Annotated in this window: 364 protein-coding genes, 18 tRNA genes, 2 rRNA genes and 1 CRISPR repeat array (1 of these 385 only partly in view); of the genes, 172 read left to right on the forward strand and 212 right to left on the reverse strand. The window is 47.4% G+C overall.

The features are described 5' to 3' along the window. Positions 1-340: 340 nt before the first annotated feature. The 7 genes from ACNI23_RS11010 to ACNI23_RS11040 form a co-directional block, all read right to left on the reverse strand. Positions 341-1,816: an adenosine deaminase gene (locus ACNI23_RS11010; protein ID WP_420248685.1), complete on the reverse strand. Its 1,476-nt coding sequence runs from the start codon at positions 1,814-1,816 to the stop codon at positions 341-343. Positions 1,817-1,922: 106 nt separating this feature from the next. Beyond that, positions 1,923-2,327, reverse strand: a complete 405-nt coding sequence (gene tmcA / locus ACNI23_RS11015) for an acidic tetraheme cytochrome c3 TmcA (RefSeq protein WP_420248686.1) — start codon at positions 2,325-2,327, stop codon at positions 1,923-1,925. A gap of 13 nt (positions 2,328-2,340) precedes the next feature. Continuing rightward, positions 2,341-3,651: an electron transfer complex ferredoxin TmcB gene (gene tmcB / locus ACNI23_RS11020; RefSeq protein WP_420248687.1), complete on the reverse strand. Its 1,311-nt coding sequence runs from the start codon at positions 3,649-3,651 to the stop codon at positions 2,341-2,343. 26 nt (positions 3,652-3,677) lie between these two features. After that, entirely contained in the window at positions 3,678-4,337 is a 660-nt protein-coding gene (tmcC, locus tag ACNI23_RS11025; RefSeq protein ID WP_420248689.1) for a TmcC family electron transfer complex membrane anchor subunit, read from the reverse strand. Positions 4,338-4,356: 19 nt separating this feature from the next. Further along, on the reverse strand, positions 4,357-5,610 hold the full coding sequence (gene tmcD / locus ACNI23_RS11030) for an electron transfer complex subunit TmcD (RefSeq protein ID WP_420248690.1): 1,254 nt from the start codon (positions 5,608-5,610) through the stop codon (positions 4,357-4,359). Positions 5,611-6,028: 418 nt separating this feature from the next. After that, complete coding sequence (locus tag ACNI23_RS11035) at positions 6,029-7,093, reverse strand: phosphotransacetylase family protein (protein ID WP_420248691.1); 1,065 nt, start codon at positions 7,091-7,093, stop codon at positions 6,029-6,031. Between the two features lie 10 nt (positions 7,094-7,103). Next, positions 7,104-9,230, reverse strand: coding sequence for an acetate--CoA ligase family protein (locus ACNI23_RS11040; RefSeq protein WP_420248692.1), 2,127 nt, complete (start codon positions 9,228-9,230; stop codon positions 7,104-7,106). A gap of 424 nt (positions 9,231-9,654) precedes the next feature. On the opposite strand from ACNI23_RS11040, the gene ACNI23_RS11045 reads away from it, so the two are divergent. Beyond that, on the forward strand, positions 9,655-10,647 hold the full coding sequence (locus ACNI23_RS11045) for an HD-GYP domain-containing protein (protein WP_420248694.1): 993 nt from the start codon (positions 9,655-9,657) through the stop codon (positions 10,645-10,647). Between the two features lie 74 nt (positions 10,648-10,721). Here ACNI23_RS11045 and ACNI23_RS11050 read toward each other — a convergent pair whose 3' ends face one another. The 3 genes from ACNI23_RS11050 to ACNI23_RS11060 are packed head-to-tail and all read right to left on the reverse strand — an operon-like array spanning position 10,722 to position 16,634. After that, positions 10,722-13,922, reverse strand: coding sequence for an efflux RND transporter permease subunit (locus tag ACNI23_RS11050; protein ID WP_420248696.1), 3,201 nt, complete (start codon positions 13,920-13,922; stop codon positions 10,722-10,724). Then, positions 13,915-15,138, reverse strand: coding sequence for an efflux RND transporter periplasmic adaptor subunit (locus ACNI23_RS11055; protein WP_420248698.1), 1,224 nt, complete (start codon positions 15,136-15,138; stop codon positions 13,915-13,917). Before ACNI23_RS11055 ends, ACNI23_RS11050 begins: the two co-directional genes overlap by 8 nt. 2 nt (positions 15,139-15,140) lie before the next feature. After that, complete coding sequence (locus tag ACNI23_RS11060; protein WP_420248699.1) at positions 15,141-16,634, reverse strand: efflux transporter outer membrane subunit; 1,494 nt, start codon at positions 16,632-16,634, stop codon at positions 15,141-15,143. A 222-nt stretch (positions 16,635-16,856) separates the two neighbouring features. Between ACNI23_RS11060 and ACNI23_RS11065 the strand changes: the two genes are divergently transcribed. From ACNI23_RS11065 to ACNI23_RS11075, 3 genes are read left to right on the forward strand one after another with little or no spacing between them, the layout of a single operon-like run. Further along, complete coding sequence (locus ACNI23_RS11065) at positions 16,857-17,558, forward strand: response regulator (RefSeq protein WP_420248701.1); 702 nt, start codon at positions 16,857-16,859, stop codon at positions 17,556-17,558. Further along, positions 17,558-18,940 (forward strand): HAMP domain-containing sensor histidine kinase, encoded by a 1,383-nt coding sequence (locus tag ACNI23_RS11070; RefSeq protein WP_420248703.1) that lies wholly within the window; start codon positions 17,558-17,560, stop codon positions 18,938-18,940. Before ACNI23_RS11065 ends, ACNI23_RS11070 begins: the two co-directional genes overlap by 1 nt. A 28-nt stretch (positions 18,941-18,968) precedes the next feature. Next, positions 18,969-19,394, forward strand: a complete 426-nt coding sequence (locus tag ACNI23_RS11075) for a GNAT family N-acetyltransferase (RefSeq protein WP_420248705.1) — start codon at positions 18,969-18,971, stop codon at positions 19,392-19,394. A gap of 4 nt (positions 19,395-19,398) precedes the next feature. Here the strand turns inward: ACNI23_RS11075 and ACNI23_RS11080 are convergent, their stop codons facing one another. The 13 genes from ACNI23_RS11080 to ACNI23_RS11140 all read right to left on the reverse strand — a co-directional run bounded on the left by ACNI23_RS11080 (position 19,399) and on the right by ACNI23_RS11140 (position 31,853). Beyond that, positions 19,399-20,019, reverse strand: a complete 621-nt coding sequence (locus ACNI23_RS11080) for a class I SAM-dependent methyltransferase (RefSeq protein WP_420248706.1) — start codon at positions 20,017-20,019, stop codon at positions 19,399-19,401. A gap of 57 nt (positions 20,020-20,076) precedes the next feature. Next, a complete protein-coding gene (gene trpA, locus ACNI23_RS11085; RefSeq protein ID WP_015852922.1) occupies positions 20,077-20,844 on the reverse strand; it encodes a tryptophan synthase subunit alpha in 768 nt (255 codons plus the stop codon). Positions 20,845-20,857: 13 nt separating this feature from the next. Beyond that, complete coding sequence (gene trpB, locus ACNI23_RS11090; protein WP_420248708.1) at positions 20,858-22,036, reverse strand: tryptophan synthase subunit beta; 1,179 nt, start codon at positions 22,034-22,036, stop codon at positions 20,858-20,860. Positions 22,037-22,159: 123 nt separating this feature from the next. Next, positions 22,160-22,777: a phosphoribosylanthranilate isomerase gene (locus ACNI23_RS11095; protein ID WP_420248709.1), complete on the reverse strand. Its 618-nt coding sequence runs from the start codon at positions 22,775-22,777 to the stop codon at positions 22,160-22,162. Beyond that, positions 22,774-23,553 (reverse strand): indole-3-glycerol-phosphate synthase, encoded by a 780-nt coding sequence (locus tag ACNI23_RS11100; protein WP_420248711.1) that lies wholly within the window; start codon positions 23,551-23,553, stop codon positions 22,774-22,776. The genes ACNI23_RS11095 and ACNI23_RS11100 overlap by 4 nt, the downstream gene beginning before the upstream one ends. Positions 23,554-23,556: 3 nt before the next feature. After that, positions 23,557-24,546, reverse strand: a complete 990-nt coding sequence (gene trpD / locus ACNI23_RS11105) for an anthranilate phosphoribosyltransferase (RefSeq protein ID WP_420248713.1) — start codon at positions 24,544-24,546, stop codon at positions 23,557-23,559. 30 nt (positions 24,547-24,576) lie between these two features. Beyond that, a complete protein-coding gene (locus ACNI23_RS11110; protein WP_015852927.1) occupies positions 24,577-25,149 on the reverse strand; it encodes an anthranilate synthase component II in 573 nt (190 codons plus the stop codon). After that, complete coding sequence (locus tag ACNI23_RS11115; protein ID WP_420248715.1) at positions 25,130-26,545, reverse strand: anthranilate synthase component I family protein; 1,416 nt, start codon at positions 26,543-26,545, stop codon at positions 25,130-25,132. Before ACNI23_RS11115 ends, ACNI23_RS11110 begins: the two co-directional genes overlap by 20 nt. 246 nt (positions 26,546-26,791) lie before the next feature. Beyond that, entirely contained in the window at positions 26,792-27,568 is a 777-nt protein-coding gene (locus ACNI23_RS11120) for a prephenate dehydrogenase/arogenate dehydrogenase family protein (protein WP_420248716.1), read from the reverse strand. A 2-nt stretch (positions 27,569-27,570) separates the two neighbouring features. Continuing rightward, positions 27,571-28,905, reverse strand: a complete 1,335-nt coding sequence (aroA, locus tag ACNI23_RS11125) for a 3-phosphoshikimate 1-carboxyvinyltransferase (RefSeq protein WP_420248718.1) — start codon at positions 28,903-28,905, stop codon at positions 27,571-27,573. Positions 28,906-28,945: 40 nt separating this feature from the next. Next, positions 28,946-30,049, reverse strand: coding sequence for a prephenate dehydratase (gene pheA / locus ACNI23_RS11130; RefSeq protein ID WP_420248720.1), 1,104 nt, complete (start codon positions 30,047-30,049; stop codon positions 28,946-28,948). Positions 30,050-30,056: 7 nt separating this feature from the next. Beyond that, positions 30,057-31,040: a 3-dehydroquinate synthase II family protein gene (locus ACNI23_RS11135; protein ID WP_420248722.1), complete on the reverse strand. Its 984-nt coding sequence runs from the start codon at positions 31,038-31,040 to the stop codon at positions 30,057-30,059. 15 nt (positions 31,041-31,055) lie between these two features. Beyond that, positions 31,056-31,853: a 2-amino-3,7-dideoxy-D-threo-hept-6-ulosonate synthase gene (locus tag ACNI23_RS11140; protein WP_420248723.1), complete on the reverse strand. Its 798-nt coding sequence runs from the start codon at positions 31,851-31,853 to the stop codon at positions 31,056-31,058. Between the two features lie 555 nt (positions 31,854-32,408). Here ACNI23_RS11140 and ACNI23_RS11145 point away from each other — a divergent pair. The 7 genes from ACNI23_RS11145 to ACNI23_RS11175 all read left to right on the forward strand — a co-directional run bounded on the left by ACNI23_RS11145 (position 32,409) and on the right by ACNI23_RS11175 (position 41,835). After that, positions 32,409-33,779, forward strand: a complete 1,371-nt coding sequence (locus ACNI23_RS11145; RefSeq protein WP_420248725.1) for an ammonium transporter — start codon at positions 32,409-32,411, stop codon at positions 33,777-33,779. 30 nt (positions 33,780-33,809) lie between these two features. Continuing rightward, positions 33,810-34,139 (forward strand): P-II family nitrogen regulator, encoded by a 330-nt coding sequence (locus ACNI23_RS11150; protein WP_420248726.1) that lies wholly within the window; start codon positions 33,810-33,812, stop codon positions 34,137-34,139. A 250-nt stretch (positions 34,140-34,389) separates the two neighbouring features. Further along, positions 34,390-35,610, forward strand: coding sequence for an EAL domain-containing protein (locus ACNI23_RS11155; RefSeq protein WP_420248728.1), 1,221 nt, complete (start codon positions 34,390-34,392; stop codon positions 35,608-35,610). A 97-nt stretch (positions 35,611-35,707) separates the two neighbouring features. Next, positions 35,708-36,607, forward strand: coding sequence for an EamA family transporter RarD (gene rarD, locus ACNI23_RS11160; RefSeq protein WP_420248729.1), 900 nt, complete (start codon positions 35,708-35,710; stop codon positions 36,605-36,607). A 27-nt stretch (positions 36,608-36,634) separates the two neighbouring features. After that, on the forward strand, positions 36,635-38,926 hold the full coding sequence (locus ACNI23_RS11165) for a diguanylate cyclase domain-containing protein (protein ID WP_420248730.1): 2,292 nt from the start codon (positions 36,635-36,637) through the stop codon (positions 38,924-38,926). Positions 38,927-39,118: 192 nt separating this feature from the next. After that, the gene (gene aspA / locus ACNI23_RS11170; RefSeq protein WP_420248732.1) at positions 39,119-40,540 is read left to right on the forward strand and encodes an aspartate ammonia-lyase; all 1,422 of its coding nucleotides are present in this window, start codon (positions 39,119-39,121) and stop codon (positions 40,538-40,540) included. Between the two features lie 68 nt (positions 40,541-40,608). Further along, a complete protein-coding gene (locus tag ACNI23_RS11175; RefSeq protein WP_420248734.1) occupies positions 40,609-41,835 on the forward strand; it encodes an amino acid permease in 1,227 nt (408 codons plus the stop codon). A gap of 87 nt (positions 41,836-41,922) precedes the next feature. On the opposite strand, the gene ACNI23_RS11180 is transcribed toward ACNI23_RS11175, so the two are convergent. The 5 genes from ACNI23_RS11180 to ACNI23_RS11200 all read right to left on the reverse strand — a co-directional run bounded on the left by ACNI23_RS11180 (position 41,923) and on the right by ACNI23_RS11200 (position 47,740). After that, positions 41,923-42,921, reverse strand: a complete 999-nt coding sequence (locus tag ACNI23_RS11180; RefSeq protein ID WP_420248735.1) for an NADase-type glycan-binding domain-containing protein — start codon at positions 42,919-42,921, stop codon at positions 41,923-41,925. Between the two features lie 164 nt (positions 42,922-43,085). Next, positions 43,086-43,349, reverse strand: a complete 264-nt coding sequence (rbp, locus tag ACNI23_RS11185) for an RNA-binding regulator (RefSeq protein WP_015852943.1) — start codon at positions 43,347-43,349, stop codon at positions 43,086-43,088. Positions 43,350-43,594: 245 nt separating this feature from the next. Then, entirely contained in the window at positions 43,595-45,076 is a 1,482-nt protein-coding gene (locus ACNI23_RS11190; RefSeq protein WP_420248736.1) for a DEAD/DEAH box helicase, read from the reverse strand. Positions 45,077-45,377: 301 nt separating this feature from the next. Beyond that, the gene (ahcY, locus tag ACNI23_RS11195) at positions 45,378-46,796 is read right to left on the reverse strand and encodes an adenosylhomocysteinase (RefSeq protein ID WP_420248738.1); all 1,419 of its coding nucleotides are present in this window, start codon (positions 46,794-46,796) and stop codon (positions 45,378-45,380) included. A 32-nt stretch (positions 46,797-46,828) separates the two neighbouring features. Beyond that, positions 46,829-47,740: an ArsR/SmtB family transcription factor gene (locus tag ACNI23_RS11200; RefSeq protein ID WP_420248739.1), complete on the reverse strand. Its 912-nt coding sequence runs from the start codon at positions 47,738-47,740 to the stop codon at positions 46,829-46,831. Positions 47,741-47,922: 182 nt separating this feature from the next. On the opposite strand from ACNI23_RS11200, the gene ACNI23_RS11205 reads away from it, so the two are divergent. The 10 genes from ACNI23_RS11205 (at position 47,923) to ACNI23_RS11250 (ending at position 50,956) form a co-directional block, all read left to right on the forward strand. Beyond that, a complete protein-coding gene (locus tag ACNI23_RS11205; RefSeq protein ID WP_420248741.1) occupies positions 47,923-48,426 on the forward strand; it encodes a DciA family protein in 504 nt (167 codons plus the stop codon). 36 nt (positions 48,427-48,462) lie between these two features. Then, positions 48,463-48,810, forward strand: a complete 348-nt coding sequence (locus ACNI23_RS11210) for a hypothetical protein (protein WP_420248742.1) — start codon at positions 48,463-48,465, stop codon at positions 48,808-48,810. A gap of 85 nt (positions 48,811-48,895) precedes the next feature. Continuing rightward, positions 48,896-48,970, forward strand: a tRNA-Gln gene (locus tag ACNI23_RS11215). 21 nt (positions 48,971-48,991) lie between these two features. Further along, positions 48,992-49,069, forward strand: a tRNA-Glu gene (locus ACNI23_RS11220). Between the two features lie 92 nt (positions 49,070-49,161). After that, a tRNA-Glu gene (locus tag ACNI23_RS11225) sits at positions 49,162-49,239 on the forward strand. A 299-nt stretch (positions 49,240-49,538) separates the two neighbouring features. Beyond that, the gene (locus ACNI23_RS11230; protein ID WP_420248743.1) at positions 49,539-50,315 is read left to right on the forward strand and encodes a class I SAM-dependent methyltransferase; all 777 of its coding nucleotides are present in this window, start codon (positions 49,539-49,541) and stop codon (positions 50,313-50,315) included. A gap of 84 nt (positions 50,316-50,399) precedes the next feature. Then, positions 50,400-50,474 (forward strand) — tRNA-Gln (locus ACNI23_RS11235). 58 nt (positions 50,475-50,532) lie between these two features. Beyond that, a tRNA-Glu gene (locus tag ACNI23_RS11240) sits at positions 50,533-50,610 on the forward strand. Between the two features lie 95 nt (positions 50,611-50,705). Next, positions 50,706-50,783: transfer RNA gene (locus ACNI23_RS11245), tRNA-Glu, on the forward strand. A gap of 95 nt (positions 50,784-50,878) precedes the next feature. Next, a tRNA-Glu gene (locus ACNI23_RS11250) sits at positions 50,879-50,956 on the forward strand. Positions 50,957-51,021: 65 nt separating this feature from the next. Here the strand turns inward: ACNI23_RS11250 and ACNI23_RS11255 are convergent. Continuing rightward, on the reverse strand, positions 51,022-51,435 hold the full coding sequence (locus ACNI23_RS11255) for an NHL repeat-containing protein (RefSeq protein WP_420248745.1): 414 nt from the start codon (positions 51,433-51,435) through the stop codon (positions 51,022-51,024). 98 nt (positions 51,436-51,533) lie between these two features. Here ACNI23_RS11255 and ACNI23_RS11260 point away from each other — a divergent pair, with 98 nt between their 5' ends. From ACNI23_RS11260 to ACNI23_RS11315, 12 genes are all read left to right on the forward strand, one after another. Next, positions 51,534-52,421, forward strand: a complete 888-nt coding sequence (locus tag ACNI23_RS11260) for a LysR family transcriptional regulator (RefSeq protein WP_420248747.1) — start codon at positions 51,534-51,536, stop codon at positions 52,419-52,421. Between the two features lie 9 nt (positions 52,422-52,430). Further along, positions 52,431-53,318 carry a LysR family transcriptional regulator gene (locus tag ACNI23_RS11265; RefSeq protein WP_420248749.1) on the forward strand — a complete coding sequence of 296 codons (888 nt, stop codon included), beginning with the start codon at positions 52,431-52,433 and terminating at the stop codon, positions 53,316-53,318. A 96-nt stretch (positions 53,319-53,414) separates the two neighbouring features. Beyond that, positions 53,415-53,939, forward strand: coding sequence for an HD domain-containing protein (locus tag ACNI23_RS11270; protein ID WP_420248751.1), 525 nt, complete (start codon positions 53,415-53,417; stop codon positions 53,937-53,939). 207 nt (positions 53,940-54,146) lie between these two features. Next, on the forward strand, positions 54,147-54,713 hold the full coding sequence (locus ACNI23_RS11275; RefSeq protein WP_420248753.1) for a GAK system XXXCH domain-containing protein: 567 nt from the start codon (positions 54,147-54,149) through the stop codon (positions 54,711-54,713). Positions 54,714-54,722: 9 nt separating this feature from the next. Then, positions 54,723-55,865, forward strand: coding sequence for a hypothetical protein (locus tag ACNI23_RS11280; RefSeq protein ID WP_420248755.1), 1,143 nt, complete (start codon positions 54,723-54,725; stop codon positions 55,863-55,865). A 96-nt stretch (positions 55,866-55,961) separates the two neighbouring features. Further along, positions 55,962-56,234, forward strand: a complete 273-nt coding sequence (locus tag ACNI23_RS11285) for an amphi-Trp domain-containing protein (protein WP_420248757.1) — start codon at positions 55,962-55,964, stop codon at positions 56,232-56,234. 3 nt (positions 56,235-56,237) lie between these two features. Then, positions 56,238-57,890 (forward strand): PhoU domain-containing protein, encoded by a 1,653-nt coding sequence (locus ACNI23_RS11290; protein WP_420248759.1) that lies wholly within the window; start codon positions 56,238-56,240, stop codon positions 57,888-57,890. Positions 57,891-57,913: 23 nt separating this feature from the next. Continuing rightward, complete coding sequence (locus tag ACNI23_RS11295) at positions 57,914-58,789, forward strand: GAK system ATP-grasp enzyme (RefSeq protein WP_420248761.1); 876 nt, start codon at positions 57,914-57,916, stop codon at positions 58,787-58,789. After that, positions 58,789-59,889, forward strand: a complete 1,101-nt coding sequence (locus ACNI23_RS11300) for an HprK-related kinase B (RefSeq protein ID WP_420248762.1) — start codon at positions 58,789-58,791, stop codon at positions 59,887-59,889. The genes ACNI23_RS11295 and ACNI23_RS11300 overlap by 1 nt, the downstream gene beginning before the upstream one ends. A 33-nt stretch (positions 59,890-59,922) precedes the next feature. Beyond that, a complete protein-coding gene (locus ACNI23_RS11305) occupies positions 59,923-61,110 on the forward strand; it encodes a GAK system CofD-like protein (RefSeq protein ID WP_420248763.1) in 1,188 nt (395 codons plus the stop codon). Positions 61,111-61,135: 25 nt separating this feature from the next. Next, positions 61,136-61,483 carry an amphi-Trp domain-containing protein gene (locus ACNI23_RS11310; protein ID WP_420248765.1) on the forward strand — a complete coding sequence of 116 codons (348 nt, stop codon included), beginning with the start codon at positions 61,136-61,138 and terminating at the stop codon, positions 61,481-61,483. Positions 61,484-61,664: 181 nt separating this feature from the next. Next, positions 61,665-62,528 carry a nitroreductase family protein gene (locus tag ACNI23_RS11315; protein WP_420248767.1) on the forward strand — a complete coding sequence of 288 codons (864 nt, stop codon included), beginning with the start codon at positions 61,665-61,667 and terminating at the stop codon, positions 62,526-62,528. A gap of 39 nt (positions 62,529-62,567) precedes the next feature. Here ACNI23_RS11315 and ACNI23_RS11320 read toward each other — a convergent pair whose 3' ends face one another. Then, positions 62,568-63,068, reverse strand: coding sequence for a hypothetical protein (locus ACNI23_RS11320; protein ID WP_015852961.1), 501 nt, complete (start codon positions 63,066-63,068; stop codon positions 62,568-62,570). A gap of 155 nt (positions 63,069-63,223) precedes the next feature. Beyond that, the gene (locus ACNI23_RS11325) at positions 63,224-66,340 is read right to left on the reverse strand and encodes a PAS domain S-box protein (protein ID WP_420248769.1); all 3,117 of its coding nucleotides are present in this window, start codon (positions 66,338-66,340) and stop codon (positions 63,224-63,226) included. Positions 66,341-66,584: 244 nt separating this feature from the next. On the opposite strand from ACNI23_RS11325, the gene ACNI23_RS11330 reads away from it, so the two are divergent. Next, the gene (locus tag ACNI23_RS11330; RefSeq protein WP_015852963.1) at positions 66,585-66,860 is read left to right on the forward strand and encodes a DUF2325 domain-containing protein; all 276 of its coding nucleotides are present in this window, start codon (positions 66,585-66,587) and stop codon (positions 66,858-66,860) included. A 69-nt stretch (positions 66,861-66,929) separates the two neighbouring features. Here the strand turns inward: ACNI23_RS11330 and ACNI23_RS11335 are convergent, their stop codons facing one another. Next, positions 66,930-67,781 (reverse strand): deoxyribonuclease IV, encoded by an 852-nt coding sequence (locus ACNI23_RS11335; protein ID WP_420248771.1) that lies wholly within the window; start codon positions 67,779-67,781, stop codon positions 66,930-66,932. Between the two features lie 29 nt (positions 67,782-67,810). Then, on the reverse strand, positions 67,811-68,947 hold the full coding sequence (locus ACNI23_RS11340) for a GAK system CofD-like protein (protein ID WP_420248772.1): 1,137 nt from the start codon (positions 68,945-68,947) through the stop codon (positions 67,811-67,813). A gap of 233 nt (positions 68,948-69,180) precedes the next feature. Between ACNI23_RS11340 and ACNI23_RS11345 the strand changes: the two genes are divergently transcribed. After that, positions 69,181-69,786: a YqiA/YcfP family alpha/beta fold hydrolase gene (locus ACNI23_RS11345; protein WP_420248774.1), complete on the forward strand. Its 606-nt coding sequence runs from the start codon at positions 69,181-69,183 to the stop codon at positions 69,784-69,786. Here ACNI23_RS11345 and ACNI23_RS11350 read toward each other — a convergent pair. Both ACNI23_RS11350 and ACNI23_RS11355 read right to left on the reverse strand, forming a co-directional pair. Continuing rightward, positions 69,783-70,967, reverse strand: coding sequence for a GNAT family N-acetyltransferase (locus ACNI23_RS11350; protein WP_420248776.1), 1,185 nt, complete (start codon positions 70,965-70,967; stop codon positions 69,783-69,785). The two genes, ACNI23_RS11345 and ACNI23_RS11350, sit on opposite strands and share 4 nt — an antisense overlap. A gap of 16 nt (positions 70,968-70,983) precedes the next feature. Continuing rightward, positions 70,984-71,901, reverse strand: a complete 918-nt coding sequence (locus ACNI23_RS11355; protein ID WP_420248778.1) for a LysR family transcriptional regulator — start codon at positions 71,899-71,901, stop codon at positions 70,984-70,986. Positions 71,902-72,081: 180 nt separating this feature from the next. Between ACNI23_RS11355 and ACNI23_RS11360 the strand changes: the two genes are divergently transcribed. Continuing rightward, positions 72,082-72,507 carry an iron-sulfur cluster assembly scaffold protein gene (locus ACNI23_RS11360; protein WP_420248780.1) on the forward strand — a complete coding sequence of 142 codons (426 nt, stop codon included), beginning with the start codon at positions 72,082-72,084 and terminating at the stop codon, positions 72,505-72,507. Positions 72,508-72,517: 10 nt separating this feature from the next. On the opposite strand, the gene ACNI23_RS11365 is transcribed toward ACNI23_RS11360, so the two are convergent. The 5 genes from ACNI23_RS11365 to ACNI23_RS11385 form a co-directional block, all read right to left on the reverse strand. Continuing rightward, positions 72,518-75,538 (reverse strand): response regulator, encoded by a 3,021-nt coding sequence (locus ACNI23_RS11365; protein ID WP_420248781.1) that lies wholly within the window; start codon positions 75,536-75,538, stop codon positions 72,518-72,520. Between the two features lie 20 nt (positions 75,539-75,558). Next, on the reverse strand, positions 75,559-76,554 hold the full coding sequence (locus tag ACNI23_RS11370) for an ABC transporter substrate-binding protein (RefSeq protein ID WP_420248783.1): 996 nt from the start codon (positions 76,552-76,554) through the stop codon (positions 75,559-75,561). A gap of 174 nt (positions 76,555-76,728) precedes the next feature. Then, a complete protein-coding gene (locus ACNI23_RS11375) occupies positions 76,729-77,778 on the reverse strand; it encodes an endonuclease/exonuclease/phosphatase family protein (protein ID WP_420248785.1) in 1,050 nt (349 codons plus the stop codon). 173 nt (positions 77,779-77,951) lie between these two features. Continuing rightward, positions 77,952-78,125, reverse strand: coding sequence for a hypothetical protein (locus tag ACNI23_RS11380; RefSeq protein ID WP_420248786.1), 174 nt, complete (start codon positions 78,123-78,125; stop codon positions 77,952-77,954). A gap of 80 nt (positions 78,126-78,205) precedes the next feature. Next, positions 78,206-78,667: a hypothetical protein gene (locus ACNI23_RS11385; protein ID WP_420248788.1), complete on the reverse strand. Its 462-nt coding sequence runs from the start codon at positions 78,665-78,667 to the stop codon at positions 78,206-78,208. Positions 78,668-78,747: 80 nt separating this feature from the next. Here ACNI23_RS11385 and ACNI23_RS11390 point away from each other — a divergent pair, with 80 nt between their 5' ends. Further along, the gene (locus tag ACNI23_RS11390; RefSeq protein ID WP_420248790.1) at positions 78,748-79,329 is read left to right on the forward strand and encodes a hypothetical protein; all 582 of its coding nucleotides are present in this window, start codon (positions 78,748-78,750) and stop codon (positions 79,327-79,329) included. A 279-nt stretch (positions 79,330-79,608) separates the two neighbouring features. Then, positions 79,609-79,947, forward strand: coding sequence for a hypothetical protein (locus ACNI23_RS11395; protein ID WP_320174455.1), 339 nt, complete (start codon positions 79,609-79,611; stop codon positions 79,945-79,947). Positions 79,948-80,038: 91 nt separating this feature from the next. Here ACNI23_RS11395 and ACNI23_RS11400 read toward each other — a convergent pair whose 3' ends face one another. The 3 genes from ACNI23_RS11400 to ACNI23_RS11410 form a co-directional block, all read right to left on the reverse strand. Then, on the reverse strand, positions 80,039-80,749 hold the full coding sequence (locus tag ACNI23_RS11400) for a peptide arginase family protein (RefSeq protein WP_420248792.1): 711 nt from the start codon (positions 80,747-80,749) through the stop codon (positions 80,039-80,041). A gap of 311 nt (positions 80,750-81,060) precedes the next feature. Beyond that, positions 81,061-81,228 carry a hypothetical protein gene (locus ACNI23_RS11405; protein WP_015852978.1) on the reverse strand — a complete coding sequence of 56 codons (168 nt, stop codon included), beginning with the start codon at positions 81,226-81,228 and terminating at the stop codon, positions 81,061-81,063. A gap of 217 nt (positions 81,229-81,445) precedes the next feature. Beyond that, positions 81,446-82,102, reverse strand: coding sequence for a LexA family transcriptional regulator (locus ACNI23_RS11410; protein ID WP_420248794.1), 657 nt, complete (start codon positions 82,100-82,102; stop codon positions 81,446-81,448). A 162-nt stretch (positions 82,103-82,264) separates the two neighbouring features. Here ACNI23_RS11410 and ACNI23_RS11415 point away from each other — a divergent pair, with 162 nt between their 5' ends. Beyond that, positions 82,265-82,564 (forward strand): hypothetical protein, encoded by a 300-nt coding sequence (locus tag ACNI23_RS11415; RefSeq protein WP_420248796.1) that lies wholly within the window; start codon positions 82,265-82,267, stop codon positions 82,562-82,564. Positions 82,565-82,627: 63 nt separating this feature from the next. Here ACNI23_RS11415 and rnr read toward each other — a convergent pair whose 3' ends face one another. The 4 genes from rnr to ACNI23_RS11435 form a co-directional block, all read right to left on the reverse strand. Next, on the reverse strand, positions 82,628-84,868 hold the full coding sequence (rnr, locus tag ACNI23_RS11420) for a ribonuclease R (RefSeq protein ID WP_420248798.1): 2,241 nt from the start codon (positions 84,866-84,868) through the stop codon (positions 82,628-82,630). 144 nt (positions 84,869-85,012) lie between these two features. Then, positions 85,013-86,092, reverse strand: coding sequence for a tetraacyldisaccharide 4'-kinase (gene lpxK / locus ACNI23_RS11425; protein ID WP_420248799.1), 1,080 nt, complete (start codon positions 86,090-86,092; stop codon positions 85,013-85,015). Between the two features lie 86 nt (positions 86,093-86,178). Next, the gene (locus ACNI23_RS11430; protein WP_420248801.1) at positions 86,179-86,910 is read right to left on the reverse strand and encodes a Bax inhibitor-1/YccA family protein; all 732 of its coding nucleotides are present in this window, start codon (positions 86,908-86,910) and stop codon (positions 86,179-86,181) included. A 139-nt stretch (positions 86,911-87,049) separates the two neighbouring features. Then, positions 87,050-88,498, reverse strand: coding sequence for an oligopeptide:H+ symporter (locus ACNI23_RS11435; RefSeq protein WP_420248802.1), 1,449 nt, complete (start codon positions 88,496-88,498; stop codon positions 87,050-87,052). 273 nt (positions 88,499-88,771) lie between these two features. Here ACNI23_RS11435 and ACNI23_RS11440 point away from each other — a divergent pair, with 273 nt between their 5' ends. Continuing rightward, the gene (locus ACNI23_RS11440; RefSeq protein ID WP_420248804.1) at positions 88,772-88,978 is read left to right on the forward strand and encodes a TOBE domain-containing protein; all 207 of its coding nucleotides are present in this window, start codon (positions 88,772-88,774) and stop codon (positions 88,976-88,978) included. Positions 88,979-89,065: 87 nt separating this feature from the next. Here the strand turns inward: ACNI23_RS11440 and ACNI23_RS11445 are convergent, their stop codons facing one another. Both ACNI23_RS11445 and ACNI23_RS11450 read right to left on the reverse strand, forming a co-directional pair. Beyond that, positions 89,066-90,013, reverse strand: coding sequence for a calcium/sodium antiporter (locus tag ACNI23_RS11445; protein ID WP_420248806.1), 948 nt, complete (start codon positions 90,011-90,013; stop codon positions 89,066-89,068). 189 nt (positions 90,014-90,202) lie between these two features. After that, positions 90,203-91,252 (reverse strand): tRNA(5-methylaminomethyl-2-thiouridylate) methyltransferase, encoded by a 1,050-nt coding sequence (locus ACNI23_RS11450; protein WP_420248808.1) that lies wholly within the window; start codon positions 91,250-91,252, stop codon positions 90,203-90,205. An 82-nt stretch (positions 91,253-91,334) separates the two neighbouring features. Here ACNI23_RS11450 and ACNI23_RS11455 point away from each other — a divergent pair, with 82 nt between their 5' ends. The 11 genes from ACNI23_RS11455 (at position 91,335) to ACNI23_RS11505 (ending at position 104,901) form a co-directional block, all read left to right on the forward strand. Next, entirely contained in the window at positions 91,335-91,487 is a 153-nt protein-coding gene (locus ACNI23_RS11455) for a hypothetical protein (protein WP_420248809.1), read from the forward strand. A gap of 25 nt (positions 91,488-91,512) precedes the next feature. Then, positions 91,513-92,580: a recombinase RecA gene (gene recA / locus ACNI23_RS11460; RefSeq protein WP_420248810.1), complete on the forward strand. Its 1,068-nt coding sequence runs from the start codon at positions 91,513-91,515 to the stop codon at positions 92,578-92,580. A 109-nt stretch (positions 92,581-92,689) separates the two neighbouring features. Next, positions 92,690-95,332, forward strand: a complete 2,643-nt coding sequence (alaS, locus tag ACNI23_RS11465) for an alanine--tRNA ligase (RefSeq protein WP_420248812.1) — start codon at positions 92,690-92,692, stop codon at positions 95,330-95,332. 89 nt (positions 95,333-95,421) lie between these two features. Next, positions 95,422-95,850: a 50S ribosomal protein L13 gene (gene rplM, locus ACNI23_RS11470; protein ID WP_420248814.1), complete on the forward strand. Its 429-nt coding sequence runs from the start codon at positions 95,422-95,424 to the stop codon at positions 95,848-95,850. 19 nt (positions 95,851-95,869) lie between these two features. After that, the gene (gene rpsI, locus ACNI23_RS11475; protein ID WP_420248815.1) at positions 95,870-96,262 is read left to right on the forward strand and encodes a 30S ribosomal protein S9; all 393 of its coding nucleotides are present in this window, start codon (positions 95,870-95,872) and stop codon (positions 96,260-96,262) included. Positions 96,263-96,566: 304 nt separating this feature from the next. After that, the gene (locus ACNI23_RS11480) at positions 96,567-97,817 is read left to right on the forward strand and encodes an EAL and HDOD domain-containing protein (protein ID WP_420248816.1); all 1,251 of its coding nucleotides are present in this window, start codon (positions 96,567-96,569) and stop codon (positions 97,815-97,817) included. A gap of 29 nt (positions 97,818-97,846) precedes the next feature. Beyond that, a complete protein-coding gene (locus ACNI23_RS11485) occupies positions 97,847-99,262 on the forward strand; it encodes a sensor histidine kinase (RefSeq protein WP_420248818.1) in 1,416 nt (471 codons plus the stop codon). Positions 99,263-99,278: 16 nt separating this feature from the next. Continuing rightward, positions 99,279-100,556 (forward strand): radical SAM protein, encoded by a 1,278-nt coding sequence (locus ACNI23_RS11490; RefSeq protein ID WP_420248819.1) that lies wholly within the window; start codon positions 99,279-99,281, stop codon positions 100,554-100,556. A gap of 156 nt (positions 100,557-100,712) precedes the next feature. Beyond that, on the forward strand, positions 100,713-102,833 hold the full coding sequence (locus tag ACNI23_RS11495) for a translocation/assembly module TamB domain-containing protein (protein WP_420248820.1): 2,121 nt from the start codon (positions 100,713-100,715) through the stop codon (positions 102,831-102,833). Positions 102,834-102,850: 17 nt separating this feature from the next. Then, positions 102,851-103,438 carry a DUF1318 domain-containing protein gene (locus tag ACNI23_RS11500; RefSeq protein WP_420248822.1) on the forward strand — a complete coding sequence of 196 codons (588 nt, stop codon included), beginning with the start codon at positions 102,851-102,853 and terminating at the stop codon, positions 103,436-103,438. Between the two features lie 8 nt (positions 103,439-103,446). Then, a complete protein-coding gene (locus ACNI23_RS11505) occupies positions 103,447-104,901 on the forward strand; it encodes a protein adenylyltransferase SelO (protein WP_420248823.1) in 1,455 nt (484 codons plus the stop codon). A 59-nt stretch (positions 104,902-104,960) separates the two neighbouring features. Here the strand turns inward: ACNI23_RS11505 and purM are convergent, their stop codons facing one another. Beyond that, the gene (purM, locus tag ACNI23_RS11510; protein ID WP_420248825.1) at positions 104,961-106,007 is read right to left on the reverse strand and encodes a phosphoribosylformylglycinamidine cyclo-ligase; all 1,047 of its coding nucleotides are present in this window, start codon (positions 106,005-106,007) and stop codon (positions 104,961-104,963) included. Positions 106,008-106,167: 160 nt separating this feature from the next. Between purM and ACNI23_RS11515 the strand changes: the two genes are divergently transcribed. The 6 genes from ACNI23_RS11515 (at position 106,168) to ACNI23_RS11540 (ending at position 109,491) form a co-directional block, all read left to right on the forward strand. Next, the gene (locus ACNI23_RS11515; protein WP_420248827.1) at positions 106,168-106,437 is read left to right on the forward strand and encodes a hypothetical protein; all 270 of its coding nucleotides are present in this window, start codon (positions 106,168-106,170) and stop codon (positions 106,435-106,437) included. A 21-nt stretch (positions 106,438-106,458) separates the two neighbouring features. After that, complete coding sequence (amrS, locus tag ACNI23_RS11520; protein ID WP_420248829.1) at positions 106,459-107,472, forward strand: AmmeMemoRadiSam system radical SAM enzyme; 1,014 nt, start codon at positions 106,459-106,461, stop codon at positions 107,470-107,472. A 125-nt stretch (positions 107,473-107,597) separates the two neighbouring features. Further along, positions 107,598-107,674, forward strand: a tRNA-Pro gene (locus tag ACNI23_RS11525). Between the two features lie 257 nt (positions 107,675-107,931). Then, positions 107,932-108,864, forward strand: coding sequence for an abortive infection family protein (locus tag ACNI23_RS11530; protein WP_420248831.1), 933 nt, complete (start codon positions 107,932-107,934; stop codon positions 108,862-108,864). A 77-nt stretch (positions 108,865-108,941) separates the two neighbouring features. Further along, entirely contained in the window at positions 108,942-109,199 is a 258-nt protein-coding gene (locus ACNI23_RS11535) for a type II toxin-antitoxin system ParD family antitoxin (protein WP_420248833.1), read from the forward strand. Then, complete coding sequence (locus tag ACNI23_RS11540) at positions 109,192-109,491, forward strand: type II toxin-antitoxin system RelE/ParE family toxin (protein WP_420248835.1); 300 nt, start codon at positions 109,192-109,194, stop codon at positions 109,489-109,491. The genes ACNI23_RS11535 and ACNI23_RS11540 overlap by 8 nt, the downstream gene beginning before the upstream one ends. Before the next feature lie 472 nt (positions 109,492-109,963). Here ACNI23_RS11540 and ACNI23_RS11545 read toward each other — a convergent pair whose 3' ends face one another. Continuing rightward, positions 109,964-110,569, reverse strand: coding sequence for a LysE family translocator (locus ACNI23_RS11545; protein ID WP_420248837.1), 606 nt, complete (start codon positions 110,567-110,569; stop codon positions 109,964-109,966). Positions 110,570-110,707: 138 nt separating this feature from the next. Here ACNI23_RS11545 and ACNI23_RS11550 point away from each other — a divergent pair, with 138 nt between their 5' ends. Further along, positions 110,708-111,586: a LysR family transcriptional regulator gene (locus tag ACNI23_RS11550; RefSeq protein WP_420248839.1), complete on the forward strand. Its 879-nt coding sequence runs from the start codon at positions 110,708-110,710 to the stop codon at positions 111,584-111,586. A gap of 327 nt (positions 111,587-111,913) precedes the next feature. On the opposite strand, the gene ACNI23_RS11555 is transcribed toward ACNI23_RS11550, so the two are convergent. Genes ACNI23_RS11555 through ACNI23_RS11565 form a run of 3 tightly spaced genes read right to left on the reverse strand, consistent with a single transcriptional unit; the run spans position 111,914 to position 116,260 of the window. Beyond that, positions 111,914-114,643, reverse strand: coding sequence for a hypothetical protein (locus ACNI23_RS11555; RefSeq protein ID WP_420248841.1), 2,730 nt, complete (start codon positions 114,641-114,643; stop codon positions 111,914-111,916). A 20-nt stretch (positions 114,644-114,663) separates the two neighbouring features. Beyond that, positions 114,664-116,040, reverse strand: coding sequence for a hypothetical protein (locus tag ACNI23_RS11560; RefSeq protein WP_420248843.1), 1,377 nt, complete (start codon positions 116,038-116,040; stop codon positions 114,664-114,666). Between the two features lie 4 nt (positions 116,041-116,044). Beyond that, positions 116,045-116,260: a hypothetical protein gene (locus tag ACNI23_RS11565; protein ID WP_420248845.1), complete on the reverse strand. Its 216-nt coding sequence runs from the start codon at positions 116,258-116,260 to the stop codon at positions 116,045-116,047. A 351-nt stretch (positions 116,261-116,611) separates the two neighbouring features. Between ACNI23_RS11565 and ACNI23_RS11570 the strand changes: the two genes are divergently transcribed. After that, a complete protein-coding gene (locus ACNI23_RS11570; RefSeq protein ID WP_420248847.1) occupies positions 116,612-117,682 on the forward strand; it encodes a hypothetical protein in 1,071 nt (356 codons plus the stop codon). Here ACNI23_RS11570 and ACNI23_RS11575 read toward each other — a convergent pair. The 5 genes from ACNI23_RS11575 to ACNI23_RS11595 all read right to left on the reverse strand — a co-directional run bounded on the left by ACNI23_RS11575 (position 117,673) and on the right by ACNI23_RS11595 (position 122,336). Beyond that, entirely contained in the window at positions 117,673-118,470 is a 798-nt protein-coding gene (locus ACNI23_RS11575; protein WP_420248848.1) for a gamma-glutamyl-gamma-aminobutyrate hydrolase family protein, read from the reverse strand. The two genes, ACNI23_RS11570 and ACNI23_RS11575, sit on opposite strands and share 10 nt — an antisense overlap. 14 nt (positions 118,471-118,484) lie before the next feature. Continuing rightward, on the reverse strand, positions 118,485-119,444 hold the full coding sequence (locus tag ACNI23_RS11580; RefSeq protein WP_420248850.1) for an amidoligase family protein: 960 nt from the start codon (positions 119,442-119,444) through the stop codon (positions 118,485-118,487). A 271-nt stretch (positions 119,445-119,715) separates the two neighbouring features. Then, the gene (locus tag ACNI23_RS11585) at positions 119,716-120,840 is read right to left on the reverse strand and encodes an NAD(P)/FAD-dependent oxidoreductase (RefSeq protein ID WP_420248852.1); all 1,125 of its coding nucleotides are present in this window, start codon (positions 120,838-120,840) and stop codon (positions 119,716-119,718) included. 203 nt (positions 120,841-121,043) lie between these two features. Next, a complete protein-coding gene (locus ACNI23_RS11590; protein WP_420248854.1) occupies positions 121,044-121,940 on the reverse strand; it encodes a YitT family protein in 897 nt (298 codons plus the stop codon). Between the two features lie 159 nt (positions 121,941-122,099). After that, on the reverse strand, positions 122,100-122,336 hold the full coding sequence (locus ACNI23_RS11595) for a hypothetical protein (protein WP_420248855.1): 237 nt from the start codon (positions 122,334-122,336) through the stop codon (positions 122,100-122,102). A gap of 189 nt (positions 122,337-122,525) precedes the next feature. Between ACNI23_RS11595 and ACNI23_RS11600 the strand changes: the two genes are divergently transcribed. Continuing rightward, the gene (locus ACNI23_RS11600; protein WP_420248857.1) at positions 122,526-124,757 is read left to right on the forward strand and encodes a PAS domain-containing protein; all 2,232 of its coding nucleotides are present in this window, start codon (positions 122,526-122,528) and stop codon (positions 124,755-124,757) included. A gap of 33 nt (positions 124,758-124,790) precedes the next feature. Here the strand turns inward: ACNI23_RS11600 and ACNI23_RS11605 are convergent, their stop codons facing one another. Both ACNI23_RS11605 and ACNI23_RS11610 read right to left on the reverse strand, forming a co-directional pair. Beyond that, positions 124,791-126,977 carry a sensor histidine kinase gene (locus ACNI23_RS11605; RefSeq protein ID WP_420248859.1) on the reverse strand — a complete coding sequence of 729 codons (2,187 nt, stop codon included), beginning with the start codon at positions 126,975-126,977 and terminating at the stop codon, positions 124,791-124,793. Next, positions 126,974-128,119 carry an ABC transporter substrate-binding protein gene (locus ACNI23_RS11610; protein WP_420248861.1) on the reverse strand — a complete coding sequence of 382 codons (1,146 nt, stop codon included), beginning with the start codon at positions 128,117-128,119 and terminating at the stop codon, positions 126,974-126,976. The genes ACNI23_RS11605 and ACNI23_RS11610 overlap by 4 nt, the downstream gene beginning before the upstream one ends. Before the next feature lie 235 nt (positions 128,120-128,354). Here ACNI23_RS11610 and ACNI23_RS11615 point away from each other — a divergent pair, with 235 nt between their 5' ends. From ACNI23_RS11615 to ACNI23_RS11625, 3 genes are all read left to right on the forward strand, one after another. Then, entirely contained in the window at positions 128,355-129,317 is a 963-nt protein-coding gene (locus tag ACNI23_RS11615; RefSeq protein WP_420248862.1) for a DUF389 domain-containing protein, read from the forward strand. After that, positions 129,278-130,024: a hypothetical protein gene (locus ACNI23_RS11620; protein ID WP_420248864.1), complete on the forward strand. Its 747-nt coding sequence runs from the start codon at positions 129,278-129,280 to the stop codon at positions 130,022-130,024. Before ACNI23_RS11615 ends, ACNI23_RS11620 begins: the two co-directional genes overlap by 40 nt. 123 nt (positions 130,025-130,147) lie before the next feature. Beyond that, positions 130,148-132,040: a c-type heme family protein gene (locus ACNI23_RS11625; RefSeq protein ID WP_420248866.1), complete on the forward strand. Its 1,893-nt coding sequence runs from the start codon at positions 130,148-130,150 to the stop codon at positions 132,038-132,040. Positions 132,041-132,150: 110 nt separating this feature from the next. On the opposite strand, the gene glpK is transcribed toward ACNI23_RS11625, so the two are convergent. From glpK to ACNI23_RS11640, 3 genes are all read right to left on the reverse strand, one after another. Beyond that, on the reverse strand, positions 132,151-133,638 hold the full coding sequence (glpK, locus tag ACNI23_RS11630; RefSeq protein ID WP_420248867.1) for a glycerol kinase GlpK: 1,488 nt from the start codon (positions 133,636-133,638) through the stop codon (positions 132,151-132,153). Positions 133,639-133,724: 86 nt separating this feature from the next. Beyond that, on the reverse strand, positions 133,725-134,432 hold the full coding sequence (locus tag ACNI23_RS11635) for an MIP/aquaporin family protein (protein WP_420248868.1): 708 nt from the start codon (positions 134,430-134,432) through the stop codon (positions 133,725-133,727). A 660-nt stretch (positions 134,433-135,092) separates the two neighbouring features. Continuing rightward, a complete protein-coding gene (locus tag ACNI23_RS11640) occupies positions 135,093-136,655 on the reverse strand; it encodes a glycerol-3-phosphate dehydrogenase/oxidase (protein WP_420248870.1) in 1,563 nt (520 codons plus the stop codon). A 584-nt stretch (positions 136,656-137,239) separates the two neighbouring features. Between ACNI23_RS11640 and ACNI23_RS11645 the strand changes: the two genes are divergently transcribed. Beyond that, positions 137,240-138,067: a DeoR/GlpR family DNA-binding transcription regulator gene (locus tag ACNI23_RS11645; RefSeq protein ID WP_490722701.1), complete on the forward strand. Its 828-nt coding sequence runs from the start codon at positions 137,240-137,242 to the stop codon at positions 138,065-138,067. A 58-nt stretch (positions 138,068-138,125) separates the two neighbouring features. On the opposite strand, the gene ACNI23_RS11650 is transcribed toward ACNI23_RS11645, so the two are convergent. Then, a complete protein-coding gene (locus tag ACNI23_RS11650; protein WP_420248872.1) occupies positions 138,126-139,475 on the reverse strand; it encodes a radical SAM/SPASM family putative metalloenzyme maturase in 1,350 nt (449 codons plus the stop codon). Positions 139,476-139,706: 231 nt separating this feature from the next. Here ACNI23_RS11650 and ACNI23_RS11655 point away from each other — a divergent pair, with 231 nt between their 5' ends. Further along, positions 139,707-140,018 (forward strand): TIGR03905 family TSCPD domain-containing protein, encoded by a 312-nt coding sequence (locus ACNI23_RS11655; RefSeq protein WP_041721960.1) that lies wholly within the window; start codon positions 139,707-139,709, stop codon positions 140,016-140,018. 82 nt (positions 140,019-140,100) lie between these two features. On the opposite strand, the gene ACNI23_RS11660 is transcribed toward ACNI23_RS11655, so the two are convergent. The 3 genes from ACNI23_RS11660 to ACNI23_RS11670 form a co-directional block, all read right to left on the reverse strand. Beyond that, a complete protein-coding gene (locus ACNI23_RS11660; protein ID WP_420248874.1) occupies positions 140,101-141,210 on the reverse strand; it encodes a metal-dependent phosphohydrolase in 1,110 nt (369 codons plus the stop codon). Between the two features lie 116 nt (positions 141,211-141,326). After that, positions 141,327-141,893 carry a DsbA family oxidoreductase gene (locus ACNI23_RS11665; protein WP_420250568.1) on the reverse strand — a complete coding sequence of 189 codons (567 nt, stop codon included), beginning with the start codon at positions 141,891-141,893 and terminating at the stop codon, positions 141,327-141,329. 186 nt (positions 141,894-142,079) lie between these two features. Beyond that, the gene (locus tag ACNI23_RS11670) at positions 142,080-143,336 is read right to left on the reverse strand and encodes a glycerophosphodiester phosphodiesterase family protein (protein ID WP_420248876.1); all 1,257 of its coding nucleotides are present in this window, start codon (positions 143,334-143,336) and stop codon (positions 142,080-142,082) included. A gap of 240 nt (positions 143,337-143,576) precedes the next feature. Between ACNI23_RS11670 and ACNI23_RS11675 the strand changes: the two genes are divergently transcribed. Beyond that, the gene (locus tag ACNI23_RS11675) at positions 143,577-144,731 is read left to right on the forward strand and encodes an iron-containing alcohol dehydrogenase (protein ID WP_420248877.1); all 1,155 of its coding nucleotides are present in this window, start codon (positions 143,577-143,579) and stop codon (positions 144,729-144,731) included. A 125-nt stretch (positions 144,732-144,856) separates the two neighbouring features. On the opposite strand, the gene ACNI23_RS11680 is transcribed toward ACNI23_RS11675, so the two are convergent. Continuing rightward, the gene (locus ACNI23_RS11680) at positions 144,857-145,435 is read right to left on the reverse strand and encodes an EF-hand domain-containing protein (protein ID WP_420248879.1); all 579 of its coding nucleotides are present in this window, start codon (positions 145,433-145,435) and stop codon (positions 144,857-144,859) included. Positions 145,436-145,675: 240 nt separating this feature from the next. On the opposite strand from ACNI23_RS11680, the gene ACNI23_RS11685 reads away from it, so the two are divergent. The 6 genes from ACNI23_RS11685 (at position 145,676) to ACNI23_RS11710 (ending at position 149,062) form a co-directional block, all read left to right on the forward strand. Beyond that, positions 145,676-146,863: a hypothetical protein gene (locus tag ACNI23_RS11685; RefSeq protein ID WP_420248880.1), complete on the forward strand. Its 1,188-nt coding sequence runs from the start codon at positions 145,676-145,678 to the stop codon at positions 146,861-146,863. 424 nt (positions 146,864-147,287) lie between these two features. After that, positions 147,288-147,364: transfer RNA gene (locus ACNI23_RS11690), tRNA-Pro, on the forward strand. A 164-nt stretch (positions 147,365-147,528) separates the two neighbouring features. Then, positions 147,529-147,604: transfer RNA gene (locus ACNI23_RS11695), tRNA-Thr, on the forward strand. 228 nt (positions 147,605-147,832) lie between these two features. Next, positions 147,833-147,909: transfer RNA gene (locus tag ACNI23_RS11700), tRNA-Pro, on the forward strand. A gap of 162 nt (positions 147,910-148,071) precedes the next feature. Continuing rightward, positions 148,072-148,147 (forward strand) — tRNA-Thr (locus tag ACNI23_RS11705). 189 nt (positions 148,148-148,336) lie between these two features. Further along, positions 148,337-149,062 (forward strand): substrate-binding periplasmic protein, encoded by a 726-nt coding sequence (locus ACNI23_RS11710; protein ID WP_420248882.1) that lies wholly within the window; start codon positions 148,337-148,339, stop codon positions 149,060-149,062. A gap of 68 nt (positions 149,063-149,130) precedes the next feature. Here the strand turns inward: ACNI23_RS11710 and ACNI23_RS11715 are convergent, their stop codons facing one another. After that, positions 149,131-149,571, reverse strand: coding sequence for a nucleoside deaminase (locus tag ACNI23_RS11715; protein WP_420248884.1), 441 nt, complete (start codon positions 149,569-149,571; stop codon positions 149,131-149,133). Positions 149,572-149,642: 71 nt separating this feature from the next. Beyond that, positions 149,643-150,815, reverse strand: coding sequence for an MFS transporter (locus ACNI23_RS11720; protein WP_420248886.1), 1,173 nt, complete (start codon positions 150,813-150,815; stop codon positions 149,643-149,645). Between the two features lie 127 nt (positions 150,816-150,942). Between ACNI23_RS11720 and ACNI23_RS11725 the strand changes: the two genes are divergently transcribed. Then, on the forward strand, positions 150,943-151,557 hold the full coding sequence (locus tag ACNI23_RS11725; RefSeq protein WP_420248888.1) for a LysE family translocator: 615 nt from the start codon (positions 150,943-150,945) through the stop codon (positions 151,555-151,557). 37 nt (positions 151,558-151,594) lie between these two features. Here the strand turns inward: ACNI23_RS11725 and ACNI23_RS11730 are convergent, their stop codons facing one another. After that, a complete protein-coding gene (locus tag ACNI23_RS11730) occupies positions 151,595-152,287 on the reverse strand; it encodes an aspartate/glutamate racemase family protein (RefSeq protein ID WP_420248889.1) in 693 nt (230 codons plus the stop codon). A gap of 178 nt (positions 152,288-152,465) precedes the next feature. On the opposite strand from ACNI23_RS11730, the gene pnuC reads away from it, so the two are divergent. The 7 genes from pnuC (at position 152,466) to ACNI23_RS11765 (ending at position 159,484) form a co-directional block, all read left to right on the forward strand. Further along, the gene (gene pnuC, locus ACNI23_RS11735; RefSeq protein ID WP_420248891.1) at positions 152,466-153,086 is read left to right on the forward strand and encodes a nicotinamide riboside transporter PnuC; all 621 of its coding nucleotides are present in this window, start codon (positions 152,466-152,468) and stop codon (positions 153,084-153,086) included. Beyond that, complete coding sequence (locus ACNI23_RS11740) at positions 153,074-153,598, forward strand: AAA family ATPase (protein ID WP_420248892.1); 525 nt, start codon at positions 153,074-153,076, stop codon at positions 153,596-153,598. The genes pnuC and ACNI23_RS11740 overlap by 13 nt, the downstream gene beginning before the upstream one ends. 303 nt (positions 153,599-153,901) lie before the next feature. Beyond that, a complete protein-coding gene (locus ACNI23_RS11745; protein WP_420248893.1) occupies positions 153,902-155,473 on the forward strand; it encodes an ABC transporter substrate-binding protein in 1,572 nt (523 codons plus the stop codon). Positions 155,474-155,544: 71 nt separating this feature from the next. Continuing rightward, positions 155,545-156,519, forward strand: coding sequence for an ABC transporter permease (locus tag ACNI23_RS11750; RefSeq protein ID WP_420248895.1), 975 nt, complete (start codon positions 155,545-155,547; stop codon positions 156,517-156,519). An 11-nt stretch (positions 156,520-156,530) separates the two neighbouring features. After that, the gene (locus ACNI23_RS11755) at positions 156,531-157,469 is read left to right on the forward strand and encodes an ABC transporter permease (protein WP_420248896.1); all 939 of its coding nucleotides are present in this window, start codon (positions 156,531-156,533) and stop codon (positions 157,467-157,469) included. Further along, positions 157,466-158,428 (forward strand): ABC transporter ATP-binding protein, encoded by a 963-nt coding sequence (locus ACNI23_RS11760; RefSeq protein ID WP_420248898.1) that lies wholly within the window; start codon positions 157,466-157,468, stop codon positions 158,426-158,428. Before ACNI23_RS11755 ends, ACNI23_RS11760 begins: the two co-directional genes overlap by 4 nt. 12 nt (positions 158,429-158,440) lie before the next feature. Next, positions 158,441-159,484, forward strand: coding sequence for an ABC transporter ATP-binding protein (locus ACNI23_RS11765; RefSeq protein WP_420248899.1), 1,044 nt, complete (start codon positions 158,441-158,443; stop codon positions 159,482-159,484). Between the two features lie 89 nt (positions 159,485-159,573). Here ACNI23_RS11765 and ACNI23_RS11770 read toward each other — a convergent pair whose 3' ends face one another. Then, complete coding sequence (locus tag ACNI23_RS11770; RefSeq protein ID WP_420248901.1) at positions 159,574-159,966, reverse strand: DUF3574 domain-containing protein; 393 nt, start codon at positions 159,964-159,966, stop codon at positions 159,574-159,576. 177 nt (positions 159,967-160,143) lie between these two features. Further along, positions 160,144-160,935: a 4Fe-4S binding protein gene (locus ACNI23_RS11775; RefSeq protein WP_420248903.1), complete on the reverse strand. Its 792-nt coding sequence runs from the start codon at positions 160,933-160,935 to the stop codon at positions 160,144-160,146. A 187-nt stretch (positions 160,936-161,122) separates the two neighbouring features. Between ACNI23_RS11775 and ACNI23_RS11780 the strand changes: the two genes are divergently transcribed. The 3 genes from ACNI23_RS11780 (at position 161,123) to ACNI23_RS11790 (ending at position 165,012) form a co-directional block, all read left to right on the forward strand. Then, positions 161,123-162,976, forward strand: coding sequence for an NTP transferase domain-containing protein (locus ACNI23_RS11780; protein WP_420248905.1), 1,854 nt, complete (start codon positions 161,123-161,125; stop codon positions 162,974-162,976). A 74-nt stretch (positions 162,977-163,050) separates the two neighbouring features. Further along, positions 163,051-163,635 carry a hypothetical protein gene (locus ACNI23_RS11785; RefSeq protein WP_420248906.1) on the forward strand — a complete coding sequence of 195 codons (585 nt, stop codon included), beginning with the start codon at positions 163,051-163,053 and terminating at the stop codon, positions 163,633-163,635. A 186-nt stretch (positions 163,636-163,821) separates the two neighbouring features. Beyond that, on the forward strand, positions 163,822-165,012 hold the full coding sequence (locus ACNI23_RS11790) for a PhoH family protein (protein WP_420248908.1): 1,191 nt from the start codon (positions 163,822-163,824) through the stop codon (positions 165,010-165,012). Between the two features lie 66 nt (positions 165,013-165,078). Here ACNI23_RS11790 and ACNI23_RS11795 read toward each other — a convergent pair whose 3' ends face one another. The 3 genes from ACNI23_RS11795 to thyX form a co-directional block, all read right to left on the reverse strand. Further along, positions 165,079-165,771, reverse strand: a complete 693-nt coding sequence (locus tag ACNI23_RS11795; protein WP_420248910.1) for a DnaA N-terminal domain-containing protein — start codon at positions 165,769-165,771, stop codon at positions 165,079-165,081. Positions 165,772-165,979: 208 nt separating this feature from the next. Beyond that, positions 165,980-167,341, reverse strand: coding sequence for a chromosomal replication initiator protein DnaA (locus ACNI23_RS11800; protein WP_420248912.1), 1,362 nt, complete (start codon positions 167,339-167,341; stop codon positions 165,980-165,982). A 978-nt stretch (positions 167,342-168,319) separates the two neighbouring features. Then, positions 168,320-169,063: an FAD-dependent thymidylate synthase gene (thyX, locus tag ACNI23_RS11805; RefSeq protein ID WP_420248913.1), complete on the reverse strand. Its 744-nt coding sequence runs from the start codon at positions 169,061-169,063 to the stop codon at positions 168,320-168,322. Positions 169,064-169,349: 286 nt separating this feature from the next. Between thyX and typA the strand changes: the two genes are divergently transcribed. Continuing rightward, positions 169,350-171,197: a translational GTPase TypA gene (typA, locus tag ACNI23_RS11810; RefSeq protein WP_420248915.1), complete on the forward strand. Its 1,848-nt coding sequence runs from the start codon at positions 169,350-169,352 to the stop codon at positions 171,195-171,197. Positions 171,198-171,282: 85 nt separating this feature from the next. On the opposite strand, the gene ACNI23_RS11815 is transcribed toward typA, so the two are convergent. Next, complete coding sequence (locus ACNI23_RS11815; RefSeq protein WP_420248917.1) at positions 171,283-173,235, reverse strand: PAS domain-containing protein; 1,953 nt, start codon at positions 173,233-173,235, stop codon at positions 171,283-171,285. Between the two features lie 183 nt (positions 173,236-173,418). Between ACNI23_RS11815 and ACNI23_RS11820 the strand changes: the two genes are divergently transcribed. Next, positions 173,419-174,429, forward strand: a complete 1,011-nt coding sequence (locus ACNI23_RS11820; RefSeq protein ID WP_420248919.1) for an asparaginase — start codon at positions 173,419-173,421, stop codon at positions 174,427-174,429. Positions 174,430-174,488: 59 nt separating this feature from the next. Here ACNI23_RS11820 and ACNI23_RS11825 read toward each other — a convergent pair whose 3' ends face one another. The 4 genes from ACNI23_RS11825 to ACNI23_RS11840 all read right to left on the reverse strand — a co-directional run bounded on the left by ACNI23_RS11825 (position 174,489) and on the right by ACNI23_RS11840 (position 179,158). After that, positions 174,489-174,770: a peptidylprolyl isomerase gene (locus ACNI23_RS11825; RefSeq protein ID WP_015853060.1), complete on the reverse strand. Its 282-nt coding sequence runs from the start codon at positions 174,768-174,770 to the stop codon at positions 174,489-174,491. 135 nt (positions 174,771-174,905) lie between these two features. Continuing rightward, a complete protein-coding gene (locus tag ACNI23_RS11830; RefSeq protein ID WP_420248921.1) occupies positions 174,906-176,411 on the reverse strand; it encodes a leucyl aminopeptidase in 1,506 nt (501 codons plus the stop codon). 35 nt (positions 176,412-176,446) lie between these two features. Then, positions 176,447-177,577 (reverse strand): ABC transporter substrate-binding protein, encoded by a 1,131-nt coding sequence (locus tag ACNI23_RS11835; protein ID WP_420248923.1) that lies wholly within the window; start codon positions 177,575-177,577, stop codon positions 176,447-176,449. Positions 177,578-177,682: 105 nt separating this feature from the next. After that, the gene (locus tag ACNI23_RS11840; RefSeq protein WP_420248925.1) at positions 177,683-179,158 is read right to left on the reverse strand and encodes an STAS domain-containing protein; all 1,476 of its coding nucleotides are present in this window, start codon (positions 179,156-179,158) and stop codon (positions 177,683-177,685) included. 146 nt (positions 179,159-179,304) lie between these two features. On the opposite strand from ACNI23_RS11840, the gene ACNI23_RS11845 reads away from it, so the two are divergent. Beyond that, positions 179,305-180,219, forward strand: coding sequence for a 4Fe-4S binding protein (locus ACNI23_RS11845; RefSeq protein WP_420248927.1), 915 nt, complete (start codon positions 179,305-179,307; stop codon positions 180,217-180,219). Between the two features lie 18 nt (positions 180,220-180,237). Here the strand turns inward: ACNI23_RS11845 and ACNI23_RS11850 are convergent, their stop codons facing one another. The 5 genes from ACNI23_RS11850 to ACNI23_RS11870 all read right to left on the reverse strand — a co-directional run bounded on the left by ACNI23_RS11850 (position 180,238) and on the right by ACNI23_RS11870 (position 185,994). Next, a complete protein-coding gene (locus ACNI23_RS11850; RefSeq protein WP_420248928.1) occupies positions 180,238-181,344 on the reverse strand; it encodes an HD domain-containing phosphohydrolase in 1,107 nt (368 codons plus the stop codon). Positions 181,345-181,528: 184 nt separating this feature from the next. Next, a complete protein-coding gene (locus ACNI23_RS11855) occupies positions 181,529-182,038 on the reverse strand; it encodes a peptidylprolyl isomerase (RefSeq protein ID WP_420248929.1) in 510 nt (169 codons plus the stop codon). A gap of 57 nt (positions 182,039-182,095) precedes the next feature. Beyond that, complete coding sequence (locus tag ACNI23_RS11860) at positions 182,096-183,382, reverse strand: DUF401 family protein (protein WP_420248930.1); 1,287 nt, start codon at positions 183,380-183,382, stop codon at positions 182,096-182,098. A 129-nt stretch (positions 183,383-183,511) separates the two neighbouring features. Beyond that, positions 183,512-185,227 carry a tetratricopeptide repeat protein gene (locus ACNI23_RS11865; protein ID WP_420248932.1) on the reverse strand — a complete coding sequence of 572 codons (1,716 nt, stop codon included), beginning with the start codon at positions 185,225-185,227 and terminating at the stop codon, positions 183,512-183,514. A gap of 2 nt (positions 185,228-185,229) precedes the next feature. After that, on the reverse strand, positions 185,230-185,994 hold the full coding sequence (locus ACNI23_RS11870; RefSeq protein ID WP_420248934.1) for a glycosyltransferase family 2 protein: 765 nt from the start codon (positions 185,992-185,994) through the stop codon (positions 185,230-185,232). Positions 185,995-186,180: 186 nt separating this feature from the next. Here ACNI23_RS11870 and ACNI23_RS11875 point away from each other — a divergent pair, with 186 nt between their 5' ends. Together ACNI23_RS11875 and ACNI23_RS11880 are read left to right on the forward strand one after the other, a co-directional pair. Then, on the forward strand, positions 186,181-186,639 hold the full coding sequence (locus ACNI23_RS11875; protein ID WP_420248936.1) for a hypothetical protein: 459 nt from the start codon (positions 186,181-186,183) through the stop codon (positions 186,637-186,639). Between the two features lie 12 nt (positions 186,640-186,651). Next, the gene (locus ACNI23_RS11880) at positions 186,652-187,428 is read left to right on the forward strand and encodes a dimethylarginine dimethylaminohydrolase family protein (protein ID WP_420248938.1); all 777 of its coding nucleotides are present in this window, start codon (positions 186,652-186,654) and stop codon (positions 187,426-187,428) included. Between the two features lie 44 nt (positions 187,429-187,472). On the opposite strand, the gene ACNI23_RS11885 is transcribed toward ACNI23_RS11880, so the two are convergent. Next, a complete protein-coding gene (locus tag ACNI23_RS11885; RefSeq protein ID WP_420248939.1) occupies positions 187,473-187,997 on the reverse strand; it encodes a shikimate kinase in 525 nt (174 codons plus the stop codon). 71 nt (positions 187,998-188,068) lie between these two features. Continuing rightward, a complete protein-coding gene (locus ACNI23_RS11890; protein ID WP_420248940.1) occupies positions 188,069-188,749 on the reverse strand; it encodes a methyltransferase domain-containing protein in 681 nt (226 codons plus the stop codon). Positions 188,750-188,888: 139 nt separating this feature from the next. Between ACNI23_RS11890 and cbiQ the strand changes: the two genes are divergently transcribed. The 4 genes from cbiQ (at position 188,889) to ACNI23_RS11910 (ending at position 191,303) form a co-directional block, all read left to right on the forward strand. Beyond that, positions 188,889-189,662, forward strand: coding sequence for a cobalt ECF transporter T component CbiQ (cbiQ, locus tag ACNI23_RS11895; RefSeq protein ID WP_420248942.1), 774 nt, complete (start codon positions 188,889-188,891; stop codon positions 189,660-189,662). Next, a complete protein-coding gene (locus tag ACNI23_RS11900; RefSeq protein WP_420248943.1) occupies positions 189,659-190,357 on the forward strand; it encodes an energy-coupling factor ABC transporter ATP-binding protein in 699 nt (232 codons plus the stop codon). The genes cbiQ and ACNI23_RS11900 overlap by 4 nt, the downstream gene beginning before the upstream one ends. 24 nt (positions 190,358-190,381) lie before the next feature. Next, positions 190,382-190,780, forward strand: a complete 399-nt coding sequence (locus ACNI23_RS11905; protein ID WP_420248945.1) for a 3D domain-containing protein — start codon at positions 190,382-190,384, stop codon at positions 190,778-190,780. 187 nt (positions 190,781-190,967) lie between these two features. Next, complete coding sequence (locus ACNI23_RS11910) at positions 190,968-191,303, forward strand: restriction endonuclease (RefSeq protein WP_420248947.1); 336 nt, start codon at positions 190,968-190,970, stop codon at positions 191,301-191,303. Between the two features lie 47 nt (positions 191,304-191,350). Here ACNI23_RS11910 and ACNI23_RS11915 read toward each other — a convergent pair whose 3' ends face one another. From ACNI23_RS11915 to ACNI23_RS11925, 3 genes are all read right to left on the reverse strand, one after another. Further along, entirely contained in the window at positions 191,351-193,501 is a 2,151-nt protein-coding gene (locus ACNI23_RS11915) for a Tex family protein (RefSeq protein WP_420248949.1), read from the reverse strand. A gap of 148 nt (positions 193,502-193,649) precedes the next feature. Next, positions 193,650-194,135: a MamS/MamX family magnetosome protein gene (locus ACNI23_RS11920; RefSeq protein ID WP_420248950.1), complete on the reverse strand. Its 486-nt coding sequence runs from the start codon at positions 194,133-194,135 to the stop codon at positions 193,650-193,652. A 27-nt stretch (positions 194,136-194,162) separates the two neighbouring features. Next, positions 194,163-194,741, reverse strand: coding sequence for a hypothetical protein (locus ACNI23_RS11925; protein ID WP_420248952.1), 579 nt, complete (start codon positions 194,739-194,741; stop codon positions 194,163-194,165). 130 nt (positions 194,742-194,871) lie between these two features. Here ACNI23_RS11925 and ACNI23_RS11930 point away from each other — a divergent pair, with 130 nt between their 5' ends. Next, positions 194,872-195,417 carry a tetratricopeptide repeat protein gene (locus tag ACNI23_RS11930; protein WP_420248954.1) on the forward strand — a complete coding sequence of 182 codons (546 nt, stop codon included), beginning with the start codon at positions 194,872-194,874 and terminating at the stop codon, positions 195,415-195,417. Between the two features lie 172 nt (positions 195,418-195,589). Here ACNI23_RS11930 and ACNI23_RS11935 read toward each other — a convergent pair whose 3' ends face one another. Then, on the reverse strand, positions 195,590-197,020 hold the full coding sequence (locus ACNI23_RS11935) for an aminotransferase-like domain-containing protein (protein ID WP_420248956.1): 1,431 nt from the start codon (positions 197,018-197,020) through the stop codon (positions 195,590-195,592). Positions 197,021-197,156: 136 nt separating this feature from the next. On the opposite strand from ACNI23_RS11935, the gene ACNI23_RS11940 reads away from it, so the two are divergent. Genes ACNI23_RS11940 through ACNI23_RS11950 form a run of 3 tightly spaced genes read left to right on the forward strand, consistent with a single transcriptional unit; the run spans position 197,157 to position 198,770 of the window. Next, positions 197,157-197,867, forward strand: coding sequence for an AzlC family ABC transporter permease (locus ACNI23_RS11940; protein WP_420248958.1), 711 nt, complete (start codon positions 197,157-197,159; stop codon positions 197,865-197,867). After that, the gene (locus tag ACNI23_RS11945; protein WP_015853084.1) at positions 197,867-198,190 is read left to right on the forward strand and encodes an AzlD domain-containing protein; all 324 of its coding nucleotides are present in this window, start codon (positions 197,867-197,869) and stop codon (positions 198,188-198,190) included. The genes ACNI23_RS11940 and ACNI23_RS11945 overlap by 1 nt, the downstream gene beginning before the upstream one ends. 25 nt (positions 198,191-198,215) lie before the next feature. Then, positions 198,216-198,770, forward strand: a complete 555-nt coding sequence (locus ACNI23_RS11950; protein ID WP_420248960.1) for an HDIG domain-containing metalloprotein — start codon at positions 198,216-198,218, stop codon at positions 198,768-198,770. Positions 198,771-198,991: 221 nt separating this feature from the next. On the opposite strand, the gene ACNI23_RS11955 is transcribed toward ACNI23_RS11950, so the two are convergent. Further along, positions 198,992-200,554 (reverse strand): hydantoinase B/oxoprolinase family protein, encoded by a 1,563-nt coding sequence (locus ACNI23_RS11955; RefSeq protein ID WP_420248962.1) that lies wholly within the window; start codon positions 200,552-200,554, stop codon positions 198,992-198,994. A gap of 18 nt (positions 200,555-200,572) precedes the next feature. Continuing rightward, complete coding sequence (locus tag ACNI23_RS11960) at positions 200,573-202,543, reverse strand: hydantoinase/oxoprolinase family protein (protein WP_420248963.1); 1,971 nt, start codon at positions 202,541-202,543, stop codon at positions 200,573-200,575. Between the two features lie 332 nt (positions 202,544-202,875). Between ACNI23_RS11960 and ACNI23_RS11965 the strand changes: the two genes are divergently transcribed. The 3 genes from ACNI23_RS11965 to ACNI23_RS11975 are packed head-to-tail and all read left to right on the forward strand — an operon-like array spanning position 202,876 to position 205,669. Beyond that, entirely contained in the window at positions 202,876-203,850 is a 975-nt protein-coding gene (locus ACNI23_RS11965; RefSeq protein ID WP_420248965.1) for a TRAP transporter substrate-binding protein, read from the forward strand. Positions 203,851-203,856: 6 nt separating this feature from the next. Then, positions 203,857-204,342 carry a TRAP transporter small permease subunit gene (locus ACNI23_RS11970; RefSeq protein ID WP_420248967.1) on the forward strand — a complete coding sequence of 162 codons (486 nt, stop codon included), beginning with the start codon at positions 203,857-203,859 and terminating at the stop codon, positions 204,340-204,342. Continuing rightward, positions 204,332-205,669, forward strand: coding sequence for a TRAP transporter large permease (locus ACNI23_RS11975; protein ID WP_420248968.1), 1,338 nt, complete (start codon positions 204,332-204,334; stop codon positions 205,667-205,669). The genes ACNI23_RS11970 and ACNI23_RS11975 overlap by 11 nt, the downstream gene beginning before the upstream one ends. A gap of 70 nt (positions 205,670-205,739) precedes the next feature. Here the strand turns inward: ACNI23_RS11975 and ACNI23_RS11980 are convergent, their stop codons facing one another. The 6 genes from ACNI23_RS11980 to ACNI23_RS12005 all read right to left on the reverse strand — a co-directional run bounded on the left by ACNI23_RS11980 (position 205,740) and on the right by ACNI23_RS12005 (position 212,300). Next, on the reverse strand, positions 205,740-206,549 hold the full coding sequence (locus ACNI23_RS11980) for a sugar phosphate isomerase/epimerase family protein (protein WP_420248970.1): 810 nt from the start codon (positions 206,547-206,549) through the stop codon (positions 205,740-205,742). A 28-nt stretch (positions 206,550-206,577) separates the two neighbouring features. Next, positions 206,578-208,314 carry a M99 family carboxypeptidase catalytic domain-containing protein gene (locus ACNI23_RS11985; RefSeq protein WP_420248971.1) on the reverse strand — a complete coding sequence of 579 codons (1,737 nt, stop codon included), beginning with the start codon at positions 208,312-208,314 and terminating at the stop codon, positions 206,578-206,580. Further along, positions 208,280-208,984 (reverse strand): hypothetical protein, encoded by a 705-nt coding sequence (locus ACNI23_RS11990; protein ID WP_420248972.1) that lies wholly within the window; start codon positions 208,982-208,984, stop codon positions 208,280-208,282. Before ACNI23_RS11990 ends, ACNI23_RS11985 begins: the two co-directional genes overlap by 35 nt. Beyond that, the gene (locus tag ACNI23_RS11995) at positions 208,984-210,252 is read right to left on the reverse strand and encodes a L,D-transpeptidase family protein (RefSeq protein WP_420248973.1); all 1,269 of its coding nucleotides are present in this window, start codon (positions 210,250-210,252) and stop codon (positions 208,984-208,986) included. The genes ACNI23_RS11990 and ACNI23_RS11995 overlap by 1 nt, the downstream gene beginning before the upstream one ends. 290 nt (positions 210,253-210,542) lie before the next feature. Then, positions 210,543-211,838: an adenylosuccinate lyase gene (gene purB / locus ACNI23_RS12000; protein ID WP_420248974.1), complete on the reverse strand. Its 1,296-nt coding sequence runs from the start codon at positions 211,836-211,838 to the stop codon at positions 210,543-210,545. 174 nt (positions 211,839-212,012) lie between these two features. Next, positions 212,013-212,300 (reverse strand): FmdB family zinc ribbon protein, encoded by a 288-nt coding sequence (locus tag ACNI23_RS12005; RefSeq protein ID WP_015853096.1) that lies wholly within the window; start codon positions 212,298-212,300, stop codon positions 212,013-212,015. A gap of 558 nt (positions 212,301-212,858) precedes the next feature. Between ACNI23_RS12005 and ACNI23_RS12010 the strand changes: the two genes are divergently transcribed. Next, the gene (locus ACNI23_RS12010; protein ID WP_420248976.1) at positions 212,859-213,377 is read left to right on the forward strand and encodes a hypothetical protein; all 519 of its coding nucleotides are present in this window, start codon (positions 212,859-212,861) and stop codon (positions 213,375-213,377) included. A gap of 60 nt (positions 213,378-213,437) precedes the next feature. On the opposite strand, the gene ACNI23_RS12015 is transcribed toward ACNI23_RS12010, so the two are convergent. Further along, positions 213,438-213,938, reverse strand: a complete 501-nt coding sequence (locus ACNI23_RS12015; protein ID WP_420248978.1) for a C40 family peptidase — start codon at positions 213,936-213,938, stop codon at positions 213,438-213,440. A 313-nt stretch (positions 213,939-214,251) separates the two neighbouring features. Here ACNI23_RS12015 and ACNI23_RS12020 point away from each other — a divergent pair, with 313 nt between their 5' ends. Genes ACNI23_RS12020 through ACNI23_RS12045 form a run of 6 tightly spaced genes read left to right on the forward strand, consistent with a single transcriptional unit; the run spans position 214,252 to position 219,346 of the window. After that, positions 214,252-216,156, forward strand: coding sequence for an NADH-quinone oxidoreductase subunit 5 family protein (locus ACNI23_RS12020; protein ID WP_420248979.1), 1,905 nt, complete (start codon positions 214,252-214,254; stop codon positions 216,154-216,156). Then, positions 216,156-217,004: a respiratory chain complex I subunit 1 family protein gene (locus tag ACNI23_RS12025; protein ID WP_420248980.1), complete on the forward strand. Its 849-nt coding sequence runs from the start codon at positions 216,156-216,158 to the stop codon at positions 217,002-217,004. Before ACNI23_RS12020 ends, ACNI23_RS12025 begins: the two co-directional genes overlap by 1 nt. 4 nt (positions 217,005-217,008) lie before the next feature. Then, complete coding sequence (locus ACNI23_RS12030; protein ID WP_420248982.1) at positions 217,009-217,443, forward strand: NADH-quinone oxidoreductase subunit B family protein; 435 nt, start codon at positions 217,009-217,011, stop codon at positions 217,441-217,443. A gap of 20 nt (positions 217,444-217,463) precedes the next feature. Next, positions 217,464-217,835 carry an NADH-quinone oxidoreductase subunit C gene (locus ACNI23_RS12035; protein WP_420248983.1) on the forward strand — a complete coding sequence of 124 codons (372 nt, stop codon included), beginning with the start codon at positions 217,464-217,466 and terminating at the stop codon, positions 217,833-217,835. Between the two features lie 48 nt (positions 217,836-217,883). Further along, positions 217,884-218,960, forward strand: a complete 1,077-nt coding sequence (locus ACNI23_RS12040; RefSeq protein WP_420248985.1) for a hydrogenase large subunit — start codon at positions 217,884-217,886, stop codon at positions 218,958-218,960. An 11-nt stretch (positions 218,961-218,971) separates the two neighbouring features. Further along, positions 218,972-219,346, forward strand: a complete 375-nt coding sequence (locus ACNI23_RS12045; protein ID WP_420248986.1) for a 4Fe-4S dicluster domain-containing protein — start codon at positions 218,972-218,974, stop codon at positions 219,344-219,346. Positions 219,347-219,429: 83 nt separating this feature from the next. Here ACNI23_RS12045 and ACNI23_RS12050 read toward each other — a convergent pair whose 3' ends face one another. The 10 genes from ACNI23_RS12050 to ACNI23_RS12095 all read right to left on the reverse strand — a co-directional run bounded on the left by ACNI23_RS12050 (position 219,430) and on the right by ACNI23_RS12095 (position 229,260). Further along, complete coding sequence (locus ACNI23_RS12050) at positions 219,430-220,644, reverse strand: ABC transporter permease (RefSeq protein WP_420248988.1); 1,215 nt, start codon at positions 220,642-220,644, stop codon at positions 219,430-219,432. Next, entirely contained in the window at positions 220,644-221,318 is a 675-nt protein-coding gene (locus ACNI23_RS12055) for an ABC transporter ATP-binding protein (RefSeq protein ID WP_420248989.1), read from the reverse strand. The genes ACNI23_RS12050 and ACNI23_RS12055 overlap by 1 nt, the downstream gene beginning before the upstream one ends. Before the next feature lie 12 nt (positions 221,319-221,330). Next, positions 221,331-222,503: an efflux RND transporter periplasmic adaptor subunit gene (locus ACNI23_RS12060; protein ID WP_420248991.1), complete on the reverse strand. Its 1,173-nt coding sequence runs from the start codon at positions 222,501-222,503 to the stop codon at positions 221,331-221,333. Between the two features lie 160 nt (positions 222,504-222,663). Next, a complete protein-coding gene (locus tag ACNI23_RS12065) occupies positions 222,664-222,888 on the reverse strand; it encodes a helix-turn-helix domain-containing protein (protein WP_015853109.1) in 225 nt (74 codons plus the stop codon). A 9-nt stretch (positions 222,889-222,897) separates the two neighbouring features. Further along, positions 222,898-223,437: a DUF2975 domain-containing protein gene (locus ACNI23_RS12070; protein ID WP_420248992.1), complete on the reverse strand. Its 540-nt coding sequence runs from the start codon at positions 223,435-223,437 to the stop codon at positions 222,898-222,900. 178 nt (positions 223,438-223,615) lie between these two features. Continuing rightward, complete coding sequence (locus ACNI23_RS12075) at positions 223,616-224,494, reverse strand: RluA family pseudouridine synthase (protein ID WP_420248994.1); 879 nt, start codon at positions 224,492-224,494, stop codon at positions 223,616-223,618. 88 nt (positions 224,495-224,582) lie between these two features. Next, positions 224,583-225,884 carry a TRAP transporter large permease gene (locus ACNI23_RS12080; RefSeq protein WP_420248996.1) on the reverse strand — a complete coding sequence of 434 codons (1,302 nt, stop codon included), beginning with the start codon at positions 225,882-225,884 and terminating at the stop codon, positions 224,583-224,585. Between the two features lie 4 nt (positions 225,885-225,888). Next, complete coding sequence (locus tag ACNI23_RS12085; protein ID WP_420248998.1) at positions 225,889-226,386, reverse strand: TRAP transporter small permease; 498 nt, start codon at positions 226,384-226,386, stop codon at positions 225,889-225,891. 68 nt (positions 226,387-226,454) lie between these two features. After that, the gene (locus tag ACNI23_RS12090; protein ID WP_420249000.1) at positions 226,455-227,474 is read right to left on the reverse strand and encodes a TRAP transporter substrate-binding protein; all 1,020 of its coding nucleotides are present in this window, start codon (positions 227,472-227,474) and stop codon (positions 226,455-226,457) included. Positions 227,475-227,613: 139 nt separating this feature from the next. Further along, positions 227,614-229,260 carry an FG-GAP-like repeat-containing protein gene (locus ACNI23_RS12095; protein WP_420249002.1) on the reverse strand — a complete coding sequence of 549 codons (1,647 nt, stop codon included), beginning with the start codon at positions 229,258-229,260 and terminating at the stop codon, positions 227,614-227,616. A gap of 382 nt (positions 229,261-229,642) precedes the next feature. Between ACNI23_RS12095 and ACNI23_RS12100 the strand changes: the two genes are divergently transcribed. The 4 genes from ACNI23_RS12100 to ACNI23_RS12115 all read left to right on the forward strand — a co-directional run bounded on the left by ACNI23_RS12100 (position 229,643) and on the right by ACNI23_RS12115 (position 232,023). Next, positions 229,643-230,899 carry an RsmB/NOP family class I SAM-dependent RNA methyltransferase gene (locus ACNI23_RS12100; RefSeq protein WP_420249003.1) on the forward strand — a complete coding sequence of 419 codons (1,257 nt, stop codon included), beginning with the start codon at positions 229,643-229,645 and terminating at the stop codon, positions 230,897-230,899. Between the two features lie 22 nt (positions 230,900-230,921). Beyond that, positions 230,922-231,698: a class I fructose-bisphosphate aldolase gene (locus tag ACNI23_RS12105; RefSeq protein WP_420249004.1), complete on the forward strand. Its 777-nt coding sequence runs from the start codon at positions 230,922-230,924 to the stop codon at positions 231,696-231,698. A gap of 131 nt (positions 231,699-231,829) precedes the next feature. Continuing rightward, positions 231,830-231,905: transfer RNA gene (locus ACNI23_RS12110), tRNA-Val, on the forward strand. Positions 231,906-231,946: 41 nt separating this feature from the next. Then, a tRNA-Asp gene (locus ACNI23_RS12115) sits at positions 231,947-232,023 on the forward strand. Positions 232,024-232,099: 76 nt separating this feature from the next. Here the strand turns inward: ACNI23_RS12115 and ACNI23_RS12120 are convergent. Together ACNI23_RS12120 and ACNI23_RS12125 are read right to left on the reverse strand one after the other, a co-directional pair. Next, positions 232,100-232,807 carry a hypothetical protein gene (locus tag ACNI23_RS12120; RefSeq protein WP_420249006.1) on the reverse strand — a complete coding sequence of 236 codons (708 nt, stop codon included), beginning with the start codon at positions 232,805-232,807 and terminating at the stop codon, positions 232,100-232,102. Between the two features lie 19 nt (positions 232,808-232,826). Further along, the gene (locus tag ACNI23_RS12125) at positions 232,827-233,315 is read right to left on the reverse strand and encodes an SHOCT domain-containing protein (RefSeq protein ID WP_420249007.1); all 489 of its coding nucleotides are present in this window, start codon (positions 233,313-233,315) and stop codon (positions 232,827-232,829) included. 308 nt (positions 233,316-233,623) lie between these two features. On the opposite strand from ACNI23_RS12125, the gene ACNI23_RS12130 reads away from it, so the two are divergent. The 4 genes from ACNI23_RS12130 (at position 233,624) to ACNI23_RS12145 (ending at position 236,070) form a co-directional block, all read left to right on the forward strand. Continuing rightward, on the forward strand, positions 233,624-233,920 hold the full coding sequence (locus ACNI23_RS12130; RefSeq protein ID WP_420249009.1) for a type II toxin-antitoxin system RelB/DinJ family antitoxin: 297 nt from the start codon (positions 233,624-233,626) through the stop codon (positions 233,918-233,920). A gap of 2 nt (positions 233,921-233,922) precedes the next feature. Further along, a complete protein-coding gene (locus ACNI23_RS12135) occupies positions 233,923-234,198 on the forward strand; it encodes a type II toxin-antitoxin system RelE/ParE family toxin (protein ID WP_420249011.1) in 276 nt (91 codons plus the stop codon). 132 nt (positions 234,199-234,330) lie between these two features. Then, positions 234,331-234,843: a class IV adenylate cyclase gene (locus ACNI23_RS12140; protein ID WP_420249013.1), complete on the forward strand. Its 513-nt coding sequence runs from the start codon at positions 234,331-234,333 to the stop codon at positions 234,841-234,843. 165 nt (positions 234,844-235,008) lie between these two features. Then, a complete protein-coding gene (locus ACNI23_RS12145) occupies positions 235,009-236,070 on the forward strand; it encodes an IS110 family RNA-guided transposase (RefSeq protein ID WP_420246045.1) in 1,062 nt (353 codons plus the stop codon). A gap of 257 nt (positions 236,071-236,327) precedes the next feature. On the opposite strand, the gene ACNI23_RS12150 is transcribed toward ACNI23_RS12145, so the two are convergent. The 3 genes from ACNI23_RS12150 to ACNI23_RS12160 are packed head-to-tail and all read right to left on the reverse strand — an operon-like array spanning position 236,328 to position 239,222. Next, the gene (locus tag ACNI23_RS12150; protein WP_420249014.1) at positions 236,328-236,639 is read right to left on the reverse strand and encodes a putative quinol monooxygenase; all 312 of its coding nucleotides are present in this window, start codon (positions 236,637-236,639) and stop codon (positions 236,328-236,330) included. Positions 236,640-236,675: 36 nt separating this feature from the next. Next, positions 236,676-237,527 (reverse strand): AraC family transcriptional regulator, encoded by an 852-nt coding sequence (locus ACNI23_RS12155; protein WP_420249015.1) that lies wholly within the window; start codon positions 237,525-237,527, stop codon positions 236,676-236,678. Positions 237,528-237,542: 15 nt separating this feature from the next. Further along, on the reverse strand, positions 237,543-239,222 hold the full coding sequence (locus tag ACNI23_RS12160) for a glycosyltransferase family protein (protein WP_420249017.1): 1,680 nt from the start codon (positions 239,220-239,222) through the stop codon (positions 237,543-237,545). 419 nt (positions 239,223-239,641) lie between these two features. Between ACNI23_RS12160 and ACNI23_RS12165 the strand changes: the two genes are divergently transcribed. Together ACNI23_RS12165 and ACNI23_RS12170 are read left to right on the forward strand one after the other, a co-directional pair. Continuing rightward, positions 239,642-239,718: transfer RNA gene (locus ACNI23_RS12165), tRNA-Asp, on the forward strand. A 173-nt stretch (positions 239,719-239,891) separates the two neighbouring features. After that, positions 239,892-240,584, forward strand: coding sequence for a type 1 glutamine amidotransferase (locus ACNI23_RS12170; RefSeq protein WP_420249018.1), 693 nt, complete (start codon positions 239,892-239,894; stop codon positions 240,582-240,584). A gap of 96 nt (positions 240,585-240,680) precedes the next feature. Here ACNI23_RS12170 and ACNI23_RS12175 read toward each other — a convergent pair whose 3' ends face one another. Further along, positions 240,681-241,361 carry a hypothetical protein gene (locus ACNI23_RS12175; RefSeq protein WP_420249020.1) on the reverse strand — a complete coding sequence of 227 codons (681 nt, stop codon included), beginning with the start codon at positions 241,359-241,361 and terminating at the stop codon, positions 240,681-240,683. An 18-nt stretch (positions 241,362-241,379) separates the two neighbouring features. Then, positions 241,380-242,491 (reverse strand): IS3 family transposase gene (locus tag ACNI23_RS12180; protein ID WP_420249022.1). Its coding sequence is split into 2 segments (ribosomal slippage): positions 241,380-242,230 and positions 242,230-242,491, totalling 1,113 coding nucleotides; the frame shifts between segments, so codons are not numbered across the junction. Positions 242,492-242,923: 432 nt separating this feature from the next. Here ACNI23_RS12180 and ACNI23_RS12185 point away from each other — a divergent pair. Further along, the gene (locus ACNI23_RS12185) at positions 242,924-243,442 is read left to right on the forward strand and encodes a DUF2087 domain-containing protein (protein ID WP_420249023.1); all 519 of its coding nucleotides are present in this window, start codon (positions 242,924-242,926) and stop codon (positions 243,440-243,442) included. A 40-nt stretch (positions 243,443-243,482) separates the two neighbouring features. Here ACNI23_RS12185 and ACNI23_RS12190 read toward each other — a convergent pair whose 3' ends face one another. Further along, positions 243,483-244,559, reverse strand: coding sequence for a class I SAM-dependent methyltransferase (locus tag ACNI23_RS12190; protein WP_420249025.1), 1,077 nt, complete (start codon positions 244,557-244,559; stop codon positions 243,483-243,485). Between the two features lie 483 nt (positions 244,560-245,042). Between ACNI23_RS12190 and ACNI23_RS12195 the strand changes: the two genes are divergently transcribed. From ACNI23_RS12195 to ACNI23_RS12235, 9 genes are all read left to right on the forward strand, one after another. Next, complete coding sequence (locus tag ACNI23_RS12195) at positions 245,043-245,909, forward strand: sensor histidine kinase (protein WP_420249027.1); 867 nt, start codon at positions 245,043-245,045, stop codon at positions 245,907-245,909. 3 nt (positions 245,910-245,912) lie between these two features. Further along, positions 245,913-246,269 (forward strand): SpoIIAA family protein, encoded by a 357-nt coding sequence (locus tag ACNI23_RS12200; protein WP_420249028.1) that lies wholly within the window; start codon positions 245,913-245,915, stop codon positions 246,267-246,269. 71 nt (positions 246,270-246,340) lie between these two features. Then, positions 246,341-246,416, forward strand: a tRNA-Val gene (locus ACNI23_RS12205). A 42-nt stretch (positions 246,417-246,458) separates the two neighbouring features. Further along, positions 246,459-246,535, forward strand: a tRNA-Asp gene (locus ACNI23_RS12210). Between the two features lie 138 nt (positions 246,536-246,673). Next, positions 246,674-247,366, forward strand: coding sequence for a type 1 glutamine amidotransferase (locus tag ACNI23_RS12215; protein ID WP_420249029.1), 693 nt, complete (start codon positions 246,674-246,676; stop codon positions 247,364-247,366). A 317-nt stretch (positions 247,367-247,683) separates the two neighbouring features. Beyond that, the gene (locus tag ACNI23_RS12220) at positions 247,684-247,989 is read left to right on the forward strand and encodes a hypothetical protein (RefSeq protein WP_420249031.1); all 306 of its coding nucleotides are present in this window, start codon (positions 247,684-247,686) and stop codon (positions 247,987-247,989) included. 600 nt (positions 247,990-248,589) lie between these two features. After that, positions 248,590-248,925 (forward strand): zinc ribbon domain-containing protein YjdM, encoded by a 336-nt coding sequence (locus ACNI23_RS12225; protein WP_420249032.1) that lies wholly within the window; start codon positions 248,590-248,592, stop codon positions 248,923-248,925. A 257-nt stretch (positions 248,926-249,182) separates the two neighbouring features. Then, a complete protein-coding gene (locus ACNI23_RS12230) occupies positions 249,183-251,327 on the forward strand; it encodes a methyl-accepting chemotaxis protein (RefSeq protein ID WP_420249034.1) in 2,145 nt (714 codons plus the stop codon). Between the two features lie 243 nt (positions 251,328-251,570). Further along, on the forward strand, positions 251,571-253,712 hold the full coding sequence (locus tag ACNI23_RS12235) for a methyl-accepting chemotaxis protein (RefSeq protein ID WP_420249036.1): 2,142 nt from the start codon (positions 251,571-251,573) through the stop codon (positions 253,710-253,712). Positions 253,713-253,772: 60 nt separating this feature from the next. On the opposite strand, the gene ACNI23_RS12240 is transcribed toward ACNI23_RS12235, so the two are convergent. Both ACNI23_RS12240 and ACNI23_RS12245 read right to left on the reverse strand, forming a co-directional pair. Beyond that, the gene (locus ACNI23_RS12240; protein WP_420249038.1) at positions 253,773-254,618 is read right to left on the reverse strand and encodes an aldo/keto reductase; all 846 of its coding nucleotides are present in this window, start codon (positions 254,616-254,618) and stop codon (positions 253,773-253,775) included. 15 nt (positions 254,619-254,633) lie between these two features. Then, complete coding sequence (locus tag ACNI23_RS12245; protein WP_420249040.1) at positions 254,634-254,972, reverse strand: MGMT family protein; 339 nt, start codon at positions 254,970-254,972, stop codon at positions 254,634-254,636. A 104-nt stretch (positions 254,973-255,076) separates the two neighbouring features. On the opposite strand from ACNI23_RS12245, the gene ACNI23_RS12250 reads away from it, so the two are divergent. Next, positions 255,077-256,090 (forward strand): hypothetical protein, encoded by a 1,014-nt coding sequence (locus ACNI23_RS12250; RefSeq protein ID WP_420249042.1) that lies wholly within the window; start codon positions 255,077-255,079, stop codon positions 256,088-256,090. A gap of 98 nt (positions 256,091-256,188) precedes the next feature. Further along, positions 256,189-257,004, forward strand: a complete 816-nt coding sequence (locus tag ACNI23_RS12255) for a helix-turn-helix domain-containing protein (protein WP_420249043.1) — start codon at positions 256,189-256,191, stop codon at positions 257,002-257,004. Here ACNI23_RS12255 and ACNI23_RS12260 read toward each other — a convergent pair. Continuing rightward, the gene (locus tag ACNI23_RS12260; protein WP_420249045.1) at positions 257,001-257,393 is read right to left on the reverse strand and encodes a bacteriohemerythrin; all 393 of its coding nucleotides are present in this window, start codon (positions 257,391-257,393) and stop codon (positions 257,001-257,003) included. The two genes, ACNI23_RS12255 and ACNI23_RS12260, sit on opposite strands and share 4 nt — an antisense overlap. A gap of 142 nt (positions 257,394-257,535) precedes the next feature. On the opposite strand from ACNI23_RS12260, the gene ACNI23_RS12265 reads away from it, so the two are divergent. The 3 genes from ACNI23_RS12265 (at position 257,536) to ACNI23_RS12275 (ending at position 262,067) form a co-directional block, all read left to right on the forward strand. Beyond that, positions 257,536-258,483, forward strand: coding sequence for a DMT family transporter (locus ACNI23_RS12265; RefSeq protein ID WP_420249047.1), 948 nt, complete (start codon positions 257,536-257,538; stop codon positions 258,481-258,483). A 218-nt stretch (positions 258,484-258,701) separates the two neighbouring features. Beyond that, positions 258,702-259,691, forward strand: a complete 990-nt coding sequence (locus ACNI23_RS12270) for a BMP family lipoprotein (protein WP_420249049.1) — start codon at positions 258,702-258,704, stop codon at positions 259,689-259,691. A gap of 51 nt (positions 259,692-259,742) precedes the next feature. Beyond that, positions 259,743-262,067: an ATP-binding protein gene (locus ACNI23_RS12275; protein ID WP_420249050.1), complete on the forward strand. Its 2,325-nt coding sequence runs from the start codon at positions 259,743-259,745 to the stop codon at positions 262,065-262,067. Between the two features lie 161 nt (positions 262,068-262,228). Here the strand turns inward: ACNI23_RS12275 and ACNI23_RS12280 are convergent, their stop codons facing one another. Further along, a complete protein-coding gene (locus ACNI23_RS12280; RefSeq protein WP_015853143.1) occupies positions 262,229-262,561 on the reverse strand; it encodes a NirD/YgiW/YdeI family stress tolerance protein in 333 nt (110 codons plus the stop codon). A 601-nt stretch (positions 262,562-263,162) separates the two neighbouring features. Between ACNI23_RS12280 and ACNI23_RS12285 the strand changes: the two genes are divergently transcribed. After that, positions 263,163-263,807: an RluA family pseudouridine synthase gene (locus ACNI23_RS12285; protein ID WP_420249052.1), complete on the forward strand. Its 645-nt coding sequence runs from the start codon at positions 263,163-263,165 to the stop codon at positions 263,805-263,807. Positions 263,808-263,979: 172 nt separating this feature from the next. Here ACNI23_RS12285 and ACNI23_RS12290 read toward each other — a convergent pair whose 3' ends face one another. The 3 genes from ACNI23_RS12290 to ACNI23_RS12300 are packed head-to-tail and all read right to left on the reverse strand — an operon-like array spanning position 263,980 to position 269,071. Then, positions 263,980-266,307, reverse strand: coding sequence for an FAD-dependent oxidoreductase (locus ACNI23_RS12290; RefSeq protein WP_420249053.1), 2,328 nt, complete (start codon positions 266,305-266,307; stop codon positions 263,980-263,982). A 29-nt stretch (positions 266,308-266,336) separates the two neighbouring features. Next, positions 266,337-267,971, reverse strand: coding sequence for a glutamate synthase-related protein (locus tag ACNI23_RS12295; RefSeq protein WP_015853146.1), 1,635 nt, complete (start codon positions 267,969-267,971; stop codon positions 266,337-266,339). Beyond that, complete coding sequence (locus ACNI23_RS12300) at positions 267,935-269,071, reverse strand: class II glutamine amidotransferase domain-containing protein (RefSeq protein WP_420249055.1); 1,137 nt, start codon at positions 269,069-269,071, stop codon at positions 267,935-267,937. Before ACNI23_RS12300 ends, ACNI23_RS12295 begins: the two co-directional genes overlap by 37 nt. An 885-nt stretch (positions 269,072-269,956) precedes the next feature. Here ACNI23_RS12300 and ACNI23_RS12305 point away from each other — a divergent pair. Then, entirely contained in the window at positions 269,957-270,256 is a 300-nt protein-coding gene (locus ACNI23_RS12305; RefSeq protein WP_420249057.1) for a hypothetical protein, read from the forward strand. A 20-nt stretch (positions 270,257-270,276) separates the two neighbouring features. Here the strand turns inward: ACNI23_RS12305 and ACNI23_RS12310 are convergent, their stop codons facing one another. Both ACNI23_RS12310 and ACNI23_RS12315 read right to left on the reverse strand, forming a co-directional pair. Further along, a complete protein-coding gene (locus tag ACNI23_RS12310) occupies positions 270,277-270,894 on the reverse strand; it encodes a TetR/AcrR family transcriptional regulator (protein ID WP_420249059.1) in 618 nt (205 codons plus the stop codon). A 129-nt stretch (positions 270,895-271,023) separates the two neighbouring features. Next, positions 271,024-272,214: a cyclic di-GMP phosphodiesterase gene (locus tag ACNI23_RS12315; protein ID WP_420249061.1), complete on the reverse strand. Its 1,191-nt coding sequence runs from the start codon at positions 272,212-272,214 to the stop codon at positions 271,024-271,026. Positions 272,215-272,624: 410 nt separating this feature from the next. On the opposite strand from ACNI23_RS12315, the gene greA reads away from it, so the two are divergent. The 5 genes from greA (at position 272,625) to ACNI23_RS12340 (ending at position 276,355) form a co-directional block, all read left to right on the forward strand. Beyond that, positions 272,625-273,107 carry a transcription elongation factor GreA gene (greA, locus tag ACNI23_RS12320; RefSeq protein ID WP_420249063.1) on the forward strand — a complete coding sequence of 161 codons (483 nt, stop codon included), beginning with the start codon at positions 272,625-272,627 and terminating at the stop codon, positions 273,105-273,107. 112 nt (positions 273,108-273,219) lie between these two features. Further along, positions 273,220-273,978 carry a hypothetical protein gene (locus ACNI23_RS12325; RefSeq protein ID WP_420249065.1) on the forward strand — a complete coding sequence of 253 codons (759 nt, stop codon included), beginning with the start codon at positions 273,220-273,222 and terminating at the stop codon, positions 273,976-273,978. An 83-nt stretch (positions 273,979-274,061) separates the two neighbouring features. After that, positions 274,062-274,496 carry an META domain-containing protein gene (locus ACNI23_RS12330; protein ID WP_420249067.1) on the forward strand — a complete coding sequence of 145 codons (435 nt, stop codon included), beginning with the start codon at positions 274,062-274,064 and terminating at the stop codon, positions 274,494-274,496. 24 nt (positions 274,497-274,520) lie between these two features. Then, positions 274,521-275,702, forward strand: coding sequence for a sensor histidine kinase (locus ACNI23_RS12335; RefSeq protein ID WP_420249069.1), 1,182 nt, complete (start codon positions 274,521-274,523; stop codon positions 275,700-275,702). A gap of 20 nt (positions 275,703-275,722) precedes the next feature. Then, positions 275,723-276,355: a phosphatase PAP2 family protein gene (locus ACNI23_RS12340; RefSeq protein WP_420249071.1), complete on the forward strand. Its 633-nt coding sequence runs from the start codon at positions 275,723-275,725 to the stop codon at positions 276,353-276,355. A 164-nt stretch (positions 276,356-276,519) separates the two neighbouring features. On the opposite strand, the gene ACNI23_RS12345 is transcribed toward ACNI23_RS12340, so the two are convergent. The 8 genes from ACNI23_RS12345 to queF form a co-directional block, all read right to left on the reverse strand. Further along, positions 276,520-279,657 carry an efflux RND transporter permease subunit gene (locus ACNI23_RS12345; RefSeq protein ID WP_420249073.1) on the reverse strand — a complete coding sequence of 1,046 codons (3,138 nt, stop codon included), beginning with the start codon at positions 279,655-279,657 and terminating at the stop codon, positions 276,520-276,522. Between the two features lie 64 nt (positions 279,658-279,721). After that, complete coding sequence (locus ACNI23_RS12350; protein WP_420249075.1) at positions 279,722-280,897, reverse strand: efflux RND transporter periplasmic adaptor subunit; 1,176 nt, start codon at positions 280,895-280,897, stop codon at positions 279,722-279,724. A gap of 147 nt (positions 280,898-281,044) precedes the next feature. Beyond that, positions 281,045-281,347, reverse strand: coding sequence for a late competence development ComFB family protein (locus tag ACNI23_RS12355; protein ID WP_420249077.1), 303 nt, complete (start codon positions 281,345-281,347; stop codon positions 281,045-281,047). A gap of 164 nt (positions 281,348-281,511) precedes the next feature. Continuing rightward, complete coding sequence (locus tag ACNI23_RS12360) at positions 281,512-282,750, reverse strand: GGDEF domain-containing response regulator (RefSeq protein WP_420249079.1); 1,239 nt, start codon at positions 282,748-282,750, stop codon at positions 281,512-281,514. A gap of 105 nt (positions 282,751-282,855) precedes the next feature. Beyond that, positions 282,856-283,275 (reverse strand): putative zinc-binding protein, encoded by a 420-nt coding sequence (locus ACNI23_RS12365; protein ID WP_420249081.1) that lies wholly within the window; start codon positions 283,273-283,275, stop codon positions 282,856-282,858. A gap of 128 nt (positions 283,276-283,403) precedes the next feature. Next, a complete protein-coding gene (locus tag ACNI23_RS12370) occupies positions 283,404-284,540 on the reverse strand; it encodes a permease (RefSeq protein WP_420249082.1) in 1,137 nt (378 codons plus the stop codon). Between the two features lie 86 nt (positions 284,541-284,626). Continuing rightward, positions 284,627-284,956, reverse strand: coding sequence for an ArsR/SmtB family transcription factor (locus ACNI23_RS12375; RefSeq protein ID WP_420249084.1), 330 nt, complete (start codon positions 284,954-284,956; stop codon positions 284,627-284,629). Between the two features lie 133 nt (positions 284,957-285,089). Next, the gene (gene queF / locus ACNI23_RS12380; protein ID WP_420249085.1) at positions 285,090-285,593 is read right to left on the reverse strand and encodes a preQ(1) synthase; all 504 of its coding nucleotides are present in this window, start codon (positions 285,591-285,593) and stop codon (positions 285,090-285,092) included. Positions 285,594-285,848: 255 nt separating this feature from the next. Between queF and ACNI23_RS12385 the strand changes: the two genes are divergently transcribed. The 3 genes from ACNI23_RS12385 to ACNI23_RS12395 all read left to right on the forward strand — a co-directional run bounded on the left by ACNI23_RS12385 (position 285,849) and on the right by ACNI23_RS12395 (position 290,390). After that, entirely contained in the window at positions 285,849-286,487 is a 639-nt protein-coding gene (locus ACNI23_RS12385) for a queuosine precursor transporter (RefSeq protein ID WP_420249087.1), read from the forward strand. Positions 286,488-286,601: 114 nt separating this feature from the next. Then, complete coding sequence (locus ACNI23_RS12390) at positions 286,602-287,702, forward strand: substrate-binding domain-containing protein (RefSeq protein ID WP_420249088.1); 1,101 nt, start codon at positions 286,602-286,604, stop codon at positions 287,700-287,702. Between the two features lie 12 nt (positions 287,703-287,714). Beyond that, on the forward strand, positions 287,715-290,390 hold the full coding sequence (locus ACNI23_RS12395) for a LuxQ periplasmic sensor domain-containing protein (protein ID WP_420249090.1): 2,676 nt from the start codon (positions 287,715-287,717) through the stop codon (positions 290,388-290,390). 2 nt (positions 290,391-290,392) lie between these two features. Here ACNI23_RS12395 and ACNI23_RS12400 read toward each other — a convergent pair whose 3' ends face one another. Together ACNI23_RS12400 and ACNI23_RS12405 are read right to left on the reverse strand one after the other, a co-directional pair. Next, on the reverse strand, positions 290,393-291,304 hold the full coding sequence (locus ACNI23_RS12400; protein ID WP_420249091.1) for a GGDEF domain-containing response regulator: 912 nt from the start codon (positions 291,302-291,304) through the stop codon (positions 290,393-290,395). Beyond that, positions 291,304-296,166 (reverse strand): response regulator, encoded by a 4,863-nt coding sequence (locus ACNI23_RS12405; protein WP_420250569.1) that lies wholly within the window; start codon positions 296,164-296,166, stop codon positions 291,304-291,306. Before ACNI23_RS12405 ends, ACNI23_RS12400 begins: the two co-directional genes overlap by 1 nt. 370 nt (positions 296,167-296,536) lie before the next feature. On the opposite strand from ACNI23_RS12405, the gene ACNI23_RS12410 reads away from it, so the two are divergent. The 4 genes from ACNI23_RS12410 to alr all read left to right on the forward strand — a co-directional run bounded on the left by ACNI23_RS12410 (position 296,537) and on the right by alr (position 302,662). Continuing rightward, positions 296,537-298,162 carry a sigma-54 interaction domain-containing protein gene (locus ACNI23_RS12410; RefSeq protein WP_420249093.1) on the forward strand — a complete coding sequence of 542 codons (1,626 nt, stop codon included), beginning with the start codon at positions 296,537-296,539 and terminating at the stop codon, positions 298,160-298,162. Positions 298,163-298,639: 477 nt separating this feature from the next. Beyond that, positions 298,640-299,761, forward strand: a complete 1,122-nt coding sequence (gene ald / locus ACNI23_RS12415) for an alanine dehydrogenase (protein ID WP_420249094.1) — start codon at positions 298,640-298,642, stop codon at positions 299,759-299,761. A gap of 244 nt (positions 299,762-300,005) precedes the next feature. Beyond that, entirely contained in the window at positions 300,006-301,400 is a 1,395-nt protein-coding gene (locus tag ACNI23_RS12420) for an alanine/glycine:cation symporter family protein (protein ID WP_420249096.1), read from the forward strand. Between the two features lie 113 nt (positions 301,401-301,513). Beyond that, positions 301,514-302,662, forward strand: a complete 1,149-nt coding sequence (gene alr / locus ACNI23_RS12425; protein WP_420249098.1) for an alanine racemase — start codon at positions 301,514-301,516, stop codon at positions 302,660-302,662. Positions 302,663-303,207: 545 nt separating this feature from the next. Here alr and ACNI23_RS12430 read toward each other — a convergent pair. The 6 genes from ACNI23_RS12430 to ACNI23_RS12455 form a co-directional block, all read right to left on the reverse strand. Beyond that, positions 303,208-304,062, reverse strand: coding sequence for an ABC transporter permease (locus ACNI23_RS12430; RefSeq protein WP_420249100.1), 855 nt, complete (start codon positions 304,060-304,062; stop codon positions 303,208-303,210). Further along, positions 304,059-304,913 carry an ABC transporter permease gene (locus ACNI23_RS12435; RefSeq protein WP_420249101.1) on the reverse strand — a complete coding sequence of 285 codons (855 nt, stop codon included), beginning with the start codon at positions 304,911-304,913 and terminating at the stop codon, positions 304,059-304,061. Before ACNI23_RS12435 ends, ACNI23_RS12430 begins: the two co-directional genes overlap by 4 nt. Positions 304,914-304,915: 2 nt before the next feature. Next, a complete protein-coding gene (locus ACNI23_RS12440) occupies positions 304,916-305,998 on the reverse strand; it encodes an ABC transporter ATP-binding protein (protein WP_420249103.1) in 1,083 nt (360 codons plus the stop codon). Positions 305,999-306,084: 86 nt separating this feature from the next. After that, positions 306,085-307,143, reverse strand: a complete 1,059-nt coding sequence (locus ACNI23_RS12445; RefSeq protein ID WP_420249104.1) for an extracellular solute-binding protein — start codon at positions 307,141-307,143, stop codon at positions 306,085-306,087. A 258-nt stretch (positions 307,144-307,401) separates the two neighbouring features. Next, entirely contained in the window at positions 307,402-307,497 is a 96-nt protein-coding gene (locus ACNI23_RS12450; protein WP_420249105.1) for a MetS family NSS transporter small subunit, read from the reverse strand. A 2-nt stretch (positions 307,498-307,499) separates the two neighbouring features. Beyond that, positions 307,500-309,008: a sodium-dependent transporter gene (locus ACNI23_RS12455; protein WP_420249107.1), complete on the reverse strand. Its 1,509-nt coding sequence runs from the start codon at positions 309,006-309,008 to the stop codon at positions 307,500-307,502. A 520-nt stretch (positions 309,009-309,528) separates the two neighbouring features. On the opposite strand from ACNI23_RS12455, the gene ACNI23_RS12460 reads away from it, so the two are divergent. The 3 genes from ACNI23_RS12460 (at position 309,529) to ACNI23_RS12470 (ending at position 314,935) form a co-directional block, all read left to right on the forward strand. Further along, a complete protein-coding gene (locus tag ACNI23_RS12460; RefSeq protein ID WP_420249109.1) occupies positions 309,529-311,124 on the forward strand; it encodes a response regulator in 1,596 nt (531 codons plus the stop codon). Next, positions 311,103-313,046: a cache domain-containing protein gene (locus tag ACNI23_RS12465; RefSeq protein ID WP_420249110.1), complete on the forward strand. Its 1,944-nt coding sequence runs from the start codon at positions 311,103-311,105 to the stop codon at positions 313,044-313,046. The genes ACNI23_RS12460 and ACNI23_RS12465 overlap by 22 nt, the downstream gene beginning before the upstream one ends. A 284-nt stretch (positions 313,047-313,330) precedes the next feature. Beyond that, positions 313,331-314,935, forward strand: coding sequence for a SulP family inorganic anion transporter (locus ACNI23_RS12470; RefSeq protein ID WP_420249111.1), 1,605 nt, complete (start codon positions 313,331-313,333; stop codon positions 314,933-314,935). A gap of 102 nt (positions 314,936-315,037) precedes the next feature. Here ACNI23_RS12470 and ablB read toward each other — a convergent pair whose 3' ends face one another. From ablB to ACNI23_RS12500, 6 genes are all read right to left on the reverse strand, one after another. Beyond that, positions 315,038-315,877 (reverse strand): putative beta-lysine N-acetyltransferase, encoded by an 840-nt coding sequence (ablB, locus tag ACNI23_RS12475; protein ID WP_420249113.1) that lies wholly within the window; start codon positions 315,875-315,877, stop codon positions 315,038-315,040. Beyond that, positions 315,867-317,180, reverse strand: coding sequence for a lysine 2,3-aminomutase (gene kamA, locus ACNI23_RS12480; RefSeq protein ID WP_420249115.1), 1,314 nt, complete (start codon positions 317,178-317,180; stop codon positions 315,867-315,869). Before kamA ends, ablB begins: the two co-directional genes overlap by 11 nt. A 13-nt stretch (positions 317,181-317,193) precedes the next feature. Beyond that, positions 317,194-317,925 (reverse strand): amino acid ABC transporter ATP-binding protein, encoded by a 732-nt coding sequence (locus ACNI23_RS12485; protein WP_420249117.1) that lies wholly within the window; start codon positions 317,923-317,925, stop codon positions 317,194-317,196. A 9-nt stretch (positions 317,926-317,934) separates the two neighbouring features. Continuing rightward, positions 317,935-318,591: an amino acid ABC transporter permease gene (locus ACNI23_RS12490; protein ID WP_420249119.1), complete on the reverse strand. Its 657-nt coding sequence runs from the start codon at positions 318,589-318,591 to the stop codon at positions 317,935-317,937. 53 nt (positions 318,592-318,644) lie between these two features. Continuing rightward, positions 318,645-319,430 carry an ABC transporter substrate-binding protein gene (locus ACNI23_RS12495; protein WP_420249121.1) on the reverse strand — a complete coding sequence of 262 codons (786 nt, stop codon included), beginning with the start codon at positions 319,428-319,430 and terminating at the stop codon, positions 318,645-318,647. 323 nt (positions 319,431-319,753) lie between these two features. Then, positions 319,754-320,971, reverse strand: a complete 1,218-nt coding sequence (locus ACNI23_RS12500; RefSeq protein ID WP_420249122.1) for a PAS domain S-box protein — start codon at positions 320,969-320,971, stop codon at positions 319,754-319,756. Between the two features lie 95 nt (positions 320,972-321,066). On the opposite strand from ACNI23_RS12500, the gene ACNI23_RS12505 reads away from it, so the two are divergent. Continuing rightward, positions 321,067-321,540, forward strand: coding sequence for a HigA family addiction module antitoxin (locus tag ACNI23_RS12505; RefSeq protein ID WP_420249123.1), 474 nt, complete (start codon positions 321,067-321,069; stop codon positions 321,538-321,540). 181 nt (positions 321,541-321,721) lie between these two features. After that, positions 321,722-323,887: a CRISPR direct-repeat array (repeat unit 29 nt; unit sequence CGGATCATCCCCGCATACGCGGGGAACAC). Positions 323,888-324,034: 147 nt separating this feature from the next. Here the strand turns inward: ACNI23_RS12505 and cas3 are convergent. The 3 genes from cas3 to ACNI23_RS12520 all read right to left on the reverse strand — a co-directional run bounded on the left by cas3 (position 324,035) and on the right by ACNI23_RS12520 (position 329,783). Continuing rightward, positions 324,035-326,674 (reverse strand): CRISPR-associated helicase Cas3', encoded by a 2,640-nt coding sequence (gene cas3 / locus ACNI23_RS12510; protein ID WP_420249125.1) that lies wholly within the window; start codon positions 326,672-326,674, stop codon positions 324,035-324,037. A gap of 829 nt (positions 326,675-327,503) precedes the next feature. Next, the gene (locus ACNI23_RS12515) at positions 327,504-328,298 is read right to left on the reverse strand and encodes a hypothetical protein (protein ID WP_420249126.1); all 795 of its coding nucleotides are present in this window, start codon (positions 328,296-328,298) and stop codon (positions 327,504-327,506) included. 21 nt (positions 328,299-328,319) lie between these two features. Then, on the reverse strand, positions 328,320-329,783 hold the full coding sequence (locus tag ACNI23_RS12520; RefSeq protein ID WP_420249128.1) for a hypothetical protein: 1,464 nt from the start codon (positions 329,781-329,783) through the stop codon (positions 328,320-328,322). A gap of 225 nt (positions 329,784-330,008) precedes the next feature. Here ACNI23_RS12520 and ACNI23_RS12525 point away from each other — a divergent pair, with 225 nt between their 5' ends. From ACNI23_RS12525 to ACNI23_RS12540, 4 genes are all read left to right on the forward strand, one after another. Further along, entirely contained in the window at positions 330,009-331,070 is a 1,062-nt protein-coding gene (locus ACNI23_RS12525) for an IS110 family RNA-guided transposase (protein WP_420249130.1), read from the forward strand. A 534-nt stretch (positions 331,071-331,604) separates the two neighbouring features. Beyond that, positions 331,605-332,750, forward strand: a complete 1,146-nt coding sequence (locus ACNI23_RS12530) for a tyrosine-type recombinase/integrase (RefSeq protein ID WP_420249132.1) — start codon at positions 331,605-331,607, stop codon at positions 332,748-332,750. Between the two features lie 122 nt (positions 332,751-332,872). Continuing rightward, positions 332,873-333,181, forward strand: a complete 309-nt coding sequence (locus tag ACNI23_RS12535; RefSeq protein WP_420249133.1) for a helix-turn-helix domain-containing protein — start codon at positions 332,873-332,875, stop codon at positions 333,179-333,181. Positions 333,182-333,190: 9 nt separating this feature from the next. Further along, positions 333,191-334,444, forward strand: coding sequence for a type II toxin-antitoxin system HipA family toxin (locus ACNI23_RS12540; protein ID WP_420249135.1), 1,254 nt, complete (start codon positions 333,191-333,193; stop codon positions 334,442-334,444). Here ACNI23_RS12540 and ACNI23_RS12545 read toward each other — a convergent pair. From ACNI23_RS12545 to ACNI23_RS12580, 8 genes are all read right to left on the reverse strand, one after another. Further along, complete coding sequence (locus ACNI23_RS12545; RefSeq protein WP_420249137.1) at positions 334,441-335,358, reverse strand: Fic family protein; 918 nt, start codon at positions 335,356-335,358, stop codon at positions 334,441-334,443. The genes ACNI23_RS12540 and ACNI23_RS12545 overlap by 4 nt on opposite strands. Before the next feature lie 193 nt (positions 335,359-335,551). After that, entirely contained in the window at positions 335,552-337,306 is a 1,755-nt protein-coding gene (locus tag ACNI23_RS12550; protein WP_420249139.1) for a DUF6119 family protein, read from the reverse strand. Positions 337,307-337,551: 245 nt separating this feature from the next. Then, positions 337,552-338,427, reverse strand: a complete 876-nt coding sequence (locus ACNI23_RS12555) for a hypothetical protein (RefSeq protein ID WP_420249141.1) — start codon at positions 338,425-338,427, stop codon at positions 337,552-337,554. 104 nt (positions 338,428-338,531) lie between these two features. Next, a complete protein-coding gene (locus tag ACNI23_RS12560; protein WP_420249143.1) occupies positions 338,532-339,008 on the reverse strand; it encodes a hypothetical protein in 477 nt (158 codons plus the stop codon). 227 nt (positions 339,009-339,235) lie between these two features. Next, a complete protein-coding gene (locus ACNI23_RS12565; RefSeq protein ID WP_420249145.1) occupies positions 339,236-340,687 on the reverse strand; it encodes a relaxase/mobilization nuclease domain-containing protein in 1,452 nt (483 codons plus the stop codon). Then, entirely contained in the window at positions 340,678-340,974 is a 297-nt protein-coding gene (locus ACNI23_RS12570; protein ID WP_420249147.1) for a plasmid mobilization protein, read from the reverse strand. Before ACNI23_RS12570 ends, ACNI23_RS12565 begins: the two co-directional genes overlap by 10 nt. Next, a complete protein-coding gene (locus ACNI23_RS12575) occupies positions 340,971-342,605 on the reverse strand; it encodes a YfjI family protein (RefSeq protein WP_420249149.1) in 1,635 nt (544 codons plus the stop codon). Before ACNI23_RS12575 ends, ACNI23_RS12570 begins: the two co-directional genes overlap by 4 nt. Then, positions 342,602-342,811, reverse strand: coding sequence for a helix-turn-helix transcriptional regulator (locus ACNI23_RS12580; RefSeq protein WP_319778069.1), 210 nt, complete (start codon positions 342,809-342,811; stop codon positions 342,602-342,604). The genes ACNI23_RS12575 and ACNI23_RS12580 overlap by 4 nt, the downstream gene beginning before the upstream one ends. A gap of 397 nt (positions 342,812-343,208) precedes the next feature. Between ACNI23_RS12580 and ACNI23_RS12585 the strand changes: the two genes are divergently transcribed. From ACNI23_RS12585 to ACNI23_RS12595, 3 genes are all read left to right on the forward strand, one after another. Continuing rightward, the gene (locus tag ACNI23_RS12585; RefSeq protein ID WP_420249151.1) at positions 343,209-345,404 is read left to right on the forward strand and encodes an RHS repeat domain-containing protein; all 2,196 of its coding nucleotides are present in this window, start codon (positions 343,209-343,211) and stop codon (positions 345,402-345,404) included. A 51-nt stretch (positions 345,405-345,455) separates the two neighbouring features. Beyond that, positions 345,456-346,136 carry a hypothetical protein gene (locus tag ACNI23_RS12590; RefSeq protein ID WP_420249152.1) on the forward strand — a complete coding sequence of 227 codons (681 nt, stop codon included), beginning with the start codon at positions 345,456-345,458 and terminating at the stop codon, positions 346,134-346,136. A 92-nt stretch (positions 346,137-346,228) separates the two neighbouring features. Beyond that, the gene (locus tag ACNI23_RS12595; RefSeq protein WP_319778066.1) at positions 346,229-346,666 is read left to right on the forward strand and encodes a hypothetical protein; all 438 of its coding nucleotides are present in this window, start codon (positions 346,229-346,231) and stop codon (positions 346,664-346,666) included. A gap of 119 nt (positions 346,667-346,785) precedes the next feature. Here the strand turns inward: ACNI23_RS12595 and ACNI23_RS12600 are convergent, their stop codons facing one another. Together ACNI23_RS12600 and ACNI23_RS12605 are read right to left on the reverse strand one after the other, a co-directional pair. Next, on the reverse strand, positions 346,786-347,694 hold the full coding sequence (locus ACNI23_RS12600; protein ID WP_420249154.1) for a hypothetical protein: 909 nt from the start codon (positions 347,692-347,694) through the stop codon (positions 346,786-346,788). A 247-nt stretch (positions 347,695-347,941) separates the two neighbouring features. Next, a tRNA-Leu gene (locus tag ACNI23_RS12605) sits at positions 347,942-348,028 on the reverse strand. Between the two features lie 199 nt (positions 348,029-348,227). Between ACNI23_RS12605 and ACNI23_RS12610 the strand changes: the two genes are divergently transcribed. The 4 genes from ACNI23_RS12610 (at position 348,228) to ACNI23_RS12625 (ending at position 352,635) form a co-directional block, all read left to right on the forward strand. Beyond that, on the forward strand, positions 348,228-348,911 hold the full coding sequence (locus ACNI23_RS12610; protein WP_420249156.1) for a DUF554 domain-containing protein: 684 nt from the start codon (positions 348,228-348,230) through the stop codon (positions 348,909-348,911). Positions 348,912-348,999: 88 nt separating this feature from the next. Then, the gene (locus tag ACNI23_RS12615) at positions 349,000-351,180 is read left to right on the forward strand and encodes a SpoIIE family protein phosphatase (protein WP_420249158.1); all 2,181 of its coding nucleotides are present in this window, start codon (positions 349,000-349,002) and stop codon (positions 351,178-351,180) included. Next, positions 351,177-352,034, forward strand: a complete 858-nt coding sequence (locus ACNI23_RS12620) for a hypothetical protein (protein ID WP_420249159.1) — start codon at positions 351,177-351,179, stop codon at positions 352,032-352,034. The genes ACNI23_RS12615 and ACNI23_RS12620 overlap by 4 nt, the downstream gene beginning before the upstream one ends. Before the next feature lies 1 nt (position 352,035). After that, positions 352,036-352,635: an LOG family protein gene (locus ACNI23_RS12625; RefSeq protein ID WP_420249161.1), complete on the forward strand. Its 600-nt coding sequence runs from the start codon at positions 352,036-352,038 to the stop codon at positions 352,633-352,635. Between the two features lie 33 nt (positions 352,636-352,668). On the opposite strand, the gene ACNI23_RS12630 is transcribed toward ACNI23_RS12625, so the two are convergent. Beyond that, positions 352,669-353,964 (reverse strand): cyclic di-GMP phosphodiesterase, encoded by a 1,296-nt coding sequence (locus ACNI23_RS12630; RefSeq protein WP_420249163.1) that lies wholly within the window; start codon positions 353,962-353,964, stop codon positions 352,669-352,671. 24 nt (positions 353,965-353,988) lie between these two features. Continuing rightward, complete coding sequence (locus tag ACNI23_RS12635) at positions 353,989-355,140, reverse strand: HD domain-containing phosphohydrolase (RefSeq protein ID WP_420249164.1); 1,152 nt, start codon at positions 355,138-355,140, stop codon at positions 353,989-353,991. A 239-nt stretch (positions 355,141-355,379) separates the two neighbouring features. Between ACNI23_RS12635 and rocD the strand changes: the two genes are divergently transcribed. After that, positions 355,380-356,579: an ornithine--oxo-acid transaminase gene (gene rocD, locus ACNI23_RS12640; protein ID WP_420249166.1), complete on the forward strand. Its 1,200-nt coding sequence runs from the start codon at positions 355,380-355,382 to the stop codon at positions 356,577-356,579. A gap of 52 nt (positions 356,580-356,631) precedes the next feature. Then, positions 356,632-358,668, forward strand: a complete 2,037-nt coding sequence (locus ACNI23_RS12645) for a two-component regulator propeller domain-containing protein (protein ID WP_420249167.1) — start codon at positions 356,632-356,634, stop codon at positions 358,666-358,668. A 252-nt stretch (positions 358,669-358,920) separates the two neighbouring features. Here ACNI23_RS12645 and ACNI23_RS12650 read toward each other — a convergent pair whose 3' ends face one another. The 36 genes from ACNI23_RS12650 to ACNI23_RS12825 all read right to left on the reverse strand — a co-directional run bounded on the left by ACNI23_RS12650 (position 358,921) and on the right by ACNI23_RS12825 (position 385,392). Further along, entirely contained in the window at positions 358,921-359,217 is a 297-nt protein-coding gene (locus tag ACNI23_RS12650; RefSeq protein WP_320174948.1) for a helix-turn-helix domain-containing protein, read from the reverse strand. Positions 359,218-359,220: 3 nt separating this feature from the next. Further along, a complete protein-coding gene (locus ACNI23_RS12655) occupies positions 359,221-361,863 on the reverse strand; it encodes a hypothetical protein (protein ID WP_420249169.1) in 2,643 nt (880 codons plus the stop codon). Beyond that, positions 361,853-363,643, reverse strand: coding sequence for a hypothetical protein (locus ACNI23_RS12660; RefSeq protein WP_420249170.1), 1,791 nt, complete (start codon positions 363,641-363,643; stop codon positions 361,853-361,855). Before ACNI23_RS12660 ends, ACNI23_RS12655 begins: the two co-directional genes overlap by 11 nt. Next, entirely contained in the window at positions 363,637-365,697 is a 2,061-nt protein-coding gene (locus tag ACNI23_RS12665) for a hypothetical protein (protein ID WP_420249172.1), read from the reverse strand. The genes ACNI23_RS12660 and ACNI23_RS12665 overlap by 7 nt, the downstream gene beginning before the upstream one ends. Continuing rightward, positions 365,690-366,178 (reverse strand): hypothetical protein, encoded by a 489-nt coding sequence (locus tag ACNI23_RS12670; protein WP_319778294.1) that lies wholly within the window; start codon positions 366,176-366,178, stop codon positions 365,690-365,692. The genes ACNI23_RS12665 and ACNI23_RS12670 overlap by 8 nt, the downstream gene beginning before the upstream one ends. 1 nt (position 366,179) lies before the next feature. Beyond that, a complete protein-coding gene (locus ACNI23_RS12675; RefSeq protein ID WP_320174944.1) occupies positions 366,180-366,626 on the reverse strand; it encodes a GNAT family N-acetyltransferase in 447 nt (148 codons plus the stop codon). A 7-nt stretch (positions 366,627-366,633) separates the two neighbouring features. Further along, positions 366,634-368,373 (reverse strand): phage tail protein, encoded by a 1,740-nt coding sequence (locus ACNI23_RS12680; protein ID WP_420249174.1) that lies wholly within the window; start codon positions 368,371-368,373, stop codon positions 366,634-366,636. A gap of 1 nt (position 368,374) precedes the next feature. Further along, positions 368,375-368,959, reverse strand: coding sequence for a phage connector family protein (locus tag ACNI23_RS12685; RefSeq protein ID WP_420249175.1), 585 nt, complete (start codon positions 368,957-368,959; stop codon positions 368,375-368,377). 77 nt (positions 368,960-369,036) lie between these two features. Further along, on the reverse strand, positions 369,037-369,285 hold the full coding sequence (locus tag ACNI23_RS12690) for a hypothetical protein (RefSeq protein ID WP_420249177.1): 249 nt from the start codon (positions 369,283-369,285) through the stop codon (positions 369,037-369,039). Positions 369,286-369,299: 14 nt separating this feature from the next. Next, on the reverse strand, positions 369,300-370,136 hold the full coding sequence (locus ACNI23_RS12695; RefSeq protein ID WP_420249178.1) for a phage capsid protein: 837 nt from the start codon (positions 370,134-370,136) through the stop codon (positions 369,300-369,302). Between the two features lies 1 nt (position 370,137). Continuing rightward, positions 370,138-370,959 (reverse strand): hypothetical protein, encoded by an 822-nt coding sequence (locus tag ACNI23_RS12700; protein ID WP_420249180.1) that lies wholly within the window; start codon positions 370,957-370,959, stop codon positions 370,138-370,140. Beyond that, positions 370,952-371,209: a Bbp19 family protein gene (locus tag ACNI23_RS12705; RefSeq protein WP_319778301.1), complete on the reverse strand. Its 258-nt coding sequence runs from the start codon at positions 371,207-371,209 to the stop codon at positions 370,952-370,954. The genes ACNI23_RS12700 and ACNI23_RS12705 overlap by 8 nt, the downstream gene beginning before the upstream one ends. After that, positions 371,190-372,788, reverse strand: coding sequence for a portal protein (locus ACNI23_RS12710; RefSeq protein WP_319778302.1), 1,599 nt, complete (start codon positions 372,786-372,788; stop codon positions 371,190-371,192). The genes ACNI23_RS12705 and ACNI23_RS12710 overlap by 20 nt, the downstream gene beginning before the upstream one ends. Before the next feature lie 3 nt (positions 372,789-372,791). Beyond that, complete coding sequence (locus ACNI23_RS12715) at positions 372,792-373,118, reverse strand: hypothetical protein (RefSeq protein ID WP_420249182.1); 327 nt, start codon at positions 373,116-373,118, stop codon at positions 372,792-372,794. Beyond that, a complete protein-coding gene (locus ACNI23_RS12720; RefSeq protein ID WP_420249183.1) occupies positions 373,118-374,476 on the reverse strand; it encodes a terminase large subunit domain-containing protein in 1,359 nt (452 codons plus the stop codon). The genes ACNI23_RS12715 and ACNI23_RS12720 overlap by 1 nt, the downstream gene beginning before the upstream one ends. Then, positions 374,469-375,005, reverse strand: a complete 537-nt coding sequence (locus ACNI23_RS12725; RefSeq protein ID WP_420249185.1) for a phage protein Gp27 family protein — start codon at positions 375,003-375,005, stop codon at positions 374,469-374,471. Before ACNI23_RS12725 ends, ACNI23_RS12720 begins: the two co-directional genes overlap by 8 nt. Then, on the reverse strand, positions 375,005-375,298 hold the full coding sequence (locus tag ACNI23_RS12730) for a VpaChn25_0724 family phage protein (protein ID WP_420249187.1): 294 nt from the start codon (positions 375,296-375,298) through the stop codon (positions 375,005-375,007). The genes ACNI23_RS12725 and ACNI23_RS12730 overlap by 1 nt, the downstream gene beginning before the upstream one ends. Beyond that, complete coding sequence (locus tag ACNI23_RS12735) at positions 375,298-375,618, reverse strand: DUF2730 family protein (RefSeq protein WP_420249189.1); 321 nt, start codon at positions 375,616-375,618, stop codon at positions 375,298-375,300. The genes ACNI23_RS12730 and ACNI23_RS12735 overlap by 1 nt, the downstream gene beginning before the upstream one ends. Further along, positions 375,619-375,807 (reverse strand): hypothetical protein, encoded by a 189-nt coding sequence (locus ACNI23_RS12740; protein ID WP_420249190.1) that lies wholly within the window; start codon positions 375,805-375,807, stop codon positions 375,619-375,621. Next, positions 375,800-376,189: a holin family protein gene (locus ACNI23_RS12745; RefSeq protein WP_420249191.1), complete on the reverse strand. Its 390-nt coding sequence runs from the start codon at positions 376,187-376,189 to the stop codon at positions 375,800-375,802. Before ACNI23_RS12745 ends, ACNI23_RS12740 begins: the two co-directional genes overlap by 8 nt. Beyond that, positions 376,186-376,533, reverse strand: coding sequence for a hypothetical protein (locus ACNI23_RS12750; protein ID WP_420249193.1), 348 nt, complete (start codon positions 376,531-376,533; stop codon positions 376,186-376,188). The genes ACNI23_RS12745 and ACNI23_RS12750 overlap by 4 nt, the downstream gene beginning before the upstream one ends. 1 nt (position 376,534) lies before the next feature. Beyond that, positions 376,535-377,047, reverse strand: a complete 513-nt coding sequence (locus ACNI23_RS12755; RefSeq protein ID WP_420249194.1) for a DUF5675 family protein — start codon at positions 377,045-377,047, stop codon at positions 376,535-376,537. 252 nt (positions 377,048-377,299) lie between these two features. Then, positions 377,300-377,743 carry a helix-turn-helix transcriptional regulator gene (locus ACNI23_RS12760; protein WP_319778312.1) on the reverse strand — a complete coding sequence of 148 codons (444 nt, stop codon included), beginning with the start codon at positions 377,741-377,743 and terminating at the stop codon, positions 377,300-377,302. A 1-nt stretch (position 377,744) separates the two neighbouring features. Next, a complete protein-coding gene (locus ACNI23_RS12765) occupies positions 377,745-378,212 on the reverse strand; it encodes a phage protein GemA/Gp16 family protein (RefSeq protein WP_420249195.1) in 468 nt (155 codons plus the stop codon). A 52-nt stretch (positions 378,213-378,264) separates the two neighbouring features. After that, positions 378,265-378,489, reverse strand: a complete 225-nt coding sequence (locus ACNI23_RS12770) for a hypothetical protein (RefSeq protein ID WP_420249197.1) — start codon at positions 378,487-378,489, stop codon at positions 378,265-378,267. Then, positions 378,477-378,701: a hypothetical protein gene (locus tag ACNI23_RS12775; protein ID WP_420249200.1), complete on the reverse strand. Its 225-nt coding sequence runs from the start codon at positions 378,699-378,701 to the stop codon at positions 378,477-378,479. Before ACNI23_RS12775 ends, ACNI23_RS12770 begins: the two co-directional genes overlap by 13 nt. A gap of 3 nt (positions 378,702-378,704) precedes the next feature. After that, entirely contained in the window at positions 378,705-379,214 is a 510-nt protein-coding gene (locus ACNI23_RS12780; RefSeq protein WP_420249201.1) for a host-nuclease inhibitor Gam family protein, read from the reverse strand. Beyond that, positions 379,215-379,523, reverse strand: coding sequence for a hypothetical protein (locus ACNI23_RS12785; protein ID WP_420249202.1), 309 nt, complete (start codon positions 379,521-379,523; stop codon positions 379,215-379,217). It lies immediately after the preceding gene. 9 nt (positions 379,524-379,532) lie between these two features. Then, entirely contained in the window at positions 379,533-380,690 is a 1,158-nt protein-coding gene (locus tag ACNI23_RS12790; protein ID WP_420249203.1) for an AAA family ATPase, read from the reverse strand. A 3-nt stretch (positions 380,691-380,693) separates the two neighbouring features. Beyond that, positions 380,694-382,448, reverse strand: a complete 1,755-nt coding sequence (locus tag ACNI23_RS12795) for a TnsB C-terminal domain-containing protein (protein WP_420249204.1) — start codon at positions 382,446-382,448, stop codon at positions 380,694-380,696. Between the two features lie 3 nt (positions 382,449-382,451). Further along, positions 382,452-383,621: a hypothetical protein gene (locus ACNI23_RS12800; RefSeq protein WP_320174919.1), complete on the reverse strand. Its 1,170-nt coding sequence runs from the start codon at positions 383,619-383,621 to the stop codon at positions 382,452-382,454. A 3-nt stretch (positions 383,622-383,624) separates the two neighbouring features. After that, positions 383,625-383,945 (reverse strand): hypothetical protein, encoded by a 321-nt coding sequence (locus ACNI23_RS12805; RefSeq protein ID WP_420249205.1) that lies wholly within the window; start codon positions 383,943-383,945, stop codon positions 383,625-383,627. 11 nt (positions 383,946-383,956) lie between these two features. Beyond that, on the reverse strand, positions 383,957-384,262 hold the full coding sequence (locus ACNI23_RS12810) for an IclR family transcriptional regulator (protein ID WP_319778323.1): 306 nt from the start codon (positions 384,260-384,262) through the stop codon (positions 383,957-383,959). Next, positions 384,250-384,717, reverse strand: coding sequence for a hypothetical protein (locus ACNI23_RS12815; RefSeq protein ID WP_319778325.1), 468 nt, complete (start codon positions 384,715-384,717; stop codon positions 384,250-384,252). Before ACNI23_RS12815 ends, ACNI23_RS12810 begins: the two co-directional genes overlap by 13 nt. Then, entirely contained in the window at positions 384,696-385,145 is a 450-nt protein-coding gene (locus tag ACNI23_RS12820) for a hypothetical protein (protein ID WP_319778326.1), read from the reverse strand. The genes ACNI23_RS12815 and ACNI23_RS12820 overlap by 22 nt, the downstream gene beginning before the upstream one ends. Positions 385,146-385,173: 28 nt before the next feature. Beyond that, positions 385,174-385,392, reverse strand: coding sequence for a DNA-binding protein (locus ACNI23_RS12825; protein ID WP_420249207.1), 219 nt, complete (start codon positions 385,390-385,392; stop codon positions 385,174-385,176). 125 nt (positions 385,393-385,517) lie between these two features. Here ACNI23_RS12825 and ACNI23_RS12830 point away from each other — a divergent pair, with 125 nt between their 5' ends. From ACNI23_RS12830 to ACNI23_RS12845, 4 genes are all read left to right on the forward strand, one after another. Then, a complete protein-coding gene (locus ACNI23_RS12830) occupies positions 385,518-386,099 on the forward strand; it encodes a helix-turn-helix domain-containing protein (RefSeq protein ID WP_420249208.1) in 582 nt (193 codons plus the stop codon). A 262-nt stretch (positions 386,100-386,361) separates the two neighbouring features. Next, the gene (locus tag ACNI23_RS12835; RefSeq protein ID WP_420249210.1) at positions 386,362-387,306 is read left to right on the forward strand and encodes a single stranded DNA-binding domain-containing protein; all 945 of its coding nucleotides are present in this window, start codon (positions 386,362-386,364) and stop codon (positions 387,304-387,306) included. A 281-nt stretch (positions 387,307-387,587) separates the two neighbouring features. Further along, entirely contained in the window at positions 387,588-389,630 is a 2,043-nt protein-coding gene (locus ACNI23_RS12840) for an ATP-binding protein (RefSeq protein ID WP_420249211.1), read from the forward strand. Continuing rightward, a complete protein-coding gene (locus tag ACNI23_RS12845) occupies positions 389,631-390,140 on the forward strand; it encodes a hypothetical protein (RefSeq protein WP_420249213.1) in 510 nt (169 codons plus the stop codon). Between the two features lie 26 nt (positions 390,141-390,166). Here ACNI23_RS12845 and ACNI23_RS12850 read toward each other — a convergent pair whose 3' ends face one another. Further along, positions 390,167-390,583: a secondary thiamine-phosphate synthase enzyme YjbQ gene (locus ACNI23_RS12850; RefSeq protein ID WP_420249214.1), complete on the reverse strand. Its 417-nt coding sequence runs from the start codon at positions 390,581-390,583 to the stop codon at positions 390,167-390,169. Between the two features lie 138 nt (positions 390,584-390,721). Here ACNI23_RS12850 and ACNI23_RS12855 point away from each other — a divergent pair, with 138 nt between their 5' ends. Beyond that, positions 390,722-391,141 (forward strand): hypothetical protein, encoded by a 420-nt coding sequence (locus ACNI23_RS12855; RefSeq protein WP_420249216.1) that lies wholly within the window; start codon positions 390,722-390,724, stop codon positions 391,139-391,141. Positions 391,142-391,184: 43 nt separating this feature from the next. On the opposite strand, the gene ACNI23_RS12860 is transcribed toward ACNI23_RS12855, so the two are convergent. After that, positions 391,185-393,341 carry a PAS domain S-box protein gene (locus ACNI23_RS12860; RefSeq protein ID WP_420249218.1) on the reverse strand — a complete coding sequence of 719 codons (2,157 nt, stop codon included), beginning with the start codon at positions 393,339-393,341 and terminating at the stop codon, positions 391,185-391,187. 125 nt (positions 393,342-393,466) lie between these two features. Then, positions 393,467-394,504, reverse strand: a complete 1,038-nt coding sequence (locus ACNI23_RS12865; protein ID WP_420249220.1) for a DUF1786 domain-containing protein — start codon at positions 394,502-394,504, stop codon at positions 393,467-393,469. Positions 394,505-394,561: 57 nt separating this feature from the next. Between ACNI23_RS12865 and ACNI23_RS12870 the strand changes: the two genes are divergently transcribed. Further along, positions 394,562-395,428 (forward strand): esterase/lipase family protein, encoded by an 867-nt coding sequence (locus ACNI23_RS12870; RefSeq protein WP_420249222.1) that lies wholly within the window; start codon positions 394,562-394,564, stop codon positions 395,426-395,428. Between the two features lie 47 nt (positions 395,429-395,475). Here the strand turns inward: ACNI23_RS12870 and ACNI23_RS12875 are convergent, their stop codons facing one another. Together ACNI23_RS12875 and ACNI23_RS12880 are read right to left on the reverse strand one after the other, a co-directional pair. Continuing rightward, a complete protein-coding gene (locus tag ACNI23_RS12875; RefSeq protein WP_420249224.1) occupies positions 395,476-397,065 on the reverse strand; it encodes a HEAT repeat domain-containing protein in 1,590 nt (529 codons plus the stop codon). A gap of 36 nt (positions 397,066-397,101) precedes the next feature. Beyond that, on the reverse strand, positions 397,102-397,560 hold the full coding sequence (locus ACNI23_RS12880; protein ID WP_420249226.1) for a chemotaxis protein CheX: 459 nt from the start codon (positions 397,558-397,560) through the stop codon (positions 397,102-397,104). Positions 397,561-397,787: 227 nt separating this feature from the next. On the opposite strand from ACNI23_RS12880, the gene ACNI23_RS12885 reads away from it, so the two are divergent. Both ACNI23_RS12885 and ACNI23_RS12890 read left to right on the forward strand, forming a co-directional pair. Then, complete coding sequence (locus ACNI23_RS12885) at positions 397,788-399,029, forward strand: NupC/NupG family nucleoside CNT transporter (RefSeq protein ID WP_420249227.1); 1,242 nt, start codon at positions 397,788-397,790, stop codon at positions 399,027-399,029. A gap of 23 nt (positions 399,030-399,052) precedes the next feature. Further along, entirely contained in the window at positions 399,053-400,801 is a 1,749-nt protein-coding gene (locus ACNI23_RS12890; RefSeq protein WP_420249229.1) for a chloride channel protein, read from the forward strand. An 11-nt stretch (positions 400,802-400,812) separates the two neighbouring features. Here the strand turns inward: ACNI23_RS12890 and ACNI23_RS12895 are convergent, their stop codons facing one another. Further along, positions 400,813-400,992: a hypothetical protein gene (locus ACNI23_RS12895; RefSeq protein WP_420249230.1), complete on the reverse strand. Its 180-nt coding sequence runs from the start codon at positions 400,990-400,992 to the stop codon at positions 400,813-400,815. Positions 400,993-401,203: 211 nt separating this feature from the next. Here ACNI23_RS12895 and ACNI23_RS12900 point away from each other — a divergent pair, with 211 nt between their 5' ends. Further along, positions 401,204-402,271, forward strand: coding sequence for an HD-GYP domain-containing protein (locus ACNI23_RS12900; RefSeq protein WP_420249231.1), 1,068 nt, complete (start codon positions 401,204-401,206; stop codon positions 402,269-402,271). Positions 402,272-402,326: 55 nt separating this feature from the next. Here the strand turns inward: ACNI23_RS12900 and ACNI23_RS12905 are convergent, their stop codons facing one another. Then, on the reverse strand, positions 402,327-403,292 hold the full coding sequence (locus tag ACNI23_RS12905; protein WP_420249234.1) for an AEC family transporter: 966 nt from the start codon (positions 403,290-403,292) through the stop codon (positions 402,327-402,329). A 138-nt stretch (positions 403,293-403,430) separates the two neighbouring features. Between ACNI23_RS12905 and ACNI23_RS12910 the strand changes: the two genes are divergently transcribed. Further along, positions 403,431-404,015 (forward strand): hypothetical protein, encoded by a 585-nt coding sequence (locus ACNI23_RS12910; RefSeq protein WP_420249236.1) that lies wholly within the window; start codon positions 403,431-403,433, stop codon positions 404,013-404,015. Between the two features lie 2 nt (positions 404,016-404,017). On the opposite strand, the gene ACNI23_RS12915 is transcribed toward ACNI23_RS12910, so the two are convergent. From ACNI23_RS12915 to ACNI23_RS12925, 3 genes are all read right to left on the reverse strand, one after another. After that, positions 404,018-404,599 carry a pentapeptide repeat-containing protein gene (locus ACNI23_RS12915; RefSeq protein ID WP_420249238.1) on the reverse strand — a complete coding sequence of 194 codons (582 nt, stop codon included), beginning with the start codon at positions 404,597-404,599 and terminating at the stop codon, positions 404,018-404,020. 265 nt (positions 404,600-404,864) lie between these two features. After that, positions 404,865-404,979: ribosomal RNA gene (rrf, locus tag ACNI23_RS12920) — 5S ribosomal RNA — on the reverse strand. A gap of 101 nt (positions 404,980-405,080) precedes the next feature. After that, a 23S ribosomal RNA gene (locus ACNI23_RS12925) occupies positions 405,081-407,500 on the reverse strand (it continues 516 nt past the right edge of the window).

Here is a 407,500-nt window from a genome sequence, read left to right on the forward strand (position 1 = left end):
AAGCACGTTGTTTTCACTCAGTGCGGAGAGGCAAACTATTCAAACTCGCCGTCCCTGTCAATCACTAATTTCGATGTTCTCACAAAATATTTTTTCAATGATCTCAGTGCCTTGCTTTCGCTCAGCGCGGATTGGGAAACTATGTAATCCCGCTCCGAATGTCAACCGTTTAATGACCGGTTAGTCACAAAAAAATCTCAGCTGTGCTGCGCCCGTTCAGAGCCGTCATCAGCCGAGGAAAGTGGTTCTATGGAAAACTGCGCTTGGGGTCAAGGGGTTTTTGAATTATTGTGTTTATCCCGCACTTTCTGCGGGATAAACACAATATTAACGACTGGAATCAATTCAAATAAGGATACTTACCCTCAAAAGCCTTAAACTGCTTTTCCAAATTCCATTGAAGAGCTGCCTTCGGACTTTCGGATAGAAACTTATCGCACTCGGCCTTTGTTCCGGACCCCTCACTACAAGCTTCAACCATCTTACTATAAACTTTATCCACCCACAAAGAACCACCATTTAGAAATGAATACTCTAAGGAATTGCGAGCAGCTTCCTTCAACTGCTGATAAGTCAGCTTCTGATCCAAAACCGCCCTTACATATTCATCAGTTAAAGTCGAACGGGCTATCCCCATATCATCAGATGCTAAAACGACCGGAACTCCTGTCTTCAGATATGTCTGTAGCGGATGCTCCCTACCGCTGACCTTTAATATCGCATCATTACTACCCAGCAATATTTCTATAGCCATCTGCCGTTTCTTCATCTTTTTAACCAGATTTGCAGCCCCCTTTTCATAAGGAAGGTCCACTGCATGACCGATTCTTCGTGCATTCACACCCTCAACAATTAGGCCGATATGATTGGAAAGCCCTTCAGGATTTGCCAACGCGGGGGTCAACTCCCCAGCATGCAAAGTAATCGGGACAATGTGCCCCCACCGAGAATCAAAGAAACTTACCATCTTCATGTGCAATGCATAGTCACGCATAGCAATGGGACCGTCTTCCGGCCCTACCAGATTTATTCCCACGACACGTGAATCGCTAAGCGCGAGCTTAAAGGCAAAAGCCAATTGGGCAAATACACTGGCTGGATCATTTCCTCTTGAAATCTGATTGATATACCTTATCTGCACTTTCTTTGCCGGATCATTACCCAATATCTTGGCTTTTTCTCTTTCAGCACTGTTAATATTTTCGACAACAATCCCTATATCACCATAGAGATTCCTTTTTTCAAGATTCTTAAGAGACTCGGCCAAATTACCGGTCCAAGCATTCTTCACTAACTCTTTATTGTTCAGTGTAGGCCCATACAATGAAAGCATAACCTCTAGATACTGTGCTCGATCCCTGTCAGCCTGCTTGGCGGCGTGAGCTAGCAATCTCCCCGTATTATACTTAGCAACACCCATCTTTCCAAAAGCTCCAAAGAACTGATCATGCCCCCAAAGCTGGTTATCACGCCTGTTCTCTCTGACCGACAAGCCAGTTACGGCCATATTCCATACTTTGGAATTCGAATATGCATCCTTAGCCGCGATAGAACCTTCTTCGCAAGGCCCTGCTGTAATTTTGCCGCTGCTTTTATCGATACAGGCATTATCTTCAGCTGCCCACTTCAGATAATCTTCTGCATAAGGAATACCTGACAAATGCGTATGCAGGTCCGCTCCTTTAGGCATTTCAGCTATCACCATCCGCAACTCAACCGGATTTAATGATTGTAGGTTTTGAGTTTGCAAGCCCGTGCGAGGCGCACAGGAAACCACTGCCAACAACGCACATAACAATATTATTTTTTTCATCATCAGACTTAAAACTCAACTATACAAGAAAGTCAATATTTGATTAGATTGCGGATACAAAAAAAGGCCGCCCCAAGGGACGGCCTTTCTACTTATATGCAGATAAATCCTAGTGTGCTGCGGGAGCGGCGCCACCTTTAGGGTGACAGCCAGCGCAGGAGATAGGACCCTTATCTTCTTTAACGTGGCAGTTTGAGCAAAGCTGATGATATGCATTACGCAGGTCGGTTTTACCTGCTTCAGCTTTAACAGCGTGGCAGTCAGAACACTTCTGGTCTTCGGATGATTCGCCTTCAACGATCTTTCCATCTTCCCAGACGTGGTGGCAGACAGCACAATCTTCAATACCGGCCATTTCGTTGTGTGCATCATGTGCGAACACAGCAGCAGGTCTCTGATGCTTCGGGAAAGCCGGGTCCAGCAGGGAGGTTATATCTTCCTGACAGAACGCGGGAACCATGTAGAGCAAGACACAGGCGGCAATGACCGCAATAGAGAATACTCTTTTAATCATTGTAATCTTCCTCCTATTCCGGCTTTTCCATGAGTTCATAGATCAGGTCGCCGAAGAACTTAATGTCCATACCCAGTTCGTAGTAATGGTTAAGGTCTTCGAGTCCACCGTGGCAGTTGTGGCAAGGAGCGAGAATGGTGTTCACGCCGGTTGCCTTGAGCTGCTCAGCCTTGATCTTGTTACCCTTCATACGGACATTTTTGAACGGAGGACCGCAGTTGATAACACCGCCACCGGCAGCACAGCAGTAGTTGTGCTCAAGATTCGGGGTCATTTCAACAACGTTTTCACAAAGTGCATGCGCAAGTTTGCGGGACTGTTCCATCAGGCCGCGACCACGGATGATGTTACAGGGGTCATGCACGGTAATCGGTTCTTTGAACTTCTCACGCAGCTTGATCTTGCCTGCTTCGAAGAGTTCCCAGAAGAATTCAACGGAGTGGACAACTTCAATGGGGTACATTTCCCATGCGTCCCAGCGGTTACCCTGATCATAGATGGAGCGGAATGCGTGACCGCACTCACCCATTACGATGCGCTTAACCTTAAGGTCGAGAGCGGATTCGAAATGACGCTTCTTAAGACGACCCATCATTTCAAAGTCACCGGTGAACATGCACATATCGGAGTTATCCCAGCCCGGTTCAGTGGGCATGGTGAAATCAACTCCGGCTGTGTTCATGATGTATGCAGCCTGATAGATGAGCTGGGTACGGAACTTGGGTTCCGGAGCGATAACGGAGTAATAAATCTCCGCACCTTCTTTATCCAGCGGAATGCGCAGATTGGGCATTTCGTCGCGGGCTTCATCTTCCTGCCACTGCAGAGTGTCCGGCCATTCATCATCTTTGAGCCACATCTGATTGTAAGTGGCGGAATGAGAATGAGCAGTATCCTGAATGTACTGGGGAGTTACGCCGAGCTTGTGGCACATGCGGCGTACCATGCTCATAATGTAACCGGTATCGATTCCCAGCGGACAGAAGTGAATGCAACGGCGGCAGAGGTTACACTCGGTGTAAGCGATCTGTGCCATCTCGTAGATTTCATCTGCAGTAACTTTGTAGTTCTTGCGCAGAATCTTGCCCAGAGTCTGGTGAACTTTACCAGCGGGAGAATAGCTGGGATCACCTTCATGGGACATATAGTAATGGCAGGCTTCGGAGCACATGCCGCAGCGCATGCAAGTCTCAGCATAGAGCTTGAGTTTTGCGCCGGCTTCTCCTTCAATAACCTGCTTGAGAGTATTTTCGATACGTTCAGGAGTCAGGCGGGAAACACCCCGCTCGAGTCCAGCGTCTTCGATTTTCCTATCGAATGTCATTTTTCAGTACTCCTTGCGGGAATTGGTTACCAGTCCTTGCAGCGACGAACACCGCCGAACTCGGAACCCATGTAAGCTCTGGTGAACAGGCCGAACACTGCGTGACTCAAACGGGTGAAGGGAATGCTGATAAGCATGATTTCACCACAAAGGATATGCAGAACGAGCATAACCTTGGCATCACCGATTTCATGGTAGGCCATGACGCCGGTCAGGAAAACGAGGGCAGGCACAGCAAGTGCGACCCAATCCTTACCGGTGGTCAGATAGGCAACGTCTTTCTGCAGAAAACGGCGTGCGCCGAAATAAACGCAGCAGACAACAACCAGAATAGACATGATGTCAGCGACGGTGTCCGGGAGAGTCGGCCAGCTGATGCCGAAAAACTGATCCCAGAGAACCACGTGTCCCAGCAGGAAGATGGGAACAATGACAAGACAGAGGTGAAAAACAAAGGTTACCATCGCAGTCCAGGGATTGCGCTGCCAACCAAGGGTTCCGGTAGGATTCATCCATGCCATGATGGAGCGGAAACCATACTTGAAGCTCATGTAATGCAAAGACGAACCGTCTTTAGCTTTAGCGAGCTGGTACATGGAAACCAGTCTGTAAGCGGAACCGAGAACAAACACGCCCCAGGCGAACCAAGCCAGAGGGCCAACCACGAATGCATAAACACTGTTCATGTGTAATTCCTCCGGTTTTTTAGAATTCGCTTACTTCGGCAACGATGCGTACAAATTTGCCGCCGTCTATTGCACGAATGAGGACCTTGGAGCTGTCAGGGCTGAAAATGGGTTCCCAGCACTGATCAAAATCCTGAGCATAGGGCTTGCCGTCAAGAACAACGGTGTAGCGGCCATTCTTTTCAACCTTGGTAGCAACCTTGCTGCTGTCGGGGCTGAAAACAGGCTTCCAAGCCATCTGGTAAACACCGGGCCAGACTTTTCCATCACACAATACGGTGTAATCGTAGCCGTCCTTGCCGAGTGCTGCTGCGCGGTTACCGTCAGGACTTACAGCCAGATCGATAACTACAGGAGATGTGATGGACCAAGGCTGCCCGTCAACAGCAACGGTAAAGCTGCCGAAGGTAGGAGCAACAATAGCCCAGAGCTTGGAACCGTCAGCACTGAACTGCTGATGCCAGCAGTTGGCGAAGGTGTTTTTCCAGATAAGCTCTTCATCCTGAGCCATACCCCACTTACCACCCAGACGAACAGGAGCTACGAGAGCACCGGTTGCGGGGTTGAAAGCGGGAGCCCAGACACATTGGTATTCACGCTGCCAGATCTTGCCATCGACTGCGATGGTGTAATCATAGAGAGTTTTTCTAACCTGACAGGCAACTTTTTCACACTTGGCGTCAAACACCGGAGTGTAGCAGTTCATGAAAACGTTATCCCAGGCAGTGCCGTTAACAGCAACAGAAAAAATACCTTTCTGAAAGGTCTCAATATCTGCCTGACCGAGCGATTTCACCTGAACTACAGCTGCGGTGGATTTACCATCGTTGCCTATGGTGAAATTGTTTGCGTTTTCAAAAAAGTTTTCCCAGAGAACACCGTCCACGCCCATACCGTATTTCGTATCCTGCTGCACAGCGCAGATAATGGTACCTTCAGGGCCGAAGGAGGTTCTCCAGATGTAGCCGTAATTTTCCGGCCAGTGCTTGCCGTCAACAGACAGAGTCCACTCGCCCATCTGCTGGGCTACACCAGTGAATCTACCGTCAGGTGCAAATTTGGGATAGAAAATCCTGTCGTATGCTTCTTCCCAAATCTCACCATTGACGCAAGCAGTGAATTCCAGTTCGCCTTTATTAACAACAGCACCGACTTTCTCTCCATCGGGGCTGGCATGGAATTCTTCCACCCACTCAAATTTATCAGACCAGGATCCAGTGTCCTGGACCTCTCGCCTACCGGGATTCCAATCCCACGTGGACGCATCAGGCATCTCACGCCTCCTCATTCCGAAGATTCGGTCTATCCGCCAATATTCCGAATCAGCTCGGTTTTTCAGGGTGCAGCGCACCCTAGTTTTCTAACCAACAATAGTCCCGTCTTTGGTCGAAACAAACCTCGTCACACCAAGGCCGGAGACCCGTCCGGCCTTATATCTGCAAGTTAATTGGCACATTTTACAAAGTAGGACAATAGCATCTGAGGGGTTTGGGTATGAATTTTTTTCAAAATAAAAAGGACAGCATCCTTCGCAAGAGGATGCTGTCCTTCAATAAAAACTAGTTATTTCAGATAATTAAAAAAGCTTTTATACTACGTAATAAGCATAAATCGGGAAAAAACTTTTAATTAACGTTTTAATTATTCCTACTTTAACAGTAGGACATATTACCTACCAAAGCAAGAGGTAATCATAGGTCCAGTTCATCAAAAAGGTAGTCATAATCTAACTCAGAATTAACCAGACCTGCTCCGTGATTAATTTTAATCATATCCCTGAGTTTGTAGCTTTCCTGAATTGCTTCCATCTTCTTAGCTACGGCGTAAGTATCGTCGCGCACAACAATAACTGGAATTTCAAGTACTTCTGAACGTGTAAGAATAATATCATTAGGATATAGATTACCGGTCAGAATAAGACACGGACAGTTACCTTCAAGTGCCACCAGCTGAACATCCGCCCTGTCACCACCGACAATGACAGCTGAATTCTTATGCCGCCTGAAATGGGTGATAAAGTTCTCAACCTGCATGGTACCGATAAGGAAATTCTCCACAACACGGTCCGCCTTGGTGTGGGCAGAAATGATCTTCCCGAAAAGCCTTTCGGCAAGGTCACTGACCTTGATGGCGCCCATGAGCGGATCACGGGGAATGATGCCCAGCACCTTCACCCCTTTCTTTTCCAGAAACGGAATGATCAGTGAAGTCAGTTCATCCATGTAATGTTCGGGAACGTCGTTAAAAACCACCCCAAGGAAATCATCCCCCAGCTCCTTATGAACCCGGAGCACGTAATCGTAATGAAGCTCACTGCTGTAGCGGTCCACCAGAATGGTTTTTGCGCCGAGGGCACGGGAAACATCAGGCCCGCTCACACCGCAGTAGGTACCGGAGCTGAGATAGCTGCCGGAGCCACCAAGGATCATAACATCCTTGTCGCTGCTGAGTTCTTGGTATGATTCTACGATAGAAGGCATGAGGTCACCCATATCTTCGGAAAAAGCCTTGATGGTAAAATCACGGGTAACCAAAACAGGAGTCACCTTTGCCGGGTCCTGTTCCAGACCGAGCACCTGCTGGATAAAAGCCGCATCGGCATCTCCGGGGGTATCGCCGTCCATATGGGGAACAGCTCCCACAGGCTTCATGTAACCTACATTAAATCCGCTATTGCGAAATTTAAGCCCCAGCGACATGGCCAGAAGGTTCTTGCCGGAATATCCGGTAGTGGAACCTATATATATACTTACCATCTATGCCTCCTTATTCGCGCTCATCCGGCCGATTGCCCGCATCTGCGGAGATGTCGACAACAGTCATCCGGGCATCGGCAACGAGAGCCTCGTCCGAGTTGACAAGCACAGGATTAAATTCTGCTTCGTAAATTTCAGGAAAATCATCTGCAAGGCATGACATCCTGATCAAAACATCAGTGATCGCCTCGAAGTCAACGGGCTCGCCCCCTTTGACTCCTTTCAATAACATATAGGAACGGATTTCCCGGACCATTTCTCCAGCCTCCTCCACAGAAAGAGGAGCAAGACGGAACGAGATATCCTTCAAAATCTCAACATAAACACCGCCCAGTCCGAACATAAGCAAAGGCCCGAATTGCTTGTCGCGGCGAAACCCCACAATAACCTCACGGGACTGGGGAGAAGCCATCTGCTGCACAAGACAACCGGCAATGAACACATCCGGGCGCAAACGCTGAGTCCGGGCGGTTATATCCCAGAATGCAGCCCTGACTTCCTCTGCGCAGTTCAGGCCGACACGGACACCGTCAACATCGGACTTATGCGAAATTTCCGGGGAAGCAATCTTGAGCACTACCGGATATCCGAGTTGCTCGGCAATCGCCACAGCTTCATCTCCGGAACGTGCAAGATCTGATTCCGGAGTCGGTAATCCATAAGCGGTAACAATATCCCGGGCCTGAAATTCCACCAGTTCGGAACGGCCGGAACGCAATGCGTTATCTACGACCTCGCGGGCAGCATCAATATCATGTTCCGGGGTGAAATAAGTACGCGGGGGCCGCCCTTTCCAGACAGCATATTTATGCATGCAGTCCATTGCACGGACCGCCTGCTTGGGAAAGTCATAAACCGGAATACCGGCTTCTGCAAAAACTTCACGGGCCTCGGCACTGTTCTTACGGCCCATAAGGCAGCAGAAAACAGGTTTGCTAACTTCGCCCATGCCCTCAACAACAGCCTTGGCAACCTCGGTAAAATCAAGATTTACCATGGGGGCGATAATCACCAGCAGGCTGTTTACAGCGGGATCATGACCCACAATGCGCACAGCCCGGCCATAGCTTTCAGCATCAGCATCGCCAAGAAGATCCACAGGGTTATAAAGGGATGCGTACCCCGGAAGCATGCGCTGCAACTCCCCAATGGTGTCGGGAGAAAATGTAGGCATGCGCATGACAGATTCACCGCAGGCGTCAGCAGCCAGAATACCGGGACCACCTGCATTGGTAACAATGCCGAGGTTCGGTCCTAACGGCAGTTCCTGAACGGAAAAAGCTTTCGCAAGGTTGAAAAGTTCATCAAGCTTTTCCACCCGGATAACACCGGACTGACGAAAGGCTGCATCACAAGCCTGATCCGAACCTGCCATTGCTCCCGTATGCGAAGACGCAGCCCGTGCCCCTGCAGGGGTTGTTCCGGCCTTCATCATCAATATCGGCTTTTTCATGGAGACTTTAGCCGCCTGCGCCATGAAATCCCGACCATTCTCAATATTCTCCACATACCCAAGAATAACCTTTGTTTCAGGGTCATTACCGAGATATTCGATCATGGAAGCTTCATTGATGACAGCCTTATTGCCGAGACTGATAAATTTTGAAAAGCCGACCTTTTCGCCCAGAGCCCAGTCAAGAACAGCTACGCACAACGCACCGGACTGAGAGAAAAAGCCCATGCTGCCGGGAAGCGGATTGCCGGTGGCAAAGGAGGCATTGACCCCGCCTCTGGAGTTGATAACTCCAAGACAGTTGGGTCCAAGCAAATTGACACCATGCTCTTCAGCCAGCTTCGCAAGCTGGACTTCAAGAAGCCAGCCCTCATGATCTACTTCCTTGAATCCTGCGGTGATGACCACAACAGAACTAACTCCGAGTTCAAGTAAATCCTTGAACACTCCAAGGACCAAATCACGAGGAACAGCAACAACGGCTAAATCAACAGGAGTGCCGATATCAGAAATTTTTTTATAAGCGGAAATACCGTTAATATCCCCGCCTCGCGGGTTTACCGGATAAAGCTGACCGCTATACCCGGCACTCTGCAGGTTAGACAGAATGGTGTTTCCGATTTTCCCGGAAACTGATGAAGCGCCGACGACGGCGATTGATGACGGAGTGAACAGACTATCCAAACTATCTCCCGACTTCTCCCCAAACTGGTCAGGGAAAACACTTAGTTCTCAAGCAATTAAATTGTAAAAAAAATGTAACATGAAAACATGCTGTCAACAGAGTTCTCCTGTTAACAGTCTCACAAATGTTAAACATAGTCCGAGTAAGGCAATGATGGCAAGCAGCTATGCTGCAATGAAAAATATATGTACCCCTTATAATTATCCGCAAAGAAACCCATCGGTCAAAGTATTCCAGCTATAAGCATTTTATTTATATGATATTTTTTATCAACCTTCACTTAATTAACGTATAAAGTTCTTAACAAGTTGAGATATTGCGCTTTTGTCACGTTTAGTGGTAAACGTATCAGAAGGTCGGGTTTAAAAAAACTGTATCACATTAATGATTTGATCAATGCTGTCATTTTGAGGTGGGTCAGCTATGAATGCTATGAATGACTCCAAGTTAATTGAAGAAAGCTTTTGTTCAATAACCGAAGCCATATTCAAAATACTTCCCAAAAACAATCTTCCTTTCAGTTTGTATAGGATGAATCCATCCAATGGAAGATTCACGCCCATTACAATCCCCGGAAAAGCCATTATATCCGCAGACAAACAATCCATTTCCGACGATTGCGAACGGGGACTTATCTTTATAAAATTTAGGGACATTGGTACGTGCAAACCATTTTTCATGCATCATCTGCCTACCGTTATTTCTGATATTTCCCATTCCATTCCCGAACATGAACTGGCAAGCCTGCTTCTGGAAGGACTGAAAAAAAGTGCTGAAAAAATATACATTGATTCCATAAAACTGCACTTCAAACAATTTAGCTCCACGCTTACCAGCGTAGGAGAACTGCTCCACGAAAAACCTGATCTGCTTTGGCTGATGATCCCTATGCTTGAGCCTCAGCATTCACTGGTCAACAAAGCCCTTTCCAACGGTGTAATCGGAGCGGCAGTTCTGCTGCACGCCCGCGAAGTAAAGCCGGATGTTAAAATCTTCATCGATGCCCTTTTCGCTCTTTTCCTCTGTGATATCGGTATGTCCAGCCTTCCTGAATTTGTACTCGGTAAAGAGTTCTGCCTGTCGCTGGACGAGCAGAAACGTATCCGTCAACACCCAATCGGTTCGGTTGAAGTCCTGAGCTTGACCAGCAACCTTAGTAAGACTTCCCTGCGTGCGATTCTGGAACATCATGAAAGAATGGACGGTTCAGGCTATCCCAGAGGTGTTACCAACGACAACCTGTCGTGGCTTGGAAAGCTTTGCGGGGCAGTTGATTCATATGTGGCAATGACCATGGGCCGCCCCGGCAAAAAAAGCATGCCCACAGTAACAGCCTTGAAAATCCTGTACAGTGAATCCACACAATACGACCCGAACATCATCTACGCCTTGGAAAAAGTAACCTATCGCGATTAAAGTCCTGATGAATAATCTTAATTCATGCACTCACAAAAAATCCCGCCCAGTTTCATCCGGGCGGGATTTTTCGATCAGTAATCTTCCGGTTTGTGCTCGCATTTAGTGACCGGTACATGTTCTGTTATCCCGTCCGCGTACATATTCTCATCTGAAATACGGAATACCCTGCGCAGCAACGAGCGTATATCCTCAAAGATCAAATAAAATGCCGGAACCAGCAGCAGAGTAATACCAGTAGCGAAAACAATACCGAATCCGAGGGATACTGCCATGGGGATCAGGAATTTGGCCTGTCTTGAAGTTTCAAGGATCATGGGAGCCAGCCCGCCGAAAGTAGTCAGAGTGGTCAGCAGGATCGGCCTGAAACGGGCGGTTCCCGCCTCCAGCACCGCATCATAAGCGCAATGACCTTTCCGACGCTGGATGTTGACGTAATCAATGAAAACCAGCGAATCGTTAACCACAACCCCGCTCAAAGCCACGATACCGAACAGACTCATCAGACTAAGACTGTAACCCAGCAAAGCATGACCGATTACCGCACCGACAATGCCGAAGGGAATACAGAGCATAACAATCAACGGCTGAAAATAACTGCGGAAAGGAATTGCCAGCAAAGCATAGATTACCATCATAGCCATAAGCAGGCCCGAAATAAGACTTTCAGTACTTTCCTGCATATCTGCCTGTTTACCCTCCAGGGAATAACCCAATCCGGGGTAATCAGCCTTCAATTGCGGAATCACATTGGCGACAACATCAGCCAGAATCTGCGAAGTTTCCTTACGCGGATTAACGTCAGCCTCTACGGAGATAACCCTACGTCCGTTACGACGGTCAATAGATGTATAAGCCCTGCCGTCCTTGATCTTCACAACCTCGCGCAAAGGAACATCAATTCCATCGGGAGTTCGGATCATCAATTCTTCAAAATCATATTTTGAAGCACGTTCCTTTTCAGGCAGCCGAACCATGACTTTGATTTCGTTTCGACCGCGCTGCTGGCGCAGAACCTCGGCCCCGTAATAGGAAGCTCGAATCTGGTTGGCAACATTGCGGGAAGTCAAGCCCAAGCTTCGCCCTGCGGGCAGGAGTTCAAAGTCCAGCTGCCTTTTACCCGGCGAAAAACCGGAATCAATATCCTTAACCTTGGGATAGACGCTAAGTGCCTGAGCAAGGTCCGAGGAAGCCCTTTTAAGCACTTCAATATCACTGTGACTCAGCTCGATTTCTAGGGAACTGCCTGAACCGGGACCTCCACGGTCAGACTCAAAAAGAACCGACTCAGATCCGGGTATAGGTCCAAGATTTCTCCGCCACTGGCGTACAAATTCATCAGTAGCTATAGGCCTAGTGTCGGCATCGGTCAGGAATACCTGTACTTTAAGCACATGACTGCCGCTGGTGCTCCGTCTGCCGGAACCGCCGATCTTGGCATAAATGCCTTCTACCAGTTGATCCCCACCATTTTCTTCAGCCACCTTTTCCGCTGCAAGCACCGCCTTATCCAAGACCTTCTGGGTAACTTCCTTGGCTGTACCGTAGGGCAGGTCAATTGTAAGGTAAGCATAATCAGACTCAATTTTCGGGAACATGGTGAATCCCAACCGACCGCTCTTGATATAGGCAAAGGAAAGAATCAAACATGCTGCCCCGAGAGCTACAGTTAGATAACGCAGAGTAACTGCACGATCCAAAAACGGCCTGTAAACCTTATGCACGAAGCGAAGCAAACCGTGAGATATATTCTGTTGATAATGGAGAATAAACCCCATGATCTTACCCGGCTTACGCTCACTTCCATGACCAAGGTGGGCGGGGAGAACAAAAAGGGACTCCACTAATGAGATGAAAAAGACACTGCAAACAACCATCGGGATGACCTTGAAAATCTTACCCATCACTCCGGGTACGAAAAACATGGGCATGAAAGCCACAATGTTCGTCAAAACACTAAAAGTAACCGGCATGGCAATCCGCTTGGCCCCTTCACAAGCAGCTTCTATCCAGCTCATCCCCTCCTGCCGCATGGTATAGACGTTTTCACCGACAACAATGGCATCATCCACAACAATACCAAGCGAAATAATGAAAGCGAACATGGAAATCATGTTGATGCTGACTCCGGCCGGCGAAAGAATGAGCATGCCGCCCAGAAAAGAAATAGGAATCCCCATGGAAACCCAGAAAGCAAGCCGCGGTTCAAGAAACAAAGCCAGAAAGATAAAGACCAACCCAAGGCCCATGTAAGCATTGCGCAAAAGCAGGTCCATGCGCTGACGATAAATATCAGAACTGTCGTTACGTACAGCCACATGCACACCGTCAGGCAGGCTTCTATTGAATGTTTCAAGCTGAGCATGAACAGCATCAGAAACCCCGATGGGGGTCTGGTCACCTATGCGATAAACCTCAACACGCACCGCAGGCTTACCGTCAAAGGTGGTTATAATATCATCGTTCTGGAAATCTTCTTTAACCTCGGCAATATCTTCCAACAAAACCTGAGTACCGTCATCACCGGTAACAATGGGAACCCGCGCAAATTCACGGGCATAATCGCGTCGTTCCTTAAACCGGACCAGAATCTCGCCCCCCTCGGTCTTAATACCACCGCCGGGAAGCTCTACTGATGTTTTGGCAAGTGAATCCGCCACATCAGAAAGAGTCAAACCATAGGCCCGAAGTTTATCCTGTGGAATTTCAATGCTAACCTGCAATCCACTGACTTCAGTCAGCTCCACCTGAGTGATCCCCGGATCACCGATCAGTTCTTCACGAAGCTGCTCGGCAACCTTACGCAGCGAAAGCGCATCAGTGTCCCCGTAAACCATGAGCGAGAGTACGCCGCGTTGACGCGAGACAATGCTGATGACCGGGTCCTCAGCTTCTTCGGGAAAGGAGGTAATCCTGTCCACTTCACTTTTGATATCCTGACTGAGCTTTTGCAGGTCATAACCTTCTATAGCTTCAGCCACAATGGAAGCACTGCCTTCTGCCGCTACACAGGAGACTTCCTTGACTCCATCAAGACCGACAATGGCTTCTTCAACGGCCAGAACTATACCCTGTTCCACCTCTTCGGGACTGGCTCCACTGTAGGAGACCTGCACGGTAACCGTATCCATGGTGAATTCAGGAAAAATCTCCTGCTTGATATTGAAGCCCATGACCAAGCCACCGACCAGCAAAATGATCATCAGCAGGTTTGAGGCCACGGGGTTCCCAGCCATCCATGCAAGAGGACCTGTTTTTTTATTCTGCTCAGCCATTGCTGTTCACCTTCTTTTTCATGGAACCGGAACCATTCTCACGCAGCTTCATATTCTGGAGCGGCGCGGAAATATCTGTGACAACCAGCTTTTCTCCACCAGTCACTCCAGTATCAAGATAGACGTAATCCTGATCACGCCAGACTGGATCAACGGTCCTTATATCCAGCAGTCCGTCTTCGTTCATCACCCAAATGGTGTTGTTGTCACGGAAAGAGGATCTCGGAATAGCAATTACTTTCTCCAGCACTCCGGAATCAATGCTAACATTCACGTAACTGCCCAGCAGCAAAGGTCGAACTCCACCACCGTTTAAATTCAAAGGATCTTTCACGGAAACAATGATCCGGGCCATGCGTCCCTTGGATTCCAGCGAAGGCAGGAGCCGAAGGACTTCACCTTCCCGTTCTACGGCATTCTTGCCGCTGCCCATACGAACCAGGGCCTTGGACCCCTTGAATCCGTTTTTCGCTGAGGGGATATCAATGCTTCCCAGACGGTCCACGGGTACGGAGACAATAACCCAGAATTCATTCGTCCCCACCAGCGAGGCAATAGTTTCGCTAAGACTGAGATGCGCTCCAAGGTCAGCACTCTTGCTGACAATCATGCAGTCGAAAGGTGCTGTTAAGCGGGTACGGGCAAGATCAATGCGAGCCTGCTTGAGCTTAGCCTTGGCAGAAGTAAGATCGGCCTGAGCCTTTTGCAGATGGGGTTTACGCAGGGCCAATTCAGCTTCCTGCATGGTCCCGCCGGAAGATTTTTTAAGCAGTTTCCATTCACGTCCGGCCACACGCTGTTGTCCGCTTTCAAGCTTGAGATTGTATTCGGCCTCAGTGACCACAGCTTCCTGCTGCTTGACTGCCAATTCATAATCAAGAGGGTCTATACGCAGAACTTCCGCACCTTTTGCAAAATATCCACCGGGAATAAAAGCATCACTGACTGATATAACCTTACCGGAGACCTGAGGTTCAAGACTGATTTCCCGTGCGGCCTCAACGGTTCCCATAACCGGGGTCGAAACCTTAAAATCATTAACCTCCAGCACACTGACATTAACCAGAGGCGCGGAGACCACCGGGGCTTTTTTCTTAGCCACGGGCTTGGTGGCGAGAAGAGTCTTAGCCCCGATCACGGCTACAACTACAATGAGTAAAGGGAGAATTCCTTTAAGGCCGATCTGTTTGATGTAGTAAAAAATTTTCTTAGCCATATCTAAATTCCCTCCTGCGCAGGAACGGATTGTTTTTCAAATTTATCAGCAGCAACTGCAGCTTCGTCATCAGCTTCGGGTTTTAGCTCTGCTCCGTCTTCAAGGGAATTTGTCCATGTTCCGCCAAGAGCGCGATAGAGGCCCACCCGATAGCTGAGCAGATCAGCCTCATCCTGAGCAATATTGATTTCAAGGTCGTGCACGCTGACCAAGGCGCTGAGTACCGGCAGGTAATCCTCCAGCCCCTGTAAATAGCGGGAACCGGCTTCTTGAAGATTGAGCTTTGCTGCTTCAAGCTGATTCTTGCGGGCTGAGATATATTCATGCTGCCACTTTTCCTGCACCAGCGAATCCTGCACTTCCTTAAACGCGGTAAATACTGTGTCCTTGTAGTTAAGCATACGCTCATCAACTACGGCCCGTGTACGCTCAACTTCAGCCTTGCGCTTATAGCCGTCAAAGATCGGTCCGGTTATGGATGAGGTCAGGGTGGTCAGCCAGCCGGAAAATATGTTGGCAAGCTGGGCACTGGAAAGCATCGCCTCAGCTGAAAGAGTCATGGAAGGCAAACGGTCGGCCCTTGCAGCACTTACGGACCAGTCTGCGGATTGCAGGTTCAAACCAGCCGCACGCACATCCGGGCGCATGGAAAGCAGATCAAGGGGAATTCCCAAGCCCGGAAGGTCAGGGAGATCGGGAAAATCGGCAGTGGCTACATCAATAGCTCCGGCGGGACGACCCAGCAGGTAGGCAAGCTCATGCAGCTTTAACTGTTCTTGAGATTCCACCGGGGGAATCAAGGCCTTGGTCCGGGCAACGGTTTCACGCTGCTGGAATACATCAAGGGCTGTGGAGAGGGAGTTACGGAAGCGGAGTTCGATCAGTTCCAGATAAGTTTCGTTGGTTTCAAGCTGTTTCTGGTAGATTGCTTTTTTCTTGCGCTGCAATTGGATTTCCAGCCAGCGTTTAACAACCTCGGAAGCGACAGTCATTGCCGCGGAATTCACATCTTCACGGGAGGAAAGATAATCAAGCTCACCGGAAGCAGCCTCAGCTTCAATTTTACCCCACAGGTCCAATTCATATGATGCGGCCAGCCCTAATTTATGGGAGTCAGTGGATGTTGATCCCTTGGAATCTTCAGTACCGTCATTACCGGAACGGGAGTTGGTGTAGGTGCCTTTACCATCCAGCTTGGGATAAAGGTCGGCCTGTGACTTAACTGCTGTAGCCCGCAACTGGCGAAGCTTTGCCCATGCTACCCGCACATCGAAGTTGGCATTGATCCCTTCCTCCACAAGACGGTTAAGCTCTTCATTATGAAAGCTCTCCCACCATTTCCCCAATTCGCGCGGTTCACTGGAATAAAGTTCGTATTGCGGAGGAACACCCAAAGTAAGGTTTGGGCGCGGATCCGGCCTGAACGGCGAACATGCAGAAAGCCCGAACAGGGCCAGCATACAGATCGCGGTTAATTTCAACTTGAATGAGGACATATTATACTTCCCGATATCTAAATATTAATCGCCAGACAGCCAAGAAAGTGCCCGCTGCTGGGCATGATAAAAACGCTGGGCAGTCTGGTTGCTTTCCATCTTCCATTCTAATACATGCAAAGGATCGTAAGAGTATTAGTTTGATGCTAAAAGTTGTAAACAAATGTAAAAATACGCCCCCTTCCCCTTCCACCTGCGGGCAGACACAGGTAACCTGAAAATATGGAACAAAAATATCCCGTACTCATAGTTGATGATGATGCCAAACTCAGAGCACTGTTGACCCAGTACCTTGAAGGCTACGGTTATGAGGTCAGCACTCTTCCTTCCGGTGAGAGAATCATTGAAGAAGTTAAGAATTCTTCACCTGCAATAGTAATCCTCGACATTATGATGCCCGGGAAGGATGGTCTTGAGGTACTGCGCGATCTGCGTCCGCACTCGAATGTCCCGGTGATAATGCTCACCGCCAAGGGAGAGGATACCGACCGCATTGTAGGACTTGAGCTGGGTGCTGACGACTATATTTCCAAACCGTTCAATCCCCGTGAACTGCTGGCCCGCATCAAGGCAGTGCTGCGCAGAGCAAAGGCCCCGGATAATAATAGCAATCCTAATTCTGGACAGATCAATGTAGCCGGGGTTGTTCTTCATCTGGCGCATCAGAAACTTGAGGTTGAGGGGGACTCCCTTGAACTATCTTCCACTGAATTCAAGCTGCTCAAGGCATTAATGGATAATCCGGGCCGGCCTATGACCCGGGATGACCTGATGACCTCTGTATGGGGCAAGGATTTCAACGCCTTTGACCGTAGCATTGACGTGCATATCAGTAAGCTGCGCGCAGTTTTAAAGCCTTACCCGGATCATGAATCGCGCATAAAAACAGTCTGGGGCACCGGATACATGTTCGTGAGCGAATAATGAAGATAAGCCGAACTTACCTTAAAATATTTCTTTCCTTCATGCTGGTGCTGGTGGTTTCCGAACTGGTCATCTTCGGGCTGCTGCATATGTCATGGGATAAAAGTCCCCGTATCCTTCACATGGAACGGCAACTGTTCACCGTAAAAAACCTTGCTGAGATGGAGCTGAGAGGGACTCTTACTTCACCTGAAGATGAAAAGAAGATTCTCACGCCTCTGCTTGAGACGTTAAGTAAATCACTAAAGGCGGAGATCTGGATCACTGGTCCCTATGGTGAAATTGTAGCTTCTTCCACCGCGATAATTCCGGACATGAGCGATTATACTACCGGTGATGCCGCAAAATCTGCGGACGGAGTATACGTCTATAAAAAACGTAATGAAGGCATTAAAAGCGTATACGGTATCTACACTGGAAAACTACCCATGGGCTACCCCTTCACTTACCACCTTTACCACTCCATTCCCAAATTTGATGAGGAAAGCTGGTTCATACGGGCTCAGGTAATTTTAACTATTATCGCTGCCCTTTTTCTTATCCCGGTTTCAAGACGCGTGATTCGTCCTTTGAAAGAGCTTACCGTTTCCGCTGCTAAAATGGGGCGAGGAGATCTTAAACAGCGCGTTGAAATCAAAGGAAAGGACGAAGTTGCTGAGCTTGGTAAAGCCTTCAACCACATGGCCGAGGGACTGGACAAAATGGTCAAGTCCAGCCGTGAACTGACCGCCAATGTTTCCCACGAACTGCGCAGTCCGCTGACTCGGATGCGCATCTCTCTGGAAATGCTTAAAGAACGCATTGAAGCAGGGAGCACTTCCGGCTGCGATACATTTGTAAACGGCATGCAGTCCGAAATAACCCACATGGACGAACTCATCGGCAAGATAATCGAATTTTCCAAGCTGGAAATGCATGAAACTCCGGCCATGACCGAGACAGTCAACCTGAAGGAGCTTCTATCCGATCTTCTTGAACAATATCAGTGCATTGCCGAACGCAACAACCTGAATGTGCAAGCTGAACTTGCTGAAATTAAACTATCCAATTGCAACCGAAACGGCATCGGTATCGTCATGGATAACATTCTCGGCAACGCCTTCAAATACACAGACCCTCAAGGAAAAGTAGGGGTACATTTATCCAGAGATAACAATGGAGTACGTATTTCAGTAACCAATACCCATGCACCGCTCCCGGAAGAAGATCTGGAAGAAATATTCAATCCCTTCCACCGCCTTAAGGGGCAGGAAATCCCCGGCTCCGGTCTGGGCCTTGCCGCGACACGGAGGATATTACGCATTCATAATGGAGAAATCTGGGCCGTGAATAGTGAAGACGGATTCAAAATTGTAATCAATATTCCTGCAAAGGAAAGCTAAGCAAAACGTTAACGAGAGAGAAAATCCAATGAGCATCACCCTGAGCTTCGAACTGAAAAATATTGATTGGCAAAAAGTAGCAGAAATATTTGAAAAAGCCCCTCTCGGCACCCGCGAACCGAAGAAACTGTCCCGGGCAGCAGCAAACAGCGAACTGGTCTGCTTTGCCAAGGACGGCACCGAATTCATAGGTTTTGCCCGCGCAATCAGCGATGGAGAATTTCAGGCCGCAATCTATGACCTGTGTATCCTTCCCGAATACCAATCCCATGGACTCGGCAAAAAAATGATGACCGCCATGATGGAAAAACTAGAATCAGTCAGCGTCATCCTCTACGCTGTCCCGGGCAAAGAGGGATTCTACGAAAAACTTGGTTTCAAGCCCATGCTCACTGCCATGGGCTGCTTCAAGGATGAAGCCGGAATGATTGAGCGGGGGTATTTGGAGGGGTAGGCCCCTACTTCTGCCCCACCAGCACAAAAGTTCCGTACTGACGTACAACGCCTTCCTTATCCGGCTTGTTATAGATGCCGTGTTCGTGATGCTGCACGGCAGAGAACCCGGCATTTGTGACTATTGCGGCCAGTTCATCAGGTTCGAACCCATTGTAGGGCACAACATTGTCGCCGTGAAAACTGCCGTTTTCGGGCAGAAGTTCCCCGATTACCAGCTTGCCGCCCTTCTTTAACAGCTTAGCCATCAGCCCCAGCACTTCCGGCAGGTCCTCAACATGGTGCATAGCCATGGAAGTGAATATTGCATCAAGCGAACCTTCCCTGAGACCAGCTTCATGCAGAGCGACAGGAATCACACGCACATTACCGAAATCTTCATTCTGAGTTTTCGCATTAAGCATATCAAGCATGGCAGCGGATGTATCGAGCGCATAGAGAGTCTTAACTCTTCTGCCGAACCGCAAACCAACCAGTCCGGTCCCGCATCCGAAATCGAGAACTTCACTTTCAGCCTTGAAATCAATCGCCTTTTCCACTGCGGCTGCAAATTCGTCCGCGATGCGTTTGCGTTCAGGATTGCTATCCCATTCCTTTGCCTTACGAGTAAATTCATCTTGTGACATTAGTGTTCTCCCAAAAAAGAATCCCGGTAGATAAAATCTACCGGGATTCTTTATATCTTATTTCCAGACCTTCATAAACTCTGCACTGCTCTTGCCGGAATCAATATGCTTGATCAGCGCGGAACCGAACACAGCCGCATCGACAAGCCCTTCAAGCTCCTTGAGCTGGGACGGTTCTTTCAAGCCGAACCCGAGAGCCACCGGAATATCGAAGACTTCCTGTGCCTTGGCGAGGCCCTGCTTGATTTCTTCAGGCAACGTAGCTGTTCCTCCGGTAGTGCCCAGAACGGAAACGTAATAGCAGAAACCGTTGCCGCCCTTGGAGTAAAGAGCCATTCGATCCGCTTCGGTATTCAGGCCGACCAGCGGAATCAGTGCGATATCATACTTTGCAAGCAGATCGCGGAACTCCACACCTTCCTCATAAGGCAGGTCGGCAATGATCAGCCCGTTTACCCCGGCTGCACTGGCATCCTTGGCAAATTCCTCCAGTCCGTATTGCAGCACCGGATTATAGTACCCCATGAGCAGAACACCGGCACTGATCTTCGCGCGATGCTCTGAAAGCCCAGCCAGAATCCACTTAAGGTTGATGCCGTCTTCAAGGCACTTCAGTGACGCGGCCTCGACCACAGGGCCGTCAGCCACGGGATCGGAAAAAGGCATACCGATTTCAATTACATCCGCACCGTGCTCATCAAGTTCGAGAATTTCTTTCCAGAACTGATCACGGTTGGGATATCCACCGGGCAGAAACGGAATCAGGCCGAGACGGCCTTCTGCTTTAGCCTCATTAATTTTATCTGCAAGTTTGGTAATACTCATTTTTATTGCTCCCCTATACTCCATGCTCAGCGAGGTAATCTTCAAGAATGCCCATGTCCTTGTCGCCGCGACCGGACAGGTTGACTATGACGTTAGCATCTTTGGGGATGGAATCCCTGTTTTCCAAAACCCAGGCAACGGCATGGGAACTTTCCAGCGCGGGCAGAATGCCTTCCCTGCGGCAAAGCATCTGAAATGCTTTCAGAGCCTGATGGTCGTTGACTGTGCCGTACTGGGCACGGCCGGTTGCATGCAGGTGAACATGTTCAGGACCTACGCCGGGATAATCAAGACCTGGAGCAATGGAATGGGAAGGTAAAATCTGTCCTTCCTCAGTCTGGAGCAGCAAGGTGTTCATACCGTGCAGAACACCGGGAGTTCCGAGGTTGATGGGTGCGGAGTTGGTGCAGCCCGGTTCTCCGGTACCCGCAGCCTCAACACCTACTATTTTAACTGATTTTTCTTGCACAAATTCGTGGAACATACCAATCGCATTGGAACCGCCGCCCACGCAGGCTACGACCATGTAAGGCAGTTCACCTATTTTTTCCTTGAACTGGGCCTTGGCTTCACGCCCGATAATTGCCTGAAATTCACGAACCAGCAGCGGGAAGGGATGCGGCCCTGCAGCAGTACCGAAGCAGTAATGGGTGGTCTGTTGATCAGCGATCCATTTACGCAGCGCGGCGTTGATAGCGTCCTTCAGGGTCTGGGTGCCGGATTCCACAGGCACACATTTAGCGCCCAGAAGTTCCATACGGCGCACGTTATGAGACTGACGTTTCACGTCCAGAGCGCCCATGTAAATTTCACAGTCAAGATCAAGAAGAGCGGCTGCGGTTGCGGTTGCAACACCGTGCTGTCCGGCTCCTGTTTCAGCCAGAAGCATGGGCTTGCCCATCATCTTAGTTAAAAGAGCCTGCCCAACAGTGTTGTTAACCTTATGTGCTCCGGTATGAGCAAGGTCTTCACGCTTGAGCCAGAGGTTGAATCCCAGTTCGCGGGAAATATTCGCGCAATGGGTCAGTGCGGTGGGACGACCGACAAAATCTTTAAGAAGGCGGGTGAATTCCTGCTGGAATTCGTCAGATTTCATGATCTTTTCCATGGCCTCTTCAAGCTCAAGCAGCGGCGGCATGAGCAGTTCAGGTACAAACTGTCCGCCGTAATCACCAAAATATCCTCGTTTCATGATCCTTTCCTTATTTTTATTTGCCTTCGGCGACCCTGCCGGGGGCCTTAAATCCTTTTTGTAAAAAGGGTTTAAGAATCCCAAAAACTTTTAGTAGGCTTCGCCGCTTTGTATGACAAATCGTTATTGAGCTATGACTTCGAAAGCTTTGCCCAGTTTATTTTTATCTTTTTTACCCGGTTCAGATTCCACACCGGAATTGAGATCAACCCCGTTTGGTTTTGCTGTATCCAACGCTTCTTTCAGATTTTCTGCTGAAAGACCTCCTGCCAGCAACCATGGAACCGGAATGCTTACACCTTTGAACACTTCAAATTCCATTGCAACGCCATGCCCGCCTCCGGATTTTCCGGCATCGAAAAGCAAGTAAGTGCAATGAGGAGCAAAACGGTCAATGTCCGCTTGAAACTCTTTTACCGAATCGTACTTCTGAGGCCAGAGAACTTTGATAACCCGGTCTTTGCCCACAGCTTTACAGAATTCCTCATTCTGTCCACCGTGCAATTGAGCAAAATCGAGCTGACCGTTTTTCAAAGTTTCGATCACTTCCGTTGCACTCTGCTTCACGAAGACACCGACCTTTTTAGCTCCATCAGTTTTGACGGAACGAGCAAAAGCTGCATCCACGTTACGCGGGCTGGAAGGATGGAAAATGAATCCTAAAAAATCCGCGCCCAATTGTTCACACATAGTCGCGTCTTCTTTGGAAGTCATTCCGCAAACTTTGACTAACAGGCTCATGACCGGCCTCCAGCCACCAGCGCAGCAAGCTTGGCCTGTGGATCAGGACTGGACATAATTGAGGTGCCGATAAGCACGGTATCGTAGCCCAATTCATTCATCTGTGCGCAATCTTCAGGTTCACTTATTCCGCTGGCGCAGATCCAGATTTCGCCCTCTTCCTTGAGCTTGATGAATTCAACAGACCGATCCATATCGATGCCGAGAGTATCAAGATCGCGGTTATTGATCTGGATGATTCGCGCTCCGGCCTGCTTGGCCCGCTTGAGATCAACATCGTCAAAAGCCTCAACCACTGCATCAATCCCTGCGGCATGAGTTTGCTCGATCATTTCCTTAAGATAACCGTCATCCTCAAACATACGCACGATGACCAAAAGCGCCGAAGCCGGAGTAGCCAAAGTCTGCTCAATCTGCATCAGATCGGTAAGAAAATCCTTACGCAGCATAGGCAATCCGCTGGGTTTAATTTCATCGAGGTAGCTGAGATTGCCCTTGAAGTATTCTTCTTCGGTAAGCACGGAGATGGCCGAAGCACCTCCGGCAGCGTACATCTTGGCAACATCCGCTGCACTCAGACCGAGGTTAATATCACCCTTGGACGGAGAAGCACGCTTATACTCGGCAATGACCTTAAGCCCGGATTCATCACGACGGATAGCATCAGCAAAAGAAGCCCGTTCCCCCGCATATGGAGTAAACTTTCTTCCTTCTGCCTGCATATTCGCCAGCATATCCAGCTCGGCCTGTTTTGCTTTTCTGAACTTATCGAGCATGACCTAATATTCCTTATCCACGCCCTTGGCGACTTTGGCCTTGGCTTTTGCCATGCCCTCTTCCAAAGACACACCATCAAGAATGGAAATTGCCGCGCCGAGGTTCAGCGCAACCATATCAAGCATGGCCTGCGGTGCTGTTCCAGCCAGAACCTTACGGATAGCTGCCAGAGCTTCAGGACGATCCTTAACAGCAACATCTTCAGGCTTGGCTGCTGCGAATCCATAATCAGCAGGATCAATCTTAACTTCGTTAAGTTTACCGTTCTCCACAAGAATCGCATCGTTCACACCAAACGGAGTCAATTCATCAAAGTTGCCCGCGCCATGAATAACATACGCCTTTTCCACATTGGTCAGCACCAGCACTTCAGCCATGAGACGCAGAATTTCCGGTCTGCCAACGCCCAGAATCTGGTGGGTGGGACGTGCGGGGTTCAACAGGGGACCCATGAGGTTAAACAAGGTCGGAATTCCCAATTCTTTACGGATGGGAGCTATTTTTCCAAAGGCCGGGTGGTAATTCGGGGCAAACATGAACACAAATTTATCCCGCAGCAGCACTTCGCGGGCTTCGTTCACTGTGGTTCCCAGCGAAACACCCAAATCTTCCAGCACATCCGCAGAACCGCAGGAAGATGAAACCGCCCGGTTGCCGTGTTTGGTAACCAGATAGCCCATATCCGCAAGATAAATCGCCACCGCAGTGGAACAGTTGAAACTGTTGGTACCGTCACCTCCTGTACCACAAGTATCGATGCATTTACTGTTAATACCCTTGACCAGCTTGGCTTCACGCAGAGCTGCGCGCACACCCGCCGCAACTTCCACTGCTTTTTCGCCCTTGGTTCTCAGTCCCATGAGCAGCGCACCGGCCTGAGCATTGGTCATTTCACCGGAAAAGAGTTCCTCAAATACTGCATCGGCCTGTTCTGTGGTCAGGTCCTGACCGGAAGAAAGTGCGGTCAGCGTTTCGGTTATTATCTGTGACATTTTTATTTCCTTCTATATATAATGATAGAGCTAGATATTTCCGTCCAAGAAGTTCTTCAGCAGCTTCGGTCCATCCGGGGTCAAAATTGATTCGGGATGGAACTGCAACCCTGTCCACGGGCGGTCCTTGTAGCGAAGGCCCATTACTTCATCCTGATCAGTCCATGCGGTCAGCTCCAGCATATCCGGTGCTTCATCAACATTGACCACCAGAGAATGGTAGCGGCAGACATTGAACGGGTTATCCAGACCAGTGAAAATACCTTCGTTCTTGTGATGAACATCGGAAGTCTTACCGTGCATGATCCTTCCGGCGCGGACTACTGATGCCCCGGCAAAATGACCTAAAGTCTGATGACCGAGGCAGACGCCGAGCACCGGAATCTCCTTGGGCAGACGAGAAAGGAATTCAAGGGACAGCCCTGCGTTTTCCGGATTACTGGGACCGGGGGAAAGGCAGACCCGCTCCAGTTTGCCGGACTCTGCAAGCTCTAGGATTTCCTCACGGTCATTGCGCAAAACCAGAGGATCAGCCCCAAGCTGCTGGAACGCCTGCACCAGATTGAAGGTAAATGAATCAAAATTATCTACGAGTAAAAACATCACCGCCCTCCGACTGCAGAATTTCCTTAAGAACCCTTGCCTTGTTGTTGCACTCCTTCCATTCCATTTCAGGATCGGAATCATAGACGATTCCGGCCCCGGCCTGCCAATGGCACTTGCCGTCGCGAATCCACATGGAACGAATGGTGATACCGGTATCAAGGTTCACGGAATCCTTATCCAGACCGATGAAACCGATGCAGCCGCCGTAAGGACCGCGCGGAACTTCCTCAATTTCGGAAATGATTTCCATAGCCCTGATTTTCGGAGCACCGGAAAGGGTTCCCGCCGGGAAGGTCGCCTGCAGCACATCGATTGCATCGTGATCATCACGCAGATCGGCTTCCACATAGGAAGTGATGTGCATGACATGGCTGAAATATTCAATCTGCTTGAATTTTTCGACACTGACGGTACCGGGTTTGGCGATACGTCCAAGGTCGTTGCGGCCAAGATCGACCAACATGACGTGTTCCGCGATTTCTTTCGGATCAGCGAGCAGCTCTTCGGCATACTTGCGGTCTCCGGCAGCATCTTTGCCTCGCGGACGGGTTCCGGCGATGGGACGAACTTCCAATCTCCCTTTATCGCAACGAGCCATCAGTTCAGGGGAGGAACCAAGCAGGATTTCCTCACGGCTGAACTTCATATAGAACATGAACGGCGAGGGGTTGGCCTGACGCAGGCGGCGATAAAGATCAAAGGAATCACCGCTGAAAGGAGCGGAGAAACGGGTGGAAAGAACCACCTGAATGCACTCGCCCTCGGCAATGAGATCCTTAACTTTATTGACCCCTTCCATGTATTTTTCCTTACCCGGAACTGCTACCGGATCACCAACCTTGGTCGGTTCGCACACGGCACCGAAAACAGGTGGTGTAAATTCAGGAGCATCATCCTTATCAAGGGAAAGGAAGCAACAGCTGTGCTTGAGATGGTCGAAGAGAACCACCCGTCCGGGCAGAGCCAAGCGGACCTCAGCTTCATCAGCGGGCAGCTTGTCTTTGAGCTTCGGCTCCAGCATTCCGGCAATACCGTAACCCAGTGTTCCGTAAAGACCACGGGTCAGGGCGGGAAGTTCGCCGACTTCCGGCTGGGCTTTCAGGTGCAGGGCCTTCATGACCGCACGCATACCCTCCAGAAAATCCATGCCCGAATAAGTTGCCAATCCGGCAAGCCTTGAATCAGCACATTCCACGGAAAGCTTACCGCGCACAGGTGACAGCTTGAGCCTGAAATCCCAAGCGATAAGGCTGTAACGTCCTAGTCGTCCGTCAACCTCGGCACTTTCCAATAGAATTCCCGGCGCATCACCGACCAAGCCTAGATACAGACTGATCGGAGTCTGCGTATCAGCAGGCAACCATTTGCCGTACTGAGTTAGTTCAATCTTCATCTTGAATTTCTCCGTATCCGGTTAGTATTTATTAATAAGTTGTTCAAAAAGTGCCAGATGCAAGGCGCAATTAAAGTTTAAGGCCGAAGCGTATCTAAATACGTGAGGATTTAAACTTTTTGCAGCAACGCCGCAGATGGTGCTTTTTCAACAACTTATTGTAATCGCTCACACCAATTTTATATATAAAAAAAAGACCGCGTTCCGGGAGAACGCGGTCTTTATCTTTTTTAGATGCACTTCTCCCTAGGTATTGTTGTCACGCCACCACCAAGAAGCACGGTCTGCAAGCAGGTCCATATCACCTGCGGCAGCCAAAGAGAGGAAAGAACGGAACAGACGAGTCGCTTCCTGACTGTACTGGTTGGCATCAGTAATAGTGCCGAATAGATCGCTGTCCTGAGTAACCATCTTACGCGCTGATTCGAGTCTGCGCTTGAAAGACGGGGTCACAAATTTTTTAATATTGGGAATTTCGCGGGAACAGGCCAGAAATGCAATTGTGGAACTGAAGTTCAGGGCCTGAATCATAGCCATAGCTTTATCGTGCTCTTCAACAGAAGATTCAAAAGCACCGAAATTGAGACGTTCAAAGAAATCCTTCACAGCCAGCATGGCAGGACGGTCTTCTTCACGCTCGGCAACAAGAGCCACAGTGGGATCAAAATCGGTAGGAATCACCGGTCCGAACAAGGGATGTGTACCGACCACGGGACCATCATAGGCACGAAGCATCTGCTGTACAGGACGTCCTTTGACCGAACCGACATCAGATAGGATCGCACCCTTTTTCAAGTGCGGAATAACCACGGGCAGGACCTCATCCATAACCGTCACCGGAATGCACAGAATAACCAGATCGGTATCCGGCAGACGGCGGGCCATCTTTTCCTCGTCGAGCGGAGTGTCAAAACGGTAGACCATCAGTCCGGCCCGTTCGGCAGTGAGCGCGAGGAAGCCCCCCATCTGGCCCCGGGACCCGATGATGGCTACGCTATGTATTTTCTCAAACTCGCACTCCATGACTAACAACCGTTTCCTTTTTTAATTTTTTCCCATTCATCCCAGAAACCGGGGAAAGATTTTGCAACACATCCGGGTTCAGCCGGAATTGATTCAATACCCGCCATAGCGAAAATCGCAGTACACATGGCAAGGCGGTGATCATCATAGGTATCGAAGATTATGCGTTCGCCCTTCTTGAGAGGGGCCGGGATAATGGTAATGGAATCATCGGTAATCTCGGCCTTGCCGCCTGCACGCATGACTTCGGCAGCACTTGCTTCGAGGCGATCACATTCCTTGATGCGCAGGTGGGCCACATTGGTGATGGTAGTCGGGCTGTCCGCAAAGGCGGCAGCAACAGCCACGGTGGGCACCAGATCAGGGCACTTGCTCATGTCCACCTCAACGCCGTGCAGCTTGGAGGGGTAAACAGTCACACTGTGATCGTCACTTTCGATCTTCGCGCCCATGGATTCAAGGATGTACATGATTGCCCTGTCACCTTGAAGGGAATTTACGTTCATTCCTTCAATCTTAACAGGATTGTTACCTACGGCCCCGGCAGCGAGAAAGTAGGAAGCATTCGACCAGTCACCTTCAACGCGGTATTCATCGCGGTCAAACTTGGAAGGCTCAACTACGAAACGTATTTCGCCGGGAACAACCTTCTCGACCTTTCTCCAGTTTGTCTTTTTCCATACACCGTCTTTCTTGGCCTGAACCTCAAACTTTACTCGGAAATCTTCCATTACATTGAGGGTCAGAGCCACATAAGGCCATGAAACAGCTTTCTCACCGATTACATTGATGATGGTTGTTTCATCGGCGAGCGGTGCGCCGAGCAGCAAACCGGAAAGGTATTGGCTGGATTCCTCAAGGGAAATATCCATTTGCTTACCCTTGAAACCGAAAGCTTCAAGTGTCACCGGAGGGTAACCATTCTTATCGGAGAAGGTCACCTTGGTCCCCTGTGATTCCAGTGCGCTGGTCAAAGCACCGATAGGACGGTCATGCATACGCGGTGTACCCTGTACCCTGAAAAGTCCCTTACCTGCACCGGCGAGAGCAGTGATCAAACGGCAGGTAGTGCCGGAATCACGCATTTCCAGAACAGCAGGTTCCTTGACGCCGCCCTTGGGACCGCCATCCATACCGGTTACGGTAGTGGCAGTTCCATCAATATTAAATTTCGCGCCCATGGTTGTCAGGCAATCCATGGTCCGGTTGATGTCATTACTGTCGAGAGGATCAAGAACAACAGTAGTTCCCTCAGACAATGCACCGGCAATTAGCGCACGGTGCGAAAGCGACTTGGACGAGGGAGCTTTAATTATGATTACGTTTTCAGAAGTCATTTTATATATCCTGACTGTTTCCAGTCTTTTGAAATTTTATTTAAATCTTACTGCCGTCTTGAGAACCTGCGGGGTAGCTGCCGAGTATTTTAAAAGTCAGGCAGCGCGCTTTGAGATCTTCGATGAGTGAAGCGTGTTCTTCAGCCCCGAGGTCACCTTGCAGGTCAACGAAAAACATATACTTCCACTTTTCACCGAGAGCAGGACGGGACTCAAGCTTAGTCATGTTTATATCATGACCGGAAAGCTCATTAAGGACTTCCACAAGTGCACCGGGACGGTCCGGGGTGGTGAAAAGAAGCGAGGTTTTGTCACGCTTATCTTCCTGTCCTGGCTTGGGGCCGATGATCAGGAAACGGGTCCAGTTGTCCGGCAAATCTTCGATGGCCTCTGCTACTACATGCAGACCGAAAAGATTAGCCAGTTTTAAATGTCCTACTGCGGCTGCAGGTTCATCGCTTTCAGCAACCATCTGGGCAGCCTTGGCAGTGGACTCTACAGACACGAGCTCTGCACCGGGCATATTGGCACGAAGCCATCCGGTGCATTGCTCTAGTGCCTTGGAGTGTGAGTAGACCGTTTTGATCTCGCTGATGTCGACACCCTTGGTCATAAGCCCGTGGCTGATGCGATGATACAGCTCGGCCTGAATGAAAACCGGGTAGCGCATGAACAGATCAACGTTCTGCCCGACCGTTCCCTTGAGCGAATTTTCAAGGGGGATTATGCCGAGGTCGGCTTCGCCCTTGGAAACGGCCACAAAAATATCTTCAAAATTGTTTTTAGGGAGCAGGTCAGCCTGACGTCCCATATGCTGTAGCCCGGCAAAATATGAAAATGTCCCTTCGGGGCCTAGATAGACCACTCGCTCAGGCCTTTGCAGCCTGCGGGAGGAAGAAATAATTTCGCGATAAATTGCTTCAAGGTGCTCAGGGGGGAGAGTTCCGGGATTGCGCTTAATTAGACCGCGCAGTACTTCCTGCTCCCGGAAAGGCTTGAAAATCTGGTCAGATGATCCGGCCTTGATGGCTCCAACTGCGAGAGACGCAGCGGCACGCTTGTTGAGAAGCTCAAGAATATCACTGTCGAGGGAATCAATTTCCACTCGCAGATCGCCAAGATTTTTTTTGCTGGACTGTGACATTTTATTATTAATCCTCTGAAATTTCTTCTTTGATGCGCATGCCGAAATGGCGGCCCGCTTCATCAATACGGCAAAGAACTTCATCGCCTTCTTTCAATGTTACCACACTTACAGGTTCACCGTCACCGCTTACAACTCTGATGGTTTCAGCGTTCTGGAGAAAAACCTTACCGGAAACCGGACCTTCAGGGGTCTGGACCTCGGCGGTGATCAGCAGCATGGGACGAACTTCAAGTTTGCTGCGTCCGACAACTGCTACGGAAGTCTCGCCGCTTTTATCCACAACCAATACTTCGGTGCCGGAACGCAGTTCTTCGAGATAGCAGGTCTTGTCACCGGGAGTGAGAGCGTAGGCATGAACAGCCCCGGCATTCACTCTGAAAGGACGTGCGGCTACGTAAGGGTTGGATTCGGTTTCAGCATGCACGAGAAAGGTGAAGGCGGAAGAATTTCCGGTAAGGATACCCTGTCCTTTCTTGAGTTTGGAAGTGGTATCCACACAGACCCTGTGGGCCAGACCTGCGGATTCAATGCTGGTTACGGTTGCTTTCTGGAGTTCCATCTTACCCTGCGAGAGTTTCAGTTCGGCTACAATCTGCTTAAGATCAGCAGCGCCTTCGGGAGTTACTACGATTGAATCTGCACCACGCTCCATGACCGATGCGGCAAGTCTTGCGCGGTCAAGAGATTCAGCTTCAAGGGCAAGGGCATCAATCTGGGCAAGCAGGTTTTCAACCGGGATAATCTCCCAGCCTGCGGCGAGACAAACACTTTTGCCTTTTTTGTCAAGATCAACAGCAACTGCTTCGTCTGCCTTTTCGGTGATAGCTACGCAGGGCATTTCTTCCGGAGTAATTACAGATACTCGCCCGAGGGATTCAACGGTCTCCTTGTCTTCAGGAGAAGTAAGGATGGCATCTACTCCGGACTCGAGTGCAAGGCTGAGAAGCTTTTTATCAAAAGGGATCGCTTTGAATATAATCTTTTTCATTTTCCTGTTCCTAAACTATTCGCCGATGTGCGCGAGAGCATTATCTACAGTTTCATCTTGGTGAACGATCATGTGCAGGGCTTCTACCAGTTTAACGCGGTTTTCATGCTGGAAGACATTACGGCCAACGGAAAGTCCGGCACCGCCTGCTTCGATGGAATCTGAAACCATCTGCAGGAAATCGCGGGTGGAATCGAGCTTGGGACCTCCGGCGATTACTACTGGAATACAGCAGCCTTCAACCACGTCTTTGAAAGTTTCAACATCGCCGGTGTAGGGTACTTTTACGATATCAGCACCAAGCTCTTCACCTGCGCGGGCGCAGTGGGCCACAACTTCGGGATCGAATTCGTCTTTGATCTGAGGGCCGCGAGCGTAAACCATTGCCAGAACCGGAACACCCCAGCTGGTAGCGGCGGAAGCAACTTCACCAAGATCGGAAAGCATCTGTGATTCGGCTTCATCACCGAGATTAACGTGAACGGAAACAGCATCTGCACCGAGGCGAAGTGCGTCTTCAACAGTACCGACGAGAGTTTTTTTATTGGGGAGGGGGGAAAGACAGGTGGAGGCGGAGAGATGAACGATGAGGCCGACGTCGCCGCCCTCTTCACGGTGGGAGCAGCGAACAAGGCCTTTGTGCATGAGCACGGCGTTGGCTCCTCCCTTGACCATATCGTTAACCGCCCTTCGCATGGATCGAAGTCCCTTGAGCGGCCCGACACTTATACCATGGTCCATGGGAACAACGATGGTCCGGCCTGTATTGCGGTTTATTATCCGCTCCATTCTTACGCTTTTTCCAATCTGCATTTTAATTTCTCCTGAAGTTTGCCTCTAGATTCTCCAAGATCCGCTTCCCTTTTGGCGACCCGTTAAAAAAAAAGGGCCGCCGGCGATTCTTCGCCTGCGGCCCTTTCGTAGAGGTCGTTTGCTATGTTTCTTTTTTTACTTTTTGTACAAGCAAACCTCCACCCGACCACAAGCGTGGGTGCACCAAAAATAAAAAAAGTAAAAAAAGTAAGAGAGGCCAGTGCCTAGGGTGTTGAAAGTCTGCATAAGAGCTACTTAACCGGGTCCTGAAAAAATTGTCAACAACTTTATTTATTTTTTTATCATCATTAATATAATAAACACTGATTGTTAATTTCTCTCAACTTAAACAACACACCCGAGCACATAGTTTACCTTTTTGTAATTTTCACCCTACTCAAATACGACAAAAAAGTTCAAAAATACATTTTTGTAATCAATATTTTTGGGTTAATCCAGTATTTATACAGTATTTTCAAACACTTAAACGTTTGGCACAGTCCATGCTTAAAGAAACTTATCCTTGAAGCAATCAACATCCCTAAGGAGGACTGTATGACTACCAAACGTTCAATGGCAGGCCGCAAAGTTCCGGCCCTCGCAACTCTCATGCTCCTGGCAGCACCTTCCGCGGCATTTGCAGCGGAAGAAGCCATGTCCCAGACACACGGCAACATTCTCTGGACACTTCTCGCGGCGATCCTCGTATTTTTCATGCAGGCAGGTTTTGCATGCGTTGAAGCAGGATTCACCCGCGCAAAGAGTGCGGGTAACATCCTGATGAAAAACTTTCTCGATTTTTCCACTGGATCAATCATCTTTTTCCTGCTCGGATTCGGCCTCATGTTCGGGATTGATGCAGGCGGATTTATCGGCACATCCGGCTTTTCTCTTGCAGGAACAGGGCTCACCGACCCGGATGCGCAGTGGACTCTCACTTTCTGGTTCTTCCAGTCTGTATTCGCGGCAACCGCTGCCACTATTGTATCCGGCGGCATTGCAGAGCGTACTAAATTCAGCAGCTATATCCTAGTAACATGTATCGTAACCGGACTTATCTATCCTATATCAGGACACTGGGCATGGGGCTCCCTCTGGCTTGGAGATTCAGGCGCAGGCTGGCTTGAAGGCATGGGCTTCATGGACTTCGCAGGCTCTACCGTAGTTCACTCCGTAGGTGGATGGATCGCTCTGGCCGGTGCCATGATCCTCGGGCCCCGTATAGGTAAATACACTGCGGACGGCAAAGCAAAAGCTATCCCCGGCCACAACATTCCGCTGGCATCTCTGGGTGTTTTTATCCTCTGGTTCGGCTGGTTCGGATTCAACCCCGGTTCCACCACAACAGCAGACGGTTCCATCGGCCTTATCGCAGTAACCACAAGCCTCTCCGCCTGTGCGGGTACCCTCGGCGCAATGTTCACCTCATGGTTCAAATACGGCAAGCCCGATATCTCCATGACCTGTAACGGCGCGCTGGCTGGTCTGGTCGGTATTACCGCTCCCTGTGCAACAGTAACTCCCGCAGCTTCTATCGTTATCGGACTTATCGCTGGTGTGCTGGTAGTTCTCTCTATCGAGTTCATTGATAAAATACTGAAAATCGACGACCCGGTTGGTGCGGTTTCCGTACACGGTGTATGCGGCGCTTGGGGAACTCTGGCTTGTGGTCTCTTCACCTCTCCCGCACTTAACGATGGAACAGGCGGCCTCTTCTACGGCGGTGGATTCGGAATCCTTACCACCCAGATCATCGGTATCGTAGTCTGCTTTATCTGGGCATTTGGAATGGGCTACCTCGCCTTCTCCATCGCCAAGGCCGTGATGGGCATCAGGGTTACTGCGGAAGAAGAAATGAAGGGTCTCGACATCAGCGAGCACGGCATGGAATCCTACAACGGCTTCCAGATCTTCTCCAACGAATAGTCCAACCATCACAAAGAGAGGAATAATATAATGAAACTCATCATCACATACATCAGGCCCGAATGCCTTACCCCGGTAAAACAGGCTCTCTACGCCAAAGGCATCTACTCCATGTCGGTAACCAACATCCTCGGTTCCGGCCGGGGAGCAGGATTCACCGAAACATACCGCGGGGTAGTAATGGAAGTTAACCTTCTCAAAAAAGTTCGCATCGAGATCGGTCTGGACGAATCCAAACTCGAAGGAGCACTGGAAGCTATCAAGACCGGTGCCCAGACAGGTAAAGAAGGTGACGGTGTCATCTTCGTGCAGGACCTGAACCGGACCATCCGAATCAGAACAGGCGAAGAATCACTCTAGCCACACAAAACATAGGCACATATCACTCTAACCCCAATTAGTGTACAGCACAGGCCGGGTTTATCATCGGCAGTTAAACCCGGCCCAGTCCGATGACCACCTCCATCGGACCTCACCGGCCGAAAGGGACTTCCCACCCTTTCGGCCGCTTTTTTAAAAAAATTCGACTTAAAATACTCTTTGGTTCCACTTCGCGTCCGTGTTAACAGAATAGAACCAACTGTAAACACACAACAAAGCGACTGCTCCTATGAAAACTACTCCCGATTTTTCCATTAATGAACTCATCGAAAATGATAGTTTAACTACAGTACTGCAGCCGCTTATCTCCATGAACCGCAAAGGATTGTTAGGTTTTGAGGCCCTGACCCGAGCTATCAATCCCCGTACCGGGGAAAGCATCCCTCCGTTCACACTTTTCAATATGTGTGAGGACCTTGAAACCCTGACCAAACTTGACCGGGCATGCAGAAGAAAAGCTTTTGAAACGTTCGCACCCATTTCTAGAACAGATCGTTCACTGCTCCTGTCGGTTAATATTGATGCAGCTATTATCAACGAAAAAACATTCAATTACGGGCTGACCGGAAAGATGGTCGAAGAATGTTCCATCCCCGTTGGGAATGTCGTCCTTGAAATAATCGAATCCAAAGCGGGCAACGACGCAGCTCTCTCAGCTTTTGTTGCAAAATCCCGTGAACACGGCTTTCTCATAGCCCTTGATGATGTGGGGACAGGACATTCCAACCTTGACCGCATACCTTCACTAAAGCCGGACATAATCAAGATAGACCGTTCCCTCATTACTGATATCAATAGAAAATTTCATAATATGGAAGTAACCCGCTCCCTGATCAGCCTTGCAGAAAGAACAGGTAGCCTGCCTTTGGCCGAAGGAATTGAAACCGTTGAGGAAGCCCTTACCCTGATGAGCCTCGGCATTGATGTGTTTCAGGGTTATTTCTTCAGCAAACCGGCACCGGCAGCCATGGCCATCAATACAGATATGGCTCCGGTAAAATATCTGGCTTCACGCTTTAAAACCCATGTTCTGGAAAAATTAAACCGCCAGAAAATAATGGAAAACAGTTACAAAAGAATGGCCGCGAAGCTACGTGATGCATTGATGAACGGCACCACCGGGACACTGGATTCCGCACTTTCAGCCTTCATTACTGAAAACACAAACATCGAGTGTGCCTACATTCTGGACACCAACGGCATTCAGGTTTCCGAAACCATCTGCAATCCCTACAAGCTCAAAAAAAACAGACGGCTCATATACCAGCCTGCTCCAGTAGGGGCTGACCACTCTCTGAAAGAATATTACCTGACTATTAAAACAGGCAACCAATGGCATACCACAGCCCCATACATATCACTTGCCTCGGGAAACAATTGCGTCACTGTTTCCACAAAAATGAACGACACCCCCAAGTCTCCTATACTCTGCATTGACATCAGCACTTAATTCAATCCCAGTTGCAGTATTACTATAATGTTTGTTGCAACCGCACAGGTAATGGAATATCTTTCCCGCCTCAATTAATTATTACGGACCGGGAAAAATGAATAAAGACACTCATGACGGTATATTCTATGCCGCTGCGGCATTCATCCTCTGGGGGTTGCTCCCTGTTTACTGGAAAACCCTGGAAGAAGTCCCCGCACTTGAACTCCTCTGCAACAGAATTGTCTGGTCACTCTTTTTTGTAGCGATCCTACTTTCCTGCAAAAAACGCTGGCCGGAAGTAAAGAGCGCCTTTGCGGACAAAAAAGGTAAAATTCTGTTGACCATAAGCAGTTGTCTCATAGGGACAAACTGGTTCGTTTATATATGGGCAGTCAATCATGACCATGTGGTGGACACCAGTATGGGCTATTATATGACTCCGCTGATGAATGCCCTGCTCGGATTCATTTTCATGAAAGAAAGATTGAACCGCCTTCAAGTCACCGCCATCATCCTCGCTGCGTGCGGAGTAGCCTATTCTATAATTGATTTCGGGCACATTCCTTATATAGCTCTAACGTTAGCTGTTTCATTCGCCTTTTACGGACTGGTCCGTAAAGTGATGAAAGTGGAGTCCCTTCCGGGCCTATTTGTGGAAACAGCCGTGCTTGCCCCATTATCTGCGATTTATCTACTATGGCTGGCTTTTTCAGGAGAAATAAGTATATATAAAATCAGCCTTATGGATAATCTCCTGCTACTTGGAGCAGGTGCCGCCACATCTTTGCCACTCATCTTTTTTGCCCATGGAGCGCGCAGGTTGCGATTAGTAACCTTGGGTATGATGCAATACATAGCTCCCACACTGGCTCTGATGCTCGGTGTCTTTGTATATGAAGAGCCATTCACCTCTGCACGGCTGGTGACTTTCGCCTTTATCTGGAGCGGAATTGCAGTCTATGTAGCAGACGGGTTGAATAAAAACTTTAAAACTATTTCAAGTTCAAAGAAATAATCAGAACTGCAGGGCCGGAGCATAGAATTGATTTTAGCACCTAAGAAAAGCAACTTCTTCAAAAAGTGGATTCCACTCAGGCTGATAATCCCCCTGATTATGATTCTGACCGCAGCCAGCTACATCTGTATTAAGCTGGATACTATGTCCATTCAAGATCAAGAAAGGATCTTCAATGAACAGCAGGCCCTGCAAGCAAAACTGGTCGCCACTGCCTTAGAAGATAAACTTGCAAACATTATAGAATCGTCCGCAACGCTGGCTAACTACTCACTGGTTGATTTTATTGCAGGCAACCGATCTTCAGAATCTATTAAAAAACTCATCAAAATTAAACAGACGGACCAAACCTCCCTGACCCTGATCAGCTTCAACCCGGCAAAGGGGGGGGAATTAACCTCTGAAATAAATTCACCGGAATTAGTACAGGCACATCGCATCGCACAGGAATGGACTGAAAAATATTACTCCGCAGTATCAGGCATGCGTTCAGGATTCATTACTCCGAAACCAGTAACTGCAGATAAGATATATGTTGCCGGGGTGCTGATGCCGGTCTGGGAGAACAACAATTTCTCAGGAATACTCACAATTGTCATTGATCTGGATAAACTTACGGACAAATATATCGGCCCGCTGCAAATCGGAAAATTCGGATCAGGATACATTATCGACGGATCAGGAACTGTCCTGTTTGATCAGGAAACCGAGATAGTCGGAAAAAACGTATTTGCACTCCACAAAGGCTATCAGGATTTGATCAAGATAGATTCGCGCATGCTTCACGAGCCATACGGAACCGGGGAATACTCCTTTACCGTAAAGCGGGATAAACACGTGGAGCGCAAGCTTGTCGCCTGGCATTCTATTCGTTTTGGAGAGATGAAACTTGTTGTCGCCCTTTCCGCACCCGAAACCGATGCAACAAGCTCATTGGCTTCCATACAGGCTGTGCGGGCAGCAATGTTTGTATTCCTTTCCCTGCTATTTTTCGCAGTTGTATTTTTCTTTTACTACCACAGATCCCAGCAACTGCTTCTCCGTCAGAACAAAGAGTTAAAAAGCAAAGATAATGTTTTCGGAGCCATCGCCAAAAATGCTCCGGGAATTATTTACAAATGTGAAATTTCCCAACCTTTTGAAATGCACTATATAAGTTCCAAAATCCGTAAAGTTACAGGATTTGACCCTGAGAATTTTCTCAAGGGAGGAAAGAGCATGTATTATGATCTGGTGCATCCGGAAGACCGCACCGGATTGAAAAATGCAATCAGCAATGCCCTCAGCCACAATAAATCCTTTGAACATGAATACCGCATCATCCGTAGCGATGGCAGTCAACGCTGGGTTTTTGAAAAAGGGACTATTCTTCTAGAAGAAAACAGCATGGTCGGATTCATCCTTGATGTTACAGACCGAAAGAATGAGGAAAAAGCTCTTAAACAGGCTGAAGAGAACTACAGCGCTCTGGTCACTACAGCACCGCTTGGAATATTTCAAACTACACCGCAGGGTAAATTCATCAGCGCCAACAGCCAGATGGCAGCATATTACGGATACAATTCATCAGAATCCTTCCTGACTGAAATTACCGATATTGCGCGGGACTGTTATGTACACCCAGAAGAGCGGGACCGGTTAATGACCATCCTCGACAAATTTAGCCGGACAAACAACTTTGAAGCCCGCCAAAAACGCAGAGACGGCTCTACATTCTGGGCAAGTGAAACAATTATGGGAGTCGAAGATGAAAATGGAAACATTATTCGCATGGACGGTTTTCTCATGGATATTTCCGAACGCAAAGAACATGAGGAAACCATGCGCCGTCTGGCCATGTTTGACAATCTGACCGGTTTGCCAAACCGAGTCCTCTTTGATGACCGTTTAAAACAAGCTCTTTCACATGCCAACCGTAACCGCATGAAAGTTGCCATTCTCTACGCTGATCTCGATAACTTCAAACAGGTTAACGATGAACTGGGGCATATGGCTGGAGATACTGTACTTAAAGAAGTTGCCGGACGTTTCAGCGACTGCCTGCGGACCAGCGACACCCTTTCCCGCATCGGCGGCGATGAATTTATTTCTATATTACAGGATGTAGGAACCATAGCTGAAATCGAAGTGGTCGCCCAACGGATAATAGACTCCATGCGCGCGCCTTTTTACGTAGGCGAAAAAGTCTACAGGATCGGAGTAAGTATAGGAATCAGTATTTTCCCGGATAACGGTGAAGAAAAAGAAAAGCTTATCCGTATTGCAGATGAAGCCATGTACAAAGCGAAAAATCAGGGCAAAAACGGCTACGCATTTTAAAATCAACGTTGTTTTCACAAAAAAGGAACTTTTTTCACAACAACCGGTCTGAATAAAGATTTCAAATAGTTGTATTGACCCCGCATGCCGATATGCTAAAACAAAATTAACGGGGGCAATACAGTGCCGTCTTTTCTTCAGCGGTACTTTCTCCCCCGAAATACACCACAATACAATTCTTTGGAGAAAGTAATGAAATTTCGTAATGAGCATGACTGCATAGGCCAGAAAGAAGTTCCTGAAGATGCCCTTTACGGGGCACAGACCATGAGGGCATCCGAGAACTTTCGCATTACCGGAATCCCCATCTCCCACTATCCGCACATAATCTACTCTCTTGCCCAGATCAAAAAAGCCGCCGCTTTGACCAATAATGAGCTGGGCAAGCTGGATGAGGAAAAGACCAGAGCTATCGTCTTTGCATGTGACGAACTGCTGGCAGACAAGCATCATGACCAGTTTGTGGTCGATATCATTCAGGGCGGTGCCGGAACCTCCACCAACATGAACGCCAACGAGGTCATAGCTAACATCGGCCTTGAACACCTCGGCTTCAAACGTGGTGAATACGATAACCTGCACCCCAATATTCACGTCAACATGGCCCAGTCCACCAATGACGTATACCCTACCTGCCTGCGACTAACCCTTATCGCCAAGATGGACCAACTCATAGAGTCCATGGAATATCTGCAGGCGAACTTCGCAGCAAAGGGGAAAGAATTTTCACATATCCTTAAAATGGGGCGCACCCAGCTTCAGGATGCAGTACCCATGACCCTCGGTCAGGAATTCACATCCTACTCGGTTATGGTCGGCGAAGATATTGAGCGTGTACGCGAAGCGAAAGCCTTGATCTGCGAGATCAATATGGGTGGAACCGCCATCGGCACCGGACTGAACGCCCCGCCCAAGTATGCAGAGCTGGTTACTGCAAAGCTTAAGGAAATCAGCGGTTTTGATCTTGAGTTAGCCCCGGATCTCGTGGAAGCCACTCAGGATACCGGAGCCTATGTACAGCTTTCCGGTGTACTCAAACGTGTAGCTGTTAAAATTTCCAAAATTTGTAACGACCTGCGTCTGCTCTCTTCCGGCCCGCGCTGCGGACTCAACGAGATCAATCTGCCGCGCATGGCTCCGGGTTCTTCCATCATGCCCGGAAAGGTCAACCCTATCATTCCGGAAGTGGTTAACCAGATTGCTTTTACCGTCATAGGCAGTGACGTAACTGTCAGTATGGCAGCCGAAGCAGGACAGCTGGAATTGAATGTAATGGAACCGGTCATCTGCGCCAGCCTGCTCAATTCCCTGACCATCATGCGCCGGGGATTCCGTACCTTGGCCGACCGCTGCATCTCCGGCATCACCGCCAATGAGGACGTCTGCCGCGGCTACGTAGAAAACAGCATCGGACTGGTCACCGCACTCAACCCCTACATCGGTTATGAAAAATCAACCGAAGTAGCTAATGAAGCACTTAAATCAGGATGCTCTGTCTACGACATAGTTATTGAAAAGGGTTACATGTCCAAAGAAGATTTGGATAAAGCGCTTTCACCCGCAGCCATGGTTCACAGCCATCCGCTAAGCCTTGTTGAAACCGCTGAAAAATAAAATTCAAAGGCCGCACAGCTTATGCTCTGCGGCCTTTCTTTATAACAGATTTGAAACGGGAGGTACTAATGACGCAGGAAAAATCAGCTTCCGCCCTGTCCATGATGTTCGTGGTAGTAGGTAACATGCTCGGTGCGGGAATCCTTGCCCTGCCGGTAAATCTCTGTGCAGCAGGATTTTATCCTTCTGTCGCCGCCACCCTGCTCATGTGGGTGCTCATGACCTATACCGCCCTGATCTACTCGGAACAGAAAAGTCTGACCACCAATGAGAACGCAGACCTGCCGACATTTTTCCATCAGGAACTGGGAAATGCCGGGAAATGGGTAACAATTGTCGCCAACCTGATCATTCTATACGGGGTTCTTGTTGCCTATCTTTGCGGTATCTCCGCTATTATCATGAGCCTGCAGTCTACTTTACCCAAAGCTGTGGTCATGATCGGTTATTTCGCGCTGGTAACCGGAATGACCGCCTTCGGCATGAAAATGATGAAGAAGTGCACGCCTTATATGGTCACCATCATGTGGATAACTTTCGGCGCACTGGTCTTCATGGTTGTGCCCGATGTTTCAGCTCCGAATCTTGAGGCTCTCGACTGGACCTACATTCCTGCAGGACTCCCGGTACTGCTCATGGCCTTTCATTTTCATAATATCATTCCGAGCATATGCCGAACACTGGACCATGACCGGAAAAAGATTCGCACCGCCATCATCGGCGGAACAACTATCGGCATGGGAATGAACATTGTATGGTTGCTGGTAGTGCTAGGTGCATTGCCTCTTTCAAATCCCGAAACCCATATCGACCTGATCACCGCTTTCGGCAAAAATGATCCGGCAACCATTCCTCTGGAACAATTGCTTCAGACCCCGGTTTTCACCTATGTTGCCCTGATATTCGCAGTGGTAGCAATGTCCACCGCATTCATGGCTAACGGGACAGCCCTGCTCAGCTTCATGCGCGACCTGACCTCCAGCAACTTCGGCATCAACAACAAAGTTGTTGTCTGGTGTCTGTCATTTCTTCCCCCGCTGCTGGTCGGCCTGCTTTACCCGGACATTTTTCTGGTAGCCATCAACCTTGTGGGCGGAGTCGGCGAATGCATCATCTTCGGAATCCTGCCCGGATTCATTGTCTGGAGATACTCACCGAAAGGTTCAATCCGAAAATATTCAGGCATGTTCCTTATTGTCTGTTTTGCCGCAGTCCTGATAATTGAACTGGGCCAGGAATTCGGACTGCTGCACCTCAGCCCGAATGTTGAATACTGGACTCACCATACAAGGTAGTCTTGTCTACCGAAGCCAGAGAGCCTTTCAATAAGCTTAGCTACATAAAAAAAAGGCGGGGGATGATTTCAAATCATCCCCCGCTTTCTAAAACTCAGTCTTATTTTTAACCTTCCAATCCCCGTATTCCCTCTTCAAATGAAACAGGGCATTTTCTACCATCTGATGGGATTGCATATCAAAGATGACCGTATATTCTCCCTTAACCCAAAGCTCCACCTCTGTAGGGGTCAGGGTACGAATACTGAAACGCAGTCCGGAAGTGGAAACAACAGCACTCTTGTATTTATCAAGCACCTTGCGCTTTTCGAGCATGGACCGAAAACTTTCAAAAGTGGAACTTTCGAGCAAAAATTGATCCTGCGTAAACATTCGCGGATACTCTTCATTGATTGTCACAAAATTTGTATAAAATTTATCAAAAAAGACCTTCATTTCATCAAGCACAACCTGCTTTTTCTCAAGCTTGCTCATCTTCTCGTAAAGAACTTTCTTTTCCTGTGCACTCATCTTGCGGGGCTTCATCACCACAGCTTCACCCGCTACTGAATTATCAAGTTTACCCTTTTTCACAGATGCTGCAGCCGCAATTTCTTCCGGGGTAATACGGTGGTATTTTATAACAACTTCTGAAATACCGGCCTGATCAACACCTGAACTTTTGTAAACTGAGTGAACGTTCAAGGCGAGGCTCGTAGTGGGGAATTTACGGATTCTGGGATTCTGCTTCTTATCTGTATCAACGAGAGTAAATTCCTGCCGCTGCCCGCCGGAAAAGGAAATTGCCACATCCTTGATGCGACCGACCTTAGCCTGCTCGGGTCCGGTATCAACACCATTCACAATATATACAGAATCAACAATAACCTGCGCCGGAAAGAAAAACTGAATCCATTCGCCGGAACCATTCCCCTCGCCATTTTCAATCCACCCGGTGGTGCTGTTGCTGTCAGTAAGATATTTACCATCAAAAACAGTTTCGCCATCCATGGGCACAAAGGAAGAAGTCCGAACGTGGATTGGCTGAGCAAGGACAATAGTAGGAATTGCAAGTAGACAAATAAGCAAAACAAGTTTGCGCAACATAAAAGAATCTCCGAAAACCAAATGATAGGATTATACTTATGCAGAAACAGCTGAAGTTATAACGGAACAAAGAGCGGCTGAAAACAGAAAAAGCCCGTCTTTCGGCTGAAAAACGGGCTTAAGAGCAATTACTTGCTCAAAAAAGACAGTCAAATATATATTGACTACCAGCGGGGGCGCGGTGCACGGGGCTTCGCTTCGTTAACCTTGAGGTTACGTCCGCCGAAGTCTTTACCATCCAGATTGTCGATAGCTTCCATTGCGCCAGCGTCTTCCATTTCAACAAAGCCGAAGCCACGGGGGCGACCGGTTTCTCTGTCTTCGATGAGTTTAACAGATACAACTTCACCGAAAGCTTCGAAAGCAGCGCGGACTTCGTCTTCAGTTGCAGACCAGGGCAGGTTACCGACATAGATGTTCTTGGACATTAAAAATTCTCCTAAAAAATGTATAAACTTTCACGCAAATGCGTCAGGTATAAAAAAAAGGCAGCGTACAAGATGCGTACACTGCTCCTTGATATACCTGTTGAACTAAAACCAACTTCCTTCCAAGAGGCCGCTGGCAACTAAATACACTGTTTTACTACTTCGATACAAAAGTCAAGGGAAATATTTCAAAAATAAATTATTTCCACAGAAAGAAAAACGCGCATTATAAGCAAAGCACCTGATTATACTTTAGAAAAACGGGAAGGCCGACGTTTTCTTCTTGAAGGTTTCCCTGTTTTCCGTTTTGCACTATCTTCTTGGTTTCCTTTGGAGCCACCGGATTTACGCTTCGGTGCAGGACGGGAATCGTGTCTTTCATCTGCATTTTTGGCAGGACCACCACTAGGCTTGCGTCCTCCACCCGGCTTGCGCCTTCCTCCGGACTTACGTTCTCCTGCAGGTTTGCGGCCTTCATCGCCATCACGCGCTTCAGCTGCTTTGCGGCCCTTTCCCGGCCTACGTTCACCAGCAGGTTTGCGATCTCCAGCAGGCTTGCGGCCGCCGCCCTTATTTGTCGGGGCTGGATGGGAGTTCGGCTTGTCGTAATCGAAACCTTCCAAAGTGCGGTGATCAATTGAATAGCCCACAGCTTTTTCAATCTCACGCATAAGCCGCAGATCATCACGTGTGACAAATGAAAATGCACTACCGCTACGTCCCGCGCGCCCGGTACGACCGATGCGGTGAGTGTAAGTCTCGGCAGTATCGGGAACATCAAGGTTGACCACATGGGTGATGCGGTCGCAGTCAATTCCGCGTGCCGCAATATCAGTAGCAACCATGACTTTAAACGAGCCGTCGCGGAAGCCATCCAAAGCACGCTGGCGCTGGTTCTGGCTCATATTGCCCTGCAGGAAAGTAGCCTTATGACCACGCGCCGCAAGTCTGCGGGCAAGGTTCTTGGCCTTATGTTTAGTACGGGTAAAAACCAGCAGACTGTCGTAATCTGTCTGTTCAAGAACCCTGAAAAGCAAATTATTTTTTAAATGCTGGCTGACCGGATAAAAAACATGCTCAACAGTCTTGGCCGGAGCAGTGTTAGCAACCTGCACTGTTGCAGGGCGATAAAGAATCTTATCCGCAAGGTCGCGGATATCATCGGGCATGGTTGCAGAAAAAAGCAGATTCTGACGTCGCTGGGGAAGCTTGGACATGATCTTACGGATGTCCGGCAGGAACCCCATATCAAGCATACGGTCAGCCTCATCCAGTACAAGGGTATCCAGCTTATCCAGCTTGATCACACCCTGATTCATCAGGTCCAGCAAACGTCCGGGGCAAGCCACGATAACGGATGAACGGCGGGCAGCCTGAATCTGAGGCATTGCTCCCACTCCGCCGAAAACAGCAGAACTGCGGATTCCGGCCTCAACACCAAGCTCCATGAAATTCTCATGAATCTGCAAGGCAAGTTCACGGGTTGGTGCCAGCACCAGCACCCTGATGGGCCCCTGACCTGAGAACTTATTCTCAAGCAGGCGTTGCATGATGGGCAAAGCAAAAGCGGCGGTTTTACCGGTTCCGGTCTGGGCAAGGCCCATTACATCCCGACCTTTGAGAACTTCGGGAATGGCTTTGGTTTGAATGGGGGTCGGCGTTTCATAGCCGCAAGCATGTATTCCGGCCATTATACGCCGGTCAAAAGAAAATTGTTTAAAACTCACAAATTTATCCAGTGGTGAAAGGACTGCATTTGACGGTTACGCGTGACGGCAACCGTGCTGCGGAAATAATTCCGAATATTAATAATCTCTGGGACGTAGAGGATAAGAACTTCGAAAAGCGAAGTGGATTTCCAGATAAAAAGAATAGGATCTTTGCATGCGTCCAGTCACGCCGAGGTGGGAGTTAGTGACTTATTATTCGGCAAATGTAAAGGAAAATGTATCAGAATAAAAAATTCCGCAGCGCCGAAACACTGCGGAATCCAATATTCAAATCAACATCCCGTAAAGGACATTAATCTTAGTAGCGGTAGTGATCAGGCTTGTAAGGACCTTCAACAGCAACGCTGATGTAGTCGGCCTGTTCTTTGGAAAGAACATCAAGCTCAACACCGAGGCGCTCGAGGTGGAGTCTTGCAACTTCTTCGTCGAGTTTCTTGGAGAGGATCATTACTTTAGGCTCGTACTCGTTCTTAGCAAGGTCGATCTGTGCAAGAGCCTGGTTGGTGAAGCTGTTGGACATTACGAAGCTGGGGTGACCGGTAGCGCAACCGAGGTTTACGAGGCGGCCTTCGGCAAGAACGATGACGGACTTGCCGGATTCCATAACCCACTTATCAACCTGAGGTTTGATTTCGATCTTCTTGGCAGTCTTGCTGTTTTCGAGGTAGCCCATTTCGATTTCGTTATCGAAGTGACCGATGTTGCAGATGATTGCTTCATCTTTCATCTTGGAAATGTGCTCGCCGGTGATAACGTGGTAGTTACCGGTGCAGGTAACGAAGACATCACCGCGCTCAACAGCGTTAGCCATGGTGCAGACTTCGAAGCCTTCCATTGCAGCCTGAAGTGCGCAGATGGGGTCGATCTCGGTAACGAGAACACGAGCACCGAAACCGCGCATGGACTGGGCACAACCTTTACCTACATCACCGTAACCGACAACAACAACGACTTTACCGGCGATCATAACGTCGGTAGCGCGTTTGATACCGTCAGCAAGTGATTCGCGGCAACCGTAAAGGTTGTCGAACTTGGATTTGGTAACGGAGTCGTTAACGTTGATTGCGGGGAAGAGCAGTTCGCCTGCTTCCTGCATCTGGTAGAGGCGGTGTACGCCGGTGGTGGTTTCTTCGGAAACGCCGCGTACTTTTTCTGCGATAGCAGTCCATTTGCCGGGAGTTTCAGCAACGGAAAGTTTCAGGCGATCCAGAACGCACTGGAATTCCTTGTTGTCGGTCTTCTCATCAAGGATGGAAGCGTCTTTCTCTGCTTTAACACCGTGGTGAATGAGCAGGGTTGCGTCGCCGCCGTCGTCAACGATGAGGTCAGGACCGGAACCGTCAGGCCAGGTCAGGGCCTGCTCGGTGCACCACCAGTATTCTTCGAGGGTTTCGCCCTTCCATGCGAATACCTTAGCGGTACCGTTAGCTGCGATAGCTGCTGCTGCGTGGTCCTGAGTAGAAAAAATGTTGCAGGAAGCCCAGCGGATGTCAGCACCCAGAGCATACAGGGTCTCGATGAGCATTGCGGTCTGGATGGTCATGTGCAGGGAGCCCATGACTTTGAGGCCTTTGAGGGGTTTCTCTTTACCGTACTTTTCACGGATAGACATGAGACCGGGCATTTCGCGCTCGGAAAGCTGCATTTCTTTGTTACCCCAGTCAGCGAGGGAAATGTCAGCGACTTTGTAATCAAGCTTAGGATCTACTTTAAGCATTGAAACCTCCAAATTTACGGGCTACCGCCCACTTATTTTTTCGTTGATATACATACAAGGACGGTCAGTCCTTCATTTACTGGATAACGGCGGATATCCATGGAGCCGAGTCCGGCATCCTTCATCCAGCCGCTGAGTTCTTCTTCTGTAAAACCAAGTCTGCGGTCACCGAATTCGCTGCGCATACGCTCATTAGCATGAGACAGAAAATCAGCAACGACCAATTTACCACCACTGGAAAGAGTCCGCGCTGCTTCGGCTACAGCCTTGTCCGGGCGCGGGAGGTGGTGAAGAACCATTGATATAAAGGTCAGGTCTGCTTCCCAGTCTCGCAGGGGCAGGTGGGTAAGTTCACCGATACGCAGGCTGACGTCAGGATGGTTACCCAAACGTTTTTCCGCCAGTTCGAGCATCTTGGGTGAGCTGTCCACACCGATCACGGTATTACATTTGGAAAGCAGACTTTCCAGCAAGGAACCGTTTCCGCAACCAAGATCAACACCTACGTTACAACGGTCCACTAGGTTCAACAATTCGTTATCCAAATTGAAATCACCGAACACATCACTCTGCAAACGCTCCCAATCTTCAGCTATTTCATCAAAGAACTTGCGCGTTTCCAGATTTCGCTCGGCCAGAACCTTGGCTACCCGGATGCGATCTTCCTCAACCTCCGGCTCATTCTCAATAAGCCAGCTGATGGATTCCGAAAAACGGTTGCCGCTGCCGGAACGGGCCAGACGGTAGAAATTCCAGAGACCCTCCCTTCTGGATTCCAGAAGGCCGCTCTCATGCATGATTTTCAAATGGCGGGACACACGGGGCTGAGACATTCCCAACACCTGCACAACCTCACCCACGTTGAGTTCGTTATCCCGAAGCATGGCCAAAAGCCTGATGCGAATCTCATCGGACAACGCTTTGCTGAATTTCAAAATTTCCATCAAACACCCCATCGGCAAAACATAACAAAACCTTTATATAACGAAATATCAATGAGCACTACCCGTCACTTTCAAAAGCGTCAAGCACTAATATAATACGGCTGGGTGAAACCTTTTGCCAATAAAGGATTTGTTGTATAAAGAAGCTTCATCGAACGAACATTACGAGTATAACATATAATATGGCAGCAAAGAAAAAATATAACGGTCCCCGCAAGCGGGTATTTCACCCCCGGCAGCGAACAACACGCCACTTGGGTGAAGCCATGGGTGACTATGTTTCCGATCTGGACGGGCAGTACAAGCTCATGATTCCAAGGCTTTGGAAAGCATGGCCCGAGCTCATGGGAGAGCTGGCCGAATTCGCCAAACCACTGGGACACCGCAAACGCACTCTAATCCTCGCATCCGATGATTCCGTAGCTGCGCAGGAGCTCTCATATTTCGCCCCGGAGATCCTTGAAAGAATAAATTCATTTTTTGGTGAAGAAGTCTTTGACAAGGTACTATTCGAGCTGTTAAACGGCAGGGTTCCATTGGACGGGTACGAATTAAAGCGTGCTCAGTTCAAGGACGCCAAGATCAAAAATCCCGGCAAAATAGGCGGGTTGAAAGACAAGTTTGATCCAGAATCGGCGGTCGGAAGATGTTATCTAAAATACGTCCGCCTTTTTGAAAATTCATAAATTTCAGGGCATAAAGCCCACCTTAAGGAGGATATTATGAGCGATGAAACCCCTACTCTCGAGAGTCTTGAACTGAAGAAGCCCCTCGACAAAATGACCACCAAAGACCTGCGTCAGCTCTGCATGGACAAAATGCCCCTGATCGCTGGTGCTTCCGGTATGGACAAGGAAACACTGATTTCCAACATCAAGGAATACCTCGGAATCGAGGAAGAAGAAGGCGCAGTTTCCCCTTACAAAGATCAGATTCTTTCCATTAAAAGAAAGATGAGAGACATGCGCATCGAGAAAAAAGCTGTTGAAGGTCGCAAAGATCGTGCACAGCTCCGCCGCAAAATCAACAGAATGAAAAAGCAGACTCGCGCACTCTCTAGAGCGCTGTAATAATTTTATTTCCGGAAATATTAAAGTATTTCGGAAATAGTTGTTGACAGGAAGAGACAGTTGCAATAAACACTCTTCTCGTTGCTGGGACATCGTTCAATTGGCAGGACGACGGGTTCTGGTTCCGTTAATCAAGGTTCGAGTCCTTGTGTCCCAGCCAACAACAAATTTTATGAGATGCGTCCCCATCGTCTAGCCTGGCCCAGGACACCTGCCTTTCACGCAGGCGACAGGGGTTCAAATCCCCTTGGGGACGCCACTCAAAAAAAGACTTGAACTGCCAGAACAAGTCAGCCAAAATCCGGCTTCACGCTAAAAGGCCATAGTGAAGCAGGTACATATTCAAGATGCGTCCCCATCGTCTAGCCTGGCCCAGGACACCTGCCTTTCACGCAGGCGACAGGGGTTCAAATCCCCTTGGGGACGCCACGAAATTTCAAGCCCGATTCGCAAGATTCGGGCTTTTTCGTTTTTTAAAGCTCAGAACTAAATACTTCCCCTGCCCTCCTTGCTTTTCACTCTGCCCGTTAATTCTCCTCACCCAAGTTGACAGCACAACTGTGTTTGGGCAATCCATAGAGAATAACCATCACTTCAACTGAGATTCACATGAGCAAAAAAAAATCGACAAGGTCATCGGGCAACACTGGGATACACATCGCGCACAAGCCACACCTCAGCGTGACCGCTGGTGGAAGTCCCCTGGAATTGTCGGACACATCAACCGTATGGTTTGCGGTAAATGTCTTGCAGGAGTCAGCGAAGGCCCCATCCAGCTCATAAAAGCATTTCTTAACGGCGACTCATTCAGCGAGGCCCTTTCCATCGGCTGTGGCGGTGCGCACAAGGAACTGGAATTCGTAAAGCAGGGTTTGGTTGACCATTTCTACCTCTACGAACTGAGCAAGAAGAATTGCGAGCTTGCCAAGCATCTCTTTGAAAGCGCGGGATGCGGGGATAAGGTAACGGTCATCAACAATGATTTCTTCGAAGAGCAACCAAGAGAATTCGACCTCATCCACTGGGACAACTCCCTGCACCACATGTTTAATTCACGGGACGCAATCGCAAGAACATACGATTGCCTGCGTCCGGGCGGTCTGTTCTACATGAATGATTTTGTGGGGAGCACCAGATTTCAATGGTCCGATGCAGAATTGGAACAGATCAACTACTTCAGAAAGAACCTGCCCCCTGAAATCTACAACAATCCGCTTGGCGGGAAATTCCAGCAGCAAGTAGAAAGACCATCACTCAAACAGATGATCGCCGCCGACCCTTCCGAAGCTGCCGACTCGGCTTCAATCATCCCCGCTCTCAAGGAACTGCTCCCGGCCCCCAATATTATCCCCACCGGAGGCACAATTTACCATACCGCCCTAAACGATGTTCTAGTGAACATAGAAGAGGATTCCCCGCTGCTGACTCAAGCATTAAAAATTGATGAAACCATTACCATGAAAGGATTTTTTCAGTATGCGGTTTGTTTGGCGGAAAGGGGATAGATCCTCCCCCTTCACTTTTTCAGAAAAAGATTTATTTTCTTGTTGACAGCATGAGCTAATCTACATATACCTCTTTCTCGCTGCTGGGACATCGTTCAATTGGCAGGACGACGGGTTCTGGTTCCGTTAATCAAGGTTCGAGTCCTTGTGTCCCAGCCAGCCAATTTTCGCCCTCTTCACCTACCAGGTATCTGAAGAGGGTCTTTTATACAGATGCGTCCCCATCGTCTAGCCTGGCCCAGGACACCGGCCTTTCACGCCGGCGACGGGGGTTCAAATCCCCCTGGGGACGCCATCAGTGAAAATGACCTTTAGCCAGAAGGTCGCCCCATAAATCCGGCTTCGTTAAAAGTGATTCAGGCCACTGAAGCAGGTACATATTTGAGATGCGTCCCCATCGTCTAGCCTGGCCCAGGACACCGGCCTTTCACGCCGGCGACGGGGGTTCAAATCCCCCTGGGGACGCCACTCAGTTCAGAACGACTTGCTAGCCAAGTCTTTATATAAAATCGGCTTCGTTAATAGTGATTCAGGCCACTGAAGCAGATACATATTTAAGATGCGTCCCCATCGTCTAGCCTGGCCCAGGACACCTGCCTTTCACGCAGGCGACAGGGGTTCAAATCCCCTTGGGGACGCCACTTTTCATAAAAAAAGGATTGAATCGAAAGATTCAATCCTTTTTTGCTTTCCTGACCGGACGCCCTTAATTAATCCCCGTGACCACCCCATTTCGCTGAACAAATTTCACCTCTCCATCCCGGTCCACAAAAATAGCCTGCGGACAAGATTTCAACTTCCTGACCATCTGCACCTTTCCATTTACAGCTACCCGAAACAGCCTGAGCTGCGATTCTGAGAGCACATAAACTGAATTATCAGGAGCAGCACAAAGACCGCTTATACGCCCGAATCCGTCCGCAAAACGCACCCACTCACCATCACCGTACAGTATATAGATAATTCCCTCTTCCTGATTGGCGATGTAGTGGTTTCTCTTGCCCTCTGCCACCAGCATTCCGGCCATGGACGATTCCGGCATAACTACCAGAAGAGACATCACAAACACGACAGCGAGAACACTCCGGCCCACAAAACCTGAAAAATACAACCCGTACATTTTGAATACCTCCAATTTGTGTTTGATTAAACTTACGCCAGTCTATAATATCAATCCAATACCATTTAACTACTTTTTGAGATCAAAAAGGTATCATTATGCGCATGCGTCAACTTCGCTATTTTCAAGCTGTTGCCGAAGAACTCCATTTCGGAAAGGCAGCGGAAAGGCTTCATATCCAGCAACCGCCACTCAGCAGGCAGATTCAAAATCTTGAAGAAGAGCTTGAAGTCGAGCTGTTCAAACGCACCAACCGTAAAGTCGAGCTGACTGATGAAGGGAGGTATTTCCTTGAGGAAGCCAAAGAAATGCTGGCTATTATGGACCGCTCTAAGACAACCCTCCAAGCCATGGGCAACGGCACAGCAGGAAAGTTGAAAGTAAGCTTTATCTATCTGGCCTTGTCATCGGCATTCCCGGAAATTATGGGAGACTTCATCCATAATTACCCTGAAATAGATGTCGTTCTTCATGACGAGAATACTTACGTTCAAGTCAATGCTGTAAAAGAGGGAACAAGACATATTGGCTTTGTTACCATGAAGCTGGTTGACCTGCATGGACTCGCCAGCATGAGCGTGCACAAATGCGAATCATGTGCGGCTATCCCGGCAAGCCACCCTCTGGCGCAAAAAGATGTGCTGACCCTGAAAGACCTTTCAGAACTGCCTTACATATGCAGCACTGACTCATACTGCCGCATGCGGGTAAAAGAGATGCAGAGGATATTTGGAGAGCGGGATCTTGAGTTAAAAATAGGCATGCAATACGAACGTAAACATACCGGGAACGTCTTCGTAGCCGCCGGATTAGGCTGGACAGTGATCAACAGCGACTCGGCCGGGACCATCCCCGATGGAATAGCTCTCAAACCTTTGGAGATAGAATTGCACCCCTTTGAGATCGGTATGATCTGGAATCCGGAACGAATGACCCCGCTGGTCCGGAATTTCATTGAATTTTATAAGGGGCAGATTGGGGAGTAGAGTATCATTATGCGCATGCGACAACTTCGCTATTTTCAGGCTGTTGCCGAAGAACTTCATTTTGGAAAGGCAGCGGAGAGGCTTCATATTCAGCAACCACCGCTCAGCAGACAGATTCAAAATCTTGAAGAAGAACTTGAAGTCGAGCTTTTTAAACGAACCAACCGCAAAGTTGAGCTGACTGATGCAGGGAAATATTTTCTCAAAGAAGCCAAGGAAATGCTGGCTATTATGGATCGCTCAAAAGCGACCTTGCAAGCAATGGGAGACGGCACAGCCGGAAAGCTGCATGTCAGCTTCGTATACCTGACACTATCCTCATCTTTTCCTGATATCGTTGGAGACTATATGAAAGAGTATCCAAACGTAGATCTGATCCTGCACGACGAAAGCAGCCACGATCAGATTCGAGGGATTCAGGAAGGCAGAAGGCACATTGCTTTCCTGACAGGAAACATATCAAACACCGAATCATTATCCAGCTACACTGTACATCGTACCCAATCCTGCGCGGCCATACCTGCAAAGCATCCTTTAGCTAAGAAAGAAATACTCACGTTAAAAGATCTTGCCGAACTACCTTACATATGCAGCCGGGAAGCATATTGTCAGCAGCGGGTAAACAAAATTCAAAAACAGTTTAAGGCGGAAGGCTTGGAACTCAAGCTTGGAATGAAGTACAAACGAAAACACACAGGAACCGTCTTCATAGCCTCCGGGTTGGGTTGGACTTTTACAGATTGCAACTCCAAAGCCATCGTCCCGGATGAAGTGGTGCTCAAGCCTGTTGATTGCGACTATTCACCACTTGAAGTCGTCATGGCCTGGCATCCAGAAAACACAACCCCGCTGGTAAGGAATTTCATTGAGTTTTATAAGAAACGAATGGATGAATAGTTTATTCTGATATTTTTTTGATTATAATAAATCCGACATTCAAATCAAAATTTAGCTCAACACTCGCAATCTTCATTATATAAAGGAACCGACCCAATGCCCATCCCAACCCCAGAACAATGCGAACAACTCCTCGCCTCCAACAAAACACCGGAAGCGAGTATTATCCACTCCCGAATTGTGCGTGATGTAGCCCGCCGCATCGGGCGCGACTTGAAATGGCTGCGTGACCGTGGACCGAATATGGCCCTGATCACTGCAGCTGCCCTTTTGCATGACATTGCCAAGGGTCAGCCGGACCATGCTGCTGCCGGAGCCGCCATTGTGCGCGAGAACGGCTACAATGAAGTAGCGGACATTGTTGCCGCTCATAACGACATCGAATTTTCCGGCAATCTTCCGGTTACAGAAAAAGAGATCGTCTTTATTGCCGACAAGCTGGTTAAAGGCGACCAGATGGTCACTGTTGTCTATATGTTTGACCATAAAATCGAATCCTGCACCGATGATAAGCTCCTTGCGAAACTGAAACAAAGCAAGGAAGTTGCCCTGCGCATCAAGACCTCCATCGAACAGGAAACCGGCAAGAATCTTGAAGAGCTTGCCATTGCTGAAGATTAAATTCAGCTCTGAATATTTACCAGACAAAGCCCGCAAGCATGTAACAATGCCTGCGGGCTTTTGCGTTTCCGGCTCTGATAGGGTTATAATTGAATCTTAACGTTGCAAACTTGTAATAGTTTCGCGATACTTACAAAGTAAAACTCAGCTATCAATCTTAGTTTCCATACAAAACCCTATTAAAATCTTGCAGATCAGGAGAAAGGGATGGCTAAAAAAAGCAAAATTGAAAAATATATACAGCCCGGAGAACTTCCGGAATTCCTTCGTAAAATTGCGGACGCAATTGAAGGAGGAGCCTCCGAAGATGATGCCTATCTTGTTATGATTGAGGGGTTCAAAAAGCTGAAAATCAACATCCGTAATGAATACGGACACACCGCCGTAAAAGTTACTGCCAAGCCCATGCCCACTTCCATGTCCAGCGAAACGGAAGACCTGCCGGAAACAGATACTGCTTCACCCGCAGAACAGGACATCGATACCAAACCTAACTATAAGAACCTCAAAAAAAGGATGAAAGCTTCCTTTAAGGTAATCTTTAAATCCGTACATGCGGGAACACTCCCCCCGCCTGAGGTGGTGGAAGAGTTTATGGCAGATTCACGCACCATGGTCAGTTTTGAAGGCCACGGAGATGAATACTATGACGAGTTCATTGCCGCCTGCGAAAAATTTCAGCAAGCCTGCAATGATTCAGACGTGCAGGCTGCGCACAATGCCTGTGACGAGATCAACAGCATCACCGCCCACTGCCATTCTAGGTACAAATAAGAGAACAACATGAACACAGCAGCCTCCTGCCCCGCGGCAGTAAAAGTTTCCCCCGAAATAACAGACGAGGACCGTGCACGGTTCCACGAAGTAATATCCACCGAACTTGCCGACTGGCAGATAGAACAGGTGGTCACGCCCACAAAAATCCATGCCCGGCAGGAAACCCTGCTGGCAGTGCACTGGCACCCGGAATTTGTGCCATTCAAATATATCTCCCAGCGCGTGGAAAAAATGTTCCCCAATGTGCACGACAAACTGATGATCCCCACGCAGCACAATGTGCTTATGAGTTACGGGGATTACACCGGGGTTGAAGTGGACTGCTATGCCAGCGGATTCAACCAGAAAGTACAGCTCCTGCTTCATTTTGAAAACGAAAAGGTCAAAGAGGCCCACGTTCTTAAATCCATGCTGGCTCATACTTTCAAATACCGCTCCTCCCAGCTTTTCGAATACATGGACTCCATTACCAAACCCATGGAAGAGCGAGTGGAAAAAGCAGCCAAAGCCACTGGTGCGGATGCAGATCTCGTGGAAATGGTCCGGGTCTACGTAACTAAAATCCAAACCATGCTTGATGAAGAGTGGTCCAGCGTACCCAAGGACTCCATCAAAAACAAACTGCTGAGCAATTACTTTGACGCCATGCGCCCCAAATACGGTGATAACCTGATCAACCGCATTCAGGCCTATCTCAAGGAAATTAAAAAGCAGGTCAAAGCCGACTTCTCCCTGAAATTCTTCTACCGGGCGACAGAGGTAATCGAAGAAGCGCGTTCCCTCGGCGGCTGCGTGGTTATCCCCCACCCCGAAGAATTCTGGCCCGTCCTACTGGCAAAATATGATGTGGACGGAATTGAAGTCTGGAACCCGCAATCCCAGCGCTACACCGACTTCCTTATTTCCGTGGTTAACGAGCAGAATGCATCCCGTTCCGCCGGGAGCAAGGAACTGCTGATCTTCATGGGCGATGATTGCCATATGAGTGAAAAGACCAAGCCGCTGGACACTCAGGATGCGACCAAAGCGGCCCGGGAAATAGGTCTGCAGCCTGCTTGGGACGACCTGAATATCAGGAAAAAACTTATTGTGGCCGGAATCGACCGCCATTCAGTAATACAGGAATACAAAGCCCGCATGGCCGGCTAGAATAATTTTATCTTCGTCATCGAATCTTTACCTTGCTGCAATCATTCTCATTACCCAAAGTGCTAGTAAGCAGCAAAACATCTATGGAGAATTCTGATGGCAAGTGAAAAGAAATTCGTATTTGAATCACTGCAGGATACGGATACAATCCGTACATTCCTGCAATCCCTTGTGGAAGGCTTTGAGTCCGGAAAGATCAAGCTTTCCACCAACGGTGATGAAATCGAGCTGCACCCTGAAGGTCTGCTTAACTTCACTGTAAAAGCAAGACGCAAAGAAAACGGCAACAAGATAAATATTAAAATCGGCTGGAAAGATTCCGACGGAAACGATAATCCCAGCGACAAAACCCTAAACATCGACACATAAATTATGCTCACATTTGAAGGGTTGGATGAAAACTTCAAGTTCCTCATCCTCGAGGTACTGAACCAACTTAAGGCTACCCGGGAATTCGTGGCTTCGCCCTCCCGTTCCCTGTTTCGCAAGATAACCTCTCGCGACGACTACATTGATAACCTGAAGACTGTCATCGAAAACAAGTCTTATTCCCGCATCAACAGCACCATGGACCTCGACACCAAGCTGCTGAACAAGATCAGGGCAATTCAGGTTTCATCGGTCAATCTGGAACGTATCGGCGATCATTGCGTCAACATTATCAACCAGATGGCCTATCTGGAGGATAAAGGTTGCGTTAACCGTTACGAATGCGCCGAAGCCTTTGATATCATCGAAGAAACAGTTGCAAAGATTGCTGAAGGTTTCAGTTCGGAAGATATGCCTCTGGCCCTTGAAATATGTAAATCGGAATACCGGCTGGATTCGCTTTACAAGGACAATTTCAACCGCATCATGGCCGAGATGGGCAGCGGTAAAAACATTCCTGACCGCGTAACCTGTCTCTTCATCTTCCGCTACCTTGAAAGGATCGGCGATTCCCTGCTCAATATCGGTGAATCAATCATTTTTTCAATCCTCGGCGAGCGCATCAAAATTGAGCAGTTTGAATCATTACAGCAGACTTTGAGCGTTTCCGGTTACGACGGTTCATTCTCGGATATCGACTTTCAGGGAATCTGGGGATCGCGCTCCGGATGCCGCATAGGCCATGTCCAGACCAAAGACAAGGATCAGGCTCCCCCGGTGGCTCAGGGAAGTATTTATAAAGAAGGCAATCTCGATAAAATCAAGCTGGAAAGGAACAGCCTTGAACAATGGAACCAACGCTTTCCAGGCATGGTGCCTGAAATCTTCGGATTCCACGAAAACAAGGATGAAAATAAAGGTTCCATGCTGGTCGAGTTTCTGCCCGGATGTACTCTCGATACCATGATCCTGACCTCTGATGACGCAGACCTTGAAAACGCACTGTTCACCCTAGAACAAACCCTGCGCCACGTCTGGAACATCACCAAAAAAGACAGCCCTGCTCCGACAACCTTCATGGCCCAGCTCAAATCGCGCCAAAATGGAGTATTGCAGGTTCACCCTGAATTTCACCGCAATGCGCGCCAGATGGGAAATGCTGAAATCATTTCCTCCGAAGCCCTGCTCAATGAGTGTGCGGCAATTGAAAAATCTCTTCCGGCCCCGTTCACTGTATTCATTCATGGCGATTTCAACTGCAACAATGTGGTTTACAGCAACGAGGACGAAAGGGTCAGATTCATCGACCTGCATCGCTCCCGCGACTTTGACTACATTCAGGATATTTCGGTCTTCCTTGTTTCCGGCTTCCGTATGCCGGTCTTTGAAAGGCCTATCAGAAACAAAATCAATGCCGTGATTTCACGCATGTACAGCTTTGCGGAAGAATTTGCTCAGGAAAACAAAGACGAAACCTGGCAGGCACGCCTTGCCCTTGCCCTGGCGCGCTCCTTCTACACATCCACTCGTTTCGAGTTCAACTACACTTTTGCCAAAGAAATGTTCAACCGTTCCATGTTCCTGCTGGAAAAGATGAACCGCTACAACGGTAAATGGAATAATTTCATTCTACCGGAAGACATCCTTCATTACTAAAAGCTTTCGAAAAGGTGCTGACAATGAAAATAGGTGTAATCGGACTTAAAGGCGCATGGTCCTCCGAACAGCTGGCCAAGGCAGTCGCTGATAAAACAAGCCGGGAACCGAGAATATTCGAGATGCAGGACATGCGTCTTGACCTCCCCTCCGGGAGGGCCGTTGTGGAAGGCGAAGACCTTTCAACTTATGACGCGCTGATCATCAAAAAAATAGGCAGGCAATACTCACCGGACCTGCTGGACCGCCTTGAAATGCTGCGCATGCTTGAAGGACGCGGATTAAAAATCTTTTCATCACCCTATTCTATCCTGCGCGTGCTGGATCGCCTTACCTGCACCATTTCTCTGCAATTGGGAGACATTCCCATGCCCCCGACCACTGTCACCGAAGACGTGGACCACGCTCTGGCAGCAGTTGAAGAATACGGCGAGGCAGTATTCAAGCCCCTGTACAGCACCAAGGCACGAGGCATGTTCGTCCTTAAACCCGGTCCTGAGGCTCGAAAAACAATTGAGGATTATCATAAAGAGTACAACACCATGTACATCCAAAAGACCATCGACCTCAATGACAGCGACCTCGGCATAGTCTTTCTCGGCGGTGAATATCTGACCACTTACGCCCGCTGCAAAACCACGGATTCATGGAACACTACAACCGTGAACGGCGGAAAGTACGCCCCCATTGATCCTCCGCAGGAAATCATCGACCTTGCGCAAAAGGCTCAGGCTATCTTCAACCTTGATTTCACATGTGTAGACGTAGCCATCACCCCTGACGGCCCCTTTATTTTTGAAGTATCTGCTTTCGGGGGCTTCCGCGGCCTGCGCGATGCAAGAGGCATTGATGCTGCTGCCCATTACGTAGACTATGTAATAGATAAGGTGAAAGGATAATGAACCAGACCGCAATGACCAGATCAGCAATTGTTGAAAAATACCGCAGAGAATTCCCGGCCCCCAAGTCCCTGTTTATTGATTTCGGCGGCTGCGTAATTGAAACACGGGTCAACAGCTCTGACTTACTGACCGACCTGAACAATTACTTCAAAGAATTTCTGGTCGACGCTGAAAAAGGAGACATCCTGATCACTGCGCACGAATGCCCTGCAGTGGACCTCGGCCTTGAATACACCGTAAAACAGCCTGATCCGGGTAAGACCAAGATCAAGGAAGAATTTCACGATCTCCCCGACGGTCGCGTGGTCTACAAAAGACTGACCGGAATGATCTTCGTCTTCGGTGGAGGCGAGAACATCGCTATCGGTCCCTGCATTGAAAACTCCAACCAGCTCATAAACTTCATCAACAACCGCTTTATAGAGTTCAAGCTCAACAATGGCTGCTATCTGGGACATGCCGCAGGGGTTATTGAAAACGGGCGCGGAATTGCCATGGCCGGATTTTCGGGCATGGGCAAATCAACCCTCGCCCTGCACCTGATGAGCCGCGGGACAACTTTCGTCAGCAATGACCGGATCATGGCTGAAGAGAACGCCGAAGATAACGGTAACTCCCTGACCATGTACGGCGTTGCCAAGCAGCCGCGCATCAACCCCGGAACAGCTCTAAACAACCCAGACCTTTCCTGCATTGTTGCCCCTGAAGATAAGGAAAAGTTCATATCCATGCCCAAGGAAGAACTCTGGGAACTGGAACATAAATACGATGCCCTCATAGATGAATGCTACGGCAAGGACAAATTTATACTCAAAGCTCCTATGAGCGGGCTGGTTATCCTTAATTGGCAGCGAGACAACTCTGAAACTGAGATAAAGATTGTTGATCCCAAGGAACGTAAGGACCTGCTTCCGGCCTTTATGAAAGGGACCGGACTCTTCTACCTACCGGACTCTCCGAAAAATGAAATGGATCCTGATGTTGACGCCTATGCTGATTTTCTGTCAAAGACAACTCTCATTGAAATCAGCGGCGGTGTGGATTTTGATAAAGCTGCCGATGCCTGCCTTAAATTCATGAAAGAAGGCAAACTTTAATCAACATTAATTATGACCAACCCAAGGAAGTTGATGCGCATAAAAATCGAACGAGAGGTCAGAGTGCCGGACCCGATCAAGTTGGAACGTTATAGAAGAACCCCGGACCTCGGCCCCCGAATACTCTTTTTCAGCGGCGGAACTGCGCTTAAAAAGACTTCCTCAGTACTTACCCAGTACACCCACAACAGTATCCATGTGATCACCCCCTTTGATTCCGGGGGAAGTTCTGCAGTCATCCGCAATCATTTCAATATGCTGGCTGTGGGCGATATCCGTAACAGGCTTATGGCCCTTGCAGACCAGTCAGTCCTTGGCAACCCTGAGATATACAAACTTTTTTCCTATCGCCTGCCAAGCGACGCCGAAGAAAATGAACTGCGCGCTGAATTTGAAGAAATGATGGAATGCAAGCACCGTCTTGTACGCGATATTCCGGCCCCCATGCGTAAAATCATCCGCAACCATTTCATTAAATTTGCCGACATCATGGATGATTTCAATCTGCGCGGAGCCAGCATCGGCAATATAATTTTAACCGCGGGATACATCAGCAACCGCCGTCATATAGACCCGGTAATCTATATTTTTTCCAAGCTGGTCGAAGTACGCGGAACAGTACGTCCCACAGTGAACATGGACGTCCATCTGGCGGCAGAATTGGAGGACGGGACCTTCGTTGTCGGACAGCACCTGCTTACCGGAAAGGAAGCCTCACCCATCGGTTCCGGCATCAGGAAACTCTGGCTGGCTGAAAAGCTAAGCGACTCCACCCCCTGCACAGTCCAGATTCGCGAAAAAATGACAAAACTGATCAACAGTGCGGAACTGATCTGCTACCCTTTGGGAAGTTTCTATTCCAGCGTAGTAGCCAACCTCTTGCCCGAAGGCATCGGCAGGGCTGTCAGTAAGAGCAAATGCCCCAAAGTTTTCACCCCCAACACCGGAACCGATCCGGAACTGAAAGGGCACTCCCTGACTGACCAGATCAAGAAGCTTCTCTACTACCTGCGCAAGGATGATCCTGAAAACATCGAGATCAAAGATGTGCTCAATTTCGTTCTTGTGGACTCGGTGAACGGCATTTATCCCGATGGAATCGATAAAAAAGAGATAAACAAACTCGGTATCAGGGTAATCGACTGCGAACTTGTCAGCGAGGAAAGCACCCCCTACCTGGACCCGGAACTTCTCTCGCAGGCCCTGCTTTCGCTGACCTGACTACCGAATAAAAAGGCAGGTACATATGAGTAAAGAAGGTAGAAACAAGGTAAGCCTGAAAAAGAAAGTCGGGCATGAAGAAGCCGTAGCCATTCTGGAAGACATCCTGAAAAACTTCAAATCAGGAAACATGGTTATCCAGAACGGCGAAGATTCACTAACCCTGAATCCTTCTGGCCAAATCAGTATGGAAATCAAGGCCAAAACCAAGAAGCTGAAAAACAAACTCAGTATGGAACTTTCTTGGAAAGTGGAACCGATTGAGGTTGAGGATTTCAACATTACTGAATCCGGGCCTGATGATCCCGAAGATGAAACTCAAGAGCCAAAACCTGATTTCGGCAAGGCAAGGGTCATTAAAAAAGCTGAGTAACACATTAACTCAACGCATATATTCCAACTCCTCTCTAAATCAAATAGGGAGGAGTTTTTTATCCTCTAGTGAGAAATAACGCTCACCAATATTGCTCCGCTCCATTTTACGCTGGTCAAACCACGAACAATGCTTATTTATTCCGAATACCAAATTCACCACACAAACACAGGACACTTAAATGTTACCAGTTATTATTGACACTGAACTCTGTAAAAGGGACGAACTTTGTGTACATGAATGCCCGCTCATGGTCCTGACCGTGGAAGAAAAAGGGCAAGTCCCCGTAGTCCACCCCAAGAAAACCAACTACTGTATCAATTGCGGCCACTGTATGGCCATCTGCCCCACCGGGGCCATCACCCTGAGTGCTTTTGAAGGACAAGCAGCAGAGCCCTTCAGCAAAGAAGACCTTCCTGACTCCGCTGCTGTTGAAACACTGATCAAAACCCGCCGCTCCGTGCGTAAATTCAAAAAGAAGAATATCAGCGCAGATGAGGTAGGCGAGCTTATCCACACCGCAGCCTATGCTCCTTCCGGTCACAGTGCCCAGCCTGTTTCATGGACAGTCCTTGATACACCTGAGAAGGTCCATGAACTGGGAATAATCGTTGTTGAATGGATGGAAGAAATGGTGCAGCAGAAGAATCCGCTGGCGGAAAAACTGTTTCTTGCCGGATTGGTTAATACCTGGAAAAAAGGCAAAGACGTGATCTGTCGCGATGCTCCTGCTGTTGCGGTTGCATGGGCACCGAAGCTTGGCATTACCCCACAGGCCGACACTGTAATCGCCACCAACACCCTTGAGATTGCGGCTCATGCGAAAGGATATGGAACCTGCTGGGCCGGATATGTGGTGCTGGCAGCGGCATACAGCCAGAAGGTGCTGGATTACCTCGGAGTTCCCGAAGGACATATGGCCCACGGAGCTCTTTTCCTCGGTCATCCGGCAGTTAAGTACCGCAGTATTCCACCGCGGCACAAAGCCGTAGCTGAAGAACAGGACGGGAAATTCATTTTCCGTGCCCGTCCTAATACGCACTAAAAAAATTACCCCCATTTTCTATAGAAAATGGGGGTAATTTTATTTTTCTTCATTAACACGCTTACCGGGCATGAAGGCCGTGCGTAGAAATTTCGGAGTAAAAATCCGGAAGGGATTGCGGACCAGCATGTCCGGCATGACGTGATACCAGCGGTATCCCAGACGATGGTACACCTTTTTAGCGAGGCAGCCATATCCGGTCTGCCTTGCGGCCCATAGAGCGGCATCGCGCTGGCATCTTGAAGTTGCGACAGCTTTGAATATTTTATCGCTGAACCCTTTATCAACGAGCATCTTGCGAATACGCAAATATTCCCGGTAACGGCTGATAATATCAGCTACGGAGAAGAAAGCCCCGGTCACCCAGCTCATTGCAATTGCAGCCGAGGTGATAAACCCCAGACTATGCCCGTCACGGTAAAATTCAGCAGCAAGCCATGCCAAAGTCACGACCATGCCGATACAAAGCCCCAGAACAAAATGAGGTAAAGGGGCCACACGTAAATAATTATATTTCTTCTGTGCAAGAGCCTTTATCATCGTAATTCGCCTGTAAAGTCATCAAACTAAAAAACTATCAGCGACCTAATAGTCTACGCCACGACTAGGGAATTACCATCGTAATCAAAACCGTTCAAGAAATATCGGACACAGAAAAACAGCCGGTATGCTGCGCAAAACAACAAATTCAAGCGCTAGTATTTTATAACCTTAGCCAGCTCAGCCAGCAAATCATCAACATTAAAAGGCTTAGTAATGCGTGAATCCATACCGCTGTCAAAACACCTCTGAAGAAAATCTTCGCCCACATTGGCTGTAAGGGCCACTATCCTGACCGGAGAATGGGTTTTACGTATTGCGCGCGCAGCACCAAAGCCATCAAGCACAGGCATCTGGATATCCATAAAAATTATATCGAAATCATCTGATTCATTGAATGTATCCACTGCATCCTTGCCATTTTCGACCATCACATAGTTTGTAAGGCCGTTCTTCTCAAAAACCTTGCGCAACAGAATACGGTTCATCTTGCTATCCTCGGCCACCAGAACCTTCAAGCCGGAATAATCAACTAAATCAGAGTCTTTTTCAGAACCGTTAACAGCTTCCTGCGGCTGATTTACGTTTTGGCACACTTCAACTGGCAGTACAAAAGAGAATAAAGCACCCCCCTGCTCATTGTTACGGGCTGAAAGCTCACCGCCCAAATGCTTGACCAGCTTATAGCAGATAGCCAGTCCAAGACCGGTTCCCCCGAATTTTCTGGTAATACTCGGGTCGGCCTGTACAAAGGATTCAAATAAGGATTCCGCACCATCTTTGGGCAAACCGATTCCGGTATCCGAAACCTCAAAAAGCAGATGAAGCTTATTCCCTTCGCCAACAGTCCCCTCCGGTCTGCATCTAAGGGTCACATTTCCTTTATCAGTAAACTTGACCCCGTTTCCAAGCAGATTGACCAGAACCTGACGCAGCCTGAGACTGTCCACGCGTACACAATCCGGCACATTCTCAGCTTCAAGGATCACCTGCAAAGGCTTATTCATGGCCCCGATATCGACAACAGCCCGCATCTCCTGCAGGAAAGCCGGGAAGTCGATATTTTCTTCATTTAATTCCATATGAACAGAATCAAGCTTTGAATAATCAAGAATATCGTTAACAATGACCAGCAGACTGTCTACTGACGACTTGATCAACCTCAGATTTTCCTGCTGCTCAGAAGTCAATTCTGAGCGTTGAAGCAACTGAACCATACCTTTGACAGCATTCATGGGAGTTCTGAACTCATGGGTCATATTTGCCAGAAAACGCCCTTTGGCCTCATTGGCTTCCTGCGCCTCTTCCCTGCTGCTTCTCAGCTCTTTCTCAATCCTTTTCAATTCAGAAATATCTTCAACAGCAACAAGGACCCGCTCCCAAGAATCTTCACACCCCGGAACAATGGTCAGGTTAAGAATAAAAAACTGTTCCCTGCCATCCAGACGCAGAAAACTGAATTCACTGCGATGCCTTTCGGCACCTTTGAGCAGATCCAGAAAAACAGTCCTGTAAATACGCCATGAATGCTGGGTCACATAGGGAGAGAAGCCGTCATCGATCAGCTGTTCAAGAGAGGATGTTCCGAAAAACTCAATGGTACGGTTATTGGCATCAATTATTCGTATGTGCTCTACACATCGAGACACAGACTTGTGATCAGACAGAAGCTCTTCGCGGATAACCGGCAGCATGTCCGGGCCATAAGAATCAAAAATATCTTTTACTGAACTCAGATCGAGTTCCCACAGGGCGACCGGGGAATTCTCAAATAGGGACCTAAACCGCCACTCACTTTTTTGCTGCTCTTTTTCTGCTTTTTTCCGGGCAGTTACATCAATTACAAATCCTTCCACATAAGCAGACATTCCCGGCTCAGATTCAACAAGCCTCATGTCTCTTGAGGTCCAGACCGTGCCACCATCCTTACGCTGGCATTCAACTTCATACGAAGCAACCTGTCCGGCAAAACGCAACATCTGCACACAACGCTGCCAGTCCTGACTATTCATATAAACCTGATCGCCGACACTGGAAACTTCCGAGATCAGTTCATCGCTGTTCTCATAGCCGTATAATTCCGCAAGAGCTTTGTTTGCAGTCAGATAACTTCCGTCCAAAGTCGCCTGAAAAATTCCCATGGGGGCATTATCAAAAATATCGCGAAACTTAATCTCAGCCCGTCTGCGCAAGGCATCCGCAAGATGTCGATTCCTGATCTCCTGCTCGACCTTATCCTTCTGCCTGTTAACCTCATCTATTCTACGGGAGGCCTCCTGCATTCGAGCTTCATAAATCTTATTTCGCAGCACTCCCCGGATAAGCCAGAAACACCCTACTGAGATCAAAATGAAGATAAACAGGTACAGTGCAAACTGCATCCTGATACTTAAAAATCCGAAGAACTGTTCCTCTTCGACTAGACTTATTACGCTGAGTGATGTCCCCTGAACTGGCGAGGAAATAGCCAGATAGTCAACTTCACGGCCAGATTTACCGGCTTCCAGAACAGTAAGGCCGTCCCAGTCATGAAGAACATCCATGAGCAGCAACTCGCCACTCTGGCGGGCAGAAAGGTCTGAGACAGCGACCACCACCCCGCCAACACGCAGAAAATCGATGCCCATAGAAGGAGATATCGTCATAAACTCGAGGCTTCGATGCAAACTTTCAATTCTGGTCCAGCCGACAACAGTCCCCCTTATCCCCTGGGAAACATCAATGGGTACACTGACGACAATAGAAAGCTCCCCGCCATACTCTCCCGCAAAAAAAGCAGGAGTCCCATACCGGACCCTGAATCTGGAAAACTCATAATCATCTGCATTCAACAGACACTCGCTATCAGAATCCAGAATCAGATCACCATCTTTATCAAGTACGGCAATCCGTGAAAAAACAAGTTCGTCCCCCAGATTTCTCTTAGCCAGAGTTCGATTAAGCAGAGAACATATATCTCCGGCTATTGCTGGAGCTTGCTGGACAATTTCACCCTCTCCTTCTTTCAATACATTGAGCAGGGAGCGCACAGACTTACTGGCGGCCACACGCTTCAATTCAGAAACCCGTTCGGAATAATAAAAACTTACAGCCATAGCCCGTTTGGCGGATTCACCGACAAATAATTCGCGGGCAGTATTCCTGACCTGCAACTGAGAGGAATACCCCGTCCACAAAATCAGTCCGACAAATCCGGCAAAGATTAAAATCGTACAGATCAGAAGGATACGGTAGCCCGAACGGCTCTTATGGCTAGTCTTATTTTTACTCATCAAATCAGATATTTCCATTGCTGGAGAAATAAAATTAAACCATTAAGCAAAGAATGTGCACTAAATTTCGTGATAAATTAATTCAACCTAAGACAAACTATATGCCTTTATTAAAAATATTGTAACAATCTTAGCATACTTAGGCTTATTTTTCGCACAATTTAATAAAAAAACAAACCCCTGCTTGACACTGAAAATCATTTTCAGTAAACAATAAACAACACCAAAAAACATGGAGGCAATTATGTGCGCAGCTCTTATCGGCGGAATGGACAGACTTAAACGGGATTATATTGTTTCTGCCAAGGAAAAAGGCGTTAAACTTAAGGTATTCACAGGGAAAGAAAACAAGGTCTCTGCAAAATTAGGCAGTGCCGACCATGTAATCATCTTCACCAATCAAATTTCCCATGCAGCGAAAAAAGATATCGTAAAATACACCAAGGCCAAGCAGATACCTCTGCATATGTTCCACTCATGTGGAGTTTCCACCCTGAAAAGCTGCCTCGAAAATCTTTAATACCACGGCGGGAAAGACGGTTTGGAGACAGTCTTTCAGCCAGCCGAGGACATCAGTTTCTGATCCCTGCTATTCATGCAGAGAACGCAAAAGATCAATATTCTTTTTATCTAGCTTAAAGTCAGGATCATCTTCTTTCGGAGTTTCAATAACCTTAGGTACGGCTGCAAACCGTTCGTCATTGATGATATACCTGAATCCATCAAGTCCGATACTGCCCTGCCCGATATGTTCATGGCGATCCTTATTGGAACCAAGCTCCTGTTTACTGTCATTGAGATGAAAAAAACGGATAAAATCAATTCCGATCAGCTTGTCAAAGCGTTCGAATACCTCAGCGCATGACTCTGCACTGCGAAGGTCGTACCCGGCGGCAAAGGCATGGCAGGTATCAAAGCAGACGCCCATCCGCGATGTGTAGCCGGAATCTTCCAGAATAGTGGCCAATTCCCCGAACCTGCTGCCCAGATTAGTTCCCTGTCCGGCAGTATTCTCAATAAGCACTTTTACTTCCTCGGTTTCCGAAAGGGCAATGGCCTGATCCAAATTTGCAACATACCGTTCAAGGGCTTCAAGCTTACCGGACCCAAGATGAGAGCCGGGGTGGGTAACCAGATATTCGATGCCCAGCTTTTCGGTACGACGCAATTCTTCAGCAAAAGCTTTTACAGATTTATCAGCACTGTCCGGTTTAGGTGAAGCAAGGTTTATGAGATATGAATCATGGACGCTGACCGGATAGTTGCCCCATTCTTCACGCAATTTCTTAAAATTTTCCACTACCTTTTCTTCAAGAGGTTTCACCTTCCACTGACGCTGGTTGCGGGTAAAAATCTGCAACGCTGTTCCGCCGACAGACATAATCCGCTCCACAGCCTTATCCACCCCGCCGGTTATGGGCATATGGGCACCTATATACATAGAAAATATCCTTCTCTTATTTACGAATCCTAGTTCTTCACTGTTGCCAGTTCCAACAGTATCGGAGCCAGCAGTCGCGGGTCAATCAGACCATCAGACTCGTCTGAAACCAAAGTGCGGTCAATTACTTTCAAAGGAAACTTTTCCAAGGCAGCCAAGTCCGGCTTTTCCTGATAAGTACCATTTTCAGAATCGATAAGGATATAATTAAGCACTGCTTCCGAGCCGATATAAGCGGAATTGTCCATACGCAGAACTTCAAGCAACCGCTCAACCTGCAGATTAATATTATGGCCGATCAGTTCCGGATCAAATCCCATATTCGGAATAAAGATTTTGGGACAGGGATTCGTTGAAATAGCTTGCCCCAATCCCTGAGGGGAGATCGCAGCCAGCATGCTGGAATAGAAACTGCCCATGGGATAAACGATCATATCCGCATTATTAACCAGATTTATAGCCAGCGAAGAACCATGCACCGGTCGCGGCCATGGATCATCCACCCCGGAACAAATCCACATGCCATCGATGGGGGAGGATATCGGGTCAGTCTCCTTGCCCGTGAATTGATGTTGCCCGGCCAGAATTTCGCCATTTTCCAGACGAACAGCCAGATGTCCGTTATCCACTGTGGAAGCCCGGACAATTCCCCTTGCCCCGATAAGCCGGGAAAGCTGAGCGATAGGCGGGGCAAGAATTCGCTGATGGGCCATAAACCCTGCCGCGAGCACTATATTTCCAAGACTGGCATTAACCGGATCAAAATTATCCCCGGCCAACTCAATAAACAGGGCAAAGCGATCGGAAAGTATTTTCCGTACTATTTCAGAAAAACCGTCCATCAGGGAATGTGAACCATTGGCAAGGTGGGAAAGCTGCCCGTAAAGAGCGGTCTTGTCAGCATAACGAGGCAAACGGGTTGCAAGAAGCTCCACAATATTCGACTTCTCGGGATTTTCCCTGTCCGCAAGGGCAAGCAGGCGGTTGCGAACATCACCCACTGCAGGCATGTCAAAGACTTCGCGCAGAGCAGCAGAACTGCCCCCGGAATCAAAAGTGGTGATGATATAAGCACACTTCGGATTGACTTTCGCGAGCTCGGCGGCCAACCCGTTCAAGGCCGTCCCCCCGCTGAAAAAAACAATTTCCGGATGCTCTTTGTTCACTAGCGTCCCGCCTATTTTTTTACTGTACCTTTATGGAAATTTCCCAACTGCGAGAAAATACAGGAAAACTATGTCGCAAAAAAAGACCTGAAGAACACCAAAGGCCACGATTCATTCTGCGAAAACAATTCCAGTTTTCCTTGCAGACCGGCACCCTTTTTATTATTCAGGGCAATATATTCGACATATTCTATTTTCATAATTAGCAAACAACATACCTCAATCTCACTGATATGAAAAACATTTTTCTTAACATACATGGATTTGGATCTTCAGGCGCAAACTCCAAGGCAGCAGCACTGAGCAAAAACTTCCCTGACCATGAGCTGATCAGCCCGGATCTGCCACCGGACCCGCTGGAGTCCCTTGAAATTATCGAGGCCATTGTGCTGGAAAACATAAGCCGCCCATTGATCCTGCAAGGTTCATCAATGGGCGGACTGTATTCACTGATTATGCATTTCAGGCATTCTGTCCCGGCCCTGCTCATTAATCCGGCGTTGACTCCGGCAGCATTGGTCCGCAACCGTCTGGGCGATACATACGAATTTGCCAACGGTGACAGCATCCTCATTTCCGAAGATCACGTAAACCGCTTTGCAGAAGTGGAAGATGAATTGAATAAGGGGATTGCGGAAAAAGGAGTTCGTAATGGAGAAGTACTGGCTCTGATAGGCGAACAGGACGAGCTCCTTGATCAGAAAATTATGAAATCAATACTCAGAAAAGCAGGGGCTGATATTATTTCCTACAATACCGACCACCGTTTTGAGGGATATGAGCAGACCTGCCGCCATGACATTAAGGTGAGGGAATTTCTGCTGAACTTGCGGGGTTAATCTTTTTCCCCGCCCAAGCGCCCTACAGGCATAAGATCGTTCATCTCGCTGATGTAGCCATTTTCGAGATTGTTCACTTCCTGAATATAAGTCTTGAAAGTAAGGTCCATGGACGGATCCGTAAACTTATGCAGACTATAGGATGGAGTGGAAAAAAATCCGCGTCTGGCCTTATGCTCGCCGCCCATGCCGGGATCATAGGTACTCATGCCGTTAGCAACAGCCCATTCAATGGGGGCGTAATAACAAAGCTCAAAGTGGAGAAAACGGACTTCCTCAAAACATCCCCAGTACCTGCCCCAGAGTCTGTCACCGGAAAACACAAACATTGATAGTGCCAGCGGATCAGGATCATCTCCTCGCAAGGCTACGGTAAACATGAGGTTTTCCCGCATGTTATGCTTCAGCATCTCAAAGAAATCAGGTGTAAGGTATTTGCAGCTCCAGACCCCGAACTTATCGTTGGTGGATACGTAACAACTATACATGAGGTCGAAGTAACGGTCCGGTATTTCATAACCTGTCAAAGTCAGAACCCGGATATTTTCGCTGCGCAAGGCCTTACGTTCACGCCGGACTGTCTTACGCCTGTTACTGTTCAAGGTAGTAAGCCAATGGTCAAAATCCCGATAATCATCATTGGTCCAGACATATCCCTGATGCTTCCATGCGGCATAACCATAGGACTCCATTTCAATGGCCCAATCCGGGTCAACAAAATTGAAGGCACAACTGCCCAGTCCGTTAATTGAGCAGAAACGGTCGAGAGTCTGACTGATTAATGCGTTGATCTTTTTTGCGGAGGCATCAGGAGCTACCATAAAACGATAACCGGATGCAGGAGTATAGGGACTCATACCTACAATCTTGGGGTAATAGGCCATCCCGCCCTTCTGAGCCACTTCCACCCATACCCGGTCAAAAATAAACTCACCTTCACTCTGATCCCGGACAAAAAGAGGAGCCGCACCCACTAGCCGCCCCTCGGACCGGACAAGTAGATGGGCGGTAAGCCAACCGGTTTCCGGCGTGGCGCTCCTGCTCTGCTCAATAAGACGCAGCCAGTCCCACTCAAGAAAAGGAAAATTCAATTTCTTTGCGAGAAGGTTCCATTCATCACGATCGACTTCTGTGATAGAAGGAATCCATGAAATTTCAAATCCGTCCAGAATATCAGTCATTTACCAACCCTAAAAACTACTGACCGCTGACTTTCCCGGCAAATGATCTTGATACCGAAAAATAATCCGCAACCCATTCCATAAAGACTCCCGCCGTATTGGAGTAATCTTCGCTGTTCCATACCATGTATATGTCCATACGCGGAAAATCATCGCTTATGGGCACCATAGCAATCCCCTTGCGTGACACACGGCTGTTTTCCGGTAGAAATGTTACCCCCATGCCTGATGAAATCAAAGCCGAAGCACCGGAAAGACCGGAAATTTCCTGCTTGACCTTCGGCACCAGTCCTCTAGATCTAAAGGCAGCCATGATAGCATCATAAAGGTCCGGCTGTCCGCTCCGGGGAAACATTAACAGGTTCTCCCTCGCGATTTCTTTCAATGATACGCTTTTTTCAGCCGTAAAGATATGATCTTCCGGCACCGCAAGAACATGTTTTCTGGAAAAAAGTTTAACCGATGATAACCCTTCCATGGCGCGTAGATAAACCGTTGAAAATCCCACATCCAACTCACCGGAATGAATTCTCTCCAGCTGAATGGAAGCACCGAACTGGCTGAGCCGAACCGAAACTCCGGGGTATCTATGGCTGAAAGAACGCACAGCTTCGGGCAAAAGACTGTCCATGGCAATCTCCATGAACCCGACCCTTATATTGCCGTATTCACCTTTGGCCATCCTTCCGACAGTAGCCGCTGCTTCTTCAGCCTGCGCCACTATATCAAGAGCCTGCTTGTAAAAATAGCGCCCTTCATTGGTCAGGCGTACTTTACGGCTGTTTCGCTCCAGCAGGCGCGCACCAAGTTCTTCTTCCAGCCCCTTTATCTGCTGTGAAAAAGGAGGCTGAGCAATATGCACCCTGCGGGCCGCACGTCCGAAGTGCAATTCCTCGGCCACGGCAATAAAATATCTCAGTTGCCTTAATTCCATCAATTAGAATCCATTTTAAAGCCAACCGGAAGAAATTCCCCGGTTTGGTTTTATTCAACAATAAATCCTGTATAATTACAATATTAAACTCCGCAGGCAAAAAAACGGCAAAAAGTTTGATTGCTTTTTTTCCCGCCTTGAGCCAACCTCTGCACGCTTTATCTAAAAAAGGAGTTTTTTATGAGTGATAATCTGGACGATCTGCTTTCCAATATTCAGCAGCAATGCGATGACGCAGCACACGATATGTTCGGGAAGGAAACCTCCCGCTGGCATAACCCGACCTACGCTCGGACCATGGAAAAACCGGATAGCACCGGAGAAGTCAGGGGAAACTGCGGTGATGTCATCAAAATATTCCTCAAGATAGACAACAACACCGTCAGTGAAGCTTCTTTCTTCACCACCGGATGCGGCCCCAGCATTGTCAGCAGCGACATGGTCTGCGAACTGTGCATGGGCAAAAGTATTGACGCAGCATCAGAAATCGACGGAGAAGACATCCTGGAAAGACTCGGCGGACTGCCCGAAGACAAAACTCATTGCGCCCATCTGGCATCTTCTGCCATGCAGGAAGCACTGGGAAACTGGTTACAAAAAAAATAACCCATACAGACTACAGGCTGTGCCTGAGAATTTCCTTGATCAGAGAGATCTTTTTGATGGGCTTGGGCAAAAATCCGCTGCAGCCTGCCTTGAAACAATCTTTCCGATCTTCCTCTCGGGCATTGGCTGTTAAAGCCACTATCGGTGTAGCCGGATATCCGTTTTCCCATTCGTAATCTCTGATTTCGCGGGTGGCATCAAGCCCATCCTTTCCGGGCATCTGGATGTCCATCAACACCAGATCAAAATTGTTTTCATGGTACATATTCACGGCTTCATCACCGTTAGTGGCATAGCGTAATCTGAAGGGAGTATCTTTAAGGAAAAACCCCAGCAACATTCGGTTGTTTTCCGAATCTTCCACCACAAGAATACGCAGGGGTTTAAGCTCGACTGTCTCTTGCCGATTTTCGGCCTCAATGGAAGATTCACCATAAATACCGAGCATTGCCTTTCGCAGGCCCCCACGAGTCACCGGCCAGTGCACACTTCCTTTCACACCGAAAATATTATTTATTTCAGGGCTGTTACTACTAACTCCCGGCGAAGATGAAAGTGTACACAACACAGGATTTTCACTGTTGAGCCGTGCTTTGATGGACTCTATTTCACTCAATCCGTCTTCTTCGCCAAGCAGGTCGGATACAATTACCAGCTCGGCATTACTGCGGCAGGACTCACTCTGCACACAGGCAAAATTCAAATCGCCGGCTGCCATGCAATGTGCTCCCCACTCCCGCAGGCACTTACAAATATAATCCCGAACCTGACCCCGTTCATCAATAACCAAAACCTGACGGTCCTGCATTGCATCCTTGATCAGCCCTGCATCTTCTTCAATCTCATCAATGCTGCCAAGCTCAATATCAGTGCGAAATTCAGCTCCTCCGGATGAAACATTACGAACATTGATATGACCGCTCATAAGTTCCACAAGATTACGGGTAATAGATAGCCCGAGTCCTGTTCCACCGTATTTGCGGGTTGTAGAAGAATCAGCCTGTACAAAATTCTCAAAAATATCTTTGAATTTTTCCTCTGAAATACCAATCCCGCTATCCCGTACAACCATATTAAGCACAGTCTTTCCCTGCGAACCGGGAGCGGAAGAAATCTCCAGCACAACTGATCCGGAATCAGTAAACTTAATAGCATTGCTGAGCAGGTTAACCAGAATCTGTTTTATCCTTGTCGGATCCCCTTCAAAAAAAGCAGGGCAAAAGGGATCAACATGACAGGCAAAAATCAGATTCTTTTTCCAAGCACTTACAGACATGATGCCTGCAACTTCATCCACAAGATCATCAATATTAAACTTGGTATGCTCAAGGGTGAGTTTACCGGATTCGATCTTGGACAGATCAAGTATATCATCGATCAAGTTCAGCAATGCCTTCCCGGAATCCCGGAAAATGGAAACATAACTTCTTTGTTCGGAGGTCAGTCTGGTATCTGAAAGCATATCAGCCATACCCAGAATTGAATTCATGGGAGTCCGTATTTCATGGCTCATCTGGGCTAAAAATTCACTTTTAGTCCGGTTGGCAACCTCCGCTCTTGTCATAGCCTCCTCAAGTTTCTTGAGAGTATCGGCCATATGTGCAGAGTTGCGCTCTTCAATTTCTTTGGCTTTCAGCAATTCAGCGGCATAATGCTGCAGCTCTTCTTCATCCCTTTTACGATCCGTCACATCACGAACAACACTGAGCAAAACATCTTGTCCATGATAGGAAATTCTCCGGGAACGCACATCGGTGTAGACAATCTCACCGGACTTAGCCACAGCGGGACACTCAAACTGAAGGGAGTTGTTGCCCGCGAAAATGCTGTTCATGAGACCACGCAAACTTTCCCGTTCATACGGAGGAACAAGCTCAAATACAGTCTTCTTTAAAAATTCATCACGCCCATAGCCGAGAAAATCAGCTCCCCCGCTGTTAACCCGTAGAAAAAGACCGTCCATATCGGTTATGCAGACCAGATCGTCAACATTATCAAAAAAGAACTGATACTGTTCCAGACCACGGGTCCGACGAAGATTTTCCAGCATGGAAGAAAGAGCCTTTCCAAGTGCGTTTATTTCTGAAATGCGACTGTCGCGATCAGGGATATCACCCTCTTGTCCTTTGGAAATATCCTCGGCAGAAGCAGTAATTACGCGTAGAGGACGGGTGAGTTTACTGCTCAAAATAAGGGAGACCACGATACAAAGTCCTAAAACGACACCGAACAAGGGCAATAAAAGCCAAAAAGTACGCTTTAATGCATGATTAAACCTTGCATCGGAAACAAAATAAGCCAACCCCGGCACCAGTTCACTACGATACAAAACCCCCTGCTGCTCTTTTCCTATCCGGACTTTTATAAGTTCTTTGTTCTCTGAAGATTCACCCATAGTCAAAGAAAGGACCTCTCCGGAAATAAGGTCATAGGTCTTACCCTGGTCAAAGAGCACCATCCTGCTTTCATTGGAATTTTGAAATGCAGTCACTATCTCTGATCTGGAAAAATCAACAAGACAGGCAGCACTTCCCACAATCTCGGACCTGCTGCGAATAGGAAGTGAAAACACGGTCATAAAACCTCCATCCGAAACTCTGCAAAAAGAGCAACGGTGAGGAGAGTTTTCTAACGCACTCTGAATAAAGGGTTCATCAAAAGGTCTGGGTGAAGAAGTAAAAATTCTGCCATCATCTTTACGGAGCACAAAAAAATCTATTCCCAATGGGGCTTGATCATATTCTGAGAGCTTTTCGGAAAGCGGGTAGTCCACCCCCATCATTATGGCAACACGAATAGAATTATCCTTACTCAACTCTCCAAGGCGCGCCATTGCGCGATGAAGAAAGCTATATAATTCAAGACTGGCTTCCTGACCCTCTGCTCGCACCCGATCATGATATTCATTCTTTAGCGTGCTAAAATAGCTGTAAGAAAAAACACCACCCATAGCGAGGGCGGTAACAATAGCCATTCCACAGATTGCGGCAGCCACTAGGGTTGAAAGCTTGTAGGAAGATATATTTCTCATTTCAGCAACGCGAATTTCAGCTATTTGTATACAACATCAGCAGCCATCAAAATATCGGCGGGAATTTCCATGCCCAACTCTTTTGCCCGCTTGAGATTAAAAACAAGGGCATAACGCTCAGCTTCTTCAACCGGAATCTCTCCGGGAGAAGTTCCATTCAAAACAGTGGCAACCATTGCACCTGCCTGCCTTCCCATAGCAATAAAATCGACTCCGGCCCCTCCAAGCATTCCAAGGCGGGCAAAAGCATAGTTAATTGCTATTCCCGGAATGCGGCAATTGGCCACAGTCCATTTAATAATCTCAGTAGCTGATCGACTCTTGCCGGTTTTATCTGTCAATAATGTCGCCGCCGGATAAATGGTCCCGATATTCGAGTCGGAACAGGTCTGCCCCAAAATATCCACGTATTCTTCCCAAGAAGCTGCAATACGTATTTCAAATTCAATACCCAGCTGACTCCCGGCTTCATCTATCTCCCGTCGCAGCTGTTTAAGAACTGCCTTTCCGGTAGGGGATTCATCTGAAACCAGCAGCATTTTCTTAAGCCCCGGCAGGATTTTCTTTTGCACCTTGCAGGCATCAATAAAATGCAGTTTCTCGTATACTCCGGTAATATTATGTCCCGGAGCAGAACGGGAATCCATCCATTTCACTTTTCGATCATAATCTTCAGGCTGACCGTTCAGGCCGGAAAAAACTATATTAATATCACTGTCCACAAGCTTGAGGCCGACAGTCCTGAACGCATTATCATCCAACAGGACAAGAACATCGGGCTGGATTGAATCGACTTTTTCCAGAACTATTTCTACCTGTTTTGCAATGAGTTCAGGGGTATTATTCACCTTTTTAGTACTCATGGCGTACTGATGGACAACTAAGTTTTCGCCTGCAACAAATCCCGCGTTTGCAAGACGTTCCACCACACCTTGATGCTGAGGATCGCCGCAAATATTATCCAGACCGTAACTATGGACAATCATGATACTCTTTGTTTCTACTTTCCCTGCCACTGCCGTGCTGCAAAAAAAGCAAAATATCGTAAACACCAAAAGTATTTTCTTCATCATATCTCCACAGTACAAAACATCCTTTGGACATAACATTAAATTGATTGCGGAAATACTGTATCATTTTTTCAACGATCCAAACAGTCAAACATCCCCTCTTTTAAGTTATTGGATCAATCAGAAAGTATCTCTTGCAAGTAAAAAAGAACCAGACACCGGATAATGATCAGATGCTGCAATGGTATCAATCACCTCTGCTGACTCTAAAACTAACCCATCAGAGTAAAAAAGGAAGTCATAACGGTGCTTGCGCTCCTCAAAAGTAAAATTCTTGTGCAACACTTCAGCTGATTCTTCCGGGCCGCTCAGAATTTCACCGATCCCGCCTAAATTTTCTCGGAATTGATTAATGAATGGCGGTTTGCTGAGATCCTTTTCCGGGATTGGGGTACCTCTGATATAAGCTTGAAAATTAAAATCGCCCCCGACAAGATAATCTACATCCCGGCTTTCTCTATTTATCCATTCAGCAAGATATTCTGCCTGCGCCACTCTTGCCGCACGATTCCAAACGCAAAGATGAACATTGTAAATATCGACACGCTTACCGGCCACTTTAAGCTCAACGCGCTGCATGGTCGATTTCCAAAGCAAGGGGTAGTAAAAAATATTCAATATCCGGTTTTCAAAATTTGGCTTACAGGAAGTCTGGGTGTATTCATTTGAGGCAATGGGAAATTTTGAGAGAACAACCGTGGCCTTGGTTATCTTACGCTCTTTGCGCAAGGGGAAATACATATCCCAATCCACCACCGGAGCGGCATATCCCCATCCCAACCGCTCCATAATATATTGCAGTTGGTTCATGTACCATGATCGCTTGGAATCAAGGTCAACTTCCTGCAACAATACGATATTCGCATCTTCTTCCCTGACCAGATTGATGAACTTATCCAGATTAGCCGTAAAAAAATCTTCAGGATGCTCATCTGCCAATGTGTGTTGCATCGGACCGGCAGCAAATCCCAGATTATAACTCAGTACTTTTAATTTATCGCTATTTACTTCTTCGGCTTCAGCATCATCGTTGAACTTAAGGATCTGCCCTTTTCGCAAATCACCTATCCGGTAGACCGGATTGGTAAACCACTTGATCAGGAAATACCCGGAAACAAGGATGAACAGGAAGGCAGAAATTGAGATGAAAAATTTAAAGAATGTATACATAAATCTCCCCCATACCCCTTAAATCAGTTAAAATATCGTAAACACTGGTTTGAATTTCATCTCCACCTATAATGCAGTAAACTGATCTACATATATATAAACTAACACACAACAACAAATTTACTCATTCAAACAAAGAAACTCCCCTGCATAATTTCAGCAGGGGAGTTTTCTTACTGTCCCTCCGGATAATAAAGAGGGCAATTTTTTCCTTCAATACGAACCAGTCTTACCGGTACCGGCTCCGCAATTTTCTTAGGTACAAAAGACCGGTAAACATCATATCCTGAATTCAAAAGCAGCATGCCACTGAGCAGGATCAGGCCCAGCGCAAGGGTATTCCTCATACGCAATCCTCCAGCAGGAATAAATTTCACCTTTGCTGTTACAAGCAAAAATCGGTCCTGCCGGACAAAGAGCTTTTATTCTAAGGACAACTTAGAACCATCACCTCAGTCTGGGACTTTTTTGCCCTCTTGAGCTTCCGGCCACAGGTATATTCCACGTATAGATATTTACCTTTGCCGGGATAAGGATCACCGCAAATGGTATTACCTACAATGACGCGACATTTATTTTTACCGTTGCATTCTTTTGCCAAGGCTTCTTTTGCATTGCAGAAATATTGTTTGTAGCCCAGCTCACCCTCAAGCTCAAAACTTATATTCCCATATTTAGCACTCTCTATTCGGATAGCATTTTCCGGTAAAACACCTTCTGGCATATCGTGAGAATTACCGTATTCAATAGACTTTACATCTTTTTCGGAAATAGGAACCTCTACAACCTTTCCATCTTTAAGGGTGATCTTCATTTCAGCCTGAAGATGAGGTACACAAACAAGTAGGCCAGTGCCCAGCAACAGAACAATAAAAACCATGCGAAACATAAATTCATCCTCCAATCACGATTTAAAGCATTGCCAGCATAGCGTAAAATAACTTCCAGTAAAACCATGGAGTTTCATTTATGAAAATATTCATCGCCACCATAGTCATACTCTGGCTCGCATTATCTCCTGCAACAGCTCAAGACATAGAACACCTTAAAGATTTAAAACGCCCCCGCTATGAGGCAATATTTCCGGAAAGAGCTAAAACGGAAGAAACAACGCAGCAACCAGCCCCGCAAAACAAGGCTGAAGTTAAAGCTGAAAACGAGACCCGCTTTGCAGGAACATTTAAAGGGAAGGTAACTGTCCACTACAAGGGGAAATTAGTCACGACAGAAGCCAAACTCCATATTGCTACAGATAAATCTGAACGGAAAAACCATTACGACAGCTACATTCTCCCGATGATAGGAGATTACCTTGAATCTACATGGATGCTGGATCAGGATGAGGTCCGTAGATCAGTGACGATATCCGGAACTACGGTCTACGTAACAGATATAATCGAATATAAAAGAGGCGGTAACTCTCAAATCAGGACCCTGGTATTCTCTCCGGATTACTCGGCACTGACTTTCTTGAAAACTGAGTTTGACGACTCCCTTTCTAACCCGGCTACAGGTCAGATTATCGGAAGATTCACAAGAATTGAAGACTGAATGCCCCCGGCCAGGGTGTCAGGGGATGACCGGGGGCATAACTGGGGAAGAGGCTGGTACATTTTCTTGAGATATGCATGAAGTGTTGTTGAACTAAAAATAGCAGAACCTGCGAACAAATCATGACATGCAGGTTACGATTCACTGCAATTTCAGTGTTCTTATCCGCTTTCAAGCTTCCATTAATTTCAATTTAGGATGCGCGGTGGATCTTGAAAAACAAATGCTTTTACTCCATAATCAAATTTAATAAACGGAAACTGAAATACGGAGTTTAGAATGTATATTTTGAAAAAAGGTCAAGAGAACAAATTTCAGGATCTTATCCCACTTGGTGAAACAGACTGGCCGGAAGAAGTAAAAAAAGAAATCTGCGATTTTTTCAAAACTGCCGGGGTGGACGACCCCATGACCCAGAAACTGGTAGAACCGGGCCTGCAAGGCTTCCGACATAAAGACCACAACGAAGAAATAGACTGGGATGATGTTGTTGCTTATTTCAAATATGAAGCCCTGAGCGTGCTGATCATGCATGACGATAAATTCAAGGAAAAAGCGGAAGAACTCTACACGGACTTTTTCGCCAACCACAAATTCAAGGTCTGGAACAGAGACTAATCCGAACTGCAATAAAATCAAAAGCCCCGGTAATCCTATACGGATTACCGGGGCTTTTCCAATCCATATAAATATATCTAAGCTTAACTATCTACACGGGCAGGGAAAATTCGATTCCGAGTCCCCTATTAAGAGAAGCCAAGGCATTTTCAGCTCCATCCCATCCAGCAGCACATTCCGGGCTGAGGCTTACGGTCAGAACTTTGATGACACCGCCATCAAGAGCTTTGCGTAATTCAGATCCCCAACCTTTAATATACTCATCGGTAAAAAGCCGATTCATCTTTCCGTCAGCCATGCGTCCGAAAAAATAATCCAGATCAAGGTTAAAAATCCAGCTACCCTTCAATTCTCCAAGCGCTGCAGGAAACTCCCAAGGTTCATAGGCAGCGTAGCTGATAGATTGCGGAGCCGAACCTTTACCATGAGTGGCAAACGCCCAGTTTGAAATTCTTTCTCCATACTTTTCGATGAAGAGACCAAGGTAATTATCCCAGCGAAATAGCGGTGTAACAGCAAAAAAGTCATTGTCATACCCGCACTCAAGGTATTCATGGATACCGAAATCTTCAAATTCAGCATGTGGAAAATGAGAATAGTCCTGCGCTGAAAACAAAGCGTCGAAGTGACGATCCACATGGAACAGGTTCAGTTTCTCACCCTTTTTCAAACTCTCCATCCAGCACCAGAAAGCAGCGCGGTGGTTATCCATTATGAATATATTCTCTTGCTTCCACAGGAAATTGAGTTTGATAGCTGTGGAGTGGTTCCGTCCCTGAAAATCTACAATCCATTCACCCATTATTTACCTCCGAAAAATCAAGCATGATGCTACGAAACACAGAGTGTGTACCAGCCTGCCGCGTTCCGGTCCAGCCTGCACAGGATTGTCCAGTGCAAACACATAGCAAAAAGGGCGGCAGATTGCCCCCGACGGACAATCTGCCATGATGATGAGAGATGGATTAAGTGTGTAGATGAGACGGTGCTGTCTTCCGGCAGGCAACAGGGGAGAAGCCCGCAGAAAAATAAAATATATATATGCCAGTCAGAAACGACCGCAACTGTTGCCCTGGCTGTAAAGCAGAGAAGTCTGCCCCGCCCGGCAAAGAATTACTTGAGACTATTTATATCAAGCGGAGAACCGCAGACCGGACAGACCCTGATGGTCTTGCCGAATGTATTCCCCATAACCCAGAAACGGGTGAACCATGCTTCGTCCTTTTTGCTGTGGTACTGGACCATAACCCTGTTACCGCATTTGCAAAATCTTTCCTGCATGACCGACTCCTGTTTCGTGAATTCATCTGGATTGAAATCCGCCTTCCCGGCGTGCCCTTGCCATGTGACGACTCCAATTAACCACAACAAAACATTCGTGTCAACTTAAAATAAACAACACACAACAATTTCTCCACCTCAAGTTAACTTCCACTAAATTGAAGGCAAAAAAAAGCCTCCCCAAAGGGAGGCCTGAAAAAGCAATATTCAAATAAATCTAATGATACTCGCGGGAAACCCAGACAACCTGCCCAAGAACACGTACATTCTCAAGCTCATCACCGCCAAGATAAATGGGGGAATAATCTTTATTGTCACTATGCAGGACAACCTGCCCGGGGCGCTTTTCCACCCTTTTAACCATAACAGTATCTTCAACTCCTACGGCGTAAATCCCCCCCGCAAGAATATCCTTGCGGGACTGGTCCAGCAGTACAATGTCACCTTCTTTCAATTCAGGCTCCATGCTGTTGCCATAAACTTCCATTAAAACCATATCGGAAGGATTGCCTTTGCCGCCGATCCAATCTTTACGGAAGGCATAGAAGCCCTCGATTTCACCGCCGGTTTCAAAGGATCCGCCACCAGCGGAAAGACGCGCTGCCACTTTCGGTATGCGAGAGAATTCATCTGCAAACTCCACAGCATTAACTTCCGGACGCGGGGAACCCAAACCGGACTCAAGCCAAGTGGAATCCAGATTATAGCGCACGGAAAGCTCAAGAATCCAGCGCGGGGGAACTGCACCTTTCTTCTTAACGAGAGAGACTGCCGCCCTGCCGACTCCCAGTTCACGAGCCAACTGGGCCTGAGTGGAAATATCTGTATGTTCTTTCAGTCTTTCAAAAAATGAATCGAAATCTTTAGCTTGCATCGGCACCTCAAATTAACAACTGTTTAACGCAAAAGTTCATCTATACTTAACATTCACAATTCGATATTGCAACTATTTTTATAAACACAGAAAGCTTTCAAAAAAAATTCGTTTGTAGTAACGTATGCAAATAGTTAGGGGATATAGTCTTTGGAGAGCTTGATGAGTAATGACTTGATTGTTAAAAATCTAGCTACAGAATACGTGGAGCATTTTGAATTCGACTTCGGTGATGCCGGAGTTGAATTAACATTGCTTGATGATGCTCCCATGGAACTGAAGAAAATGATTACAGATATCTGTGGTAGAATTACACCGGAAAATCTGGTCAAAGTTTATGAATCCCTTAACGCAATTGCCGAGGCTGACGATATCTACGCCTGTGAAATTGACGAAAAAGTGTGCGAGCTAACCCTGTTCTGCAAAATTGCCCGCCGCATTGAACAGATCGCCACCCGCTGAATTTAAGATTACAACACAACATAAAAAAGCCCGCTCAATCAACGATTGAGCGGGCTTTCTTTATTATACAAACTTCTTGTAATCCTCAGCGCCGGAGACAAGTGAAAGATTCGCTTCCAGCAACTCAAGGCTGACTGATTCCAATCGAACAGTAATCTTCTGGCCCAAGCGGAAAGCATGTCCGGTGCGTTCACCGACAATCATCTGGCGATCCGACCAGAAAGTGTAATAGTCATCACCAAGCGAGGAAAGACGGACCATACCTTCGGCCATGACCTCCTGAAATTCCACCCAGAATCCGAATTCAGCAATAGAAGAGATGACCCCGGTAAATTCCTCGCCGACCTTATCCTTAAGGAATATGATGGTCAGTCGCTTGAGAATTTCGCGTTCTGCTTCCATGGCTGTACGCTCGGTTCCGCTGATGGCGTTACCGATACGACCAAGTTGCTTCTGTCCGGGAATAGCCTGATGCTCGTCACCCAATGCTACTTTCAAAAGCCGGTGCACCACGAGGTCGGCATAACGCCTGATCGGTGAGGTGAAATGGCAATAGCATTCAGAAGCCAGCCCGAAGTGTCCTTCGTTATCCGGCTCATACTTAGCCTGCTTCATGGAGCGCAGCAGCAAACGGCTGACAATGTATTCCTGATCCGTGCCTTCAGAATCTTTAATCACAGCCTGCAAGGTTTGCGGGGTGACCGGATCAGGAATCTGCTTGCTGATCCCGATCTTGCGCAGCACTTTGAAGAGGTTGGTCAGTTTTTCTTCATCCGGTCCGGGGTGCACGCGGTACAGACATCCGATTTCCTTTTCAGTCAGGAATTCCGCTACAGCCTCGTTGGCAGCGATCATAAATTCTTCAACAATCTGGTGCGCAAAGTTTCGGCAACGCGGACGAATATCCACGGTACGTCCCTGCAGGTTAAAAAGGATTTCCGGTTCCGGCAGATCAAACTCAAGGCTGCCCCGGGCATTGCGCCGCTTGTTAATCTTACGGGCCAGTTCTTCGCAAAGCTTCAGCATGGGCAGCAGCTCACCGAGACTTTCCTGCTCTTCCTTTTCGCCGAGAATCACTCCCTGATATACCTGTTCATAGGTCAAGCGTCCCTGACTCCTGATCACTGCCGGGGCAAATGAAGAGTTCACAGGCGCACCTGATTTATCAAATTCAATAGTCGCGGTCATTGCCAGACGGTTTACGTCCGGGTTCAAACTGCACAGCCCGTTACTCAGAGCCTCTGGAAACATGGGTTCCACGGACTTGGGAAAATAGTAGGAGTTACCGCGCTTCAACGCCTCACGATCCAGCGGGGATTCCATTGCTACATAATGGCTGACATCCGCAATTGCTACCCGCAAACGGTAGCCACCCGCTATCTTTTCCACGAAAACAGCATCGTCAAAGTCTTTTGCGGTAGCACCGTCGATAGTCACAAAAGGAATATCGCGCATGTCTTCACGGTCTGCAAAATCTTCTTCCACCGGCTCATCAGGCAGAGCATCAGCCACAGCCATAACCTTGCTCGGAAAAGCAGTTGGGATACCATGGTTAGCCTTAACAATAGCTTCCTGTACAATGGCATCATCTTCATCGCCGAGCATTTTCAGAATACGACCTTCCCAAAGCGAAGGATTAATCTGCTCTCCGGGAGCCACCAGCAGGATGTCCCCTCTTGATACACGGGAGAAATCCACTTCCGTATCAACGGATTCTGCCGGATAAACTTCCCTGCCGTTATCATCCAGAACAGGCTCAGTAACCACGGCTTCATCTGGTTCCACCACAATACCGAAATCCAATCGAGGATCAGTGGGATGGCAAAGCAGCGCAGTGCCGCCCATGGGACGGATTACGCGCACCGGGAAGACCTGCTTGCCACGTTCAAGCACCCGAACCACACGCCCTTCTTCACGTTTACCGCCCCAATGCGAACCGGTAATTGCCACGGTTACTCTGTCGCCGTGCCATGCATCACGCAGGTTCTTGGTGTGGATATAAATATCCTTACGTTTCTTATCGTCCGGGAGCAGAAAGGCTGCGCCGGAACGTTGGACCTGCAGCTTTCCGGTAACCATATTCATCTTCTCAACAACACCGTAAGAACTGCCGATCTTGATAATTTTACCTTCGCGGACAAGGTCTTTCAGTATGTCTTTAACGAATTTACGATGCCGCTTGGTCAGTCCGAGCCTTTTCTCCAGCTCGCCTAAGGATAAAGGTTTGCGGCTTTGCTTAAAAACATTCATAGCCTCATAGGGCTTGATCATGCCGGGATTTTTGGATTTTCTTTTTTTTCCCATTTCTTTTCCTATTTGATGCGCTATCGCGCTTTATTATGATTTGATTTTGCCTCCGGCGGCTTAAACCCTTTTGCAAAAGGGTTTAAAAATCCCAAAACCTTTTAATAAGCTTCGCTGTGTTTACTTTGGGGAGGCGTAGTATTCTTATTCATTAAATGCGTCGATTAATATTTGTTTATTCCACCACTTATCGAAGGGAGCTTCTTCTGTATCATCAAAAAATATGGCTTCTCTAAATTCCACTTCCAAATCAATTACGTAAAAGTCTTCACACCCGAGTTTAGTCAGTTTTACAGCGTCCTTGGGAGTGCAGATAATCCGCTTAGCACCCACTGCCGCCGCTTTCCTGCGGAGCATTTCCTCATCCTGCACAGTGTAAGCATGGTGATCTTTAAAAATTATGAATTCTTCCGGCGCACGGCCCATGTATTTGGCTGCATCCTCACGCAGAATTTCCGGCTTGCCGATCCCGGCAAAGAGCAGATATTTATCACTACCGAAATGAAGCCGCTCTCCCCCGCCGAGAAGCTTGAGCCCTTTAGCTTTCAGTTCAAATTGAAATACGGGTTTACCGAACTCAGCCAGTTTCTGTTTTATCAACGAGCGCATACTTTTAAAAGTTTCCGGCCCGCTTTTCACAAAAAAAACATCAGCCCGTTGCAATGCCTGCTTACTCTCCCGCCATGTGCCCCGTGGAATAACCTTATCCCAGCCTGCTGTAAGATCATCGGGTGTAAGCAGTACGAAATCCAGATCACGCTCAACCGCCATATGCTGGAAACCGTCATCAAGCAGCATCAGTCCCGGCTGAAATTCCTGCGTAGCCCAAGCACCCGAACGTTTACGCACAGGATCAACCACAATCTTCGCCTGCGGGTTGTCATTTGCCAGCATGAGCGGCTCATCCCCGGCCTCACCAACCGGGCTAAACCGATTCACCAGATACGGTAAATGCGCGGGCTTGGCCCCATAACCACGTGTCAGCAGCACTGTCAACAAACCCTCGCGCTCCGCCCACTTGAGCAGCCAGTCCGCAACAGGAGTTTTACCGCTCCCCCCGGAACCTATATTGCCTATGGAAATACAAGGGCATTCGGGGCGAAAAAGCTCATATTCTCCCTGCGCATATTTTTCCGCACGACGGGCCATAACCGCTCCATATCCTTTTGAAACGGGAGCGAGAACGGGGCTGAGAATTTTCTGAGCCTTAAACAGCAGGGACACGGCAATCTCCTTGGATTATACACAAAAAAAGCACGCTCAAACCCTACTGGGTTTGAGCGTGCCTGTAAATGTACAACTTATCTCAACTACTCGCGGTTACCCATAAGGCGGAGCAGGAAGATGAACATATTGATAAAGTCGAGGTACAGGGTCAGCGCGCCAAGGATGGTACCGCGTCTTACTGCGGTTGCATCATCAGCAGGAATGTACTCGCCCATATCCTTGAGCTTCTGGGAGTCGTAAGCGGTCAGGCCTGCGAAGATGAATACACCCAGAACAGAAATGGCAAAAGTCATGGCAGAACTCTGCATGAAGAAGTTCACCACCATGGCAATGAGGATACCGAAAAGCCCCATCATCATGAAAGACCCCATACCGGTCAGATCCTTACGGGTAGTCAAACCGTACAGGGACATAGCTCCGAACATTCCTGCGGTAACGAGGAAGGTCTGGAAAATAGATGCCGCAGTGTAGGCGATCAGGATAGTGGATAGGGTCAAACCGTTCAGTGCGCTATAGGCCATAAACAGCCCGGTGGCTGCACCGGCGGACAGTTTGGAAATACGCATGGACAGATAAAACACCAGACCGATTTCGCCGATGGCCGCAACCCAGAACAGCATGGTCGGGGCAATTGCTCCGGTTTCGGGATTCTGGGCCAGCACGAGGTTCAGCACTGCCGGGGTGGAAAGGGTTACCCATGCCACGGCGGCGGTTGCCAACAGGCCCGCGCTCATCCAGCTGTAAATGCCGCGCATAAATGCATTAAGGACTTCCGGTCTCGCGCTAACGGAACCGGCTGCACCGAATCTACTCATAGTTAATCTCCTTGAATTCTTTTTTAAGAACGAACATTCCTGTTCGCGTTTTTTTATATACTTTCAGAGTATAAATAAACAGCTTAAGGCCTACAGGCAAGGTTTTTCGGTCGATTTTCAGCGGGGCAAATACTCCCGACTAGTCCCGGATATACTTTTTCAGCACCGGAACAAACCCGGTCATAACCAAACCGATAGCCCCGGTAGCTACTCCAATCTTCAAAAACAGATCATCATAAATATCAAGAGACTGCAACGCAGTCACCCCATGCTCCGGAACACTGGCCATAGTCGCGATCTCTCCACCGAGAACCATCGCCACAGATTGGAACATGAACCATGCGCCCATCATAAATCCCATGGACCGTTCCGGGGTCAAACGGGCCACCATTGCCAGCCCGAGGCCGCTGACCAGCAGTTCGCCGAGACTCTGGAACCCATAACTGAGAACCAGCCAGTTACCGGACACAAAACCATTGGCATCGGCCTGATATCTGGCAACATAAGCCAAAGTCATGAACGCCGCACAACACATGAGCATACCGAGCGCAAATTTTCCGGGCAGGGATAAATCCTTCCCAGCTCGATCCAAACGGGCATAAACCACCGCCAACACCGGACTGATGGCCATAACCCAGAACGGATTCAAAGCCTGAAAAGAAGCTGCTTCAACCGGAACACCAAAGATATGCGGATCCACATTGCGGGCCGCGAAAAGGTTAAGAGAGGTCGGCATCTGCTGATAAAGGGCAAAGAACACGATAGCCTCAGCCATAAGAATCAAACAGATAATCAGATTGGCTTTTTCATGCTGTTCTGCGCGCAAAATCTCGCGCACATAAAGTACCGCCACCACCACAAGGGCGGCGTAAAGCAGTTCATGAGCAAGAGTAAGATGAGTCAGCAACACAGCCGAAAGACTTGCAATGGCAGCGGTTCCGATCAGGGTAAGCAGCAGTTTCTTCATATTCAGCGGTTCAAAATCAGCCTCAGAACCGACCGGATCGAGAATAGAACGAAAAGCAATATAGTTACCGATAGCTATAAGCATACCGATGAAACAGACAAAAAAACCTGCGTTCCAACCATAATGCTTTTGGATAATCGGACAGAGCGACATGGCTGCGAAAGAACCGATATTGATGGCCATGTAATAAAGCGTAAAAGCACCGTCGACACGCGAATCACCCTTCTCATAAAGCTTGGAAACAAGCGCGGAGGGATTAGCCTTGAACAATCCGTTCCCGGCAATGATGATACCCAGTGCCGGATACAGAAATTTTTCGCAGTCATACCCCAGCAGCCCATACCCGGAAGCAAGAACAATAGCTCCCAGAAACATGGTCCTGCGGTTACCTAAAATTTTGTCACCGATATAACCGCCAGCACAGATAAAAGCATAAACAAGAGCCGCAAAAGCACTGAAGGTCTGGTCTGCCAGATTGTCAGAGAACCCCAGTTTCTTGACCATAAACAAGACCAGAAGCGCCTGCATTCCGTAGTAACCGAACCGTTCCCACATCTCCACGGAGAAGAGCAGATAAAATGGCTTGGGATGGCTGAAAGCACCGCTTGAACTCTGCGACATCACGAACTCCTTATTCTGGACAGCTTGGTATTTTATTTCGCTTTATACGACAGATAAGGATGAAATGCGAGGATGAGTAAACACAAGCTCCGAAATAGGACACCAGAACTTACCAAAGACAGTCTCCTCTCACAGATATTCCGCCAATAAACCTAACATAACTTATATAATTTACACACAAAAACTGAATGTTAAGACAAATTAACACTTGACTTAAATTTAAATTATAACATAAAGACTCACCAAACCTTCAAACTGAAAAGGAGAATCAGAATGGAACTTAGTGCTCGTAATCTCGTCCCTGGGAAAATCAAAGAAATTACTGTCGGCATGGTAAACGCTGAAGTTATTATCGAAGTTGCACCGGGAGTTGAAATTGTCTCAATCATTACCAAGAATTCTGTAGAAAGAATGGGACTCAAAGAAGGCGAAACCGTAAAAGCCATGATCAAAGCAACAAGTGTCATGGTAGCTAAATAGCTATAGCTGATGCTTTGATCTGCCCCAAAAAAAAGGCCTGCGGAAAAGAATTCCGCAGGCCTTTGCATTTTAAATTATAAAATGATCTTAGCTGGTAAAGTCAAACCACCAGCGCCCGAGACTCAGACAAACAAGAACTGCGCCTTCCAGACGAGAAACCTTCCACCCGGTACGGATGAAGAAAAGCACCAGTGCGACCATCCCGACCAGTACGGTAAGTCCGGGCATGGCATCCGGAGAAACTTCAAGCGGACGCAGCAGACAAGTAAGACCTAGTACGCCTGCGAAGTTGAAAAAGTCACTTCCGATGAGGTTACCGAGCAGCATTTCATTACGGCCCTTGAGGGAAGCGGCAAGACAGGTCACCAGCTCCGGCAGAGAGGTTCCGGCAGCAACGATGGTCATGCCGATAACCCAGTTGGATACACCGAAATGACGGGCTATTTCCGAAGCTGCGTCAACCATAAACTCACCGCCAAGTGCGATGCCGATAAATCCTGCCAGCAACTTAAGCCAGTCTTTTGCGCTGATCTCGCTGCCGTCCTCTTCTTCCACCTCCGGAACAATCCCGGCCATGGCATTGGCTGCCCTTTTGCTGTGCACCAGCAGATAAGCAATGTAACCACCGAGGATCGCCAGCAGCATAAGACCGGCAGAACGGTCCAGCATATCAAAATAGGCCAGCCCCAGAATGAGCGCGGTGGTGAAAAGCAACAGCGGCGTATCGCGCATTGCCAGCGATCTGTTGGTCGGCAAAGGCTTTATCAGAGCCATCAGCCCCAGAATAAAACCCAAGTTGAAAATGTTAGACCCGACAACATTGGAAAGGGAAATATCAGAAAGTCCCTTGAATGCTGCTGTGGCTGTAACCAGAAATTCCGGCGCAGAAGTACCGAAAGCCACAATAGTCAAGCCGATTACCAGATCAGAAACCTTGTATTTCTTCGCAATCTTCGAGGCAGACTCAACAATCCAGTCCGCTCCGAACCATAGCAAGAAGATACTCAATACAAAGAAAAATGTATTAGAAAGCATGAAAACCCTTTTTGATGCGCATCGCGCTTTTAATGTGAGATTTCGCCTCCGGCGGCCAAAGGGACTAAGCCCCTTTGGAATCCCTGAGGGTTGACTTTAGTTTGTTAATTCCGGGACAGGATAACAGTTAGGTGCCGAATGCAAAAGTATTTCCGGCCAACTTTACTATACAAGACGGCGAAGGCATGTCTAACTATTCTGCTTCCCGCGTTCTTTTTTCCATTCTTTAAGACCATCAAGAGTAGGGCGAACAAAAGATGTTTCGCGGTTGGGCATTACCTTTACGATCATCTCGCCTTCGGGCCCGATTATGGACACGTGAATTTCCTCGCCGGATTTAACAGCCTTGGGCGAAAAGGATGCGGTCATGGCTGCTGCATCGAGTACGTCCTGCTGATTCCATTCTTCATCGCAAAAAGAACGCCCTATGCTTAAGGGACCGGGGAAACCGCGTACCTCGAAAAGATAGTCTTCGCCTTCGTAAAGGTCTTCAATGCGCTCATTGTCATTGCTGTTACGCCCGACTACCAGCATCTTGTTTCCGGCCCAGAACTGACGTCCGGTAGTTGCCAGCTGGAAGGAATTCACATCCGCTTCAGTCAGACGCTGCAAAAGCGGAAAATAGCGTGCTGCATTTTCCTGCTCGGTAAGCTTACAGCCGCCTGCGGGAGTGGGAACTTCTGAGAAACCATAGTCCTTGGCCATCTGAAGCTGAATTTTGCGGCCTCGCCCGAAAATATTGGGCAATTTCTCGCGATCTACCAGACCGGATCTTTCCACAGCGGTCTCGGGCTGAGAATGGGCACAAAGCGGACGAAGCAGGATATCACCTGTTTCCGAGCTATTACGGATGGCGTTTAAGACAGGCGGACGCTGGGACATGGGACGCTGCCCGGTCACTTCACCCGAAATGATGAATTTTGCCCCGAACTCTTTCATGAGAGTTTTAGCGTGGCTGATCATCATGATCTTGCAATCCACGCAGGGGTTGACCAGCTTCCCCATGCCGTGATCAGGCACGTCCATCATCATCTGAATATATTTTTTGCTGATATCCACGGGCATGATCTCCACGCCGTAGACTTCCTGCCAATGTTCTATCTTCTCAGGATTACCGAAAAAAGGCGTAACAAAGTGCAGACCAAGAACCTTGAGTCCCTGATCCTGAATGACCTTGCAGGCCAGTATACTATCGAGGCCCCCGGAAAACAGGGCCAAAGCGTCATATTGTTTCTTCATGGGGCGGCTGTACCTTCATTTTATGGAAACCGCAACAAAATCCGTACCCCCGAATCCATTGCTTTATCAATGAGTGTTTGATATGGAAATCACTTGCCTGCTGTGTCGAAAATTCGAAACAGACAGGCAGGAGGACGATAAACGCATCCCGGACGCAGGTGTTGCAGCATTTTATTTAGGTGCTCACAACTCCGGCCTTGCACATGTGACAATAGACAAGAACAGGATACGTTGAACGTCCAACATTATATGGAGATAAAATGAGCAAGAAAAACGCAAATCCCGAAGACCTCCGCAAGGCAGCCCTGAGTACAGCCCTGACAACCATCGAGCGCAAGTTCGGTAAGGGCTCTATCATGCGCCTTGATTCTGAAGCCTCACACAATATTCCGATAATCCCCACCGGGTCCATCAGCCTTGATATGGCTCTGGGCATCGGCGGTATTCCAAAAGGCAGAATAACCGAGGTATACGGCCCGGAATCTTCCGGTAAAACCACACTGGCCCTGCATGTTATCGCGGAATGCCAGAAACTGGGCGGAACCGCTGCATTTGTTGATGCGGAACACGCTCTTGATGTGAAATATGCCAAAAGACTCGGCGTAAACACCGACGAACTGCTCATTTCCCAGCCTGACTACGGTGAGCAGGCCCTTGAAATCACCGACCTGCTAGTCCGCTCCGGAGCAGTAGATATCGTTATTATCGACTCCGTTGCAGCACTTATCCCGCAGGCTGAACTTGAAGGCAACATGGGTGAAACCCAAGTCGGCGGACAGGCACGACTCATGTCACATGCCCTGAGAAAACTGACCGGTACCATCCATAAATCCAAGGCCGTTGTTCTGTTCATCAACCAGATCCGTATGAAGATCGGCATGACCGGATACGGCAGCCCGGAAACAACTTCCGGTGGTAACGCTCTTAAGTTCTACTCTTCCATTCGTCTGGACATCCGCAAAATCCAGACCCTGAAAGATAAGGAAGAAGTCTTCGGTTCACGCACCCGAATCAAAATTATTAAGAACAAAGTTGCACCGCCGTTCCGTGAAGCTCTGGTTGATATCCTTTATGGAACAGGAATGTCCCGCGAAGGCGAACTCCTCGACCTAGGCGTAGATCACGGTATCGTGGATAAATCCGGCGCATGGTACGCCTTCGGCTCCGAACGCTTGGGACAGGGTAAAGAAAATGTCCGCCAGTTCCTCGTGGAAACTCCGGAACTGCGACAGCAGATTGAAGATAAACTTCTCATCCACCTCGGCATGAAAGAGGACCCCGATGCGAATGTAGACGAGAAGGTTGACGAACAAGGCCCGACAGAGTAAAGCCTGTTGGCCCAGCTTAAATTTAATGAACCCCGTTTCGGCGGGGTTCTGAAATAAAACCGAGAAGAAATAACTCTTTTCGGTGATATAGCTATTACGGAGACAGCCCATGAAGGCCAGTGAAATCAGAGAAAAATTCCTTAAGTATTTCGAAAAGAACGGTCACACAATCGTAGACAGCTCATCCCTCGTTCCCAAAGATGACCCGACCCTGCTCTTTACCAACGCGGGTATGGTTCAGTTCAAGAACACCTTCCTCGGTCAGGAAAAAAGGGATTACGTAAGAGCTACCACTTCACAGAAGTGTCTGCGCGTGGGCGGCAAGCACAACGACCTCGAAAACGTAGGTCGTACCGCACGCCATCACACCTTCTTCGAAATGCTGGGTAACTTCTCCTTCGGCGACTACTTTAAAGAAGACGCCATTAAATTTTGCTGGGGCTTTCTTACTGAAGAATTAGGGCTGCCCAAAGATAAACTTTACGTTACCATTTACACTGATGACGATGAAGCCGATGAACTGTGGCAGAAAGTCGTTAACTTCCCGGCTGAGCGCATTTACCGCCTCGGAGAGAAGGACAACTTCTGGTCCATGGGTGATACCGGCCCCTGCGGTCCCTGCTCCGAAGTCCATATTGATCAAGGCGAAGACATGAGCTGCGGGCCCAACTGCGGCATCGGCAAATGTGACTGCGACCGCTACCTTGAAATCTGGAACCTCGTGTTCATGCAGTACGACCAGGACGAGGAAGGCAACCGCGTACCCCTGCCACGCCCCTCCATTGATACCGGAATGGGCCTTGAGCGCATTACCGCAGTTTGTCAGGGTGTACAGTCCAACTTTGAGACCGATATTTTTCAGCCCATGATTCAGGCTGTAGCCAAGAAGGCCGGAGTTAAATACAAGGAAGACAGCGAAATCGACACTGCACTGCAGGTTATCGCGGACCACTCCCGCTCCATCGCCTTCCTGATCACCGACCAGATCCTGCCTTCCAACGAAGGTCGCGGATACGTACTGCGTCGTCTGATCCGCCGCGCTTTCCGTTTCGGTCGCCTGCTCGGCCTGACCGATCCTTTCCTGCACGAGACAACCTCTATGGTTGTTGAGCAGATGAGCGGACAGTTCCCCGAACTGCTCGACAACAAAGATTTCATGGCCCGCATGGTCAAGGAAGAGGAAGAACGTTTCAGCCAGACTCTTGACAAGGGTCTGATCATCCTCGAAGAGGAAATGGAAGAGCTGAAAAAAGACGGTAAAAACCTCATTTCCGGTGAAACCGCCTTCAAACTCTACGATACCTACGGCTTTCCGCTGGACATCATCAACGATGTTGCGGAAAAACAGGAGTTCGAAGTTGATGAAGTAGGCTTCACTGCTGCCATGAAAGAGCAGAAAGACCGCGCGAAAGCAGCATGGAAAGGTTCCGGAGAAAAGAACTCCGGCGCTATTTTCCGTCAGGTTCTGGAAGCTGGACTCAAGAACAGCTTCACCGGTTACTCCGAGCTGACCACTGAATCACGCATCGTCAACCTGCTTTCCGAAGAAGGCGAACACCTTGAGCGTATCACTCAGGGCAGCGGCGGCTGGATCATCACTGCTGCGACTCCCTTCTACGGAGAATCCGGCGGACAGATGGGCGACACAGGTGCAGTAGGCACCCTTACCGGTAATGCAGAAGTGCTGGAAACCGTAAAGGCTTCCGCAGACCTTACCGCTTCAAAAGTTTTCGTAAGCGAAGGCGAACTGCTGCTTGAGCAGGAAGCCAAGCTTGAAGTCAGCCCTGAAACAAGGGTAGCAACAGAGCGTAACCACACAGTTACACACCTGCTCCACGCTGCCCTCAAGAAAGTTCTGGGCGACCATGTTAAGCAGTCCGGGTCACTGGTGGGACCTGATCGTCTGCGCTTTGACTTCACCCACATTGCAGCCATGACTCCCGAAGAAATCGGGCTGGTTGAAAATGAGGTAAACCGTGCTATACTGGGTGACACTCCCGTAGTCGTTCAGGAAATGAGCAATGACGAAGCAGCCACCAAAGGCGCAACCGCATTGTTCGGTGAAAAGTATGGTGATGTTGTCAGAGTTGTTGAAATTCCGGGTGAATCCATGGAGCTTTGCGGTGGTACTCACCTTAAGGCAACCGGTGAAGCCGGAACCTTTGTAATTCAGTCCGAGTCCGGCGTTGCTGCGGGTATCCGCCGCATCGAAGCCGCAACCGGATGGAATTCACTCAAATTTCTGCAGGAGCAGCGCGCCGAAGTCGTTACATCTTCAGCAATGCTCAAAGCAGCACCAGGACAGCTGGCCGATAAAATTGCGGTTCTGCAGTCTCAGGTGAAGGAACTTACCAAAGCCAACGACAAGCTTCAGTCAAAACTGGCTTCCGGTGCAGGTGCGGACCTGATGAGTTCCATAGAAGAGATTGGCGGAGTAAAAGTTCTCGCAGCCAAACTCGAAGTTACAAATGTCAAAGCCCTGCGTGATCAGGCCGATGCTCTGAAATCCAAAATGGATTCCGGCATCTTCTGTCTGGTAGCACAGGTTGATGACAACAAAGTTTCCCTGATTATCGCCGTGACCAAGGACTTGCACGATAGATTCCAGGCAGGCGCATTAATCAAACCCGTTGCGGCTGAGGTAGGCGGTGGTGGTGGCGGCAGGCCCGATATGGCGCAGGCCGGTGGTACCAACCCCGCTGGTATTGAAAAGGCATTCGCAACCCTTAAGAAACTGGTTGCAGATTCATAGTCTGAGAAAAAGGGACTTTTAAGCTTGACATCCAACAGTCAAAGTTTGTATACATCCCCTTCCCAGATTTTATGCAAGGAGCATTTCTAATGAAAACATATATTCCTAAAGATGAAGACATCAATCGCGAATGGTTCGTAGTTGATGCTGAAAATATGGTTCTCGGTCGCCTCGCAACCCAGATTGCCAACAAGCTCAGAGGAAAAGACAAAGCAATGTTTACTCCTCATGTTGACACTGGTGATTTCGTCGTCGTTCTCAACGCTGACAAAATCAGGGTTACCGGTAACAAAATGGATCAGAAGACTTACTACAAGCACACCAACCACCCCGGTGGTCTGAAAGAAAGAACTCTCAAGGTTATGCTTGAGAAGAAGCCTGAAGTAGTCATCGAAACTGCAGTCCGCGGCATGCTTCCTAAAAACCGTCTCGGCAAGCAGATGATCAAAAAGCTGAAAGTATACGCTGGCACCGACCATCCGCATACTGCACAGCAGCCCAAAGTACTGGAATTCTAATTAAGGGTGGAGCAATAAAATGAGTAAAGATTTCAATTACGCTACTGGCAGAAGAAAAAACGCTGTTGCCCGTACCCGCCTTTATGAGGGAACCGGTGCAATCACCGTTAACGGTAAACCTTACGAAGATTACTTTCCTCGTAAAACCCTGCAGATGATCGTTCAGCAGCCCCTGAAACTGACCAAAACCCTCGGCAAGTACGACATCAAAGTCAACGCTGACGGCGGTGGTGTTGCAGGTCAGGCACAGGCTGTAAGACACGGTATCTCCCGCGCACTTATTGAGATAGATCCCGAACTTCGTGCGATCCTCAAACGTGCCGGTCTCCTGACTCGTGATGCTCGTAAGAAAGAGCGTAAAAAATACGGTCAGCCCGGTGCTCGCGCAAAATTCCAGTACTCCAAACGTTAAGAAGTACTGCGAATATATTCGCAAGACCATTCAGGCGGAGCTGCTTTTGCAGTTCCGCCTTTTTTTATGCAGAAAACACCCCGACTCCTGCTCCAGTTAATCAAACTTGGCATTAGTGCCAAACCAGAGACAAGAAAAGCATAATAGACAGAAGTACGACAACAAGAGATAAATATAAGTTTAATTTGATTTCATTCATTCAACTTTATGGAATGATATATGTTCTCAAAGCGCTGAAGCTCTGGATATTCCACAAAAAAGATTATATTCCTAAGCAAAACAGTTAGCAGGAATTAATTAAAATATGTCCCGGAAAAAACCGCTTTACGACAAAACCTTTTTTGCACGGCAGCCCATTCTGATGCCGGACCAATCCCTTTGGGGATATGAGTTGCTTTTCCGCAACAGCAGCGAGGCTACTAGCGCAGATATTTCCGACAGCTACAAGGCTACACTGCGTGTTGCTGCTGATATCTGTGCAGCTCCCGGCGAGAATCTGCCGGATAACGTGAAGCTGGTGGTTAATTTTTCGCACAAAGCCATTATGGACAAGGTGCCTTACTCATTACCGGCAGCCAAAACTGTTGTTCAGATTCCTGAGACCACTCCCCCCACCCCGAACCTGATCAAGGCCATAAAAGAACTTTCTGACGACGGTTTTTACATAGCTATTGATGACTTCGAAGGGCGGCCGCAGGGAGAATTCCTCATAGCTTATGCGGATGCAATCATCGTTGATATCCTCTCTGCTGATAAAGAGAAACTGGAACGCATCTGCAAGCTCTGCAAAGAATATGATACCAAACTCATAGCCAAGCGGGTCGAAAACACTGATCAGTTCAACATGGCTCAAGAACTGGGGTTCAACTTTTTTCAGGGATTCTATTTCAAGCGTCCGGAAAATGTGAAAGGGCGCAAACTCCGTTCCGGTGAAATTGTAAAACTCAAGCTACTCAAGCTGATAGAAGATTCATCCCCGGATTTTGAAGCCATGGCTGAAGCGTTGCAAAACGATGTATCCATTAGCTTCAGACTGCTAACCCTGCTAAACTCGCCGACTTTCGGTTTTTCCCAGAAGATCACTTCCATCAAACAGGCCCTCGTTCTGGCTGGATGGAAAATGGTCAAGAACTGGCTGCGGGTCATTCTGCTCACAGATCTGACCCCCAAGGAAAAAAGCCGCGAGCTTCCTCAGCTGGCCACTCAAAGAGCAAAATTTCTGCAATTGCTGGCCCAGAATTCCGACAAGGGATTGCCGACAGATTCCATGTTCCTGCTTGGACTTTTCTCCTTGCTGGGTGCTATGTTCGATCTGCCCATGAAAGAACTGACCAGTTACCTGCCCCTTGAAGATGAAATTAATGAAGCCCTTTGCGGTCAAGAAAATTCATATAGCAGATATCTGGACCTGACCAACTTCTTTGAATCCGGAGACTGGGATAATCTTGATTTTCTGCTGGGTGAACTGGAACTTGATCCGGTCATGGTTGCAAAAAGCTATTATGAGTCCACCCGCTGGGCAAACAGCTTCTTCCAGATCCCCGGTGCTTCCTGATCTAAACGCTGCCTTAAACAGGAGCCAACATGCCGCACTCATGCCACAATGATGAATATGCGAAGCTAAACGTCCTGATTACCGGAAAAAGTCCGGTAATCCATATCCTCATGCCACTGCTACATGAGCTAGGTCATGCGGTATCAATAACCCGCTCCCCACGGGAAACCCTTTTTACCTACGCCAGCCAACAGCCCGACCTAATCATTATGGCTGAGCAGGACGACACCTGTCAGACTTTTTCCAGCATCCGTGAAGTTAATGAAGATGCAGAGGCTCTTTTTATCATCGACACCTCAAAGCCTGAGTCCTTTGAACCGCTCTTTGATTTTCCCAACATATCTTTTCTGCCTTTGACAGTATCCAAAGAAAAGCTGCTTACTTTTATAAAAAATTTTCAGGCCCAACATCTTCGCAAAAAAAAACATGAAGAGGATGCCAAGCTTTACGGCCTGATTATGCAAAGCCTTCCCTTTCCCGCTCTCCTGATCAGCACTAAAACAGAACAAACAATACTTGCTAACAAGGCCGCACATAATCAGCTTCCGGCTTTTGAATACGAGCAGGCTCCGCCATTTCTGTCCGCACTTTCCGACGAAGTGCGCCACAATATTTTTTCCGATCTTGAATCGTATCACCTGCATTATCTGAAATCAGTAAATGCTTACGAACGTTTTTGGGATCTCACCGTGGATCAGGTTGCACCTTCTGTCTTCATGCTGCTGGCTGTAGATGTCACTGAACAGCGCCAGCAGATGCAGTTACGCGAGGAAATGGAGCGCATTGCAAGACATGATCTGCGCTCTCCCACAGCCAATATCGTGGGCATGTCACGCATTCTTGAAACCGAAGCCGGTCTTGATGAAGAATTCCAGCCGCTGGCTGAAATCGTACGCAAAACCAGCGAACGCATGATCCGCCAGATCGACACCTCCCTGACCCTGATCCGTTTGGAGACAGGTTCCCTCAAAGCTGACGCTCACCCCTTTAACCTCTACACAGCTATCAGTGCAGCCATCGGCGACCTGAGCCAGTTGGTTGAGGAAAAGAATCTTGAGATAGTCAGTCTGCAGGACGGAGAACCCATTACCGAAGAATGCTTTATCGTCTGCTACGGTGAGGCCTCGTTGGTAATTACCATGTTTTCCAACCTGCTCAAAAATGCAGCAGAAGCAGCTCCGGAACACTCCACTATCACCATTAATATCACGGAAGACAGCCGCTTCATCACCACCAAAATCCACAACATGGGCGAAATTCCGGTCAGCATCCGCGAGACATTCTTTGACCGCTATGCCACCTACGGCAAGAAAAAAGGTACCGGACTGGGAACTTACAGCGCAAGGCTTATTGCCAGCGCCTCAGGTGGAGATATTTCATTCACAACTTCAGAAGAAAAGGGTACGACCCTGATCACAACAATTCCAAAACCACCAATTAAATAAAAACAGGACCAGATTAATGGCTGCCAAAAAAAAACCGCGCCCGTTACTCGTCTTTGCTGATGAAAACGGCCAGATATATGATCATCCCGAACTTGAAATGATGTGCCGTCGTGGCGATGAGCTGTTTCAGCCCAAGCCTGAAGAGTACATCCCCCTGCCCCCGGACAGCGAATTTTTCCTGCTTCCGGGCAGATTCCCCATCGGCCTTGATCCGGAAACAGGTGAAGTGGTCGAAGTGGAAGGAACTGCGGTCACCGCATTCGCCTGCCCGGGACACACCCTGACCGGACTTGCCGCATACGGTAATACCGATGACGCCCCTGTACTGCCTATGTTTTCCTACGGTGCAGTGGGCTATGCCAACGGCAAATTCTGGGTCACCGCAAAGAAAGTTGATGAGGACAAGCGTCAGGTTTTCACTAAAATTCCGAACAAGAAAATCGATGCCGGTGCCCACCGCATGTTGAAGGAAATGCCCGACAACAGACTGGTCCGCCATCTGGCTGGATGTGCACTTACTTACTGCTGCCCTGCAGCCAAGAACCTTGCTTTGGGACGCTTTGAAGCACCGCTGCCGACTTCCCGAACCTGCAATGCCCGTTGCATCGGTTGTATTTCCGAGCAGCCTGAAGATTCCGGTTTTCCTTCACCGCAGGAACGCATCAAATTCACGCCCACTGCCGAAGAAATCACCCAGATCATGCATTTTCACGCCAAGCGTGAACGCAAGCCTGTTTTCTCTTTCGGTCAGGGCTGCGAAGGTGAACCGCTCACAGAACACGTATTACTTACCGAGGCCATCAAGAAGTATCGCGATGAAGGCGGTATCGGTACTGTAAACATCAACACTAACGGTTCCATCACTGAAGCAATGGAACCGCTGGCAGCAGCAGGGCTCAACTCAATCAGGGTCAGCCTGAACAGTCTGCGCGAGCCTGTTTACAATGCTTACTACCGGCCCAAGGGCTACAAATTTGATGACGTATTGGCTACCATCGCCAAAGCTAAAGAACTGGATCTGCACGTGTCCCTGAACTTTCTTTATTTCCCCGGTATCAGTGATACGGAATTCGAGGTCAGTGCACTCGTTGAAGTTGCCAAGCAGACCAAGTTTGATTTCATCCAGCTGCGTAACCTGAACATCGACCCCGACCTGTACATGGAGCTCATGGAGCCTTACGAATTCGGTCCGGGAATGGGATTCATCAACTTCCGCAAACGGATCAAGAATGAATGTCCGTGGGTTAACTTCGGATACTTCAACCCTTACCTCGGGGATGGAAAGCAAAAGTAGATGCGCTTTGCGCTTTTGATATTTTAATTTCGCCTCCGGCAGCTTAAACTTTCAGTAATTTAAGTCATTGCCAGCTAAATTAGAGGGAGATTAGATCACTCGATCGAATCTCCCTTTTTCTTTTGGATCAGCCTGCTTTTCAGCGGGCCGTCAGCCGTGTATAAATATTCGATGAACAGACGCTCCCTTATTTTCAGCACTTGCATACTCCTGCTGCTGATATTCACCATACCGCAATCATCTTTTTCAAAAGATGGTGGATTCGGCCTGAACTGGCAATTCTCCGTTGACTTGCCGCAGGCGGGAATAGCCGGGGTTTTGAAGGGATACGTTGAACATCTGAAAGGTTCGGAATTCAGGTTCAAAGGGGAATACCTGAACAAAAAAGGACCTATCAACTCCGGTCCGATTAAGCTCAGCACAAACTTTGATCTTGATTCTGGAATGTTGCGCCTGAATTCCTTTAACCTCACAATTAAGAGTTTAAAGACTGATCTGCCTCAGCTTGGATTAAGTGATCCCGACCTGACCATCAACGGAAAAGGAATTATCGATCCGGGGTCAGGAGCAGCAGACTTCAAAGATTTACAGATTAAAGCAGGAAATCTGCCGGACCTGACAGGCAGATTAACTTACACTCCGGTTCGAGATGGAAGTTGCCTGCTGGAAATCAGCAATCCTCTGCCACTGCTGGAACGAATCGTGGAAATCAATTTCCCGGACTTTGAGAAATGGGATAAAGAAGGAGCATTTTCACTAAAAATTGCGCTCCAAAAAATCAACATCTCACCCGAAGCAAGCTTGAAACTTGATTTCAGCGGACTCTCAGCTGCATCAGCCGATGGGCTGGCCCTTGTAGACAGCGTAGTGGGAAGCATAGAAGCCAACAGTCTGCTTAATAATCCCCAGCCAACCCTGAGTATAGATTTTCAATCAGGAGAAGCCCTTTACGATACCTTTTATGTAAACATCACAAAACATCCGCTGCATGCAGAGATTGAATCCAACCTTCCTGATAAATCCGGCAGGATTAAGCTTAAGAGTCATGTAGACTGGAAGGACATGGGAAACTTCAAAGCTGATGCGCATCTCAAAGATATCTTCCATAGCCCTGCATTCTCCGGCAATGCTGAATACAAAACAACTGAACTATCCGCACCGTTCAAGACCTTCGCAATTGATCCCTTTTCCTTGGAAGGATTAAGCGGTAACGGCAAATTTGCAGTGCGCTGCGCCTTTAACGGCACAAAAGCTAAAACACATCTGCGGGGGGAAATGGATTTTGAAAACTGCTCGGTCAGTAAAGATGAAACCGTTTTCAGTGGCATTAATGCTGACCTGCCCTTTGTGCTTTCCCTTAATGAAAAACTCATACCGCAAGCGGATGAAACCCTGCCCTATTCCCCGGCAGGCATAATCGGCTTTGATGAAATCAAGTCTGGACAACTTAAGATTAATAATTTCGCTTTTCCCATAAGCGTTTCCTCAAATTCCATTGAATTCGGAACCGTCCCGACCATTAATCTTGAAGGAGGAACCCTTAATCTCTCTGACTTGAAAATGCGTCATCCCTTTAATGACGACTTTGCTCTCAATGGTAAAATCGTCGCCAAGGACATCAATTTACTGCCCCTCTCCCCGCAATCACTGCCTATTGATGGAAAAATTAGCGGTGACTTGAAATTCTGGTTGCTTAAAAGCCATCTTTCCACCAGCGGAAAACTTTTCGGTAATGTATATGGCGGGGAGATGACTATTGATGAAATTTTTGCGGAGAATCCTTTTGAGGACTCCCGGCAGTACGGGGCAGACTTCAACGTAAAGCATCTTGATCTTGAACCGCTCAGCAAGGCGCTGGACATTGGCCGCATTACCGGTCGCATGGACCTCTCCCTGAACGAGCTGGTCATCGCTTATGAGCAGCCTGCATCATTCCACCTTGTGGCCCGCACAACGCCCGGTTCCGGCAAGTCCGGAGATATCAGCCTCAAAGCGGTAAACACCCTGTCTGTTATCGGAACAGGTTCGGGGCTTACCGGAGCAGGAGTGGGAGTTTTCTCACAATTTTTCAAAGAATTCGGCTATGCTGGGCTGGGCCTTGAATGCACCCTCAATGACGACATATTCAAGATTCGAGGCTTGATCAGAGATGATGGAATCGAGTACATTATTAAAAGACCGCCCTTGTTCGGCATCAACGTAATCAACAGCAACCCCGAAAACCTGATCAGCTTTTCAGACATGCTCAAAAGGCTGAAACGGGTCATCGGCAACTAAAAGCATAGGAGTTTACCATGCTCAAAAAAACCGCACAGGTTTTAACCTTTATCAGCCTTCTTTCCTTTGTCGCCTGTGTGACAGTGAACATATATTTCCCTGCCGCCAAGGTTGAACGGGCAGCAGAAGATATTGTGGAAGATGTTTACGGAACTAATCCCAAGCAGGACAACAAAGACGACCAGTCCGCATTAGAAAGCTTCATTGCCCTGCTCACACCGCAAGCTGCTCACGCTCAGGTCAGCAAAGCCGAGATCGACAAGAAATCAAACGCCGCTATCCGTGGACTGAAACAGTCAATTGCCGCCGACCACAAAAAGCTGGTTCCCTATTACAACTCCGGTAACATCGGCATCACCAAAGACGGCTACCTGAAAATAATCAGCAAGGACGGACTGAACATCAAGCAGACCGCAGATCTGCGCCGCATTGTTTCACAGGATAACGATACCCGCGACCAGCTTTACTCCGAAGTAGCTGCATCCATGAACATTCCCGGCAGTGAACTTGCAAAAGTCAAAGCCATATTTGCACAGGAATGGCAGGAACGCGCTCCATCCGGCTGGTTTATCCAGAACGCAAACGGTAAGTGGATGCGGAAATAGTTTCTGTCATGCCCTTTGATAACAGTTACGCACGACTGGAAAACAAATTCTACCAGCGCATAAATCCCACCCCGGTTAAGCAACCCCGGATCATTCTCGTGAACCGGAAGCTTGCCGGAGAAATGGAATTCCCTTTGCCGGAAACAGATGCTGAACTGGCCGAATTGTTTTCCGGCAACAAACCGCCTCAGGGTTCGGAACCGCTGGCCCAAGTATATGCTGGGCACCAGTTCGGCAATTTCGTGCCTCAACTGGGGGACGGAAGGGCCGTCCTGCTCGGTGAATTCGTCAACAGCAGTGGACAACGCTACGACATCCAGCTCAAAGGAGCCGGCCAGACCATGTATTCACGTAACGGTGACGGACGTTCACCCCTCGGTCCGGTCATCCGCGAATACATTGTCAGTGAAGCTATGTTCCGGCTGGGCATCCCCACCACCCGCGCCCTTGCCATGGTACGCAGCGGTGAAAATGTATTCCGGGAGCAGGAACTGCCCGGTGCAGTATTCACCCGTGTTGCATCCAGTCATATTCGGATCGGAACCTTTGAGTACTTTGCTTCCCGCAAAGATCATGAAGGAGTAAAAACTCTGGTAGACTACGCCATTGACCGTCACTATCCGCATCTTAAAGAAGCCGGGAATCCCTATGCAGCATTTCTCGGGAAGGTCTGCTCGGTTCAGGCGCGGCTGGTAGCCAAATGGATGCGGATCGGATTTATTCACGGGGTCATGAATACTGACAACACCACCATTTCCGGTGAGACCATTGATTACGGCCCCTGCGCTTTCATGGATGGTTATGATCCGGCAACAGTTTTCAGTTCTATCGACCATTACGGCAGGTATGCATACGCCCGCCAGCCTTCCATTGCCCAATGGAACCTTGCCGGACTTGCAGGATGCCTGCTGCCCCTCATTCATAAGGAGACTGAACAGGCCAAATCCCGTGTGGAAGAAATTGTACAGGGATTCGGACCGGAATTCAGGACGCATTACTTTGCTGAAATGTGCAGCAAAATCGGCCTGAAACCGGAAGAACCAGCCCAAGAACTGCTGAATGACTTATTGCAGACCATGCATGAATCCAAGGCGGACTTCACACTAAGTTTCAGGATGCTGAGCAAAGCTGTTTTGGGCAATGAAGAGCCGCTACTGAATCTTTTCAACGGCAAAGGGAAAGTCTCGGAATGGCTTGAAAAGTGGAAAGCAGAACTGGAGCGGCAAAACATAAGCAAAGAAGAAGCGACCCGAACGATGGACCGCAACAATCCGGCCTTCATTCCTCGCAACCACCGCGTTGAGCAGGCCATCAGTGCCGCTGTTAAAAAAGAGGATTTCGGGCCGACCAAGAAGCTGATCAATATTCTACAGAATCCCTATGAAGGGCAACCGGAATACGATGAGTACATGCAACCTCCGGAACCGACAGAACGTGTTTACCAGACATTCTGCGGTACTTAAGCAAAAAAAAGCCCTCAAACCATTAGGTTCGAGGGCTTTAAACTTACCAAAAACAAAACCTAGAAATTAACTTTAACCTGCTCGGAATCTCCGTCACGGGCGGTTATTTCACCGATCTTCCATGAATTGAGCTTCATTCCGGCCAGTCTGTTGAGCACATCTTCTTCGCTGTCTTTGGATACAACGAGGATGTAACCGATACCGGTGTTGAAGATCTGCAGCATTTCAGGCCAGCTGAGTTCGCCCTGTTCCTTAAGCCAGTTGAACACAGGAGAAACTTCCCATGAATTAAAGTTGATTTCTGCGGTGACCTGCTTGGGCAGGATGCGGGGTACGTTATCGTAAAAACCACCGCCGGTAACATGAACCATACCCTTGATTTCAATATCGCGGGAAAGATTATGAACCGCATCAACGTAGATTCTGGTGGGAGCCAGCAAGGCTTCGCCGATTTTCTGATCAGTACCGGGAAGCAGGTCGTCTGCTTTCAAGCCGGACTCATCAAAAATCTTACGCACCAGAGAATAACCGTTGGAATGGATGCCGGAAGACTCCAGACCGATGATGGAATCTCCGATAGTAATGGAGGAACCGTCTACGATCTTGGTATTATCCACCATACCTACACAGAAACCGGAAAGGTCATACTCACCGTCAGCATAGAAGCCGGGCATTTCAGCGGTCTCACCACCGAGCAGCGCACAGCCGGACTGCTTACAGCCTTCCACAACACCTGCAATAACTTCTTCAGCCACACCGGACTCAAGCTTGCCGGTTGCAAAGTAATCGAGGAAGAACAGGGGTTTTGCTCCCTGCACGAGAATATCGTTTACGCTCATGGCAACAAGATCGATACCGATAGTATCGTGCTTGTTTACTGCAAAAGCGAGTTTAAGCTTGGTTCCCACACCGTCGGCACCTGCCACCAGCACGGGCTCTTCCATCTGAGTAAGGTCAAGCTTGAACAGCCCGCCGAACCCGCCAATATCAGTGACCACACCCTTGGTGAAGGTGGAACCCACCATACCTTTAATGCGACCAATAAAATCATTAGCCGCATCGATATCAACACCGGCGGCTTTATATGCATCAGAACGACTTGCCATATTAATTTCTCCTAACAGTCTCTAAGAACGGACTGTATATGCTGAATCCCGTATAAGTTCAAGGAACAACATCACCCATTTCCCGCTATCGGGAAAAGAAAAAGGTCCATTGTTTGCACAGGACCAAATAAGAGTTTATACTATGCCACGGAGAAAAACCATGTACAAGAAAACTTTATTCACCGCTTTTCTCATTCTGGGACTGTTCCTGTGTGGAAACGCCATAGCAGGAACCAAGTTCATTAACAAGGATACCGCCAAGGACCGCAAACCCATCCGCATGGGCACCGGAGGCGGAAACAAAAGCAAGATCTCAATTCAATCAGATAATAATTCCAACACGATAAGCATTTCACCTAAAGACAAGGATAAAGATAAGGAAGACACTCAAGTCGGGCCTATATTTGTTGTCCCTGAAATCAAACCGTAGAAAAATATAATAAGGAAAGTCATGCTTCATCCCGCCAGACTATGGAAACCGCTTAAGGACGGTAAAGTCCAATGCAGGCTATGCAGCCACTTCTGCATAATTGACGAACAGGAACACGGTAAGTGCGGGGTACGGCAAAATGTTGACGGCCAGCTCATGACCAAAACCTATGAGCTGGTAGCAGCACTCAATGTGGACCCGGTGGAAAAAAAACCGCTGTACCACTTCCTGCCCGGAACCGAGACATTTTCACTGGGCACGCAGGGCTGTAACTTCGGCTGCACCTTCTGCCAGAATGCCTCCCTTTCCCAGCACCCCAAAACAGGACGGGAAATAACCGGACAGAAAGTAACGCCGGCAATTCTGGTGGAAGCGACCATCGCCCACAAATGCGATTCCATATCCTACACCTATTCCGAGCCGACCATTTTTTTTGAGCTAATGCAGGATACCGCCCGTCTTGCCCATATTAAAGGATTGAAAAATATCATGGTCTCCAACGGCTTCCAAAGTCCGGACTGTATTGAAGAACTGACCGGCCTGATTGATGCCGCCAACATAGACCTTAAAGCCTTCAATGATGATTTTTACCGGGACACATGCGGGGGCCGCCTTAATCCGGTCCTCGACAACCTCAAGCACATGAAGACAAACGGCTGGTGGGTAGAGGTAACCACCCTGCTTATTCCCGGAAAGAACGATTCACCGGACGAATTAAAGGAAATGGCCGCATTCATCGCCAATGAACTGGGCACGGAGGTGCCGTGGCATATCTCCCGCTTCCACCCGGACTACAAGATGCAGGACTGTCCAGTCACCCCCATGGAAGCCCTGCAAAGAGCCAGAAAAGCAGGAACCGATGCGGGACTGGAGTATGTATACATCGGTAATGTTCCGGGTAACGAAAGTTCTTCCACTTTCTGCCCTGATTGCCACAAGGAAGTGATCAAAAGATTCGGCTTTGAAATGAACAATGCGGGCCTATCAGACGGCATGTGCAAGTACTGCGGATGTAAAATTAACGGGGTATTTTAAGTATTTAAAGATATAAACAGTACAGATAACGAATTAAATTTAAAAAAATTAAATTTAAAAAAATTAAATTTAGTTCTTGCCAAGCAAATACAATTCACGTAGTTCCCTTTCTGCACGAAACAAGTCGGAGCATGGCGCAGCCTGGTAGCGCGCTTGCTTTGGGAGCAAGATGCCGGGGGTTCAAATCCTCCTGCTCCGACCACTTAAAAATCCAAGTAAAAGGGCCATTTAGCACACAGCTGATTGGTCCTTTTATTTTTTGGTGTCAACATTTTTGGTGAACCTTTGGTTGACCAAAGTGTTGGAGAAAAGTATTTAAGATGCTGTAATGACGGTGTTTAAACCTGTTTGAGGTGGGATAAAACTTCTTGAAACAGATATAATTGGAGAGGTTTTAACTTGATACAATTGATGATATAAAACTGCAGATTTTTCACCAAGATATCAAAAGGAAAACCTATGGCTGTCTTCGATCTCTATTCAAAACGTCAGAAAATGCTCAGAGGAGAGGTTCCTGATGTTTATACATACGATGAAATCCCACAGGCCTTACGTGTTCAAATTGCACAAATAATACATGCAACCCTTGGAAATCACACTCAGTACTTCGATACATATACAGATTCTGTAAAAAAAACATACCAGCAAATAGTTGAGATATTGTGTCGTGAGTATGGAGTTTTCAGCCTATGTCAAACATACGGTAACAGAGATTACCATGAGGAATTAACGGATTTTTTAGTTAATGAACAAGATGTCGAACGAATTTTGGATGTTACAGAATTGTCCTTTAAGGCAATTGAACATTGCACAAGAACTCATGGCTATTTATTTAGATCAAATTACAATAAAATAGCAGACGAAGCTATCAATGAACTTAATACTCGATTCAAAGAACATGGGGTTGGATACCATTTTGAAAAACAAATCATCAAAATCGACAACCAACTAATTCACCACGAAGCAGTAAAACCAGCGTTACAATTGCTAGCAGCACCTTCATATTCTGGACCTCAAGAAGAATTTCTGTCTGCCTTTGAGCATTATCGTCATGGTAACCATAAAGAAGCACTAACAGATGCACTTAAGTCTTTAGAAAGCACAATGAAGGTTATCTGCATAACGCAGGGATGGAAATTTAATCCTAATGACACTGCTAAGAAATTATTAGATATTTGTTACAACCAAGGTTTAATTCCATCCTTTTGGCAAAATCACATGACGGGATTACGTGCGGTTCTTGAAGGTGGTGTCCCTACTGCTAGAAACAAACTTGGGGGACATGGTCAAGGCGAGACTCCAGTTGAAGTACCCGAGCATATTGTATCTTATGTTCTACACATGACAGCTTCGACTATTGTCTTTCTGGTTAAGGCTGAGCAAGCACTATAAATCTGACCCCAGCTATCCCTCCAAACTTTGACAATCCTTGTATCTAGACTTATATTTACATCAACAAAGGAGGAACCATGCACATCTCACTTACCCCCGAACTGGAAGCGCAGGTAAAAAGCAAAGTCCAGTCCGGACATTACAACAATGCCAGCGAAGTTATCCGCGAAGCTTTACGGTTTATGATAACCAATGAAGACCTTGTAAATATGATGAAAATTGAAGCCATGCAGAAGAAACTGGCTGTAGGTGAAGAGCAGGCAAGGAGCGGTGAATTCACCGATTCCACCATGGATGACATTATCAAAGAAGCAAAGCTTGAAAACAATGCGTAGAATCCGCTTTACCCCTGCTGCCAAGGAGCACCTGAAAGGCATCTGGAAATACAGTTTTGAAACATGGGGTGAAGCTAAGGCGGATTCATATCTCATGGACATTGATGCTAGACTCAAGAACTTACTTGCGAACCCTAACCTTGGCCGCAGCAGACCGGAAATAAAATTCGGCTATCATTCTATCGCTGTAAACAAGCATATAGTCTTTTACCTGATCAGCGAAACTCATATTGATATCATCGGCGTGCTGCACCAGAGAATGGACATTAAATCTAATCTGCCTACTGAATAATTTATTCGGCACCACGCTTGAAAAGTAGCCTCAGCAAAAGTGCATGAAATTTAGAATCATACCCCAAATTCCGGTCAACATTTTGGTGAACCAAACAGGTTCACCCCCCTATAACACCACTGAAAAAATGTTGACCAAGCAAAATAAAGCTCAATTATTTCAACCTCTATATCGCAAACACTTTGCTTTGGGAGCAAGATGCCGGGGGTTAAAATCCTCCTGCTCCGACCACTGAGAATTCAAAGGCTTACAGCATTCATTGTTGTAAGCCTTTTTTCGTTGGGAACAGAGTAGGGATTCTTTTGACATTTTGGGGTAGTTGGATTTGTGTTGTGGGGTTGTTCTGTAGATCAGTATACTCAACCATTCACATTGCGACTAATAAGAGGCAGCCCCAACGGGGCTAACCCTTATCGCAAAGCTCTTACACATAGAGTAAGGCCAGATAAACTTAATAATCTCATCCGACATTTTAAATTGCTGCATGGAAAATATCAAAAAGCAAATAACATGCACATGCGCATAAAAGACCTCCCAAAGAAGCATTGAAAGCCCGTATCCTTATTGGAGAATTTAGCAATAAACCAACCTTGCTGCCCATCATTGCCCACATAAAAAGAGACAAAAAGCATATCACAAAATAAAGAGATGAAAAAATTATCAGTGGATCAAATGAGTTATCATCCATAAACATTCCTAACCCTGCGATGCATGCTAGCCATGCTTTAGGATTGAGCCACTGCATAAGAAAACCTTCTTTAAAACTTGGGCAATGACCCTCTTTGATTGAAAGATCTGGGCGAGCTGTCCCAATCTTATAGCCTATGTAAATAATGAACAAAGCACCTGATACCGCAAGATATTTCAGAAAGACAGGGTGGGTGGTTACAATCTGCATGACTCCAAGTCCAAGAACAATTAGCAACAGAATAAAACCTGAAGTTGCACCTGAGACAAAAGGTACTGTCCTTCTCAATCCATAAGTTGCCCCAGAAGCGACAATGACCATATTTACTGGACCGGGAGTGATGGACATTGTCAGTGCGAAAACACACATTCCTGCAATTTGTGTATACATATGATTTCCTTTTTGAGATTGTTGAATGAATAACTCTTGATAGTATAAACAGTTTTTTTCGGTCCAATTAAATGACTCAATTGAGCTCATAAGCGTTATTTATCGACATTCGGCATCGCCCGCTTTAAAAGGACAAATATGGAATTATACCAGCTTGTTTCGTTTGTAGTCGTAGCAGAAGAAGAGAATATGACTCGGGCTGCAACTCGTTTAAATTTGAGTCAACCAGCAATTAGCACGCAACTTAAATCTTTAGAGGATGAGTTGCAGTTTCCTCTTTTTCATAGAACACCAAAAGGGATGAAGCTTACAGATGAAGGCCAAGCACTTAAAATAAAGGCCGATATTGTACTAAGTGGAATAGAGGACTTCAATGCAGAAGTGGAAAGATTGAGAGGAGGATCATATGGTGAAATAATACTTGGAGTAAACACAGATCCACGTCTTCTGCGCTTGGAAAAACTATATACAAAATTAAAAGATCAATACCCTGATATTTCATTAACCGTACAGGAATCGATGAGCTGGGATGTTATTGAAAAGTTGAAATCTGGAAAAATTGATTTAGGATTCTCCTACGATATTCCCAACGATAACAAAATACATGCTCGATTTCTTGGAGAAATCGATTTAACCGTTGTTGGCCCGGAGAAATGGCGTGACCGTCTAGAAGGCAAATCAGGAAAGGATCTTATCGCATTTCCGTGGATCTGGACAAGTGAACACTGCCCACTGAATATGGTTCTCACCATTTTTTTTGAAAAAATTGAACAAAAACCTTTCAAAACGATTGTTGTGGATCAGGAGGCAGCAATTCTGAATTTAGTTTCAGACGGAGTTGGTCTCTGTGTAATGCCTACAAGCAAGGTAGAAAATGTAAAACAGCAATACAAAATCTTTCCTGTTATGGATCTACCTATTAAGCTTAAACTCTACATTTTATGTCTTGAACGCCGTAAAATGGATAATAAGATTTCAATTCTTTTGAATTTGATTAATGAAATGTGGGGAATTTGAAACTAGCATTATTACGCTTCACAATAAATTGGCATCCTCGGTTGGCAGCATCCAAAAATCCATAAAAATTTCGAATAAGTGTCCTCAATGCTAATATTTTCATAATCAATTCAATGGTTACTACATTCGCAAATGACTTTGGGAGCAAGATGCCAGAGATTCAAATGCTCCTGCTCCGACCACAGAGAATTCAAAGGCTTAGCTGAAAATTAAGCTAAGCCTTTTTCTTTTTGATATACGGATTGGTCTACATTTAATGTGGTTTTAGGTCTCACATTGGTATGACGTTAGCATTTTATGTTTTTTGACATTATGCCCCTATCATTCTTACAAATCAGACTTTTTCCAATATAATTTATAATCAATAGAATGATCAAGTATGCACACCGCCCTTGGGTGATTACTATCATATTTGGCAAATGTGTTATAATGGACTGCTGCGTCCATCCCCACATTGAAGACATCGAGATTATTGATGTAGTAAAACGCAACATCAAAATCTTTATTGGGGTTGCACATAAACAAATTTGAATTTATAAGATAATGTTCAAATGGAGAACTGTATGTATTATTAATATATTTGCTATACCTTTGAACATACCATTCTTCATCAAAACCTGCTACTTTTGTCAGACTAACAATCTTTTCTTTCAATTGCGTTTGGGCAAGAGCTCTAAATGGCGCGAAATCAGGATGATAAATTTTTTCTTTGCGGGCCAAAAGTCCTATTCGTTCACCCAAAAGACTGTTGTTAGTTGTAGACAGCCCTTCACATAAAACCTTTAAGGATTCATGTGTATTATTCTGAGCCTCTAACGAAGCAGCCAACAAGAGATATACTCCCGCATGCTTACTACCGTTCTGTAACAATTTCCTTGCAGTTCCTTCTGCCTGAGGCCATCTCTGAGCTACCATGCAGAGTATTAACTTCTTTTCCATATGCTGCTCGATTTGGGCATCAGGGCTTTCAGCAATGACTTTGTCAATCCAGCTGAAAAAAGAATCATTCTTACCATCCAAAAAAGCCAGATACTGCATCTCCCAATCAAAAAAAGACTGAACAGCCGCCAAGTTACCTTTTGATCTCTTCACTGTATTAACTATTTCAACAAAATCACCCTTACGGGCAAGTGCTTGCACATACACTTTATACCATAAATCAGGCAGGACTTTTTCACCAGCTAGTTCAGTAGCTTTAAGAATAAATATGTCTGCATCAGGAATCTTGCCTAAAGATTCTGCCACCAACGATAGCTGGTAAAAAACATCCTTTGACTTAGGGACATTATATAGAGCCTGCTTACCTAATATTTCAGCTTCCCTAGCTCGTCCTTTACTCAAGTACTCCTTCATTAATAGGCAATAGGCTTTCTCACATTTAGGAAAATCTACAGATATTTTTTGTAGGAGTTTAATTCCTTGTGAATGATGCCCCAACTCCAGAGACTTTGATGCCAACTCAAGTAAGCTACTTTCATTATTCGGATCTTTTTTTACTTCCTCTAAATAGAATGAAAGCTGCTTATTGCCATCAATTTTTTCCCATTCATCAAGCGGCCTGCCATCCCTTGCTATAAGAAGCCTGCCGAACTGCTTAGAGCGGGTAAATGTTTCGTTTGGCATCATATCGTCCAAATATGACATATCTGCAGTCAACGCAGCGAAGATATGGTCGTATAACCGGACAGGTGTTATTATTTCATCTTGTGTAAAATGAGAGATAGGCCAATGAATCGCCAAAAAGACACCACTTTGGTCTTGAGTTATAAGATGTGGCGAAAATCCGTTTTTTTTAATATTTGTTGTCGGGTCATTACTAGCCCCGCATTCAACATGATTGAACCGTCTTGCCCCATGGTCACCCATGGCAATCACTATGGAATCAGGATCTTTTTTTAAAATTGTATCTATAATTGTAAGTAAATTGGTTTCAGCCTCAAAATACCTCTGGCGATACTCATCCTCAAATTCATCCAGCTTATCCCAGGAGAGACGGATGTCTGAGTGACAGGCCCCAAAATAAAACCAATTCATTTGAGGTCTGTTATAATCCAAAATATCTTTAAATTTTTCAAGAGAGCTCTCAAAGTCATATTTATGCTCAAAGAGATCTTTGGTAGAAAGAAAATTCCTTATCAATGAAGATTGAGCTATCAATGGAGCAAAATTTTTATTAATCCAAAACATTCCTGTTGATGTATTGGAACCAATAGTATCAAACAGCTCGCTAAATATATTTTCTAGTAACTCAGAGCAAAAAAGGCTCGAGTGATATCCATTAGCCTTAAATGTTGACATAACTTTAGAAGATGTAACTTCTATATTCCTTTCATCTCTATTGTAATCATACAGACTTCTTGGCCAAAGAAGGTTAGATATTGTCCCTATAGTCCACGTCAGATTGCTATAAGAATCATCATACAAAGTGAACCCTGATTTCGTAAGTTTATTACATAGATTTGAATTATCAATGCCATATATATCTTTTAAGGCACTAGAAGAATGGAATGATTCCAAAAACAAAAGGTGAATATTAGGCTTATGCTTGAATGTAATATCCGTTTCCTTTTTATCATCTATTTTATCCATGTATTCCGCACCATGGTCTTTCCTATTTTGATAAAAATCGAATAAGGATAAAACTGTGTATGCTATAAGCACAACATTCAATACAACAAGAGAAAATAAATAGGTGGAACTACCGAAAAATATAGTTATCCCCACAACAGTATAAATACGCTTTCTTATACTCAGCAGCTCTACAAACAGCCTTTCACTAAGAACAAAAAAGAAGAGAACAGAAACAAAACATACAATTAAGTCACTTATAAAAAGAAGAGGGGGACCTACCTCCTGTTTCATAAAAAAAAAGTTTGCCAATTGTGCTCCAGCTCCCAAAATAAGACCAACCATGGAGACAAAAATCAATGATCTTTTTACTTGCTGTTTCGTAAACTGATTTGCATTGATTGAGACAATCGTAAGCGTTGGAGCTAATATAGCAAAAAAAACAGTAACAATAGGGGCACTTAAAAGCCCAAAAAGATACCCATCCATAGTATTGCATTCCTGTCCGCTTAAGACTTACTGAAAACATGCAGCGTCCGCATGCTCCCAGGAAGTTCAAAAACATACGTTTCAATTAAGCCAGCATCTTTAAATGCTTGGTCAAACGAGTCTTTTGTATAGTCATCAAAGATATCGTCACGACTACTAAGCATCCGCTGAACTTGGCTATCGTCTTTGGGAATAAATTCGCAGACCAATATCCCGCCTTTCTTTAAAAGTTTCGCGAAATATGAACTAATTTGTTTAAACGGCACCCCAACAGTAAAGAAAAGGTGATGACACAAGGCTAAAGCCATAAGAAAATCAGCACTGCAACGATTAGCAAAACTTGCTCGTTCGGTGCTTGCCCAGCCTAATGAAGGAGATGGTGATGAGAGGTCAAGAACAAGTGGCAATATATTCTTCGGACCATTCTGTTTGAGAAAACGATAGTGTGCATCAACCGCCATTGGATCAATATCTGCGGATATAACAGTCTCAAAATACGGTGCAAGTGGACGACTAAACCGTCCAGTATTTGCTCCAAGATCAATAGCCAGTTTCCCTTTATGCTTTTGGGCTACATTTTCAACAATCTCTAATTTGGCCTTGGCTCCTTTATTCGAATAATTAGTGTCATTATAATAATCTACCCATTCAGTTTTTTGTTTTGGCAATACACATTTGTTCACCGCACACGCAAGCGATGTGACAATGTCTACCAATTTTTGCATGCTCATTTTTTTGACATCTTTTTTATCCTTAAATGATCGTGGATCAGCATATTTATTTTGCATAAAAGCATGCAGGATGATGTGCATCAATATGCTAGGGGAAAAGCGAGCTTTCCATGGAATCATTTTGCAGGCAATATCAAGAGGAACCCCATCTATCCACTGACGCGACAGCTGCAGCAGTCTAACATCTGTTTTAGATCCAATTACCAACGGCGCAAAAAAATGGGAACAAAACTGTCCATATGCTTGCCATGTTTTAGCCTCATTCAGAAGTTCAAATGACAGCAGATCTATAAAAATAGGTTTTGAGCCAATATACTGAATATTATAAGCTGAAGCATCCTTTAGGATAATCCCCCTTTCAAGGGCTGACAATTGCAACTTAAGGGTCAAAATAGCGGCGTCCTTAAGTTGAGAAAAACTCCATTCATACGGATATGAAATAAACGGAATGGGTTCAACATTTAAGCTCTTCCAGCTTCCCTCTATCGGTTTTCGCTCATTAAACCCGACTATTTCTTGATTGCGTACTGCTTCTTCAAGAAAATTGGACTTAATAATGTGTTCCCAATCTTCTTTATAAGAATGCTCAATGGTACGAACGACTTTGTCACCATCATAAAAAACATACCCGGAACGATCTCTAAATGACCCTAAATCTTGTCTCATGGCATTATTTGGAAAAAAGATTAGATAAAAAGGCAACAATTCGTTGTTTTATGCGTGAAAGAGAGGCAATTCCTGCCACGATCCACTGTACAGCCGTACTTCCTGACCCAGGATCTAAATATCCAGCATAACTTTCCTGTGGGTCTAAGAAAGTCAAAACAGTAAAGATAAAAGCAGTTACCAGCCAAAAATTCAAAGACTTACATTTTGTAGCATTCATACCGATCTCCTAATATTTGAAATTCTGATATCACGATTAGATGCACAAGTCATTCCAATTGGAACATCTCTTCAATATTGGTCAACATTTTGTTGATTAAATACGACTCTCACAAAAACACAGTTCTTTGGGAGCAAGATGCCAGAGATCCAAATCCTCCTGCTCCGACCACAGAGAATTCAAATGTCTTACGTTGAAATGACGTAAGGCATTTTCTTGGGGAAGCATATTGTGTCAACTTGGACATATATCACATAAATTATACTTAGAAGCATTCTTCAACTTACAATTCCCGATAGCTACTAATTGGCGAAACAAGGCAAGGCTGTTTTCTGGCATACGGAGTTGAAGATGGATATGACAATTGGCGATTTAATAAAATTCAATGAGTTCCTGGATTCAACTCTAGATCCCAATAATTTAGACGAGGAATTCATTACCTTAAGACAGGTCGAGCTAGACGGCATATCAAAAGATTCCGATATCAAACATTTTCCTTTTATTGCCTTAAGCTATGCCAAGTTGATGGAGCTGACCGTTTTATTAGCCGGGAAGTATGCTGACAATTGCCAAAACGTTGATTTTGGTGATCTTGTGATAAACCCCAGACACTTAGATATTTGTATCCTAAATGCAGCATTAATAACGGAAGATTATGGAGTTACTGAAAACCTTCCGCTTTGGTTCAAAAAACAAGTACGTGAGTGTACTGGCAGCCAATACTCTGAAGATCTGGGAAAAATGGTTGTTGACCCATTCTTGTTATCGCATTTTGTGGAAAGAGGCTTACTGCTGAGAATAGTAAAAAAAGAAAGGCATAAAAGATTAAGTGATCAGTTCCGGGACTGCATTCCATATGATCCACAGTCTACTTTTTCAAAAGAGATTGAAGAATTTACCCCCATCGCACACAACCCGGTAAAAGACCTTGGCTGCATGAGCGGAATGATTGAAGGGCTTGATGTGGCGTCATGGCTTGCCAGCAACACGGTATTGAATGTTGTGAAAGGCTGCTTAAAAAACGATCTTACGAATATGCTGCGTGGAGCCTTGTCAGATGACTATCTGAAATCAATTAATACACAATTTGAAAAGGCACATAATTCTTTAGCTTATATAAATATGGGAAGGAAAAATTTTGCCAATTATCCATATGATGAAGAAGTGCCTTTAGCAGAGTGGGCTGAGATCAATAAAACTTTGTGCCACTTCACGCTAGATAGGTATGCTATGATTCAGTCAGAACTAGATAGAAGCCTTTCCAGTCCTCGTTACAAAAGCCCCTTTCTGAACAGTTTGTTGTACAACGCCCCCAAAACACTGGGTACAAATGCTCAGAAACACCTCGAAAAAATGTTCCCGATACGATTTTTCTCAATCAATCCGGCAGGTGCAACAAAAGGGAAATATGCTCACATTTGAGTGGAGGCATTTACCAGAGCCTTGAAAATTCTTCGTTGCGATCTGTATTGAACAAGATATTCCGGGTGCCACTGAACCCCAAGCAGGAAACTATTATTCCGACCTTCCACCGCTTGTATTATTCCGGCATCACATTCAGCCACAACTTCAAGCTCCTGCCCCACTTCGTTAATTGACTGATGATGAAGCGCATTAACATAGGGAGAAGTTCTGCCAAGCACATCTGCCAGCATGCTATCGTCTTTGACTGATATTTTTTTGTACGGAAGAACAGTTTGGGGATTACTCACGTCTTCATAAACATCCGCAATTTCCTGATGCAGTGAGCCACCCTTAACAACGTTAATAAGCTGCATTCCTCTACAGACTCCTAACAGAGGAGTATCGTTTTCAAGAGCTTCATTAATGAGCATAACTTCAAGAGCATCACGCTTTCGGTCTTCGCCGGGAGCCTGTTTCATTCCTAGAATTTTACGTAAGCCAAAAGCCAATACCGCCACTAAACTCTGGAATACTTTGCGGGGAATGTCTCTGAATCTGAAATTACCAAAACCGGACTTCTCGAGTATTTCTTTAAGCTTATCCTCTCCATAAAGAGCAGGATCTATGTCTGCCCCTCCACCGATAATTAGTCCGTCAAACTTTCTCTGGGCATGATAATTATCCGGAGTTATGCGGTCCGGAACTCCTCCCGCAAGCCGTATATTCAACCAGAAAAAAAGCCAAGCGGCCATGCCCCCTCTAGCGGGAGTGGAAACACCTATATGAGGAGGACTCTGCTTAGACATGCTGAGATTGCTCCCTACAGTAACTTATCGGGAAAAATTTTCTTTGAGGCTTTATCCAGATATTCGCTGCATTTCTTATCCAGTTTCTCTGGATCATCGGCCAGAACTTCAACCCTCATCCACCTGTTCCATTCCAAAGCCATAGACCACCCATCCTCATCAATGCGACAATCCGGCAGTCTGTAGTGGAAAGCAGGTCTGGGCTTGATTAACTCCGGCTCATGAACTCTGCTCAAAGTAAAATCCTTATCAATGTGAGCGAAAAGGCAGGTAAGGTCCAACGGCCTGTTCCGAGTAGGGTTATGCTCAAGGTAATCAGCCATGAATTCTTTCAAAGAAGGCTTGTAACTGCTCTCAAGAACTTTAAGTACATACTCCTCAGGAAAGTCATCAATGAAGGGTAAGATTCGTCTGGTCAGGTCAACATCTATTTCTTCCTTGAGCCAGTCGAGAAGGACCAGAAAAGCTCTCAAGTAATTCAGGATGGTGTTGACCTTCAGGTCCGGACACTCTGGATTGAACTGCATACCGAAAGCATACAGAAAAGATGCCCGTGATCCTTTGGCATGACTTACCCTCAGAGCCTCCTCGATTTTATCCAACTCTTCTATTCGATTTATTGGAACAGGCGGCGTGACAAGCTCAAAAGGAACAGCCAATTTTGCCAGATCATAAAGGGCACTATCAACTTTTTCAATTTCGTCCTGCGCAAGTTCAAAACCCATTTCTTCTATAAATTTCTTATACTTTCTATCCTTAAGCTGAATTGAGTCTACTTCCAACCCAAAATCACCAAAAGAGGTTTCAACCACTTTGTAACTGAAAGGGGATTCCTTACGCAGCTCTCCTCCGTAACTGTCCATAACAATTTTACCTAAACTCTCTAGATCAACTCCGGAAAACTCCAGTTCAAAGCCGACTCGGCGCCACTGCCCTGACTCGGTTTTAGTACGCGAGGGAACATTCCAAACCATATTTCCTCCAATATATAAATTAATAAAATAAGATATGTTCTGATCAGGACTTTACCCGGACATCAAATATTACAAATACACCTTATAATCGATGTAACAAAATGATCATATTATTTATGACCACAACTCACCTGCAGACAGTCTGGTTTCATGATCACACAAATGAAACCAGCATGCAAAAATAGCCCAGCCTAACCGTTAAATAAAAGAACTCCAACTTGCTCTGGGCAACGAAAAAGAAAAACTGTATTTTAAGCTACTCACTTAAAATTTATGAAAGTTTGTGATGTCTATTCACTTTAAACTGCTTAACAAATTTCCTGTCGATATAGTCTTTGATCCGGAAAGCAAGCGGCCCGCCGAAGCTCAATCCGTTTTTGTGCAATATGCCTTTCCCGCCCCCGATATTAAATATGAGCAGATAGGAACCGCCCGGATCGAAAGATTTCAAGCTGCTTCCTTCGAGCTGCGCCCGCACATTATGTACAAGCACGGGATTCTGGCGGACAGCATATACTCCCACTTTATCCAGTGGGTTCGGTTCGAACCAGATGCAATCTCCTCCACCGAAAATTTCCGGATGGGAAACACTTTGCAGATAGCGATTAACCTTTAGCCCGCCATCCTTCCCTGTCGACAAATCCGAAGCGGCGAAGACTTTTGAAGGCTTCACCCCCAAAGCCAGAAAAATGATGTCTTGTTCGTAGTGTTGTCCGTTCTGCAATATGACGTTTCCAGTTGTCACATGCTCCACATAACTGCCCTGAACAATTTGGATTCTGCGTTTGTTAAGGCTTTTGACCGCAAGATTACGCACCCTGTCCGGTAGGTTGTGCAGAAATTCGCTGCCCGTGAAAATTTTAATTTTCACACCGAAGCGGCCCTGCTCTCTGGCTGCAGACCAAGCGTTGCCGGCGATTTCAAGAGCCGCGGGACCGCCCCCGCATATGCCGATACGCACCGGACGTTCAGATACTATTTCCCGAATCCGAATGCGAGCCTGCAAAAGATTTTGTATGGGTTTTACGGTATAAACATCGGTATTGACCTTGTCTGCGAGATGGCTGGGTACGAAGCTTCCAAGATTGCAGGAAAGTACATCGTAAGGAAATTCTTGCCCCGCTTCAAGGATGACCATCCGTTTGTACGGATCTATGCGTGCAACCTTACCAAGTACAAACGACCCGCCGAGGCTTTCCACAATTGATTTCACAGGAAGACTTATCTCTACAGGACGGTAAATACCACCGAGCATTCCCGGACCCATCCCTGAATAGTAATGACGCTCATCCGGTCCGATGACTGTAACGCGGTGTCCATCCGCAATGAGTTCAGGAATTGCTCCCATGAGCTGCATGTGCGCGTGCCCTGCGCCGGCAATGACAAGTTCACCCATACCAACTCCAGTCAAAACAGTTTTATCTACAATGAGAGCCCACTACGCTATCTAGATGTAAAACATAGGGCTGTAATGTGTCCATGAATATGAATTTTTGTTTATTGATTCCATATTCACCAGTCGCCTCAAGCCCAAAAAAATAAGAGCCGCCCTCTTGCGAGACCGGCCCATTACTTTCGGCAGAAACGGCGGAATATTTCCTAATAAACCTTACGACGCGAAAAACTCGACCCAATTACGGAGAAAGTGTTTTCCACTATGAACAAAACTCTATCATCGTGCCGAAAAGCTATTTCTTCCAACTTTTTAAGCTGAATATTGTTAACAACCGTCATCAAGATATTCTTATCTTCACGCAGATAGGCACCCTGCCCTTTGATAAATGTAGCACTCTGCTTCATCTCGTGCAGGATGTCATGGCTTATCATTTCACTATAATCTGAAATAATAAAAACGACCTTGCGCTGGTTAAACATCGAAAGGGTCTGCTCCACCACTGTGGATGATATGAACACCAAAATCAGCGAAGCGATTATTATATCAAGGGGAAGCTCAAACAGACTGAGACTGAAAAGAGTTGCATTAAAAACAAGGTAAACCTTGCCTATCCCGATATTAAACCGCTGAAAAAGATACACGGCAAGCACATCAAGACCGCCGTTTGATCCCAGCGTTCGCAAAACCGTCCCGGCTCCAAAACCCATCATCGCTCCACAAGCGACGGCTGCATAAGTGGCATTGTGAACAGTCATAGGAATTGTAAGGAACTCGTATGAGACTGTAGCTGCAATGGTTGCGTACAGGCTATACCAGAAAAAACGGCGGCTTACCTTTATCCACGCAAATAAAAATACTGGGACGTTGAGGATAAAAAACAACACCCCCGGGGAAAGCATCCCGGTTTTATAATAAAGAAGTGAAGCAAGGCCGAAAACACCACCAGCTAGAAACTCGTGAGGAACGGCCAAACTTTTTATAGCGATCGAACATATTGCTGATCCCACTGTAATCAACAATAAATTCCACCATACGGAGTAAGTGAAATCAAAATTAACTGAACTGCCTTTGCCAAGTACAGATTTGACTGGTTCTAACATTTTCCTTGTATATGTATAGGTTAAACAATTAACCAAAAACGCTAACAGCTTTAAAGCTACAATTCAAGGGCGCAAAAAACAAAACCGGGCAGTGCTCAGCCATTTTGAAAAAAGTAAAGGGGCATGGGCACTTAGGCAGCATTTTATTCAACTGGAGTCCTAACCATCAACATCGTAAACACGAATTTTATTGCTGCGCGGAAATTCTTTTTTCAAAAGCTTCTTAAGCAGTTTCTTCACCCCCTTGAAGTCTTCTGTAAATTGCTCAGTATCAAATCCGTTTTCGGTCACTGAAAATAAATCTTCCCCCCTGCGCACGATCACCACTGAGCGGTCACGCTTGTAAGTGCGTAAATCGAGCCCGCGTCCGACCTGAATTTTTTTGAGCTTGCGCATAACCGTTTCTATTGCTGAAGCCTTGTCAATCATGCATGCGATGATATGTCTCCATATAAATTCATGTCAATCAGCACTACCCATCTGAAATAAATAATACATTAGCAATTCCTTTTATACCCGCTATATGCTACTTTTCCAGCACATTATCTCTCCACAATTAAAAGAATATACTAAGACTTACCAATCATGAAGCATCAATTCAAAACGACATATAGTTGCTTTATCGTTATCTGCCTATTTTTCCTACTCAATATACTCACTATTTCAACTACACATAGCACAGCAAATGCCGGAATAGACGGAATAAATACGGAAATCATCAAGCATAAAATTAAGCTTAACGATGCAGAAATAGCATGGCTGAAACAGGATAGAACAGTCACAGTTAGAGTTGGAGACTGGCCGCCGTTCATGATGACGGAAAACCAAATATCCGGGATATCGATTGATTACCTTGATCTGATCGCATCAATTCACGGAATTAAATTTAAATACGTAACCCAGAATGAGATATCCTGGCCTGAAGCATTAAAATCCATTCGCGCGCATGATGGAATCGACATGGTTCCGACCATCCAACAATCCGATGAACGCAAGGATTTCATGTCCTTTAGCATTCCTTACCAAACCCTGCCTTGGGTTATTGTCACCCGCGATGACGCTGAATTCGTGGGAAGACTTAGTGATCTTGAAGGCAAAACGGTTACGGTTCAAGACCGGTTCATCTTGCAAAAACAAATTGAAGAACAATACCCGAACCTTGAACTTCGGATAATAAAATCAAGAAACCCCACACTTGATTCACTCAAATGTGTCGCTACGAAAGAGGCCTATGCCACGATCAATGCACTTCCTGTCGTGGTCTACTTTATCAAGCACTATGGACTTTCAAACCTGAAGGTAGCTGCCCCTGCCAAATTCGATGCCCTTAAACTCTCTATGGGAATACGCAATGACTGGCCGGAACTTGCTTCCATCATCTCCAAAACAATCCAAGCCATGTCACATAAGGATATTGCTGCAATCCATAACACCTGGCTCTCCGTTAATTACGAACCGGGTATCAGTAAAACTGCAGCGAAAAGATACGCGTTTCTAGGCTTATTGGCTTTATTTATCATAAGTGGACTATTTGTAACCATAAACCGCACACTCAAAAAGAAAATTGCCCAGAGGACCAAAGCCCTGATAGCCGAATTGGATGAAAGGGAACGCATCCAGAGGAATTTGAAAGTAAGTGAAGAGCGTTATGACATGGCCTTGCGCGCAGTAAGTGACGGACTCTGGGACTGGAACCTGCAAACAAATGAAGTATACTACAGCCCGCGTTATTTTGAGATGCTTGGTTATGAACCGGAAGATTTCCCTAACGAATATGAGACATGGCTCTATTTGATGCATCCTGATGACAGAGAACGGGCCTCCGAAGTCGTAGCCGATTATTTAAACAAGTTTCCCTCTAATGATCGTAAATCTCTGTTTTCGCAAGAATTCAGATTGCTCACCAAAGAAGGGAAATGGAAATGGATTTTATCTCGCGGAAGAGTTCCTGAATTTGACGACCAAGGGAACCCGGTAAGATTGATCGGAACCCACATGGACATAACGGAACGCAAAAAAACAGAACAGCTGATGGTCCAGACGGAAAAAATGATGTCCATCGGCGGCCTAGCCGCGGGTATGGCCCACGAAATCAACAACCCGCTTGCAGGAATTCTCGGTCATAGCCAAAACATTCATAATAGGCTGTTCAAAAAGACAAAAGCCAACATTCGCGCTGCCGAAAAGCACGGTGTTGAGCTGCAACAGATTCAGGATTACATAGCTGACCGGGAAATCCCACGAATGATTGATGGAATTCGAACCGCAGGTAACAGAGCAGCCAAAATTGTTTCCAACATGCTCAGCTTCAGTCGCCAAAGTGAAAAAGAATACTCTCTCCATAATATTACGAATATTTTAGAGAAAGCGATTGACCTCTCTGACAGTGATTACAATTTGGAAAAACTATACGACTTCAGACAGATTAAAATAATCCGTGAATATGAGTCCGATATTCCGCCGATTTATTGCGAGGGCACTGAGATACAACAGGTCTTGATGAATCTCCTGAAAAACGGGGCGGAAGCGATGAGGGATAAGGAATATGACCAGGAATCTCCGCAATTCATCTGCCGGATAAGCAAAACCGCTGAGGAGATTGTCGTTGAGATTGAAGATAACGGTCCCGGCATAGACGATGCTACCCGCTCCAGAATATTTGAACCTTTCTATACGACCAAAGATGTAGGCAAAGGCACGGGACTGGGACTTTCAGTCTCATATTTTATAATAACCAATCACCACAACGGAAGCATGACTGTAGACTCCAACCCCGGAAAATGGACCCGTTTCACTATCCGAATTCCATTTGAGTAAGCTTGATATGGTCAAAAAAGACTGAGCCCAGAATTACTGTCTGCGCTTCTGGACAGGAAGAGTAATAGTAAACCGTGCACCCTGACCGGGAACAGAACTGACCGTGAAGGTTCCACCATGGTTCTGGGTAATGATAAAATACGAAACAGAAAGCCCCAAACCTGTTCCTACACCGGCGGACTTAGTGGTGAAGAATGGCTCAAAAATCCTTTTCCGAATCTCATCCTTTATCCCGGGACCATTATCTTCTACTTCAATAACAACAGAATTTCCGATGCTGCGCGTTCGCACATAAATTTCAGGTGCTGAGCCGAAAAAGCCATGTTCACGCATGGCCTGCGCTGAATTCTTGAAAAGATTGAACAAGACCTGTTCAATCTCAGTCTGTGAACAAATAATATCCGACACATCCGGCGAAAACTCACGCACAATATGAATGTGAGTGAAGTCATATTTCTGCTTCAGGTCATAATCCTTGGCAGAGAGCTCCAAACACTCTTCAATCAAATCGTGTACATTAACAGTTGTTACTATGTTTTTTCCGGGCTTGCTGAACTTCAACATATTGGAAACTATCTTGGCAGCACGCATCCCGGAATCCTTAATCCCTTTAATGACTGCAAGAATCTTGCGTGATTCAAGATATTCATGCATAGCCTCCAACGAGCACCCTGCTTCATCTGCGGCATCAACATTGGCTTTTATATCAGGAGAAAACCTGCGCTCCAAATTTTGAGCTCCCTGCACTATTCCACCGAGAGGATTGTTGATTTCATGGGCCATACCGGCTGCAAGTCCGCCGATAGATATCATTTTTTCTGTCTGGACCATAATTTCCTCCATACGCACACGGGCGGTGACATCATCAATCCTTACCACCACCCCTTTAATCTCAAAACCACGCAAGGGAAAAGCTGTAACCTCAAAGATATCTGTTGAATCATCTCGGATTACGGTTCGGTCAATGGTTTTCGGAGAATTGGATTTCTTTGCTTCAGCAATCACATCCACAATATCTTCGTGACCGGAAAAAAAGAGCCCCACATTTTCCGGCTCAATCTCAGTTGAATCCAGATTGAACAACTCCAAAGCGCGGTTATTACACTGGCAGACATCCATATCCTCATTAACCCAGATCAGGGCTGAAGGCATGGAATCAATGACACTCTGGAAATATCTTTTCGAAACAATGAGTTCATGTTCCCGTTCACGGACCTGTTCAGCCATGCAGTCAAAGACCCTGCCCAATTCATCCAACTCCACAAAACCGCTTTCCTGTGATGCAGATGTGGGATAATCCCCCTCGGCAACAGCAGAAAGCTTCCTGACATAGCCCACCAGAGGGGTAACCACGCCTTCGCGAAACTCCTTCTTCAACGCAAAAAGCAGTACCATGAAGAAAAAGACAACCAGCATACCGATCAGCAAACCAAGAGCAACTACAGGTTGAAACAAAGAAGAGGCCGTACACCCGACCAAAAGCTTCCAGCCGGTTCCGGTTACATTTACAATACGGCCAAAGGAAAGCCTGTTTTCAGCATGGTAAAATTCCACATCCCCCGGAGCCAGTGTCTTTTTAAAAATATCCAGATTTCCAACATTGGCCTGAATTTTAACCAGTTCACGGTCAGGATGAACAATCAGGTTACCATAAGAGTCAGCAAGTATTATTATCCTGTTGGAAGACAGAAAGCCGTAAATGAATTTCTGCAGAGCACCGAGATCCAGTTCGGCCACCAACTTTCCGCCGCCCTGCACCGGTATACTGATGTATAGCACCAGCTTGCCGGAGTTGGGTGAAATTATAGGGGAAGTCAGTACCCGCTTGGAGTTATCCGAACCGCTGAAGCGGATTGGAAAATCTACCCCTTTAATTCCATGTGGAGCCACAGCTATAATATTTTCGTTCTTATCCAGAAGAATAAGTCGATCAAACTGCCCAAAACGGTCATGCAATCCACTAAAATAATAACGAAGGCTATCAACGTCACCTTCTCCGCTCATAATAGCCACAGAACGCAGAACATCCTCTGCGCCATCTATATAAAATTCGACATTACGGGACAGGGACCTCGAAAGATGCAAGATCTCCCGTTCCATGGTGTTAATTTGATTCAAACCCACAATGGAAACCAGAATAACGGTCATTATTAACCCAGGCACAAGAATCCATTGAACCAGCTTGCCCTGAAAAATCTCGACAACCGAGTCTCTGCTCATTTCTCTCTCTTTACTACTGTGACAAAATGCCCATTTTTAACGGTCACAATATGTCCGTGGTGCTTTACATCCCCGAACTCGTCAATTTCAAAAGGCCCGACCAAACTATCAGCAAAGCTGATTCCGGGAATGACACCACCGAGACCTTTTGTACGGCCTCCATTCCTTTTCACTGCCTCTGCAAAAACCTGCACAGCCTGATACCCGAAAACAGCCGCAAAATTCGGAGGCCACCCAAAGCGCTTAATAAATTTATCCTTAAAATCCACGTACAGTTTTTCCGGATCATCTTCAGCAAAATGGACCACAAAAATTATCCCTTCCACGCTTTTACCGCCGGTCTGAATCAACTCTTTTGTATATCCCCACATACTGCTCAAAATTGTCCAGTTTGTTTTATTCAAAGTACAAAACTGGGCAAAACCGGCTAAATCACGGGCCGAGGTAACCATGACTACTGCATCAGGATTCATTACCTTCAATTCATCAACAACTTTCTGCCAATCTATGGAACCTTCATGCTTGCCTATACTTACCTCACCTACAAACTCACCGCCCTTTGCTGCAAATTTCTCAACAAAGACGTCCTTATAGGGAGCGGTAAAGGCCGGATTTGAATTATCCCAGACTACAGCAAGTCTTCCCTTACCAAGCTTATCCACTGAATATTCTGCGAGCCCCTTTGATAGATCAGTAAGAGTAGGAATTACCCTGAAAAAATTATCTCTAATCCCTTGCAGCAAAGGAGTAGAGGTAGTGGGAGAAATATACACAACTTTGCTGTCCTTCATGCCTCGCACTGCAGCCATTGATTGTGAACTGGTCATATGACCGATAATTGCGGAGACGCCTTCGGCTGCAAGCTCCTTATCTGCCTCAACAGCTCCTTCAGGAGTATTCTTGTCATCCCGGACAATGAGTTCAATTTTACGACCGTCGATTCCCCCGGCTTCATTGATATCCTCGACTGCCAGTAAAGCACCGTTACGACCCTGAACGCCTAAATCAGAATATTTCCCCTTGAGGGTTCCAGAAAAGCCAAGGCGGATAGGATCATCAGAACATGCACTCAATGACAGACACAGGAACAACAGCCATACAGAGATGCCCTTTCCAACTAACTGAAAATAATTTCTCAACATTCACTCCTCCTGCATTAAGGCCACGAAAAGTTAATCCAAGTATAACCTGAAAGGACGATGAACGCCAAGAATGATAAATAAAAAAAGGCTATCCCTGCATAAGCAGGAATTGATTCTATTAGGCTGCATACAGCCCACTTGAAAAGATTATTGTTACCCCCTGTTGACCCAGCCTCAGCTTAGTCGTATTTTTCATTTTATTTCCAATGCACTAAAATGGGCAGCCGGAGAACATATGGGACTTAAATTCAAAAGAAAAAATGCGACAAGACCACCGTTGCTCTTTGTCAGCGATGTCCGCCGTGAATTTCTTATCGCTGATATTACCCGGAATTCAGTCCCGCGCGGCATGTATTACCTGCTCATGGGCGTAGCTGCTTTCATTGCATCCATAGGACTCACAGCCGACAGCCCCGCAGTAGTCATCGGAGCAATGCTTGTTTCACCTTTAATGACACCCATTTTCGGAATTTCGCTTGGGTTGGTGCGTGGAGAGATGAGCCTCATCCGAGCTTCTGTCTTTTCGGTAACAGCCGGAATTCTAATCGGAATTTTAGGCGGTATACTTATCGGCAGCCTCCCGATTTTCTTTGAAGTTACCCATGAAGTAATATCAAGGACAAAGCCCAACCTGCTTGATCTTGGAGTTGCTGCTTTTGCCGGAATAGCCGGAACAGTAGCCCTCATTGACGAAAGGGTGAGCCCGGTTATGCCCGGAATCGCTATAGCCACCTCCCTTGTACCTCCATTATGTGCCAGTGGTCTATGCATCGCGCTTCACCAATATTCTGATGGATGGGGAGCTTTCCTGCTCTTCTTCGCTAACTTTCTGGTTATTCTTTCTATTGCCAGCGTGCTTTTCATTATTACCGGGTTTATTCCTCATTCCGAAGATGAACCGCTGCCGAGACTGATCAAACATTTTTCCATCACCACTATCGGGCTTATAATTGTTGCAACTTTTCTGACCAAATCTCTCGTGGAGGTCGCCCTTTCCCGTCAGATCGACAACAGCCTACGAACCGTTGCAACCCAAGCCATTACATCAATCCCTAATACAACCATTGAAAAGATAAGCCATGAAATTGATGAAGGTGTTGTAAACGGCTTCATTACTCTTAACGGGCCAACATCACTCAAGGCCAAGGCTATAAAACAATGGAAGAACATGCATCGCAAGCTCTTCATAAACCGGTAAAAATAATCGTCCGCACGAGCATCACCCAAAGCATTTCTTCCTCACCGCAATCAACAAGCGCCCTTCTCAACGCTCATGCCAAGAAACAACACATAAAGCTGGAGCAAAGCGCCATGATTCTGGAACAGGCTGAACTATTGCTCCGCAGCATAATATCCGATTATCCGTGGTACACGCTTTCAGGCATCAACTACGCAAAACTTAAAAGCGGTCCGGGCCTGATCATTGAGATCAGCGGCCCTGAACGCCCTATGCCGGAATCTGTTGAAAGGTTGGAGGAAGTACTGCGTAAGAATACCGGAGTAAACGATCTTTCGCTGATCATCCGCTACTACAAAAGCTATGACATAACCCGCAACGGCAGAAATCTTTTCGGAGTTCACTATTCAGGAAAAGAATCCCCAAAGGCCAAGACAGTAGAAAAGCAAGCCGCAAAATTAATCGGTGAGCTACGGAACATATTCCCAATCCATGTTGAGGCCCAGCCCATGAAAAAAGGCTGGAAAATCATGGCGGATGTAACCGGGGCGCGACTTGTTCAGAGTAAGGAAATTAAAAAGATAGAAAAGAAACTTACCGACATGCTTTCGGCTCCAGTCAAACTGTACGTCTATTCGAAAACAGAAGGTGTAATTGAAAATGAAGGTATCAAGCCTCTTGAATTCTTCAATACTACGCACCAGATCAAGCGCCTTGACTTGAAATAGCGTTTCTCTGCTGTAAGTTTCAAAAGGACGAATACAACTTTTTAAAAGCCATATCAGTCTGGATGCCTTACCCGCTATTTGTTATGGTAGTTAAAATCATAAACTTAGCAGCAGGAAAGGACATTGAAATACTATCATAAGCTACTGCTTTTAGGCCTGACATTAGTGCTGGTTTGGACCGTGTCCATCTTTTTCTTTTACAACAGAATTGTTCAGGCAGAAAAAGACAACATCTACAGATCTGCACTAAAAGAAGCGGAGGTTGCCTTCGAAAAAGACCTCACCTACCGCCGCTGGGTGGCCGGTTTGGGAGGACTTTACGCCGAAGTATCTTCAAAGCTTCAACCTAATGATTACCTCCAAGTACCTCAGCGTGATGTTATTACGACTGACGGCGAAGCAATGACCATGATAAATCCCGCCTACATGATGCGCATGGTATACGGGATGATGAATGAAGAAGCTGGTTTGCAAGGTCATATAACCAGCCTTACCCCCTTACGCCCCGGCAACGAACCTTCTGAATGGGAAGCAAAGGTCCTAAAATCATTTAAAAACAATCCTGCTGATTTCCATGCGCTCGCAACTGAAAACGAAAAGCCGGTTCTTCATTTTATGCGGCCTATGATGACAGAAGAAAAATGTCTCAAATGCCATGCTCAGCAAGGCTATAAAGTTGGGGCTATCCGAGGCGGAATAAGCGTAACGGTCCCGATGTCGGGATACCAGCAAACAATGAAAGCGTTTATTGCCGAGACCAACAACTCATTCATAACAATATGGATTGCCGGAATACTATCCATAATCATCGTATTCAATACCTTGAGCCGCTATGAACGGGCTCGCTGCAGGGCTGAAGATGAATTAGCCAAAACAAAAAACTATCTGGCCAATATAATCAACTCCATGCCATCAATTCTTGTCGGAGTGGACCCCGAAGGGAGAATCACCCACTGGAATATGGAAGCTGAAAAAAAAAGCCACATCAGCTCCAATGACGCAATAGGCCTTCCTTTATCCCAGGCTCTGCCCGATATGCAAAACGAGTTGGATAGAATTCTCATGGCAATGAAAAACCGGGTTATCGAAACCGACTCAGTACAAACGAAAACCGATACTGGAATCACCCGCTACGATGACATCACTATTTATCCGTTGATAGCCAACGGCGTTGAAGGTGCTGTGATACGAATTGATGATGTGACTGAACGTATGAATCTGGAACAAATGATGATTCAGTCCGAAAAAATGATGTCTGTAGGCGGTCTGGCTGCCGGAATGGCCCATGAAATAAACAATCCTTTAGCAGGGATTTTAGGGCACGCGCAAAACATAGAGAAGCGTTTGCTAAGCGATATGGAAAAGAACAAAAGTGCGGCAACTGAATGTGGCATATCACTCGTTAACTTGCGGCAATACATGGACAAACGCCAGATTCCTAAGATGCTTTCCGGAATAAAGGAGTCAGGAAACCGCGCAGCTACAATCGTCTCAAATATGCTCAGCTTCAGCCGCAAAAGTGATAAGATTAATAGACGCCATAGATTGGATGAATTGCTTGAAAAAACAATTGAACTGGTCGCCAACGATTACAATTTAAAAAAACACTACGACTTTAGAAAAATTGAAATTATCCGCCAGTACGATGAAAACACGCCTGCTGTTCATTGCGATGGCAACGAAATACAACAGGTGCTTCTCAACCTACTCAAAAACGGTGCGGAAGCTATGAGCGAAAAGGACTACGGTCAGGACCAACCAAGATTCATCTGCCGTATAAAAAATGAAGAAGACATGGCTATTGTCGAGATTGAAGACAATGGTCCCGGTATCACCATACAACCGGTAAACAGAATATTCGATCCCTTTTTCACCACTAAGGAACTGGGCAAAGGAACCGGATTAGGTCTCTCGGTTTCATACTTCATTATTTCCGATCAGCATAACGGGATAATGGAAGTGAATTCGATTCCCGGTGAATGGACAAGGTTTACCATTAAGCTGCCCCTTAAATAAGGAACTACTCCTTTATGAGGCTGCTTTCTCGAAAAGCAGAGGGGGCACCGTTTGCACGATGCCCCCTCTTATATACAGTGAGATACAGCGGTTAAGCTGCGTATGTTCTATTATTTGAAAGCCATGGTAGCTTCAACAGCTTTCTGCCAGCCTTCGTACAGCTTTGCAGCTTCTGCTTCTTCCATTTTAGGATCGAACTCACGGTCGATACCGAAGTTCTTTTTGATGTCGTTCTTGTCTGCCCAGAAACCAACTGCCAGACCTGCGAGGTATGCAGCACCGAGAGCGGTGGTTTCAATGCACAGAGGACGCTCAACGGGAACACCGAGGAAGTTGGACTGAATCTGGAGCATCAGGTCGTTGGCTACTGCACCGCCGTCAACGCGAAGTTTTGCCAGCTCGATTCCGGAGTCAGCTTCCATTGCGGAAAGAACGTCTTTGGTCTGGTAGCAGAGGGACTCGAGGGTAGCACGAACAAAATGTTCTTTAGTGGTACCGCGTGTCAGACCGAACATTGCGCCGCGCACTTCGGAATCCCAGTAAGGAGCACCGAGACCTACGAATGCGGGAACCATGTAAACGCCTTCGGAGCTCTGTACGCGAGTTGCGTAGAGTTCGGAGTCTTTAGCATCACGGAACATTCTCATACCGTCGCGCAGCCACTGGATAGCGGAACCTGCTACGAAGATGGAACCTTCGAGAGCGTATTCAACTTTACCGTCAACACCCCATGCGATGGTGGTCAGCAGGCCGTTCTTGGAGGGAACTGCTTTTTCACCAGTGTTCATGAGCATGAAGCAACCGGTACCGTAGGTGTTTTTAGCCATACCTTCTTCAAAGCAAGCCTGACCGAACAGAGCAGCCTGCTGGTCACCGGCCATACCGGAAATCGGGATTTCCATGCCCTGGAACTTATCTTTGTGGGTACTGCCGTATACTTCGGAGGAAGGCTTAACTTCGGGAAGCATGGAAGCGGGAACAGTAAGGGCTTCGAGGATTTCTTCGTCCCACTTGAGGTCGTGGATGTTGTACATGAGAGTACGGGAAGCGTTGGTGTAGTCAGTTACGTGAACTGCGCCGCCGGTGAGCTTCCAAACCAGCCAAGTGTCAATGGTACCGAAGAGGAGATCGCCAGCTTCAGCTTTTGCGCGGGCACCTTCAACGTTGTCGAGAATCCATTTTACTTTGGTGCCGGAGAAGTATGCGTCGATGAGCAGACCGGTTTTTTCACGAACAACGGGATCAAGACCTTTTGCTTTAAGATCGTTGCAGATGTCCATGGTCTGGCGGGACTGCCATACGATTGCGTTGTAAACGGGCTTACCGGTGTTCTTGTCCCAAACAACAGTGGTTTCACGCTGGTTGGTGATACCGATAGCTGCGATTTCTGCTGCAGGAACGTCGGCAAGGGCTTCAGCTACTACAGACTGGACAGAAGACCAGATTTCCATAGCATCGTGCTCAACCCAACCCGGATTGGGAAAAATCTGGGTGAATTCTTTCTGAGTAACTTTTACGATCTGGCCAGCTTTGTCGAAAATGATTGCACGAGAGCTGGTAGTACCCTGGTCAATTGAAAGTACGTATTTCTTTTCCATTTTTTAATTTCCCCTTTTGGTAACTAGGGGTGAAGCAAAACTTCACCCCGTATTATCATTTAAGTTCTATCTATCAATCGTGAGATTTAGCTGACAAGAGCTTTGTAAACCAGAGCACCTGCAACACCACCGCAGATAGGTGCTACAACAGGAATCCAGGAGTATCCCCAGTCGCTGTCGCCTTTACCTGGAATAGGCAGGATGGCGTGAGCGATACGGGGACCGAGGTCACGAGCAGGGTTGATAGCATAACCGGTGGGACCACCAAGGGAAAGACCGATAGCCATAATGAAGAAACCGACAATCAAGGGGTTAAGACCTTGGGTGAACTCATTCGCACCAATACCGAGAAGGATAAAAACGAGGAAGAAGGTACCGATAAATTCGCAGAGAAAGTTTTCTGCTGTGCAGGCAATAGCAGGTCCGGTGGCGAATACAGCCAATTTCAGACCAGCATCCTGAGTTGGTTCCCAGTGGCATTTGTAGGTGAAGTAGCAAAGTACAGCACCGAGGAATGCGCCGAGCATCTGGCCGGCAATGTAAAGGGGAACCTGTGCCCAGGGGAAATAACCGCCGGCAGCAAGGCCGATGGTAACAGCAGGGTTGATGTGTGCACCGGAATATTTACCGGCTACGTAGACTGCAAATGCAACTGCGAAACCCCAACCCATGGTGATGACAATCCAACCACCGTTCTGACCTTTGGATTTTTCAAGAAGGACGTTGGCAACTACGCCGCAACCGAAAAGGGTAAGAATCATTGTACCAATTACTTCGCCTAAGAAAGGACTCATAATCACTCCCACATCTCTTAAAGCAGTTAAAACACAAATTCGTTTCTTTTCGGAAACGAATACCACCTCGCGCTCGAATGAATCTCACGCTTTTTCCATTTCCTATGAGCTAACACTATTTTGTAACAAACAAAAAATCAACCCCATAATGTTCAAAATCGAAAAGAAATTTTCACTTTAGACTTTCGGTTTAGCAAAAATAGTTTGATATTAAACAGTTGCAACATCTATTTTCAAAATATATTTTACCTTCTAACACCTCCTTACCCGCCAGTAGCATGGGTTTTATGACAAACAACAACATAGTCATCCATTTTACCTGAAACGAAAAAGAACCATCCCTATCAACACAAACGATTCCATGTAAGCACTTATGCATGCTAAATGAACATCTGTGTAAAGAAATTGAAATGAAATATACTCAATTTCCAACATGGATACACTATTTTTTTGCGCTGAAATGAAAAAAAAGAAGCCGTCGGCCCAGGCGACCGACGGCAAAGGGAAGTGGTGACGGGGGTAGGGAAGCCCCCCATCGTTCTTTGGAGAATATAGTGCACTGAAATCAGTGCTAAATATGTTTATGCAATAGTCCGGGAGGGTGTTGATGCAGTAGGGGTACATCAACACCCAATCCGGGAAATCACAATATATTATATGTTAGTCTACAATGTAATTCTTAGCCAGCTCCTGGAACTGTTCAACCTGTTCTTTGACCCAAGCTTCATCTTTGCCAAGTTCTTTAGCCATAATTTCAGCAGCCTTAGGTGCAACTTCATTAGCAGCTTTTGCGTCAATGATCAGTGCTCTGGTCCTGCGGGACAGAGCATCGCCGACAGTCTGCGCCCATTCATGACGGGCAGCCCAAACAACTTCAAGCCAGGAGTAAGGCAATCTTTCATGCATACGGGCATCAAGCTCAGGATATTCTTCAGCCAGAGCCATGATTTCAGCAGCTTCACTACCGTAAACGTGCATATGATCGTTGTGGTCGAACTCTTCAGTGTAACCGTGCAGCTTGACATTCTTGGTCACGCAGGGACGGAAAGACAGGCCACCCATCTGGATAGCGTTATCGATGCAGTCTTCAGCCATGTGTCTGTAAGTAGTCCATTTACCGCCGGCAATAGTCAGCAGCTTGTTGGGAGACACAGTCAGGTAATGATCCCTTGAAAGTGCGGAGGTGGATTCGGAATCACCTGCTGCAATAAGGGGACGAATACCGGTGAAAACACTGCGTACATCAGCGCGGGTAGGCGCCTTGGCCAGATAGCGCGCAGAGTGCTCAACGAGGAAGTTGATTTCCTCTTCGAGAGGCTTGGGCTCCATGCAAACACCGTCAAGAGCAGTGTCAGTGGTACCTACAACAACCTTGCCGTGCCAGGGCACGAAGAAAATTACACGACCGTCATCGGTCTTGGGAACCATGATACCGGTTTCACCACCGAGGAATTCACGATCGATAACGATATGAATACCCTGGCTGGGTGCGATCAGTTTCTTATGGTTGGGGTTATCCATGTTCATGACGTCATCGGTGAAAATACCGGTAGCGTTGATGACAGCCTTGGCTTTGAGTTCGTAGCTTTTGCCGGACAGTTTATCTTCAGCCTGAACACCACAGACGTAGCCGGTGGAGTTCTTAACCAGACCGGTAACCTTAGTGTGGTTCATGGGACAACCACCCATATCCGCCATGGTACGGGCAAGGGTCAGAGCAAGACGGGCATCGTCAAACTGGCCGTCATGGTAGGTCACGCCGCCCTTGAGGCCTTTGGCGAGGACACCGGGAACTTCCTGCATAACTTTACCTTTAGTAAAAATCTGGGAAGGACCGAAACTGTATTTTCTGGCCAGCATATCGTAGCATTTCAGGCCGATGCCGTAGTAGGGAAGACCCCACCATTTGTAGTCGGGAACGATAAATTTCTGGTTGTAGCACATGTGCGGAGCGTTCTGCTTGAGAATTCCACGTTCGTACAGGGCTTCCATAACCAGGGAAATATTACCCTGAGCGAGGTATCTTACACCACCGTGAACCATTTTAGTACTACGGCTGGAAGTAGCTTCGGCAAAATCGCCCTGCTCTAGAAGAAGAACGGAATAACCACGTGCAGCAGCATCAAGACCGGAACCGAGACCGGTAGCACCACCACCTATAATAATGAAATCCCAGACTTTTGAGCTATCTTCCATCTGCTGAATATAATCTGAACGTTTCATGCAACACCCACTCTATAAACCGACCGCGAACGGTGGATAAAAATTGTAATGAATATATGAACCCGAAACCGAAGCAAAAAACCTTTCGAAAATTCGGATTCCTCCCTCACATCGTAATGTAAAAACGAAACGCCGAAAATTTCTAAACCACCTCTTTCCGTTTCGCTTTTGAACAAAATGTGACATATTGAAAACAATATGACAAGAATTTATTTTCATTTTGCAAGACTTTTATATAAAAAGAAAATAAAACCCACACCTTACGCCTTAAAATACAATTTCGATCAGCGAATCAAAAAAGAACACCTGCTCATCAAAATCAGCAACCAAAACCATTTAATATCTTTCAGATTACCTTTTTTTCGTTTATAAAAGGCAAATGATCACTGTAGCAATCTCAACTTCAATAAAAGGAAGTGGTTTACCTTGCTTGTGGGCGCGAGTGCTGCTAAAGAAAACTTATTAGCGATCAATTTTCATTTTACATGAAATGAATACCCTTGGGTAGAAAAAGAACCAAAAATACCGAAGTCTCTCATTATATAAATAAAATTGTTCGGTGGCGAAAGGAAGGAGCGGTCGGTTTGACTGAAAGACAAAAAAGAAAACAGAAAGGCATGAAGTTCAACCTCGAATCATTATCCAAAAGACAACGGGAAATCTTTAACATTGTAAATGAAAGAGGCTTCACTCCCATTGAGTCCCTTGCACAACATTTTGAAGTAACTCCCCAGACAATCAGGCGTGATATCAACAAACTCTGTAAAAACAACCTGCTGCAACGCTTTCATGGCGGGGCAGGCAGAGCTTCCAGTGTTGAAAATGTTGATTACAGTGCACGCAGAAATATTCTGCATCAAGAGAAACGGCTCATTGCAGAAATGGTTGCCAAACATATTCCTGAACATGCTTCCATGTTCATTAATATCGGAACAACCACCGAGGAAGTAGCCAAAGCCCTTTCCAACCACAAATCGCTACGCATCATCACCAACAACCTCAACGTTGCTCAAACCATGAGCAACAACGACTGCGAAGTAATCGTGGCCGGAGGTATGGTCCGCCAGCGTGACAAGGGAATTACCGGAGAAGCCACAGTTGAATTCATCAAACAATTCAAAGTGGATTACGGCATTATCGGTGTTTCCGGCATTGATGAAGACGGCACCCTGCTCGACTACGATTATCACGAAGTCCGAGTGGCCCGCGAAATCATTAACAATGCTCGCAACATCTTTCTGGTCACCGACCACACAAAGTTCAACCGTAACGCTATGGTCCGCATCGCCGACCTAGGTGAAATCGACGCAATATTCACCGATAAGCGCCCACCGCAAGTTTTCTGCGACCTTATGAAAAGCAAAGAAGTGGAACTCTACGTCACTGAACGGGATCCCGAAAGCGAAGAATAAAAAAAGGCGGCTTACACAAGCCGCCTTTTTCATTTAAGTTCATTTTCAAAAAAAATGATCACATCAGGCATTGGAGGCCACCCATAGCCCACGGACAATGTCCGCAAGGCACTTCCACGCCCAGACAATCGAGCTCAAAATCGTTGCTGCGCCCGATAATATCGTCACAGGGGACCATGGGACAGTTGGAGCAATAGGGATATTCGTATTCAAGGACCTCGGCACGGAAGACCTTATAAGGTAGAGAGCTCCAGATTTCGGCAATATCAATGTCAGCAATATTTCCGAATTGCTTTTGCCGGAGCAGCTTTTCACTCCCATCCAGAAAACAGGTGCAACTGTGCCAGAGAAACTGGCACGGCGAGACTTCACCTTTTGAGGTGATAAACGAAACTCCATCTTCGATAAACGAACATCGCAATTCGTTTTCAGCCATAAGGGGCGGCAAGCGCAATTCCACTCCCAGCTCTTCGGCCAACTTTTCCGAACAGGTATACACTTCCCTCAACTTCCGAAAATCTTCTGTCTGATTGCGCTGATCCCAATCTGCAAGGCTGCGCAAATTAATCCAGACATCGCGGCTCTCAGCTTCAGCGCGCATTTCACGAATCAGATCGAAAAGCTGCTCCCGCTTCATATTCCGTCCGGGAGTCCAAACAAAATCAAAATAGTTCTGCAAATCCTGTCCGCGCTCATGGGCAATAGCTTTCCACTTGTCAAAAATATCAATCGCTGCGGGAGTGTTGGGGTTGAACAAGGATTGTTCCTGCATCGACTTATGGTAAGCAAGTACATGAGAACAAAGGATGAATTCCACCCCCTGCCCCGCTGCCCAGCGGATAACATCGGGCAACTGCTTATATGTATCTGCCATAAGCACGAACTCCGCGCCCAAACTTATTTTTTTCCCGCTCTCCTGCGCAGCCTGTCTCAGAAGCGAAAAGGTGCGTGCCAGACGATCTGTGCTGGACTGCCCGTGCAGCTCCCCTTGCGTTGCAGACGAATCCAGTGAATCAACTGAGACACAAAAGGTATCTACTCCGGCGTTCACCAGTTCTCGGGCACGCTGATCTGTAAAGAGCAGTCCATTGGTTTGAAAACCGATAGAACCATGTTTCGGCATGCGTTCACGGGCAAATGCTGCCATTGCGGCCAGATCAGGATGCAATAGGGGTTCACCGATCCCGTTCAGGACCAGCTTCTCGCAATGCTCCAGAGCCGGTCCGAGTTTCTTGAAATATTCAAAGCTCAAATCCGTTTCGGAAATATCGCTTTCGGGTGCATATTTCACACACATGGAGCAGTTCATATTGCAGCGAGTGGTTACTTCCACCTGAAGCTGTGCAGGATGATTACGAAAAGATGCAGGAAATAATTTTAAAGGACCGTCAGCAATTCTTTTCAGCATACCACTCACCCTTATATATTAGGTTCATTTTAATTTTCTTTTTTTGCCAAACAGCAAAGCTAAGAAATTCCATAATAAGTCGCAAAAGTCAAAGCAGAGGCGGCAAATCAAGCTTAAAAGCCCCTTGACCTGACCCGTATTTTCATGATGAAAAACCTTCAGCACAATCAATTCAACTTTACCCGCAGCATCCTGCAGCGGATATGACTTTAATCAAATTCAGAGGACGAAATGGAAAACATCTCACTTCAACCGACCATGTTCACTCCCCTCGGCGGAGTTGAAGCACCTGCGGACACCCATGTTTTCACCCCTAAAGGCGTCTGTGCTAAACTGATCCGCTATAAAGTGGAAGGTGACAAACTTACCTATGTAAATTTCACCGGCGGTTGCGACGGCAACCTCAAGGCCATCTCCGCCCTTGTGGAAGGCATGGAACTTCCCAAGATCATTGAGACCCTTGAAGGTATCACCTGCGGCAAGAAAAACACTTCCTGTGCTGATCAGCTTTGCAAAGCCCTGCACGAATATATGGAAAGTTAAGACGATTTTCATTGTCACGAAGAAAAGGCGGTTGTCGATTATCGACAACCGCCTTTTTCATTCAGCGTTTATAGACGTAAAATTAAGCTTTGACGATGGCATGAACCTGCTTGCGCAGGGCTTCCTTTCCGTCCTTCTGCATCAGGTGATAAAGAGTCATGATGGTGGCCTGACTGAAGACAGTATTGCGAAAAGCATAGAACTTAGCTGATTTGAGATCAGCCTTGTTCATACCGTAATCCTGCATGGCGATTTCTTCCATAGCCGGAATAAGCCATTTGGCTGCAGGAACAGTCAGCACCCAGTCATGGTCGCCGAGATGAGTGACAAATGCCTCCACACTGCGCTGCAAAGGAAGAGTCTTACCGTCAGCAGCAAGCAGGCCGTACTTGACCGGATCTACATCAGCAATGACAGCTGCGGCCTTTAACCAGCGGACCGGACCTTCTTCGTCCTTGGTAAAACCCGGATGGTTATGGGCGCATGCCTGTGCAACACAGACTTCGGCTGGTAATCCGCGCACAATCGATTCAGCAACACCTAAAACATGATGCTCGCCTGTTCCGGCCAGTTTGTTCTCATTACGGCTGGAACCGTCTTTCTGCCACTGAAAAACCCACGGTTTATGAAGGTCATGCAGAACCTGGGCAGCAACAACCACATCGCGGTCAAGATTGAAACCGTAAATCTTCGCGTAGTTGTCGTAGAGAGCCAAAGACATCTCAACGTTCAGGGCTGTATGAGTGGCGAGTCCACCGGGATAGCTGTGGTGGCTGGTGTATCCGCTTCCGGGAGCGGTGTAGAATGGCTGGTTGGCTTTATTGGAAGAACCGTTTTCGGGCAGGAAGGCATCGTAAGAAACATCCTCAAGCCAACCGTTCTTTTCAAGTTCCCGGTAAGTTTTCTTTTTACGGCCGGAGACAACACTCATAAGCTTGGGAGCAGGATTGGCTATAATTTCCTGCACTTGTTTACGCAGCTTGGGATTCTTGATGCTCCCGGCCTGTCTCTGAATATACTTCCATGACTCCATTACAGCACCGGAATTTTCAGCCATCTGCTGCGGAGTAAGTTCCATGCATTCATTTATTGTAAACTCAGTATAGGAAGCTTCTGCCATTGCAGGTATTGCAGAAACAGCGACAGCGGCCCCGGCGACAATACCCATTTTCAAAAATTCGCGTCTTTCCATAGTATAACTCCTTGTATACTTGATTAGTCCTCTCCTCGGACATGGAATATATGCGCGATATTTTTGACAGATAAATTACGACAAGACCCCGTTTTGATTACAACATTGTTTCAATATTAATGCTTGTTGCTTAGCTTGGCAAAAATTTCCCGGAAACTGTCCATGGATGCGGCTCCGGTCACATTGCCATGCCCTTCTATTACGAAAGTCGGAGCGGCATTGACCCATTTATCACGGGCCAGCTGAGTGGTTTTCTCCAACTTGGCTAAGTACACACCCTGCTCCAATGCTTCCCGGAAAGCGGATTCATCAAGACCTGACTCACGCGCAGCATCCAGCAGAACGTCCATATCACCGATGTTTTTGCACTTAGCGAAAAAAGCTTTGAACACTTCTTCATGGTATTGATGGTAACGTCCATGTTCCTTGGCAAACTCCCCGCCCATAAGCGCAAGCCGGGAGTTACTCATCACTTCCTGCGGGCCGAAGAATAGATCGTAACGTTTTGCACGCTGATTAATCTCCTCAAAAAACAGGGCGGTATTCATGCCCGGAAAGTATTCATCAAGGCGCACTCCTTCAATAGGAGTATCGGGATGAATCTCATAGGGCAGCCACTCATCATCGATGATCAGTTCTTTGGCGAATTCCTGCTGCAATTTTTCGACAATACCTTTGCCGATGTAGCAATAGGGTCAAATATAATCTGAGAATATGGTCACTTTAATCGTCTTCATGAAAGCCTCCATAAATTGTATAATTAGAATTTACCAGAGTCATAGCGGAGAGCAATCAGCTTTTTGGATGAGTTAAAAATAAAAGGACGCCCCGAGGGACGTCCTTTCAATTCAGGCTATATTTATCAAAAACTACTTAAGACCTTTCTTATTGGCGAAATAAGTAACCGTGCCGGGCCAGTCGGAGAATACACCGATTACGCCCACATCTTCAGCAAGAACGTTCAGCAGAACCAGAGTATCTGCATCCTTTGTAACGATGTCATTTATAGACTGGTAGTACCACCCACCACCATTCTTAAGCAGACCGGACCGTTCAAACGACCATGCAATAATGTCCAATCCTGCGGCCCTGGCTTCCTTGGCATAGACAGAGGGAACCATCTTGCCGTTTTCAACTGTTACCAGCATCCACAACGGAGGAGCTATAATCCTTACACCATCGGCAACCAGCTCTTGCATGGACGGAGACCATGAGGCGGGGTTCTGGTAATCAAAGCCCTTGTCATCGTAACGGTCATCAAGGAAGACAGCCTGCTTACCGAAAGCAGGATCGTTCTTGAGCCAGTACTTAACGTCATCAAGATTAAAGGACTGGGCAAATACATTTTTCGGATCAACACCGGCAGCCTTGTACTCATCAATCATCTGCTGTGCGTACTGCTGCTGAGTATAGTCACGCTGAAAAGGCATGGCGACGCTGGGCTCTTTCAGCTCAGGGGTCATCTTCATGCCCAGCTTTTTAAAAAGATCAATACTTTCGGCGTGGGTCATGACAGTTCCAGTGCCGGAATAGCGGTCGGTTCTCCAACTGGGAGTGGCATCAAGAAATTCTGCAACTGTACGGGCTTTAGGATTGGAAGCATCCATCTTACCCTGAAGCTGCTTAAACTCAGCAAGAGTAATATCGCTGGTACAGCATTTGGCTGAGGCAGGCTTAATCATCTTTCCGTCTGCATCGTACTCAGCGGGTTGAAAAGGCTGGGTACATTTGGCGGCCAGTTCGGGAATAAGCAGAATATTAGTGGTTGTTGCAAGGTCACACTGCGAATGGCGGCAGACCAGTTCACGGTCCTTAGTGAAGGTTACATCACACTCGCAAATCCCTGCTCCCATACGGGCCGCAGCTTCGTATGATTCTTTAGTGTGCTCGGGAAACTGCATGCATGCTCCGCGATGACCGATAGAAAAATCAGTGCGCTGCAAAGGTGCATCCTGATCCTTTTTCAGCTCAGTTTTCAATTTACCCTCGTCCAGATCATTAACAAGATAGTAAGGACGCGGGCCGACCTGAATTCCGCTGTTCTTTGCAGCACAACCGGACCCGACAAGCATAAGTCCGGCCATACCAGCCATAAGCGCATAATTAGCTAATTTACGAAAAGACATTGTTCACTCCTGAATGTATTTCATATTACTAGGGCAAAATCTTCCTCAATCTTAAAAGCCTACATACTCATTAAAACAACATTAATTCATGAAAGTTACAAACGCGTTAACATTGTTATAATCTCATTTCAACATTTTTCATTAACGAAAACAAAACTAAACATACTTATATTTTTCGATGCGTAATTTTCATACATGAAAAGAAATTGCCGCCTATAATGAGTGGTGTTATTATGAGGTATGAACTTTCAATTTTCCACCGCACCCAAAATCGTATTCGGACCGGACACTGCCCGTTCTATTCCGGAACACGCAGCAGCCAAGGGCAATACTGCCTGCCTTGTAACCGGAAAATCTCCGCAAAGAATTCAATGGCTTATTGATGGATTGAAGAAAAAAGGCTTATCTCTGCACATTGTTTCCATTGCCGGAGAACCGGACACGGAACTGATTGCCGGCCATGTAGCAGAAGCCCGCGAAAAAAATTGCGACATGGTGGTAGCTGTTGGCGGTGGAAGCGTGCTGGACGCAGGTAAAGCCATCGCAGCACTGATTCCTAACAAACGGGACGTATTCGATTACCTGGAAGTAGTCGGCAAGGGACTACCTCTGACTGAAAAGCCCCTGCCGCTGATTGCCGCACCGACAACCTCGGGAACTGGTTCGGAAGTAACCACCAACGCGGTACTGCTCTGCGCCGAGCAGAAGGTCAAAGTCAGCCTGCGCTCAACGGACATGATCGCGGATATCGCAGTAGTCGACCCTATGCTGACCGTTTCCGCTCCCCCGGCAGTAACTGCCGCCACAGGTCTGGATGCCCTGACCCAGCTCATGGAATCATTTGTTTCAAAACACGCCGCCCCATTAACCAATGCACTCTGCCGCGAAGGATTGAAACACGGGGCACGTTCAATGCTGCCCGCCTACAAAAACGGGCAGGATATGGAAGCCCGCACGGGCATGGCTCTGGCAAGCCTGTTTTCCGGCATCACCCTCGCCAATGCCAAGCTTGGCGCAGTACATGGATTCGCAGCCCCGCTGGGAGGAGAATTCAAGGCCCCGCACGGAGCCGTATGCGCCGCACTTCTGCCCTATGTTATGGAAATGAACATTCGCGCATTAAAGGAACGTGATCCGCAAAATCCTGCCCTGCCAGCCTACACTGAAGTTGCGCAAATCCTGACTGGGAGCAACGAGGCTCAGGCTGCGGATGGTATTGAATGGGTTAATAATATCTGCGCTGAAATGAAAATCCCCGGACTGGGAGAAATCGGAGTTCAGGAAAAAGATTTCAAATCACTTGCAGCCAAGGCCGCACGGGCCAGCAGCATGAAAGGCAATCCCATCGAACTTACTGAAGATGAATTGCTGGAAATTCTAGCTAACGCACTTTAATGGAAAAGGCTTACCTACTCTCAGGTAAGCCTTTTTCTACATCCATGTTCACGACATATTTCCTTACTTTGAATCGATACGTCGGGCCGCAAATCCTTTCACAGCCTTAAGCATGATGCTGAAACCTATGCGCTTACACCGAGCAATTCACTGGCGGAAGTTGTTGCACTCTGCTGCTGGTAGGCATTCATTGCCATACGCTGGAGTATAGACTGACCGGACTGCCCGCCTTCTTCCGAGTTTTGCTGGTTCACTTGGGAATCTTGACCAACTACCCCTGCTAATGAAGTGTCACCATTAGCAAAAGCCTTCTGCAATTCATCCAGAGTTACCACGCCGTCCTGATTGAAATCATATTCATCGTATTCCTCTTCGGAATCTTCACTGGATGAACTTTCCGCAGTACTGCCGGAAACAGACATCTGGCCCATCATGGCTTTCTGCTGCTGTCTGCTTTCAAGATCGGCAACCATTTCTTCCTGTGAAAGAGAACCGTCACCGTCAGAATCAATCTCAGTAAAAATTTCACCTAAAAAACCAGCTTCGGACGAACTTAATTGCCCATTACCGTCACTGTCCTGATCATCAATAATGGAGCTGACAAAATCTTCCGAGGAATCAAAATCCTCAGGACGCTTCATCTGGTTCATCTGACCTGAAAACAGACCGTTTACTGACGAACTGCCTATACCGGAGATGCTCATAATTATCCTCCTGATCATTAATTGAGAAAGGCAATATTTGCCTGTTCCACTGTCTGACCGGGGATGCAGCAACAACGGGACCGGATCATATTAAGGAATATTAACTTAAAATATATTTTTATTTACAGGCTGCCATAACCACCACCCAGCTATTCCAATCGCATATTTGTTTTCAAAAACTCCTGCTCCATGTTATAATCTGTTTAGGTCTAAATCCTAATTTTCAGCCGGAGGGAAACTATGCATATCCAAAAACGTTCATTAATTTTCATTCTGCTGGCAGCGTTCTTTTTACTTTGCCATGCCCAGCCCGCTAATGCTTATGATGATTACGACTTCTGGATACAGACACCCACCGACTGGACGCACAACACCCAAGGCCTGTCCGAAGACCTAAAAAAGCAGGTAGTATCGCCGGACCGCAATGCTTTCATTGAAGTATACGCTGCTGCAGGCAACAACCCAGGCCTGAATGCTATTGCCGACGGAATGGAACAGGGAATACTCCAACGCGGAGGAGCGTATTTCCAGAACAGAATTTCCAGCCGCAATGTGATGCAGGATAATCACCCGGCAATTTTCCGGGAGTACAGTTCACATTACAATGGCAACAGGCTGCACGCATACGCAATCTTCACCTATGCCAACGGTGGTGCTGTCGTGGCTATCGGAGTCTTTGCCGAATCCCTCGCCCATCAATATCAGAACCTTGTCTACCAGAGTATTAACAGCCTTCGTTTCTCCCCGCCTAACAGCGCAGGCGGGAGCACTCCCTACAGTGCTCCTCCATATGGAGGATCAGGAAACGCATGTGATAAATTTGCCGGTAAATGGAAGTGGTTTACCGGATCGCAAGCAGAATTCTATGCAGACGGACGCATGCCCGGAAATGGTAACCGCTGGGAATGCGTCGATCCGGCACGTGGCAGGATTAGAGTAATCTGGAGCAACGGCAAGTGGGTGGATGACCTTACCATATCTGCAGACGGCAGCAGGGTCGACGGTAAGAACCAAGTAGGAAACCGGGTCTGGGGAACAAGGATCTCCGGACCTTCCCACCCGGTATCACCTCCTGCACAACAGGTGGAAACACCCCAGCAGCCTATTCCCAAAATGAATTTCGCCAGAAGAATACGGGGCAATCTCGCGGCAAGCTGGCGTCTGGCACACGGCAGCCTCAAGGCAGGAACCTCCGATTCCAGAGGTGAGTGGGAACTGAGCACCGTATCTGGAACTACCCTGCGTTTTACTGATCCTTACAAGCAGGGCAAACAAAGATATCGTGTAAAAATCTTGACCAAAGACGGACAAGTAGTGGAAGAAAGGGTTGTAGGCATGTCCGAACATATCACTGTCAGCCCCGGCTTTTATAAAATCCGGATGTTCGCAGAAGGTGGATACGCTGGCTGGAGATGTGAATGGCATTAATCAAGATAGACCCTTTAACCGGCAGAAATGCAGGACTAACATGTGGGGCATATATTCGAGTCTTATGGCGGCCTTTAAACGCAAACGTAAATGCTCGCAATGCGGCAATATCAACATCATCAGCATTAAAGACAAAGATAAAACAATAAAATGCAGTAAATGTGGAAAATCCCTGCCCCCACAGCCCCCTACCGTTTAAAGCTTAATCCCTGAAATCCCAAAAGGGCGAAGCAGATGCTTCGCCCTTTTTTATACTATTTATTATACTTGCTGCGAGACTCAACAGTGAAATCTGATCATTAGATGGCAACACGTAAGAGACGCATAATGACTCGGTTTTTTTGATAAATTTAACTTTTAATTTTTTTTCAAAAAACCTGTTGACATGTCCGGCACATTTCCATAGAACCTCTCTTCGTGACGTCGGGATGTAGCGCAGCCTGGGAGCGCACTTGAATGGGGTTCAAGGGGTCGGAGGTTCAAATCCTCTCATCCCGACCACGTCAAAAAGAGACCCCAAGGGTCGTAGCCTTAACGACTGCGACCCTTTCTTTTGACAACTCAGTAAATAAAATAGTCACCTAAGGCTTTCGACGAAGCTCCTGCTAACGCGGTTGAGCGTGTCTACAAGACATTATCGCCAAAGAAAGCCACCATATAAAGGTGCTTCCGTGGCTCAGTCGGTAGAGCGCGTCCTTGGTAAGGACGAGGTCAGCAGTTCAATCCTGCTCGGAAGCTCCACAGCAAATTAAAAGCCCTGCTTTAGAAATAAAGCAGGGCTTTTTGCTTTTATCCGTACAGAAAAAACCTAATTGTTTTTCACTATTCCCCACTTGAAATTAGATCTGCCCCGCTTTCAACCTCTACATGATTTTAAGTCACTTAACATAATACAAAAATAATCTCCTATAGGCATTTCAACTTGTTGACATGTCCGACACTTTTCTATAGAACCACTCTTCGTGACGTCGGGATGTAGCGCAGCCTGGGAGCGCACTTGAATGGGGTTCAAGGGGTCGGAGGTTCAAATCCTCTCATCCCGACCACGTCAAAAAGAGACCCCAAGGGTCGTAGCCTTAACGACTGCGACCCTTTCTTTTGACAACCCAGGAAATGAAATAGTCACCTAAGGCTTTCGACGAAGCTCCCGCATAGCGGTTGAGCGTGTCTACAAGACATTATCGCTAAAGAAAGCCACCATATAAGGTGCTTCCGTGGCTCAGTCGGTAGAGCGCGTCCTTGGTAAGGACGAGGTCAGCAGTTCAATCCTGCTCGGAAGCTCCACAGCAATTTAAAAGCCCTGCTTTAGAAATAAAGCAGGGCTTTTTGCATTTTGAAGAGTCAAACAACGCCATCAGCAGCCAGCCCACCGAACGCCTTCTTTTGACAGACTTCTTAATATTAGGCATCCTTCAAAAATAGATGTATTTTACATTCATCCTCTTTTAAATAAACAAGCCTGACGAGAGTTAAATGAAGCATATAATTGTCACTTTTCTGATCGCTTGCTGTTTAAACAGCACATATGCTTTTGCTGACGAAGACACAATTCGTATTTCCACATCCTACAAAACCTTACTGTCAACGCCAGAAGGAACAGGGATGCTGGATCAGGTTATCAAAGAAGCTTTTCGACGAATCGGCAAAAAAGCCAGAATCGTATTTACTCCCAACGAACGGTCACTGATAGCCGTCAATGGCGGTATGTTTGATGGTGAAATAAATCGTGTAGCAGGCATGGAAAAGGATTTTCCCAACCTGATTCAGGTTCCCGAGGCGAACATGATAATGCTCTTTGTAGCTTTCGCGACAAAAGACATTATTATTTCAGACTGGGAGAGTCTGCGCCCCCTCAGAATCGGGATAGTAAAAGGCTGGAAAATACTAGAGAGAAACACCGAAGGATTTCCACGCATTACACGAGTAATGAATGCTGACCAGCTTTTTTTGATGCTGCATAAAGAAAGAATCGATGTTGCCCTTTACTCGAAAATTCTCGGACATGAATGGATAAAAGAGTTGAACTGTACACATGTTCACCATCTGGAGCCACCATTGGCAAGCCAAGCTATGTACCTATACCTCCACAAAAAACACGAAGACTTAGTCACACCTCTGGCTAAAGCCATAAAAGAGATGAAAAAAGACGGAACATACGACAAAATAGTCTTAGAAACGACAGGTTTTCTTTATCAATAAAAAACAAAAAGCTCCCTGCCTTATTTCTAAAGTAGGGAGTTTTGCTTTTTATACTATTTTTTCAAAAACTAATCCTCTCCGATATCCTCCGCCCAAAGCGAAGGTTTCTCGGCCTTGAGCCTCTCCATAAGCTCAATGCATTTGGGGTGGTCCAGAATATCAACCCTTACACCTCTGGATTCAAGAAATTCTTCATTGCCGCCGAAATTACGATTTTCCCCAATCACAACACGGGAAATACCGAATTGCACTATTGTGCCCGAACACATCATACAGGGCGATAAAGTGGTGTAGATAGTCGTATCTTTATATGTCTTCTGACGTCCGGCATTACGAATACAGTCCATTTCCCCATGAGCAATGGGATCACCTTTTTGAACCCGCTGGTTATGTCCGCTACCGATAATTTCCCCGTCGCGGACCAACACCGATCCAATAGGCAACCCGCCTTCATCGAAACTTTTCTTTGCCAGCTTGTACGCCTCTTCCATGAACTTCATATCAGACATATATTCCTCCCGAGTTAACACATTGTTATCTTTCAGAGTATCCATCTTTTCAAATTTCAGCCAGCCCTAAATCATTTCACCCGCCCCAAAAGAAAAAACGCCAAAGCTGTTACGGCGGTCCCAACTGCTGCAATCCAGAGAAATCCGCTGTAGCCCATTGAATCCACGGCAATACCGCCGATCAGCGGTCCTAGAAAAGACCCCATATGTACGGTAAACATCATCATATTCACATTAAAACTTCGAAAACGAGGCTCACTGACCACAAACATCAGCGAATTAAGGGCCGGAGCGCTTAAGCCCATGCCTATCCCAAATACAACAGCTATGGGTAGAAGCATGGATTCATCATGCAGTCCGTTAAGCAGCACAAAGCCCCCGGCGGTGAATGCAAAGGCGGTAACAATCAATCCGCGCTTGGAAAAGCGATCAAACAAGTTACCGCCGAAAAGACGAATGGCGATCATAACGCCCATCTGCAATGAAAAGAAATATCCGGCCTGATAAATTCCCCTTGAATGGGCAAAATCCTGAAAAAGAAAGAACAGCCCGTTAAAAATCATAAAATAAACGCCATTAACCATCAGTACAGAGAATATCTTCAAACGCAGAAGATTGGCATATGACTCTCTGGCAGAGAGAACTTCTCCCGTACTCTGCCCCTGTTTTTTCATCCTTGAAGTACGAAAGCGGAGAAACAAAGTCAGCAAAAAAGCCACAGGAATCAGTCCGGCTGTTCCGGCATAAATCCAAGCCGGACCGTCTACCAGAGGACCGACCTGCTCCGAGACATGGGGCATAACAGCATATGGCAGCAGCAGAGCCGTGGAATAAAGACTGAACGCCGAGCCGACATTATCCTGACTGACCATGGAAACAAGAATAGCCACACACGGCGCAAGTACCATAAAAAGCCCCACCCCCTGCCCTATGCGTAACAGCAAAAGCGGCCAAAAACCTTGAATATATAAATATCCACAGCCGCACAGACAAACCATGACCATGCCTTTAAACATGAATCTATACGCATTTTCTGCAGTGATGCGGTTACTGACTGCTGCGTACATGAACATACCGGACAGGGAATAAACGCTTATCAACAAGCCTGCCAAGCTCTTGGTGAATCCAAGTTGCTGCAAATAAACATTCAGGCTGTAATATACGGAGTTGTTGCAGACTGCCATGAAGACAAGACTGCATAAGGTGATAAATTCAAGAAGAGGAAGAGACTGCTTTTCAGACATGCACTGATTCCGGTTAAGGGGTTGATTCTCCTGTAATAGACGACTCTGCCTACACTGCCAACGCATAAATTGCTGGACCGCATAGAGAGCGAAGAGTAATCGTAGACCTCAAGTATGGAGTAAAGAAATGACTGTAACTTCCACAATAGCACTAATATTTGCGGTTTTAATTTTTGCGCTGATTCCCGGACCGGGGGTCATGTCCATCATCGCCCAGTCGGTTTCACGCGGTTTCAAATCAACAGCCCTATACTGTCTCGGAGTTGTCAGTGGAGATCTCTGTTACCTGCTCATGGCAATTTTCGGCATGGGATTTATCGCCCAGAAACTGGGTACCGGATTTCTGGTCCTGAAATGGATTGGTGCGGCCTATCTGATATATCTGGGAATCAAAAACTGGAGGGCAGCCCCGCCTGCTGAGAATGGTTCTAATCTGCCCACAGAAAAAGGGTTCGGTAAGACCTACCTTGCCGGACTGTGTGTCTCGCTTGGCAACCCCAAGCTGATCGCCTTCTATTGTGGATTCTTGCCGGGGTTCATGGATTTGCAGACCCTGACAGCAAGTGATGTGATTATCGTGACTTGTGCGGTCATCACCACAGTACTGACGGTAGTGTTGAGCTACGCATGGCTGGGTGATCACAGTCGTGCAGCCATCCGCAGCCCTAAAATATGGAAAATCGCCAACCGCTGTGCCGGATCGGTATTGATCGGTTCCGGGGTGGCTGTTGCTACTGAATAATCAATAAAAAAAGGGGTGTACAATACACCCCGTTTTTTTATTTCAACACATAACCCAAAGCCAGATCAACATGCGCCTCAACCGTATCAATTAACGGCACGGAAACATCTTCAGGCTTTACCAGCAATCCGATCTCGGTACAGCCGAGTACAATTGCTTCGGCACCCTGCGCGGCCATTTCTTCGATAATCTTTACGTACCCTTCTCTGGTATTATCCATAAACTTTCCACAGCAGAGTTCATCAAATATAGTGCGGTGAACCATAGACCGCCCATCACAATCCGGCACAATAACATCCAGACCGTATTTCTCTTTAAGCGGACGGGACAGAAAATCCTGCTCCATTGTAAAAGCCGTCCCCAGCAGACCAAGCTTGGAAGCTCTGCTCTTTTCCGCTCCTGCGGCAATGGCATCAGCCATGTGCAATAGCGGGATATTAACCGCTGCCTGAACTTCAGGAGCAGCCTTGTGCATGGTATTGGTGGCAATGATCAGGGCATCGGCTCCTCCGGCCTCAACGCTTTTAGCGCCCTTCACCAAACCGGCGGTGATGCTTTCCCAATCACTGCTTCCCATCTGCTCTGCAAAAGGAGCAAAATCAACGCTATGCATGACCATGCGACAGGAGTGCAGACCGCCCAGTTTCCCGCGCACACCTTCATTGAGCAGCTTGTAATATGATATTGTTGATTCCCAGCTCATACCGCCGAGAATTCCGAGAGTTTTCATAAAATCCTCCTTGGATTCAAACTTCCAGCACCGTATACCAAATTAATCTGTACCTAAAAACACACAACAAACTTAAATATCATCAGCACAGATCTCCAAAAAATGGACTTTATCCCGGAAACTGATAACATTGGCGAACTAAACATAACTCAATCAACGACTTTATTGCAGGAACCACATGGAACTCATCAACTTCATAATTAATTTCATTACTGCCATGAGCCTCGGAGAACAACTCTCCATCGCCACCGGACTTATCTATATATTGCTGAGCGTACGCCAGAATCCGCTCTGCTGGCCTTTCGGCATTGTCAGCGTCGGTATCTGGATGTTTATTGTTTTCCAAGGCAAACTTTATTCCGATGCCTTCCTGCAATTCGTCTATGTGGTTCTTGGCTTCTACGGCTGGTACCAATGGCTGCGCGGCGGTACGGACAACACTCCGCTCAAGGTCCAGAGCGTGGACCGCAAACTAGCCATCCGCCTGACCATTATCGGGCTGGCTGCGTTCATCCCTACCGGATATCTCATGGAAAACTATCTTGAGGCATCCTTTCCGTGGTGGGACGCATTAACCACCGTACTTTCCCTCATCGCCCAATATCTACTTGCCAAAAAATACATGGAAAACTGGCTGCTCTGGATCACTGCCGATGTCATGTATATCGGCATATACTACGCCAAGGGCTGGGTCGGATACAGCGGACTGATGGGAGTCTATACCGCCATGGCTGTGCTCGGTTTCATCAGCTGGCTCAAATCCTACCGCGCCGACCAGGAATGTGAATGCTCCGCGTAGTACTCACGGGGTCCGAATGCACTGGAAAATCTTCTCTAGCCGCCAAATTGGCTGAGCATTACAAAGTGGAATTCGTGCCCGAATACCTTAGGGAATACTTCACTCTGAAAAAAGGCATCCTGACCGTAGATGACGTTATTCCTATTGCTCAGGGGCAATTGCAGTATGAGACAGATGCGGCGGACAGGGGTTACAACCCGCTTATCTGCGATACGGACATCATTTCATCCATCGTCTACGCCAAGCACTACTTCGGGGAATGTCCTTCTTGGCTTGAAGACAGGCTCAAGGAACTGCACCGGAGTATTTACCTGCTCTGCGACATTGATGTTCAATGGCAGGCTGACGGACAGAGAGATATGCCCGAAGAACGGGAATACATGCAGAACCTGTTCATAAGTGAATTGAATTCCCGCAACATCCCTTTTCAGATAGTAAGCGGTCCGCTGACGCAACGAACAGTTAAATCCATAGAACTCATTGATGAAGCCCTTGCTGCATCAGCAAAATAACGTTGTCACTTCACTTTACAATCTTAAAAAAATTAATATTGAATGCATCTTTCAAATGATAAACAGATTCATAAGAAGCAAACACCCAATCGTTATACCAATCACAACCAACCTATTCTGCTAGACAAAACACCCAATATTGATTGAATGATCAAAAGCAATCCCGGCACATAACAAAACCATCAATTTCCCATACTCATATTTGCGTATTCATCAATCCTACAATGAGCAAAACCTTGATCTTGAGCGAGAAATATGTAAGGTAAGTCAGGTTTTATAAGAATGAGAAACAAGGAGTATTGAATGCGCCAGAAACTATTGATTGTTCTTGCTATCGTGGCTTGCTTTGCCTTTGGAGCAACCATGGCCCATGCAGAAAAACTGACCCTCGGCCTGAAAGGTGAACCCACCTCTCTCGATCCCCATTTTCACAACGTTAACGCCAACAACGAGCAGGCTCTGTATGTGTTTGACAAACTGATCCGTCAGGACAACAAACAGAAACTTGAGCCGGGTCTGGCTACATCCTGGACCCCCGTTTCCGACAACGTATGGGAATTCAAACTCCGCAAAGGCGTCAAATTTCACGACGGGTCCCCGTTCACTGCTGAAGATGTAAAATTCACCATTGAACGCATCCCCAACGTACCCAACAGCCCTTCTTCCTTCACCGGATTTGTTTCCAACATCCAGAAGATGGACATAGTTGATCCCTACACCATCCGTTTCATCACCGAAGCACCTGCTCCGCTTCTTCCCCGTCAGATGGCGGCTTTCCCCATCATCTCCAAGAAGAATGCTGAAGGCGCTACCACCGAAGATTTCAACTCAGGTAAAGCCTGCATCGGTACCGGCCCCTACTCTCTGGTTAAGTGGGAACGCGGTGACAAAATCATCTACAAGCGCAACGATAACTACTGGGGCAAAAAAATGCCTTGGGAAGAAATCATTGTTCGCCCCATCACCAACGACGGTACCCGTGTTGCAGCTCTGAAATCCGGCGATGTTGACCTGATCAACTTCGTACCCCCGGCAGATGTTGACGGTCTGGCTGAGAACAAAAAGGTCACTCTTTCCGAATCTCCCTCCACCCGTCTGATCTACCTGCACCTTGATACCGACCGTGATGATTCCCCCACTGTTACCGGTAACAACGGCGAAAAGATCAAGAACCCCCTGAAAGATTTCCGTGTACGTAAGGCTATCTCCAAAGCCATCAACCGCCGTGCTATCGCCGGTCGCATCATGGACGGCCTTGCAGTACCCGCAAGCCAGATGGTTCCCGATGGATACGAAGGCACCAGCAAACGCCTCAAGCCTGAAGAATACGATCCGAAAGGCGCTAAGGCTCTGCTCGCAGATGCCGGCTACCCCGAAGGTTTCAAACTGGTTATCCACGGTCCCAACGACCGTTACGTAAACGATGCTGACATCGCTCAGGCCATTGCTCAGATGCTGACCAAAATCGGCATCAAAACAGAAGTTAACACCATGCCTAAGAGTGTATACTTCGGTCGCGCTTCCGCCCTTGAGTTCAGCTTCATGCTCGTAGGCTGGGCAACTGATACCGGCGAACAGTCCAACTGCGTTGGTGCTCTGCTGCACACCTATGACAAAGAGAAAGGCTTCGGTTCTTCCAACCGCGGTCGCTACTCCAACCCTGAACTCGATGCCACCATCGAAAAAGCTCTGGTCACCGTTGATCCTGAAAAGCACAACGAGCTGATCATCAAGGCTACCGAAATGGGTATCGGCGATCTGGGTATTATCCCCATCCACTATCAGGTTAACGTTTGGGGTTCCAGAAAAGGTATTGAATACAACGGGCGTACTGACGGCTACACCCTCCCCCGCGAGATCAAAGTCGTTAAATAAATCGCCTGCATAACTGATTAATCAAAAGGGGCGTACTTTGTGCGCCCCTTTTTCAACTGGAGCAAAATTTCATGCTCGCATTTTTGATTCGAAGAATTTCACAATCCATCGCCGTACTGCTGGTCATGTCTGTACTGGTCTTCAGCGGCGTATACTGTATCGGTAACCCGATCGATATTCTTATCGCCCCTGATGCTACCCCCGCTGAAAAGGATCGCGCAATCAAGGAACTCGGCCTGGATAAGCCCCTGCCCGAACAATACTTGCGCTTTCTCACAGATGCTGTGCAAGGCGATCTCGGGAACTCTTTTGTATACAACGAACCCGCTCTTAAACTGATCATGCAGCGTATGCCCGCAACCATGGAGCTGGCCGTAACCGCTATGCTCATGGCCGTATTTTTCGGCATCCCGCTGGGTATGATCGCCGGTATTAAATCGGATACTCTACTCGGGCGAAGTATCATGCGTTTCTCCATACTGGGCTTCAGTCTACCAACATTCTGGGTCGGGCTGATGTTCATTATTATCTTCTCGGTTTATCTGGGCTGGCTGCCCTCGGGAGGACGCGGAGAAACGGTTGAGCTACTGGGGGTTCCGGTCAGTTTTCTCACTTGGGACGGCATACGCCACCTGATTCTTCCGGCCATGAACCTCGCACTATTCAAAACCTCGCTGGCCATCAGGCTCAGCCGTGCCGGAGTGCAGGAAAACATCCAGATGGATTACGTTAAGTTCGCCCGCGCCAAAGGACTTACCAATACCCGCATTATCGGGCTGCACGTCATGAAGAACATCATGATCCCGGTTGTTACCGTTCTTGGTATGGAGTTCGGCGGACTGATCGCTTTTGCGGTTGTTACCGAGACTATTTTCTCTTGGCCCGGTATGGGTAAGCTGGTCATCGACTCCATCGGAGTTCTCGACCGTCCGGTTATCGTTGCTTACCTGCTCATCACCGTGACCATGTTTATCATCATCAACCTCATCGTTGATATTATCTACTCCATTCTGGACCCCCGAGTCCGCTTGGGCGACCAGAATTAGGAGATTTCGCTATGGCAGAAACACAACAGACGCAGCAGCCGGAAATGTCCGCAGCCGAGACTACCCCGGAAAAAGACGAATCCCTGCTCCTGCAATCATTGAAAGAATACTTTGAGAGCAAGACCGCGACCATCGGGCTGATCATCCTGACCCTGATGGTGGTTGTCGCGCTGATGGCTCCGTACATTTCTCCGCAGAACCCGTACGACCTGATGACCATCGACATCATGGATTCCAAGCTCGAACCGGGTGAAAAATCCATGGACGAATCCGTGACCTACTGGCTGGGAACAGACAGTCAGGGCCGCGATATGCTCAGCGCCATCCTTTACGGCCTGCGCATCAGCCTCGGTGTAGGTGTAGTTAGTACAATCATCGCGCTTGTAATCGGGTCCGTCATCGGTCTCTGGGCATCATTCATCGGCGGTCGCACGGACTCGTTCATCATGCGAGTGGTCGACCTGCAGCTAAGCTTCCCGGCGATTCTGGTCGCTCTGATATTACTGGCGATACTAGGCAAGGGGGTTGATAAGATAATCCTCTCGCTGGTCATTGTCCAGTGGGCTTACTATGCCCGCGCCATACGCAGTAACGTGCTGGTGGAGCGCAAGAAGGAATACGTGGAAGCTGCCAAATGCCTTGCCCTGCCCCAGAACAGGATCATGTTCGGGCATGTGCTGCCCAACTGTACACCGGAGCTGATCGTTATCTCCACCGTTAAGGTCGCAGGAGCCATCGCCCTAGAGGCAACCCTCTCCTTCCTTGGTCTGGGTATGCCCATCACCCAGCCCTCGCTGGGCCTGCTCATTGCCAACGGTTTCAAGTACCTGCAATCAGGTTATTACTGGATCAGCTTCTACCCCGGTGTGGCCCTGCTTGTCCTCATCGTATCCATCAACCTTGTTGGTGACCGCTTGCGTGACGTTCTGAACCCGAGGTTGAAAAAATGAGTGAAAACATTCTCAGCATACAAAATCTTAAGACCTACTTTTACACCCGTGCCGGAATCGCCAGGGCCGTCGATGACATCAGTTTGGACATCGATAAGGGCGAGATTGTCGGTATTGTTGGTGAATCCGGTTCCGGTAAGTCCGTAACAGGCTTCTCGATTATGGGCCTTGTGGACCCTCCGGGCGAAATTGCCGGCGGTTCCATCAAATACAGAGGACAGGAAATTATCGGCCAATCAGAAGAAGAGTGGCGTAAATTCAGGGGTGCTAAGGTCTCCATGATCTTTCAGGACCCCATGATGACCCTTAATCCGGTTCTGCGCATCGACACCCAGATGATGGAAGCCATTACCGCCCACGAAAAGGTATCCAAAGATGAAGCGCGACGCCGTTCCATCGAGGCCCTTGCCATGGTGGGTATCCCTTCACCTGAGGAACGGATCAAGGCTTACCCGCACCAGTTCTCCGGCGGTATGCGCCAGCGCGTTGCCATCGCAATCGGACTGATCAACAAGCCGGATCTGATCATTGCCGATGAACCGACAACCGCACTGGACGTAACCATTCAGGGGCAGATTCTTTCCGAAATGCAGACCCTCTGCCGCAAAACCGGAATGGCTCTGATATGGATAACCCACGATCTGACCGTAGTAGCAGGTCTGGCCCACAAGGTGGCGGTAATGTATGCCGGGCGGATCATCGAACAGGGTAATGTTGAGGAAATCCTCGACCATCCCATGCATCCGTACACCCACGGTCTGATCGGATCAGTGCCCAGCCGCAACAAACGCGGCGAGCCGCTGTTCCAGATTCCGGGCATGACTCCTTCGCTGATCAATATCCCCGAAGGCTGCTCATTCAGGATGCGCTGCCCCTATGCTGATGACCAGTGCATGGTCGCACCGGAGCGGACCGAAAAAGAAAACGGACGCGTTGTACGCTGCCATCATCCTTTGTAGAGGATCAAATATATGTCAGATAAAAATACACCTTTCTTGAGCTGTAGAAACCTGAGCCGGGTGTTTGTTAAAAAACTCGACTTCGCAGGTAAGATTGCCCAGAAACTGGGCTCAAAACTGCGCGAAGAGCGCGTTCAGGCAGTGGACAGCGTCAACCTCGACATCATGCCCGGTGAAGTTCTGGGTTTGGTGGGCGAATCCGGTTGCGGTAAATCCACACTGGGCCGCATGCTTTGCGAAATTCTGAATCAATCCGACGGAGATATTTTCTACAAGGGCCAGAATGTCAATGACATGAATTCCAAGGAACACATGGACTACGCGCGCAACGTACAGATGATCTTTCAGGACCCCTTTGCCTCGCTTAACCCGCGCAAAAGGGTCAAGCAGATCATCGGCGAAGCACCGCTCTACCACGGGCTGACCGATAAGGCCGGATTCGACAAGTATCTCTCCGATGTCATGCTTCGCTGCGGCCTCGACCCCAGCTACAAGGATCGCTACCCGCACCAGTTCTCCGGTGGTCAGCGTCAGAGAATCGGAATTGCAAGGGCTATGGCCATGCAACCTGAATGTCTGATCTGCGATGAATCCGTAGCAGCACTGGACGTATCCATTCAGGCCCAGATTCTGAACCTGTTCATGGAACTGCGCAAAGACCTGAACCTGACCTGCCTGTTCATCAGCCACGACTTAGGCGTGGTCGAACACATCTCAGACAGGATCGCGGTTATGTACCTCGGTCGCGTTGTTGAGGTCGGAACAGTGGAACAGCTTTTCAGCAATCCGTTCCATCCTTACACTCAGGCCCTGCTCAACGAGGTTCCCAGACTGGACAAACGCGATGTGGACTTTGCCCCGCTCAAAGGCGAAATCCCCTCCCCACTCGATCCGCCTAAAGGCTGCCACTTCCACCCGCGCTGCGCCCATGCCATGGACATCTGCCGTGAAAAAGCCCCGCAGGACAAGGAACTCAGCCCCGGACACCGTACATGCTGCCATCTTGCTGATTTGAAGCAGGAGACTCCGAAGCAGGACGAGTGGATCAGTATGTAGGGTTTGATTTGATAGATATAGAAGAAAGAACTCCCCCGTAACCTTAGGTTACGGGGGAGTTTCTTATTATTAACTAACCAGAATTAAGACTAATTAAATTCAACCTTGACCGGGCTGACAATCTTCAAAACAGAGTCTTGCTTAAACTCATCTTTGTAGGCCTTGGCGATTTCATCCACGCGCTGCTCGGCGTCCTTGTCTTCTGAGACGATCATGAGCACCTTACTTCTTTCAGAGTAAGTAAACATCTTGCCCGACCAGAATCCATAAGCATCATAGACTGTATAGCCGTCCTTGAATTTGGGGCTGACTTCCGTATTTAAAAAGCCCTGCCATTCTTTAGCTGTGACCCGTTGTTTGCCTTCGCCATAACTCTGGCCCATATAAAGCTCATAACGGTTCCATTTGCTCGTTGCACAGCCGGACAAGCCAAAAGCCAACAACAAAACTACAACAGCCAGAATTCGCACAGAATTGCGCATAAGAAATACTCCTCCAAGTCTACGACAATACTTCAACAAAAAGACTCTCACACCAACTAGGGAGTGCAGAGGGGCTTAGCCCTTCTGCCCGCCGGAGGCGAAATGCGATCAACACTAAGCGCGATAGCGCATCAAAACAAAGCGTCGCAGACCCGCCGGAGGCCTAAATAGCACTAGCTATATAAATACTTCAGGTTCACGACGCTCACTGAAATTATCAGCCAGCCACTGGGACACTTCCAGCAGGCGCGGTACTTCCAGCTTGCGCGCTTCGAAAGCACAGGCCTTAACGCAAGCGCAGCAGAAAATACACTTCTCCGTATCGGTTTCCACCAATGATCCAACAGAAATTGCCGCTGTGGGACAAACTCTTTCACAAGCTCCGCAAAGCTGGCAGTCCTCGTTGGAGATGGGAGCAGCTGAAGCCTTGGGTGAGCGTTCCTTGTAAGGACGATCACCGGGAATCTCTACATCTTCAGCGAAGAGAGAACCGTCAGCAAGCTTCGCGGCGAGGGATTTTCCGAACTCACGGGCTTTGCCCAGATCATCTTCGTCAGGACGGCTGACCGCGATGGGAGTCTTCTCATTGGAGAAAGAATGTTCACCAATAAACGCAGCTCCGGCAAGAGTCTTGAATCCGGCTTCTACGGCAATATCAGCAAGCTCAATGAGCGCATCTTCATAAGCACGGTTACCGTAAACAACCACTGGAACTACAGGACTGCCACAGGACTTTAATGCCTTAAAACGCTCCACGGCAGTTTGCGGAATGCGGCCGCCGTAGACCGGAGCACCGATTATCACCAGATCATTATCAACACAGTCGCAAGTTTCGGGCACACGGTCCGCACGGGTAACATCAACTACCTCCGAATGCTCAGCACCAACACCTTCGGCAATGGCATCCAGAATACGGCGGGTGGTCCGTGTGGGAGAAAAACAAACCAACTTTAATTTCTTGCAGGACATAAAAAACTCCATAACAAATTACTAAGTAAGACATCCGCCAAGTGACTTTACTTTTAAAAAGTTTAAGTACAGGGGCAAATATGATTTTGTAAACAGTTTTAATATAGTGAATATCAAGTCATCTGGCTTTTTTCAGCATAATAAAAAGGTTATGGCATACTGGAACCTTTTGTGCGATATAAAAAAAATGAGCGGGAATACAGAAAGATTGAACTTGAGTGCAGCCATCTTAGCCGGTGGCGAAGGGCGACGCATGGGCAGGAAGGATAAATCCTGCCTTGAAATTTCCGGTGAGAAACTGGTCAGCAGAATCATCCGCAGTCTTGAGGGACTTTTTGCGGAAACATTTGTTATTACCCGCACCCCGGAAAACCACCCGGATCTTGATGTACGGTTGGTTGGCGATCTCTTTGAATCACGCAGTTCACTGACCGGAATACATTCCGCGCTCTACCATTCCCGCACTGATCATGTGTTCATCACCGCCTGCGATTCTCCGTTTCTTAAACGGGAACTAATCAGCGAGATGCTAAGCCGGGTTGAACCGGATGACGATGTAGTTATTCCCGTACACCCGGACGGATTCTACGAGCCTCTCTGCGCTGTTTATTCAAAACGCTGCCTGCCGTTCATTGAAGAAAACCTGCAAAAGAATATCTTTCAGATCATCCGCTTTTTCCCGCAGGTGAAGGTAAAGACCGTGGACACGGATTTGCTGGCAAAAAAAGATCAAGGCCTGACAACTTTCATAAACATAAATACGCCTGATGAATTAAGCCGCGTCCGCGAAGACCTTAAGAATCCTACTGATAGATCCGGAAGCGGACAGAACTCTTTTCCGCACTCCATCCCGCGCAGTGCAGCACTTAAACTTATCCGCAAAAGCATTGCCCTGCCGAAGAACGAATACGTTCCGGTAACTGACTGTTCTGGGCTGGTTGCCGCAGAGACCTTGCAATCGGGCATATCCCTGCCTGAGCATGACCGTTCGGCTATGGACGGATTTGCCGTACCCAGTGCATGCACTTCTGCTGCGTCTAATGATCAGCCGGTTGAGATCAAATTTTCCGGTGAAGTCCGCCCTTCCTGCCCGGTACCGGGAAAATGTGAAGGACAGGCAGTCCGTGTGCTGACCGGAGGCATTGTTCCCGAGGGCACCGATGCGGTCATACCCTTTGAAAATGTTGAAGTGGGCGAAAACTCCATCAGCATCAGTTCTCCGGTACGCAAGGGTGATTTCATCCGCAATTCAGGATCGGACATCATGAAGGGTGAGACCATCGTCAATTCGGGTGCTGTTATTTCGCCCTGCGATGCCGCTCTGCTGGCTTATGCAGGCATCCGCTCCATTCCGATTTACCCATTGCCCAAAGTGGCTGTAATGGCTGTTGGCAATGAACTATGCGATCCGGCGCAGAAAACCCAATGCGGACTGATCCCGGCAGACAACCTCATCCTTATGAAATCCTTATGCTATCGCTACGGAATCCGTGACGTACGCATTGCGCCCTGCGCGAATTCTCCGGAAGCTATATCCGAAGCAGTGCAGGCCAATAAAGATTGCAAGCTGATCGTCACTACAGGTGGAACAGGCCCCGGCAACCGCGACTTTGTATTCAATTCCATCCGGCAGGCCGGAGGAAAACCAATTTTCAAAGGGCTGGCCATGCATCCGGCAAAATCAGTATTTGCATTCAACATGGACAACTCAATTGTCATCGGCCTGCCCGGTCCGCCCAATGCAGTAAATCTTGCCTTCCACACCATAGTCAATCCGGTAATCAATATGCTGCAGGCAAAAGCGGAAACTTCCGCCACAACCCCGGCAATTCTTACCGATGCGCTGAAAGGTGGACGCGACCGGGAAAAACTGCGTCCCTGCCGTATTTTTGAAGACAACGGCAAAATATTTGCTGATCCTTTGCTTGATAAATCCTTTTCACCGCGCAAGGTTATGAGCCTGTGTAACGGTATAATTATTATTCCCGCAGACTGCGGAGAACTTCCTCCTCAAAGTGTTGTTCAAGTAATCCGGCTCTAAGTTACTATTCCAGGCATAATTACTGCATTTATTCGGCTCAGGAAAAAACTGCCCAGAAATCCATGGAGCCGAGCATGATCAATTCAGTTCAATCAGCATACGCAACGCAATCAGTCAACGAAGTTCAACAATCCCGAGCCGGAATACAACCGCCCCTGCAGGACCGGCAATCCGGTGATAAAGTAACTATCTCCGATTCTGCCAAGATGCTCGCTTCCATCGACAGCTTTTTCTCCGACATGAATATCCCGTACACACCGGGCCAATCCATCTCTCTTGATGATCTTAAAACAGGTCTGGAAACCAGCACGGAAAAATTTCAGGATGACGTGAACGTGCTTTTCCTACAAAACGATATCAGCACAGATCCCCCCGTAGAATTAACCACTGACAGTTCCGGAAACGTGAGGGTAATGGGAGACCATCCCCAAAAGGATGAGATTGAACAGCTTTTTCAGGACAACCCCGACCTCGCCAATGATTTCCGCGGTGTGAGTTCATTAAACAGCCTTGTTGAAGCCGGGGAAGAATACCTCGAATTTGCCAAGGCCTACGAAAAAAAACCTTATGAAGCCGTTGCTAAATACAGCCATATCTTCAGCGGGATGGATATTGAAGAATTCAGCATGATAATCGGTGGGAATGATTCTGTCGCATAAACTTAACCCAAGCGAAATATATTTGGCTTCCCCTAACCTCCATGATGTTGTATATTGAAATCATGAGGAAAACCAAGCAGGGCAGCCTGCAGACTCAAAAGAGCATACACATGCATCGTTCATAATAAGGCGGCCCTAATCTGGTCGCCTTTTCTCTTTTTGGACCACTTTAAAAGAGGAGGCTTTATGGGACAGAAGAACTTCGTTCTGGACACCAACGTACTCATTGAAAACCCCAAATGCATCACAGCTCTGCGCAACGGAGTTGAAAACAACGTTCACCTCCCCTACACAGTCATTACCGAGCTGGATAAGCTCAAGCGTGACCCTCGCATCGGACACATTGTTTCCCAAGCAGTAAGGTCCATTTTAAAAGACGACAAGATCTCTATCCTCTCCCCTGAGTTTGCGGAAAAACTAAGCAGCCTCAGCCCGGACGACCGCATTCTCAAGGAAACACTCAACGCGTCCATTGATGATCCTATTCTGGTCACTAATGACCGCATCCTGCAAATTAAGGCTGGGATTTACAATCTAACATGGGAAGAATACAAGGATTCCGACCCCTTCCGCTCTGATTCGCAGATGTATACCGGATTTGTGGATGAAGACGAAACGCCCTATGTGAACAGCTTCCGCTGGGAAAATGGAACTCCGGTCTTTTACGGCAGCAAGGAAAATAAGGCCATTACCTACACCCATGAAGTCTGGGGCGTGAAACCACGCAACATTTATCAAAACCTTGCCCTTGAGCTGATGCTCAACAATGAAATCAACCTTGTCTCCATCCAGTCCGAAGCCGGATACGGGAAGACATTTCTCGCTCTGGCGTCCGCTCTTTATCTGGCCTTGGAGAAGAAGGACAATCCCTTTGAAAAGGTCTATCTGGTCAAACCTATCTGGGAGATAGGAGCCAAAATGGGTTTCCTGCCCGGATCAGTGGAAGAAAAAATGCAGCCTTATGTTCGCTATGTACGTGACCTGACAGTAAAGCTGCACGAACAACGTCCGGCCAACCGTATTTTCATGGATACGGATTCCGAAAAGTTCCGCTTTAACCAGAAAAAATTCGAAATTCTGCCCATAGCCTATATCCGGGGCATGAACCTTGAGAACTGCGTAGTCATCATTGATGAGATGCAGAACATGTCCCGCTCCGAAGTGCGTTCGCTGCTGACCCGCATGGGCGAAGGCGTCAAATGCATTTGTCTCGGCGACACACGGCAGGTGGATAACCCTTATCTCAACGAAAGCAACAACGGTCTCAACTGGGTGGTCAAAAAGCTGCGCGATAATAAGGAATACGCGCACATGGTCCTCAAGGGCGAACGTTCGCGTGGACCTATTACCGACATGGTTTTGAAGACAGGTTTGTAAACACAAAAGCCCGGCTGTTCAGTAAACAGCCGGGCCTTTTATCCTATTAATTCAGAAATTTTTTTACTACTTTTGGAAGATCCTCAGGAGGAGTTCGTCGAGGTCTTCGCCGTTGTCAATGGCTTCGGAAATTTCGCCTTCCAGAACCTGCGCACCCTTGCGCACTTCGGAAACCGTGCAATCCATGTTCAAGGCCACTTCCTCGGCAGGGATACCGTAACGGAAGCAGAGATAGTACAGAGCGCGACGGGCAAGCACAGCATGCGCATTGGCCTGCATCATCAGGTCACGAAATGAAACCGCAAAAGCCTCAAGCACAGCATCAAGGATGGAATCGAAAGTCTGTACTTCCAGTTCGGGCATAACTTCAGTCGCTTCGGCCTCAAAATCAGCCTCATCAAAATCCATCGGCCTCAAACTTCGAACAATCCCGGTCAGCCTGTTTATGCTGGCCAGAATTTCTTCTGCTGCGTAATAAGCAGTGACATCGGAAATGAATTCCCGGGGAGTGTCCGCTTTACCGCTTTCCAAATCAATGGTTACCCCGACCTTGGTCTCAAGTACTTCCTGCGCGGCATCCTTGATACGATCCAGCAAATGTTCCTGCACCCAGTTCATGACAAACTCATTAGGTGCGGTCAGCTGAACTACGCCATCTTCATAGCGTGCAGTCAAAGGTTCCACCCAAACCCTGACCAGCACAGGATTAATGCGTACAAGAAGCTTTTTCTTTATGGAGCTCCATACATTGGAATTCATTTCCCACCTCTGCAATTTAGGCCCTCAAAAAAGGACCGTCAAAAGACATTTACAAACCGGTTGCAATGAATATCCCCAAACCCGAAAAAGAGCAAACAGCTTTATGCTGTCACTCTTTTTCGGAAATCAAAAACGCTGAAAAACAAAAACAACAGAAAAAAACTTCCCAAAGGGAACCATAAAAAATCTGTTGTCCGAGAAACCGATCTTACGGAGTAAGTCGGTCTATAGTATCCTGCAGCTGCCTTCCAAGGGGAGTCTGCAGGGAAATTTCACGTTCAATATTAGTGATACCTTTGATTACGGTAGAATGTCTGCGGCCCAGTCTGGTTCCGATATCCTTAAGGGACAGTTCGGTATGCTTGCGGGCGAGGAAGAAAGCGGTGTTTCGTGCCAGTACAATCTGGCGTTTACGGCTTTTAGAGCGCAACTGATCAGCTGTAAGTTCGTAAGAACGGCAGATATGATCCACGATAGAATCATAGCTGGGCGCGGCTTTGGCAATGGAATAGTTTTCCAGTACCTGCCAGGCCAGTTCCTGCGAAACATCACGGTTGAGCAGTCTTGCCTTCAGCACAAGGTTCTGCAAGCAGCTTTCCAGCTGTCTTACGTCTGTGGTAATACGGTCCGCCAGAAGTTCGGAAATGGAATCCGGAACCTGGGTTCCCAGTCGTATGGCTTTGCTTTCAACGATTCTCTTTCTGGTCTCAAAATCAGGAGTGGAAATAAGTGCCAGCAGACCTGAACTGAAACGGGAAACCAACTGCGGGTCGACCTTATCCAGTTCACGAGGCAGGAAGGAACTGGTCATAACCACCTTGGAGCCGCGCAATTGCAAGCTCTTCAGAGTTTCCAGAATTTCATCCTGCATTTTCTGCTTGCCCTGAAAGAAGTGAATATCTTCCAGAAGCAGGCAATCCACATTGTCCCTGAATTCGGATTTAAAGCGGGAAATCTCACCGGCTTTAAGAGCCAGAACCATTCTGTTTGCGAACTCTTCCGCTGTAAGACAGGCAATGGAAATGTGCTTCTTGTTACTGGAAGCACATAGATTCTTGCCTATTGAATGCAGCAGATGAGTTTTTCCGAGACCGGGAGCGGAGCTCATGAAGAGCTGGTCACCGGGCAGGGAGTTATCACAGAGACTTCTGGATGCGGCGCAGGCAAGTCTGTTGGACTCGCCGATTATGAAATCGTCAAAGGAAAAACGCCAACGGGGAATACGAGTATTGACCACCGCGGAAGACATCATGGGAAGGCCCATGCTTGTCTGTACTGGACGAGCTACCGCAGGTCTGGGTCTATCGACCTTGACCGCGGGCCTTTCTACGGACTTCCTAACCCCAATCTCCACCTTGGGGCTGGTGCCGAGAACCTGCTCGCCAGCTTCTTTGATGTTGTCCATGAGACGGTCCCTAACCCAGGCTGCCACAAAGTCGTTAGGAGCATACAATTTGATTGTATTGCTGCTGACTTCCGCCTTCAGGGGCTTGATCCATACTTTGTACAGACCGGGGTTCAGTCCCTTCTCAAGAAATTTTAGAATTTTATTCCAGCTGTCTCTCATCATGAGGGGTTTACTAATTCAAAGTGAGTATAACCATCAACTCTTGATACGGCGGCAGACGTCCAATGACGCCGGAATGGTTATCTACAACTTAAGTATCTGTTTTTATACATTTTTCCTTTAATGCTAGCAATTCGGTCAGCAAGACCCGAAAGCCCTTAAAGGGCGTAGCTGCTAGCTTTAACAACTTTTTAATTTATATTTTCAACACCTGTGGAAAACTTTTTCCACAGACAAAAATTGAATTTATTCCATATTACGCAAAATTACGTCTTTTCTCTCATTGTTACATTTCTTCTTACTCATTATTTTATATATTAATTTCGTCACTAACATGTAACATTCTAGACGTAAATATTTGTTTTTTAACGACTTACATAAAATAACACAAAATACATCAAGCCTTTATAAATATCCTCTCAAAGACTACAGCTCGCTAAGCCCAGTAAACTAAAGGGTTCTGAGACATGTCACTTTAGAACACTTCACAACAACTTGAAATAAATGACTTTTTATTTTCTTGACACTGCTCAAGCCTTGCAAACAAAGGGTTTTCCCACTCACTAGTTACTGACAGCTATGCATGGAAAGATGCAACAATTGATCGAATAATCAATCTTAGCGACCTCGACCTCTCTGCCAAAATAAAGTTACTTAGAATATAAGCATCTATGCGGTATTTTCTGGTACACGTCGTGAAATTAAGAACTTGTCTTACACACGATAATAGGTCTGGCTGGCTTATTTTCATCTGCTTAAAATCTACCCGAAGCCATTTAGTCTGCTTAAAAAATAAATTTCGACGAAATTCCATGCCATATTTCCTGTTTTAGCCAATTTCGCCCGATTTCAGACAAATTCAGGACAAAAAAAAGCCTGCCCAAAAAACTGGACAGGCATATTAGAAAAATCACTTAATATAAATATAGAAAACTACCGAGAAGCTATACTCTGCGCGGGCATATTATATAATGTAGGAGATTACTCGCCCTTAGTCAGTTGTTTCAGGGTCGGGTAGCGACCACAGGCAAATCTGTCGGCCTCCGGGCAGTATCCCAATTGTTCACAGCTGGCTCCGCCATGCTCGAAAATTGCCGGGAACTCTTCCTTGCATATCTTGAGCATCTTGTCGGCCATCTTCCGAACTTCCCACTGGGCACGCTGGCAACAACGAAGATTGAAAAAATGCATCAGCGAACGGCAGTTCATGGTGATGACAATCTTGGTTTCTGCAGCCTGCGGCAATACAAAACGGGCATCTTCATTAGCTTTGTCTTCGCGCCCGGCATCAACCAGAATCTCACGCAAATCCTTGTAGGCACTGCCTACTTCTTCCATAAACTTTTCAAACCGCTCACGCGCTTCGGGAATCTTTGCGATTGCCGGAGGAATGATATAATCCATATCATTTTCAGCCACATACCGCTGGCTCTGCTGCGAATATGAAGCAATGCGATGGCGAACTATCTGATGGGAACAAGCCCGGGATATCCCTTCAATGGCAAAAGTAAAGCTGACATGCTCAATGGGACTGTCATGGCCGGACTCAAGGACTTTGGAAACAAACGTGGCCTGCTTTTCCTTTTCAATTTCACCGTTCAGGAGCCGGGGCCACATGTCGGCCACAAACCCGGCGTGATAACATTGCCGAAAAGAAGCATAAAGCAGCTCCAAGGCATTGGGGGTCATGGACAACAGTTCCACTCGTAAATCTTTCTCAGGCATATGCGCTCCTTAAATTTATGCCCCCTTCATAAAGGAATTCATACAGGGGCGCAACTTGATATAGGGAGTCGGCTTTAAAAGCAAGCTTCAGAGCCTTAACAGAAAATTATTCGCCTAAATGTCACCTAAAAGCCCATTTTTTCTCTTGCCAGCCGTCATAATATACCCTAACTAACGTCTCCTTATCTCTACTTTAACCAGCCGCTGAGAATTTTGCCCCTATTTTTATACTGTACACTCCGTGCAGGGGATTTTTTTTGGCAAATCTCCGGCGCCGGAGGAATCCGTGACTAATCTTATCCAAAACGACAAAATTAGAAATATAGCTATCATAGCCCACGTTGACCATGGTAAAACAACCTTGGTTGACGGTATGTTCAAGCAGAGCGGACTGTTCCGCGAAGGTCAGGAAGTTGATGACCGCCTCATGGACAGCATGGACCTTGAACGCGAGCGCGGCATTACCATTGCTGCAAAAAACTGCGCCGTTGACTGGAAAGGCGTAAAAATCAACATCATCGACACCCCCGGTCACGCCGACTTCGGTGGCGAAGTTGAACGTTCCCTGTCCATGGCTGACGGCGCCATCCTTCTGGTTGACGCTTCCGAAGGCCCCCTGCCCCAGACCCGTTTCGTACTCAAAAAAGCGCTTGAAGCCGGTCTTAAAATCATCGTTGTCATCAACAAGATTGACCGTGGCGATGCCCGTCCTGACGAAGTACTGGACGAAGTATACGACCTCTTCATCGACCTTGACGCCAACGAAGCACAGCTCGAATTTCCCCTGCTCTACGCAATCGGCCGTGACGGTATCGCGCAGGAAACCCTTGAAGAAAAAGGTGAGAACCTGCACCCGCTCATGGACCTCGTTCTGGAACAGGTTCCCGGTCCTTCTTATGACGAATCCGAACCTTTCCAGATGCTCGTATCCGACCTCGGTTACTCCGACTATCTCGGACGCCTTGCCATTGGTAAGGTAATCCACGGCAGCGCCAAACAGAACGAACCTCTGCTCTGCATCAATGAGAAGGAAGAGCACGTTTCCCTGCGTCTGACCAAAATCCAGACCTACGACGGCGTTTCCTTTGCTGAAACAAAATCAGCCGATCCCGGTGATATCGTGGTTGTATCCGGTATTGAAGACATCACCATCGGTGACACCATCTGCACCAAGGAAGCACCCAAGGCCCTGCCGCGCATCACTGTTGACGAGCCTACCGTTTCCATGCGCTTCACCATCAACACCTCGCCCATGGCAGGTCTTGAAGGCAAGCTGGTTCAGTCTTCAAAAATCCGCGAAAGACTGCACAAGGAAACCCTGCTCAACGTGGCTGTAAAAGTAGAGGAAAGCGATGAGAAAGACAGCTTCATCGTAAAAGGCCGTGGTGAATTCCAGCTGGCTATCCTCATTGAAACCATGCGCCGCGAAGGTTTTGAGCTTTCCGTGGGCCGTCCTGAAGTTATTTACAAGAACGAAGGCGGACGCAAGCTGGAGCCCATGGAGCAGGTCTTCATCGACTGTGAAGAAGCTTTCCTCGGCGTAGTTACTGAAAAACTTTCCACCCGCAAGGGTAAGATGACCAACCTGGTCAACAACGGTAAGGGCCGAGTCCGCATGGAATTCTCCGCACCTTCCCGCGCCCTTATCGGCTACCGCGATGAGTTCCTGACCGACACCAAGGGTACCGGTATCATGAACTCCCTCTTCGCAGGTTATGAAGATTACCGTGGAGATTTCCCCTCCCGTTACACCGGTTCCCTCGTGTCCGACCGTGCGGGTAAAGGCGTTCCCTACGCTATCTTCAACCTTGAGCCTCGCGGTGAAATGTTCATCGAACCCGGTGATCCGGTCTACGAAGGCATGATCGTTGGTGAGCACAACAGGGACAATGATATCAACATCAACCCCACCAAAGAGAAAAAGCTTACCAACATGCGTGCTTCCGGTAAGGATGAGGCTGTAATCCTGACCCCCATCCGTCCCATGACCCTTGAACGGGCCATGCACTTCATCCGCGACGACGAGCTGATCGAAGTAACCCCGGAATCCATCCGCCTGCGTAAGGTTGAACTTTCCGCATCCCAGCGCCACATGGCACGCGGCAAGCAGCTCAAAGCCAAAGGCCAGAAATAAGCACAAGCCGGGGGAGTTTTCTTAAACTCCCCCGGCTTTCCCTTTTCTAGCCAACTTCCCTTTGGCGTCATCTTTTCCGAAGGACTTAAACCAGCCCTTGGGAAAATATATCCGATACCGGCCCGCGCGGCAGCTGAATCGTAAATTTAGTACCCTTGCCCGGTTCAGAATCAATCCTGATGGTCCCGCCGTGGTTGCGGGTAATTATGAAATAAGCCACGGACAATCCAAGCCCGCTGCCGCCATCCGCGCGAGTGCTGAAAAACGGTTCAAAAGCCTTCTTGCTGGTATACTTATCCATACCCGGCCCATTATCCTCAACCTCTATAGTCAGATAGGCGTTATTGCAATATCCACGTACAACTATTTCCGGGCTAATCCCGGAACAACCTTCATCAATAATCGATTGAGCGGAATTCCGCATCAGATTAAACAAAACCTGTTCCAGTTCAGATGAATAACAGAGCACATGCGGCAACTCTTTCTGAAGATCCCTCACAAAATTAATCTTACGGAAATCGCAATCTTCCCCATTGCATAAATCAGCATCAGCAGTTGCAATAGCCCGCTCCACTATCTCGGGAATGGAGCAAAAATCTTTCTTGTCCCCTGATTTACGGCTGAAATTGAGCATATTTACAATTACTTTTGCCGCCCGAGTTCCGGCCTCCTTGATCTCCTCAACCATAGTCAGAATTTTGCGTTCCTTAAGATAACTGCGCACTGAATCAAGTGAAACACCAACTTTCCTCGCAGTTTCAATATTTCCGGGCAAGTCAGGGGAAAGCCTGCGTTCTATATTCTGAGCCGACTGGGTGATGACCCCCAACGGATTATTGATCTCATGGGCCATACCTGCGGAAAGACTGGCCACAGTGGTCATTTTCTCAGTCTGGATCATCAGCTCCTGAACTTTCATCTTATGTGAATAATCGCGTAAAACACCGACCATACGCACCGGAGTTCCGTTAGCATCAAGCAGAAAACTGCCTTCATCTTCAACATAGAGATAACTGCCGTTCTTGCGCCTGAATCTATACACGGAGACAAAAGGAGTTCCCTCACGGATGCACGCTTCAAGCTCTTCCACGACATCTTTACGGTCGTCAGGGTGGATTCTTTCTTCCCAGCCTTTAAGATTCACAGACTGGAATTCACGCTCCTCTACACCGGTGATTTCCAGCACAGCCCCGGACCAGACAATTTCATCAGTCTCAAGGTTCAGATCATAGACCATCTGTCCGGTCTTTTCGGCCATGAGTCGATAGCGCTCTTCACTCTGATGCAATGCCTGTTCGGCCAACATTAGCGGCGTAACATCTGTAATGAATCCTTCAAGAAAACCATCGTCGTCTTCATTCCTGACATCAACGCCCTTTTCCCAGACCCATTTCTCCTCACCGGAAGCTGTCCTGATCTTATAGATCATTTCAAAAGGCTCCCGGTCCTGCACAGCTTCCTGCACACATTCCCAGACGTGGGCCTGATACTGGGGAAGAATTATATCCGCATAAGAAATTTCCCGGTTTCTAAGCATGGCTTCAGGCTTGTAACCGGTCAGCTCAAAGCAACCTTCACTTATAAACTCCATTGTCCAGTTTACATCATTTTTACAGCGGTAGGCCATGCCCGGAAGATTCGCCAGTAAAGTGGCAAGAATTTGTTCCTGACCATATGGGCCTCTTTCAACTTCACTGCTGCGCCCATGCACTCTTCCCTTAAGTACGATGATGCCTGAATCATCATGAAACAGGCCTTTCCAGAGAATCCCCCCCGATTCAGTTACCGATTCAAAACTACCTGCGGGCAATGGATCAGCCTCAACAATGCGATCAGCAAACCTACCCAGCCCCCTTACCAATAAAATTGATGCAGACGGGTCCAGATATTGCCCCGCAGTCAACTGACCTGAAATAACCGCAGCTTCTTCACCACCGATAAATACTATACGTTTATTCTCATCAAGGCCGACAACTACACCGGGATAGTCCTGAGCCAGGAACTCGATCCCCTGCATGATATATCCTTCTAAAGCCACCACGTTTGAAGCACCCTCCAAAGCAGTAAAAATGGAATTCTGGCTTCATTATAGCACACCCGACCTATAAGGACAGCGAAAACTTAAAGATTATAAAACAACACCACCGCCAGGAACTGTTGCCATTCAAGGCTTCCTGCTGTACCAGAATCCAATAAGACTAGACTGTTTACGGAGATTAAAATGGGTTCAAACAATATCTCAGGAGAGGTTATCCTCATCTTCACCGGGGGCACCATCGGCATGAGCGAAAAGCCGGATGCCGGCGGGGTTGTCCCGGACGACAATTTCACCAAACTGCTCAATGAGATCACACCGGACGGACACGACATCAAGATCCGGCCTGTTCTCTGGTCGGACATTCCCAGCCCGCACATGTCCCCGGACAAAATGCTCCAACTGGCTCACGATGTGGAAGATTTTCTGGCCGAAGAGCAGGTGCTTGGCGCAGTAATCCTGCACGGGACCGATTTAATGGCCGAGACCGCCTATGTTTTGGACCTGACCGTGCGTTCACCAAAACCGGTCATACTCACCGGAGCCATGCGTTACTTCAATGAATCCGGCTATGACGGCATCCGCAACCTTGTGGACGCTATCCGTACCTGTCTGCTTCCCCCGCCGGAAGGAACCGATGTCATCATCCAGATGGCCGACAAACTTTTTGCCGCCAAGAACGCCATCAAATCAAGTTCCCTGAACGTTGACCCGTTTATCGGTCAAAACACCGGGAGAATAGGTTTTATCGCCGGAGAATCAGTCATCCTGACCCGGGCCAAACCGGGGCGCAGACCACGCCTGCCCTTCCCGGTTACAGGAATGGCCGACAAAGTCCATCTGGTAGGCTGTCATCCGGGCATGGATTCGACTATACTGGAAAAACTGCTCGAAAGTGGAGCCAAAGGCATAGTTCTGGAAGGATTCGGAGCAGGGAACACCCCGCCCGGGGCAGTTCCCGGAATCGAGAAATGCATCGCAGCCGGAATCCCGGTAGTTCTCTGCACCCGCTGTGTAGAAGGCGGAGTATGGCCCATCTACGCCTACCCCGGAGGAGCCGCCAACCTGAAACAGAAAGGGGTCATCATCGCCGGGGGACTTTCCGCCCTCAAAGCGACCCTGCTTCTGCAAATGCTGCTGGGATCAGGTTGCCCCTGCAACAGGGTTGAAGAGATATTTGCTGAAGAGAGTGTGTAATAAAACAAGAAAAGCCCCGACTAAGTCGGGGCTTTTTAAATATCACTGTGAAGAGTTGCTTAGTCTTCGCGGCTATCGATGATCAGCAGGTGGTAACCGAACTGAGTTTTTACCGGGCCGTGAACTTCCCCAACTGCTTCATTGAACACAACGGTATCAAATTCCGGAACCATCTGGCCGGGGCGGAATTCACCGAGATCACCGCCGCGCTGTCCGGAGGGGCAGCTGGAGTGTTTTTTTGCTACTTCACCAAAATCTGCGCCGTCCTGAATTTGTTTTTTCAGGTCCAGACAGGTTTGTTCATCACTAACCAAAAGATGGCGGGCAGATGCTTTTGCCATGTGTGTGCTCCTGTAAGCTTGAATAAATAATTTTAATAAACCATGTAATCTTGCCATTGCGATTTTATTCATCGCAAAAAATGACCTTGCATGAATATGCGAGGACTGCAAGTTGAAATACTACACCAGAATTATCTACATGTCTTCCAGATCAATGCGCTCCGCCAGCTCAACCAGCGTACGCACGCCGAATCCGCTTCCCCCGGCTGCTCCGGCAGGCGACTTTTTCTTGCGCCATGCGGGTCCGGCAATATCGAGGTGTGCCCACGGGGTATCTTCAGGAACGAATTCCTTAAGGAACATTCCGGCATGGATGGTCATTCCTTCACGGGAACCTACGTTCTTGAGATCGGCTACCTCACTTTTGAGTTCTTCCTTGTAGATATCCCAGAGCGGCATGGGCCAGAACCGTTCACCTACCCGCTTGCCGGACTCCATGACCAGATCCTGCATTAAGGGGGAGTTGTCCATCACTGCCGCCACATTCCAGCCGAAAGCTACAATGCAGCCCCCGGTCAGGGTAGCTATATCGATGATCGCCGCAGGCTCATACTGAGCGGAATATGCAAGAGCATCGCAAAGCAGCAGACGGCCCTCGGCATCTGTATTCAAAATTTCAATGGTCTTGCCGGAAAATGAAGTGACCACCTCGCCCGGACGGGTGGAGTTGGCATCCGGCATGTTGTCGGCGCAAGGCAGGATACCGACTATGGGCAGATCCGGCTTGATTTCACCGATAGCCTGAAAGAAGCCCAGTATTGCTGCTGCCCCGGCCATATCGCATTTCATGTCTTCGATGAATCCGGTGGGCTTAAGAGAAATCCCCCCTGTATCAAAGGTTACACCTTTACCTACCAGTACCAGCGGCTTCTCGCCTTCGCGGTCCTTGGGACAATATTCAAGGATAATCATGCGCGGTTCATCATTGGACCCGCGGAACACGGAAGCATAAGCGCCCATGCCCTTATCGATGATTTCCTTACGCTTCATGACCTTGAACTTGAAGCCGAACTTCTTGGCCATCTTCTTGGCCTCATCGGCAAGATAGACCGGAGTAGCCACGTTGGGCGGCAGGTTGACCAGATCACGGGCATAGCCAATTCCAAGACCCACAGCCTGCCCTTTTGCGAGCATTTCAGTAAGATGAGCCGGAGGTTCTTCTTCGCTCAGGAAACGAACAGTTTCCGGCAGTTCCTTCTTTTCATCCTTCTTGCTCTTGAATTCATCAAAGGAATACAGCCCCTCAATGGCAGCAACTACAAAATGTTCCAGCTTATCTTCAAGAGCAATTCCCTCAAAGGCGGCAAGAGGCACACCAACGGTACGGAATTTCAATTCACGGCATCTCTGGAAAGCACCGCTTACGGCCTGCAGAAATTTATCAACAGCGAAATCCTTTTCCTCGCCAAGCCCGACCAGCAGCACTCTCTGCACAGAAGAATCGGAACCGTAGATTACAGTGGAACTGCCAAGTTCACCGGAGAAATCACTCAAGGCGGGAGACACTGCAACCCAGTCGGCATCAGATGCCATCCATAAAGAAAAACCGCTGAGATGCTCTTCAGAATCTTTAAAAGCAAAAAAGATAACCGCGTCCGCGGACCATGCGGAAGCCGGTTCGGTAACAATATTGAATTCCATAAACTGCTCCATATTGCTGCGCAGAAAATGCGGCGTTATTTAGGGGAAACCTGTTCCACAAAGGAAAAAGTTCCATTCTGATATTTCACTATATCCACACTTTTCATGGGAACCCTAATCCCTTCGGGATAGTAGAATTCACCTGTAACACCTTTAAATCCAGCTGTTTTGGACAAAGCCTCACGAACTTCATCAGGCTTGGCAACACCGGCCTTTTCAATGGCCTGAGCCAGAAGCATGACCGTATCATAGCCGAGAGCGGCGAACCCTGATTCAGGACGGATACCGAACATTCTCTCGTAACTGTCCACAAATTCCTGAACCTGCGGATCAGGATTATCCAAGGCCACATGGGTGGCAAAATAGATTGAATGGGCAAATTCATGAGGGATATCAAGTAGTCCCGGAGTATCAAATCCATCACCGGAGACAATGGGCTGGTTAAACCCGGCCTTACGGAGCTCGGTAACGTACTTGGGCGCATCCGGAGGAATTGAGGAAATGAAAATCAGATCAGGATTCTTTTCCCCCCCTTTGGGCATGGGATATTTACCATCCCCGGAACCATACCAGACCTCATCAACAATAGTCCCGCCATACTTGCGGTAACGGCGCTTGAAATATTTGGAAAGAGTCTTGGTGAACTCATTGGAAATGTCAGTTCCTACAAAACAGCTGGAAGTATCCAGCCTGCGTGTGGCAAATTTAGCAACAGCGCGGGACTGCATATTATCCCCGAAAGCAGTCATGAAGAAATTCTTCCCGTACATGTAGGGAAGGTTCTGCATGGTCGCCCCGGCAGTAATGAAAATGATGTCCTTTGCAGTTACGGCAGGGGCCGCAGCCATTACATAATCTGTGTCATTTAGTCCAATAACAGCAACCATATCATCCTGACCGGCCAAGGCTTCTGATGCCATTGCCGCCGAATCGAGATTTGAACGGCAATCGGAAACCACAAGACTCAGCTTGCGGCCCATAATTCCGCCCCCGGAATTTATGATTTCCTTGGCCAGCTCCATGCCGTGCAATCCGGGACGGTCAATGGCAGCCATTCCCCCGGTAAGGTTATAGAGCACCCCGACCTTGATGATTTTCTCTCCGGCAAAAGCGGGCGTGCACAAAAGTATCACAGCAAGCAAACTGCCCAACAAACGAAACCACATATATCCTCCTTAAAATACATAACAATTAACACTTGATCTTTTCTGATATTTACCCGCAACCGGAAGGCACAGGCAACCTGAATTTTGCTTGTAGAGCCGAAATTATCAATCCTTATTGCCGAGTTTGGCCTGCTGGGCCTCCAGAAAACGTTGAAATTTGTTTAATTCCGCCTCCCGCTTCTGCGGCACCAGAGGAAATTCAGCTTCCTCGCGGTAACGCTTCTCTGCAATAGACCTGCTGACCGGAATCTCAGCGGTTCCCTGCCAACCGGCATCATCACGAACCAGTTTGCGGATATAGCTCACACCCAGAAAAGCCCGGGTAACGCGACTGTTATCACGAAGTTTACGCATATCCTTGAACTCGGCCCTGGCAGAGACATCACGTACAACCTTATCGAGACAGACCATTTTTTCCGGCATATGCATCTGCTCAAATACCGCGGCATGATTATTAAGTATATGCCCGCGCTCCCCGGCTGCAACCGGGTCAATGTAAAATGCATTGTAAAGGCCGGACTGATCATAAACCGAAAGATCACAGGAAAGATCAATGCCCACCCCGCAGGTCAGGCAGGAGACATCTCTGTGCCGTGGCAAAACATCGCGCTTGAACCATTCCTCACTGTTGACCGGATCGGTAATGGCCTTCTTATTCTCAGGAGCAAATTCACGCACCGGGGAACGCATCATGGTCCCGGCCATAAGTTCGCTGACCTGCATCCATGCGGCCACCCCGAGCACTCCCTTGAAATCCCTGCGCCTGCGCCGGGCAAGCAGAAACAGGCCTCGATAAAGACGGTCAAGAGTTGTTCCGCCCTCCTCTGTGGATTCAAACATTATATATTCATTGAATCCACCGGAAAGGGTCAGGTTAAAAGGGGTGCGGATCATCACAGATCCGGTATCGTTGCGGGGGACAAGAAAATCTGCAAGATCATGACCGTCCGTAGGAAGCCATGCCATGGTCCCGCCAATTGTGATCATGGAACCGAGCACCTTCATATAATCATCCGGCACGTCCCCAAGCCCGCCCACACCTATTGAATATTCAGTCTGGGAAAAACCACGGGAAAATATTCGCGTCTCATCTACTCGGGAATGAAAAACATCTGCGATTGAACCGATAACCTTCAGCTCGGAAGGAGAATTCTCACCGGGAACAAAACGGAATTTCCCAATGGGTGAGTCCGCTGTTTCCATACTCTCCCAATTATCCAGGGCCTGCCGCTCCCACTGGACTGATTGCAGAAAGCTCATTGCTTCACTGCGAGTAGGGAAAATATTCAGAGAACTTATCATTCCGGCTGTATCAAGCACATTACGGCAGTAAGAACAAAGAGCGCAAATAGCCAACGCACCGTTACGGCGGTGCAATATCTTCATGGTCCGCACTATGGACCGAATACCGGCACTGCTCAGATAGCGAACATCGGTCATGTCGAAAGCCATGCAGGCCAGTTCTTCGTCTGCGAGGATATTCTTAAGGGTACTTTCCAGTTCACCGGCTCCAAAAGCGTCTATCCTTCCGCTCATACCGACAACAACTGTATCCCCGTGTCTGTGCACTGTAATTTCCATTCACAACTCCTGTTCAACTTCATCAGGAATATGTTATCAGATTCAGAATCAACATAGACATAAGCATAGTGGATTGTGAAGTTGCTTCTGGAAAAACTGTACTATTTTTTCCCGCTCTGATAATTATGTCTATAAGAGGGAGAACCATGAAACGAATCCTGAACAAGTTCATACCTGACACTGAAACCGGTGAGTTCCTGAAGCAGGCACTTGAAGACCGGAACCTGACTATGAAGGATGTTCTTCACGGATATATGTACATTCGCTGGCCCAAAGCCTACATCGGAGCCGCGTTGGGCGAGAACAATCTGGCTCCTATAGCTGAGTTTTTTACCAGTCTGGTCGCATCTCCCAAAGACAAAAAAAAGCGTCAAAAACTCAAGGACGACTTTGCGCAAAGCTATCATGGAAAAGTCATCCCCACTGAAGAAGCTATAAAACTTGTCAAAATAAAGAAACAAGTACGCACTACCTTGCCGGAACGGGTTCTGCCCTATGAAAAAGCCCGCGACATTATCTTGCAGCATCCAGAACATATAGTGCTTTTTGAGTGCCCCTGTCGGGCTTCACGAGAAAAACCATGTTACCCGCTTGATGTATGTATGATTGTGGGTGAACCTTTTGCTTCCTTTGTGGCTAAAAACCACCCGGAAAAGTCACGGCGAGTCACCGAAGACGAAGCTGAACGCATTCTGGAAGCGGAAAATGCACGGGGACATGTGCACCATGTTTTTTTCAAGGATGTTATGCTGGGCAGGTTTTACGCTATCTGCAATTGCTGCAGTTGCTGCTGCGGTGCTATGGAAGCAATGCGCAACGGTATCCCCATGCTGGCACCTTCCGGCTATATCGCCGTGGTGGACCCGCAAAAGTGCATCGGCTGCGGTCAATGTATGGAATACTGCCCCTTCGGAGCGATGCATTTGCGTGATAAACGCATGCGTATAGATCCCAAGAAATGCATGGGCTGCGGAGTGTGTACCAACAAATGCCGCAAGGACGCTCTGCGTCTGGCACGCAATAAGAAACACCCCGAACCTTTGCTGATCGATAAGCTTTAATAGAAAAATCAGCCAGAACTAGCCGTCAGGAAAAGAGCGCCTGAGTTCGAGAATATCATCCAGATTCTCAAAGAACAGATCAGTCAGGTGCGGATCAAACTGCTTGCCTTTGCCCTTTTCAAAATAATCTTTGATTTTATCAATAGGCCAGGCTTTCTTGTAGACTCGTTCACTGCCCAAGGCGTCAAATACATCAACAATACCGGTAATTCTTCCGTAAACATGAATATCCTCACCGGCAAGCTGACGGGGGTATCCTTCGCCATTCCACCACTCATGATGCTCAAAGGCCACAATAGCAGCAGCTTTGAAGATGGGACGTTCGGAATGCTTTAAAATTTCATGGCCGATGGTGGTGTGAGTCTTGATCAGTTCAAATTCTTCGGGAGTAAGCCGTCCGGGTTTATTGAGCACTGTATCGGGGATTCCGATCTTGCCCACATCGTGCATTGGTGAGGCGAGGCGCAGTAAATCGGCTTCTTCCTCGCTCAAACCGTAACGGCGGGCAAGGATATAAGAAAGCTCGGCAACCCTGCGCACATGGTTGGCGGTCTCGTTGGAACGATTCTCCACAACTTCGCCAAGGGTCAGGATAACTTCTTTCTGGGTTTCAATGACCTCGTCCTGAATCGCCATCAACGCATCCTGAGCCTCACGGCGAACTTTAATCTCATTACGCAGATCTTCGGTCCGTTTTTCCACCTCAGCTTCAAGATGTTCCTTGTAGCGACGGTTTTCCTTGATCAGGGTAGCTCGTTCAAGGCCCTGCCCCAGAGCATGTTCCAGAATATTCAGGTCAACAATGGGTTTAGTGACGAAATCCCAGGCTCCAAGTCGAACCGCCTTGATGGCGTCCTGAATCAATCCGGCTCCGGAAACTACTATGATCGGAGTATCCGGGCTTTCCGCTGAAACTTTTGTAAGGACCTCAAAGCCGTCAACCTTAGGCATATTCAAGTCAACCAGAACAGCATCAGGATTTTCACGCCTGAAAATCTCCAATCCTTCCTCACCGTCTCCTGCATCGATAATGTTGAAGCCGGAATCACTCAAGTAGTCACTGATTGTTTCCCTTACAAAATCTTCATCATCAATAACGAGGATAGTTAATTCTGAATTATCCAATGCTTACCCCTGCTCATTTTTACTATGCAATAACAAGTTCCACCATTAGATTAAGACATAGCAAAAAAACAATATATTTAAAACCGTTATTCTATGAACATCATACACTAGGTCAAACACAAAAAAACACCGAAAAGAAAATACTTTCCGGTGTTTTACATTCATTTATCTACATTTTGAGCAATTAATCTTCAAAACGTTTCATGGAGATGATGCTGATGGGATCAACCGGAACATCGTCCATGGGACCGTAAGAACCGGTCTTTACTTTTTTGATTTTCTCAACAGCTTCCATGCCATCGATAACTTTACCGAATACGCAGTAGCCCCAGCCCTGCGGATTCTTTGCAGTGTGGTCGAGGAAACCGTTATCCTTCACATTGATGAAGAACTGGGAGGTTGCAGAATGAGGATCCATGGTACGAGCCATGGCGAGGGTGCCAAGTTCATTCTTGAGGCCGTTATCAGCTTCGTTCTCTACAGGCTCGTGAGTGTCTTTCTGCTTCATGGAGAAGTCGAAACCGCCGCCCTGAACCATAAAGTTATTGATAACTCTGTGAAAGAGAGTTCCTTCGTAAAAGTCTTCATCTACATAACGCAGGAAATTCTCTACGGTTTTGGGGGCTTCTTTTTCGAAAAGCTCAATCAGGACTTCACCTTCAGGTGTTTCCATCAGTACCATGGGATTGGACATATTAAGTTCCTCCGATTTTTTATCTTACTTTATTCCCCCTCGTAGGGGATTTATCATCTACAATAAAACGTAAAAGTACGCTACTCCGAGCAACATAAGCATCAAACTGGGAATGACAACCTTTTTCCATGCATCGACCATATCCACCTTGAAATATTCGCAAGTCAAAAGGAAACAAATGTGCAGCGGAGAAGCCATAATCCCGGAAAAGCCTGAAAACATACACAAAACAGCCCAAGCCGGAAGCTGGTCCTGCAAGCCGGAAGCATGTACCAGCCCGACTACCAACGGCATGGCTGCGCCAACAAAAGCCAGAGTAATACCGGCGATAAAACCGACCAGAAACGGAACAAACACCGCCGCGGCAATCAGTGCGGCCTCCCCTCCTGCAAGACGGGCCAATTCATCTACAACCCCGCATGCCCCAAGAATATCCTTAAACACAAACACGCAGACAATCATGAAAATCATGTTCAGGAATCGCTTCTCAAACAGCAGGGCCCGGATAATGGACATTGAACCGGGGTTGGCAAATAAGGAACAGAGAACAGCCGCCAACAAAGCCAGAATGATTCCGATTTCAAACGGAATACCCGGTAAAATCAGACTCAACAATGTCTCAAAGAGAAATGCACCGCCAATGGCAACAATAAGCGGCAACCCTTCTTTAAGTACAATTCTGAAATCACGACCGTTAGCGGAAACGTCGGCTTCCTGCCCATTGTTTTTCATAGGCAGGACAGAAGGACGCAAATAGAAAAAACAACCCAGCCCGATACAGGCAAAAGCTCCGGGGAATGTGTAGCCTATATATTCAAAAATACTCATACCACACAACGAGGCGGCCAGAATCATACCCGGATAAAGAGGCCAAGTGAGCTCCCAGACGTGCCGGAACCAATAGTTGATGACCACCTTATCCCGGCCTGAAACATCAAGGCCGCTGGCTGCTTCCTGAATCATCGGAGCGGAAAAAATAGCCCCGCCGGGCATTGGCAGAAGACCGATAAGTGCCGGAAAAAATACCAGTCTCAAACGGGGACTTTTCAGATATCCGGTCAGGGAATTCATAATCCGTCCCGCTTGTCCTGTTTTCTCCAGCAAACCTGATAAGATCATGATCAAAGCCACGATCAAAGCGAGAAATATTGTCTTATCGTCTGCCAGAGCATCGGCACTGACCTTAACAACCTCGCCTAACTTCATGGAAGTAAGCAAAGCCAGAACTCCGCCCCCGGCCAGAATGGACGGGCCGACACCAAGCCTGAGCCTGATTCCGGCCAACATACATATAAAAACAAATATGATTTTGAACAACGGAAGGAGATTTTGCAGAAAATCCATAGATCACCCCGGACGCAAAGAGGGTTAACGGCCCGCAACACGCAAGAAAAGACATCAGCAAAGGACACAGGAGGGGGAAGACATTATTCTTCCTAAAATGGCAATACTTCAAAAAGCTTGATTACTCAATCAGGGAATCAAAGCCAGATTCTTACGGGCAAGTTTGTTATCCGGATCAATCTGCAAGGCCCTACGCAACCATTCTTTAGCCGATGAATTGTCTCCACGCATGTAATAAAGAAGTCCCATATTGATCATATGGTTGGGCTGCTGCGGTTCCAACTGCTGAGCCTTGCGAATGTCGGCTATAGCAGATTCGAATTTGCCCTGTTGCATATATACAATTCCACGGTTGCCGAGGGCAGGGGCATAATCCGGGTTAATCTGCAACGCACGCTGATAAAGATCCAAAGCGGTATAAGGATCACCTTTTCTGCTCAGAATGGAGGCAAGGCTGGTCATGGCCTTGTAATGGGAAGGGTCAGCCTCGAACGCGGCTTTAAAATGTTTTGCCGCCTCAGTATAATTCTTTTCCCGCTCCAGAAGGTTTCCGTAATTGTAATGCATGTGGTGGTTATTCTTGGTCACTGCCAAAGCGTGGGTGTAGAGAGCTTTGCTGTCCTTCCAGTGTCCGGCCTGAGTGTAGGCCCCTGCCAGCAGCACCACAACCACGGCAGCCCCCGCCGCAAGGACAGTTTTTCCGGGAATACGGCCTTCACGGACCAATCGCGCCACTCCGAAAGCGATGAACATGTAAATTCCCATAAAAGGAATGTATGCATAGCGGTCTGCCATGGACTGGTCGCCAACCTGTACCAGTCCAATCACCGGGACGAGTGTACCCAGATACCAGAACCAGCCCACTGCACCGAGGTGAAATTTTTTAATGAAACGGACCGCAACTGCGGAAATTGCAAGAATGAGTAAGGCTGCCAGTGCAGGTTTCCAAACTGGAATCTCATGCGGGTAAGGATAAAAAACCGCCAGATTAACCGGGGCTACAAGTTCACCGAGATAAGCCACATAGGAGACAAGCGCGTTTGAGACACGCAGGCTCAGAGGGAAAGATTCCACGGTCTGCATGGCTCCGCCACCCTGCTGAGCCATAACAGTCAAAACAGACGACAGAATCGAAAGCCCGAAGAGAGGCAGTTTCTCAACAATCAGCTTGGCAAGCTGTGCCAGAGGATTCTTAGCAAAATCCACCCTGTTCAGGGGCCATATATCCAGCAGGACCAGAGCCGCAGGCAGGGTCACCACCATAGGCTTGGCCAGAATCCCCAGTCCGGTAAAGAAAAAAGTCAGCCCGTAGGCACCCATATTTCTATCTTTGGCCCAAACCAGCCAGCTATGCATTGCGCTGAGCCAGAAAAATGTGGAAAGCACATCCTTGCGCTCTGCAACCCAAGCCACAGATTCCACATGGACCGGATGTACGGCAAAAAGAGCGGCTACAAAAAATGAAGGTATCAGCCCGTCTTTATCAAATCCGCGAGTTGCCTTGAGCAAAAAGAAAAAAAGCAGCAACACGTTGCAAAGATGAAAAAAAACGTTGACCAAATGTCGCGCCCCAGCGGAATCCCCAAACAGCGAGGTATCGAGCATGTGCGAAACAACGGTCAGTGGATGGTAGTTGGCAAGTTGAAAGGTGCTGAAAGCCCAGCCGATGTTCTCGGTGGAAATTCCCTGCATAACCCGCTGATTGTTGGTTACATAGCTGGCATCGTCATAGGTAACCAGCTCAAACCCACCGCACTGCCCATAGACAATGAGTACCAGCGAGGAAAGAATCGCCGCAGCAATCAAGGCTTTCTTCATTTCATTTCCAACTTTCGCACCGCTCATGATTATTCCGCCTGTCCTTTTCTGGGAACGTTCTTCAAAAAGTCACTTTTCAGCCATCCCAGTCTGTAACCTAAGGTTTCGCAGGAACAGCGCAGTACGCCCAGACCGTATTTAACAGAACGGGCAAAGCTGATCGAAGAGGAGTCATCCATGTACCGGGTCGGACAGGTAACTTCCCCGATGTCATAGCCGGAATAAATAATCTGGCAGAGCATCTGGTTATCAAAAACAAAATCATCGCTGTTATCTTCAAAAGGAATGCTTTCCAGCAATTCACGGGAAAAAGCCCGGTAACCGGTGTGGTATTCAGAAAGATGATAACCCACCAGCAGGTTCTGGAACCATGTCAAAGCGCGATTGGAAATATACTTGTAGAGAGGCATGCCGCCTTTGCGCGCCCCGGTACCCAGAATTCTTGATCCGAGCATGCAATCAAAAACTCCGTTGGCAATGGGCGAAACCATGGCTGAAATAATCAGCGGGGTGTACTGGTAATCCGGGTGAACCATGACGACCACATCGGCCCCCATTTCAAGGGCTGTGCGGTAACAGGTCTTCTGATTCCCACCGTAACCGGTATTACATGTATGAACCACAGTCTTAATGCCAAGGCTTTCAGCCTGTGAAACAGTATCGTCGCGGCTGCAGTCATCAACCAGAAGAATTTCGTCCACCACATCTGCAGGCAGCTCGTCCAAGGTCTTTTTCAGGGTAGATGCTGCATTATAAGCAGGCATAACCATTACGACTTTTTTATCATTAACCATTTTTTAGTTCTCTCCTGAGATTTACTGCCTTAAATATTTATATGCACTTTAAGTGCTTCTATTCCTGATTGGATTTTGGCTTACCACCAAAGCACGATCCTAATCAAGTTATGCTGTTGCCTGCTCTCCCTCTTTTTAGTAACCAGACATCAGTTTTTTAATGAACTTTGCAGCAGGAGACAAACAATGCAGGAAGCGGAAATCAAAAAATATATCTATAAAATCATCATGGATAAATGCACTGCCGATGAAGAAGCACGTCAGGATGCTCTCGGAGAATTCATCGCCATGACCATGCCTAATATTGATGAAGGCGCGGTACGCAACATCAAATCCATGATCCCGCCCATTACCGATCTTTATGATAAGTGGGCCAACATGTTTGTCGAGCGTCTGCTGGAAACCGTACCCCGCAACCAGATTGAAGAACTTTGCAGCGGCACCCCGGACAACGACTCCGCTCTGGTGCTGGTCTACATCATGTTCATGGAATCAGAGCGCATGGAAAAACAGGTAGCTGAAGACATCGCAGCATTCGCTCCCTCTCAGGACGATGAAGCCGGGAATATAGCCAGTGCCTACATCCGTTCCAAGCTGACACTCATTGCCGAAGAGCAGAAAAAGAAAGACGCGATAATCCAGTAAAGGAGGCTGAAAATGTTCAGCAAAGCAATTGTCAGGACCCCGGCGGAAAGCCTCGGGCAGGGAATTACCGAAGCTGGCCTGGGCTGCCCGGACATGGAACTGACCCGTGCCCAGCACAAAAATTACATTGAATATTTTGAACAGGCCGGAATCAGTGTGACCGTACTGCCTGCGGTAGAAGAATTCCCGGATTCCGTGTTTGTGGAAGATACCGCGGTCATGATTCCGCATGGAAATGAAACCGCAGCATTTCTGACCTGCCCCGGAGCTGAATCAAGACGCGGCGAAATAGATGCAATTGACGCAGCAATCGCAGACCAGACAGACGCCGTTATCCGTATGCAGGGTGACGGGCTCATGGAAGGTGGCGATGTACTGCTCATGGGCAAAACATTTTACGTGGGCATAGACAGCCGCACCAATGCACAGGGGTGTGAGCAATTTGCCAAAGCCGCTGCCAGATTCGGATACAAGACTGTTCCAGTACCCTTTGATAACGGCATGCCCCATCTCAAGACCGAGCTATCGGCCCTTGATGAGGAAACCCTGATTATGAGCGCCCGTTTTGCCGAGCGCGAGGAATTCGCCGGTTTCAAAAAGATTATCGTACCCGAAGGCGAAGAGTACTGCTCCAACTGTCTACACCTGGGACAAAAGCTGCTCGCTCCGCAAGGATTCCCAAAAACAGCAGAACTGCTGGATAAAAACGGATTCAATCCTGATTTTATCGACATGTCAGAGTTCCGCAAAATGGACGGCGGACTGACCTGTTTATCTTTACGCTGGTAAAATTAAAAAGGCGTGGTGATTACAATCACCACGCCTTTTTTTCATTAAATAGCAATCTTCTCTAAAACATCCTGCAAAATTTCTTCTTCGCTCTGATCCGAACGCACAATGTGGTGCGCGGCTTCCATGAAGCTTGGCTCAAAGCGGTTGAGCATCAGCGAAATCTGTTCTCGGGCATCGTCTGAACCGTCAGAGGCATTCAGCAGACTCATGAAATCGCACATGATAAACATGACCTTGCCGTTATCCTTGAGCATCTGACGAACTTTCTCGGACTTGGCGGCACCGCGCGGCAGGCTTACGATCTGATTATCACCCCCGGCAACCTTTTCCAGCACCGGATTACCGTCACTGCGGCTGACCATAACATATTTCCGACCCAGCTTATCAGCAACCTTGGCGGCAATGGATTTACGCAATTCGTCATTCAAACACAGGATAAACACGTTGCCTGAATCGCGCCCGCCTATGAGCATATTCTTTGCCATTCCCGGCACATAAACACTTTTCTTTTCCTGTTCATCAACAACATACTCAATGTCAATCATTTCAATATATTCTTTCGCCATTTCAATTCCTTATATTTCACAAGATAAAATAGAACAGGGAAAATTTAATCACTTAAGCCCAAGGAGCAAGTTTATTTGCGCTTAAAATGGACGGTATTTTTATAATACTTCTTCTCTGGATGCTCTTTGGAAATATAGGTCATTTCCCAATTCTCAGCATAGAATTCAATAACGTAATCGAGCAGATTAAACACATCATCTTCAACAGTTGCTTTATGATATATTTGTAGAAGCTCCTCGGTAGTCAGGTTCAAATGCCTATTAACTATGTAAACTGGACGAAAAGTAAGCAGCATCTCTGATTCAGACCTTTTTTCAAGGCCCCGCAGCATTGAATCCAACCAACCGTTTCCTATCCCGGTTTTTCCGATGATGTCGATAAGCATGCCCATGTCAAAGGTCCGGTCCGGCTCTTCTTTCGCAAAATCACAAATGCAAAAATCTACATTATCAGCACAATAAAGTTCAGCAAGTTTTTTAGCCCCGGCGACTACCTTGGGTTCCAGATCGTAACCTACGACCTCACGCGCGCCTTTCTCCCAGGCATAAAAAGAAAAATATCCCATGTTACATCCAAGGTCACAAACAGTTTTACCCTTGAAATCAAGCTCCTTGAATTCAGGGTCTAGACCGTCGATTTCTTTACCGATGCCCCCTGCGAGAAATTTTTTTTCTGAGTCATAAAGCGGACGCCAGATAAGATCTTCGCCAACCTCTGCAACAATCTTTTTCAATTCAGCGTTTCTGCTCATACGGATTTTCCAGAGTATTGTTAATATTAAAAATATACGATTGCATATAGCTTCATAATGTCCTTAACTCAAGATTTGTTTCAGATTGCATGGAGTATAGATGCATGCTACTCCAATAAGCCGAAATAAGGAGTTTATTTTGCAGCAGTTAACTGAGCCATTTGCCTACGGCAACTCAATCATCCATTCCATGCATCCCGGATTCCGGCTGACCTGCGCTTTCCTTTTTTCTCTTGCAGGGGCACTGGTTACAAATCTTGCCGCAGCTGTAAGTGTACTGACAGCCGGTATTATATTCGCCATTGCAGCACGTTTATCAATATCAAACCTGCTCAAAAGACTGCTTATCGTAAACTTCTTTATCCTCTTTCTATGGATATTCCTGCCCTTCTCCCGCTCCGGAGAACCGCTTTTCAACATAGGTCCTTTTACCGCAACCCTTGAAGGGATTATCTACACTGCAATCATCACCCTGAAATCAAACGGGGTGATCCTCGCTATGACTGCCCTGATCTCCACCATGGAAGTTCAAACCCTTGGAGCAGCCATGCAGTCCCTGAAGCTACCGGACAAACTCTGCCGCCTGCTTCTGTTCAGCTGGCGCTACGTGCATGTGATGAGCATGGAGTACAACCGTATGCGCAGGGCCGCAGTCATGCGCGCATTCAGTCCCCGGACTAACCTTAGGACCTACCGCACATATGCATGGCTTATGGGTATGCTGCTGGTACGTAGTCTGGACCGTGCCCAAAGGGTCTGGCAGGCCATGCTTTGCCGGGGCTTTGACGGAACATTCCACACCCTTACCACTTTCAGCACAGGAAAACGAGACTTTGCCCTGCTGCTGGCAACCCTTGGCTGCATCACAACTTTCATCTTTCTTGAGTTGAATAAAATCGAGGTCCTGCTGTGAGTTCGTCCATATTTTCCCTGCATAATATCAATTTTTCCTATCCCGGAAATGATGTCCTAAACAACGTTGATTTCCAACTGAACAGAGGACAAAAGATAGGACTGACCGGACACAACGGTTCAGGCAAAACCACCCTGCTGCATATCATAATGGGCCTGCTCAAACCGCAGTCAGGACAGGTCCGCTTTCTGGGGCGTGAGATGAAATCCGAGAAAGATTTCCGGGAACTGCGCAAAGGAGTTGGTTTGCTCTTCCAGCAGGCCGATGACCAGCTATTCTGCCCGACCGTGCTGGAAGATGTGGCCTTTGGACCGCTTAATTTGGGGAAATCACCGGAAGAAGCACGAAGAATAGCCGAGTACGCCCTCTGCACACTGGGCCTGTCAGGGTATGAAGACCGGGTTTCCTACCGCCTTTCCGGTGGAGAAAAAAAACTGGTATCACTAGCCACTGTGCTGGCTATGGAACCACAGGCATTAGTACTGGACGAGCCCACCAACGACCTTGATCCGTCCATGCGTGAAAGACTGATCGACATCCTGAATTCGCTGGATATCGCCATGCTGGTGGTTTCCCACGATCTGGATTTTCTGGTAAGGGTCACTGAAGTGGAATATTCCTGCAGCAAAGGTAAAATCCTGCGAGAAGCATCAAATTTCAAAGACAATCACGACTACGGAAAGTGTAAGCTCTAAGCGGAAAAACAAATAGGAGTCATCATGTATAAATTTCGAAACCTAATACTCATTATCGCCGCAATTTTTCTAGTTTCAGGCTGTCTCGGAGAAGATAAGACTGTAACTATGAAAGTGGCTTCAACGGCCTATACCTCACATGTTTCCCAGACCTCCTCCACACCCTTTATCGGTGCATGGGGAGATGATCTCAAACCGGGCATGAAAGCCATCGCTGTTTCTCGGGATTTGATTCCGAAAGGACTGATCCGCAACACCAAGGTCAAAATCGAAGGTCTTTCCGGCGAATACTTAGTCAAAGACAAGATGAATAAACGCTGGACCAACAAAATCGACATCTATATGGGCCTCGACAATCAGGCGGCAAAGGACTGGGGCAAGCGGGAAGTGACCATCACTTTTGAAAAGAAAGAAAACCAATAATCAAAAAAGGCGTATTCAACAAGAGAATACGCCTTTTTTGTACATCTATTCAAAGACTTACAAAAACTTTTCCGCTCAAAGTCGATCCGCTCTTTATTTTTACCACCGATTTACGTAAAGATGGGCTTTCGCGGCCACGGGCATCAACCTGCCCGACAAAATACTGCCGCGTTTAATGGAGAACAAATTGAGCGAACGGAAAAGAAATCCTCATCAGTCCATCAGGGCCTACTGCCTGTGGTGTATGGGCGGCAGCCCGCAGCTTGTCAGGGAATGTGAGGACAGCGACTGCTCTCTTTATGATCTGCGCGGCCCCAAGACCGAGGAGTCACAGCGAACCTGCATCCGGGCCATCCGCAGGCACTGCCTTGCCTGTACCGTCGGCGACCGTCAGGCTATCCGCGATTGTAAGGAAAAAGAATGCGTGATTCGCCGTTTCCGCTTTGGTGTCCACCCAAAGACCATGCAGAAACGCAGAAAACGGCAAATTGAAAAAAGCCATCTCATGCTTCCCGGACTTTAAAATTAAAAAACCGGGAGTCAGTTCAACTGACTCCCGGTTTATTTTTTCTACATATCAGATTGACGCATACTCAGAGATATCCTCTTTCGCTGAATATCGACATCCAAAACCTTGACTTTCAATGCCTGTCCCGGATGAACAACAGTTGCAGGATCACGCACAAACTCGTCAGCAATACGGCTGATATGAACCAGCCCGTCCTGATGCACCCCGATATCCACAAAAGCCCCGAACGCGGTGACATTAGTCACAATACCATTAAGGATCATACCTTCACGCAGGTCTGAAACTTCCTTAACGGAATCATCAAATTCCACAGCTTCGAACTGCTTGCGCGGATCACGTCCCGGCTTTTCAAGTTCCTTCATGATATCTTTTAGAGTCGGTAAGCCGAGATCATCGGAAACGTAATCTTCCAGATTGATCTTGGACCGCAACTCGGAAGACTTAATCAGGTCGGCAACATCCGCGCCGAGGTCCTTGGCAATCCCTGCTACAGCTGTGTAACGTTCCGGGTGCACCGCAGTTCCATCGAGCGGATTTTTGGCCCCGCGGATACGCAGGAAACCAGCGCTCTGTTCAAAAGCTTTAGGACCTAAACGGGGAACCTTGAGCAATTCCTTGCGGGAACTGAAAGGGCCGTTTTCCTCACGGAATTTGATCACATTCGCCGCCAGTACCGGCCCCAGACCGGAAACGGATTGCAGCAACCGCGCACTGGCAGTGTTGAGCTCAACACCAACCATGTTCACGCATGATTCAACAACCCTGCCGAGACTTTCAGCCAACCCTTTCTGATCCACATCATGCTGATACTGGCCCACACCAATGGATTTGGGATCAATCTTGACCAGCTCCGCCAGCGGGTCCATGAGCCTGCGCCCGATGGAAACAGCCCCGCGCACGGTAATGTCATAATCAGGAAATTCCTCACGGGCGATCTCCGAAGCCGAATAAACCGAAGCACCGGATTCATTGACCATGATCACCTGAATGGATTTATCCAAGTCCAGCTCTTTCACGAACTGCTCGGTCTCACGTCCGGCAGTACCGTTACCGATGGCAACAGCTTCGATGTCGTATTTATCAACCAGAGAGCGAACGATCCCCGCTGCTTCTTTCTTCTTGCCTTCAGAAGTGACCGGATAAATGGTCTCATTGTGAAGCAAGGTACCCTGAGCATCGAGGCAGACCAGCTTGGCTCCGGTACGAAAACCCGGATCAAGGGCCAGCACCCGCTTACCGCCCAAGGGAGGAGCCAGCAGAATTTCACGCAGGTTAGCGGCAAAAATATTAATGGCCTCAGTTTCAGCCTTTTCCAGCAGCATTCCGCGTAGTTCGGTTTCCATCTGCGGAGCCAGCAAACGTTTGTAGGAATCAGTTGCTGCCAGCTCTACCTGTTTGGAAGCGGCTGAACTGGAACGGACCAGCTTGCGGTGCAGAATATCCAGACCTTCGGCTTCTTCCGGACGGATGGATACCTTCAGAAACTTATCACGCTCACCACGGAACAAGGCTAGAATGCGGTGGCCCGCAGCCTTTTTTGCAGGCTCGCGCCAATCAAACCAGTCCCTGAACTTGGAAGCCTTGTCCTTGTTTTCATCGGACTGCGCTGCCTTGGTGGGCTTGGATTCAATCAAGGCCTTGCGCTCAAACAAAGAACGTACCGCCTCACGGCTGACCGTGTTCTCGGCAATCTTCTCGGCAATGATATCACGCGCCCCGGCAAGAGCATCGTCCACAGACTCCACGCCCTTGGCGGCTGAAACAAAAGCTTGTGCCTCCTGAACAGGATCGCACTTCTGGGCAAAAAGCTTATAAGCCAAAGGTTCAAGGCCTTTCTGAATTGCGGCCTGCCCCTTGGTTTTACGCTTTGGTTTGTAAGGCAGATACAAATCTTCAAGCTGGCGCATGGTTTCGGCAGCGTCAATTCTCTTGCGCAGACCGTCATCAAGCTTACCCTGCTCTTCAATGGATTTGAGAACAGTCTCGCGGCGTTTATCCAGCTCCTTAAGCTTCTCAAAAAGGTCGCTGATATTAGCAACCGCAACTTCATCAAGGCTGCCCGTTGCTTCTTTACGGTAACGGGAAATAAAAGGAATAGTAGCCCCCTCATCAAGCAGGGACACAACAGCTTTTACATTCTTATCAGGAATACTCAGTTCAGACGAAATACGGGATATATTTGTAGAATTCATAAAGGCAGGTACTTTGATGCGCTTCGCGCTTGTTAAAAAGATTATGCCTCCGGCGGCTCTCCGAGTTCCAGAGGAACCTTTTGTAAAAAGTTCCTCTGGACTCTTCCAAAACTTTTATTAGGGCTTCGCCTGCCACCGGATAAATATATTATTCAGTTGATTCTTCTTTCTTAAGTTGTTCGGGAGAAAGGGACCAGAAGGGAGTACCGTCCTTGGTCAAACGAAACTTGTACTTTCGATCTTCCCCTGCTTTGAGCTTTGCGCACATATAGTCATACTCTCCGTCTATCTCAACCAGTACACCATAAACTTTTACCCGCGCGCCGGGACGCAGATCTTTAATGCGCGGCTCAACAAAATCCTTCGGGCCAAGATGAACAAGCACTTCTTCGCCGTCTTCCTTGTCTTTAACCAAAAGACCGATACCTCCAGCCATACCGCCCAAAGGTTCAATCTCCTCAATCTTCAAGAGCGTTCCTTTGAATACATCACGGTCGGTATTGTCATAAAGGGAGTCATATTCGCTACCCTTTTCCCAGCCTTTAATATTCATTTCTCCGGCAAAGGCGGACGAAACACTCAGAACAGCAAGACAAAAGACCACAAAAAAACTCTTAAAAAATATTTTACTCATGACAAAACTCCTTATAAATCAAGCGTTCTATTGGGTAAGCCATTTATTAAAGGCACGCAAGGCAACCTGCTTAATAGTATAGTCGGCCCCGACGTTCGTAAAATCTGTACGATCAAACTCAACCACGACTTTTCCGGTCTTTACATCCACCAAAAATAAACGGACATAGTCAGCGCGGTAACCATCCATATCATCGCGAGCACCCACAGCATTATCAGCCGAAAGATCATAAAGAAGGGCCAAGTCAGTATCCAAACCGGAAAGCACGGCCTGCACTTCCGCCACAACCGGATACTGCTTTCCATACTTGCGCCGTTCCCACAAGCTGGACTTCTTAATATTTTCAAGGATCTCAACATCACCACCATTGACGGGATAAACCGACCATTTCAGCTCAAAAGCACCGGCTTGTTTGCACGCGCTGCGCAAAGACTGGACCATGCGCCAACGGTATTTCAAATCAAAATCCATAGTGGTTGTCTGCCACGGAAGCAAAGCCAGCTTGTAAACCTTCCCTCCGGTATCAAAAGGAGTGCTGTAATTCTCGACTTTGGCGCAAGAAGCGCAAGTTAGACAGAACACCAGAATCAGCAATATTTTTTTCATGGCAACCTCATACTTTTTACAGATACATAGTTTTATAACGGCAGTATCCATATGTCCATAGATTGAGTTTAAACTTGGCGTTCGGCTGTTTTGCCGTTACACTCCGGCAGTTTTCAAAGCGGAGGAGCATATGTCGGATAAAAAAAAGGCCCAAAAACTTTCCCGAAGAGGATTCCTTTTCGGTGGATTCAGAAAAAAAGAAGACCGTGAACAGGCCCAGAGCGCGGCTAAACCCATTGCCGCCAAGGAAGTCAATTTAGATACTTTGGCCGAAGCAAACGTAGCCTATGAAAACGGACGTTTTGAAGAAGCTGCCGCCAAGTACAAAGAATTCATCAAGACCGAGCCGCAAAACGCCGATGCCCGCAAAAGACTTGGCCATTGCTTATACAAAGCCGAAAAATACATTCAGGCCAAGGTTGAATTCGAACGTGCCATCCGCATCCTCGGAAAGGACAACTTCTCCTATCTATACCTCGGTCTGCTACTCTGCCGCGCCGGAGCCGGGAAAAAGGCACTCCCTGTCTGGAAACTCTATTTCGATCCGGAAAACATTACCCTGCAGCGCGAAATAAACCTGCAAATAGCGCTCATTGAATCAGATTCCGAAGCATCCTTCGAAGATGCCGCCAACATGGTGGAAAAAGTAATCGAAGAAACTTCTATGATAGCTTAAGAAGCCTCCGGGGTCTAAGGAAGGGGAACTTTTAGAGAAAGATCTCCTTCCCCAACCCCCCTCCTCTCAAAACTTATCAACATGCTTCGCAGCATTGTTTAATAAATTTTGCTGTAAAAAAGCAATTTCGTACAAGCCCGCTAAACTATCCCTCTGCTACAAATTTACAACACTACTCAGCAGCCAGTTCTCCAAGCCTTCGGACTCCGGCTTGGATTTCGTCACTCCAGAGTGACCCGCTGGACAGCCGGATGTAATTTGAAAATACATCCTGCGGCGAAAAGACGGTTCCGGGCACAATGCCGATACCTTCTTCGCGGGCTTTGAAAAAAAGCTCCACCCCGTCTTTACCTTCGGGCAGCTCCACCCAGAGCACTGAACCACCCTTGGGATTGGTGACCTTGGTACCTTCGGGGAAAGCGAGACCGATCTCGGTACGCATCTTCTGCATCTGATCCTTCATAGCCGCACGAAGTTTCTTGAGATGGCGGTCATAAAGGGTTTCACGCAGATAGCGGGCGATAGCCATCTGGGTGGCGGCTACGCAAGAGACATTGGTGGTAGCCTTAATCTCAAGGGCTTTTTCCAGATAACGTCCCGGAGATAACCACCCTACCCGATAACCGGGGGCAATGGTCTTTGAAAAGGATGAACAGAGAAGAACTCCGCCTTCACGGTCATAGGATTTTAAAGTGCGGGGCCGGGAATCACCAAAATAAATTTCCCCGTAAACATCATCCTCGACTAACGGAATTTTGCGTTTGGCAAGGATTTCAACAATCTCCTTCTTACGGGCATCTGAAGTAAGTCCCCCATCGGGATTGTTGAAGTTGGGTGAAAAAATACAAGCCTTAATGTCGAATGTACGGGTGATATCCTCCACCCGTTCCGGATTGATCCCCCGCTTGGGACAGGACGGCATTTCAATGGCCCGCAAACCAAGATTCTCCACCAACTGCAAAAAACAGTAGTAGGAAGGTGATTGGATCAGGACCAGATCGCCGGGGCGGGTCAGGGTGCGCAGAGAAATATACAGGGCTTCCATGGCACCAGTGGTGATGATCAATTCATCAGCGGTAACATTGGAACCGCAATCCACGGATCGGAACGCTATCTGGCGACGCAGGTCGAGGTTGCCGGGGATCATTTCATAACCGGCGGTATCGAGCGGATTTTCCCGGATAACGCTGTTCATGATCTTGGCAAGCTGGCGGGTAGGCAGCAGGTCATTACTGGGACAGACAACACCCAGCGGCAGCAGGTCCTTATTCCCGACAGTTTCGAGAGCGGTGTTGATCAGCTTGTTTTTGGTGACCGCATGCGGCTCCAGCTTCTGGGTGGTTTTAATCTCCGGAGTGGGAATAGATCGGAATTCGCTGCGCACATAATAGCCGGAGCGCGGACGGGATTCGATGAGACCGCGTTTTTCCAGCTCTTCGTAAGCATGCGAAACAGTTGAAATGGAGACTTTAAGAGTTTTACTCATCTGGCGCAGAGACGGCAGCTTGTCTCCGGGAACAAGATCACCGGCTTCAATATGCTTTGAAAGTTCCTGCTCAACTTTTTTATATCTGTACTGATTGTCTGAACTGTCCAGATTCATTGTTTTTAACCTCAGAAACTAAAACTGTTACGATTCATATTTCTAAAATCTGTATCTGTACTGATGTCAGATTTCATGTAGACTAGCAAGCGAATCGAAATAGCAAAATTGAATTTCACAAATGGGAGAGGTGAGTATGGAATCAGTAATGAATTCCCAAAAAATAAAACAAAACAATGTCTTGCTTTCGGCATTCAAGCAGGCCCTGCCCATCGTGCTGGGATATCTTCCTGTGGGATTTGCTTATGGAGTTTTGGCGCGCAAGTCTGGAATTTCCATTGATAATACGGTGATAATGTCCTTGATAGTTTTTGCCGGATCAGCACAGTTCATCGCAGTAGGGCTAATCGCTTCCGGGGCTTCCGCACTTTCGGTAATCATTACCACCTTCATCGTAAACCTGCGCCACATGCTCATGTCAGCGGCCCTTTCCCCTTACCTGAAGAAATGGAGCAAACTGGAGATAGCAGGTTTCACCTTTCAGCTCACCGATGAAAGCTTCGCTGTCCACTCCACCCGCTTTGCAAAAGGAGATACCCACAAAGGCGAAACATTCCTGATCAACTCCATTGCCCAAGCGGCATGGGTGGGTGGTACCGTGCTGGGTATATTTTCCAGCACACTCATAAATGACGTAAAACCCATGGGGCTCGACTACGCTCTTCCGGCCATGTTCATCGCCCTGCTCATTTTCCAGATCAAGGACAAGAGTCATGTCATTGTTGGGCTCATCACCGGACTTTTATCAACCGCACTGGCTCTCGGCGGCGCAGGACAGTGGAATGTAATCATCGCCACCCTGATCGGCGCAACACTCGGTGCAGCAGTTAAATGGGGGAATAAATAATGGACCAGCAGACAATACTTTTCACCCTTTTCGGCATGATGGCAGTGACCTACATTCCGCGCATGCTCCCGGCCATAGCCTTGAGCTCCCGCGACCTGCCGCCCATCGTGGCCAAGTGGCTTTCTTATGTGCCAACTGCGGTTCTTTCTGCTCTTCTGGCCCCGTCACTGCTTGCGCCCGAAGGAGTAATCGATCTGACTTTCAGCAACCTTTACTTTTGGGTAGCAGTACCTACCTTTGCGGTAGCCATTTTCACCCGTAATTTCTTCGGCACCGTGGCTGTCGGCATGGGACTGGTGGCAGCAGCCAGATATTTCTTGTAATTTCAGCAACAAAAGGATTTCAAAAATGATTTCACGTGATGAAGCACTTGAACTGCTCAAGTCAAATGTAAAAGAAGAAAACCTGATCCAGCATTCCCTCGAATCCGAGGCTGTACTCGGCGCTCTGGCTGAAAAACTCGGTCAGGATGTGGAACTCTGGTCCATAACCGGACTGCTGCACGATCTTGATTACAGCGAGACTGCCGAGACCCCGGAAAAACACGGACTAATCGCAGCAGAAATGCTCGAAGGCAAGCTGCCAGAAGAAGCAATTCAGGCCATCCGAGCCCACAACGGTGACATGACCGGAGTGCCGCCGCAGACCGATTTTGATTTTGCCCTGCGTTGCGGTGAAACAGTAACCGGCCTCATCCACGCCAACGCGCTCATGCGTCCTGAAAAAATGAACGGCATGGCACCCAAAAGCCTCAAGAAAAAGATGAAAGCCAAAGCCTTCGCAGCCAGCGTGGATCGCGAGATCATCAAAGAATGTGACAAGATCGGCCTCGAACTGGGAGACTTTTTCGCCCTGTCCATTGAAGCCATTACCAAAGTCGCACCCGAAGTTGGATTGGAATAAACTAAAATATTTTTAATTGTTTGAACTCCAAACGTTTGTTCCCTGCTGGAACAATCACCCAAAAAAGCGGTCCGACATTTGCCAGAAATGTCGGACCGCTTTGAGGTTCGTTTAATCAGAACGACTCCTCCGCGCTAGCGGCGAAGCCTTAATAAAAGGTTTTGGGAGAGTCCAGAGACCCCTTTTGCAAAAGGGTTCTCTGGCCGCCGGAGGCATAAAAATTATTTACCCCAGCCGCCGCCTCCGGGAGTTTCCATGCGTATGATATCGCCTTTCTTGAGCGGCGAATGAAACTTACCGGGCTTCACAATTTCCTCACCATCACGGATCAGAATATTCTTGCCGGGAGTTCCGGGACTTCCGCCCTGAAGACCGTAAGGCGCATTTACGCGACGCTCGGAAAGCACGGTGATTTCACAACTGGAAAGCAGCTCAATCTCACGCACCAGACCGTCACCGCCGGGAATTCTGCCTGCCCCGCCGGTATTCTTGCGGATGCAGTAGGTCTTTACTCGAAACGGATAGCTGTACTCAAGCGCTTCCACCGGAGTATTCAGGGTGTTGGTCATGTGCGAATGAGTGGCATGCTCACCACGGCAGGTTGCGGATGCACCCATACCTCCGGCGAGAGTTTCGTAGTATGCGAAAGGCTTGCCTGTACGCTCGTCCATGCCGCCGATGGTCATGTTGTTCATGGTTCCCTGACTTGCTGCGGGGATGCGCTGCGGAATAGCTTCGGCAAGCGCACCGAGGACAACGTCAACAACGCGCTGGGAAGTTTCCACGTTACCGCCTGCAACAGCTGCGGGGAAGTTTGCATCGAGAATGGAGCCTTTGCGGGTCAGCACTTCGATGGGACGCAGGATACCAGCGTTGGTGGGCACGTCTCCTTCAATGAGTGAACGGAACACGTAAAGCACAGCGGAAAGAGTGATGGAACGGACCGCGTTAACACTTCCGGTCACCTGATCACCGGAAGCAGTGAAATCGAGCTTGGCACTGTCGCCCTTCACTTCCATGGTCACGGAAATGGGTACATTTTCGCAATCCACGCCATCGCCATCCAAGTAGTCGGTGAACTGGTAGGTACCGTCAGGGATGGATTTGATGGTGTTGCGGGTGATGGACTCTGCGTAATCGTTCAGGCTGGCAGCGTAAAAGTCTACTTTCTGCAAACCATACTTCTCAATAAGTTCCTTGAGTCTGGTAACTCCGGTGATATTAGCCATGATCTGCGCTGCGAAATCGCCTTCACGTTCCACCGGTGTACGTACGTTGTTGAGCAGCAGGGTCATCACACCGGGAACAATCTCGCCATTTTCCACGATCTTTACCGGGGGAATGATAATCCCTTCCTGATAAAGGGAAGTAGAAAGCGGCATGGAACCGGAAGCCATACCACCCACATCGGAATGGTGGGCGCGGTTGGCTACGTAGAAAGCAGGCTCGGTGGAACCTTCACAGAATACCGGAGCCACTAGGGTGATGTCCGGCAGGTGGGTTCCACCCTTGAACGGGTCATTGAGCATGACCATATCGCCTTCTTTAAAATCGCTGTTTTCAATAGCTGATTTCACGGAAAGCGGCATGGAACCGAGATGCACCGGAATATGTGCTGCCTGCGCAACCATGTCACCTTTATGATCAAAGACAGCGCAGGAAAGATCGCGCCTTTCCTTGATGTTGGGGGAGAAAGCGGTACGGGTAAGGGTCACACCCATTTCCTCGGAGATGGCCGCAAACCTGTTCTTGAAAACCTCAAGGAGGATCGGATTCACATTCATTATATATAAACCTCCTGACTACTCGATGTCGAAAATAAGGTTGCCGTAGGGATCGACCTCACCCTCCGCAAAGGGCGGGATAACCAGAGTGGAGCTGTATTCGATGATAATTGCCGGACCGTCGACCTTATTACCGGGCTTAAGCTTTTCACGGTCGAGAATACGTGTTTCCATCTTGGTGGAATCAAATACGGTCTCTGTGGTTCCGAGCAGTGCTTCGGGGTCCATCTCAGAGACCAGTGCACCAGCTTCCGGGAACTCCGGCTTGGTGGGCATACCCTTGGTGCGCAGGCGGATATTGACGATTTCAACGGTTTTGTCATCGTTGCGGTAGCCGTAGTTTTGTTTATGCAGACGGGAGAATTCTTCAATCCAGTCACCGCTGAAAGGCACGATGATCTCAAAGGACTGGCCCTGATAACGCATATCCAGAAAACGCTCGACAATTATGTCTTCGTCAGTAAATCCCTCTTCAGCCAGATCAGCACGCCCCTGCGCTTCCAGCGGAGCGAAAAGCTCTTCAAGATCCACATCGTTAGTATTGTGCTGGTCGCGCATGACGGTCAGGGAGTAGTCCTTGATAACGTCAGCCATGACCATACCTACAGCGGAAAGGATACCGGGGTTGTTAGGAATGAACAGTTTGGGAATAGAGAGCAGCTTCGCAAGGAAGGCGCAATGCATGCCGCCCGCACCGCCGAAGGAAAACATGGTGAACTCGCGGGGGTCAAAGCCGCGCTCAACAGAAATCACGCGGATGGCACGCTCCATGTTGGTATTGGCGATATCGAGAATACCTTCGGCCAGTTCTACCGGAGTAAGCCCTGCTTTTTCAGCCATTGCTTCCATTGCTTCATTCAGCTTTTCGGTCTCAAGAGACATTTCTCCGCCGAGGAAATGCTCGGGAATGAGGCGACCAAGATAGAGGTTGGCATCGGTAACGGTGATTTCAGAACCTTTGCCGTAGCAGATCGGGCCGGGATCAGCACCGGCACTTTCAGGGCCAACAGTCAGCGAGCCACCAGCATCGAGACGGGCAATGGAACCGCCACCCGCACCCACAGTGTGGATATCAATCATGGGAACCTTGACCGGATAATCCTCAATAGCGGATTCCAAGGTCAGGGGCAGCTCTTCATTAATTAATGCAACATCGGAAGAAGTTCCGCCCATATCGAAGGTGATCAGACGGTCATATCCTGCCATCTGTCCGATGGCATGAGCACCGACAGCACCGCCCGCAGGACCGGAAAGAATGGTCCGCACAGACTCATTCATTGCAGTCTCAGCAGAGATGGAACCACCGTTGCTCTGCATGATGCGCAGCGGATCATCACCGAGAGTATCCTGTAACTTGGTCAGGTACTTGGTCATTTTCGGTGAAACATAGGCGTTGATGACTGTGGTGGAAGTTCGCTCAAACTCGCGGAATTCAGCCAGAATTTCATGAGAAACTGAAACAGGAACACCAACGGCGTCCAAAAGCTCACGCATTCTGTTCTCATGATCGGGATTTAAATATGAGAAAAGAAGACAAAGTGCGACGGATTCGACACCGGAATCTTTAATTCTTTGCAAAATAACTTGCACGTTTTCTTCGGAAAAAGACTCGATTTCGTTTCCTTCGTGATCGATTCTTCCGGTTATTCCGAAGCGAAGTTCGGAAGGAACAATATGCGGCTTTTTACAAAAAGATAAATCATAGAGGTCGGAACGATTCTGACGGCCGATTTGGATCACATCTTCAAAACCCTCATTGGTGATCAATGCGGTTTTTACACCTTTTCGCTCAAGAATTGCGTTGGTGGCGACTGTGGAACCGTGGACTACCTGAACAGCCCGGTCTCCGGCGATATGCTTGATGCCGTTAATTACGGCCTCGGAAGGATCGTGGGGGGTTGAAAGTCGTTTATGTACGCCCCATTTGTCTCCATCCTTATAAATGAAATCGGTAAATGTTCCTCCGGTATCTACTCCAATTATCAGCACTATATATCCTCCGCTAAGTATGTCTAAACCGCCCTAACAAGAACTGCGATTTGTCATTTTAATTAGTGTATATTGTTCGATTCGAGCGAACATTACCCAATTTTGTCCACAATTAAAAGATTTTATTTTTGTAAAATTGTGTGTATAAACTCTCTTAATTCACTAAAACATCTTCAAAAACAAATTATCTATTTTAAAAATACTCGCAAAAACTGTTTCCATTTTTTCGAGTTTTTTAATTTTTCATAAATACTATAACCCAAATAACGGACATCTTTAAGAAAAGTATTTTCTAAATAACAAAAAAGCAAAACTCAACACGGAGGTCACTCATGTTAAAACGGATCATCACTTCCTTGCTCATGGTTCTGGCATTTGCCATTTCAGCTCAAGCTGCAGACCTGAAGATGGACTGTAACGCCATCTACGGAGCTACCAACTTCCATTCCCAAGGCGCTAAGCTCTTTGCAGACAAAGTTGCCGAATACACCTCCGGTTCAGTACAAATAACCGTCCACCCCGGTGGAAGCCTCGGTTTCAAAGGCCCCGAACTTCTTAAGACTGTTAAAGACGGCACCTTGCCCATGTCCGACATTCTCATGGGTGTTGTTTCCGGTTCCGACCAGATTTTCGGCGTAAGCTCCATGCCCCTGTTGGCAAAAGACTATGCTGAAGCAAAAAAACTCTACGAAGCAACCAAACCTTATTACGATAAAGCCTGCCGCCGCTGGAACCAGAAAATGCTCTACGCCGCACCCTGGCCTCCCAGCGGACTTTTCACCAAAGAACCGCTGAACACCGCTGCTGATTTTGAAGGTCTCAAGACCCGTACTTACGATAAAAACGGTGCAGAACTGCTCCGCGCAGCAGGTGCCAGCCCCATGTCCCTTCCCTGGGGTGAACTTTACTCCGCACTGCAGACCGGACTGGTTGATTCCGTCCTGACTTCCGCAGTATCCGGTAAAGACGGCAAATTCTGGGAAAACCTTAAATATTTCACTAAAATCAACTACGCATTCCCCCTGAACATGATGGTCATCAACCAGGATTACTGGGATGCCCTGAATCCCAAACAGCAGGAAGCAGTGCTCAAGGCAGCTGCTGAAGTTGAAGCCTACCAGTGGGAACAGTCTGCAAAAAGCAACGATGATTCTCTTAAAATCCTTGAAGAAAAAGGGATTGTTATCACCGAACCTTCCAAGGAAATCAGCGACATGCTGAACAGAGATGCTAAACTTATGCTCGAAAACACCCTCAAGGGTGCAAAGAAAGGTTTTAAAGCAGCCATCAAGGCTTACGAAAAGTAGAATTCTATGCGTGCAATTATCAGGTTAATCGAAGGCCTCTCCGTTGGAGGGGCCTTTCTTTCAGCTGCCGGAATGATCTTCATTGTCTGTCTCGTGGTCATTGAAATTTTTCTGCGTTCCGTGCTGAATACATCCACACTTGTTTCCAGTGAATACGGAGGCTATGCCCTCGTTTATCTAATTCTGACCGGCCTTGCTTACACCATGAAAGAGGACGGTCTGATCAGGATTAATTTGCTCACCTCCCATTTTTCCGAAAACGGCAAACGCATTGCCGACATCGTTTCCGGGATCTTAGGAGCGGCTATCACCGCATTCGCCCTCAATTACACTGTACAGATGGTCTATGAAACTTGGGACCTTGAAATGACTGCGGACACCATTGCCGAGACTCCGCTCTGGATTCCGCAACTGGCTATTCCTGTCGGACTGGCCCTGCTTCTACTCCAGATTATAGCCTTTATTGCCAGGAGAGCCATTAATGATAAGTGATCCCTTGATGCTGGCCGTTGTCCTTGTTGGGGGCATGGTCTTATTTCTGCTTTCCGGACTCTGGATCGGATTTTCCCTCTATGCAGCAGCGATCTGCGGCATGCTCTTCTGCAAAATGAACCTGCCGCCGACCATTTCAGTGTGGGATAAAATCGGCGACCTCATGGCCAACTCCCTGTGGAACACCATGAATTCATGGCCCCTGTCGGCCCTGCCACTGTTCATTCTCATGGGCGAGATCCTTTACCGCACATCAATTTCCACCCGACTGCTCAACGGTCTGGTGCCTTGGTTGTCCAATATTCCGGGCCGCCTTTACCACATTAACGTTGTGGCCTGCTCACTTTTCGCGGCAGTTTCCGGTTCCAGTGCGGCTACTACCGCCACAGTAGGTAAGATCACCTTCAATGAACTTTCCGAACGCGGTTATCACAAAAGCCTTGCCATCGGTTCCCTTGCAGGCTCAGGGACTTTGGGCTTCCTGATCCCGCCCAGCCTGATCATGATTATCTACGGCATTCTGTCCGATACATCCATCGGACAGCTTTTCATTGCCGGGGTTATTCCGGGCCTGACCCTTGCGGGCGTTTATTCTCTCTACATCATTGTACGCTGTATGATGGACCCCACACTGGTACCGCAGGATAAAGAAGAATTCACCACCGCCCAGCGCATTGAATCATTAAAGGACCTGTTCCCGGTTTTCCTGCTCATTACCGTGGTGCTCGGCGGCATCTACGCCGGATTGACCACTCCTACCGAAGCTGCGGTTATCGGAGTTCTCGGTGCTCTCGGCATTGCTTTCTGGTTCAAGAACCTGACTCTGTCCAATTTCAAAGAAGCCCTGCTTTCAGCAGTAAAGACCAGCGGTATGATCTGCTTTATTATCTGCGGTGCGGCTTTCCTTTCTCAAGTAGTCGGATTCCTCGGTATTGCAACGGCGCTCAGTAAATACATCGCCACCCTGAACCTTTCGCCATACATGCTTATCGTCGTACTCGGCATCATGTACGTCATGCTGGGCATGATCCTTGATGGTATATCCATTGTGGTCATGACCCTGCCCATCGTGCTGCCCATTGTAACCGCAGCAGGTTTCGACCCGCTCTGGTTCGGTATCTTCGTAGTATTCATGGTTGAGCTGTCGCAGGTAACACCGCCGGTTGGATTCTCCATCTTCGTCATTCAGTACATTACCGGTGACGATGTAAAAGACATCCTAAAGGCAACCTTCCCGTTCTTTGTAATCATGGTCCTGATGGTAATTCTGGTAACAATATTCCCGGAAATCGTATTCTATCTGCCTGAAAAAATGATCGGAACTTAAGATAATTAAACCAAAAAATCCCCGCAAAGTTGAACTTTGCGGGGATTTTTTTTGTCTAAAATTCAGTTATTCAAAACAACTTAGAAGCTACATGTTTGCGAAAATAGGAATACGTTACATCAAAATCTTCACGGTTGTGCGGCTCAAGGGTGAAAGTAGGCAAGGGATCTAATTCGCCGATACGCGTGATTATGTAATTCCAATTCATACTTCCCCGCCCGAGAGCAAGGTGCTCATCCTTGCTACCGTGGTTATCATGCAGATGTACATGCTTGATGTACGGTGCAAAGGCATTAAACCAGAAATCGAAATCATCATTCTCTGCTCCCTTGGAAAAGGAAAACCAGTGCCCAAGGTCAAAGCAGATGCCTATGTTCTCACGGTCCAGATCTGTGACCAGTCTCGTAATAGCGTCCGGTGTAAATTCATAAGTATTCTCAAGGCAGAGCGGCGGATGGTCCGGCCATGAATTACTTAAACGACGTATACCTTCCACACAATTGACATAGGACCGTTCAAAAAGCGGCGGCTCCAGCCAAGAAGTAAATGACGGATGTAAAACCATCCGCTGCGGAGAGAAAAATCTTGCCAGCTCAAATGCGGTGAGCAGAGTATCGATGGATGCGTTACGGATGGCAGGATTCAGGCTGGACGGTTTGAGATCAAGAAACGGCAAATGTACCGTGCATTTCAATTCGGCTTCTGCAAGACGATCTCGTATGGAAATCAGCCAATCCATACTCAAACATTCATCGCCCAAACAATCCAACCCCAACTCGGGCTGAATTGAATTTTCAATAAAAAAATCAAGGTATTCTGGAGAATTGTAGATATAGCGCAGGGGAAGATTAACGTAGCAGGTTTCAAATTCAGGCTTCATCACACTTCTCCCTTCCAGCTTCTTTCATTTACTGCTCAAGCTCAGTCTGTAGATAGTCCGTTCCCTTGAACACCATCCGCCCAACAGGGACAAAGGTAGTGGTATGACGCATGGTCAAGACCGTTTCCTTTCCGGCCCGGACATCAAAAGTTTCACCCCATGAAATTGGGATATTATCAACAAAAGGCTGGATTTTGCAACGTTCGCCGTTACTCCAAACATCTTTTAATACATAGGAATCAGGGCTGACCGGCCTGATTTCTCCATCTGTCCAGTTGATAAATTCAGACCTGCCGTCTTCATCAGCCAACTCAAGAGCCTTGATTTCGCGCGGCACGATAGCAAGATAAAATTCGGTACGCTTTTTACCGGGCGTTTCTCTCACAACCCGGTAACGGGAAATTCCGTCAGGACCTTTAAGCATGTATTTTTCCATGAAATTGGATGGATCAGCTATAATCTCGTGTCCGACATCCTGCCCGCTGTTAACCATAACGGAAGCAACAAAGCCCTTAAGGTTTAAGACTTCCTCTTTGCTGCTGCCGAGGATTCCTTCCAGAATAATCTGATCGCCTTCAACTGCTTGCAGTGTTCCCCCGGCACTAATGAACTGAGGCTGACCATTCAGCCAGCAAAGGAAGACCGGACCGTTTACTTCCGGCAGATCAGGCTTGCTTCCCTTCCAGCGCACATTAGTCGTGGCCTGTCTGTTTCCGTCAATACGCACTTCCAGTTCAGGAAACTGAGACAAAGCCATACGCGGAGCGGTGAGCAGATTTAGGTTCGGACGGTCGCTGGCAAAGACAGCCACAGCCGGTTCCAGCCCGGAGTCAACAAGAGTCTTGCCGGATGTTGAAACAGGTGCCCCACGCACCAGCTCAATGCTTTTTCCTCGCAAAGGCTTACCGTTGATCAGGACTTCAACGCCTTGCCCGTTCTGGGATTTAGGAAAAGAGAAATCAGGAACTTCGAGCTCAAGACCGAATTCATGCAACAGGAAGACCGTCGCCCGCAACTGCTGGCCAACCTTCCAGCCCAGATCCATGATATCCTTGCTGACTTCAACAGCCATGGCCGGAATCCCCCGCTCATGCAAAGCATAGCAGGTCAGGGATTTCAACATTTCAGGGTACTGTGTGGCTTTAGCGAATGTTTTGGTATTGAAAAGTGTAAACCAATAAGATTTATTATTTATTTCACTATTGAGCTTATCGATAGTTCGTTCGCACATTTCAGCCAGTTGGATGTCCTTGTAAACCGCAGCATCGATGATCAATGACTGTCCATAGCGATTGGGATTGCGCAAATTATTAACATACTTGGGATTGTAGAATCCACTTCCCTCGTGAAGATGGATAAAACCATCAGCTCCACCGATAAGAAAACGAATCGCCCGGGCAAGACGATCCTCGTAGAAACTGTTATATTCCTTGTCGAAACGACGGTTCAAGTCGACGTTAATCTGTCGGGTCCGGCGTAAAATAGAAGGCTCATTGGCACGGGGAACAATGATCAGATTTCCCTTGCGCACGGTGCAGCGGGTCAGCAACTGGGCTGTAAAAAAGCCTGAAAGCTCATCACCCTGAATACCGCCCTGGACCATGATTGTCGGTCCCGGCTCGTTACCGAAAACCCACGTAACCCGAAGCGGATATTGCGTACCTTCAAAAAAGGTATAGTTCCTTACCTGCTGTGCCGCAGCCGGAAAGGCAAGGCACAGTGCAAAAAGACTAATTAAGAACGCGCGACAGAGGATATACTTCACTGAAAATCAACTCACCCTTTTTAGTAGTGATCATCAACCTGATACCGTAGACATCTTTCAGGGACTTCCCGGAAGGCAGACCGAAGCGAGTGCGGACAACCTTAAACCGCTGGATATGAAAAGACATGTCATTGCGGTTAGCCTTGATCTGGACACCTTTGCCGTTATTTTCGATCAACTCAACTGTAGCAAGACCACTCAAAGCCGAAGCAGTCTGCAAATTATTAAGATCGAAACTCAAAGCCAGACTGTCACCGGACTTACGCACCTTAACATTCTCCACTCCGGCGCGCATCAAGTTCTTGTAGAAAAGCAGCTTATTCAGATCCACTACAGGGGTGGACTCCACCCTTTTTTCTTCTACCGGAACAGCGGCCAGCAGAGACTGCAATTCATTAGGATCATATGAATCAAGTATTTTGTTGACGTTCTCCAGCCGCTCAAGCTGCACGGAAGCATCGTTGAGTGCCTTCTGCAACTCAATCTTCTCCTGCTTCAGCTGATCATTCTCACTCCAGAAAGTGTATCCCGCCCATGCCCCGGCACCGGCGCATACTGCAAGCATAAACACAACCCAGAAAAGAACTTTCAACCAGAAAGGGCTAAGGCGGTAGCGTTTAACGGTATCATCGTCGCGCATGAAAAGAACATTGTACTTGGTATTGCCCATCAGAGCTTTCTCCATTGTTCGTCAACAATCCGCCAGCTATCATTTTCAGGACGGATAACCAGTTTTTTTAATCCCTTATCACTGTATCCGGAAGAATCCGAATATTTCTGTTTGAAAACAGCCAGCAGCCCTTTAGGATGCTCCCGCAACGAAAACTTACCGAATTCAACAGATGCGGGCTTGCGTTCTTTCCAAATGGAAGTCTTATTCTTCCTGATGGAATCAGCCCCCCTCCTGCGCCCTTGCTTGGCGCGGGAATCATAAAAAGAAATATATTCATCCATATCTGCCGAAAGCCAGCTTTCCTTCCATTTATTGAGAAATTTTTCAACGCCTTCCCGCTTGGTAGCGAGATATTTATTCTTAAGTGAATGAATCGAAGGACCATACTCACGGCCTACAATCTTCCATTGTCCATCCACTTTCTGCCAGTAAAGTCTTTTGGAAGATGAAGAAGAAAGTCTGCCGGAGCGATAATACTGGTCAAACCAGGTTACCCAATAATCGGGACCGCGTAGCGCACGCAGGTTATACAGCTCAATATCAATCCATCCGGCCCGGGCAAAAATCCTTTTCTTCCTATTCTCAAAAGCCTTGAACGAACGTCTTTCAGACTTTGCAAACAGCTCCGGGGAATAAGCGGCAAAAAAAGCATCATCACGGTCTTCCCAGTCTGCAGCCCATTTATGAACGAGATCACCCAGTTCAAGGGCTTCAACAGACTGATCAGCAGTGCCGTTATTCCAACCTACTTTCTCACCGATAACGACAGGCGCACCGGGCTTAATATTCTCATCCAGATAGTCCATATCAGAATTTACAAGAGCCACACATCCCTGAGTATCCATGGGAACAAGCTCTTTTCCCCGGCCATGAATCCATATTCCATATCCGGTCTTGCCTTTGATACGGTCTACCGGATTAGGGAAATTCAAAGGGAAAGCCATTTTTCCATATAAGGTATAATTTTTCAGACCGGTCCTTTTTCCGGTAGTGAAGTAAATACCTTCAGGAGTCTTGAGATCACCCTCCACAACCTTGTCACCGGCGACCTGACCTGTGGCACAGGTAAAGCTGGCCTCAGCATGAAACGGACTTTTATGGACAAGCAAGTGCAGTTTTTGTGATTCCTTATCAACAGCAAGGACATAATCAGGGACCAGCGGGGTCGGGTCAATTACAGGTTCCCATCCCTTAGAAAATGCAAGAGAAGTAAGACCTGCCAGCAACAAAATGGCTGCCGTAAACACTCTAAAAAAATACTTCATTCCCAACCCGACACTCCATCGCCTAAAAAGCAATATGACGTAATAAATAACATTTATTAAGGTCGAACCAAAACATCACCAAATTTTGATCCACTAATCAATTACTTACGCCACTACAAAACTGCAAAAGACGTATTTACAACCAGCTTCCTTACAACACTTTTTCATTATTCAAAAGTAGCTTTTTAAGACCCTAACATGAATGTAGAAGTACTGCAAAAAAGAAGACCCGGCGCAGCCTAAACAACTGCGCCGAGCCTAAAAATCAGTTCAAAATAAAACTTTCCAAGCTATTCACCGAATACTCTTTTGAAGATCATATCTTCATAACGGGTATAATAGCCCATATCAAAAGCTTCATCGAGGGCGCCACTATCAAGGTGAGAATTGATAGTTTCATCCTTGCGCACTTCATCAGGGAAAGAGACCTTATTTTCCCAGCAGTGCATAGCAACTTTCTGAACCATCTCGTAAGCCTTCTGACGCTCAAGCCCGGTTTCAACCAGCGCGATAAGAACCCGCTGGGAGTAGAACAGACCGTAGGAAGCCATAAGGTTGCGATCCATGTTGTCGCCATTAATCTTCAGTCTTTTAATTACTCCGGTCATACGGCCGAGGATGTAATCGGCAAGGATGGTGGAGTCAGGCATAATGACTCTTTCCACAGAGGAATGGCTGATGTCGCGCTCGTGCCAGAGAGGCATGTTTTCCATGGAAACAAGACCGTTGGTACGCAGCAGACGAGAAAGACCGCAGAGGTTTTCAGCGGAGATGGGGTTCTTTTTATGAGGCATTGCAGAAGAACCTTTCTGGCCCTTGCTGAAACCTTCCTCAACTTCCAGAACCTCGGTACGCTGCAGGTGTCTCAGTTCTACGCCGAGACGCTCAATACCGCCACCGAGCAGGCCCAGTGCAGTAAAGAAGTCCGCATGGCGGTCACGCTGCACAATCTGGGTGGAAATGGGGTCTACACCGATACCGAGCAGTTCGCAGGTAATGCGCTCCACCTCAGGGTCAAGCATGGCATAGGTTCCCACTGCACCGGAAATTTTACCAACACTGACGCTCTTCAATGCATCGGCAATGCGCTCACGATGACGGGAGAACTCAGCATAAAAGCCGGTCATTTTCAGACCGAAGCTGGTGGGCTCGGCGTGGATACCGTGAGTACGGCCCATGCACATGCGGCCCTTGTTGGCGTAAGCCATTTCCTTAAGGGCTTCCAGAAATTCATCAAGGTCGTCCAGAATCATCTTCCCGGCACGGCTGAGCATAACTCCGTTGGCGGTATCGACAATATCGGAAGAAGTGCAGCCAAGGTGGATGAAGCGGGAGGAAGGACCTACTTTCTCTTCCACTGCGGTCAGGAAGGCGATAACATCGTGCTTGGTCTTTTCTTCGATCTCAAGGATGCGATCCAGTTCGAAATCAGCTTTTTCGCGGATGATCTCCATGTCTTCAGCGGGGATACGGCCAAGTTTGTGCCATGCCTCGCAGACAGCGATTTCAACTTCGAGCCACACTCTGAAGCGGTTCTCCAGAGTCCACAGTTCACCCATAGCGGGACGGGTATATCTTTCAATCATTTTACCAATTCCGGTTAGTTGTTCTGAAAGTAAAGGTAATGTTTAAGACGACCAGGGCCAACCATATTATAAACAGCAGGCCGGAACAAGACACAGGGTAATTTTATCGGTCAGAGTTCTAAGCTCAAAAAAACAGACGGCCCGGCATACACCGGGCCGTCTGGCCTTTATCAGCTAGCTTGATGCGCTGTCGGAACTCTTTGCGGAAGAATCCGAGGATGTGGATGCAGTGGTACCGCTTCCCGCCGGACTGGAGTTACCGGTTTTCCCGGCAGCCGAGTCGGTTTTACAGTACCCGGAAGAATACCAGCCTCCGCCCTTAAGCACGAAGGAGGAATGGGAAAGGACCTTAGTGGCTAAACCACCGCAGACCGGGCATTCCAGCTCCTTATCTTCAAAGCTTGTCTGCCATTCTTCAAATATCTGCTGACATTCATGACATTGGTATTCATAAATCGGCATAATACCCTCCAATAAAAAAAGGCACGCCACACCTCTCGATTGAGGCTGGCGGACCTGTCCCTGAATATGAGGGGGCTGAACCGGATCAGTCCCGCTTGATGCAGACCTAAGCCTGCGCGGGGACTGAAACAGAACAGTAAAATAACTTAGCTGGCTGCTGCAGCCTTTGCTTCTGCGATGCGAGCTTTGATTCTTTTAGCTCTACGATGACGTTTACGCTGAAGCTCTTTCTTTCTTTCAATCTTTTTGTGCCTACCCATTTGGAGGACCTCCTGAATATTTTTTTCGTACTTGCTGCACGATTATATGCTGCAAAGAAGGTGTCAGTACCCTAGAAAGGGTGCAATTGTAAAGAACTTAAGCTAACACAATTGTCCATACACCGCCCTATATTCAGCAAAATATTTTTTTCACAAACTAACTCTCCGATATTTATAGAAATTTTCAGACAGCCTTGATTTTACCCCTTGACTACAGTCCGCATCATGAACATATAAAACTTTCCCTGCCGGAAGCAGAGTAAACACCCTCCGGCGAAAATCCTGTGAGGAGAAAACCATGAAAAAAGCCAAGCCAAATAAAGCATTCAACCAAGCTGTCGAAGATATATCCGAAGTTTTCATGTTTGACCACTGGATGAGATTCTACTTCATCTTTGAAGAAGGCAAGAAACTGACAGTAAAGGTCCCGGAAGAAGTCTGTACTCAGATTGATAAGGAATACCCCAACCTGAAAGGCCTGCTCGACCTGATGAACAATGAGGAAATCGACCAGCAGAAATCCATGAACACCGTCTGCTCATTCATCGGCGCACGCTTTGACGGTACCAAGTACAACAACAAGATTGTTCCCAAAGTTTTCGACTCCAAAGATTTCAAAATGGAGATGTATCTCTTCAACCTTTGGATCAAAGGACACGAATCCTACCTTGAATCCGAAGTTATGACCTTCAATGACTGGCAGGAACTCTATTCCGGCTGGAGAGAGCAGGATGAAGTCAAAAACTATGTGGAAAGACTGGGTAATGCCGGAAGTGGCGCACACATCCAGCCCCCGACTTGTTCTACAGTTCAGTAGCTTCAGGACATATAAGAAGATTTAAACAAAAAGGGAGTCTGTAATACAGGCTCCCTTTTTTTAATTAATGACTCTACGCGCCCCGAAAAAATATTTGCGCCAGTAATTCTTTTCCATGGACTCTTCACGAACCCTATGCCCGCTCTTGGGACTATGTATAAATGAGTAGCCATTCCCGGAATATATCCCGGTATGCAGACTTTTGCTCTGTCCGGGAATCTTGAAAAGAACAATATCCCCGGCCTGAATTTCATTTCTACGCACAGCCTTACCTACTCCCTTCTGCTGCCACGAAACCCGCGGGATACTGATTCCATGGCGCTGATAGACCCACCAGACCAGTCCGGAACAATCAAAGCCCTCACTGGGTGAAGATCCTCCCCACTTGTAGGGTTTGCCGACCTGAGACCGCGCACTTTTGACCACCGACGACTTCAACGATGGATGCGAAATACGCCCGCCTCCTTCTATACCGGGAGGTCCGATCACCTTTTTGCCGCACCCGGAGGCCAAAATCAGCGAACAGCAAAAAATAACCAGCCGCAAAATTCGATTATTCACAAATCCCCATCTATTCATAGCATAGTTTCTATCTTGAAAAATTGGCATTAACAATAGATTTAACCACTATCACCTGATGAGATGGTTAAATTTTTCACAAAATAATTTTCAATTATCAGCAATTTCTATAGGTACATAAACCCATTTCATCTCAATTAGCTGTTGACTTTTCCTCGAATTTTGAAGACTAATTTGTACAGTTTAGGTGATAATTGTGAAACATTTTCAAGAGTTGCACAAAACCTAAAAAGTTAACACGGCTGAGGCACTTTTTCCAAAATCTGGTACAACATCGCGTTACAGTGAGGTCCGTATGTTGCCCATGATGTTAGTTCTGGCCATCTTGTTGCCCTTGGTGGCTGCTGTCGGCTGCTACTTTCTGCGAGTAAGCGCGATCAGATCCCTGATCGTCCTTGCTACAGGTGTAGTTCTTGCCGCGGTCTCCCTTGCCCTGCTCGGTCAAGGGACTTTTACCTATTCTCCAGGTACAATTGTAGGAATCAGCTGGGATTCCCTCATAACCCTGGCGGATTTTGCCCTGCTTTTCGTAATGCTCTATTACGCTTTCAAACTCAAAAATCAGATGATCAAGATCTTCGTGATCTTACAGATCGTTCCGCTTGCTGCGTTTGAATTGTTCATCGTCGACCATGCGGTCGAGACTCCCGCTATCTTTGCGGACAGCCTCTCCCTTATCATGGTTGCCGTCATCTCCGTCATCGGATCGCTGATCTGTTTCTTCGCGATTCCGTACATGAAGGAGCATGAGGAACACATGCACTTGGTAAAATCCCGCCAGCCGCAATTCTTTTTCTTTCTCGTTCTGTTCCTCGGAGCAATGAACGGGCTGGTCCTTTCCAACAACATTCTCTGGCTCTACTTCTTCTTTGAAGTGACCACCTTCTGCTCTTTCATGCTCATCGGGCATGACCAGACACAGATTGCGGTCAAGAATGCTACCCGCGCCCTGATGCTTAACGCACTCGGCGGTGTTGCTTTCGTCTTCGGTATGATCTGGGCCTACGCTGAAACCGGCACCCTTGACCTTCAGGTCATCATTCAGGCCGGTCCCATGGGCGGCCTCATGCTTGCTCCTCTGGGCCTGCTCTGTCTCGCAGGTTTCACGAAAGCCGCTCAGGTTCCTTTCCAGAGCTGGCTGCTCGGAGCGATGGTTGCGCCGACTCCGGTCTCCGCGCTGCTTCACTCCTCCACCATGGTTAAGGCCGGTGTATACATCGTCCTGAGACTCGCTCCCGCTTACGCAGGAACCTTCCTCAGCCAGGGTATAGCTCTCTGTGGTGCCTTTACCTTCCTTGCCTGTGCTGCCATTGCGGTCAGCCAGAGCAACGGCAAGAAAATCCTTGCCTACTCTACTATCAGTAACCTCGGTTTGATTATCTGTTGTGCCGGCCTGAATACCAGTTGGGCCATCACCGCAGCAATCATCCTGATTATCTTCCACGCAGCCTCCAAGGCCCTGCTCTTCCTGTGCGTAGGCACAATTGAGCACGGCATCGGCAGCCGCGACATTGAAGACATGCACGGCCTGTACCTCAAGATGCCCCGTACTGCGATCATTACCATCGTGGGCGTCATGACCATGCTCCTGCCCCCCTTCGGTGTTCTGCTCGGTAAGTGGATGGCTATCGAATCCGCATCCGGCGACATGTTCGTAATTACCATGCTCGCTCTCGGTAGTGCGGTTTCACTCGTATTCTGGGCTCGCTGGGCAGGTATCCTGCTCACCGCTCCTCTGCGCGACAAAGTTCCCGCAGAATCCCAGAGTGTGCTGACAAGACTGACCCTGACCGCTCTTGCGGGTATCGCAGTGGTTCTGTCTTTCTTCTCACCTGTCATTTACACCAAGCTCATTGAGCCTATGGTCGGCAAGTCCTTTGAAATTACTGCTGGCGTATTCACATCACCCATCGGTGTCTTTGCTGTATACCCCATCTTCATCATCCTTGCTGCCGCGTTCATCTACTCATGGATTGAGACCAAGAAGTCTGCAACCGATAAGACTTCCCAGACTTACATGTGTGGTGCCAACGTCCCTGAAGCCGGAGTTCAGTCCTTCATCGGACCCATGAACAGCCCGGTAGAACTCAAGGCAAGCAACTACTACATGAAAGAGTTCTTCGGTGAAGAAAAACTCACCCTCTGGGTCAACTTTGTTGCTCTTGCTCTCATCGTTCTTATGCTGGGAGGGGCTCTGTAATGAAAACTCTAATTCTCATCATACTCGGCATCGTTATTGCTCCTATTCTGGGCGGCCTTATTGCCGGTCTTGACAGACGCCTTACTGCGCGTCTTCAGTCCCGCTTCGGCCCCCCGATCCTGCAGCCCTTCTACGATGTTGCAAAACTGTTCGGCAAAGACAAAATTGTCAGCAACTTCTGGCAGGTTTTCTGCTCATGGGTTTACCTCATTGCAGCAGCCCTGTCCGTAGGTCTGCTCTTTGCCGGAAGCGACCTGCTCCTGATCTTCTTCGTTCAGGCAATCGGCGCTGTATTCCTGGTCATGGGTGGTCTTTCCACTCCGTCCCCTTACAGCCAGGTCGGTTCCCAGCGCGAACTGATTCAGGTCCTGACCTACGAACCGCTCCTCATCCTCGTTTTCGCGTCCATCTTCATGGTAACCGGAAGCTTCAGGATTGATGAAATTCTGGCCTACGAACAGCCTCTGCTTGTGCAGCTGCCGCTCATGTTCGTAGTCCTCGGTTATGCTCTGACCATTAAGCTAAGAAAATCCCCCTTTGACTTCTCCACTTCCCACCACGGGCACCAGGAGCTGGTTAAAGGTATGCTTACCGAGTTCTCCGGTCCTTACCTTGGCATCATCGAAATCGGCCACTGGTATGAAACCATCTTCATTCTCGGTATCTGTGCCCTCTTCTGGCACACCAGCCTGGTAGGTTGCGTACTCTTGATCGCCTCCACCTACTTTGCAGAGCTGGTCATTGATAACACTATGGCGCGCATGACCTGGCGCTGGATGCTTAAGTACGTATGGAGCATCGGTCTGGCCATGTCTTTCGTCAACCTCATCTGGCTGTACGCAGGTTAAGCTTATGTTCAAGAAATTCATTGAAAATTCACGCGCCAAGTCTCCGTGGATCATGCATTTTGACTGCGGAAGCTGCAACGGCTGCGACATTGAAGTTCTGGCATGCCTGACACCGCTGTACGACGTTGAACGTTTCGGTGTTGTCAACGTGGGTAACCCCAAGCATGCCGATGTCCTTCTGGTAACCGGAACCGTCAACCACAGGAACGCCAAGGTCCTGCGCAACATCTATGATCAGATGCCTGATCCTAAAGGTGTTATCGCCATCGGTGCCTGCGGCCTTTCCGGTGGTGTTTTCCGCGAATGCTATAACGTTCTCGGCGGAGTCGACAAGGTAATCCCGGTTGATGTTTACGTTCCCGGCTGTCCGGCGAAACCCGAAGCCATCATCGACGGCGTGGTCGCAGCCCTTGCCAAGTTTGAAGGCCTTAAAGGCTAAACATTACGAGGGGTAAGATCGTGATTGAAAATCAAATAGATATAACTCTGGAAAGCCTGGTAGGCGAAGTATCCAAAATGAAGAGTGACGGGCAGCGCATGGTCACCTTCACCTGCACCACCCTCAGTGACGGACAGGCGGATATTATCTACCACTTTGATAAAAATGAAGTACTCACCAACCTGCGCCTGACCGTGGACATGGATAAACCCGTGCCCTCCATCAGCGGCGTGTACTTCGCAGCACTGCTCATCGAAAACGAAATACAGGACCAGTTCGGCATCAAGTTCGACGGCCTCGTACTCGATTTCGGCCGCAAGCTGTACCTTGACGACGAAGTAACCATCATCCCTATGTGCAACAACACAAAGGCGATGAAAGTAAATAAATAACTCGTCTTCCCGGATGAACCCAAGACGATAACAACTATAGGGTAAATTATGGCACGTACCATCATACCTTTCGGTCCGCAGCATCCGGTTCTCCCGGAGCCGCTGCATGTGAAGCTTGTCGTGGAAGACGAGATCGTACTGGAGGCCATTCCCGCACTCGGATACGTTCACAGGGGTCTGGAAAAACTCGCTGAAATCCGCGATTACCACCAGATGATCCAGGTCGTTGAACGCGTCTGCGGTATCTGCTCCAACATCCACTCAATGTGCTACTGTCAGGGCATTGAAGAAATGATGGGTATCGAGGTTCCCGAAAGAGCCGAATACCTCCGCACCATCTGGTCCGAACTTCACCGTATGCACAGCCACCTGCTCTGGCTGGGTCTCTTTGCCGATGCTTTCGGTTTCGAAGCCCTGTTCATGCAGTTCTGGCGCATCCGTGAACGCATTATGGACATCAATGAAGCTACTACCGGTAGCCGCGTTATCACTTCCGTTAACGTAGTCGGCGGTGTCCGTCAGGACCTGACTCCTGAGATGTGCTCCTGGATCCTTTCCGAAGTTGATACCTGTGAAAAGGAAATCAAGGAAATCCAGAACACCATCCTCAACGACTACACTGTATGCGCACGCACCAAGGGCGTCGGCACTCTTACCAAAGAGCAGGCCTATGACCTCGGCGCAGCAGGCCCGACCCTGCGCGGTAGCGGTGTTGCTTCCGACATGCGTCTCCTGAAGTACGCAGCATTTGATAAAATCGACTTCGAACCCATTGTCGAAACCGACGGTGACTGCTGGGCACGCTCCACAGTACGTTTCCGGGAAACCCTGCAGTCCGCAGACCTCGTAAGACAGGCCATTGCCGGACTTCCTCAGGGCGACATTGCAGCTCCCTGCAAGGGTAACCCCGAAGGCGAAGTTATAACCCGCGTGGAACAGCCCCGCGGTGAATGCCTCTACTACTTGAAAGGTAGCGGCAAGAAGTTCCTTGACAGGGTCCGCATCAGAACTCCCACGTTTGCGAACATTCCGCCTCTCCTGGCGATGCTTCCCAACTGCGAACTGGCTGATGTTCCGGTTATCATTCTGTCAATCGACCCGTGCATCAGCTGCACGGAACGCTAGGAGGCCGAGACATGCTTAACATGACTCCCACTGTACTGAAGAACCTCCTTCAAAAAAGCTCCACTCGCATGTACCCCATCGAGAAACGCGAGCCTTTTGAACGCTACAGAGGTGAACTGTTCAATAACATTGACGAGTGCATTTTCTGCAAAAAATGTCAGATTAAATGCCCTTCACAGTGCATTACCGTCACTAAAGATAAAGATAGCGGTACCGGAACATGGATCTGCGATCCTTTCGCATGCGTCTACTGCTCCATCTGCGTTGACCACTGCCCGACTAACAGCCTGTACATGAAACCTGTACACCGCGCCCCGTCCGCAGAACGCGACATGATGGAACAGACCGGTAAGGTTAAGCCGCCCAAGAAAAAAGCCAAGAAATAATTCAAAGCTTAGTTCGAACTACAAAAATCCCCGCAGCCTTATGGTTGCGGGGATTTTTATATTAACTAAGTTCGTCGGAACAGTTACTCATGCCGCAAGGCATCAATAGGATTCATCCGGGCTGCGCGCCGCGCAGGAAAATATCCGAAAACAATACCGACCAATCCTGAAAACAGAAAACTGACCATGATAATGCGCATATCAACAACAAATGGGATCTTCATATATCCGGTCACGGACAATGGAAGCAACAGCCCGAGAGAGATACCCAGCAACCCGCCGAAAAGGGAAAGAACCACCGCCTCCACCAGAAACTGTACCAGAATGTCCTTTTCTTGCGCTCCCACCGCCATGCGTATACCGATTTCACGGGTCCGCTCTGTTACTGAAACGAGCATAATATTCATGATCCCAATCCCGCCGACAAGTAGACTTATGGCTGCAATGGCGCTTATAAATGTCGTAAAAATCCGGGTCTGTTTTTTAACGGTCTTAATGATCTCTTTCATATCTTCAATGGAGAAATTATTACCGTGTCCGGGCGGAACAGGGCGTCGTTCAAGCATAACCTGCTTGAGCTGCCTTTTGAGCGCGGTGGAGTCCTGACCGGGACCGCAGCCCACAATAATCATCCCCACCTCTTTATTGCCGGAAATTCTCCGCTGAAAGACTTTGAGGGGAACAAGAACAATATCATCCTGTTCCTTGCCGGCCATTGATCCGCCTTTAGACTTAAGCACTCCGATGACCTGATAAGCAAAGCGGTCTACACGGATGAACGAGCCAATGGGGTCCATTCCCTTAAAAAGATTCTTGCTGACCTTCTCACCGATAATACAGACAGATTTACCCGCTCTTTCTTCACTGGTGTTGAAAAACCTGCCCGATTTAACCCGCCAATTCCTGATGGTGAAATAACTGCTCTCAGTTCCAGTCATCGCTGTCCGGCAATTGTTGTTCCCGAACACCGCAACCACTGCGGATTCGGAAACAGGTGCAACCCCGCCGCAATCAGGGAATTCTCGTTTGATGGCTTCAACATCTGAATTTTTGAAGGGGACCAGATTAGAAGTCTCCCCGGCGAACCCCACCCCGTTTTCCTCATCAGGATAGATCATAATCATCTTACTCCCGAGGCTGGAAATCTCATTAGTCAGCTTTCTGCTGGCGCCCTGACCAATTACAACGACAGCGATAACCGACCCTACACCGATAACAATCCCAAGCACTGTCAAACAGGAACGAAGCTTGTTACGCAGAAGTGTGCGAAAAGAAAGCAATACAGCTTGCAAAAACATCAATGACCTTCCTTAATTATCTTCCCATCACGGAACTCAATGGTGCGCGAGGCCCAGAGTGCCATTTCCGGTTCATGGGTAACCATGACTACCGTAATGCCATGCTCGGCCTGTAATGAAGTCAGCAATTGCATAATCTCTGAACTACGGGCTGAATCGAGGTTTCCGGTTGGCTCATCGGCAAGCAATAGAAATGGATTGCAAACAATAGCCCGGGCAATGGCTACGCGCTGCTGCTGACCGCCGGACATTTCCGTGGTGGTATGCATTGCCCGGTCGGCAAGCCCGACTTTATCAAGCGCAGCATAGGCCATATTACGCCGTTCTTTCTTGCCTAACCCTCGATAAACCAGAGGCAGTTCTACATTTTCAAGGGCAGTTGTCCGGCTTAGCAGATTGAATCCCTGAAAAACAAAACCAAGATATCTGCGGCGCAAACGGGCCTTCTGACTCCGGCTCAAGGAAGTAACTTCAAGACCTTCAAAACAATAGCTTCCTGACGAAGGCGCATCCAAACAGCCGAGAATATTCATAGTAGTTGATTTTCCAGAGCCTGAGCTGCCCATGACAGCCACAAATTCACCATTTTCAATGGTCATATCTATACCGTCCAGTGCGCGCACCTCGGCACCGCCAGTATTGTAAATCCGTGTAATGTTCTTGAGTTCAATCATTTCCCTGCCTGCCTACTCTAAGGATAGAATCATACTGCTTTCAGACACAGCTTCGACACGAGAAAGAATGACCGCATCCCCTTCAGAGAGCTGCCCACCAACAATCTGGGTGAAGCGACCATTGGTCCTCCCCTTACGAATCGCCACCTTTTGCGGAAGGCCGTCCCTGAGAACCCATATGTTGGCATTTTTTGAGGAAGGAGTATTGATGGCACTCTCAGGAACGGCATCCGCTGGAGAAAAGCGCAAGGCCCCGTTGGGAATGATCAATTCATCGCGAACCTGTTCAATTTCAATCTTAGCCGCGGCGGTCATTCCCGGACGCAACAATAAATCCCGATTGTCCACAGAAAATATTCCCACGTAGGTAACTACACCCTGCACCCGCTGCGGGGCATAGCGCAGCTTGATAAACTTGGCAGGAAACTTTCTTCCCTCATAAGCATCAACAGTGAATACTGCTTTCTGACCGGCTTTGATCTTTCCCACATCGGCTTCATCAACATTCAGCTCAAGGCGCATTTCCCTTAGACTGGTCGCCAATGTGTAAAGCTCCGGGGTACTCATCCCCGACGAAACAGCCTGACCGGCCTCAACGTGACGGGTAAGAACCAAACCATCGATTGGCGAAGATATTGATGCTTTTTTAAGATTTGCTTCAGCTTCATTTAAATTTGCTTCAGCCTGACGGACCATAGCCCTTGCTTCGGCAAGGTGGGCATCTGCCATATCGCGGGCAGTAATCGCACTATCCAATTTCTTTTGAGAGATCGCATTTTTCTGGCGCAAGTTGCCCATGCGCGTGCACTCATTTCTTTTGTCCTTCAAATCGACCTGCGATTTACGCACATTAGCGCGTGAAGACTCAAGAGCCGCCCGCAGTTGATTCACACGGGCCTGCAATTCATCAGTGCTCATTCGAGCCAGAAGTTCACCCTTAACAACTTTGTCATTGTAATCTTTGAAAATTTTATCGATTGTTCCTGATATTTCACAGCCAACAATAACCTTATTCCGCGGCTGCAAAGTTCCGCTGGCAGCGACATCAACAGTGAAATTGCCGACACGGGCAACAGCGGTCTTGTACTCAACCACTTCCTCATTGCCATCAAGAACTGCCACAAGTATGCCTCCGACAATAGCAACCAGAGCCAAGAGAAAAATCAGCTTTTTCCATTTACCCATTTGCCCCTCTTTGAGAGAATTTACGTCAATATTTCTATTTTCATGCTTAGCAGACATTATTTTCCTTCCCGGTTTCAGCGAATAAAAAATGCAGAACCGGATTTCCCCGGTTCTGCCGCAAGCCGGAACAACCATAACCCGGCCGGAATAAGGGGAGTCCTTAAATATTTACACTTCCTTGTTCATCCCGGAACTCAAGAATATCCCCGGGCTGACACTCCAAAAACTTGCAGATGGCATCAAGGGTGCTGAACCTGATAGCCTTGGCCTTTCCGGTCTTGAGCACAGACAAGTTCTGCGGGGTAATTCCAACCGCCTCAGCCAGTTCCTTGGATGAAACTTTTCGTTTAGCCAACATAACATCAAGGTTAATAAGTATCGCCATATCAATCCCTTAAATTGTGAGTTCAGCTTCGTCCTGAAGCTTACGTCCTTCATCCATGACCCAAGAAATGGCTAGAATCACACAAGCAACAACGATATTTCCAAGATTCGTATCATCAAATCCGACAGAAATAAGCCGATCACCCACAGCATTATTCATGGTTGCTATGTACGTAACCGCGGTCTGAGTAAAAGGATAAACTATCTCACCAATAAGCAATGCCCATGCAGCTTTCCTGTAGCATGCTGAATTCTCGGCTGTAAAAATCTGTCCCTGTGAATACAGCCCGAACAGCTTAGCCAACTGCCAAAAACAAAACATGCCGAGAACCATATAAGGAGCAGAAGCCAGAGCTCCCAACATTTTTTGTCCTTCAGTCAGTGGAGCTAAATAAGCAGAATCCAAGGTCAGCAAAAATTCAGGTATGAAATACGCATCCGGATCACCGTCAAAAAGAACCCAGCCGGCAATCTCAAAAGCCGGAATTGTAATCAGCGCCAGCAGAAATGCATATTTCAGAAAAATGCTCATCTTCTTAATCTTATCCATCAATATCTCCTTGAGAGTATTTTTACCCGTTTTATGGTTCATGAATTACGGCAAAGAATTATCGTTTGTCAATAACTTTTAAATCTAAAACATTAACAACAGTTTCCATCAGGCACAAAAAAAGACAGTTGAACCGAGTTCAACTGTCTAAAAATGCGTACTAAATTGCCTGACTATTCTAAGCGTGTTTATCGAAATAATGATCAGAAATGTCAGGCATATTTTCCCAATCCGGCAGGCAATCGGCCGTGAACCACGGAGTCTCAATTCGTAGACAATGGAGTTTCATTTTCCCTTTTTGCCCGCCATATTTCACATCACCCACAATAGGAAAACCGCGCGATGAAAGCTGAACCCTGATCTGATGGGTTCGTCCTGTATGCAGCTTAACAATAAGCTGTGAAAACTTATCCCCTATTTTGACGGGACAGACAGAACTCAAAGCATCCTTGCCGGAGCCGACAACGACCTTTTCACGTCCCTTAGGGCCGCGCTTTTCCATCTTGTCGCCCAACTCTGTCCAGCCTTCATAGGGCCACCTGCCCTCGATCTCTGCAAGGTAGAATTTACCCCCTTCGCCATGTTCGGCAAAGAAATCGGATAAACCCTTCTGCCCCTGATGGGATTTCCCGGCCAGAATCACACCGGAAGTATCGCGGTCCAAGCGATGAGCCGGGGCAGGCTTGTAGGGAGCATCCGCAAACATAAACAGCAGGCGGTCAGCAACGGAATCATCATGCCCGGTACCGCCCTGTGTAGGAAGTCCTGCCGGTTTACACACAGCCAGATAATTATCGTCTTCGTAAATGATGGGGAGTGCGGGAAGTTTTTTATGCTGCGCAGTTTCCTCTGCCTTATATGGAGGAATACGCACGGTCTGCCCTTCTTTGACCAGATCAAAAGGCTTGCAACGTCCTTTATCCACACGGACGTTACCTTTACGAATCCAACGCATAATGGCAGAGCGCGGGACGGCTCCATCCACACGCCGTTCCAGAAAACGAACCAGTTTCTGCCCTGCTTCGGCTTTAGTTACCTGTACAAATTCAGCGGACATTTTGCCTCCGGCGGCTTAAACCCTTTTACAAAAGGGTTTAAGAATCCCAAAACCTTTTAATTTGGCTTCGCCGACGTATAATCCTAAATTATAATAAACTTGGCAGGAAAGTCACCGTCGCCGGAACCGCAAGCATCAGTGCTACGAGGACAACATAAGCAATCATAAAATAACTGACGCCCAAAAAAACCCGGTCAATTGACACATCCTCCGCCATGGAGGCGACAATGAAGGTTGTTACACCTACCGGAGGAGTAATCGCGCCAAGAGTTGTGACAATGGTAATCAGAACCCCGAACCAGACCGGATCATAACCCATGGCACTGACAATGGGGAAAAAGATGGGAATGGTGATCAGAAGCAGGGCCAAAGCATCCATGACCATACCGCCGATGATGTAGATCACGCAGATGAGCAGAATGATCACTGTGGGAGGAATAGGCAGAGCTGCTACAAAATTAGCAGCTTCAAACGGGATACGGGTTACAGCCAGAAAACGCCCGAAAATCACCGCGCCGAGCATTACCACCATGATCATGCAGGAAACTTTGAGAGTATCTCCAACTGCAGCTGTAAAGCGCTTAAAAGTCATCTCCCGTGAGACAATACTGATCAGCAATGCGAAAGCAGAACCTGCTGCTCCTGCCTCTGTGGGAGTAAACCAGCCTGCGAAAAGCCCGCCCATAACCAACACAAAAAGAATGATCATTTCAATGGAACCGGGAAGAGATGCAAGCTTTTCCTTAAAGGAAACTTCTTTGCCAGCCGGCCCCCAATCAGGATGCGCCACACACATCATGTAAACAGTGAGAAGAAAAAGCGCACAGAGCAGAACTCCGGGAATAACCCCGCCCATAAACAACCTGCTGATGGATTCCCCGGTCTGTAGGCCGATGATGATCAGCACCACACTGGGGGGAATGACAACACCAAGGGTCGCCCCGGCTGCAACTGAGCCGGTGGAAAGAATGGGATTGTACTTAAATTTCTTCATTTCCGGCAAAGCCACAGTAGACATGGTAGCGGCAGTGGCGGTGTTGGAACCGCAGATAGCCGCGAAGCCGGCACAGGCCATGACCGTTGCCATAGCGATACCGCCACGAATATGGCCCATCCATGCATATGCAGACTTGTAAAGCCGCTCGTTGACCCCGGAATAAAAACAAATCTGCCCCATAAGGATGAACAGCGGAATAACTGTTAATCCATAGGACGAAAAGACATTCCAGATTTCAGTACCCAGCATCCCGTAAGCAGCCTTGAAATTCAAGACCTTGGCAAAGCCGATAAACCCGATAATGCCCATGGCAAAGCCCACGGGGACACGCAAAACAAGAATAACCAGCAGCAGGCAGAGAACGCCCACAATTCCTACAGTAATCGGTTCCATAATATTAAGCGGGTTTAAGCGGTTCCTTGCCGCGCAGAATACGAATGATATCAAGCATGATAACAAAAGACATTGCCAGACAGCCAAAGGCCACGGCAAAAACAAAGGGATAAAAATGAATACCTAAAGTTTCTGAGACTTCCTCGAGATCATAGAGAAACATGCCCCATTTATAGGTTTCATTAGCACAAAAAACAAAAAACACGCAGGAGACAGCGCTGGACAATGCGTCCAGCACAACCTGAACATGAGCGGGGAAATGCCTGAACAAAAGACCCACTGCAATATGACTGCGGTACAGCTGCGAAAATCCAAGCGAAAATCCAGCAGTAACCGCACCGAGAAACCCCATCAATTCAAAGGTTCCTTTAACCGGAATCCAAACCGCCCGCGAAACCATGTTCGCACAGGCCAGTAAGATCATCAGGGTCAATGCCGACCCGGCAATTACTGCCAAGCCACGACAAATCCAAATGGCTGCTTTTTCGAGATAATCAATCATAATTATATCAAGAGTCTCCCTGTCATTAATGGCAGGGAGACTCTTTGGTCATATATTCTTTAAATAAACTACTTGCCTTCATACTTAACGCGAAGCTCTTCCACATCGGAAAGAACTGCTGCGCCGTCAACACCTTTTGCTGCTGCTTTCTTCTTCCAGTCTTCGATGAGCGGCAGGGTCTTATCCTTAACAGCCTGCATGTCTGCGTCAGACATTTTGATCATCTCGATGGAGTACTTGTCTTTGGCCCAGGCAAGTGAACGTTTTACATGTTCATCCATGTATTTTCCGGTCCATTCAGCCTGTTCCCGACCAAGGTCGTTCAGCACTTTTTTGACATCATCAGGAAGCGAATTCCAGGAATTCATATTCATGATGATAGCAAAAGGATAAACGGCAGTGTTGGTTACGGTCTCATAACGGCAAATCTCAGCAAAATTCAAGTCCTTAAGTACCTCAAAAGAGGAGAACAAGCCTTTAACCACACCTTTCTGCAAAGCTTCCGGAGTAGCGGACATAGGCATGGAAACCGGTGTAGCGCCAAGGGATTCCAGAATCTTGGACAAAATTCCGGAAGCGCGAACTTCAAGTCCTTTAAGATCATCAAGACTGCGAACGGGCACCTTGGTCATGATATTGGAAGGGGCGGAAGTAAACATGGTCAGCACCTTGAACCGTTTAAATTCTTTGGGCTGGTACTTGGTATAAAGATCCCAGAGAGCAAGGCTGGCGGATGTGGATGTGGTGAACCCAAGAGGGAGCTCAAATACGGAACTAAGCGGAAATACGCCCGGATGGTAGGCAAGGCTTACGCAGCCGATATCAGCCTGTCCCTGCATTACCCCGCGCAGGGTGTTCTTGGCACCGAGCAGAGTAGAACCGGGATAAGTCTGAACTTGAACTTTACCTGCTGTTCTTTTTTCCACTTCCTGTTTCCAGCGTTCCATCTGGACACAGGGAAAAGTTTTAGCTGGCGGAAAGTTGGCATAACTGAGGCTTATATCAGCCGCAGAAACAACAGAAGCACTAAAAAGTGCCGCACATACCATAAATACTGCAAGCAACCCGGCAGTTTTTCCGGTTCTCATCACACTTCCTCCATTGTAAGGACTTACTTTTTTGATTGGGCAGCGAAGCAGGGCAAGGCAGCTTCGCCGAAAAAGGATGGCGGTTTATAACATAAAAAGGGCCCCCCGCAAAGAAGCAGGAGGCCCGGTAAAAACAGACTTATTGGTCCATCTTAAGTTCGTAGGCTATGATCAGAGTCTTACGGTGCTTAACGCCCATAGCTCCGGGGAAAGTATTCAAAATACAATACAGTTCGTCTTCACCATCATTATCAATGTCGGCGACACCATAGCTACTCACTGTTCCTTTAATCCTACGAGTTTTCCACGCAAGGTTCAGGCCCACGCCGTCCCAGAACTCAGCATGGATTTCACCCTGAGCAAAGGTTTTGTAGTTTGAGAAGATCTGTCCGGCAACGGTAAGGTCTTTATTCAACAGAACTTCCTTTTTACGGGGGTCGGAGATGGAGGCAATTGAAATGGGCATGGGAATAAAGTAGTTATGCTCCATGCGTTCACTTTTCTTCTCTTCGTTAAATCCCCTGGATTTTGAAACCGTATCGATAGCTACAGCAGCAGAGTTGTAACTATCGGTACTTTCGTAAATAGGTTCAAGATTCTTATCGTAAAGATTGATCCGCCCGTGTTTGTTCAGAACAAGAACCTTGTATTCGCCGTCACTAACCGGGAGATAGGTCAGGTTAAAAACGTTACTGAACTCAGGAACATTAAGGTTACGAATCGGAACCAGATCACCATTGGAGAATGAGTACTCTACAAGGTCCTTGGAATAAAATGTTCTGTGCGGGTCAAAACGCTGGCCCACGAGAGTTTCAGTAAAGTTCGGCGGAGTTTTAATTACAGAAAGAAAATTCCTATTGCGGTCAAGCAGGACTTTCGGAGTCTTGCCCTTGAAGGAAATAATATAGGAGTAAGGTTTCCTGTCTATTTCTGTACACAGGACAACCTCGTAAACACCGTCCCTGTCCAGATCAATACCGCTAATCCGCAGACCGGAAGAACGCTGTCCGTAAGAGTAGGAAACTACCTCTTTGAGGTGCTGACCGACAATAGCCATTACCTTCACTTCATCTTCGCCCAGAACAACCAGATCTTTTTTGCCATCACCTGTCACATCTTCTACGAACCCGCCACGGTTGACGAATTTCATAGTCTGGCTACGCCAACGGCCCGGTGTTTCTGTTCCACCCTGATATCTGAACTGGGGGTTGATTGTACTTTCAAGCACTTGCCCCGCACCAGCAGCAGTAACAAACTCGGGGTTTACAGGGCTGTCAGGACGAGCTTCCTCACGTTTTTTCTCTTCTTCACTCTTTTTTTGACTACCCGGCTTCTGAAAAAGCTGTCCCTTGATATCCTGTGCGATACCGTCAATTGCGGGGATAAGTTCAGAAATGGTAGTCTCGGCACTTTTGGTCCAGGAATCTCCATCGCCATTGATCATACGTACGTCAACAGAAGCCTGTTTTCCGACTATGACCACGGATCCAAGCGCAACATAGTCAACACCGAGAGTCTGAACATTCTTGACTTCCTCAACCTTGTTCTTCGGTTTGTCTGCCTCTTTCAAATTGGCAGAACCGGCCATAGGCTCAAAATGCCCGGTCCAGTTCAAACGGGAAGTCAGCATAGTCTGAACGCCGCGGCTCAGATATTTATACTGGGCAGGTCCGTTGATCTCAAATGGGTATACCGCATAAGTGCGGGCATCAGCTGCAAAGGCCGCAGTTGCAGCCAGCATGGTAACGGCGACAATGAAAAAAATTATCAAACGTCGAAACGACATCGTTAATCCTCCAAACTAAAATTTACAGTCAATATATGTTGTGATTACACAATATTATTCATCAAGAATAACGCACCGGTAGAACATCATGTCGGCAGCCGGTACTGCCAATTTTTCAAAAACGGGTTAAACGCTTGTAGCAGCTAATGCAACGGTACGCAAAGTCAAAGATAGGGATACCCGCATGATACACTTGTCAAACGGGCATTGCTGTTTTATCTCTCTGACTCCTGTTTATAAGGGTTTTAAGTTTTTTTATATCACAGCCTGTTTTCCCTTAAGTTATATCAGGCCAATTTTTTACATATTTTTACTTTTTTCTTGCGGATTCCTGCTCCAGGTCCACCCAATATCTCACACTCTCGACCGCAACTTACTTTATATGAATACAGATTTAAGAACTTTCAGACTTGTCTGCTCGCCCAAGGATGTGGAAGCAGTGGAAGAACTGCTCCGCGCACAGGGCTTTGAATTCAGGCCGGAACCTTTCTATTCCATGGCCCGTATTCTGGAAAAAGAGCCTTTCCCGCTGGGTGAATCCGTAGCGGCAAGATTTGGTCGGATATACATTCAGGACCGCTCCTCAATGCTGCCTCCGCTCATGCTGGCCCCGGAAGAAGGCGATGTGGTGCTCGATATGTGCGCCGCCCCCGGCAGCAAAACCGGCCTGCTCGCACGATTGGTAGGCCGCGACGGATTTGTACTGGCCAGTGAACCTTCCAGCGATCGGCTGGCACTTCTGCGGCAGAACCTTCGCAAGGTACAGGCTGTGAACACCGCAACTGTTCACTACGAATCCCAGAAACTTCCCCTGCCCCCATCAAGCTGGAAAACTATCCAGCTCGACCCGCCATGCAGCGGCTGGGGCACTTTGAATAAAAACCCCAAGGCCATGGAAGTATGGAAAGGCGAGAAGACCATCCCGCTGGTCAACCTGCAGCGTAAGCTGCTGGCCAAAGCATACGAATTGCTCGCTCCCGGTGGCAGGCTGGTCTATTCCACATGTACTACCAATGTACAGGAAAACGAAGAACAGACCCGTTTTGCAACTGAAGAGCTGGGCTTTGAACTTTTCGATCTGCACCGCCCCGAAGGATTCACCATCGCCGACCCGCTATTGCCGAACATGGGAGGAGTGCTGCGCGTGGACGGTTCCGGCGGCGGTCAGGGATTCTATCTTTGCGGACTGCGCAAGCCGGGAGATCAAGAAACGCAGACCCCAGACACCTGCAATCCTCCGGGCAAGAAGGTCAATCTCAAAAAAACAGAAATTCCCGGATCGGTTGATCTTTCAGCCCTGCCCGAAGGTGATATTTATGAATTCAAAGGCAAGGCCATGTTCCTGAACAAGCACGCCCTTGAAATTCTGCCCAAAGAATTACGCTGGCAGGGTTTCCACATAGGCAAATTTAACAGGGACAAATTCAAGCCGGACCCTTTTGCGCGCTGCCTGCTGCCTGAAAAACCGGATAGCTCGGCACTGGTAATTGAAAATCCGCAGGACATAGCCAATCTTCTGGCCGGACAAAGCCTGTCTGCTCCGGCAAAGGGCAAAGGGCCTGTCGGACTCTATTATAAAGATATGCTGCTCGGATTCACCGGAAAGAAAGGAACCCGGTTTATCTGGACAGACAAGTAAGAATATAAGGATCAATAAAATAATGAACGGAACTAACCGCCGCCTGAAAAGGCTTTTTGATAAAGAAAGCGGAAACGCACTGATTCTGGCCCTCGATCACGGTGCAAACGAAGGTATGATCGATGGATTAGGCTCCATCCAGTCCATCCTTGAAGCCCTGCCCTCATCCGGTGTGCAGGGGGTTATCCTCAACAAGGGGCTGGCCATGCATTACGGCCATCTGGTGCCGCTGGACGTGAATCTGATCATCCAGCTCAATGCCGGAACAAGGCACGGCTCCCCATCCTACAACAAAAACATCGTCTGTTCCATTTCCGAAGCCCTGCGCCTCGGAGCGGATGCTGTTTCCATGCATGTGAACATCGGCAATGAACTGGAAGACCGCATGCTGGTGGACCTCGGCGAGATTACCGATGAAGCTCATCAGTATGGACTTCCGGTACTGGCAACTGTTCTCGCAAGAGGAAGCCAGATCGTAAACGAGCACGATTCCAGCTTGGTAGCACACTGTATCCGCATCGGCGCGGAACTGGGACCAGACATCGTAGCCGTGCCCTACCCCAATAACGGGGACACTTTCATGAAAGCCGTAGCCGCCAGCCCTATCCCGGTGCTGGTAACCGGAGGCCCGCTGGGACAGAATGTAGAGGGTGCTCTGAACACCACCACAGCGGGTTTAAAATCCGGTTGTAAGGGCTGCTGCATCGGCCGAAACATTTTCCAGACTGAAACCCCCATAGAAAGCATGGAAAAATTCGCAAAAATTGCGCATAAAAATACAAACATTTCAGACGATTAAAATTTATTTTAAATATATTCAAAAAATCGTTTGACAAATCAGGCCGACATCGGCAGTATCCCTCTTCGTGGACGGGGGGCAAACAGAATGAACACAAACATTCAAGCCACTTAGAAATCCACACCGACAGTGGGCGGATAGCTCAGTTGGGAGAGCATCGGCCTTACAAGCCGAGGGTCACAGGTTCGAGCCCTGTTCCGCCTACCACTTGTCAATAAGCGCAGCTTAACGCGCTTTAAAATATACGCGGAGCCGTAGTTAAGTTGGTTATAACGCCGGCCTGTCACGCCGGAGGCCGAGGGTTCGAGTCCCTTCGGCTCCGCCACTTTTCAAGAAAAAGCCATCAATCGAAAGATTGATGGCTTTTTCTGTTTGTTGGTGCATTTTTACATAAAACCAACTTAAAAAAGCACCCCCTTCTTTTTAACAATCCACCTATAAACATCAATACAACGAACTATTGAAATTTGATAAATAGGACCATCACGCAACTCCTTCACGCCATCAAAATCCCCATCCAATCGACTAATAGCTTTATCCTCATCTGCCCGACCCGACCCTTCTGCTGTATAAGGAACCACCATGACACCATAATCAGCTATAGCTTGACGCACAGCTTGACGCAGAGAAAAATACCCGTTGTCTAAATTGGTTGAACCTTCAATTTCGAGAGCAATCTTTCTACCGTCTATTTCAATCAAACAATCAAGAATAACTGACGACCTCCCAACTGACACTTTCTTCCCTGGCAATTTAGTAAATTTACGGCCAATTGCATCTTGAACAACACTTGATCCCTTCCGCCAATCGAAACTATTACCACTCAAAAAACTACGCAATTCATTTAATGATTCATGATTGTTCCCCTCACCCGTAAACTCAGAGGGCTTAAAAAGATGAACACCTAAAACCTCATTATAAAGGTCACTTCCTCCCTTATAATTCTCGACCTGTGTTCTAGCATATTCCAAACAAGAATTTACATTTGAGCAATCAATCCCAAATTTAAGCAAATAACTAAGGCCCTGTGTTCGTAAATATCTTTCTACTTCTGAATTTGGACTATCTGCATCAAAATCATTCCACACAACTTCACTATTTTCACTCATACCCATACCTATTTATAAGTTACAGTCTCTCCAGCAAGCTCTGTTTTTTGGCTTTAAATTCTTCTTCTGTCAAAACCCCTTCATCTCTTAAGATCTTTAATTTTAACATTTTATCAACAACATCTCCAGATTCTCGTGCAGATGGTTTTGAATTCAATCTCCATCTATCCCTTTCATATTCATATGGAATTCTACGATAAGAACTCACCACCACGCCAGTCCCAGACTCTTCAAGTTTATTTTGAACATTCATGATCAATCGTTTGGGACGCGAAGTAGCGTAAGTGCCTCGCCCTCCCAATTCGACGAAATATCCACGCACATTTTGTCCATCAAGAGAAACCCCTTCAACAGGAACTATTTTCACGATAACATTGTACCAATCTAACCCAAATGTAAGCCGTGTAGTAAACCCTCTTTCTGGACCATCCATCTCGTTCACTATTTCATCGTCCACAATTTCCATCATCTCATGATATGTCAGTTGAAAAATTTTTTGTTCTTCCATAGCATATATTTTATACCCCCCACCCTGTTTTAAAGTAGTATGGTGAGTACTACATCCTACCATTAACAATATGAACAAGCCCAAAATGACAATGTACACTTTTCTATATATCATATTACACCACTAAACTTTCTATTTTATGTAAATGCAGCTCCCACTATTCAACACAATACCCACTCACATACACCCTCACGCCCCCCAAGCCAACCCACCAAACCAAAAAAGACCGGAGCACCCACTCCGGCCTATAATTTCACTATTTACTTTTGTATCTCAATTGAGATACAATTCTCTTGGAGGACAAAACTATGCCGTCAAAATCAACAATGATCCATGTAAGAGTAGATCCCGCGTTAAAAGCAGAGGCTGCAGAAGCACTCTCTGATGTTGGCCTCAGCCTTTCTGATGCTGTAAGAATCCTTTTAACCAGAATCGCCAAAGAAAAAGGATTGCCAGCGGGCCTGACCTGCACTGAAGAAGAACATGACCGCTGGTTTAAGGCTAAAGTTCAAACTGCACTTAAAGACGACAGCCCAACAGTTGAACATTCGAACGTGATGGATGATGCCGAAGCTCTGCTATCCAGCCTAACGAAGGACAAATAGGAATGCTGCATATCCAGTGGAAAGAAGACGCAAGAACCGACCTGTTATCCATACTAGCTTACATCGCTGAAGATAATCTTGCCGCAGCTCGTAAATTTAAAAATGAACTTGAATCACGAATAGATTCTCTCTGCAATTTTCCACAAGCTTATAAGCATGGTCGGGTTGATGGAACCCGCGAGATGGTGCTTTCTTCAAACTATATCGTGGTGTATGCTGAAAATTCCGAGCAAATAACTGTGCTGAGAATTTTACACGCATCCAGAATGTATCCTTAATAAAATTAAGACACGACAAGCCATCAATCGAAAGATTGGTGGCTTTTTCTGTTTTTGGTGCTATCTGTCTCAAAACGAACGTTAATTGCCGGACAAAATTTAACGGTAATATTTACTTCTGAAGAGGAAAATATGTCGAACAACATTGAAATAAAAGCCCATGTCAGCGACCCAGAAAACTTAGAGCGAAGAGTTAAAAAGTTATGCGGGCCCCGAGACAGTTTGCTTTTACAAAAAGACATTTTTTACAAACTGAATAAATATCGCGTTAAACTGAGAAATGTGAATGGAGTCTCCGAACTCATTTTATATAAACGAAAAAATTCAACAGGGCCAAAACAGTCCAGCTATTTACGTATCCCAATACCTTTTCCCAAATTTACGCACAAAGTATTAAAAACAATTTTTGGAACAAGGGGGATAGTCGAAAAGAAAAGAACCCTCTTTTTTTATGGAAGGACAAGAATACATTTGGATGAAGTCCAGAAACTTGGCTCTTTTTTGGAGTTCGAAGTAGTATTAGGCAACAAGGACTCACCATCAGAAGGCATTGAGATAGCCAACGAATTAATGCAGCGTCTTGAAATTGATCGGAAAAACCTTATTGCTGAGTCATACATAGATCTCATCGAAAAATTGCACTAACCCGCCCTCTCCCCATCCCGACGGCATAACACCTGTCACGCCAAGGACCACGAGCTCGCGGTCATACCAACTTCGACAAAATTACAAATAAAAATACCATGTCAGCACTCCCGGGTTTAATCTGGTAGAATACCAGTGAACGTGAAACTCACAAGGAGGGCTGACATGGCTAGACTTACAGTATCATCAATCAGTAGGTTTGTGGAAGGCTTTCAAGGTCAACGTTTTTCAGTCGGAATTGATGTCCATAAACGTAGTTTCAGTGTTGCTTTGCTAAGACCAGACGGAATGGTTGAAAGCTGGACAACTCCAGCCGATGTAGAAGCTATCACCACTAGGCTTACCTCACTTCCAATACACATTTCAGCTGTGTGCTACGAGGCCGGGCCAACAGGTTTCGGCCTCGCACGCAGCCTGCGTTCCGCTGGCATCAAAGTCATTGTTGCGGCTCCAAGCCGCATTCCTCGCCCGGTTGCCGCCACCAATAAAACCGACAGTCTTGACTGCATAAAACTTGCTGAACTTGCAGCTTCTGGTTTGGTTCGCTCAATCGCTATTCCTAGTGAAAGGGAGGAAGCATTCCGTGCGTTATCACGAAGACGCCACCAGCTTACAGACTCAATACGTAGAGTTAAGCAGCGCATCAGGTCTTTGCTTTTGGCTTTAGGTATCGCTGAACCGGCAGGGATAGATCATTGGGGCAAATCTGTGATCTGTACTCTTGAGCATCAACCTCTTGCAGCAGGAGCAGCCGAGACTCGTGACAGCCTTCTTTCCGAATTAAGATATTTCATACTTGCCCAAAAAGAAGTTGATGCAAAACTTGAACGGTTTGCTCAGGAACAAGACGAAGCAAGACGCATTGCTGCAATGAGGTCCGTTCCTGGAGTTGGAAAAGTTGTAGCAACAACCTTCGCGGCAGAAATATTTAATCCAAAGCGTTTTAACAGAAGCAAAGAAGTCACAGCATACCTCGGCCTTGCTCCGGTAATCCGTCAAAGCGGTGGGAGTAAAGGCAAAGCGACTCTTCGTCCTGTAGGTCAACGGAGGTTACGGAGTTTGCTTGTGGAAGCAGCATGGATGTGGAAACAGAAGGACAAATGGGCTCAAGAATTTTACAACAGAATTTTGAGCAAACACGCAGTGCCACAAAAGGCGATCTCTGCACTTGCTCGGAAACTTGCAGCCTTGCTTTGGAAACTTGGCGTTTCCTCGGCATCTGCATAACGGATCGCGGGGGGCTTTTGGTTGCATCGACAACGAAATAAAAATGGCGATCCTAAATTGATTTGGTACCGAATCGGTACTTGGTGCCACTGAGCACGAATAAGAAAAGGAGTATCAATCTCTTGCACCGTAAGGTGAGGGATGGCTACGGCCTACGAAAACATAAAATTAGAATTGGCGGGGTGCTTGACAACGTGCCGCATAAGAAAAGCCACCAATCTCCCGATTGATGGCTTTTTTATTTTAGTAACTTATCCCTACCCCTTACTCCCCTCCGGAACAGCTGCCAGAAGAGTGTACTTCTCCACTGATGGGGGGCTTTCCAGCAACCCATCAAGACTCTTTACAAGATTTTTATAGTGAGCAGATGCAAAGTGAGAATCTAAAACTTCCTGACTCTCAAACTGTTCGTAAAAGAAAAATTTCCGTTCAGAACTATCGAGCCTGTGCAGCCTGTATTCCTGAACGCCTTTTTCTTTTGCTGTATCGGGAATCATTCCTGAGAGCAACTTTTCCAATTCAACTTCTTTCCCTTCTTTAGCCTGAAAAGACGCACTTAAATAAATCATATAAACCTCCATTCGTTTTTTAATGAAGGTTGCTAACTAGCAAAGGCGCGGCCTGCTGGTATTGTAAAAATGCGTCATGCGGGTATCAGAACCTAACAGATATGATGGAGAATAGCCCGTATAGTTATTAAAATCGTGTATAAAATGGGCCTGATCGTAATATCCATGAGCAAGGGCACAATTGAGCATGCTTTCATAGCTACCAAGCAGGCAATCCCGGACAGTCTGGTGGAATCGAGAGAGACACATGTATTGTTTAGGAGTTACTCCTACTTCACTCTTAAACCTTCTCTGAAACTGCCTGATTCCCAACCCTACACTTTCAGAAACAGACTTCGAATTCAAAACGGAATAACCGTAATACAGCCTATCTGCCGCAAAAGGAATCAGCCTGTCTTCAGCAGACGCGAAGATCATATTTTTAATGAGGAAGTCCTCAAGCAAAAACACACGCTCATCAAAATCTCCTGCTTCAACAATGCGCTCACCAAGCTCAGTCCCCCTTCTTCCGAACAGATCAACTCCGTCTGTCAGTGTATCCTTTATTTCAAAGGGGGATACTCTGCAAAAAGACCTAAACATTCCGGCCTTAAACCTTATGGAGATAAACCCGGCAGTCCTACTTGGAAAAAATGTAGCAACCTTTGAACGCAAACAGACCACATGACTAAGCGACAAAACGCTTTTAACCCCTGCATCAAGTTCATACGTAAAAGGCTCTCCATAATGGAAGAACAACTCCTCGCCAGTACCTGGCAAAATTCGCGGCAAGGCATCTCCAGAGAGGGACCGCCCTGACCATTCCCAATACCGGTCCACATAAGGCTGCAACTCTTTTCGCGGATACCGCCATCGGTTTGATGGCTTATATTCAAATTTTTCAGACATGTATTGAAATCAACTTTAACAGACACTCTTACTGTCTTTCTGGTAATCAAACATACGTTTAAGGATCACCCCGGACTCATCTCGTCCCCGTAAAGCCATGCTAAAAGCTCTTTCCTGACCTCGCTCACGGGCAAGCTCACGCGCCAGCATAAGCTTTTGCATACCATCATCAAGCCTATAGCTATGTAAATTGGTCAATGCCTGTTCAAAAAGCAGCCGCCAATCATTAGAATCCTGCGCTACAAGAGAGGCAAGAAAACCACCCCGAACCTGATCCAACTCCTTGCGTGGACGTAACATGACATCAATAAGACGCAGGACCTCGGCATCTTGCGGATCATTATCACAAAGAATTAACAGGCAATCCAGGGCTGTATGCGGAAGGTGGGTCTTAGATTTAAAAGGGAATCCTCCCCGAAAAACACGCTGATGCTTTTTAAGCTCTTTAGCCCAACAGATTAAAAGATCTTTTGGCTCCTTGGGCGGCAACTTGGTATTGTTTACAGCCTTCAAATGCCTGTACCAAAAAGCTTTTGCCGCATCCCAATTACCAAGACGCAATGCTGCTGCCGAGCCGGTAAAATTCACCCCAAAAGAATCTTCGAACAACTCCCCGCCGAGCAAATTTATCAAATTTTCTTCCACTACCAAATTCGCATTAATGACTGTTTGCACGCGAAGCGTGGCAACAACCACATGCTCATCCTGACTAGAGGCGGCCAGCCGGGACAAAACCTCACGGACCGGCAAATCAAGCATGCCGGATTCCCACATGGACGCGATTGCTACCGCCAGCCATTTTTCCGCTTCTGAAGGAGTCGCTCTGTTACGAGCTGTATCTTTAGCAAAATCCAAAATTTGTTCGGTTCGATGGATTGGCATATGCTCGGATTGAACACGCTTGTGTGCGGCCTGTCCCATTTTTTGAATCAGGTCATCATTGCCAAGATAAAATTTCAGCTTTTCTTCAAACTCCGCAGCATCCGCATAGGTATCAATTTCCCGTCCCGGCTCAAACAAAGAAGCCTGTTCTGCACCAAGATCCTGCGTAAGCAGCAGACTACCGCACGAAGTCCCCTCAAACAGCCGAAAATTGACTTCACCCAGAATAGATTCATTAGGAATGATTTTTGTATCCTGATACAGCGCCAGCATTTCACTGTGACTCAAGGACTGTTCGACGGGGAAAGAGCGCTCCCCAACTCTGCTCTTGACGAAATCGACCATCCATTTACGGCCCGGACGCTGATCACTCAGCCTGCCCACGAAAGCTATTTCATGCTTACGAGCAGCAATGGAAGGCGAAGGCAAATCGAATGCAAATCTTGGTAACCAGCGGACATCGGAAAGCCCTTCAAGCTTAAATGGTGCTACTAATGATTGCTGGGTGGACAGAACCTGATCAAACAGTCGTCCATATGTATTGTGCCAGTGCAAATTCAAGTGCGGATCAGTAGCCCAAAAAAGAGTTGGGCAATCAAGGGTATCCAAACCTTGGATCAAAGTCCGTTTACCAAGACATTCGACTTGCAACACTAAGTCCGGTCTGAAATCATTCTTTTTAAGAATCTCAGGCAGATTACAAAACAGTTCTTCACTCTGCGCAACACTAAGTACAGCATGGCCCAATTGCCTTAAAGCGACAACTCCTGCGCCAAATGGCCCTACAATACAGACATTGAGTTTATCATTCACGGTGCATAACCCCATAGAACTACGTCAAATCTACCTATATCCCACACAATTTATTATTATGAGTTCAATACACTTTCACAAACTCCAAGCCAAGCCGGATTCACCCTTAAATCAATAAAATAGGCATAAATCCCGGAAGCTCACTATCCTCATCAATTTAACATATGTTTTTTACGCTCATTAATCAGCCTATGCGCTTTTGAATCACGCTCATGACACAGTGATTGCAAACTATAACATCCGCTCTGCCGCACACTGAAAAACACTATAATTTCATACAATTAGTCGCACCAACAACCCTTATCTCAATAATTATAAAACTTTTTAATCTTTATAATTGCGAGCAACTGCAGTTTTACATAGAACCTTCTTCACGAAAGCGCTTTTAAGCGTCACTTAACACGCTTAAACATATATGCGGAGCCGTAGTTAAGTTGGTTATAACGCCGGCCTGTCACGCCGGAGGCCGAGGGTTCGAGTCCCTTCGGCTCCGCCACTTTTCCGAAAAGGGTATTGATCGAAAGATTAATGCCCTTTTTCTGTTGCTGTGCTGCCGCATAATAAAGTCAGACCTCCCCAAAAAAGAAGCGCAATCCGAGTGATCAAATTTTCAACTGTTGATTTTCTTTTAGACTAGCCGCATAAAAGTCCGGACAAAGGAGAATCACGATGAAGCATAAACGCATACTGGTCCTCAATATTCTTGATGAAACAGCTTTCAAGATTAGTTTCGACAATAGGGTCGCCGAGGCATTTCAAGCTCTGGGCATTCCTTATGACACCTTATATCTGGCAGATCTTGCGAATTTCTCTGAAATTGAAAGCTATACCCACCTGCTGATTTCCGGCTCTGAAGCGAGCGTGACTGAAGAACACAGTTGGGATTTCACACTTGATTCAATTCTTCACAGCTTTGTTGCGACAGATAAATCAATCCTCGGGATATGCTTCGGGCATCAGTTTTTAATCAAGCATATTCTCGGCAAAGACCATGTACGGAAATCACAGACCCCGGAAATAGGCTGGACCGAGATCGCCATATCCGACAACCCGATTTTCAGCGGGATACCCACTTTGAAGTCAGCTGTTTTTCATTTTGACGAAGTCTTTGATTTGGATGATAGATTCGAAATCACCGCAAACTCAAACCGTTGTGCTATTCACGGTTTTCAGATGAAAGATAAGCGTATCTGGGGCCTACAGTTTCACCCCGACTTTATGTATGAAGATGTTGATAAATTCACCGAGATAATTCGAAACAATGTTGCTGATTTTGAACAGATTCACTGCCGGACAGCTGTATCCTGCACGGAATTCGCGAAGAATGATGAGATATTTAAAAACTGGATTGAAATATCTTAGCTGAAAAGCCATCAAGCGAAACATTGGTGGCTTTTTTGTGTATCAACAGAATGAGTGGCTAGTCACCCAACGACTCCTCCACAATTAGCCACTCAATTAAGACCTGTCGGGGAAATTATTTAAAACTTCATATGTAATCTGTTCATTAGTCGCTTCATGTATTCTAATCCGAGCACCTTTATAACCAACAACATTCGTACTGGATATATTATATTCTATGTCATGAACAAAGACAGAACCTTGTTTTCCTCGACTTTCTGTATATGTAAATCTAATCACATCGCCAATCTTTCCACTATACAAAAGGGTCTTTTGCACCTTCTCTGGAGCAAAATTAGTTATCTCATCTACGGAAAATTTACTCTCATAACACGCACTTCCACCAAAGACTGTAACAACACAAATATTATTAGGATCATCCTTTTCTATATACAAACCAGAATAAGGATCACATAATCCTGATTTTTGAACGACCCCATAAGAACCTTTAATATCGAAATATTCTTTTTTGGAATCCTCTCCAACTTTACCATAACGCCCATGAGGAATAGTGTAGCAGACACCGCCAGAAGTATTTTCAACGTTCAAAAAGACTCTTTTATACTCTACACCTTGTATCAGCATACGGTCCCCAACATAGACTGAAACTTTTTGCTGCAAGGGAGGAAAATCAAGTTGAGAATAAGTTCCAACATAATTGTATTGCATTTTCGCACACCCAGACAGGAGTAAAATAACGGCAAAAATAAATACATTTATATTTTTTAGTTTAACCACAATGTAAACCTCCCCAAGTTAGTGCCATCCGAAAGTAGAGTTTTCTTGGGGTGAATGAGTTTGGACATATTCGACTGGAGTCATGTCTCCGAGCGATTCATGTGGCCGCTCTTCGTTGTATTGCCGAATCCAGTCTTCGGTTATGCCCTTGACCTCAGATAACGTTGAAAACAGGTAAAAATCTAAAACCTCGTTTCGAAACGTTTTGTTGAAACGTTCAATGTATGAATTCTGAGTCGGCTTGCCTGGCTGGATGAATTCCAGCACAACACCATTTCTTTCGGCCCAATCTGCCAATGTCACCGAAATAAGTTCAGGACCATTATCCATTCTCATTTTTTCAGGAAAACCGCGCCATGTTGAAACTCTGTCCAGCACACGGGTGATCCTTCCTGCGGGCAGGCTTGTGTCTACTTCAATGGCCAGACATTCACGGCTGAAATCATCAAGCACATTAAAAGTTCTAAACCTTTGTCCACTCATCAGTGAGTCATGCATAAAGTCGATCGACCAGCAGATGTTGACTTTCGGCGGAACTGATAAAGTCTGAGGATTCCGGGAAGGTAAACGTTTCTTCCCCTTTCGCCGGAAATTCATTTTTAGCATGCAGTAAACTCGATAAACCCTTTTATGGTTCCAGCGGTGTCCTCGTTTGCGCAGCAGGACGAACAATTTTCTGAAACCGTAACGGGGATACCGATCAGCCAGCTTAAGAAGCATTTCAATAATTAACGAATCATCTCGCGAATTCGGCTTATAGCAATACACTGAGCGACTTAAGCGTAGTGCGCTGCATGCTTGCCGAATGCTGAGAAAAAATTCGTTACGAAGGTAGTCAACAAGCTCACGTTTCTCAGCTGGCTTTAAAACTTTTTTGCTATGACATCCTTTAGAGCTTCGTTTTCAAGGCTCAAGTTGGCAAACATGTTTTTAAGCTTACGATTCTCTTCTTCAAGATCCTTCAGACGACGAATATCGGAAGCTTCCATGCCGCCGTATTTGGATTTCCACTTGTAGTACGTGGCCTGACTAACCTTGTAATCTCGGCACACGTCTGCGACTTTGCGACCGCCTTCGGCTTCTTTCAGGATCTTGATAATCTGACTTTCACTGAATCTGGATTTCCGCATCGAAACAACCTCCTTCATGGCTGTCTTTATCAGAAATCTCTACTTTTCGCTGGGACTAATATACGGGAGGGCTACAACAACACTACCATTCCTTCTGATATTATTTAGCGACTTAAAAAACATACTCGCTTCAAAACAGAGGTCAATAAAAATCAAACCATCATTAAACTTATCATTATAAAGCCTCTGCTTACTCTGCCTCAATTAATTGTTCTGCCCCCAACCAAATCACCAACTATTTTTCCTATTGCCTCCGCTCCTTCTCTACGGTAGCTTAAATCCCGGTCAGCAGTTCACCAAGGCGCCGTCACCCTTTAGGGAGCTAAACCTGCTGCAAATCAATTCCATTCGACACTTATCCTGTGCCGAGTCGGAAGGACGGCCACCGGCAATCCCATTTTTATGCGGTAGGCACAAAAACAAGGATAAGCCATGTCACGTACACAACTCCCACTCATCATTAGCGATGTTTCCGCTTTGTCACGCAATCTGCGCAGACAGCTGGAAGAAGCTGAACGCGTTCCCAGCCACGTGGAAATGCTTAATCTGCTGGCTAAAGCCGGAGGTTACAAAAACTTCCAGCACCTCAAAGCCGAGCACGACATTCCCCAAAAACAGGAAACAGCGCCCCTCGATTTGAAACGGGTAAAGAATGCGGTCCGCTACTTTGATCTCAACGGACGACTTCAAAGCTGGCCAAAGAAATACAACCAACGGGTTCTATGCTTATGGGTACTCTGGTCCCGCTTGCCGGCCCGTACGGTGCTGACAGAACTTGAATTGGATGAACAATTGATTCTAAACCATTCATTCTGCGACCACACCATGCTGCGACGCTGGCTGGTGGATGAAGGGCTGGTTTCAAGAACCCCCGACGGGCGAGAGTACAAGCGGTTAGAATCCCGTCCTCCGCTGGAAGCTGTGGAGCTAATCAGACAGATCAATCAATAATCAAAAAAGGGTGCCGGACTTAATTGCCGGCACCCTTCTTTTATTTAAAACAAAGATAGTGGCTGTTAAAACCGTCTTCAGGGATATCATTCACCTCTACCCGCCTGAATCCGGCCTTCTTGCACATAGCGACAGCCTTCTCCCTGCCCCACATCATACCCAGACCGAGTCCTCCGCCCACCAATCCGACCGGCATGCAATGCATCAGGCTGACCGTATAAAGAAATGAGCCCATGGGATGATCCATATTTCCACTGACCGAAGAACTTGCCTTGATGTCGATCATAGAGAAGAAACCCTCGGGCCTCAGCATTTTATGGATATTACACAAAGCTTCAAAGGGACGGGTCTGATCATGGATGGAATCAAAGGCGGTAATGTAATCAAATTGCTCCGGCTCAATATTATCAGCCGCAGCATCCTGAAACTGGAAGGAAATATTTTTAAGCCCCAATTCCGCAACCCGCTTACGTCCGTTATCAAGCGACTCTTCTGAAATATCAATCCCTGTAAATTGCGATGCAGGAAAGGCCAGCGCCATAACCTCAAGAGCCACTCCTTCCGCACAGCCGATATCGCATACCGAAATGCCATCTTCCATGCGCCGGACCATCTCGCCAGCCAATACTGATGGTAGAAAAGTCTGTACCAGCACATCACGATGCTTGGCATCGGCCAATTGCTCCATGAATGAATAAAATTTCGGATAACGCTCATAGGGAATCCCTGCACCGCTCTTCATGCCTTCAAGCACCTCCGTCCTTGCGCAATCAGTAAGCAATGGAATCTCCTGCGTATAAACCCCGAGATTTGAATTTCCACCGGAACGACAAAGAAACGGAAAATATTCCTTAGGCAGTTGAAATAATTCCTGCCCCTGAGCATCGGCATGAACCTCGACAATCCCTCCGCAAACCATCACTCCGAGCCACTCACGCAGATACCGCGCGCTTACTCCGGACTCTTTCGCAATGGCCGAATAAGAAGACGGCTCATCCATATTGGCAAGAGCTTCAAACAAACCTGATTCATAGCCGACCCCCATAGCTAAATTGAGAGCCCCATAATTTAAGATATCGCACATTTTACTGCTGAATTTTTCAGCCTTATCACTCATTAGAAATTCTCCACATACATTTTTATTTCTTACAACTTTCCATATTCCTTCAATAAAAAGCAACGTTAAACTATTAAACCTCAAAATGGCGTAAGACCCAGGTCACTAAAAGCCAACCGCTCATGTTTGCATCCCTGTCAAAATAAGATATTACAAAGAGACCAACAGACTAATCTACAACAGCAAACTTTATGAGGTTTATGCATGACTCTGCCCACTGATTTTGCACCTGCCGAAAGGACTCCCTTACCGGAGCTTCAAGAGCTTGCAGACACCATAAAAAGAAATTCAATGACAGCTGCATTTCAGGCGCTGCCAGTCCCCTTGTTGATGATCAATAATTGCCGCCAGACGGTATTCTGCAACTCAGCATTCCAATCAATAGCGCAGAGCAAAGGTCCATATGAAACAGTCGGCCTAAGACCGGGTGAAGCGTTAGGCTGCATCCACTCTGTTGCGCATAAAGGAGGTTGCGGAACAAGCATGTTCTGCCGTGACTGCGGGGCCGCAGCATCAATCATCAAATCCCTTGAAGGGAAAGCCCACACTGAGGAGTGCCATATTTTAAGAAAATCCGCAGACTTCAATGAAGCACTAGATCTGCAGGTTTTCACATCTCCTTTCAAATATGAAGAATACGAACTTGTCATTTTTACAGTACTCGATATCAGTCATGAAAAAAGAAGGAAGAACCTTGAGCATCTCTTCTTCCATGACATTTTGAATCTCGCAACAGGACTCAGATATGCATCGCAAATGCTTTGCCGAAGCTCCACATCAGACAGAATACATAAGCAATGTCTTAAGATGGACAATACGATCTCTCAAATGACAGAAGAAATTCAAGCCCAGAGAGATCTCGGTAAAGCCGAGGAAGGAAAACTAAAAGTATCCATCAGGCCTACATCCAGTAAGGGCACATTGAAAAAAATATGGGATATGTACAGCAGTCATCCCCTCTGCGCTGACCGCCAGATACACATAGAAGAATTTGAGGACTTCTATTTTAATACAGATCCTACAATTTTGATCAGGTCTTTGGGAAATATGGTCAAAAATGCACTTGAAGCTTCCAAAGCAGGAGAAGCGATTACATTAAGCTGTCAAAAAGAGGATGGACAGGCCCATTTCTGGGGTCATAATAATTGTTTTATTCCTGAAAAAAGCCAGAGGCAAATTTTCAAACGTTCGTTCTCCACTAAAGGAGATGGTAGAGGACTTGGAACTTACAGCATGAAGCTGTTGATAGAAAAACACCTCCAAGGTAAAGTGTGGTTTGAATCCACCCCTGAAAAAGGCACTGTTTTTTCCATCTCAATTCCTCTGAATGAGGAACAAACACCGGAGTAAAACATGATTGAAATGATCGAAATCGCCCCCAAAGTTTTAGGACTCAGGATCAATGGCAAGATAAACGAAGAAGACATGGATAAAATGATCGCCGTCTGCAAAGAAAAGATGGAAAAAGAAGAGAGGATCGCCGTCTATGTAGAAGTTGAAGAAATGGGCGGAATTTCATTCAATGCTTTAGTTGAAGATTTGAAATTTGCCCTGCCCAACCTTAAGCGGTTCTACAAGAAAGCTGTGGTTTCAGATATCAGATGGCACGAACAGCTGATCAAAGTCGGCGACAAGCTTTTTCCCTCAATTGAGGTCCGCCATTACAACCCGGATCAAAGGGACGAAGCTCTTGAATGGGTGAAGGAATAACTTTCTGAAACTTTTTTAAAAAAACCTGTTGACAACTTGAGCGAGTATCTTTAGAACTGATTCCTCACTGGGGGCGGATAGCTCAGTTGGGAGAGCATCGGCCTTACAAGCCGAGGGTCACAGGTTCGAGCCCTGTTCCGCCTACCACCTCAGATACTAAACGTTGCTTAACGCGTTTAATATATATGCGGAGCCGTAGTTAAGTTGGTTATAACGCCGGCCTGTCACGCCGGAGGCCGAGGGTTCGAGTCCCTTCGGCTCCGCCACTTTTCGCGGAGAAGCCATCAATCTTAAGATTGGTGGCTTTTTCTGTTTTATATAGATGGATTAAACGGTCATATGTATTGGACACTGTCTTTTGTTCACATCATGCTAACCAAAACTAACGCAAAAGGTGGCCGCAAATGCAGAATAACCATGTTCTCGTACTGAACATTCTCTTCGAGACACCACTCAGGAACAGCTTTGACAATAGAATATCCGAGGTCCTTGGACCTGTAGCACTGAAGTATGACACTGCCTATCTGGAAGACCTTGGAAATATTGCTGATACCGATAAGTATACACACCTGCTGATCTCCGGTTCCACGGCAAGTGCCACCGAGGAAAAAGACTGGTATCCGGCACTGGACGACATCATTCACCGGTTCAGATCAGCAAAGAAATCTATTCTCGGCATATGTTTTGGACACCAGTTTTTAATAAGACACATACTTGGCAAAGCCCATATAAGAAAATCAGCAACACCTGAAATCGGGTTTACAAAAATAAAACTGTCCGAGACGCCTGTTTTCGATGCCGTCGGCTCACTCAAGTCGGCAGTATTTCACTATGACGAGGTGTTTGATTTAGATTCCAGGTTCGAAATCACGGCAAGCTCAGATCGGTGCAAAATTCATGGATTCAAGATGAAAGAAGAAAACATCTGGGGAATTCAGTTTCACCCTGACTTCATGTATGAAGATATCCCTGAATTTTCTGAAGATATTAGAGAAAAAGACCCCCAATTTGAAGAAATTCACTGTCAGACAGAAACATCGGCAACTGAATTCAAAAAGAATGATCTTATTTTAAGAAAATGGGTTGAAATATCATGACCACAAATTTTCTGCCTTCGGTGAAACACAATACTAAGGCGATATTCATTACGGTACGATATAAACGCCCTTAGGCGGACCCACGCCTGTCACGCCGGAGGCCGAGGGTTCGATCCCCTTCGGCTCCGCCACTTTTCTCGGAAAAGCCATCAATCGTAATATTGGTGGCTTTTTCTGTTTTGAGTTACCTTGATTCAATAATTGACTATTCACCATTGATATATATTTCTTAATTCATAGAGTTCTGTTCCACAAAAGCAATAGGCCACGCTTATTAAAAACTTCATTTAAACAGACATTTTTTAAAGAGCAGCAAAATGTATAAAATAATTATAACCTTACTGGCAGTTTTAATTTTATCTGCAACCACAATTCAAGCTCAGGCTGGTGAGAAAACAAACGACAAAGACCTAACCGTCAAAGAAGAATGCGCCACTGAAAACTTAGATGCTAAAACCAGATTAGACACACTGGCAAAACCGTATGATGATGTTGAGATCTCAAATGGAATAAGTGCAGGATTTATTTCTGAACGCGAAGACACTATGATAGAAAATAAGCATAGAACTCCGGTCAAAGAAAAAGGCCGCGAAGTTGGAGTTGGCATAAGCCTCAGCTTCTAATAAGATTCAGGGCAAAAAGAACGGAGGCCGAGCCATGAGAAAGAGCACCTCAATTTTCTTTGCAATCTGTTTCACTTGCATTTTAGTCCTTGGATTTTCGCGATACGAAGCATCAGCAGAGGAGGGAAAGCCCTGTCCTTGGAGGATCTCAAAAATACAGGTTAGTAAATGGGCCAATGGTAACCATAAATCTAGCATTTGGGTTAGTGGCAGCTTTCCGATACCTCCTGGAGTTCCAGAAAGACCTACGTGGTTTATTAATGGGAATAATGTGGGGCATTCACAAACGCTCTTTGGGCAAAGAGTTATACCACACTCCTCCCACTTACTTAGTCCCGGACAAAATTCCATCACGGTTCGTTTTTTAAAACCTCCGTACAATGGTGCCTCTTTCACAAAAACGATTTCAAATTTCAGTTGGGATAAAGTAGGCCCGGGCCAAGACAAAAGTTTCAAATAAATAGAACGCAGAAATGGTTACTTGAAAAGTACACAGATTATCGCTACTCAGCTTCTGCAACAATTAATTTAAAATAGGCAACGCGCCTGTTCCTGACCCCCACCCCTCCTCAAGAGGGATAAACAAAGAGTTTAAACATAATGGAAAATTTACCTAATTGCCCGCAGTGTAATTCTGAATATGTATATTCCGATGGAACCGCCCTCATCTGCCCGGAATGCAACCATGAATTCCAGGCTGAAGACGTTGCGGAAAAAGTTTATAAAGACGCAAACGGCAACGTCCTTGTAGACGGTGACACTGTCATCGTTATTCAGGATCTGAAAGTTAAAGGCGCATCTTCATCCATCAAAAAAGGAACCAAAGTCAAAAACATCCGTCTGGTTGAACCTGAAGACGGCATACATGACATTTCCTGTAAGATTCCCGGCTTCGGCGCAATGATGCTGAAGACATCCATTGTAAAAAAAGGCTAATAAAGCGTAATAGCTTCACCTTTTTTCACTTATCAGTGTTCACGCAAAGGCTGCATCATTTGATGCAGCCTTTTTTTTATTCCTCAAATCGCACTGAATGAACATTCAGGGCACAATTGTCGCTTTTTCTTTACATTTCCACCAAAATTAATGTTATATATTAAAGTAGGCTTAGCTGCAGGTTGTCGCACTACAACCACTAAAAGTAATAAGCTTTTCAGGAATATAACTGTCATCTTCATTGAGGGAGGAATTGAATGAACTTTAAAGACTGGAGCCTAAAAAACAAAATTATCATACCCACTTTCTGCGTTGTGGCGATTATCCTTACCGCCAGCACATGGGTAATGACAGATCAGGCCAGAAGCTTAGCTGTACAGCAGGCCAGTAAAGGAGCTGACACAGAAGCAAAAGGATACGGTAATGAAATTTCCGAAACTTTAGGAAAAGCTCTTACCGTAACCAGAACTCTGGCCGCCATGTTTGAAGAAGGCGCGAACTACAAAGTGATCCCTGACCGTGAATTCCTTGACTCCGTACTCGTACATACCCTGAAAAAGCACCCCGGTCTTTCCGGCGCATGGTGCACATTTCCCGCCAAAACCAGCTACGATAACCGGGAAGAAGAATACCGCGATAAATACAAAGGAGCATACCGTAACTGGTATTACCGTGACGGAGGCTCCATAGCCGCTTCATATGTAGGAGATGAAAATCTAGATGGACAGGCATGGTTTGAAAACCCCATGTCCGGCAATGTAGAAACTCTTTCCGAACCATACCCGTGGGAAGTGGACGGCAAGACTTTCTGGCTTTGCTCCACCGGATACCCGGTAAAGAAAAAAGGACGTAATATAGGTATTGTAGGTGTAGACTTTTACCTTAACGACCTTCTGGAGACAGTGCTTAAAATCAAGCCGTTTGAAACCGGCTATGCATTTCTGGTCACAAACAAAGGAACCATAGTTGCTCATCCTGATTCAGAACTACAGGCCAAAAACATAACCGATATTCTCAAAGGCAAACAACAAGGCAAAATTCTGGACGCGATCAACAATGGCAGAGCCTATTCTTATGTAGCCGAATCAAAATCAGGAAATATGGAATACATTACCTATGCTCCGATCAAAGTGGGTAAAACTTCTTTTCCATGGTCCATCGCACTGGTTATCCCCATGGACAAGGTTGAGGCACAAGCCAATGCCATTGCCAAGAACAGCATGATCGTCAGTGTTGTGGCCATTCTTATCCTGCTGGCTATTCTCTTTGTTCTGGCCGGAGTTATCAGCCAACCTATCCTCAAGACCGCAGGATACACCAACAAAGTGTCTGAAGGCGATCTTGATGCCTCGCTTGAAATCAACCAGAAAGACGAAATCGGACGTATGGCCGACTCTCTGCGAGCCATGGTCGGAGAACTCAAGAAGACCATCCTTAAAGCGGAAGATGAAACCCGCAAAGCAGAAGAAGAATCCGCAAAGGCACGCGAAGCAACAGCAGAAGCAGAAAAAGCCCGAGCCAAAGCGGATATGGCTCGTACCGAAGGGCTGCACCACGCCGCAGATAGGGTTGAGCAGGTTCTTGAGCGGGTAGTATCCGCTTCCGAACAGATGTCAGTACAATCCAATGAAATGCTGCAGGGATCAGAAATCCAAAGCGACCGTATTTCATCCACAGCAACAGCCATGGAAGAAATGAACGCGACCGTGCTGGAAATCGCCCGCAACGCAAGTGATGCGGCTGAAGCAAGTAACGATGCGCAGATAAAGGCAAGAGACGGAGCTTCGGTTGTTGAGAAATCTAAAGGTGCACTGACCCAGACTGTAGCCGAGGTAAACAACCTCAAAAGCAATATGGAAGAACTTGGCAAGCAGGCCAAAGGAACTGAAGCCATTGTCGGTGTAATTACCGATATTGCCGACCAGACCAACCTGTTGGCTCTCAACGCGGCTATTGAAGCTGCCCGTGCTGGCGAGGCAGGACGAGGTTTCGCAGTTGTTGCTGATGAAGTCCGTAAGCTGGCTGAAAAGACAATGACCGCTACCGGGGAAGTTTCTAATTCCATCAACGCCATCCAGCGTGTAGCCGGGGACAACATCCGCTCTATGGAAACAGTTTACACCCGCATTGAGGAAGCAAATGAATTCTCGGAAAGCTCCGGAGGAGTCTTGAAAGAAATCGTAACCGGTGCTGAAGAAAGCGCGGTCCAGATTCAAAGCATCGCAACAGCTGCTGAAGAGCAATCCGCAACCTCTGAAGAAATTAACAGCTCCATAGAAGAAATCAGCCGGATCACAGCTGAAACGGCAAATGGAGCCCGAGAATTTGCTTTGGCCCTGGAATCGATGGCCGAACAGGTATCCGAAATGCAAAAAATAGTAGAAGACTTGAAAGACGAATAAAAAAACGACCACAACAATAAGAACAAAAGGCCGTATCAACTGATACGGCCTTTCTTTTTGCCTCTCCTCTGATTTCAATAATTAAATCTTTTTTACAATTCTTTAGTTTCCCCCTTTACATTTTCTCAAAGATTGCCGAAACAACCCCTGTAGAATCTAGCAATACACTGTAATTACTGAATAAAAATATGACAGAGTTGTCACAAACACGCCGACAGTGTCGCAAAAACAGGGGGATTTTTAATGAGTTTCAAGAACTGGAGTCTGAAGACTAAAATTATTTTACCAACATTCTGCATTGTGGCCCTTATCCTTGCAACAAGTACATTGGTCATGACCAATCAGGCCAAGAAAATGGCTGTGAAACAGGCAAGTGAGGCTGCCGACCATATTGCCAAGGGATTCGGTAATGAAATTTCCGAAACAATGGGCAAAGCCCTGACTGTAACAAGAGCACTGGGCATCATGTTTGAAGAAGGAGCTAACTACAGCGTTATCCCGGACCGCGAATATCTCGACTCTGTTCTGGTTGGAGTTCTGGAACGGCATCCCGGTCTTGCCGGTTCTTGGTGTGCCTTCCCCCCTGATGTTTATGATGGCCGGGAAGACGACTACATAGGCAAATACAAAGGGGCCTACCGCAACTGGTACCACCGCGATAATGGACAGATCGCAGAACTGTTTGTGGGCAACAAAGACGTTTCCAATGTGGGCTGGTTTCAAAATCCCATGTCCGGCAATGTGGAAACAATTACTGAACCTTATCCTTGGACAGTAAATGGTAAGACCTATTGGGTCTCTTCCACCGGGATTCCGGTTAAAAAGAACGGACAAAACATCGGGGTTGTTGGTGTAGATTTTTATTTGAACGACCTTCAGGAAACCATTCTTGAAATCAAACCTCTTGAGACCGGATACGCATACCTTGTGACCAACAAAGGTAACATTGTAGCCCACCCGAATTCCGAATTGCAGGCAAAGAACCTTGGAGATGTGATCGACTACGCCCACAAAAGAGAGACCCTGAATGCCATCGAAAGAGGGAGAGCCTACTCTTACGTAACCGAATCTGAAAACGGGCAAAGACAATATATCACCTATGCTCCGATAAAAGTCGGAAAAACATCATATCCTTGGTCCATTGCACTGGTAATCCCCATGGACAAGGTTGAAGCACAGGCCAATGTCATTGCCCAGAATAGCCTGATCATCAGCGGTATAGCTATCGCCATCCTGTTGGTAGTCCTTTTCATGCTTGCCAGTGTAATCAGTAAACCGATCATCAGAACCGCTGCATACACTGCCAAAGTTGCTGACGGTGATCTCGATGCAGATCTCAACATTGATCAGAAAGATGAAATCGGACACATGGCAGAGTCCCTGCGGGCCATGGTAGCTGAACTCAAGAAAACTATTCTCAAGGCGGAAGACGAAACCCGTAAGGCCGAGGAAGAATCTGCCAAGGCCCGTGAAGCAACAGCCGAAGCTGAAAAGGCCCGCGCCAAAGCAGACATGGCCCGCACCGATGGTCTGCACCATGCAGCAGAGCGAGTTGAACTCATTCTTGAACGGGTTGTCTCCGCTTCCGAACAGATGTCTGTACAATCCAACCAATTGCTTAGCGGAGCAGAAATCCAGAGTGACCGCATCACCTCCACAGCCACAGCAATGGAAGAAATGAATGCCACAGTGCTGGAGATAGCCCGCAATGCAGCTGACGCAGCCGGGGAAAGCACCGAATCGCAGGACAAAGCCCGAAACGGAGCTGACGTCGTGGATAAATCCAAGACAGCTCTGGGTCAGACCGTTTCCGAAGTCAACAACCTCAAAGTTAACATGGAAGAGCTGGATAAGCAGGCCAAAGGAACCGAAGCAATTATCGGAGTGATCACCGACATTGCCGACCAGACAAACCTGCTGGCTCTTAACGCCGCCATTGAAGCGGCCCGTGCAGGTGAAGCCGGACGCGGATTCGCAGTCGTAGCCGACGAAGTCCGCAAGCTGGCGGAAAAAACCATGACTGCCACCGGAGAAGTTTCTGATTCCATCAACGCCATCCAGCGCGTTGCCGGGGAAAATATTCGTTCAATGGGAACGGTTTACCAGCATATTGAAGAAGCCAATAATTTCTCCGAAAAATCAGGTACTGTTTTGCAAGAGATTGTAAGCGGAGCAGAAGAAAGCGCGGTCCAGATCCAAAGCATTGCCACCGCAGCAGAGCAACAATCCGCAACCTCTGAGGAGATTAACGGATCGATTGAAGAGATCAGCCGTATCACTGCAGAAACAACTGACAGTGCGCGGGAATTCAGCACAGCACTCGAATCCCTTGCCGTACAGGTCTCGGAAATGCAGAAGATAGTGGAAGACTTAAAAGCGGAATAAAAAGTGAAAAATCAACTCAAAAAAAACGGCCCGGAACACAAAGTTCCGGGCCGTTTATCATTAATACTCTTCATAATACGCCGGATGTTGATCCTTGCGCCTGCCGTCGGGCTTATCGAATGCACTTATGGTTGCCATATCGTCAACTGACAATTCAAAATCAAAAATATCGATATTTTCAAGCTGACGTGCCGGAGATGTGGCCTTCGGAATGGGAACAGCTCCCAATTGTACGTGCCAGCGCAGGATCACCTGCGCCGCGCTTTTTTCATACTTATCACCGATAGCCTTAATTACAGCTTCCTGCATTGCAGAACTGTCGCGGCCGAGCGGACTCCACGACTGGGTAATAATCCCATGCTGCTCATGCCAGTCACGCTGCTCCTGCTGGATAAAATAAGGATACAGTTCGACCTGATTCACAGCCGGGACCACCCCGGTTTCATCCATAAGCCGTTGCATATGTTCAGGCAGAAAATTGCTGCAACCAATTGAACGAACCAGTCCCCGTTTACGGGCTTCAATAAGCGCCTGCCATGCTTCCACGTACAAATCCTGACTGGGATTGGGCCAATGGATAAGATAAAAATCGTAATACTCCAAACCGGCGCGATACAAAGACTCTTCTACAGAATAAAGGGCTTCATTGTAGCGATGACGCAAACCGGGGACCTTGGAGGTCACCAGCAATTCTTCACGGGAAACCCCGCTGCGGCGGATGGCTTCGCCCACTGCCCCTTCATTTTCATACTTGAAAGCGGAATCAAGCAGACGATATCCATTGCGGATGGCATTGACCATGGTCTCAACCCCGGCGGAACCGTTGAGTTTATAAGTACCGAATCCCAGCGCGGGGATCGAATTGCCATCATTCATCTTCAGTTCAGGTACGGAAATAACACTCATATACTTCTCCAGCTTCTATCTTTCATCATCGAGAATTAATTGCTCGGGCACCCAGAGATAAATCTCAAAATCAATCTGACCTTGGAGATCGAATTCAACACCTTCACGTTCCAGTAATTCACGCTGTCTTTCATATCCCTGCCCTTTTTTCAGGGAGATACAGCCTTCACGGTTTACCACCCGCTGCCAAGGAAGATTCTCCTTTTTACCGCTGCTGTGCAAGATGCGGACAATCTGCCTTGCTGCACGGGGATTACCGGCCAAAGCCGCAACCTTACCATAAGAACAAACCTTTCCTTCCGGAATAGCCTTGATAACCTCGATCGCCTTTTCAGTAAAAACAGTCCTGCCCATATTAGCTACCTTCAGGCTTCAATTAGAAACAAAATGCATTTTCCACGCAAGAGATACATGTTATATTTTTTCAGCTGAAACCGTTAACCAAACGTGAGTTTGCTATGATTGAAATTTTCAGAAGAGCATCAGCTCTGTTCCTGTTCTGCCTTGGCGGCTACCTCATGCTCTGGCCGGGAGGCAAACTGCTTATTGTCAGCCTTTATGAAGGCTCTACAATTGAGAGCCAAAGGATAACCGTCACCAGTCCGATATGGTTTGAGCTGGCAGCAACCATGACCAGCACAGAAGGAATTCCGGAGCTTGAAGACAGGGCATACGGATCCACGCACAAACAATATATATTCAAGCCCGACGAACCGCCCTTCAATGAAGTATCCCATTACCCTGAACAAGCCGTATTTGTCTCCATAGGCAACGGGCAAAAATGGCTGCGCATATACGCCAGTCACGCCGGAGATATCTACAGCCTGCCGGAACAATTCAAGCATCCTTATTTTTACCACGGTCCGGGACTGATAATGATTGGCTTAGCTATCTACTTCTTTATTCCGCGACGCCAATATGAAACTGACGAAATACACTACCCACTCGGAGCCACGGTAATCGGTCCTGACATTATGGGTTTGATATTTACTCCCATGTTCTTTCTGCTGCCCTTCCTGATCGTCTGGGAGATGGATGCCGGAGGAAGCGTCTTAAGCATGTCCAAAGGCTGGATCTGGTTAACCGGAGCCATGTGGCTGATGGCCGCCATCTGGTCAGTACTGCTGATTACCGCACTGAAATACAGTGATCTCTGCTACAGAATAACCGATCAAGGCCTACATATTATCACAAGAGGAAAAGATGAACTCATCAAATGGGATGAAATTGAATACTTCAAAAATTACCGAACACGCCTCAGCGGAAAACTTTCCAGCCTGCTGCTGATATTCGGAACTACTATGCAGGCGGTAGCCACCGGCCTCATGCTTCGCCATCGAGAAGAATGGGGAATTCGAATACAACCCCGCAATGGTAAGGAAATCAAGATCATGGGTAATGCTCTTGATCGGTTCGATGACATAGTCCAGACCTTGAAAGATCATGGAGTAAAAAGAAAAAACAACAAGTAATCCAAGAGAGCAATATTTTACAAGACCGCCAACCGCATGCTGTCTAGCTTGTTTTCTATTAACGTTTATGCAACTCTTCCGGTCAAGCGGTGCGATCTATGAACACAGGAACAATCAGATACCTACGCCCCGAATCAATCGAGGGCCTCGAAATTCAGGAAGTCATTAATTCCAACCATTCCTTCCCGAACCATACCCACGGATTCCATTCCGTAGGGGTTATGGAGGCAGGCGGTTGCTATTGCCGCCAGCCTGGTTCAGGCAGTTCCTTTGTGCGTGGAGGAGAAATAGCCCTCTTTAATCCCGGCCTTGTTCATTCCGGCGTGATTACCGACTCTGACACCCGGCTCACCTACCGTGTATTCAGTTTTGACAATCAACTGTTTGAAAAAGCCCTGCGCGACCTGAACGAAGCAGAAGGATTGCCGGAATTCAGATCCGTTGTAACTGAAGATAAGTTGACCACCGGAACCCTGACCGAACTCAACTACGCTGCATCAACAGTAAAAAGCAGACTGGCCTTGGATACAGCTCTTGCCCGTGCAGCTGCGGCCCTTTTGACCCGGCACTGCGAGGCTCAATCCAAAGTACCGCACACCAACGACCCCTCAGCCGTGAAAAAAGCCCGCGAATATCTCCACGAAAATCTCTCGGAAAAAGTTTCACTTGAAGAACTTTCGCAGGCCACCGGACTCTCCCGCTACCATTTGCTGCGGGTATTCAGAAAAACAACAGGACTTCCGCCCCACAGCTATCACTTGCAGTTACGCATTGAACACGCCAAAAGGCTGCTGCGTTCCGGAATGTCCTTTGCCGAAACAGCCCTGCAAAGCGGCTTCTCAGACCAAAGCCACTTCACCAACACTTTCCGCCGCTATACGGGCGCGACTCCCTCACAGTACACGAATATTTAATCACCACGCATAAAACGGGCATATTTGCGATCACTTTTAATAATATGCTCAACCAACCAATTATTCAGATATTCCAACATATCCTGAAAAGGCACATACTTGGTAAAAACCGCTTCTTTGTAATCTTCCAGTTGCCGGATAAATCCTTCATGCTCTTTAATATGCTCATCAAGAAGAAGGTACCCGTTATCGCGCATAAGCTTCTCTTCATCTTGAAAATGTTCCTGCGCGTATTTTTCCATACGACTCAAGCAGGTACAAGCCGCACTCTCTTTATCTCCGGGACCGGCTTCAGCCAGATCATTAAGCATTTGTATTAAGAATTTATGTTGCTTATCTATATGCTCATTTTCAAGGCTATATTTTTCTTTCCATTCAACAAAAACCATATGCACAGCCTCCTCTTCGCTACAAGAGAACCCCTACACATTCAAATCATCATTTCTATTATTTTTTCATCATCATCCATGAGCAATTTTTTCCAAGACCGTAATTAAACAAGCAGCTACTTTGCTACCTAAGGAGACAATTATGAGCACAAGCAAGTCGAACACAACTATAATTCCAGTATTTTCTATATTGGCAGCAGTCCTGCTCTGGGGGAGTTCTTTCGCTGCTATGAAACATCTTGTAGGAAATTTGAATCCATGGGCAGTGATGTGGATGCGTACGGGAATAGCCACCCTCGTACTCACCCCCTTCATTCCGCGTCTGGCGGGTCCGGTCAAAAAAGGAAAGGACAGATTTGCACTTGCCGTCATGGCATTATTCATGCCCTGCCTTTATTTCCTTTCAGAATCCTATGCCCTGACCTTCACCACAGCAACACAGGCAGGGTTGATCTCCGCCTCCCTTCCACTGATGGTTTCAGCCGGGGCCGGATTCTTTTTTAAAGAAAAAACAACCCTCGCCGGATGGCTAGGACTGGCTCTCTCCATGCTCGGAGTTGCAATATTGACCTTAAGCGGCAGTCCGTCCGGTAACGGGGCCAACCCGGCACTTGGTAATATGCTGGAACTTCTCGCCATGATCTGCGCTGCAGGGTATATGCTGTTAGTCAAAAGGCTTTCCGCCAGCTACGGTCCGTGGACCCTGACCGCAGTCCAAAACAGTGCCGGATGTATTTTTTTCCTGCCCGGAATGTACCTGCTTATCCGGGACGGACTCGGACCGGACCCGCTGAATGTAATCTTCATAGCCGGATATCTGGGAGCTTTCGTCACCTTAGGTGCATTTGGGCTCTATAATGTTGGAATGAGCCGCCTGCCTGCAGGAAAAGCCTCCGCTTTCATCAACCTTGTGCCGGCCATAGCCGCTTTTTTCGGCTGGTTCCTGTTGGGTGAAACCCTTAATTTTACACAACTGCTGGCCTCATTAGTTATCTTCGCCGGAGTCGGCCTTGCTCAAGTCGGCGGTAAAATTAACTGGAAGTCCCTTGGCATTTTTCCTCCCGACTCACTTTTAAAACAAAAAAATTGATCTTGTTATCGTCAATGCATTAAAGAAACCCCGGCAAATTTTAAATTTGCCGGGGTTTCTTTAATGCTAAAGCATATCCTGAAGTTGCGGAAATAACCTTTTATAAATTACACTTTTATATTAAGTTATGTTTTATTGAAGATATTCTAGTAAAAAAGACAGTTCTTAAAGGCATATTCATTGCTGAGATTCACAGGTTTCATTACTTCGGGGAAATTATGAAAAATGTTTTTGTCACAATTTTATTCTTATTATTTACAATCGGAACCGCTTGGGCGGATCAGCCCGTAGTAGGTTTTGTTACCGGAGCTTCCGGCCTTGGAGATCTTTCATTTAATGATATGTCTTATGGTGGAATCCGCAGGGCTCAACAGGAGTTCAATTTCAAATTGATCATTCTTGAGCCGGAAGTAGACGGCGAATCCAGAATGGAAGATTTCACGAATCTCATAGAACAGTCTGACATCCTGATCCTTGTGGGTGCCCAGCATGCAGAACTGGTAAAAAAGACCGCCCCGAAATATCCGAACAAAAAATTCATCATCAGCGAAGTTCCTTTATCAGGAATGGAGAATGTTTCTTCCGTCTTCTTCGAACAGGGAGAAGGCTCCTTTCTGGCCGGAGCACTAGCGGCACTGACCAGCAAGACTGGAAAAATAGGTTTCATCGGGGCCACCCCGGTTCCACCGGTTCGTAAATTTGAACAAGGCTATGTGGAAGGGGCAAAATACGCTGTCCCCGATATTAAAGTCGACGTGGCCTATTTAAGCCCGCTGGGAGATTTTTCCGGATTTAATTCACCGGCCAAGGGCTACAATGTTGCCATGGGGCAGTACAAAGACGGAGCGGACATTGTTTTCACTGTTGCCGGACTTACCGGAAACGGTGTAATTGAAGCAGCCAGACGCAGTGGAAGATATGCCATAGGTGTTGATTCTGATCAGGATTCACTGGCTAAAGGCTTTGTTTTGACCAGTATGATCAAAAAACTTGATGTCGCTGCCTACAATGAATTGAAGGCTGTTATGCAGGGAGAATTCAAATCAGGCCCCACCAGCTACGGCTTAAAGCAAAACGGTGTAGGACTGAGTGAAATGAAATACACCCGGGACAAAATCCCTAATTCTGTACTGAAAACAATCGACGATATCAGGAACAAAATCATAAACGGCGAGATTAAGTTTCAATACCGGGAAAATCTCAAATAAAAGACTGCGGCCCATACCAAAGTAAATTTAAAACATGACTATTGAACTGGAATGAAGGACAGCTTACGGTTTAAAATATCAATAGGCACCGGGCTTATCCTGCTGCTCTTCTTTTTTATGCTGGGCTATTATATTGTCGACTCCCAAAAAAGGCTGCTTGAAGACAGCTTATTTGAACACGGGAACCGGATAGCCTCTCTTGCAGCGCGTTCCTGCGCTGAATATCTGCCTCGTTTCAGCTTCTTTCTTATCGAAGATCTGGCCCTTTCCATTGAACAATCACCGCAGGTTGCTTTTTGCGAAATTTACAACCGCGAAGGAAATCCCATCCTCCAGTCGGGAAATATCGTATCCAAGTCCCACATATCCAAGAACACCCCTTCATACGGAGCTGACGTACTAATTGTCTCCAAACCGATTATAAGTGGAAAAGAACATATCGGCAGGGTTGAAATCGGTATGAAGCTGGATAAAGTCAGAAATGAAATCCGCGAAAACACAATCAGCCTGACCATTCTCTTCACCGCTTGCATGCTCTGCACCATTATTGCGCTAGATGCCTTTTTCCAGCGCATCCTGATTTCCCCGCTCCGAATGCTGGCCAATAACACCAGAAAGATTGCCCGCCGCAAATTTGTTACTGTCGATGTTGGCTCCCGCATGGATGAAATCGGAATACTGGCTCTTAACTTCAACCACATGAGCCGCAATCTGGAAAGCCTGTACAAAAATCTGGAAGTTAATGTTCAAGAACGCACTCATGAACTTGAATCCGCCAACCAACTGTTAGTCAAAGCCATTGCCAAATCTGAAGCTATGGCAGTTGAAGCAGCTAAAGGAACCCGGGCCAAATCACAATTTCTGGCTGCCATGAGCCACGAAATACGCACCCCGATGAACGCAATTCTGGGGATGGCTGAGATTCTCGCCGACTCAAATCTGGATGATGAACAACGCAGATTTGTGGAAATCCTGCAGGAATCCGGTGAATCCCTGCTGCATTTAATCAACGAAATTCTCGACCTTAGTAAAATTGAAGCCGGTGAAGTTGCGTTTGAAAAAAGAGACCTTAACCTAGACCGGATAATCGGCAAGGCTTTCAAGGTCACCGCACATGCAGGGCATGGCAAAGGTCTGGAGCTGGCATACAACATAAATAGGGACGTCCCGGTACAACTCATGGGCGACCCTTCGAGACTGCAACAAATTTTTGTCAACCTCATAGGCAACGCCATCAAATTTACGGAAAGAGGCTTCGTTGTCGTCGAGACATCCCTTGTTCAGCCGGATATGGCAGATAAAGACGGGGCACTTAAAATCCATTTCGCTGTCAAGGATAGCGGCATCGGCATAGAGGATAACAAACTGGACTCTATTTTCGACCGTTTCACTCAGGCGGACTCCTCCACTACCCGCAAATATGGCGGAACCGGACTGGGCCTTTCCATTTGTAAATCCCTGTGCGAAGCCATGGGAGGCAGAATCTGGATCGAAAGCCGCAAGGGCTTCGGAACCACCGTACACATGGAACTCCCCTTTGAAAAAGACCCCCGGGTTTCCATCTCCACTTCACCACTGCGCGGCAAATCCATCTTGATTATCAACGATCAGGATTACTCCCGCCAGGCACTTGCAATTCGGATCAGCACAAGGACCAAACGGATCAGCAAAGCTCAGAGTATGGAGGAAGGACGCAGCTTTATTGAAAACAGCCGGAAATCTAACACTCCGTACGATCTGGTTATTGTCCGTGGTAACATCCACGAGTGGAAACGACAGCGGACTCTAGACGAATTACGAAAGATGAATGTTGATGAAAAGAAAATAATCCTGATCACCACAGTCGGGCAGGATTATATTAAAGAATTCCACGGAAGTGTTCTGCTGGCCCCCTTGGATATGCATTCTCTTGAAAATTCAGCTAAAAAAGCCCTAAGCAAAACAAATACACAACAGCAACCAATCCCGATCCAACCTCCGGGCAGGATTCGTCCTCTCGACATTCTGCTGGTGGAAGATAACAAAGCCAACTGCATGTTGATCCAACTATTTTTTAAAGACATGCCTCACAACCTTAGAATAGCCCATAATGGTGAAGAAGGTTTCGGACAGGCCAGCACGCATAGTTTTGACCTGATATTCATGGATATTGAAATGCCAATCATGGACGGTTACGAGTGCACCCGCAAAATAAGGGACTGGGAAAACCGCGCCGAGAGAAAACCGAGTATCATTGTAGCCCTGACCGCCCATGCCCTGACAGAAGCAAAACATAAAATACTTGAAGCAGGCTGCGACTCTTTCCTGACCAAGCCTGTTTCCAAGGATAAAATTATCAGTACCATTAATGAGCTGTGCAGCCCGTATTTCAGATAAATCAAAGACCCCGAACCCAAGTATAAACTCAGCTCCGGGGCCCTAAAAACAGAAAGGCCGCGTCCTCGGACGCGGCTTTGAAAACTGCTGACAATTCAGATTCAAGAGAGTCGGATTAGCGACCTTTCTGGTTCGGAATAATTATTCCTGTGAGGTCCGTTTTAGTTGATAACGGATATTTTCTGGGCTTCGATTCCGGCGAAGACGAGGTCCTGCTCGACCCTGCCTTCAATTTCGATCTCAGCATTAACGTCAGCAGGGAGGGATCCCGCTTTCGGGCTGAGGTCGATGATGATTTCACCGGTCTTGTCCTGAAATACATATTTATTATCGTTGATCTTTCTTACGATGTGTCCTTTTACAACAGCTTTGGTGTCAGCACCGGACACACGAGCTTCAGCAACGGTGGTTACGTCTTTGGATTTGAAATCCAGAGTTTCGGATGTTGCTGCAGCAGCCACAATCACCAGGAGTAAAAGAAAAAGTACGCTCATTTTTTTCATCTCTTATTACCCGTCCCACCTTGGAGGTGGAAGTTAAAGATTTGAAACCTTATTTATGAAAATTATTTTTTAACCTTTATGAAAACGTCCGGTAATTTTGTCCGGCCATTTTTTCTAAGAGGACCTGTTCTTGATCCGTTGATCAAGTAATAGACCCCTCAGTTTGATTATGCAATCAAAAAAATAAGCTATTTGTGAAATTTTGTACAAAACACCCCTTAACCCCTCATATTGCTTATAGATATTTTTTTCACAACCATTTTTTTGACCTATACATAACTATTTTCATTTCGTAACACTCTTTTTTGCCCTCAATTCAACACTGAATCCGGGTTCAACCAAGCCAATAACCCGTCACTGCAGTAGGATATACTCAGTTCTTTCCCTATAAACCTGAAAAACACCATTTTCATTCTTCAAAATGTCTTATATGGCGAATAAAAGTCGAACATTTAGACTCTACACAGTTTACAATTCTGAACGAACGGCAAATAACTTATTTCTTCACATTTATACCCATTTGCAGTATTTCCACACTTCCATTACAAATACTGATAACTAAACTTTGTCTAAAAAAATGGACGAAAAACTGATGAACGACGAAAAACTTCTCGACATAGTCTATGCTGACCGCAAAATTGTGGTGGTCAACAAACCAAGTGGACTTCTTTCCGTTCCCGGCCGTGGTCCTGAGAATCAGGATTGCGTTGTTACCCGGGTTCAGAAAATGTTCCCGGAATGCCGCAAATTTCCTACTGTACACCGTCTGGATATGGATACGTCTGGATTACTGGTACTGGGGTTGACTGCCCGGGCAGTCCGCGAACTGGTGGATCAGTTCCAGAAAAGACAAGTAAAAAAGAGATATGAAGCCTTATTGGAAGGCATAGTAAAGGAAGACAGCGGAGTTATTGAAATGGCTTTCCGCCTTGATCCCTACAACCGTCCTTATCAGGTCTACGACCCTATTCACGGTAAACTGGGGATAACCCATTGGCGTAAGCTAGGTATTGAGAATAGTATGACTCGCGTGGAATTCACCCCGCTGACAGGACGGACTCACCAATTAAGGGTACATTCCGCACATCCGCAGGGACTCGGCTGTCCCATCGTGGGCGACAGACTCTACGGCTCCGGCACTGAGCCCGGACAACTCAAGCTGCACGCCGGATATTTATGTTTCGAGCATCCCAAAACTAAAGAGAAAATGGAATTTAAGGTTGATCCATTATTTTAAATAATACCTTCGGCGGCTTAAAACCTTTTATAAAATGGTTTAAGAGCCCCGATCGCTTCTAATAAGTACATAATATAAAAGCGGCTACCGGATTTTCCGGTAGCCGCTTCCATCTTAGAATCCATACAGGATCACCGGACCGCCCGGATCACCCATTCTTTAAGACTTTATACTATCCCATGGGGCTGTTCTCTACGATATTCCAGATTCCGCAGGGACATACATTGGCGCAGAAACCGCAGCCAATACATTTTTCGGGATTGCAGACCATTTCGAAATCCTTGCCTTCCCCACCCTTACGGGAAATCGCCGCCTGCGGACAAACGGTTTCGCAAAGACCGCAATCACGGCAGGAACCGCAGGAAGAACATTCCTGAGCACATTCCTGAACATCTTTGAAATGGGTAAGACGCGGATCAAAATACTCAAGGGTCATGCGACTGTAATCGATGACGTCTTTAGGCTCAGCGTGCGGACGCTTGCCGGTGAAGATTTCATCGAGAGTCTCGGCAGTCTCGCGGCCATGACCGATAGCATGGGTCAGCAGGCCGGGACGAACAGCATCACCGATGGCGTAAACACCGGGCTCGGTGGTCTGGTAATCTTCATTGACCACGATGTGTCCACGGTCAAGCGCGATGGTATCGGGAAGAAAATCAATATCCGGGGTATCACCGATGGACATGATCACAGTGTCAGCCGGGAGAACTTCGCCGGACTTAAGCACCACGCCTTCCTCGGTAACTTCCTGAGTGAAACAGGGGTAACGGAATTTAGCCCCTACGTGCTCAGCTTCTTCGCGTTCTTTACCGAAAGCGGCAGGCTTCTGGATATCAATAAGCAGAATATCTTTCGCGCCAAGGCGTGCACATTCAGTAGCAACGTCACAACCAACGTTACCTGCACCAATGATGACAACCTTCTCGCCTACTTCGGCTTTGCCCTTCATGGCATCCTTGAGGAAAGCAAGTGCCGGGGTGATGCGCTCATGACCGGGAATCGGAATGATGCGCGGCTTCTGTGCACCGATAGCGAGCACTACTGCATCGCTGTTCTGGCGCAGTTCGGCGAAATCGTCAGCTGTCAGCTTCTTCTGCATGTGAACATGCGGAATAACCTTGGCTACGCGCTCAAGTTCAGCATCCAGAACTTCCTTGGGAATACGGCTGGAAGGAATAGCAGAGGTAATCTTACCGCCAAGCTTCTCCGCCATATCATACACAACGGCTTCATGACCCTTACGGCGAATCTGCCAAGCAACGGAGATACCTGCTGGTCCACCACCGATAACCGCTACTTTCTTACCGGAAAGAGGCGGCAGCTCAGGAGCAGGACTCTTCACGCCGTCACGACCGAGCTTGGTGATGTCTACGGAAAGCATATCCTTTACGCCGCGGGTACAACCGTCCATACAGAGGTTGGGACAGAGGTAACCGCAAACAGTTGCAGGAAAAGGAGTATATGCAAGGGCAAGGTCCACGGCTTCGTCAACAAGGCCGTCACGAACCAGCTGCCAACGTTTCTGTACCGGCATTCCGGTCGGACATGAGGACTGGCATGGAGCCTGATATTTACGGTTTTCCCAGACCGGAACAAAGCGACGCAGTTCACCGTGGGTGATCAGCGGAATGGGGGAACGGTCGAGGTCGGTCAGGTCACCGATGAGACCGCCCTGCCCAAGCTCGCCATCCCATACATCTGAACGGAATTCAGACATTGAGCGGCGCTTGCGCCCGGTTTTCTCAAAAGGAGACTTGGCACGGATAAGCTGCCATTCTTTGCGTTCGGTCAGGGTCTCATAAAGATCTTCGCGTCCAATCTTAGCAAGGTTCTCTTTCAAATTATTGCAAAGCCATTCCCAATCCGCATCAGTGATGGGCTCAAGGATTGCGTCGGCAGTGGAGAACTCGCCATGGGGGCCGCGGACGAAAATGCGTCCACCAACCATGCCTACGCAAGGACGGAAAGCGAGAACATTCTCGGGATTCTGTGCTTCGTAACCACAGACTACAGCGGTACCGCCAGCCATGAACTCAGCAAAATAGTCACCAACTCCGCCGAGAATCCAAAGTTCCGGGGCATCAAAGCGCGGGTTGGTCTTGGTCATGGTCATACCACGGGCACCGATATCACCGTTGATGATAACCTTACCCTGCGCCATGGCGTTACATGCGCCGTTGGAGGCGTTGCCGTGCACAATGATTTCAGCACCGGCGTTAAGCCAGCCCACGTCATCGGAAACCGAACCGTGAACAGTGATGGTTGTACCGGGGAAGCCCTTGGAACCAAGACGCTGACCGGATGTGCCGATAACGTCGATCTCAAGGGGTTCTTCCTTGGAAATCCAGAGTCGTCCGCCAATACCGTGCTGGCCCATGGCGTCTATTTCAAGCTTGCGGGCTCCATCGGCAACCGCTTTCTGAATCCGTTCCTCAAGGATGCGGGACTCAATACGGGCGCCTTCTTCAAGACCGCTGATGCATATTTTTTCTGTTGCCATTTTAAATCTCCGTAAATCGTGAGCTGTTGTTAAACCACGTACTTGATGCCGAGTCTGTCAGCAGCATCACGGTCACTGATACCAAGCGCATCCGACATGCCGATAGGCAGTGATGTGGAGCGGCCCAGAGGGGCGATAATCTTTTTGATTTCAGTGTCAAAGCTCAGATAGAAGTCAACAACCCTTTCAGCTACCTTTTCAGGATCAAGGCGACGGTAAAGTCTGGGATCCTGAGAAGTAATACCCTTGGGACATACGCCGATGTTACAAACGTTGCAGCGGTCTTTTTCGGAACCGAGACAGCCTGCGCCGGCCTGCATGACGTATTTACCGACCTGAACGGCACTTGCACCGAGCATGATCAGGGCAGCGGCGTTGGCTGCGAGGTTACCGGATTTACCTATACCACCACCTGCGATGAGGGGCAGTTCGTTCTGCTTACCGGTTGTGACCAGTGCGTTGTAACAGTCGCGCAGGTTGCTGGCGATCGGGTGTCCCATGTGGTTCATGGAAACGTTGTATGCTGCGCCGGTACCGCCGTCTTCACCATCAATGGCCAGACCTGCGGCATAAGGGTTACGGGTCAGGTTATTGAGAACCGCCAGCGATGTAGAGGAAGCGGAAATCTTGGGGTAGACCGGGACCCTGAATCCCCAGGCCATACTCATGGACTGGATCATCTTCGCAACTGATTCCTCAATGGAATACTGGGTCTGATGGGTCGGAGGGCTGGGCAGGCTGACGCGCTCGGGAACACCGCGGATAGCAGCAATGAGCTTGTTAACCTTGTACCACATGAGTAGTCCGCCATCACCGGGCTTTGCGCCCTGACCGTACTTGATCTCGATTGCGCAGGGGTCGACCTTCATCTCGGGAATGGCATGGATGATTTCATCCCAGCCGAAGTAACCGGATGCGATCTGGAGAATTACATATTTAAGGAAACGGGAACGGAGCAGTCTGGGAGGACAGCCACCCTCACCTGTAGAGATACGTACAGGCATATTCAGCTCTTCGTTCAGGTATGCAACACCCATCTGCAAACCTTCCCACATGTTGGGAGACATGGCCCCGAAGGACATGCCGCCGATAACGAGCGGATAGATTTCACGAACCGGGGGTTTCCAGCCGTTTTCCTGATAAGCTTTTAAACTGTCTTCCGGGGAAAGCACGCGACCGAGCAAAGTATTCAGGCGGAACTCATGGCGACCTGCATCAAGTGCGGGGTCGGTGAGCATGGAAATACGCATGAACTTGATCTGGTCCAACAGGGATTCACCGGAGTTGCGACGTCCACCACGGGTGCGGGGGTTACCGCCGCGGTCATTGTGGAATTTCTGGGTGGTGGAACCTTCTTCACGCTTGGGACCGATGGCGTTGTTAGGACAGACCATGTTGCACATGGAGCAGCCGATACAAGCGTAGGCAGGGTCGGTCTTCTGGCGGATGCCGTAAAAAACGGTATGTTTATTTTCGGCCTTTTTCATCAGGCCTGCGGGGGTAATTATCTCGCGCTTGCGGAATACACCGAGTTCAATAGCGTTGACCGGACAGACAGAAGTGCAGCGACCGCACTGGGTACAGAGATCTTTGTCCCACTCGATCTGCCAGTTCAGGTCTTTAACGCCTAAAGTTGACGGGGTAATTGGTCTTTCTGTGAGCATGTCTCTATCTCCTTGCAGTCGGGTCCGACGATTACTGTATCGAGGTGCATGGGCTGGAAGTCTTTTGACTTGTCGCGGTCGGGAATGACAGCGTCGATTCCGCAGACTTCGGAAGAGAAGGCGTAGATGCCGTCTTTACCGCCCACAATGCCGGGACGAAGCTTCTTACGGTCCTGAACCATGAACATGGAACCGTCATCAAGGGTTCCGATTACACAGTTGGGGCCATCAATAATCATCTTACGGCATGAACGTTTCAGGGTCGCGAGAAACTCACGATCAGGATGATCGGCCATTTCATGGTCCATCAGCGGGGTGATGACGTGCTTGTATGCACGGATATCAAGTCCCAGACGCTTGGTGGTGTAATGCGCGATGTGAGTAAAAACCTCGGAATCAGACTGATATCCTTCGTAACCGGTCACATTTCTGGACTGCAGATATTCCTTGATGGGAATAAACGCGGTGTTCTCACCATTGGTCATGGAGGCTACGCCTTCTATAAAAAATGGGTGGCAGGCATAAAGGTTGATGGCGTAGTTGGTGTTCTGCCTGCCCTGAGCCATAATGCGGCGGGCATAGAGATTACGGTTGGCACCGAGCTGGAGCCATTCACCGATTTCAAGAGGGTCACCGACTTCTTTCACAACGATGGTATCGGGCCAGAAGGAAAAGACCATGATGTCTCCGTCTTCTTCACCCATCTTGCGAAGTTCAAGGCGCATTTCAACCAGCTTTTGACCCTGCTGTGCGGAAGTCAGCTCATTCCAGCCTTTGGGAACCTTATAAGCGATGGCGGCATATGTACCGCGAACGGGAGTACCTTCCGGAGGTTCGGTGTCCGGGGTGTACAGAATGCTGTACTGAGACTTAAAACCATGATCCATGGTATATTGTTCCAGTCTACGCAGACCGGCTTCGGTAAAAATACCGGAAAGGATGGGACAGCCCTGCAGTTCTTCTTCAAAACGACCGCCCAGTCCCCTGAGGCAGAGACCAACGCCGGAGCCGTCATGACCTTCTTTCATTGTATTAAGGGCATTGATGGCCAGCATGGGTGAAATCGGATCGCGACTTGTAAGCGCAAATAAACGGCACATATTGTCAGCTCACTCCATGATTATAAGGTTCAACATGTACAGCGGCCCGGGAGGAAGAAGTCGGAGGGTTCCGAAACTCTGGAAGGTTTCCGGCAGGCAGCTGACGTGTTTTTATTGAAAAATGTATCAGCCAATGCGACTCTAATCTATTTATATTTCGAAATGAGTAATATGTGCCAGCTCTATTTTGACTTTTTGAGTTTTCCACCTCTCAAAATTGGCACAAACGTTTTTTCAGGGATCTGAAATTGAATCGAAATCAGAAGATAAAGATCATTTTTTTAAAGACTAGAGCGATTCAGAGATTTGACAATGTCAGAAAAAAACAATTTTGGCAAACAAAAATACGAAAATGAAGTTTTTAAATCCAAAACAGACCATTCCAGACATTCAAAACAGCCTCAAAAGCTCTAAACCGGACGCCGCAACGCCTCAAACACTGGCAGCATTAAATGCAAATAAAACACTAAAATAAAAGAACATTTTTACGCTAAAAAGACATAAAAACTATCCTTTTAACCAAAATGACAAATACACAAAACACTCCATTCTACTTTTGGCAAAAAAGGGTAATCAGACATAAAAAGGCACTCTTCACCAATTATTGTTTGCGCAATTATACGGACTCAAATCAAGCTTGTGGATAGAAGAGCTAAACAAGGCACTCTGCAAAGCAATCACTCTTCTCTGTTCGACACTAAAAAAATTACATTTTTGGTAATTTCTCAACAACCATCAAACACAACCTACAAAAATGTAGCCCACAAACCGACTTATATGGAAACAGATCAGAACATAAAACATAAGCTTCTAAGCATACTACTTGCTCATTTTTAAACAAAATAGTTATGCTCAAAACGCAATCAATATTTAAGGAGGACATTGATGAGTCACGCAGACACTAAAAGAATATTTGAAGCTTACTTCGAAAAATACAAGAAAACAGAGGGAGACCGGTCAGCATGGTCGGCTGTCTGGCTGGAAACTACAGCGGCAGGGGTGCTGGAACTGAATATGACCAAATGCCCCAAGGGGACCACTTTTAAAATTTTCGTAAACAAGAAAAAAGAGGCGCAGGTTCTGGGCTGGGATGCTTTCTTTGCTACCATGGACGAAATATCTGCCAGATTCCCCGGCCTCTATGATGAAGGCAAACTCTTTGCTGAAATGGAATTTATCATTTGATGAGACACTAAGGGAGGAATCTATTTCCCGAGCAGATATGCTTTCAACATCATTAACATCTGTGAAATAAGCCGGCCTTCACCTACTTCAGAATCAAAGATAACTGTCTGATGCAAGACCTGCTTCATTACCAGATGGACAAGTTCAGCTGCTGCTTCAAGATCATCAACCTTTAAATAAGCCTTCTGAGTCAGCAAGAACTCCAAAAGTTTTTCACGAACCAGACGGTCCTGCTCCCGACCAATAACCGAGATATCATCATCCGTAGCTTCAAGGGCCATAACTTCCCGGAAAAACATGCGGTTGCTGCGATGAGATTCCACAAAGTAAGTTGTCAACATGCGCATAACCTCGATAAACGGCTCACCTTCATCAAGCATGATCCGGGCCTTGGCAAATATATTAGAATCGGTCCGACCCTGAAGCATATCAATTACTTCAATGAATATAACCTTTTTATTTTTGAAGTAGCGGTACACCGATCCGGTAGCGACTCCGGCTGCTGCGGCTATATTTTTGGTATTGGCTCCGGCGTATCCCTTTTCAGAGAAGACCTCCAGAGCCGCTTCTAAAATATCATTTCGGGTAACATCCGCCCTGTCCTGGACAATCTCAAAATTTCCATGTTTGCGAACCATGCTTATCCACTCTCTAGTTACTTATTTGAATAACTTTTGACAAAAGAAGAACTCAATATCACTTACCGTCAATAAAAAATCCGAATCAGAAAAATCTGATTCCGGATGCAGATTAATATCTCAATATATTTAGACCAGAAAACGGGAAAGCTGCTGCATGTCAACACCCAAAGACTGCGGATCAGGCTGACGCATTACCTGAACTGTCTGACCGTCTTTTTTATATGTAGCAAGATCAAGGAACTCTGAATGCACAGGTTGCATTTTACTATTGAACAGCACCTTAACCTTTGGATGCCGGGGCTTAGTCTCATTAGTTTCAAGGACAAGGGCAAAACGTAAATCATCCAGCTGAACCATAGTTCCCGGAGGATAAATACCCATAACCCTGATAAAGCGGTTCAGATAAGCAGGATCGAAATCTGTGCCCTTCCATTTGTACATCAGGCTCAAAGTCTTGGCAGGGGAAACGGCTTTTTTGTAGACCCTGACACTGGTCAATGCGTCATAAACATCGCTGATGGCAATAATTCGGCCAAAAGGATGGATATCATCACCTTTGATACCGCTGGGATAACCGTTTCCATCAAAACGCTCGTGATGTTCAAACACACCGCGCAGCACAGCCCGGTCCAGTCCTTCGACCCCTTTCAGAACTTCCAATCCTTTACTGGAGTGACTTTTCATGACTTCATATTCAGAGTCAGTGAGCTTGCCGGGTTTATTAAGGACCTTGTTGGGAATACGCCCCTTTCCAACATCATGAAACAAGGCCGCAATACCCAGCATCTCCAAATCCTCACGCTGTAAACCAAGAGCTTTCCCCAGCAACAGGGAGTAAAGATTCACATTGATACTGTGGGTGTAGGTATATTCATCATACCTTTTAAGAAAAGCAAGAGTTAGAGCGGCAGGCTCATTAGCGGTCAAACTGTCGATAACCTCCCCTACAATAGGGGCAGCCTCTTCAACCGCCACCGTCTTACCCTGACGCACGTCCTCTATAAATTTGCGCGCATAATTCAAGGCTTCATCGTGAACGCGGCGTGCTTCAGGCAAGGCTTCAGCCATATTACGTGCGGCATCCTCAGCTGTATGCGAGCCTTTGTCACAGGAGAAAACCTTAATCGGCAAATCCCTGCCGCTTACGATCTCAACCTGTTGGGTCTCATCAGGAAGATACTTGGCAATATCCTCGTATGATTCAATATATTTACCAACCTCGACCAAAGGATCTTGAAAAGTCCCGACTCCATAGCGCTGGACATACATTCCCGGCTTAACGTCTTTCTTTTTAACAATCATTACTTCAGCAGCCACCACAACACCCTCTTAATCATATAAGCAAAAACACTTCCCGCTGGACCAAAGGTTTTATTTCATGAACACCCAACAAATTAAACCTCTTATCCTATATTATAATACTCTAATAAAACCAGTTTATTACCGTTACAATTATAATTTTTAATCAGTTAAAGCCCCCCTTAATTACATATTTCAAATATGGATCAGCATCAAGCAACACTTTAATAATATTAAAAAAACACCAAAACAGTTTATCTTTTGACAAATGCGACTTGACCTAGTTCAAAGGATGTTCTACCCAGAACTTTCAGCAACTGATTGGTTGCCCTGCAACCTGTACCCAAAGCAGCTTCACTTCCGTAAAGACCTTTTCGGCGGTGGCTGCATTTTTATTGACAACGACGGAATTATTAGAGGTTTATGGAATGAGCAATATACCCATTTCAAAAGAAGGATTTGCAAAAATCAAAGCGGAATTGGCATCTCTTAAAAAAGAACGCCCTGAAGTAATCAAAGCCATTGCGGAAGCCCGTGAAGAAGGCGACCTTAAAGAAAACGGCGGTTACCACGCAGCACGTGAAAGACAGGGAATGCTTGAAGCGAAAATCAATTACATTGAATCCCGCATCCCGCAGTTCAACGTTGTAGACATGGCCACCCTCGGCGGCGAAAAGATCACCTTCGGAGCAACTGTGACTCTCGAAGACATCGATACCGGCGACGAAAAGATCTACACCATCATGGGACCTGACGAGAGTGATTTTAAGAAAGGAATCATCTCCATCGAATCCCCGGTAGGCAAGGCTCTGCTCGGTAAAGTTGAAGGCGATGAAGTTGTGGTAAACGCACCCAAAGGAAAAATCGAATACGGAATTGTCTCTGTAATCTTTAACGGACCTATTTCCTAGTATAACAGGTTTTCCGTCAGCCAGTACAGGGCCGCAGGTTCTGAGTTAATACAATTAAACGGGGGTGCGCCAAGGCGTATCCCCGTTTTTATAATCTTCAGCGAGCGTTCACATGCACTGCACGGAAATATTCACAAACAACATATCCTGCTCCGGTTACTGCTCCCGGTGCGAAGACACCCATGTCTTGGGCCCGGGAGACGCTGTTCGGCTCTGCATTGAATTGATGCAAAAACTGGACAACGAAAAGCACGCTGACTTTGAGCTGCCCCCGGAGCAGCAAAATCCTCACTTTTCAACGGACTACCTTTTCGGAAACGCACGCGGACAGATGTTCGGGATCATGACCTATCTGGATCATGATGGATATGAACAATCCGCCAAGGCTTTTTCCGGACAGTACAATGGATACTGGGAAATTCCCGGCTGGGTTGGCCCTATTATCGATCCGCGCGAATTCCAGAATCTTACCGAATCCACTGAAAAGGAAATTAAAAGAATCGGCCGTGAAATGACCGAGCTGGCTCCCGGGACTGAGGAACATGCAACCCTTGCGTCCCGGCGCAAAAAACTTTCACAAAACTTGATGCGCGAAATTCACGCCATCTACAAAGTTCATAATTTCCGATCTGAAACACGCCCCATGCCGGAAGTAATATACGGTTCAAAGGGAATCCCCACCGGAACCGGAGATTGCTGTGCCCCGAAACTGCTGAATTTTGCAGCCCGAAACGGCTTCACCCCGCTGGGAATTGCAGAGTTTTATTACGGCAAAGAAAACCGTTCACGCACAAAACAGCATAAACAATTCTACCCTTCGTGCATTGAAAAATGCAGCCTTATCCTCGGCTATATGCTCTGCGGTCTCTAGGCTCGCGCCCGGTTATTTCTTTGATATTTTTCTATCAATAAGATTTTTTTCGAAGTACAATTCGATCTACGGAGGAAACTCTTATGAAAACAGCTAATTTAAAAAGATTTATTCTAGCCCTTTTAACTGTTTGCTTGTTTGTACTCATTTCAGGATGTGCACAAAAACAGACATACTACCCTGTCTATGAAAACCCCACCAATACCAAGTGGATTGCAGAAGATATTGACGGTAAGCCTATCGGAGGATTCGCCCATATCTGGATGCGCCTTGACGACAACGGTAAGATTTACGGTTCAGGTGGCTGCAACAGCTTTCGCGGCGACTACTCCTATGTAAACGGACAATTCAGCACCGGCCCGCTGGGCATGACCCGCAAAGCATGCTCTAAAAACCTGAATCTGCAGGAATTCAAATTTATGCAGGCCTTGGAGAGAGTTCGAACCATGCAGGAAAGAAACGGCATGCTTTACATGGAAGGAGACGGTAACTCCCTACTTTTTTATAAAGGCCACTAATACAAAAGCTCCACGGGATATTGCATGAGTGAAGACGCTTACTCTCCGAGTTGTCCGGCAGAGGATTTCGATCCTTGCGGCCCGGACATTTTGGATCAACATACGAGAATAAAAAAAGAAATTGCTGCGGAATTGCTAAACTCCGTTCCTAACCCGGCCTTTATTCTTAACAGCGACAGAAGAATCATTCTGTATAACGACACACTTTCCACAGCTGCAGGGGAAAGACGGACCAATAAGATTCTGGGACGACGTCCCGGTGAGATTTTCCGCTGCTGCAACTCACAAGACAGCAAGTGTGGTGAGGCGGTTCCCTGCGTGCAATGTGGCGCATTACGGGCTATCCAGACAGCCATGACAGGAAAGAAGGCGGAGGAAATTTGTATGTTGTTGTCCAATGTGGATGGCAAAATTAAGGCATACACATTCAAAGTAAATGCATCTCCCTTAACAATCAGCGAAAAACAATATTTCATAATCCATCTTAACGATATTTCAGACAGCAAGCATAAAGAAATGATGGAACGGGTTTTCCTCCATGACCTGCTGAACGCGGTAAACGGCATAGTAAATGCCGGGACACTACTCGAAGAAGATGCGGTTAAAAGCGAACACCGAGAACTTGCCGGCATGATAGTGGACAGGGCACGATTTCTGGCAAACGAAATCGACGCCCACAGACTCTTCATCTCCGCTGAGGCCAGACAGCTTGAGCTGAATAATGAGCCGATAATCGTAAAGCAGATTATTGACTCGGTCTGCACACTTTACTCCGGCAGCCAGATGACAAATGACAAAAACATCTCCATCAACTCTCAGGTAGAAGAATTTGCTGTAACTACTGACAAAAGAATTCTTTACCGTATTATAGAAAATCTGGTCAAAAACGCCATTGAAGCCTCCCCGGCAAACAGCACTGTCGAGGTTCTGGCCACGACGAAGAACGACAACGCCTTGTTCACAGTTTCCAACACGGGAACTATTTCCATGACGATTGCCCACCAGATATTTCAAAAATCTTTCTCCACCAAGGGAAAAGGTAGGGGATTAGGCACTTACAGTGTAAAAATATTCACTGAAAATTACCTGCGGGGAAGAGTCTGGTTCGATTCATCACAAGATGACGGCACCAATTTTTATGTAAAAATTCCACTCGCTCCATCAGCTGAGCCGCTTTTAGATGCCCCCTGCCCGCATAGTCTGTAGAGAGAACAAGGAAGAATTACATGAATGACAGTCTCAAAAGGTTATCTTTAGGAACAGCTATAGGCGCACTTGCGACACTGCTGCTCGTTGTGCTCTTTTACCAATCTTTTGACCTGCCCATAGCCAAAGCGGCTCATTCATTAAAAGGTACGTTTGCGATTACACTCGGCAAACTGCTCAGCAACCTTGCCTCCAAGCATGTAATCCAAACCATCTCATTTCTGGCCCTGCTGGCAGGAAGCATTGACGCTATACTCAATGGGCTTCAAAACAGATCACGGGCCATGCTGCTGGTAGCTTTCTCAACCATGACCGCCATGCTCATCGGAGACGAACTGAAGTGGTTCTTTGGGCGCTGCCGTCCACCAATGTTCTTCGAAGACGGCTCCTACGGCTTTACTTGGTTTTCCGGTAAATATCTGCAAAACTCTTTTCCTTCGGGCCACACCCTGCGCATTTTTTCATTAGCCACAGCAATAACCCTGCTCTTTCCGCGCAAAAAATATCTTCCTGTAATTCTGGCTGTACTGGTTGGAATCAGCCGGGTTGTGGTGGGCAAACATTATCCTTCAGATGTAATTTTCGGCTGTTTCATCGGAATTAGCTGCGCATTCTGGACACACTACTGTTTATTCCTGCGAAACAAAGAGTAACGGTTCTGGAAACTAAAGACCTATAGACTTCTAGGGAGTAACTTCTTGCTTGTGTCATACGGATATTGAAAGCCGAGTATATAGTCCCCTTTGAAATTTCTATCAAAAAAAGAAGCCCCGCCGGAATCATCCGGCGGGGGCTTCTTCTAAACTTTAATTATCTTCTACTCTTCGGAAGGTTCTGCCTTCTCAGCAGTTCCCTTCTTGTTCTGGAGCTTAACCAAGGTCACGTAGAACAGAGGAACAAAAATTACTCCGAGAATAGTCGCCGCAATCATACCCGCAAAAACAGACGTTCCGAGAGCATGACGGCTGGCAGAGCCCGCCCCCTGCGCAATCACCAACGGTACAACACCAAGGATAAACGCAAATGAAGTCATCAGAATCGGACGGAAACGCAATTGCGCAGCCTGCACGGCAGCATCCATCAGGGATGCTCCCTGTTCATACTTGGCCTTGGCAAATTCAACGATGAGAATTGCGTTTTTCGCTGCAAGACCGACCAGCATAATCAAACCGATCTGGGCATAAACGTTGTTATCCAACCCGCGCAGGAACTGTCCGGAAATGGCCCCGAACACACCCAGCGGCACCGCAAAAACAATCGCCAGCGGAATGATCCAGCTTTCATACTGCGCAGCAAGTACAAGGAATACCATCAGAACCGCCAACGCAAATATTACAACAACTTCGCCACCGGATTTCTTCTCCTGATAGGCAATGTTAGTCCAATCAAAACCGTACCCTCTGGGCAGGGTGTCTCGGGCGACTTTTTCCATTACCGCCATAGCCTGACCGGTGCTGTAACCGGGGGCGTTGGCGGCAGTGATTTCAATAGCCCGGAACAAGTTGTAACGCTGAATATATTCCGGTCCGAAGATCTTCTTCTGGTTAAGCAGGGTGGAAAGCGGAATCATCTTCCCGGTATTTCCGCGTACATAAAACTTGGAGACATCCTCAGGACTGGTTCTGAACTCGGAATCGGCCTGAGCCATGACCCGATAGGTCCTGCCGTACTTGTTAAAATCGTTAATGTAATATCCGCCAAGGAAAGTCTGCATTGCAGTGAACACTTCGTTAAGCGGAATACCCAGCTTGCGGACCTTATCACGGTCTACATCAACAAAAAGCTGCGGCACATTTGCACTGAAAGTGGAGAATATACCTGTAAGTTCAGGCTGCTTGCGCAACTCGGCCATATACTCCTGCGCGGCTTGTGCCAGCTCTTCAACAGTTCCACCTGAACGGTCCTGCAATTCAAACTGTAATCCACCGGTGGAGCCGATGCCGTTAATCGGCGGCGGGTTGAAGCAGATTACCACGGCCTCCTGAATTCCCAGGACCTTCTGCTGAACTTTGCGCAGGATAGAATTAACATGCAATTGCGGATCAGTTCGCTCATCCCAAGGATCAAGAGATGCAAACAACGTCGAAGTATAGGATGAATATGCACCGGTAATCAGGTTGAATCCGCCCAGTGCAAAATAAGTTTTCACACCCGGTTCATTCTTAAGAATATCCTCCACCTTCTTAACAACCGCATCCGAGCGCTCAAGAGATGCCCCTTCAGGAAGCTGAACGTTGATCATGAAATAGCCCTGATCCTCGTTGGGAACAAACCCGGTAGGCACGGTCTTGAACAGTGAATATGTCCCAAGCATGAGCACACCGAAAATACCAAGCGCAACAATCGACTTGCGCAGAATCAGGCGTACCCCGGAGGTATAGCCTGATGTAACTTTGCTGAAGTACTTATTGAATACCTTAAAGAACCACCCCAGCGGACCACGCATCTCCTTTTGCGGACGAAGCAGCAAAGCAGACATAGCCGGAGAAAACGTAAGTGCGTTGATAGATGAAATGGCAACAGAGACCGCGAGAGTCAGCGCAAACTGTTTGTATAGCTGACCGGAGATACCACCCATAAAGGCCACTGGTACGAACACGGCGATAAGAACCGCGGTAGTCGCCACAATCGGACCGGAGACTTCTTTCATCGCCGCCTTGGTAGCCGTCTTGGAATCCATCCCCTCTTCATCAATCTTGGATTGTACCGCCTCGACCACAACGATGGCATCGTCAACAACAATACCGATGGCCAAAACCATACCGAACAGGGTCAAGGTATTGATTGAGAATCCCAGAACCTGAAAGAAAGCAAAAGTACCGACGAGTGAAACCGGAACCGCAATCATGGGCACGATGGTGGCCCGCAGATTCTGCAGGAAAATGAAGACAACAATGAATACGAGAGCCATAGCCTCGTAAAGGGTATCCATAACTTCATCAATAGAGGCGGTTACAAACAGAGTTGTATCGTAGGGGATGTCATATTTCATCCCGGTGGGGAAATCTTTGGAAAGCTCATTCATAGTGGAACGAACTTGTTCAACGATATCGAGAGCATTTGCACCGGGAAGCTGGTAAACCAGCAGCATCGCTGAATCAATTTCACCCTGCCTGCCGAATGCAGAATACGACTTGGATCCCATTTCCACACGTGCCACATCACGGATGTGCACGGTGCTGCCGTCCGGGTTGGCTTTTACGATAATACTACCGAACTCTTCAGGTTCACTGAGACGCCCCTTAACCCTGACAGTAAGCTGGAACTGCTGACCGGAAGATGCCGGCGGCTGTCCCACCTGCCCTGCCGGAGCCTGTAAGTTCTGCTCCTGTACAGCAGAAATGATGTCATCGGCTGTAATCGCCAGCCGAGCCATTTTATCAGGATCAAGCCAGATACGCATGCCGTAATCCTGATCGCCGAAAAGAGAAACACTCCCCACTCCGGGAATACGGGAAACAGCATCAAAAAGATTGATCTTGGCGTAGTTGTTCAGAAAAAGAGAATCATATGTTCCATCAGGTGAAAGCAGGCTAATTACGCAGATCATGCTTGATGACTGCTTTTTAACACTTACCCCGGACTTGGTTACTTCCGAAGGCAACTGCGGAGTGGCAAGGCTGACCCTGTTCTGAACATCAACCGTCGCCAATTCAAGATCACGACCCAGATCAAAAGTAACGTTGAGCACCATGCGTCCGTCATTGGAACTGATGGAGTTCATGTAAAGCATATCCTGCGCGCCGTTAACCTGCTCCTCAATGGGGGCCGCAACAGTCTGTTCCACGACATCCGCGCTGGCGCCGGTATACTGCGCAGAAATCTGTACCGTGGGCGGGGCAATCTCAGGATACTGGGCAATGGGCAGGGTAAAAATACTCAGCAAGCCCACCAGCGTGATAATGATAGAAATAACGGACGAAAAAATGGGTCTGTCGATAAAGAAATTGACCATGGTTCTTCCTGCGAAAAATTATCTCCCCGCGATTGCGGGGAGATTTATATATTAAATGGGATTACTATTTCTCAACTCTAGAGCTGTCTTGTGAGATTTGAGGAGTTACCGTAGTTCCTGGGCGGATCTTGTTCACTCCATCAGCAATAATCAGGTCCCCGGACTCGATTCCGGTTTTGACAACTGTGTTGCGATCATCGCTGTAATCAACAGTTATATGCTTTTCGACAACAGTACCGTTAAAAACAGTCAACAATGATTTACGTCCCTGAACATCAACTAAAGCCCTTGTGGGAACAACCAATGCACTGGGATACTCTTTAAGACAAACCACAACCTTTGCGTACTGACCATCACGCAGAATCCTTTCCGGGTTGGGAAACTCCGCCCGAATTCCCAAGGTTCCGGTGGATGAATCCACGGCACGGTCGGCCATGTTGAAAGTTCCGTTATAGGCGTAGTAACCACCATCAGCCAGAATAATCTGGAGATTGGAGCCCCTTTCAGGCTTACCGGCTTTTTTATTAGCCTCTATTTCGCGGGCGGCTACAAGATATTCTTTTTCCGGGATACTGAAATTTACATAAACCGGATCTACAGCAGAAACTGTTACCAGCACGGTTGCTTCAGCAGCAACAAGAGTTCCCGGCTGGACCTGAGTTCTACCGATAATGCCATCCATGGGAGACTTGATCTGGGTAAAACCCAAATCCAGATTGGCCTGCTCAACCTGGGCCTTGGCATTACTTACATTAGCTTCCAGAACCTGCTTGTCGGTAATCTTGGAATCAAATTCTTCACGGCTGACCGCACCTTGATCGAAAAGAGCCTTAAACCGTTTGTAGTCCTTTTTAGCTTTGGCAAGGGTCGCCCGGGCACTGGCAAGTTCCGCCTCTGCTTTTTTCAGAGCTTCGGTATAGGGACGGGGGTCAATTACAAAAAGTAGCTGGCCTTCCTCAACCCGCTGACCTTCGGTGAACAGCCTTTCTTTGATATGTCCCTGCACGCGGGCTTTGATCTCTACTGTCTTCAAAGCTTGGATCTGGGCTACGTATTCTCCCATTACAGGAAACTGATGTTCTGTAACTTTGATCACTTTGACCGGCATTGCCTGAACAGCTGCCTTTTGATCTTTTTCATCACCAAAACATCCGCCCAGAAGAACCGACATGGTTAACAGGACAAAAAGAAGAACAACGGAGTCTTTCAGACCGGCAACCGCACGAAAAAAAAATTTCACAAATTCCCCCTAAGTAGCATTTCAAAGAAAGGGACCACCCTTGCAACAGTAATCCGACTCCCAATCACAATTATAATAAAAAGTAAGGTACTGTAACCGATTACTATTCCAAAAAAAAGTAAATTATTATGTACTGCGCTTAAGAAACTAATGATGCAGTCTGTCTTTGATCTGCTCAATTGCCCGCGGAATCTCCTCTGCAGCCAACAGCTTTAAGCGATCATATTCTGCTTTGAATTCAGCACTGGGATAAGTGCGATCCGCAATACTGGAGGAGTACAGGCTGGGAAGCCTATTCAAAACCACACAAGCAATATCAAACAAACACTTGTCACATTGACAAAATTCTATTTCAGCCCGACCTATAAGTGCCTGCAACTCGTTATACACTATCTCTTCAGCAAGATTGACAATTTCATCGCTCCTAAAGAAATCCTTCATTGGCAGCATGGTCTCCCCCTTTTCTGCTTAAGCCATTACGGCGTTAACACTTACTATACAAAGTATATCGCACAACAACAGCTATTCAAAGCCAATTTTAAAAACCATTAAATAAAAAAATCCGGCACGAAAGCCGCACCGGATCATTTATTCTATTTGTAGTGAACTTACTGCTACCAATCACAAAGGACTTTATCTCTCCCCGTTCTTTTGGCCTCATAAAGTTTGTTATCTGCACGGCTAACCATTGCGGTAAGGGATTCATCCATGTTTGCCGTGGCTCCAATTGAAACGGTCAGAGTTATAACCTGTCCTTTGAAGTCCACAGAAAAAGACCCCACTTCTTCTCTGAAATCCTCAAGAAAATCATAAAGCTCATCAGCCTGAATTCCATCAAGAAGAACTGTAAATTCTTCTCCGCCAAACCTTGAAACCAATCCTGCATCACCAACATATTCTGCCAGTAAAGATGAAAAATTCTTTAAAACTTCATCTCCGGCATCATGACCGTAAGTGTCGTTAATCTTTTTAAAATGATCGATATCAAGCATGACCACACAAAGTTCATTACCGGCGGTCATACCCTGTTCATAGGTTGGGTTGCCGCGTTCAAAGAAATATCTCCTATTCCAAAGTCCGGTGAGATAATCCTTATTGGCACGATCACGTGAAGCCTGAATAAGCTCTATAAATTCAAGGTTGGAGTTTACCCGGCAAAGAATCTCCTCAACAGACGCAGTCTTCTGGATAAAATCATTAGCCCCCTGCTTGAGGAAAAGCGGTGCTGTTCTTGATTTGCTATCCGATGAAAGAACAATAATGCTGAGTTCGTCCATGGAACGGATGGAACGAAGATGGGCGGTTAGCTCAAGTCCATCCATTTCGGGCATGTAATAATCTGTCAAAACCAGCTTAATATCACTATTCGTGTAAAACACTTTTGAAGCTGCGCGACCATCCTCAGCCTGCAAAACTGTCAGTCCCTGCCGCATAAGAATTCTGGATATCCAATCCCGTACAGAAGCGGAATCATCAACCACCAGAACCTTAATCCCCTGATTTTTATAAACACGGCTGACAATTCGGGAAATGTACTCAACCTGATCAGACTTCTTGAGCACGTAATCGACAATACTTTTTTTAGCCAAAGCATCCAGTGCCTGCTCATCCAATGATGCAGTTACTGCAATGGCGGGAATACTGTTAGCAAGCAACAGCTCTATCCCCATTCCGTACTCTGCATCATCAAGCAGCATGCTGCTCAACCCGACAAAATACTCATTTTCGGCAATCAGTTTCTGTGCACTATTATAAGTGCAGGCAAGATCACACTCAAAACCAGCCTTCAATATCGTTGTGCGGACAAATTTGGCTGTAGCCTTGCTTGGCTCTATAACAAGAACTCTACTCACAAAAGAAATCCCCCGATAAACAAATAAAAAAGGTTAAGCTTGAACTTAACCTACAATTAGCAAATGCCCTTTCATAAACCATTATTATTTTGTTTAATGGCACCCTTATTCTCTGACACATGTATCACATCCACACACTGCATACTTAGAATCAGATCGTTGCTGACCAAACAAAAGTTTTATCTTTTTGCGGAGTTCTCCCAGCATTGCCGGATCAACTTCAGAGACAGGACACTCGACCCCCATCTTAGTAAGACAAAATGTATGAACAGGTTCAATCCCCATTTTTTTCAGCATAATCTGCGAACAGCCCTTTTCACAGCCATCAATCACGATAAGATCACGAACCTTGCCCGCTTCCTCGACATACTCATCCAAGCCGGCACCGATCCCCGCAAGGCAGACCATCTTGGCAAAACCGCTTTTATTCAGCTCCACAGCCAGACTGTTTGCAGCCTGCCCTGAACCTGATCCACCGGAACAACTGACGACCATAAAGCCGGTTTCATATTCTTCATCTATCATGCGGCACCTCCCGTAAAAATTAATCGGGGCTACAATAACACAACTTCAATCACAGAAAAAAGCCAAAAAGGAAAACAGCCGCACTGTCTGGTGAAACAGTGCGGCTGATAAAAACTTATACAGGCTGACTAAATAATCATATTAAAGAGATAACCTACAATGAGAATGCCGCTGGCCACTACCCCGACAAAGACAGCTATAAGCTTAGGCTTAAGCACCTTGCGCAGAATGACCATCTCCGGAAAAGAAAGGGCGATAACACTCATCATAAAGGCCAGCACTGTCCCGAGAGCCGCCCCCTTGCCTAGCAGGGCATCAACAATGGGGATAACCCCGGCGGCATTGGTATACATGGGAATCCCCAGAAGAACCGAAGCAGGAACTGCCCACCATACCCCCTTGCCCATGATGGAAGCCATCATATCTTCGGGAACATAGCCATGGATTGCCGCACCGGCTGCAATACCAAGCACAACGTACAGCCAGACCTTACCTACAATCTCCTTGACTGAATCAAGCCCGAAAACAACTCGGTCCTCAACACTCATCCCGTTCTGCGGGCCATTGTTCTGAGCACTAGCCAACTTAACCCAGCCTTCCACATGCTTTTCCATGCCCAGTCTTCCGATGACCCAGCCAGCTACAATAGCAATGGAAATACCGGTAACAAAATAAAGAGCAGCCACTTTCCAGCCCATCAGCCCATACAAAAGGACCAGCGCCACTTCATTAACCATGGGCGCGGAAATCAGAAAAGAAAAAGTCACGCCCAAAGGGACTTCCCCGGCAACAAAGCCGATAAACAAGGGAACGGCAGAGCAAGAGCAGAACGGGGTGACAACACCGAGCAGTGCGGCAAGAACGTTGCCGTAGGACTCACGTTTCCCGGCCAGCACTTTCCGGGTCCACTCCACAGTCACATATGAACGAATAATGCCAATACCGAATACAACCAGCACCAGCAGCATCAACACCTTAGGTGTGTCGTAGATGAAAAACTGTACTGCTTCACCAAGGTGACTACCCGGAATTAGACCAAACAAATCAAAAGCCGCATACTTGGAAAATGACAATAATTGCGAATAAATGGCATACCAGAACACCAGAGCAGCGGCCATTGCCGCCCAAAGCGCATTACCTTTAATAGGTAAAGATGATTCTTCCTGATCCTCAACAACCGTTTCAGCTTCAGGTTTTATGCCCAGAGGTTCCAAGCCCTTGGATTCTGAAGAACACGCACACGGTTTGATATTTAACTCTTCCATTGTTTTCTCCCGTCCTTATATTTTGCCAAATACGAAACTATTTATTCAAAAAAGAACAGCCGCAACAAAGTTACAGCTGTTCCTGCTTACAATTTTTTTATGGAACTTGCAGCGTAGGCCTTGGCCTGCTCTTCAAATTTCCTGGCAAAAAAGTTCTCAAGACAATTCAGGAATCCCGGCACACAGTCCATATTCATACTGTAATACACGTTTGTCCCCCGCTTGTTATCTTTAAGCACCCCCGCATCCTTGAGCAGGGAAAGATGCTTGGACACGGTGGAAATATCCCGGCCCACAATAGGAACAATATCGCAGACGCAAAGTTCGCCGTCACACAGGGCTTCCACAATAGCAAGCCTGCTGGGATGCCCCAGTGCCTTGAACACTTTTGATTTTGTCTCGATATTTGCTGTCATGATAACTTCTCCAAACTTTCCTGTTTGGCAAAATATAAAAATTAATTCAGTTCTGTCAAGTTTCGGTAATTAAAAGAATCCAAGGAAAACAGACAGAGAAAGGATAACCATTCAATATAACGAGTAAATAAAACTAAGCGGAATGTCTAGATGATTCCATTTTCCATTCACGAACCATCTCCCGAACATCCTCATACTGCGCGCTCTCTTTTTTGTAGTGCTCAGCAAAGACGTGCAAGGCAGTTCCGCCGCGAGGCGAGAATATTCCTTTCACCCGCATCCACAGGGGAGAAAGACGGCCCACGAAATGGTCGAGGATATTATTGGTAATGGTTTCCATAAAAGATTGATGGTTGCGGTAAGCTCCCATGTACAGCTTAAAACTCTTGGACTCAACGCAGAGCTCATCTGGAATGTACTCAACAATGATAGTTGCGAAGTCCGGCTGTCCTGTAACCGGGCAAAGCGATGTATACTCCGGAAACTCAATGCTGACGATGTAAGGCCTGCCCGGGAAATTGTTCGGGAAGGTTTCAAGAATTTCGGGACCGGGAGTGTTGTAGTTGTACTCTGTTGCCCCGGCCTGACCGAGAGAAACAAGGGACTCGGTCTTATCCTGACTTTTGGTTGTTTTCATAGTGATCTTCTCCATAGATAAACAGTCTAATCTGAAAAGGGCCTTTATTGAGTCCCGGCTGTTAGCAGCTTGCCCGTCAAAAGAAAACCTCCACGAGACCTTATTTCCATTTTGACTTTTCACCCAAATGCTGGCAACCCTGCTGCTTAAACATTTGCCCCGAAACGGAACTGTCGAGGCGCGGGACTTTCTCCCTTTTGCTCGTGTCGGGCGGAATCCGTTTCAAAACAAGCACATCCAACACAAGGGAACCCAATGCTCTCTTCAACATTTGAACGCAAAGCGTTCACTCTTCTGACGAGCCTTTTCATCGGCTCGCTGGTCATGGCCGCGGTTGTATCAACCAAGATCATCAACATCTTCGGCTTTTACGCCCCCGCAGGAGTACTGGCCTACTCCGTTACCTTTATTGTCTCGGATATTATCAGTGAAATCTGGGGAAAGGAAAGGGCAAATGAAGTTATCCACTGCGGATTCATTGCCCTGCTGACCGCCATTGCCCTTTCATGGGCCGCCCTACACTGGACAGCCGCCCCCTTCTGGCACGGACAGGAAGGTTTTGCCAGCGTACTCGGCAATACTCCGCGCATAGTCCTTGCTTCACTGTTGGCATATCTGGTCAGCCAGACAAATGATGTTTGGCTCTTCCACTTCCTGCGCAGGCTTACCAAAGGCAATCATCTCTGGCTGCGCAACAACCTCTCAACCATAGTTTCACAGCTCATTGACTCGACTATCTTCGTTACCGTCGCCTTCTACGGCGTAATGCCCGTAACGGATATCATTATAGGTCAATGGGTCGCCAAAGTATGTATTGCTTTTCTGGACACTCCACTGGTCTATGCCGGAGTGAACCTGCTTAGACAACGCACACCAATGGCCGCCACATCCTGATCTCCCACTCTAGAAATGTTACCCGCAGTCTACATCAGCGGAGTTACATTTAGTTGCTATTCTGATACACTGTCTCCATATTTCGCTCGTTAACATTGAAATATGGAGACAGTAATGAACCTCAAACAATTTTCTTCCTTCATAGCCCTTTTTTCAATTCTGCTTTTTACAATACCTGCCAAGGCCGAGAAATACTTCACTCTCGACCAGTACATAAAACTTCATCCCACTGAAAAATTTTTGGAAGATCGCTTCAATAAAATCGTTAAAAGAAATGATGTTAAGCGACTGAAAAAACAATTGAGCCCTAAAATCGCCATTGTATATCCCGGTGGAGAAGTCTCGGATTACTGGCGCAGAAGCAGTAAATCCTTTGAAAGTAGAATTCGCCAATACGGTGCTACTCCCCGTATTTCTAAATTTTACATCAATGCCTCAGAAACAATGGGCAAACAGGCTGCCACTTTCCAGAAAGCTCTTGAGACCGATCCGGACTACCTTTTTTTTACCCTTGATGCATTGCGGCACCAAAGAATGATTGAACCTATCTTAATTAAAGGAAAACCGAAAATAATACTCCAGAACATTACTACCCCGCTTAAGGCCTGGGAAGATAAACAACCCTTCATGTACGTTGGATTCGACCATGCGCGCGGGACGAAAATGCTTGCAGAATATTTTGCCCGTCAAACAGGTGGACGCGGCAGCTATGCTGTTCTCCTGCCGAATCCTGGATATTTGAATGAAGAAAGAGGAAATTCTTTTATTTCATATATGGACAACTACACCTCTCTCAAACTGGCAACGGCCTTTCGCACAGGAATCAATAAAGAGAAAGCACGGTTGGCAGCTTTAAATATTGCCAAACAATACCCGGATGTTAAATTTATTTACGCCTGCTCTACGGACATTGCCCTGGGAGCAGTTGAAGGACTGCAGGAAAAGGATGTGACCCAAAATATCATGGTCAACGGCTGGGGCGGCGGGACACCTGAGATAAAAGCCATTGAAAAAGGAGAACTGGATGTCACGGTAATGCGCATCAATGATGACAACGGCGTTGCCATGGCCGATGCAGTGGTTCTTGATATGCTTGGAAAAAAAGCTCTTATACCCCTTGTATTTTCCGGTAGGTTTGAAATATTAGAAAAAGGTGTAAATGCAAAACGGTTGCACCAACTGCAACAGGAAAGCTTCCGATACTCCGGAAACTAAAAGGATTCATTAATGAAACTTTTTTCAAGGAAGGCCCTGGGACTGACAATACAACTGCTGACCCCGATGCTGGCTTTGGTAGTTGTCATGGGAATATTCATATTTTCATGGTCTTTCTATTTGTCCAAAACCACCCTTGAAAGCGAAATAGCCATTGATATTGAAAAGACAGAAAGCATTGTTACCTTATCTCTGAACAACACACTCGAAGACATCAAGGATGACCTTATTGAAATGACCCTGGATCCTAATTTCCGGGGAGCAATCATTTCCGGGGACAGCGAAACACTTGACCAGAATTTGTACGAATTCATGAACTCCCGCCAAGGATATCTTCTGGATGTTCTGACCATTTACCGGGAGGGAAGAAACTGGGTTGAAGCCGGAGTGATAGAACTGCCCATCGTACAACTTCGCAATAAATTCAAAAACACAATGACCACGTCTCCGGCCTGGGGCTACCTTTCATTCAGATCATTAAATAACATCCGGACCATGCTGGTCTGTGCTGTCCCGGTATTCAATGAGCATACCGGCGAGGTTGCCGGAATCCTTTACGGCGGAATTGACCTGAACTCCAACGTATCTTTTATTGATCGGCTGAAAAACGTATCTAGCGCAATCAATGCAGCCCTCGTCAGCAGACACAGGCTGATCATAAGCACATCCAATCCTTCCAAACCGGAGATGAAAAAGCTCATCGACTGGACTCTGGGCATTAAACCGGGTGATTTCACAATTGACGAGGAGCTTATCTACTCAACCATCCAGCTGCTCCCGCAGCAGGCAGACAGCCCATTGCTGTTCAGTTTTGTAAGGAAGAACCCCTCTTTCCAGTCCCTGAAGAAGAATTATATGCAGAATCTGGGCATTCTTCTTTCGCTGGCAACCCTTTTGGCTATATTTACTGCTTGGGGACTGCAAAAAAGAATTCTGAAGGCACTGAAAATGCTTACGGATTATGCCCAGACCGTAGCATCGGGAGAACGTGAAACAAATTTCATCCCCGGTCAGGTAAGGGAATTCAACCAGCTGGGATTAATGCTTGAGGACATGGTTGCAAAACTGGACGAAAACAGCGTCTATATTTCCAAACTATTCTCCTCAGCAAAAGCTCCGATCATCAACTGCGACACAACCGGAGTTATCCTTGATATGAATCCGGCTGCAGCCAGTCTTATAGGCATTGATGACTCAAAGGTATGGAGCGAGACGTTAAACACATATTTCCCCAGTAGATTTAATAAAACCATCAGTGATGCTTTGCATCAGGTAACCATCGGTAATCTCACTCCTGTCCTTGAACTCCCTGTCCACCTAAAAAACGGTGAAGAAAAATATTTCATTTGGACATTCTCTCCGGTTCGCATGGAAAGCAAGGATGAAGCAGACTTTATTCTCCTGCAGGGACTTGATGTTGACGAAAGCAAAAAAGCAACCCAAAAAGCGCAGGAAAGCGAAGCACGTCTGCGCCAGATCATCAACCTTCTTCCACAAGAAATATTCGCCAACGACCTTGAAGGTAAATTTCTGTTGGTCAACAGTATTAAAGCGAAAAAAATGGGTATTACCACTGATGATATTACCGGAAAATACCTGCCGGAAATTATCAAAGATCCGGTAGAGGTAACCCGTATTCTCGAAGATGACCGCATGGTCATTGAAAGAAATGAAAAACTACTCACCGAAGAAAGCTACCGCGATGAAAACAGGATAACCCACTGGATTGAAACAACACGGGTTCCCTATATTTCAGCGGAAAACAATACCCCGGCAATTCTTACTATTTCCACGGATATCTCCCGCATCAAAGAAGTCGAGCAGGAGATGAAATCCTTGAACAAAGAACTGGTGGAAAGGGTAGCAATGAGAACCACGGAGCTTGAAAATGCCAACTCCGCCCTGCTGAAATCTATGGACGAACTGCGCCAGACTCAGGATAAGCTGGTAGAGACTGAAAAAATGGCTTCCCTCGGTGAACTTGTTGCCGGTGTAGCCCATGAAATCAACACTCCGCTGGGCATCAGCGTGACCAGCGCTTCATTTATTAAAGAACTGACGGAATCACTGCAGCACAACTTTGAATCCGGCACCATGAAAAAGTCGGACCTTGAAAAATTCCTGAAGACCGGCAGTGAGGCCCTCGACAACATAATGAAAAACCTTGAACGCTCAGCAACACTGATCAGCAACTTCAAACAACTGGCAGTGGATCAGTCTTCTGACGATGTCCGGCAGATCAACCTGCACGAATATATACAGGGAATCCTGCTGTCGCTGAAACCAAAATTCAAAAAATACAAGCACGAAATCACTGTGGACTGCCCCAAAGGACTGGAAATCAATATTTCGCCCGGTTCTTTAATGCAGGTCATAACAAATATTGTAACCAACTCTCTGACTCATGCTTTCCCGAATACGGATCAAGGCACGATATCCATAACTGCTGAACGCAGCGGCAAAGGGGTCAAACTTATATTCTCCGACAACGGTATCGGAATGGGCACGGAGCAGGTACTGAAAGTATTTGAACCGTTTTACACCACGGCAAGAAGCGAGGGATATACAGGACTCGGCATGCATCTGGTATACAACCTTGTTACCCGAGCACTGAACGGAACTATTGAATGTCAGAGTTCTCCGGGAGAGGGAACCACATACGAAATCTGGTTTCCCGAAGGAGAATAAAATCAGGTCAGATCGGTCCAGAGAACCATATTTCTTCCCCTGCGCTTAGCCTCATAAAGCATCGAATCAGCGCCGATAGTCAAATCCTGTGCTTTTGAAAAAGAGGACGGAATCACTGTTACACCGCCAAGACTTACAGTCAGGACATTACTCACTGATGAAAAACCGTGCTTGATACCCAACTCAAAAATTAAAACCCTGATCTTTTCGGCGATATATCTTCCGCCATCTGAGTCTGTCTCCGGAAGCAGGAGGACAAATTCTTCTCCGCCGTATCGTGCGGCAACATCCGCCGGACGCTGAACCTCAGCCTGTAGGAGATCAGCTACTTTCTTAAGAACCTCATCTCCGGCAGTATGACCGTAATTGTCGTTGTATTGCTTGAAACAATCCACATCGAGCATGGCCAGAGACATTTTATCCCCGGAGCGGCTGCAGCGACGCCACTCCCTTTCCAAAGCCAGTTCAAAACTTCTTCGGTTGGGCATTTCCGTAAGGCCGTCCAGATTGGCAAGGCCTTCCAATAATTTCCGCTGTCTGGCTATGGTCAGGTGGTTCTTTATCCTTGCCTTGACAATCGGGGGGTGGAAAGGCTTGCGGATGTAATCCACAGCTCCCATTTCGAGGCCGCGGGCCTCATCATGCTCGGAATCAAGAGCGGTAATAAAAACAACCGGAATATCCTTACTTTTATCGGAAGATTTGATTTTGCGCAGAACTTCATACCCATCCATTTCCGGCATAAGAACATCCAGCAGTACCAGATCTGGAGGATTTTCAGAATTCACCCGGTCAAGGGCCTGATTGCCATTTTTAGCCAATACGACCTTGTAGTCCTGACGCAACAGATCAGAAAGGACATTGAGATTCAACCTCTCATCATCAACAATAAGAATTTTAGCTCTCTCTTCCATTAATCAGATCCTCTATCCAGCGGAATATTCAGTTCATCGGAAATTCTTTCCAACAGGAAACGGCCATCGTCAAAATCAAAATTTTCAATATAGCGGGTTAATTCAGCAAGCTGCCCCTCAAATCGTTCGAGATTAAAATGATTTCGCAATTCATCCAATACATCGCCGCATTCGGCATCACCTTCACCGAGCATTATATACAGCTTATTGATAAGATTGAAACTTTTTTCTTTATCATACACATATTCCCGGGCGTCATCCTCACTACCAACTTTAAGCCCGTGCAATCCCATAATTACCAGTTCAAGCTCTGAAACAAAATGCAGTAGGTCCTCTTCATACCCGCTACGGTTATTCTCCCGGAGGTCTCCCTCCAGAAGACGGCAGAATTCATAAAGTTTTACAGCTCCGATATTTCCGGAAATTCCTTTCAAGGAATGAATTTTCATCAAGGCCTGTTCCGGACCTGCATCAGTAAGAGTTGCTTTTAATTCCTCTTGAAAATCTCCGTACCGGTCCTTGAATCCCTGCAGAACTTTCAGGTAACTTTCCTTATTGCCACCGATATTACGCAGTCCCTTTGCGCAGTCTATTCCGGGCAATTCCGGCATATCTTCATCATTTTCTGATAACTCGCAGTAAGAAGGAACATAAACGATATCCTCTGCGTTCAGGTATTTAGCCAAAGCTCTTTTCAATTCTTCCGGATCAATGGGTTTGGTCAAATGTTCATTCATGCCTGCTTCAAAACTTTTTTCCCTGTCTCCAGGCATGGCGTGAGCAGTCATAGCCAGAATAGGCAGATTATCATAACGTCCATTGGAACGGATTATCCTGGCCGCTGTCAGCCCATCCATTTCTGGCATCTGGATGTCCATGATAATCAGACTGTATGCCTCTGACTCCAAGGCCTCCAAAGCCTTACGCCCATTATCGGCCACATCTACATCAAGCCCCATACCTTCAAGCATTCTCCGGGCAACCTGCTGGTTGAGTTCATTATCTTCCACAAGCAGAATTTTAGGACTCTGCCCAGTTAACTCCAACTCAACAGAATCATGCACATCTGCATCCGAAAGATCCATATGTTGAACATCACTAAATTCACCCTGCAAAGCAGCATATAATGAAAGCCGCGAAACAGGGCGGGTAACAAATCCATCAACACCGGTCAGTGCGGCTTCCTTACGAAAGGATTCATCCATATTCACAGGAGCCATTAAAATAATCGGAACATGTTTCAACTCGGGAATATTCCTGATCCGGTCAACAAACTCAAATACATGCATGTCGTGCATTTTTCCAGAAACAAGGATCAATCCTACCCCATCCATAGCTGCAGGATTTTCAAGTCGTTCAAGCGCACTTGAAGCTGTGCTGTCTACCACAGCTGTAATGCCGAATTCCTCCATTGTGGAACGGATAAATTCACGGGCCAACATATTGCTCTCGATCACAAGAGCCTTCATGGACTCTTCTCCTGTCAGCAATACCAACGAGTACCCCTTGTCCACTGCGGTCAGCTGCACGGTAAAATAAAAAGAACTTCCCTCTCCGGGATGACTTTCAACACTGACTGTCCCGCCCATTAGTTCCACAAGGGAACGGGCAATAGCCAGCCCCAAACCTGTTCCACCGTATTTACGCGTTGTTGAAGCATCAGCCTGCGTAAAGGAATTGAAAAGTACGGATACTTCTTCATTACTCAAGCCGATACCACTGTCACGTACAATAAACTTAATCTTAGCTTCACCGGTACAGTTCTCCTCACAAGTGACAATAAGATTCACTTCCCCCCTATCAGTGAACTTCACCGCATTGTTAACAAGATTAGTCAGCACCTGCTCTAGACGTAACGGATCTCCGCGCAAGCTTAACGGAACGTCAGAACCAACGGACAGGATAAAATCAATCCCTTTGGATTCCGCTTTGACTGCAACCATATTGCAGATTTTTTCCAACACATGGTCCAACTGAAACTCAACGTTCTCCAGCACGAACTTACCGGCCTCAATCTTGGAAAAATCAAGAATATCGCCAATGATTGACAGCAGAGAGTCAGCGGACGACATCATCTTGTTCAAGTACTCACGCTGTGCCGGATCAAGATCGGCACTTTGCATCAAGTGCCCGAATCCGATGATGCTGTTCATGGGCGTGCGAATCTCATGACTCATATTGGCAAGGAATTCAGATTTAGCACGGGTGGCGGCTTCCGCTGCCAGTCTTGCCCGGTTGAGCTCCTGTTCCACTCTTCTACGCTCGGTCACATTACGCATACACTCAACAGCACCGACAACTTTCCCGGAATGATCGCGCAGCGGCCCGGCAACTCCCCAAAAATATGCTCCCTGTCCATTGAATGCCCTGGGAGTATACACCTCACCATAAAGCATTCCAAAGCGCCGCTCCAAAGACTCATACCGAGCGGTTAGAGGTTCAAGGGATTCCCTAAGAGCAAAATCAACAAGAATAGGCCTGCGTTCACCATAAAAAGGTAATGCATATTCATAATCAGCCTTGCCGATCATATCCTTCTTGCTTACTCCGGTAACCTCTTCAACGGCCTTGTTCCAAGCCAGTACAACCCCGTTGCTGTCGATAACAATAGTCGGGTCGGGTAAGAATTCGATAATATCATTTAAGCGCTGGTAGGAATCCCGCAATTCATTTTCGCTTAAACGTTTTCTGGTCACGTCCCGAAAACTCCAGACCCTGCCGACAACATCAGATCCTATGCGCTGGGGGTTGGAATATTTCTCTACAATTCTACCATCCGCCAGTATGAGTTCCTCAACCTGTCCCGCTTCAGACTCCAGCGAATAATCCCAAAGGCCGTTAACAGAACTGCCTTCTTCCAACTGATCAGAAATATATCCGAATACATCCGAAACAACTCCGGACCGCAATATATGTTCCGTGATATTCCACATGGTTGAAAAACGAGAATTCCATGCCACCACCTGTCCATAACCGTCCACGGCAAGAATGCCATCTGCTGAGGATTCAATAGTCGCGGTCAGGAGTGAAACAGAGCGTTCAATCTCTTCTTTACTGCGGCGCTTTTCGGTTACATCCCGCAAAGTTGCTTGAATGAAGGGAGTGCCACTGATAACCATCTTGCGTGCGCGAACACTTGCATAAAATTCTTCCCCGTCAGACCGCCGGCAAATAAGATCAAAATCCAAGCCCCCGGCATCAATAGTCTTCCCTACCCATTCATCCAGAAGAACAGTGGAAGATTCCCCTTCAAACTGATTGGGAGCGATAAGATTCTCTGGACGGTAGGAAAGCAATTCTTCTTCTGAGCCGCAACGAAACATTGAAACGGCTTCAGGGTTGGCACTAAAAAACTTGTAACTTAAATCCATCAGCAAGATTGCATCACTGGCATTATCAAAAATGGACCGATACTTGATTTCCCTTTCCTTCAAGGCCTCATTCTTCTCCCGTCCCTGCTCCATAAGATACAGTCTTTCAAGGGCAAAACCCACATATGAAGAAAGGAACAGCAATACCTCAAAATCTTTTTTATCAAGGGGTTCACTTTCACTGTAACTCTGAACAGCCATAGCACCCACAACTTCCCCTTGAAGTTTCAAGGGAACACCGAGCCAGATATTGCATTCAGGACCGATAAGAACGTACTCCCCTTCATCGCGAAGTTTCATACGGGTTTTAAAATCTCCGAATAAAGGCTCACCGGTTTTGACAACATAATCAGTCAACCCGATCCCCATTATCCGCGCTTCCGGAACCTCTTCCTTCTCATCAGAAAAATATGGGAAACTGATCATGTCCGTTTCACGGTCATAAGCAGCAATATAAAAATTTCGCGCATGCATCAGCTGATTAACCTGCCCCTGAACGATGGAATAAAACTCATCGATACCGGAGACACGGGATACAGACATCGCGATCTCATAGAGTCTCTTATGGACCTTCTCCATGCGGCGGCGCTGAGCAACCTCTGTATTCAAAGATTCATTCAGCCTAAAAAGTTTACGGTTCCAAAAAATAATTGCGGTAAGAGCAAGCGCCATAAACGTAAAAAGGAGCACGATCTCAGTATAGTCCACAGACTGTTCATAGCGAACGTCAAACCATTTTTTGCGAATTTCGCGGTGAGAATTTTCACTGATAGCTGCAAGCGTTTTATTGATGATCGATAGGGCTTGAGGATACTCCGGAGATACACCAATTCGGTGCTCAAACTTAAATCTGGTAGTTCCCACAATTTTAAGGTTTTCTACTCCAAGCATATTCATATGTTCGACCACTACAGCAAGATGTCCCACAAAAGCATCCACCTGCCCCTTGGTAAGGAGAAGAAGGCCATCCGCCACATCGGAAGTGCCGACAAGCTCTATTTCAGGGAAATTATCTTCGATATAGTGATAGCTGGTGTATGATTGTCCGGCGGCAACCCTCTTACCGTTCAACTGCGACAAGTCCCGCACAGTCCCGTACTTTTCTCCGGCAACGATAACCAAAGGAAATGAAACATAAACATCGGAAAACAGGACTTCTCGTCCAACCATATCCTCGTTGCTCAGAGCCGGAATAACATCCAACTCACCTTCAGTGTATTTTCGTAGAACATCCGCCCATGAGTCACTGGCTACAAATTCAAATTTCAAACCGGACATTTCTGAAATTATATTCATATAATCCGCGATAATTCCCCGAAATTGGCCTTTTTCATCAATTATGGACAATGGCTCCCAGTCCACCTCACTCATTCTGAGTGGCAAACCGCTGCGAATAAAAGACTCTTCTTCAGGACTTAATTTCAGAGGAAATGGCGCACTGTCCCTGGCAACTGGCTCAGCATTTGCATTTAAAACAGCAATACAGTCCATTGGAGTTACGATGGAAAAAAGAAACAAAAGGACACAAAGAAACTGAATACGAAAAGAAAGATCATTGTCCAAAATTTTAAAAATCAATGTAACTGTCCCCTTGTAAGAAACTTTTGCGGTCCAAACAAAAATAACATCAGTAGATACAATGAACAAGGCAGGGTTTGCTTGGGAGAGTTCACAGCTCTTTTTGCTCTGCACTCAGAATGTGTGGTAATTTATACTACCACAATCTGTAAAATTACCACTTTTTGATCTGCAATTTTCGAAACTTAAACCATATTGGTTTAAAAAGTTACCATTTGTCCCTTTTCTTTCCATAATTAAACAGCTACAGTAATGTCCTAACAATATCCAAAACGGAGAAGGCATGGTTGAAAACAAAAAGTATAAGCTTCTTTTTAGGGACCGTATCGGGATCGTTTTTGATATCACTAAACTCATGCTCGAACATAAGCTGAACATAATCAGCATGGAAGTTGAGCAAAAAGAAGGCTTCGCCCAGATTTCAGTAGAAATTGAAGGGGGACATACCCTTGGCACTGAAGAAATGCTGGCGTTATTCTCCTCACTGCCCGGAATCGACAGTCAGACCGAACTCAAAAGACTCCCACAGGAAAAAAGAGAAAAATGGTTCCGGACCCTCTTTGACGGCATGAGTGAAGGGATTGTTTCGGTAAACTCCAGAGGGATGATTAATACCGCAAACAGTGTTGCCTGCCGCATCCTAAACACCACCTACGAAAGCCTCGTCAACACGTATGTTGGTGAAATTACGCCTAAAGACAACCTGCTCATGGAGTGCATGGAAAAACGGATTCCGGTCAATAGAAGAAAGTCCGCAGTAACCAGCACCGGTCGGGTAGACTTTTACGGATCAGCAAAACCCATCCACGACTCACAAGGCGATTTTGTCGGAGCTGTCCTGCTTATGAAGGATCTGCAGGAAGTGAAAGCCATGGTTGATGCTGTCATGACACCCATCGACTTCAAATTTGACGACTTCATAGGCGAAAGTCCAGCCATCAAAAACCTGATAACTTTTGCCAAGCGCATTGCAGAACTGGACACCATCGTCTCCATCACCGGAGAAAGCGGAACAGGTAAAGAGCTTTTCGCCCGGGCCATCCACTTTGAAAGCGGAAGACCCGGCCCATTCATCCCCATCAACTGTGCGGCCCTGCCCGAACAACTCATAGAAAGCGAACTCTTCGGCTACATCGACGGAGCTTTCACCGGTGCCAGAAAAAAAGGCAAACCCGGGCTATTTGAAGCAGCACAGAACGGAACAATTTTTCTTGATGAAATCGGTGACATGCCTCCCGGCCCACAAGCCAAAATACTGCGAGTCCTGCAGGAAGGATGTGTGCGCCGTATTGGCGGAGTGGAAGAGATTCCGGTCAATGCCCGCGTTATCACCGCAACGAATAAAAACCTCAACGACATGGTTGCCTCCGGAGATTTTCGCGAAGACCTTTTTTACCGCATCAACGTCCTGAACATCCAAATCCCCCCTCTGCGTGAGCGTCACACAGACATAACACTCATGGCCGGAAAATTCCTTAACCGCTTCAACCGCAAACTGGAAAAAAAGGAACAGACAATCAGCGTATCAGGGCAGCAAAAGCTAATGAATTATAATTGGCCGGGCAATGTCCGCGAATTACAGAATGTTATTGAAAGGGCCTCAATATTCAGCAACTCAAACGAAATTTCCGCAAATTCGATCCACTTGAATTCCAAGCAACAGTCGAGTTGCGGGCAGCTATGCAAGGCTATGCCCACCACTGTCACAGTTGGAGATTCCCTGAAAGATCTGGTTGGAAAATACGAAATGCAAATACTCCTCGAGACTCTCAACTCTTCATCCAGCATACGCAAGGCAGCTAAAAGACTGGGGATATCTCACACAGCTTTGCTCAAAAAAATTGAGAAGCACCAATTGCGCAACGAAAGCAGAGTCCTCCCTTGGGAACCTGCAACATCCGTCAGTTAACCCGCCGAAAACTGTTTCCGATAAACATCCCCGTGGCTTTGAACAAGTCACGGGGATTCTCTTATGGTAACTTTTTATACCACCCATCATCCCTTTTATTTCGCTGATCAGCCTCAATTTTATCACAATTCGACACATTGGAAACAATAACTACCACAAAGAGTAATCCCTGACATCTTGGTCGATTAGAGCAAAAATAGCATTGCTTTTGGTAACTTTTCATACCAAACCTACATCTTTCAAAACACTCTTAAACACGTGATTATTTTGTGAATATTAGCACAATATTTAATTTATTTTCCTAAACTTACGTTATTATGAAATTTTAATCTCATACCAAGCCCCAGCTCCACACTCCTGATCTTTTTTGGCATGCGGATTGCCATAGGGAAAATACCCAAGAGTTCAGACTCTATTTTTCAACAGCTGTCCCGTGGTGATTGCGGGACGTAAACAATCAAATCAGGAGAAGTGGAAATGAAAGTTGGTATCTTGAAAGAAATCAAATCAGAAGAGAACAGAGTTTCCATGACACCATCAGGTGTTGAAGTCATGATCGCAAACGGTCATGAGTTGTGGGTTGAAAAATCCGCAGGTGTAGGCAGCGGTTTTTCCGATGAAGACTATATTGCTGCAGGTGCAAAGATCATCGACACCCCCGCTGAAATCTATGCGGAATGTGAAATGGTCATGCATGTTAAAGAACCTCAGGCTTCTGAATACGACATGGTTCGTGAAGACCAGATCGTTTTCACTTACTTCCACTTTGCTCCTGATGAGCCCCTGACCCGCGCATTCGTGAAAAACAAGTCCGTAGCTATCGCTTACGAAACAGTAGAGGGCGACAAAGGCGACCTGCCCCTGCTTACCCCCATGTCTGAAGTTGCCGGACGCATGTCCGTTCAGGAAGGCGCTAAATACCTCGAACGCTACTACGGCGGACGCGGCATGCTCATGGGCGGCGTTACCGGTGTTACCCCCGCAAACGTTGTTGTTATCGGCGGCGGCGTAGTTGGTACCAACGCAGCTATGATGGCCTGCGGTCTTGGCGCCAAGGTAACTATTCTCGACATGAACCTCGAAAGACTGCGTTACCTCTCCGAAATCATGCCTAAAAACTGTTTCCCCATGATGAGCAGCCCCGCTCTGCTGCGTGAACTGGTTCAGAAAGCTGACGTTGTTGTCGGTGCTGTTCTGGTTGCAGGTGCTAAAGCACCCAAACTGGTCACCCGCGAAATGCTTAAAACCATGAAAGACGGTTCCGTAATCGTCGACGTTGCCATTGACCAGGGTGGTTGCTTTGAGACCTCCAAGCCCACCACTCACGGCGATCCCGTCTACGACGTTGAAGGCGTTATCCACTACTGCGTAGCAAACATGCCCGGTGCAGTACCCATGACTTCCACCATGGCTCTGACCAACGCCACCCTCCCCTATGCCCTCCAGATCGCAAACAAGGGATGGAAACAGGCAGCTCAGGATAGCCGCGCCATCAGAACCGGTTTGAACATGGTCGGCGGCAAGGTTACTTACAAGGGCGTCGCAGATGCATTCGACCTCGAATTCACCCCCGTTGAAAACGTTCTTTACGACAACTAAAAACTAGAAAAATCTGCTGACAATTCAGACAAATAAGTCAAATCAGGAAGACTGTTGAGAATGAGTTAGAAATAATCACAAAATACACTGGGGCATTGCGCAGAATGTTCTGTGCATGCCTCAGTGATTTCCTATAACCCCACAGGGAAAAGAGGGATGGTCTGCTCACCGGAACTCTTCACACCACAGCTGGAGTTTTCTCGGCAGTCTTGGATGTAACCTGAAAAACTTACAAGGGGATGATATGGAATTCTTGACTTTACTGGACGGAATGGTTGGAAAAATCGGGGCCTTTGCTTGGGGCCCGCCCATGTTGGTTCTGCTTGTCGGAACCGGAGTATGGTTAACTTTCTCTCTGCGCGGACTGCAGTTCAGAAAACTGTGGTACGCCCTTTACCTTGCTCTCATCAAACGCAAGGAAGACACAGATGAACCCGGCGATATCACTCACTTTCAGGCCCTGATGACAGCCCTCTCCGCAACAGTCGGAACCGGTAACATTGCCGGTGTTGCAACAGCCATCGCAGTAGGTGGCCCCGGCGCACTGTTCTGGATGTGGATGACCGGCCTCGTAGGCATGGCCACTAAATACGCGGAAGCAGTTCTTGCTGTTAAATACAGGGTAGTTGATGAAAACGGCGAAATGAGCGGTGGTCCCATGTACTACATCTCCCAGGGCCTCAACATGCCCTGGCTGGGAACCCTCTTCGCAATCTTCGCATCCATCGCCGCTTTCGGTATCGGCAACATGGTTCAGTCCAACTCCGTTGCCGATGCAGTTGAAGCAACCTACGGTCTCTCCCCCTATATTACCGGGCTCATACTGACAGTCCTGACTGCAGCAGTTATCCTCGGCGGTATCAAAAAGATCGGTAAAGTTACCGGACTGCTCGTTCCTGTCATGATCATTTTCTACATGGCCGGCGCATCCTACATCATTCTGCTCAACATTGCTGAAGTTCCCGCAGCTCTCGGATTCATCGTAGAGCAGGCTTTCAACCCCACTGCCGCAGTAGGCGGGTTCGCAGGTTCCACCATCATGCTGGCTGTCCGCATGGGTGTTGCCCGCGGTGTATTCTCCAACGAATCCGGTCTCGGTAGTGCTCCTATTGCAGCAGCTGCAGCCCAGACCAAGCAGCCCGTAACTCAGGCACTGGTCTCCATGACCCAGACCTTCATCGATACCATCATCGTCTGTACCATGACCGGCCTCGTTCTGATCCTCACCGGAACATGGTCCAGCGGCGCCACTGGCGCGGAACTGACCACCATCGGTTTCGGTGCAGGTTTCTCCGGCGGTGAACACGTTGTTACCATCGGCCTGATTCTTTTCGCCTACTCTACCATCCTCGGCTGGTGTTACTACGGTGAAAAATCAATTGAATACCTGTTCGGCGTAAAAGCAGTACTGCCCTACCGCATAGCATTCATCTGTTTCGTAGGAATCGGAGCCATCGCAAAGCTCAGCTTCGTATGGAACCTTTCCGACACCTTCAACGGCCTTATGGCTATCCCCAACCTTATAGGTCTCCTGCTGCTGACTCCGGTTGTGGTCTCGGAAACCAAGAAATACTTTGCAAGACAGGAAGAAAAATCAGCAAAAATGAAAACCTCCACTGCTACTGACACTGAAAAGTAGTTTCGTAATAGCATACGGACCCCACTCCGCAACCTCTTCCGGATGAATACCACCGTCCGGAAGAGGTTGCCCAAGAGACAGTTCATCAGATTTGCAGGAACAAGAGGTACGCCATGAATAACCCCAAATCTTTCGCCCCCATCTGGGCAGAAGTGGACCTGTCCGCGATCAGACATAATTTCAATGAAGTTCAACGGCTGGTAAACAAGCAGTCAAAGATAATGGCTATTGTAAAAGCCGATGCATACGGACACGGGCTCACACAGGTAGCGGACTGCTTAAACAAAGCCGGAGCCGACTATTTTGCAGTAGCGCGCTTGGGTGAAGCTGTCGCCCTGCGCAATCACGGCATTCAAAAGCCGATTCTAACCCTCGGCTACACTCCCCCCGAAGCTGCAAAAGAACTACTCAAGTATGAAGTAACTCAAACCGTATTTTCAAGCGATTATGCCAAAGATTTAAACGAAGAGCTCAACCAGACAAGCAAAACATTAAAAGTTCACATAAAAGTCGATACCGGAATGGGCCGATTAGGTCTTGTCGACGAATCCCATGACAGAACAGTGCTGGAGTCCATCACCACAATAAATCGCCTTCCAAATCTGGAAGCAGAAGGTGTCTATACTCATTTTGCAGCCAGCGATGAAGCGGACAAAACCAGTGCGCTGGAACAACTGAGACAGTTCAAAAACATTCTCGCTGACATTGATCGGAAAGGGATCAGCATCCCCCTTAAGCACGCAGCCAACAGCGCCGCGATTATTGATCTCCCTGATTCATACTTTGATATGGTCCGTCCCGGAATCATGCTTTACGGTCTTTACCCGTCAAACGGAGTCCATCAGCAGAATGCTGACCTAAGACCGGCCATGCAGATAAAAGCCCGCATTGCTCAAACCAAAGAGGTTCCTGCCGGGTTCAGGATCAGCTACGGGCACACCTACACCACCCCGAATGCAACAAAACTGGCTACAATTCCTCTCGGATATGCGGACGGCTACAGGAGACAACTCTCGTCAGCAGGTAAAGTACTGGTCCACGGGCAGCATGCCCCGATAGTTGGAAGAGTATGTATGGATCAGAGCGTCATTGATGTAGGGGAAATTGATAACGTTGAAGCCGGAGATGAAGTGGTCATCATCGGCAGACAGGAACAGGCTGAAATTTCAGCAGAGAGAATGGCCTGCGAACTTGGGACAATCAATTATGAGATTGTTTCCACTCTTATGGCCAGAGTTCCGAGAATTTATAAGGATTCGTAAACATATTTCATAAATTTCCGACTGAAGCCGCCCAAGCACATTCCCTCAAACTCAGTGCACTCCGATTCCGGACACCACTGCCCGGAACACAGGCTTCAGCAGGAAACCGCTCCAAAGCTGAACAGCGTTCTTCCAATCCGCATAACGGAACAACGCAGTCAGCCACTGCAGCAATCTGGAAGTTCATGCAAATGGACATTGCCCGCCGGCAGAAGGGACCTCGACACTTTCTGCCGGATACTACCTAAGACACCGCTGAAAGAACATGGAAACACTCCATGCATGACAACGGCGAATGGAGGTACTTATCAAAGCGAAAGTATATACTCTGAAACCAGAAAAATCCGGACAGCCTTATGGCTAGACAAGGCTGTACACCCGGAATTATGCTGTGCAACTCTGGCGGCAAACGAATTCTTAAGCTGAAAGAACAGACAGAGTTAATGGATTCTTACCCAAACACTGCCGTTTGGGGTCATGGCTAAGGCGTGTATTATTAAAGCCCAGTCCCGAATTAGCGGGACTGGGCTATTTTTATCACGAAACTACTCTTCCCGCTTGGAAAAGTAGAGATTGCAGAGAGCCAGCAGTGAAGTTCCCACAATCAACATCAGCGAAACCGCATTGATGACCGGAGTACTTCCATCCCTTACCTGCAAATACAGGTTAATCGGCAGCGTAGGTTCTGAACCGACCAGAAAGAGGGTGGTGTTGAAGTTCTCAAAACTCATCAGAAAAGCCACCGCCCCGGCACCGATGATAGCCGGACGCAGGAACTTCAGGGTGATATGCCAGATTACCCCCAACTGGGTCGCACCCAGATTCAAAGCCGCTTCCTCAAGGGAATGGTCGAATTTACGCAAGCGAGCTGAAACCACGAGAGTTACAAATGTGGTTATGAAGGAAAACTGCCCCATTACCACCAGCCAGAAACTGGGCCGAAAGACCTCAAAATCAAGTCCGAAAGTGTCATCAAAGTAAGTACCGGCGGTATTTGATGCCAGCAGCAGGGAGATACCGAGAATTACACCCGGGATGACCAAGGGAGCCAGCATAAGAAAATAGAGTAATCCCTTGAAACGGAACTCTTCCTTCTCGAAGAGAAAGCTCGCGCAGGTTCCCACGATAACGCTCAAGATGGAAACAAAAAACGCGGTCTGAAAACTGGTCAGAATGGAACGCAGGTTCTGATCATCATGAAACAGCCCTATCCGCTCCGGTCCGCTGGAAAGAAACCAGTCCAAGGTAAAACCCTTCCATGGAAGGGAAGGAAAGTCTGAGTTGTTGAAGGCCAGCACACAGGTAACCACCAGCGGGGCAAACAGAAAAAGAAAATACAAAAGAATAAAACAGTTAAAAGACCAATTATATGCTTTGCTTCGCGGCAGGGAACGAATCATGATGCCACCTCCCCAAGCTTCTGGCGGGTAAGCTTAAGCCCGGCCCAGATAATCAATGAACTCAAGATCAGCAGCAGAAAACCGAAGGCCGAACCCTGATTCCAGTTAAAACTGGCGATAAACTGGTTGTAAATCTGCTCCGTGAACCAAAGAGAATTCTTGCCGCCCATAAGATTCGGGGTCAGGTAGTTACCGAGCACGAGCATAAAGACCACAATGGAACCGGAAGTGATCCCCGGTTTGCAATGAGGAATGATGATGGTCCGCCAGATTGTCCACTTCCCTGCACCCAGATCGTGAGCAGCTTCGATAAGGCTGTCGTCAAGGCTATCCATAACCGACACCAGAGGCACAACCATGAACAGCATTGAGGTATAAACCAGCCCCATGATCATTGTCGCATCGTTGTAAAGCATCTCGATAGGCTTATTGATCAGCCCGATCTTGAGCATGAAAAAATTGAGCACCCCGGACTCACGCAAAAGGATCATCCAGCCGTAAATACGGACCAGCTCACTAACCCAGAAGGGCAGCAAAAGCATGATCATCAATGCGCCCTGCACCCGCGACCTCGCCAGCTTGGCAATATAAAATGACACCGGCATGGAGAGCAGAAAAACAATGAAAGTAGTTACTATGGCGTAAAGACAGGTACGCACAAAAGTGAGCCAATAGACAGGTTCATCAAAAAAATTGATGTAGTTTTGCATAGTCCAGACCATGTCGCCATAATCATTTTCACCCCTGAAACTCATGGTCAGCAGGTCGCAGAGAGGCAGCACGATCAGCAAAAAGAGCCACATAATTACCGGAGCAAAAAATATCCAGAAAACCATTCGCGAGCGGGTCATAATTATTCCTCCGCCCCGAAACAGATACCGGAATCAGGATGCCAGCCCACGGAAATGTCATTGCCCGGTTCAATATGATCAAACCGGCGGTTCTGGGGCAAGCTTACAATAAGTTCATGATCTTCTTTTGTTACAGTAAGCAAGCGGCTGTTGGCCCCGTCAAAAAGGATGCTCTTCACTGTGACTTCAAAGACATTCAAGCCCGTGCGGTCCTTCGGTTCAATAAGCATGGCCTCTGGACGCAGGAAGAGATCTGCCCTTCCGCCGCTTGCGCAAGCTCCGTGTGGCTTGGTCTGAAAGGTATATCCTTCATCAGTGAGAATGCGGACTTTCTCGGCATCACTCTGAACAACCTTGCCGCTCCATTTATTATTGTCCCCCACAAACTGGGCTACGAATGGAGTAGCCGGTTTACCGTAAAGTTCCTGCGGACTGCCGACCTGTTCGAAGCGGCCTTTATTCATTACCGCTACCCGATCGGACATTACCAAAGCTTCGGACTGATCGTGAGTGATGTAGATAAAAGTTGTTCCCACCTTGGCCTGAAGCTTCTTTAATTCCACTTTCATCTGTTCCCGAAGTTTCAAATCCAGCGCCCCCAAAGGTTCATCAAGAAGCAGAACAGAAGGTTCCAGCACCAGACAACGGGCAATTGCCACCCTCTGTTTCTGTCCGCCTGAAAGCTGGTTGATCTGCTTCTCCCCGTAGCCGGGCAGGCCGACCCGCTCCAGAATGGTTTCGATCTTCTTTTTAATCTCCGCAGCTCCCACCCCGCGCCTCTTCAGCCCGAAGGCGATATTCTCGGCAACATTCATCATGGGAAATAAAGCCAGATGCTGAAAAACTAGATTTACAGGACGTTTGTTGGGCGGCACACCGAGCATACTTCCGCCCCGGATTTCAATATCCCCGGAAGTAGGTTCTTCAAATCCGGCTATCATACGCAGCAAAGTGGTCTTGCCGCATCCGGAAGGTCCGAGGATTGAAAAGAAAGATCCGGCAGGCACATCAAATGAGACACCGTCCACGGCAGTAAAGTCGCCGAATTTCTTAACCATATCAGAAACAGAAAGATCATTAATCATGGGAAATCGCCCGAAGTAAAATTTTGAATAAAAGCGGAGAGTCCGAGGACCCTCCGCAACAGAGAATGTTATTTCAACAGAGGAGCTTAGTTGGAAGCCTTGATTTTATCGAGAATCTTACCTTCAATGCTTTCCAGCTTGGCAGGCACCGGGGGATACCACTTAATATTATCGATAACTGCCTGCGGAAAGGAACGGGCAAAATTGTCAGCAACAGCCTTTTCAGTAAACTTCAGCGCATCCTTGGACGCGGTGGCGTATTTTTCCATGGAAGAAAAGTAACCGGCATTTTCAGGCTTCATCATGAAGTTAATCCACTTGTAAGCGGCTTCAACGTTTTTGGCCTTCGCGGGAATGGCAAAAGTATCAATCCAGCCGAGAGCGCCTTCTTTGGGTGCTTTGAAATCAATTGCTTTGTTGTCAGCATGCAGTTTCCAGCCACCTGCATCCCAAGCCATAGCAACAAAGACTTCACCGGAACGCATGGACTCAAGCAGGGAATCACCGTTGGCCCAGTAATTTTTAACAATGGGTTTAGCTTCGATCATAGTCTCGGCGATTTTGTCGAGCATGGCTTTGTAAGCTTTGGGATCATCATAAAGAGCGAAAGGATCATAACCGAGTGCAAACCCCATGGCGATGAGTGTAGGTCTCTTAAGGCGATAGCTCACACGCCCTTTGTACTTGGGATCAATGAGAGCCTTGAAGGAATCCGCGTTCGGCGCCTTTTCACTGTTCACGATCAAGCCGGATGTTCCCCAGCAGAAAGGAGCTGCGAATGATTCATCTTTAACGAGGGTATTGGCTTTAACCGCAGTGAGCATGGAGGGGATGAACAGATTGGAATCAAGTTTGGAATAATCCATAGCCTGATACAATTTGTACTTTTTCTGAACGGAAGAAATACGGTCCTGTGAAGGCTGGGCAAGGTCAAAACCAGCACCGCGGGTGGCCCGCAGCTTAGCAATCATTTCCTCGTTGTTGGAAAAGGTCACCTCAACCTTGATTCCGGTTTCTTTTTCAAAAGTGTCGATCAATTTCTGTGGAGCATACCCTTTCCAGGTTAACAGTTTCAGAGTCTCCGCTTGAGCGGTTCCGGCCAGAGCAAACACAGTCAACAAAGCAAATACAAGAATCCTTTTCATGACAAACTCCATATTTTTGTAACAATTAGCGAATAATTCCGTTAGTTGTTACAGACACATACAAACACGCACACCACCAACTAGTCACAAAACTGTAAAGGTCACGTTACAGCTAGAACTGTATTCAAAGCAATATTTTTACTTATTTCCCCAAATCGAAAACAATTTGTGCGATTCCGAAAACATTAGAATGCAAAAGAAAAGCCCTCCCACGCAAAAGCGCAGGAGGGCTTAATCATTTATATTCAGCTTTGCTATTTACTGATTCTTAAAGGCGATACGGAAGCAGGCACAAGCGCCGCCCCAGGTTATACCGAGTCCGAAGAGCATCATGATGATTGCTGAGAATTCCATATCTACCTCCTTTTCAAAAAGTTTCTGTTGATACCGGTAACATTGATGAATCCACCTTGGCTACGAGCACAAACCAGACCAAAAATCAGGCAGATAACAAGCGGAGCCCAACCAAAGGCGACAGTAGCCGTAGTAGAGTACCCACCGTAGTTTTTGGAAAGATCACTAATGAAGTTTGAAACCAGCATGAAGCCGAGCATTGCGGGAATCACAAAACGCAGGCTGTTCATCCAGAGAGAACCGACTTTGATCTCGGAAGTCAGGTTAACGTGGTTACGCAGATCATCCAGCTTGCAGAACCAAGCCACAAAAATGATCTCAATAAATCCGCCCATAAGGATACCGAAGTTATTGATAAAATGGTCGACGATATCAAGCAGGAGCAGTCCGCCGCCAGTGGTAAAGGCGATGCTGACCACAAAGCCAAGCCCGCAGAATACGGTAGCCGCGACCTTACGGGACATATTGATCTTATCGATAAGCGCGGAAACGACAACCTCTGCAAGAGAGATCATGGATGACAGACCCGCAACAGTAAGCGCGAGGAAGAACAGAGTCCCGAAAAATGCAGGGGCGGGCATCAGGTTGATAGCGGTAGGCAGGGTAATAAAGGCAAGCCCTACACCGGAACCTGCAACTTCACTAACCGGAACGCCCTGCTGATGAGCCATGTAGCCGAGTACGCTGAAAATCATGATCCCGGAAATGATGCTGAAACCGCAGTTGATGAATACGGTCATGCAAGCATTGTTGTTGATGTCGGAATCCTTGGGCAGGTAACTGGCATAAGAAAGCATAATAGCAAAACCAATGGACAGGCTGTAAAAAATCTGCCCGAAAGCGTCAGCCCAGACTTTTCCGTCCATAATGGCATTGAAATCGGGCTTGAACAGCCACTCCAGACCATCAACAGCACCGGGCAGCATCAGCCCTCTGCCGATAAAAATAAAAACAAGCAGAAAAAGCAGAGGCATAAAGATCTTGCTGATCCGTTCAATACCGCTCTTAACCCCGGTAAAAACAGCCACGAAAGTCATCAGCCATGCAGCTGCTGTGGCGTAAAGGATTGAAGTCTGCACACCGCCCATGTTCATGGGAGAATCGGTCAATCCAAGGAATTCACCAAAAAAGAAATCCTTGGGTGAGGCTGTCCAGCCTTGGTTAAAGGCAAGCAGGAAATAGTTGATGGCCCAAGCCACGACTACAACATAATAGGTTGTAATAATGAAAGATACCATAACCTGCCACCAGCCGAGCCATTCCCATTTTTTGGAAATAGAGGAAAAAACCTTGGGAGCAGAGCCCTTGAATTTCTGGCCCAGACCAAATTCAAGAATCATGAAAGGCATACCTGCGGCAAGCATGGCCACAAAATATGGAATAAGGAATGCGCCGCCGCCGTTTTCATAAACCATGTACGGAAAACGCCAGATGTTTCCCAATCCAATTGCGGACCCCACGGCGGCCATGATGAAGCCGGTGCGTGAGCCCCATGTTTCTCTTTTTTGCATGTTGCTGTAACTCCTTGAAACAATTCCGGTTCCACAACAGCTACGCGGAACCAGCATAAATAAAAATGAACATGAGCCACCCGGACGGGTAGCCCTTCCTATAGAATGCAGGGCTCAGGAAATTATACATGACCTTTCAGCCGGCCCTCCCGGAGAGATGGACACTGCGGCACAGACGTTTCAACGTTGCTAACGGGGAAAAGGAATGTTTTAGACAGGCTGATGGGAGCTGATAGCCCTTTGGGGCGTTTTAATAATCCAGATAACCTCGACGGTCAACCGCGAGAGCTTCACTTTTTACAATTTGCGACATTTTTCATCTTACTATCGCTGGATATCGAAAAAAACTTACCTATTTTTTAAAATTAATCCAGACAAAGAAGTAAAAACAAAACAACAAATAACACCCTTCATAAGCAACAATGAAATGCATTCTGCTTACATATTATTTACTGCTATGGTAGAGTAAAAATACCAACATAAAATGGAAAGAGAGACCCATTGTATCTAAGGAGGTATCATGGGGAAGGATGATTTGTTATTCAGCGACAGTGACGAACTATTCTTGGAAGACGAAGCAGAACCCAAACCAATAAGCTCCCAAAATTTATGGAAAATATTAATAGTAGACGATGAAAAAGAAGTTCACACCACAACAAGACTGGTCTTAAATGACTTCAAATTTGAAGGGGCTGGATTAGAATTCATGTCCGCTTATTCAGGTTTGGAAGCTTTAGAAATACTAAAACAAAACAAAGACATAGCCGTTGTTCTATTGGACGTGGTTATGGAGACACCTCATGCCGGGCTGGATTGCGCCGATGCCATTAGAAACGAGTTAAATAATCAAAACATCCGCATCGTTCTTAGAACCGGCCAACCGGGACAGGCACCGGAGCGCAAGGTAATCGTTGAATACGACATTAACGACTACAAGCACAAAACAGAATTAACAACTCAACGGCTGTTCAGCACTGTCTATACGGCAATACGCTCATACAGAGATTTATCAGCATTAGATAAGCAGCGAATAGGGTTAAAATATATAATAGATGCATCAGCCAACTTTTTTCAGCAGCGCTCTATAAGCACACTGGCAAAAGGCGTGCTGACGCAAATAGAAGCAATGTTCAGCATGCATAACTCATTATATGTTCATTCAAAGAAGAATTTTGCTGCAGCTCTGAACAATGGAACAAATAAATTTTGGAGCGTCCTTACCGGAACAGGAAAATATGGAAACGGCGGTGAAGATCCTCAAATAAGTGAAAAGGTTCTTGAGCTTCTAAGCGAGGCGGTAGAATCCAAGAAAAGTGCCTTTATAGGTGAGGACTTTATTGGATATTTTCCTACCCAGTCTGATAAACACCACGTCATCTATCTTGAAAATTGCAGGGCTCAAAATATTGAGGAAATCAATGACCTATTAACTGTATTTACTAACAATGTAGGTATTGCTTTAGATAATGCATATTTAAATGAAGAAATACAGGAGACACAAACAGAAGTTATTTATAGGTTAGGTGAAATAATTGAAACAAGATCAAAAGAGACAGCCTACCATGTAGAACGAGTAGCAGAATACAGTTACATAATCGGTAAAGCTGCCGGAATGTCTACTATGGATGCAAAAATATTAAAGCAGGCATCCCCTATGCATGATATTGGAAAAGTAGGTATTTCAGATAATATTCTTTTAAAACCCGGAAAACTTACAACTGAAGAATTCGAGGTAATGAAGACTCATACCACCATTGGGTATAAACTATTTAAATCTTCCAAAAGGCAGCTTCTGAAAGTCGCTGCCAACATAGCATACACACACCATGAACACTGGGACGGGAACGGATACCCAAGAGGAATCAAAGGCGAAGAGATTCCCATCGAAGGACGCATAACAAGCATAGTAGATGTATTTGACGCCCTTTGCAGTGAGCGGATTTACAAAAAGGCATGGTCAGCTGAAGACGCTTTACAATTCCTTATTGAAAAAAAAGGTACAGTATTCGATCCCAGACTTGTCGCTATTTTTGACGAACAGTTTGAAAATATTCTCAAAATAAAAATGAAATACTCAGACATGCAGGAAGAGCAATGCCCAGCTTCAAAAAGATAGCAAAATCAGCTGATTCATTATGGGTAAAGATCACTATCCCTATAATAACTTCGGTCGTATTGTTTCTGGGTGTTGTTATCTTCGTGCAATTGCCGGAAACATATAATGCTTTGCTGACCAAACGCAAAGAAGCTCTGCGGGATGCCACCGACATCGCATGGAATACCCTTAATTTCTATCACGAAAAACAATTAAGCGGAAAAATGTCGCAACAAGAAGCTCAGGAGAATGCGATAAAAAGTATCTCTCAAATAAGGTTTGGAGAGTCCGGTAAAGATTACTTTTGGATTATGGACTACCACCCACGTATGATAATGCATCCATATGTCTCAGAGCTTAATGGAGTTGATGTTACAGACCATCAGGATGCCAACGGGAAAAAACTTTTTATCGAGATGATTTCTGAAACTGAAAAGACAGGAGCAGCTTACATTCCCTACCATTGGCAATGGCAGGATGATAAAACCAAGATTTATGCGAAAATATCTTACGTAAAACGTTTCAAACCATGGGAATGGATCATTGGAACAGGGGCCTATATTCACGACATAGACAAAAATGCAAGGCAACAAACACAAAAGATGTTTCTTGTTACATTGGGGGCCCTTAGCGTTATCTCCATACTTTCATTTCTGTCTATTAAGAGATCCGTTCAAGCTTCTTCGATAATTTCCAAAAATGAAGCAACCATGCGGGAAATATTTCAGCAATCTAAAGAATTGCTGATAATTCTAGATATGGATGGGTCAATTCTTCAAGCCAACAAAGCAGTACTTGAGATGTCCCAAATCTCAGCGCATCAAATTTTAACATGCAATCTTGCCGACATATTCCCTGACATTGACCAAGAATCAGCCGAAACCATTAAAAAGGCTGTCTATAACGCCAGAACAGGTTCAAGCTCCAGTTTTGATATGAAACTCACTGCAAAAAACAACACAAGCACCTATCTGAAGATAACTATCACCCCCATCAATGACGACGAAGGAAAACCCATATTTATTTTTGCAAACGGGATTAATCTTACAGATATCAATACTGCATTCGAACAACTGGAAGAACTGAACGCTAATCTTGAAGCCCGTGTAGCTGAAAGAACCAACGAATTAAAACTATCCCTTGAAAATCTGCAAAATACACAGGATCAGCTTGTTCAATCCGAAAAAATGGCAGCACTAGGTGGGCTGGTTGCCGGAGTTGCCCATGAAATAAACACACCGCTGGGATTAGGTGTAACAAATGCCACCTTCCTGCAAGAACAGGCTGCAAAGATAAAGACGGCCTACGAAGAAGGGAAGTTCACTAAAGGCGAATTTGAAGTTTTCCTGAACAATTGCGAGGAGGCAACGCGTTCGATGCTGGTTAATCTCAGAAGAGGCGCCGATATCATTCGTAGCTTCAAGCAGGTTGCAGTAGACCAAACCACCGAATCTTCGCGAACCATCAATCTGAATGAATATCTTGATGAAGTGATGCTCAGCTTAAAACCGAGCTATAAAAACAGTGGACACATTGTAAAAACAGAATGTCCCGATAATATTATTATAACAACATATCCCGGACTTTTGATGCAGATAATATCCAACCTGACAATGAATTCGCTGATCCATGCTTTCAGCGGAATAGAGTCCGGACACATCACAATTAAGGCAGCAAAAGAAAATGAGAAAATCAAACTTATTTATTCAGACGATGGCATAGGACTGACACCAGAGCAGCAGGCAAAAATATATGATCCCTTTTTTACTTCCAAACAAGCATCAGGCGGGACTGGGCTGGGCATGCACATTGTATATAACATTGTTACGCAAAAGCTATGCGGTTCCATTCAGTTGGAATCATCCCCCGGCCAAGGGGTCTGTTTTACTATCATTATCCCTGAACATAATGACAACGCAGCTTGCAATAGCTCCATTGCCTAAATAACCACACGGCTTGTTTTAAAAGGACGACGATTGATCTGCACATTTTAGATTTACGATAATTGTTGACTCCGCTTCGATTATCGTAAATAAGTGTCAGCTTTTGCAAAACATACACACTTATCCGGTTTTCATTCTCGTTCAATATAACTCACCTAGAACATAAACATTAAATCAAAAGCTGACCGGACGTCAGTCTTGAATTTATATTTGCAGTAGGGACCGCCTGCGGTCTCTACTTTTTTGTTTTTTTACAATTCCAACCAGTTTTAAAAGGATTTTTCGTGAATTCAAACAATTCAATTGTTTCCCCCTCCAACGGCAGTGCCCGTGCTGACATTTTTTCCGGACTTACTGTAGCCCTCGCCCTTGTTCCTGAAGCTGTCGCTTTCTCCTTTGTCGCAGGCGTACCACCCATGGTCGGGCTGTACGGCGCATTTCTCATGTGCCTTATCACCGCAGTTCTCGGCGGCAGACCCGGCATGATCTCCGGCGCAACCGGAGCCATGGCGGTAGTCATGGTCAATCTGGTAATGGAAGGTAACGCTCTTGGTGGCCCCGGTTCATATGCAGGGCTGCAATACCTGCTTTTCACCCTGCTTTTAGTCGGTATTTTTCAAATGTTGGCCGGTTTCTTCCGTCTCGGAAAATTCATCCGCATGGTGCCACGCTCAGTCATGATGGGATTCGTCAATGGACTGGCAATTGTAATCTTCCTTTCCCAGCTGAACATGTTCAAATCAGAAGGGACATGGATGCAGGGGCAGCCGCTCTGGCTGATGATCGGCCTTGTGGCCTTAACTATGGCAATCCTGACCATCGTGCCCAAACTCCATAAAAAAGCACCCGGAGCACTGATCGCCATTATTGCGGTTTCCATCTTTGTCGCTGCCATGCAGATCGAAACCCAAACCGTGCTCTCATTTATCCAATCCAACGGTGGAACCGGCATAAAAGGCGGCCTGCCCACCTTTGCCATCCCCCAAGTTCCATTTACTTGGGACACCCTTGCCTTTGTCACTCCCTATGCCCTGATCTTAGCCGCCATCGGCCTGATCGAAAGCCTGATGACTTTATCGCTGGTTGACGAACTTACTGAAACACGCGGTAGCGGTAACCGCGAATGCCTCGCTCAAGGTCTCGGTAATTTTGTTAACGGCTTATTCGGCGGTATGGGCGGATGTGCCATGATCGGCCAGAGTATGATCAACATCTCCTCCGGCGGACGCGGGAGACTTTCCGGAATTATCGCAGCCAGTGCCCTGCTCTTTTTCATCATGTTCACTTCACAATATATTGAACAGATTCCCATTGCAGCTCTTGTCGGAGTTATGCTCATCGTGGTCATCAAGACCTTCGCATGGAGTACATTCAACATTATGAACAAGGTCCCCAAATGGGATGTCGTCGTCATCGTGCTGGTAACGGTTCTGACCGTAAAATACGATCTTGCCATTGCCGTTATTTGCGGCGTGATCATCTCGGCGGTTATCTTTGCATGGGAAAACGCCCTGCGCATTCGCGCCCGCAAAATGGTAGATGAACAGGGTATCAAGCATTACCAGATCTACGGTCCGCTCTTCTTCGCTTCAACCACCCTTTTCCTGAGCAAATTCGATGTACAGGACGACCCGGACAAAGTGATCATTGATTTCGAGGACTCCCGGATCATGGACCAGTCCGCCATTGAAGCAATTAACAAAATTGCCTCCATGTATGAACGGGCCGGAAAGAGAGTCTATCTGGTTCATCTCAGTCAGGATTGCGTACGCTTAATTAAACGAGCCGAAAAAATCTGCGTGGTCAACATTCTGAAAGACCCCAGCTACTTTGTCGGCATCGACAACTATCACCAATATATCGAGAATCTGGAGTTTGAAGCGCTTTAGGTTTGAAAATTATTTGTATAGAAATGAAAAGGGGCAGCCTTTAGGCCGCCCCTTTTTTTTGATCATTTCGGAAAGAGTTCTGAGAAAGCATTAATAAAGCAGCTACTCCTCAACAACCTTATACCAAATATTCATGGACTCAAGACGTCCGCTGATATTGGTATTATTTTTCAGCTGTCCTGAGAACTTATAGTCTCCCTTGGAAAACAGAGAGTTAATCCCGTACGAACAGGCTCTGGCTATCGTAAATAGACATTTGATACCGGACTCAGTGCAATCATTTTCAAGAGCACGCAGCAGGGCACCGGCAATTCCCATCTTGCGGTAGTCCGGGTTAACAGCGAAATCTGTCATCTCCGCACTGTTTCCGTCAGCAGCAACTTCTGCAGAGGCTGCACCTACCAGATTTGCGTCTTCGTAAACGCCCATAAACCGCACACCATCCTCCATTTCCTGACGGATGAAATCAGGGTCAGTGATGGGGAACGGGTAAGTCTTGAATGTTTGACCGTAAAGATGCGCGAGCGCGTGCGCATCTTCCGGTCCAAGCCTGCGCATCCGCAGGATGCTCGGCAGGGTTGAGACATTACCCTTGCCCTTTTTGCTTTCAGCAACAGAAAGAACACGATCAAGCTCTTCCTTGTCACTCTGCTCCTTGCGCCAAAGGTGGCGATAGAAGCTCAGAAAAACACCGTCATCACCGTCAAACATCTCCGGCACTTCCGCCTCTTTCTCAAACCCATTGGACAGAAAATGCAGCGCCTGCGATTCAGGAACCTTTGCAAAAATTTTCGAAAGGTCCTCAGCCACGGCCATGTTGATAATTTCATCAACAATCGCAGGACCGTCTTCTGCTGCTAGAGACATCAAATAGATGCGGTCATTATAAGACCCCATCTGAATGGTGCTGTTCCCTACAGTCAGAATAGAATCATGCAACATGCGAATTACGCTCCGCTCTTTCGTTATCTTCAGGAGTCAAACTCAAAGTATCGTCCCAGTCGGAAATAAGCTTCTCAATACCGATAGCTTTTTCCTCTGCTCCATCTTCCTTGAGCTGAAGGTTGCACTCTGCACAATTACGGTCACAGGCATTACACTCGTAGGAATCCGGTTCAGTGTAGGTGGTGATCACACCTTCGTAATTTCGCAGGACAACCTTGTTGGTGGCCCAAGAAACAATATAGTTGGGCATGACCGGAATCTTACCGCCACCGCCCGGAGCATCCACAACATAAGTCGGTACGGCAAAGCCGCTGGTATGCCCGCGTAAACTTTCAAGAATCTCAATCCCTTTACCGACAGGAGTACGAAAATGACTTAAGCCTTCGGAAAGGTCACACTGGTAAAGATAGTAAGGACGAACCCTGTTCTTAACCAGCTTCTGGTTCAGAGTCTTGATCAGGCGAGGACAATCGTTAACCCCTGCCAGCAACACACTCTGGTTGCCCAGCGGTATCCCGGCATCAGCAAGTTTTGCGATAGCCCTACGCGAAGAATCAGTCACTTCCCTTGGATGGTTGAAATGAGTGTTGATCCAGAGCGGATGATGCTTCTTGAGCATATTCACCAGATCATCGGTGATGCGGTAAGGCAGGACAACCGGCATACGGGTTCCGATTCGAACAACCTCTACATGCTCAATTTCACCGATCTTGGTCAGAATCCAATCCAGCTTTTCATCTGAAAGCATGAACGGATCACCACCGGAAAGCAGCACGTCACGCACCTGCGGAGTGTTGCGGATATATTCAATGCCCTTTTCCAACTGGCTGCGGGACGGGATAGAATCCTGATCACCGACTTTACGTTTGCGGGTACAATGCCTGCAATACATGGAACAAAGGTTGCTGACATGAAAAAGGACACGGTCCGGGTAACGATGGGTAATTCCGGGAACCGGGCTGTCTTCATCCTCATGCAGGGGATCGGTCATATCGCAACGCTCAATCTTCAGCTCTTCAGGGCTGGGAAAGGATTGCAGGAAAACGGGATCATTTTTGTAATCTTCCACATCAATAAGTGAAAGATAATAAGGGGTGATGGCCAGCGGGAATTTCCGCAGGGTCATCTCATGTTTTTTACGTTCAGAATCACTGAATTTGATGCCTAAAACTTTTTCAAAGCCGGAGACAGTCCTGATTGTGTTGCGGACGTGCCACTTCCAGTCAGTCCAGTCAGACTTCGAAGAATCGTCATCAATCACACCGGCCAATGCTTCCTGTCGCTCTGTGTAAACAGTCATAATTTCCTGTATTTTATAATATTTGAGAGAGAAATTCCTGAGTCCGCTGCTCTGCCGGAGCAGAAAACAAACGGGAAGGGCTATCCTGTTCCAGAATTACACCCTGATCCATAAAGGCAACGGAATCAGCTACCTCATTTGCAAAATTCATTTCGTGAGTCACAACCATCATGGTCATGCCGTCGTCAGCAAGGTCGCGCATAACTGTAAGCACCTCACCGACAAGTTCCGGGTCAAGGGCCGAAGTAGGCTCATCAAAGAGCATTACTTCCGGCTCCATTGCCAAAGCGCGGGCAATGGCGACCCTCTGTTTCTGCCCGCCGGATAAGGTTTCCGGGTAAGCAGCAGCCTTATCGGCCAGACCGACTTTATCCAAAAAGGACATACCCAGTTCGGCCGCTTCTTTTTTGGGCATTTTTCTGACCTGAGTCGGCCCTTCAGTTACATTGCCCAATACGCTCATATGCGGGAAAAGATTGAAATGCTGAAAGACCATACCCACCCGGCTGCGCATGGAATTGATTTCCTTTTCATCACTGGGGACCTTGTCGCCATTGATGCTGATTTCACCCTTGGTGTATGCTTCAAGACGGTTTACGCATCGCAGCAACGTTGATTTTCCGGAGCCGCTGGCCCCGATGACTACAACCACGTCGGAGTTACCCACGTTCAGATCAACTCCTTTGAGCACGTGGTTGGTGTCGAACCATTTGTGAACACCTTCTATGCTGATAGTATCCTGCATAATTTCTCCTTAAGCTCTGCTGGTATCGAGCTTTCTTTCAATTGTATGAAAAAGGAATGTAAAAGCTCCGGTATAGATAAGGTAAAATACCCCGGCTATGGTCAGCATTTCCATCATCATAAAATTGGAAGAGGCCAATTGCTGTGATTTAAGCAGCAGTTCGTTAATGGTGATTGTGCTGGCAAGGGATGAATCCTTCAATGCAATGATGAACTGGTTACCCAAGGACGGAATCGCACGCTTAAAAGCCTGCGGCAAAACAATCCTAATCATTGCGCGGGGATAACTCATCCCGATACTTCGTGCAGCTTCCATCTGCCCGGGGGAGATGGATGCGATGGCGCCCCTGAAAATTTCGGCAATATAGGCACCATTATGAATTCCCAAAGCCAGAACAGCAGCCGGAAGAGCGGATAGCCCGACAAGGCTGCGCATTCCGAAATAAATGAAGAGCAACTGCAACAAAAGCGGGGTTCCACGTATTATGTAAATGTACGCGTGAGCCGGTAGATTAAATATCCGCTTATCGGAAATACGCATGAATACTGTCACGAGGCCGAGAACAAGCCCGAGAAGAATACCAAGCACGGTAATTTCAAGGGTCATCCATGCTGCCGGGAGAAAATACGGAATATACTCCGGCAGACTTGCAAAATCGAAATACATCTTTATTCCTTTTTCAAAAAAGGTAAGGAGGCTGTCCGCCCCCTTACTCTTATCTATTTCTTGGTAATATCTACCTTAAGCCACTTCTTACTCAGCTTAGTAAGGGTACCGTCTTCATGCATCTGCTTAAGAATCTTGTTCACCTCATCCGTAAGGGTTTTATCTTCCTTGCGGAAAGCAACTGCGATATCTTCCTTGCGCAGCGGGGAACCGAGGGGTTTAATCTTGAACTTTCCACTATTCATGGCATTAACACCCACAACACGGTCGGTGATGACACCATCAATTACGCCGTTGGTTAATTCAGTAAGAGTATGGGTATCGTCTTTGTAGAGACGAATATCAGACACTCCCAGATTTTTGGCATCCTGCTCAAAAGTGGTTCCGGTTACCAGCCCGACAGCTTTGGCTTTGAGTTCGTCAGCTGACTTGAAAGGAGAGTCTGTACGGACAAACATCTGAGCGCCGGAATAGTAATACGGGGTAGAAAAATCCACGACCTTCTTGCGCTGCTCAGTTGCAGCCATACTACCGAGAATACCGCTGTAAATACCGGACCGCAGCCCTTCGATAATACCACTCCACTCAGTGGTAACTGGTTTCAGATTCACACCCAGCCTCTTGGCTACTTCTTTAGCAACATCCACATCAAAGCCAACCAGCTCATTTTGCTTGTTAAAATAATTGAAAGGGGGATAGCCACCACTCATGGCAAAGCTCACTTCCCCGGCTTCTTTAACCTTGGCTAGGCCGGTCTTTTCCTGCTTAGCGCAACCGACAAAAGACACCGTGATCAACAGCATGAACACCGCAAGGTATAAGGTAGTAAAACGTCTCATGTTTTCTCCTAAATATATGTACTATTTTTGAGGATACACACTCTTATATATCATTATATAAGGTGGTGAAGCAGATTTTCGAATCTCACTGCGATACACACGTGAAAAACCGAGAAACAAAAACAATGCGACAAAAGAAAACACAATAGTTGCAATTGCATGTCTTAAGTTGTCATTTGCTATATCTTCAGGTCTCATTTGTGTGCAGATAGGTAAAAAACTAAATGGAACAACCATGTCGCTGTTCAAAACAATACAGACTTAACGTCTACCCACAAGGCGATCTATTGGGTACTTATCGGGTATAGATGATACCCATTTTATTAGGAACCGATCTGATGTTTGAGATAAGAAATCAAAGAAACCCTCTTTCCTTGTAAACCAAGTTTGCGGCGAATATTTTTACGGTGGGTGCGAACAGTGTCGGCTGTGATTGAAAGGAGCTCACCAATGCGTTCGGTGCTTTTACCAGCCTCAATATAGCGGCATATTTCAACTTCACGGGGAGTAAGCTTCAGTAACAATTCTTCAAACTGGTCCCCGGTCTCCCCGGCCAGAGCGGATAGACGTTCCTTAATAAATCTCCCAAAACTCCTGCGCATCTGCGGAACAGGCTCTTTAATCATGCGATCTAAAGCCGGCAGTATCTGCTCACGAACCTGTAGTGCAAAATCCTCATGCATATCTTTTTTTTCTTCTTCCACAGATTCAATAACGGTACGCAAAGCCACGTTCATGCCGTCGACCTGCTCACGCGTCTCTTCCAGACCTGTTTCAAGTCGCTGGATATCAGTCATATCCCTTAATCCGAGATGAAACACAGTACCGGACTGAAGCCGTACCTTGTGCATGGTGAGTTCAACCGGTATTTCTATTCCAGAACAATTTCGGGCAATAAGCAATTCATCAAAAGGAACAGGAATATCAGTGGTGCAGGTTTCAAAATGCTTGCGAACAATTTTGGATGATTCGGCGCTGAAAATATTTAAACAATTATTCCCGGAAAGAGTGCAACTACGCCCGAACAGCCTTTCAGCAGCGGTGTTGGAAGTAAGAATACGAAAAGCTGAATCAGCCAGAAAAGTCGGATCCTGAGCGGCCTCAAACAAGGCATTAAAAAGGGCAACACTGTCATCAAGAGCAGCTATATTATCCTCAATACGCTCCTCATACGACTCATGAAGCTCTACAAAGGGAGCGTTATTGGTAACAACAGCAACGTACCCTTCCGAACAATATGGCCCGGCAAGGGGAATCAAGCGCAGGGAATAACTTCCTCCGTCCTCCCCATAAGGAATTTCATGTACCCCCGCCATGGGATAAGCTGCTATAAATTCATCAATACAGGAAGCTTCAACCCCTAGGATATCCCAAAGCTGCTTCCCCTTTAAGGGACACCCAAAAAACTCAACAACACGGGCACTGGCTGAGCAGATGCGGCCGCCTCCGTCAGTAAAAAGGATAAAATCAGAAAATGATTCAAAGACTTCGGAAATTGGGTCAGGGAGACGGTCAAAATTGTCGTCTGTATTCGAGCTCACGGACAAATCCTGTGCTTAATGATTAATTCAAGTAAAGACTGATAAGTAACAGGCATTTTTAATGAGTTCAAATACAGGCCCAACAAAAAAAAGAGATGGCGGCCGCAGAACTGGAAGAGCTGGAAGCACGCGACAGAGCTGAGAAAGACAAGGACATCACCTTTAATAGAATCTGGACTCAATTCTATCGACCAAAAGCGGAAGCCAACAAAGCGGGCAAATCATGGAAACGAGAAGAGAGCCAACATTTTAAACTACGAGGATTACCACTAATGACTATGTACAATCCCCCGCATCCCGGTGAGCTTATCAGCTCCGTATACCTGGAAGAGTACAATCTCAGCTGTCACAAGCTGGCAGGAATGCTCGGTGTAGCTCCCTCTACTCTCGCCCGTGTCCTAAACGCCAAGAGTGCTGTTTCTCCCGAAATAGCCCTGCGCCTCTCAAAGGTCCTCGGACGTACCCCCGAAAGCTGGTTGGCAATGCAGGCCAACTATGACCTTGGAAAGGCACGTAATCAGGTTGATTTGTCTGGGGTTACTCCTGTGGGGCGAGGGGTGGTGGTGTAAAAAAAATTACAGCTGTACCTTATGCTCTCGATTTGACAACATTACTTTTGGATATTATTTTTTTTACACTCCGAGATTGGAAGGCCCCGGGCAATTGGAGCCCGGACATGCGTCTAAATTCGGAGTATTTTTTATTCCAATACACCAGCTTATAGAATCAACAGCCCCTCCTCTATAACCTCGGATCATCCCCGCGTGTGCGGGGAACACTTTTGGGTTTCTTCGGCAGCTCTGCGATCGAGCGGATCATCCCCGCGTGTGCGGGGAACACTATGTTTTCCTTCAAGGCCATTTCTTCCGGTACGGATCATCCCCGCGTGTGCGGGGAACACCAAAAGTAGTTGCAAAAGGAAATCTTGCAAGCCGGATCATACCCGCGTGTGCGGGGAACACGTCTTTTCGCTGGCGCACACTCATACGGTCACCGGATCATCCCCGCGTGTGCGGGGAACACATTCCTGCTGCGCATTGCAGACACTTGAAAAACGGATCATCCCCGCGTGTGCGGGGAACACGAGTTTGTGAACTTTACCCACTTTTACACCTCCGGATCATCCCCGCGTGTGCGGGGAACACAACTCCGGCAACTTCAAAAATGATTTCTGAATCGGATCATCCCCGCGTGTGCGGGGAACACAGAGCAAATACACATATTCGGGCGGCTGGAATCGGATCATCCCCGCGTGTGCGGGGAACACCGGAACATGCAGACGAAATCTGCGCATAGCGGCGGATCATCCCCGCGTGTGCGGGGAACACACCACATCCTTGACGATGAATTAACGTCCCTGCGGATCATCCCCGCGTGTACGGGGAACACGGGCAACACGCTACCGCATCAATATGAATTTTCGGATCATCCCCGCGCATGCGGGGAACACTACTCCAGCTTGTTGTTTAATTTCTATTAATCCGGATCATCCCCGCATACGCGGGGAACACTGTCGATGAAATATGAAATGCGCCAGAAGGGTCGGATCATCCCCGCGTGTACGGGGAACACGCCGGGGGTCGTGTTACTCTGTGCGATTTTGATCGGATCATCCCCGCATACGCGGGGAACACCCTTGAAAAGAAGGGCGAGTATGACAAGCTGCTGGATCATCCCCGCATACGCGGGGAACACATCTTGATTTAGGATCAGTCCATACCGTGTGACGGATCATCCCCGCATACGCGGGGAACACCACCTTATCCATGGCACTCATTTTTTACGCTCCGGATCATCCCCGCATACGCGGGGAACACGTCTGGCTTTGACCTGCCGCTTAAGCTTTTTGCGGATCATCCCCGCATACGCGGGGAACACCTCTGCGCAGTAATGGAGTTGATCAAGGAGAGCGGATCATCCCCGCATACGCGGGGAACACTATATCTGAGCATTAGTAATGGTCTTTCCGCCCGGATCATCCCCGCATACGCGGGGAACACGTCGGCAAGCTCTGCTTCAGCCCATTTGCAGACGGATCATCCCCGCATACGCGGGGAACACGCTATGTGCGTTCTCGCATTGAATACATGATGCGGATCATCCCCGCATACGCGGGGAACACGGGTTGCTGCTTCCCCCTTCTCCCTCCCCCCTCGGATCATCCCCGCATACGCGGGGAACACGGGAATATCCTTGCCGTCTTCATCCTGAAGACCGGATCATCCCCGCATACGCGGGGAACACACGGGTCATCTTGTAAAAATTTAACAGTATCCCGGATCATCCCCGCATACGCGGGGAACACCACTGAGGCGAAAACACCACCCATGTGAAGGACGGATCATCCCCGCATACGCGGGGAACACGGCATTTTTAGCATCTAGTAATTTACAAGGCACGGATCATCCCCGCATACGCGGGGAACACTGTCTACGATTTGACGCGGTGTGTAACTAGGGCGGATCATCCCCGCATACGCGGGGAACACCGCAGACCACCACGGTTACATCCCCCGCATGCAGGGATCATCCCCGCATACGCGGGGAACACAATTCGTCTGTGTCTCCTTCAATCGGGCAGTACGGATCATCCCCGCATACGCGGGGAACACTTCAGCTTTTCCTCAAGGTCTTGGATCATGCGCGGATCATCCCCGCATACGCGGGGAACACTAATCTCTAAATCCAAGTAACAACATTAAACACGGATCATCCCCGCATACGCGGGGAACACGCCACCCGGGGAATCAATATCCAGCACAATGGCGGATCATCCCCGCATACGCGGGGAACACCGATCACCGCCGGTTACGCTCTCAACGTCCCGCGGATCATCCCCGCATACGCGGGGAACACAATAGCGGCGGCATCAGGACCGGTTACAATTTCGGATCATCCCCGCATACGCGGGGAACACTCTTCCTGTAACCAACAATACTTTTTGACCTTTTTTACCAATATAAAAAATGCCAACTTTTTACGACTATTCAGGACCACTTATTGCATGATTAACTTTCTATAAAATAATACTCAAACATCCCTAAAAAAATCAACCTTCGTTCCCTCAACAATCAACCTCCAAACCTGTCTGCGAACTATACAACACCGTAACGTCATCCCCGTGAATATCAATCGCATGCCCGGACCAGATTCCGCCCTTATCGTGCAGGACAATACATTCAGACCAACGCCCTTTGTCCGGCATGCAGGACTTCAACTCTTCCACTTCATCTTCAAGTCCATCATTGACTGCCGACTTAACCTTCTTTGCGCTTACGCGCACTTCAGAACGCATACAATCTTTCACACTGATAAACTTTCCATTAGACGATGCCCAAAGGGTCAACTTCCCATCTTCAGACTTCAACAATCGTAACTGACGGGACTCTTCGCCCAACCTTGTGGGAGTCATGGTATCGTTGTCCCACTGACCTTCGTTACTGCTGTAGCCAGCACTGAAATCTAAAGAAGCAAATCCGGCAAGGGACTTCTCAGCAATATCAGATCCATCAACCTTAATCTCCTGTTCATCAAAAATAGCAGGAGCTATGAGTCCTGCCCCGTATGCTCCTTCCACCAGTTCGCGAGCCTGTTCGGGCAGCCGAATTTCTTCTTTTTCCTTCAGCAATCGGGCAGTACGCCAAAGAAGCGCCGGGCGCGGATACACATATTGTCCAATTTCAAAAAGATTCCCGTACCAATCCTCATCCGGATCATCCACAGGATCAGGCATAAGTACCTTCATTAAAGGGAATTCATATCCTTGCGGCCTATATTCCCTTGGATGACGATGACATCTTCCGGCCCGCTGGATCATCAGTTCCATAGGCGCAAGATCGGAGAGCAGCAGATCGAAATCAAGATCCAGCGACTGCTCAACAACCTGCGTGGCAATCAGAATCTTCCGCGCACGCTGCTCCGGAACACTTCCCTTGCCAAAAATATCCAACACCTGTTGTTCAATATTCATACGGTCCATCCCGGTAAATCGAGCATGAAAAAGAATGACATCACCTTCCGCCAAACCAAATTCTTCAATCAGTCGGCTCCGCGTTTCGACAGCATCTGCAACAGTATTGCGAATCCAGCATCCGCACCCGTCAGCTTTATGGACCTCGACCAGACTCTGAAACATGCCCCCTTCTTCATAAACACATTCAAGAGGCATCTTTATTTCACGGCTGCTTTCAAGACCAATTTCCTGCATCGCTTTATCCTGCACACGAGTCAGAAGAGGAAACCCATCCTCTTCCGGCATAACAGAAGCCACGTCGGTTCCGGCCAATTCCCGACCTTCTGACCATGCTTTCAAAAGCTTGCGACGTAAAAAATTTGGCAAAGTAGCAGAAAGCAAGATGGCACTGCCACCCTGCGCGGCATGAAAAGTCAGCAGATTTGATAACAGTTGTCCGGTGTAAGCATCGTAAGCATGCACCTCGTCAACAACAAGAAATGAACGACTAAGTCCCAAAAGACGCAAAGCCTGATGTCTGGAACTTAGTATAGCCAGCAGAGCCTGATCAATAGTCCCGGCACCGCATGGCGCGAGCAGAGCTTTCTTGCGGTTGTCGGCGAACCACGAATGACAGACCGCCCTACCTTCATCGTCAGAAAAGGTCCGCCACTCATCCATTGCCATAATGCTGCCCAGATATTCATCATGCAGAGCCCTTCCGCCATGGGCAAGAATCAATGAAGCGTCCTTATCCTTAAACAAGCTGCGATATGTCTCTGCAAGACGACTGTACATAGCATTGGCCGTAGCCATGGTCGGCAAACCGATAAACATCCCCTGAGATGCTCCGCAACGCATGGCCCGGTGCACAGCAAGCACTGCCGCCTCAGTCTTTCCGCCCCCGGTCAGGTCTTCCAGAATCAACAGTTCCGGACCGTGCTGCTCCGGCAGATCCATGACCGCCTGTTGCAATGAACTAGGCAGTGCTCCTTTGGGAAGATAAGTAAAAAGCTGTTGAAAAGTGGTTCTATCAGCTGATGCTGCGGGCAAAACCTTTGACTCTGAAACAGCACGCTCAGCCTTTTCTATAGCCTTCTCCCAGTAGGCAGAGATAGCAATTGAATTTGAATCCGGACCAAACCATATTTCATTTGAGCCGATCCAATCTGAAAGAATAAAAAGTCCCGCAGCAAGCCACGAAAGAGACTGAAAAGATTCGTCGCGCAATTCGTCAGGAAACTTATGATTCAAGAAAAATGAAGCTGCTTCAGCATTAAATTGCAGAGCGTCATCAGCACAGGATCCGAAAAATCTTCTCAACTGAGCAGGCTTCTTCCTGACCACCGGACGCGGCTCCCCGTGATGCGCAAGAGCTGCGACAGCCATAGGAGTAAATAATCTGCCCCCTTGGCATCCTATTCTTTCGTGAAGTTTATAAGCTCCCCATAACTGAACACCCAGCTCAGTATGATGCTCTTTGCCATTTGGTTCCGGGATACCGTTTGAGATAGCTATTTCCGGCTTCTGGTGCTGAAAACAAAGAGAAAATTTACCCAGATCGTGAATACAGGCCAAATAAACCAAGAGCTCTTCAGTAAAATCAGGATCAAGCGGCGACAACTGAGCAACTCTAGCCCGCAGAGCCGGGTCAGTACGCAATAACGTTTTCATAACTGCGGCAACTTCAATGCAATGACGCCGCAGGTGATGCCACTGCCCATCTTCAAATGCTTTTCCCCAGTACTGCATACAGCCCTCCATGGGATTCACAAAATCACAAACACACTTTAGACAGGATGTATACACATACTTTTCCGACTTTTCCGATTTCCATACGAGATATCTATTAAATTTGTGTTGAGCCGAAGGCGAATAAGCCAACCTCAGCCCCATGGCTGAGCAGGACGTAAGGTCGACCACTTTGAAAAAGTGGGCCTACCTTACCTGTCCTGCCTTCAGTCGCCACTTGATCATGCTTTATTTTACGAGATCATTGGTCGATTCAAGCAAAATAATAAAAAATAACGGAGAATAAACTAAGATATCGCATAATAGCGTATCGGCTCGCAAAATTAGCTTTTTCCGCATAAATAAAATATTTTTCGTGGTCGTCCCCCTCCTTGCGGCTTCAGCTCCTCAAGTCGATTATTTTTGCTGGCAAGGAGGTTGTTCAGGGCCACGGTCATCTTTCGTTTTGAAATGTGGTTTCCAAAAAATTTATACAGCCCGGAAGTGTCAAGCTTTCCGCCAGACTCCTCCAAAGCTTCCATAATCTTCTGACAAGTCGAATCACTCTCCAGTCCGGCAAAAATGAATCGCGCTGACTGTTCGCAATAATCCCAAAGAGCAAGGGCCGCTTTCAAATGAGACCGCCGAGGTAAAGTTTTACATCCTTACGGGCAATAATCGGGGGAAGGGTTTTGTGCAGGATTGTCAGATCAGCACCGGAAGACTCATTTGATTCTTTGATTGGCATAAGTGTTAACCTCCAAACATTTGTTAAGATGAGTGAAGGTTAGCACTGGCGGGATGGCTGTGCGGAAATTTGGGAGAGTTTTTTACCCTGCGCTAAATGCCGTTAATCAACGCTATTCACGCCGTTGGGATTATTTGGGAGATTCTTCTTGAATCTGGATAGGTAGTTCTCGAATGATTTATAAACAATCCTAACGGCCTCCTCATGCTCCAAATACTCGCGCCAAAGTCTGGGAGTCAGGGGGCCACTGGAATAAAAAAGTTTCTCATCATGAAGGACAACTTGAAAATCATCAAAACATACAGGTTTTTCGGGAGAAGATTTATCTTTAATAATATTCCAAAGACTACGGGCAGACATTTTGCGTTCAACTCCAAGAGAGTTGCAAAACATAGCGAACCACTCAATGTTCTTCTCGGTCGTTTTTACAGGAGCCTCGTCCTCAGCTTCTTCCTCAAAACGGGGAAAAGTTTCAACCGCCCAGTTATAAAAATCGTCAACAGTAACTGCCAACTCATGCAGGGATGATCTTGAAATCCTTTTGTCTTCGTTGAGGTCATCCAGAAGGTCGTTTGATATGGCTATGATTTTGAGAAGTTGTTGGATCGGTAAATAATTTTCATCTTCTTCAAGAATGCCCGGAGAGGGGACAGATACAAGGCTTAAATCGATATCAGCAAGATTTGTATAAACAACGATTGGAGAAGCTTTAAGCATCTGCTCAACAATCTTCATAGGGAACAGAAAAAGGCTTCCGTGTGCTCTGTCTTCGAGCAAGGATAGGGATAATTTGAAATGCCTACTTTCACGCGAGAAGGATCTCACGTGTTTGAGCATGTCTTCGGCGTAGATTGTTAGGTGGGTTGGCCTTTTGTGGCCGTAGAATTCAGCAAACATGGCCATATAATCATTAAATATTTAATCTTGTTTAAATTTTTCTATTACTCTATTCCAAAGTCCTTCGAATTGTTCCGTAATAAATGGCAATTCATTAGCCCCTTGGTTGGGCAACGACTGTGACAGCATAAATTTTCTAGTTTCTGGATCGCGATTATCCGCAATAGCTCTTTCAAAAAGCGGTGTAAGACCATTTTCTGAATTACGACATGCACACAAATGTTCAAATTCTTTAATGCTGGCAATAAAAACGTTCTCTGACTCAAGCGGTCCGCGCTGACATTCGCCAGATTCAAATTTAGGATTACAATAATCCCCAAACCAAAGATTGTACGCTTCATTAAATGGCCCTACATGCATATCATCATATGTTACTATTAATAAAATATAATTATCTATGCTGTTACCTTCGTTAACATTCAAATTAGCACTAAGCTCGTGTCCCTGAAAAAAAGCTTTAAGCACATTGTCTTCCAGCGCATTAACGACGACCGAACTTGTAGGATTAACCATTTCATATGGTCTCAATCTAACAGATTTTGCTTCGATCATAATTGCCGTATTTTCTTCAATAACTAAAAAATCTGTTTTTTTACCGTTATATGTTGCAGCAATTTGATCTTCCGTAAAAAAAGTAGCCCCAGAAGACGACAGAACCTCACCTATATATGATTCAAATCTTAAAGCCAGCTCGGAATTAGTTTCCTCTCCACCTCTTTTTGCATGTTCATAAAGATTAAAAAGAAGAGATTTTTTAAATATTGTTTTCCCATAAGGGATGAATTGATCATCAATTGAAAGCAATGGGAATTTATATAAAGGAGAATTTTCCCCAAACTGTAGTAGTGAGCTTTTGATACCCGTATTACTGAGTTCCTGCCGTAGCTGGCTCTTTGAACGTGAGACTAAATTAAAAAAAGCAATAATTTCTTCTTGCGGAGCAACCCCAGTCAAAGTATTTTCAAAATCATAAAACCCACGATTACTGGACATTTCTATTATTGCATACGTCGCAACCATTAATTCGATATACGTTACGAGTGCAAGACCATTAGTTTCCCGAAAAAGATCAGCTAAAGCTCCTTCCTCGCGAGAAAACAAATAATTAACACGCGCAAAATCATTTCTTTGCAAATTTCGCTGAAAAGCAAACTGTTGAGAAGCTATGGCAGCCAAAAAAGACGGTACACCGTCTTTAAGTAAGGCTTTCTTGTACACTCCATCAAGGTCGTGCATTTTATTATATATCTTAATAAAATCGTTTTCTCTTAACTCTTTGGAAGGCTTATTAGTTTCGCCGTGCAAAAAAGTCATTTTCAAAATATATAATAAGATCCAAGGCAAAAATAATCTTTGACGCTCCATGTAAACAGTTGGCGAAGCCTCATATTGGTGTATTTCAGAAACAATTGGTCCAAGCAAATCGTTAATTCTGTAGCTTCTAATTTTATTTCTGACCTTTTTATATTCATCATTAAAATTCATATGATCTCCCCATTTCCAAAGTGATTTCAAGTGACCATATTCTTTTAAAAATCAATTGTCATATGTTTTGCCTAAAAATTAATAACTGTACTCTTTCCCCCCTCCACCCCCAAAAAAAGTTGTACAGGAGTTGTACAAAACACCAGACACAAAAAATACCATGTCGGCACTCCCCTGTTTAATCTGGTAGAATACCAGTAAAGGTGAAACTAGCAGGAGGCTGACATGGCTAAAATGACAATATCATCAGTTGATAGGTTTGCGGAAGGCTTTCATGGACAACGCTTTTTCGTAGGTGTTGATGTCCACAAGCGCAGTTACAGCATAGCCTTGTTGCGACCTGACGGAATGACTAAAAGTTGGACTACACCTGCTGACGTAGAATCCGTTACCAAACGCCTTTCAACTCTTCCTGTACGAATTGCAGCTGTTTGTTATGAAGCCGGGCCAACAGGTTTTGGGCTAGCTCGTAGCCTTGAAGGTCGTGGGATCAAAGTAGTTGTAGCAGCACCCAGCAGGATTCCCCGCCCTGTCGCAGCAACAAATAAAACGGACAGTCTCGACTGCATCAAACTTGCTGAACTTGTTGCATCCGGTTTGATCCGATCAATCGCAATTCCTAATGAAAAAGAAGAAGCATTTCGTGCTTTATCACGCAGACGCCACCAGATCACCGATTCTTTGCGTAAAACAAAACAGCGTATCAGAGCTTTGCTGTTGACGCAGAACACAACCGAACCAAACAGCATATCGCACTGGGGAAAGAAAGCAGTCTTAGCTCTCGCAACTTTAACGCTACCCCACGGAGCAGCGGAGGTTCGTGACAGCCTTATTTCTGAATTATATTATTTTGCTGCCGCTCAAAAAGAAGTTGATACGAAACTTGAGAAACTCGCACAGGAACAAGACGAGGCAAGACGTATTGCCGCAATGAGGTCCGTTCCGGGCGTCGGAAAAGTCGTAGCAACAACTTTTGCAGCTGAAATCTATAACCCTGAACGCTTCAACAGAAGCGAAGAAGTCACAGCCTATCTTGGTCTGGCTCCCGGAATTAGACAAAGCGGTGGCAGTAAAACAAGAGCAACTCTTCGTCCGGTAGGACAACGAAGATTGCGAAGCCTGCTTATCGAATCGGCGTGGATGTGGAAACAAAGAGACGAATGGGCGCGTGAATTCTACAACAGAATTTTGGGCAAACATGGAGTGCCGCAAAAAGCAATTGCTGCGCTTGCTCGTAAACTGGCTGCTTTGCTGTGGAGGCTTAGCTTACCATCGGCAACAGTATAAACAGGATCGCGACGGTCCTTTGGTTGCTTAGACAACGAACAAAAAATGGCGATCCTAAATTGATTTGGTACCGAATCGGTACTTGGTGCCGCTGAGCACGAATAAGAAAAGGAGTATCAATTACTTGCACCGTAAGGTGAGGGGCAACTACGCCCTATGAAATTTAAAGGCAGAATTGGCGGGGTGCTTGACATTGTGCCGCATAAGAAAAGGACTTACAACCAAAAAGCTGTAAGTCCTTGTAATACATGGTACCGGGAGCGAGACTCGAACTCGCAAGGGCGTGAACCCGGCGGATTTTGAGTACTAAACTTGACTGTTTAACCGAATTTAACCCAGTCATAAAGTATTTATTTAAAAGAACTTACTTCTTTAACTGAGCTTGTTTGATTTCCCCATAATTTACTGTATTCTGGCCTCCTTTATGGGGAATGGCATGGGGAATACAGCTTCCCCACCCTGCGTATCTAAGTACGTGGTGAGCATATATTCTTCCCCATAATTCCCCACAAATCAGCTCAAAAAGGAAAGCAGATGGCCGCAGTAAAAAGACACAAGACAACATATAAGGGCGTGTTCTACATCGATAGTAAAAACCAAGTCACCGGGGTAAAGGAAAAGATCTATTACATCCGTTACTATAAAGACGGAAAGTCCATTGAAGAAAAAGCCGGACGCCAGTATCAGGATCAGATGACCCCAGCCAAAGCAAACCGCTTGCGCGTTCTGCGCATTGAGGGGAAGATTGACTCCAACAACGAGCGCAGAAAGAAAGTCCAGGCGGAGCGCAACAGAATGACAGTAGGCCGAATCTGGGAAGCATTTTATGACGCCAAACAGGAAAACAAAAGCATCAGAGATGACCGTAACCGCTGGCGGAATTACCTGCTCAAGGATTTTGGGAAAAGGGTTCCTGAAGAAGTTGTAACTACCGACATCGATAAGCTGCGCCGCAAATTACAAAACAAAGGACTTGCTGCCGGAACAGTCAAGCAGGGACTTGTCCTGCTCAAGCGCATTTTGAATTTCGGTGCTAGGCGCGGGATGTGCCAGCCCATCAATCCCGGCAAGCTCTATTTTGAAATGCCGCGTCTGAACAACATAAAGACCGAAGACCTCACTCCCGCACAGCTCGCCGCGCTTTTGGACTCCATTAAGAATGACCGCAACCAGAAAGCGTCCTCCATAATGCTTATGGCCCTTTATACGGGGATGAGAAAATCTGAAATTTTCAATTTGGAATGGAATCATGTTGATTTCGAGCGTGGCTTCATCCTGCTCAAAGACCCAAAGAGCGGGCAGGATCAGCGTATACCGATCAATAATTCCGCACGTTCCATTCTTGAAAAACAACCCCGCACAGACTGTAAGTATGTCTTCCCCGGCAGATACGGTGGTCCCACCAAAGACCTGCGTGTTCCATTCCGCAGAATCTGCGACAACGCCGGGCTGCCCAGAGACTTTCGTCCCATGCACGGCTTGCGGCACGTTTTCGCTTCCACTCTAGCCAGCTCAGGGCAGGTGGATCTGTACACCCTGCAAAAGCTGCTCACCCACAAAACACCGTCAATGGTTCAAAGGTATGCCCATTTGCGGGATGACGCCATGATCCGGGCCAGTGAGGTTGCTAATATTTCTTATGAGGATATGAAAAAGCGTGCTCCAAGGAAGCATACCTAAACGGCAGCCCATAAAATCACGGAACAAGACATACGAACATTACCTCCTCTTGACCTTATGAAACTTAATGCCTAATATGTTAGTCGTAGGCCAGCATAAGGACTATTTTACTAGGCATTAAAATGAAAAAGAAATTACCTATAAAACTGCGTAGCGGCCTTAAGGGGCTTGGTGAATCCTTGAAAAACGCGAGAATTCGCCGCCGCCTGAAGATGGTCACGGTCGCCGACCGCGCCGGGGTCAGCAGGGAGACTCTTGCTAAAATCCAACGCGGTGATCCCGGTGTCAGCATGGGAAACTATGCTGCCGTAATCTTCGCGCTCGGACTCGGTACAGACTGGATGAATCTGGCAGACATTACTGAAGACAAGGTCGGGCAGAATCTAGACGAAGAACGTTTGCCCAGCCGGGTGCATGAAATATCGAGTTAAGACAGAACTATGCCGAAAGAAATATTTGTACATATAGATTTGCAGGGCGAAACACATTTCGTTGGGCGGCTGTGGATTCATTCCGGGCAGCGCGGAGAGAGCGCATCTTTTGAATATTCCCGCCGGTGGCGGAAATCGCCCATAAGCTTTTCCCTTGAGCCAACTTTAAATCTCGGCGAAGGATCTTTCCATACGCCAGCAGGTAAATCTCTTTTCGGCTCCATCGGCGACTCTGCCCCGGACCGCTGGGGCCGTGTGCTCATGAAACGACTAGAGGCCAGAAACGCCAAGGCTGAAAAACGCACCCGCCGCATGCTGCACGACTCCGACTTCCTACTCATGGTTAATGATCTGGCACGACAAGGTGCATTGCGTTTTGCAAAACAGAAAGGCGGGCCTTTTTTGGCAACGGACGAGGATGCAACAATTCCGCCCATGGTTGAACTGGGTCGGCTTATGGCTGCATCAAGCCGCATCTTGGACAACAAGGAACTGGATCAGGATATTCAGGATCTGGTTGCCCCCGGTGCGTCACTCGGCGGAGCGCGGCCCAAGGCATCCATTATAGATACGGACGGCAAGCTGCTGATCGCCAAATTTCCCAGCCCCACCGATGAATGGGATGTGGAATTATGGGAATATCTCGCCTTCCAGATGGCCAAAAAGGCCGGGATACCTACCCCGGAAGTAGCATTGAAAAAAGTCGGAAACCAGAATGTGCTTCTGCTCCACCGCTTTGACCGCAACGCAGGTAAGCGCATTCCATTTCTGTCTGCAATGAGTATGCTCGGCTATTCTGACGGCGAACAGGGAAGTTATCTGGAAATCGGCGAAGCACTGAGCGAATACGGAGCCAGCACAACCGAAGATCTCAAAGACCTCTGGCGGCGGATTGTCTTCAACATTATGATTTCAAACGTAGACGACCATCTGCGCAACCACGGCTTCATCTATGCAGGATCAGCGGGCTGGCGGCTTTCCCCTCTTTACGATCTGGAACCAACCCCGGAACACGAAAAGCCACGCATTCTGCACACCTTCATCGACCTTGATGACGGCACGGCATCGCTTGAACTCGCTCTATCAGTAGCTGAGGAATTCGGACTCTCGCCCAAAGAAGCAAAAGCCATCGCCAAGAAAGTAGCCCAAGCCACCCAAAGCTGGGCCAACGATGCCGCACGGCTTGGTGCCAGCAAGAATGAGATTGAGATGATGCAGTCAGCTTTTGAGCATGAAGATTTATGGATGGGATTGAAGGGCTAGCGATATACAGCCAGCTGCCCCTTCTCAGTCAACCGATACTTCTGATTCCTACTATTGGGCTTGTCGGGAATGGTCATTTCCACAAGCCCTTCTTCCAATGCAGGCTTGAGGTAAAGTTCCCTGAATGATTTACGATCCTTAAGGCTCAAAGCCGTTTGCAGTTCATCACGGCTCATTTCTCCAGAGAGGACTTCAATCAATGCTTTAACTTGGGGGGTAACTTGGGGGTCAACTTGGGGGGTGGCAGATGAAACGGCATTCAAAATCATTCTGAGCATGAACTCTATGAACGGTGCCGAGTCCGCATTATTCGTGCTCTGCTGGAGCGCGTCATAATATTCTTCTTGGTGTTCAAAAACCAGACTTTCCACCGGGATATCCGCGAAAAGTGGATTCCATCCTTTCAGGATCAAAGTCTGCCATAAACGGCCCATACGGCCATTGCCATCAGCGAATGGGTGGATAAATTCAAATTCGTAGTGAAATACCGAGCTGGCAATCAAAGGATGGTCTTCAGTGGCACCCAGCCATGAAAACAGATCCTGCATCAATGCCGGAACTCTATCGGCAGGTGGGGCCATATGAATTACCCTCTCCCCGGCGATCACACCCACGCCGGAACGGCGATACATGCCAACCTCGTCAATCAGTCCGGCCATGAGCACGCCGTGCGCATCCTTCAGATCCGCTTCGCTCTCCACCGACCAATCATCGAATCGGTCATAAGCTGCAATGGCGTTACGCACTTCCTGAATCTCACGGGGCGGAGCTATAACTCTTTTGCCGTCCAGAATCGCCGTAATCTGCTCTTCACTAAGGTTATTACCTTCAATAGCCAATGATCCGCGAATAGTGCGCACACGGTTGATGCGTCTTAGCCTTAACTCCTTTGAGTTATCGGTTAAAACGGTCAAACGCCCTACTTCCTCGCTTATCTGGGCTATCAGATTTACGATGAGTGGGGTTATTGTGTGGGGTGGGTGGTAGGTTGGCATGGGGGAAGTTTAGCAAGGTCTTAAATTGTAAACAATATTAATATTTGAAGGTGTAACCAAAGCCCCCCTTCGAGAAAAGAACTAACAACTCAAACGATTAAGTTAGGAAACTTTAATCCTGAGGGCCAATTAGTACTTTCTTAAAAACAACATCAACTTTAAACTTTCGCGTCTCACTAAGGTATTTATATGTCTTCATTAGCTCATATTGGGCCATCAGAGGTAAGTTTTCAATTCCAAATAATTCCTTAGAATGTAATACACAAAAGACAACACAATACTCATTCTCAAGAACTTCATTGCTTTTCTGTGGTATCAACCCAGTAAAGCTTGCGGCATCCTTGCCACTATTAATACTATCAACTAAAGAACAAGTGCTTTCAATATATTCCCGCATACTATCTCTAGTAGATTCATCTGACGAGAAAGCATCTGCATAAAATTTAGCCTGAACAAATAAATGACTTATTGATGATGCACCAGATGAATATTTCTTAACATGTATCAAACATTTATTATTTGAAAAAATGTCACAAATTTCATATTTATTTTCTCCCGCAATTCTAAGCTTTGCCTTATCAAATGAAAATAAATTTTCTGAAGAATTCACAGCACAATCATTGAAAACTTCTTCACGATTTTCACCTTTACCACTAGTTTTTTCAACATATATTGGAACATTATCCGGCAAAACTTCATAACTATAATTAGGCTCGATCTCTGAAATAAACAGATCTATTCTATCTTTGATGTCTTGAGAGATCTGAAACCAATGTCCATTAGATAAAATATATGTTTTTGTCTCTAGATCAACCTCTGCGACATAACAATCGTATGCTCTCCAATACCCTGCGTAAACATCACCTTCAACTCTATACCGATGAATACGCCATCCTTTAACAGTCCGTAAAACAGTACTACTTGTAACAGATTTCGATGTAACCAAATCATTAATTTTCAATTCTTCATAAGTTTCTCCACCCTTTCTGTATGAGAAATAGATTTCATCATAATTAACAAATTCTGGCGGAGACAAATGGAGTTTTTCATAGTCGTGATTTTTAATCATATTTAAAAGTTTTTCATCCAAATCTTCGATGATACCTTTATCTGTCTCATGTCTAAAATCATCATATCGCGCAAACTCAGTACTCCTATAATCATCAGACATGTACCTTTCATCGAAAAGGAGACATATCTTGACTAAGTCATCCCATGAAAAGAATTCTCCCCTCCTAGATTTCAAATTGATTGCATCCTTTCCTGTAAATGTCTCAACCACGCTACTATAGTCATCTTTAATTACACCAGACAGTCTTCTCAACAATTCATTATCGTTATCGAGATTAAATGCATTTAAGGAAGTTCCTGAACTTGCTTGCTTTTCGGTTTGTTGCGTTGTTGATTCATGATAAGTTGTCTGTATTCTTCTAAGCTTATCATGATCACAAATATTCATCCCAACCTTGATGCCAAAATCATGAACAACAGCATCTTGGCAGAACAAAGATTTAGCCCCTATACCAAATGCAGCCAAATAACAGATTGGATCTTTTTCTCCAGACTTATCGACAATACGTAATGCAAGTACGGCACGAGGGAATTTATTTCGTGATTCAAATTTAAAGACTTCATCTTCAAATGCAGAATTCAAAAAGACCATCCATGGAAAATTTTTCGTCGTTTTCTTTTTTGATCTGCCTTCGGTAAATTTTACAAGCCCTGAATATTCATATGTATTCGACGCATCATCCTCAAATTCAACAGGATCAATCTCTTCATATGAATTTAAATCTGTCTTAAGAAAATCTTTAAAATCAAGGTCTTTCTTTATTTTATATAATGTAATTTTTTTTAATTCGCTCATCTCGTCCCCCCAAGAGAGTCCTTTCAAAATCAATAATTTCAAACCTATCTAAAACATAACAACATCACTTACATTCTATTTTCATATAATTCAAGACAACACATATAGCATTAGACATAATAAAACATATACTTCATTCAAAAAACAAAAGGGGTAACTCCACGCTAGAGTTATGGAGTGCCCTATAGATAGATTAAGATCAGCTCATGAAAAGACAGTCATAGCATTAAAAAAGATGCTCAAATCTATTTATTCTTAATCCGTGCGAGACGCTTCACAGCATCCTCAATTTCATTTTCATCCTTTAGAGCTTGGGCAAGACGTTCAGATAATTCACGTAAAACCACCCTTACGTCCGTTGCTATCTCAAGACAATGCTTGTCAGAACGATCATGTAACCCATCGCTGAGAGCAGAATGCAAAAGCAAAAGAGGATTATGCCCATTAATCAACAAACTTTCCGGCAAAGCAGGCTTTGCATTCTTAAGGGCTTTGCTGAATTGAGTTTCTTCTTTGCAATTTTCCAAAATTTCAATCTTATCATCAGGTGCGCCGAGTCTTTTCGAGACCGTAATAATCTTATCAAAAATACGATCCTTTTGATTCTCAACAACACGCCTATAGTAAGAAAAAGCCCCGATACCTAAACCCTGATTTTCACACCTACGGCCTTTTAAAAAAATATCCCGATCTGGCCCTATTAAATTGACCAAGGAAGAAGGTGTAGGTGGACCAAAAGGAGGAACTTCACCATATTTCATGACATAAAATTTATCTTCCTCGCGCCTAAAACATAGAGCAAAGGTCTTATATACTTTTCCGCAATTTGAACAGGAATAATCAAAAAAAACGTCTTTCACCATTGGTGTAGATGTAAAAACAACGCTATAATTATTGGATTTAAAAAAACGTTCACCACCACAATCATCAGAAGAACAGTGCAATCTTATTTGGGGAACACTTATTGTCCCTTTTGAAAGTTGCATCGATACATTTGCCTTGTGCAATCGAACCAATTTACCAGGAGGAACAGTTTCTAAAAATGTAGATAACAGAACGGTCTGTTCCTCTACAGTTTTCTTTTCGTTTGCTTTTGTAAGCAAAGTAGAATGTTCGTTCATAACCCCACCCATGCTATCCTTTTCACTGAAACAATCATACAAGCCTCATCCTCAAAAAACAGTAGCTGTTCAAGCACAATTTACCATCTCATTTTTTTGTTAAACTACTCAATACCTTCGTTATAATTTGTTCTTGGAGACGATGAAAGGCGATATTGATTGTCAGCCCTCTCGTTAAAATATTTTACAAACTTATCCTGCTCTTCACTGTATGAATTCACATCAGCCCATGATTTACATAAGTAATCAGTTTCAGTTAACGGTTCATAGTAAAATATTCCCATTGTATAAATATGGTCCAAATAAAAGATATTAATACGGTTCAAAGCACATGAACCTTGCTCATAATATGTGTAACACTCTTCTGCTTTTGAATAGCCAGTACATTCTCTTGATAAAAACACCTGCCCCGGTTTTTCTTTAAAATTTCTTTTAACACCTTGGACAACATGAACTGACATCATTTTATCAATTTTATTAATATCCTTGGTAAAAACATATGTTTCTACACCATTTCTTTTACTTTCCGCAAAAAGAGGAAAATTTCTAAACTGAAAATGCTGGACTTCTTTTTTTCCCATATAGGTTACTCCATATGGAGAACTACTCAGTGTTCTTACACATCCACACACCCCAACCAAACCCACTATCAAAACCCCCAAAAAAAATTCCCGCATAAATACCACCCTGTAAAAAATTACACCCGCCAGAGTTATAATACATCCTCGCAAGAATCAAGATGACACGTAAAGCGCCCCTCCCGGTTATCCGGAAGGGGGATTCAAATTTAATCCTGCAGGCCGCCCCCCTACATCATGAAGTGCCCCATCCCCCGCCCCACACGCTTCCTCACCGCCCGCACAACCGCCCCAATTCCCTCAAAACATCTTCCAATTCGCTCTGCAAGTCCCGGCAACCCTGAACTTCCTTTTCCAGCTCCGAAATCCTGCGCCCCTGCTCGGCTATTTTCTGGTCCTGCTGTTTCAAGCGGCGGGATTGCTCCTTCTCCATTCCGGCTAGGGCCTCCGATAAGCTCTTCGATAATTCGTTCATGATCTACCTCTGCAATAAAACGGCTGGCTGGCCGCTCTGGGTTTCTCTTATTTGCAACTGGGTGCCTTTCGGAAAGGCCAGATACCGCTGGTTCCGGCTCTGATGTGCTTCGATCCCCCATTTGGTGAACACGCTTACGTTCCTTTTCTGACTCTCTACCTGCGCGTTGATTCTTGTCAGCTCTTCGTGACTGGCCTTGATTCTCCAGCCGTAAAATCCTGTTATGCAAACCGATATTGTGAGCAACAACAGCGCGGAGATGAGATTCGCCAAGATGTTTTGTTTCCAGTAGCTGGCCGAAATCGCGGACTGCTTTTTGCGCAGCTTCTGAATGTGGCCGTCCATATCGGCTGTGATGGAATTCAGCTCGCTTTCGGCATATTTCAACAAGTTCCCGCTTAAGTCTTTCAATGCGCTGCTTACGACCTGCTCCACTTCCTGCGACTGCGAGTTCATTCGCTCTTTCAACTTGTCGCTCAGCTCTCCAAGATGATTCAAATATTCCTCCCTTCAATCGGACTCGTGTCTTGTCTTCGGGTAACTCCAAGGTGATATACTTCTTGCCCTGCCGGACCACGGAAAGCCCTTCTCCCTCCAAAGCATTAACCAGATCCGCACGGTCCTTGTGCAGACCGTCAGCTATGCCTTGAGCTAGGAAATCAGTTACGGTTTTCCTAAAATTGTGCAGTTGCTTTCCTTTGGGTGAATGGATGTCTTTGCCCGGTTGCAACAACCGGGACCGCTTTAGCTCATCCGGCTTTGCCCACTCCATGCGCTCATTCCAAAGGTCACGCCATACATCATATTGCTTATGCCAGTTGGGCGGGCATGGATTCATGGCCTTGTCACTGCGCAATTCCGTGCGCGGGATAATGAAATGCATTTCATGATGACCGGCATGGCTGTGCCTCACCCAAAGAATTGAATATTGATCCGGCTCAAGTCCTGCGAAAGCGAACTTTTCAAAGTCGTCCATCACTTCTTTTTCAAGCTGCGGGGAAACCTTGTCCTGCGGTGCCCATGAGAGCACCCCGGATGTAAACTTCCATACCCGATCAGTTGAACCAATCACCCGCTGCACGGCTTCAGGATCACCGCGCAAAACTTCCGGCGGCGATTCTTCGCGCCCTTTGCGCCGGGGATCAATTACGTAATCAATAGCCTTGGCTCCGTTTCCCCGGCCGTGGGCGAAAACCTTCATATACATTTCAGTTCCCTCTCAATAGCTGCCAGTTCGGCAATGATGAGAACAGAATCGGCATTGCTCTTATAGGTATTTGCCCAGCGAGCAAGCTGGTTGATGTTATTGCCGATACGGGCAAGGTGAAGAAGCTTCTCCCGCTCACGTCTGGTCTTGCGCACTCGTCTTTTACCCAGAAGCTGACGCATGAAATCACCGATGGTCATGCCCTTGGCTTCTGCTTCTTCCACAACGCTATTTTTCTCATCCGGCGTAACCCGAACATTCAACCATTTGGTGCGGGCCGTGCTCATACAACCTCCATCTCACTGGCGTAAACGGAGGGTTCGAAGGGAGGCTTGCCTCCCTCGCCAGCCCCCACGAGGACACCTGTTGCGCAGCTAACAGTGTCACAGTGGGTAGGCTGGCTAGGATTCGATATTGGGATAGCTTCGGCAGCATGGACAGCCGGATGAACTTGGTAACTCGGACTAGGCGGACGCCCCGGACCGGACGAATGCACCGGGAGCACAACCACATATCCGAACTCCACGAGCATGGTTAAGCCCTGCTCAATCTGCTTCTTTTTCGGAAACCGTCCACGGATCGCACGCTGACATTCACGGCCTGTGAACAGCTCAATTTTCCGATCCGTGATCCATTTCAAGATAGCCTGAGCACAAGAAGTCAGATCATCACACCCCATATCATGAAATGCGTAACGTGCATGATGAACGAGCTTCTTGCCCAACTCAGTAGCCGCAAACATGACAGACGGTTCAACCTTCGACTCAATCTGTTGCGCTGAAGCCAGATGCAGCAGACCGGCCAAACGAGCAACCTGCCCCGGAACCTTGCCCGCCCAATCAGTCATATTTTCCAGACTGCTCCCCGGTCGCAACTCGCCCTCAATGAGCAGGAAAAAGTTTTTCCATGACTCATACGCACCGGCACTAAGCAGCAGAGACTGACCTTGTGCATTCATTTCAGAATTAGTTTTGAGGGAAAGCAGAAACTCAACCCGCTCTAGAAAAGCTCGTTCGACTTGTAATGAGACCTGCGGAGGCTCCGCCACTCGATAGCCAAGCCTGCTTTGTCCAAAGAAGTAGAGGAAACGCGCCAAGAAACCGCGTCCACGGAATTCAGGATTCCCGGCCATTCCACGCAAAACGTCCGGCTGAGTGGTAACGCAGATAGTCAGCAATGGATGCTTCAGCCCAATAAACTGCCCATGCTTACGATCCACACGACAAGGTTCGCCGCTGAAGGATTTCAGAATCAGATCAAGATTAGGCATGCGGCTGTATCGACCGGCAAATGTATCAAAAAGCCCGCCTTCAGCCTCGATGATGGACATGCATTCGCTTTGCTGCTCCATGAGCATGGCAAGGCATTCAGGAGTTATGTCATCGGCAAGCAAACGCGGGATTGTAATCAGCTCCGGCATTTCATCTTCCAAGTCCCGGATTTCCTGAATGAGGCTGTCCCGGTTTTGCGAGTTTTTTGCCTTGGCCGCCATGTTACGCCGGTGCTCGATGGCCCGCTCAAGGGTCATCCGTTTTGAACGCGCTTCCTGCGCCAATGGTCCAATGAGCTTTTCCTGCTCATTTTCCCAGCCAATAAGCGGTCTTCTTGCGGCTTGCGTTACCGCACTTTTTCTTTCTCCGGGCGGCAGCGGCGAAAGCAGGTACAGATTTAAAGATTCCTCGTAACCTTCTTTAATCTGCACATGGAACCTCCGCTGCGCTGCGGTTGATAGGACGCCAAGGAGATTGCAGAGCACCATCTCATAAGGCACCTGCAACGCTTCGCTAAGCTCAAAGCTGTAATCAGCCAGAACCGGCGGTAGTTGAACTGAGGAGAGAGAAGGCGGAAACTGAGGCCCCAATGGAACTGGGGCCTTATTTCCGAACATGGAAAGAATGTCTGTGCCGGACTCGTTCATCTGTGCCTCGGCAGGTCAGACATTTCTTCAAGCGGAATGACCTTGCAGGATTCCACATAGGCATCCAGATCTTTAAGATCGTACCCGACCCGCCTGCCGATTTTGATATAGCGCGGCCCTTTTCCAAGACAACGCCATACTTCGAGGGTTCCGGGGCTGAGTCCTAATTTTTCAGCAGCTTCTTTTGTGCTTAATAGTCCTTGCATCGATTTCTCCTTGTTGGTTGGAGGTATTTTTTCTTCGATGCAAGGCAACCACGTTTAATCGGACAGTAAAACCATCTGGAAGGGGACAAATGGTGTGGAGGGACCACCAAGTTCTGTGAGATCACGACAGAAATTGGTAATAAAATTTCTATATTATCAGTAGGTAATGAAAATCAAACTAAGAAGTATCCAAATTCTGAAACAAGTCCTGAATTGAAGGACAGAAGTTGCTTTTGGGCTACCTGAATCATCAATTTTCACCTTTCTTCCAATACGGACACTGTCAAGTCATTCCATGTCCGACCTCCCGGCTAGTTTATAAATGTCCGGGGAAGAGTTGCTTTTGAACCGCTAGGGCTCCTAGCACATCCCCATAATTATAAACGATGGAGGAAAGATGAAATCTTTCAATCATTACAAAATGGAACTGAGGCCCCGTAGCGAACTGACAACCGAACTGGTACTGTACGGTGAAACTGAACCTGCGGAAATGCAGATTGAAAATCTCTGGAAAATCGTTGACCGCAGAACAGGTGAAGAACTTGCAGACCCAAAGCCTGACTTTGATGAATTCTCATCCTCTGACCGCATGTACCCATCCATGATGAATCCGGAAGTCAAACGCCGCTGGGACCTGAAAAATTATGAATGGGAAGAAACCAAAGCTCAACATGCAAAGTTGAAGCGTATGGTTCATGCCCAGTTTCTGCAGGAAAATCCCAACCTGCCCGTGATTCAGGGTCTGAAAGGCACAACTTACGGTAGTGAAATTCAGGCTGAGTTCCAGAAAATGCTCAGCGGAAGCCAGTCGATGCTTAAGTCCCGCATGCCGCAGGCTGGTACGGAGCGGACTATCCGTGATGAACTTGAACGCGATAACGTGGACCTCAATGAAGTGGCTGATGAGGTCGTGCAGTTCCAGACTCCCAAGTCCCGGAACACTTTTGCTGTCATGGGTGTTGACCGGGATGAAACACTGCGCATTGTTGGTAAAATCCTCGCTTCAGCAGAATCCAGCCATGCCCTTGAATATCAGTACGATGAAGAAGGCAGGTTGCAGGTTGTGCATTACGAGGGAAAGCCGGTTGAAGTGTATCGCTACAACCGCATGGGCCAGCGCGTGTTTTCGCAGGTATCAGGCGGTCAGCCGCTGAAATATAGCTACAATGAACAGGGGCAGCTCGTTCAAGCCGGAGAGGTCTCTTATTCCTACAATGAAGACGGCTACCTTGCAGCTAAACAGGACTCAGATGGCCTTACCCGCTATCATTATCTGGAAAGCGGACAGCTTTGCGGTGTGCAGCTTCCTGACGGCAGGGAAATTGAATATCGCTTTGATGAAAATGGATTCCGTGTCGAGAAGCTCATCAACGGCAAGCTGGTGCAGCGTTACCAGTGGGACGATCTGATCACTCTGTCTGCGGTGGAAGACCGTTCCGGTGTGACCCGTATCCGCTATGATGAAGATGGGGACGCTATCGGGATGATCCGCAACGGCCAGAAGCTGCTACTGGCTACCGATCAGTTGGGTAGTACCTTTACTGTTGCTGATCTGTCGGGAAACAGTGTACAGGAAATCCTATATGATTCTTTCGGGGTGATGATACAGAACAGTCGTCCCGAACTCGCGCCTCCGCTCGGCTTTGCCGGAGGATTGTATGATTCCGATACCGGCCTGATTCATTTCGGCTACCGTGAGTACGATCCTGCCATTGGGCGTTTCATTTCTCCTGATCCGCTGGGCTATGCTGGCGGTGATGTGGATTTGTATGGCTATTGCGGGGATGATCCGGTTAACTTTGTCGATCGGCTGGGGTTGTTTGATGAATCCAGTTCAGATGATGATGGGAAGAGCGAAAGCAAATCGTCAAGTTCCGGTGGGTACGCTGGAAATGATTTCGGTCCGGGGTATAATGGAACCAGTGGAAGTGCCTACGGCCCTACAGACGCTGGTTGGGGGTATAATACCGATCCGGGAGGCTCTCATTACAATGGTGATGACACCCTAGGCGGGGAAGGGCATAGCCAAAATGCGACACGTAGTACCCAACAGGCAAAAGATGACGATTTTTTCGGTCAGCAAAGTCAGCAAGCTATTGATCAGCTAAATAACGCAGGCGTGCAACAAGGTTTGGAAGTGGATAAGCAGGCTCAAGAGCTGACTAGTAGACAGGATAAATTCAATGCTAATGAACAGGCAAAAAAAGAACATAGAGCTCTTGCTGAGGCCGACCGGATAAGCCGAGCACGACGTGCGTCTCTGGCAGCCGATGAAGATGATAAGGATAAAGGATTTTTCGAAAAAGCAGAGGATTACGTAAAGGCAAGCTGGGATAATATGGCAGCAAAAGAAAAACGAAATCAGCAAAGGAGAGATGCGGCTGCTAAAAACCTTAATCCGAGTAAAGTCACAGATATTTTCAGCAATGATCCAAAGGTGAGAAAAAATAGGGCTAATACTATTAAGGCTGGCGTTCAGGATAAATTGGAAAATTATGCTGATGTCTATCTTTCTACTCCTGATGATAAAATGTATCCAGTTCAGTATGGAATTACTAAGCTGGGCGAATTTATGAAGAGAAATAAAAATTAAAAACAAGCCCTGCAACGACAAACCGATGTTGTTGCAGGGCTAGGATAAGATATGCTTATATATTTAAAAAAAGTTAAGAATGATTTTAAGGCCATTCTACATAGAGACTATGCCTTTCTGGTTATTGTATATGCATATTTTATGTTTAACTTTATAAGTTGCTTTTTTGGGCATATAACAGATTACATAAGCCCTTACACATCATGCTTAGTTGTGTCATTTGTATTAAGTTGTATCGGATGCAGAGACTCAGGATTAAAAATATTTAGGTTTGACTTTCAATTCAGGATGACTTTTGCATATTTGACACTGCTTCTGGAGACAGAATTAGCTGCAAGTTCATCATGGTATATGATAGATGAAAATTTTTTTAATTTAAAATTGCATGTATTTGAAATGCTATCCATGTTGAATCGTGGTTATCTAAACTACGAAGGTTTTGTATGCATATTGATAGAGCCATTTTTTTATACATTATCATCTCCTTTTATCTATATGTTTGCGTGCTTATGCTTTTCTTTAAAAAAAATGATGTCTATATCTATTATTAAACTAACGATGGGAATGGTGATACTCTTTGTAAACTCTATTATTTTTTCTATAGTCGCATTAATTGGAATGTCGATAGTCAATATTTATATATATGCTTCTGCTCTTTCTGTGTATTATATTATTCTAACTGTTTTGTCTTATGCTGTGGGCAAAAACTCCTTTGCTGATAATGCTGCATAACTAGCTGCGGACTTGCATGTGGAAAACTTGATTAAGAATATCTATTCGATAGCCTCATTAATTAGCAAGAACACTAGAAGCTATGGATAATTATGGGAAAAAGTAGAAAAGAATCACACAGAATCAAACCATCAAAAGGTGGAACGGGTAGACTTGTTCTTATCCTAGCAGGCTGGGCTTTTTTCTTATCTGGAATTTTGACCCCTCTTACTGGCGGAGGGAAATATAAAGGTTTTAAAGTATATGACTTTGTGGGATATATACAATTATTTATCGGTGCTATTGTTCTTATTTATTTATGGAAAACAAGAGAAAGCGTTTCATTGAACTCAGATGAAAGCAACGAACCGGAAGACATGATTTGTCCAAAATGCCAGACGGTTTATTTGGCAGAAGATCTCCCTGAAAATTGCCGGAAAGATATTTGCTCAGAATGTGGAGCCAAATTAGAACTTTTGGATGGTTTTTATGAACGGCATCCAGAGCTGAAAGATGTTCCAGAACAATTCCCTCAGCCAGAGGATGATTAACCACAAGGCCCCGGACTTCGGTTCGGGGTCTTGTTCTTGAATCAAATTACCCCGGACAATATGGACAAAATGGACAGAAATCTAATTTTGTCCATATTGTCCATTTTGTCCCGTAGTTTTTATTTTGCTGGATTACTTTCTTTTCTGAACTCGATAGGAGTGTTTTTCCTAAATTCTTCAATAACGGAATTGGCTGGTCTGACCATTTTTAATTTTTTGATGTAATCCTTTTCTATAACCGTGTCCGCAATCGCTTTATATTCTTCGTGTGAAAACTGTTGTTTCGGAGTTGGATCAACGACCATCTCAAGAATCATGTTGGAAAAGAAAAAACCTTCCTTGCGTGCGCCATCCAACTTTTTCTTGGCCTTAGTCAATCTGGCCTTCATAGTTCGCGCTGCATCCAGCTCATTTTCCAATTCTTCGATCTTTAAATCTTGTTCTATTCCACTTCTATCGGCTTTTGGTGAAAACCTCGGATACTTCTGCTCAATCTGTTCAACTTCTTCTAAATCAAAGAAACATCGCTCATCAAAAAGCCGTTTCAATCTTTCGGCCTGACGGAAAAATGAGGAATAGAAATAACGCAGCACTGAGAATTTTTTGGAATTATACTCAAATTGAAAATATACATTTAATCTGGTTTCAAGAACAACATTTGTAAAATCGGCACTAGACGTTCTGTTCCATCGAACTCTCAACTCTGAAGCTGGTATTCTACGCTTAACTTCATACTTTACGAACCAGTTCAAGCCCTCAGCCAAATAAGATACCGCACGATTAAGCAACCAAATTGATCCGCAAACAATCAGGGTACACACAAAAGCATAAGCTAAAAAAGCCATGTTCGAAGGATTCGGCCCATATTGGACCAAAAGAACAGGCCCAATCAAACTAAGAAACAGGATAACTGCATCTACCAATTTATCTTCATCCAGCTTTTCTTGAACAAGCGGCTGAATCAGGATTTCACGTTTTGATTCCTCATCAACTTTGGACTTGGCTTTACCATTTTGCGATTCATTCATTCTCAATCTCCCGATACTTTTATGTAGCTTAGCCCCCCTTAACTGAGCTAAATTATATTTACAAATCTAAAAATAATTAAGTTAACTGAGTAGTTAAACAGACATGGGGAATACCAAGTGAAAAAAGTTTGAGCTTAATCAAACTTTTTTCACTTTTTTTCATTTTATGGGGAAGAGTATGGGGAAAGGTGTTTTGGGCATGAAAAAAGGGTCTTTCGCCTTTGGCAAAAAACCCTTTAATTTCAAGTGGTACCGGGAGCGAGACTCGAACTCGCAAGGGCGTGAACCCGGCGGATTTTGAGTCCGCTGCGTCTACCAATTCCGCCATCCCGGCATGCGTGAGGGATTGTTAATATTAGATGACCTTACGACTGTCAAGAGCATTTAGCAAGATATGGATAGGAATACACATCTTCACTCAGAACTTAATTATCTGAAGATTCAGCCATGATCATACTTTACTCTATTGTAAAGCAGATAACTCAGTGCTATTTCTAACTTCCTTTCATTAATTTTCTACAAAAGAGTTTCCCATGATACCAATCGGTTCACTGGTCAACGGTGCCGCCATCATCGGCGGTTCCATCATCGGTATTCTCCTGCACAGCAGATTTCCTGAACGCATCCGGGAAATAATTTTTCAGGCACTGGGCCTCGGAGTTTTACTTATCGGTATCCAGATGTCGCTGAAAGTCGAGGATATCCTCGTAGTAATTTTCAGCCTGATCATCGGCGGCATAGGCGGCGAACTTTTAAGGCTGGATACACTTTTTGAACGCGGTGCAGGCTGGCTCAAGAAAAAAGTAGGCTCCAAGGATACCGGATTCATCGACGGGATGATCACCTCCTCCCTGATCTTCTGCATCGGGGCGATGGCTATTATCGGCTCCTTTGAAGAGGGCATCAACGGCGACACCACTATCCTGTTCACCAAAGCCATGCTCGACGGATTCGCCTCTATCGCCCTTGCATCTTCTTATGGAATCGGAGTGCTATTCTCCTTTATCCCGGTCATCATCTACCAAAGCGCACTTACCCTTTTTGCAAGTTCTTTTCAGGACTGGTTCTCTCCGATGATCATTTCACAACTAACCGCCACAGGCGGACTGCTCATTATCGGTATCAGCGTGACCCTGCTCGATATCAAGCGCATCAACCTTGCCAACCTGCTGCCCTCTTTAGGAGTAGTCATCGCGCTCACCGCCATTCTTAACTAAAATTTAAAAAGGCGGAGGTTTAAACGTTTTCATCATTGAATATTGAGTATAGATAGGTTCTAATACTATTATGAAAATCCGCTGGAAAATGCTCATAGTATTGCTGACCTTTTCCCTGACTCCTTTGTTTGTGCTCAAAACTCACGGGCTGAATTCATTAAAGGATTTGGGAACAGATCTGCAAGCCCAGACCCGCGTAACCCTTCTTGAACGGGCCACCCACAACCTTGCCGATCAGGCTAAGGGAGCGGCGGTCATGATTGATATTGAAGGGCGGCTCTATCAATCCACCCTGAAAAGCATTCAGGGAGAAGCAGAACTGCGTCTAAATGACAATGACAATCCCCCACAGACAAAGGATCTGTTTATAACCACCAGAAATGAAAGTTTCGATAAACCGGAACTTACCAACAACCCGGCCTATAAAAAACGTGCACTGATGGGCAGGGGAACGAACCGCAGAGGAGAGCACAACATGATGGCTGCCGTCCAACGCGGTGACCTTATTGACTTGCCCGTAACGCTAAACCACATATCTTTCTGGCTTTCAGGGGACCTTTCGCCTCAAGAGGCCAAAGCAGACATCAACAGAATTGCCCCTCTGCTGGACGATTTTAAATCATGTGCATCATCATTGAAAAGTCTGATTCTCTGGCAGGAAATTATTCTTGAAAACGGGCTTGTTGCCACATACCCGGGACACGACTCCTTTCCACGCAAATACGACCCCAGAACTCACGCATGGTACAAAGAAGTTAAAGAGCAAGGAGAAGTAAGCTGGACCCTTCCATCCACGGATGCTGCAACAAAAACTCTCTGCAACAGACTGACGGCTCCGCTTTATGGAAATGACGGTCAATTTATAGGAGTCGCATCACTGGTTATTCCCATCGGGGAAAGCCTGAACAAAGCTCTTGTTTCAACCGATACACAAAAAGCAAAAGTAATGCTGGTCACCACTCTTCATCGAGATGAAACTCATAAGAACTCGCTGCTGGTGATTGGTAAAATCGGTGATAATCAAGTTGAAAAAGAATTTCTCCCAATGCATAGCCGTTTCTGGCAGGCCCCACCTGAACGGGAATGGCTGACCGAAGACAATCCTGAATTCAAAACCCTGATCAAGGACGTTACCGATAAGAATTCAGGGGTTCTGCACATGAACGACAACGGAGTCCCGTCCTTGTGGACATACAGCCCCGTTAATACGGCTCTATCCATTCTGATCATTACCCCGGTCCATGAATTTACCGCCGAAGCAGACGAAGCGGAGCAATACGTCCGGGAGAGCATTGCTAATCAGCTGGAAGGAACATCACTGATTGCACTAGCGGTCATCATATCCATCGCCATCGTTGCATATTTTGTTTCGCAGGGACTATCCAAACCCATCCACAAGCTTTCTGAGGCAATGATAAAGGTTGGTGAAGGAGACTGGGATGCCCGGGCGGATTTTCACTCCAAAGATGAACTGGGAGACCTTGCTCAGAATTTTAACTATATGGTCCCGCAACTGCGTGAGCATTCCAGAATCCGTCAGGCTCTCAGCCTTGCCGATGAAGCCCAGCAATCACTTTTTCCGAAGTCGCCACCGGATATTGATAATGTTGATATCGGTGCGCGTTGCACCTTCTCCGAACAGACCGGGGGTGATTACTACGACTTTGTCGGTTGTGCCACATGCGGCCCCAAAACATTTGCCACCGTTATCGGAGATGTCTCCGGGCACGGCGTCAGCGCAGCCCTGCTTATGACCAGCGCCCGCGCGTACATTCGGGCCCTTTCAGGACGCGGAAAAACGCTTGTGGAAGCTGCCACAGAAGTAAACCGCCTTATAACCAAGGATTGTGCCCAGACAGGTCATTTCATGACCATGTTCATGGCTATCTGCAATGCGGAAAAAAGGACTATAAACTGGATCAGGGCAGGGCATGACCCCGGGCTGGTATATTCTCCCGAGACTGATACTTTTGACCAGCTTCTGGGAGAAGGATTGGCCCTTGGAGTTGACGAAAACTATCCCTACCGTGAATACTTGACCCAGATGACTCAGGGACAGATTCTCGTACTTTACACAGACGGTATCTGGGAAGCACACAGTCCTGCAGGAAACCAGTTCGGCAAGGACAGGATGCAACAGGTCATCCGGGACAATTGCCATAAATCATCACAGGAAATAACCGACATCATGCTTCTTGAAGTCGAGAGCCACCGCAAAGGACTCCCTCTTGAAGATGACTGCACAATTATCGTGGTTAAATTTTTATGAAATACTCAATATACGAACTCGCAACATACGCATTCGATCCCCTGCATGCCTTCTGGAAGAACGAACGAACCGAAAAAGCGGTAGCCGGAATCCTGATCGGCTGCTTTATTGCTGCCCTGCTGGGCATTGAACTTGGCAGGCAGGGACTGCTGCCCGCAGCAATTGCCGCCAAAACCCCGACCAGCCACTATGCAGCGGTAGGCATTGCCTTCACCCTTGTTCTGGTGCTGGAGGTAATCAGTTTTATATTTGTACTGCCCTGCTCTTTTTCCAAATCCGTAGGCAAGCAGCTGGAAATCCTCTGCCTGATCCTCATGCGCAACTCCTTCAAGGAACTGGTAAATTTCCCGGAGCCGATTACCTTCACCGGTAATATGACTCCCATTTACCAGATTCTTTCTGACGGAGCCGGAGCCTTTGTGGTCTTTGTGCTGCTGGGCATATATTACAGAGTCCAGAAGTCAGGTCCGAGCTTAAAACCGGCATCAAAATTCAGCTACGTTGCCAGCAAAAAACTGGTCGCACTTTTACTGCTTGGCCTTTTCATGGGACTGGGCATTTATGTGGTTTACTGCGCAGTCAAGGGACTGCATCACTTTGATTTCTTCAGCACCTTTTACACCATCCTGATTTTCAGTGACATCCTGCTGGTACTCATCTCACAGCGTTTTCTACCGGCATTCCAAGCTGTTTTCAGGAATTCAGGCTTTGCGCTGGTTACGCTGCTGATCAGACTTGCGCTTGCTGCCCCGCCCTTCTACAATGCAGCCCTCGGGGTTGCCTCGGCCGGGTTCGCGGTCCTATTAACCCTCGCTTATAACTCATTTTATCTAAACAAAAAAAAGGAATCCTGAAGTGAAAAGCATCTGCATCTTCCTCGGAGCCAATCCCGGCAACGATCCTAAATACGCACAAGCAGCCCGCAACATGGGCCGGGAACTGGCTCAGCGTGGCCTTACCACAGTCTACGGCGGCTCACGCACCGGGCTGATGGGCATTCTTGCCGAAAGCACACTGGAAGCTGGCGGTAAAGTTATCGGGGTAATCCCGGAAAGCCTCTACAAAATTGAAATCGCCCACACCGATCTTACAGAACTGCATGTTGCCGACTCCATGCACGAACGCAAAGCCCTCATGGCCGAACTCTCGGATGGATTTATTGCCATGCCCGGAGGAATCGGAACCATGGACGAAATATTCGAAATATTCACATGGGCTCAGCTCGGCTTCCATTCCAAGCCGTGCGGCCTGCTCAATGTGGACGGCTACTACGATAAACTGCTTAGTTTTCTGGACGGTGTGGTTGAGGAAGGATTCTTAAAAGACATGCACCGGGAAAAACTGCTTACCGCAGAAACACCGGACCTGCTCATTGAGTCGTTCGCTACATATGAACCACCCAGCGGATCAAAGTGGGTGGAAAAAGTGGATGCCGCCCAACGCAAGCAACAATAAGAAAAATCCCCTGTAAACTTTCGCAGGGGATTTTTACTTCTTGCTTCGCTTAGGAAAGTCAGGATCTACAAAATAAATCATTCTACTCCGTGGCGACAGGTAATCGAAGACTTCAGGGGCAAGCTTTGCCGGATTAATAGAATTAGTAATCGAATACTCAGACTCCTCTTCCAAATCAAGTATAAGGGCTTCTTTCTTCGGTATTTCCGGATCATATATGACGATACTGGGCAGCAACGGCTTCGCTAGATTTACGGATATCACCATTCCGACCATTTCATCATTGAGCACCACAACGGTTCCCGGAGGGTAAATACCCATACATTGTATAAAAGCAGACAAATAGTCCGGCTCAAAATAAGTGGCCCTCTTGGAAAACATATAGGACAAGGCCTGATAAGGAGTCAGTGAGACAGTCGGATCGTGCTTGTTTATGAGGCAATCATAAAAATCGGCAATAGCCAGAATCTTGGCTAACTTTCCGATTTCCCCTCTTTCCACCCCTCTGGGATATCCGCCGCCGCAACAACGCTCATGGTGTGCATACACGATTTCCATTGCCTCAGGAGGATAGTCCTCGCATCCAGAAAGAATACCCACACCGTAAAACGGATGCTTACGCAGAACTTCAGCTTCAAACTTGGTAAGCTTTCCCTTTTTATGTAAAATCTTCTTTTCAATCTTGGACTTGCCGATATCGTGAAAAAGACCTCCAATCGCGAGTATGCGCATTTCATCTTCATCCAGCTCAATGCTTCTGCCCAAAATCAAAGATAATACCGTGACATTCATAGAATGGTAATACATTGTGTCACTCTTATCTGTCTGTAAATTCAGGACATGCATTAGAGCCTCTGAATCACTCAAAAAATATCGGCTTAAAGTCTTGGAAAAGGTATTTGCCTCTTCATAAAACTGCATATTCCCTCTGGTGATTGAAGACATGAGATCTTCAACCTGCCGAACAGACAAGGTATACTTCTTCTCTGCCCGGACAACAGACTCCTTCTTCTCCTTCAGCTTTTCCATCCGGGCTTTCTTTTCTTTAAACAAGGCATCCGGAGCAGAGGCCAATTGTGAACTGACAGGACGTGGAACTGACTTCTTTGTCGTGACCTTCAAAGGTGTAACCAAACTTTTATCCGGGATAACGATAACCTTCTCAACCCCCAAAGAATGCAAGGTCTCAATCGTCTCAAAATCCTTTATCCGGAAACTGCTGGTCAAAAATGGATGCCGATACCATGGCACGCCCACGAGTTTTATATGAACTCCGGGCCTCAACCGATCTACATCGACCATATGTTCAGCATTTTTAAGCCTTGTCATAACAACCTACCACTCGATAAAAAATCAAAATAGATTCCTTTCCCTTATGGAAATTTTCTTTGTTATATCTATTATACTCTCAGCATTTCTATGGATGTAGTCGATTATTTTAGGGTCAAGCACCTGTTTCTTTGATAAAAATTTGATTTTCTTGCCCTTCACAACCCCATAAACATCTTCGGCCAATTCCATCCCCTCAGCCAACCCCAGTGGGTATACTTCACGGACATGATATCGCGCTTCGGCTCCCAGCATCTCTCCAAGCCCTTTGAGAACTTTAGGGTCATATCTTTTGGCTCGTAACTTCATCATGGCCAAAACTTCTCCCGCACCCCGGCCTCCAGACTTTAATCTATCAAAGTCCGATACTACCTTTATAATTCTCGCACCGATAGGAATTTCATCGCTGGCAAAACCTCCATCGCCGCCATTATCCATATAGTGTGCTTCCTGCAAAGATAGTTTAGTACAAACGTCTTCAAAATAAGGAAGTTTAGCTAATATTTTAGCCGAGTATTCTGTATGCTGAGTATAGATACTATAGTCCATACTACCAAAGACATCACCCGTCTCAACCATATCCAGCAGACGGTCAGGCAGGAAAATGAATCCGATTGAGGATAATACAGCGGCAACTTCAGTGCTCCATGGATCAGGGTCCCCCAGATTCCTGCTCAATGACTTCACCAGCGGTAATATCCGCGCAGTCCGGCTGTTCAATCCGGGATTATGCATGGCAGCAATATCGCTGACCATCTGAATGATCCCATGTGTCATTTTGCTGGTCACGTGAGTCTCAACATTGGACAAGCGATGAAACTCCAACGCATCACGCAAGGCCTTTTTCACTACCTTAAGTGAACATGGTTTTGTCAGGATTCTGAAAACGCCACATTCATTCACTGCATCTATTGCCATTGCAAGATCAGCATTGCCGCTTAGAAGAATTCTGACAGACGAAGCGGAAGCATCTTTCACTTTAGTCAAAAATTCCACTCCATCCATTTCAGGCATCTGATAATCAGAAACAATAACATGGAATGGACCATCTGTTTTTAAAGCCTCCAAAGCGTCAGCTCCGGAAGAACAACAGGAAATTTGGAGTCTTTCGGTCGATATTCTTGAAAATAGCAAGTGGATAGCTACATCATCATCAACAAAAAGAATTTTATACATTTTTTCCTCCAGACCGGCCCTGCTAAAACGCCAGTCATTAATACTCCAGCATGAGGCTGCTTAGAATATAAAATAACTCATTCCACGAAGAAAATAACTATTTTTTTATTATTAATCAGGCCGATGTCACGAATTAAATTCTGCCAAACAAGCTAAAATATATTATAAAACAAAAAGAAGGCTGACAAAAACAGGAGGGTCTTATATACAAATATAAAGCCAAAAATGGAGGGAACACAATGAAACAGTCCGACTACATTGAACTTGAAGACAGATTTGGCGCTCAGAACTACAAACCGCTCGATGTTGTTATTGAAAAAGGTGAAGGAGTCTGGGTCTGGGACGTAGATGGGAACAAATATATGGACTGCCTCTCCGCATACTCCGCAGTTAATCAGGGGCATTGCCATCCGCGCATAAAAAAAGCCATGCAGAACCAGCTTGATAAATTAACCCTGACCTCAAGGGCTTTCCGCAACGACCAGCTGGGACTATTCTACGAAGAACTCTGCACCCTGACCAACTCTCACAAGGTGCTGCCCATGAACAGCGGGGCCGAAGCTGTTGAAACAGCCATCAAGGCAGTACGCAAATGGGGTTACATGGTTAAAGGAGTCCCGGAAGACCGTGCCGAAATAATTGTCTGCGCAGACAATTTTCATGGTCGTACCATCTCCATTGTAGGTTTTTCCACCGACCCGGTTTCCCGCCGTGGCTTCGGTCCCTTCACTCCGGGATTCAAAGTAATTCCCTTTGGTGATCATAAGGCCCTTGAAAACGCTATAACCCCGGACACAGTGGGTTTTCTTGTTGAACCCATTCAAGGCGAAGCAGGCGTTATCATCCCCCCGGAAGGCTATTTAAAAAAAGTTAGGGAAATATGCACCGCCAATAACATCAACCTGATCCTCGATGAAATCCAGACCGGACTCGGTCGTACGGGTAAACTTCTAGCTGAAGAACATGAAGGAATTGAGGCTGATATCACACTTATCGGTAAAGCCCTTTCCGGCGGATTCTATCCGGTATCGGCTGTACTTTCCAATACCGAAGTCCTGGGGGTTCTCAGACCCGGTGAACACGGTTCCACTTTCGGTGGAAACCCGCTGGCTTGTGCCGTAGCGAGGGAAGCCCTGAAAGTTCTTCAGGAAGAGGATCTGATCCACAATGCCGAAGAAATGGGTAAAAAATTTCTCGCTGGACTGAAATCCATCAACAACAGCAAAATTAGAGAAGTGCGTGGCCGCGGCTTGCTACTGGCAGTAGAATTTAAGCTTGATGCCGGCGGAGCAAGGCAGTACTGCGAAAAGCTTAAGGAAAGCGGGCTGCTCTGCAAGGAAACGCATGACAATATCATCAGGTTTGCACCACCGCTGGTGATTACCGCCGACCATGTGGACTGGGCCCTAGAACGCATCAAACCGATTATTTCTACTTAAACGTAATTAATACCCAGCCTTCAAACTCTTGCAACCGCACAGGAATTTGCGCATGTCACTGAGAAACAGATTTGCGACCATTTTCAACGGAACACTTATAATATTCCTAATATCTATAATGCCTTCATTCGCTTTTCAGGAAGAATTGAGGTTTGATCGCCTTTCGTTAAGCGATGGCCTGTCGCAATCATCCATTCTGTGCATGCTGCAGGATTCACGAGGCTTTCTGTGGTTCGGAACCTACGATGGTTTAAACCGCTATGACGGAAGAGACATAAAAGTATATAAAAGCGGCACAGAGAACGGAATGCTTTCAGATGGCAACGTCCGGGCTCTCTACGAAGACAAATCCGGGGTTTTATGGGTTGGCACGAAAGGTGGCGGATTAAACCGTTATGACCGACTGACTGACAGCTTCAAGAACTACCAGCCGATAGAGGAAAAACCCGATTCTCTTTCCGGTACAAATGTCAGTGCAATATTCGAGGACTCAAAAGGGCGTTTATGGATTGGCACCCATTCCGGAGTAAACCTCTATAACCGCAAGACAGAAACATTCACCCGGTTTCAGCAGTCAGAACAGACTGGAAGTATCAGCCATAACGAAATCAGGTCCATCTATGAGGACCTCCATGGAAACATATGGATAGGCACGGCTATAGGATTGAACCTCTTTGATAAGGATCAGGAAAAATTCAAAATCTACAAAAATGATCCGGGAGATAAAAGCAGCCTATGTGACAACACAGTACTGTGTTTTTACCAGCAAAATAAAAATGAGCTGTGGGTAGGTACCAAAAAGGGAATCTCTATTCTTGATACGCGCAAAGACAAATTCAAGACTCTGTTTCGATCCCTTGAGATAAACGACATATATCAGGACCGTTCTGGAAACCTCTGGATCGGGACCCTTGAAGGGCTGGGCAAAAGAGATCCGGCAACAGCATCAGACAGCCCGGAAAAGATGAAATTTGATTTCTTCAAAAACAATCAGCTTGATCACCAAAGCCTGAGCAGCAATAAGGTGACCAAGGTACTCGAAGACAACTCCGGGGTCATCTGGGTCGGTACCTATACTGACGGACTGAGCAAACTTCCTCCCAAGATGCAGGCTTTAGGTATCCTGAACCGCCAACCTTGGAAAAAAGACACTCTCTCAGGGCTTGAGGTCAGCGCAATATTTGAAGACCGGCAAGGACTGATCTGGATTGGAACCTATAAAAACGGTCTCAATACCTACGATCCTCAAACCGGTGAGATTAAATCCTACAGCACAAACTCTGCCGCGCCTTGGAAGATTTCAGGCAACAGGATTAACTGTATTTTTCAAGACAGCTCAGGCCTTGTCTGGGTCGGAACCCGTAAAAAGGGCGTATTCGTAATAGACAAGGGTAGAGGGGTAGTAAAAAGGTACAAATGGGACAAGAAAAACGACAATTCCCTTAGCCAGAACAATATCTGGTGGATATATGAAGGCAGCATGGGCTACATCTGGATCGGAACCAGCAAAAAAGGACTCAATCGTCTTGACCGCAAGACCGGAGAGTTCAAACGCTACAATCATTCCGATTCCGAACCGACCAGCCTCGGGCACAAAAGAGTCCGCAATATATTCGAGGACAGTAACAACAACTTCTGGGTCTGTACCAATGCTGGCCTGAACCTGATGGACCGCAAAAAAGGGACCTTTAAACATTTCCAACATGAACCGGGGAACCCGCAATCACTGTCCAACAACCGGGTTACACCCATTGCAGAGGCTGCTGACGGATCTCTCTGGCTGGGCACTGATTCCGGCCTGAACAGATTTGATCCGCAAACTGGCATATTCACCCGCTATACAGAGGCAAACGGTCTTGCCAATGACGGAATTCAGGGTCTCTGCATTGACGACAATGGACATATCTGGGTTTCTACCTTCAAAGGAATCTCCCGCCTTGATCCTGTCAGCGGAAAAGTATGGAATTTCGGCCCCTCAGACGGTCTGCAGGGAATTGAATTCTGGATTAATTCCTACAACAAAGGACAAACCGGCAAGATCTACTTCGGCGGATTGAAGGGGTTGAACATGTTCGATCCCCGCATGTAGCCGCGCGCGATAATTCGCCCTCGCGAGCGACATAAATTACCTTAGTTTCCAGTTTCACTATATGAAACACCTTTTCATTTCTAGAAGAAAATATCCAGCGGTCCGATTTATTCGGGCCGCTGGTCTTTTATCACATATTTCATTTTCAAAGATCAAATTTGCCGTTTAAGGCTCCTTGATTTCATCCCAAGGTTTAGGTCGAATTTTATTTTTTAAATGCTGATACAGCGTTTTCTGATTTTCCCATTCCCTTCATAATATATAGTCACCTCGCGCTTCCAGTTCCATGGCCCGTTTATACAGCCTACGCACATAGCTTGTAGTAATTCCCAATCTCTTAGCGATTGTAGCGTTTTCAAGTCCCTGTTTTTTAAACTTCACAACCATGGCCATCTTCCTATCCCGTCTGGCCTGTCTTGTTTCGTGCGGTATATCGGCCAGATTCGGATAAGCCTCATAGAGCTGGTAAACAGATTCTTCAGGGGTTTTGCGCCCATGTTTGACGGAATTAAGAGCATCCAGCAAAGCATTTTCAAAACCTACTCTCACGGCCTACCTCCAACCCCCACCCCGCTTGATATTCTCAACAGGCAGCAACATTTCCTGCCCATATTCCTTCTTGAGTCTGCGCTGGGTGCGCTTGATGGTGCCGGGGGAGATCATTTCCCGGATATGGTAGCCGACCATGTAGTCAAAGGCCGCCCTTGTGTACCAAAGGTTAAGATACGGGGTGTTGTTCAGGGCTTCCCGGATCAGGCCGTCCCGGCCTTTGGTCGGTTCGCCTGTGTAGAGCTGGTTAATGGATACGCCGATACTGCTCGCCGTGGATACTGCGGGACCTGCGATAGTGCCGAGAAACCCGCCGCCAAAGCGGTTGACCTTGCCCAGCAGGAAATCACCGTAGATTCCGGCCCCGCCGGACTGAAGCAGGGCCGCGCTTGCGGTTCCCATGTTGATCTTGCCGTCCTTATCCACCAGCTCACGGGGAGTGCGTCCCTTGGAAAGGTCCTTGGCGGTCATGGCCAGATAGCCCATTATAAATGAAGTGGCCACGTAGTGACTGATCCCCATGAGGTCCAGCCCGTCTACATCGGCACGCTTCCAGCGTTTACCGGACATGGTACGCTGAATGTAGGCAATGGGAAAACTCTTGAACTGGGTAACGAACCGCGCAGCCTCACCCCAACCTGAACCGGGTCGCGTGCCGCGCACCATGGCAGCGCGTGTCTTCTCATCAGGTTCAATAATGGCGTACATGGTTTCATCAGCGTAGTAGCCCATCAGGTCTGTTTCCAGCTCCCGGCGCATGTCGGTGCGCAGACGTTGCTGAAACGCTTCGCGCTGCTCGTCATCACCACGGAAGTTCTCAAGTCTATGTTCAATAAGCAGATCAATGTCCGCATCGTCCAGATCCCAGACCTTTTCTGGCAGAAGATGGGTGTTGCCGTCTGCTTCCTTGGATGCGGCGTAGCGCAGCACTTCCCACTTTTCCATGCTGATGCCCTGCCAATCCAGTATGCGCCGGGTGGCTTCGGGCAGATCTTCCCAAATCAGGCCGCTAACGTGGCCCAACTCTGTGGAAAGCATATGCACGTAACCGGACTTGTTGGCCTCGGTCCATGCGGTCAGGCCTGACCATTTAAAGAAGCGGTTCAGATGTGAGCTGGTGCTGCCGAGGTGCGAGTCCTGAGCCTCAAACCTTGCGGCCAGATCACCGAGTGTGCCGTCAATCATGGTTCCCAGTGAGCGGTAGATCCTGCGCTGCTCTTCAGAACTCAGTCCCTCAAAGCGCATATCAAAAGCGGTTTTCCATGAATTCAGCAGGCTGTTGCCGTGGTGCCGGGCATTGATGGCCTTGACGAAAACGTCAGCCACAGCGGAAAGAGTAGCCCCGCCCAGCTTGCCCATGCTCATCACCGCACGGGTAACAGATGCGATCTTCGCAGCCGTGGGCCGCACAGCTCCGAAGGTTTCCCCGTTCAGTTCGGCGTACCAGTGGGCCAGCTTGCCGGAAACAACCCGTCCCTGGCTCCAAGCATTGTTCAAACGCTGCTCGGCGTGCGCCTTGATCTGCGGCTCGGTCATCTCCTGGCGCATGTTGCGCAGCTTCTCGAAAGTAAGGTAGCCCCGCGCGGCATCAACATCATTGCGCACCCGCAGCTTTTCAGCCTCAATGAGTGATTCCAGCATTACTTCCGGATTAGGGCCGAATGTATCCATCAAAGCCAGCTTACGGGAAGATATGTCGAGATGCCCCAGAACGTTATCCAGAACATTCCCGCGCCCATAAATCTCATGGTATTGCAGGAAATCGTCAGCACTTTTGAAGTGCAGCACACGGTGTTTGGTCATGGAGCGGGCCAAGTTTGCAGGCCCAACGTGTTCACCCTTGGCTTTCGCGTTGGTCTTAAGGTCTTTGCCGCTGGAGATGGTATCGAATACAGATTCAAGGGCTGTGCGGACATCGTCTTCTTCCATATCAGGGAAGGATCTTTCTGCGTCCAGGTGTTCCATGACGAAATCAACCCAGCCGCTACGGCCCCCAAGTGTCTTGGAGAGCAGCTTGGATTGGTCATGTGACTGCGGAATCCAGCCTTCAAGCTTGCCGATGTTGGCCCCGGCGCGGTTCATGCGCAGCCGTGCATCCTCGCAATACTTGCCCAGCACTTCCGCCACCTGTCCGGCCAGCTTACCCTTGAAGTTCTCCGGTTCCATCATGGCCTTGGCCACATCGTTCTGGAAGTCCTTATCCTTCAGCAGAAGCTTCTGCACCGGTCCGTCCAATGCTTCCAGCTCGGAAAGAATTCCACCTTGCCAACGGCGTTGAATGCCGCGCATCTTGCGGCTTACGCTATTCCTTGCACCACTGAATTTCTTGGAGCTGCCGACCATCATGGCTTCCATGGCATCAAGGAAATGAAAGCCTTCGCTTTCAACCTGAGAGATAAAACTATCCACGTTCTTGCGCTTCAGGATGGTCAGAGCAACCTGCTTACGGTTAAGCGCTGCCGCAATGGCTGCTTCCTCAGACTCCTTGGCAAGCAGGTCAACCAGCTCGTCAGTGGCCCTATTCAGCCCACCTTCCGCTTTCAGCTCCCTTTTTTTCTTGAGCATCTTTTCAACCACGGCCACGGCATCTGTCCGTTCCAGCCCGCCATCAATTACAGCCTGTACACAATCCGCTTTACTCGGCATCCGGCACCCCCAATACACATTCAACTACGCCAAGTCCGGCTTCTTCCATGTCGGCCACTTTGGCTTCGAGATCCTTGGCAGAGTCCAGTTCAAGCAGATCTTCTTCACTGACCCTGCCTTCAGCTATAAGTCTATCCAGTTCAATTTCTTCCTGGGACTTGCCGCTCTTGGCATCAATACCCATGGTTTCAAAGGCATCAGCTTTGTAGTCCGGGACTTCCAGCGGCTTGATGGGTTCAATGGTTTCTGTTTTCAGATTGACTTTATGTGTGTCGGTAGTTATTTCTTTATTAAGGTCAGGCTGTGTCGGACGATCAGGTATCCCGGCATTTGTATCCCCGTTAAGGTCATCCCCCTTCGGGAGACTCTGACCTTCAGAAACTTCTCGCCCCTGCTTAGATGAATGCGAAGTCTTGGCAGGTGTATCCCCAGCAGGTGAAAGACTGCCTTCGGTAGCCATCGACTGGGAGACGCGGGAAGTTTTTCTTTTTGAAAGGGAATAGGAACCTGTCTTGTCTACGAAGGTAGAAACTAAAGTCTGATCAGGATTGCCTTTCCGTTTCTTGGCTACATAAACGACATGCGCCCCGTCTTCACGGGCAACAGTCCAAGTTATATTGTTTTTGTGCTGCACTGCCGGGTCATACTCGCGCACCACATGCGGAAGACTAAGTATGTCTTCCTTTCTAACCTTCAGGTCGGCTTGCTTCCCGCTTTCCTCCCCATGCCTCCAGATGATTTTGACCAGGCCCCAGCCACGGGACTTATATTCACGGGCAAATTTCTTGTGCTTAACCACAAGGTTGCCGTCCTCGTTGAACATTGACGGCCCACGCTCAACCAGAATTTTTTCCAAGTCTTCAGGCTCTAAAGTGGCCAGCACCTCACCCGGATCACCAACGGGATCTGCGAGTACACGGTCATAGCCGCGGCCCAGCTCTTCCACTTCCTTCAGGATGTTTGAGACATCCACAGGGCGGTCATTAATTAGGTCATCAATGGCTTTATCAGCAGCCTCGGCAACCTTCTGCCGGGTCAGCGCATCGGACTGACGGCGCAGCTTGGCCACTCGCATGTCGTGCAGCTTGGCACCGCCGAAGCCGAACAGCCCACCAACGGCAGCACCGAAGAACACATCAGACATATAGTCGGCCAGCCCTACGTCCTTGCCCATCTTGGCCCGGTTGGGCATGACCACGGCATCGGCCAGCGCGGTACTGGCCGCGCCTTCAAACACTGCCGCACCCACACGGGCCATGGTAGAGCCTCCGCGCACAGCTCCGCCAAAGGGAATAAAGTTCACCGGGTCAGGCAATGAACCAACAATCCCGGCACCGAAGCCGAGGACGGACCGCGCACCGCCGCCCCCTCGTTCCATGATGGAAGTACGCTCCTTGCGCTTGTCGTATTCCTCGGCATAGATTCCGGCCCGGACCGGAGTCATAGTTTCTTCCCATTTGATGCCTTCCCGGTAATGCTCGGATTTCTGCCAGTCTGCTTCCGACATATACGGGAGCTGCTTCTGGGTACTGCGGTGCTGCATCCATTCACTGTGCTGGGTTACCGGATCATAAGGGTTTGGACCCCAGAAGGAACTGGAGCTGGCCCCGTATGCGTCACGTTCGGCGTTGGCTATGCGGGTTTCGTCCATGGCCACAGCAAGGGTGGTGTCTTCAAATGCTTCAGTCATGGAAGCACCGAGATAACGGCCCAGCTCCGGGCGGTTTTCCATTACCCGGTTGCGTTCATCCTGCGGAGTGGAAAGAGGAATTTCTACCATAAGTCAATATCCTCCAGCAGGGATGAGGGCTTAACCTGTGAGAACTCAATGCTTAAAGCATTTCCTTCAGCATCTGTAACCAACTTCTGACTGGCCGGATCAAGCAGAACAAAACGGCCATCCATGGTAATCCAGACCCCGTTATTCTCTATGTGCTCAATGTATTCCGCAGCTCCTGCCTTGCCGAGAGTGGCAGATTTGAAAGCCAGCTCCTGGTCAAGGTTGTTCAGCCGATCCTGAAGCTGATCTTCCACAGCATCACTGACCATATTCTTGGGAAAGTACACGGCTATTTGATCTTCGTTCAGTGTTTGGTAGTACTTATCCAGAATGGTTGCGCCGGTTGATGATCCGGTCAGTTTAGCCCCGTTCTTGGTTACATCTTCCAGACCGGAAACCCTGCGCTGCATGGCTTCATTGGCTGGAATCAGCGTTCCAACCCGTTGCATCAACCCCAGAAAATCAGATGAACTGACTGCATTTGTGAGATCTTTACCCTTTAGACTGCCGGGAATATCAGCTGTGCGAGTTGTAGAAGCTGCAACCAGTGTGCGCAGGTCCTCATCCATGGCTGTGGGTAACAGCTCCTGAATAAGGTCAACACCTTCGGGCAGTTCCATTTCGTTGATGACTCTGCCGGAATAGTTGCCCCAGCTCCCCTGAAGCTGACGCAGGAAATCAAGCTTACCTTCAGTGTCCGCGCTGCTGAATTCAGACTTCAGGTTACGCTTGACCTGTTCCGGCAGAACTACGCCTGGGCGGCCTGTAAGTTGCTCTTGCATCTGCAAGGACTTTTCAATAGTCATACGCAGCCGCTCTTCTTCGGTAATGTCCAAGCCGGTTGTCGCAGCTTCAACGTTCCGTCCAGCGCGATCCCAAACGTTCCCGGCGGGGTCTTTTTCAAATGTCTTTAACCGCTTGGTCAGGGCATCACGGGCAATGTTGTACTTCTGAAGCTGTTCAGATGCGCCTTCAATTTCATCAGGACGCAGGCTTTCAACCCGCGCCCACTGCTGGCTGATAGGCACCAGATTACCGGATTCGTCCACCTGTCCTTCCTTAAGGAAGAATGCCATTTCCCTGCGACTCTCCATCTCTGCAACGAGCTTCTGGCCCTGTCGGGCATACTTACCGCCAAGGTTCACGTAGGTTGCCAGAAGATCGGCATAGCCCTCCGGTTCTGAGCCGGTTGCTACAGCATAAGCATTCGCATCAGCCAGTTTCTCCTGAAGGAGTATGGCCCGTTCTTCCAGAGCCTTGGCTGCCTCTCTTTCCTGGACAAGCAGCTCGGCCCGTTCCTGCCTCTCAACCATGCGGATATCAGATTCAATCTTATCCGCAATCTTCAGCTGTTGAGCAGCGGAAAGCAGGGAATTACCTTCCTCATCTACTAGAGATTCCAAAGTCTGCCTGGCTTTGCGTGGGTCCTTCGAGGATTGAGCCGAGAGCATGGAAATCAAAGTCTGATCCTGAGTAGTACGCATGAGCTGGATCGCTTTTTCTTCAGGATAGGAAGCCTGAATATCTTCATTAAACTGGCCCAGCTTGTCGAAAACCAGAGTAGGATCTTCATGATTAGCGGCCGCAAAGTTGAGCAGCGCAGCCCCGGAGTTCTGGAATGAAAGGGCCTTTTCTTCGTTTCTTCTCTTGGAAACAAAGTTCATGGCCAGACCATTGCCACGCGCTTCCATGTTGGCCAGCTTGCTCAGAGCAACTTCTTTAGCGTCAGAGTTCCAGCCAAATTGCTTTTCTATGTCTTTACGTTTCCGCTGGTAATAAGCCTTAGATTCATCGCCAACTTTGAAGCGGCTGGAGTCGGTGCGTTCCTGCCAGGAATTCTGGAACTCCATTTCTTCAGCTTCCATGCCTGTGAAATAATCCCGCAACTGGGTTCGGGCCTGATCTGCTTTGCGATCTTCACCGATATTGAAGATAGTATTGCCCAGCCGTGCCAGAGCTTCACCATCTGCAGCCAACGCATTGGGGTTAACACCGTAACCGGCATTACCCGGTTGAACCCGGCCAAGGTTATATCCGATAAGAGTTCTATCCATACATCTGGCTCCCCATGGACAGCAGCGAGCCACCAGCGCCGAGGAATCCGGCATTGCTTTTCTGCATTCTGGAGGCTGCGGCGGAATTATAATAACCGGCCATTTTGTTGTCGGCTTCGTAGATGATGTTTTTCTTGCGCTGGTTATGGCTGATGATCAGGGAATTCTTGTCCCGTTCATCCATCCAATCAGTTGAAGCCAGAATGGAAAGCGGAGTGCCGACCATTTCAAAACCTGAAGCGGCGTTCTCCGCTATATACTGCGACCGTTCCCGTTTCTGTTTTTCGTCCAGCAATTCCAATTCTTTCTTATGTTCCCGCTCTTCAGCGTCAATATTGCGCAGGGCAGCATCCTGAGTGAGGATTGCATTTTGCTCCTGAAGCTGCGCGTTGTATTCCAAGCCGGAATTTTTGGATTGTTGTGCGGAAATTTGACCCACGGCAGATACAGCTGCACCTACAACTCCGATAATTGCTGCCATATTACACCACCTTTGCGAATGTATAGCGGTCCTTAAAATTGGGCGGGGTCTTGCGGCTGAACCCTTCGCAAAGAAAGCCCATGGTCTCCAGCATCTTGACGCTGACTTTGTTTTCAGTCAGCACCCGCGCCTCCAGCCGTACCAGTTTCAGTTCCTTCAGGGCCTTGCGCATTATCACACGGGTCAAATGCAAACATTGCATGGGATATTCCGGTACAAGGTCGCTGGTCAGTGCCCATGCCTCAGCGCACCGGTATCCCTGATACATAATCCCGCCACAGCCAATGATGACACCGTCTTCCCGGACAACAGTCATGGCATAAGCGGACTTCTCAAGACCTAGTCCCAACTCATATAGATTTACCCCTTCAAGGTCTTTGCGGTCCATGGCCCGAAGCTGGATATCAACGGCATCTGTTGCCTTAAATTCACGTTTATAAGTCTTCATAGTTTTCCTAAGTATTAATTACTTGTGTCGGGACAACCATAAGTACGGTCATGGGCAACGGCTGATCCTGACGAATATGAATTACACTGCCTCGGGTCCAACCGGTGGGGGAAACGAGTTCTTTGTCTCCGGTAAAAAGAGGAACGGCCTGCCCCATAGGCATATTGGGAGCGCGGGAATAGATAACGTCCAGCTCGCCTGGATTCATGCCCATTTTTCCGCCCAGAGTGTTGTAAAATCGGGCCGCAATTTTGAAGAGTAATTTAGGCTTAGTCTGGGACGTTCCCCGGTGGCTGCCGAATTCAAGAGGCATAGGTTCAACAACGGAGCTATAGCCAAGTCCCACATGGATTTTCTGTCCTGCGGAAGTGAGTTCCAGCTTGCCGTCTTCGGCAACTGTTTCGTTAGGAATCACTGCGCCGTCCACAAGGATCTCAACCTCGGCCCCAGCCAAATGCTCTAGGCCGGAAAGTGATTTGGTCTTTTCTTCCAGATCAAAAGTAACCCCGGCATCAAGGAAAAAAGCTTCCACAGCAGTGTCGTCATTGACGCTGTCAAACTCGGCCTCAATGAATTCCACAAACCGCTTTTCAGTTCCGTTGATGTTCCGCAAAACAACTGCCCAAAGCTCGTCACGTCCGGCAGCGTCATTGTGAATGGAAGCAATGGATTCAACCTTGCCCTTGGTTATGATGCGGCTCCAGGCAACCACGTTCTGCTCACGGTAGTAAGTGCAAGCCAGCAAGGTCCCGTCATTACGCAGCCCGTAAATAATGGAATCTGGTGCCTCCAGATAAGCCAGCTCCTTGATTCCATTACGGGTAATGTGTTCCGCAAAGATGGTCATATCGTTGGACGGGTATGAGTCGACCTGAAAATTATAGGCCATCTCCATAAGCCTCCGTCCAGCTCTTTGAATATAAAGGGCCGAATTGGCAGCCAGCACAGGAACAACTGAAGCTGCTCCCACTGTTGATGCCTGCTTGGTTCCAACGTCAGGAGTGCTGAATGTTCCGTTCTTGCCGAACACAGTCCAGGTTCCGCCCTGAGTGCCAACGTAGATCACGTCTTTGGGTAAAAGGAATTCAATGCGGTTGCCCTTGCCGGAGCTGATTTTTCTCTGTCCCGGAGCATCAGCCAGCACTTCCGCATCCGCTGCTGGCATGGTGAAATTCCAATAGTCACTGATTTTAGAGAAGTGGATCATCCCATCCGCAGTGGCCAGAAACAAACGGTCCTGGTAAAAACAGCAACAGGTGGGATGTAGTCCGGCTCCCTGTGGAGCGGAGAAACCGGACAGCGTCCAATTGTCGTGCGCGGTGCGGGTTAATTTCTGGGGCTGATGACCGGGGCAGGTCAGGATCAGAGTATCCAAAGACTGGCAGAAGTTAAGTTGCGCAATGTCTTCAGCAGTAAACGGGGTTGCCCGTTCATAAATCTCACCTTCACTGGTCTTGACCACACCCTGACCAGTGAAAACCCGCATTTTCAACGGCGAAAATTCCAAGACATAGGTCTGGGTTTCCGAGAATTCAAAGGGGATCAGACGTGATTTTTCAGAGTTGCTGACAGCTTCAACCACGAATCGGAAGCCGCTGCGCCGGGTGATCCCGCCATGAGGGTGAACATGGAAGTTCTCAAGGGTTTTGCAGCCGCTGTAATACTTGGCTACATCCACACGTCCAGCCAACCGGGGAGAGATCTCCCCGGAAGTAAAGCTGGCGATGACTGGGGTTGATATGGACAAACTATCCTCCGTATTTTGCTGTCAGCCAGCTTGAGTGCTGGACTATCTTATGGTTGTTTCCAGTTTCCCGTGCGTTGACTCCCCGCGCCTGGGTCAGGGTCCGCTCATATTTGGCCAGCATCGATTCAGCCATGGTTGTTGAGCCGGTAAGCGGATAAGCAAGTTTGCTGGCCAGACACTCGGCCAACGCAGCCCTGAGCAATGAATCATAATTTAACGTGTTCTCGTCCCGGCGTACGTAGAGCAGACACAAGGGAGACGGTTCATTGCAGAGGATATTCGGCCCCACGCGCTGCCAATTATCAATGATGTTCCCGGACCTGTCGGCCACCTGTGAAATCCTGAGCACATCCCCCGGAATCAGGTAAGCATAATCCCAGCCCCATGCAGGCTTTTCAGCCAATGCGCCTATTGTTCTCATATCCTGACAACAGACCCAGTCATGGGAACGCAGCACCTCGTCACGGACATTGTCCCAGTGTTGAAGGCAAAGACGCGCCCCCTGGCTTTCTTCGTTAATTGAATTGATGCGGCTGGCAGCCAGCAGGGTCAAAGCCGAATTGCAAATATCAAGTAAGCTGGACATTCGATTCTCCTAAAAAAAAAACGGGGAAGCCATGCGGCCTCCCCGTTTGTAAGTTGTATATGATTAAGGCCCGCCTGTTACGCGCTGGCCACCACGGTCACAGTGCCGTTTGTGTTCTTGGCCACAAGCAAATCGACTGCCGCAGCTCCTTCTGCGCCGGATGTGGCGATGATGACATCGCCGGTATCAAGGTTGAAGTCATTGACCGCATCGTTGAAGTAACCGCTGGCCTTGACGGTAGTCGCCGTGTCAGTGGTTTTGTAATGAAACTGCTGCTGGCCCGGTACGCCGTCAATGCGTCTCATCATTTTCCATTCGTAAGCCATATTAAGTCCTCCCTTTATGCGAGCGGTGCATCGTCATCGCATTTGATTTCAACCACGCCTTCACCGTCGATCAGAACCGCACCGGCGGAAATGTAACTGTTCACCAGATGGGCCGCCTTAAGAGGAACCCAGTCAATATCGCACTGGACATCACAGGCTTCAGCCAATCCGATAGCGGTCTTGTGGTACAGGAAGCAGCTACGCACACCGTCAACCAGAGGGAGATCCGGCAGCATCACCCAAGTATAGCCGTTCCAACTTTTACCTTCTGCATACTGAAGCCAGGGGAAAAGCTCTTTGGAGTAATCGCTGGATGCGAACTCATTAATGTTCATCAGTTCTTCCCACTGGTTCGGTCCGACAATGGCATATCTGTTGCCGTCCTGCGGAACGCTGTTTCCGTTAAGAATTTTGTTTCCCTGCTGAAGCTTGAGCTTACTGAAACCAGTGGCACCGTCACCGATGACGTTGGTTGTTAGGGCTGCCTGACCGATGATACGCCCGTCAATAACCCCACCGAGAGCTGAAGCGGCAATGACCTGAGAGGTCTTGCGTTCATCGTGCTGAATTTTAAATTCATCCAGTTTGTCCACCAGTTCTGCAGCATACCAGTCCCCCAAAGTGGCTGTTGCCGGAGTGTGATCCGGGTTCATCAGCGGAACATCGCCGTTGCGGGTCTTTTTGCCCGCCGAGCCTTTCCCTTTTTTCTGAAAAGTAACGTCCTTGCCGGTTACGTTAGTCTTGATACGCACTGTATTACGCAGTTTTGAGCCGCCCTGACCCGAATAGACAATGTGTACACCGTCTTCAAATTCAGAAGTAAAGGCTGCACTGACATCGTTCTTGCCCATATTATCCTTCCTGGCTGGTTAAATTTTTGTATCCTTCCCGCACTTTTTTTACGAAGGCTTCATCCCGTTTAGTGGGATCATTGGAGCCAAAGCGCGGGTCCTGTTGCATAGTCCTCAGTTCCTCACGGGTATAAACCCCTGGCTTACCTTTCTTCGGCCCTTTGAACTTACTTTCAGTCACCAGCGGAGCAATCTCGGCGAAAGCGTTCAATACTTCCACCTTGTTTCCGGCAGAACCAAGGGCCTTAAGAAGTTCATCACCGCCGATAGCCTTAGCCGCGCTCAAGGCGGCATCTGCCATTTTAGCGGCATTCTTGCCGTGCTGTTTCTTGAACAGTTCCACCTGTTCCTTGCGGTCAATTTCGACTTCGCTGTCTTCCGCAAGATCACCCAATTCTTCGGCCTTCTTGGCTACCCAGTCGCAAACGCCATTGAACTGTTCTTTGTTCAGGTTCAGTTCCTTGGCTACACCCCTGAATTCATCGCTGATTTCGTCCTGCATCTCAGCCATGCTTTCCGGGTATTCGTATTCAGCACCGTCTTCCGGCACGCCCATGGCCTTGAAGAACTCAGCCATTTCTTCCGGGGTGGCATCTTCGCCGGGGATCATGAACTTGGGTGCATCACCTTCAGGTGCTGCTTCAGGATCTCCGCCGTCTTCACCGGATTCATTGCCGTCTTCATTACCATCTTCTTCGCCATCACCGTTCAGATCCAACTCTTCGGAAGTATCAGAACCGGAATCATCAGCTCCGTCCTGGGACTTGGTGTCCTCGGAATCGTCCGCGTCTCCCAAGCCCTGTTCCAGCAGGGATTTACTCATGGGATTCCTCCGTTTTGGTAGGGGTAAAATTGTTAATGTTCGTCATATGCAGGATATGGTTTACCAATGACCTGCGGCCCTCGTTAAAATTTGTGCGTCCTGGCTCCGGCGAAAAAGAGCTTCTGTAATGGAAGCCTCTGGTCTTAAGATCATCCAGCACTTTCTGTCCGTCATCAGTTTCAAACACCCGCAGGTAACGCCGGTGCTGTTCCATTAATTCTTTTTTTGCATCACTTTGCGTTTCCGCCATTAGGGTCCTCCAGTTGTTGTGCCTGTTGGGCAAAATTCATTAATTGACCCGCTCCAGCCACGGCCTGCTGGGCCTGCATGTCTTCCTCTCTTTTCTTGCGTCGTGCTTCCACTTCGTCAGGATCACGCAGGTAGGAAGGCGGCAGCGCGTTACTGTCGCACTGGTGGCGGACAATCTTGTCCACATCAAAGTTATCCATCATTTCAGCCCGCTCCTGCGGAGTCTGGGCAAATGGTGCCAATGAGTTGATTACCTGCGGCAATCCGCTGCTTTCCTGTGCTCTGCGCAGTCTGGTGATTGCGTTTTCAACACTCAGCACAATGTCATCAATGGTCATTCCTGATGGAAACGGCCCCAGCTCCCCGGATCGGTGCAGGATTCCCAGCACACGCTTCAGCAGCATGACCAAATATTCAGAAGTTAAACGGGTCAGCACCGGCTTAACCAGCCGAAGCTTCTCACCCTGACGAACCCACCATTCATAAGCCGTCCCTGATGTTTCAGGCGATGACATGATTTCGTACATGAAGATGCGCAGAATGCTTTTTTCTCTGCGTTCCAGCATGCGCTCGGTTGCGGCGAGATCCACGCGTATTGGAAGCTGCTTCACATCATCGCCGGTTCCGGTGCGGTAGTAGGAAAGCCCACCCGGCCCGGAACGAATCGGCCCCAGAAAACTATCATCAGGCACCAGCATGGGCGGGTCGGCCATCTTTTCCGCACCCATGAGTCCGGTTTTGCTGATGGCGTTAAGCACCCGTGTGTCCGAAAGCGCGGTCATGCCGGGGCTGCGTCCGAAAACTTCACCCGCCGCCTTTGACCAGCGCGGAACCATGAATGGAAATTCCTGATAGCCGGATTGCTCCAGCACGGTTTTGGAATCCTTTTCCATGTAGACCGAGGCAAAGGGCATGTTTTCAACGCCTATTCCCTTATTGATTCCTTCCCGTGGGAATACGGCATGCAGGATGGCCACTTTTGTTTCCGGCTTTTTTTGGGCCAGTTCCTTGACCTTGTCCGAAGCCTCGTCTTCCCATTCCTGCATAATGGCCCGCGCACTCATCTCGTATTCCCGGAACAGGGTATCCACCCGGCCCTTGGAAGACTCGCTGACCACGCACTGAGGCAGCGGCAGTGTGGAAAACCTCACAAGGGTTTCCGGGTCAGCTTCCACGTACATAGCCCCGGTACCGACGAGGCAGACTTCAAAAAGCAGCTCGTGGTCATGCTGGGCAAAGCCGGTATCATCACCGGTGAAAACGTGCTTCAGCTTTTCTTCAACCCTTTCCAAAAATTCCTTTACCTGCGTGTCATCAGCCTTGCTCTGGTCACGGTGACGGGCCTTGTACCAAGAGTCGGAACCGTCAGTGAGCAAACCGCCAAGGCCGGAAGCCAGCAGGTTCAGCGCGTATTCAGGTGTGGACTCAAAAATCTTTTCATCACCGATCTGGCCCTGCTGGATGGTGCTGCGCTTCATGGGCTGGTAATAGCTGTGCAGCTCATCCCAAAGCCCGGTCCACTTATCACGGTCCTTTTTGGCGTCCGTGTACTGGCTGAGTATGTTTTCAGCTAGATCCATGAATTACCCCAGAGTGGTTTTAAGGCCCTTGGAAGCGACACTGGCCACAGACTCCAGCCCCAGTGCGCCGGTTGCCAGAGTGGACGAACTCTGCCGCTTACGCAGGGTGTTGTTGGCCTTGGCCGCTGCATCGTCCGCCAGCTTCTTTTCTTCCGCTGCGGCTGCGGCTTCATCAGCTTCACGCTGCGCCTGAAGCTCCGCTGTGGTAGGTCCGGCCTGAGTTTCAACTTTGTTATCGCCGTTTAGCTCGGCTAATACGGGGTCATATTTTCCTGTCAGCCCGTAGACCGGGTTGGCGATTTTGGAGATTACTTTAACTACTCCGCCCATTACATGCTCCATAGGTTGCTTTCAGCTCTTGCCTGCTGGCGGTGTCCACCCCCTGCGAGGCCGATAGAGCTGTGAGAGTTGATAGTGTGAGTCTGCCGGGGGCCGCGCCTGCGATCCTCGCGAAAACCAACGGCAAAGTATCTGAACGCATCCACCGCATGAGATGACCAGTCGTGCAGCGGCTTGGCTGCAAAGTCTCCAGCCTTCTCCTTGAACTGGCGGCGGTAATGAAGCAGGGCTTCAATGCCCAGATCACAACGGCCCTGATCAAAGTGGCAGTTGGGAATCATGGTTCGCACAGCGTTGATGCCGTCCTGCACCGGAATGTTAGGAGCCACGTCAAACCGGATTCCTAAAGACCGGGCAACCTCAAGCCGGCTTTTTCCCGTACCCAGTTCGCGCACCCGGATATCGTGAGGCGCAATGTGCCGTCCGTAGCTGTACGGTTTCTCACTGAGCACGTTGGCGTAGTGGTCCAAGCCTTCGCCGCTGGCCTCGTAGTAGTCGATCACAGCGTACTTGCCGCCGGGGTACGCCTGTACGAACCAGATGGATGTGGAATCGCTCATGCCAAGATCCCATGAAGTATGCACAGGTAAGCTGGAATCGTAAGAGACATTGGCGATACGTTTGTCCCGCTCGGCATCTGCCATCAGCCTGCCGAAGAACGCGCCCTTGATTGCCGCCATGAAGCTGCATTCCATCTCCTGTTCGTATTCTTCAGGAGACATGTCCGCCTTCATGGCTTCCAGTTCTTCAGGATCAAGAATCCCAGTCTCGGAGGCACGATAAAGAGCAGCAAACCAGTTCGGATCGTTCTTCGCCCGCTGGTACAATTTCCAAAGGACGTTCTTGCCCTTGGGTGTACCGATGAAATCAGCCCAGCCCTTACGGTCAGCTAATGCAGGACGGACGATTTCAGTCCATGTGTTCCATGGCATCTGTTCGATCTCGTCAAAGATCACGCCGTCAAAATACAAACCGCGCAGGCTGTCTGGGTTGTTGGCTCCAAGAAGCTGAATGACCTTTTGTCGTCCCTTGGAATCTCTGGGAAAACATGCTTTCAGCTCTGCTTCATTGAAGCTGATCCCCGGATAGTTCCACAGGTAATATTTCAGGTACGGCCATGCCACCGCTTTAGCCTGACGGTAGAGCGGTGCAATGTATGAGCTGAAACAGTCCGGCAGTTCGGACTGAATACTGCGCCGGATCAACTTGTTGACGGACATGACCGTCTTGCCGAAACGCCTATGGCAGATCTCGACAGAAAAGCGGTAAGGGCGTTGATCCCTGTAAACCTGACGCTGAAGAATGCGCGGGGAATAAGGGATGACGACTTTCTGAGGCATCTTACTCATCGTCTTCTTCCTCATCAGCCCAGGAGACAACAATGTCTCTAGGTTCATCGTCCTCGTCTGCCTTCTTGGCATCACGGGCCAGCAGCTCAAACTTGGCGCAGTCCATGGCGGCCTTCTGGACACGCTGAACAGACAGCGACAAATCCTTAAGGGATTCCGCATCCAGCTCTTCACCGGCCAGCATTTTGTTCGCTGTTTTAAAAGTCAGAGTGCGAACCATCTCAACAGTTGCGCGGCCCAGATCTGAGTGGCGAACATCACCGAGATCGCCCACAATCTGTTCCGCAACTTCACGGGCAACACGCACTTCACGCGCAGCTCGTTCCGTGGCCATGGCAAAACGGTTAAGAGCTGACCTGCTGATCCTCTCTTCCATTTCCAGCTCTTCAAGCAGCGCGTTGGCTTCCTTCAGAATGTCTTTCTGGGACAAACGATTGTCCCGCAGCGCGTCCACAACAAAGACCCGAACCTCTTCAGGCAGAGTGTGGATGGATGAGAGCCGACCACGGCCAACTTTATTGTCAGCCACTACAGCCTCGGCTCCGGCTTCTTAACGCCGTCATGCTTCTTGCCGTTGGCAACGTCCGAACCGCGCTTGGTCAGGGTGGCAATGTAAAGACCGTTTACGTCCTTGAGTTCCACCAAGCCCTGATCTTCAAGCCAGCGCAGTTCCTTGCGCAGCCTTGAGCTGTCACGGTCAAAGGCATATTCAACGGTCAAATCCAGCAGGATGTCTTCATTGAGCGCGTAGTTCGCTTCTTCCTGCAAATATTGCAGGATGGTAATGCGCAGGTGTGCTAGTAGAGTTTCCGAATATTCCACTATTTTCCTCCATTCAGCAGATGATCTTCATGACGGGTGAGAACTCGCGCCACACGTTCCACAGAATCCGTCACTCCTTTCATTTCAGCGTTTAGCCCTTTGATGTCTCCTCGAAGATCTGCAATAGCAAGAGCCAAATCATTCACGGTTTTTTCGTCCGGCAGGTTGCCCAAAGCAACTTCGTTTATGGCAACTCGTTGCTCCAGTTTCTGCACACTGTCTTTGCTGGCAAACGATTTCCGCATGCTCCAGCAAAACCAAGTGAGAAGGATTTGGGTCAAAGCCACCACGCCGGACAGGTTGAAAAAGTCAAAATTCATCTAAAACGCCTCCCAGATGACTCTGGCAATTACCCCGGACAAAAAGCAGACAAACAGCCATCCACTCCGCTTTACACGGTTCAGAAAACGATTCTTGAAACTACGGTTTTCAAGAATCGCCTGTATTTTCTGACACCGCGCTGATGCATCATTCAGGCTTTTTTGTGCTTCTCTGATTGGATCAGCCATTTTTCTCCCTCCAGGTCTTAGCCACTTTCTCCGCACTGCGTCCGACCACGTAACCGCCCAACCCCAGCTCCATCAGACTCCAGAGCTGCGTGGGCAGCTCAAGCTTCGGAGCGTTGTCCCAGAACAGGGCCAGATACGGGTAAAGCAGGTAGTTATTGGCAACGATGGCAACAATGACCAGCATCAGGATGGGCCGCCAAGAACGCTGCAACCAGTTGCCGGACATCTCAGCCAGCATGATTTTCAAGCGACCTTCCAGTTCGGCAAGCTGACCGGACTGTTGTAATTCCATCAGCTTAAGCTTGGCCTTTTCACGCTCACCGGCATCAGGCCAGATCTTGTCAATGATGGTGCTGCCGAGATCCAGAATTGAACCGATCACGACACACCCCAAATTCCGTAGGCAATCCAAGAACCGGCATCCAACACGAAGACAAGAATTGCGATGATCAGCGGTACAACTCCGCCATACTTGTGAGTCCCTTTGAATCGGGGAGAGAAACGTGCCCAAGCGGCAAGCCCCAGTGCTACGCCCAGAAGCACCCAGTTGATCCACAACCACATATCGCTGGCAATCCAGAGATAGAGGGCCAAAATGTAAAAAGCACAGCCCAGCCCCAGAGGGATGAGAGACTTATCTTTTCCCGCAAATCGGGGATCAACGCAGGGCCATACGACCAGTACTGTTGCCAGAATTACGATTATCCAGTTGATCCAGAGAGACATGCTATTCGCCTCCTTCCTGTTCCTGGGCTGCTTCTTTTGCTTTCTTGGCCTCGGCCTTGGTGGGCATCTTGGGCTTGGGTTCGTCCTCGGCCTTTTTGCCCTTGCTGCCATCAACATCGATGACGGTGATCTGTGCGACAGCTTCTCCGTCACCCATGGCGGTCATGAATTCACCGAAAGCCTTGGCACTTCGGAGCACAGCCCTTTTTCCGTTCATTTCACCGGGTTCCTTTCCGGTCAGCGGGCAACCCTCGGTGTCATCAACTGTGTTGCCTATGTGAACACGGACATAGTCACGCTTCGGAACTTCCTTGATGGTCCACAATTCACGCCCTTTGCTGGGGGAATATTCCAGTGCAAAAACATAGACTCCCGCAGGGATGCAGGAAATATCAGGTTCGTTGTCCCGCCATGGTTCTTCCAGGCACCAGCAGACCGCTTTGCCGTCAACGACAAGGACCCCTATAGTTTCAGTTTCGGATTGTTCGACACGCCTCAATTCAACCTTCTTCATTCTTTCAGCCTCCATATTGTTGTTCGTGTGGCTCTCTCGGCTTTTGCAAAAGGGATTTGTCGGGTTTTAATCGTAAAAACGTGCAACGATCCCATATGAGCAAGAAAAGACGAGACAGCGCATTTTCAGGCTTAAATCTAGCAAGTGTAGTTAGAGAGGACCAAGAAAGGTAGGAATGCTGGGAAACTAAATAAAAACCTCCCCCGGCACGAAACCGGGGGAGGTAGAAAGGAGGTAGTTATGGTTTTGGGACTATTCGTCCACGTTGTTCATTTCAGCCTGTACGCTGGTAGTTGTCACGCGCCATGGCGGGTCATTGTGGCGGATCAGCTTGCCTTCTTCAGCCAGTCTGTATGCCGTGCTGCGGCTGACCCGCAGGCAGTACATCACCTCATCAACTCGCAGGAACGCTTTATTCGCAAGCAGCTCTTCAGGAGTGATGTCGAACTGGTGGATGGATTTCTCTGCATGATTATCGGGAAGGTTCAGCATTACCTGAAAGCCTTCTGTCTTTTTGGGTACACAACGCTTGCTGCAACCGAAGCAGTGCAGGAGCGGCCAGTAGCAAACCCAGAAAGCCTTTTCCGGGTTCTTGCACTCAAGGCGCACATAAACAGAAGGATCAATGATCCCATGGTACACACGGAAACCCTTGCCGTATAAATCTGCAAAGTCCTTGAGGTTGCGCGTTGTCATTTTAGCTTCCTGTTTTTAGTCTTCTTTCAACCCGTTCCTGCCACTTCTTCAACCTTTCAACCAGCCCTGATGCCTGTTTGGGAGTCAGCCAGTTAGGATCAGCGCAGCCTTCCGGCTGCTCGTCGCATACTGTCTGTTTCTGCACCCAGCTCACCGTGGCCTCGCGCGATCCGTCCCTGATCTCGCCCAGCTCGGCCAACTGTCTCCAGAGAACGAAGATTAAGCGAACCTGTGCCTGTGCGGCCTTGGCCTTGGGAGCCTTGCCTTTCTTCGTCTTCGGCTTGGGTTCCCAGCCAAACTGTCTGGAGTACAAGCCGAGAAGGTCACCAAGCTGCTTGACGCTGAGGTCTTTGGAACTTTCCACGCCGTAGCGGGTTCTGAGCAGCGTGTAATAGGCTTCATCATCAATGGGGATCTGGCGGCGGCCTATGGCTGCTTTTTGGATTAGTGCTTTTTTATGATTGGTCATATTTCAGACTCCTATATCATGGCCGCCCATCGTCTGACGGACGGCCTTGCTGTTAATCTACAATCGCTTTCACCACACCGCTGGTCATGATGGATTCCAGAACATGGCGGTAATCTTCCGGTCTGGCATCGCCTTCAACGCAGACTTTCTTCCAAGCATCTTTAGTGCGCTGACTCATCTGGCTAGTGTCAAAGTTCTCCGCTGCACGGGCTGCCGGGATTTCCCTGTGAATGGAAACACCGGGTTGTTCTTCGACTTTATGTCTTATTTCACCCATGGCTTCCCCTTGACTCCTTCAGCCTGTTCCAGCAGGTTGGTTGTTCTCTCGGTCCAGTCTTTCGGCATTGCTTCGCTATGGACGGCAATCTTAAGCTGCTTTGCCATTGACTGGGCCACCTTCGCATTCTTCATGGCCTGAGCTTCACAAGCCATCAGCCTCGAAAGCGGGACCATCTTTTCCGGGCCAGATGCATACTGTTCAAAGCACATGACTTACTCCCCCGAGTCTTCCTGCGCGATCTCATAGAAGAACGTATCTTCTTCCTTGCGGCGCATTCTGACAGTCTTCAATTTTTCATCTGTCCAGCCCTTCATGGCTTCCTTATCAACGCCCTCAGTCAATTTGATACCCTTGGTCAGCTTATGAACTTTGAGGAGTTCAAGAACTTCTGCTATGGTGGTTTTACCAATAGTCAGCAGCTTGGTGGATTTGCGGAAGCCGATGATGCCGAAGGTCATTTTTTTGCTCTTGTTTTTCGGGAACAGTTCATCCTTGTTCAGGCTGGCATAAGTTCCAAGAGCAGCTTCAAGGACCTTGATGCGGGCCTTTTTCGGCTCAACCTTGAGCTTGCAAACAGTTTTAGCGGCGTCGATTGTTTCATTCATGTCGGATTCAAGTTTGCCGATCCCGCGCTCCAGTTCGGCAAGTTCCGCCATAGCCGAATCTACTCCGGGCAGGTCCTCGATCACCATGATTTCCGGCTTCTTTCTGTTCGTGGTCATTTAGTTTTCCATCCTTCTGCCAAGGTCATTGGCAATCTGTTTTGAGTCCATGGGCAGCTTAACCGGGCCGACTTCACGGCGCTGGACAAAGTTTAAAAACACCGGGGGCCGCTCTTCGTACTTGCCCAGAATCTGCACGTTGTTTACTGCGGAGCGGATGCAGACCTTGGCCTTGCGGATTGACTCTTCATCGCCGTTTTCAAGAAAGGCGAGAGCATCAATCAAACTTTCTGTGGATCTCTGCCCAACTGGTCCCATGGGTGAGGGTCTGAAAGCTCCGTTGCCAGTTGATCTTCCTGTGTCGTTCATAATGACTCCTTAGACCTGTTTAATGATTTCGGGGGTGATGCTGGGTGCGCCGATGTTCGCGGCCAAGTTTATGGCTGCGGTAAGCAGGTTGCCCACTGCCAGCGGATAGACCAGAGAGACAGATTCCTTTGACCCGGATCTGGGGGCAGGTCCGGTCAGCCGATCCCGCAAAGCTTCCATGGCCTCGGCCGTGATGATACTGGTGGCATCCTTGCCGATGCGGTCAAAACGGAACTTCACGTATTCGGGCAGGCTGCCGCTCATGTCGGGCAGTTCAATCATTTCGCAACGCTGGACCACTTCACGCACCTGCGGATTGGTTTCACTCAGCTTGTAGCGCAGCTCGGACTGGCCCAGCAGAATGATGGACATGAGCTTGCGGAAGCCGTCTTCCAGCTCCAAGAACCGCTTCAGGTGCTTAATTGTCGGGATAGGCAGCGCGTGGGCTTCCTCAATGATCAGACAATGCGCGTAACCGGCGCGGCTGCTTTCCCTGAGCGCAGTGTGCAACTGACGAAACCTTGCTTCAGGGCTGGATTTCAGCGGCGCGGTGGGATCAATGACTTCCATGATGGCTTCGGCAATGTGCAGGGACTTAAGGCTCTTGCCTTTCTTGTCGTTGTCTTCCATGGCCAGTACGTAAGGCTCAATGATGTGGATGTGCTTGCTTTCATTCCTGACTCGTTCATGCAGATCTTTGCGCAGCGTGGATTTGCCGGACCCGGATTCCCCGACCACTGCGATCAATCCGCCCTGACGGGCAGTGTGGTACATAGCCTCGCGTACATAGCGGATGTCGTTGGACAGAAACACGTCTTCCGGGCTGTTGACCTCGTCAAACGGGTTTCTGACCAGACCGAAATGCCGCTTGGCCTCCGGGAATAATCCCTGCTTTCTAAGAAGCATAACCTTTTCCTCCGTGGGTTCTTCCCCGGTCCCGTCTTCAGGACCGAAGAGGTTCATAAGTTCAAATTCTTCCGCGCCAGCCTTGCGCAGCTCGTCCAGAATGGCCTCTTTAATCTCGTTTTTATCCCTCCCTTTGGGCCATTTACCCCCCTTGATCAGGTGGCACATGGTGGTTGAGGAGTAGCCCAGCTTGCGGCCCATGCCACTCTGGGAAATCTTTTTGGCCTTCATCAGCTCCATTAACTGTTGATATTCGTACATTTGCTACTCCTGTCCGTTCACTACGCGCAGCGGGGCAATAACCTCGGCCTGTCTGGAAAAACGTTCCACAATGCTGTCCAGCTCGTCATGGGGAACGGCATTGCCGTAACGCTGTTCGAGCCATGCATATGCTTCGCCAGTCCACTGATCGCCCAGCTTGTTCTTCAGGATCATGGCGGCCTCTACCAGCTTGTAAGGGGCAACCTCGCGCCTGCTGGCATCAAGCCACAGATCACGACCTCGGCGGGGCATGTATTCGGGAGCGGGTTTGACATCGGCCATGGGATTGACGTTTTCCGGCGGGACGCAATGGTTGGCACCCGGCTTAACGTTGGTGCCGGACATTTCATCAAATTCATTGAGAATCTTCTCAGCCTTGGTTTCAGCGTGGGATTTGTATTCCTCACCGATAATGGCCCCGTTCTCCCAGAATCCGGCCTCGTCCTTCTTCACCGGCTCAACAGTCCAGACCGTTTCGTCACCTGTGAGGGGATCGGCAACGGTCACATCCACTGCCGGGGCGCGGTATGGATTGACCACAACCATGACCTGCATCTGCGGCATGATCCCACCTACCATGCGCAGGTCGTAATCATTGCGGCCATATCCCTTGATGGTGTGGGAAATGGAAAGATCAGCGGCAACTTTGGCTTTTTTGGGCTTGGTGGTGACCAGCTCCCGGCACAGCTCCAATGAAGGAGCAAGGCGCAATTGTTTTTCTGTAATGGTCAGCCACATGGCATTTCGGCTTTTCCCGGTGCGGCTGTGGATGGCGTTGGCATTGTAATGCTGCCGCCATTTGTCCGCCTCGGCTTGCAGCTCTGCAATGGAATTGATTTCCATGAAGCGTAGCCGGGCTTCAAATTGCGTTTCCACGATGCTGTTGGCGCACTCAACCTGCCCCTTGGAACGGGGACTTCCTGCCTGATGTGTTTCCCACCTGATCTGGAGACGGTCCAGCAGGTTGATGAACAAGTGTGCCATGTTCGCGCTGCCCTTATCCATATAGAGGAAGAACGGCAGCCCATGCATGGGATCATGCGGACCGCGCTTGATAACTGCATCCAGAAACACATCCACCAGCCCCTGTGCAGATTCACCTGCGGCCTGCACGTAACGCACATAGATGGTGCCGGAGTAATGATCTGTAATTACGTACCGCCAAACCCGCTCCCGTTCTGCTTTCTTGAGATTGCCGGGTTTGTTTTTGTAGTAATCCTTCTCTTCCATGACCTTCACTTTGCCCTTGGGCAGGTAAAAAAGGACACACAAGGAGGGGTCAACCTGCCAACAATGGTTCGGGTGCAAGCTTCTCATATGAATATGCGGGTTTCCGTTTTTAAGCTGATCAGGATGGCAGCTGTAAGCCCTCATGGTCCGGCTGAGGGTGGAAGCTGATGGCATGATAACTTCGCCTGTTTCAGGATTTACAAAACCTTGGCCGGATTCTGCCAATATGTCGCGCACGGTGCTGATTTGCAGACGTTTCTTACCGACTGCGCTAGCTCCCTTGGTAATCATATATGAAGCTTTCATGGCCGTTTCCTCATCCAAAAAACATTTGCCACGGTCGTTGCGCCTCTTGCGCCCAGACTCCCAGCCTATCTTGGACTTAAGTCTGCGGTAGACTGTCTGTTCCGAGCAGTTAAGCAACTTGGCCGCCTCTTGTACCAGCGGCTTGCGCTTACCATGCCCGACCTCGTCCAGCCTGTTTGCAAGGGTGCGCAATGCGTCTATTTCGCCCAGAGTCACAGTCATGGCCTACCAGCTCCCGTGTGCGTCGTTTGGTTCTTCGGTGTTTCCGGCTTCCAGATCGGCCTGCGCATTTCCGCGCATCCATTCCGGGTAGACCATTTCTGCAAAGTCAACAGGTATGGAGCAGTCCATCAGGAACTGGTTAATGGCTCCGCAGACCTGCCGGGTCTCAAAAACAGCGTGTTCTTTGGTGTGCGCGGAAATATCGCCGTCACCAAGAACTTCGGAGACAACCTGCATGAAGGGCTTGATTGCAGCCAGAATGGCAACGTGTTCTTTGTGCAGCCGTTCCACAGCCTTTTCTTCACGGGCCAGTTTGAGTTCCAGATCAGCATCCGGGGGCAGGCTCTTGAGCTTGAACAGCTCAGTTTCTGCCTTTTCAAGGCGGGTGGATTTGTCCTTGAGCAGCTTGTCACGGGCTTCAAGATCGGCTTTGAGTTCGTTTGATTCCTTCTTGGCTTCTTCACGCTCCTGCACATGCCGTTCAGTCATGTCTTGAAGGATGTCCAAGACTTCTTCTTTGTTCTCAGCAGCAATGGCTTCTTTGACTACTGCCTGTTCTCCTTCAGGCAGAGCATTTAAAGCGCGGTAGTCTTTGTTACGGAAGCCGATTCTTTCAGCACTTTCATAGAGTTCAGGACCGAGGCTATTGAAGTTCTTTGAAAGTTCCTGCATACGGCGATAGGACTTGCCCAATTTTTCTTTGCAAAATTCTTCGATATTCTGAAACGGTCGCAGGTTTCCGTTTTCGTCGCAGAAATGTAGATTTTTATAAGCCTTTGATTTTTTTACTTTTTGAAAAATTTGGATAGTCATAGAATCTGCGACGGTCGCAAAAAATGTTGTTGCTTCAAGTCGTCCGAGGTCCTTGAAAACCTCTTCAACATTGTCAATGGCCTGCGCAACCAGTGCATCTGTATTCTGAGTCTGCTTAAGTTCCATTCCGCGCTCTTCACTGATCTCCGGCACCAGAGGTGCTTCCATGGCTTCGGTAGTGTCTGCCAGATCAACAATGTCAGGATCAGCAGGGGCGTTGATGACTTTATTGGCCTTCGCATACTTCTCGCACAGACCGTCAGTTCTGGTGCATTTGCCGGTTACGCCAGGGATGGTGATTCCCTTGGTAGGATTGTTTTTGCCCTTGTGGTATTCACATGATGTGCATGGGTATTTCATGGGTTACTCCTGAATATTTACTGTTGTGATGGCTGCTTCACCTAGATTGCTGCCGCACTGAATAAGACCGGAAGCGGAAGGCTTGCCTTCCTTAATCCATCCAATAAAAGCTTCGACCTCTTCGCTGTTCTCCAAAACTTCATCAACTACATCCTGCATGATCTGGGTTACTTCGCCGGAAGCTTCCAGCAGAAGGAGCTGCATGGACGCAAAAAGATCTAATGCGACCGCAGGTGTATGCTCTTTATTCAGCTCCATAACGAAGTCGGAGTTGTAAATTTCAGTTCCGTCCTTAAGGGCGATTACCAATTTGAGATCACTCATGATTCACCTCGTTAGTTGTATGCTGCTGCTCCGGCAGCAACTCTCTGGTTAAGCTCCATGATCCGGTTCTGCGCCCGGTCCACTTCGTTGGCGTGTGCCTGTGCGATCTGGAGCATGGTGATGGAAAGGACAAAGCGCCCGGTTTCCAGTTTGGTGACCAGCCCTACATCCTGCAAAACAGCCAGGGCGCGGGTGATGTTGACGGGTGTTTCGTTCAGCCCCTGGGCCAGCTCTGAATTAGACAGCCCATTCAGGGAATGCCCCTTGAGAGCTACAAGGACATTCAGTGTGCGGTGGGCGGCGGTTACTTTAGACATTTCCAACTCCCATTGAACATTTCATTAAAAGAGGCTTCATCGCGGCGTACCAGTTCGATTTCCCTGTCTGAGTGGTCAGGCCAGTTCGGTTTCTTGGCGATCATCTTTTCGATCTCTTCGACCCGATCTAATTCCTTGCAGAACGCATCCAAACGTCTATCTAAATGGTGCTCAAAAACCCTATGGATATATGCGAGCTTGCCTGCGGAAACTTTCACTGCTTTGAGAAATGACACGCAATCATGAACGCTTACGGGATTCGCGTTTGCAGTTCCAAGTACAGCTTGGGAACAATCGTCCTGTTCTTTCTGAATGGACCGAAAAAGCCATTCAAATTCCTTCTGAATGTCGGCCACCATTTCAAAAAGATCGCCCCTGATTCTGCACTCGAATTCGTGGTTCCTGCCGCTCTGACGGCCACCCAACCTCAAAATCATTTTCCGATCTTGTCCCATAATTCCTTCTTCCTCTTAGTTCGCCGTTTATCTTCAGCCGCCATGATCCCAAGCTCGAAGTAGGCAACTTCTTCTGGGCCAAGCAGCTTGCAACCTGTTCCTTCCAGCGCAGCCTTGATCAGGCTGTAGTCTTCCGTTATCTCTGTGAGCGCAGCCACGAAGTGCAGCGGAATCGGACGGTCCTCTTTCCCCGGCGCAGCCCAGTTGTTGAGCTGGTGGATGGAAACCTGATGCCCTGTGAGCCTTGAAAGCTCTTCCGCAACCACGTCACGCGAAAGCCCACACTCTTTCAGCGCATGGCCCAAAGCCTCTTTGACAGCCTCAAACCTGCGCAGTGAGCCACTTTCAAGGCTTTGCGATGGGAGGCTGGACAAAGGCAGGGTTAATTGCACCATGCGGTTGTCTGATTTGCGATTTCTTTTAGACATTGCGGTGGTTGCTGCTGGCTGCTATAGATTAGGCATTGATGGCGGTTGCGAGGTCTTGGACGATCTCACCATCTTTAAGGCCAAGCCTGACTGCGATCTGGTGGGTCATTCCCCTTGTGGGGTTCCGCCTTTCGTTGATCACCTCATAAACAAGATTCGGGGGATAGCCGTTGGCTACGGCCCACCCGGAAATGGAGATGCCTTTTTTGCGGAATTCGTCCTTTACTTCTTTGGAGGTTCTAACCATTCGGTAACTCCTTTTTTTTAGCCGTGTTTGTGTGAACTGGTTTGAATGTGTTGTGTGTTTGTGTGAACTAGTTATGCACCATATTTGGAGCAACGTCAACCCAAATTTGGTGCAGTGGGATAGTTATGGAGTTTGAAAGATTAGGTGAAAGGATTTCATTTGTTCGTGGCAATATAAGTCAGGCAGAATTTGCCAAAGCATTGGGCGTTAGCAGAAACACCCTAATTCGTTACGAAAAAAATGAAACTGAACCGACAGCAGGGTTCATAATAAGCATAGCAACCAATTATGGAACAGATGTTAATTGGCTGTTGTTTGGCGAGTCTGCATCAGAATTGAACATCGGCAGTTCAGAAATGGGTATTTGCGCCAATTGTGAGAAGATGGAAAAACAGCTCTCAGAAGAAAGGGCCGAAAATCATCAACTGGTAAAAGAATTACGAGAGCAGACCAAAGAAATCATAGCGCAGGGAAAAGAAAACCGGACGTTGTCAGCAGAGAACCGAAAGCTGCGTGAAGAGAACGAAGACTATATAATCCAGATAAATATGCTTGAAGACGGGTACATGGATCATGATGATCGAATCATTCATAACTCCGTGCCCGAACCCACCAGACAGCCTAAAAGGGTTGATTTGAGTGGCGCATGCTGTCTCTTGCCCGAAGATGCCCGGAATAAAGATAAGTATGAGGAACGCCAAGAGTGACTATTAGAGAATGGCCCTCTCCCTGATACAGAGTATGTGCAGGATCAGGGTGCCATGTATAGCGATGTGTACAGGGATAAATATGCTGAACCCAGAGACTGGTGGGAAGACATGGCTGAAGAGTATAGCAGGGGTCAGGCATAGAGCGGTGAACTGGAGCCGGGTAGCTGCGGTTGGGAATATAGATTGGGGAATTTTTAGGTAAGAGAATTGGGTTAGAGTTGTATTGATTTGTATATGAGATTTCTAAAAAGGAGCTAGAATGGCCCAGATTCAGAATTTAGACCAGTTGCTTACATTCATGTGGGAAGTGTCCGAAGGCCGCGCAACAGTTGACGATGTGGAACTAATGCAGGGGTGTGCCACTATCCCGATCCGTATGCAGGGTGTGACGTGGGACAAACGGATTGACATCAGAAGTGCTCAATTTGTTTTGGACATGCAACGGGAGCTAAGAGACTTTTGTAAGCAATATCCGCACATTCTGGGTTCAGAGGCTCCATTGATCAAGGTTGCCATTCGTCAAGGTAGTGGTATATTAGATCCTGACTTTCTATCAGTGATCAAGGAGGCCCTTCCAAACATGAACGCCAAGACGGCAGCCGTTCTTATCACCCTCATTATTACTATGGGAGGGTACCAAGCGTGGGACAGATACCAAACCTCGCAGGATAACGCACGCGCTAATGAAGTCTCGGTTGTTGCGATTCAGTCCATGAAGGAAGTGGCCATGAAGCAGGGATTTGACCCTGTAAAATATGAAGCACCGTTCAGAAAATTGGCTTCTTCCTTGAAGGAAGGAGATAAAATTTCGGTAGCCGGTGGGGTTGAATTGCCAGCTACTGAGGCCAAGAAATTTGTAAGACTCAAGCCTGTAAAGACTTTGGAAATCACATCTCCCTGCGATGGTGTCTATCAACTGACAAAGATAGACCTTACCAAGCCCACCCCTGTTCTTGAGCTTTCTCAGGGCGATTTTCATATCAAGGCATTCTTGGAGCACCTGAGCGATGAAGCCAGGCAGGCATTTTTGAAATCTATTGAAGAAAGGATTGAGAGCAAGCAGGTTCCGTTGAATCTCACAATACAGCTCGATGTCAGATACACAGATAAGAAAGTAAAGTCTGGAAGTATTGTTGGTGTTGGCGCAGCACGCGAAGGGTTGACGCACAAAACACTGGCAGATCTTCCATCTAACAAAAAATAGTAACCGGCGATTCTGGAAGAAGGAAAGCTGGTATTTTTTTTAGGGGCCGTCATGGTGATTCAGGCAAGCCCCGGAGAGCACAAAAAAGACCTGGAAAAGAGTCTTTGAACTGTTTCATATAGTGAAACACTATTTCAAAAAACTTTCCCAGGTCTTCCCGTGTCTTCCCGGTTAATCCCGAATTATCTCATCATTCCCCTTAATTTATATCACCAGTCTTCACCCGCAACATAAAAATTAACCGGACTCCCCCTCCTCTGGTCATCACCGAACTGACAATCATGGGAGCACCGGCAAATCTGAAAAATAACATTACTGAATCCAGTCAGGTAACCATGACATGGAAAGACGCAATGTTCAGCTTTCATTTCGCAGCCCTCGATTATCAAAACCCAAAACTGAACAAGTACCAGTATAAGCTCGAAGGCTTCAATGATGAATGGATAGATTCCCCAGACGCCACGGCCACATTCACCAACTTCGACCAGGGTAACTATGTATTCAGAATCCGGGGTTCAAACAGTGACGGAATATGGAATGAGGATGGAGCCAGCTTAAAGCTGACCATTATTCCCCCGTTCTGGAAAACCTTCTGGTTTAAAGGTATTTTGGGAATTTTGGCCATTATCATGTTTTTCCTGTTTGTACACATACGCACCCGGTCCGTGGAAAAGCAGAAAGAGACTCTGGCTAAAGAAGTTGAGAACAGAACGGCTGATCTCAATCAGGAAATTGAGGAGCACAAAAAGACAGAGAAAAGACTCGAGCAGGCTATCCTGAGAACAGAAGAGGCAAACGAAGCCAAGAGCGCTTTCCTTGCCAGCATGAGTCATGAGATACGCACTCCTCTTAACTCCATTCTGGGGGTTGCCGATCTGCTCAAGAATACCGACCTTTCTGACGAACAGGGCGAATACGTTAATATATTCGAATCATCAGGGGAAATTCTTCTCACAATCATCAATGATATTCTTGATTTTTCCAAAATTGAAGCAAATCACGTTAAGCTGGAAAATATCCCAGTTGACCTGCTGCAAGAGACTGAATCTCTCATGCAACTTCAGGCCACTGCAGCCTCTTCACGCCATGTGGAACTGGTCATGCGCTACAAGCCGGACGTACCGGAAATCGTCCTTGGTGATTCCACCAGGATCCGTCAAATATTGCTCAATATCCTTGCCAATGCAGTTAAATTTACCAGCAGCGGCGAAGTTTCCATTGTTGTTTCCCGGTCCCCGGAAAGCAGTTCCACGGACAATATCACTTTCACGATTTCTGATACCGGAATCGGGATTGCCCCGGAAAAACTCGACTCCATTTTTGAGCCTTTTTCACAGGCAGATTCCTCAACCACCCGCAAGTACGGAGGGTCCGGTCTCGGACTTTCCATCAGCCGAAAACTGGCCGAACTGATGGGGGGAACGATTACCGCCAGCAGTACTCCCGGAAAAGGCAGTACCTTCATGGTCACCCTGCCCCTGCCCAGAGCACCGCAGGCCATCTCTGCTGCGGAACCGCACCTTGGGTATTCGGAAATTCTGGTTGCGATCCGCAACTCTGAAACCCTTGCATCAGTCTGTGAAACCATTAATTATTTTAATGGGACCGCAACCCCCTGCTCTACGATAGAAAGCCTTAAAATCCTGCTTTCATCCCCGCAGGACGACAAATACAAACTACTGGTTTATGACCTTTCCTTAAAAGACGCCGGAGGACTGAACTTACTCCGTTCATTGCAGGAAGGGGGAATAAAACTTCCACCGGTACTGATGCTCCAGCAGGGAGCATGTTTTGACAAAAAACAACTTCAACAAGGCATAGAAGGACGCGGTCAACCGCTTCCCACTTCACGCAGACAGCTTCTGCATAACATGATGGAACTGCTGGAACTTTCCAGTGAGCATGAAAAAACCACCGCTACTCCAAAATTCCGAGAGCTGCCGCCTATAAAGATCTTGCTTACTGAAGACAATATTCCCAACCGGGACCTGATCCGCCATTTTCTAAAGGACACTGACATAACTCTGGCCATGGCGGCAGACGGAGCGCAGGGCCTTAAGCTGGCAACCAATGATCATTTTGATATAATCCTGCTGGATATGGAAATGCCGATCATGGATGGCCCTGAATTTCTAGTTAAATTCAGGAACTATGAAAAAGAAAACAACCTTCCGGCAACCGGAGTAATAGCGCTGACCGCACACGTTTCGGCTGAATATCGGGATAAATGCATCTCCGCCGGGGCAGACGAATTCCTGTCCAAGCCCATAAAGAGAGATACTTTACTGCAAACAATATTGAATATTCACAACAGAACAAAATAAATGGAAAAACTTACCGTCAAACAGACAAAATGGATTCGCGCCCTGCATATGCTTAGTGCCTGTCTCTGGGGCGGGGGCGCACTTTCACTGGTCCTGTTGCACTGCCTGTTTGTTCCATCTTCAGGTGAAGCCCTTTACGGGCGGGATATATGCTTGAAACTGGTGGATCAATACGTAGTCACAGCAGGAGCACTGGGCTGCCTGCTTACCGGATTCATATTTGCGTGGAAAAGTTCCTGGGGATTTTTCAGATTCAAGTGGATTATCACTAAATGGGTCATCAATATCAGCTTGATCATCTTCGGATTCACCTGTTTCATGCCCTGGCTGGATCGCATGAGCGAACTTTCCGGCAATACCGGAGCACTGGCCCTGCAAACGCCGGAATACCTGCGCAGCCAATTACTGAATGAAATATCAGCATTCGCTGTATTCGGCTGTCTGCTTTTTCTGGTCTGGGTCTCGGTGTTCAAGCCGTGGGGTAAAACTTCCTTTGGCACGCAAAAATAAATCCGGGGCTTCCCCGGATTTATTTATTACTCACCTATAATCTTTACCAAAACTCGTTTACGCCGTCCGCCGTCAAATTCCCCGTAAAAAATCTGTTCCCAAGTTCCGAAATCGAGCTGCCCTTCGGTAATAGCGACCACTACTTCACGGCCCATGACCTGTCGCTTCATGTGCGCATCGGCATTGTCTTCATAGCCGTTATGACGGTATTGGCTGACCGGTTCATGGGGAGCCAGCTTTTCAAGCCAGACCTCATAATCATGATGCAACCCTGACTCATCATCGTTGATGAACACACTGGCTGTAATATGCATGGCGTTGACCAGACATAACCCTTCCTTTATCCCTGATTCAGCGAGACATTTCTCCACTTCCGGCGTGATGTTGATAAACGCCCTCCTGCCCGGAACCTCAAACCACAATTCCTTCCTGAAAGATTTCATCTATTGAAGCCTCCGTATCAACTTGACATCTGCATGCTGCAAATGATTGATTCTTTTTTTGCTCTGCAACTACTGCAGGGCTATCTTCGTCACAAATGAACAGCCTAAAAGCTACATAATATTTCAGGGAGAAACAACATGGACAAAGGTTACGCTGAAACTATCGCCTCCGACATTATGCAGATGCTCGAATCAGCCAAGGGCAGCGATCTGGACCTCAACGGCGGATTCCAGAATGACGCTTTCACAGCCGAGAACTTCTCCTTCGGATACCTGTTCTACCCCCGTGAAATGCTCCTCGCTATCCCCCAGCTTCCACAGGCGGTCAGAAAAAAAATAAAAAAATCAAATATTCTCGGCACCGTTGATCTTGAAGGCAGAAAGATAGGTATCCACCTCATCTGCTCTTTGAATAAAGGCTTTGATGAAGTCGAAACCGCAGAAGACATCATTGCCGGGATCAACAAAAAAGAACTTATGGACTTCAAGGAACAGATCGCCGGGATTCTGCACAAGGACCTTGTAGGCAATATTGAAGATAAAACGACTGAACAATAATAAAAAAACCGCCATATTCCTGAGGAGTATGGCGGTTTTTTCATTACTTCTTACGTGGAACCAGCTTGCCGATGATCTGAACCAATTCATCGATGTTGACCGGTTTTGATGAATAGGCATCCATGCCATTACTGAGAAATTTTTCCCGGTCTCCTTCCATGGCATAGGCAGTCAGGGCGATAATTGGAATCTCGTTCCCTTGTTCCCTGATTTTCTTGGTCGCCTCAAGTCCATCCATTTCAGGCATCTGCACATCCATAAGAATCACATCAAAAGGACCGCTATTATCCAGCAGGTCCAGGGCTTCAAGGCCGTTTTCAGCGGTTTCCACTTCAAAGCCTTGGTCGGTCAGAAAATGGGCAATGTAAAGCTGGTTGGTAGCATTATCTTCGGCCAGCAGAATTCGTGCGGCCAATCCCTTATCATTCTTGCTATCATCAAGGAATGTTGCATCTGTTTCGATACATTCACCAACACTGGCCTTGAGCCTGACAGTAAATTTAAACTCCGACCCCCAGCCCTCCCTGCTACTGAAGGTTATATGCCCGCCCATCATTTCCACCAACTGACGGGAAATTGCCAGTCCCAATCCACTTCCGGGATGACGCTTTGAATATCCGGCATTAAGCTGAACAAAACTTTCAAATAATTTCTCGCATTTATCTTCAGAAATACCTATTCCGGTATCCTTGACCCGAAATTCAAGAACCGCTCCCTCTTCAAAGCTTCCCACATGGTTCACTGAAATTTCCACATATCCTTTTTCAGTAAACTTGATGGCATTACCGACAAGATTGATTATAATCTGCCCCAAGCGATACTCATCACCGTGGTAGCAGCGGGAGACATCATCGCTGACATTTGCCTGCAATTCGATACCTTTTTCCTCAGCCTGCACCTTAAGCACGGAAAGCTGCTTTTCCAGCATGTCATAAAGATTGAAATCTTCAGGCCGAAGTTCCATCTTACGTGCTTCGATTTTGGAGATATCGAGAATATCATTAATGATATGTAACAAAGACTCCGCAGCTTTTTTTACTGTCACAAGATAGCCCTGCTGTTCTCCGGTAAGATTAGTATTCAGGGTCATCTCGCTCATACCGATAATTGCGCTGATCGGGGTACGGATTTCATGGCTCATGTTGGCGAGAAATTCACTCTTGGCACGGCTGGCTTCTTCAGCTGCGTCGCGGGCCTCACAAAGCTCCACCTCACTGCGCTTGCGCTCGGTAATATCCTGACCTACCGCAAGCACGCCCAGAGCACCGCCCTTGGCATCCAGCAACCGTGAAAGGGACCATTGGATCATCCGCTCCTCGCCGCCTCTGGCGACCACATAGCTTTCCAGCAAACGCAGGGGATTACCGGAAAGGACCGTGGCAAACTGGCGGTTATGATCCGGCCAGAGCCTTTCGGGGACAAAAAGTTCGTAATAATCACGCCCAAGAACCTCATGACGGGTTCTACCGAAAAGTTGCTCAGCCATGCGGTTGAACTCAAGAATCTTCTTGTCAGGAGAAAGTAGTATGATCACGCTTTCAGCGGTCTTGACCAATGAGCGAAAACGGTATGCACTTTCCTTGAGAGCTTCTTCCACCTTCTTTCTGGTGGTAATATCCTCAACAGAAGCGACAACCTTCTTGATGCTGCCGTCGTCTGAAATAATCGGCGAAGCGTTGATGGAAAGGAGGACCTTGCGGCCGTCCAGCCAGTGAATGGCGTGGCGGATATCGAGAACGGCGTTGCGGATTTTCATTACCCGACTGAAGGCCAGCCTTTCCTCGGGAAAGGGAGATCCGTCATGGGCAGTAATTTTCCAGATGGGATCATTATGCTGTTTGCCGATAATCTCTTCCCGGGCCACACCGTGCACCCGCGCTGCCTGATCATTGGCAAAAATAATCTTACCGTCATTGTCCATGACCAGAATGCCCATAGGACTGGTTTCCATAATACTGCCCATGAGATCACGCTCACGCTGCAGTTCGATCTCAACCTTCTTTCTCTTGTCTATGTTCAGGTACAGAAAGCCGATAAAAACAAGCAGAACTGTAATAATGATGGCCGCACCAAGGATAAGAATCCTATCAAGATTACCGGCCCCAAGCTCGGTAAGAGTAGCGGACAGCCATCTTTCGGCAAAAATATCCGTACATCCGGGCAGGAACAGCAATGTGGCAAATAATAATGTGCGCAGCATAATTCCGAATCTGTTGTTTCCGTTTATGAATCTAGATGAACCGGATCATCATAAGTAGTGAATCTATCTCATACACCATTATCGTCATTACCAGTACAGAGCAAGACTAGAAGTAACTTTATTAACTACAATATCCCCTTCATGACCAATCCCTTAATCAAACCAAAACATCCGGCCAGCATCATATCCCCACCGGGAGACGGGAACTCAACAGGATAACCGTTCAAAAGGGCACGCCGGGGGCCAAGCACGTAAGTGGGAGCAAATCCCTGCGCTTCTTCAGGTAATTCAAGGGTCAAGCAACCATGCCCCCAGTCATCAAACACATCCTGAAAACTGATATTACCCTGCCGGAACCGCTGGGAATCATCCCATAATTTTTCCGGAGTCATGTTTCCGGTATGATGTTCATAAACACCGTAAACAGCTCCCTTATAGAGCAGAAATGAAACAGTATGGCTGTTGCCTACATTAATCAGACAGACACCCTGACTGTGGCTGTGTTCCATTATTTCATCAACAAAAAGGGCTCCGAGCACCGCCGCAGCACCGGTATCACTGACAGCCCCGCCACCGATGCTATCCTGCAATTCAGCCATACGTGTAAATTCCTCAGGCACGGTTTCAAAAACCAGACTATCCGGGCGCCCATCATTCTCCAGCAGCAAATGCTTCCAAAGATTAAAACGGCCTATACGGTTGCTTTTACCGGGATGGTAACCGTGATCCTGTACCGATGCAGTTACATAATCAGGATACTCCAGACCTGCTGCCTTAAAAAAATTCTTCCACCATGCAGCATCAAAGTCAGCAAGAGGAACTTCCGCACATCCTTCCGGTCTTTCATCGGCAAGAATGATCCCGTTACTCTCCAACCGGGAAAGATCATCACCAAGGGCCAGAGCCGCCCGGGGATGCGCATAGACTTTATACCCGGCCTCCATATGAGGATAGACGGACCTTCCGAAACCGCCTCCCATATTCCGGCCCGAAAGATAAATATCGCGTCCCTGTCCGGTCAATTCCTTAATCCGTTCCCCCACCACCCGGGCCGGGGAAGGCAGTACGAACTTGAAACAGTTTTCAATCTCCACACCTTTAATGTAATAAAGGACATCCTGAGTTCCGCTGCCGATATCCAGACTTAAAACAGTATTCTTCACTCCAGATCTCCATTTTTAACAGTAAAGATTGATAATTATGTTGCAGGCGGAAACATTTTGCGTCAATTGAAAACAGAATATGTTAACCGCAACCCCACATCGACCATGATGATAATTTTATTTTTCACCGCCCTGCTGATCCTGCTGCCACTGCCGCTTATCATTTTTGCCGCCCTTTGCAACAGAACGGAAATGCGCAATAGGGGCACAGGACAGATGATCAAGGATATTGCCCGGGCAACTGTTTCAGCAGGTATAAGCTTGATCATAGCCATCTGCACCCGCCCCCTCACCTTTCTCAGCAATCTGCCGCTGATTAGAAAAAACGGGGATGAAACGCCCATTCTTATGACCCACGGGCTGTACCATAACAAGGTTGCATGGCTGGTAATGCGTTACCGTTTGAATTTTGCCGGATTCTCCAACCAGCACACATGGCAATACAACAGCTTTACTACATCCTATCCGGAACTCGTGCTGGAACTACGGGATATAATTTCAAAATTACACTTGGAATCGGGCAAAAAGATCATCCTCACCGGACACAGTCTCGGCGGGCTGCTTTCTTGCGGAGCAGCTCAGGACTCCGAGATTGAAAAGATGTGCGCAGGAATCATCACCCTTGGAACCCCCTACCGCGGCAGCAGTCTGGCAAGCATTGCACTAGGAAGGCTGGGACGCAGTCTGCACCCGAAAAGCAGTCTCTTTAAAGGAAAGAACAAAATCGGCTATCCCCGGAATATATCCAAAACAGCTATCATCTCTCCCACCGATGAAATGGTTCAGCCGTGGGCCAACCTTGAACCGACCTCAGAAGAATGGGATATCAAACGCACCCACGCAATGGGACACGTAGCCATGCTTTACAGCAGACAGGTAGGCAAAATGGTGGTTGAAGCAATCCGCAAAATACAAAATCAATAAAAAAAGGGAGAACCGTAACAGTTCCCCCTTTGCTGTGATCTATTTTTTTAAGAAACGTATTCAGCAATCTTGGCTTTGAGCTGATCAGCAGTGAACGGTTTGGTAATAAAATCGTTCACCCCGGTCTTTCGGGCCAGTTCCTGCTGGGAATACTCAGATTCGGTAGTAACCATGATTACTGGGATATCTGCATAACCGTTGGTCTGACGGAGCTTAGAGACAAATTCCATTCCATCCATAACCGGCATGTTCATATCAGTGATAATCACATCAAACTCTTCACTGAGTTCAATGTGTGAGTATGCATCCTGACCGTTTTCAGCCACAGTGGGCTCATACCCGCCACTGGTAAGAATGCTTCGATAAAGCGCAAGCATGGATTTGGAGTCATCCACAGCCAGAGCCCTCTTGCCGCCGGCAACAACAGCTTCGGGTAACCTAGCCATATCCGCTTCTGCTTCTGCACCGCCTATCTCGGACAGCTTGGCCCGGAAAGCTTCATGAACTTCAGCATCCTTGGAAGCTGCCACAGCATTCATCAGAAAACGGCCTATCTTGCCTTCAGCATACAGAGCCTGAAATACATTCACTGCTTTAGCGGTAACAATGGCTCGCAGAATCTTTCCGGCCTTGCTGCCGCCCTGACCTACGATCTCCACCAGCTTTTTGGTCACACCGGGATTAACCAGTCCGTCAAGGCCGGTCATAACCGCCACGGTAATGAGTTCGTCGTCATCTTCGAGACCGTCGATAAGGCTGATCACACCCTTCATGGTACCGATTCTGCCAATGGCTTCATAAATGGCGTACTTCACACTTGAGTCGGTGGAGTACTGCTTCTCAATGGCATCCATCAGCCCGTCAAGAGCTTCCTTATCCCCGATGAAACCAAGCACGTTGGCAGCGAGGATCATGTCATCTTTGGCAGTATCCGGGCTGATAATCTTATTCAGATACGGTACCGCCCTCCTGCCCATAACAGTCAGGGAATCGGTCACTACACGTCGTACGGTGGGATTACGGTGGTGCAGGTTGGAGACGATAAAATCAAGGGCTTCGTCCGTACCTATGGCGGCTAGGCATTCAACTGCCTTCCATGTAGTCAGGTCACAGACTTCGTAGCGATCGTCCTCATTGTTGCGCTCAACAAATCCCTTGAGTGCGGGGATGGACTGATCATCCTTGAGTTCAGCAAGCATCTCTATGGACATAACCACGATCAGGTCATCGTCGTTATTGATATTGGAACGGAAAAGCTCAAGAGACTCAGGACCACCAATCTTTGAAAGCGAGGTCAGGACCTCAAACAAAAAGTCTGGATCAGCAGTCTCTTCGGCCAGCTGCATAAGAACAGGAACAGCACTCTTGAACTGGAATTCTCCGGAAACCCTGATGCACAGGATACGCAACTTGCCTTCTTCCTTGCCCAGGAGTTCAACCGTTTTTTGCTCATCTGCGGAAAGAACACCATTCAAGGCGGTTACAACCATATAGTCAACAGAAGTATCTTCAAGCGGATTCTGAAAAAGATCCAGCAGAGCTTCCAGCTCCACCGGATCTTTTGAAGTGGCAACTTCATTGAGAATGCTGATCTTATCCAAGAAAGATTTTTCTCTGAAACCGATTAACATAGACATATTGTAATCTCTCTTTTTTACAGTGGAACTTTGTTTTTATTCAAAACAGAATTCAATGGTAAATTCCCCGGCATCGGTAGTGAAGGGGATAGCCATAATGGGAGTATTGGCAATGTGGGTAATGGTATGGTTATCTCCCATAATTACCGAAGGTGTGGCCCCGGAAAAACTGAGGCCCTGTTCAGCAAGTCCAGCCCTGGCCTGACCGGACACCATATTGGTAATCTCACCAACAGCATCCTGAACATCCTGAACGATATCCTGAACATCGTCGCCAAGCATATTCTTAACAATGGTTACCGCACAATTCTTTGAGAAAGATATTGATATTGTACCATTCATATCACCGGCAATACCAACCAACCCCGTAACATCACCTACAGCGGTCTTGGTCTTTTTTACATAAGGCTTTCCCGGCTTCGGAGTGATCATCGCCATCATTGACAGCACATCCACTGCAGCCTTGATAAACGGCTTAGCAAGTTCAACATTCATATAGACATTCCCTACATCAGAAGTTTTCTCCAAGAGCAGGATCACCTTCAGTTCACGGTCTTTTCCTACTTAGAACACAATTTGAAAGATACTAACTTCAAAAACAGAAAGGTTCAAGAGACATGATTAAAATCCAGTGACAAAATCCATCACCATTGCAGCCCGGCCTAGGATAATGTAATCCACATTAATATTTCAAATACTCTGCTTACAAAGGATAATAAAAAATGATTCAAAGCGTGGTAGGACTGTTCGGTTTGGTATTTATCGCATGGCTGTTCAGTGAAAACAAAAAGGAACTCCGTCTGAAAAACATTATTATCGGGATTGCTCTTCAATTTACTGTAGCGACGCTCATGTTGAAAGTACCTTTTTTCAGTGACCTGATCATGTATTTGAACCATGCTGTAGATGCTTTGCAGCAGGCTACACAAGCCGGAACAAGCTTTATCTTCGGTTACCTTGGCGGAGGGCAGCTTCCCTTTGCTGAAACATCTCCGGGAGCAAGCTGGACTCTTGCTTTCCGGGCCCTGCCGCTGATTCTCGTGGTCAGCGCACTTTCCGCCCTGCTCTTCTACTGGAGGATCATTCCGGTAGTGGTAAAGGGATTTTCCATAGCACTGCAAAAAACAATGGACATAGGTGGAGCATTGGGACTTGGTGTTGCTTCCAATATTTTTGTAGGCATGGTCGAAGCACCGATCATCATCGCCCCATATATCAACAAGATGAGCCGCAGCGAACTCATGACCCTCATGATCAGCGGTATGGCAACAATATCCGGCACAGTGCTTGTTCTTTACGCCTCTATTTTGAATCCGGTCCTTCCCGGTGCCATAGGACATATCCTGACCGCCTCTATTATCAGTGCCCCGGCGGCTATCCTCATTTCCCGGATAATGGTCCCTGAGCAAAAAGACCATCAGGGCGAAGACGGCCTTAAAATAAAAAGTACTGCTTCCAGCTCCATGGATGCAGTAGTCAAAGGCACTTCCGACGGAGTATCCCTGCTTATCAATGTTGTGGCTATGCTTCTCGTGCTCGTTGCTCTGGTTGCGCTGACCAATCAGATTCTAGCCTTTCTGCCTGACTTTCAAAACGAACCGCTGACCCTGCAACGCATCCTCGGTATCATCATGTGGCCTGTGGTCTGGCTGATGGGTATCCCGGCAAACGAAGCTTACACTGCCTCCTCGCTCATGGGGACCAAAACCATCCTCAACGAGTTCCTCGCCTACCTGCAACTTGCCGGACTTCCAGCCGGGACCCTGTCCCCGCGTTCAACCATTATCATGACCTATGCCATGTGCGGATTTGCTAACCTCGGCAGCCTCGGAATTCTTATCGGCGGGCTTGTATCTATCTCCCCATCACGTAAAGACGAGATAGTAGCCCTGGGTACAAAATCAGTAATAGGAGGAACTTTGGCTACCTGCATGACCGGAGCTGTGGTAGGACTACTCTATTAAGTCCCAAAAGGAATCAGGCAGCCATGATCAAATCAGGTAACAACATCAGCCCGGCGGAACTGAAACACTTCCTGCATAAACGGGCCCCTTCGCGCAATGCAAAACTCATTTTTGCCGCAACCGTAATAGGGTGTTGCTCTGCATTGGCTGCCGTGGTTTTGAACAGGGCACTTGATTATCTCAGCACGCTGCGCATGACCAATTCCCAGCACTGGTGGATGTTCATGCTGCCCGCAGTGGGCGCTACTCTTGCTGTTATCCTGAGTAAAAATATATTCAAGGAATCAGGCGGGCACGGTGTAGGAGAAGTCATCGCAAAAGTGGGCTTAAAACAGGGCATCCTTCGCCCCATATCAATCATCAGCTCGCTTTTGACCAGCTTACTGACCATTGCCAGCGGCGGCTCAGCAGGACCGGAAGCACCGGTCGTAGTCAGTGGTTCCGCCATGGGTTCGAACCTGTCCCGGATATTTAAAATGAGTGGACAATCGCGCATGACCCTCATCGGATGCGGTGCAGCAGGGTCCATTTCAGCAATCTTCAATGCCCCCGTCACCGGGATGATCTTCGCCGTAGAAATCATCCTCGGAGAATGGACTCCCTACCATCTAATTCCCATTGCAATATCCTCAGTTGTCGCCACTCAGACATCAAGACTGCTTGAAGGCAACGTTATCCCTTTCAATGATCAATTCCCGCCCATGGGAATTACCGATCTGGGAACTTCCATCCTGCTGGCGGTACTGACCGCACTGGTTTCAGTGCTCTTTGTCCGCTTGATCCGGCAGGTAGGTTCCGCCTGTTCCTCTTTGACCAATAAACCGTGGATCAAAGCTGCCTGCGGCGGTCTGGCCGTGGGGATAATCGGTATATTCTTTCCGCTGGCACTCGGCGAAGGATACACCTCCATCAAAATGGCCATTCACGGGACCCTGCCTGACGGCATAGCGCTTATCGCTTTTATGGGAATGCTCAGGATAGTCACGACATCACTGACTCTGGGGAGTGGAGGATTAGGGGGAATATTTGCGCCCTGCCTTGTAATTGGATCTCTCTTCGGCGCATTCTATTACCGGGTAATCTCCCAGATAATTCCCCAGAACATACTAACCGGCGAAGGATCATACGCCCTGCTGGGTATGGCCGGAGTCGTCAGCGGAGTGATGCAGGCTCCCCTGACCAGTGTTTTTCTGGTGCTGGAAATCACCCACGGATATCAGGCGGTGATGCACATCATGATCGTCACTTTCCTTTCATCCATGCTCACTCACTCTTTTGAACCATCGTCTTTTTATTTTCGGGATCTGGTGGAGAAAGGACAACTTCTGCGCCCTAAAACGGATGAAAAAATATTGGCGGATATAGATACCGATCAGCTCGTTCACGATAAACTGACCTATGCCTGCCCGCAAATGACGGTGAGCGAATTCCTGAAAGTATTAACCAGCACCAGTCAAACCCACATCCCCATTATAAATAGCGAAACTCAGGAATTCATCGGCATGGTGGACGTTGTTTCAGCGCGATCATCAATTCTGGACCCCGATCAGCAACAAAGTAATATCGGTGAGGTAGCCATAGACAGAAATGCTCCCATCATAGAACAGGGTATGGGAGCGGCAGAAATTCTTGAAATAATGAACCGCAGTGGCAAGCGCACCCTTCCGGTAATGAAAAACGGCAGCTTTAGCGGCTTTATCAGCAAAGAAGACATCCTCTCAGCATACCGTGGTGAGATGAAATCTTACGGTAAAAGCGACAATCTTTTCTAAGAACCAAGAGCCTAATCCTTACTCTCTTTGCTTTCCGGTGATGTCGGGGAATCATCTTGAACATACTTTGCTTTCACAATTGTATCCGCAACACGCCCCATGACTTTTTCGAGCTTACGTTTCAAATCCGGATCTTCTTCAAGTACTTTTTTTGAAACACTCATGAATTTGTCTGGTATTTTGTCAGCCATAAATTACCTTCAATCTTGCTCTTAAATTACTCTTAATAGTACCTGGCTAAGCACTGCATCATGCACCTTTCGATAAAAACCTATAAAAACTAACGAAAGATTAACAATATATTAAGACGGGTATTTACTTTTTAACCCCACTATAATAATCTTCAATATCGTTTAATTTTTAGCATTTGGAAAGTGCTCTCTACTGAAAGGAATCAGTAACATGAACAATGATGCGGAAAGCCAGAATGCCGGAACTGAGGAGTTCTTGCAAATCAGTTTTAATATTTTAAATACATTCGGCAGCAAACTCCCTGTATCTCTATGTATTCACGATGACGAATTTCAACGTGTCGTCCCTCTTTTTGCAAAGGAGACAAGACTTTCCAGCAAGAAACAGGAACTGGTTAACAACTACTGTAGTGACGGGAATCTGTTCATCTCTAAAGAAGACTATGCTTCACTTGCCGGTCACATCAGTCAGAACCTCGGTGCATTACTAACTGAACATTTTCTGGATGAAGCTGCAGCTGCTGAAATTTTCTATGAAGGTGTTCTGGAAAAAGTACGTTCTTTTTACTCCAATCCTATAGGCGAAACTCTAGCCGAACTTGGCACTGTTCTAGCTATTTTCTGTGAATACGTGTGGGTTGATCCCAACAGATGGACATACTTTTTCAACACCCTTAAGCGGGAAAAAGACCTGTGTTGCCATGTGGTAAACACTCTTTTTGTCGGCACTTCCATTTATTTAAAAGTTCTCTACAAACCCGGCGAAAAAATGGACCTCAAACCCTTGGCATTGGGACTGGTCCTCCACGATCTGGGCATGACTCAGATTCCGTCGGCAGTAACTGGAAAAAACTCAAAACTGCTTTATAAAGAAAGAATGCGCATGCAGGAGCATGTTGATATTGCAGAAAAAATGCTTAACCGCCTTGAAATCAGGGATGAAATCATCAAATCCTGTGTATTTAATCACCATGAGCGGTTGGACGGCAGCGGCTATCCCAAAGGAAGGCGGGGAGATGCAATTACTTTGGAAGCAAAAGTCTGCGCAATCTCAGATGCCTTTTGCGGTATGATTGCTGATCGCTACCACAGACCCGGGCTCAATCCCATTCTCGCAGCGATTATCCTCACCGAAAGCAAAGCCAAATTTGACCAAAAACTGACCAGCTCGCTAATATCATTCATCATATCCAATAATCCGGAAATGAAAGCTCTGCTGCAAGATAAAGCCAAAATGCAGCAGTTAAGAACCATCGCCCTGCAGAAAGCAGCCCAATAAAAAATAAGGCCGGAGTGAAATCACCCCGGCCTTTCTATTTCTAGAAAAAGAAACCCTAACCACGAATCAAGGGTATACCACAAGCTTCGGCCACTACAAGAGTCAGGAACATGGTCGGGATGTATAAAATCATAGAAACCAGCACGGTGGCTGAAGTTTCAGTTTCGCAAGTGTTATATGATTCAGCAAGAACACAACACAACGCCGCAGTCGGCATTCCCGACAACAACACGCCCATAAGCAATTCCTGTCCTCGCACTCCGAAAAGAAATAGACATCCGGCAGCGAGAAACGGATGCAAGATTAATTTAAAAAAATTCACCAACCCGATATTGAACCATTTCATTTCCATCTTCTGGCGGACAATGAGAATTCCGATTGCAAACAAGGCACAAGGAACAGAAGCCATGCCGAAATTATGCAATCCGTCAGCCAGAAATCCCGGTAGCTCCAAGTGTAAAAAAGAGAATGCTGCTCCGGCAAAAGAAGCTCCAATCAAGGGAGTCTTGAGCATGGACAGAGCTATCTGCCCGATTATACCCGAAGTAGCCTTGGTTTTATCCGCCCGGTGCAGTTCAAAGGTAGCCACGACCATTATGACAATGACAATTGGCAGGATGATGGCCAGCGTAGTGGCTATCAAGGCCTGCCTGCTACCATCGTAAAGATACATCATGATCGGTAGGCCAAGGTAAGCTGAATTGGGAAAACTACCTGAGCTGGCCCGGATTCCGTCTTCTGTGAAATGGTCCTTGAATATAAGCTTCGAAGCCAGAAACATAAGCCAGTAAGCGCCGATCATTGCTGAAAGATAACCGCCTATGAAACGAACCTGCGCAATTTCCTCAAACGGAGTTGTAGCCAGCGAACTGAACAGCAAGGCAGGCAAGGTAAAATAATAAACAAACCCGTTCAGAACTGTTGCAGAATTTTCGGGCAGTATTTCACGCCGGAACGAAACAGCACCGGCTATGACCATTAGAAACAGGGGAATCAATGCAGAGAGGACAAGTGTAAGCATAAATTAATTGAGGAGTAAAAGATTGAATCTAAATGCAAATGATGCGGTCAGCAGATTTCTGGAATTCGTATAGACATTTTTAATAAAAAATATTTATATAATAACAGGATGTAATTTTCATGACCACCGGAGTCTGTATTGCCAGAAGAAATTATTCTAAGAAATGACATGCGTCCAGTAGGTATTGCACTGTGTGGTTTCGGTCTTTTCGGAACCATGGGATTCTTGCTCTTCAGCATTTTCGGTTCCTATCCCGCACAAAGCAACGGTGAAATTTATCTTACTCGAATTCTCGCGACACTGGGAATAATTGCGTTTCTCTGGAAGATGATAACTCTCAATGAACAGAAATATTTTTTGGAAACAAGTGATGACGGAATCAGACTAAATGGAACTATCACCAAATATATTCCATGGGAAAATATTAAAGATATATTTATTGAGCATCCGACTCCAGATCCTGAAGAAGATGAGGATGACTACTCTCCATTCATGAAGCCCAGACTTGCACCAACTATGTATCTGCAACTTCACAGTGCAGAGAAAATTTTCTTCGAAAGCAAGGTATATAAATTCTCATCCCGGAGGGTCGACAATTATATAAAACAGCTAGCTGCTCTCGATAACCGCATTCCACTTGATATGGAATTAATGACAGCTAATACACAAGAAGAGATTTGTGAGATGCTGCGAACACGCTGGGGAAGAGCTATTGGAAAATAAGTCTACTCTTTCAGCTCAATATCCAGGTTGGCCAGCAATGAAACAGCTTCGGGTAATGAAAATTTAGTTTTTTTAAGTTTGTTCGTCTCAGCATTCATAAAGTAATTTCTGGACGAGGTGAAATCAGCACTACTCAAATCAGCCTGATGAAACTGGCAGCCTGCAAAATCACAATCATCAAATTTTACTCGCGCCAACTTACAATCAGAAAATGAAGCTTCTCTCAATGAACAGGAACTGAATTTAACCTTGAGCAAGTTTTGACTGCTGAAGGCACATCTATCCATAAGGCAATTGGAGTAACGGGCCACTATTACTGGGCCAAGATTTCCCCAGTTTATGCCCAGCAACTTTGAATCACGGAATTCAGTATCGATAACCTTTGAATTTGAAAAGACTGCAACAGACATATTACAGCCTACGAAACGGCATTCTTGAAATTCACAATCTATAAACTCGGCATACTGAAGAGAAGAAGCTTCGAAAGTACATCTGTAAAAATTAACTTCCAGCAAAGTCTGATCTTCTAGATCAATATTTTCGAATGCGATGTTTTCATAGGATTCATAATCTTCGATATGCATTATATTCTCCTGAAATGTTATTTTCAGCAGAATTGATACCCTTCAAAACGACAACAGGCAAGAGTACTGGCTCCCAATAAGCAATACAACAAACGGAATATTCCTCTCAGGATTTCAGAGAGCCCCCTTTTGGGCTTGCTGAAAGTGCTCGGCGAACCGCTGAGTATTGCCATTCCCATCCACCCAAGGCCCTGAGCATCAAAAACAAATCCGCCCCAACAAGTAAAGCCCCCTTGAATTAACAAGGGGGCTTTGAAAATAAAAAAGCTTGCGGCGACCTACTTTCCCACTAGCTACCTAGCAGTATCATCGGCGAAGGAGAGCTTAACTTCCGAGTTCGGAATGGGGTCGGGTGTGACCTCTCCTCAATGGCCGCAAGCAAATTTAGCTTGCTTTTTGAGCAAAAATATATGGTTTAATAGAGAAGAATTAGAGTTCCATTAGCTTCAATCGTTTAGGATTAAAGTTAAGGGAAGAGAAGAAAAATAAGTCGCACGATTTATTAGTACTGGTCAGCTGAATGCATCACTGCACTTACACCTCCAGCCTATCAACCAGGTGGTCTACCTGGAATCTTTAGATGCTAAAGCATAGGGATAACTAATCTTGAGGCAGGCTTCCCGCTTAGATGCTTTCAGCGGTTATCCCTTCCGAACTTAGCTACCCTGCAATGCCACTGGCGTGACAACAGGAACACCATAGGTTCGTCCACCCCGGTCCTCTCGTACTAGGGGCAGACCCTCTTCAATTATCCTACGCCCACGGTAGATAGGGACCAAACTGTCTCACGACGTTTTAAACCCAGCTCGCGTACCACTTTAATCGGCGAACAGCCGAACCCTTGGGACCTGCTTCAGCCCCAGGATGTGATGAGCCGACATCGAGGTGCCAAACCGCGCCGTCGATGTGAACTCTTGGGCGCGATCAGCCTGTTATCCCCGGCGTACCTTTTATCCTATGAGCGATGGCCCTTCCATGCGGAACCACCGGATCACTAAGACCAACTTTCGTTCCTGCTCGACATGTCTGTCTTACAGTCAAGCTCCCTTATGCCTTTGCACTCGACGGCTGGTTTCCAATCAGCCTGAGGGAACCTTTGCAAGCCTCCGTTACTTTTTGGGAGGCGACCGCCCCAGTCAAACTACCCACCAGACACTGTCTCCAAGCCGGATAACGGCGTTGGATTAGAATTCAAGACTATCAAGGGTGGTATTTCAAGGTTGGCTCCACCGACACTGGCGTGCCGGCTTCAAAGCCTCCCACCTATCCTACACATGATAGCCCTAAACCCAATGTCAAGCTATAGTAAAGGTGCACAGGGTCTTTCCGTCTTACCGCGGGTAACCGGCATTTTCACCGGTAATTCAATTTCACTGAGTCTCTGGTTGAGACAGTGGGGAGATCGTTACGCCATTCGTGCAGGTCGGAACTTACCCGACAAGGAATTTCGCTACCTTAGGACCGTTATAGTTACGGCCGCCGTTTACTGGGGCTTCAATTCGGAGCTTCGACCGAAGTCTAACACCTCCTTTTAACCTTCCAGCACCGGGCAGGCGTCAGTCCATATACATCGTCTTACGACTTAGCATAGACCTATGTTTTTAGTAAACAGTCGCCCCCCCCGATTCTCTGCGGCTCCAAACAGCTCATTAAGTGAATCAAGTCACCATCTGGAGCATCCCTTCTCGCTAACTTACGGGATCATTTTGCCGAGTTCCTTAACCAGAGTTCTCTCAAGCGCCTTGGTCTACTCGACCCGACTACCTGTGTTGGTTTGCGGTACGGTCAACAAATGCTAAACTTAGAAGATTTTCTAGGCAGTCTGGAATTACTCACTTCAAACGTAAAGTTACGGCATCGTGTCTCGGCCTTAAAGAGAAACGGATTTGCCTATTTCTCAAGCCTACGCACTTACACCGGCATATCCAACAGCCGGCTGAGCTATCCTACTGCGTCCCTCCATCGCACACATTTGCTGGTACGGGAATATTAACCCGTTTTCCATCGACTACGCCTTTCGGCCTCGCCTTAGGGACCGACTAACCCTGGGAAGATTAGCTTTACCCAGGAAACCTTAGTCTTACGGCGAACAAGTTTCTCACTTGTTTTATCGTTACTCATGCCAGCATAATCACTTCTCATTAGTCCAGCGAACCTTCCGATTCACCTTCATCCCATCTGAGAACGCTCTCCTACCGATGCGTCAAAGACGCATCCCGTAGCTTCGGTACCATGCTTAGCCCCGTTACATTTTCGGCGCAGAATCGTTAGACCAGTGAGCTATTACGCTTTCTTTAAAGGATGGCTGCTTCTAAGCCAACCTCCTGGCTGTCTATACAACTCCACCACCTTTTCCACTGAGCATGGATTTGGGGACCTTAGCTGACGGTCTGGGCTGTTTCCCTTTCGACTACGGACCTTCGCACCCGCAGTCTGACTCCCAGGATATATCTTACGGCATTCGGAGTTTGATAAGGTTTGGTAATCTGGTGGGACCCCTAGCCTTGTCAGTGCTCTACCTCCGCAAGAAAACTCCTGAGGCTATACCTCAATATATTTCGGAGAGAACCAGCTATCACCAAGTTTGATTGGCCTTTCACCCCTATCCACAGGTCATCCGAGTAATTTTCAACTTACAACGGTTCGGCCCTCCACTTGATTTTACTCAAGCTTCAGCCTGCCCATGGATAGATCACCTGGTTTCGGGTCTAATCCGCAATACTTGTCGCCCTATTCAGACTCGCTTTCGCTACGGCTACACATCACTGCTTAACCTTGCATTACAGATTAACTCACTGGCCCATTATGCAAAAGGCAAGTGGTCACAGATCAAGTCTGCTCCCACAGCTTGTAGGCAACTGGTTTCAGGTTCTATTTCACTCCCCTAACAGGGGTTCTTTT

Origin of the sequence: Maridesulfovibrio pacificus (SeqCode), from assembly GCF_048612815.1 — a bacterium.
GTDB lineage: Bacteria > Desulfobacterota > Desulfovibrionia > Desulfovibrionales > Desulfovibrionaceae > Maridesulfovibrio > Maridesulfovibrio pacificus.

Excerpts from the sequence above, each read along its gene's own strand:
- ACNI23_RS11010 (WP_420248685.1), bottom strand. The coding sequence starts at position 1,816 with ATGATGAAAAAAATAATATTGTTATGTGCGTTGTTGGCAGTGGTTTCC.
- tmcA (WP_420248686.1), bottom strand. The coding sequence starts at position 2,327 with ATGATTAAAAGAGTATTCTCTATTGCGGTCATTGCCGCCTGTGTCTTG.
- tmcB (WP_420248687.1), bottom strand. The coding sequence starts at position 3,651 with ATGACATTCGATAGGAAAATCGAAGACGCTGGACTCGAGCGGGGTGTT.
- tmcC (WP_420248689.1), bottom strand. The coding sequence starts at position 4,337 with ATGAACAGTGTTTATGCATTCGTGGTTGGCCCTCTGGCTTGGTTCGCC.
- tmcD (WP_420248690.1), bottom strand. The coding sequence starts at position 5,610 with ATGCCTGATGCGTCCACGTGGGATTGGAATCCCGGTAGGCGAGAGGTC.
- ACNI23_RS11035 (WP_420248691.1), bottom strand. The coding sequence starts at position 7,093 with ATGGTAAGTATATATATAGGTTCCACTACCGGATATTCCGGCAAGAAC.
- ACNI23_RS11045 (WP_420248694.1), top strand. The coding sequence starts at position 9,655 with ATGAATGCTATGAATGACTCCAAGTTAATTGAAGAAAGCTTTTGTTCA.
- ACNI23_RS11050 (WP_420248696.1), bottom strand. The coding sequence starts at position 13,922 with ATGGCTGAGCAGAATAAAAAAACAGGTCCTCTTGCATGGATGGCTGGG.
- ACNI23_RS11055 (WP_420248698.1), bottom strand. The coding sequence starts at position 15,138 with ATGGCTAAGAAAATTTTTTACTACATCAAACAGATCGGCCTTAAAGGA.
- ACNI23_RS11060 (WP_420248699.1), bottom strand. The coding sequence starts at position 16,634 with ATGTCCTCATTCAAGTTGAAATTAACCGCGATCTGTATGCTGGCCCTG.
- ACNI23_RS11065 (WP_420248701.1), top strand. The coding sequence starts at position 16,857 with ATGGAACAAAAATATCCCGTACTCATAGTTGATGATGATGCCAAACTC.
- ACNI23_RS11070 (WP_420248703.1), top strand. The coding sequence starts at position 17,558 with ATGAAGATAAGCCGAACTTACCTTAAAATATTTCTTTCCTTCATGCTG.
- ACNI23_RS11075 (WP_420248705.1), top strand. The coding sequence starts at position 18,969 with ATGAGCATCACCCTGAGCTTCGAACTGAAAAATATTGATTGGCAAAAA.
- ACNI23_RS11080 (WP_420248706.1), bottom strand. The coding sequence starts at position 20,019 with ATGTCACAAGATGAATTTACTCGTAAGGCAAAGGAATGGGATAGCAAT.
- trpA (WP_015852922.1), bottom strand. The coding sequence starts at position 20,844 with ATGAGTATTACCAAACTTGCAGATAAAATTAATGAGGCTAAAGCAGAA.
- trpB (WP_420248708.1), bottom strand. The coding sequence starts at position 22,036 with ATGAAACGAGGATATTTTGGTGATTACGGCGGACAGTTTGTACCTGAA.
- ACNI23_RS11095 (WP_420248709.1), bottom strand. The coding sequence starts at position 22,777 with ATGAGCCTGTTAGTCAAAGTTTGCGGAATGACTTCCAAAGAAGACGCG.
- ACNI23_RS11100 (WP_420248711.1), bottom strand. The coding sequence starts at position 23,553 with ATGCTCGATAAGTTCAGAAAAGCAAAACAGGCCGAGCTGGATATGCTG.
- trpD (WP_420248713.1), bottom strand. The coding sequence starts at position 24,546 with ATGTCACAGATAATAACCGAAACGCTGACCGCACTTTCTTCCGGTCAG.
- ACNI23_RS11110 (WP_015852927.1), bottom strand. The coding sequence starts at position 25,149 with ATGTTTTTACTCGTAGATAATTTTGATTCATTTACCTTCAATCTGGTG.
- ACNI23_RS11115 (WP_420248715.1), bottom strand. The coding sequence starts at position 26,545 with ATGAAGATTGAACTAACTCAGTACGGCAAATGGTTGCCTGCTGATACG.
- ACNI23_RS11120 (WP_420248716.1), bottom strand. The coding sequence starts at position 27,568 with ATGGAGTGCGAGTTTGAGAAAATACATAGCGTAGCCATCATCGGGTCC.
- aroA (WP_420248718.1), bottom strand. The coding sequence starts at position 28,905 with ATGACTTCTGAAAACGTAATCATAATTAAAGCTCCCTCGTCCAAGTCG.
- pheA (WP_420248720.1), bottom strand. The coding sequence starts at position 30,049 with ATGTCACAGTCCAGCAAAAAAAATCTTGGCGATCTGCGAGTGGAAATT.
- ACNI23_RS11135 (WP_420248722.1), bottom strand. The coding sequence starts at position 31,040 with ATGAAAAAGATTATATTCAAAGCGATCCCTTTTGATAAAAAGCTTCTC.
- ACNI23_RS11140 (WP_420248723.1), bottom strand. The coding sequence starts at position 31,853 with ATGCAGATTGGAAAAAGCGTAAGAATGGAGCGGATAATAAACCGCAAT.
- ACNI23_RS11145 (WP_420248725.1), top strand. The coding sequence starts at position 32,409 with ATGACTACCAAACGTTCAATGGCAGGCCGCAAAGTTCCGGCCCTCGCA.
- ACNI23_RS11150 (WP_420248726.1), top strand. The coding sequence starts at position 33,810 with ATGAAACTCATCATCACATACATCAGGCCCGAATGCCTTACCCCGGTA.
- ACNI23_RS11155 (WP_420248728.1), top strand. The coding sequence starts at position 34,390 with ATGAAAACTACTCCCGATTTTTCCATTAATGAACTCATCGAAAATGAT.
- rarD (WP_420248729.1), top strand. The coding sequence starts at position 35,708 with ATGAATAAAGACACTCATGACGGTATATTCTATGCCGCTGCGGCATTC.
- aspA (WP_420248732.1), top strand. The coding sequence starts at position 39,119 with ATGAAATTTCGTAATGAGCATGACTGCATAGGCCAGAAAGAAGTTCCT.
- ACNI23_RS11175 (WP_420248734.1), top strand. The coding sequence starts at position 40,609 with ATGACGCAGGAAAAATCAGCTTCCGCCCTGTCCATGATGTTCGTGGTA.
- ACNI23_RS11180 (WP_420248735.1), bottom strand. The coding sequence starts at position 42,921 with ATGTTGCGCAAACTTGTTTTGCTTATTTGTCTACTTGCAATTCCTACT.
- rbp (WP_015852943.1), bottom strand. The coding sequence starts at position 43,349 with ATGTCCAAGAACATCTATGTCGGTAACCTGCCCTGGTCTGCAACTGAA.
- ahcY (WP_420248738.1), bottom strand. The coding sequence starts at position 46,796 with ATGCTTAAAGTAGATCCTAAGCTTGATTACAAAGTCGCTGACATTTCC.
- ACNI23_RS11200 (WP_420248739.1), bottom strand. The coding sequence starts at position 47,740 with ATGGAAATTTTGAAATTCAGCAAAGCGTTGTCCGATGAGATTCGCATC.
- ACNI23_RS11205 (WP_420248741.1), top strand. The coding sequence starts at position 47,923 with ATGGCAGCAAAGAAAAAATATAACGGTCCCCGCAAGCGGGTATTTCAC.
- ACNI23_RS11210 (WP_420248742.1), top strand. The coding sequence starts at position 48,463 with ATGAGCGATGAAACCCCTACTCTCGAGAGTCTTGAACTGAAGAAGCCC.
- ACNI23_RS11230 (WP_420248743.1), top strand. The coding sequence starts at position 49,539 with ATGGTTTGCGGTAAATGTCTTGCAGGAGTCAGCGAAGGCCCCATCCAG.
- ACNI23_RS11255 (WP_420248745.1), bottom strand. The coding sequence starts at position 51,435 with ATGTACGGGTTGTATTTTTCAGGTTTTGTGGGCCGGAGTGTTCTCGCT.
- ACNI23_RS11260 (WP_420248747.1), top strand. The coding sequence starts at position 51,534 with ATGCGCATGCGTCAACTTCGCTATTTTCAAGCTGTTGCCGAAGAACTC.
- ACNI23_RS11265 (WP_420248749.1), top strand. The coding sequence starts at position 52,431 with ATGCGCATGCGACAACTTCGCTATTTTCAGGCTGTTGCCGAAGAACTT.
- ACNI23_RS11270 (WP_420248751.1), top strand. The coding sequence starts at position 53,415 with ATGCCCATCCCAACCCCAGAACAATGCGAACAACTCCTCGCCTCCAAC.
- ACNI23_RS11275 (WP_420248753.1), top strand. The coding sequence starts at position 54,147 with ATGGCTAAAAAAAGCAAAATTGAAAAATATATACAGCCCGGAGAACTT.
- ACNI23_RS11280 (WP_420248755.1), top strand. The coding sequence starts at position 54,723 with ATGAACACAGCAGCCTCCTGCCCCGCGGCAGTAAAAGTTTCCCCCGAA.
- ACNI23_RS11285 (WP_420248757.1), top strand. The coding sequence starts at position 55,962 with ATGGCAAGTGAAAAGAAATTCGTATTTGAATCACTGCAGGATACGGAT.
- ACNI23_RS11290 (WP_420248759.1), top strand. The coding sequence starts at position 56,238 with ATGCTCACATTTGAAGGGTTGGATGAAAACTTCAAGTTCCTCATCCTC.
- ACNI23_RS11295 (WP_420248761.1), top strand. The coding sequence starts at position 57,914 with ATGAAAATAGGTGTAATCGGACTTAAAGGCGCATGGTCCTCCGAACAG.
- ACNI23_RS11300 (WP_420248762.1), top strand. The coding sequence starts at position 58,789 with ATGAACCAGACCGCAATGACCAGATCAGCAATTGTTGAAAAATACCGC.
- ACNI23_RS11305 (WP_420248763.1), top strand. The coding sequence starts at position 59,923 with ATGCGCATAAAAATCGAACGAGAGGTCAGAGTGCCGGACCCGATCAAG.
- ACNI23_RS11310 (WP_420248765.1), top strand. The coding sequence starts at position 61,136 with ATGAGTAAAGAAGGTAGAAACAAGGTAAGCCTGAAAAAGAAAGTCGGG.
- ACNI23_RS11315 (WP_420248767.1), top strand. The coding sequence starts at position 61,665 with ATGTTACCAGTTATTATTGACACTGAACTCTGTAAAAGGGACGAACTT.
- ACNI23_RS11320 (WP_015852961.1), bottom strand. The coding sequence starts at position 63,068 with ATGATAAAGGCTCTTGCACAGAAGAAATATAATTATTTACGTGTGGCC.
- ACNI23_RS11325 (WP_420248769.1), bottom strand. The coding sequence starts at position 66,340 with ATGAGTAAAAATAAGACTAGCCATAAGAGCCGTTCGGGCTACCGTATC.
- ACNI23_RS11330 (WP_015852963.1), top strand. The coding sequence starts at position 66,585 with ATGTGCGCAGCTCTTATCGGCGGAATGGACAGACTTAAACGGGATTAT.
- ACNI23_RS11335 (WP_420248771.1), bottom strand. The coding sequence starts at position 67,781 with ATGTATATAGGTGCCCATATGCCCATAACCGGCGGGGTGGATAAGGCT.
- ACNI23_RS11345 (WP_420248774.1), top strand. The coding sequence starts at position 69,181 with ATGAAAAACATTTTTCTTAACATACATGGATTTGGATCTTCAGGCGCA.
- ACNI23_RS11350 (WP_420248776.1), bottom strand. The coding sequence starts at position 70,967 with ATGACTGATATTCTGGACGGATTTGAAATTTCATGGATTCCTTCTATC.
- ACNI23_RS11355 (WP_420248778.1), bottom strand. The coding sequence starts at position 71,901 with ATGGAATTAAGGCAACTGAGATATTTTATTGCCGTGGCCGAGGAATTG.
- ACNI23_RS11360 (WP_420248780.1), top strand. The coding sequence starts at position 72,082 with ATGAGTGATAATCTGGACGATCTGCTTTCCAATATTCAGCAGCAATGC.
- ACNI23_RS11365 (WP_420248781.1), bottom strand. The coding sequence starts at position 75,538 with ATGAGAAATATATCTTCCTACAAGCTTTCAACCCTAGTGGCTGCCGCA.
- ACNI23_RS11375 (WP_420248785.1), bottom strand. The coding sequence starts at position 77,778 with ATGTATACATTCTTTAAATTTTTCATCTCAATTTCTGCCTTCCTGTTC.
- ACNI23_RS11380 (WP_420248786.1), bottom strand. The coding sequence starts at position 78,125 with ATGAGGAATACCCTTGCGCTGGGCCTGATCCTGCTCAGTGGCATGCTG.
- ACNI23_RS11385 (WP_420248788.1), bottom strand. The coding sequence starts at position 78,667 with ATGTTTCGCATGGTTTTTATTGTTCTGTTGCTGGGCACTGGCCTACTT.
- ACNI23_RS11390 (WP_420248790.1), top strand. The coding sequence starts at position 78,748 with ATGAAAATATTCATCGCCACCATAGTCATACTCTGGCTCGCATTATCT.
- ACNI23_RS11395 (WP_320174455.1), top strand. The coding sequence starts at position 79,609 with ATGTATATTTTGAAAAAAGGTCAAGAGAACAAATTTCAGGATCTTATC.
- ACNI23_RS11400 (WP_420248792.1), bottom strand. The coding sequence starts at position 80,749 with ATGGGTGAATGGATTGTAGATTTTCAGGGACGGAACCACTCCACAGCT.
- ACNI23_RS11405 (WP_015852978.1), bottom strand. The coding sequence starts at position 81,228 with ATGCAGGAAAGATTTTGCAAATGCGGTAACAGGGTTATGGTCCAGTAC.
- ACNI23_RS11410 (WP_420248794.1), bottom strand. The coding sequence starts at position 82,102 with ATGCAAGCTAAAGATTTCGATTCATTTTTTGAAAGACTGAAAGAACAT.
- ACNI23_RS11415 (WP_420248796.1), top strand. The coding sequence starts at position 82,265 with ATGAGTAATGACTTGATTGTTAAAAATCTAGCTACAGAATACGTGGAG.
- rnr (WP_420248798.1), bottom strand. The coding sequence starts at position 84,868 with ATGGGAAAAAAAAGAAAATCCAAAAATCCCGGCATGATCAAGCCCTAT.
- ACNI23_RS11430 (WP_420248801.1), bottom strand. The coding sequence starts at position 86,910 with ATGAGTAGATTCGGTGCAGCCGGTTCCGTTAGCGCGAGACCGGAAGTC.
- ACNI23_RS11435 (WP_420248802.1), bottom strand. The coding sequence starts at position 88,498 with ATGTCGCAGAGTTCAAGCGGTGCTTTCAGCCATCCCAAGCCATTTTAT.
- ACNI23_RS11440 (WP_420248804.1), top strand. The coding sequence starts at position 88,772 with ATGGAACTTAGTGCTCGTAATCTCGTCCCTGGGAAAATCAAAGAAATT.
- ACNI23_RS11445 (WP_420248806.1), bottom strand. The coding sequence starts at position 90,013 with ATGCTTTCTAATACATTTTTCTTTGTATTGAGTATCTTCTTGCTATGG.
- ACNI23_RS11450 (WP_420248808.1), bottom strand. The coding sequence starts at position 91,252 with ATGAAGAAACAATATGACGCTTTGGCCCTGTTTTCCGGGGGCCTCGAT.
- ACNI23_RS11455 (WP_420248809.1), top strand. The coding sequence starts at position 91,335 with ATGGAAATCACTTGCCTGCTGTGTCGAAAATTCGAAACAGACAGGCAG.
- recA (WP_420248810.1), top strand. The coding sequence starts at position 91,513 with ATGAGCAAGAAAAACGCAAATCCCGAAGACCTCCGCAAGGCAGCCCTG.
- alaS (WP_420248812.1), top strand. The coding sequence starts at position 92,690 with ATGAAGGCCAGTGAAATCAGAGAAAAATTCCTTAAGTATTTCGAAAAG.
- rplM (WP_420248814.1), top strand. The coding sequence starts at position 95,422 with ATGAAAACATATATTCCTAAAGATGAAGACATCAATCGCGAATGGTTC.
- rpsI (WP_420248815.1), top strand. The coding sequence starts at position 95,870 with ATGAGTAAAGATTTCAATTACGCTACTGGCAGAAGAAAAAACGCTGTT.
- ACNI23_RS11480 (WP_420248816.1), top strand. The coding sequence starts at position 96,567 with ATGTCCCGGAAAAAACCGCTTTACGACAAAACCTTTTTTGCACGGCAG.
- ACNI23_RS11485 (WP_420248818.1), top strand. The coding sequence starts at position 97,847 with ATGCCGCACTCATGCCACAATGATGAATATGCGAAGCTAAACGTCCTG.
- ACNI23_RS11490 (WP_420248819.1), top strand. The coding sequence starts at position 99,279 with ATGGCTGCCAAAAAAAAACCGCGCCCGTTACTCGTCTTTGCTGATGAA.
- ACNI23_RS11500 (WP_420248822.1), top strand. The coding sequence starts at position 102,851 with ATGCTCAAAAAAACCGCACAGGTTTTAACCTTTATCAGCCTTCTTTCC.
- ACNI23_RS11505 (WP_420248823.1), top strand. The coding sequence starts at position 103,447 with ATGCCCTTTGATAACAGTTACGCACGACTGGAAAACAAATTCTACCAG.
- purM (WP_420248825.1), bottom strand. The coding sequence starts at position 106,007 with ATGGCAAGTCGTTCTGATGCATATAAAGCCGCCGGTGTTGATATCGAT.
- ACNI23_RS11515 (WP_420248827.1), top strand. The coding sequence starts at position 106,168 with ATGTACAAGAAAACTTTATTCACCGCTTTTCTCATTCTGGGACTGTTC.
- amrS (WP_420248829.1), top strand. The coding sequence starts at position 106,459 with ATGCTTCATCCCGCCAGACTATGGAAACCGCTTAAGGACGGTAAAGTC.
- ACNI23_RS11530 (WP_420248831.1), top strand. The coding sequence starts at position 107,932 with ATGGCTGTCTTCGATCTCTATTCAAAACGTCAGAAAATGCTCAGAGGA.
- ACNI23_RS11535 (WP_420248833.1), top strand. The coding sequence starts at position 108,942 with ATGCACATCTCACTTACCCCCGAACTGGAAGCGCAGGTAAAAAGCAAA.
- ACNI23_RS11540 (WP_420248835.1), top strand. The coding sequence starts at position 109,192 with ATGCGTAGAATCCGCTTTACCCCTGCTGCCAAGGAGCACCTGAAAGGC.
- ACNI23_RS11545 (WP_420248837.1), bottom strand. The coding sequence starts at position 110,569 with ATGTATACACAAATTGCAGGAATGTGTGTTTTCGCACTGACAATGTCC.
- ACNI23_RS11550 (WP_420248839.1), top strand. The coding sequence starts at position 110,708 with ATGGAATTATACCAGCTTGTTTCGTTTGTAGTCGTAGCAGAAGAAGAG.
- ACNI23_RS11555 (WP_420248841.1), bottom strand. The coding sequence starts at position 114,643 with ATGGATGGGTATCTTTTTGGGCTTTTAAGTGCCCCTATTGTTACTGTT.
- ACNI23_RS11560 (WP_420248843.1), bottom strand. The coding sequence starts at position 116,040 with ATGAGACAAGATTTAGGGTCATTTAGAGATCGTTCCGGGTATGTTTTT.
- ACNI23_RS11565 (WP_420248845.1), bottom strand. The coding sequence starts at position 116,260 with ATGAATGCTACAAAATGTAAGTCTTTGAATTTTTGGCTGGTAACTGCT.
- ACNI23_RS11570 (WP_420248847.1), top strand. The coding sequence starts at position 116,612 with ATGGATATGACAATTGGCGATTTAATAAAATTCAATGAGTTCCTGGAT.
- ACNI23_RS11575 (WP_420248848.1), bottom strand. The coding sequence starts at position 118,470 with ATGTCTAAGCAGAGTCCTCCTCATATAGGTGTTTCCACTCCCGCTAGA.
- ACNI23_RS11580 (WP_420248850.1), bottom strand. The coding sequence starts at position 119,444 with ATGGTTTGGAATGTTCCCTCGCGTACTAAAACCGAGTCAGGGCAGTGG.
- ACNI23_RS11585 (WP_420248852.1), bottom strand. The coding sequence starts at position 120,840 with ATGGGTGAACTTGTCATTGCCGGCGCAGGGCACGCGCACATGCAGCTC.
- ACNI23_RS11590 (WP_420248854.1), bottom strand. The coding sequence starts at position 121,940 with ATGTTAGAACCAGTCAAATCTGTACTTGGCAAAGGCAGTTCAGTTAAT.
- ACNI23_RS11595 (WP_420248855.1), bottom strand. The coding sequence starts at position 122,336 with ATGCGCAAGCTCAAAAAAATTCAGGTCGGACGCGGGCTCGATTTACGC.
- ACNI23_RS11600 (WP_420248857.1), top strand. The coding sequence starts at position 122,526 with ATGAAGCATCAATTCAAAACGACATATAGTTGCTTTATCGTTATCTGC.
- ACNI23_RS11605 (WP_420248859.1), bottom strand. The coding sequence starts at position 126,977 with ATGAGCAGAGACTCGGTTGTCGAGATTTTTCAGGGCAAGCTGGTTCAA.
- ACNI23_RS11610 (WP_420248861.1), bottom strand. The coding sequence starts at position 128,119 with ATGTTGAGAAATTATTTTCAGTTAGTTGGAAAGGGCATCTCTGTATGG.
- ACNI23_RS11615 (WP_420248862.1), top strand. The coding sequence starts at position 128,355 with ATGGGACTTAAATTCAAAAGAAAAAATGCGACAAGACCACCGTTGCTC.
- ACNI23_RS11620 (WP_420248864.1), top strand. The coding sequence starts at position 129,278 with ATGGAAGAACATGCATCGCAAGCTCTTCATAAACCGGTAAAAATAATC.
- glpK (WP_420248867.1), bottom strand. The coding sequence starts at position 133,638 with ATGGAAAAGAAATACGTACTTTCAATTGACCAGGGTACTACCAGCTCT.
- ACNI23_RS11635 (WP_420248868.1), bottom strand. The coding sequence starts at position 134,432 with ATGAGTCCTTTCTTAGGCGAAGTAATTGGTACAATGATTCTTACCCTT.
- ACNI23_RS11640 (WP_420248870.1), bottom strand. The coding sequence starts at position 136,655 with ATGAAACGTTCAGATTATATTCAGCAGATGGAAGATAGCTCAAAAGTC.
- ACNI23_RS11650 (WP_420248872.1), bottom strand. The coding sequence starts at position 139,475 with ATGCTGAAAAGAATTGCTGACGGTCCTTTAAAATTATTTCCTGCATCT.
- ACNI23_RS11655 (WP_041721960.1), top strand. The coding sequence starts at position 139,707 with ATGGAAAACATCTCACTTCAACCGACCATGTTCACTCCCCTCGGCGGA.
- ACNI23_RS11660 (WP_420248874.1), bottom strand. The coding sequence starts at position 141,210 with ATGGAAAGACGCGAATTTTTGAAAATGGGTATTGTCGCCGGGGCCGCT.
- ACNI23_RS11670 (WP_420248876.1), bottom strand. The coding sequence starts at position 143,336 with ATGTCTTTTCGTAAATTAGCTAATTATGCGCTTATGGCTGGTATGGCC.
- ACNI23_RS11675 (WP_420248877.1), top strand. The coding sequence starts at position 143,577 with ATGAACTTTCAATTTTCCACCGCACCCAAAATCGTATTCGGACCGGAC.
- ACNI23_RS11680 (WP_420248879.1), bottom strand. The coding sequence starts at position 145,435 with ATGAGCATCTCCGGTATAGGCAGTTCGTCAGTAAACGGTCTGTTTTCA.
- ACNI23_RS11685 (WP_420248880.1), top strand. The coding sequence starts at position 145,676 with ATGCATATCCAAAAACGTTCATTAATTTTCATTCTGCTGGCAGCGTTC.
- ACNI23_RS11710 (WP_420248882.1), top strand. The coding sequence starts at position 148,337 with ATGAAGCATATAATTGTCACTTTTCTGATCGCTTGCTGTTTAAACAGC.
- ACNI23_RS11715 (WP_420248884.1), bottom strand. The coding sequence starts at position 149,571 with ATGTCTGATATGAAGTTCATGGAAGAGGCGTACAAGCTGGCAAAGAAA.
- ACNI23_RS11720 (WP_420248886.1), bottom strand. The coding sequence starts at position 150,815 with ATGTCTGAAAAGCAGTCTCTTCCTCTTCTTGAATTTATCACCTTATGC.
- ACNI23_RS11725 (WP_420248888.1), top strand. The coding sequence starts at position 150,943 with ATGACTGTAACTTCCACAATAGCACTAATATTTGCGGTTTTAATTTTT.
- ACNI23_RS11730 (WP_420248889.1), bottom strand. The coding sequence starts at position 152,287 with ATGAAAACTCTCGGAATTCTCGGCGGTATGAGCTGGGAATCAACAATA.
- pnuC (WP_420248891.1), top strand. The coding sequence starts at position 152,466 with ATGGAACTCATCAACTTCATAATTAATTTCATTACTGCCATGAGCCTC.
- ACNI23_RS11740 (WP_420248892.1), top strand. The coding sequence starts at position 153,074 with ATGCTCCGCGTAGTACTCACGGGGTCCGAATGCACTGGAAAATCTTCT.
- ACNI23_RS11745 (WP_420248893.1), top strand. The coding sequence starts at position 153,902 with ATGCGCCAGAAACTATTGATTGTTCTTGCTATCGTGGCTTGCTTTGCC.
- ACNI23_RS11750 (WP_420248895.1), top strand. The coding sequence starts at position 155,545 with ATGCTCGCATTTTTGATTCGAAGAATTTCACAATCCATCGCCGTACTG.
- ACNI23_RS11755 (WP_420248896.1), top strand. The coding sequence starts at position 156,531 with ATGGCAGAAACACAACAGACGCAGCAGCCGGAAATGTCCGCAGCCGAG.
- ACNI23_RS11760 (WP_420248898.1), top strand. The coding sequence starts at position 157,466 with ATGAGTGAAAACATTCTCAGCATACAAAATCTTAAGACCTACTTTTAC.
- ACNI23_RS11765 (WP_420248899.1), top strand. The coding sequence starts at position 158,441 with ATGTCAGATAAAAATACACCTTTCTTGAGCTGTAGAAACCTGAGCCGG.
- ACNI23_RS11770 (WP_420248901.1), bottom strand. The coding sequence starts at position 159,966 with ATGCGCAATTCTGTGCGAATTCTGGCTGTTGTAGTTTTGTTGTTGGCT.
- ACNI23_RS11775 (WP_420248903.1), bottom strand. The coding sequence starts at position 160,935 with ATGTCCTGCAAGAAATTAAAGTTGGTTTGTTTTTCTCCCACACGGACC.
- ACNI23_RS11780 (WP_420248905.1), top strand. The coding sequence starts at position 161,123 with ATGAGCGGGAATACAGAAAGATTGAACTTGAGTGCAGCCATCTTAGCC.
- ACNI23_RS11785 (WP_420248906.1), top strand. The coding sequence starts at position 163,051 with ATGATCAATTCAGTTCAATCAGCATACGCAACGCAATCAGTCAACGAA.
- ACNI23_RS11790 (WP_420248908.1), top strand. The coding sequence starts at position 163,822 with ATGGGACAGAAGAACTTCGTTCTGGACACCAACGTACTCATTGAAAAC.
- ACNI23_RS11795 (WP_420248910.1), bottom strand. The coding sequence starts at position 165,771 with ATGAATTCCAATGTATGGAGCTCCATAAAGAAAAAGCTTCTTGTACGC.
- ACNI23_RS11800 (WP_420248912.1), bottom strand. The coding sequence starts at position 167,341 with ATGATGAGAGACAGCTGGAATAAAATTCTAAAATTTCTTGAGAAGGGA.
- thyX (WP_420248913.1), bottom strand. The coding sequence starts at position 169,063 with ATGCCTGAGAAAGATTTACGAGTGGAACTGTTGTCCATGACCCCCAAT.
- ACNI23_RS11820 (WP_420248919.1), top strand. The coding sequence starts at position 173,419 with ATGGGTTCAAACAATATCTCAGGAGAGGTTATCCTCATCTTCACCGGG.
- ACNI23_RS11825 (WP_015853060.1), bottom strand. The coding sequence starts at position 174,770 with ATGGCAAAAGCATCTGCCCGCCATCTTTTGGTTAGTGATGAACAAACC.
- ACNI23_RS11830 (WP_420248921.1), bottom strand. The coding sequence starts at position 176,411 with ATGGAATTCAATATTGTTACCGAACCGGCTTCCGCATGGTCCGCGGAC.
- ACNI23_RS11835 (WP_420248923.1), bottom strand. The coding sequence starts at position 177,577 with ATGTGGTTTCGTTTGTTGGGCAGTTTGCTTGCTGTGATACTTTTGTGC.
- ACNI23_RS11840 (WP_420248925.1), bottom strand. The coding sequence starts at position 179,158 with ATGGAAATTACAGTGCACAGACACGGGGATACAGTTGTTGTCGGTATG.
- ACNI23_RS11845 (WP_420248927.1), top strand. The coding sequence starts at position 179,305 with ATGAAACGAATCCTGAACAAGTTCATACCTGACACTGAAACCGGTGAG.
- ACNI23_RS11855 (WP_420248929.1), bottom strand. The coding sequence starts at position 182,038 with ATGTCCAATCCCATGGTACTGATGGAAACACCTGAAGGTGAAGTCCTG.
- ACNI23_RS11860 (WP_420248930.1), bottom strand. The coding sequence starts at position 183,382 with ATGGATTTTCTGCAAAATCTCCTTCCGTTGTTCAAAATCATATTTGTT.
- ACNI23_RS11865 (WP_420248932.1), bottom strand. The coding sequence starts at position 185,227 with ATGAGCGGTGCGAAAGTTGGAAATGAAATGAAGAAAGCCTTGATTGCT.
- ACNI23_RS11870 (WP_420248934.1), bottom strand. The coding sequence starts at position 185,994 with ATGGTTAATGATAAAAAAGTCGTAATGGTTATGCCTGCTTATAATGCA.
- ACNI23_RS11875 (WP_420248936.1), top strand. The coding sequence starts at position 186,181 with ATGCAGGAAGCGGAAATCAAAAAATATATCTATAAAATCATCATGGAT.
- ACNI23_RS11880 (WP_420248938.1), top strand. The coding sequence starts at position 186,652 with ATGTTCAGCAAAGCAATTGTCAGGACCCCGGCGGAAAGCCTCGGGCAG.
- ACNI23_RS11885 (WP_420248939.1), bottom strand. The coding sequence starts at position 187,997 with ATGGCGAAAGAATATATTGAAATGATTGACATTGAGTATGTTGTTGAT.
- ACNI23_RS11890 (WP_420248940.1), bottom strand. The coding sequence starts at position 188,749 with ATGAGCAGAAACGCTGAATTGAAAAAGATTGTTGCAGAGGTTGGCGAA.
- ACNI23_RS11905 (WP_420248945.1), top strand. The coding sequence starts at position 190,382 with ATGTATAAATTTCGAAACCTAATACTCATTATCGCCGCAATTTTTCTA.
- ACNI23_RS11915 (WP_420248949.1), bottom strand. The coding sequence starts at position 193,501 with ATGAATTCTACAAATATATCCCGTATTTCGTCTGAACTGAGTATTCCT.
- ACNI23_RS11920 (WP_420248950.1), bottom strand. The coding sequence starts at position 194,135 with ATGAGTAAAATATTTTTTAAGAGTTTTTTTGTGGTCTTTTGTCTTGCT.
- ACNI23_RS11925 (WP_420248952.1), bottom strand. The coding sequence starts at position 194,741 with ATGAAAAAAATATTGCTGATTCTGGTGTTCTGTCTAACTTGCGCTTCT.
- ACNI23_RS11930 (WP_420248954.1), top strand. The coding sequence starts at position 194,872 with ATGTCGGATAAAAAAAAGGCCCAAAAACTTTCCCGAAGAGGATTCCTT.
- ACNI23_RS11935 (WP_420248956.1), bottom strand. The coding sequence starts at position 197,020 with ATGAATCTGGACAGTTCAGACAATCAGTACAGATATAAAAAAGTTGAG.
- ACNI23_RS11940 (WP_420248958.1), top strand. The coding sequence starts at position 197,157 with ATGGAATCAGTAATGAATTCCCAAAAAATAAAACAAAACAATGTCTTG.
- ACNI23_RS11945 (WP_015853084.1), top strand. The coding sequence starts at position 197,867 with ATGGACCAGCAGACAATACTTTTCACCCTTTTCGGCATGATGGCAGTG.
- ACNI23_RS11950 (WP_420248960.1), top strand. The coding sequence starts at position 198,216 with ATGATTTCACGTGATGAAGCACTTGAACTGCTCAAGTCAAATGTAAAA.
- ACNI23_RS11955 (WP_420248962.1), bottom strand. The coding sequence starts at position 200,554 with ATGAATGTGAATCCGATCCTCCTTGAGGTTTTCAAGAACAGGTTTGCG.
- ACNI23_RS11965 (WP_420248965.1), top strand. The coding sequence starts at position 202,876 with ATGTTAAAACGGATCATCACTTCCTTGCTCATGGTTCTGGCATTTGCC.
- ACNI23_RS11970 (WP_420248967.1), top strand. The coding sequence starts at position 203,857 with ATGCGTGCAATTATCAGGTTAATCGAAGGCCTCTCCGTTGGAGGGGCC.
- ACNI23_RS11975 (WP_420248968.1), top strand. The coding sequence starts at position 204,332 with ATGATAAGTGATCCCTTGATGCTGGCCGTTGTCCTTGTTGGGGGCATG.
- ACNI23_RS11980 (WP_420248970.1), bottom strand. The coding sequence starts at position 206,549 with ATGAAGCCTGAATTTGAAACCTGCTACGTTAATCTTCCCCTGCGCTAT.
- ACNI23_RS11990 (WP_420248972.1), bottom strand. The coding sequence starts at position 208,984 with ATGGGCAATACCAAGTACAATGTTCTTTTCATGCGCGACGATGATACC.
- ACNI23_RS11995 (WP_420248973.1), bottom strand. The coding sequence starts at position 210,252 with ATGAAGTATTTTTTTAGAGTGTTTACGGCAGCCATTTTGTTGCTGGCA.
- purB (WP_420248974.1), bottom strand. The coding sequence starts at position 211,838 with ATGATTGAAAGATATACCCGTCCCGCTATGGGTGAACTGTGGACTCTG.
- ACNI23_RS12005 (WP_015853096.1), bottom strand. The coding sequence starts at position 212,300 with ATGCCGATTTATGAATACCAATGTCATGAATGTCAGCAGATATTTGAA.
- ACNI23_RS12010 (WP_420248976.1), top strand. The coding sequence starts at position 212,859 with ATGAAAAAAGCCAAGCCAAATAAAGCATTCAACCAAGCTGTCGAAGAT.
- ACNI23_RS12020 (WP_420248979.1), top strand. The coding sequence starts at position 214,252 with ATGTTGCCCATGATGTTAGTTCTGGCCATCTTGTTGCCCTTGGTGGCT.
- ACNI23_RS12025 (WP_420248980.1), top strand. The coding sequence starts at position 216,156 with ATGAAAACTCTAATTCTCATCATACTCGGCATCGTTATTGCTCCTATT.
- ACNI23_RS12030 (WP_420248982.1), top strand. The coding sequence starts at position 217,009 with ATGTTCAAGAAATTCATTGAAAATTCACGCGCCAAGTCTCCGTGGATC.
- ACNI23_RS12040 (WP_420248985.1), top strand. The coding sequence starts at position 217,884 with ATGGCACGTACCATCATACCTTTCGGTCCGCAGCATCCGGTTCTCCCG.
- ACNI23_RS12045 (WP_420248986.1), top strand. The coding sequence starts at position 218,972 with ATGCTTAACATGACTCCCACTGTACTGAAGAACCTCCTTCAAAAAAGC.
- ACNI23_RS12050 (WP_420248988.1), bottom strand. The coding sequence starts at position 220,644 with ATGTTTTTGCAAGCTGTATTGCTTTCTTTTCGCACACTTCTGCGTAAC.
- ACNI23_RS12055 (WP_420248989.1), bottom strand. The coding sequence starts at position 221,318 with ATGATTGAACTCAAGAACATTACACGGATTTACAATACTGGCGGTGCC.
- ACNI23_RS12060 (WP_420248991.1), bottom strand. The coding sequence starts at position 222,503 with ATGGGTAAATGGAAAAAGCTGATTTTTCTCTTGGCTCTGGTTGCTATT.
- ACNI23_RS12065 (WP_015853109.1), bottom strand. The coding sequence starts at position 222,888 with ATGGCGATACTTATTAACCTTGATGTTATGTTGGCTAAACGAAAAGTT.
- ACNI23_RS12070 (WP_420248992.1), bottom strand. The coding sequence starts at position 223,437 with ATGGATAAGATTAAGAAGATGAGCATTTTTCTGAAATATGCATTTCTG.
- ACNI23_RS12075 (WP_420248994.1), bottom strand. The coding sequence starts at position 224,494 with ATGTCCGCTGAATTTGTACAGGTAACTAAAGCCGAAGCAGGGCAGAAA.
- ACNI23_RS12080 (WP_420248996.1), bottom strand. The coding sequence starts at position 225,884 with ATGGAACCGATTACTGTAGGAATTGTGGGCGTTCTCTGCCTGCTGCTG.
- ACNI23_RS12085 (WP_420248998.1), bottom strand. The coding sequence starts at position 226,386 with ATGATTGATTATCTCGAAAAAGCAGCCATTTGGATTTGTCGTGGCTTG.
- ACNI23_RS12090 (WP_420249000.1), bottom strand. The coding sequence starts at position 227,474 with ATGAGAACCGGAAAAACTGCCGGGTTGCTTGCAGTATTTATGGTATGT.
- ACNI23_RS12095 (WP_420249002.1), bottom strand. The coding sequence starts at position 229,260 with ATGTCGTTTCGACGTTTGATAATTTTTTTCATTGTCGCCGTTACCATG.
- ACNI23_RS12100 (WP_420249003.1), top strand. The coding sequence starts at position 229,643 with ATGAATACAGATTTAAGAACTTTCAGACTTGTCTGCTCGCCCAAGGAT.
- ACNI23_RS12105 (WP_420249004.1), top strand. The coding sequence starts at position 230,922 with ATGAACGGAACTAACCGCCGCCTGAAAAGGCTTTTTGATAAAGAAAGC.
- ACNI23_RS12120 (WP_420249006.1), bottom strand. The coding sequence starts at position 232,807 with ATGAGTGAAAATAGTGAAGTTGTGTGGAATGATTTTGATGCAGATAGT.
- ACNI23_RS12125 (WP_420249007.1), bottom strand. The coding sequence starts at position 233,315 with ATGGAAGAACAAAAAATTTTTCAACTGACATATCATGAGATGATGGAA.
- ACNI23_RS12130 (WP_420249009.1), top strand. The coding sequence starts at position 233,624 with ATGCCGTCAAAATCAACAATGATCCATGTAAGAGTAGATCCCGCGTTA.
- ACNI23_RS12135 (WP_420249011.1), top strand. The coding sequence starts at position 233,923 with ATGCTGCATATCCAGTGGAAAGAAGACGCAAGAACCGACCTGTTATCC.
- ACNI23_RS12140 (WP_420249013.1), top strand. The coding sequence starts at position 234,331 with ATGTCGAACAACATTGAAATAAAAGCCCATGTCAGCGACCCAGAAAAC.
- ACNI23_RS12145 (WP_420246045.1), top strand. The coding sequence starts at position 235,009 with ATGGCTAGACTTACAGTATCATCAATCAGTAGGTTTGTGGAAGGCTTT.
- ACNI23_RS12150 (WP_420249014.1), bottom strand. The coding sequence starts at position 236,639 with ATGATTTATTTAAGTGCGTCTTTTCAGGCTAAAGAAGGGAAAGAAGTT.
- ACNI23_RS12155 (WP_420249015.1), bottom strand. The coding sequence starts at position 237,527 with ATGTCTGAAAAATTTGAATATAAGCCATCAAACCGATGGCGGTATCCG.
- ACNI23_RS12170 (WP_420249018.1), top strand. The coding sequence starts at position 239,892 with ATGAAGCATAAACGCATACTGGTCCTCAATATTCTTGATGAAACAGCT.
- ACNI23_RS12185 (WP_420249023.1), top strand. The coding sequence starts at position 242,924 with ATGTCACGTACACAACTCCCACTCATCATTAGCGATGTTTCCGCTTTG.
- ACNI23_RS12190 (WP_420249025.1), bottom strand. The coding sequence starts at position 244,559 with ATGAGTGATAAGGCTGAAAAATTCAGCAGTAAAATGTGCGATATCTTA.
- ACNI23_RS12195 (WP_420249027.1), top strand. The coding sequence starts at position 245,043 with ATGTTCTGCCGTGACTGCGGGGCCGCAGCATCAATCATCAAATCCCTT.
- ACNI23_RS12200 (WP_420249028.1), top strand. The coding sequence starts at position 245,913 with ATGATTGAAATGATCGAAATCGCCCCCAAAGTTTTAGGACTCAGGATC.
- ACNI23_RS12215 (WP_420249029.1), top strand. The coding sequence starts at position 246,674 with ATGCAGAATAACCATGTTCTCGTACTGAACATTCTCTTCGAGACACCA.
- ACNI23_RS12220 (WP_420249031.1), top strand. The coding sequence starts at position 247,684 with ATGTATAAAATAATTATAACCTTACTGGCAGTTTTAATTTTATCTGCA.
- ACNI23_RS12225 (WP_420249032.1), top strand. The coding sequence starts at position 248,590 with ATGGAAAATTTACCTAATTGCCCGCAGTGTAATTCTGAATATGTATAT.
- ACNI23_RS12230 (WP_420249034.1), top strand. The coding sequence starts at position 249,183 with ATGAACTTTAAAGACTGGAGCCTAAAAAACAAAATTATCATACCCACT.
- ACNI23_RS12235 (WP_420249036.1), top strand. The coding sequence starts at position 251,571 with ATGAGTTTCAAGAACTGGAGTCTGAAGACTAAAATTATTTTACCAACA.
- ACNI23_RS12240 (WP_420249038.1), bottom strand. The coding sequence starts at position 254,618 with ATGAGTGTTATTTCCGTACCTGAACTGAAGATGAATGATGGCAATTCG.
- ACNI23_RS12245 (WP_420249040.1), bottom strand. The coding sequence starts at position 254,972 with ATGGGCAGGACTGTTTTTACTGAAAAGGCGATCGAGGTTATCAAGGCT.
- ACNI23_RS12250 (WP_420249042.1), top strand. The coding sequence starts at position 255,077 with ATGATTGAAATTTTCAGAAGAGCATCAGCTCTGTTCCTGTTCTGCCTT.
- ACNI23_RS12255 (WP_420249043.1), top strand. The coding sequence starts at position 256,189 with ATGAACACAGGAACAATCAGATACCTACGCCCCGAATCAATCGAGGGC.
- ACNI23_RS12260 (WP_420249045.1), bottom strand. The coding sequence starts at position 257,393 with ATGGTTTTTGTTGAATGGAAAGAAAAATATAGCCTTGAAAATGAGCAT.
- ACNI23_RS12265 (WP_420249047.1), top strand. The coding sequence starts at position 257,536 with ATGAGCACAAGCAAGTCGAACACAACTATAATTCCAGTATTTTCTATA.
- ACNI23_RS12270 (WP_420249049.1), top strand. The coding sequence starts at position 258,702 with ATGAAAAATGTTTTTGTCACAATTTTATTCTTATTATTTACAATCGGA.
- ACNI23_RS12275 (WP_420249050.1), top strand. The coding sequence starts at position 259,743 with ATGAAGGACAGCTTACGGTTTAAAATATCAATAGGCACCGGGCTTATC.
- ACNI23_RS12280 (WP_015853143.1), bottom strand. The coding sequence starts at position 262,561 with ATGAGCGTACTTTTTCTTTTACTCCTGGTGATTGTGGCTGCTGCAGCA.
- ACNI23_RS12285 (WP_420249052.1), top strand. The coding sequence starts at position 263,163 with ATGAACGACGAAAAACTTCTCGACATAGTCTATGCTGACCGCAAAATT.
- ACNI23_RS12290 (WP_420249053.1), bottom strand. The coding sequence starts at position 266,307 with ATGGCAACAGAAAAAATATGCATCAGCGGTCTTGAAGAAGGCGCCCGT.
- ACNI23_RS12295 (WP_015853146.1), bottom strand. The coding sequence starts at position 267,971 with ATGCTCACAGAAAGACCAATTACCCCGTCAACTTTAGGCGTTAAAGAC.
- ACNI23_RS12300 (WP_420249055.1), bottom strand. The coding sequence starts at position 269,071 with ATGTGCCGTTTATTTGCGCTTACAAGTCGCGATCCGATTTCACCCATG.
- ACNI23_RS12305 (WP_420249057.1), top strand. The coding sequence starts at position 269,957 with ATGAGTCACGCAGACACTAAAAGAATATTTGAAGCTTACTTCGAAAAA.
- ACNI23_RS12310 (WP_420249059.1), bottom strand. The coding sequence starts at position 270,894 with ATGGTTCGCAAACATGGAAATTTTGAGATTGTCCAGGACAGGGCGGAT.
- greA (WP_420249063.1), top strand. The coding sequence starts at position 272,625 with ATGAGCAATATACCCATTTCAAAAGAAGGATTTGCAAAAATCAAAGCG.
- ACNI23_RS12325 (WP_420249065.1), top strand. The coding sequence starts at position 273,220 with ATGCACTGCACGGAAATATTCACAAACAACATATCCTGCTCCGGTTAC.
- ACNI23_RS12330 (WP_420249067.1), top strand. The coding sequence starts at position 274,062 with ATGAAAACAGCTAATTTAAAAAGATTTATTCTAGCCCTTTTAACTGTT.
- ACNI23_RS12335 (WP_420249069.1), top strand. The coding sequence starts at position 274,521 with ATGAGTGAAGACGCTTACTCTCCGAGTTGTCCGGCAGAGGATTTCGAT.
- ACNI23_RS12340 (WP_420249071.1), top strand. The coding sequence starts at position 275,723 with ATGAATGACAGTCTCAAAAGGTTATCTTTAGGAACAGCTATAGGCGCA.
- ACNI23_RS12345 (WP_420249073.1), bottom strand. The coding sequence starts at position 279,657 with ATGGTCAATTTCTTTATCGACAGACCCATTTTTTCGTCCGTTATTTCT.
- ACNI23_RS12355 (WP_420249077.1), bottom strand. The coding sequence starts at position 281,347 with ATGCTGCCAATGAAGGATTTCTTTAGGAGCGATGAAATTGTCAATCTT.
- ACNI23_RS12365 (WP_420249081.1), bottom strand. The coding sequence starts at position 283,275 with ATGATAGATGAAGAATATGAAACCGGCTTTATGGTCGTCAGTTGTTCC.
- ACNI23_RS12370 (WP_420249082.1), bottom strand. The coding sequence starts at position 284,540 with ATGGAAGAGTTAAATATCAAACCGTGTGCGTGTTCTTCAGAATCCAAG.
- ACNI23_RS12375 (WP_420249084.1), bottom strand. The coding sequence starts at position 284,956 with ATGACAGCAAATATCGAGACAAAATCAAAAGTGTTCAAGGCACTGGGG.
- queF (WP_420249085.1), bottom strand. The coding sequence starts at position 285,593 with ATGAAAACAACCAAAAGTCAGGATAAGACCGAGTCCCTTGTTTCTCTC.
- ACNI23_RS12385 (WP_420249087.1), top strand. The coding sequence starts at position 285,849 with ATGCTCTCTTCAACATTTGAACGCAAAGCGTTCACTCTTCTGACGAGC.
- ACNI23_RS12390 (WP_420249088.1), top strand. The coding sequence starts at position 286,602 with ATGAACCTCAAACAATTTTCTTCCTTCATAGCCCTTTTTTCAATTCTG.
- ACNI23_RS12395 (WP_420249090.1), top strand. The coding sequence starts at position 287,715 with ATGAAACTTTTTTCAAGGAAGGCCCTGGGACTGACAATACAACTGCTG.
- ACNI23_RS12400 (WP_420249091.1), bottom strand. The coding sequence starts at position 291,304 with ATGGAAGAGAGAGCTAAAATTCTTATTGTTGATGATGAGAGGTTGAAT.
- ACNI23_RS12405 (WP_420250569.1), bottom strand. The coding sequence starts at position 296,166 with ATGGACTGTATTGCTGTTTTAAATGCAAATGCTGAGCCAGTTGCCAGG.
- ACNI23_RS12410 (WP_420249093.1), top strand. The coding sequence starts at position 296,537 with ATGGTTGAAAACAAAAAGTATAAGCTTCTTTTTAGGGACCGTATCGGG.
- ald (WP_420249094.1), top strand. The coding sequence starts at position 298,640 with ATGAAAGTTGGTATCTTGAAAGAAATCAAATCAGAAGAGAACAGAGTT.
- ACNI23_RS12420 (WP_420249096.1), top strand. The coding sequence starts at position 300,006 with ATGGAATTCTTGACTTTACTGGACGGAATGGTTGGAAAAATCGGGGCC.
- alr (WP_420249098.1), top strand. The coding sequence starts at position 301,514 with ATGAATAACCCCAAATCTTTCGCCCCCATCTGGGCAGAAGTGGACCTG.
- ACNI23_RS12430 (WP_420249100.1), bottom strand. The coding sequence starts at position 304,062 with ATGATTCGTTCCCTGCCGCGAAGCAAAGCATATAATTGGTCTTTTAAC.
- ACNI23_RS12435 (WP_420249101.1), bottom strand. The coding sequence starts at position 304,913 with ATGACCCGCTCGCGAATGGTTTTCTGGATATTTTTTGCTCCGGTAATT.
- ACNI23_RS12440 (WP_420249103.1), bottom strand. The coding sequence starts at position 305,998 with ATGATTAATGATCTTTCTGTTTCTGATATGGTTAAGAAATTCGGCGAC.
- ACNI23_RS12445 (WP_420249104.1), bottom strand. The coding sequence starts at position 307,143 with ATGAAAAGGATTCTTGTATTTGCTTTGTTGACTGTGTTTGCTCTGGCC.
- ACNI23_RS12450 (WP_420249105.1), bottom strand. The coding sequence starts at position 307,497 with ATGGAATTCTCAGCAATCATCATGATGCTCTTCGGACTCGGTATAACC.
- ACNI23_RS12455 (WP_420249107.1), bottom strand. The coding sequence starts at position 309,008 with ATGCAAAAAAGAGAAACATGGGGCTCACGCACCGGCTTCATCATGGCC.
- ACNI23_RS12460 (WP_420249109.1), top strand. The coding sequence starts at position 309,529 with ATGGGGAAGGATGATTTGTTATTCAGCGACAGTGACGAACTATTCTTG.
- ACNI23_RS12465 (WP_420249110.1), top strand. The coding sequence starts at position 311,103 with ATGCCCAGCTTCAAAAAGATAGCAAAATCAGCTGATTCATTATGGGTA.
- ablB (WP_420249113.1), bottom strand. The coding sequence starts at position 315,877 with ATGTTGCATGATTCTATTCTGACTGTAGGGAACAGCACCATTCAGATG.
- kamA (WP_420249115.1), bottom strand. The coding sequence starts at position 317,180 with ATGACTGTTTACACAGAGCGACAGGAAGCATTGGCCGGTGTGATTGAT.
- ACNI23_RS12485 (WP_420249117.1), bottom strand. The coding sequence starts at position 317,925 with ATGCAGGATACTATCAGCATAGAAGGTGTTCACAAATGGTTCGACACC.
- ACNI23_RS12490 (WP_420249119.1), bottom strand. The coding sequence starts at position 318,591 with ATGTATTTCGATTTTGCAAGTCTGCCGGAGTATATTCCGTATTTTCTC.
- ACNI23_RS12495 (WP_420249121.1), bottom strand. The coding sequence starts at position 319,430 with ATGAGACGTTTTACTACCTTATACCTTGCGGTGTTCATGCTGTTGATC.
- ACNI23_RS12505 (WP_420249123.1), top strand. The coding sequence starts at position 321,067 with ATGGCGGCCGCAGAACTGGAAGAGCTGGAAGCACGCGACAGAGCTGAG.
- cas3 (WP_420249125.1), bottom strand. The coding sequence starts at position 326,674 with ATGCAGTACTGGGGAAAAGCATTTGAAGATGGGCAGTGGCATCACCTG.
- ACNI23_RS12515 (WP_420249126.1), bottom strand. The coding sequence starts at position 328,298 with ATGTTTGCTGAATTCTACGGCCACAAAAGGCCAACCCACCTAACAATC.
- ACNI23_RS12520 (WP_420249128.1), bottom strand. The coding sequence starts at position 329,783 with ATGAATTTTAATGATGAATATAAAAAGGTCAGAAATAAAATTAGAAGC.
- ACNI23_RS12525 (WP_420249130.1), top strand. The coding sequence starts at position 330,009 with ATGGCTAAAATGACAATATCATCAGTTGATAGGTTTGCGGAAGGCTTT.
- ACNI23_RS12530 (WP_420249132.1), top strand. The coding sequence starts at position 331,605 with ATGGCCGCAGTAAAAAGACACAAGACAACATATAAGGGCGTGTTCTAC.
- ACNI23_RS12535 (WP_420249133.1), top strand. The coding sequence starts at position 332,873 with ATGAAAAAGAAATTACCTATAAAACTGCGTAGCGGCCTTAAGGGGCTT.
- ACNI23_RS12540 (WP_420249135.1), top strand. The coding sequence starts at position 333,191 with ATGCCGAAAGAAATATTTGTACATATAGATTTGCAGGGCGAAACACAT.
- ACNI23_RS12550 (WP_420249139.1), bottom strand. The coding sequence starts at position 337,306 with ATGAGCGAATTAAAAAAAATTACATTATATAAAATAAAGAAAGACCTT.
- ACNI23_RS12555 (WP_420249141.1), bottom strand. The coding sequence starts at position 338,427 with ATGAACGAACATTCTACTTTGCTTACAAAAGCAAACGAAAAGAAAACT.
- ACNI23_RS12560 (WP_420249143.1), bottom strand. The coding sequence starts at position 339,008 with ATGGGAAAAAAAGAAGTCCAGCATTTTCAGTTTAGAAATTTTCCTCTT.
- ACNI23_RS12565 (WP_420249145.1), bottom strand. The coding sequence starts at position 340,687 with ATGTATATGAAGGTTTTCGCCCACGGCCGGGGAAACGGAGCCAAGGCT.
- ACNI23_RS12570 (WP_420249147.1), bottom strand. The coding sequence starts at position 340,974 with ATGAGCACGGCCCGCACCAAATGGTTGAATGTTCGGGTTACGCCGGAT.
- ACNI23_RS12575 (WP_420249149.1), bottom strand. The coding sequence starts at position 342,605 with ATGAACGAGTCCGGCACAGACATTCTTTCCATGTTCGGAAATAAGGCC.
- ACNI23_RS12580 (WP_319778069.1), bottom strand. The coding sequence starts at position 342,811 with ATGCAAGGACTATTAAGCACAAAAGAAGCTGCTGAAAAATTAGGACTC.
- ACNI23_RS12585 (WP_420249151.1), top strand. The coding sequence starts at position 343,209 with ATGAAATCTTTCAATCATTACAAAATGGAACTGAGGCCCCGTAGCGAA.
- ACNI23_RS12590 (WP_420249152.1), top strand. The coding sequence starts at position 345,456 with ATGCTTATATATTTAAAAAAAGTTAAGAATGATTTTAAGGCCATTCTA.
- ACNI23_RS12595 (WP_319778066.1), top strand. The coding sequence starts at position 346,229 with ATGGGAAAAAGTAGAAAAGAATCACACAGAATCAAACCATCAAAAGGT.
- ACNI23_RS12600 (WP_420249154.1), bottom strand. The coding sequence starts at position 347,694 with ATGAATGAATCGCAAAATGGTAAAGCCAAGTCCAAAGTTGATGAGGAA.
- ACNI23_RS12610 (WP_420249156.1), top strand. The coding sequence starts at position 348,228 with ATGATACCAATCGGTTCACTGGTCAACGGTGCCGCCATCATCGGCGGT.
- ACNI23_RS12615 (WP_420249158.1), top strand. The coding sequence starts at position 349,000 with ATGCTCATAGTATTGCTGACCTTTTCCCTGACTCCTTTGTTTGTGCTC.
- ACNI23_RS12620 (WP_420249159.1), top strand. The coding sequence starts at position 351,177 with ATGAAATACTCAATATACGAACTCGCAACATACGCATTCGATCCCCTG.
- ACNI23_RS12630 (WP_420249163.1), bottom strand. The coding sequence starts at position 353,964 with ATGACAAGGCTTAAAAATGCTGAACATATGGTCGATGTAGATCGGTTG.
- ACNI23_RS12635 (WP_420249164.1), bottom strand. The coding sequence starts at position 355,140 with ATGTATAAAATTCTTTTTGTTGATGATGATGTAGCTATCCACTTGCTA.
- rocD (WP_420249166.1), top strand. The coding sequence starts at position 355,380 with ATGAAACAGTCCGACTACATTGAACTTGAAGACAGATTTGGCGCTCAG.
- ACNI23_RS12645 (WP_420249167.1), top strand. The coding sequence starts at position 356,632 with ATGTCACTGAGAAACAGATTTGCGACCATTTTCAACGGAACACTTATA.
- ACNI23_RS12655 (WP_420249169.1), bottom strand. The coding sequence starts at position 361,863 with ATGCCGAGTAAAGCGGATTGTGTACAGGCTGTAATTGATGGCGGGCTG.
- ACNI23_RS12660 (WP_420249170.1), bottom strand. The coding sequence starts at position 363,643 with ATGGTAGAAATTCCTCTTTCCACTCCGCAGGATGAACGCAACCGGGTA.
- ACNI23_RS12665 (WP_420249172.1), bottom strand. The coding sequence starts at position 365,697 with ATGGATAGAACTCTTATCGGATATAACCTTGGCCGGGTTCAACCGGGT.
- ACNI23_RS12670 (WP_319778294.1), bottom strand. The coding sequence starts at position 366,178 with ATGGCAGCAATTATCGGAGTTGTAGGTGCAGCTGTATCTGCCGTGGGT.
- ACNI23_RS12675 (WP_320174944.1), bottom strand. The coding sequence starts at position 366,626 with ATGAAGACTTATAAACGTGAATTTAAGGCAACAGATGCCGTTGATATC.
- ACNI23_RS12685 (WP_420249175.1), bottom strand. The coding sequence starts at position 368,959 with ATGTCCAGCTTACTTGATATTTGCAATTCGGCTTTGACCCTGCTGGCT.
- ACNI23_RS12690 (WP_420249177.1), bottom strand. The coding sequence starts at position 369,285 with ATGGCTTACGAATGGAAAATGATGAGACGCATTGACGGCGTACCGGGC.
- ACNI23_RS12695 (WP_420249178.1), bottom strand. The coding sequence starts at position 370,136 with ATGGGCAAGAACGATGTCAGTGCAGCCTTTACTTCTGAATTTGAAGAC.
- ACNI23_RS12700 (WP_420249180.1), bottom strand. The coding sequence starts at position 370,959 with ATGAGTAAATCCCTGCTGGAACAGGGCTTGGGAGACGCGGACGATTCC.
- ACNI23_RS12705 (WP_319778301.1), bottom strand. The coding sequence starts at position 371,209 with ATGGCGGAAACGCAAAGTGATGCAAAAAAAGAATTAATGGAACAGCAC.
- ACNI23_RS12710 (WP_319778302.1), bottom strand. The coding sequence starts at position 372,788 with ATGGATCTAGCTGAAAACATACTCAGCCAGTACACGGACGCCAAAAAG.
- ACNI23_RS12715 (WP_420249182.1), bottom strand. The coding sequence starts at position 373,118 with ATGGGCGGAGTAGTTAAAGTAATCTCCAAAATCGCCAACCCGGTCTAC.
- ACNI23_RS12720 (WP_420249183.1), bottom strand. The coding sequence starts at position 374,476 with ATGAGTAAGATGCCTCAGAAAGTCGTCATCCCTTATTCCCCGCGCATT.
- ACNI23_RS12735 (WP_420249189.1), bottom strand. The coding sequence starts at position 375,618 with ATGAATTTTGACTTTTTCAACCTGTCCGGCGTGGTGGCTTTGACCCAA.
- ACNI23_RS12740 (WP_420249190.1), bottom strand. The coding sequence starts at position 375,807 with ATGGCTGATCCAATCAGAGAAGCACAAAAAAGCCTGAATGATGCATCA.
- ACNI23_RS12750 (WP_420249193.1), bottom strand. The coding sequence starts at position 376,533 with ATGTCTCTCTGGATCAACTGGATAATCGTAATTCTGGCAACAGTACTG.
- ACNI23_RS12755 (WP_420249194.1), bottom strand. The coding sequence starts at position 377,047 with ATGAAGAAGGTTGAATTGAGGCGTGTCGAACAATCCGAAACTGAAACT.
- ACNI23_RS12760 (WP_319778312.1), bottom strand. The coding sequence starts at position 377,743 with ATGACAACGCGCAACCTCAAGGACTTTGCAGATTTATACGGCAAGGGT.
- ACNI23_RS12765 (WP_420249195.1), bottom strand. The coding sequence starts at position 378,212 with ATGACCAATCATAAAAAAGCACTAATCCAAAAAGCAGCCATAGGCCGC.
- ACNI23_RS12770 (WP_420249197.1), bottom strand. The coding sequence starts at position 378,489 with ATGGGTGAAATAAGACATAAAGTCGAAGAACAACCCGGTGTTTCCATT.
- ACNI23_RS12775 (WP_420249200.1), bottom strand. The coding sequence starts at position 378,701 with ATGTGCTTTGAACAGTATGCATCTGGCCCGGAAAAGATGGTCCCGCTT.
- ACNI23_RS12780 (WP_420249201.1), bottom strand. The coding sequence starts at position 379,214 with ATGACCACGAACAGAAAGAAGCCGGAAATCATGGTGATCGAGGACCTG.
- ACNI23_RS12785 (WP_420249202.1), bottom strand. The coding sequence starts at position 379,523 with ATGAACGACACAGGAAGATCAACTGGCAACGGAGCTTTCAGACCCTCA.
- ACNI23_RS12790 (WP_420249203.1), bottom strand. The coding sequence starts at position 380,690 with ATGTACGAATATCAACAGTTAATGGAGCTGATGAAGGCCAAAAAGATT.
- ACNI23_RS12795 (WP_420249204.1), bottom strand. The coding sequence starts at position 382,448 with ATGACTGTGACTCTGGGCGAAATAGACGCATTGCGCACCCTTGCAAAC.
- ACNI23_RS12800 (WP_320174919.1), bottom strand. The coding sequence starts at position 383,621 with ATGAAATACCCATGCACATCATGTGAATACCACAAGGGCAAAAACAAT.
- ACNI23_RS12805 (WP_420249205.1), bottom strand. The coding sequence starts at position 383,945 with ATGAGTGATCTCAAATTGGTAATCGCCCTTAAGGACGGAACTGAAATT.
- ACNI23_RS12810 (WP_319778323.1), bottom strand. The coding sequence starts at position 384,262 with ATGTCTAAAGTAACCGCCGCCCACCGCACACTGAATGTCCTTGTAGCT.
- ACNI23_RS12815 (WP_319778325.1), bottom strand. The coding sequence starts at position 384,717 with ATGGGACAAGATCGGAAAATGATTTTGAGGTTGGGTGGCCGTCAGAGC.
- ACNI23_RS12820 (WP_319778326.1), bottom strand. The coding sequence starts at position 385,145 with ATGTCTAAAAGAAATCGCAAATCAGACAACCGCATGGTGCAATTAACC.
- ACNI23_RS12825 (WP_420249207.1), bottom strand. The coding sequence starts at position 385,392 with ATGGTTAGAACCTCCAAAGAAGTAAAGGACGAATTCCGCAAAAAAGGC.
- ACNI23_RS12830 (WP_420249208.1), top strand. The coding sequence starts at position 385,518 with ATGGAGTTTGAAAGATTAGGTGAAAGGATTTCATTTGTTCGTGGCAAT.
- ACNI23_RS12835 (WP_420249210.1), top strand. The coding sequence starts at position 386,362 with ATGGCCCAGATTCAGAATTTAGACCAGTTGCTTACATTCATGTGGGAA.
- ACNI23_RS12840 (WP_420249211.1), top strand. The coding sequence starts at position 387,588 with ATGGGAGCACCGGCAAATCTGAAAAATAACATTACTGAATCCAGTCAG.
- ACNI23_RS12845 (WP_420249213.1), top strand. The coding sequence starts at position 389,631 with ATGGAAAAACTTACCGTCAAACAGACAAAATGGATTCGCGCCCTGCAT.
- ACNI23_RS12850 (WP_420249214.1), bottom strand. The coding sequence starts at position 390,583 with ATGAAATCTTTCAGGAAGGAATTGTGGTTTGAGGTTCCGGGCAGGAGG.
- ACNI23_RS12855 (WP_420249216.1), top strand. The coding sequence starts at position 390,722 with ATGGACAAAGGTTACGCTGAAACTATCGCCTCCGACATTATGCAGATG.
- ACNI23_RS12860 (WP_420249218.1), bottom strand. The coding sequence starts at position 393,341 with ATGCTGCGCACATTATTATTTGCCACATTGCTGTTCCTGCCCGGATGT.
- ACNI23_RS12875 (WP_420249224.1), bottom strand. The coding sequence starts at position 397,065 with ATGTCTATGTTAATCGGTTTCAGAGAAAAATCTTTCTTGGATAAGATC.
- ACNI23_RS12880 (WP_420249226.1), bottom strand. The coding sequence starts at position 397,560 with ATGAATGTTGAACTTGCTAAGCCGTTTATCAAGGCTGCAGTGGATGTG.
- ACNI23_RS12885 (WP_420249227.1), top strand. The coding sequence starts at position 397,788 with ATGATTCAAAGCGTGGTAGGACTGTTCGGTTTGGTATTTATCGCATGG.
- ACNI23_RS12890 (WP_420249229.1), top strand. The coding sequence starts at position 399,053 with ATGATCAAATCAGGTAACAACATCAGCCCGGCGGAACTGAAACACTTC.
- ACNI23_RS12895 (WP_420249230.1), bottom strand. The coding sequence starts at position 400,992 with ATGGCTGACAAAATACCAGACAAATTCATGAGTGTTTCAAAAAAAGTA.
- ACNI23_RS12900 (WP_420249231.1), top strand. The coding sequence starts at position 401,204 with ATGAACAATGATGCGGAAAGCCAGAATGCCGGAACTGAGGAGTTCTTG.
- ACNI23_RS12905 (WP_420249234.1), bottom strand. The coding sequence starts at position 403,292 with ATGCTTACACTTGTCCTCTCTGCATTGATTCCCCTGTTTCTAATGGTC.
- ACNI23_RS12915 (WP_420249238.1), bottom strand. The coding sequence starts at position 404,599 with ATGCATATCGAAGATTATGAATCCTATGAAAACATCGCATTCGAAAAT.